Source organism: uncultured Marinobacter sp. (assembly GCF_947488835.1).
In the GTDB taxonomy this organism is placed as follows: domain Bacteria; phylum Pseudomonadota; class Gammaproteobacteria; order Pseudomonadales; family Oleiphilaceae; genus Marinobacter.
Window position 1 is genome coordinate 1,210,680 of sequence record NZ_CANLBK010000001.1, and the last position, 461,373, is coordinate 1,672,052.

General features: G+C 53.7%; 427 protein-coding genes and 4 pseudogenes (2 of these 431 running past the window's edge). 193 read left to right on the forward strand and 238 right to left on the reverse strand.

Going from position 1 to position 461,373, the window contains the following annotated elements; translation table 11 throughout:
* The 6 genes in view from Q0824_RS05605 to Q0824_RS05630 are tightly spaced (at most 37 nt apart) and all read right to left on the reverse strand, a layout consistent with a single transcriptional unit that may run on beyond the window.
* On the reverse strand, nucleotides 1–3,088 hold the 5' portion of the coding sequence (locus Q0824_RS05605; RefSeq protein ID WP_298448253.1) for an AsmA-like C-terminal region-containing protein. 677 nt of this gene lie to the left of the window's left edge; the window shows 3,088 of its 3,765 coding nt (coding positions 1–3,088); its start codon is at nucleotides 3,086–3,088; its stop codon lies off the left edge, out of view.
* A gap of 37 nt (nucleotides 3,089–3,125) precedes the next feature.
* Complete coding sequence (gene rng, locus Q0824_RS05610) at nucleotides 3,126–4,607, reverse strand: ribonuclease G (protein ID WP_298448255.1); 1,482 nt, start codon at nucleotides 4,605–4,607, stop codon at nucleotides 3,126–3,128.
* A complete protein-coding gene (locus tag Q0824_RS05615) occupies nucleotides 4,604–5,206 on the reverse strand; it encodes a Maf family protein (RefSeq protein ID WP_298448257.1) in 603 nt (200 codons plus the stop codon). The genes rng and Q0824_RS05615 overlap by 4 nt, the downstream gene beginning before the upstream one ends.
* Before the next feature lie 2 nt (nucleotides 5,207–5,208).
* Entirely contained in the window at nucleotides 5,209–5,685 is a 477-nt protein-coding gene (gene mreD / locus Q0824_RS05620) for a rod shape-determining protein MreD (RefSeq protein WP_298448258.1), read from the reverse strand.
* On the reverse strand, nucleotides 5,685–6,575 hold the full coding sequence (gene mreC / locus Q0824_RS05625) for a rod shape-determining protein MreC (RefSeq protein ID WP_298449535.1): 891 nt from the start codon (nucleotides 6,573–6,575) through the stop codon (nucleotides 5,685–5,687). The genes mreD and mreC overlap by 1 nt, the downstream gene beginning before the upstream one ends.
* Nucleotides 6,576–6,604: 29 nt before the next feature.
* A complete protein-coding gene (locus tag Q0824_RS05630; protein WP_200202776.1) occupies nucleotides 6,605–7,645 on the reverse strand; it encodes a rod shape-determining protein in 1,041 nt (346 codons plus the stop codon).
* Nucleotides 7,646–7,917: 272 nt separating this feature from the next.
* On the opposite strand from Q0824_RS05630, the gene Q0824_RS05635 reads away from it, so the two are divergent.
* The 5 genes from Q0824_RS05635 (at nucleotide 7,918) to Q0824_RS05655 (ending at nucleotide 14,225) form a co-directional block, all read left to right on the forward strand.
* A complete protein-coding gene (locus tag Q0824_RS05635) occupies nucleotides 7,918–9,333 on the forward strand; it encodes a mechanosensitive ion channel domain-containing protein (RefSeq protein WP_298448260.1) in 1,416 nt (471 codons plus the stop codon).
* Between the two features lie 92 nt (nucleotides 9,334–9,425).
* On the forward strand, nucleotides 9,426–9,713 hold the full coding sequence (gene gatC, locus Q0824_RS05640) for an Asp-tRNA(Asn)/Glu-tRNA(Gln) amidotransferase subunit GatC (protein WP_298448262.1): 288 nt from the start codon (nucleotides 9,426–9,428) through the stop codon (nucleotides 9,711–9,713).
* Between the two features lie 40 nt (nucleotides 9,714–9,753).
* Nucleotides 9,754–11,211 (forward strand): Asp-tRNA(Asn)/Glu-tRNA(Gln) amidotransferase subunit GatA, encoded by a 1,458-nt coding sequence (gene gatA / locus Q0824_RS05645; protein WP_298448264.1) that lies wholly within the window; start codon nucleotides 9,754–9,756, stop codon nucleotides 11,209–11,211.
* 6 nt (nucleotides 11,212–11,217) lie between these two features.
* Entirely contained in the window at nucleotides 11,218–12,684 is a 1,467-nt protein-coding gene (gatB, locus tag Q0824_RS05650) for an Asp-tRNA(Asn)/Glu-tRNA(Gln) amidotransferase subunit GatB (protein ID WP_298449539.1), read from the forward strand.
* A 185-nt stretch (nucleotides 12,685–12,869) separates the two neighbouring features.
* Nucleotides 12,870–14,225 (forward strand): MBL fold metallo-hydrolase, encoded by a 1,356-nt coding sequence (locus Q0824_RS05655; protein ID WP_298448266.1) that lies wholly within the window; start codon nucleotides 12,870–12,872, stop codon nucleotides 14,223–14,225.
* Here Q0824_RS05655 and Q0824_RS05660 read toward each other — a convergent pair.
* Nucleotides 14,196–15,176, reverse strand: a complete 981-nt coding sequence (locus Q0824_RS05660) for a LysR family transcriptional regulator (protein WP_298448268.1) — start codon at nucleotides 15,174–15,176, stop codon at nucleotides 14,196–14,198. The genes Q0824_RS05655 and Q0824_RS05660 overlap by 30 nt on opposite strands.
* Nucleotides 15,177–15,309: 133 nt before the next feature.
* Between Q0824_RS05660 and Q0824_RS05665 the strand changes: the two genes are divergently transcribed.
* Genes Q0824_RS05665 through Q0824_RS05675 form a run of 3 tightly spaced genes read left to right on the forward strand, consistent with a single transcriptional unit; the run spans nucleotide 15,310 to nucleotide 19,232 of the window.
* On the forward strand, nucleotides 15,310–16,725 hold the full coding sequence (locus tag Q0824_RS05665) for an acetyl-CoA carboxylase biotin carboxylase subunit (RefSeq protein ID WP_298448270.1): 1,416 nt from the start codon (nucleotides 15,310–15,312) through the stop codon (nucleotides 16,723–16,725).
* Nucleotides 16,726–16,742: 17 nt separating this feature from the next.
* Nucleotides 16,743–18,551, forward strand: coding sequence for a sodium-extruding oxaloacetate decarboxylase subunit alpha (gene oadA / locus Q0824_RS05670; RefSeq protein ID WP_298448272.1), 1,809 nt, complete (start codon nucleotides 16,743–16,745; stop codon nucleotides 18,549–18,551).
* A gap of 18 nt (nucleotides 18,552–18,569) precedes the next feature.
* Nucleotides 18,570–19,232 carry a carbonic anhydrase gene (locus Q0824_RS05675; protein ID WP_298448275.1) on the forward strand — a complete coding sequence of 221 codons (663 nt, stop codon included), beginning with the start codon at nucleotides 18,570–18,572 and terminating at the stop codon, nucleotides 19,230–19,232.
* Nucleotides 19,233–19,291: 59 nt separating this feature from the next.
* Here Q0824_RS05675 and rimO read toward each other — a convergent pair whose 3' ends face one another.
* Nucleotides 19,292–20,635, reverse strand: a complete 1,344-nt coding sequence (rimO, locus tag Q0824_RS05680) for a 30S ribosomal protein S12 methylthiotransferase RimO (protein ID WP_298448279.1) — start codon at nucleotides 20,633–20,635, stop codon at nucleotides 19,292–19,294.
* 330 nt (nucleotides 20,636–20,965) lie between these two features.
* Between rimO and Q0824_RS05685 the strand changes: the two genes are divergently transcribed.
* The 4 genes from Q0824_RS05685 (at nucleotide 20,966) to Q0824_RS05700 (ending at nucleotide 25,402) form a co-directional block, all read left to right on the forward strand.
* The gene (locus Q0824_RS05685; RefSeq protein ID WP_298448281.1) at nucleotides 20,966–21,376 is read left to right on the forward strand and encodes a PilZ domain-containing protein; all 411 of its coding nucleotides are present in this window, start codon (nucleotides 20,966–20,968) and stop codon (nucleotides 21,374–21,376) included.
* Nucleotides 21,377–21,562: 186 nt separating this feature from the next.
* Nucleotides 21,563–22,471 (forward strand): sulfate adenylyltransferase subunit CysD, encoded by a 909-nt coding sequence (gene cysD, locus Q0824_RS05690; RefSeq protein ID WP_298448284.1) that lies wholly within the window; start codon nucleotides 21,563–21,565, stop codon nucleotides 22,469–22,471.
* 1 nt (nucleotide 22,472) lies between these two features.
* Entirely contained in the window at nucleotides 22,473–24,131 is a 1,659-nt protein-coding gene (cysN, locus tag Q0824_RS05695; RefSeq protein ID WP_298448287.1) for a sulfate adenylyltransferase subunit CysN, read from the forward strand.
* Nucleotides 24,132–24,385: 254 nt separating this feature from the next.
* Nucleotides 24,386–25,402, forward strand: coding sequence for a nucleoid-associated protein (locus tag Q0824_RS05700; protein WP_298448290.1), 1,017 nt, complete (start codon nucleotides 24,386–24,388; stop codon nucleotides 25,400–25,402).
* Between the two features lie 153 nt (nucleotides 25,403–25,555).
* Here Q0824_RS05700 and trmH read toward each other — a convergent pair whose 3' ends face one another.
* Entirely contained in the window at nucleotides 25,556–26,287 is a 732-nt protein-coding gene (gene trmH / locus Q0824_RS05705; protein ID WP_298448293.1) for a tRNA (guanosine(18)-2'-O)-methyltransferase TrmH, read from the reverse strand.
* Between the two features lie 315 nt (nucleotides 26,288–26,602).
* Between trmH and miaB the strand changes: the two genes are divergently transcribed.
* The 5 genes from miaB (at nucleotide 26,603) to lnt (ending at nucleotide 32,089) form a co-directional block, all read left to right on the forward strand.
* Entirely contained in the window at nucleotides 26,603–27,949 is a 1,347-nt protein-coding gene (gene miaB / locus Q0824_RS05710; RefSeq protein ID WP_298448296.1) for a tRNA (N6-isopentenyl adenosine(37)-C2)-methylthiotransferase MiaB, read from the forward strand.
* Between the two features lie 289 nt (nucleotides 27,950–28,238).
* A complete protein-coding gene (locus Q0824_RS05715; RefSeq protein ID WP_298448299.1) occupies nucleotides 28,239–29,234 on the forward strand; it encodes a PhoH family protein in 996 nt (331 codons plus the stop codon).
* Nucleotides 29,231–29,704 (forward strand): rRNA maturation RNase YbeY, encoded by a 474-nt coding sequence (ybeY, locus tag Q0824_RS05720; protein ID WP_298448300.1) that lies wholly within the window; start codon nucleotides 29,231–29,233, stop codon nucleotides 29,702–29,704. The genes Q0824_RS05715 and ybeY overlap by 4 nt, the downstream gene beginning before the upstream one ends.
* Nucleotides 29,701–30,549: a transporter associated domain-containing protein gene (locus Q0824_RS05725; RefSeq protein ID WP_298448303.1), complete on the forward strand. Its 849-nt coding sequence runs from the start codon at nucleotides 29,701–29,703 to the stop codon at nucleotides 30,547–30,549. Before ybeY ends, Q0824_RS05725 begins: the two co-directional genes overlap by 4 nt.
* A gap of 34 nt (nucleotides 30,550–30,583) precedes the next feature.
* A complete protein-coding gene (lnt, locus tag Q0824_RS05730; protein ID WP_298449541.1) occupies nucleotides 30,584–32,089 on the forward strand; it encodes an apolipoprotein N-acyltransferase in 1,506 nt (501 codons plus the stop codon).
* Between the two features lie 168 nt (nucleotides 32,090–32,257).
* Here lnt and Q0824_RS05735 read toward each other — a convergent pair whose 3' ends face one another.
* On the reverse strand, nucleotides 32,258–32,806 hold the full coding sequence (locus Q0824_RS05735; protein WP_298448306.1) for a zinc ribbon-containing protein: 549 nt from the start codon (nucleotides 32,804–32,806) through the stop codon (nucleotides 32,258–32,260).
* Between the two features lie 286 nt (nucleotides 32,807–33,092).
* On the opposite strand from Q0824_RS05735, the gene leuS reads away from it, so the two are divergent.
* The 4 genes from leuS to Q0824_RS05755 all read left to right on the forward strand — a co-directional run bounded on the left by leuS (nucleotide 33,093) and on the right by Q0824_RS05755 (nucleotide 38,116).
* Nucleotides 33,093–35,678 carry a leucine--tRNA ligase gene (gene leuS, locus Q0824_RS05740; RefSeq protein ID WP_298449543.1) on the forward strand — a complete coding sequence of 862 codons (2,586 nt, stop codon included), beginning with the start codon at nucleotides 33,093–33,095 and terminating at the stop codon, nucleotides 35,676–35,678.
* Nucleotide 35,679: 1 nt separating this feature from the next.
* On the forward strand, nucleotides 35,680–36,267 hold the full coding sequence (gene lptE, locus Q0824_RS05745; RefSeq protein WP_298448308.1) for an LPS assembly lipoprotein LptE: 588 nt from the start codon (nucleotides 35,680–35,682) through the stop codon (nucleotides 36,265–36,267).
* Nucleotides 36,264–37,271 carry a DNA polymerase III subunit delta gene (gene holA / locus Q0824_RS05750; RefSeq protein WP_298448309.1) on the forward strand — a complete coding sequence of 336 codons (1,008 nt, stop codon included), beginning with the start codon at nucleotides 36,264–36,266 and terminating at the stop codon, nucleotides 37,269–37,271. The genes lptE and holA overlap by 4 nt, the downstream gene beginning before the upstream one ends.
* A 209-nt stretch (nucleotides 37,272–37,480) precedes the next feature.
* Nucleotides 37,481–38,116: an endonuclease gene (locus tag Q0824_RS05755; protein WP_298448311.1), complete on the forward strand. Its 636-nt coding sequence runs from the start codon at nucleotides 37,481–37,483 to the stop codon at nucleotides 38,114–38,116.
* Nucleotides 38,117–38,199: 83 nt separating this feature from the next.
* Here Q0824_RS05755 and Q0824_RS05760 read toward each other — a convergent pair whose 3' ends face one another.
* From Q0824_RS05760 to bioB, 9 genes are all read right to left on the reverse strand, one after another.
* Nucleotides 38,200–39,996, reverse strand: a complete 1,797-nt coding sequence (locus Q0824_RS05760) for an acyl-CoA dehydrogenase C-terminal domain-containing protein (RefSeq protein WP_298448313.1) — start codon at nucleotides 39,994–39,996, stop codon at nucleotides 38,200–38,202.
* A 131-nt stretch (nucleotides 39,997–40,127) separates the two neighbouring features.
* Entirely contained in the window at nucleotides 40,128–41,927 is a 1,800-nt protein-coding gene (locus tag Q0824_RS05765; RefSeq protein ID WP_298448316.1) for an acyl-CoA dehydrogenase C-terminal domain-containing protein, read from the reverse strand.
* Between the two features lie 319 nt (nucleotides 41,928–42,246).
* Complete coding sequence (locus Q0824_RS05770) at nucleotides 42,247–43,080, reverse strand: putative metalloprotease CJM1_0395 family protein (RefSeq protein ID WP_298448319.1); 834 nt, start codon at nucleotides 43,078–43,080, stop codon at nucleotides 42,247–42,249.
* An 11-nt stretch (nucleotides 43,081–43,091) separates the two neighbouring features.
* Nucleotides 43,092–43,337 (reverse strand): flagellar biosynthesis protein FlgE, encoded by a 246-nt coding sequence (locus tag Q0824_RS05775; protein ID WP_298448322.1) that lies wholly within the window; start codon nucleotides 43,335–43,337, stop codon nucleotides 43,092–43,094.
* 51 nt (nucleotides 43,338–43,388) lie between these two features.
* Nucleotides 43,389–44,081, reverse strand: coding sequence for a dethiobiotin synthase (gene bioD, locus Q0824_RS05780; RefSeq protein ID WP_298448325.1), 693 nt, complete (start codon nucleotides 44,079–44,081; stop codon nucleotides 43,389–43,391).
* Nucleotides 44,082–44,090: 9 nt separating this feature from the next.
* On the reverse strand, nucleotides 44,091–44,939 hold the full coding sequence (gene bioC, locus Q0824_RS05785) for a malonyl-ACP O-methyltransferase BioC (RefSeq protein ID WP_298448327.1): 849 nt from the start codon (nucleotides 44,937–44,939) through the stop codon (nucleotides 44,091–44,093).
* Entirely contained in the window at nucleotides 44,936–45,685 is a 750-nt protein-coding gene (locus tag Q0824_RS05790; RefSeq protein WP_298448330.1) for an alpha/beta fold hydrolase, read from the reverse strand. The genes bioC and Q0824_RS05790 overlap by 4 nt, the downstream gene beginning before the upstream one ends.
* Entirely contained in the window at nucleotides 45,682–46,857 is a 1,176-nt protein-coding gene (gene bioF / locus Q0824_RS05795; RefSeq protein ID WP_298448332.1) for an 8-amino-7-oxononanoate synthase, read from the reverse strand. The genes Q0824_RS05790 and bioF overlap by 4 nt, the downstream gene beginning before the upstream one ends.
* A gap of 206 nt (nucleotides 46,858–47,063) precedes the next feature.
* Complete coding sequence (gene bioB, locus Q0824_RS05800; RefSeq protein ID WP_298448335.1) at nucleotides 47,064–48,122, reverse strand: biotin synthase BioB; 1,059 nt, start codon at nucleotides 48,120–48,122, stop codon at nucleotides 47,064–47,066.
* A 224-nt stretch (nucleotides 48,123–48,346) separates the two neighbouring features.
* Here bioB and Q0824_RS05805 point away from each other — a divergent pair, with 224 nt between their 5' ends.
* Complete coding sequence (locus Q0824_RS05805; protein WP_298448338.1) at nucleotides 48,347–48,907, forward strand: ComF family protein; 561 nt, start codon at nucleotides 48,347–48,349, stop codon at nucleotides 48,905–48,907.
* 13 nt (nucleotides 48,908–48,920) lie between these two features.
* Here the strand turns inward: Q0824_RS05805 and Q0824_RS05810 are convergent, their stop codons facing one another.
* Nucleotides 48,921–50,018 carry an NAD(P)/FAD-dependent oxidoreductase gene (locus tag Q0824_RS05810; RefSeq protein WP_298449545.1) on the reverse strand — a complete coding sequence of 366 codons (1,098 nt, stop codon included), beginning with the start codon at nucleotides 50,016–50,018 and terminating at the stop codon, nucleotides 48,921–48,923.
* Nucleotides 50,019–50,204: 186 nt separating this feature from the next.
* Between Q0824_RS05810 and Q0824_RS05815 the strand changes: the two genes are divergently transcribed.
* From Q0824_RS05815 to cmoB, 4 genes are read left to right on the forward strand one after another with little or no spacing between them, the layout of a single operon-like run.
* Complete coding sequence (locus tag Q0824_RS05815; protein WP_298448341.1) at nucleotides 50,205–51,206, forward strand: serine/threonine protein kinase; 1,002 nt, start codon at nucleotides 50,205–50,207, stop codon at nucleotides 51,204–51,206.
* Between the two features lie 30 nt (nucleotides 51,207–51,236).
* Nucleotides 51,237–51,572, forward strand: coding sequence for a kinase (locus tag Q0824_RS05820; RefSeq protein WP_298448344.1), 336 nt, complete (start codon nucleotides 51,237–51,239; stop codon nucleotides 51,570–51,572).
* On the forward strand, nucleotides 51,565–52,320 hold the full coding sequence (gene cmoA, locus Q0824_RS05825) for a carboxy-S-adenosyl-L-methionine synthase CmoA (protein ID WP_298448348.1): 756 nt from the start codon (nucleotides 51,565–51,567) through the stop codon (nucleotides 52,318–52,320). Before Q0824_RS05820 ends, cmoA begins: the two co-directional genes overlap by 8 nt.
* A gap of 24 nt (nucleotides 52,321–52,344) precedes the next feature.
* Complete coding sequence (cmoB, locus tag Q0824_RS05830) at nucleotides 52,345–53,337, forward strand: tRNA 5-methoxyuridine(34)/uridine 5-oxyacetic acid(34) synthase CmoB (protein WP_298448351.1); 993 nt, start codon at nucleotides 52,345–52,347, stop codon at nucleotides 53,335–53,337.
* Between the two features lie 58 nt (nucleotides 53,338–53,395).
* Here cmoB and Q0824_RS05835 read toward each other — a convergent pair whose 3' ends face one another.
* The 11 genes from Q0824_RS05835 to Q0824_RS05885 form a co-directional block, all read right to left on the reverse strand.
* Nucleotides 53,396–54,691 carry an adenylosuccinate synthase gene (locus tag Q0824_RS05835; protein WP_298448354.1) on the reverse strand — a complete coding sequence of 432 codons (1,296 nt, stop codon included), beginning with the start codon at nucleotides 54,689–54,691 and terminating at the stop codon, nucleotides 53,396–53,398.
* An 87-nt stretch (nucleotides 54,692–54,778) separates the two neighbouring features.
* Entirely contained in the window at nucleotides 54,779–55,960 is a 1,182-nt protein-coding gene (locus Q0824_RS05840; protein WP_298448357.1) for an ATP phosphoribosyltransferase regulatory subunit, read from the reverse strand.
* A gap of 180 nt (nucleotides 55,961–56,140) precedes the next feature.
* The gene (gene hflC / locus Q0824_RS05845; protein ID WP_298448360.1) at nucleotides 56,141–57,016 is read right to left on the reverse strand and encodes a protease modulator HflC; all 876 of its coding nucleotides are present in this window, start codon (nucleotides 57,014–57,016) and stop codon (nucleotides 56,141–56,143) included.
* A gap of 2 nt (nucleotides 57,017–57,018) precedes the next feature.
* Entirely contained in the window at nucleotides 57,019–58,203 is a 1,185-nt protein-coding gene (gene hflK, locus Q0824_RS05850) for an FtsH protease activity modulator HflK (RefSeq protein WP_298448363.1), read from the reverse strand.
* An 81-nt stretch (nucleotides 58,204–58,284) separates the two neighbouring features.
* Entirely contained in the window at nucleotides 58,285–59,583 is a 1,299-nt protein-coding gene (gene hflX, locus Q0824_RS05855) for a ribosome rescue GTPase HflX (RefSeq protein WP_298448366.1), read from the reverse strand.
* 116 nt (nucleotides 59,584–59,699) lie between these two features.
* Nucleotides 59,700–59,951 carry an RNA chaperone Hfq gene (gene hfq / locus Q0824_RS05860; protein WP_298448369.1) on the reverse strand — a complete coding sequence of 84 codons (252 nt, stop codon included), beginning with the start codon at nucleotides 59,949–59,951 and terminating at the stop codon, nucleotides 59,700–59,702.
* Nucleotides 59,952–59,988: 37 nt separating this feature from the next.
* On the reverse strand, nucleotides 59,989–61,035 hold the full coding sequence (gene miaA, locus Q0824_RS05865) for a tRNA (adenosine(37)-N6)-dimethylallyltransferase MiaA (protein WP_298448373.1): 1,047 nt from the start codon (nucleotides 61,033–61,035) through the stop codon (nucleotides 59,989–59,991).
* A gap of 10 nt (nucleotides 61,036–61,045) precedes the next feature.
* Nucleotides 61,046–62,956: a DNA mismatch repair endonuclease MutL gene (mutL, locus tag Q0824_RS05870; RefSeq protein WP_298448376.1), complete on the reverse strand. Its 1,911-nt coding sequence runs from the start codon at nucleotides 62,954–62,956 to the stop codon at nucleotides 61,046–61,048.
* A gap of 21 nt (nucleotides 62,957–62,977) precedes the next feature.
* Nucleotides 62,978–64,339, reverse strand: a complete 1,362-nt coding sequence (locus Q0824_RS05875; RefSeq protein WP_298448379.1) for an N-acetylmuramoyl-L-alanine amidase — start codon at nucleotides 64,337–64,339, stop codon at nucleotides 62,978–62,980.
* A gap of 39 nt (nucleotides 64,340–64,378) precedes the next feature.
* Complete coding sequence (gene tsaE, locus Q0824_RS05880) at nucleotides 64,379–64,876, reverse strand: tRNA (adenosine(37)-N6)-threonylcarbamoyltransferase complex ATPase subunit type 1 TsaE (protein WP_298448381.1); 498 nt, start codon at nucleotides 64,874–64,876, stop codon at nucleotides 64,379–64,381.
* Entirely contained in the window at nucleotides 64,873–66,426 is a 1,554-nt protein-coding gene (locus tag Q0824_RS05885) for an NAD(P)H-hydrate dehydratase (RefSeq protein WP_298448383.1), read from the reverse strand. Before Q0824_RS05885 ends, tsaE begins: the two co-directional genes overlap by 4 nt.
* 147 nt (nucleotides 66,427–66,573) lie before the next feature.
* Between Q0824_RS05885 and queG the strand changes: the two genes are divergently transcribed.
* Nucleotides 66,574–67,653 (forward strand): tRNA epoxyqueuosine(34) reductase QueG, encoded by a 1,080-nt coding sequence (gene queG / locus Q0824_RS05890; protein ID WP_298448386.1) that lies wholly within the window; start codon nucleotides 66,574–66,576, stop codon nucleotides 67,651–67,653.
* Here the strand turns inward: queG and orn are convergent.
* Nucleotides 67,648–68,190 carry an oligoribonuclease gene (gene orn / locus Q0824_RS05895; RefSeq protein ID WP_298448389.1) on the reverse strand — a complete coding sequence of 181 codons (543 nt, stop codon included), beginning with the start codon at nucleotides 68,188–68,190 and terminating at the stop codon, nucleotides 67,648–67,650. The two genes, queG and orn, sit on opposite strands and share 6 nt — an antisense overlap.
* 260 nt (nucleotides 68,191–68,450) lie before the next feature.
* Between orn and rsgA the strand changes: the two genes are divergently transcribed.
* Entirely contained in the window at nucleotides 68,451–69,506 is a 1,056-nt protein-coding gene (gene rsgA, locus Q0824_RS05900; RefSeq protein ID WP_298448393.1) for a small ribosomal subunit biogenesis GTPase RsgA, read from the forward strand.
* Nucleotides 69,507–69,526: 20 nt separating this feature from the next.
* Here rsgA and motB read toward each other — a convergent pair whose 3' ends face one another.
* Nucleotides 69,527–70,486 carry a flagellar motor protein MotB gene (gene motB, locus Q0824_RS05905; protein WP_298448395.1) on the reverse strand — a complete coding sequence of 320 codons (960 nt, stop codon included), beginning with the start codon at nucleotides 70,484–70,486 and terminating at the stop codon, nucleotides 69,527–69,529.
* Nucleotides 70,487–70,511: 25 nt separating this feature from the next.
* Nucleotides 70,512–71,363, reverse strand: a complete 852-nt coding sequence (motA, locus tag Q0824_RS05910) for a flagellar motor stator protein MotA (protein ID WP_298448398.1) — start codon at nucleotides 71,361–71,363, stop codon at nucleotides 70,512–70,514.
* 198 nt (nucleotides 71,364–71,561) lie between these two features.
* Between motA and asd the strand changes: the two genes are divergently transcribed.
* Nucleotides 71,562–72,425: an archaetidylserine decarboxylase gene (gene asd, locus Q0824_RS05915; protein ID WP_298448402.1), complete on the forward strand. Its 864-nt coding sequence runs from the start codon at nucleotides 71,562–71,564 to the stop codon at nucleotides 72,423–72,425.
* Here the strand turns inward: asd and epmA are convergent.
* Together epmA and efp are read right to left on the reverse strand one after the other, a co-directional pair.
* Nucleotides 72,411–73,379, reverse strand: a complete 969-nt coding sequence (epmA, locus tag Q0824_RS05920) for an EF-P lysine aminoacylase EpmA (RefSeq protein WP_298448405.1) — start codon at nucleotides 73,377–73,379, stop codon at nucleotides 72,411–72,413. The two genes, asd and epmA, sit on opposite strands and share 15 nt — an antisense overlap.
* Nucleotides 73,380–73,386: 7 nt before the next feature.
* On the reverse strand, nucleotides 73,387–73,959 hold the full coding sequence (efp, locus tag Q0824_RS05925) for an elongation factor P (RefSeq protein ID WP_298448409.1): 573 nt from the start codon (nucleotides 73,957–73,959) through the stop codon (nucleotides 73,387–73,389).
* A 45-nt stretch (nucleotides 73,960–74,004) separates the two neighbouring features.
* On the opposite strand from efp, the gene epmB reads away from it, so the two are divergent.
* The 3 genes from epmB (at nucleotide 74,005) to Q0824_RS05940 (ending at nucleotide 79,371) form a co-directional block, all read left to right on the forward strand.
* On the forward strand, nucleotides 74,005–75,054 hold the full coding sequence (gene epmB / locus Q0824_RS05930) for an EF-P beta-lysylation protein EpmB (protein WP_298448412.1): 1,050 nt from the start codon (nucleotides 74,005–74,007) through the stop codon (nucleotides 75,052–75,054).
* 225 nt (nucleotides 75,055–75,279) lie between these two features.
* Nucleotides 75,280–77,088, forward strand: a complete 1,809-nt coding sequence (locus tag Q0824_RS05935; RefSeq protein WP_298448415.1) for a GTPase — start codon at nucleotides 75,280–75,282, stop codon at nucleotides 77,086–77,088.
* A 198-nt stretch (nucleotides 77,089–77,286) separates the two neighbouring features.
* Nucleotides 77,287–79,371: an EAL domain-containing protein gene (locus tag Q0824_RS05940; protein ID WP_298448418.1), complete on the forward strand. Its 2,085-nt coding sequence runs from the start codon at nucleotides 77,287–77,289 to the stop codon at nucleotides 79,369–79,371.
* A 17-nt stretch (nucleotides 79,372–79,388) separates the two neighbouring features.
* Here the strand turns inward: Q0824_RS05940 and serB are convergent, their stop codons facing one another.
* A complete protein-coding gene (gene serB / locus Q0824_RS05945; RefSeq protein ID WP_298448421.1) occupies nucleotides 79,389–80,621 on the reverse strand; it encodes a phosphoserine phosphatase SerB in 1,233 nt (410 codons plus the stop codon).
* Entirely contained in the window at nucleotides 80,618–82,939 is a 2,322-nt protein-coding gene (gene parC / locus Q0824_RS05950; RefSeq protein WP_298448424.1) for a DNA topoisomerase IV subunit A, read from the reverse strand. The genes serB and parC overlap by 4 nt, the downstream gene beginning before the upstream one ends.
* Before the next feature lie 281 nt (nucleotides 82,940–83,220).
* Between parC and Q0824_RS05955 the strand changes: the two genes are divergently transcribed.
* Complete coding sequence (locus Q0824_RS05955) at nucleotides 83,221–83,484, forward strand: hypothetical protein (protein ID WP_298448427.1); 264 nt, start codon at nucleotides 83,221–83,223, stop codon at nucleotides 83,482–83,484.
* 397 nt (nucleotides 83,485–83,881) lie between these two features.
* On the opposite strand, the gene Q0824_RS05960 is transcribed toward Q0824_RS05955, so the two are convergent.
* Nucleotides 83,882–84,463, reverse strand: coding sequence for a YceI family protein (locus tag Q0824_RS05960; RefSeq protein WP_298448429.1), 582 nt, complete (start codon nucleotides 84,461–84,463; stop codon nucleotides 83,882–83,884).
* A 55-nt stretch (nucleotides 84,464–84,518) separates the two neighbouring features.
* Nucleotides 84,519–85,079, reverse strand: a complete 561-nt coding sequence (locus Q0824_RS05965) for a cytochrome b (RefSeq protein WP_298448431.1) — start codon at nucleotides 85,077–85,079, stop codon at nucleotides 84,519–84,521.
* 514 nt (nucleotides 85,080–85,593) lie between these two features.
* Between Q0824_RS05965 and Q0824_RS05970 the strand changes: the two genes are divergently transcribed.
* Nucleotides 85,594–86,904, forward strand: coding sequence for an EAL domain-containing protein (locus tag Q0824_RS05970; RefSeq protein WP_298448434.1), 1,311 nt, complete (start codon nucleotides 85,594–85,596; stop codon nucleotides 86,902–86,904).
* A 3-nt stretch (nucleotides 86,905–86,907) separates the two neighbouring features.
* On the opposite strand, the gene Q0824_RS05975 is transcribed toward Q0824_RS05970, so the two are convergent.
* From Q0824_RS05975 to Q0824_RS06010, 8 genes are all read right to left on the reverse strand, one after another.
* On the reverse strand, nucleotides 86,908–88,686 hold the full coding sequence (locus tag Q0824_RS05975) for an SLC13 family permease (RefSeq protein ID WP_298448437.1): 1,779 nt from the start codon (nucleotides 88,684–88,686) through the stop codon (nucleotides 86,908–86,910).
* Between the two features lie 102 nt (nucleotides 88,687–88,788).
* Nucleotides 88,789–90,684 (reverse strand): DNA topoisomerase IV subunit B, encoded by a 1,896-nt coding sequence (gene parE / locus Q0824_RS05980; protein ID WP_298448440.1) that lies wholly within the window; start codon nucleotides 90,682–90,684, stop codon nucleotides 88,789–88,791.
* Nucleotides 90,685–90,787: 103 nt separating this feature from the next.
* On the reverse strand, nucleotides 90,788–91,273 hold the full coding sequence (locus Q0824_RS05985; RefSeq protein ID WP_298448443.1) for a protease complex subunit PrcB family protein: 486 nt from the start codon (nucleotides 91,271–91,273) through the stop codon (nucleotides 90,788–90,790).
* A gap of 29 nt (nucleotides 91,274–91,302) precedes the next feature.
* Entirely contained in the window at nucleotides 91,303–93,993 is a 2,691-nt protein-coding gene (locus tag Q0824_RS05990) for a S8 family serine peptidase (protein WP_298448446.1), read from the reverse strand.
* 118 nt (nucleotides 93,994–94,111) lie between these two features.
* Nucleotides 94,112–96,163, reverse strand: a complete 2,052-nt coding sequence (locus Q0824_RS05995; protein WP_298448449.1) for a TRAP transporter large permease subunit — start codon at nucleotides 96,161–96,163, stop codon at nucleotides 94,112–94,114.
* A 15-nt stretch (nucleotides 96,164–96,178) separates the two neighbouring features.
* The gene (locus Q0824_RS06000) at nucleotides 96,179–97,189 is read right to left on the reverse strand and encodes a putative solute-binding protein (protein ID WP_298448452.1); all 1,011 of its coding nucleotides are present in this window, start codon (nucleotides 97,187–97,189) and stop codon (nucleotides 96,179–96,181) included.
* A gap of 74 nt (nucleotides 97,190–97,263) precedes the next feature.
* Entirely contained in the window at nucleotides 97,264–98,325 is a 1,062-nt protein-coding gene (locus tag Q0824_RS06005) for a hypothetical protein (protein ID WP_298448456.1), read from the reverse strand.
* Between the two features lie 271 nt (nucleotides 98,326–98,596).
* Entirely contained in the window at nucleotides 98,597–99,211 is a 615-nt protein-coding gene (locus tag Q0824_RS06010; RefSeq protein ID WP_298448459.1) for a TetR/AcrR family transcriptional regulator, read from the reverse strand.
* A 155-nt stretch (nucleotides 99,212–99,366) separates the two neighbouring features.
* On the opposite strand from Q0824_RS06010, the gene Q0824_RS06015 reads away from it, so the two are divergent.
* The 8 genes from Q0824_RS06015 to Q0824_RS06050 all read left to right on the forward strand — a co-directional run bounded on the left by Q0824_RS06015 (nucleotide 99,367) and on the right by Q0824_RS06050 (nucleotide 110,722).
* Nucleotides 99,367–101,163 carry an acyclic terpene utilization AtuA family protein gene (locus Q0824_RS06015; protein WP_298448462.1) on the forward strand — a complete coding sequence of 599 codons (1,797 nt, stop codon included), beginning with the start codon at nucleotides 99,367–99,369 and terminating at the stop codon, nucleotides 101,161–101,163.
* Nucleotides 101,164–101,186: 23 nt separating this feature from the next.
* A complete protein-coding gene (locus tag Q0824_RS06020) occupies nucleotides 101,187–102,053 on the forward strand; it encodes an SDR family oxidoreductase (protein WP_298448465.1) in 867 nt (288 codons plus the stop codon).
* A gap of 10 nt (nucleotides 102,054–102,063) precedes the next feature.
* Nucleotides 102,064–103,680: an acyl-CoA carboxylase subunit beta gene (locus Q0824_RS06025; RefSeq protein ID WP_298448466.1), complete on the forward strand. Its 1,617-nt coding sequence runs from the start codon at nucleotides 102,064–102,066 to the stop codon at nucleotides 103,678–103,680.
* 102 nt (nucleotides 103,681–103,782) lie between these two features.
* A complete protein-coding gene (atuD, locus tag Q0824_RS06030; RefSeq protein WP_298448468.1) occupies nucleotides 103,783–104,943 on the forward strand; it encodes a citronellyl-CoA dehydrogenase in 1,161 nt (386 codons plus the stop codon).
* 154 nt (nucleotides 104,944–105,097) lie between these two features.
* Nucleotides 105,098–105,916 (forward strand): enoyl-CoA hydratase-related protein, encoded by an 819-nt coding sequence (locus Q0824_RS06035; RefSeq protein ID WP_298448470.1) that lies wholly within the window; start codon nucleotides 105,098–105,100, stop codon nucleotides 105,914–105,916.
* Between the two features lie 154 nt (nucleotides 105,917–106,070).
* Nucleotides 106,071–108,041: an acetyl/propionyl/methylcrotonyl-CoA carboxylase subunit alpha gene (locus tag Q0824_RS06040; protein WP_298448472.1), complete on the forward strand. Its 1,971-nt coding sequence runs from the start codon at nucleotides 106,071–106,073 to the stop codon at nucleotides 108,039–108,041.
* Nucleotides 108,038–108,865, forward strand: a complete 828-nt coding sequence (locus Q0824_RS06045) for an NAD(P)-dependent oxidoreductase (RefSeq protein WP_298448475.1) — start codon at nucleotides 108,038–108,040, stop codon at nucleotides 108,863–108,865. Before Q0824_RS06040 ends, Q0824_RS06045 begins: the two co-directional genes overlap by 4 nt.
* 33 nt (nucleotides 108,866–108,898) lie before the next feature.
* Entirely contained in the window at nucleotides 108,899–110,722 is a 1,824-nt protein-coding gene (locus Q0824_RS06050; RefSeq protein WP_298448478.1) for a long-chain-acyl-CoA synthetase, read from the forward strand.
* Nucleotides 110,723–110,902: 180 nt separating this feature from the next.
* Here the strand turns inward: Q0824_RS06050 and Q0824_RS06055 are convergent, their stop codons facing one another.
* Nucleotides 110,903–111,883: an NADPH:quinone oxidoreductase family protein gene (locus Q0824_RS06055; protein WP_298448483.1), complete on the reverse strand. Its 981-nt coding sequence runs from the start codon at nucleotides 111,881–111,883 to the stop codon at nucleotides 110,903–110,905.
* A gap of 224 nt (nucleotides 111,884–112,107) precedes the next feature.
* Between Q0824_RS06055 and Q0824_RS06060 the strand changes: the two genes are divergently transcribed.
* From Q0824_RS06060 to Q0824_RS06080, 5 genes are all read left to right on the forward strand, one after another.
* Entirely contained in the window at nucleotides 112,108–112,725 is a 618-nt protein-coding gene (locus Q0824_RS06060; protein WP_298448486.1) for a trimeric intracellular cation channel family protein, read from the forward strand.
* A 172-nt stretch (nucleotides 112,726–112,897) separates the two neighbouring features.
* On the forward strand, nucleotides 112,898–114,196 hold the full coding sequence (locus Q0824_RS06065; protein ID WP_298448489.1) for an NCS2 family permease: 1,299 nt from the start codon (nucleotides 112,898–112,900) through the stop codon (nucleotides 114,194–114,196).
* 30 nt (nucleotides 114,197–114,226) lie between these two features.
* Entirely contained in the window at nucleotides 114,227–114,769 is a 543-nt protein-coding gene (locus Q0824_RS06070; protein ID WP_298448492.1) for an adenine phosphoribosyltransferase, read from the forward strand.
* Between the two features lie 41 nt (nucleotides 114,770–114,810).
* Nucleotides 114,811–115,482: a fumarylacetoacetate hydrolase family protein gene (locus Q0824_RS06075; RefSeq protein ID WP_298448495.1), complete on the forward strand. Its 672-nt coding sequence runs from the start codon at nucleotides 114,811–114,813 to the stop codon at nucleotides 115,480–115,482.
* A 37-nt stretch (nucleotides 115,483–115,519) separates the two neighbouring features.
* Nucleotides 115,520–116,830 carry an AarF/ABC1/UbiB kinase family protein gene (locus Q0824_RS06080; protein WP_298448498.1) on the forward strand — a complete coding sequence of 437 codons (1,311 nt, stop codon included), beginning with the start codon at nucleotides 115,520–115,522 and terminating at the stop codon, nucleotides 116,828–116,830.
* Between the two features lie 122 nt (nucleotides 116,831–116,952).
* Here the strand turns inward: Q0824_RS06080 and Q0824_RS06085 are convergent, their stop codons facing one another.
* Nucleotides 116,953–117,636, reverse strand: coding sequence for a Sir2 family NAD-dependent protein deacetylase (locus Q0824_RS06085; protein WP_298448501.1), 684 nt, complete (start codon nucleotides 117,634–117,636; stop codon nucleotides 116,953–116,955).
* Entirely contained in the window at nucleotides 117,636–119,039 is a 1,404-nt protein-coding gene (locus tag Q0824_RS06090) for an FAD-binding oxidoreductase (RefSeq protein WP_298448504.1), read from the reverse strand. Before Q0824_RS06090 ends, Q0824_RS06085 begins: the two co-directional genes overlap by 1 nt.
* 191 nt (nucleotides 119,040–119,230) lie before the next feature.
* Here Q0824_RS06090 and serA point away from each other — a divergent pair, with 191 nt between their 5' ends.
* The gene (gene serA, locus Q0824_RS06095) at nucleotides 119,231–120,460 is read left to right on the forward strand and encodes a phosphoglycerate dehydrogenase (protein ID WP_298448507.1); all 1,230 of its coding nucleotides are present in this window, start codon (nucleotides 119,231–119,233) and stop codon (nucleotides 120,458–120,460) included.
* 82 nt (nucleotides 120,461–120,542) lie between these two features.
* On the opposite strand, the gene Q0824_RS06100 is transcribed toward serA, so the two are convergent.
* Both Q0824_RS06100 and Q0824_RS06105 read right to left on the reverse strand, forming a co-directional pair.
* Nucleotides 120,543–121,199, reverse strand: a complete 657-nt coding sequence (locus Q0824_RS06100) for an OmpA family protein (RefSeq protein ID WP_298448510.1) — start codon at nucleotides 121,197–121,199, stop codon at nucleotides 120,543–120,545.
* 79 nt (nucleotides 121,200–121,278) lie between these two features.
* Nucleotides 121,279–122,295, reverse strand: coding sequence for an alpha/beta hydrolase (locus tag Q0824_RS06105; protein WP_298448513.1), 1,017 nt, complete (start codon nucleotides 122,293–122,295; stop codon nucleotides 121,279–121,281).
* A gap of 79 nt (nucleotides 122,296–122,374) precedes the next feature.
* On the opposite strand from Q0824_RS06105, the gene Q0824_RS06110 reads away from it, so the two are divergent.
* A complete protein-coding gene (locus Q0824_RS06110) occupies nucleotides 122,375–123,268 on the forward strand; it encodes an alpha/beta hydrolase (protein ID WP_298448516.1) in 894 nt (297 codons plus the stop codon).
* Here Q0824_RS06110 and Q0824_RS06115 read toward each other — a convergent pair.
* The 4 genes from Q0824_RS06115 to Q0824_RS06130 are packed head-to-tail and all read right to left on the reverse strand — an operon-like array spanning nucleotide 123,246 to nucleotide 127,330.
* On the reverse strand, nucleotides 123,246–123,524 hold the full coding sequence (locus Q0824_RS06115) for a GIY-YIG nuclease family protein (protein ID WP_298448519.1): 279 nt from the start codon (nucleotides 123,522–123,524) through the stop codon (nucleotides 123,246–123,248). The two genes, Q0824_RS06110 and Q0824_RS06115, sit on opposite strands and share 23 nt — an antisense overlap.
* Nucleotides 123,514–124,422 carry a DMT family transporter gene (locus tag Q0824_RS06120; RefSeq protein ID WP_298448522.1) on the reverse strand — a complete coding sequence of 303 codons (909 nt, stop codon included), beginning with the start codon at nucleotides 124,420–124,422 and terminating at the stop codon, nucleotides 123,514–123,516. Before Q0824_RS06120 ends, Q0824_RS06115 begins: the two co-directional genes overlap by 11 nt.
* Nucleotides 124,419–125,861 carry a sigma-54 dependent transcriptional regulator gene (locus Q0824_RS06125; RefSeq protein ID WP_298448525.1) on the reverse strand — a complete coding sequence of 481 codons (1,443 nt, stop codon included), beginning with the start codon at nucleotides 125,859–125,861 and terminating at the stop codon, nucleotides 124,419–124,421. The genes Q0824_RS06120 and Q0824_RS06125 overlap by 4 nt, the downstream gene beginning before the upstream one ends.
* Nucleotides 125,858–127,330, reverse strand: coding sequence for an ATP-binding protein (locus tag Q0824_RS06130; RefSeq protein WP_298448527.1), 1,473 nt, complete (start codon nucleotides 127,328–127,330; stop codon nucleotides 125,858–125,860). The genes Q0824_RS06125 and Q0824_RS06130 overlap by 4 nt, the downstream gene beginning before the upstream one ends.
* Nucleotides 127,331–127,520: 190 nt before the next feature.
* Between Q0824_RS06130 and Q0824_RS06135 the strand changes: the two genes are divergently transcribed.
* Nucleotides 127,521–127,916, forward strand: a complete 396-nt coding sequence (locus tag Q0824_RS06135) for a DUF4168 domain-containing protein (RefSeq protein ID WP_298448529.1) — start codon at nucleotides 127,521–127,523, stop codon at nucleotides 127,914–127,916.
* 95 nt (nucleotides 127,917–128,011) lie between these two features.
* Here Q0824_RS06135 and Q0824_RS06140 read toward each other — a convergent pair whose 3' ends face one another.
* Genes Q0824_RS06140 through rlmJ form a run of 3 tightly spaced genes read right to left on the reverse strand, consistent with a single transcriptional unit; the run spans nucleotide 128,012 to nucleotide 130,990 of the window.
* A complete protein-coding gene (locus tag Q0824_RS06140) occupies nucleotides 128,012–128,815 on the reverse strand; it encodes a mechanosensitive ion channel domain-containing protein (RefSeq protein ID WP_298448531.1) in 804 nt (267 codons plus the stop codon).
* An 8-nt stretch (nucleotides 128,816–128,823) separates the two neighbouring features.
* Nucleotides 128,824–130,116: a hypothetical protein gene (locus tag Q0824_RS06145; protein WP_298448533.1), complete on the reverse strand. Its 1,293-nt coding sequence runs from the start codon at nucleotides 130,114–130,116 to the stop codon at nucleotides 128,824–128,826.
* 34 nt (nucleotides 130,117–130,150) lie between these two features.
* Nucleotides 130,151–130,990 carry a 23S rRNA (adenine(2030)-N(6))-methyltransferase RlmJ gene (rlmJ, locus tag Q0824_RS06150; RefSeq protein WP_298448534.1) on the reverse strand — a complete coding sequence of 280 codons (840 nt, stop codon included), beginning with the start codon at nucleotides 130,988–130,990 and terminating at the stop codon, nucleotides 130,151–130,153.
* 183 nt (nucleotides 130,991–131,173) lie between these two features.
* Here rlmJ and Q0824_RS06155 point away from each other — a divergent pair, with 183 nt between their 5' ends.
* From Q0824_RS06155 to Q0824_RS06175, 5 genes are all read left to right on the forward strand, one after another.
* Complete coding sequence (locus tag Q0824_RS06155) at nucleotides 131,174–132,472, forward strand: imelysin family protein (RefSeq protein WP_298448535.1); 1,299 nt, start codon at nucleotides 131,174–131,176, stop codon at nucleotides 132,470–132,472.
* The gene (locus Q0824_RS06160; protein WP_298448536.1) at nucleotides 132,462–133,886 is read left to right on the forward strand and encodes a di-heme oxidoredictase family protein; all 1,425 of its coding nucleotides are present in this window, start codon (nucleotides 132,462–132,464) and stop codon (nucleotides 133,884–133,886) included. Before Q0824_RS06155 ends, Q0824_RS06160 begins: the two co-directional genes overlap by 11 nt.
* Before the next feature lie 11 nt (nucleotides 133,887–133,897).
* A complete protein-coding gene (locus tag Q0824_RS06165; RefSeq protein ID WP_298448537.1) occupies nucleotides 133,898–134,947 on the forward strand; it encodes an imelysin family protein in 1,050 nt (349 codons plus the stop codon).
* 10 nt (nucleotides 134,948–134,957) lie between these two features.
* Complete coding sequence (locus tag Q0824_RS06170; protein WP_298448538.1) at nucleotides 134,958–136,058, forward strand: DUF1513 domain-containing protein; 1,101 nt, start codon at nucleotides 134,958–134,960, stop codon at nucleotides 136,056–136,058.
* A 154-nt stretch (nucleotides 136,059–136,212) separates the two neighbouring features.
* Complete coding sequence (locus Q0824_RS06175) at nucleotides 136,213–137,514, forward strand: MFS transporter (protein WP_298449547.1); 1,302 nt, start codon at nucleotides 136,213–136,215, stop codon at nucleotides 137,512–137,514.
* Between the two features lie 33 nt (nucleotides 137,515–137,547).
* Here Q0824_RS06175 and Q0824_RS06180 read toward each other — a convergent pair whose 3' ends face one another.
* From Q0824_RS06180 to Q0824_RS06195, 4 genes are all read right to left on the reverse strand, one after another.
* On the reverse strand, nucleotides 137,548–137,919 hold the full coding sequence (locus Q0824_RS06180) for a hypothetical protein (RefSeq protein WP_298448539.1): 372 nt from the start codon (nucleotides 137,917–137,919) through the stop codon (nucleotides 137,548–137,550).
* Nucleotides 137,920–137,990: 71 nt separating this feature from the next.
* Nucleotides 137,991–139,631, reverse strand: coding sequence for a methyl-accepting chemotaxis protein (locus Q0824_RS06185; RefSeq protein ID WP_298448540.1), 1,641 nt, complete (start codon nucleotides 139,629–139,631; stop codon nucleotides 137,991–137,993).
* Between the two features lie 215 nt (nucleotides 139,632–139,846).
* Complete coding sequence (locus Q0824_RS06190) at nucleotides 139,847–141,877, reverse strand: PhoX family phosphatase (RefSeq protein ID WP_298448541.1); 2,031 nt, start codon at nucleotides 141,875–141,877, stop codon at nucleotides 139,847–139,849.
* A gap of 195 nt (nucleotides 141,878–142,072) precedes the next feature.
* Nucleotides 142,073–142,366 (reverse strand): hypothetical protein, encoded by a 294-nt coding sequence (locus tag Q0824_RS06195; RefSeq protein WP_298448542.1) that lies wholly within the window; start codon nucleotides 142,364–142,366, stop codon nucleotides 142,073–142,075.
* A gap of 259 nt (nucleotides 142,367–142,625) precedes the next feature.
* Here Q0824_RS06195 and Q0824_RS06200 point away from each other — a divergent pair, with 259 nt between their 5' ends.
* Nucleotides 142,626–143,861, forward strand: a complete 1,236-nt coding sequence (locus Q0824_RS06200; protein ID WP_298448543.1) for an alkane 1-monooxygenase — start codon at nucleotides 142,626–142,628, stop codon at nucleotides 143,859–143,861.
* 149 nt (nucleotides 143,862–144,010) lie between these two features.
* Here Q0824_RS06200 and Q0824_RS06205 read toward each other — a convergent pair whose 3' ends face one another.
* Nucleotides 144,011–144,790 carry a crotonase/enoyl-CoA hydratase family protein gene (locus Q0824_RS06205; protein WP_298448544.1) on the reverse strand — a complete coding sequence of 260 codons (780 nt, stop codon included), beginning with the start codon at nucleotides 144,788–144,790 and terminating at the stop codon, nucleotides 144,011–144,013.
* Nucleotides 144,790–146,592, reverse strand: coding sequence for an acyl-CoA dehydrogenase (locus Q0824_RS06210; protein ID WP_298448545.1), 1,803 nt, complete (start codon nucleotides 146,590–146,592; stop codon nucleotides 144,790–144,792). Before Q0824_RS06210 ends, Q0824_RS06205 begins: the two co-directional genes overlap by 1 nt.
* A 184-nt stretch (nucleotides 146,593–146,776) precedes the next feature.
* On the opposite strand from Q0824_RS06210, the gene Q0824_RS06215 reads away from it, so the two are divergent.
* The 9 genes from Q0824_RS06215 (at nucleotide 146,777) to Q0824_RS06255 (ending at nucleotide 156,328) form a co-directional block, all read left to right on the forward strand.
* On the forward strand, nucleotides 146,777–147,775 hold the full coding sequence (locus Q0824_RS06215; protein WP_298448546.1) for a helix-turn-helix domain-containing protein: 999 nt from the start codon (nucleotides 146,777–146,779) through the stop codon (nucleotides 147,773–147,775).
* 397 nt (nucleotides 147,776–148,172) lie between these two features.
* On the forward strand, nucleotides 148,173–150,974 hold the full coding sequence (locus tag Q0824_RS06220) for a monovalent cation/H+ antiporter subunit A (protein WP_298448547.1): 2,802 nt from the start codon (nucleotides 148,173–148,175) through the stop codon (nucleotides 150,972–150,974).
* Nucleotides 150,974–151,342, forward strand: coding sequence for a Na+/H+ antiporter subunit C (locus Q0824_RS06225; protein WP_298448548.1), 369 nt, complete (start codon nucleotides 150,974–150,976; stop codon nucleotides 151,340–151,342). The genes Q0824_RS06220 and Q0824_RS06225 overlap by 1 nt, the downstream gene beginning before the upstream one ends.
* Complete coding sequence (locus tag Q0824_RS06230) at nucleotides 151,339–152,877, forward strand: monovalent cation/H+ antiporter subunit D (RefSeq protein WP_298448549.1); 1,539 nt, start codon at nucleotides 151,339–151,341, stop codon at nucleotides 152,875–152,877. Before Q0824_RS06225 ends, Q0824_RS06230 begins: the two co-directional genes overlap by 4 nt.
* Entirely contained in the window at nucleotides 152,877–153,365 is a 489-nt protein-coding gene (locus tag Q0824_RS06235) for a Na+/H+ antiporter subunit E (RefSeq protein WP_298448550.1), read from the forward strand. The genes Q0824_RS06230 and Q0824_RS06235 overlap by 1 nt, the downstream gene beginning before the upstream one ends.
* The gene (locus tag Q0824_RS06240) at nucleotides 153,362–153,631 is read left to right on the forward strand and encodes a K+/H+ antiporter subunit F (RefSeq protein ID WP_298448551.1); all 270 of its coding nucleotides are present in this window, start codon (nucleotides 153,362–153,364) and stop codon (nucleotides 153,629–153,631) included. Before Q0824_RS06235 ends, Q0824_RS06240 begins: the two co-directional genes overlap by 4 nt.
* A 15-nt stretch (nucleotides 153,632–153,646) precedes the next feature.
* Nucleotides 153,647–153,979, forward strand: a complete 333-nt coding sequence (locus Q0824_RS06245; protein WP_298448552.1) for a Na+/H+ antiporter subunit G — start codon at nucleotides 153,647–153,649, stop codon at nucleotides 153,977–153,979.
* A gap of 116 nt (nucleotides 153,980–154,095) precedes the next feature.
* Complete coding sequence (locus tag Q0824_RS06250; protein WP_298448553.1) at nucleotides 154,096–155,739, forward strand: fatty acid--CoA ligase; 1,644 nt, start codon at nucleotides 154,096–154,098, stop codon at nucleotides 155,737–155,739.
* 118 nt (nucleotides 155,740–155,857) lie between these two features.
* Nucleotides 155,858–156,328 carry a DUF4442 domain-containing protein gene (locus tag Q0824_RS06255; protein WP_298448554.1) on the forward strand — a complete coding sequence of 157 codons (471 nt, stop codon included), beginning with the start codon at nucleotides 155,858–155,860 and terminating at the stop codon, nucleotides 156,326–156,328.
* On the opposite strand, the gene Q0824_RS06260 is transcribed toward Q0824_RS06255, so the two are convergent.
* From Q0824_RS06260 to Q0824_RS06285, 6 genes are all read right to left on the reverse strand, one after another.
* Nucleotides 156,325–157,578, reverse strand: a complete 1,254-nt coding sequence (locus Q0824_RS06260; RefSeq protein WP_298448555.1) for a D-amino acid dehydrogenase — start codon at nucleotides 157,576–157,578, stop codon at nucleotides 156,325–156,327. The genes Q0824_RS06255 and Q0824_RS06260 overlap by 4 nt on opposite strands.
* A 37-nt stretch (nucleotides 157,579–157,615) precedes the next feature.
* Nucleotides 157,616–157,972, reverse strand: coding sequence for a translation initiation factor Sui1 (locus Q0824_RS06265; protein ID WP_298448557.1), 357 nt, complete (start codon nucleotides 157,970–157,972; stop codon nucleotides 157,616–157,618).
* A gap of 56 nt (nucleotides 157,973–158,028) precedes the next feature.
* The gene (locus Q0824_RS06270; RefSeq protein ID WP_298448559.1) at nucleotides 158,029–158,559 is read right to left on the reverse strand and encodes a DUF4136 domain-containing protein; all 531 of its coding nucleotides are present in this window, start codon (nucleotides 158,557–158,559) and stop codon (nucleotides 158,029–158,031) included.
* 75 nt (nucleotides 158,560–158,634) lie between these two features.
* The gene (locus Q0824_RS06275) at nucleotides 158,635–159,240 is read right to left on the reverse strand and encodes a YigZ family protein (RefSeq protein WP_298448560.1); all 606 of its coding nucleotides are present in this window, start codon (nucleotides 159,238–159,240) and stop codon (nucleotides 158,635–158,637) included.
* 19 nt (nucleotides 159,241–159,259) lie between these two features.
* The gene (locus Q0824_RS06280) at nucleotides 159,260–160,588 is read right to left on the reverse strand and encodes a sensor histidine kinase (RefSeq protein WP_298448562.1); all 1,329 of its coding nucleotides are present in this window, start codon (nucleotides 160,586–160,588) and stop codon (nucleotides 159,260–159,262) included.
* Nucleotides 160,585–161,271: a response regulator transcription factor gene (locus Q0824_RS06285; RefSeq protein ID WP_298448564.1), complete on the reverse strand. Its 687-nt coding sequence runs from the start codon at nucleotides 161,269–161,271 to the stop codon at nucleotides 160,585–160,587. The genes Q0824_RS06280 and Q0824_RS06285 overlap by 4 nt, the downstream gene beginning before the upstream one ends.
* A gap of 210 nt (nucleotides 161,272–161,481) precedes the next feature.
* On the opposite strand from Q0824_RS06285, the gene Q0824_RS06290 reads away from it, so the two are divergent.
* A complete protein-coding gene (locus tag Q0824_RS06290) occupies nucleotides 161,482–161,844 on the forward strand; it encodes a Spy/CpxP family protein refolding chaperone (protein WP_298448566.1) in 363 nt (120 codons plus the stop codon).
* A 57-nt stretch (nucleotides 161,845–161,901) separates the two neighbouring features.
* Nucleotides 161,902–163,059, forward strand: a complete 1,158-nt coding sequence (locus Q0824_RS06295) for a GNAT family N-acetyltransferase (RefSeq protein WP_298448568.1) — start codon at nucleotides 161,902–161,904, stop codon at nucleotides 163,057–163,059.
* A gap of 53 nt (nucleotides 163,060–163,112) precedes the next feature.
* On the opposite strand, the gene Q0824_RS06300 is transcribed toward Q0824_RS06295, so the two are convergent.
* The gene (locus Q0824_RS06300) at nucleotides 163,113–163,328 is read right to left on the reverse strand and encodes a dodecin (protein ID WP_298448570.1); all 216 of its coding nucleotides are present in this window, start codon (nucleotides 163,326–163,328) and stop codon (nucleotides 163,113–163,115) included.
* A gap of 252 nt (nucleotides 163,329–163,580) precedes the next feature.
* Nucleotides 163,581–166,130, reverse strand: coding sequence for a PKD domain-containing protein (locus Q0824_RS06305; protein ID WP_298448571.1), 2,550 nt, complete (start codon nucleotides 166,128–166,130; stop codon nucleotides 163,581–163,583).
* A gap of 271 nt (nucleotides 166,131–166,401) precedes the next feature.
* On the opposite strand from Q0824_RS06305, the gene Q0824_RS06310 reads away from it, so the two are divergent.
* Nucleotides 166,402–167,391 (forward strand): alpha/beta hydrolase, encoded by a 990-nt coding sequence (locus Q0824_RS06310; RefSeq protein ID WP_298448572.1) that lies wholly within the window; start codon nucleotides 166,402–166,404, stop codon nucleotides 167,389–167,391.
* A 73-nt stretch (nucleotides 167,392–167,464) separates the two neighbouring features.
* On the opposite strand, the gene Q0824_RS06315 is transcribed toward Q0824_RS06310, so the two are convergent.
* On the reverse strand, nucleotides 167,465–168,424 hold the full coding sequence (locus Q0824_RS06315) for an HlyD family secretion protein (RefSeq protein WP_298448573.1): 960 nt from the start codon (nucleotides 168,422–168,424) through the stop codon (nucleotides 167,465–167,467).
* Complete coding sequence (locus tag Q0824_RS06320) at nucleotides 168,424–168,810, reverse strand: DUF3302 domain-containing protein (RefSeq protein ID WP_298448575.1); 387 nt, start codon at nucleotides 168,808–168,810, stop codon at nucleotides 168,424–168,426. The genes Q0824_RS06315 and Q0824_RS06320 overlap by 1 nt, the downstream gene beginning before the upstream one ends.
* A gap of 327 nt (nucleotides 168,811–169,137) precedes the next feature.
* Here Q0824_RS06320 and Q0824_RS06325 point away from each other — a divergent pair, with 327 nt between their 5' ends.
* From Q0824_RS06325 to Q0824_RS06340, 4 genes are all read left to right on the forward strand, one after another.
* A complete protein-coding gene (locus Q0824_RS06325) occupies nucleotides 169,138–169,320 on the forward strand; it encodes a hypothetical protein (RefSeq protein ID WP_298448576.1) in 183 nt (60 codons plus the stop codon).
* A gap of 143 nt (nucleotides 169,321–169,463) precedes the next feature.
* Nucleotides 169,464–169,934, forward strand: a complete 471-nt coding sequence (locus Q0824_RS06330) for a hypothetical protein (RefSeq protein WP_298448578.1) — start codon at nucleotides 169,464–169,466, stop codon at nucleotides 169,932–169,934.
* Between the two features lie 241 nt (nucleotides 169,935–170,175).
* On the forward strand, nucleotides 170,176–172,314 hold the full coding sequence (locus Q0824_RS06335; RefSeq protein ID WP_298448579.1) for a nuclease-related domain-containing protein: 2,139 nt from the start codon (nucleotides 170,176–170,178) through the stop codon (nucleotides 172,312–172,314).
* 106 nt (nucleotides 172,315–172,420) lie between these two features.
* Entirely contained in the window at nucleotides 172,421–172,924 is a 504-nt protein-coding gene (locus Q0824_RS06340) for a hypothetical protein (protein ID WP_298448581.1), read from the forward strand.
* A 13-nt stretch (nucleotides 172,925–172,937) separates the two neighbouring features.
* Here the strand turns inward: Q0824_RS06340 and Q0824_RS06345 are convergent, their stop codons facing one another.
* The 3 genes from Q0824_RS06345 to Q0824_RS06355 form a co-directional block, all read right to left on the reverse strand.
* On the reverse strand, nucleotides 172,938–174,263 hold the full coding sequence (locus Q0824_RS06345; protein ID WP_298448583.1) for a hypothetical protein: 1,326 nt from the start codon (nucleotides 174,261–174,263) through the stop codon (nucleotides 172,938–172,940).
* Between the two features lie 107 nt (nucleotides 174,264–174,370).
* Nucleotides 174,371–174,697, reverse strand: coding sequence for an AzlD domain-containing protein (locus Q0824_RS06350; RefSeq protein WP_298448585.1), 327 nt, complete (start codon nucleotides 174,695–174,697; stop codon nucleotides 174,371–174,373).
* Complete coding sequence (locus Q0824_RS06355; protein ID WP_298448586.1) at nucleotides 174,694–175,431, reverse strand: AzlC family ABC transporter permease; 738 nt, start codon at nucleotides 175,429–175,431, stop codon at nucleotides 174,694–174,696. Before Q0824_RS06355 ends, Q0824_RS06350 begins: the two co-directional genes overlap by 4 nt.
* Before the next feature lie 428 nt (nucleotides 175,432–175,859).
* Here Q0824_RS06355 and Q0824_RS06360 point away from each other — a divergent pair, with 428 nt between their 5' ends.
* Entirely contained in the window at nucleotides 175,860–176,957 is a 1,098-nt protein-coding gene (locus Q0824_RS06360; protein WP_298448587.1) for a Glu/Leu/Phe/Val dehydrogenase dimerization domain-containing protein, read from the forward strand.
* Nucleotides 176,958–177,044: 87 nt separating this feature from the next.
* The gene (locus tag Q0824_RS06365) at nucleotides 177,045–178,454 is read left to right on the forward strand and encodes a sodium-dependent transporter (protein WP_298448589.1); all 1,410 of its coding nucleotides are present in this window, start codon (nucleotides 177,045–177,047) and stop codon (nucleotides 178,452–178,454) included.
* Nucleotides 178,455–178,466: 12 nt separating this feature from the next.
* Here Q0824_RS06365 and Q0824_RS06370 read toward each other — a convergent pair whose 3' ends face one another.
* From Q0824_RS06370 to Q0824_RS06385, 4 genes are all read right to left on the reverse strand, one after another.
* Entirely contained in the window at nucleotides 178,467–179,369 is a 903-nt protein-coding gene (locus Q0824_RS06370; RefSeq protein WP_298448591.1) for an NAD-dependent protein deacetylase, read from the reverse strand.
* Nucleotides 179,370–179,396: 27 nt separating this feature from the next.
* Entirely contained in the window at nucleotides 179,397–180,128 is a 732-nt protein-coding gene (locus Q0824_RS06375) for a spermidine synthase (RefSeq protein ID WP_298448593.1), read from the reverse strand.
* A gap of 174 nt (nucleotides 180,129–180,302) precedes the next feature.
* Complete coding sequence (locus Q0824_RS06380; protein WP_298448595.1) at nucleotides 180,303–180,866, reverse strand: DUF1415 domain-containing protein; 564 nt, start codon at nucleotides 180,864–180,866, stop codon at nucleotides 180,303–180,305.
* Between the two features lie 171 nt (nucleotides 180,867–181,037).
* A complete protein-coding gene (locus Q0824_RS06385; protein WP_298448597.1) occupies nucleotides 181,038–182,624 on the reverse strand; it encodes an ABC-F family ATPase in 1,587 nt (528 codons plus the stop codon).
* Nucleotides 182,625–182,807: 183 nt separating this feature from the next.
* On the opposite strand from Q0824_RS06385, the gene Q0824_RS06390 reads away from it, so the two are divergent.
* Nucleotides 182,808–183,086, forward strand: a complete 279-nt coding sequence (locus tag Q0824_RS06390) for a peptidylprolyl isomerase (RefSeq protein ID WP_303596297.1) — start codon at nucleotides 182,808–182,810, stop codon at nucleotides 183,084–183,086.
* A 66-nt stretch (nucleotides 183,087–183,152) separates the two neighbouring features.
* Here Q0824_RS06390 and Q0824_RS06395 read toward each other — a convergent pair whose 3' ends face one another.
* Nucleotides 183,153–183,971, reverse strand: coding sequence for a DUF2059 domain-containing protein (locus Q0824_RS06395; RefSeq protein ID WP_298448598.1), 819 nt, complete (start codon nucleotides 183,969–183,971; stop codon nucleotides 183,153–183,155).
* Nucleotides 183,972–184,138: 167 nt separating this feature from the next.
* Between Q0824_RS06395 and Q0824_RS06400 the strand changes: the two genes are divergently transcribed.
* Nucleotides 184,139–184,780 (forward strand): lysozyme-like domain containing protein, encoded by a 642-nt coding sequence (locus tag Q0824_RS06400; protein ID WP_298448599.1) that lies wholly within the window; start codon nucleotides 184,139–184,141, stop codon nucleotides 184,778–184,780.
* Nucleotides 184,781–184,798: 18 nt separating this feature from the next.
* Here Q0824_RS06400 and Q0824_RS06405 read toward each other — a convergent pair whose 3' ends face one another.
* On the reverse strand, nucleotides 184,799–185,698 hold the full coding sequence (locus Q0824_RS06405; RefSeq protein WP_298448601.1) for a LysR family transcriptional regulator: 900 nt from the start codon (nucleotides 185,696–185,698) through the stop codon (nucleotides 184,799–184,801).
* Nucleotides 185,699–185,838: 140 nt separating this feature from the next.
* Between Q0824_RS06405 and Q0824_RS06410 the strand changes: the two genes are divergently transcribed.
* On the forward strand, nucleotides 185,839–186,033 hold the full coding sequence (locus tag Q0824_RS06410; RefSeq protein WP_200369013.1) for a hypothetical protein: 195 nt from the start codon (nucleotides 185,839–185,841) through the stop codon (nucleotides 186,031–186,033).
* A 116-nt stretch (nucleotides 186,034–186,149) separates the two neighbouring features.
* On the opposite strand, the gene Q0824_RS06415 is transcribed toward Q0824_RS06410, so the two are convergent.
* Together Q0824_RS06415 and Q0824_RS06420 are read right to left on the reverse strand one after the other, a co-directional pair.
* Nucleotides 186,150–187,832 carry an AMP-binding protein gene (locus Q0824_RS06415; RefSeq protein ID WP_298448603.1) on the reverse strand — a complete coding sequence of 561 codons (1,683 nt, stop codon included), beginning with the start codon at nucleotides 187,830–187,832 and terminating at the stop codon, nucleotides 186,150–186,152.
* Between the two features lie 409 nt (nucleotides 187,833–188,241).
* Nucleotides 188,242–188,670 carry an Lrp/AsnC family transcriptional regulator gene (locus tag Q0824_RS06420; protein WP_298448604.1) on the reverse strand — a complete coding sequence of 143 codons (429 nt, stop codon included), beginning with the start codon at nucleotides 188,668–188,670 and terminating at the stop codon, nucleotides 188,242–188,244.
* A gap of 116 nt (nucleotides 188,671–188,786) precedes the next feature.
* Between Q0824_RS06420 and Q0824_RS06425 the strand changes: the two genes are divergently transcribed.
* From Q0824_RS06425 to Q0824_RS06440, 4 genes are all read left to right on the forward strand, one after another.
* Nucleotides 188,787–189,896: an arginine N-succinyltransferase gene (locus Q0824_RS06425; protein ID WP_298448606.1), complete on the forward strand. Its 1,110-nt coding sequence runs from the start codon at nucleotides 188,787–188,789 to the stop codon at nucleotides 189,894–189,896.
* Nucleotides 189,886–190,692, forward strand: coding sequence for a DUF1338 domain-containing protein (locus Q0824_RS06430; RefSeq protein ID WP_298448608.1), 807 nt, complete (start codon nucleotides 189,886–189,888; stop codon nucleotides 190,690–190,692). Before Q0824_RS06425 ends, Q0824_RS06430 begins: the two co-directional genes overlap by 11 nt.
* A gap of 98 nt (nucleotides 190,693–190,790) precedes the next feature.
* Nucleotides 190,791–191,249 carry a hypothetical protein gene (locus Q0824_RS06435; protein WP_298448610.1) on the forward strand — a complete coding sequence of 153 codons (459 nt, stop codon included), beginning with the start codon at nucleotides 190,791–190,793 and terminating at the stop codon, nucleotides 191,247–191,249.
* Entirely contained in the window at nucleotides 191,246–192,031 is a 786-nt protein-coding gene (locus Q0824_RS06440; RefSeq protein ID WP_298448611.1) for a ZIP family metal transporter, read from the forward strand. The genes Q0824_RS06435 and Q0824_RS06440 overlap by 4 nt, the downstream gene beginning before the upstream one ends.
* On the opposite strand, the gene Q0824_RS06445 is transcribed toward Q0824_RS06440, so the two are convergent.
* From Q0824_RS06445 to Q0824_RS06455, 3 genes are read right to left on the reverse strand one after another with little or no spacing between them, the layout of a single operon-like run.
* On the reverse strand, nucleotides 192,023–192,703 hold the full coding sequence (locus Q0824_RS06445) for an oxidoreductase (protein WP_298448613.1): 681 nt from the start codon (nucleotides 192,701–192,703) through the stop codon (nucleotides 192,023–192,025). The two genes, Q0824_RS06440 and Q0824_RS06445, sit on opposite strands and share 9 nt — an antisense overlap.
* A gap of 26 nt (nucleotides 192,704–192,729) precedes the next feature.
* Nucleotides 192,730–193,425, reverse strand: a complete 696-nt coding sequence (mtgA, locus tag Q0824_RS06450) for a monofunctional biosynthetic peptidoglycan transglycosylase (protein WP_298448615.1) — start codon at nucleotides 193,423–193,425, stop codon at nucleotides 192,730–192,732.
* On the reverse strand, nucleotides 193,415–194,326 hold the full coding sequence (locus Q0824_RS06455) for a YegS/Rv2252/BmrU family lipid kinase (RefSeq protein ID WP_298448618.1): 912 nt from the start codon (nucleotides 194,324–194,326) through the stop codon (nucleotides 193,415–193,417). Before Q0824_RS06455 ends, mtgA begins: the two co-directional genes overlap by 11 nt.
* Before the next feature lie 173 nt (nucleotides 194,327–194,499).
* Between Q0824_RS06455 and Q0824_RS06460 the strand changes: the two genes are divergently transcribed.
* Nucleotides 194,500–195,720 (forward strand): iron-containing alcohol dehydrogenase, encoded by a 1,221-nt coding sequence (locus tag Q0824_RS06460; RefSeq protein WP_298448620.1) that lies wholly within the window; start codon nucleotides 194,500–194,502, stop codon nucleotides 195,718–195,720.
* A 22-nt stretch (nucleotides 195,721–195,742) separates the two neighbouring features.
* Here the strand turns inward: Q0824_RS06460 and Q0824_RS06465 are convergent, their stop codons facing one another.
* Complete coding sequence (locus Q0824_RS06465; RefSeq protein WP_298448622.1) at nucleotides 195,743–196,633, reverse strand: DMT family transporter; 891 nt, start codon at nucleotides 196,631–196,633, stop codon at nucleotides 195,743–195,745.
* 126 nt (nucleotides 196,634–196,759) lie between these two features.
* Complete coding sequence (locus Q0824_RS06470; RefSeq protein WP_298448624.1) at nucleotides 196,760–196,996, reverse strand: TIGR02647 family protein; 237 nt, start codon at nucleotides 196,994–196,996, stop codon at nucleotides 196,760–196,762.
* A gap of 299 nt (nucleotides 196,997–197,295) precedes the next feature.
* Between Q0824_RS06470 and Q0824_RS06475 the strand changes: the two genes are divergently transcribed.
* Nucleotides 197,296–197,472, forward strand: coding sequence for a DUF1328 domain-containing protein (locus tag Q0824_RS06475; RefSeq protein ID WP_298448625.1), 177 nt, complete (start codon nucleotides 197,296–197,298; stop codon nucleotides 197,470–197,472).
* A gap of 196 nt (nucleotides 197,473–197,668) precedes the next feature.
* Nucleotides 197,669–198,367, forward strand: a complete 699-nt coding sequence (locus Q0824_RS06480) for a lytic transglycosylase domain-containing protein (protein ID WP_298448627.1) — start codon at nucleotides 197,669–197,671, stop codon at nucleotides 198,365–198,367.
* 51 nt (nucleotides 198,368–198,418) lie between these two features.
* On the opposite strand, the gene putA is transcribed toward Q0824_RS06480, so the two are convergent.
* A complete protein-coding gene (putA, locus tag Q0824_RS06485; RefSeq protein WP_298448629.1) occupies nucleotides 198,419–202,048 on the reverse strand; it encodes a bifunctional proline dehydrogenase/L-glutamate gamma-semialdehyde dehydrogenase PutA in 3,630 nt (1,209 codons plus the stop codon).
* A 283-nt stretch (nucleotides 202,049–202,331) separates the two neighbouring features.
* On the opposite strand from putA, the gene Q0824_RS06490 reads away from it, so the two are divergent.
* Nucleotides 202,332–202,784, forward strand: coding sequence for a winged helix-turn-helix transcriptional regulator (locus Q0824_RS06490; RefSeq protein ID WP_298448631.1), 453 nt, complete (start codon nucleotides 202,332–202,334; stop codon nucleotides 202,782–202,784).
* Between the two features lie 5 nt (nucleotides 202,785–202,789).
* Here Q0824_RS06490 and Q0824_RS06495 read toward each other — a convergent pair whose 3' ends face one another.
* The gene (locus Q0824_RS06495; RefSeq protein WP_298448633.1) at nucleotides 202,790–203,563 is read right to left on the reverse strand and encodes a hypothetical protein; all 774 of its coding nucleotides are present in this window, start codon (nucleotides 203,561–203,563) and stop codon (nucleotides 202,790–202,792) included.
* A 368-nt stretch (nucleotides 203,564–203,931) separates the two neighbouring features.
* Between Q0824_RS06495 and Q0824_RS06500 the strand changes: the two genes are divergently transcribed.
* Nucleotides 203,932–204,198 carry a hypothetical protein gene (locus Q0824_RS06500; protein ID WP_298448635.1) on the forward strand — a complete coding sequence of 89 codons (267 nt, stop codon included), beginning with the start codon at nucleotides 203,932–203,934 and terminating at the stop codon, nucleotides 204,196–204,198.
* A 42-nt stretch (nucleotides 204,199–204,240) separates the two neighbouring features.
* Here Q0824_RS06500 and yeiP read toward each other — a convergent pair whose 3' ends face one another.
* Nucleotides 204,241–204,807 carry an elongation factor P-like protein YeiP gene (gene yeiP, locus Q0824_RS06505; RefSeq protein ID WP_298448637.1) on the reverse strand — a complete coding sequence of 189 codons (567 nt, stop codon included), beginning with the start codon at nucleotides 204,805–204,807 and terminating at the stop codon, nucleotides 204,241–204,243.
* 284 nt (nucleotides 204,808–205,091) lie between these two features.
* Between yeiP and Q0824_RS06510 the strand changes: the two genes are divergently transcribed.
* Entirely contained in the window at nucleotides 205,092–205,946 is an 855-nt protein-coding gene (locus tag Q0824_RS06510; protein WP_298448639.1) for a PA4780 family RIO1-like protein kinase, read from the forward strand.
* Between the two features lie 18 nt (nucleotides 205,947–205,964).
* Here the strand turns inward: Q0824_RS06510 and Q0824_RS06515 are convergent, their stop codons facing one another.
* The 7 genes from Q0824_RS06515 to Q0824_RS06545 form a co-directional block, all read right to left on the reverse strand.
* Nucleotides 205,965–206,639 carry a hypothetical protein gene (locus Q0824_RS06515; protein ID WP_298448641.1) on the reverse strand — a complete coding sequence of 225 codons (675 nt, stop codon included), beginning with the start codon at nucleotides 206,637–206,639 and terminating at the stop codon, nucleotides 205,965–205,967.
* Between the two features lie 19 nt (nucleotides 206,640–206,658).
* On the reverse strand, nucleotides 206,659–207,024 hold the full coding sequence (locus tag Q0824_RS06520) for a thiol-disulfide oxidoreductase DCC family protein (RefSeq protein ID WP_200202692.1): 366 nt from the start codon (nucleotides 207,022–207,024) through the stop codon (nucleotides 206,659–206,661).
* Between the two features lie 65 nt (nucleotides 207,025–207,089).
* The gene (locus Q0824_RS06525; protein ID WP_298448644.1) at nucleotides 207,090–208,346 is read right to left on the reverse strand and encodes a dicarboxylate/amino acid:cation symporter; all 1,257 of its coding nucleotides are present in this window, start codon (nucleotides 208,344–208,346) and stop codon (nucleotides 207,090–207,092) included.
* Between the two features lie 104 nt (nucleotides 208,347–208,450).
* Nucleotides 208,451–209,482 (reverse strand): low specificity L-threonine aldolase, encoded by a 1,032-nt coding sequence (locus Q0824_RS06530; RefSeq protein ID WP_298448646.1) that lies wholly within the window; start codon nucleotides 209,480–209,482, stop codon nucleotides 208,451–208,453.
* Between the two features lie 23 nt (nucleotides 209,483–209,505).
* Nucleotides 209,506–211,578, reverse strand: a complete 2,073-nt coding sequence (locus Q0824_RS06535; protein ID WP_298448648.1) for an FUSC family protein — start codon at nucleotides 211,576–211,578, stop codon at nucleotides 209,506–209,508.
* 4 nt (nucleotides 211,579–211,582) lie between these two features.
* Nucleotides 211,583–212,467: an HlyD family secretion protein gene (locus Q0824_RS06540; protein WP_298448650.1), complete on the reverse strand. Its 885-nt coding sequence runs from the start codon at nucleotides 212,465–212,467 to the stop codon at nucleotides 211,583–211,585.
* Nucleotides 212,468–212,476: 9 nt separating this feature from the next.
* Nucleotides 212,477–212,677, reverse strand: coding sequence for a DUF1656 domain-containing protein (locus tag Q0824_RS06545; RefSeq protein WP_298448652.1), 201 nt, complete (start codon nucleotides 212,675–212,677; stop codon nucleotides 212,477–212,479).
* Between the two features lie 201 nt (nucleotides 212,678–212,878).
* On the opposite strand from Q0824_RS06545, the gene Q0824_RS06550 reads away from it, so the two are divergent.
* Nucleotides 212,879–213,706, forward strand: coding sequence for a M90 family metallopeptidase (locus Q0824_RS06550; protein WP_298448654.1), 828 nt, complete (start codon nucleotides 212,879–212,881; stop codon nucleotides 213,704–213,706).
* A gap of 17 nt (nucleotides 213,707–213,723) precedes the next feature.
* Here the strand turns inward: Q0824_RS06550 and Q0824_RS06555 are convergent, their stop codons facing one another.
* From Q0824_RS06555 to Q0824_RS06610, 12 genes are all read right to left on the reverse strand, one after another.
* A complete protein-coding gene (locus tag Q0824_RS06555; protein ID WP_298448656.1) occupies nucleotides 213,724–214,422 on the reverse strand; it encodes a crotonase/enoyl-CoA hydratase family protein in 699 nt (232 codons plus the stop codon).
* 107 nt (nucleotides 214,423–214,529) lie between these two features.
* Complete coding sequence (locus Q0824_RS06560; RefSeq protein WP_298448657.1) at nucleotides 214,530–216,011, reverse strand: hypothetical protein; 1,482 nt, start codon at nucleotides 216,009–216,011, stop codon at nucleotides 214,530–214,532.
* 159 nt (nucleotides 216,012–216,170) lie between these two features.
* Nucleotides 216,171–216,350 carry a hypothetical protein gene (locus tag Q0824_RS06565; RefSeq protein ID WP_298448659.1) on the reverse strand — a complete coding sequence of 60 codons (180 nt, stop codon included), beginning with the start codon at nucleotides 216,348–216,350 and terminating at the stop codon, nucleotides 216,171–216,173.
* A gap of 259 nt (nucleotides 216,351–216,609) precedes the next feature.
* The gene (locus Q0824_RS06570) at nucleotides 216,610–216,759 is read right to left on the reverse strand and encodes a hypothetical protein (RefSeq protein WP_298448661.1); all 150 of its coding nucleotides are present in this window, start codon (nucleotides 216,757–216,759) and stop codon (nucleotides 216,610–216,612) included.
* 21 nt (nucleotides 216,760–216,780) lie between these two features.
* Entirely contained in the window at nucleotides 216,781–217,680 is a 900-nt protein-coding gene (locus Q0824_RS06575; protein ID WP_298448663.1) for an EamA family transporter, read from the reverse strand.
* Between the two features lie 85 nt (nucleotides 217,681–217,765).
* Entirely contained in the window at nucleotides 217,766–218,497 is a 732-nt protein-coding gene (locus Q0824_RS06580; protein WP_298448664.1) for an AraC family transcriptional regulator, read from the reverse strand.
* 311 nt (nucleotides 218,498–218,808) lie between these two features.
* Entirely contained in the window at nucleotides 218,809–219,807 is a 999-nt protein-coding gene (locus Q0824_RS06585) for a lipid A deacylase LpxR family protein (protein WP_298448666.1), read from the reverse strand.
* Nucleotides 219,808–219,861: 54 nt separating this feature from the next.
* A complete protein-coding gene (locus Q0824_RS06590; RefSeq protein WP_298448668.1) occupies nucleotides 219,862–221,097 on the reverse strand; it encodes an aromatic amino acid transporter in 1,236 nt (411 codons plus the stop codon).
* Between the two features lie 170 nt (nucleotides 221,098–221,267).
* Nucleotides 221,268–221,615 carry a thioredoxin family protein gene (locus Q0824_RS06595; protein ID WP_298448669.1) on the reverse strand — a complete coding sequence of 116 codons (348 nt, stop codon included), beginning with the start codon at nucleotides 221,613–221,615 and terminating at the stop codon, nucleotides 221,268–221,270.
* Between the two features lie 15 nt (nucleotides 221,616–221,630).
* Nucleotides 221,631–222,071, reverse strand: a complete 441-nt coding sequence (gene trxC, locus Q0824_RS06600) for a thioredoxin TrxC (RefSeq protein ID WP_298448670.1) — start codon at nucleotides 222,069–222,071, stop codon at nucleotides 221,631–221,633.
* A gap of 44 nt (nucleotides 222,072–222,115) precedes the next feature.
* On the reverse strand, nucleotides 222,116–222,499 hold the full coding sequence (locus Q0824_RS06605) for a DUF2750 domain-containing protein (protein WP_298448672.1): 384 nt from the start codon (nucleotides 222,497–222,499) through the stop codon (nucleotides 222,116–222,118).
* Complete coding sequence (locus Q0824_RS06610; protein ID WP_298448674.1) at nucleotides 222,496–225,129, reverse strand: DUF2339 domain-containing protein; 2,634 nt, start codon at nucleotides 225,127–225,129, stop codon at nucleotides 222,496–222,498. Before Q0824_RS06610 ends, Q0824_RS06605 begins: the two co-directional genes overlap by 4 nt.
* Nucleotides 225,130–225,455: 326 nt before the next feature.
* Here Q0824_RS06610 and Q0824_RS06615 point away from each other — a divergent pair, with 326 nt between their 5' ends.
* From Q0824_RS06615 to Q0824_RS06635, 5 genes are all read left to right on the forward strand, one after another.
* A complete protein-coding gene (locus tag Q0824_RS06615; protein WP_298448675.1) occupies nucleotides 225,456–226,640 on the forward strand; it encodes a thiamine pyrophosphate-dependent dehydrogenase E1 component subunit alpha in 1,185 nt (394 codons plus the stop codon).
* 1 nt (nucleotide 226,641) lies between these two features.
* Nucleotides 226,642–227,619 carry a transketolase C-terminal domain-containing protein gene (locus Q0824_RS06620; RefSeq protein ID WP_298448678.1) on the forward strand — a complete coding sequence of 326 codons (978 nt, stop codon included), beginning with the start codon at nucleotides 226,642–226,644 and terminating at the stop codon, nucleotides 227,617–227,619.
* Nucleotides 227,620–227,645: 26 nt separating this feature from the next.
* Nucleotides 227,646–228,920, forward strand: coding sequence for a 2-oxo acid dehydrogenase subunit E2 (locus tag Q0824_RS06625; protein WP_298448679.1), 1,275 nt, complete (start codon nucleotides 227,646–227,648; stop codon nucleotides 228,918–228,920).
* Between the two features lie 32 nt (nucleotides 228,921–228,952).
* Nucleotides 228,953–230,800 carry a protein kinase gene (locus tag Q0824_RS06630; protein ID WP_298449550.1) on the forward strand — a complete coding sequence of 616 codons (1,848 nt, stop codon included), beginning with the start codon at nucleotides 228,953–228,955 and terminating at the stop codon, nucleotides 230,798–230,800.
* Between the two features lie 103 nt (nucleotides 230,801–230,903).
* On the forward strand, nucleotides 230,904–231,656 hold the full coding sequence (locus Q0824_RS06635; RefSeq protein ID WP_298448680.1) for a class I SAM-dependent methyltransferase: 753 nt from the start codon (nucleotides 230,904–230,906) through the stop codon (nucleotides 231,654–231,656).
* A gap of 5 nt (nucleotides 231,657–231,661) precedes the next feature.
* On the opposite strand, the gene Q0824_RS06640 is transcribed toward Q0824_RS06635, so the two are convergent.
* Genes Q0824_RS06640 through Q0824_RS06650 form a run of 3 tightly spaced genes read right to left on the reverse strand, consistent with a single transcriptional unit; the run spans nucleotide 231,662 to nucleotide 233,318 of the window.
* On the reverse strand, nucleotides 231,662–232,381 hold the full coding sequence (locus Q0824_RS06640) for an RNA polymerase sigma factor (RefSeq protein WP_298448681.1): 720 nt from the start codon (nucleotides 232,379–232,381) through the stop codon (nucleotides 231,662–231,664).
* A complete protein-coding gene (locus Q0824_RS06645) occupies nucleotides 232,378–232,908 on the reverse strand; it encodes a plastocyanin/azurin family copper-binding protein (RefSeq protein WP_298448682.1) in 531 nt (176 codons plus the stop codon). The genes Q0824_RS06640 and Q0824_RS06645 overlap by 4 nt, the downstream gene beginning before the upstream one ends.
* On the reverse strand, nucleotides 232,905–233,318 hold the full coding sequence (locus Q0824_RS06650; RefSeq protein WP_298448684.1) for a hypothetical protein: 414 nt from the start codon (nucleotides 233,316–233,318) through the stop codon (nucleotides 232,905–232,907). Before Q0824_RS06650 ends, Q0824_RS06645 begins: the two co-directional genes overlap by 4 nt.
* 168 nt (nucleotides 233,319–233,486) lie before the next feature.
* Here Q0824_RS06650 and tssI (Q0824_RS06655) point away from each other — a divergent pair.
* The 14 genes and pseudogenes from tssI (Q0824_RS06655) to Q0824_RS06720 all read left to right on the forward strand — a co-directional run.
* Nucleotides 233,487–235,373, forward strand: a pseudogene (gene tssI, locus Q0824_RS06655) (type VI secretion system tip protein TssI/VgrG); the annotation flags it as partial.
* 399 nt (nucleotides 235,374–235,772) lie between these two features.
* Nucleotides 235,773–236,264: a lysozyme gene (locus Q0824_RS06660; RefSeq protein ID WP_298449552.1), complete on the forward strand. Its 492-nt coding sequence runs from the start codon at nucleotides 235,773–235,775 to the stop codon at nucleotides 236,262–236,264.
* A 19-nt stretch (nucleotides 236,265–236,283) separates the two neighbouring features.
* Nucleotides 236,284–236,769, forward strand: coding sequence for a hypothetical protein (locus tag Q0824_RS06665; protein WP_298448686.1), 486 nt, complete (start codon nucleotides 236,284–236,286; stop codon nucleotides 236,767–236,769).
* A 50-nt stretch (nucleotides 236,770–236,819) separates the two neighbouring features.
* The gene (locus Q0824_RS06670; protein WP_298448688.1) at nucleotides 236,820–237,656 is read left to right on the forward strand and encodes a DUF4123 domain-containing protein; all 837 of its coding nucleotides are present in this window, start codon (nucleotides 236,820–236,822) and stop codon (nucleotides 237,654–237,656) included.
* 3 nt (nucleotides 237,657–237,659) lie between these two features.
* Nucleotides 237,660–240,791: a hypothetical protein gene (locus Q0824_RS06675; protein WP_298448690.1), complete on the forward strand. Its 3,132-nt coding sequence runs from the start codon at nucleotides 237,660–237,662 to the stop codon at nucleotides 240,789–240,791.
* Nucleotides 240,792–241,790, forward strand: a complete 999-nt coding sequence (locus Q0824_RS06680) for a hypothetical protein (protein WP_298448692.1) — start codon at nucleotides 240,792–240,794, stop codon at nucleotides 241,788–241,790.
* 51 nt (nucleotides 241,791–241,841) lie between these two features.
* A complete protein-coding gene (locus Q0824_RS06685) occupies nucleotides 241,842–242,162 on the forward strand; it encodes a TM2 domain-containing protein (RefSeq protein ID WP_298448694.1) in 321 nt (106 codons plus the stop codon).
* Between the two features lie 114 nt (nucleotides 242,163–242,276).
* On the forward strand, nucleotides 242,277–242,912 hold the full coding sequence (locus Q0824_RS06690; protein WP_298448696.1) for a hypothetical protein: 636 nt from the start codon (nucleotides 242,277–242,279) through the stop codon (nucleotides 242,910–242,912).
* Nucleotides 242,884–244,449, forward strand: a pseudogene (gene tssI, locus Q0824_RS06695) (type VI secretion system tip protein TssI/VgrG); the annotation flags it as partial. The gene Q0824_RS06690 and the pseudogene tssI (Q0824_RS06695), both read left to right, overlap by 29 nt.
* Entirely contained in the window at nucleotides 244,442–245,275 is an 834-nt protein-coding gene (locus tag Q0824_RS06700; protein ID WP_298448697.1) for a DUF4123 domain-containing protein, read from the forward strand. The pseudogene tssI (Q0824_RS06695) and the gene Q0824_RS06700, both read left to right, overlap by 8 nt.
* 2 nt (nucleotides 245,276–245,277) lie before the next feature.
* Nucleotides 245,278–248,442, forward strand: a complete 3,165-nt coding sequence (locus tag Q0824_RS06705; protein ID WP_298448699.1) for a hypothetical protein — start codon at nucleotides 245,278–245,280, stop codon at nucleotides 248,440–248,442.
* Nucleotides 248,443–248,481: 39 nt separating this feature from the next.
* Nucleotides 248,482–249,438, forward strand: coding sequence for a hypothetical protein (locus Q0824_RS06710; RefSeq protein ID WP_298448701.1), 957 nt, complete (start codon nucleotides 248,482–248,484; stop codon nucleotides 249,436–249,438).
* A 217-nt stretch (nucleotides 249,439–249,655) separates the two neighbouring features.
* The gene (locus Q0824_RS06715; protein WP_298448703.1) at nucleotides 249,656–250,534 is read left to right on the forward strand and encodes a hypothetical protein; all 879 of its coding nucleotides are present in this window, start codon (nucleotides 249,656–249,658) and stop codon (nucleotides 250,532–250,534) included.
* Nucleotides 250,535–250,648: 114 nt separating this feature from the next.
* Nucleotides 250,649–250,747, forward strand: a complete 99-nt coding sequence (locus tag Q0824_RS06720) for an NINE protein (protein ID WP_298448705.1) — start codon at nucleotides 250,649–250,651, stop codon at nucleotides 250,745–250,747.
* A gap of 275 nt (nucleotides 250,748–251,022) precedes the next feature.
* On the opposite strand, the gene Q0824_RS06725 is transcribed toward Q0824_RS06720, so the two are convergent.
* Nucleotides 251,023–251,721, reverse strand: a complete 699-nt coding sequence (locus Q0824_RS06725; RefSeq protein WP_298448707.1) for a DUF3592 domain-containing protein — start codon at nucleotides 251,719–251,721, stop codon at nucleotides 251,023–251,025.
* Between the two features lie 116 nt (nucleotides 251,722–251,837).
* Complete coding sequence (locus Q0824_RS06730; protein WP_298448709.1) at nucleotides 251,838–253,700, reverse strand: Na/Pi symporter; 1,863 nt, start codon at nucleotides 253,698–253,700, stop codon at nucleotides 251,838–251,840.
* Between the two features lie 131 nt (nucleotides 253,701–253,831).
* On the opposite strand from Q0824_RS06730, the gene Q0824_RS06735 reads away from it, so the two are divergent.
* The 9 genes from Q0824_RS06735 to Q0824_RS06775 all read left to right on the forward strand — a co-directional run bounded on the left by Q0824_RS06735 (nucleotide 253,832) and on the right by Q0824_RS06775 (nucleotide 261,095).
* On the forward strand, nucleotides 253,832–254,959 hold the full coding sequence (locus Q0824_RS06735) for a hypothetical protein (RefSeq protein ID WP_298448711.1): 1,128 nt from the start codon (nucleotides 253,832–253,834) through the stop codon (nucleotides 254,957–254,959).
* Between the two features lie 37 nt (nucleotides 254,960–254,996).
* Nucleotides 254,997–255,842 carry a DUF72 domain-containing protein gene (locus Q0824_RS06740; protein ID WP_298448713.1) on the forward strand — a complete coding sequence of 282 codons (846 nt, stop codon included), beginning with the start codon at nucleotides 254,997–254,999 and terminating at the stop codon, nucleotides 255,840–255,842.
* Between the two features lie 151 nt (nucleotides 255,843–255,993).
* The gene (locus Q0824_RS06745; RefSeq protein ID WP_200202722.1) at nucleotides 255,994–256,197 is read left to right on the forward strand and encodes a DUF3185 family protein; all 204 of its coding nucleotides are present in this window, start codon (nucleotides 255,994–255,996) and stop codon (nucleotides 256,195–256,197) included.
* A gap of 15 nt (nucleotides 256,198–256,212) precedes the next feature.
* Nucleotides 256,213–256,356, forward strand: a complete 144-nt coding sequence (locus Q0824_RS06750) for a DUF3096 domain-containing protein (RefSeq protein WP_100638438.1) — start codon at nucleotides 256,213–256,215, stop codon at nucleotides 256,354–256,356.
* Nucleotides 256,357–256,849: 493 nt separating this feature from the next.
* Complete coding sequence (locus Q0824_RS06755) at nucleotides 256,850–257,119, forward strand: ComEA family DNA-binding protein (protein ID WP_298448714.1); 270 nt, start codon at nucleotides 256,850–256,852, stop codon at nucleotides 257,117–257,119.
* A gap of 157 nt (nucleotides 257,120–257,276) precedes the next feature.
* Nucleotides 257,277–258,056, forward strand: a complete 780-nt coding sequence (locus Q0824_RS06760; protein ID WP_298448716.1) for a (Fe-S)-binding protein — start codon at nucleotides 257,277–257,279, stop codon at nucleotides 258,054–258,056.
* The gene (locus tag Q0824_RS06765) at nucleotides 258,053–259,492 is read left to right on the forward strand and encodes a LutB/LldF family L-lactate oxidation iron-sulfur protein (protein ID WP_298448718.1); all 1,440 of its coding nucleotides are present in this window, start codon (nucleotides 258,053–258,055) and stop codon (nucleotides 259,490–259,492) included. Before Q0824_RS06760 ends, Q0824_RS06765 begins: the two co-directional genes overlap by 4 nt.
* Complete coding sequence (locus tag Q0824_RS06770) at nucleotides 259,489–260,142, forward strand: lactate utilization protein (RefSeq protein WP_298448720.1); 654 nt, start codon at nucleotides 259,489–259,491, stop codon at nucleotides 260,140–260,142. Before Q0824_RS06765 ends, Q0824_RS06770 begins: the two co-directional genes overlap by 4 nt.
* A complete protein-coding gene (locus tag Q0824_RS06775; protein ID WP_298448721.1) occupies nucleotides 260,139–261,095 on the forward strand; it encodes a DMT family transporter in 957 nt (318 codons plus the stop codon). Before Q0824_RS06770 ends, Q0824_RS06775 begins: the two co-directional genes overlap by 4 nt.
* On the opposite strand, the gene gloA is transcribed toward Q0824_RS06775, so the two are convergent.
* Nucleotides 261,096–261,644, reverse strand: coding sequence for a lactoylglutathione lyase (gene gloA, locus Q0824_RS06780; protein ID WP_298448722.1), 549 nt, complete (start codon nucleotides 261,642–261,644; stop codon nucleotides 261,096–261,098).
* Nucleotides 261,645–261,841: 197 nt separating this feature from the next.
* Here gloA and Q0824_RS06785 point away from each other — a divergent pair, with 197 nt between their 5' ends.
* From Q0824_RS06785 to Q0824_RS06805, 5 genes are all read left to right on the forward strand, one after another.
* Complete coding sequence (locus Q0824_RS06785) at nucleotides 261,842–262,504, forward strand: GntR family transcriptional regulator (RefSeq protein WP_298448723.1); 663 nt, start codon at nucleotides 261,842–261,844, stop codon at nucleotides 262,502–262,504.
* A 298-nt stretch (nucleotides 262,505–262,802) separates the two neighbouring features.
* Nucleotides 262,803–263,825, forward strand: coding sequence for a DUF6160 family protein (locus tag Q0824_RS06790; RefSeq protein ID WP_298448725.1), 1,023 nt, complete (start codon nucleotides 262,803–262,805; stop codon nucleotides 263,823–263,825).
* A 39-nt stretch (nucleotides 263,826–263,864) separates the two neighbouring features.
* Nucleotides 263,865–264,923, forward strand: a complete 1,059-nt coding sequence (locus tag Q0824_RS06795) for a lysylphosphatidylglycerol synthase transmembrane domain-containing protein (RefSeq protein ID WP_298448726.1) — start codon at nucleotides 263,865–263,867, stop codon at nucleotides 264,921–264,923.
* Nucleotides 264,920–267,157, forward strand: a complete 2,238-nt coding sequence (locus Q0824_RS06800; protein WP_298449553.1) for a glycosyltransferase — start codon at nucleotides 264,920–264,922, stop codon at nucleotides 267,155–267,157. Before Q0824_RS06795 ends, Q0824_RS06800 begins: the two co-directional genes overlap by 4 nt.
* On the forward strand, nucleotides 267,154–268,101 hold the full coding sequence (locus Q0824_RS06805; protein ID WP_298448728.1) for a DUF523 and DUF1722 domain-containing protein: 948 nt from the start codon (nucleotides 267,154–267,156) through the stop codon (nucleotides 268,099–268,101). Before Q0824_RS06800 ends, Q0824_RS06805 begins: the two co-directional genes overlap by 4 nt.
* A gap of 16 nt (nucleotides 268,102–268,117) precedes the next feature.
* Here Q0824_RS06805 and Q0824_RS06810 read toward each other — a convergent pair whose 3' ends face one another.
* The 3 genes from Q0824_RS06810 to Q0824_RS06820 form a co-directional block, all read right to left on the reverse strand.
* Nucleotides 268,118–268,867, reverse strand: coding sequence for a DUF481 domain-containing protein (locus Q0824_RS06810; RefSeq protein ID WP_298448730.1), 750 nt, complete (start codon nucleotides 268,865–268,867; stop codon nucleotides 268,118–268,120).
* A gap of 41 nt (nucleotides 268,868–268,908) precedes the next feature.
* Nucleotides 268,909–269,925: a rhodanese-related sulfurtransferase gene (locus tag Q0824_RS06815; RefSeq protein ID WP_298448732.1), complete on the reverse strand. Its 1,017-nt coding sequence runs from the start codon at nucleotides 269,923–269,925 to the stop codon at nucleotides 268,909–268,911.
* Between the two features lie 139 nt (nucleotides 269,926–270,064).
* Nucleotides 270,065–270,796, reverse strand: coding sequence for a thioredoxin domain-containing protein (locus tag Q0824_RS06820; protein WP_298448733.1), 732 nt, complete (start codon nucleotides 270,794–270,796; stop codon nucleotides 270,065–270,067).
* A gap of 127 nt (nucleotides 270,797–270,923) precedes the next feature.
* Between Q0824_RS06820 and Q0824_RS06825 the strand changes: the two genes are divergently transcribed.
* Nucleotides 270,924–271,889, forward strand: a complete 966-nt coding sequence (locus Q0824_RS06825; RefSeq protein WP_298448735.1) for a nitronate monooxygenase family protein — start codon at nucleotides 270,924–270,926, stop codon at nucleotides 271,887–271,889.
* 28 nt (nucleotides 271,890–271,917) lie between these two features.
* On the opposite strand, the gene Q0824_RS06830 is transcribed toward Q0824_RS06825, so the two are convergent.
* The 5 genes from Q0824_RS06830 to Q0824_RS06850 form a co-directional block, all read right to left on the reverse strand.
* Nucleotides 271,918–273,858 (reverse strand): methyl-accepting chemotaxis protein, encoded by a 1,941-nt coding sequence (locus Q0824_RS06830; RefSeq protein WP_298448737.1) that lies wholly within the window; start codon nucleotides 273,856–273,858, stop codon nucleotides 271,918–271,920.
* Nucleotides 273,859–274,054: 196 nt separating this feature from the next.
* Entirely contained in the window at nucleotides 274,055–275,527 is a 1,473-nt protein-coding gene (locus tag Q0824_RS06835; protein WP_298448739.1) for a DUF5666 domain-containing protein, read from the reverse strand.
* A gap of 51 nt (nucleotides 275,528–275,578) precedes the next feature.
* Complete coding sequence (locus Q0824_RS06840) at nucleotides 275,579–275,980, reverse strand: DUF6502 family protein (RefSeq protein ID WP_298448741.1); 402 nt, start codon at nucleotides 275,978–275,980, stop codon at nucleotides 275,579–275,581.
* Nucleotides 275,977–276,855, reverse strand: coding sequence for a DUF6502 family protein (locus Q0824_RS06845; RefSeq protein WP_298448743.1), 879 nt, complete (start codon nucleotides 276,853–276,855; stop codon nucleotides 275,977–275,979). The genes Q0824_RS06840 and Q0824_RS06845 overlap by 4 nt, the downstream gene beginning before the upstream one ends.
* Before the next feature lie 91 nt (nucleotides 276,856–276,946).
* Nucleotides 276,947–278,377, reverse strand: a complete 1,431-nt coding sequence (locus tag Q0824_RS06850; RefSeq protein ID WP_298448744.1) for a DUF5666 domain-containing protein — start codon at nucleotides 278,375–278,377, stop codon at nucleotides 276,947–276,949.
* Nucleotides 278,378–278,575: 198 nt separating this feature from the next.
* Between Q0824_RS06850 and Q0824_RS06855 the strand changes: the two genes are divergently transcribed.
* A complete protein-coding gene (locus Q0824_RS06855) occupies nucleotides 278,576–278,749 on the forward strand; it encodes a DUF6435 family protein (RefSeq protein WP_298448746.1) in 174 nt (57 codons plus the stop codon).
* Between the two features lie 24 nt (nucleotides 278,750–278,773).
* Here Q0824_RS06855 and Q0824_RS06860 read toward each other — a convergent pair whose 3' ends face one another.
* Together Q0824_RS06860 and Q0824_RS06865 are read right to left on the reverse strand one after the other, a co-directional pair.
* Entirely contained in the window at nucleotides 278,774–279,118 is a 345-nt protein-coding gene (locus tag Q0824_RS06860) for a chaperone modulator CbpM (protein ID WP_298448747.1), read from the reverse strand.
* 15 nt (nucleotides 279,119–279,133) lie between these two features.
* The gene (locus Q0824_RS06865; protein ID WP_298448748.1) at nucleotides 279,134–280,093 is read right to left on the reverse strand and encodes a DnaJ C-terminal domain-containing protein; all 960 of its coding nucleotides are present in this window, start codon (nucleotides 280,091–280,093) and stop codon (nucleotides 279,134–279,136) included.
* Nucleotides 280,094–280,252: 159 nt separating this feature from the next.
* On the opposite strand from Q0824_RS06865, the gene Q0824_RS06870 reads away from it, so the two are divergent.
* The gene (locus Q0824_RS06870) at nucleotides 280,253–280,762 is read left to right on the forward strand and encodes an acyl-CoA thioesterase (protein ID WP_298448750.1); all 510 of its coding nucleotides are present in this window, start codon (nucleotides 280,253–280,255) and stop codon (nucleotides 280,760–280,762) included.
* A gap of 84 nt (nucleotides 280,763–280,846) precedes the next feature.
* A complete protein-coding gene (locus Q0824_RS06875; RefSeq protein ID WP_298448752.1) occupies nucleotides 280,847–281,290 on the forward strand; it encodes a YtoQ family protein in 444 nt (147 codons plus the stop codon).
* 36 nt (nucleotides 281,291–281,326) lie between these two features.
* Here the strand turns inward: Q0824_RS06875 and Q0824_RS06880 are convergent, their stop codons facing one another.
* From Q0824_RS06880 to Q0824_RS06890, 3 genes are all read right to left on the reverse strand, one after another.
* Entirely contained in the window at nucleotides 281,327–281,758 is a 432-nt protein-coding gene (locus Q0824_RS06880) for a DUF3010 family protein (RefSeq protein WP_298448753.1), read from the reverse strand.
* 37 nt (nucleotides 281,759–281,795) lie between these two features.
* Nucleotides 281,796–282,140 (reverse strand): PBPRA1643 family SWIM/SEC-C metal-binding motif protein, encoded by a 345-nt coding sequence (locus Q0824_RS06885; protein WP_298448754.1) that lies wholly within the window; start codon nucleotides 282,138–282,140, stop codon nucleotides 281,796–281,798.
* A gap of 122 nt (nucleotides 282,141–282,262) precedes the next feature.
* Nucleotides 282,263–282,859 carry a pyridoxamine 5'-phosphate oxidase family protein gene (locus tag Q0824_RS06890; RefSeq protein ID WP_298448756.1) on the reverse strand — a complete coding sequence of 199 codons (597 nt, stop codon included), beginning with the start codon at nucleotides 282,857–282,859 and terminating at the stop codon, nucleotides 282,263–282,265.
* 93 nt (nucleotides 282,860–282,952) lie between these two features.
* Between Q0824_RS06890 and Q0824_RS06895 the strand changes: the two genes are divergently transcribed.
* Both Q0824_RS06895 and Q0824_RS06900 read left to right on the forward strand, forming a co-directional pair.
* On the forward strand, nucleotides 282,953–284,380 hold the full coding sequence (locus Q0824_RS06895; protein ID WP_298448758.1) for a PLP-dependent aminotransferase family protein: 1,428 nt from the start codon (nucleotides 282,953–282,955) through the stop codon (nucleotides 284,378–284,380).
* 136 nt (nucleotides 284,381–284,516) lie between these two features.
* A complete protein-coding gene (locus tag Q0824_RS06900; protein ID WP_298448760.1) occupies nucleotides 284,517–285,659 on the forward strand; it encodes a cytochrome P450 in 1,143 nt (380 codons plus the stop codon).
* On the opposite strand, the gene Q0824_RS06905 is transcribed toward Q0824_RS06900, so the two are convergent.
* From Q0824_RS06905 to Q0824_RS06960, 12 genes are all read right to left on the reverse strand, one after another.
* Nucleotides 285,651–286,019, reverse strand: a complete 369-nt coding sequence (locus tag Q0824_RS06905) for a hypothetical protein (protein ID WP_298448762.1) — start codon at nucleotides 286,017–286,019, stop codon at nucleotides 285,651–285,653. The two genes, Q0824_RS06900 and Q0824_RS06905, sit on opposite strands and share 9 nt — an antisense overlap.
* Before the next feature lie 7 nt (nucleotides 286,020–286,026).
* A complete protein-coding gene (locus Q0824_RS06910; protein WP_298448764.1) occupies nucleotides 286,027–287,346 on the reverse strand; it encodes a hypothetical protein in 1,320 nt (439 codons plus the stop codon).
* A gap of 59 nt (nucleotides 287,347–287,405) precedes the next feature.
* Nucleotides 287,406–288,707: a sensor domain-containing diguanylate cyclase gene (locus tag Q0824_RS06915; protein WP_298448766.1), complete on the reverse strand. Its 1,302-nt coding sequence runs from the start codon at nucleotides 288,705–288,707 to the stop codon at nucleotides 287,406–287,408.
* Nucleotides 288,708–288,807: 100 nt separating this feature from the next.
* Nucleotides 288,808–289,935: a cell division protein ZapE gene (gene zapE, locus Q0824_RS06920; protein ID WP_298448768.1), complete on the reverse strand. Its 1,128-nt coding sequence runs from the start codon at nucleotides 289,933–289,935 to the stop codon at nucleotides 288,808–288,810.
* On the reverse strand, nucleotides 289,932–290,909 hold the full coding sequence (locus tag Q0824_RS06925; RefSeq protein WP_298448770.1) for a carbon-nitrogen hydrolase family protein: 978 nt from the start codon (nucleotides 290,907–290,909) through the stop codon (nucleotides 289,932–289,934). The genes zapE and Q0824_RS06925 overlap by 4 nt, the downstream gene beginning before the upstream one ends.
* 7 nt (nucleotides 290,910–290,916) lie before the next feature.
* Nucleotides 290,917–292,035, reverse strand: coding sequence for a hypothetical protein (locus Q0824_RS06930; protein WP_298448771.1), 1,119 nt, complete (start codon nucleotides 292,033–292,035; stop codon nucleotides 290,917–290,919).
* Between the two features lie 77 nt (nucleotides 292,036–292,112).
* Nucleotides 292,113–292,847 (reverse strand): glucose 1-dehydrogenase, encoded by a 735-nt coding sequence (locus tag Q0824_RS06935; RefSeq protein WP_298448772.1) that lies wholly within the window; start codon nucleotides 292,845–292,847, stop codon nucleotides 292,113–292,115.
* 171 nt (nucleotides 292,848–293,018) lie between these two features.
* Entirely contained in the window at nucleotides 293,019–293,486 is a 468-nt protein-coding gene (locus tag Q0824_RS06940; RefSeq protein WP_298448773.1) for a redoxin domain-containing protein, read from the reverse strand.
* A 66-nt stretch (nucleotides 293,487–293,552) separates the two neighbouring features.
* On the reverse strand, nucleotides 293,553–294,059 hold the full coding sequence (locus Q0824_RS06945) for a RidA family protein (protein ID WP_298448775.1): 507 nt from the start codon (nucleotides 294,057–294,059) through the stop codon (nucleotides 293,553–293,555).
* Between the two features lie 52 nt (nucleotides 294,060–294,111).
* Entirely contained in the window at nucleotides 294,112–294,513 is a 402-nt protein-coding gene (locus Q0824_RS06950) for a cytochrome c (RefSeq protein ID WP_298448777.1), read from the reverse strand.
* A 12-nt stretch (nucleotides 294,514–294,525) separates the two neighbouring features.
* Nucleotides 294,526–296,133, reverse strand: coding sequence for a flavin monoamine oxidase family protein (locus Q0824_RS06955; protein ID WP_298448779.1), 1,608 nt, complete (start codon nucleotides 296,131–296,133; stop codon nucleotides 294,526–294,528).
* Nucleotides 296,134–296,355: 222 nt separating this feature from the next.
* Nucleotides 296,356–297,570, reverse strand: coding sequence for a serine hydrolase domain-containing protein (locus Q0824_RS06960; RefSeq protein WP_298448781.1), 1,215 nt, complete (start codon nucleotides 297,568–297,570; stop codon nucleotides 296,356–296,358).
* A gap of 335 nt (nucleotides 297,571–297,905) precedes the next feature.
* Here Q0824_RS06960 and Q0824_RS06965 point away from each other — a divergent pair, with 335 nt between their 5' ends.
* The 3 genes from Q0824_RS06965 (at nucleotide 297,906) to Q0824_RS06975 (ending at nucleotide 305,309) form a co-directional block, all read left to right on the forward strand.
* Nucleotides 297,906–300,944, forward strand: a complete 3,039-nt coding sequence (locus Q0824_RS06965) for an EAL domain-containing protein (RefSeq protein ID WP_298449554.1) — start codon at nucleotides 297,906–297,908, stop codon at nucleotides 300,942–300,944.
* Nucleotides 300,945–301,091: 147 nt separating this feature from the next.
* Nucleotides 301,092–302,165, forward strand: a complete 1,074-nt coding sequence (locus tag Q0824_RS06970; protein WP_298448783.1) for an efflux RND transporter periplasmic adaptor subunit — start codon at nucleotides 301,092–301,094, stop codon at nucleotides 302,163–302,165.
* Between the two features lie 6 nt (nucleotides 302,166–302,171).
* Nucleotides 302,172–305,309, forward strand: a complete 3,138-nt coding sequence (locus Q0824_RS06975; protein WP_298448785.1) for an efflux RND transporter permease subunit — start codon at nucleotides 302,172–302,174, stop codon at nucleotides 305,307–305,309.
* 37 nt (nucleotides 305,310–305,346) lie between these two features.
* Here Q0824_RS06975 and Q0824_RS06980 read toward each other — a convergent pair whose 3' ends face one another.
* Complete coding sequence (locus Q0824_RS06980) at nucleotides 305,347–305,994, reverse strand: DsbA family oxidoreductase (protein WP_298448787.1); 648 nt, start codon at nucleotides 305,992–305,994, stop codon at nucleotides 305,347–305,349.
* A 187-nt stretch (nucleotides 305,995–306,181) separates the two neighbouring features.
* On the opposite strand from Q0824_RS06980, the gene Q0824_RS06985 reads away from it, so the two are divergent.
* Both Q0824_RS06985 and Q0824_RS06990 read left to right on the forward strand, forming a co-directional pair.
* Complete coding sequence (locus Q0824_RS06985; RefSeq protein ID WP_298448789.1) at nucleotides 306,182–307,075, forward strand: patatin-like phospholipase family protein; 894 nt, start codon at nucleotides 306,182–306,184, stop codon at nucleotides 307,073–307,075.
* A 91-nt stretch (nucleotides 307,076–307,166) separates the two neighbouring features.
* On the forward strand, nucleotides 307,167–307,835 hold the full coding sequence (locus tag Q0824_RS06990) for a glutathione S-transferase (RefSeq protein ID WP_298448791.1): 669 nt from the start codon (nucleotides 307,167–307,169) through the stop codon (nucleotides 307,833–307,835).
* 7 nt (nucleotides 307,836–307,842) lie between these two features.
* Here Q0824_RS06990 and Q0824_RS06995 read toward each other — a convergent pair whose 3' ends face one another.
* Nucleotides 307,843–308,298: a GatB/YqeY domain-containing protein gene (locus Q0824_RS06995; RefSeq protein WP_298448793.1), complete on the reverse strand. Its 456-nt coding sequence runs from the start codon at nucleotides 308,296–308,298 to the stop codon at nucleotides 307,843–307,845.
* A gap of 181 nt (nucleotides 308,299–308,479) precedes the next feature.
* On the opposite strand from Q0824_RS06995, the gene Q0824_RS07000 reads away from it, so the two are divergent.
* Together Q0824_RS07000 and Q0824_RS07005 are read left to right on the forward strand one after the other, a co-directional pair.
* The gene (locus Q0824_RS07000; RefSeq protein ID WP_298448795.1) at nucleotides 308,480–308,974 is read left to right on the forward strand and encodes a DUF2780 domain-containing protein; all 495 of its coding nucleotides are present in this window, start codon (nucleotides 308,480–308,482) and stop codon (nucleotides 308,972–308,974) included.
* 52 nt (nucleotides 308,975–309,026) lie between these two features.
* Entirely contained in the window at nucleotides 309,027–309,509 is a 483-nt protein-coding gene (locus Q0824_RS07005; RefSeq protein ID WP_298448797.1) for a nucleoside deaminase, read from the forward strand.
* A 16-nt stretch (nucleotides 309,510–309,525) separates the two neighbouring features.
* On the opposite strand, the gene Q0824_RS07010 is transcribed toward Q0824_RS07005, so the two are convergent.
* On the reverse strand, nucleotides 309,526–310,668 hold the full coding sequence (locus tag Q0824_RS07010; RefSeq protein ID WP_298448799.1) for an iron-containing alcohol dehydrogenase: 1,143 nt from the start codon (nucleotides 310,666–310,668) through the stop codon (nucleotides 309,526–309,528).
* Between the two features lie 78 nt (nucleotides 310,669–310,746).
* On the opposite strand from Q0824_RS07010, the gene Q0824_RS07015 reads away from it, so the two are divergent.
* Entirely contained in the window at nucleotides 310,747–311,769 is a 1,023-nt protein-coding gene (locus tag Q0824_RS07015) for a DUF6635 family protein (RefSeq protein ID WP_298448802.1), read from the forward strand.
* On the opposite strand, the gene Q0824_RS07020 is transcribed toward Q0824_RS07015, so the two are convergent.
* The 6 genes from Q0824_RS07020 to Q0824_RS07045 form a co-directional block, all read right to left on the reverse strand.
* Complete coding sequence (locus Q0824_RS07020; RefSeq protein ID WP_298448803.1) at nucleotides 311,770–312,195, reverse strand: tetratricopeptide repeat protein; 426 nt, start codon at nucleotides 312,193–312,195, stop codon at nucleotides 311,770–311,772. It abuts the gene before it with no gap.
* A 33-nt stretch (nucleotides 312,196–312,228) separates the two neighbouring features.
* The gene (locus Q0824_RS07025; protein WP_298448806.1) at nucleotides 312,229–312,996 is read right to left on the reverse strand and encodes an ABC transporter substrate-binding protein; all 768 of its coding nucleotides are present in this window, start codon (nucleotides 312,994–312,996) and stop codon (nucleotides 312,229–312,231) included.
* A 79-nt stretch (nucleotides 312,997–313,075) separates the two neighbouring features.
* Nucleotides 313,076–314,845, reverse strand: coding sequence for a DEAD/DEAH box helicase (locus Q0824_RS07030; RefSeq protein WP_298448808.1), 1,770 nt, complete (start codon nucleotides 314,843–314,845; stop codon nucleotides 313,076–313,078).
* On the reverse strand, nucleotides 314,845–315,768 hold the full coding sequence (locus Q0824_RS07035; RefSeq protein ID WP_298448810.1) for a DUF4124 domain-containing protein: 924 nt from the start codon (nucleotides 315,766–315,768) through the stop codon (nucleotides 314,845–314,847). Before Q0824_RS07035 ends, Q0824_RS07030 begins: the two co-directional genes overlap by 1 nt.
* Before the next feature lie 14 nt (nucleotides 315,769–315,782).
* Nucleotides 315,783–316,262, reverse strand: a complete 480-nt coding sequence (locus Q0824_RS07040; RefSeq protein ID WP_298448812.1) for a peptidylprolyl isomerase — start codon at nucleotides 316,260–316,262, stop codon at nucleotides 315,783–315,785.
* 62 nt (nucleotides 316,263–316,324) lie between these two features.
* Nucleotides 316,325–318,475 carry a bifunctional diguanylate cyclase/phosphodiesterase gene (locus Q0824_RS07045; RefSeq protein ID WP_298448814.1) on the reverse strand — a complete coding sequence of 717 codons (2,151 nt, stop codon included), beginning with the start codon at nucleotides 318,473–318,475 and terminating at the stop codon, nucleotides 316,325–316,327.
* A gap of 219 nt (nucleotides 318,476–318,694) precedes the next feature.
* On the opposite strand from Q0824_RS07045, the gene Q0824_RS07050 reads away from it, so the two are divergent.
* Together Q0824_RS07050 and ltaE are read left to right on the forward strand one after the other, a co-directional pair.
* Nucleotides 318,695–319,147, forward strand: coding sequence for an META domain-containing protein (locus tag Q0824_RS07050; protein WP_298448816.1), 453 nt, complete (start codon nucleotides 318,695–318,697; stop codon nucleotides 319,145–319,147).
* A 13-nt stretch (nucleotides 319,148–319,160) separates the two neighbouring features.
* Nucleotides 319,161–320,171 (forward strand): low-specificity L-threonine aldolase, encoded by a 1,011-nt coding sequence (ltaE, locus tag Q0824_RS07055; protein ID WP_298448818.1) that lies wholly within the window; start codon nucleotides 319,161–319,163, stop codon nucleotides 320,169–320,171.
* A 64-nt stretch (nucleotides 320,172–320,235) separates the two neighbouring features.
* Here the strand turns inward: ltaE and rho are convergent, their stop codons facing one another.
* Both rho and Q0824_RS07065 read right to left on the reverse strand, forming a co-directional pair.
* On the reverse strand, nucleotides 320,236–321,207 hold the full coding sequence (rho, locus tag Q0824_RS07060) for a transcription termination factor Rho (protein WP_298448819.1): 972 nt from the start codon (nucleotides 321,205–321,207) through the stop codon (nucleotides 320,236–320,238).
* Nucleotides 321,208–321,338: 131 nt separating this feature from the next.
* Nucleotides 321,339–322,055 (reverse strand): NYN domain-containing protein, encoded by a 717-nt coding sequence (locus tag Q0824_RS07065; protein ID WP_200205085.1) that lies wholly within the window; start codon nucleotides 322,053–322,055, stop codon nucleotides 321,339–321,341.
* A gap of 154 nt (nucleotides 322,056–322,209) precedes the next feature.
* Between Q0824_RS07065 and Q0824_RS07070 the strand changes: the two genes are divergently transcribed.
* Complete coding sequence (locus tag Q0824_RS07070) at nucleotides 322,210–323,070, forward strand: DUF3750 domain-containing protein (RefSeq protein ID WP_298448821.1); 861 nt, start codon at nucleotides 322,210–322,212, stop codon at nucleotides 323,068–323,070.
* Between the two features lie 141 nt (nucleotides 323,071–323,211).
* Here Q0824_RS07070 and Q0824_RS07075 read toward each other — a convergent pair whose 3' ends face one another.
* Nucleotides 323,212–323,850 (reverse strand): DUF1294 domain-containing protein, encoded by a 639-nt coding sequence (locus tag Q0824_RS07075; protein ID WP_298448822.1) that lies wholly within the window; start codon nucleotides 323,848–323,850, stop codon nucleotides 323,212–323,214.
* A 289-nt stretch (nucleotides 323,851–324,139) separates the two neighbouring features.
* Between Q0824_RS07075 and Q0824_RS07080 the strand changes: the two genes are divergently transcribed.
* Nucleotides 324,140–324,463: a thioredoxin family protein gene (locus Q0824_RS07080; RefSeq protein ID WP_298448824.1), complete on the forward strand. Its 324-nt coding sequence runs from the start codon at nucleotides 324,140–324,142 to the stop codon at nucleotides 324,461–324,463.
* Nucleotides 324,464–324,492: 29 nt separating this feature from the next.
* Here the strand turns inward: Q0824_RS07080 and Q0824_RS07085 are convergent, their stop codons facing one another.
* Nucleotides 324,493–324,903, reverse strand: coding sequence for a hypothetical protein (locus Q0824_RS07085; protein WP_298448826.1), 411 nt, complete (start codon nucleotides 324,901–324,903; stop codon nucleotides 324,493–324,495).
* Between the two features lie 245 nt (nucleotides 324,904–325,148).
* Here Q0824_RS07085 and Q0824_RS07090 point away from each other — a divergent pair, with 245 nt between their 5' ends.
* From Q0824_RS07090 to Q0824_RS07110, 5 genes are all read left to right on the forward strand, one after another.
* Complete coding sequence (locus tag Q0824_RS07090; RefSeq protein WP_298448827.1) at nucleotides 325,149–325,700, forward strand: hypothetical protein; 552 nt, start codon at nucleotides 325,149–325,151, stop codon at nucleotides 325,698–325,700.
* Between the two features lie 36 nt (nucleotides 325,701–325,736).
* Nucleotides 325,737–326,351: a PEGA domain-containing protein gene (locus Q0824_RS07095; protein ID WP_298448829.1), complete on the forward strand. Its 615-nt coding sequence runs from the start codon at nucleotides 325,737–325,739 to the stop codon at nucleotides 326,349–326,351.
* Between the two features lie 190 nt (nucleotides 326,352–326,541).
* Nucleotides 326,542–327,888 (forward strand): hypothetical protein, encoded by a 1,347-nt coding sequence (locus Q0824_RS07100; RefSeq protein WP_298448831.1) that lies wholly within the window; start codon nucleotides 326,542–326,544, stop codon nucleotides 327,886–327,888.
* 36 nt (nucleotides 327,889–327,924) lie between these two features.
* Nucleotides 327,925–328,470 (forward strand): nucleoside 2-deoxyribosyltransferase, encoded by a 546-nt coding sequence (locus Q0824_RS07105; protein ID WP_298448832.1) that lies wholly within the window; start codon nucleotides 327,925–327,927, stop codon nucleotides 328,468–328,470.
* Complete coding sequence (locus Q0824_RS07110; RefSeq protein WP_298448833.1) at nucleotides 328,463–328,969, forward strand: MOSC domain-containing protein; 507 nt, start codon at nucleotides 328,463–328,465, stop codon at nucleotides 328,967–328,969. Before Q0824_RS07105 ends, Q0824_RS07110 begins: the two co-directional genes overlap by 8 nt.
* An 8-nt stretch (nucleotides 328,970–328,977) precedes the next feature.
* Here the strand turns inward: Q0824_RS07110 and Q0824_RS07115 are convergent, their stop codons facing one another.
* The 8 genes and pseudogenes from Q0824_RS07115 to Q0824_RS07150 form a co-directional block, all read right to left on the reverse strand.
* On the reverse strand, nucleotides 328,978–329,280 hold the full coding sequence (locus Q0824_RS07115; protein WP_298448835.1) for a hypothetical protein: 303 nt from the start codon (nucleotides 329,278–329,280) through the stop codon (nucleotides 328,978–328,980).
* A 34-nt stretch (nucleotides 329,281–329,314) separates the two neighbouring features.
* Nucleotides 329,315–330,919, reverse strand: coding sequence for a DUF4041 domain-containing protein (locus Q0824_RS07120; RefSeq protein WP_298448837.1), 1,605 nt, complete (start codon nucleotides 330,917–330,919; stop codon nucleotides 329,315–329,317).
* A 13-nt stretch (nucleotides 330,920–330,932) separates the two neighbouring features.
* The gene (locus Q0824_RS07125; protein WP_298448839.1) at nucleotides 330,933–331,649 is read right to left on the reverse strand and encodes a hypothetical protein; all 717 of its coding nucleotides are present in this window, start codon (nucleotides 331,647–331,649) and stop codon (nucleotides 330,933–330,935) included.
* A gap of 77 nt (nucleotides 331,650–331,726) precedes the next feature.
* Nucleotides 331,727–332,278, reverse strand: a complete 552-nt coding sequence (locus Q0824_RS07130; protein WP_298448840.1) for a hypothetical protein — start codon at nucleotides 332,276–332,278, stop codon at nucleotides 331,727–331,729.
* A 2-nt stretch (nucleotides 332,279–332,280) separates the two neighbouring features.
* A complete protein-coding gene (locus Q0824_RS07135; protein WP_298448842.1) occupies nucleotides 332,281–333,387 on the reverse strand; it encodes a hypothetical protein in 1,107 nt (368 codons plus the stop codon).
* Nucleotides 333,388–334,125: 738 nt separating this feature from the next.
* On the reverse strand, nucleotides 334,126–334,704 hold the full coding sequence (locus Q0824_RS07140; protein WP_298448844.1) for a HupE/UreJ family protein: 579 nt from the start codon (nucleotides 334,702–334,704) through the stop codon (nucleotides 334,126–334,128).
* A 42-nt stretch (nucleotides 334,705–334,746) separates the two neighbouring features.
* Nucleotides 334,747–334,872, reverse strand: a pseudogene (locus tag Q0824_RS07145) (urease accessory protein UreG); the annotation flags it as partial.
* Between the two features lie 261 nt (nucleotides 334,873–335,133).
* Complete coding sequence (locus Q0824_RS07150) at nucleotides 335,134–337,860, reverse strand: EAL domain-containing protein (RefSeq protein WP_298448845.1); 2,727 nt, start codon at nucleotides 337,858–337,860, stop codon at nucleotides 335,134–335,136.
* A gap of 494 nt (nucleotides 337,861–338,354) precedes the next feature.
* Between Q0824_RS07150 and Q0824_RS07155 the strand changes: the two genes are divergently transcribed.
* The 10 genes from Q0824_RS07155 to Q0824_RS07200 all read left to right on the forward strand — a co-directional run bounded on the left by Q0824_RS07155 (nucleotide 338,355) and on the right by Q0824_RS07200 (nucleotide 346,787).
* A complete protein-coding gene (locus tag Q0824_RS07155) occupies nucleotides 338,355–338,972 on the forward strand; it encodes a LemA family protein (protein WP_298448846.1) in 618 nt (205 codons plus the stop codon).
* Entirely contained in the window at nucleotides 338,973–339,758 is a 786-nt protein-coding gene (locus tag Q0824_RS07160; RefSeq protein ID WP_298448847.1) for a YgcG family protein, read from the forward strand.
* Nucleotides 339,759–339,812: 54 nt separating this feature from the next.
* Nucleotides 339,813–340,430, forward strand: a complete 618-nt coding sequence (locus tag Q0824_RS07165) for a TPM domain-containing protein (RefSeq protein WP_298448849.1) — start codon at nucleotides 339,813–339,815, stop codon at nucleotides 340,428–340,430.
* A 171-nt stretch (nucleotides 340,431–340,601) separates the two neighbouring features.
* The gene (locus tag Q0824_RS07170) at nucleotides 340,602–340,847 is read left to right on the forward strand and encodes a hypothetical protein (protein WP_298448851.1); all 246 of its coding nucleotides are present in this window, start codon (nucleotides 340,602–340,604) and stop codon (nucleotides 340,845–340,847) included.
* A 137-nt stretch (nucleotides 340,848–340,984) separates the two neighbouring features.
* On the forward strand, nucleotides 340,985–341,722 hold the full coding sequence (locus tag Q0824_RS07175; RefSeq protein WP_298448852.1) for a glutathione peroxidase: 738 nt from the start codon (nucleotides 340,985–340,987) through the stop codon (nucleotides 341,720–341,722).
* 152 nt (nucleotides 341,723–341,874) lie between these two features.
* Nucleotides 341,875–342,591, forward strand: a complete 717-nt coding sequence (locus Q0824_RS07180) for a DUF3348 family protein (RefSeq protein WP_298448853.1) — start codon at nucleotides 341,875–341,877, stop codon at nucleotides 342,589–342,591.
* Nucleotides 342,588–344,327, forward strand: a complete 1,740-nt coding sequence (locus Q0824_RS07185) for a DUF802 domain-containing protein (RefSeq protein WP_298448855.1) — start codon at nucleotides 342,588–342,590, stop codon at nucleotides 344,325–344,327. Before Q0824_RS07180 ends, Q0824_RS07185 begins: the two co-directional genes overlap by 4 nt.
* Nucleotides 344,327–344,983 carry an OmpA family protein gene (locus tag Q0824_RS07190; protein ID WP_298448857.1) on the forward strand — a complete coding sequence of 219 codons (657 nt, stop codon included), beginning with the start codon at nucleotides 344,327–344,329 and terminating at the stop codon, nucleotides 344,981–344,983. Before Q0824_RS07185 ends, Q0824_RS07190 begins: the two co-directional genes overlap by 1 nt.
* Nucleotides 344,980–345,603 (forward strand): DUF2894 domain-containing protein, encoded by a 624-nt coding sequence (locus Q0824_RS07195; RefSeq protein ID WP_298448859.1) that lies wholly within the window; start codon nucleotides 344,980–344,982, stop codon nucleotides 345,601–345,603. Before Q0824_RS07190 ends, Q0824_RS07195 begins: the two co-directional genes overlap by 4 nt.
* A gap of 2 nt (nucleotides 345,604–345,605) precedes the next feature.
* Nucleotides 345,606–346,787, forward strand: coding sequence for an AAA family ATPase (locus tag Q0824_RS07200; protein WP_298448861.1), 1,182 nt, complete (start codon nucleotides 345,606–345,608; stop codon nucleotides 346,785–346,787).
* 17 nt (nucleotides 346,788–346,804) lie between these two features.
* On the opposite strand, the gene Q0824_RS07205 is transcribed toward Q0824_RS07200, so the two are convergent.
* From Q0824_RS07205 to Q0824_RS07220, 4 genes are all read right to left on the reverse strand, one after another.
* Nucleotides 346,805–347,629 carry a sulfite exporter TauE/SafE family protein gene (locus Q0824_RS07205; RefSeq protein WP_298448862.1) on the reverse strand — a complete coding sequence of 275 codons (825 nt, stop codon included), beginning with the start codon at nucleotides 347,627–347,629 and terminating at the stop codon, nucleotides 346,805–346,807.
* Between the two features lie 90 nt (nucleotides 347,630–347,719).
* A complete protein-coding gene (locus Q0824_RS07210) occupies nucleotides 347,720–349,246 on the reverse strand; it encodes a tripartite tricarboxylate transporter permease (RefSeq protein WP_298448865.1) in 1,527 nt (508 codons plus the stop codon).
* 2 nt (nucleotides 349,247–349,248) lie between these two features.
* Entirely contained in the window at nucleotides 349,249–349,695 is a 447-nt protein-coding gene (locus tag Q0824_RS07215; RefSeq protein WP_298448867.1) for a tripartite tricarboxylate transporter TctB family protein, read from the reverse strand.
* A complete protein-coding gene (locus Q0824_RS07220) occupies nucleotides 349,692–350,669 on the reverse strand; it encodes a tripartite tricarboxylate transporter substrate-binding protein (RefSeq protein ID WP_298448869.1) in 978 nt (325 codons plus the stop codon). The genes Q0824_RS07215 and Q0824_RS07220 overlap by 4 nt, the downstream gene beginning before the upstream one ends.
* 182 nt (nucleotides 350,670–350,851) lie before the next feature.
* Between Q0824_RS07220 and Q0824_RS07225 the strand changes: the two genes are divergently transcribed.
* Together Q0824_RS07225 and Q0824_RS07230 are read left to right on the forward strand one after the other, a co-directional pair.
* On the forward strand, nucleotides 350,852–352,498 hold the full coding sequence (locus tag Q0824_RS07225) for a sensor histidine kinase (protein WP_298448871.1): 1,647 nt from the start codon (nucleotides 350,852–350,854) through the stop codon (nucleotides 352,496–352,498).
* Nucleotides 352,477–353,172, forward strand: coding sequence for a response regulator (locus tag Q0824_RS07230; protein WP_298448873.1), 696 nt, complete (start codon nucleotides 352,477–352,479; stop codon nucleotides 353,170–353,172). Before Q0824_RS07225 ends, Q0824_RS07230 begins: the two co-directional genes overlap by 22 nt.
* A gap of 42 nt (nucleotides 353,173–353,214) precedes the next feature.
* Here the strand turns inward: Q0824_RS07230 and Q0824_RS07235 are convergent, their stop codons facing one another.
* The 9 genes from Q0824_RS07235 to Q0824_RS07275 form a co-directional block, all read right to left on the reverse strand.
* Nucleotides 353,215–353,853 (reverse strand): cytochrome c, encoded by a 639-nt coding sequence (locus Q0824_RS07235; RefSeq protein ID WP_298448875.1) that lies wholly within the window; start codon nucleotides 353,851–353,853, stop codon nucleotides 353,215–353,217.
* Complete coding sequence (locus tag Q0824_RS07240) at nucleotides 353,846–355,456, reverse strand: flavin monoamine oxidase family protein (protein WP_298448876.1); 1,611 nt, start codon at nucleotides 355,454–355,456, stop codon at nucleotides 353,846–353,848. The genes Q0824_RS07235 and Q0824_RS07240 overlap by 8 nt, the downstream gene beginning before the upstream one ends.
* Before the next feature lie 10 nt (nucleotides 355,457–355,466).
* Nucleotides 355,467–356,948, reverse strand: coding sequence for a cytochrome c (locus tag Q0824_RS07245; protein WP_298448878.1), 1,482 nt, complete (start codon nucleotides 356,946–356,948; stop codon nucleotides 355,467–355,469).
* A 292-nt stretch (nucleotides 356,949–357,240) separates the two neighbouring features.
* Entirely contained in the window at nucleotides 357,241–358,068 is an 828-nt protein-coding gene (locus tag Q0824_RS07250) for a hypothetical protein (RefSeq protein ID WP_298448879.1), read from the reverse strand.
* Between the two features lie 5 nt (nucleotides 358,069–358,073).
* On the reverse strand, nucleotides 358,074–358,640 hold the full coding sequence (gene tehB, locus Q0824_RS07255; protein ID WP_298448880.1) for a tellurite resistance methyltransferase TehB: 567 nt from the start codon (nucleotides 358,638–358,640) through the stop codon (nucleotides 358,074–358,076).
* 50 nt (nucleotides 358,641–358,690) lie between these two features.
* Nucleotides 358,691–359,458: a metallophosphoesterase gene (locus tag Q0824_RS07260; RefSeq protein WP_366521629.1), complete on the reverse strand. Its 768-nt coding sequence runs from the start codon at nucleotides 359,456–359,458 to the stop codon at nucleotides 358,691–358,693.
* 33 nt (nucleotides 359,459–359,491) lie between these two features.
* Nucleotides 359,492–359,959 carry a DUF1643 domain-containing protein gene (locus Q0824_RS07265; RefSeq protein WP_298448881.1) on the reverse strand — a complete coding sequence of 156 codons (468 nt, stop codon included), beginning with the start codon at nucleotides 359,957–359,959 and terminating at the stop codon, nucleotides 359,492–359,494.
* A gap of 76 nt (nucleotides 359,960–360,035) precedes the next feature.
* The gene (locus Q0824_RS07270; RefSeq protein WP_298448882.1) at nucleotides 360,036–360,536 is read right to left on the reverse strand and encodes a BRO family protein; all 501 of its coding nucleotides are present in this window, start codon (nucleotides 360,534–360,536) and stop codon (nucleotides 360,036–360,038) included.
* A 96-nt stretch (nucleotides 360,537–360,632) separates the two neighbouring features.
* Nucleotides 360,633–360,992 (reverse strand): VOC family protein, encoded by a 360-nt coding sequence (locus Q0824_RS07275; RefSeq protein WP_298448883.1) that lies wholly within the window; start codon nucleotides 360,990–360,992, stop codon nucleotides 360,633–360,635.
* Nucleotides 360,993–361,198: 206 nt separating this feature from the next.
* Here Q0824_RS07275 and Q0824_RS07280 point away from each other — a divergent pair, with 206 nt between their 5' ends.
* Nucleotides 361,199–362,689, forward strand: a complete 1,491-nt coding sequence (locus tag Q0824_RS07280; protein WP_298448884.1) for a helicase HerA-like domain-containing protein — start codon at nucleotides 361,199–361,201, stop codon at nucleotides 362,687–362,689.
* On the opposite strand, the gene Q0824_RS07285 is transcribed toward Q0824_RS07280, so the two are convergent.
* The 16 genes from Q0824_RS07285 to tkt all read right to left on the reverse strand — a co-directional run bounded on the left by Q0824_RS07285 (nucleotide 362,690) and on the right by tkt (nucleotide 377,962).
* Complete coding sequence (locus tag Q0824_RS07285; RefSeq protein WP_298448885.1) at nucleotides 362,690–362,860, reverse strand: hypothetical protein; 171 nt, start codon at nucleotides 362,858–362,860, stop codon at nucleotides 362,690–362,692.
* A 37-nt stretch (nucleotides 362,861–362,897) separates the two neighbouring features.
* Entirely contained in the window at nucleotides 362,898–363,116 is a 219-nt protein-coding gene (locus Q0824_RS07290; RefSeq protein ID WP_298448886.1) for a VF530 family protein, read from the reverse strand.
* A 194-nt stretch (nucleotides 363,117–363,310) separates the two neighbouring features.
* Nucleotides 363,311–365,686: a glycerophosphodiester phosphodiesterase family protein gene (locus tag Q0824_RS07295; RefSeq protein WP_298448887.1), complete on the reverse strand. Its 2,376-nt coding sequence runs from the start codon at nucleotides 365,684–365,686 to the stop codon at nucleotides 363,311–363,313.
* 89 nt (nucleotides 365,687–365,775) lie between these two features.
* The gene (locus Q0824_RS07300) at nucleotides 365,776–366,639 is read right to left on the reverse strand and encodes a phytanoyl-CoA dioxygenase family protein (RefSeq protein WP_298448888.1); all 864 of its coding nucleotides are present in this window, start codon (nucleotides 366,637–366,639) and stop codon (nucleotides 365,776–365,778) included.
* 70 nt (nucleotides 366,640–366,709) lie between these two features.
* The gene (locus tag Q0824_RS07305; protein WP_298448889.1) at nucleotides 366,710–367,792 is read right to left on the reverse strand and encodes an endonuclease/exonuclease/phosphatase family protein; all 1,083 of its coding nucleotides are present in this window, start codon (nucleotides 367,790–367,792) and stop codon (nucleotides 366,710–366,712) included.
* Complete coding sequence (locus Q0824_RS07310) at nucleotides 367,783–368,436, reverse strand: 2'-5' RNA ligase family protein (RefSeq protein ID WP_298448891.1); 654 nt, start codon at nucleotides 368,434–368,436, stop codon at nucleotides 367,783–367,785. The genes Q0824_RS07305 and Q0824_RS07310 overlap by 10 nt, the downstream gene beginning before the upstream one ends.
* 15 nt (nucleotides 368,437–368,451) lie before the next feature.
* The gene (locus Q0824_RS07315; RefSeq protein WP_298448893.1) at nucleotides 368,452–369,492 is read right to left on the reverse strand and encodes a diguanylate cyclase; all 1,041 of its coding nucleotides are present in this window, start codon (nucleotides 369,490–369,492) and stop codon (nucleotides 368,452–368,454) included.
* A gap of 149 nt (nucleotides 369,493–369,641) precedes the next feature.
* The gene (locus Q0824_RS07320) at nucleotides 369,642–370,013 is read right to left on the reverse strand and encodes a DUF805 domain-containing protein (protein WP_298448895.1); all 372 of its coding nucleotides are present in this window, start codon (nucleotides 370,011–370,013) and stop codon (nucleotides 369,642–369,644) included.
* A 192-nt stretch (nucleotides 370,014–370,205) separates the two neighbouring features.
* Nucleotides 370,206–370,691 carry an RDD family protein gene (locus tag Q0824_RS07325; RefSeq protein ID WP_298448897.1) on the reverse strand — a complete coding sequence of 162 codons (486 nt, stop codon included), beginning with the start codon at nucleotides 370,689–370,691 and terminating at the stop codon, nucleotides 370,206–370,208.
* Between the two features lie 157 nt (nucleotides 370,692–370,848).
* Nucleotides 370,849–371,253, reverse strand: coding sequence for a hypothetical protein (locus tag Q0824_RS07330; RefSeq protein ID WP_298448899.1), 405 nt, complete (start codon nucleotides 371,251–371,253; stop codon nucleotides 370,849–370,851).
* Nucleotides 371,254–371,307: 54 nt separating this feature from the next.
* Nucleotides 371,308–371,643: an excalibur calcium-binding domain-containing protein gene (locus Q0824_RS07335; RefSeq protein WP_366521630.1), complete on the reverse strand. Its 336-nt coding sequence runs from the start codon at nucleotides 371,641–371,643 to the stop codon at nucleotides 371,308–371,310.
* A 64-nt stretch (nucleotides 371,644–371,707) separates the two neighbouring features.
* Nucleotides 371,708–372,097, reverse strand: a complete 390-nt coding sequence (locus Q0824_RS07340) for a DUF3465 domain-containing protein (protein WP_298449560.1) — start codon at nucleotides 372,095–372,097, stop codon at nucleotides 371,708–371,710.
* Nucleotides 372,098–372,607: 510 nt separating this feature from the next.
* Entirely contained in the window at nucleotides 372,608–373,672 is a 1,065-nt protein-coding gene (gene fba / locus Q0824_RS07345; protein ID WP_298448901.1) for a class II fructose-bisphosphate aldolase, read from the reverse strand.
* Between the two features lie 62 nt (nucleotides 373,673–373,734).
* Nucleotides 373,735–374,895 (reverse strand): phosphoglycerate kinase, encoded by a 1,161-nt coding sequence (locus Q0824_RS07350; RefSeq protein WP_298448903.1) that lies wholly within the window; start codon nucleotides 374,893–374,895, stop codon nucleotides 373,735–373,737.
* A 38-nt stretch (nucleotides 374,896–374,933) separates the two neighbouring features.
* The gene (locus Q0824_RS07355) at nucleotides 374,934–375,962 is read right to left on the reverse strand and encodes a glyceraldehyde 3-phosphate dehydrogenase NAD-binding domain-containing protein (RefSeq protein ID WP_298448905.1); all 1,029 of its coding nucleotides are present in this window, start codon (nucleotides 375,960–375,962) and stop codon (nucleotides 374,934–374,936) included.
* Nucleotides 375,962–377,962 (reverse strand): transketolase, encoded by a 2,001-nt coding sequence (gene tkt / locus Q0824_RS07360; RefSeq protein ID WP_298448907.1) that lies wholly within the window; start codon nucleotides 377,960–377,962, stop codon nucleotides 375,962–375,964. The genes Q0824_RS07355 and tkt overlap by 1 nt, the downstream gene beginning before the upstream one ends.
* Nucleotides 377,963–378,218: 256 nt before the next feature.
* Here tkt and Q0824_RS07365 point away from each other — a divergent pair, with 256 nt between their 5' ends.
* From Q0824_RS07365 to Q0824_RS07395, 7 genes are all read left to right on the forward strand, one after another.
* A complete protein-coding gene (locus Q0824_RS07365; RefSeq protein ID WP_298448909.1) occupies nucleotides 378,219–379,223 on the forward strand; it encodes a metalloregulator ArsR/SmtB family transcription factor in 1,005 nt (334 codons plus the stop codon).
* A 177-nt stretch (nucleotides 379,224–379,400) separates the two neighbouring features.
* On the forward strand, nucleotides 379,401–380,591 hold the full coding sequence (metK, locus tag Q0824_RS07370; RefSeq protein ID WP_298448911.1) for a methionine adenosyltransferase: 1,191 nt from the start codon (nucleotides 379,401–379,403) through the stop codon (nucleotides 380,589–380,591).
* 60 nt (nucleotides 380,592–380,651) lie between these two features.
* Entirely contained in the window at nucleotides 380,652–382,025 is a 1,374-nt protein-coding gene (ahcY, locus tag Q0824_RS07375) for an adenosylhomocysteinase (protein WP_298448913.1), read from the forward strand.
* A 12-nt stretch (nucleotides 382,026–382,037) separates the two neighbouring features.
* Nucleotides 382,038–382,907 carry a methylenetetrahydrofolate reductase [NAD(P)H] gene (metF, locus tag Q0824_RS07380; protein WP_298448915.1) on the forward strand — a complete coding sequence of 290 codons (870 nt, stop codon included), beginning with the start codon at nucleotides 382,038–382,040 and terminating at the stop codon, nucleotides 382,905–382,907.
* 306 nt (nucleotides 382,908–383,213) lie between these two features.
* Nucleotides 383,214–383,972: a transporter substrate-binding domain-containing protein gene (locus Q0824_RS07385; protein ID WP_298448917.1), complete on the forward strand. Its 759-nt coding sequence runs from the start codon at nucleotides 383,214–383,216 to the stop codon at nucleotides 383,970–383,972.
* 91 nt (nucleotides 383,973–384,063) lie between these two features.
* Nucleotides 384,064–384,735 (forward strand): amino acid ABC transporter permease, encoded by a 672-nt coding sequence (locus Q0824_RS07390; RefSeq protein ID WP_298448919.1) that lies wholly within the window; start codon nucleotides 384,064–384,066, stop codon nucleotides 384,733–384,735.
* A gap of 13 nt (nucleotides 384,736–384,748) precedes the next feature.
* Entirely contained in the window at nucleotides 384,749–385,495 is a 747-nt protein-coding gene (locus Q0824_RS07395; RefSeq protein WP_298448921.1) for an amino acid ABC transporter ATP-binding protein, read from the forward strand.
* 1 nt (nucleotide 385,496) lies between these two features.
* Here Q0824_RS07395 and Q0824_RS07400 read toward each other — a convergent pair whose 3' ends face one another.
* From Q0824_RS07400 to Q0824_RS07425, 6 genes are all read right to left on the reverse strand, one after another.
* On the reverse strand, nucleotides 385,497–385,991 hold the full coding sequence (locus tag Q0824_RS07400; RefSeq protein WP_298448923.1) for an ABZJ_00895 family protein: 495 nt from the start codon (nucleotides 385,989–385,991) through the stop codon (nucleotides 385,497–385,499).
* 167 nt (nucleotides 385,992–386,158) lie between these two features.
* Entirely contained in the window at nucleotides 386,159–386,761 is a 603-nt protein-coding gene (locus Q0824_RS07405) for a hypothetical protein (protein WP_298448925.1), read from the reverse strand.
* A gap of 85 nt (nucleotides 386,762–386,846) precedes the next feature.
* The gene (locus tag Q0824_RS07410) at nucleotides 386,847–387,239 is read right to left on the reverse strand and encodes a hypothetical protein (RefSeq protein ID WP_298448927.1); all 393 of its coding nucleotides are present in this window, start codon (nucleotides 387,237–387,239) and stop codon (nucleotides 386,847–386,849) included.
* A gap of 48 nt (nucleotides 387,240–387,287) precedes the next feature.
* Nucleotides 387,288–387,584 carry a hypothetical protein gene (locus Q0824_RS07415; RefSeq protein WP_298448929.1) on the reverse strand — a complete coding sequence of 99 codons (297 nt, stop codon included), beginning with the start codon at nucleotides 387,582–387,584 and terminating at the stop codon, nucleotides 387,288–387,290.
* A gap of 100 nt (nucleotides 387,585–387,684) precedes the next feature.
* Nucleotides 387,685–387,975, reverse strand: coding sequence for a type VI secretion system PAAR protein (locus tag Q0824_RS07420; RefSeq protein WP_298448931.1), 291 nt, complete (start codon nucleotides 387,973–387,975; stop codon nucleotides 387,685–387,687).
* Nucleotides 387,976–388,013: 38 nt separating this feature from the next.
* Nucleotides 388,014–388,502, reverse strand: a complete 489-nt coding sequence (locus Q0824_RS07425; protein ID WP_298448933.1) for a DUF2505 domain-containing protein — start codon at nucleotides 388,500–388,502, stop codon at nucleotides 388,014–388,016.
* A 181-nt stretch (nucleotides 388,503–388,683) separates the two neighbouring features.
* Between Q0824_RS07425 and Q0824_RS07430 the strand changes: the two genes are divergently transcribed.
* The 4 genes from Q0824_RS07430 to Q0824_RS07445 all read left to right on the forward strand — a co-directional run bounded on the left by Q0824_RS07430 (nucleotide 388,684) and on the right by Q0824_RS07445 (nucleotide 393,267).
* Entirely contained in the window at nucleotides 388,684–390,033 is a 1,350-nt protein-coding gene (locus Q0824_RS07430; protein WP_298448934.1) for an adenosylmethionine--8-amino-7-oxononanoate transaminase, read from the forward strand.
* A gap of 15 nt (nucleotides 390,034–390,048) precedes the next feature.
* Nucleotides 390,049–390,783 (forward strand): 16S rRNA (uracil(1498)-N(3))-methyltransferase, encoded by a 735-nt coding sequence (locus Q0824_RS07435; RefSeq protein ID WP_298448946.1) that lies wholly within the window; start codon nucleotides 390,049–390,051, stop codon nucleotides 390,781–390,783.
* A 105-nt stretch (nucleotides 390,784–390,888) separates the two neighbouring features.
* Entirely contained in the window at nucleotides 390,889–392,118 is a 1,230-nt protein-coding gene (locus Q0824_RS07440; protein ID WP_298448948.1) for a hypothetical protein, read from the forward strand.
* A 108-nt stretch (nucleotides 392,119–392,226) separates the two neighbouring features.
* Complete coding sequence (locus Q0824_RS07445) at nucleotides 392,227–393,267, forward strand: HDOD domain-containing protein (RefSeq protein WP_298448950.1); 1,041 nt, start codon at nucleotides 392,227–392,229, stop codon at nucleotides 393,265–393,267.
* Here the strand turns inward: Q0824_RS07445 and Q0824_RS07450 are convergent.
* The 5 genes from Q0824_RS07450 to Q0824_RS07470 all read right to left on the reverse strand — a co-directional run bounded on the left by Q0824_RS07450 (nucleotide 393,245) and on the right by Q0824_RS07470 (nucleotide 398,222).
* The gene (locus Q0824_RS07450) at nucleotides 393,245–394,579 is read right to left on the reverse strand and encodes a YihY/virulence factor BrkB family protein (RefSeq protein WP_298448952.1); all 1,335 of its coding nucleotides are present in this window, start codon (nucleotides 394,577–394,579) and stop codon (nucleotides 393,245–393,247) included. The genes Q0824_RS07445 and Q0824_RS07450 overlap by 23 nt on opposite strands.
* Before the next feature lie 96 nt (nucleotides 394,580–394,675).
* Nucleotides 394,676–395,278, reverse strand: coding sequence for a penicillin-binding protein activator LpoB (gene lpoB, locus Q0824_RS07455; RefSeq protein ID WP_298448954.1), 603 nt, complete (start codon nucleotides 395,276–395,278; stop codon nucleotides 394,676–394,678).
* Nucleotides 395,279–395,290: 12 nt separating this feature from the next.
* The gene (locus Q0824_RS07460) at nucleotides 395,291–395,683 is read right to left on the reverse strand and encodes a YcfL family protein (RefSeq protein WP_298448955.1); all 393 of its coding nucleotides are present in this window, start codon (nucleotides 395,681–395,683) and stop codon (nucleotides 395,291–395,293) included.
* A 52-nt stretch (nucleotides 395,684–395,735) separates the two neighbouring features.
* Nucleotides 395,736–397,223: a hypothetical protein gene (locus Q0824_RS07465; protein ID WP_298448957.1), complete on the reverse strand. Its 1,488-nt coding sequence runs from the start codon at nucleotides 397,221–397,223 to the stop codon at nucleotides 395,736–395,738.
* 63 nt (nucleotides 397,224–397,286) lie between these two features.
* The gene (locus Q0824_RS07470) at nucleotides 397,287–398,222 is read right to left on the reverse strand and encodes a D-2-hydroxyacid dehydrogenase (RefSeq protein WP_298448959.1); all 936 of its coding nucleotides are present in this window, start codon (nucleotides 398,220–398,222) and stop codon (nucleotides 397,287–397,289) included.
* Between the two features lie 74 nt (nucleotides 398,223–398,296).
* Between Q0824_RS07470 and tmpT the strand changes: the two genes are divergently transcribed.
* From tmpT to Q0824_RS07490, 4 genes are all read left to right on the forward strand, one after another.
* Nucleotides 398,297–398,950, forward strand: a complete 654-nt coding sequence (gene tmpT / locus Q0824_RS07475) for a thiopurine S-methyltransferase (protein WP_298448961.1) — start codon at nucleotides 398,297–398,299, stop codon at nucleotides 398,948–398,950.
* A gap of 239 nt (nucleotides 398,951–399,189) precedes the next feature.
* On the forward strand, nucleotides 399,190–401,112 hold the full coding sequence (locus tag Q0824_RS07480) for a PrkA family serine protein kinase (RefSeq protein WP_298448963.1): 1,923 nt from the start codon (nucleotides 399,190–399,192) through the stop codon (nucleotides 401,110–401,112).
* A 73-nt stretch (nucleotides 401,113–401,185) separates the two neighbouring features.
* Nucleotides 401,186–402,472: a YeaH/YhbH family protein gene (locus Q0824_RS07485; protein WP_298449562.1), complete on the forward strand. Its 1,287-nt coding sequence runs from the start codon at nucleotides 401,186–401,188 to the stop codon at nucleotides 402,470–402,472.
* The gene (locus Q0824_RS07490; RefSeq protein WP_298448965.1) at nucleotides 402,469–404,028 is read left to right on the forward strand and encodes a SpoVR family protein; all 1,560 of its coding nucleotides are present in this window, start codon (nucleotides 402,469–402,471) and stop codon (nucleotides 404,026–404,028) included. The genes Q0824_RS07485 and Q0824_RS07490 overlap by 4 nt, the downstream gene beginning before the upstream one ends.
* Nucleotides 404,029–404,035: 7 nt before the next feature.
* Here Q0824_RS07490 and Q0824_RS07495 read toward each other — a convergent pair whose 3' ends face one another.
* Entirely contained in the window at nucleotides 404,036–404,926 is an 891-nt protein-coding gene (locus tag Q0824_RS07495) for a bile acid:sodium symporter family protein (protein WP_298448967.1), read from the reverse strand.
* Between the two features lie 215 nt (nucleotides 404,927–405,141).
* Between Q0824_RS07495 and Q0824_RS07500 the strand changes: the two genes are divergently transcribed.
* Nucleotides 405,142–406,584, forward strand: coding sequence for a wax ester/triacylglycerol synthase family O-acyltransferase (locus tag Q0824_RS07500; RefSeq protein ID WP_298448970.1), 1,443 nt, complete (start codon nucleotides 405,142–405,144; stop codon nucleotides 406,582–406,584).
* A gap of 29 nt (nucleotides 406,585–406,613) precedes the next feature.
* Here the strand turns inward: Q0824_RS07500 and Q0824_RS07505 are convergent, their stop codons facing one another.
* The gene (locus tag Q0824_RS07505; RefSeq protein ID WP_298448971.1) at nucleotides 406,614–407,234 is read right to left on the reverse strand and encodes a TetR family transcriptional regulator; all 621 of its coding nucleotides are present in this window, start codon (nucleotides 407,232–407,234) and stop codon (nucleotides 406,614–406,616) included.
* Between the two features lie 195 nt (nucleotides 407,235–407,429).
* Here Q0824_RS07505 and Q0824_RS07510 point away from each other — a divergent pair, with 195 nt between their 5' ends.
* Both Q0824_RS07510 and Q0824_RS07515 read left to right on the forward strand, forming a co-directional pair.
* Complete coding sequence (locus tag Q0824_RS07510; protein WP_298448973.1) at nucleotides 407,430–408,545, forward strand: ferredoxin reductase; 1,116 nt, start codon at nucleotides 407,430–407,432, stop codon at nucleotides 408,543–408,545.
* Nucleotides 408,546–408,555: 10 nt separating this feature from the next.
* Complete coding sequence (locus Q0824_RS07515) at nucleotides 408,556–409,635, forward strand: acyl-CoA desaturase (RefSeq protein ID WP_298448975.1); 1,080 nt, start codon at nucleotides 408,556–408,558, stop codon at nucleotides 409,633–409,635.
* Between the two features lie 35 nt (nucleotides 409,636–409,670).
* On the opposite strand, the gene Q0824_RS07520 is transcribed toward Q0824_RS07515, so the two are convergent.
* From Q0824_RS07520 to Q0824_RS07530, 3 genes are read right to left on the reverse strand one after another with little or no spacing between them, the layout of a single operon-like run.
* The gene (locus Q0824_RS07520; RefSeq protein WP_298448977.1) at nucleotides 409,671–410,108 is read right to left on the reverse strand and encodes an Rrf2 family transcriptional regulator; all 438 of its coding nucleotides are present in this window, start codon (nucleotides 410,106–410,108) and stop codon (nucleotides 409,671–409,673) included.
* A gap of 29 nt (nucleotides 410,109–410,137) precedes the next feature.
* On the reverse strand, nucleotides 410,138–410,506 hold the full coding sequence (locus Q0824_RS07525) for a YbaN family protein (RefSeq protein WP_298448979.1): 369 nt from the start codon (nucleotides 410,504–410,506) through the stop codon (nucleotides 410,138–410,140).
* Nucleotides 410,507–410,553: 47 nt separating this feature from the next.
* Nucleotides 410,554–410,769, reverse strand: coding sequence for a hypothetical protein (locus tag Q0824_RS07530; RefSeq protein ID WP_200368886.1), 216 nt, complete (start codon nucleotides 410,767–410,769; stop codon nucleotides 410,554–410,556).
* A gap of 244 nt (nucleotides 410,770–411,013) precedes the next feature.
* Between Q0824_RS07530 and moaA the strand changes: the two genes are divergently transcribed.
* Both moaA and Q0824_RS07540 read left to right on the forward strand, forming a co-directional pair.
* Nucleotides 411,014–412,006 (forward strand): GTP 3',8-cyclase MoaA, encoded by a 993-nt coding sequence (gene moaA, locus Q0824_RS07535; protein WP_298448982.1) that lies wholly within the window; start codon nucleotides 411,014–411,016, stop codon nucleotides 412,004–412,006.
* Nucleotides 412,007–412,149: 143 nt separating this feature from the next.
* The gene (locus tag Q0824_RS07540) at nucleotides 412,150–413,880 is read left to right on the forward strand and encodes a thiamine pyrophosphate-binding protein (protein WP_298448984.1); all 1,731 of its coding nucleotides are present in this window, start codon (nucleotides 412,150–412,152) and stop codon (nucleotides 413,878–413,880) included.
* On the opposite strand, the gene Q0824_RS07545 is transcribed toward Q0824_RS07540, so the two are convergent.
* From Q0824_RS07545 to Q0824_RS07610, 14 genes are all read right to left on the reverse strand, one after another.
* Nucleotides 413,877–414,419, reverse strand: a complete 543-nt coding sequence (locus tag Q0824_RS07545; protein ID WP_298448986.1) for a nitrous oxide reductase accessory protein NosL — start codon at nucleotides 414,417–414,419, stop codon at nucleotides 413,877–413,879. The two genes, Q0824_RS07540 and Q0824_RS07545, sit on opposite strands and share 4 nt — an antisense overlap.
* Before the next feature lie 42 nt (nucleotides 414,420–414,461).
* Entirely contained in the window at nucleotides 414,462–415,292 is an 831-nt protein-coding gene (locus Q0824_RS07550) for an ABC transporter permease subunit (protein ID WP_298448987.1), read from the reverse strand.
* Complete coding sequence (locus tag Q0824_RS07555; RefSeq protein ID WP_298448989.1) at nucleotides 415,289–416,221, reverse strand: ABC transporter ATP-binding protein; 933 nt, start codon at nucleotides 416,219–416,221, stop codon at nucleotides 415,289–415,291. The genes Q0824_RS07550 and Q0824_RS07555 overlap by 4 nt, the downstream gene beginning before the upstream one ends.
* Nucleotides 416,221–417,486: a nitrous oxide reductase family maturation protein NosD gene (locus tag Q0824_RS07560; protein ID WP_298448991.1), complete on the reverse strand. Its 1,266-nt coding sequence runs from the start codon at nucleotides 417,484–417,486 to the stop codon at nucleotides 416,221–416,223. Before Q0824_RS07560 ends, Q0824_RS07555 begins: the two co-directional genes overlap by 1 nt.
* Nucleotides 417,487–417,696: 210 nt before the next feature.
* Complete coding sequence (gene nosZ, locus Q0824_RS07565) at nucleotides 417,697–419,592, reverse strand: TAT-dependent nitrous-oxide reductase (RefSeq protein WP_298448993.1); 1,896 nt, start codon at nucleotides 419,590–419,592, stop codon at nucleotides 417,697–417,699.
* An 81-nt stretch (nucleotides 419,593–419,673) separates the two neighbouring features.
* Nucleotides 419,674–421,764, reverse strand: a complete 2,091-nt coding sequence (gene nosR, locus Q0824_RS07570; protein WP_298449563.1) for a transcriptional regulator NosR — start codon at nucleotides 421,762–421,764, stop codon at nucleotides 419,674–419,676.
* 185 nt (nucleotides 421,765–421,949) lie between these two features.
* On the reverse strand, nucleotides 421,950–422,351 hold the full coding sequence (locus tag Q0824_RS07575) for a ribonucleotide reductase subunit alpha (protein WP_298448995.1): 402 nt from the start codon (nucleotides 422,349–422,351) through the stop codon (nucleotides 421,950–421,952).
* A gap of 23 nt (nucleotides 422,352–422,374) precedes the next feature.
* The gene (locus Q0824_RS07580; protein WP_298448997.1) at nucleotides 422,375–423,151 is read right to left on the reverse strand and encodes a Crp/Fnr family transcriptional regulator; all 777 of its coding nucleotides are present in this window, start codon (nucleotides 423,149–423,151) and stop codon (nucleotides 422,375–422,377) included.
* Between the two features lie 151 nt (nucleotides 423,152–423,302).
* Entirely contained in the window at nucleotides 423,303–424,109 is an 807-nt protein-coding gene (locus Q0824_RS07585) for a peptidylprolyl isomerase (protein ID WP_298448998.1), read from the reverse strand.
* Nucleotides 424,110–424,289: 180 nt separating this feature from the next.
* Nucleotides 424,290–424,967: a respiratory nitrate reductase subunit gamma gene (narI, locus tag Q0824_RS07590; protein WP_298449565.1), complete on the reverse strand. Its 678-nt coding sequence runs from the start codon at nucleotides 424,965–424,967 to the stop codon at nucleotides 424,290–424,292.
* Between the two features lie 23 nt (nucleotides 424,968–424,990).
* Entirely contained in the window at nucleotides 424,991–425,743 is a 753-nt protein-coding gene (gene narJ, locus Q0824_RS07595; RefSeq protein ID WP_298448999.1) for a nitrate reductase molybdenum cofactor assembly chaperone, read from the reverse strand.
* A gap of 9 nt (nucleotides 425,744–425,752) precedes the next feature.
* Nucleotides 425,753–427,324 (reverse strand): nitrate reductase subunit beta, encoded by a 1,572-nt coding sequence (gene narH / locus Q0824_RS07600; RefSeq protein WP_298449001.1) that lies wholly within the window; start codon nucleotides 427,322–427,324, stop codon nucleotides 425,753–425,755.
* The gene (locus Q0824_RS07605) at nucleotides 427,321–431,064 is read right to left on the reverse strand and encodes a nitrate reductase subunit alpha (protein WP_298449003.1); all 3,744 of its coding nucleotides are present in this window, start codon (nucleotides 431,062–431,064) and stop codon (nucleotides 427,321–427,323) included. Before Q0824_RS07605 ends, narH begins: the two co-directional genes overlap by 4 nt.
* A 129-nt stretch (nucleotides 431,065–431,193) precedes the next feature.
* Entirely contained in the window at nucleotides 431,194–432,462 is a 1,269-nt protein-coding gene (locus tag Q0824_RS07610) for an MFS transporter (protein ID WP_298449005.1), read from the reverse strand.
* A gap of 155 nt (nucleotides 432,463–432,617) precedes the next feature.
* On the opposite strand from Q0824_RS07610, the gene Q0824_RS07615 reads away from it, so the two are divergent.
* The 5 genes from Q0824_RS07615 to Q0824_RS07635 all read left to right on the forward strand — a co-directional run bounded on the left by Q0824_RS07615 (nucleotide 432,618) and on the right by Q0824_RS07635 (nucleotide 437,123).
* Nucleotides 432,618–434,480 carry a histidine kinase gene (locus Q0824_RS07615; protein WP_298449007.1) on the forward strand — a complete coding sequence of 621 codons (1,863 nt, stop codon included), beginning with the start codon at nucleotides 432,618–432,620 and terminating at the stop codon, nucleotides 434,478–434,480.
* Nucleotides 434,481–434,544: 64 nt separating this feature from the next.
* Nucleotides 434,545–435,216 carry a two-component system response regulator NarL gene (narL, locus tag Q0824_RS07620; protein ID WP_298449009.1) on the forward strand — a complete coding sequence of 224 codons (672 nt, stop codon included), beginning with the start codon at nucleotides 434,545–434,547 and terminating at the stop codon, nucleotides 435,214–435,216.
* A gap of 70 nt (nucleotides 435,217–435,286) precedes the next feature.
* Nucleotides 435,287–435,781: an SCP2 sterol-binding domain-containing protein gene (locus tag Q0824_RS07625; protein ID WP_298449010.1), complete on the forward strand. Its 495-nt coding sequence runs from the start codon at nucleotides 435,287–435,289 to the stop codon at nucleotides 435,779–435,781.
* 116 nt (nucleotides 435,782–435,897) lie between these two features.
* A complete protein-coding gene (locus tag Q0824_RS07630) occupies nucleotides 435,898–436,359 on the forward strand; it encodes a hypothetical protein (protein ID WP_298449011.1) in 462 nt (153 codons plus the stop codon).
* Nucleotides 436,356–437,123 carry an MOSC domain-containing protein gene (locus Q0824_RS07635; RefSeq protein WP_298449012.1) on the forward strand — a complete coding sequence of 256 codons (768 nt, stop codon included), beginning with the start codon at nucleotides 436,356–436,358 and terminating at the stop codon, nucleotides 437,121–437,123. Before Q0824_RS07630 ends, Q0824_RS07635 begins: the two co-directional genes overlap by 4 nt.
* Here the strand turns inward: Q0824_RS07635 and Q0824_RS07640 are convergent.
* From Q0824_RS07640 to Q0824_RS07655, 4 genes and pseudogenes are all read right to left on the reverse strand, one after another.
* Entirely contained in the window at nucleotides 437,017–438,177 is a 1,161-nt protein-coding gene (locus tag Q0824_RS07640) for a methyl-accepting chemotaxis protein (protein WP_298449014.1), read from the reverse strand. The genes Q0824_RS07635 and Q0824_RS07640 overlap by 107 nt on opposite strands.
* An 86-nt stretch (nucleotides 438,178–438,263) precedes the next feature.
* A pseudogene (locus Q0824_RS07645) lies at nucleotides 438,264–438,503 on the reverse strand (AIR synthase related protein); the annotation flags it as partial.
* A 40-nt stretch (nucleotides 438,504–438,543) separates the two neighbouring features.
* A complete protein-coding gene (locus Q0824_RS07650; RefSeq protein ID WP_298449015.1) occupies nucleotides 438,544–439,446 on the reverse strand; it encodes a U32 family peptidase in 903 nt (300 codons plus the stop codon).
* Nucleotides 439,447–439,459: 13 nt separating this feature from the next.
* Nucleotides 439,460–440,455, reverse strand: coding sequence for a peptidase U32 family protein (locus tag Q0824_RS07655; RefSeq protein WP_298449016.1), 996 nt, complete (start codon nucleotides 440,453–440,455; stop codon nucleotides 439,460–439,462).
* Nucleotides 440,456–440,748: 293 nt separating this feature from the next.
* Here Q0824_RS07655 and Q0824_RS07660 point away from each other — a divergent pair, with 293 nt between their 5' ends.
* Nucleotides 440,749–442,776 (forward strand): nitrate- and nitrite sensing domain-containing protein, encoded by a 2,028-nt coding sequence (locus Q0824_RS07660; protein WP_298449018.1) that lies wholly within the window; start codon nucleotides 440,749–440,751, stop codon nucleotides 442,774–442,776.
* Nucleotides 442,777–442,835: 59 nt separating this feature from the next.
* Here the strand turns inward: Q0824_RS07660 and Q0824_RS07665 are convergent, their stop codons facing one another.
* The 3 genes from Q0824_RS07665 to hemN form a co-directional block, all read right to left on the reverse strand.
* Entirely contained in the window at nucleotides 442,836–442,967 is a 132-nt protein-coding gene (locus tag Q0824_RS07665) for a putative transporter small subunit (protein WP_298449020.1), read from the reverse strand.
* Nucleotides 442,964–444,649 carry a sodium:solute symporter family protein gene (locus tag Q0824_RS07670; protein WP_298449021.1) on the reverse strand — a complete coding sequence of 562 codons (1,686 nt, stop codon included), beginning with the start codon at nucleotides 444,647–444,649 and terminating at the stop codon, nucleotides 442,964–442,966. The genes Q0824_RS07665 and Q0824_RS07670 overlap by 4 nt, the downstream gene beginning before the upstream one ends.
* A 452-nt stretch (nucleotides 444,650–445,101) precedes the next feature.
* Nucleotides 445,102–446,520: an oxygen-independent coproporphyrinogen III oxidase gene (gene hemN / locus Q0824_RS07675; RefSeq protein ID WP_298449023.1), complete on the reverse strand. Its 1,419-nt coding sequence runs from the start codon at nucleotides 446,518–446,520 to the stop codon at nucleotides 445,102–445,104.
* Nucleotides 446,521–446,897: 377 nt separating this feature from the next.
* On the opposite strand from hemN, the gene Q0824_RS07680 reads away from it, so the two are divergent.
* Nucleotides 446,898–448,136, forward strand: coding sequence for a transporter substrate-binding domain-containing protein (locus Q0824_RS07680; protein ID WP_298449025.1), 1,239 nt, complete (start codon nucleotides 446,898–446,900; stop codon nucleotides 448,134–448,136).
* Here Q0824_RS07680 and Q0824_RS07685 read toward each other — a convergent pair.
* Nucleotides 448,133–449,821 carry an HAD family hydrolase gene (locus Q0824_RS07685; protein ID WP_298449027.1) on the reverse strand — a complete coding sequence of 563 codons (1,689 nt, stop codon included), beginning with the start codon at nucleotides 449,819–449,821 and terminating at the stop codon, nucleotides 448,133–448,135. The genes Q0824_RS07680 and Q0824_RS07685 overlap by 4 nt on opposite strands.
* 145 nt (nucleotides 449,822–449,966) lie before the next feature.
* Here Q0824_RS07685 and cadR point away from each other — a divergent pair, with 145 nt between their 5' ends.
* Both cadR and Q0824_RS07695 read left to right on the forward strand, forming a co-directional pair.
* Nucleotides 449,967–450,434: a Cd(II)/Pb(II)-responsive transcriptional regulator gene (cadR, locus tag Q0824_RS07690; RefSeq protein WP_298449028.1), complete on the forward strand. Its 468-nt coding sequence runs from the start codon at nucleotides 449,967–449,969 to the stop codon at nucleotides 450,432–450,434.
* Between the two features lie 88 nt (nucleotides 450,435–450,522).
* On the forward strand, nucleotides 450,523–451,170 hold the full coding sequence (locus Q0824_RS07695; RefSeq protein ID WP_298449029.1) for a cation transporter: 648 nt from the start codon (nucleotides 450,523–450,525) through the stop codon (nucleotides 451,168–451,170).
* Here Q0824_RS07695 and Q0824_RS07700 read toward each other — a convergent pair.
* Both Q0824_RS07700 and Q0824_RS07705 read right to left on the reverse strand, forming a co-directional pair.
* The gene (locus tag Q0824_RS07700; RefSeq protein WP_298449030.1) at nucleotides 451,138–451,605 is read right to left on the reverse strand and encodes a DUF6174 domain-containing protein; all 468 of its coding nucleotides are present in this window, start codon (nucleotides 451,603–451,605) and stop codon (nucleotides 451,138–451,140) included. The two genes, Q0824_RS07695 and Q0824_RS07700, sit on opposite strands and share 33 nt — an antisense overlap.
* Nucleotides 451,606–451,634: 29 nt before the next feature.
* Nucleotides 451,635–453,269: a M12 family metallo-peptidase gene (locus Q0824_RS07705; protein ID WP_298449031.1), complete on the reverse strand. Its 1,635-nt coding sequence runs from the start codon at nucleotides 453,267–453,269 to the stop codon at nucleotides 451,635–451,637.
* Nucleotides 453,270–453,356: 87 nt separating this feature from the next.
* Between Q0824_RS07705 and rrtA the strand changes: the two genes are divergently transcribed.
* On the forward strand, nucleotides 453,357–453,965 hold the full coding sequence (gene rrtA / locus Q0824_RS07710; RefSeq protein ID WP_298449032.1) for a rhombosortase: 609 nt from the start codon (nucleotides 453,357–453,359) through the stop codon (nucleotides 453,963–453,965).
* Here rrtA and Q0824_RS07715 read toward each other — a convergent pair.
* Entirely contained in the window at nucleotides 453,934–454,851 is a 918-nt protein-coding gene (locus Q0824_RS07715; protein ID WP_298449034.1) for an AEC family transporter, read from the reverse strand. The two genes, rrtA and Q0824_RS07715, sit on opposite strands and share 32 nt — an antisense overlap.
* Nucleotides 454,852–455,036: 185 nt before the next feature.
* On the opposite strand from Q0824_RS07715, the gene Q0824_RS07720 reads away from it, so the two are divergent.
* The 6 genes from Q0824_RS07720 (at nucleotide 455,037) to Q0824_RS07745 (ending at nucleotide 460,633) form a co-directional block, all read left to right on the forward strand.
* Nucleotides 455,037–455,486 carry a cytochrome c gene (locus Q0824_RS07720; protein ID WP_298449036.1) on the forward strand — a complete coding sequence of 150 codons (450 nt, stop codon included), beginning with the start codon at nucleotides 455,037–455,039 and terminating at the stop codon, nucleotides 455,484–455,486.
* 10 nt (nucleotides 455,487–455,496) lie between these two features.
* Nucleotides 455,497–456,915, forward strand: coding sequence for a cbb3-type cytochrome c oxidase subunit I (locus Q0824_RS07725; protein ID WP_298449037.1), 1,419 nt, complete (start codon nucleotides 455,497–455,499; stop codon nucleotides 456,913–456,915).
* Between the two features lie 66 nt (nucleotides 456,916–456,981).
* Nucleotides 456,982–457,950 (forward strand): 4Fe-4S binding protein, encoded by a 969-nt coding sequence (locus Q0824_RS07730; RefSeq protein ID WP_298449039.1) that lies wholly within the window; start codon nucleotides 456,982–456,984, stop codon nucleotides 457,948–457,950.
* 12 nt (nucleotides 457,951–457,962) lie between these two features.
* Nucleotides 457,963–459,786 carry a VWA domain-containing protein gene (locus Q0824_RS07735; protein ID WP_298449040.1) on the forward strand — a complete coding sequence of 608 codons (1,824 nt, stop codon included), beginning with the start codon at nucleotides 457,963–457,965 and terminating at the stop codon, nucleotides 459,784–459,786.
* Between the two features lie 10 nt (nucleotides 459,787–459,796).
* The gene (locus tag Q0824_RS07740) at nucleotides 459,797–460,381 is read left to right on the forward strand and encodes a cytochrome c oxidase subunit 3 (RefSeq protein ID WP_298449042.1); all 585 of its coding nucleotides are present in this window, start codon (nucleotides 459,797–459,799) and stop codon (nucleotides 460,379–460,381) included.
* A gap of 12 nt (nucleotides 460,382–460,393) precedes the next feature.
* Nucleotides 460,394–460,633, forward strand: coding sequence for a cytochrome C oxidase subunit IV family protein (locus tag Q0824_RS07745; RefSeq protein ID WP_298449044.1), 240 nt, complete (start codon nucleotides 460,394–460,396; stop codon nucleotides 460,631–460,633).
* A 162-nt stretch (nucleotides 460,634–460,795) separates the two neighbouring features.
* Here Q0824_RS07745 and Q0824_RS07750 read toward each other — a convergent pair whose 3' ends face one another.
* Both Q0824_RS07750 and Q0824_RS07755 read right to left on the reverse strand, forming a co-directional pair.
* Nucleotides 460,796–461,170 carry a hypothetical protein gene (locus Q0824_RS07750; protein WP_298449046.1) on the reverse strand — a complete coding sequence of 125 codons (375 nt, stop codon included), beginning with the start codon at nucleotides 461,168–461,170 and terminating at the stop codon, nucleotides 460,796–460,798.
* On the reverse strand, nucleotides 461,136–461,373 hold the 3' portion of the coding sequence (locus tag Q0824_RS07755) for a CbbQ/NirQ/NorQ/GpvN family protein (RefSeq protein WP_298449048.1). 551 nt of this gene lie beyond the right edge of the window; 238 of the gene's 789 nt are visible here — the last part of the coding sequence; the start codon falls outside the window, past its right edge; the stop codon is at nucleotides 461,136–461,138. Before Q0824_RS07755 ends, Q0824_RS07750 begins: the two co-directional genes overlap by 35 nt.

Consider the following 461,373-nt stretch of genomic DNA (forward strand, 5'->3'; position numbering starts at 1 on the left):
TCATATCACCCAGTAACGTGATGGATTCCAGGTGACCTTCAATATTGCGAATATTGAGTTTCTGCCGCTCAGGCCGAAGCTGGAAAGCCCAGCGCCCCAAACGGTCATTGTTGAGGCGCAGCTCAGCGATCGCAATGTCCACATCTGGCCACGCCTCCATGTCCATTGCCCGGAAGGCCTCAAGTTGCTGTTCTATAGTCAACAATTCTGGTGCTTCCTTGGCCGCAGTTTCGTCCCGAACCAGTTGCACCACCGCAAAATCTGCTGTAACCAGACTGTTGTCATTCGGGATTTCAATTCGGCCAACTGCCCGCTCCGAATGGGTGCTCAAGACCCAACGGTCTCCAAGATCAAATGCCTCCAACTCTATATTTTTAAGTATCTGATCCCCAAGGTAGAGCTCATCAAAGGTCAGCTCTATTCCGGAGTTTTTCCATAAAAGATCAAAGGTCGCGCGATTCTCCCAGGTTCCCGAAATACCCAAACCTCGCTCATCCCCTGTATGTATTTCTGCGAACACAGGCGCGACCTGACCGGCCTTTTTGGAAAAAGGGCCTGGCCAATCGATGGTGAGCCCTTCGAGGCTGGAGCGAACCGTTACCCTTGGCGGGCCTTCCGCTGTGACATCCAACCGTGCAGAGTAACCAAAAGCACCTTTGAGCCCATATCGGCTGCTGCCGGCATCACTACCATTCAGGTTTTGGGGATCTACACGTTCGAACTGGCGAAACACGCTAAGTACAGGCAAGGTGCCTGTTTGCTCAATCCGCAGTGCCTGTGCGGCTCCCGGCTGACTGAATACAATCTTGGTCGGCTCATCCAGAAAGTGCGCCATCAGCGGCGCTTTCGAAAAGCCCTTTTCAGAATGGTACGTCAGCTCACCGTTAATTCTGTCCCAGCGCAGATCTGTACCTGGATAGGCTACCGAGCCATTCTCCGTGCGAACCCCGGCCTCAACCACAGGTGCCAGGTTGTCCTTGAGGGGCAAGTCTATCGACAGATCAAGCTTGTATTCACCGCCATAGCTCAGCTTTGCTGCCTCGGGCCCGGCCATGGCGCCAAACGGGCTGTTGCTCATCCAGTAGCTGATAGCATCTGCGGGCACAGGTGCAGATACATCCACCCGCACCAGTGCGCCCTCGGCTTCTGGAATTACGGAAACAGTGCTCGGATCAATCGCCAGGCCACCGGTGTTGCCCGCCTCAAGCATCACCAATGTATCGCCATTCTGAATGTCGACACGCCCGCGCGCGTCAGTTACCTCTGGCCACTGCTTATCGTAACGAACGCTGGCGTTTTCAAACTCATACCACATGGAGGAAACAAACGAGCCGGAGGGGGCATCCCTACCGATCTGGCCATGACCATAGTAGACGCCAGACGGTATCTCCGCTTCAGTGATGGCCGTGGTTAACCACTCATAAAGCCCGGCATCCACGATCTTCTCAGGAACAAATGCAGCCAACATGGAGGCGTCGCCATTCTCGACACTCACCCGAAGGCCGAGGTTGTCCTCACCTGTCTGGTCAAGCTTGAGATCGAAAGCTCCGCTCAGATGGGTGTTGTCACCATAGGTCATGCGTATATCGTCTGAATAAACACGTGTGACAGGCCCATCCAAACGCCAGGCTACGGTGGCGGAAAGCTCAGGCAGGGACCACTCACTGCTGAACAATTCCGGAAAAGAGAGGGCCACCGGGCGTGATCCCTCTCGAGCCCGAACATAGCCGGCATTCTGATCAACGTAAATAAACCCATTCACGCCGCGCACGGCTGGTGCGCCACCATAGGCGGCGGCACCAACATCCCGAAGCTGGGCAGAGAGTTCAAAGCTGTTGTCACCGCTCCCCGGAACTCTGATAGTGACACCATCCAAAAAGCCTACGGGGCGGTAGTCCTCTAATGCGTCGCTGGCGACCGGTGGCAACAATGGCAGAGTGCCTGTCAGGCGTCGAAGCGGGCGCAGGGGCATGGCATCTGCGGTGATGGTTATCCCTTGCGGCTCCGGAACCAGCTTCAAACTGAATGGTGGTACCTGGTCACCATTCCAGGTCCAGGCGAGCTGTTTGAGGTGCCACTCACCAATGGTTTCTGAGCGGGGCCCACCCTCTTCAGGTGTCACCATCACATCATGGTGCCGGCGCCAGCCAAACCGTGCACTGATATCTTCCAGCGGGGCCAGCGATTCGCCGGCAACGCCGAGCTGCAGGTAGGGTGTTCTCACGGTACCGCTGACCTGCTGAAGGACGCCTTTGCGGAAGGTAAGCCAGGCTTCTCCGCCCAGATCAAAGCCTTCAATACGGATGTCCCGCCACTGGTACTCATCAATCAGCCCGTCAAACAGGCGCCCGGAATCTACATTAAGATAGAGTTGGCCACTGAAGTCACCGCGGAAAAACTGTTTACCCACCAGGGCAAAGCTGGCCAGCTGTTCAGTGGTTGCAGACCGCAAAGCGCGGCCAGATGCCCGGAACAACCCTTGCTGATACAGCAGATCAAGCTGGGGAATATCCAGAAACCGGAGCTGACCCTGGTTGTCGCGAATACCCAGGTTCACTCGGGTCACTTTTATGTAGGGGTCCGAAAGCCATTTCCCGGCAATTCTGAGCCAGTCCCGGTAACGATTGTTCAGGGGCTCCGGAATATCAGCGCCCCGCACACCCACCTCACCGCTACGCTGTTGATTCAGTGTTAATTCGAGACCATCAGCTTCAAAGTCCTCGAAAACAATTCTGAAGCGCATCAATGAGGCAAGCGCATCAAAACGGATGGTCAGATGCTGCAGGCTCACAACCCGGTCACCGGAATCCGGATTGGTGACTTCTATGTCCTGTGCGGTAAAGGAAGGATCAAGCCAGAACCAGCGCGACGACAGGCTACCAATACTCACATCGTGACCGAGGCGAGCAGATAGTTCGTCGGAAAGCTCATCCCGGAAAGAATCCACGTTCTGGGTAAGCTGCCTCCCAATGCCGGCGTAAAGAGCCAGTAGCACAAGAACAACCAGCAACAACCACCAAATTGCATTGGTAAGCAGTGCCATCAAGCGGAGAGGCTGGCTATCGGAGGAGGGCTTCCGGAGCTTCATCGCCGGCTACCCTCTATGCCGGTGTATCGCCCCGAAATCAGAGCAAAACGACATCGTACTGTTCCTGGCTATAAAACGGCTCTACCTGGAAACGGACAGTCTTGGCAATAAAGGTTTCGAGATCCGCGACGTTGTCAGATTCTTCATCAACAAGGCGATCAACCACACTCTGTGACGCCATCACCAAATAGCTTTCTGCGTCGTAGGCCCGATTGATTCTCAGAATTTCCCGGAAAATTTCGAAACACACTGTCTCACTGGTTTTCAGGAAGCCTCTACCATCGCAGATAGGGCAAGGCTCGCACAGAACCTGCCCGAGGCTTTCTGTGGTCCGCTTTCGGGTCATTTCCACCAGGCCCAGCTCAGACACGCCGGTAATCTTGGTTTTAGCGTGATCCCGTTCGAGCATTTTTTCCAACATCCGGTGAACCTGGCGCTGGTGCTCAACATCTTCCATGTCGATAAAATCGATAATAATGATGCCGCCAAGGTTACGCAGACGCAGCTGGCGACTGATTGCCCGTGCGGCTTCCAGATTGGTCTTGAAAATGGTCTCTTCAAGATTACGGTGCCCCACGAAGGCGCCGGTGTTTATATCAATGGTGGTCATTGCCTCAGTCTGGTCAATGATCACATAGCCGCCTGATTTGAGCTGCACTTTGCGGCTCAGTGCCTTTTGAATCTCATCCTCTACGGAGTAAAGATCAAAAATAGGCCGTTCGCCGGGGTAATACTCCACTTTATCGGCAAATTCGGTGACAAACTCATCAACAAACTCCATTACCCGCTGATGGCTCTCGCGGCTGTCGATGCGGACTTTTTCAGTCTGCGGCCGAATCAGATCACGGATGGTGCGGATGAACAGGGGCAGGTCCTTATAAACGGCCGCCGGCGCCTGCACTTTCTCAATCCGTTCATGGATAGACTGGCTAAGGTGGTGCAGATAATTCATATCTGCCAGCAGCTCTTCTTCGGATGCGGCTTCAGCTGCCGTGCGAATGATGTAACCACCCTGCACATCCGGATGCATTTCAGCACCCTGCTCAACGATGGCTTTCAATCGGCTACGCTCGGTTTCATCCTCTATTCTCTGGGAAATACCCACATGGATGACCTCTGGCATGAACACCAGATAGCGCGATGGTATGGAAAGCTGAGTGGTAAGCCGGGCACCTTTTGTGCCGATGGGGTCCTTGGTGACCTGAACAACCAGTGACTGGCCTTCGCGTAACAAGGTGCGAATGTCAGGAACGGTTTTCGGCCCATCGCCGGGAGCTGCTGTGCTGGCATGGCTGGAAACCACATCTGAGGCGTGGATAAAGGCAGCCCGCTCCAATCCTATGTCTACAAACGCCGCTTCCATCCCCGGAAGCACGCGCACAACCTTGCCTTTGTATATGTTACCGACAATACCTTTACGGCTGGCACGCTCAATGTAGGCTTCCTGCAACATTCCGTTTTCAACCAGCGCGACCCGGGTTTCAACCGGTGTTACGTTGATCAGGATTTCTTCGCTCATGATTGGCTCTCCTGACTACTCATCCAGTGTTTCCAGACAGGGCCACCGGCATCCGCCAGCAAGGCGGCTGTTTCCTGCAAAGGCAAGCCAACAACCGCACTGTAACTCCCTTTGAGTTCCTTCACAAAAATACCACCCAGGCCCTGAATTCCATAACTTCCGGCCTTATCCATGGGCTCGCCTGAAGCTGCATAGGCTACAATCTCAGTTCTCGAGAGCACCCGAAAGCTAACCTCCGTGGTCACCAACCTGGAGTCACAACCATCATCCTTGGCCAGCGCAATGCCTGTCATTACCTGATGTGTTTTGCCTGACAGCATAGCCAGCATGGCTTCAGCCTCGGCTTCATCTGCCGGTTTACCTAAAATGGCGCCATCCAGAACAACCGTTGTATCTGAGCCAAGAACCCACTTACCAGGAAAATGAGCAGAAACTGCGAGTGCTTTCTCCCGCGCAAGCCGCTCAACGTAATCGCCGGGGGCCTCAGACGTTCGTGGTGATTCGTCAATATGGGCTGGATGCACAGAAAATGGTACGCCAATCTGTGTGAGCAACTCCGAGCGGCGTGGCGATGCCGAGGCGAGAATAATCGACGTCATGGCTAACCCAGCTTCCTGTTAATGTTGTCCAGAACTATGCAGAACACTGGCCAGATCACGGCGCTGGTGAGTGCAGGCCAAAGATAACTGAAGCCGGCATCTTCGCCACCAAACATCTGCTTGAGAAAATGCACCAGCATCTGGTTGATCCCCAGCAGCAGAAAAACCATCACACACTGCTGTGGCACAGGGTACATCCGTAGCCGCTGATGAATCGTCAGCACCAGAAAGGCAGTCAACCCCATCCCCAGCGCGTTAACGCCCAATGGCGTCGCTTCCAGCACATCCAGCAGCAGCCCAAGACACCATGCGAGCAGGACGCCAAACTGAGCCGGAGCGCGGAAAGTCCAGTAAAACACAACCAGCCCTAACCACTCAGGGCGAAATTCAAACCAGCCCGTGGGGAAAAGGGAAATACTCAATACCAGTGATGCGATCACGGAAAACACAAATACCGGATAACTGATGACAGATAACATCAGCCTTGCCCCCCTTGCACCGCGTCAGCCGCCGGTATATCGGAAGGCATGTCGTCACCTGCTTCTGGCGGGTGTTCGCTTTTGGGCGGGAATACAACAAGTACAAGGCGGCTCTGATTGAGTTGCGCCTTCGGGCGAGCTTGAATGGTAACAAACGGCTCCCCAGGCTCTTTTTTGATCAGGCTTACTTCAGCAACCGGGTACCCTCTAGGAAAGCGCCCACCGAGGCCAGAGCTCACCAGAAGATCGCCTTCTCGAATGTCTGCTGTGTCTGGCACGTGAACCAGATCCAGGGCGCCTGAATCGCCGGTCCCCAGAAGAATAGCTCGAAGCCCGTTGCGCACAACTTCAACGGGTACCGCATGACTACTGTCTGAGACAAGAAGCACGCGGGAGGCAATTTGACTGGTCTGCACAACTTGCCCCATCAAGCCATGGGCATCCAATATGGCCTGTCCCACCTGCAAATCATCACTTCGGCCTTTATTGATAATAATTTCGTGGGAATAAGGATCTGGTGACACCCCGACGACCTCGCTGACGATTACCCGGTCATCGAGCAGTTCAGACGAGTTCATCAAGCGGCGAAGTTCGTTGTTTTCAGATGCCAGAGCGGCGTATTTGAGTGCTCTGCGCTCGAGGATAAGCAGACGGGCTTTGAGGTCTTCGTTTTCCTGTTTCACATCTTCACGGGTGGTGAACAGGCCCGCCACCCAGTCGCTGAACTGATAAGGAGCATTGCCCAGCCAGTACACCGGCGTGAGCGCGGTTGCCAGGGTGCTGCGAACGGGGGTAACACGGTCAAACTGCTGATCGGCGACGATCAACGCCGCCGATACAATAATAACGAGCAGGAGCCGGAGGCCTGGCGCAGGCCCCTGAACAAAAATGGTTTTAATGGCGATCCCTCCCCAAAGGATTATCCCTCCTGGGAGAACATTCCAATGCCACCCCGATCAATAACTTCCAGCGCCTTGCCGCCGCCACGGGCAACACAGGTCAGCGGATCTTCTGCAATGATTACCGGCAGCCCGGTTTCTTCACTGATCAGCTTGTCTAGCCCACGCAACAAGGCTCCACCACCGGTCAGCACAATGCCGCGTTCGGCAATATCAGAAGCCAGTTCTGGCGGTGACTGTTCCAGCGCGCTTTTAACCGTCTGTACAATCTGCGCCAGAGATTCCTGGAGGGCATCCAGAATTTCTTCACTGTTGAGGGTGAACGCACGGGGCACACCTTCCGCCAGGTTGCGGCCGCGCACATCAATTTCGAGAATCTCGAGGCCTTCGTAGGCACAACCGATTTCGTGTTTGATGCGTTCTGCGGTGGTGTCACCAATCAGACTGCCGTAATTACGGCGCACGTAGGTAACGATGGCTTCATCAAACTTGTCACCACCTACCCTGACTGAATCGGCATATACAATGCCGTTCAAGGAGATAATGGCGATTTCGGACGTACCCCCACCGATATCCACAATCATCGAGCCACTGGCTTCTTCAACCGGCAGCCCGGCACCTATGGCAGCCGCCATGGGCTCTTCAATCAGGAATACTTCCCGGGCACCCGCACCCAGAGCCGACTCGCGGATGGCTTTGCGCTCTACCTGGGTAGATTTGCTGGGCACACATACCAGAACCCGCGGGCTTGGAGTAATGAAGCTGTTCTCATGCACCTTATGAATGAAGTGCTGAAGCATCTTTTCAGTCACCACGAAATCGGCAATAACGCCGTCTTTCATGGGCCGAATGGCCGTAATATTACCGGGTGTGCGGCCCAGCATGCGTTTCGCCTCGGCGCCTACGGCGGCAACGGTTTTCTGGGAATTAGTGGTACGAATGGCTACTACGGACGGCTCGTTCAGCACAATCCCGCGGTCACGCACGAAAATAAGGGTGTTGGCGGTGCCCAGATCAATGGACAGGTCGCTGGAGAATAAGCCTCGGAGTCTTTTAATCAACATTCGTGTAGTTTCAACCTGAGAGTTGCGGTTGCAGAAAGATGCGGCAACTTTATCAGTGCCCCCCCGCGCAGGCAAGGCGCAGCCGGCCGCAAAGGCAAATGATATTGCTCCAGGCATGAACAATTGGTCATGTACGTGGAGAGTCAGCTTAGGGCTATGCGCGAATTTCAGGTTGACGCGGGCGGCACGCTGAACTTTGATTTACATTAAAGATGGCCCGAAAGGCCATCCACAATAACCGGATTTTACCGCCACCGTAGGGGCCACTATTGAGAATACCAAAGATTAACCTGCCAAAGTATGTCGGCGCGGCTTGGCTTGGCAGGCACTTGCTTTTGGTTGTAGCGCTAACAGTTTTTGCTCCCCCACTGGTTCTGGCTCAGCAACAAGAGGCAGAGCCAGCTGGCGCAATTGCTCTTGAGCCGGGAGCAGACAGCGACGAATTGATAGCGCAACGCATTTCCGGGATTTTTTCCCAGATTCCGCAGTTTGACTCTTTGCAGGTTAACGTGACCAGCGGCGTAGTGGCGCTTTCAGGCGAAACTGCGAACGAGGCACAGGCCCAAAAGGCCTTGAAACTCGCCAGCCGGATAGAGGGTGCCATCGCAGTTGATGACAGAATTGTCCGCACTCTGGATTTGCAGGACAACCTCGACCCCCTGTGGGATTCGCTACAGAACACTCTGCGTGGCTGGATACGGGCCCTGCCACTATTTCTGGTGGCATTCAGTGTTTTTGCCCTGGTGGCGTTCGCCGGGCACCGGCTGGCAAGCCACGCACCACTTTGGTCACGGGTAACCAGAAATCCCTTTCTGGCGGAACTGGCCGGGCATGCGGCAAGGCTGATCACTATTCTACTGGGGTTGCTGCTGGCATTGAACATACTCGGCGCTACCGCGCTGATGGGCACCCTACTAGGCGGCGCAGGCGTGTTAGGGCTGGCGATCAGTTTTGCGGTAAAAGATTCCATGGAAAATTACATTTCCAGCATCATGTTGAGCATCCGCCAGCCATTCCGGGCTCAGGAACACGTAATCATCAACGATTACGAAGGTGTTGTGGTGAGGCTGACCTCGCGCTCCACCGTGCTAATGACGCTTGACGGTAACCACCTGCGAATCCCCAACGCTACGGTTTTCAAAGCTGTCATCCTGAATTACTCTCGCAACCCTCAGCGCCGCTTTGATTTTGTTCTTGGGGTGGACGCAGAAGACGATCCGGCCCTGGCTATACAGACTGGCCTTACCGCGATGCAGCAGTTGGACTGGGTACTGAATGACCCGGAACCCAACGGCATTATTGAATCCGTGGGCGATTCCAACATTCTTATCAAGTTCACGGCCTGGATTGACCAGCGTGAATCTGATTTCGGAAAAGCCCGTAGCCTCTCGATTCGTGCTGCCAAGAACGCGCTGGAAGCCCAGGGGTTCACCCTACCCGAACCCATATACCGGCTGCGCTTCGACCAAACACCCGGCACACTGACTGCCGTAGACACTTCAAAGCTGCCAGAGCAGACGCAAGAGCCGGACAAAGGCCCAATCAAGTCTTCGCCCGAGTTAGAGTTACCGGCTGATGACGTGTTGAACGTGCGCCCGGACACCCATATTACGCGACAAGTGCGGGAAGAGCGGAACGTCGCCGCAGCCGAAGACTTGCTGGATGATTCGCGGCCAATTGAGTAGATTTTCGGCGTCGCAGCGCCCCTCCCGCCCAGCCGCGAATCTGTTACCATAACCACCTTCTTGAAAACGCTGTTTCATACATTGGAGTCAACGTGACCATTTCCCGCGAAGACATTGAAAAAGTCGCCGTGCTGGCCCGCATTCGCCTCGACGAAGAGCAGATACCCGCACTGGAAGACGACTTGGGCAACATCCTGAGCCTGGTTGACCAGCTCAGAGCCGCCGACACCGACAACGTAGAGCCGCTGTCCCACCCGCTGGATGCCGTGCAGCGTTTGCGTGCAGATGAGGTAACCGAGACCAATCAAAGGGAAGCCTTCCAGGCCATTGCGCCGGCGACCGAAGACGGCCTTTATCTCGTACCTCGGGTTATTGAGTGATCTGACGACGCCCACTATCAGCCCTCTATCAGGATTGAACATGCATAATAAATCCGTAGCAGAGCTTTCCCGCGAGCTGGAAAGCGGCAAGATTTCAAGCGTGGAACTGACCCGTGAGTTCCTCGATCGCATTAAAGCCGAAGACAAGCAGTACAACAGCTTTATTGCGGTAACCGAAGACCAGGCCATGGCGGATGCCAAAGCCGCAGATGAGCAGCGTGCAGCAGGCAACGCCAGCGTTTGGACCGGTGTGCCCTTTGCCCACAAAGACATCTTTTGCACCAAGGGTGTGGCAACCACAGCTGGCTCGAAAATGCTGGCCAACTTTGTGCCGCCCTACGACTCCACGGTCACCGCTAATTTCCGCGCGGCCGGCGCTGTGTGCCTGGGTAAAACCAATATGGATGAGTTCGCCATGGGCTCTTCCAACGAATCCAGCTTTTTCGGCCCGGTAACCAACCCCTGGGGATTAAGCGCCGGCGAGAAGCGCGTGCCTGGTGGATCCTCCGGTGGTTCCGCAGCCGCCATTGCTGCTCGCCTTGTACCTGCTGCCACCGCAACTGATACTGGTGGTTCCATTCGTCAGCCGGCTGCCTTGTGCGGCATTACGGGCCTGAAGCCTACCTACGGCCGGGTGTCCCGCTACGGTATTATTGCCTTTGCCTCCAGCCTTGATCAGGGCGGCACCATGGCGCGTACCGCTGAAGACAACGCGCTGATGCTGAACGTGATGGCGGGGTTTGATCCGAAAGACTCCACCTCTGTTGATCGCGCCGTGCCGGATTACACCGCCACCCTTAACGAACCGCTGAAAGGCTTGCGTGTCGGTCTGCCGAAAGAGTATTTCTCCGATCAACTCAGCCCGGCCATGGAACAGCAGATACGCAACGCTGTGAAAGAATATGAAAAGCTGGGCGCGACGGTAAAGGAAGTGTCACTGCCCCACGCCAAGCTGGCTATTGCCGCCTACTACGTGATTGCACCCGCAGAAGCTTCTGCCAACCTGTCGCGTTTTGATGGCGTGCGTTACGGCTATCGCTGTGAGAACCCGCAGGACCTGAACGATCTCTACACCCGCACCCGGGCCGAAGGTTTTGGAGATGAGGTGAAACGCAGAATTCTGGTGGGCACCTATGCGCTTTCTGCCGGCTATTTTGATGCCTATTATCTGAAAGCCCAGAAAGTTCGACGCCTGATCCAGCAGGATTTCATCAATGCCTTTAAAGAAGTGGATGTGCTGATGAGCCCGGTTTCGCCGTCACCTGCTTTTGTGCAGGGCGCAAACACCAATGATCCGGTGACCATGTACCTGGAGGATATTTTCACCATTGCCGTGAACCTTGCCGGTGTTCCAGCCATGTCGGTACCTGCAGGTTTTGTCGACGGCCTGCCTGTTGGCTTGCAGATCATCGGAAACTATTTTGATGAGGCCCGCCTGCTGAATGCGGCCCATCAGTTCCAGCAAGTGACCGACTGGCACCAGAAGCTTCCCCAGTAAGCCCGAATCAGGAGAACGACTATGCAATGGGATATTGTGATCGGGCTGGAAATTCACGTTCAGCTTGCCACCAAAACCAAGATTTTTTCCGGCTCCAGCACGGCATTTGGTGCCGAGCCTAATACTCAAGCGAGTGCCGTTGATCTGGCCATGCCGGGCACATTGCCTGTGCCAAACGAGCAGGCATTCCGTTATGCGGTGATGTTCGGCTTGGCAGTAAACGCCGAAATCGGCCGGCGCTCGGTGTTCGATCGTAAAAACTACTTTTACCCGGATTTGCCCAAGGGTTATCAAACCACGCAACTGGACCACCCCATTGTGGGCCCGGGCTTTGTGGATATTGATTTGGCCGATGGCAGCAGCAAGCGTGTGCGGATTCATCATGCCCACTTGGAAGAAGATGCGGGCAAATCCCTGCACGAAGACTTTCATGGCATGACGGGTATTGACCTTAACCGCGCCGGCACACCGCTGATTGAAATCGTCACCGAACCGGACATGAACAGCGCGGAAGAAGCCGTTGCCTTTGCAAAAAAGCTGCACAGCCTGGTGTCGTCTATCGGCATTTGCGATGGCGATATGAGCCAGGGGTCTTTGCGCTTTGATGTGAACATTTCACTCAAGCCTAAAGGCTCGGATGAACTCGGCACCCGCACGGAAACCAAGAACCTCAACTCCTTCCGTTTTATGGAGCAGGCCATTGCCCATGAAGTGGAGCGGCAGATGGACATTCTGGAAGACGGCGGCCGCATTATTCAGGAAACTCGTCTGTACAACGGTGAGCGCGATGAATCACGCTCGATGCGCAGCAAGGAAGAAGCCAACGATTACCGCTACTTCCCGTGCCCCGATCTGCTGCCCGTGGTGATTGACGATGGATTTATTGAGAGCGCCCGGGATTTGTTGCCGGAATTGCCGGATGAGCGCAAAGCACGATTCATGGAGCAGTATGGCCTCAACGATTATGATGCTCGCTTGCTCAGTGACGACGCTCGGATTTCAGCTTTTTTTGAAGAGGCTGTAGGTCATGGTAAAGATGCCAAGTTGGCCGCCAACTGGGTATTGGGTGAGTTTTCTGCGCGTCTGAATGCCGAGGACAAAACCGTGGTTCAGGCGCCTATCACTGGCTCGCAGCTGGGCGAGTTGGTGGCGCGTATTGCCGATAACACTGTGTCGTCCTCGGGAGCCAAGAAGGTATTTGAAACGCTTTGGAAAGGGGATGCGGATAATGCGGATGCCATTATTGAAGCCCAAGGCCTGAAGCAGGTCTCGGATACCGGCGCACTGGAACAGATGGTCGATGAGGTTCTGGCTGGCATGCCGGACCAGGTTGCCCAGTACCAGCAAGAAGCCGATCCGAAGAAGCAGAAAAAAATGCTGGGTGGCTTTATGGGGCCTTTGATGAAAGCGTCAAAGGGACAAGGCAACCCCAAGCTGTTCAATGAAATCTTGCTGAAAAAATTGAACAACTGACCATTTCGAAACACAGCCAGGTCATCAGCCAGAGCGTTCAGGTCGTTCATTGGCGCCTGGCTGTTTGCGTTAAACAATCTTAATCCTGCGACCGCAACCTTGTAATCCACCTGCACCCCAACAGTTAGCAAGTTGTGCTAAACATGATAGTTAGATCCTTAGCTCTTTTTCGAAAAGGAGGCATCATGTTTATTCAGACGTTCAAATCGGAAGGTTTATCACACCTTTCGTACCTGATTGGTAACGACGGGCAGGCTGCAGTTATCGATCCCCGTCGCGACTGTGAAGTCTATGCAGAAGAGGCTGCTGTAGCAGGCTGCCGCATTACCCATATCTTCGAAACGCACCGAAACGAGGATCTTGTCTCGGGAGCGTCCATACTCGCGAAACTGACCGGCGCTACCGTTTTTCATGGCCCAAACGCTGCCGGAGAAGTGCGCTATGCACAAACCTCCCGTGAGAACGACGAATTCCATTTCGGCAACCTGAAACTGCGAGTAGTTGAAACGCCGGGGCATACTGACGACAGCGTGTCTTACGTTCTTTACGATACCGACTTCGGTGATGACGCCGTGGCGGTGTTTACCGGGGATACCCTGTTTATTGGCGATGTGGGGCGCACAGATTTCTACCCGGAACGCGCTGAGGAAGTCGCCGGACTGCTCTACGACAGCTTGCAGAAGCTAATAAAACTTGGCGACCAAACACTCGTTTATCCGGCGCATGGCGCCGGCTCTGTTTGTGGCGACAATATGGCCGACCGTGAATTCTCGAGTATGGGCTACGAACGCCGCAACAATCCGATGATGAGAATTCAGTCGCGTCAGGAATTCATCAGGCAAAAGGTGCAGGAACATCATTACCAGCCACCCTACTTCCGTGAAATGGAGCGTCTGAACCTGAAGGGCAGCGCAGCGACGGGGACCCTGCTGACGCCAACAGCACTGTCGCCCGCTGCCTTCAAAGACCTCCCGCCTGAGACTGTCACCATCGATGTACGCGGAATCAGCAGCTTCCTCGGAGCTCACGTACCAGACAGCCTCGCACTTCCGACCCCAATGATTCCGGCCTTCGCAGGCTGGTTTCTGAGCCCCGATGACACCTTGGTTCTGGTCGCAGCCAGTGCTTCGGAAGCCGAACTTGCCGCAAGACACCTGGCACGGATCGGGTTTGACAAGGTGCTCGGCTACCTGGCCCCGGACATGCCCCAATGGGCGGCCATGGCAGAACCATTCAGAGCCGTTACAGTAATTGATCTGGATGATTTCAAAAAACGCAGAGATTCACCGCCTGAAAACTGGAGCCTGCTGGATGTGCGCGGCAAGGGCGAAGTGGACGAAACGCCAATTGACCAGGCCAGACACCATTACACCGGACATCTTGGGGAGGACGCCGGTGAGCTGGACCCGGAGAGACATTACACCATCCTGTGCGGTAGCGGCGCCCGGGCAACAATCGCTGCATCGGTATTGATGCGCAGAGGTTTCAAGTACGTTGATGTGTTTCTGGGGTCAGTCGGTGCGTTGATGGCCGACGCCTGAGTCTATTTCAGGGCGCCGCAAGAACATGTGCTCGAACTGACGAATGTTCTGCTGCACGTAGTCAAGAAATGCCCGCATGGCCGGCGTAGGATGCCGGGCCTGCGGGTAGACCACACACCAGCTGCGCCTCAGCGGGAAGCCTTTGATGTCCAGCACATGCAAACTACCCAGGGCGAGCTCGGACAAAACGCCCAGTTTCGGCAAAACAGCTACCCCAAGGCCTGCCATTACCGCGTGCTTTACGGCATCGTTGGAACCCAACTCTATACCTGGCCTTGCCCGCAAACCCTGATCCTGGCAATGCAACTTCAGCGCCAGACGGCTTCCCGAGCCACTTTCCCGCACCAACAGCCCACTATCCAGAAACGCTTGAGCTGTAACCTTTTTCTGCTGAAGCAAAGGATGACCCTTGGGCACCACCGGCACCAGTTCGTTATCCAGGAAGGGCAGCGATGTCAGGGGCCGCTCTGCCGGCACCATACCCATAATAATCAGGTCGTCGACATTGTCATTCAGCCGTTGCAGTGCCGTTGCCCGGTTTACCACAGCCACAGACACAGTGACTTGCGGGTTCAGCTGCAAAAACGCGCTCAGCATGTAAGGCACCACATATTGCGCGGTATTCACCGCCACCAGCCGGAGCTCTCCCGCCACCTGCCCTTCCAGGGACGCCAGGCTGTTTTGCACGCGCTCCAACTCACGGAACACTGACTGCACACAACCGGCCATTTCCTCACCGGCAGCCGTGCAATAGAGCTTGCGCCCAACGTACTCAAACATCGGCATGCCCAGTGCCTGCTCCAGATGACGTATCTGGCTGCTAACCGCAGGCTGGGTCAGGCCGAGCAGCTCCCCGGCCCTGCTGTAGCTTTTGAGATCATTCACCGCTTTAAAAACCTGAAGTTGCCGAAAGGTCAGACGGCTAGCAAGTTTCTGAATACTGAGGGGCATTGGAAACCCTACCTTCGCTTGTTCATAAGTTATTACTTATACAAGAACAAAATAATATCAATTTTTCGTTGAAGTTCTATCCCTTTACTATTTTTGTCACCTTCATTCGGGACGAAGCAATGAGGAACTTCCCATGCTGAAGAAAGTGTTGATCGCCAATCGTGGCGAGATTGCCGTGCGCATTGTGCGGGCTTGTGCAGAGATGGGGATACGTTCGGTGGCGATTTATACCGAACCGGATCGATACGGGCTGCATGTTAAGCGGGCTGATGAATCCTATTCTCTGGGCGAAGACCCACTGGCTGGCTATCTTGACCCGGCTCGCATCGTAAACCTGGCAGTTGAAACCGGCTGTGATGCTATTCACCCCGGCTATGGTTTTCTGTCGGAGAACGCCAACTTTGCCCGCCTGTGCGAGCAGAAAGGCGTGGCGTTTATTGGCCCGAAATCCAGCGTTATCCACGGCATGGGCGACAAAACCCAGGCCCGCGATAGCATGCGTGCCGCCGGCATACCCATTACTCCGGGTTCTGAAGGCAATCTGGATAGCCTTGATGAGGCTCTGGAACTGGCTAACGACATAGGTTACCCGGTGATGCTGAAAGCCACGTCGGGTGGCGGCGGTCGCGGCATTCGTCGGTGCGATACACCACAAGAGCTGACAACCCAATACCCACGCGTGATTTCCGAGGCCACGAAGGCCTTTGGTTCGGCAGAAGTGTTTATGGAAAAGTGCATCGTGAATCCGCGCCACATTGAGGTGCAGATACTGGCAGACAGCCAGGGCGATGCCATTCACCTGTTTGAGCGTGACTGCTCTATACAACGCCGCAATCAGAAGCTGATCGAGATTGCACCCAGCCCGCAGCTGACCCCGGAACAACGCCAATACATCGGTGATCTGGCGGTACGCGCTGCGAAAGCGGTGAACTATGAGAACGCCGGCACGGTGGAGTTTCTGCTCACGGGCAACGAAGTCTACTTCATGGAAATGAATACCCGGGTGCAGGTGGAGCACACCATTACCGAGGCCATTACCGGCGTAGATATTGTGCGGGAACAACTGCGCATCGCCTCTGGCCTGCCCCTGAGCTATCGCCAGGAGGATATTCAGTTTCGGGGCTATGCGCTGCAGTTTCGCATTAACGCTGAGGACCCGAAGAACGATTTTCTGCCCAGCTTTGGCCGCATCACCCACTACTATGCTCCCGGTGGCCCGGGCGTACGGGTGGATACAGCCATCTATACCGGCTACGAAATTCCACCCTACTACGATTCCATGTGCCTCAAGCTGGTTGTGTGGGCACTGACCTGGGATGAGGTAATTGCACGGGGCAAACGGGCTCTGGACGACATGCGTCTGCATGGCATCAAAACCACCGCCAATTATTATCAGCAGATTCTGGATCATCCAGACTTCCGCAATGGTCATTTTGACACCAGCTTCGTGCCCAGCCATCCGGAACTGCTGAACTATTCGAAGAAACGTGACCCCAGTGCAGTGGCACTGGCGATTGCCGCCACCATCGCAGCTCATGCTGGCTGGTAATCCACAGGAGACTGAACATGAGCAACGCAAAGAAGATTGAAGTTACCGATGTAATCCTTCGTGATGCGCACCAATCCCTCATCGCCACCCGCATGCGCACGGAAGACATGCTGCCGATCTGCGACAAGCTGGATAAAGTAGGCTATTGGTCCCTGGAAGTTTGGGGCGGCGCTACGTTTGATGCCTGCGTACGCTTCCTGAAAGAAGACCCATGGGAGCGCCTGCGCCAACTGCGCGAGGCCCTGCCAAACACCCGCTTGCAAATGCTGCTGCGCGGCCAGAACCTTTTGGGATACCGGCATTATGCCGATGATGTGGTTGAGGCTTTTGTACAGAAGGCGGCCGACAATGGCATTGATGTGTTCCGGGTATTCGATGCTCTAAACGACCTTCGCAATCTGGAAACTGCCATGAAAGCGGTAAAAAAGGCCGGCAAGCACGCTCAGGGTACGATTTGCTACACCACCAGCCCCGTGCATACGCCGGAGTTGTTCGTGGAACAGGCTGAACAGCTCAAAGCCATGGGCGCCGATTCCATTGCCATAAAAGACATGGCGGGGTTGCTGACACCCTACGCCACGTTTGAACTGGTTAAGGCAATCAAATCTGCTGTAGATCTGCCATTGGTGGTGCATAGCCACTCAACCGCCGGGCTTGCACCCATGTGTCAGCTGAAAGCGATCGAAGCCGGTGCCGACCGGATTGATACGGCCATTTCGGCCTTCGCCAGCGGCACCAGTCACCCGGCTACAGAATCCCAGGTAGCCGCGCTTAAGGGCACGGAGTACGACACCGGGCTGGATCTGGAGCAGCTCAGCGAAATCGCCGCCTACTTTCGCGAGGTCCGTAAAAAGTATCATCAATTCGAAAGCGAGTTCACCCGGGAAGACGTTTCAGTGCAGATCAACCAGGTGCCTGGCGGCATGATGTCAAACCTGGCCAATCAGCTGAAGGAACAGAATGCCCTCGACAAGATCAACGACGTATTCGACGAAATCCCACGGGTTCGACAGGACCTTGGCTACCCGCCACTGGTAACGCCCACGTCCCAGATTGTTGGTACTCAGGCGGTATATAACGTTTTGGCCGGGCAGCGCTACAAAACCATCACCAATGAAGTTAAGCGTTACCTGCAGGGCGGCTATGGCCACCCCCCTGCTGAGGTAAATGCCGACATCCGCAAAAAAGCCATTGGCAATGAGGCGGTCAATGATGGGCGCCCGGCCGATTTGATCGACCCTGAGCTGGCCAAATTGCGAGAAGACATTGGTAGTCTGGCAAGTTGCGAAGAAGATGTGCTCACATACGCCATGTTCCCCGATCTGGGCCGGGAGTTTTTGCAGCAACGCAAGGACGGCACGCTCAAACCGGAAGAGCTGCTACCTGTGGAGCAATCCGGGCAAAGCCGCTTGGGAGCCGGGGTTGCCACTGAATTCCGTATTGATGTGCACGGTGAAACCTACGAAGTGGCCGTAACCGGCGTGGGCACCACCGGGCCTGGCAAGCGCAAACTGTATCTATCGCTGGATGGCATGCCCGAGGAAGTGGTGTTCGAATCCATGAACGAATATGTGGCTGAGGCGGGCGGAAAAGGTCGCAAGCGCGCAACCGATCCCGGACACGTCAGTACAGCCATGCCCGGAAACGTGGTGGATGTGCTGGTGAAGGAAGGTGACTCAGTCACCGCCGGTCAAGCGGTTTTGATTACCGAAGCCATGAAGATGGAAACTGAAATTCACTCCAGTGTTGATGGCACCGTGCAGGCGGTTCACGTCACCAAGGGCGACCGGGTTACTCCGGGTGAAGTACTAATCGAAATTGCCTGATCGGCATAAGGAGGCAACATGGATCACATTGTTCGCGGCGTACTGAATTTTCACAAAAACGTTTACCCGGAGCACAAAGACCTGTTTGGCGCTCTGGCTACGAGCCAGAACCCGGATGTACTGTTTATTACCTGTTCGGATTCTCGCATCGACCCGAATATGCTCACGGGCTCTCACCCGGGCGACCTGTTCATTTGTCGTAATGCCGGTAATGTCATCCCACCCCACAGCAATGAAACCGGAAGCATGACGGCTTCTATTGAATACGCCGTTGCGGTTCTGGGTGTACGCCACATTATTGTCTGTGGCCACACGGATTGCGGCGCTATTACCGGTGCTCTGGACATACCAGCACTGAAAGGACTGCCACACGTAAAGGAGTGGCTGGGGCACTGCCGATCAGCCATAGAAATTGTCCGTGAACGGCACGACATTCCGACCGACGCTTGCCTGGACAGCAAGTACCTCAATGAGGCCATAGAGGAAAACGTGCAGCAGCAGGTACAGCATCTGCGCACGCACCCAGTGGTCGCTGCGAAACTGGCCACAGGAAAGATTCAGGTGCACGGCTGGGTATATGACATCAAGTCAGGAGACATCCGCTGCTGCGGTCGAGACAGCCTGGAGTTCAAGAGCTTCGATCAGTATTACGCGGATCACATCGCCAAAATCAACGGATAGCCGTTAGCCACAATCAAAAAGGCCTCGAATAGTTCGAGGCCTTTTTGGTTTCATTCAACTCACGCCAGAACGGCCCATAGATCATGCTCATCGGCATGCTCAACAAGCACCTTAACGATCTGCCCAGGCTTCAGGTCGGTAACATCGTTCAGATACACCATGCCATCAATCTCTGGCGCATCCGCCTTGGAGCGACCAATAGCGCCCTCCTCGTCCACTTCATCGATCAGCACATCAATCGTGGTGCCGATCTTCGCCTGCAAGCGGGCCGCTGAAATTTCCGCCTGCTTGGTCATAAAACGGGCCAGACGCTCTTCTTTCACGTCTTCAGGTACCGCGCCTTCAATCTCATTGGCCTTGGCACCCTCAACTGCACTGTAGGTAAAGGCACCCACGCGATCCAACTGCGCTTCATCCAGCCAATCCAGAAGATACTGGAAGTCTTCTTCGGTTTCACCGGGAAAGCCCACAATGAAGGTGGAGCGAATAGTCAGCTCAGGACAGATCTCCCGCCACTTGCGAATACGGTCGAGAGTTTTACTGTCGTGGGCCGGGCGCTTCATGGCCTTTAGCACTTTCGGGCTAGCGTGCTGAAATGGAATATCCAGGTACGGCAGGATTTTACCTTCGGCCATCAACGGAATGATGTCGTCTACATGTGGATACGGGTAAACATAATGCAAGCGCACCCACACACCCATTTCACCCAAAGCCTCACACAGAGACTGCATTTTGGTTTTCAGTGGGCGCCCTTGCCAGAAGCCGGTGCGGTACTTGGTATCTACACCATAGGCCGAGGTATCTTGGGAGATCACAAGCAATTCCTTGACGCCTGAGTCGACCAACCGTTGAGCTTCATCCATGACATCGCCAATGGGTCGGCTCACCAGGTCGCCCCGCATGGAGGGAATAATGCAGAAGGTACAGCGATGATTACAGCCTTCGGATATCTTCAGGTACGCGTAATGCCGGGGCGTAAGCTTTATGCCCTGAGGCGGAACCAGATCGGTAAACGGATCATGGGCGCGGGTCGGTGGAACAAACTGATGCACGGCCCCCACCACTTCCTCATAAGCGTGCGGACCAGAAACCGCCAGCACACCCGGGTGGGTTTCACGGATCTTTTCCGCTTCCACGCCCATACACCCAGTGACGATCACCTTGCCATTTTCTTTGATCGCCTCACCGATGGCATCCAGAGATTCCTGTTTGGCTGCATCAATAAAACCGCAGGTGTTCACCACAACAATGTCTGCATCGTTGTATGTGGGCACCACGTCGTAGCCATCCAACCGAAGCTGAGTGAGGATGCGCTCGGAATCCACCAGAGCTTTGGGGCAACCCAAACTGATGAAGCCCACCTTGCCGTTGCCGGCAACTGTATTTTCGGTTTTTTCTGTCATAAAACGTTTCAGGATTCCTGACGCTCGGCGGGGGCGCGCAATTGGCCACCGGGAGCATGCGAATGAGTAGAGTCACGAATTTTACACCAGTAAGGGGCCCTTCTGCAGCAAAAGCCGAGCTGTCTGAAATAGTGAAACAATTCTGACCTTTATCAAATATGTGAACCCTTGTTCACAAAAACACATAAAATCTGCCACAATGTACGACAGTCAAGTTGCTGATCAGAAAATAAACAACTACACTTTTCGTAGGCTACACGTTGTTCTGAATCATTATTTGACTCCTGACACGCCTAACAATGCCAATACGACTGGCCAATAAGAGTGCACATGAAAGCAGTCACAGTTAAACCAAACCTGCGCAACCAACAACGTGTGGATGTTGTAAGTGACATCGTTATCGAAAAGCCCGACGGCTGTCAGATCAACTGCAAAATCTCCAACATGTCCCGCACAGGCGTTATGATTTACTGTAATCAGGAAGCCGCAGGACAGCTCATACCACGTCTAAGAGCCCCCACCCCAGGAAACTGGATTGACGTTAAAGCCCGCTTTTCTGTCCCTGTTGTTGCAACGCAGCCCGTCTCAATTTTAGCCAAAGGACACATTGTTCACTTACGCAGGATGGCCCGGGACGAATTTCAGTTGGGCATTAAGTTTGCTGATTTCGAAGGAAACGGGTTTGACTATATCGACCGGTATGTACGGAAACTTCTGGCCGACACACTTAAACCTGCCTGAGCCCTACAAGGTTGCCGACGTATCCTCGATCTAGCCCACACGGCTGGCCATCGGCGGGTTCATTGAAGTGCTATATTCCTATAACTTAAAACTCTAAGCGCGACCCTTCTTATAGCCATATCGCCTCTGATATAGTTGCTGCTCTAATTTGCAAGCCTTCAAGGCCCGCTGCGGCAACGGATACTCATGACCACATACAACCTTACGCATCTGAAACAACTGGAAGCGGAAAGCATTCACATCATTCGCGAAGTGGCAGCCGAGTTTGATAACCCGGTGATGCTCTACTCTATCGGCAAAGACTCTGCGGTAATGCTACACCTTGCCCGCAAAGCCTTTTACCCGGGTAAAATGCCCTTCCCCCTGATGCACGTAGATACCACCTGGAAGTTTCGGGACATGATCGATTTCCGGGAGCGCAAGGTAAAGGAGTATGGGCTAGACCTGATTGTTCACACGAATCAGGACGGCGTAGACCAAGGTATCGGGCCGTTTACCCATGGCAGTGCAAAACATACCGATGTGATGAAAACCCAAGCCCTCAAGCAGGCGCTAGACAAGCACGGTTTCGATGCGGCTTTCGGAGGCGCCCGCCGGGATGAAGAAAAATCCCGGGCCAAGGAACGGGTTTACTCATTCCGTGACGAATACCACCGGTGGGATCCAAAAAATCAACGACCGGAACTTTGGAATACTTATAACGGCAAGGTGAACAAGGGTGAAAGTATTCGCGTGTTTCCGCTATCCAACTGGACTGAGCTGGATATCTGGCAGTACATCTATCTGGAAAACATTGAAATTGTCCCCCTCTACTACTCAGCCGTGCGCCCGGTTGTAGAGCGCGACGGTTCCCTGATCATGGTGGACGACGATCGCATGCCTCTGAAAGAGGGCGAAAAGCCGATGATGAAATCCATCCGCTTCCGCACCCTTGGGTGCTACCCGCTGACGGGCGCCATTGAATCCGAGGCAGATACGTTGCCGGAAATCATTCAGGAAATGCTGCTGGCCACCAGCTCGGAACGACAGGGCCGCGTAATCGATCACGATTCGGCTGGCTCCATGGAACAGAAAAAGCGCGAAGGGTACTTCTGATATGTCACATCAATCTGATCTTATTGCCGACGATATTCAGGCTTACCTGAAGCAACACGAGAACAAGGAACTGCTGCGCTTACTCACTTGCGGCAGTGTGGACGATGGTAAAAGCACCCTGATCGGCCGCCTGCTGCACGACACCAAAATGATCTACGAAGATCACATGGCCAGCCTGAAAACCGACAGCGCCAAAATGGGCACCACCGGCGAAAAGCTGGATCTTGCCCTGCTGGTGGATGGTTTGCAGGCCGAGCGCGAGCAAGGCATAACCATTGATGTTGCCTATCGCTATTTCTCTACCGATAAGCGCAAATTCATCATTGCAGACACGCCGGGGCATGAGCAGTACACCCGTAACATGGCTACCGGGGCCTCTACGGCGCAAGTCGCCATTCTGATGATCGACGCCCGCCGCGGTGTGCTGACCCAGACCCGCAGGCACTCCTATATAGCCTCCTTACTTGGCATCCGCCACATCGTTGTGGCCGTGAATAAAATGGATCTGATGGATTTCAGCGAAGACCGCTTCAACGAAATCAGAGAGGAATACCTGGCGTTTGCCGCGAAACTCGGGCTGAAAGACATCCGTTTTGTGCCTATCTCGGCACTGGAAGGCGACAACGTCGTCAACCGCAGCGAGAACACACCCTGGTTTAACGGCCAAGCACTGATGGATATTCTGGAAACGGTAGAAGTAAACCGCGACAAGAATCTGGAGCACTTCCGGTTCCCCGTGCAATACGTTACCCGCCCCAACCTCAACTTCCGTGGCTTCTGTGGCACCATCGCTTCTGGCGTGATTCGCCCGGGTGACAAAGTGATGGCCCTGCCCTCGCGGCGTACCAGTACCGTCAAGGAAGTTGTGACCTTCGATGGCAATCTCGAAGAGGCCTACATTGACCAAGCGGTCACGTTGACGCTGGAAGATGAGATAGATATCAGCCGCGGCGACATGTTGGTGAAGCCGGAAGACGAGCCGGAAGTTGGCAACCGTTTTAAGGCCAACATTGTGTGGATGGCCGATGCGCCTTTGTACACCGGGCGCTTGTACGACATCAAACTGGGCCCCACGTTCACGTCAGGCACGGTTCGGAAAATTCATTATCAGACCGATGTGAACACTCTGGAACAGCAAGCCAATCCGAGTTCGTTGCAGGTTAACGAAATCGGCCTGTGCGACCTCACCCTGAGCCAGCCAATTGCGTTTGATTCATACCAGCGCAACCATGCGACAGGTAGCTTTATCGTGATCGACAGGCTCACCAACGTTACCGTTGGTGCCGGCATGATTGACGGCTTGGCGGATACTGCGGGCATTTTGGAGCCTGTCAGCCCAGAAGAGCGCGAACGCCGGCTGGCACAGAAACCGATGATTATTGGCTGCGCTGGCAAACAAGCTCAAGCGCTTGCCCTTGCCGTTGAGCGCGCCCTGTTTGATCAAGGTAAAACCACCGTCATCCTAAGCGAAGATAACGCCGGTAATGCAGATGATCGCCGACGCACTGCACAACTAATAACAGCTTATGGACTAATCGCGGTTGTTGTAAATCTTGGCACTGATGTAGCTAATGTTTCTATCGAGGCCGATAGTGCTGAGGAGGTTTCCAGTGTTGCTACCTCTCTTGTACAAGAGTTGACACTAAACAAGCGGATCTAAGCCTAAACAGGCAGTTATCTCGCCTATTGCGGTGATAGAAGCCAGGGAGTGGGGGTGTCTTTTCTGCCGGAAAAAGATGTCTGAGCGAAGCGAGTTGTTTTTCCAGAAGAAAAGACACCCCCGCTCCTTGGCCAACTCCCAACCAGGCACTCCTCGTATTAATCGTGAATGTAATTGCTGTCCGTGGCAGAATCTCAGGCCCTGAAGTTTCCTTCAGGGCTTTTTTGTTTATTCATCTTAGGGTTTCTCTGTTTATGGCCATCAAGCACCTGCGCACAGCGTTTTCCAGTCAGTACCAGCCTGGGCAGCCTGCCCGTCTTCAGAGTGGTGAGGCGCTGCAGGAACCGGGTGGCGATTATGAAGGGCTGCACAAGCAGATGAAGCGGCTGTTTAACAGCAAGCCGGGTAAGAAGTACGGACGGTTTTCGGAAGATATTGGCGAGAGCCCGTTCAGCAGTTGGCTGAAGGATTATCTGGAGGACAAGCAGAGCTTTACGTCTTTTACTGATCGCTTGTTCAGCCAGTGGCAAGAGTTGCTTACCAACTGCCAGGAGGAATTTGTGGGGCAACTTGTGGTTGTTCACGAGGCCCTGGCAGATTCCGATGTGGTTTATGTGATGATTCTGGAGAGCGACGGCGCTTTGCGCTTCGATGGCAATCAGGCCCTGGATACAACGGATGTGCTGAGCACGTCCCGCCTGAACCTTGCCATGCGGGTTGAGTTGGACGACTGGCTGGGGGATAACGCTGCAGAGAACTATCTCACGCTGGTGCATGCCCGTGGCACTGGCGAGCCGGGAGAGCTGTTCATCAGGCTTTGTGGCTTCACTAATCAGATAGATGTTGAGAAGGAAACTCTGACGTTTCTGGATGCGGTTGAGGCATTTGCGAAGTCTTCGGAGCCGGAGAAGGCTGGAGAGGTGCGCACGCGGGCATACGAGTTCTGTAAGGAGCAGCATGCCTTGGGCGAACCGGTTGCGATTGAGGCGTTGTCTGGCTACCTCGATGAGGATGAGCCGGGGCGTTTCAAGGAGTTTGCCAGTACGTCTGCGGATATGCCCGAGAGCGGCGTGCTGCATCCGGACCATCGGAAGGTGAAGAAGCTGGTGCGGATTGCTGGTTCTGGTGGTGGTATGAGTGTTTCTTTTTCTTCGGATTTGGTGAATCAGGCGGTTTACTATGATCGCGACAAGGATGCGCTGACGATTACTCGCCTTCCTAAAGCATTGCGGGAGCAGTTGGAGCGGTATTTGGAGCATCGCGAAGACTAGGATTGGCTTCGCTTGCCTGCCAGTTTGGGGGCTGGCTCCGCGGCGTGGTAAGGCTTTTCTTCTGGAAAAACAACTCGCTTCGCTCAGACATCTTTTTCCGGCAGAAAAGCCTTACCACACCACGGGCCGACCTGAACGCCGAGGTATATCTGATTAATCGGTCTCAATGGCGGTGTCTTCGCTCCAACGGACGCGGTTTGCCCGTTGCACACGGACTTCCTGCATCCAGCCAACTCCATCGATTAGTTCACCGGTTTCGTGATTGATGGGTGGATATGGCAAATTGCGGTCATCGCAGTAGCGTTTGACGACGGGTTGGCACCAGCTAAAAAGCAGGCGGTTGTATTCTTCATCGCGTATGCGTCGGTTATCGAACAAACCTGCTTCTTTTCGCTGCCTTTGGGCTTCAGAGAGGATAATGGCGCAGGCCGCGGATACGTTGAGGGATTCGACCATGCCCATCATGGGGATGACTATGTGTTCGTCTGCCTGTTCGGCGGCCTCGGCGCTCACACCGTCCACTTCGTTACCCATAATTACTGTGCAGGGCACGGTGAAGTCGGCGGATCGGTAGTCGATGGCCCGGTCTGACAGTTGCGCGGCGTAAATCTTTTGGCCCTGCCCTTTCAGATGCGCAATGGCTTCGTCCATGGTGCGGTGGGTGTGAGGTGTTACCCACTTGAAGCTGCCGCCAGCGGTTTTCCGGAAGGCCCGGAAGCCTTCTTTTGGCCACACCACGTGCATATTGGCTAGCCCGAAGGCATCGCAGGTTCTCAGTATGGCGGAGAGGTTTCTGGGTTTGTGAACCTGGTCGGTCAGGACTGTCAGGTCCGGCTGTCGAGTGTTCAAAACCTGTTTGATGCGGGCAAGGCGTTCAGGGGTCATGGGCTTTAGGTGCTATCTCGAAAGTGCGGGAAGCTGTTGGCGAGGTTCTTCCCAAAACTGTAGAGGGCCATGGATGGCCCGAAACAAGCGCACATGGATGTGCTCGTAGCGTGTTTTGGGAAGAACCTCGCCAACAGCTTCATGCTCAGGTTGTCAGAAAGCGCGAATAATACCACAGCAAAACTGGCAGATTACCGAGACAACGCTGGTTGCAGAATGATCACCCCGTTATAATGCTCAGTTCTCCTTTTCAGCGCGCACTATCCGGGCATCTTTTGCTTCGGGCGCCAAATACATCCAGTTGTGTTGAGACCCATGGCCAAAAAGCTGTACATCAAAACCCACGGTTGCCAGATGAACGAATACGATTCATCCCGCATGGCCGACCTTCTTAAAACCGGCGAAGCGGTAGAAATGACCGAATCGCCAGATGACGCCGACATCCTGCTGCTGAACACCTGCTCCATCCGTGAAAAAGCCCAGGAAAAAGTGTTCCACCAATTGGGTCGCTGGAAAAAGCTGAAAGCGAATAAGCCAGAACTGATTATTGGCGTTGGCGGCTGCGTGGCCAGCCAGGAAGGCCAGGCTATTCTTGATCGCGCACCCTATGTCGATATGGTGTTCGGGCCGCAAACCCTGCACCGTTTGCCGGATATGATTACCGAAGTACGCATGAAAGGTAACGGCGTGGGCGTAGTGGACGTGAGCTTTCCGGAAATCGAAAAGTTCGACAATCTGCCCGACCCCGGCGCCGACGGCCCCTCTGCGTTCGTATCCATTATGGAAGGCTGCAGTAAATACTGCACCTTCTGCGTGGTGCCTTACACCCGTGGCGAAGAAGTCAGTCGCCCGGCCGACGACGTGATTGCCGAAGTTGCGCACCTGGCCAGCCAGGGCGTGCGGGAAGTTAACCTGTTGGGCCAGAACGTGAACGCCTATCGCGGCGAGACTCACGATGGCGACGTAATGGACTTGGCGGAATTGATCACCCTGATCGCCACCATCGATGGCATAGACCGCATCCGCTACACCACCTCGCACCCGGTTGAATTTACCGATGCAATGATTGAGGTTTACGAACAGGTTCCCGAACTGGTCAGCCACCTGCACCTGCCGGTACAAAGCGGCTCGGATCACATTCTGGCAGCCATGAAGCGCGGCCACACGGCGCTGGAGTACAAATCCAAGCTGCGCCGCCTGCGCAAGATTCGTCCGGACATCAGTTTTTCTTCAGATTTCATCATTGGCTTCCCGGGTGAAACCGAGAAGGACTTCGAAGACACCATGAAGCTGATAAACGATATCGGTTTCGATATGTCCTTCAGTTTTGTTTACAGCGCACGTCCGGGTACGCCGGCATCGGATCTGCCTGATGAAACGCCAATGGAAGTGAAGAAGCAGCGCCTGAAGATTCTGCAGGATCGGATCAATCAGACGGTGATGGATATCAGCCGCAAGATGGTGGGTTCCACTCAGCGCATTCTTGTTACCGGGCTATCGAAGAAGGATCCGGGGGAGTATTCCGGGCGTACGGAGAACAACCGGATTGTGAACTTCCGGCACGAAAACCCGGGGATTGTCGGTCATTTCATCGATGTTGAGATTGTTGAGGCTTATGCTAACTCCCTGAGGGGTTTGCCTGTGGGTTCGGAGTTGTATTGAGTTTGGGCTCCCATGTTTTCATGGTTTGGTGTAAGAGAGCGGTGGGGCCACTTTAAAGCAAACAACACTCTGCACTTGTTTTTTATGTTGGCGGCCTGCACATAGATCAAAAAGGGATGGAGCGGGGCCTGCCTCCCAAAAACGTTGAGCGCCAGGGATGGCGCGATCGAGCCCTACAGAGACGTATTTACGGGCGTTTTTTGGGAGGCAGGCCCCGCTCCATCCCGGACGCATCCAAAGCAGAAAAGCATACTCCCGAAGACAACACGGGAGTAAAAACGGAGAAAATTTGAACACCAACGATTCCAGACAATTCGATCTACACCCGGCAGACCAGCGCAGGCTCACCACCCTGTGCGGACAGTTTGATGAGAATTTGAAACACATCGAACGGCGCCTACAAGTATCCGTTACCCGCCGTGGCCATCACTTCCGGGTTGAAGGTGCTACTGAACACGTCGCTGCTGCAGTGGAAGTGATCAGACACCTGTACCGGGAAACCGAGGCTACCGACGACATTTCGCCGGATACAGTGCACCTGTACATTCGCGAAACCGGGCTTGAGAGACTGCCAGACGAAATCCCTTTCGACGGCTCAGTCACCATCATCAAAACCCCCAAGCTCACAGCCAAACCCCGCGGCGCGAATCAGCAGAAGTATGTGCACAGCATTCGTTCCCACGATATCAACTTTGGCATTGGGCCAGCCGGTACAGGTAAAACCTGGCTGGCTGTAGCCTGCGCAGTAGAAGCCCTGAAAGACGAGCAAGTGAAACGGATTCTTCTGGTTCGCCCGGCGGTTGAAGCTGGCGAGAAGCTCGGCTTTCTGCCCGGTGATCTGGCACAGAAGGTCGATCCGTACCTACGCCCGTTGTACGACGCACTCTATGAAATGCTCGGGTTTGAGAATGTCACCCGTCTAATTGAGAAAAGCGTGATCGAGATTGCGCCACTGGCCTTCATGCGTGGCCGCACCCTGAACAACTCGTTTATTATTCTCGATGAAAGCCAGAACACCACCCGCGAGCAGATGAAAATGTTCCTGACGCGCATCGGCTTTGGCTCCACAGCTGTGATTACTGGCGATACAACGCAGGTGGACTTGCCCCGCGGCCAGAACTCCGGGTTGATTCACGCTGCCAGCGTTTTGAAAAACGTGACCGGCATCAGCTTTACGCGCTTTGAAGCCAAAGATGTTGTCCGCCACCCTCTGGTTCAGCGGATCGTGGAAGCTTACGATTCCCTTGATGAGGGCAACAGTAAAGGGAGCGACCGCACACAGTGAACGAGCTGACGGTTGATTTCCAAAACGTGTTCGATGGGCCTGGTGTACCTCGAGAATCCCTGTTTCAGGCATGGGCCCAAGCGGCGTGGCTGGGGGACGAACCTTCCGAAGCCACGATTCGTATTGTAGATACTGAGGAAAGCCAGGCACTGAACCACCAGTATCGGGGAAAGGACAAACCCACGAATGTGTTGTCCTTTCCATTTGAAGCGCCAGCCGGTATAACGGTGCCATTGGCAGGAGATCTCGTTATTTGCGCCCCGGTCGTTGAAAATGAGGCCCTGGAGCAACACAAAGAACCGACTACCCACTGGGCTCACATGGTGGTGCACGGCATGCTGCACCTTCAAGGCTATGACCATATTGACGACGAAGACGCAGAGGCCATGGAGGCCCTGGAAATTCGATTGCTGGCGCAGTTTGGGTTCGGCAATCCCTACGAAGCAGAGGAAACGGTAAAAGACTCATGAGCGACGACCAGTCGAGTCACAGTCAAGGCTCAAGCAAGTCTTGGCTGGAGCGTATATCACATGCTTTCTCCAGCGAGCCAGAATCTATCGAAGACGTGCTCGAAATATTAAGAAGTGCCGAATCTGAGGGCATAATCGACGTAGATGCCATGAGCATCATCGAAGGCGCCATGCAAGTGGTAGACATGCGGGTGGATGAGATAATGATCCCACGCTCCCAGATGGTCACCGTTCGCGCCTCCCAGGATCCGAAAGAATATCTCGGCGAAATCATCCGGTCTGCCCACAGCCGTTTTCCGGTGATTGGGGACAGTCAGGACGATGTCATTGGTGTTCTTCTCGCCAAAGATCTTCTGCCGCTGGCGCTTGATGATGATATGGACTGGTCTCATGTTCGGGAGCTTCTTCGCCCGCCTACGTTTGTTCCGGAAAGTAAGCGCCTTAACCAGCTGCTCAAACAGTTCAAGGAAAACCGTAATCACATGGCTATCGTCGTGGATGAATACGGTGGCACAGCAGGCCTGGTAACCATTGAAGACGTACTCGAGCAGATCGTCGGGGAAATTGAAGACGAACACGATTTCGACGAAGAGACTCACATCAAGGCCAGAGGGGATGGCTCCCATGCCGTGAAGGCAGTAACGCCAGTCGACGATTTCAATGAGTTTTTTAGCACAGGTTTCGATGAAGAAGAGTTCGATACCATTGGCGGCGTCGTACTAAAGGAATTCGGTCACCTGCCCAGACGAGGCGAAACGGTTGAATTTGGCGGTTTGCGCTTTACCATAGCCAACGCCGATAACCGTGTCATTCGTCTGTTACAGGTAACCCGTAGTGAGCCATGAGCATTTAACACCCCCTGTTTCACCATCACATTCATTGTTTTCCAACCGCTGGTTTAGCGCGGCAACCCTTTTGGTTGCCGGCGCCTTGCAAACGCTGACCTTCTCGCCTTTCCACTTCTGGTGGCTCGGGCCGGTTTCCGCACTCCTGATTCTACTGGCCTGCATTCCTCTGCCGGCCAAGCAGCTTTTCTTTGCGGGGTTACTGGTGGGCTTGGGCCTGTTTGGCTCAGGGGCCACTTGGGTTTACATCAGCATCAGCGAATTCGGCAACACCTCCATACCGGTTTCAGTTTTGCTCACGGCTGCCTTTGTGGCAGTGCTGGCCTTGTTTCCGGGTATCGCTTTCTGGTTCTGGGGCAAGCTGGCGAAGGTCAGTGCCGTACGGCGCCTCATTCTGTTCCCCGCTATCTGGATTCTTGGGGACTGGCTGCGTGGCTGGCTGTTAACTGGCTTCCCATGGCTCTATCTCGGCACCGCCCATACCGATGGCCCCCTGGCAGGGCTGGCGCCGGTAATAGGTGTTCACGGCCTTACCTTTTTGATTGCTGCAAGCGGCGCAGCCGTTTTTGGTATCGGCTGGCTATTCATCAAGCAACGCCATACCAACGCTGGCATTGTTGCCCTTGTGACACTGGTTCCGTGGCTGGCAGCCCCGGCACTGAACCGGGTTGACTGGACAGACATCAGCACGGAGCCCACGTCTGTGGCTGCCATGCAGGGCAATATCCCGCAGCTGATCAAGTGGGACCCGGAGTTTCTGAAAGACCAGATTGTGGTCTATCTAGGCATGACGGAACCTTATTGGGATGTTGATCTGATTCTGTGGCCGGAGACGGCTATCCCCATTCCCCAGGATCAGGCGGGGAAAATCATTGATCATATTGAGGAGAACCTCGGGGAAAACAGCACACTGATAACAGGCATTCCCTGGTACGGTTTCAGCGAGCGCGCCGGTGGTTTTACTTACCACAACAGCATTATGGCCATGGGCAATGGCGAGGGCATTTATCACAAGCAGAAGCTTGTACCCTTTGGGGAGTATGTTCCTCTTGAGGGTGTTCTGCGGGGGCTGATCGGCTTTTTTGATTTACCCATGTCGAGCTTTACCCGCGGCCCGAAGAACCAGTCGCCCTTGAATGCCAATGGCACAAAGGTGATGCCGTTTATTTGTTATGAAGTAGCCTACCCGGACTTTCTTGCTCGCAACGCGGTGAATTCGGATTTGTTGCTGACGATCAGTAACGATGGTTGGTTCGGGGATTCTGTGGGGCCGCTGCAGCATTTGCAGATTGCTCGCATGCGGGCTCTGGAAACCGGGCGTTATATGATTCGCGGGACCAACAATGGGGTTACGGCGATTATTGATCACAAGGGCCAGATTACGGCGCGCATTCCGCAGTTTGAGCGGGCTGTTCTGACTGGCGAGGTGTTCAAGGCCAGTGGTAGCACGCCTTATATGGTTGCGGCTTCTTGGCCAGTTCTGACGCTCGCGCTGATTTTAATTGTGTTTGTTCGTGAGCGGGTTATTCCTAAAGGCTGACCCCGCCATTGTTGTACTTGGGAGCAAGCAACCAAGGGCGGGCAGCTTTTCAAAACACGCCACAAGTACGTCCATGTAGGCTCGGCTCCGCCATCCATGGCTCCGCACGGTTTTGAAAAGCTGCCCGCCCTCGGTTGCTCCAACATTTTGCGTGCTTGCTAGACGAACTCAGCTTTCCTTTCGCGGCCAGTGACTGGTAACCCGCTTGTAGTATTGCGAACCACAGGCTTCACAGGGTTCCAGATGGCTGGTCGATGTGAGGCACAGCATGTGCTCACAATTCAAGCACTGGAACATGCCTGCAGTTGCTACTTCACCCGCAATGTATTGCCCCGCTTCACGGCTTTCGAGTTTTTGGCGCAGTGCCAAGGTATCTACCAATGTTTGGTCGGCAACCGACAACAAGCGCTCGGTCAATTGCTGTTCCAGCAATGACATATCGAGCTGCAACCATTCCGCAAGCCCCTCGCCTGTTTCATCTACAAAGCTCAGGAGATGCTCCAGATCTCTCTGAAGGTAGGTGCCAAGGAGGCTTATCTCGTCCTTGGTCATTTCCTCCAGTTCTTGCTCAACCTCAATTGCCTTCTCCACCTCCTCTTCCAGGGTATCCAGTGAGGTTCCCTGTATTGCTTTTAAACGGGTCTGCACCCGCTCGAGCATGCGGTCGTATACCTCGAGAGCTTTTCCTGAGAGGTGGTTTCTTTCCGGCGCTGTCATCACGTTTTCCTTTTATGGATGCCATAAGTTCATTGTGGGCCATCGCCTGCAGCCCGACAAGCATGTGGCCGGAACAGCTCCCGGGATCGTGCGGAGCCATGGATGGCGGAGCCGAGCCTACATGGACGTACTTGCGGCGTATCCCGGGAGCTGTTCCGGCCACATGCGACAGCTCCAAGGCTCTAGGCCATACCATGACGGACTACCTGTTACGCCTTGTGTGCGTTAGAATGTTCGGCCGCTCCGCACATCATTTTGATACAGGGTAACTTTAGTAATGGCAGGTATGGACGAGCACTACAATCCCCGTGACGTTGAACACAATGCGCGCACCTTCTGGGACGAGAACAAAACCTTTGAAGTCAGGGAAGATCCGGACAAACCCAAATACTACTGCCTGTCCATGTTCCCCTACCCCAGCGGCAAGCTGCACATGGGGCACGTACGCAACTACACCATCGGCGATGTAATTTCCCGCTACCAGCGCATGCAGGGTAAAAACGTTATGCAGCCCATGGGCTGGGATGCGTTTGGCCTGCCCGCTGAGAACGCTGCCATTGCAAACAAAACCGCGCCAGCGAAGTGGACTTATGCCAACATCGAATACATGAAAAACCAGCTCAAGCAGCTGGGTTTTGGTTACGACTGGAGCCGCGAGCTGGCTACCTGCAAGCCGGACTATTATCGCTGGGAGCAGTGGTTTTTCGCGCGGCTTTACGAAAAAGGCCTGGTGTACAAGAAAATGTCCACCGTGAACTGGGACCCTGTGGATCAGACCGTTCTCGCCAACGAGCAGGTGGTTGATGGTCGCGGCTGGCGCTCCGGCGCGCTGGTTGAAAAGAAAGCCATACCCCAGTGGTTTATCCGCATTACCGATTATGCCGAAGAACTGCTGAACGACATGGACGATATGGATGGCTGGCCGGAGCAGGTCAAGACCATGCAGCGAAACTGGATCGGCAAGTCTGTTGGCACTGAGCTCACCTTCCCGCTGAAAGACGGCGAAGAAGGTTTGACGGTATACACCACCCGCCCGGACACCCTGATGGGCGTCACCTACATGGCGATCGCCGCTGAGCATCCGTTGGCCAAAGCTGCTGCCGAGCGTCATCCGGACGTTGCACGTTTTGTGGATGAGTGTCGCAATAGCAAGACTGCGGAAGCCGATATGGCGACCATGGAGAAAAAGGGTATAGATACCGGCTTCAAGGTCGTGCACCCACTGACCCAGGAAGACATTCCTGTGTGGGTAGCTAATTTTGTGCTCACTGATTATGGCACCGGCGCCCTGATGGCCGTACCAGGTCACGACGAGCGTGACCATGAATTTGCGCTGAAGTATCGCCTGCCAATCAAGCAGGTTATTTCCGCCAGTGACAAACCTGACATTGATGTGCAGGAACAGGCATTCACGGAAAAAGGCGTGCTTGTATCCTCCGGCAAATACAGCGGGTTGACCAGTGATGAAGCCTTCGAGGCCATTGCGGATCATCTCGAACAGACGGGTATCGGCAAGCGCACCATCAACTACCGTCTACGCGACTGGGGCGTATCGCGCCAGCGCTACTGGGGCGCACCCATTCCCATGGTTACACTGGCGGACGGCACCCAGCACCCGGTTCCGGACGACCAGTTGCCTGTAAGGCTACCCGAAGACGTCGAAATGACCGGCGTACAATCTCCGATCAAAGCAGATCCCGAGTGGGCCAAAACCAGTTTTGAGGGCCAGCCGGCCACGCGCGAAACCGACACTTTTGACACCTTCATGGAGTCGTCCTGGTATTACGCCCGCTTCTGCAGCCCGAATTACGACAAAGGCATGCTCGACCCGGCTGCGGCAAACTACTGGCTGCCGGTCGATCAATATATCGGCGGTATCGAACACGCCATCCTGCACCTGCTGTACGCGCGTTTCTTCCACAAGCTCCTGCGGGATGTTGGTCTGGTAAACAGTTCAGAGCCTTTCAAGCGGTTGCTGACCCAAGGTATGGTGTTGGCAGACACCTACTATCGTGAAGATGATAAGGGCGGCAAGATCTGGATCGCCCCCGCAGACGTCGTTGTAGAGCGGGATGACAAAGGCCACGCCATTGGCGCGGTACACAAGGAAGATGGCCAACCTGTTATCGCCGGTGGCGTAACCAAGATGTCCAAATCGAAGAACAACGGCATCGACCCACAGTCCATTATTGATGCCCACGGCGCTGACACAGTCCGCCTGTTCATGATGTTTGCAGCTCCGCCTGAGCAGTCTCTTGAGTGGTCAGACAGCGCTGTAGATGGCGCTCACCGTTTCCTCAAGCGCCTATGGCGTCTGGTGAACGAACAAGTTACAGGTGGGGCCGCGCCTGCAATGGATCTGAGCGCCCTGAACGACGCTCAGAAAGATCTGCGCCGCAAAACCCATGAAACCATTACCAAGGTGAGCGACGATATCAGCCGCCGCCTGACGTTCAACACCGCTATCGCGGCAGTGATGGAACTGCTCAACGATGTTAGCCGCCTCAACAATGACGAGCCACAAACCCGCGCTGTTCGTCAGGAAGCCCTGGAAGCGGCCGTGGTGATGCTGGCGCCGATCGTGCCTCACGTCTGCCACACCCTTTGGTACGCCTTGGGCCACAGCAACCCGGTTGTTGATGCACCTTGGCCGGTAGCCGATGAATCGGCCATGGTTCGCAGCCAGATTCAGGTGGTACTGCAGGTTAACGGCAAAGTGCGCGCCAAAATCGACGTGCCCGCAGACATCAACTCGGCCGATCTGGAAACCGAGGCACTAAACAACGAAAATGTTATTCGCTTTATCGAAGGCGCCACAGTTCGCAAGGTTATTGTTGTGCCAGGCAAGCTAGTCAACGTGGTCGCTAATTGACATGAGGCTCCGCACCCTGCAGTCAGACACTATCAAGCTTATTGCCACACTCGTTGTGGCTACCGGCCTGAGTGCCTGTGGCTTTCAGCTGCGGGGTGCGCCGCCAGTTTCATCAGCGCTCGAGCCCCTTGAGTTAATTTGCCAATCCCCGGTGCCTACCTCCCTTTGTCAGTCTGTACGGGAACAGCTTGAACTGGGCGGAGTGGAACTCGCTACAAACCAGAACGCAAATTACCGGCTCAGAATCCGTGACTTTGCGCAGGACCGCCGCGCCTCAGCCATTACCGTTCAGGCCGCAGCTGCAGAATATACTCTCAGGCAGTCCGTCGATCTTGAGCTGGTCAGCGCCGACGGCATTCCAATCATCGCCAGTACACGCCTCACAACCACTGAGAGTTACAGGTACGATGAAACGAACGTGCTTGCCAAACAGCGAGAGGAAGAAAACCTGCAGCAACAGCTGAGCGATCGTTTGGCTCAACAGATTATCTTCCGCCTTGCGCCGATAACCGAAAAGCGGCTGCAGGAAATTCGGAGTAATCATCAGAGCACCGATACTCCGCCCGACTCGCAACCTGCCAAGCCATGAAAACCAATCCGGGCCAACTACCACAGTTGCTCCAGAAAGGTCTGGCACCGGTTTATCTGGTTTCCGGAGACGAGCCCCTGCTGGTACAGGAATGTTGTGATCAGATCCGACGTGCAGCCAAAGAAGCCGGTTTCATCGATCGTCTGACCTTCCACGCCGATCAGCAACTCGACTGGAACATGGTAGCCGATGAATTCAGTGCCATGTCACTGTTCTCTGATCGGCGTCGAATCGAAATTCGACTGCCCACGGGAAAGCTGGGAGATGGCCGCGCGGTTCTGGAACAGGTTCTTGCTCAGCCGCCCGAAGATATTATCGTCCTGCTGATCAGCACCCGCCTGGACGCCGCAGAAACCCGGCGAAAATGGTACAAAGAACTTCAATCCACAGGAGTCCATGTGCCGGTATGGCCAGTGGACGCCGACAAGTTCCCGGGATGGCTGCAGCAACGAGCAAAAAAACAGGGGCTGAGCCTGACCCGTGGAGCCCTTGCAATGCTGACGGAAAGGCTCGAGGGGAACCTGCTAGCCGCCAGTCAGGAGCTCGACCGGCTAGCCCTCCTGAGCAATGGCGACACTATTGATGAAGAAACAATAGAACGAGCCGTTCAGGACAGCTCCCGCTTTAACGGATTTGAATTGGTAACTGAACTCCTCACTGGCCGCGCCGCCCACGCTGGTAAGGTAATTGGTGTTCTGCAGCAGGAAGGCGAAAACCCACTGGGCCTGTTGGCGGTATTGACTCGCGACATCAACCTGCTGCTCGAATTGAAGACAGGTGAGAACCGATCAGAAAACCCCTCATCGTTCTTTAAGAAGCGTGGCGTATTTCAGCCACAGCGAGCCCGGGCGTTGGAGCAGGCAGCCAGACGATTAAATCCCTTGCAGTTGCATGAAGCCCTGAAACTATGTAGCCAGATCGATCGCGCTGCAAAAGGCTATGACGAACTTTCCCCTTGGCACTACCTGCGCGACATGTCTGCACTTTTGAGCGCCCGCCCCTGATAGGCACGCAAGTACATCTCGTGGACCAAGACACCAAAGAATTCGCAAAAACTCCCCTGAAAGTGTTAAGCCGTTAACACATAGCTACAATTGTTTACGGTAAGGCCCCTTGTGCTAAAGGCAGTTATGTCATAATCCTATATAAGTGAGCTGAGCGTCATAAATTTTACAAAAACACGCTTACAGACACTGCGAGGGATGAATGATATATGAAAAAGATTTTTCTTCTTCTTAGCACATCCGTGCTCCTGCTGACCGCAACCTTCGTTATTGGTCAGAACACCCGCTTCAGTGACCCGAAGACGGTCATTGAGGAACAATTCTGGGGTAATTTGTACGCAGATGGCGGCAAGTCATTCTTCTGCGACGAGCAGTTTGCCACCAAAGGTTTTATGTTCACTCAGGGCTATATATACCCGCTCGCAGATATACGGAACGCTTTGTCTTGCGGCACAACTCGCCAGTGCGAACAAGATAACCGATACCGGCAGATTGCCTCCGACCTTCACAACATGATTCCTGTGCGCAACCGCACAGAACTCCGGCGCCGCAATGCCCGCTACGAGGAACTGGGGGCATTGATCAAGGCAGATGATTGTGGCATTCGGGAAAGCAGCATCCTCTTTGAGCCACCTCCAAAAGTGAAAGGCGATGTCGCTCGGAGCATGGGTTACATGGTGGGCACCTACGGCCTTCCCTGGTTAGGATCGCCCCAGGTATTTCAAGGCTGGAACCGATCCGACCCACCGGATGACAGGGAACTTTCCCGGCACAAGAGGGTGGCAGAGATTCAGGGTAATGAGAATCCTTATATTACCGACCCAAGCCGAATGGAGCGCCTATAAAAAAAGCAGGCCCTGGGGCCTGCTTTTTTATTCACCGGAAGGCGCTCACCTAAAGTGGCGCCTCATCTTCTTGCCATCAGCAATCAGAACTCATCGGCGGTATGCGCCATCATAGAGTCACTTCCGCTGCGAATACTTTCCGCAAGAGAAACAGTCTTCGGCAACAGACGATCATAATAGAAGCGCGCAGTTTTCAGCTTGCCACTATAAAAACCGGACGTGTCATCGCTGGCTTTCGGTGCTGCGGCCTTCACAATACGCGCCCACATATAACCCACAGCAGTCATCCCGAACAGGTCGAGATAGTCAACAGAGGCCGCACCAACGGCGTCAGGATTATCTGATGCTTGCTTGATGACGTGCTCAGTTACGTCAGACAAACGCTCGAACGCCGCTGCAAGTGGTTCCAGATAAGGGCGCAGACTTTCCTCACCGCTGTTCTCTTCGATGAAGCTGGCTACATCTTCTGCAAACAGTTCATAGAGCTTACCCTGGCTACCAACCACTTTACGGCCCATCAGGTCCAGTGCCTGAATACCATTAGTGCCTTCGTAGATCTGGGTAATTCGGCAGTCACGAACCAATTGCTCCTGACCCCATTCACGAATGAAGCCATGCCCACCGAATACTTGTTGACCCAGGATACAGGCTTCCAGGCCACGGTCGGTCAGGAACGCTTTGGCAACCGGAGTCAGCAGGGCAACCATGCCCTCCGCATGCTTGCGACGATCTACTTCTGCAGCATCGGCATACTTGGAAATATCCAGCCACTGCGCCACGTAGGTAGAGAAAGCACGGCCGCCTTCAACATAGCTTTTCATGGTGAGCAACATGCGCCGCACGTCCGGATGTACCAGAATAGGGTCTGCTGCTTTTTCCGGCTGCTGTGCTCCGGTAGGTGCACGACTCTGGATGCGATCCTTGGCATATTCCACAGCGTTCTGCAGGGAAGCTTCGGCTGCACCAATACCCTGGATGCCCACGCCCAAACGCTCGTAGTTCATCATGGTGAACATGGCGTTCAGCCCTTTATTCTCCTCACCTACAAGCCAGCCTTTTGCTCCGTCATAGTTCATCACGCAAGTTGCAGAGGCTTTGATACCCATCTTTTTCTCGATGGAGCCACAGCTGAAGCTGTTGCGCTCGCCCAAGGATCCGTCTTCGTTCACCATGAACTTGGGAACTAACAGCAGGGAAATACCCTTTGGACCTTTCGGGGCGCCCGGCAGCTTGGCCAGTACCAGGTGAATGATATTCTCCGCCATATCGTGCTCGCCCCAAGTAATAAAGATCTTGGTGCCAGTCACGTTAAACGAACCGTCGTCGTTCGGCTCAGCCTTGGTGCGAATAATGCCGAGGTCGGTTCCTGCGTGAGGCTCTGTGAGATCCATGGCGCCCGCCCATACACCTGAATACATGTTGGGCAAGTACTTTTCTTTCAGTTCCTGACTGCCGTGTGCATCCAGTGCGAGGCAAGCCCCCGCGGTCAGCATAGGTGCCAAGCCGAAGGACATGTTCGCGCCCTGCATCATTTCCTCAAACTGTGCCACCAGAGTTTTAGGCATGCCCATGCCACCAAACTCAGGATTGCCACCAAGACCATTCCAGCCACCTTCAACGATTGTCTGGTAGGCTTCTTTAAAGCCATCCGGCGAGGTCACTTCACCTTCATTCCACTGGCTGCCCTGCTCATCCGCTTCACGGTTCAGAGGGGCAAGCACGCCGCTGGTAATTTTGCCGGCTTCTTCCAGAATCGCATCGGCGGTGTCCGGATCTACGTTCTCAGCAACTTTGGGCAGGGATGCCCAAAGTGCAGGTGCGTCAAAAACTTCGTTCAGAATAAAACGCATGTCGCGCAAAGGCGCCTGATAATCGGCCATGTAAACTCTCCAGGTTCCACAAAAAATCTGGCAGGTATTCTACCTCAAAACCACCTGCAACTCATGAAAAAAGCCCGGCTCCTGGGAGCGCGGGCTTTCTCTTACCGGTTAACCTTAAACGCTCGAATAAATCAGAACGAGAAAGACTCTTCCGGCATATCCAGCAGAGTATCAGCCCCTGCCAGCATGGTTACTGCGTGAGTCTTGGTACGCGGCAGCATGCGGGTGAAGTAGAAGCGTGCAGTTTGCAGCTTGGCCTTATAGAAGGCCTCTTCGCTTGTGCCAGCGTCCAGCTTATCCTGCGCAAGCTTGGCCATGCGCGCCCACAGATATGCAAAGACTGCATAACCGGAGTACATCAGATAATCAACAGAGGCAGCACCCACTTCTTCACGATTCTTCATGGCGGTCATGCCCACTTTCATGGTCAGATCGCCCCACTCCTTGTTCAGCGCCGCAAGCGGCTCAACGAACTGCTTCAGCTGCTCGTTGTCGGCATTTTCCTTGCAGAAGGTGTGAACCTGCTTGGTAAAGCCTTTCAGCGACTCGCCCTGGGTCATCAGAACCTTACGGCCCAGTAGATCCAGCGCCTGAATACCGGTAGTGCCCTCGTAAATCATGCCAATACGAGCATCACGTACGTTCTGCTCCATGCCCCACTCGGAGATGTAACCGTGACCACCAAACACCTGCATGCCCAGGTTGGCCGCTTCATAACCGATCTCGGTCAGGAACGCCTTGGCGATCGGAGTCAGGAAGCCTAGTGCTTCGTCAGCTTCTTTGCGCTCTTCGTCTGTTTTACCACGTCCAACGAGATCCGCCTTCTGTGCAGTCAGGTAGATCAGTGCACGGGCGCCTTCTGCAACGGCTTTCTGAGTCAGCAGCATGCGTCGCACATCCGGGTGCACAATAATCGGGTCGGCATAGCCTTCCGGATTCTTTGGACCACTCAGTGAGCGCATGGCCAGACGATCTTTGGCGTATGCCAGTGACCCCTGGAAGCCCATTTCCGCAGCACCCAGGCCCTGGATAGCAGTACCGATACGGGCCACGTTCATGAAGGTGAACATGCAATTCAGGCCGCGGTTCTCAGGCCCGATCAGCCAGCCTTTGGCGCCATCGAAGTTCATCACACAGGTAGCATTACCGTGAATACCCATTTTGTGCTCGATAGAACCACAGGATACGGCGTTGCGCTCACCAGCAGATCCGTCTGCTGAGGGCAGGCACTTGGGTACGATAAACAAGGAAATGCCCTTGGTACCTTCAGGTGCACCCGGCAGACGAGCCAGAACGATGTGAATAATGTTGTCGGTCATGTCGTGTTCACCGGCCGAGATGAAAATCTTGGTGCCGGTAATGCTGTAAGAGCCGTCTGCATTAGGCTCTGCCTTGGTACGCAGGGTGCCCAGATCCGAGCCGCAATGGGCTTCGGTCAGACACATGGTACCTGTCCACTCACCGCTGATCATTTTGGTAAGATAAGTTTGCTTCTGCTCTTCAGTACCATGCGCTTCCACAGTGTTGATAGCGCCGTGGCTCAGGCCAGGGTACATACCCCAGGACCAGTTGGCGGTGCCATTCAGCTCGCTCATCACAATACCCAGCGAGTCTGGCAGGCCTTGACCACCGTAGTTGGGATCAGCTGCCAGCGACGGCCAGCCACCTTCAACATACTGGTCGTAAGCTTCTTTAAAGCCAGCCGGTGTTTTAACGCCGTCTTCGCTCCATGTGCAGCCTTCTCTGTCGCCTACCGGATTCAGCGGTGACAGTACCTGCTCAGCAAACTTTGCACCTTCCTGGATGATGGCATCAACCATATCCGGAGTTGCGTCTTCAGCGCCTTCCAGATTGGCGTAGTGGGCCTCGCTGTCGAGCAGCTCGTTCATTACGAATTTGATATCACGCAGGGGCGCTTTGTACTCAGGCATTTAAACCACCTCGGTTTTCGGTCTTGGCTGAAAAAGTAATAACAGCTCGCGGCCTTGGGTTTGCTCAGACACTGCAACAGGATGCGCTGCAGCATTAATTAAACACTTGTTTGAAACATACGTTTAGAGGCACAGAATTGTCAATAGCCGGGCGAATAATTTGTGTAGATTTTGGTCACCAGAGCACTCTTCAGCGGCTCAATCCAAACCTGAAAACCCAACGGGCACCCGCGGTTAGCCAGCACTCGAATCGATACAGGCATTTATGGATTTGTAACGGGAGAGGCCCAAGTTAATAGCAGGCTAACAGATGATAAATTCAGACTGAAATGGGTAGAAACCCATCCCCTGAGGAGGCAGACTCTGGCCCAAACGCTGCAATATTCTGATAGGAATTCCTGGCCTGCAGCGCAGCTCTGGGCAATGGCTGATCAGCGCTACTCTGAGAGCGCTCACCCTGCTCGGCACCGGATGGTGCTTCGTCACTTTCACTCGCAGCAGTCGCCGGCTTATCTGCATTGGAGTCAGAAGATTTCTGCTCCAGGGCAAGCTCGGACTGGGCCTGCAGCATAACCTGCATGGCTTGAGCGGCCACAGCGCGATCCTGACCGGAAGGTTCTGCCGGCGCCATCGCTGCCGAGCGCACCACCCGCATTTTTTCGATGGTTGCCTGAGGGTCGCCGTTGACGGGTGACATATCAATCGACACTTCGCCACCCACCGCGTATTGGGCACCATCGGGCCCCCGCTGATAGGAAAGTGATATCGCACCCGCATATTGACCACCCACTGCCTGATGCGCAGCTTCATGGGCACGCACTTCACGATCCCGGGCTTTGAGCTCGGTAAGTTCCTTCAGCTCCGCCTCATCCAGACCGCCGACCTTTTTTTCCGAGGCATCCGCTTCTACAGCCTTGCGGTTTGCACCCGATGATTCGTTTTCATCTGCAGCCGAAACGGCTTGCCTGCCGGTTTCCGAAGGCGCCTCACCCGTCGCATTGCCAGTGTTGCGAGACTCGCGGACAGCCGGAGCAAGAGGATTATAAGTTGAGTTCGATAACGGGCCGGATGATTCGCTGGCTGGAGGGCTGCCAGAACCACTCCTGGTGGAGTAGCTTGATATTGCTGGGGGAAGTGACGAAAGCGGACTCACGACAAAAATGCTCAGACCACTATGTCGAGCAGCGTGCCAAGGGTTTCATCGGCAACTTTCACCACCTGCGACGAGGCCTCAACGCTACGCTCGTAGAGTTTCAGGTCCATAATCGGCTCAATCAGGCTGCTTCCGGTTTCTGCGCTACCTTGAGGGCCATCCGCACCCGCACGGGCAATTTTGCGGGCGGCATTTTCCATGCCGTACATGCCGTCCTGAATACCTTGCATGCCAATTGCGAGTGTATTATTGATCATAACTGCAGTTTCCGGTGACCATTAATTGACACTATTAGGGCATATTATTGATCAATTTTCAAACAGTGAATCAATATTTAGGTACTCGCTCAAGGTTTTGGGGTTGGCCTCCTCGATCCAGGGTATTACCCCAAGGCAAGGGGTTGGGAGCTGCCCCATCAGATAGCTCAGGGTTTCCTGCTCACAACTCATTGCCACAGATTCGGTGCGGTTAGCCACCCACCCTGCCAGCACCAAGCCATCGTTAAGAATTGCTTCTGCCGTTAACAAGGCATGATTGATACACCCCAGTTTGAGCGAAACCACCAGAAGCACCGGCACCCCCAGCTCACGAGGCACTGCAGAGTACACTTCCCGGTCGTTCAGCGGCACTCGCCAGCCACCTGCACCTTCAATAAGCAAAAGGTCCGCCGGCCGCATCTGCATGCCACGACTAAAGCCAATCAACCGATCCGCGGTTACAGCTCGCCCGGCTTGCACAGCTGCGACATGGGGCGCAATGGCCGGTTCCAGAGCGATGGGGTTTACAAGATCGTAAGCGAGAGATTCCGTGGCCGCACGCTGGAGCATCAGAGCATCATCATTCCGCAGCCCATCCGGCGTCTGGTCACAGCCGGAGGCAATAGGCTTCATACCCAAGGTGCGCTTGCCGATCGCTTTCGCGGCTTCCAGAATTGCAGCAGACACCATGGTCTTACCAACGCCGGTATCTGTTCCTGTCACAAAAAATGTTTTTTTAGCCATAAAAGCCAGTCAGCCCATTTGTTTATTAATCATTGTATTGCCGTTGGCGTCAGGACCTGACCAGTAAACCCAGGCTGCTTCGTAGCTTGCCATAACACCTCCCTCTGGGGCTGCAGGGTAATGCTGGCACATAGCGCGAAAGCGGCCTGGTGCTGTTACCGTTTGGCGCCTGTCGGCATGTTTGTAGCCCGCACCTAATTGCTTCAGCTCCGCTGCGAGAGAAAGGGGAGAAGCGTAAGGCAGAAGCAACGTACGCGTTTCAACATCGGCTCCGGGCAACTCATCGAGCACCGAGCACCTGAACGCTGCTTCCGTCTCAAACCGATTGATATGTCTCTGACCCGGGTCCGCTTTCTGCCAAGCTTGATCCAATTCCTTCAAGGTTCCCTCCAGAAGCGTTGAAATCATTAATTTGCCTCCGGGCCTGAGCACCCGCCGACACTCCTGAAGAACTCTGGCTGGCGTCGCACACCACTGGATCATGAGATTACTGAAGATCAGATCACAGCTTTGGTCGGGCAACGGAATAGCCTCGGCATCCGCAACCACCCATGCGACGCCAGGAGGGCTATGCGCGCCCGCGTGCTCAATCATGCCGGGCGAAAGATCCATGCCTGTCACGCTCCCCGGGGGCATGAGATTGGCCAACATGCGGGTAAACCAACCGGTGCCACAGCCAAGATCCAGAACGCGGGCGCGATCTGGATCAGTTTGCCCTTCCAGCCTCTCGAGCATCGCGTCGCCCATCAGCCGTTGCAAGCGGGACGCGCTCTCATAGGTGTCTCGGGCCTTACCGAACTCTCGAGCTATATCGCCCTTGCTTGCCGGGCAGGAAACAGTCGCTGCGAAAATACTCATGACGCCATACCATGGGAGGATTCGAGAAACTGCTCAATTACCGCTAAGCACTCATCTGCAAACACGCCACCTGGCCAATGGGCCATGCCGGGAATGCTGATTTCGATAGAAGAAGGTTGAGTTTCCAATGCGCCCGCCCAAGTCGACACCACCTGATCGCAGGCACCGGTTATATGAAGTACAGGAACATTCACACGGGACCACAACAGGCGCTGATCACTTCGCTCCAGCCACTTGAGACTCTTCACCAAATTAGAATGAGCTACCGGCGCGCCCTGACCAAGCCAGATTTTAAGGCGCTGACGCTCGGCCACAGCGTTTGCTGAGCCACTTATCATCAACAGAAGAAAATGCATCCAGTAACGCTCAGGCTCACGTTTTAAACCTTTACTGAAGGCTCCGAACTCTTCCTCAGACATTCCGTTAAGCCAGCGTTCATCAGCAATAAACTTGGGAAAACCCGCCAGCGTGATCGCAGCAGGTACCGCGCTGGCGTTCCTGCTCGCGGCCGCCATAACAACCTGCGCGCCGAGAGACCACCCCATCCAGACCGAGGGCCCGGGATACCGGGATAAAAGCTCATCGGCCACGTCCGCCACCGAATCGCAGCGTGCTATAAGGTCGTCATTCAGAGACACCACCTCAACCGTGCCTGGCCAGGACCGGTAAAGATCCTCCAACATTTCTGCGCGTACACCCCAGCCTCCAACGACAACAAGGCGCCCGCCCTCTCGAGGAAAACTCATACCGCAACACCCTCGCCAACCAGCAAGTGCCGACAATCCGCCAGCGCCCGAATCAGGCTATCCAGATCCTCATGGGAATGAGCCGCGCTAAAGGTAACCCGCAATCGCGCCTCACCGGCTGGCACCGTTGGTGGACGAATGGCCGTCACCAGCAACCCCCGCTCTTCAAGTGCCTGACTCAGCGCCAGAGCAGCCCAGTTGTCACCTACCATAATGGGTTGAATGGGTGTGCGTGAGGGCATAAGCGAGTAGCCCATAGCTATCGCTTCCTGCCGAAAGCGATCGATCAGACTCTGCAGGTGGGTTCGCCGCTCACTGCCCTGCTCTATCAAATCAATACTGTTTAAACTGGCTAAAGCTAGTGCCGGAGGCATGGCCGTGGTGTAGATATAGGTACGAGCCTTCTGCACCAAATAATCCATCAACACCTCAGGCCCCGCCACAAACGCCCCACTGGTGCCCGCGGCCTTGCCCAAAGTGCCGATAAGAACCGGCACATCCTCTTCCGACAGACCAAGCTCAGCCACACTCCCCTGCCCACGCGGCCCTAGCACCCCGAAACCGTGAGCGTCGTCCACCACCAACAAAGCATCGTGCTCCCGACACACCGCCGCCAACTCCCGCAGCGGCGCCACATCGCCATCCATACTGAACACACCGTCTGTTACCACCAGCTTGTGGCCCGACGTCTCAGCCAGCATGGCCGCAAGCGACCCTACATCCCCATGACCATACCGACGCACCTTCGCCCGACTAAGAATACAGCCATCGATAATAGAGGCATGATTCAGGCGATCCGAAAAAACCGTATCGCCACGCCCCACCAGCGCAGAAATCACACCTAGATTAGCCATATAACCGGTAGAGAAAAACAACGCAGAACTTCGCCCGGTAAACGCCGCAAGACGTTCTTCCAACAAGTGATGCGCCTCATGGTGCCCACAAACAAGATGAGAAGCCGCACCACCCAACCCCGTTTTAGGCAAGGCATCTGTGAGAGCTTCAATATTGGAAGGGTGATTGGCAAGACCAAGGTAGTCGTTGCTGCAAAACGAAAGTAACCGCTTACCATTAGCGATCAAAACCGGCTGCTGAGGCCCGGAAATATGCCGGCGCGTTCTGTATAGCCCAGCCTGTTTTCGTTGTTCCAGTTCAGCGGTGAAATCACGCACGAGTGAGCATCCAGAGAAACGACCAACGTGTGTATGTACTGGCCGGGAAATGATTGAGCGGAAGGCAACCGAATACTATGAGCAGCGGGTGGGGGCTTCTTCTCGGAATTGTAGAGGGCCAAGGACGGCCCGAAACAAGCGCACAGGGATGTGCTTGTAGCGTATCCCGAGAAGAAGCCCCCACCCGCTGCCTACTCGGTGTTTGTTTAAGCAGTTTGCCGAGAAGCGTCATAAAATAAATGTCGAGTAGCCTCGTGCTCCAAAGCCTCGACGATCACCTCTTCATCCTGCGCCTCAGAAGCACACTGCTCCCGCTTCTCCGGCCGAATCCCCAAGCGCCGGAACAACGCCATATCCGCATCCGCCTCCGGGTTCGAAGTCGTCAACAGCTTCTCGCCATAGAAAATCGAATTCGCCCCAGCCAGAAAACACAGCGCCTGCATCTGCTCATTCATCGTCTCCCGACCCGCAGACAAACGCACATGGGAAGCCGGCATCATGATTCGAGCTACCGCAAGAACACGAATAAACTCAAACGGATCCAGATCCTCCACATCCTCCATCGGAGTTCCCTTCACCTTCACCAACATATTCACCGGCACACTTTCAGGATGTTGCGGAAGATTCGCCAGTTGAACCAACATGCCAACCCGATCATCCTCATCTTCCCCCATACCCATAATACCGCCACAGCACACCTTCATACCGGCATTACGCACGTTTTCCAACGTATCCAGGCGATCCTGATAGGTACGAGTAGTAATAATGTGGCTGTAGTACTTCTCGGAGGTATCCAGGTTATGGTTGTAGTAATCCAGACCAGCCTCAGCCAGCTCTGCCGCCTGCTCAGGCTTCAACATGCCCAGCGTCATGCAGGTCTCAAGGCCGAGGGATTTAACTTCCCGAACCATATCCAGAACATACGGCATATCCTTCACTGTAGGGCTACGCCATGCAGCGCCCATACAGAAACGTGATGCGCCTTTTTCCCGCGCAGCCCGGGCCTCTGCAACCACCTTCTCAAGTTCCAGCAGCTTTTCCTTTTCCAGCCCGGTGTTGTAGTGACCGCTCTGAGGGCAGTATTTGCAATCCTCCGGACATGCGCCTGTCTTGATAGAAAGCAGAGTGCTTACCTGCACCTCATTGGGATCAAAATTCTGGCGGTGTACCGACTGAGCACGGAACAACAAGTCATTAAACGGAAGCTCGAAAAGTGAGCGCGCTTCCTGAAGCGTCCAATCGTGACGTAATGCGGTGGCAGTCATGCAGAAGTCCTGTTAACCTTTTTCGGTCTCTGGGTTTACGGATGAATCAGATGATAAAGGGACTGAGCTGGCTGTCAACCTTAAATTCCAAACTGGTTAACAGCGAGAAAACCAAAGGCGACTGTGTCGGCTGCCTTTCTTCTAATGCCAACAATGGTTTATGCGAATGTTGCCAGGCCGATCTTCCGGTTAACCGGTGGCACTGTCGCTGCTGTGCCCTACCAATGTCGCACGTCGGCAATGAGCTGGCGTGCGGCCACTGCCTGATATCACCGCCCCCCTTCGATCGCTCATTTATACCCTGGCGCTACCAGTATCCGGTCGACGGCATGATCAGCCGATATAAATACAACCGGCAGCACAAGTTTGTCCGACCTCTGATTGCAGGCCTTACGGCCCACCTCGAATCGACATTTCGGGATCAAACCCATGAAAAACCGCAGGTGCTCATTCCCTCACCCATGATTTCTGCGCGCCGTCGCGAGCGTGGGTTCAATCAGGCCCGGGATATAGCCGAACGGCTGGGGGATGCTCTGGATATTCCGGTCGATGCTGGGATTGTCCGCAGGGTTCGAAAAGTGCAGGCTCAGCGCGGTCTGAGCAGAGAAGCCAGGCTGCAAAATCTACGCGGCGTATTTGAGGTGTGTGCGAAGGTACCAGAGCGGATTGCCATTGTGGATGACGTGGTGACGACCGGAGCAACCGTAAGAATACTCGCGTCTGCTCTGCGGGACGCAGGCGCAAAAGAGATTCAGGTTTGGGCCTTGGCCAGAACGCCGGGATAAAACTTCCTGGCTGTTACGTCAGTTTGTCCCTCACCAAACCCGCAATGGCCAAACAGGATGTCAGCCCAGGTGACTCGATACCAAACAGGCTTACCAGCCCTGGAACACCATGCTCCTGGGGGCCGTCAATCCGGAAATCAAAAAAGCCGCCCTCCGCATCTTTCAGCTTTGGCCGGATCCCCGCATACGCTGGCTGAAGACGCTCTGGTGCAAGGCCGGGCCACCACTGCCGGATACCCGCCACAAAGGAATGCACCCGTTCAGGATCAACCCCGTAACCCTCCCTCTCTATCCATTCCACATCCGGGCCAAAACGCGCCTGACCAGCAAGATCGAGGGTCAGGTGAACGCCCAGCCCGCCCGGTTCCGGAACCGGATAGATCAGGTTTTTGAAAGGGTGACGACCGCCGTAGCTGAAATAGACGCCCCGGGCGAACCATTGCGAGGGCTTTTGCACATCGGGAAGCCCTTCCCAGTTCCCGGTCAGTGGCACCGCACCCAAGCCCGCGGCATTTACAAGATTTCGCGCCCTGACCCTTAAAGGTTCAGCACCACCAACCCATAAAACATGCGAGTCTCCCCCAGTCTCTATGCGCTCAACCGGCGAACGCAGCACCAGCGAGCCACCCGCATCTTCCAATTCACCCAGCAGGGCAAGCATCAAGCCATGGGTGTCGACTATGCCGGTCTCCGGCGACCAGAGCCCGGCACTGACGCACACTTCAGGCAACTGCCGAGCAACGGTGGGACCGTCGAACAACTCCAAGGGAACAAAGTTGGCTAACGCTTGAGCTTGAATATCTTCAAGCCCGGTATTTTGCACCTCACTGGTAGCGACAATCCACTTGCCGCATTTTTGATACCCGACTTTATGGCTTTCGCAGTATTGGTACAACTGCCGCCGACCTTCAACACAAAGCCGGGCTTTGAGGGAGTTTGCCGGGTAGTAGATTCCTGCGTGAATGACTTCGCTATTACGAGATGAGATACCTTCACCAAAATGATCTCCAGCCTCCAGCACAATCACCTCGTACCCGGCTTGCGCCATAGCTCTGCCCACCGCGAGGCCAACCACTCCAGCCCCGATAACCAGGGTATCCACTTCCAGAATATCGCTTTCCACCGACTGCCCCTGCTGCCTGTAAATTAACCTGTCCCGAAAATGGGAACCGAGACCGTTTACGTTAACCCAATCTCTGGCATGCCGGAACCCATAGGAACATCCCGCACTCGCATTACGGGAGCGCTTTCAAGCAGGTATACTTGGGCCCAACATTTACCAGCATGGCCTCGCCTTATGATGAACGTTTCAGCCCATCCATACGATGCCTTAACCCCGGACGCCATTCTGGATGCGATGGAGGATGCCGGTTTCGCAGTAAGCGGTCGTCTATTTGCCCTGAACAGCTATGAAAACCGGGTGTATCAGGTAGGGCTGGATGAAGGCGCTCCGGTGATCGCCAAGTTCTATCGCCCAGGCCGCTGGACCGAAGAGCAGGTGCGTGAGGAGCACGAGTTTACCCGTGAACTTCTAGCCGCCGACATTCCCGTCGTGGCGCCCCTGGTGATGCCTTCCGGGGACACTCTCGGCAAACATGGCGATTTCATGTTTGCCACATTTAACCAGCGTGGCGGGCAGGCCCCTGACACCAGCGTTACTGACACGCTATACAGGCTTGGGCAGTGGCTGGGGCAAATTCACAACATCGGGGCTCTCAAGCCCTTTCGTCATCGCGTGGCCTTATCGCCCATGGATGGCATTGAGACAAGCAACCAACTTTTGCTGGAAGGAGACTGGATCCCCAAGGACCTTCGGCCCGCCTGGGACAGCTTGATACCAGACTTGCTGACATACTGCCGCGCCCGTATTGAAGATGCCGGTGAGGTTGAAACTGTTCGCCTGCACGGAGATTGCCACGCCGGAAACATATTGTGCAGGGATGAACAGATGCTGTTTGTGGATCTGGATGACTGTCGCTCCGGCCCCGCCATGCAGGACATGTGGCTGCTTCTGAACGGTGATGATCACGAGCGCGGGGCACAACTGGGTGAGTTATTGGAAGGCTATGAAACTTTCCGGGATTTCAATCGCCGCGAAAGACACCTTATTGAGCCTTTGCGTTGCTACCGCCAGATCAGCCATTGCGCATGGCTTGCAAAACGCTGGGACGACCCTGCGTTTCCACGTTTTTTCCCCTGGTTTGGCCAGCCCAGATTCTGGTCAGATCAAATTTTGTCCTTACGAGAGCAGTTGGGAGCACTGCAGGCGCCTTCCATTACACTCCCCGGTCAATACTGACCGCCCACTCACATTCAAAACGAGGTAGGCATGAGCCAGAACGAAGCCAGCTACAGTATCCGCAGTCTTTTAGTGACCGCTTTGGTCGCGATTGTCGGCACCGTATTGGTGCTGGAACTGAGCGGGAAAATCACGCATTCGGACAACAAGGATCATGTGCCTTTGGGGGAATTCCAGGCGATTCATATCAAGCCGGGCGAGACGTTCCGCATGTCCCCAAAGTCGTCGGAGCTCCACGCAGTTTGCGAGAATGGCTACATGGCCATCGCAGCTGACACTGACCCGACTTTCCGGGGCATACTTGTGGATTACAAAAAGCGTGGTGTGCGTTGCTCCCCACTGGCCCCGGAGGCGGACAATGGGTAAGCCCGACCAACCAACAGACACCCTCACGGACCGCCTCTTCGCAACAGAGCGGCAACCGGAGGATTTTCGTTTTGATGCTGCGGTAGCCCGCGTTTTCCCGGATATGATCCGGCGCTCTGTACCTGGCTACACCACCATCATCCCGATGATAGAAGTTATTACCGAACAGTACGCACAAGCCGGCTCCAACTGTTACGACCTGGGCTGTTCCCTTGGCGCCTCAACACTGGCTATGCGTCACGGCATACCTTTTGGCGACTGCACTCTGGTGGGCATTGATAATTCCGCTGCCATGATCGAGCGCTGCGAGCACTATATCGCGCTCGACGATCACTCACTCTCCGTGAGCCTTCGCTGCGAAAACATTCAGAATACTGAACTGTCAGACGCCTCTGTTACGACTCTGAATTTTACGCTGCAATTTGTCCCCCCCGAAGAGCGCAGCGCCCTTTTAAGCCGTATCGCGAAAGCCACACGCCCCGGCGGAGTGCTCATTCTCTCGGAAAAAATTCGTTTTGAATCAGAAGATGAACAAGACACTCAAACCCGCCTGCACCACGAGTTCAAGCGCGCCAACGGCTATTCCGACCTGGAAATAAGCCAGAAGCGCAGTGCGATTGAACAGGTTTTGATCCCGGAAACACTGAGCGCCCATACGCAGCGCCTGAAAGAGTCGGGTTTTGATCGCGTAATGGTCTGGTACCAGTGCTTTAACTTCGTATCCATGCTGGCTATCAAGGCCGACTGAACAAACTCGCAGGACTCACAGATCATGGCGCATTTTGACTGGCGCAGCTATTTCGGGCAGTTGCTTGCAGAGCTGGAAAGTAATGGCGAACGCAATTGGGCAGAGATTATCAAAGCCCAGCTGACCCAGCGATTTGACGATACCCCCCACGGGGATCTCGGGCGCTGGCAGTCGGCAATGGACAGCCTTCCTGATGTCCCCGGAGCAGCTTTCGAACTTAACTCATCGGCGATTTCCATCGAGTCCCCTGCGAGCCTGAATCCAAGCCAACAACAAGCCTTGGAAAACGGCCTGCGGGGCCTCATGCCCTGGCGCAAAGGCCCTTTCGACTTCTTCGGCACTCATATCGACACCGAGTGGCGCTCCGATTGGAAGTGGGACAGGGTTTCACCCTATATTTCAGACCTTACTGGCCGGCGCATTCTCGACGTGGGATGCGGCTCAGGCTATCACTGCTGGCGCATGCTGGGTGAAGGTGCGAAGCGTGTAATCGGTATCGATCCCGGCCTGCTGTTCATGTTCCAGTTCCTCAGTGTGAAACGCTACGTGAGCGAAGCCCCCATCGATCTTCTACCCATACGCATGGAAGACCTGCCGGAAGGGCTTGAAAGCTTTGACACTACCTTTTCCATGGGTGTCCTCTACCACCGCCGATCGCCTCTCGATCACCTGTTGGAGCTTAAAGGCACGCTACGCCGGGGCGGTGAACTGGTGCTGGAAACTCTGGTTGTGGATGGCCCTGAAGGCTACAGCCTGATGCCGGAAGACCGCTATGGGCAGATGCGCAACGTGTGGTTTTTACCAAGCTGTGACACGCTGCTTCGGTGGCTGGATCGCACCGGCTTTCGCAACGCCCGAGTTGTGGATGTGTCTGAGACCACCACTGATGAGCAAAGAAGCACAGACTGGATGCGGTTCAACTCCCTTAAGGATTTTCTCGATCCGGAAGACCCCTCAAAAACGATTGAAGGCTACCCTGGACCCAAACGCGCCACCATCGTTGCCGAGAAACCCTGATAATAAAAAAACCGCCGTACCATTAAAGGTAGGGCGGTTTTTTTCAACCTTTTACCACTTACTCATCAAAGGGGTGGCGCAAGGTAATGGTTTCAACCCGATCAGGGCCAGTAGAGATGATGTCGATAGGCGCATCAATTTGCTCTTCCAGGAACTTGATATAAGCTCTGGCGTTTTCCGGCAACTGCTCCAGCTTCGTTAGCCCGAAGGTGCTTTCACTCCAACCCGGCAATTCAACGTAAATTGGCTCAATATCTTTGTAGCTGTCACAACCGATGGGTGGACGAGTCATTTCACCTTCAGGTGTTTTATAACCCACGCAGACCTTAACGGTTTCCAGCCCATCAAGTACGTCCAGCTTGGTCAGACAAATACCAGACACGCTGTTAATTTCAATGGCGTGGTGTACCGCAACCGCATCAAACCAGCCGCATCGACGGGAGCGGCCTGTTGTCGTACCAACCTCATTGCCTTTGATCGCCAGGTGCTCACCTGTATGATCAAAAAGCTCTGTAGGGAAGGGACCTGCGCCAACACGTGTAGTGTAGGCCTTGGTAATACCCAGAACATAGTCCAGATACAGTGGGCCAAAACCGGAACCCGTGGCTGTGCCACCGGCTGTGGTGTTGGAAGATGTGACGAACGGATAGGTGCCCAGATCGATGTCCAGCAAGGAGCCTTGGGCGCCTTCGAACATGATGTCCTGGCCACGCTTGCGATAGCCGTGAAGCAAGTCAGTTACGTCTGCAGCCATGGGCAGAATTTCGTTGCCCATTTCCAACAGTTCCTTCAGAGCCGCATCTATGTCCTCGGCTTCTTCCTTGAAATACTCTGTCAGAACAAAGTTGTGATAGGTCATGAGTTCCCGCAGCTTCTCTTCAAAGTCTGCCGGGCTGTGCAGGTCTCCAAGCCGAACACCGCGGCGAGACACCTTGTCTTCGTACGCAGGCCCAATACCACGGCCGGTGGTACCGATCTTGTCATTACCTTTGGCACGCTCACGGGCCTGGTCGATACGCACGTGGGTGCGCAGGATAATCGGGCACGCAAGGCTGATACGCAGTCGGTCACGAACATCTACACCTGATGCTTCCAGCCCACGAACTTCTTTCAGCAAAGCTTCCGGCGATACCACAACACCGTTACCAATAAGGCACTGAACGTTCTGCCGGAGGATGCCGGAAGGAATCAGGTGTAAAGCCGTTTTTTTGCCGTCGATAACCAGAGTGTGGCCCGCGTTATGGCCTCCCTGAAAACGAACCACCGCTGCAACTTTTTCAGTCAACAGGTCGACGATCTTACCCTTGCCTTCATCACCCCACTGGGTGCCCAGCACAACAACGTTTTTACCCATGATTCTCTCTCAATGCGCACACGATAAAGCGTGCGTCTCGCAAATTTGGCAAATGTACCTTCATGTGTTCGTAGCAGCCTGCTGAGTTTAACCCAGCCCCTGTACGACCCAACGATCACCCTGTTTTACCAGCTTCCGGTCACATCCCCGGGTAGAGGGATCTGCCTTTATGTCTTCCGGAAGTGCCCGGATGACAATGTCTGTCTTTCTCAGTTCCGATATTGCCTGCTCCAGCTCTGAGTCTTTTTCAGCAGGTGCCCACACAGCTTTGCGGTGATTGACAGGGCGTGAGCCCAACGACACCAATGCCCGTATATCCAGGCTGAAGCCGGTGGCGGGGCGAGCCCGGCCAAAATCGCTGCCAATGGCATCGTATCGGCCACCCTTGCCAATCGAGTCACCATGGCCAGGCACATAGGCTGCAAACACCAGGCCTGTGTGATAGTTGTATCCACGCAATTCACAGAAATCGAACCCGAAACTGACTTCGGGGAAGTCCCTTTCAAGCATCGTGGCAACCCGGCTAAGCTGGTCCAGTGCGGCGCTAAGGTTGTCGGAGGCACCACTCAGGATTCTGCGTGCTTCAGTCAATGCTTCCGCACCACCGCTAACCCGTGCAAGCTCGCGGAGGCGAGCGCCCGCAGAGCCCTTGGGGCAGTCACCCAGAAGTCTGTCCAGCTCAGGCACTGATTTGCGCCCCATGGCGTCGAAGATAGCAGCACTTGTATCGCGATCAAACCCGGCTTCACCGATCAGGCTTTCGTAGATGGCCACATGAGCCAGATCAAGATGCACGCGAGGCAGACCGGCAACACGCAGCGCTTCCAGCATCAAACTGATGATTTCCAGATCTGCAGATTCAGAAGCACTGCCAAACATCTCACAGCCAGCCTGAATAGGCGTGCGGCTGGCAAGCATGTGTTTGGGACGGGTATGCAGAACATGGCCGGCATAACACAAACGTGTGATGCCTTCCTGCCCCAGAGTGTGTGCGTCGATGCGCGCAGCTTGGGGAGTCATATCGGCCCGAACACCCATCATGCGCCCCGTCAGCTGATCGGTCAGCTTGAAGGTTTGCAGCTCCAGATCGTGTCCGGTTCCGGTAAACAGGGATTCGAGGTATTCAATGAGCGGTGGGATTACCAGTTGGTAGCCCCAGCGCTGGCAGGTATCCATTACATCCCGGCGCAGGGATTCTATCTGTCCGGCCAGTGGCGGCAAGATATCCTCCACCCCGTCCGGCAGTAACCAGCGATCAGATACTGTCATGAGATTCCGTTGTCCATCCCGCACACCCCTGTATTTAGTACAGAATAAGCGCGCAGGTTTTTAGGGTGACATTCAGGGCAGAAAAACCCGAACCAAAACCTGAGGGATTTTACACTGTTGGCAGACACAAAAAAACCGGAATACCTTGGCATTCCGGTTTTTCGGTCAATCGAGCAGGTTTTAGCTCCCGCCCTTCGAGTCCTTCAGGAATTTCATGAAGTCGCTTTTGGCATCGATAACCATCAGGTCGTCTTTACCGGAGAAGGTATTCCGGTAGGCCTGAAGACTACGATAGAAGCTATAAAACTCCGGGTTAGAGCCATAGGCCTCTGCGTAGATGCGCGCAGCTTCACCGTCCCCTTCACCACGGGTTTCTTCAGCCGATGCAAATGCTTCTGCCAGAGTAACTGTTTTCTGACGATCGGCATCCGCGCGAATACCTTCAGCTAATTCGCGCCCACGTGAACGGAATTCCTGAGCCAGCTTCTCACGCTCTGTCGCCATCCGGCGATATACGTTTTCACTCACCTGCCCCGGGAACTCGATTGCCTTGACGCGTATATCTTTTACATCAATCCCGAATTCCTTCACAGAGGTTTCGTTAACCTGATCGCGCAGATTATGCATAAGCTCGTCACGCTGGCCAGAGACCACCTCATGCATAGTGCGAACACCGAACTCATTACGCAAGCCGTTGTCTACACGGGACTGCAGTAGTGATTGGGCACGGAACTCATCCCCACCGGTTGCACGATAGAACTGATCCACATCGCGAATTTTCCAGGCAATGTAAGAGGTAACGTCCAGCGGCTTCTTTTCGACCGTCAGATACTGCCTTGAAGGCAGATCCATGGTCAGCACCCGGATATCAAACTCCCGAACCTGATCGATAACCGGCACCTTGAAGTGAATACCCGCTTTGATGTCGGTCTCGACCAACTCACCAAACCTCAGCATAACTCCGCGATGGGTTTCCGGAATGATAAAAACACTCGACAGTACCAGCAGGACAACGATAAGAGCGCCTGCAAGACCCACTACACTTTTAGGTCCCATAATTATCTGCTCCTCCGCGTATTAGTATCCTGCCTGGTTCGCAGTTCTTGAATCACCTGGTCAGTTACCGCCTGAATATCTGCCTGGCCGCCGGCTCCAGAGGTTTGGCTGCCACTTCTTGACGACGCGCCCTGGGTCAGACGATCCAGCGGTAAATACATCATATTGCCGCTGCTTTCGGTATCCACAAGAATCTTACTGCTGTTGGAAAGAACAGTTTCCATAGTCTGCAAGTACATACGCTCACGAGTGACTCCAGGTGCCATCTGATACACAGCCAACAACTCGAGATAACGCGCAGTTTCACCACGAGCGCGCTCAATGACCTCCTGCTTGTAGGCACTTGCCTCTTCAATCATGCGCTGAGCCTGACCACGAGCCTCTGGAACAACCTTGTTCCGGTAGGTTTCTGCCTCTTCCTTCACACGCTGCTCGTCTTCACGGGCACGTTGAACTTCACGGAAGGCGTCTTGCACCGCTGCGGGTGGTTGCGTGCTTTCAACGTTCACTCGAACGATCCCAAGCCCGGCGCCGTATTCCTGCAAAAAGCCCTGAAGCCGCTGCTCAACACGAACAGCCAACTCGGCACGCCCTTCGGTCAGCACGTCATCGAGAGTTGAACTGCCCACCTCGTGACGCAGCGCACTGTCGGTTGCAAATGCCAACGCCTGGTTGGAATCCCGAACGTTCAGTACATAATCCCGAGCATCGTTCACACGATACTGCACCTGCAGATCAACTGTTACCAGGTTCTCGTCCTGCGTCAGCATCTGGCCGCTGGACTGAGCCGTTCTGACGTTGGTCACGCGTACTTTGGTCACATCATCAATCAGCGGCACTTTGAACCTGAGGCCAGGGCTTTCCGTTTTGGCATATTCCCCAAATCGCAAAACAACCGCGCGCTCCTGCTCGTTTACCGTGTAGAACGACTGAAAAATGACATAGCCCACAACAATAATGGCCGCCAGGGCGAGAACGGCACCAAAGCTGCCCGCTCCTCCTGAACCACCGCTGCCACTGTCGCCACCGGACTTTTTGCCCTTGCCACCCAGCATTTTATTCAGCTTGTCGAGGCCCTTCTTCAGCGCCTCGTCGAGGTCTGGTGGCCCCTGATCATTACCGCGACGACCACCAGTTCCCCAGGGATCTTTATCGTTGCGGTTTCCACCCGGTTCATTCCAGGCCATAGTGCTCTCCAAGTTCCTAAGATATCGAATGGCTGCAAATACTAGGGATTTATCTTCGTCCCGGCAATAGCTGCAATGGTTTCAGGCGCGCCCTTCATCCAGCCGCACCAGTTCTTCACTAATTCCTGCGCGGCTCAGAAGCTGCATCCAGTCCCGGTATTGCAGTCGAACTTCAAGTACTGTCTCGCCGGTTTCACGGTGGTCTTCACTCAGTACCGATCCGGCCTCATGCAGCAGCGCCCTGAGCTTGCCATCAGCAGGCCCGAGCAAAACAAAGTGGTGGACAACATCTTCAGCCAGGCGCTCAACAATGGCATCGTAAAGACCATCCAGACCCTCACCCGTAACCGCCGACACCCAGGCACGCACAGGCACGCCGTCCTCATTGCGCTCAACCCTCGGCACAAAGTTATCCAACAGATCGATCTTATTAAACACCTGCAAAACCGGTATTTCATCGGCACCAATTTCCGCCAGCACCGCTTCTACTTGCTCAATATTTTCATCACGGCGGCTGTCATGGCTATCAACAACGTGCAGCAAAATAGTGGCTTCGGTGGTCTCTTCCAGAGTTGCACGAAATGCTTCAACCAGCTTGTGGGGCAAATGCCGGATAAAGCCTACAGTATCCGCCATTACGACCGGCCCGATATCGGGAAGTTCCAAACGCCGTATGGTGGGATCGAGGGTCGCGAACAATTTATCCGCGGCGTAAACGGTAGACGTGGTGATCCGGTTAAATAGCGTGGACTTGCCGGCGTTGGTATAGCCAACCAGCGACACTGTCGGGATATCAGCGCGTTTGCGGGCACGACGCCCCTGGTTACGCTGTTTGCGAACTTTTTCAAGCCGCTTGTAGATAGACTTCATTCGTTCGCGCAATAGTCTGCGGTCGGTTTCGAGCTGGGTTTCACCCGGGCCACGGAGACCAATTCCACCACCCTGGCGTTCAAGGTGCGTCCATCCTCGGATCAGTCGCGTTGACATGTGATCGAGCTGCGCCAACTCTACCTGCAACTTACCTTCGTGAGTGCGGGCGCGCTGGGCAAAAATATCAAGAATTACGCCGGTGCGATCCAATACGCGACACTTCAGCTCTCGCTCAATATTTCGCTCTTGGCTGGGACTGAGCGCATGGTTGAACAGAACAACGTCGGCTTCATGCAGCGTTACTGCATCCTGAATCTCTTCGAGCTTACCTTCTCCCACAAAAAGCCTGGGACTGGGCTGTTTTCGGGTACCGGTCACAATTCCAACCGCTTCAACTCCGGCGGACCTCACAAGCTCCCGGAACTCTTCCGGATCTTCAGTGCCGTCGTGGGAAGAAAATTCGATGTGGACGAGTATCGCTCGCTCACCTACATCCGGGCGATCAAACAATGGGCATCAACTCCGCTAGAATCGGTTTGTTGGAATTATAAAAACAAACACCCGCGGCCATCAGAACCAAGAGGCCCTTCAGGAACGCGGGTGGCACCACCGAAACCCTGATCAAATCAGTCTTCAGGCTCATCCTCTCCCGCTGGGTTCTGCTGGGGAAGGCGAACGTTCCGGGCAGGTACAACGGTTGAGATTGCGTGCTTGTAGACCATCTGGCTGACAGTGTTTTTCAGCAAAATAACAAACTGGTCAAAAGACTCTATCTGCCCTTGCAGTTTGATACCGTTAACCAAGAAGATGGATACCGGAATGCGTTCCTTGCGTAAGGCGTTGAGGTAAGGGTCTTGTAACGAGTGCCCTTTTGACATGTGTGTTCTCCTGTTTTTTAGTAAATGCAGATCGTCATTATTGAGTGTTAAATGTGGTGTGGTGTCGCACCGTTTTCAAGGCTGCTTCAACGATAAACCCGTCTTCGCTGTTCAACCAATTCAAATCAGACCACTTTCGAAGCCATGTAAGCTGCCGTTTGGCCAACTGCCGGGTGGCCGCAACGCCTTTGCTTACAAATACGTCATAATCATCAGCACCGCTCAGATAACTCAATGCCTGGCGATATCCGACACAGCGCATGGAAGGAAGTTCCGGGTGTAAATCGCCTCTGGCCATCAAGCCCCGAACTTCATCCAGAAACCCCATCTCCAGCATCTTGAGGAAGCGCCGCTGTATCCTGTCGTGAAGCACGACCCTCTCAGGGGGCACCATGGCAAGCTGCGTGACAGTATACGGAAGCGATGAAGTTTCGTCTGCCTGCCATTGAGTATAGTAGGTGTAATCCTCAATGCCTTCTCGACTTGCATCTTGCGTCGGCTGCTGGCTGGCATCCGCCTCCCAAAAAGCCGAAATCGGTCTGCCAGTGAGACGGATAACTTCCAGTGCGCGCAAAAGACGCTGCCGGTTATTCGGGTGAATCAATTTCGCTGCTACCGGGTCACAGGCCTCCAGCTCTTGATGCAACGCGGACCATCCAAGCCGCTCCGCCTCGGCCTCAAGGGTTTTACGGAGCTCTGGGCTCGCAGAAGGCAACCCAGACATACCATGCAGTAACGCCTTGAAATACATCATGGTACCGCCTACCAAAAGGGGTATACGGCCTGCGCGGGAAATTCGATCCATTTCAAACAACGCATCCCTGCGGAAATCGGCAGCAGAATAGGTGTCGGCAGGATCACAGATATCAATCAGTCGATGGGGGGCCCGGGCCAATTCCTCCGCTGAGGGTTTGGCTGTACCTATATCCATCCCCCGGTAGATCATCGCCGAGTCAACACTGATAATGTCACACGGCAGCTGATCACAAAGCGCCATGGCCAGGTCGGTTTTACCCGACGCAGTCGGCCCCATCAGAAAGATGGCTGGTGGTTTTGAGGCTTGAGGCGTATTGGATGTATCCATCAATGACAATCTAGCGCCCCCGTAGAAACAGCTTGTCCAATTCCCCAAGCGTAACCAGTGTCCAGGTGGGGCGCCCGTGGTTACATTGGCCGCTGCGCTCCGTCGCTTCCATATCCCGCAGCAGGGAGTTCATTTCCGGAACGGTTAGCTGCCGATTGGCTCGCACCGACCCGTGACAGGCCATGGTACCAAGCAGCTCATGGGTAACCGCTTCAACGCGATCGCTCTGGCCATGCTCGATCAAATCAGACAACACATCCCTCACGAGCTGTTCTGTATCAGCACCTCGCAGAAGCGCCGGCACCTGCCTGATGGCCAGGGTTTCTGGCCCGATACGCTCAATCTGCAAGCCCAACTGCTGCAAATTATCACCATGGGTTTCGGCCAGGGAGGCTTCTTTCTGGCTGACCGCAAGCGATAAGGGCACCAACAGCGGCTGGCTCTTGAGATCCTGTTCAGCCAGCGCTCGCTTCATTCGTTCGTAAGTAATGCGTTCATGGGCGGCGTGCATGTCCACAACGATCATTCCGGCGCTGCTCTGGGCCAGAACGTAAATGCCGTGCAACTGGGCAATGGCATACCCCAGAGGTGGTTCTTCGTTGCTGCCCTCACCGCTTGACTGATCCAGCGGCGCAGCCGCCGTGGTGCCAAACGACACTGACTCTTGCGGACCACTGACACCACCGCCACCGAGGGAATTGTAGAAGGCCATCTGGTCACTGGCTCGCCACTCTTGTTGAGGCGCTGGCTGCCCGCCAAACCCGGATGCTTGCGCATGTTCGCCTGTTGACGGAATGGCAGGCTGCCCATTCCAGGGTTGTTGCGACCCATACCCGGAACCAGCACCGGCCACCTCGCCTTGGCCGGCCGTTTCACGACCGAACGACTGCGCCACCGCGCCCCGAAAGTGGTCATCCGGCCGCACGTCTGCCAAGGCTTTATGCAGTGTTCGAAAGATAAAATCGTGCACCAGCCGCCCATCGCGAAAGCGCACTTCATGCTTGGTCGGATGTACGTTCACATCAACAGTAGCCGGGTCTACTTCAAGGTAAAGAACAAATGCAGGGTGGCGGTTGTTGTAAAGCACATCCCGGTATGCCTGACGCACAGCATGGGCGACTAACCGGTCGCGAATCACTCGGCCGTTAACAAAGAAATACTGCAAATCAGCCTGACTGCGGGAAAACGTCGGCAAGGCAACCCAACCCCAAAGGCGCAAACCAGTGGCTTCAGCATCAATCACTACCGCGCTATCGATAAACTTCTGCCCGCAAAGGGCCGCAATTCGACGCTCTTTGTCGAGCACGGAATCCGCTGGTCGGAGGTTGTGCACAACCCGCTGGTTATGGCGCAGGGTAAAACCAGCATCAAACCGGCTCAGGGCTTGGCGCCGCACGCACTCTTCCACATGATTGAATTCGGTTTTCTCGGTACGCAGAAATTTACGCCGCGCCGGCGTGTTGAAAAACAAATCCCGCACTTCAACGGTGGTGCCGACAGGGTGCGCAGCCGGAGAGATTCGGGCGTCCATTTCCCGGCCCTCTACCTCCACTTTGGACGCTGCCTCACACCCCTCGGTTTTCGAAGTCAGGGCGAGCCGCGACACGGAGCTTATACTGGCCAGCGCTTCGCCGCGGAACCCGAGGGACGCCACGGATTCCAGGTCATCAAGACTGGCTATTTTGCTGGTAGCATGGCGGCTTAGCGCCAAAGGCAAGTCGTTTTCGGCGATACCGCAGCCGTTATCACGAACCCGGATCAGTTTTACACCGCCCTGCTCTACCTCAACCTCTACGCGGTCTCCGCCAGCGTCGAGTGCGTTTTCAACCAGTTCTTTGACAACAGATGCGGGGCGCTCAACCACCTCACCGGCAGCAATCTGGTTTGCCAGCCGCGGCGAGAGTAATCGGATGGAGGGCATGTTTCGGGGCTACCTCTTAAATCAGGATGAGGGGATACGAATGGTTTGGCCCACCATAACACGGTCATCCCTCAGGCCGTTAAACTGCATCAGTTCGCTTACCGTTGTCTGATTGTCACGAGCCACCCCTGACAGGGTATCGCCGCTTCGAACCCGATACTTGCTGATGCGCCCGCTGCCTTGGCCATTCTGTTTCTGCCACGCCAGCAAGGTTCCCGGCGGGGGCGTTTTCTGGAAATACTGATTGATACCTTTCACTATGGCTCCTGCGAGCTTTTTGCGGTACCAATCTGTAGACAGATTTTTCTCTTCCTGAGGATTGGAGATGAAGCCAGCCTCCACAAGAATCGAAGGAATATCCGGAGATTTTAGAACCGCAAACGCTGCCTGCTCCACACCGGGCTTGTGCAGGTGCGCAACACCATTCAGCTCGCCCAGTATTGAACTGCCCACACCAAGGCTTGCATTGATGCTGGCCGTCATGGATAGATCGAGCAAGACACCTGCCAGCATGTCGTCGCGACCGTCGAGCGACACGCCACCGGTGCCACCGATCAAGTCAGAACGATTTTCACTCTGGGCCAACCAGCGTGCCGTTTCACTCGTTGCACCGCGCTGAGACAGGGCAAATACGGAAGCTCCCTTGGGCTGCGGCGTGCGGAAGGCATCTGCGTGCACCGAGACAAACAGATCGGCACTGTACTTGCGGGCCAGAATGGTACGATTTCTCAAGCCGATATAGTAATCGCCGGTGCGGGTCAGCTTTGCGGTATAGCCTGGCTGTTTATCGATCATATCCTTGAGGATATGGGCCATTTTCAGCACCACGTCTTTTTCCCTGGTACCTCTTGGACCAATAGCACCCGGGTCTTCGCCACCGTGGCCTGCATCAATAACCACAATCACATCGCGCTTGCCTGCTGAATCATGAGTGACCGTTGGCTGGGTCGCTTTCTCCAGGCGACTGCCACTCTCATCGATCAAGTCCAGCACCAGACGGTGGCCATACTGCTGGTTGGGCTCAAGCTGAAAACTTCTGGGTTTGATGTCGCTGGCCAGATCGAGCACCACCCTCAGGTCGGTGCCGTTACGTGGCGCACTTCGAATGCGGCGGATCGGGCTGCCGGCAAGGTCAAGCTTGTCGAAGTCTGTTCTCAGCCGGGTATTTTTGAGATCAATCACCAACCGCGAAGGATTGCTCAGCGCAAACATGTTGTGTTCAACCTTGCCTTCGGTATCCAGCACCAGCCGCGTGTGATCCGGAGCTGGCCAGATGCGAATGCCCTCCACCTTAGTGCCAGCCTGTACATGGAGGGATGCAATCAGCAGCCACATGAACGCCAAGGCCACCATTACGTTTATCGTAAGCTTATGTCTTTTCATACAGCGTGCCTGTTTATTCTGCTGTCCAGTTTCGGCCGGTTAATGGTCCGGCCCAATCAATTCCAATTCATTCAGTAGCGACGCACCCAACTCGGAACGGGCCCGAATCACTGCGGACCGCCCTTCGCCCTGATGCTCGAGATGGACTTCAAGATCCGGGTCCGGGAGCAGGCCTTCGCCACGCTCCGGCCATTCGATAAGACAAACACTCTGGCCGGTGAAATAATCCCGGATACCCATGTATTCCAACTCCTCTGGGTCGCCCAACCGGTAAAGATCAAAATGGTAGGCGGGAGGCGTCAAATCTTCGTACGGCTCAACCAATGTATAGGTGGGGCTTTTCACAGCGCCCTCATGCCCAAGAGCCCGTATAACTCCGCGACTGAGCGTAGTTTTACCCATTCCCAGGTCACCTTCCAGGAATACGATCAGCCCCTGATCTGACTCTTTCGCCAAGCGGGCAAGTTCACGGCCCAAGGCCTCGGTTTCAACCTCTCCGTCCAGAAAAAACCGGCGCTCATTCCCGAAAACAGTCATTCAGCCTCCTTGTCGCTGCTAACGCCTGGCTCAGCTTCCCGGAATACCTGCGGCAAGGCATCGATCACATCCGTGGGTACTAGCCCCACATACCCCAGCTTCGCCGATGCTCTGGTTGCAGCTTCAAGATGTACAACGGCGCCTATTGCTGCAGCATGCGCGGGTGACTCAATCATTTGGGCATACACTGCACCGATAATTCCCGATAACACATCACCCATGCCTCCCGTCGCCATACCGGGGTTGCTGCCACCAGCCACATCCACAGCCGCATCGCCAGAGGCGATCACGGTACCCGCGCCCTTGAGCAAAACCACACCACCATAAAGCGACTGCAGCCTGTTGGCTGCAACCAGGCGATCTGCTTCTACTTCCGGAACCAAACAATTCAGCAATCTGGCAGCCTCACCCGGATGCGGTGTCAGTATTTGATTATTGGCTGGTACAGCTACTCGCTTTGAAAGCAGATTCAGGGCATCTGCATCCAGAACTCGGAGTTTGCCGCTTTCTATCACCTGCTGCAGCATCTGCTGTCCCCAGGCGCTCTGCCCGATACCAGGACCACACACCACGACCGTTGCCGAAGCTAACAACGAAGGCAACTCCGAGCCGTGTATCAACCCGTGAACCATAACCGATGGGCAGCGCGCCAGTGCTGCAGTTACATGCTCAGGACGGGTTGCCAATGAAACCAACCCCGCTCCGGAGCGTGCCGCAGCTTCTGCCGCCAATATACCAGCGCCGCCAAAGCCACGATCCCCTGCCACTATCAGAACATGCCCAAACTGCCCCTTGTGGGCGTTAGCCCGGCGCCGGGGTATCCAGCGCTGAACAGTGTCCCAGTTCTGAAGCCTCGCCACCGGGGTTTCCCCAGCATGAGTGCCTGTACCCAATGGCTCAAACACCACATCACCACATACTGACGGTCCCTGCCCGGTATACAGACCAGCCTTGCGACCGATAAATGTAACGGTCATGGCTGCCTGAACGACCTCACCTTTAGCGGCGCCGGTTGTCGCATTCAGCCCGGACGGCACATCAACCGCCAGTACGGGCAGACCGTGAGAGTTGGCTCGGGCAATAGTGCTGGCAAAGGGTTCTCTCGGAGCGCCGGAGGCACCGGTACCCAACATCGCATCGACAATAAGCGCGGCGCGTTCAATCAGACCGTCCAATTCCACTTCGCCGACATCTGCCAATTCGCGAACATTCACCCCATCGGCAACCGCTTTTTGCCAGGCTTTACGGGCAGCTCCGCTTAGCTTATCCGTGGGTGCAACCGCAACACAGTGCACACCCAGACCGTCCCGCAGCGCATTTGCCGCTATCAGGTATCCATCTCCACCGTTATTGCCTGCACCACACAGAACCAGCAAGGATTCAACCTGCGGCCAGCGCAAAACCAGCTGTCGGAACGCAGCATGGGCGGCAGACTGCATCAGGTCGAAGCCATCAACACCCAGTTGTTCGATAACATACTGATCGATACGGCGCACAGAATCGGCGGAAAACAGCGCATCTGATAAACTGCCTCCAGCGTGCTGTGGCATGAGCCTTTGCTCCCGTTACAGAAACCGGTTTAAGAAAATTGGCCAGCTATCTGTAAAGCATAGCAAAACGGTGGAAAAGGTCATAACTTAATCAAATTAAATATCTGTACCCTCAGCTTCGGTATGGCGGGTACAGCAGTGGTACTTATGAGCACAACAGAACAGGACACTTCCCCCGCACCGGAACTGGCTGATTTGCCGACACTTATCCGACAGTGGGCCAAAGAACTCGGGTTTTCCGCTGCGGGCATTACAACGGCGGATACCGGCGAGCATGCCCAGCGCCTGCAGGATTGGCTCGACAAAGGCTATCAGGGGGAAATGGAATACATGGGCCACCACGGGGACAAGCGCTATACCCCGGCATCTCTGGTACCTGGAACCACCCGCGTTATATCTGTACGCATGGATTACATGCCTACGCCAGACAGCCCGAAAGAAGCGCTTACTAACCGGGAGGGTGCTTATATTACTCGCTATGCCCTTGGGCGCGACTATCACAAGCTGATCCGAAAGCGGCTGGCGACTCTGGCGAAGAAGATTGACGATGCGGTAAGCGGCTATGACCACCGTGCCTTTGTGGACAGCGCACCTGTGCTGGAGCGCGCGCTCGCCCAACGGGCTGGGCTGGGCTGGATTGGCAAAAATAATATGCTGATACACCCGAAGGCAGGCTCGTTCTTTTTTCTTGGTGAAATATTCACCAGTGCGCCACTGCCGGTAGATCCTGCCTTTGAAACTGATCATTGTGGCAGTTGCTCTGCGTGTCTGGATAAGTGCCCAACCGATGCGTTCGTGGGCGCTCGCGTGCTCGATGCTCGGCGCTGCATCAGTTATCTCACCATTGAACTCAAGGGCAGCATTCCGGTGGAGTTGCGGGCGCCCATGGGCAACCGTGTGTTTGGTTGTGATGACTGCCAGCTTGTATGCCCATGGCAGAAATTCAAGAAGCCGACGCAGGAGGATGACTTTCAGCCACGGCATGGGCTGAACAACAGCTCTTTGGCCGAGCTTTTTTTGTGGACTGAGGAAGAGTTTTTGAAGCGTACTGAGGGTTCAGCTATTCGCCGCACGGGGTACGAGGGTTGGCTGCGAAATTTGGCGGTTGGGCTAGGCAATGCGCCTTCGACTATTCCGGTGATCGAGGCGCTTAAACATCGCGCGAACCACTCTTCCGAGATGGTCCGCGAGCATGTTCAATGGGCGTTAGCCCGGCACGGTTTATAGTTTAAAGAAGTGTTCGCGGTAGTGGCGCAGCTCTTCAATGGAGTCGCGGATGTCGTCTAATGCCAGGTGGCTGCCTTTCTTTTTGACGCCTCCGAGCACATCCGGGCGCCAGCGGCGGGCCAGTTCTTTTACGGTGGAGACGTCGAGGTTGCGGTAGTGGAAGAAGTCTTCCAGCTCTGGCATGTATTTCACGAGGAAGCGGCGATCCTGGCCTATGCTGTTGCCGCACAGGGGGGATTGGCCTTTTTGCATGTGTTCTTTGAGGAAGGCAATGGTTTGCTGCTCGGCTTCGGCTTCGGAGACTTTGCTTTCCTGAACGCGTTTGGTGAGGCCGCTTTCGCCGTGGGTGCGGGTGCACCATTCATCCATGGCTTCGAGTAGGCTTTCGGGTTGGTGGATGGCAATAACCGGGCCTTCAGCCACCAGATTCAGTTCGGAATCGGTGATGATGGTGGCCATTTCTATGATGCGTTCTTTTTCCGGATCAAGGCCGGTCATTTCGAGATCGATCCAAACCAGGTGGTTGCCTGCTGACATTCTTTTTTCCTCATTATTCATCAAACATCGGTGGTAGGTGGAACTGCCTTCTACCTACCGGGAACCGCTACGAGCACATCCATGTGCGCTTGTCGTCGGCCATCCATCGCCGCCGGCATTCCCGGTAGGTAGAAGGCAGCCCCACCCCAAAATTTGGCGTTATATCGCAAGTGAAACAGCCATATTAAAGCCGCACAAAATTTATTCCCGTATGATGTCACAGCAACGTCACAACTTTCATCCGTGTTAACTGAGACCTTATGGCAAAACGGCAACTGAACAAGCAACAGCAATTCCGGATCAAGAAGATTCAAGAGGAACGTGCAGCCCGTGCAGCTCGTAAAGAAAAATCAGTTCAGGCGCAAGCCGATGCGGGTGAGCTGGGGCCTGAGCAGGAAGGGCTGATTATTGCCCACTACGGGCAACAGCTGGATGTTGAGGCGCTGGAAGGTGAGCACAAGGGTGCTGTTGTGCGCTGTTTTGTTCGGGCGAATATTGACAGTCTGGTGACGGGTGATCGGGTTGTCTGGCGGCCAGGCAAGAGTGAAACGGGGGTAATTGTTGCCCGTTGTGAGCGTGACAATTTGCTGCAACGGCCGGATAACTTTGGCGCGGTGAAGCCGGTGGCGGCGAATATTGATCATATTATTCTGGTAATCGCACCGGAGCCGGAGCCTCACGATAATTTGATTGACCGGTATTTGGTGGCGTCTGAAACCACCGATATTCCTGCGGTAATTCTGCTGAACAAGACGGATCTGATTACGGATCAGAACCGGGATCAAATCGACGCGCTATTAGCGCGTTATTCGGCGCTGGGTTATGAGATTGTGCGCACGTCTGCCGTGCAGTTCGATGGCGCGCCTTCGCCGGAGGTTGAGGCGCTGGTTAAGGGTAAAACCAGTGCGTTTGTGGGGCAGTCAGGTGTTGGTAAGTCGTCGATTATTCAAACGCTGATGCCCGATGAGGCGATTCGTGTGGGTGCAGTTTCAGAGAGCACCGGCAAGGGTGTTCATACCACCACTACGGCAAAGTTGTTCCATCTGCCAATGGGTGGCGATCTGATCGATTCGCCGGGTATCCGGGAGTTTGGTCTGTGGCATATGTCACCACAGGAGATTGAATACGGGTTTCGGGAGATTCGTGAGGTGATGGGATACTGCAAATTTCGCAATTGCCGTCACCTGGGGGACCCGGGTTGTGCCATTGATGCGGCTGTGGAATCGGGCACGCTTAGCCCGGAGCGGCGGCGCAGTTTTCATCGTATTCTTCAGGACATGGCGGAGCAGCAGTCGCGGGGTTTAAAAGCCGATTGAGCCCCAGGTTTCCGGGCGTTTCACCAGTTTAGCTCGCCCGGCGCGGGTTCTTCTTTTTCTTTCTGCCAGTCGCCACTTTCAAGGCTTTCCATAGCTTTTTTCTGCTCTTCCTCTGAAGGAACCGTGAGGTCAATCAGAGGTGCACCCTTGGCGCTGGCGCTGCTGTGGATGCTGCTTATGGTTTTCTTGTTAAGCACAATGATAGAAATACGGCGATTGATGGGCGCTGTTGGTTCATCTTGATCAAACAGCACGGAATCGCTCAGCCCCACTACCCTCGCAATCTGCTGAGCGCGCACGCCGCCCGCTACCAATGCCCGTCGCGCGGTGTTGGCGCGGTCTGCTGAAAGCTCCCAGTTGGTATAACCTGGGCGACCACCAAAGGGGGTGGCGTCGGTATGGCCGGTAATACTGAGTTTGTTGTCGACAGCGCCCAGAGTTTTTGCCAGTTCAAACAGGATTTCCTGAGAATAGTACTTTAGTTCGGCCCTGCCGCTGTCGAACATGGGGCGGCCGGAGCGATCCACAATCTGGATCCGAAGACCTTCATCCGTGATATCAATCAGCAGCTGATCTTTGAACTCTTTCAGGGTTTCGTTCTCTTCGATTCGCTGCTTCAACTCTTGGAACAATTCTTCCATGCGGCGCTGCTCTAGGGTTTCTGCCAGCGTATCAACTACCTCATCGGCAATCACAACGGGATTTGCTTCAATATCCTGACTGGACTCGTTAACAACTGAAGCACTGCCTCCCAGGTCTACGGGGTTGGGGGTACCACCTTCCGTAAAACCGACAGGATCGCGGAAATAGCCCTCCACTGCTTTTATCTGCTCAGGTGAGGCAGTTGCGGTGAGCCAGAGCACAAGAAAGAACGCCATCATCGCTGTCGCAAAGTCGGCAAATGCGACCTTCCAGGAACCACCATGATGGCCCGCAGCGACGACTTTTTTGCGTTTGATGATTATCGGCTGCTGTTCCACAAATATACTCCGGGCTCAGCCTGCGTTATTTGGCACGCACATGATCGTTCAGCTCCTGGAACCCAGGCCGCTTGTCTGTAGGTAATGCTTTTCGACCAAATTCGATGGCCATTTGAGGCGCCTGCCCTGAAACCGTCGCAACGATGGCGGATTTGACGCATTCATAGGCCTTGAGTTCGTATTTTGCCGCATGCTCCATGGCGATGGAGGTAGGCCCAACAAAGCCGTAGCCCATCCAGATGCCGAGGAAGGTGCCCACAAGGGCTGCAGCAACACTCAAGCCAATGCGCTCCGGCCCTTCGCTCAGGAAGTTCATGGTGATAACAATACCGAGCACCGCCGCTACAATACCCAGACCAGGCAAGGCGTCCGCAATTTTGTTTACGGCGTGGGCGGGCTCTTCGAGTTCATGTTGGCGGCTGTCAATTTCGTTCTCCATCATGCCTTCCAACTCGTGGGTAGCCATGTTACCCGCACTGATGATGCGCAGATAATCTGTAATAAAGTCGAGCAGCGCCCGGGATTTCATAACAGCGGGATAGCGGCTGAATATCTCGCTGGACTCGGGGTTATCAATATCCTCCTCAATGGACATAACGCCCTGTTTGCGGGATTTATCGAATATCTCATAGAGCAAGCTCAGTAAATCCATGTAATAGGATTTATTGAACGGAGAGCCTGTCAGGAGGCGCAATATACCCGCGAACACCTCCTTCACGGTATGCAGCGGATTGGCAATGATGAACGAGCCGATAGCCGCACCAAAAATGATGATCAGCTCTGTCGGCTGCCACAGCACCATAAGGTTGCCGCCGTGGAGAACGTAGCCACCAAGAACGCTGGCGATAACAATGACTGAGCCGATAATAAGTAGCATGGGTAAGACGTACGCCTTTATATTGTGGTTACAGGCTAGCGCCGGTGTTGATCACATCGTTTCTGGACAGATGATAGCAAGCCTCTGCGGTATCCGCGAAGCTATGACACAATTTCTATACATGATCGCGCCTACGCAACACTCTTGCTGAAGTATTTGTTAAACTTCGCGCCTTCGAGTACAGAGGATCTCATTTAAATGTTCGACAAGCTGTTTATTCTGAGTCAATACGTCACTCCGCAGCTTGCGGTTTCCCGCGCTGCAGGCCGTTTGGCGGATTATGATCGCTCCCCTGCGCTCAAAAACCGGGTCATCAAATGGTTTGTGAAGCGCTATGGCGTAGATATGAGCGAAGCCGCGGAGCAGGATCCAACGGCTTACTCGAGTTTTAACGCTTTTTTTACCCGCGCACTCAAGCCGGGCCTGCGCCCTGTCGCCGAGGGCGAAGGTACGTTTGTCAGCCCGGTTGATGGCGCTATCAGCCAGATTGGCCAGGTAGCTGGAGACCGGGTTTTTCAGGCGAAGGGCCAGTCTTTCAGCCTGTTAGAACTGCTAGGCGGCGACGCTCAGCGCGCCGAACCTTTCCATGGAGGCGAGTTTTCTACGATTTATCTTTCGCCCAAGGATTATCACCGTATTCACATGCCGATGGCGGGTAAGCTTCGGGAGATGATTTATGTTCCTGGCAAGCTGTTTTCAGTAAACCCGGCTACTGCGGAGAATGTGCCTAATCTGTTTGCGCGGAATGAGCGGGTAGTCTGCATGTTTGATACAGCGGCCGGGCCAATGGCGCTGGTGCTTGTGGGCGCGATGATTGTGGGTAGTGTGGAGACGCCCTGGGCGGGCGTTGTGGCGCCCAATAGCAGTGGCGTTAAGGCGGTTACCTATGAGGGCGAGAGTGCTGTTTCGTTTGCCAAAGGCGAGGAGATGGGGCGCTTCCGCTTGGGCTCTACGGTGGTGATGATTATGCCTAAGGGCAGTGTTAGCTGGAATGCGGATCAGGTGGCGGAGAAAGTGGTTCGCATGGGTGAGGCATTTGGGGAGCTCTCAAGCTCTCTCTAGCGGGAATGCTAATACGTCTGCTATGTTGCGAGTCCCCACTTTCAACATCAGCAGGCGGTCAAGCCCCAGGGCCACGCCGGCGCAGTCTGGCAAACCGTGCTCTATGGCCGCCAGAAAGGCCTCATCAACCTCCATTTCGGGTTTTCCGTCAGCCACTCGCAAGCGGTTATCTGCCCCAAAGCGCGCGCGTTGTTCGTCTGGGTGGGTGAGTTCCCAGTAGCCGTTGCATAACTCGATGCCATCAATATAGAGCTCAAAGCGGTGAGCTACGTCGAAGCCCTCTACGTTGGAGATTCTGGCCAGGGAGGCTTGTGAAGACGGGTACTGGTTGATGAATAGGGGAGCGTCTTTACCCAAATTGGGTTCGACGGCGAAGCTCATCAGCAGGTCCAGGCAGCCGTCGCGGCTGAGGTCTTCCAGCTGTTCTGGCTCTAGCCACTCACGGCAACGCTGGTGCAGGTCGTTTTTTGAGACCACAAAGGGGTCGATGCCGGCCCAGGTGATCATTGCTTCGCGGTAGCTTATTACCTGTGGCCTGGGGCATTGAAGCCAACCGCATACAAGGTCGGCAACTTCTTCCATCAGGGCTTTGTCGTCAAAACCTGTGCGATACCATTCCAACATCGAGAATTCAGGGTTATGGCGGCTGCCACGCTCGCCGTTCCGGAAGACTTTTGATATCTGGTAGATGGAGTCGGAACCTGCGGCCAGCAGGCGTTTCATGTGGTATTCCGGGGAGGTTTGCAACCAGCCGCCTTTAATACCCTGAGCATCTACCTGCGCAAATATGCCGTCAAGGTTGGGTTCGGTTACGCCGCAGCGGCCCAGTATCGGGGTTTCGACCTCCAATACATCGCGCTGGGCAAAAAAGCCGCGCACGAAGGCTGATTGCTGTGCGCGGCTTTTCAAGGCTGCCCGGGAGGCCGTGGGCTGCCAATCAGGCTGACTTTTCATGTAGGCTTCAGCTTTTTACCCGGTTCATGTACTCACCGGAACGGGTGTCGACTTTCAGCACTTCGCCGATGGTGATGAACAGGGGCACGCTGACAACGGCGCCTGTCGACAAGGTTGCGGGCTTTGAACCACCCTGCGCTGTATCACCTTTCATGCCTGGGTCGGTTTCAACCACTTCCAGCTCAACAAAGTTTGGCGGAGTGACTGTCAGCGGTGCACCGTTATAAAGCGTAACTGTGTATACGTCTTGCTCTTTGAGCCACTTGATAGTGTCGCCCACCGCTTTTGCGTCTGCAGCGTATTGCTCAAAAGAGCCATCGGTAAGCATGAAGTGCCAGAACTCTCCATCGGTATAGAGATATTCCATATCGTGATCCATCACGTCGGCCCCTTCGAGGCTTTCGCCAGACTTGAAGGTGCGATCCCACACGCGGTTAGTCATCAGGTTGCGTAGCTTGACCCGGTTAAACGCCTGCCCCTTACCGGGTTTTACAATTTCGTTCTCTACGATTATGCAGGGGTCGCCATCAAGTAATACTTTAAGACCGCCGCGAAATTCGTTGGTAGAATATGAAGCCATGAAATGTCCACCTGCCAAAATGCTGTTTAATTTTCAAAGGCCTCTATGATACAGCGAACCCCTACCTCTATAGAAGCCCGGCTTTCAGGCGATGACAATCGGAGCTGGCAACAGCTGCTTTCTGAATCAATCACTTCACCCCATGAGTTGCTGTCGCGCCTGGACCTACCCGCTGATCAATGGCTTGCTGGCGCTGAGGCCGGGCACCAGCTGTTTCAGCTCAGGGTGCCCGAGCCCTTCCTGAATCGAATGGAGAAAGGTAATCCGGCCGACCCGCTGCTGCGGCAAATACTGCCACTCCATGCTGAGGCACGTGCAGCGCAAGGTTTCGTTACCGACCCACTGCAGGAAGACGGAGCCATCCAGACCACAGGTCTCATTCGCAAGTACCGCAGCCGGGCGCTTTTGATGGTTACGGGCCAGTGCGCCATTAACTGTCGTTACTGTTTTCGCAGGCACTTTCCTTACAACGAACAACGCCTGAGCCCTTCCGACCGGCAACAGGTGCTTGATACGCTCGCCGCAAGTCCGGAAATCAACGAAATAATTTTCAGCGGCGGCGATCCTCTCGCGGTTAATGATCAATTATTGTCTCAGTGGACTTCTGCCCTCAGCAGCATTCCACACATTCGCCGTATTCGCATACATACGCGCCTTCCTGTTGTCATACCTCAGCGTGTATGTGATGCGCTGCTTAAGTGGATCAGCAACACGCCTGTGCAGGTGGTGATGGTTTTGCACATCAATCACCCCGCAGAAATCGATCACCCAACACGACGCGCTATGGGGTACCTTCGCGCAGCCGGCGTAACTCTGCTCAACCAGAGCGTTATTCTCAGAGGGGTCAACGATGACGCAGGGGTGCTGGAGAACCTGAGCGAAGCTCTATTTGACGCTGGCATTATGCCTTACTACCTTCATGCCTTTGATCCGGTCGCTGGCGCACAGCATTTTGACGTTACGGATGAAGAGGCCCGACTACTAGTTAAGGATTTACTCTCCAGACTACCCGGCTTCCTGGTACCAAGACTGGTTCGCGAAATTCCGGGAAAGCCAGCAAAAACACCCATTGACCTCTTTGTCGATGGCCGTTGAGGCCACAAATCTGAACGGGCCTGAATAAAGATGTCAAATATTGTCAACATGTGATTTTCTAGCTTTCTTACACTAGTTTGCTATTTTAAAGTCCAGTACTGTCTAAATTGTAGAAATATGTATTTACGGCGTTTTCCTGACCAACCGACATATTACAGCAGTCGTTGCTGCGCGGGTTGAGCGGGGCCGTATTACCAAACCTGGTCCTGATATTGGCGCATATTCATGGAAGGCACGATCCTCAAACCCGATCTCCGTGTTCCCGAACAGAAAACGGCAAGCCTGTCGTTCTGCGATACAACGCCCAAGGCTTTCAAGGGCTGGATTCGCCAGCTCCCTATGGCCAACATTGGCGAAGTATCGCGCCAGCTCTATCACGCGATTATCGAGCTCAACCACCTGTTTCTTGCGCCCCAGCAACGCCTTCAGTTTCTTGAGTTGATTCGCGACAAGATTCACTTCGTGTGCGATGAGTTATCACGCCATTATTTGGGACTCGCGATCGCCCTGCCTGAGAAACAACGTAAAATTGCCAATCTGTCTCAGGCACTTCAACTGCATCTCGCCAGTGGTTACAAGCTTTGCCTTCTGGAAGCGCTTGACGACGGCGGGCTGGATAAAAACCGCAAGCTGATCGCAACTGCCATTCATCGAGCTACCTCTGAGCTTGCTTCGACCGTTCTACGCTCGCACCAGCTCTATTGCCCCAGCCCCGCACAAAGTTGGCTTGAGTGCCACCGCATGTTCCGGTTTGCTCATCGTAATAAGCTTGCCGACATAGCGGTAGAAGACAGCACTCTCAAACAAAGACAGGCCAGCACGGTCGCAGACAGTTACAAACGCTTGCTGCTCCTCGGTTGTGCCAGGCCAAACCAGCTCAGGCAGTCAGAACTGCTCCAAGCGTACGACCTGTTTGAAGGCTGGACAGAGCACTCCCAGTGTGGAACCAACATCGACGAAGACAGTCTTTTTGTTGTGAACCTGGAGCGGGACAACTCGCCGGTCTACAGAAGCCTGCTGGAGCATAAGCCTGGCGACGAAAGCTTCGCCTTTGACACCAGACAGCTTGCCACCATGATTTCCGAGAGCCTTGATGCAAGGCTCCGCCAGCAGCCTGCCCCGGATGCGCTAAAGATTCCGGGCAACGTGAGCGACACACTGCTCACTCACCTGAGCCAGGCTCTGGGCATTTTGGCCAAGAGGAATTTCAACCGGATTGCCAGCCAGGGAACGCTTGAGATTTGCGTGGGGCTGACTGCTGCCCACTATTTCATTGCAGGCGAAAAGTCGTTTACAGAGTTCGTGTCCGGCAATGACAACGGCCCGGAGGATGAGGAGAACGTTTTTATTCGCTCATCCCGCAAGCGCGCAGATGCCTGGGGCAGCGCTCACGATGTGGCACCGAGCGATGATCGCCTGCACACAGCAGATTCACCAATAAACTTTCGCGGCAGCTTTGGAAATACTCCCACAACCACAACCGATAAAAACCGGCCGAAGTCACACTCCACGTTGCTGGTAAATACCAGTCCCGGCGGCTATTGCGTTTCATGGGAGGCCAGCGTTCCGCCCTCCATGCAGGCCGGAGAGGTTCTTGGTGTTCGGGAGCAGCGCTCACACCCCTGGAGCATTGCGGTGGTCCGCTGGATTCGGCAAGTCAAGAATCAGGGCACTCAAATTGGTATCGAACTGCTTGCACCCAGCGGTTCGCCCTGCGGTGTCCGCCTTCTTCAGAAGGTCGGGAACAGCAGCGAGTATCTGCGCGGGCTTCTGCTCCCGGAGATAAGTGTGGTCAACCAGGCCGCTACGCTGATTACACCCAGACTGCCTTTTCAGCCGGGAAGCCGAGTCTCCATGCTGCACGATGGCCGGGAAGACCAGGGGCAGTTAATTAAAAAAGTATCATCGACCGGTAGCATCAGCCAGTTTGAACTTAAACTGCAGAAAAACACCGTCGCATCCGCACCTGCCAACACTTCATCGCCGGCAGTAGCCAGTGAAGACGATTTTGATTCTCTGTGGCCATCTCTGTAATCTTTTCCGGCGGGTTGCCCAGCAATCCGCCGACCACTTGTTATTACGCCACAACCCCTGCATCATTCAGCGATAGCTATAGTGATAGTCCGGTCTCGCAGCACCAGTTCACAGTTTCCAACGAGATACTGTATCCAGGGTAGATTACTCCTCTGCCGTGGCCGGCCCCGCCAACCTGTATGACGAGACGCCTAAGGAATGCAGAAACAGAACCCGACCGTACACCTCCTGATTCTCGACCCTTCTCAGAATGATGCGGAATCTGTGATTAGTCTGCTGAGAAACGCAGGCAAAGCCACAAGAGCACATCGCATTACGTCCGAAGAGGATCTGGAAGAAGCCCTCAAAAGCGGCAACTGGGATCTGCTATTAGCCCGGGATCTGGAGCAGGAATTCACAGCAGACGATACTTTGGCCATGATAAAACGCATGGACAAAGACATCCCCTGCCTGGTTCTGACTACAGAGGAAAACCGTGAAAGAACCGTTGCTGTCATGAAGGCCGGCGCTCAGGGAACTGTGCAGTTTGAGCACAGCGATCTTCTGGTGCTCACGGTCAAGCGCGAACTGAGGGCCCTTGAAGACCGCCGCCGTCGCCGGGCGTTAGAGTCTCACTTGCGCGAAGCGGAGCAGCGGTGCCAACTCCTTCTGGAAAGCTCTAAAGACGCTATCGCCTATATTAATGACGGCATGCATATTTATGCCAACCAGTCCTATCTGGAATTTCTCGGCTACGACGATATTGATGATTTGATGTGCACCCCGGTTCTGGACACTCTGACGTCCGAGAGCCAGGCAGACTACAGGTCGTTCATGAAGTCGTTTACCGAGAACAGCGAAGATAGCATGACGCTTAACTGCACAACCAGGCGCAGCGATGACCACGAACTGAATGTAACCATGTCAGTGTCTGCGGCAACCTACGACGGTGAAACCTGTACCCAGATTGTTCTTCAGCCCGAGCACAGCGATGCGGAACTGGAAGAGAAACTAAGAGAGATCAGCAGCCAGGACCTTCTTACCGGCCTGTTTAATCGCCAATACCTGATGAAAGAACTCGAGCAGGCGATTGCCAAAGCTGGCAAGGACAATGAAACCGGCGCGCTGGCCTACATCGCTCTCGACAATTTTATGTCCATGAAAAGCGACGTGGGCATCTCCGGCGCTGATCTACTGCTAGGGGATCTGGCCAGCCTTCTGAAAGAGCAGGCTGGAGACGACTTCATGCTGGCACGCCTGAGCGATGACGCGTTTGGCCTACTGAGTCTTCCCTGCGATGAGAAATCGATGATCGCCAGGTGTGAACAAGTCCGCAAAGCTGTGGATGAGCACCTGTTCGATATAAACGGACGTACCGTTCCACTGAGTGTCAGCATTGGCATTGCATCCATCACCGAAAATTCACCTAAAACGGAAGAGCTTCTGGCGCGGGCCCATGTTGCGTCTTCAGAAGTGCGCAAGCAGGAAGGCCGCTCTCAAGGCAATGGCATCGGGGTTTACAATCCAATAGATCACGAATCACTGGATGACAGCAACTCCATTGACGCCATCCTGAAGGCGCTGGACGAAGACCGGTTCAAGCTCCTGTTCCAGCCAATTATAAACCTTCGCGGTGAAGGCGAAGAGCATTACGAAGCCTTCGTTCGAATGCTCGACAAGGATGAGAAAGAAGTCTCACCCTACGATTTCCTACCCCCTATGGGGCCAAGCGATACCGCCATCAAAATTGACCGATGGGTTATCCTGCAGTCCGTAAAGCAGTTGGCCAGCCATCGTGCCAAAGGCAAGGATACCCGCATGTTCCTTAACGTGACGGCTGAGACAATACAAGACAAAACGTTCACACCCTGGCTGAGCGTAGCACTGAAAGCAGCACGCCTGCCTGGCGATGCACTGATTTTTCAGATCCGCGAGGGCGATGCGAACAACTATACAAGACAGGCCAAGGAACTAACCAAAGCCTTGCACGAGCTTCACTGCAAGCTCTCCATTGCCCAGTTCGGCTGCGCACTGGATCCGTTCCTGACGCTGAAGCACATAAATGCGGATTATGTGAAAATAGACGGTTCGTTTACGGAAGAACTGCAGAAGAGTGACAAAGCCAAGGAGCACATGAAGGAACTGGTAAAGAGCCTGCAAAGCGCCGGCAAACTCACCATTATCCCTCTGGTAGAGAATGCCAGCATTCTTGCCACCCTATGGCAGGCTGGCGTGAACTACATTCAGGGCTACTACCTGCAAGCCCCTGCCGCCGAGATGAATTACGACTTCGGCGATCACTGAGCCTGAAGAGCGCCGGCTCACAAACCGGCGTTCTTCAACCCATGGTTGGTTTCACTTTCACGAAAACCAATCAGATAGAGAATAGCGTCCAGACCAAGCGTTGAAATAGCATGCCGGGCAGACTCCTTAACCAGGGGTTTTGCCCGGAAGGCAACGCCCAGGCCAGCCTGGCTCAACATAGGAAGATCGTTGGCACCATCCCCCACAGCAATAACCTGCTCCCGGGAGATATGTTCTTTACCCGCAATTTCCAGTAAAAGCTCTGCTTTACGCTTGCCATCAACAATCTGGCCGGAAACCTCACCGGTTACCTTGCCATCCCGGATCTCCAGTTCATTGGCATAGATATAATCAATGCCCAACTTGCCCTGCAGGTGCTTGGCAAAATAGGTAAAGCCACCGGAGAGAATTGCGGTGCGGTAGCCCAAGGCTTTCAGGCTCCGGATCAGATGCTCAGCACCTTCCGTCATCTTCAACCGGCTGGCCACCCGCTCCAACACAGATTCATCCAGACCTTTAAGCAGTGCAAGGCGCTCTGCAAAGCTCTGGCTGAAATCCAGCTCTCCCTGCATTGCACGCTCGGTGATCTCTGCGACCTGCTCACCCACACCTGCCTCAAGAGCCAACTCATCGATCACTTCGGCTTCAATCAGGGTGGAGTCCATATCGAACACGACCAAGCGGCGATTGCGGCGGAAGATAGAGTCTTCCTGGAATGCGATATCCACATTCATCTCGCCCGCTATGTGAAGGAAATCTGCTCTTAGCTGCTCAAGATCGGATGGCGTGCCTCGCACCGAAAACTCTACACAAGCAATTCCGTCTTTGGACGAGTTCAGTGAAGGCCGGGCCGACAGCCTGGAAATATTATCAATGTTCAGTCCGTGCCGGGCAGTAATGGCCGAAACTCTGGCAATCTGTTCCGCCTTGATGTCTCGGGAAAGCAGCGTAACGATATAACAGGCTCGATTACGACCCTCAGCCCAGTTCTGGTATTCCTCGATGGTGATCGGAGCAAACCTCACCTGAAGATCCAAGGCATGAAAGCGGAACAGAAGATCACGGATCACCGGCGAGGATTTCGACTCGTCCGGAATCTCGATGAGAATGCCCCAGGTAAGGTGGTCGTGGATTACCGCCTGGCCTATGTCGAGAATCCGAACGTCATACCGCCCCATAATTCCGGTAATTTCCGACGTAAGACCTGGCTTGTCGCGCCCGGATACGTTAATCAGAACGAGCTCACTCACGGTTGGAGATCTCCATTTTCAGAACTCTCCAATTTGGAGTTTTCTTCTTCCTTTGCCCGGGCGGCAGAAGGGATCACATCAATGGCATCAACACGCTGCAAACCACGGGGCAACTTATGCCCGCGCCGGCCACGCTCGCCAATATAGTGTTCAAGATCGGCAAATTGGAGCCCCATCTTGCGTTTGCCAGCACGAATTTCCAACTGATCATCCTCTGCGAACACTGCAACAGCCACCACATATTCTTCGCGGCTCTGCACCCGTGCAGAAGGGATGCTGATAATCTTGTTACCCTTACCCTTGCTCAGCTCTGGTAGCTCACTGAGTGGGAACACAAGCATTCTGCCTTCATTGGAGATTGCCCCGAGATAGAGCATTTTGTCGGTAGCCGGGATGACGACCGGCGACATGATTTTGGCGCCTTTTGGTACGCTGACTACTGCCTTGCCGTTCCGGTTCTTGCTGATCATATCGTTCAGCGACGTCACAAAGCCGTAGCCACCATCGGTTACCAGCAGTGCCTTGCGGGCCGGGTCACCCATCAAGAGACCTGAAAAGCTGGCCCCCGATGGTGGGTTGATCCTGCCCGTAAGTGGCTCACCCTGCCCTCGCGCCGATGGCAGGCTATGAGCCATCAATGAGTAAGCCCGGCCAGTAGAGTCGATAAAAATAGTCTGTTGGTTATTACGCCCTCGGGCCGCCAGAGCGAAGCCATCTCCGGATTTGTAGTTCAGCCCGTCCGGGTCTATGTCATGGCCTTTGGCCGCTCGCACCCAGCCCTTATCCGACAGCACAACGGTAACCGGATCGTTGGATACCAGGTCATTCTCACTGAACGCCTTCGCTTCTTCACGCTCAACAATGGGCGAACGGCGATCGTCGCCATATTCTTCAGCATCGGCCAGCAGCTCACTTTTGATCAGATCACTCAAGCGAGTTTCAGAACCCAGAATGGACTGGAGTTCATCCCGCTCCGCGGCCAGCTCATCCTGCTCACCACGGATTTTCATTTCCTCAAGCTTCGCCAGGTGCCGCAACTTCAGCTCAAGGATGGATTCAGCCTGTTCCGGAGACAGCCCGAACCGCTCCATAAACACGAGCTTGGGTTTATCTTCCGTACGGATAATGTGAATGACTTCATCGATATTCAGGTAGGCAATCAACAGGCCTTCAAGAATGTGCAAGCGCGCCAGAACCTTATCCAGCCGGTGCTGCAATCGGCGTGTCACAGTGGTACGCCGGAACGCCAGCCACTCCGTAAGCATCTGGTGCAGACCTTTCACTCCCGGGCGGCCATCGTTACCGATCACGTTGATGTTCACGCGATAGGTCTTTTCAAGGTCCGTGCTGGCAAACAGGTGCGCCATGAGCCCGTCGAGATCCACTCGGTTCGAGCGCGGTACAATCACCAGCCGGGTCGGGTTCTCATGATCTGACTCGTCACGGAGATCCGCTACCATTGGCAGTTTTTTAGTTTGCATTTGATGAGCAATCTGCTCAAGAACACGGTTCCCGGAAACCTGATGCGGCAAATCAGTTACCACAATCTCACCGGTCTCCCGCACCCAACGGGCACGCATGCGCAAAGAGCCACGGCCAGTTTCGTACATCTGGAGCAGATCTTTTCGAGGTGTGATGATTTCCGCGTTAGTAGGGAAATCCGGCCCCTTAACATGCTCACACAGTTGGTCAACCGTTGCCTCAGGCTCGTCCAGCAGCCGGATACAGGCTGCGGTGACTTCCCTTACGTTATGGGGCGGTATGTCGGTGGCCATGCCCACAGCGATGCCGGTAGTGCCGTTAAGCAGCACGTGGGGCAGCCTTGCAGGCAGCACTGAGGGCTCATCCATGGTGCCATCAAAGTTTGGCACCCAGTCTACGGTTCCGTGCCCGAGCTCTGTCAGCAGCAGGTCAGAAAAGCGCGCCAGCCGAGATTCTGTATAACGCATGGCCGCAAATGATTTGGGATCATCTGGCGCACCCCAGTTACCCTGACCGTCCACGAGAGGATAGCGATAGGAGAAGGGCTGAGCCATGAGCACCATGGCCTCATAACAGGCGCTATCTCCGTGGGGGTGAAACTTACCAAGAACATCACCCACGGTACGGGCCGACTTCTTGTATTTGGACGTAGATTTAAGACCCAGCTCTGACATGGCGTAAATAATGCGCCGCTGAACCGGCTTCAGCCCATCACCCACATTGGGAAGTGCGCGGTCAAGAATGACGTACATGGAGTAGTCGAGATAGGCTTTTTCCGTGTAATCCCGGAGTGATACCCGCTCAAAGCCTTCATCCGTGGTCTGAAACTCTGGCATGGATGCCTCTTTTGTTGCCTGTATTGCCTGATTTGAAATACGTTCGTGATGCTACCCTGTGCGCCCTGATTAATCACGGGGCCGGTGCAGTGGAACATTATATGGAGCGCAGAGCTGATACACCAACAACCTGCGGATATATCAGCCAGAACAGCTCATTCACGCCTGATCTGCGCCCTTCCAATAGCGGAATTCCCGCATGGAGAGTCTGTAAGGTGCACCGTATGCTCCTAATCGATGATGAATAGAAGACCGTTTTCCCTTCAATCAAGCGGAACACTATGAAACCCAATCTTAAAGCCTGCGGGCAAGCGCTGACTACGGCGATAGTGAATGCGGCACTGGCCGTCGCTCTGATGCTTCTTGTAGAGTTTGCAATCAGTGGCAGTTTTCAGGCCCCCGCGCCCTACCTTTGGGCTGGCTTACTTATCGGGCTTGTTATTTTCGCCGCTCAGTTCTGGCGTCAGCGTCACCTTTGCCGCTCCTGCAAAACCGACCAGGACTCACCTGCAACGCCCCATTCGAGCCTGCATTCTGACGCGTAGCGTCCCGAAAAAATGACCTGCCTCATTGTACTTTTGATTTAATACCTGACACCTGGCTCAGCGCTGCTATGACTTGAGTAAATCCCAGCAAACACACGAGCTTACCATGGCCACAAGCAAACGTTTCGGGCTGCGTTCAAGAATTGGCAGCAATCTGCTCGCAAAGTCATAAAGCTGGCGGAGGAAGACCAATCCGAAGAAGCCATGACCAGAATTACTGACACGAATACCAGCGTTGCCTCAGCAACCGAAGAGCAAACCCAAGTGGTTGGCAAGATCAAAAGATATTGACGGCATCAGCCAATCACTTGACGGGTACGCACGCGAACTGGAGAAGCAAACAGGCAGATTCCGGGTGTAAGCCCGGAACCTGCCCAGGTAGGGGTAAAAAGACTACTTACTGGCGAACGCCTTCAATAGAGATTGTAATTTCCACCGTCTCGGAGGCTTTGCCAAGGCTTGCGGGGATACCGAAGTCTTCAAGTCGCAGCTCTGTCTCTGCCTCAAAGCCCATACGGTAACCGCCCCAAGGGTCTTTTCCGTGGCCCAACATTTCCGCTTCCAAGGTCACCTCGCGGGTTACGCCGTGCAGCGTAAAATCACCCACAATATCCGCCTCGCCATCTTCATCAACATTCACTCGCTTACTCTTGAAGCTCGCTTCCGGAAACTTACTCACGTCCAGGAAGTCTTTGCTGCGCAAGTGCTTGTCACGCTCGGCATGGTTGGAGTCCAGGCTGGCCGTATCGATGGTTACATTCACCGTGCTGTTTTCGGGGTTTTCTGCATCGTAAACGAACTGACCATCAAAATCGTTGAAGCGGCCATAGAGCCAGCTATAACCCAGATGGGAGATTTTGAACGTGATGAACTGATGGGCACCTTCTTTGTCAAAAGCATAGGTTCCACTAGCTTCATTCGCTTGAACACTTCCCACCAGGGCGATGGAAACGGCAGATGCGAGCAGTAACTTCCTCATAAAACTCTCCTTTAAGTAAAAAGAAATGCGCCAACTCAGCGCAGCATCGAAAAATTCAATCATTCCGTCGCGCCGGAACCAACATACGACGCAAGGTTTCGTCACGGTCGATGAAGTGGTGCTTCAGGGCACCTGCAGCGTGCAGTGCGGCCAAGCCAACCAACGCCCAGGTGCTCCAGTAATGCACCAACCCGGCGATATCCTCCAACCCTTTAATCTGACCAGTCACCGATGGCACTTCAAACCAGCCAAATACGCTTATGGATGAACCGTCGGCGGTTGAAATCAAATACCCGCTCACCATGGCGACAAAAATCAGAACATACAACAAGCCGTGAGCTGCGCGGGCACTTAATACCTCCCAGCGTTTGTGCGCCGCAATCGAATCCGGTGATGGGGACATCAACCGCCAAAGCAATCGGAACACCACCAGTGCAAATAATAAAACACCGACACTGCGGTGAATGTCTGGACCGCGCCGGTACCACTCGTCGTAGTACGACAGATCAACCATCCAGAAGCCCAAAGCAAATAAACCCAACACCGCTAAAGCAACAACCCAGTGGGCAACAATAGCCAGCCAACCATAACCGGCGGTGGTGTTTCCTATCTGCATAGCAATCACGGCCTCCCTAACTACGCTTAAACTTGAGGATAGAAGTATAGGAAGCCGCATCCTCAAAGGAAATCGGAATGTTTTGCGCCCCATCATCAGAAATTTTGATCAAGCCAAGGTCGACTCAAAAAAGGTCTTGACTTTTGTCGCATACGGATTGTACGCATTGCCGAATTATGGGTGTTGAGTACACTCACTCCATACTTTAAACACCCCTCAGGGGGATTACATTAAACATAGAGAGCACGACATGGAACTCGAATTCGACGAATCCGTTGTAATCCCGAGCAACAACTGATTATTCGGCGGCTCTTGTTTTAAAGGGCCGCCAAAATCACCTGCAACAACGAAAGACTCCACAAAGCTTACAACCTATTTCAGATTTATTCATGAAACGGTGGTAATGCTATCCATTTTTTGGCAACCTCCTCCAACTATCAGTTTACTCTGGCTTTTTCTGTTCATAGCCAACACTGGTCAGTGATCGTTCAAGTGCGTTTTACAGCAGCACTTGATGCATTCGTTCAATGATTCGAAAGACACTATGCAGCCAGCAGCCATCCCGGAAACGTTGACGGACCCCGAGGTTGATCTGATATCGCAGATGCTCCAAAGAGACGGCGACTCTTGGACCGCGCGCTTCCAGGGCCTTACCTTGAAAACGGCCCTTCAGCCGATTTACAGCATTTCGCATAAACGAACCATTGGCTACGAGGCGCTGATACGGGCACAAGACCCGGACCTTTCAAACGTTCTGCCTATACATCTATTCGAATTACCTTCTTCCGATGCGGAAAACCTGCTGCTTGACCGGCTCTGCCGATACCTGCACATACAAAATTACAGCGGCATCGAAGACCAACTCAACTGGCTATTTCTCAACGTTTCCCCCCGGGTTGTTACCAGCGGCAGCCAAACAGATTCATTTTTCGGCAACCTTCTGGCGAAGACGAAGCTGCCACCCCACCGGATCGTAATCGAGATTGTTGAACAGCCAACCGACGACGCTGACCGTCTGCGCGAAACCGTCGCCTATTACCGAAAGCTTGGCTGCCTTACAGCCATTGACGACTTCGGGGCTGGACACTCAAACTTTGAACGCATCTGGAATTTGTCACCCGACATAGTGAAGCTGGACCGTAAACTGCTAACCCGGGCCACTGAAGATCATAAGGCGCGACAGATTCTGAACGGCATTGTTTCATTGCTGCATCAATCAGGATGTTTGGTCTTACTGGAAGGTGTTGAAACTAACGATCAGGCGATGATTGCCATCGATGCCGGCGTGGACTTTGTTCAAGGATTTTACTTCTGCCGGCCCAGTATGGATCTGACCAGCCTCTCAAATGCACCTACTGATTTCGAGCAGTTGCTGCAAGACTATAAAGCGAGACATCAAATCACCCAGGACCCGACCCGCTATTTGGCGGATTTCTTCTGGAACGATTTTCAGAATGCCACTAAATTGCTGCAGGCTGACACCCCCATGGCCCCGGCGTGCAACGATCTGTTGAATCACGGCCCTGTATCGCGCTGTTACCTTGCGGATGACCAAGGGGTTCAGTTAGAAGACACTCTGATATCTGACACCGGAACCCGGGGGCTGGACCCGCGCTTCAAGCCTTTGGAAAGTACCAGCAAGGCAGATTGGTACCGGCAGCAGTATCTCCGGCAGGCGCTGGCTCAGCCTGGCAAGCTTCACGTTACCGCCCCCTACCTGTGTGTAACGGGCGCTTATATGTGCGTAACACTGTCCTTGTGTTTCACCCACCGCAACAAACAGCGAGTGCTTTGCTGCGACATTCTGGCAAACGCACCTCTGTAGCGACTACCAACCCGGGCTGATTCCATACACCATCGCAATCACCGCCACCGATACCAGGCCAATAAACACATTCATTGGCAAACCGACACGAACAAAGTCGCCGAAACGATAGCCCCCCGGGCCGAACACCATCATATTGGTTTGATACCCCAACGGCGTAGCGAAACTGGCCGACGCTGCCATCATTACCGCAATCACAAAAGGCTCAGCCGGAACCCCCATGGTGCTGGTCATTGAAAGTACTACCGGAATGACCAATACAGCTGCCGCGTTATTAGTGATCACCTCTGTAAGCACGGATACGGAACAATAGACGAGGAACAGAGCCAACAGAACATGCCCTTTGCTCAGGCCAAGAATAGCCCCTGCAACGAAAGTGGCCGCCCCTGTCTCCTGCAATGCGGCACCCAACGCAAAGGAAGCCCCGATAGTAAGCACTACCGGAACGTCCACTGACTTCTGTGCCTGCCCTACAGAGCAACAGCCGCTCATAATCATCAGCGCAGCTCCCAGCAAAGCAGCATTCAGCATGCTGAGAACGCCACAGGCCGCCAACCCCACCAGCACAACCAGAATACCCCAGGACAGCCAGGCACGGTTGTGCCTGGGCGCCTCAGTTTCCAGATCATTAATAAGCAGAAAATCCTTGTTATAACGCTGACGACTTACAAACGCCGGCCGAGCCTCCAGCAACAGCACGTCGCCGGGCCGGAGCCGAATATTGCCAAGGTTGCCTGCAACGCGTGCCCCACCTCGAGCGACCGCCAGAACAACCGCCCCGTAACGCTCCCGGAACCGCGCATCCCGGATGGTCAATCCCAGCACCTCTGACTGGGGAGACAAAGCCGCCTCCATTAAGCAGCGCTCAGCACGATGCTGACTCAGGCTGGGTTCATCAGCGTGTTCCGAAGGTACAATCCCGTTAATTCGAAGCAGATCGGAGATTGCCTGGGTATCCCCTGCAAACACGAGGCGGTCACCTCCGCACAGGCGCTCCTCAGAAGGCACCGCCGTCACCACGCTGCCAACACGCTCTATCTCAACCAAGTAGAGCCGCTCAAGCTCTCTCAGGCCCGCTTCACCAACAGTTTTGCCCACCAATGGTCCATCAATGGCTACTGCCACTTCCAGAGTAAACTCTCTCATGGAGCCAAATTTATGCCGGTCTTCCCGATTTGGAAGTGCCCGCGGCATGAACAGCAAGATTGCGGCGATTCCCAGAACCGCCACAGGCAAGCCAACCGCGGTGATAGAGAAAATGGACAGCCCGGCGTCGCCGGTGAGCTGTTCGTATTGGCCGTTAACAACCAGGTTGGTGCTGGTGCCAATCATGGTCAGCGTGCCACCAAGGATGGCGGAGTAGCTGAGCGGAATCATCAGTTTGGATGGCGCGATACCAATCTTCCGGGACCAGGCATGAACCGCCGGTATCATGGTGGCCACAACGGGGGTGTTGTTGAGGAAGCCGCTCAACAGTGCAACTGGCAGCGTGATGCGCGCTTGCGCTGAGCGAGCAGTTTTGGGGTTTCGGAGCAGGTGCCTGACCAGCAAATCAACCCCGCCAGAATGATGAATGCCTGCGGCCACTACAAATAGAGCTACGACAGTAATCAGACCCGTATTACTAAACCCCGAAAGGGCTTGGCCAGCCGAAATAATGCCACTGGCACTGAGCACAATGAGCACAACCATCAGCACCAAATGCGGCGCGTAGCGTCCTGAGCTCATAAGTACAAGCGCGGCGCCGGCCATGCCGAGCGCGAACCATCCCTGCCAGTCCATTACGGTTCTTCCCGATCAGAAAACCGGCAGGATAGCGAGCCTGAAGATTAATTAAAAAGAATAACTACATCTTTTTATAGGTCGAAATAGCATATAAGGTAATTAGCCGCCGACATCCGCCATATTGCCGTATGCCTCCAGCCAGGCTCTTCGGTCTGACGCACGTTTCTTGCCCAGAAGCATATCCATCCGGCTGTCTGTGTCGTCGCCGTCTTCAATGGTCAACATAACCAGCCGACGGGTATCGGGTGCCATGGTGGTTTCGCGGAGTTGCAAGGGGTTCATTTCACCCAGTCCTTTAAAGCGGGTTACCGAAATCTTGCCTTTGCGCTTTTCGGCTTCAATACGATCCAGTATTCCTTGTTTCTCATGCTCGTCGAGGGCATAAAAGGTTTCCTTACCGAGATCCACACGGTAAAGCGGTGGCATGGCAACAAACACATGGCCTGCAGCAACAACGGGCCTGAAATGCTTGAGGAACAGAGCGCACAACAGGGTTGCGATGTGCAGACCATCAGAATCGGCATCCGCAAGAATACAGATTTTGTTATAACGCAGGCCACCAAGCTGATCCGAGTTGGGGTCTACGCCTATGGCGACAGCAATATCGTGGATCTCCTGGGAAGCCAGAATTTCGCTGGAATCCACCTCCCAGGTATTCAGGATTTTACCGCGCAATGGCATCACCGCCTGAAACTCACGATCGCGGGCCTGTTTTGCAGAGCCCCCAGCGGAATCCCCTTCAACCAGAAACAGTTCAGAGCGAGCGGTATCACCACCAGAGCAGTCCGCCAGTTTTCCTGGCAACGCCGGGCCGGAAGTTACCCTTTTACGGGCCACCTTCTTGCTGGCCTTTAGCCTGCGCTGAGCATTGCTGATAAACAGCTCCGCCAGCACTTCAGCCACATCAGTATGCTGGTTCAGCCATAAGCTGAAGGCATCCTTTACCACACCGGAAATGAACCCTGCAGCCTCCCGCGACGACAACCGCTCTTTGGTCTGCCCTGAAAACTGCGGCTCCTGCATTTTAAAGGAGAGCACATAAGCCGCTTTTTCCCAGATATCCTCGGGAGAGAGCTTAACGCCCCTTGGCAACAAACTGCGGAACTCACAAAACTCCCGCATGGCTTCGAGCAGGCCGGTGCGCAGGCCATTTACATGGGTGCCTCCCTGAATGGTAGGAATGAGGTTCACGTAACTTTCCATGACCGCCTCACCACCTTCCGGAAGCCATTGAATGGCCCAGTCAACCGCTTCATTCTTGCTGGAAAAACTCCCGATAAAGGGTTCCAGAGGAACCACCTCTACATCTACCAAGGCAGAGCGCAGATAATCACGGAGCCCCTCTTCATAGAACCACTCATCTTTTTCGCCGGTTTTTTCCTGCGTAAAGGTTACTGTCAGACTAGGACAAAGCACCGCTTTCGCGCGCAGGTTGTGGCGCAGGCGGCTCACAGAAAAATTCGGGCTGTCGAAATACTTGGCATCGGGCGTGAACTTGATGCGCGTACCGGTATTGCGCTTGCCAACTGTGTCGATAACTTCCAGCTCAGTGGCCTTATCGCCATTTGCAAACGTCATGTGGTGGAGTTGGCCATCGCGTTTTACGCTGATCTCAAGGTGCCGTGATAATGCGTTAACTACCGACACCCCAACGCCGTGCAAACCACCGGAGAAGTTGTAGTTACCCTGAGAAAACTTACCGCCCGCGTGGAGCCGGGTGAGAATCAGCTCAACCCCTGAGAGTCCTTCTTCCTTGTGAAGGTCAACTGGCATACCTCGGCCATCGTCTTCAACACTCAAGGATCCGTCGGTATAAAGCACCACATCGATGCGGCGAGCGTGGCCAGCCAGGGCTTCATCCACACTGTTATCGATGACTTCCTGGGCCAGGTGATTGGGGCGACTGGTATCTGTATACATGCCAGGGCGCTTACGCACTGGATCCAGGCCGCTCAGCACTTCAATGGCATCGGCGTTGTATTGTTGCTCACTCATAGGATGGACGTGACTCCGCAGGAAGAAAAATTCGTTCCCATAGCTTATGGATTCGCGGCCAAAGATCAACGGCTGATTGCAGTTAGCACCCGGAAAGGAAACCTCAAGGATTTAAAACCAGATCCTTGTCCCGAATGCCTGACACCCGAATTTCCGGCCAATCATGCGACGGAACTGCCACCACCACACAGGCCGATGTAATAACCTGAGTGGTCATAGTGCTCGGCGCCGGGGAGCGAACGACAACGGAAAGCTGAAGAGGGCTCTTGGTGTTCTCAGCATTGGCCGAAACCAGGCTAACACTGTAACCACCGGTTGGTTTCTCACCCAAGGTGACAAACAGCAGATGTTCTTTTTCAAGGTTAACCTGTCGTAACTGCTGAACAGCTATATTCTGAGCCGGTAGATCAAGTAACTGTTGCAATCGTTCGGGAGTCTGCACATAAGCCAGTCCGGGCCCGCTCAGGCCACAATGAGCTGACTGGATCACCTGTCGCGCCAAAAGCTCGCCGGGCTCGGTTTCAACAACGTCTGAAGATGCACAGCCCGCCATCAACAAATATCCGGCCAACAAAATGACCACAGGCACGCCTGACCCTACCTTTTTGCATACTGCTATCAACGTTCAGCTCCGATTGTTTTGAGTGTCGGGTTGGTGCCTGGACCGGGCACTTCAGACTCGCTTAAAAGCGAGTAGCCTCTGAATCCTGGGCGGGGCAAGATGTCTGGCGTAGCCGCAGATACCGCCGGACGAGAGTAGCTGGTTGTCATTTCTATGCCCGTAACAGACATCCCCGGGCTGATTGTAATTTCTTGCCTGAGGCCGGCTACCGGGTATTCCGCACATGCTTCGCCAGCATGACAAATGAGGCCATTATTATCCAGGTCAGACCCGGCAACCAGAATGTAACTACCTGGCGGCACTTCATTGAGCATTTTAGGCTCTACCCCATCATCAGGCACAAAGGTAAACGCATAGCGCCCGTTATCTACAACTGCACTTGTCTGTGCAACCGTCATGTAAAAATCACCCTCTGGCTCGGGATCTACCAAGAGCACAAAATGCCGGCCAGCGTCACGAGCTTGTTGATCAGTCACCCGCTGGCCGATCACCGGGATTTCCAACCTGCGGAGCTGGTCGCTTTTGTATTCCACAGCAATGACCGATCGAGCAGAGACCCCGGACTCAAGCTGTTCAGAAAGCAAGGTTAAAGTGATTAGGAAGTCCGTTCCTGTATCTTCAGGTACGGGGGCTGAATCCAATTGCACCCAAGGTGCATTTACAGAAACAGATTCAATGGTTACATCGCTCGAATCTCGGCCATACACACTCAATTTCACGCTAGCGGAAGTGGCGCCTTCTGAGGCCAAACTTACAATGGCTGGCGATGAAGTTAACAGATTTGGTACAAAGCCTGCCGAGGCTGCCAAGGCTGCTTTTCCTGCATCCACAAGCCCCCAACCCACATCTGGCCTTTTAGAACATGGCGGCGTTCCACAGTCCTGAAAGGTCAGTTCTCCAGACACTAGCAGCGCCTTCAGCTTGCCGTAATCCAACCCTGTATTAAGGCCCTTCATCAGTGCGAAAACAGCGGACACATGGGGAGCCGCCATAGAGGTTCCCTGCAATCCAATGTAAGTCTCCTTCAAAGTGCCATTTATGAGGCTGGCACTGGTGCTGCTCACCAAATCACTTCGGCCATCAGCGTTACCATCACGGCTGGCGTCGCCGCCGGGTGCCGCCAGATCAATCCAGCTACCGGAGTTTGAGTAAGTTGCCAGCACACCTGCCCCATCAACCGCACTCACGGAAAACACCCCGTCGTATGCAGCAGGATAAGATTCGGCTGTAGAAGCCGAGTTACCTGCTGCAGCAACATAAACAATGCCACGAGCGACGCCCGCATCTATGGCTGCTTTAAGTTGCGGCTGATAGGGAAGTCCGCCCAGGCTCAGGTTCACGATATCGGCGCGAGGCTCCGGACTAGTTGGATCGACGGCCCAGCGCAAAGCTTCCAGAAGATCAGCGGATGAGCCTGTTCCTCCCTCACCCAGTACCCGCACAGGCCGCAGAGAGGCATTGTAGGCAATACCCGCTCCACCGGCACCGTTTACCACAGCAGCTATGGTGCCAGCCACATGGGTGCCATGGTAAGCACTGGCTCCAATCGCATTTCCGGGGTCCGAAGGGTTATCGTCCCGACCCGGTACACCGTCGTTGTCAAAGGCTTCGGACACAAAGTCCCAGCCACTGACAATGTTGTCGTTCAGCTCGCCATGCCAGTTCCCTGGCGCTCCAAATATCCCTGTATCCATCACCGCGACAATCACACCAAGCCCCCCATCCTGCGCTATCTGCCAAGCAATCGGTGCATTGATCAATTCGTAGTGCCACTGCTGCCCCACTGCAGGGTTGTTATACAGAGGCTCATTCACTGGCGTTTGCATCGCCCGCATTGTGTAGTTGGGCGTGGCCGAGGCAACGTCAGTGCGCTTCTTTAGAGAGCGTATCCACTCCAAGGTCGACACCTCCGCCTGCCCCGTGCGGCTGCGGGCAGCCTGCGCCGGCGCATTAACCAACCAGACTCCAGGAGCCAACTCTCTTGAAAGGTTCGCGCCCATTGCCGGCGCCACTGAGCGCATGAATGCCTGCCCTTGCTTGAATACAACAATGGCCTCGGCGTCTGCAAAATCATGATCTGGCCACTCAAACTCTGTAGCCAGCGCACTGCCTGTCACGGATGTCGAAAGGATATATAGCATGGGATCAGGGCCAGAGGCCTCAACCCTCAGGGTATAGATACCTGCAGGTTCTGTATCTGGCAAGGTCACTTGAATCGGTACAGACTGGCTACCAGTAAAAACGCTTTCAACAAGTCGGCCATCACTGAGCAGTGACAAGGTAAGCAGGGATGAAACGTCGCTGGCAGAAAATGGCTGAAGAGCGATACTCTGCTTTGGGTGCAGCGGCAGGCTATAAGTATCAACTGGGTCCTGAGAATAGGTAATACTGGGCCTTCCGCCTTTGGAAGGATAGGTTCCAGCCTCGACGCTCACATACCCCGCAAGAATGAACTCCTGGGGTAAAGACTGAGTTCCGGAAAATGGAGTAGAGCTCAATGCCAGAGTGTCTGCATCATCTGCGTCTACCCGGGTTCCGGACTCAATAGCAATACTCCCCGAAAGCGCAACGCTAGCCGGGTTAATTTCAATACTTCCAGAGCCCCCATCGCAGCCGCCCAAGGCCACAACCAGCGCGGCCAGCATGGTATATCTGAAATGCGTTGCTGTGTTTAGAATGACCGGCATGGGCACTAGCCTCTGTTTTGATCTGGCTACAAGTATACGCAAACACACTGGTGCGGTGCGCATAAAAAAAAGCCACCCCAGGAAATTCCGGAGGTGGCTTTTGTTGCAGGTGGCAAGCTCAGATTGCGTAGAACAGCATCGGCACAAAGGCCACCAGCAATAGCGTTGGTCCCATGACGGCTACGGGCAACAACAACCGCTCGTAACGATGCCAGAAAGACCCAACACGCTCCGCTGCCAACACCTCACTCTCCCCCACAACCTGTCGGGTAAGCAGATGGTTCAGCGCCACCGGGGGGCTGAGATAGCCCAGCTCAAACGCCACCAGACATACAATCCAGAAGTGCAATGGATCGATGCCCAGCTGTATGGCTGGCTGGGCTACGGTTGCCGATACCAGTATGACAGCGCCGAAAGGATCCATAACCATTCCAATCACCGTCAACAGAAGCACAATCACAAGCATGGCAAGCCACGGGCTGGTCAGGTGTTCCGGGAACAGGGCGTGAACAATATCAGACCGTTCAAGAATGCCTCCAAGGCAAATAGAGAAGCCAATCAGGGCCAGCAAAGCCCCAATGTGCACCGCCGAATCACTGGCGGCTGCGCAGCTTCGCCCCCAGAACGCCTGTACGCGAGATTCGTTGTCGTCACGGCTACTGCTATCGGCATCAAGGAATACCAGCGCAAGCATCACCAATGGCAGGACCATTGGTGCACTGTACTCGTTGAACGACAGCCCCAGAACCACATAGATGGTGAATATGACAGCCACAGCCAGGGCCACATAGGGCATCAAGGGTTTGAGCTGTTGCAACGATGCCCGGAAAGCACCTGGAGCCGGGCGAGGCCGCCAGTTACCTTCCGTTTTGCATACGATGATTGAGAACAACGAGGCTGACATTATGAATACCCAGAAGCCCCAACCGTACATTTCGGTGGTGGTAACTTCCTTGTTCAGAGCCGCAACGACGACAATCAGCAAGCACGGGTTCAGCACCACACCAAGGCTTCCCGACATTGCGGTAGTCGCAAGTGCCAGCTGCCGCCCTGCACCGGCCCGGCGCAACTCATCGTAAACCACGCCACCGACGGCAAGAATGAAGATGCCGGATGCGCCGGTAAAGGCGGTCGGGAAAGCCGTCGCAAAGATAATGACGGAAGCCAACATGGGTGCCGGCAGGTTGTATGGCTTGATTACGTTCAACAGCAACTCTGGCAAACGAGTCTGCTTCAGAACCATACCCACCAGAACATAGAGTCCGATATTGATAAACATCGAAGACAGGTTGGACATCATGCCGAAGTAGATCGCGAGCCCGGAAGCGTAGCCATCTACAAAGAAAAAGTAGCCCATGGCAATCAGGCCCATGGTGCAATACAGCGGCACCACCAAACCCGAAGACAGCGCCAGCCCACCCGCTCTTACGTGCTTGGGAACTTTCAGAAATCGCAGGGCATTGATCACCATGAACAGGCCAAACACGCCCGTCCAGGCATACTGAAGTATGACCGTAGATTCAGCCCCGGGCGAACTGGCGAGCCGGCCCAGATAAGCATTCATGGAGAACACCATCATGCCATTGACCAGGAGCTGCACAGCTTGGCTCAATCGCCACTCCGACCGGTTTCTGGGCAACCGCAGCGCTATATGGTCGGCATCCATGGCTGCTATTGCCGCCGCCATCGCAAAGATTGCAATGAACAGGTACTTCGTCAGCTCGATATTATCCAGCAGAAACGTCGCCAGCCCGCCCTCGAAGGCTTTGAACACACCCAGCGCAGGCGTCGCATGCTCAAGATTACTCTGGTAAGCAGCATGTTTCTCAGCACACAGTGCAAGGTTTCGTTCCAGTGATGTACGAATGGCTTGCGGGTTAGGCGGGGAATCAAACAGGTCGTCGGGGTCTGGCTTGTACGCGTCTACCCGCTTACGGACCTCTGCCTCAATATCCATTTCCATACGACATGAAGGCTCTATCGCATCTGGATTGAGCAAGTAATAATTCGGCCATGTCTGCTCGCCAACCCAGAGCAGGCGGGAGTGGAGAGAATTCCCCATTCCCAGCAAAAGGGTAACAAACAGCAACAACAGCAGAATAGCCCCGTGCATCTTCCGCACGGGGTACAGAGTTCTTACAGCAGGGGCAGTTAACGCTTGCCAGTTCATGCGTATTCCGCCCTGTTATTCCCGGTTTTCCGAGGTGCATTCCGAGGCGGACGGATTACTGGAGCAACGAATTTTGCTCAGCAAGCCCAGCATTTTCGGGTGGTACACGTCAGGCGCGCCGTTCAGGCCGTCGCGCATTTCAATCCGGTTCTGGCGGAACATTTCCTGATATCCCTGAATGTCTTTTTCGGGAATACGAACCCACTTTTCTTCAGGGATGGCCGCTTCCTGCTTTTTAATCAGGTTCATAGCTTGTGGGAACATGCCCCAGGCAACCTGTCGGGACGCCTGAGCGGTCTGATCGTCCAGAACACCTTCACGAGCAATAACCTGAATCGTCAGCTGCGCCAGGGGATAATCGACAATGCCACCCTTGCTGCCTATGCCTTTGTATAGCTCAAGTGCTTCGTATGCAAAAGCAGGTGCGTAAGCTGTATCAACAGAGCCATTATTGAACTTGCCGGCAAAGTTGGTGATATCTGAAGGAACAACCGTTGCCTTGAGGTAGTTCACCATGTGAATGGCGTCTTTCTGGTAGTCCAGAGTCGCCATTCGCTTGCCTGCCAGAGCGCCTGCGGTATCCATGCTACGGTCGTTAACAAACAAGTACCCGGCGCCTGCAGGAACAATTCCTAGCACCTCGTAACCTTCCTGTTTCATTAGCGGTGCCGCTTTAGCTTGCGCCAGCGTCGCCAGTAGCGTTTCGAGGTCATCGTAGGTCGGGAGTGCGCCAACAGCACTAACGGTTCCGGTAAAACCGTTAAATGGACGGGTGCGCAGGTCGGTTGCGGCAACGGCATCGCACTGGCCAGCGTTGAAATCGCCCACTGCAACACCCTCATCGGTGTAGGGTTTCAGATCAAAGTCTACACCGTGCGACTTCATCTCAAGCGCATAGTCCTTAACCATATTGAACATGTCACCGTTCGCGCCAATCACATCGAAAACACACATTTTCACGGTTTGGGCCGATGCCAGGGGTGCGATGGCAGCAAGAGTAAGAGCGGTGAGGGATCTACGGATCATAACAATCTCCGGTTCATTTTTGTGTTTATAGTGAGTTCATTAAGCGACCGACCATGGGCGCTGGAGTTGCCTGCTCAGAGCAGGCCATCCAGGCTCATGGTCTCAATGTTTTCGTTGTTTCGTTCAGAGCTCATTTTCCCGAAGAACGCCTGTGGTGTTCTATAGCCATACTCGGCAGTCCAGTATTTGTCTGAAGAAAACTGGATGATGGCGCGAGCCACATGGTCAGCCAGGCGATACTTTTCCCACACCTTGATAGTGTCGTCAGCTTCTGCAAAGCGGTGGATCACGTCAGCCAGAACATCCGTGCGCCCAAAAGTTTCTGCGGCAACAGCTTCGAGTGCCATTGACGCGCGCATGCCCCCTTTCACGCCCAAAGCAGAGCTGTTTTCGAGTACTTCCCAGGGATCGGGAGACAAATCTGGGCGGGTGTCAGGCAGTAGCAGCCAAACCATGGCGCGAACGGCATTGGGCAACCCACCTGTTTTTTCGTTATCAATACAGGTTGCTGCGCGCTCAGCCTGAGGAGCGATGTTGCGTGGTATCCCGGCACGGGCACCTGAGTTGGCATCATTTACAACGGCCTGCAAACCAGTCAACAGGCCAAGAAGGAACGTAATCTCGTCTTGTTCGCTGTACAGGAACGGGCATTCGAGGGGTTCTTTGGCCGGGTCGAAATCGTAGGCTGCCATGGCTCTATTGAAAGCCATCAAGCGGCGTTCAGCAGTGAGGGCGTATAAGCGTTTGGCTCGTTCGCGGGAGTCTTTGGCTAAAGGCACATCGCCTTCATAATCCGCCCGCAGGTAATCAAGTTCGGCCTCCCACGCACGGTACTCCATGCAATTGGCCGCTAACAGCATCAACAACGACCCGCTCGTATCTGGCGCATCGTTGATTCGCGAAAAGGAGTAGATCAGGGGGTCAACGCCTTCCCCTAGCGCACAGGCCATTTTAGGGTCAGACATCTGCATAACGTAAGGAGTGGCTTCACTCTCGGCGTAACCCGCCAGCACAGTCCCAGTGACTTTGTGTATGGGGTTTGCGGAACACCCTGCAAACATTACTGCCGTTGCCAATAAAACCAGTTTGTTGCGCGTCGCCGCAAGACGACCTGCATACGTTGCCAATATGGACATGTTAAGTCACTCTGCTTTGCTTTGTTTTTATCTGGGTGGAATGCAGTTGGTTCTGTCATTCCGGAAGCAAGAGTGCGTTGAAAGCTGTCCTACAAAAATGGCTCGTTTGCCGGCAGGCCCATGCCGATCAGGCCAATGGCCTGAAATGTACGGTTCTTTTTGGTGATATTTTGACTTAAAACAATAACTTCGAAAATATACGCCTGCGCACACCTTGAGATTAATTTACTTACAAAATGCATACAGGCACTACAAAGCGCCAATTCCGGCGCTAGCCCATGCCAAGCATTGCCACCACTTGGTCGGTTAACCCATCCCGGGTCAAGCCACCACGATCCGGGCGATACCAGGTTACGGTCCAGCTAAGGGCACCCGTCAACATGCGGCGCACCACAAATGGATCGGCTTTTAGTGCGCCCTCTTCTTTAAGGCCGGTCAATACATCCAGCCACAGGGCTTCGTATCTATCCCGAAGTTCCAACACCTCGGCCCGAGAGGCTTCAGACAAACTGCGCCATTCATACACCAGAACGGCCATGGCCTCCCCCGTCTGGCCATTAATGGACTCCAGCTCTGCGCTTATGAGTGCTCTGAGTTTTTCCCGATTGGATTTCGCTTCACCCATGGCGGCCTGCATTACGGCCGTGTTCAGCCTGATCGTTTCAACCATAACCGCTTTAAGAATTTCTTCTTTGGTTCGGAAGTGATGGAAAAGACTCCCCGACTGAATGCCCACCGCAGCGGCCAGGTCTCTCACTGTGGTGCGCTCATAACCTTTTTCACGGAACAGGCGCGCGGCCTCCCGAAGCAGCCGTCCGCGGGCACTGTCTGATGCTGACACCAGGTTATCGGCGATAAGTGACTGAAGTATTTTTTCTTGATTCACGGGCGTATCCAAAGGCTTTAACTGGACGCCTATTCTACCTGACATTTACCTGTTTACAAACCAAGCGCTTGCTTGGTATGGTCTGGTTAATGGTTCAACAGTTGCCGATTCACATTCGTGGCACTCACGGCAACACAGCTACAGGATGCACAGACATGACGAATTCACCGAAGACTATCCGGATTGGTTGCTCCTCCGCTTTCTGGGGCGACACTGAAACAGCCGCGGCGCAACTGGTTCACAAAGGTGATATTGACTATCTGGTCGCCGACTACCTGGCCGAAGTCACCATGTCGATCATGGCGGGTCAGAAGATGAAAGACCCTAGCCAAGGCTACGCGCGAGATTTCGTTGAAACGGTGATGGGCCCCCTCCTCGCTGATATCAAAGCAAAAGGCATTCGCGTACTGACTAACGCCGGCGGCGTGAACCCGGTCGCCTGCCGTGATGCCTTGCAAGCATTGTGTGAAAAAGCCGGCGTAGATATGAAAATTGCCCTGGTGCTGGGAGACGATCTGCTACCCCAAAAACAGGCCCTGGACAAAGCTGGCATCACTGAAATGGCCACCGGCGCACCGATGCCCGCAATGATGGTTAGCCTCAACGCTTACCTTGGTGCATCTGGTTTGGCGGCTGCCCTGGACCAGGGTGCAGACATTGTTCTTACTGGCCGGGTGGTCGACAGTGCTTTGGTGCTTGCGCCCCTGGTTCACGAATTCGGCTGGGACTGGAAAGACTACGACAAACTGGCGCAAGCCAGTCTCGCCGGTCACTTATTGGAGTGCGGAGCGCAATCTACCGGTGGTAACTTTACCGACTGGGAAGACGTTGCGGATGGATTCGCCGATATGGGCTTCCCGATTGCTGAAGTCAGTGCAAACGGCGAGTTCGTTGTTACTAAACCGGAAGGCACGGGTGGCCTGGTAAGCCGTGGCACGGTCGCTGAGCAATTGGTTTACGAGATTGGCGATCCGCGCGCCTATTTACTCCCAGATGTTACCTGCGATTTTACGGATGTTGAGCTAATAGAAAGCGGGCCGGACCGTGTAACCGTTCGAGGCGCCCGCGGCTTGCCGCCCACCGACAGCTACAAGGTATCTGGTACTTGGCCCGATGGCTTCAAATGCACCGCAACCTTCTTGCTTGCGGGCATTGATGCCCCGAAAAAAGCCCAGGCAGTGGCCGAAGCCATTCTCACGAAAACATCCCGCCTGTTCCAGGAGCGTGGCCTGCCGGACTACACCGAAACCAGTATCGAACTGCTGGGCACGGAAACAACATACGGTGAACAGGGGCGCGCCCAAGGCACCCGAGAGGTCATTGTAAAAATCAGTGCGGCCCACCCAAAGAAAGGTGCGCTGGTGTTGTTCTCCCGTGAAATTGCACAAGCCGCTACCGGCATGGCACCTGGCCTGACCGGCATTGTGGGTGGGCGACCCGCCGTTTGGCCAAAAATCCGCCTCTATTCCTGCCTGTTTCCCAAGAGCGACGTAACGGTTTCTATCGACCTGAACGGCCAAACAACACCCATTGCTATCGATTCCTCAGGTGGCTTCCAGCCCGGCCTCATCGAGGATCAAGCATCTATTGAGGCCGCATCGGCGACCGACACCACCGTACCCCTGATTGATTTGGCCTGGGCACGCAGCGGCGACAAAGGCGACCACAGCAACATTGGCGTTATTGCTCGCAAACCTGAGTTCGTTCCTTTTATTGCAGCCGCATTGAGTGAAGAAGCTGTGGCGGAGTGGATGGTTCACACACTCAATCCTGAAACCGGCAAGGTTACCCGCTGGACACTGCCCGGGCTCCACGCATTCAACTTCCTGCTGGAGCACAGTCTGGGCGGAGGTGGCGTAGCCAGCCTGCGCATTGATCCGCAAGGCAAGGCGTTTGCCCAGCAGTTACTCGAGTTTCCAGTGCCAGTGCCTGCCGGTCTAGTGGCCTCCTGAATAGTTAAGAAGGACTTGGAATTATGAGCTATCAATCGGTTTTCCGCCCAGACCTATTCAAGGGCCAGACTTTTATCGTAACCGGCGGCGGTTCCGGCATCGGTCGCTGCACGGCCCACGAGCTAGCATCCCTGGGCGCCAATGTGGCGCTTGTTGGCCGCAAAGTCGAAAAAGTTGAAGCGGTAAAAGCAGAAATACGTGAAGACGGTGGCATTGCCTCAGCCCACGTGTGCGACATCCGTGAAGAAGAGTCTGTAAAAGCCACGGTGAAGGCGATTATTGAAGAGCATGGCGGCCTAAACGGCGTGGTCAATAACGCTGGTGGCCAGTTCCCTTCTCCTCTGGCGGGCATCAACCAGAAAGGCTGGGAAACGGTGGTTCGCACCAATCTTACTGGCGGCTTCCTGATGGCACGAGAGGCTTACACCCAGGCGCTGTCAAAAACCGGCGGCGCCATCGTAAACATTGTGGCGGATATGTGGGGCGGCATGCCTGGCATGGGGCACTCGGGTGCAGCACGGGCTGGCATGGTGAACTTCACCCAGACAGCCGCCGTGGAATGGGGCACCTCTGGTGTTCGGGTGAATGCGGTTGCGCCAGGCTGGATCGCTTCAAGTGGCATGGATAACTACCCCGAACACATGAAGCAATGGATTCGCAGCCTAGGCGATAACGTACCCATCAAGCGCATGGGGACTGAATCTGAAATCAGTGCGGCAATCTGCTTCCTGCTAAGCCCCGGCGCGTCCTTTATCAGCGGCGACTGCCTGCGTATAGACGGTGCGGCCTCTCAAGGCACCCGAATATGGCCCCTGCCCAAAGCAAAAAACAATGAGCCCTTCAATGGCTTCCACCGGGCTGTAACGCCCAAAGTGCTCAGCGAGGATTGAGGATACGTTTATGCAAACACTGGAAACCAGCGTTAACCCGCAATCGGATGAATTCCGTGGTAACACTGAGGCTATGGAAGAACACATCCGGACCTTCCGTGATGTAGAACAAAAAGTTCTCGACCTGGCGGAAGCAGCACGGGAAAAGTTCACCAAGCGCGGAAAGCTCCTGCCCCGGGATCGCATAAACCGCTTGCTGGATCGTGGCACGCCGTTCCTGGAACTATGCTCTCTGGCCGGCTACAAAATGCACGATGACAAAGACGGCAGCATGGCTGGCGGCGGCATTATTGCAGGCATAGGAACCGTTAGCGGTATCCGCTGCCTGATTCTCGCCAGCAACAGCGCCATCAAAGGCGGCACCATCACGCCTGCAGGTCTGGATAAAACCCTGCGCCTGCAGCAGATCGCCAAAGAGAACAAACTGCCGGTTGTCTCACTTTCCGAGAGTGGGGGCGCCAACCTCAACTACGCCACGGATATTTTTGTGCAGGGCGCACGGGGCTTTGCAAATCAGGCTCGCATGTCCGCTGCAGGCATTCCGCAGGTCACCGTAGTACATGGCAACGCCACTGCCGGCGGCGCCTACCAGCCCGGCTTATCGGATTACGTAATCGCTATCCGCGGCAAGGCCAAAATGTTCCTGGCCGGCCCACCTCTGCTAAAAGCTGCAACCGGTGAAATAGCCGATGACGAGGAGCTTGGCGGTGCAGAAATGCACGCGCAGGTTGCCGGTACCGTTGAATATCTGGCCGAAGACGATGCAGATGGCATACGCCAAGCCAGAAACGTCATGGAAGCCCTGCCATGGAACGAACAGCTCCCCCCGCAGCGCGAGCTGAAATGGGATGAGCCTCTTTATCCTGCGGAAGAGCTGCTGGGCGTTATCCCCTCAGACTCCAAAAAGCCTTACGACGTGCGCGAAATTCTGGCGCGCATCGGTGATGGCTCCAAGTTCATGGACTTCAAAAATGAGTTCGACAGCCAGACCGTATGCGGCACCATTCGCATAGAAGGACACTCCGTCGGCATCATCGGCAACAACGGCCCGATCACCCCGGCCGGCAGCGCCAAGGCAGCCCAGTTTATCCAGCTCTGCGACCAGGCAGGTACCCCGCTACTGTTCCTGCACAACACCACTGGTTTCATGGTGGGCACGCATTCCGAGCAGAACGGCATCATCAAAAATGGATCGAAAATGATCCAGGCCGTTGCCAACTGTCGCGTACCTAAAGTCGCCGTTGTGATCGGTGGCTCATACGGTGCTGGCAACTACGCCATGTGTGGTCGCGGCCTTGACCCCCGCTTCATTTTTGCCTGGCCCAACAGCCGCACAGCCGTTATGGGACCCGCTCAGGCCGGCAAGGTTATGCGCATTGTGGCGGAAGACAAACAACGCCGCAGCGGCATGGAACCCGACCCAAAAACTCTCGAATTTCTGGAGCAAGCCACAGCCAAAAAACTGGAAGATGGCTCCACAGCCCTGTTTGGTACAGCTCGGCTATGGGATGACGGCCTGATCGATCCTCGGGATACCCGAAGAGTTGTGGCTCTGGTACTCGACATGTTTCGCGAAGCCGATGTGCGCCAGCTTCGACCTAACACCTTTGGCGTAGCCCGACTCTGATCGGCGCTGATCCAGACTGACGACATACTAGTAAACAAAAGACAGACAACGTGCTTCAAACGAACGAAGGCACGAACCAAAAAACAGCAGGAGAATAACACCGTGAAATTTACAGCCGAACACGAAGCTCTGAGAAAAACCGTCCGCGATTTCGTGCAAAAAGAAATCAACCCCCATTGCGACGAGTGGGAAGAAGCCGGTCATTTCCCAATTCGCGAAATATTCAAGAAATTAGGCGAACTTGGCGTACTGGGCATCCAGAAGCCTGAGGAATACGGCGGCATGGGGCTGGACTACAGCTACAACCTGGTTGCCGCTGAAGAGCTGGGCATGGCCAACTGTGGTGGCGTGCCTCTGGCAATTGGTGTTCAGACCGACATGTGCACGCCTGCTATCGCCCGCTTTGGCTCAGACGAACTGAAACGCAGCTTCCTGGCCCCAGCCATCGCTGGCGACATGATTGGCTGCATTGGCGTGAGTGAAGTCGGTGCTGGTTCCGACGTGGCTGGCCTGAAAACCACAGCCAAGAAAGACGGCGATGATTACATCATCAACGGCTCCAAAATGTGGATCACCAACAGCCCTCAGGCAGACTTCATTTGCTTGCTGGCCAACACCAGCGACGACAAGCCCCACAAGAACAAGTCACTGATCATCGTACCCATGAACTCCCCGGGCATTACCATGAGCCCACACCTGAACAAACTGGGTATGCGCTCCTCGGAAACTGCCCAGATCTTCTTTGACGACGTTCGTGTACCCCAGCGTAACCGCATCGGTGCTGAAGGCACTGGCTTCATGATGCAAATGCTGCAATTCCAGGAAGAGCGCATGTGGGGCGCGGCCAACGTTATCAAAGCGCTGGAAAACTGCATCGACCAGACCATTGAATACTGCCGCGAGCGTAAAACCTTCGGTACACCGCTGATCGACAACCAAGTCATCCACTTCCGCCTGGCCGAGCTGCAAACTGAAGTAGAAGCTCTGCGCGCCCTGACCTACAAAGCTTGTGAGCTGCATGTTGAAGGCAAAGACGTTACCAAACTCGCCTCCATGGCCAAACTGAAAGCTGGCCGTCTGGGCCGTGAAGTTACTGACAGCTGCCTGCAATACTGGGGCGGCAACGGCTTCATGTGGGACAACCCGGCATCCCGTGCATTCCGCGATGTTCGCCTGGTATCTATCGGCGGCGGCGCCGATGAAATCATGCTGGGTATCATCAGCAAAATGATGGGCATCTTGCCTGGCAAGCGCAAAGACTGAAGCTTGGTGCCAGACCGGCAGCCCGGTTGAACTCTTCAGGACACGCCCGCGAGTACGTCCTTGTAGGGCTCGATCGGGCCATCCCTGGCCCTCAACGGTCCTGAAGAGTTCAACCGGGCTACCGGCCCCAAAATAATGTTCGTGGAGTCTATCAATGGAAACCTTGCCTCATTGCGAAACACTGCTTCTGGAAAAACAGGGCCCAGCCCTGCACGTCACCATCAACCGGCCAGACTCCCGGAACGCCATGAGCCTGCAAATGGTGGCAGAGCTGTCCACTATTTTTACCGAAGTGGAATCTGATACCAGCATCCGCGCCGTGGTCATCCGCGGTTCCGGCGGCCACTTCTGTGCTGGCGGTGACATCAAAGACCTGGCCGGCGCCCGCAGCCAGAAAACCGGTGAAGGCAAAGCTGACCCCTTCTACGTTCTGAATCGCGCCTTTGGGGCGATGATTCAGCAGGTGAACGAATCCTCCAAAGTCGTCATCGCCGTCACCGAAGGGGCAGTAATGGGCGGTGGCTTTGGCTTGGCCTGTGTATCCGACGTTGCCATTGCAGGACCCACAGCCAAATTCGGCATGCCGGAAACCTCCCTCGGCATCATCCCGGCGCAAATTGCTCCGTTTGTTGTTGAGCGAATTGGCCTCACTCAGGCCCGCCGGCTTTCGTTGCTCGGTCTGAGAATCGGCGCAGAAGAAGCTTGTTCACTGGGCATTGTTCACCAGGTCGCCTCATCCGATGTAGAGCTGGAAGACATGCTGGCTCACGCTGTTGAGCGCGTTCGCAACTGCGCACCAAATGCCACAGCTGAAACCAAGGCTCTGCTCCACCGGGTCGGACACGAATCCATGAGCGGATTACTCGACAGCGCGGCGGAAATGTTCGCCGCAGCTGTTAGAGGCAATGAAGGCAACGAAGGCACCATGGCATTCATGCAGAAGCGCCCACCAGCCTGGGCAGACACGAAATAATTCAGAGGGAGTGAGGGCCGGTGGATGCGGGTTCAGGAAATGTCGACGGCCAAGGATGGCCGGCGCCAAGCGCACATGGATGTGCTCGTAGCGGTTTCCTGAACCCGCATCCACCGGTTCTCACGGACAGGCACAAATTTACGAGACAAGCGCTATGCTGAAAAAATTATTAATAGCCAACCGGGGTGAAATCGCAGTACGCGTTATCCGCACTGCCAAAGCCCTCGGGTACCGCACCGTCGCCGTATATTCCGAGGCTGACGCCAATGCCATGCATACCGAATTGGCAGACGAAGCCGTTTGCATAGGCCCCGCACAAGTATCTGCGTCTTACCTGAATGCCGACGCCATACTCGAGGCCGCCCGCAAAACCGGCGCCGACTGCATCCATCCGGGTTACGGCTTCCTCTCTGAGAACTCAGGCTTTTCAGACGCCTGTAAAGAAGCTGGCATCGTATTCGTAGGCCCCCCAGCGGGCGCCATCGAACTCATGGGCAGCAAGCGACGCTCTAAAATCGCCATGCAAAAAGCCGGTGTGCCGGTGGTTCCCGGATACGAAGGCGACAACGCCAGCGACGACGAACTCATTGCTGCAGCAGCTGACATCGGCTACCCGCTGATGATTAAAGCCTCTGCCGGCGGCGGTGGCCGAGGCATGCGCCTCGTTCACAGCGAATCCGAACTGGCCGACAACATCAAACGGGCACGCTCCGAATCCAAGCAGGCATTCGGCGACGACGAACTGATCCTCGAAAGAGCCGTCATCGAACCCCGCCACGTAGAAATTCAAGTGTTCGCCGATCAGCACGGCAATGCCGTCTACCTTGGCGAGCGGGACTGCTCCGTACAACGTCGCCACCAGAAAGTCGTTGAAGAAGCACCCTCCCCCTTCGTGACCCCCGAACTCCGGGCCGCCATGGGCGAAGCTGCCGTTAAAGCGGCGCTGGCCTGCAACTACGAAGGCGCAGGCACCGTCGAATTTCTCGTCGATAAAGACCGTAACTTCTACTTCCTGGAAATGAACACCCGCCTGCAGGTAGAGCACCCGGTTACAGAATTGATCACCGGGCAGGATCTTGTCGCCTGGCAGCTTACCGTTGCCGAAGGCCTGCCATTGCCCCTGGCTCAGAATGACATCGAATTAAATGGCCACGCCATCGAAGTCCGGCTCTACGCGGAAGACCCATCCAACGGCTTCACGCCTCAGACCGGCCCTCTGCATGTTTTCCAGCCCGCAGAAGGCGAAGGCCTGCGTTATGACACAGGTGTGCGCTCCGGTGATGAAGTTACGCCCCACTACGACCCCATGCTCGCAAAGGTTATCGCCTGGGGCGAGAACCGGGATGAAGCCCGCCGCCGCCTGATTCGCGCTCTGGAAGATACAACCGTATTTGGTGTCACAACCAACCGGTACTTCCTCGGCCGCATCATTGCCGATAGCACCTTTGGCGCCGGTGAAGCCACCACAGCATTCCTGCAACAGGGCTTCAGTGAAGACCCATCATTGCAGCCAGCCAAACTGCAAATCCGCCAGCTTGCCATTGCAGCCTGTGTACTGGCCCACGACACAGCCGGAAACAAAGCCTGGAGCAACGCGCCCGCCACGAACACACCCATGAAGTTGGCCGTCGGCGACGAAACCGTTGAGCTACTGGTGCAAAGCAGCGGTACCAAAGTGTCCTGCAGTCTCGGTGACGAACATCACGAATTGGTCGTGACCAGCCTGAATAACGGCATTTTATGCATTATCGACAACAACATTCGTCAGCGTTGCCAATATCACCGCGCTGGGGATTCCCTATATTTGCAGGCGTTCGGAGAGTCGTGGTCGGTCACTGATCTCACTCACCAGCCTGCGGCAGGTGCTAATGGAGCCGGTAGTGGGCGCATTCAGGCCTCTATGGACGGTGCCATTATCGACGTTTTGGTAGAACCCGGCCAAACCGTTAGCCAGGGCGACACCCTCGTGATACTCGAAGCCATGAAGATGGAACACCCGGTCAAAGCCGACTGCGACGGTGTCGTAGCTCAGGTACTGACCACCAAAGGTGACCAGGTCAAGCGTAATCAATTGTTGGTGGAAGTGACCACCGGCGAAGCATCCGAACAGGAGAACAAACAGTGAACACATTGAAAAACCAAACCGTATTTATTACTGGCGCCAGCCGCGGCATCGGCCGTGCTATCGCCCTCGCCTGTGCACGCCAGGGCGCAAACGTTATTATTGCGGCGAAGTCGGACACACCGCACCCCAAGCTGCCAGGCACCATCCACACCGTAGCGGAAGAAGTTCGTGCGGCCGGTGGCCAGGCGCTGCCGTTGGTACTCGACGTGCGGGATGAAGATCAGATCAAGCAGCGTATCGATGAGGCCGCTGAACACTTTGGCGGCATTGACGCCCTGATCAACAACGCCGGCGCCATTCGCCTGACTGGCGTAGAAAACCTGAAGGTCAGCCGTTTTGACCTCTTACATCAAGTAAATGCCCGTGCCGTGCTTGCCTGCAGTCAGGCTGCCTTACCCTGGCTCAAAAAGTCCAAGCGCGCCCACATTCTGAGCATGTCACCGCCGCTGAACCTTGACCCGAAATGGTTTGCTCAGTTTGGGCCATACACATCTACAAAATACGCCATGACCATGATCAGTATCGGCATGGCTCAGGAATTCAAACGCTACGGTATAGCCGTTAACACGCTTTGGCCGAAAACGCTTATCTCGACCGCGGCCATTGAGCATGAAGCAGGCGGAGCGCAAATGATGGCGCAAGGCCGGACTCCCGAGATCATGGCAGATGCTGCGGTCAGCATCCTGAACCACTCTATTGAAGAGATGACAGGCCAAAACCTGATAGACGAAGACGTGCTGCGCCAGGACGGCGTAACCGATTTTGAAGGCTACCGTTATGAGGCCAATGACAAGCCGTTGTTGCCAGACCTCTATCTGGACTAGCCCAAACTTATAATAACACCAGACGGAAAGACCATGAGCCAAGATAAAGTTACTGGGATGGACCTAATGCGCAGCCTGCCAGGAGTCTTCAAACGACTCCCGGCAATTGCCAAAGGCTATTACTATTACTCAGTGAAGGATGTGCGCAAACCTCTCACCCTCGGAACTCTCGTAGAGAAGAATGCCGAAAAATACCGGGATAAAACGGCTATTTTGTTTGAGGATCGCAGCATCACCTGGGGCGAGTTCAATGCCTGGTCCAATCGCATTGCGGCTTATCTTCAGGCTCAGGGTCTGAAAAAGGGCGATTCAATAGCAGTATTGGTTGAGAATCGCCCGGAGATTCTGGCAGTGGTTTCAGGCGCGGCCAAGATTGGCGTTGCCTGTGCCATGCTGAACTCCTCACAAAGAGGAAAAGTGCTGGAACACAGCATTAATCTGATTAAACCGAAAATGATCGTGGTTGGCGAGGAGCTTGTATCTGCATTTGATGACATCAAAGCAGGCGTTCAGCTTGATCACCCCACGCCCCATCTATTCCTTGCTGACACCAATACTCTTAATGCCTTCGGTGATGCACCCGCGGGCTACGCCAACATGGCACAGCAGGTGAGCACATTTAACAGCAATAACCCGGAGTTGAGCGACCCGCCCAGAACTGGAGACACTGCAATCTACCTGTTTACTTCCGGCACAACTGGCCTGCCCAAGGCCGCTCCCGGATCACACACCAAGTTTGTAAAAGCCTACGGCGGCTTTGGAATGATGGCGCTTTCAATGACGCCGGACGACGTATTCTATTGCACCCTGCCCCTGTACCACGGTACTGGCTTGGTGGTGTGCTGGAGTGCCGCTCTGGCAGGAGGCTCCGCCTTCGCCCTGCGCCGCAAATTCTCCGCCAGCGCCTTCTGGGACGACGTGCGCCGCTACGATGCAACGGCCTTCGGCTACATTGGCGAACTCTGCCGCTACCTGCTGAATCATCCGCCAAGTGATCAGGACCGCAACCACCGCCTGACCAAAATGCTGGGCAATGGTTTACGGCCTTCTATCTGGAATGAGTTCAAAGATCGTTTCGGTATAGAGACCGTCTCGGAACTCTACGCCTCCAGTGAAGGCAACATCGGCTTCAGTAACTTCTTTAACCTGGATAACACCGTCGGCCTGTCCACGGCACCGTACAAACTGGTGAAATTCCACGATGGCACCCGCGACCCGATTCGCAACGAGAAGGGAACACTGGAAGAAGCCGAAAAAGGCCAGCCAGGTCTGCTTATTGGTGAAAATACCAAAAAATGGACGTTTGAAGGCTACACCCAGAAAGAAGCCACCGAAAAATCCCTCATTCGGGATGCATTCAAGAAAGGCGACGCCTGGTTCAACACGGGTGATGTTTTGAAATCAATCGGTTGTGGGCATCTACAGTTTGTGGATCGCATGGGCGACACCTTCCGCTGGAAAGGCGAGAACGTTTCGACCAACGAGGTTGAGAACATCATCGATGGCTCCGGCATGGTGGAAGAAGCGATTGTTTATGGTGTGGAAATCCCGAAAACCAACGGCAAGGCCGGCATGGTGACTCTGGTTCCGGATATGAGCAATTTCGATATCAACACGCTGCTGGACTATATGCGAGCGAACCTGCCTGCTTATGCAGTACCTGTGTTTGTGCGAGTGACTGACGCTATTGAGAAAACAGGCACCTTTAAGTACCGCAAGGTGGATATTCAAAAAGCCGGTTACGCCCTTGAGCGCCCTGGTGACGAGATTTATGCCTGGTTTCCGAAAACAGACGGCTACACCCTGCTGACTCCGGAGCTGGTATCGGATATTGATGGTGGGCAGTTTAGTTTTTGACGTTGGTGGTGCCGGCTAGTTATTACTGCCCGCGCCTATAGAGCTGGAGGGGCTGCGTTGGTGGGAACCCCCTCCCAAAAACCGCTACGCGCACATGGATGTGCTCGTAGCGGTTTTTGGGGAGGCCTGTCAGCCACGGCTCTGCACCCAAACCATCAGGCTACGCAATCAGCAGGCAACTCACGAGCCGACTTTAAGCACCACCTTGCCAGTAGCCCGCCGCTCAGTCAGAGCACCCAACGCCTTGGCATAATCCTCAAACTCGAAAACTTCACTGATCTTTGGATCGATTTTGCCTTCAGCATAGAGCTTCATCAGCTCCATCATATTCTGGGCACTCGCCTCAGGCTCGCGCTGGGTGAAGCTGCCCCAGAACACCCCAACTACCGAACAGCCTTTGAGCAGCGTCAGGTTCGCAGGGATTTTCGGGATATCACCGGCCGCGAAGCCTACGATCAAATGGCGACCATTCCAGGCCATGGCTCGCAACGCCTGCTCGGTGAAATCACCACCCACAGGATCGTAAATAACATCTACGCCCTTGCTTCTGGTCAGGCGCTTTACGGCGTCTTTCACAGACTCTTCTGTGTAATTGATCAACTCATCTGCACCAGCCGCCTTGGCAACCTCAAGCTTCTCAGCGGAGCTGGCAGCAGCAATAACGTGAGCGCCCATCGCCTTGCCCAACTCTACAGTGGCCAGGCCAACGCCACCGCTGGCACCCAATACCAAAAGAGTTTCGCCAGGCTGGATATTGGCGCGCTGCTTGAGAGCGTAGTAAGACGTGCCATAAACCATAGTAAAACCGGCGGCTTTCTCGTCGCTCATGCCTTCAGGAATTGGCAGCAAATTATGCTCCGGCACGATCACTTCTTCAGCAAACGCACCATAACCCGTCAAACCCGCAACCCTATCACCAACTTTGAAGCGGGTTACTTTATCTCCTACCGCAACCACTTCCCCAGACAGTTCGCCGCCAGGTGAGAATGGCAGCGTTGGTTTGAGCTGGTACTTGTTTTCAATAATAAGCGTATCGGGAAAATTCAGACCCGCTGCTTTAACACGCACCTTAACACCGCGACCCTTGGCTTCCGGGCTCGGCACATCCTCGATGACCAAACTTGATGCAGGACCATATTCTTTACAGAGGATTGCTTTCATGGGGGCTCCTTTTGATAAAATCTGTTTTTATTGAATGACGCCAAGCTAAACAGACTCTCGTCATGAAGCAAATAAAGAACCTTTATCCACCTATATAAGCACGGCTTATACGTCTCTCAACATCGACACCGCCTTAGAGATGAATCGAGCGCAAATTTCCGCTATTCTTCGCGCTCCTGATGTGAGCTGTTCAAAAACCACCCGCCTACCTTTCAGGGTTCGCTATGCCAGATGTTATCTATGCGCTTGAAATGATAGGGATTGTTGCCTTTGCCATTTCAGGCATGCTGGTTGCCCGCTCCAAGAACATGGACCCAGTCGGTGTTTTTGCTATTGGTTTTATCACCGCTCTGGGCGGCGGAACCCTGCGTGATCTCATCATGGCAAACCACCCGCTCTACTGGATCAAGCATGAAGAGCAGCCGATTCTGATTCTCGCCATGGCGATTGTATTCAGCTACTGGAAGCGCTCTGAACGCATGCGCGAATCCTGGATTGTATTTCCAGACGCCATAGGGCTAGGCATTTTCTCGATACTGGGTGCGCAGCTGGCACTGGACTTGGGGCACTCGTGGTTTATCGCTTCGATGCTCGGAGTTATGACCGGCACATTCGGCGGGGCTCTGCGAGACACTCTGTGTAACGAAGTTCCCTTCATTTTCCGCAAGGATCAAATTTACGCATCCATTTCATTTGCGGGTTGCTGGCTCTATTTCCTCTGTCAGTGGTCACTTGAAAGCGAAACTCTGGCGCTGACCATTGGCCTTCTGTTTATTGTGATCGTGCGAATGGCTGCAGTACGTTTCGATATTCGGTTACAACGCGATCCAGCGCAAAACTGAAGCAAGAGTGCGGCTTGTGGTTCAATACACCAATCACCACTTGGCGGGATCTCCTTCAACCGGTAAGATTACCGTTTTTTCACGCATATTTTTTCGATTATCAACTGTTTTCCGTTCTTAACGCGCTCCCAAACCTTACACTCATTGGCATCCTGAGAGGCAGACACCCGTCATGCTCGAACGACTGTTCAAACTCCAGGCCCACGGCACCAACGTTCGTAAAGAACTGGTAGCGGGCATCACCACCTTCCTGACCATGGCGTACATTATCGTGGTCAACCCGGACATGCTGTCCACCACCGGAATGGACTACGGCGCTGTATTTGTTGCGACCTGCCTGGCAGCTGCCATTGGTACCCTGATCATGGGCCTCTGGGCAAACTACCCTATCGCCCTGGCACCAGGTATGGGGCTAAACGCCTTTTTCGCTTTCACCGTTGTAGGCAGCCTCGGTTACAGCTGGGAAGTCGCACTAGGTGCTGTTTTCCTCTCTGGTTTGATCTTCTTCCTGTTGAGTATTTTCAAGATCCGCGAATGGATCATCAACAGCATCCCCCTGTCCCTGCGTTTCGGGATTTCTGCGGGTATCGGCTTCTTCTTGGCACTGATTGCACTAAAAAATGCGGGTATCGTGGTAGACAACCCAGCCACGCTGGTTGGCCTGGGCGAACTGAAGTCGGCCGAGAGCCTTCTGTTTTTCGGTGGTTTTGTCCTGATTTGTGCACTGTCGTTCCGCCGTATAACCGGCTCGGTGATGATCGGCATTATTGCCGTGACCGCCATCGCCATGATGCTCGGTATGGTGGAATACAATGGCTTTGTCTCCGCCCCACCAAGCCTTGCGCCCACGTTCATGAAAATGGACATCGCAGGCGCGTTGAACGTTGGCATGATCAGCATTGTGTTCGCATTCCTGTTTGTTGATCTGTTCGATACGTCGGGCACGCTGATCGGTGCAGCGCAGCGCGGCGGCCTGTTGGATAAAGATGGCAAACTGCCACGTCTGGGCCGTGCCCTTATGTCGGACTCTGTCGCAACCATGTCTGGTGCCGCCCTAGGCACCTCAACCACCACCAGTTACATTGAGTCCACTGCAGGTATTTCTGCGGGTGGGCGCACCGGCCTGACCGCTGTGGTTGTAGCTCTGCTGTTTCTGGCATGTCTGCTGCTGGCACCCATCGCGAGCATTATTCCGGCCTACGCCACTGCACCTGCACTGCTTTACGTTGCTGTGCTGATGACCGGCGGCCTCAAGCTGATAGACTGGGACGACATCACCGATGCGGCACCAGCGGTGGTAACCGCTCTGGTAATGCCCCTGACCTTCTCAATCGCTAACGGCATTGCGCTAGGCTTTATTACTTACGCAGTGATCAAGGCTCTGAGTGGACGCTGGTCCGACCTGAATGTGAGCGTTATCGTGATCTCTGTTGTTTTCATCCTGAAATTCATGTTTCTGGACGCAGGTTAAACTGCGGCCAGTATGAGAGCCTGACTTTTTATGGATTATTTCTCCCAAAGCATCAAGCAAGCCATCCGTACAGTGCCAAACTGGCCAAAGCCCGGTGTCGACTTCCGGGATATAACCACGGTTCTGCAGGATAAAACGGCATTCCGAAAGCTGATTGATGCCTTCGTACACCGCTACCATGGCCACGATATTGATGCTGTGGCTGCGGTGGATGCCCGCGGATTCATCATTGGTTCGGCGCTGGCGTATGAGCTTAACGCATCACTGGTATTGGTACGCAAGAAAGGCAAACTGCCGTTTGATACCCTGGTGGAAGACTACGAGCTGGAATATGGAACCGCTTCAGTTGAGCTACACCAGGATGCGTTTAAACCCGGCGACAAAGTGATACTGGTGGACGACCTGATCGCCACCGGTGGCACCATGCTCGCCGCCAGTAGGTTGATTCGCCGTATTGGTGCTGAAATTATCGAAGTAGCTGCCATGATTGATCTACCCGATCTTGGTGGGTCTGCCAAGCTGCAGGAGGAAGGCCTCAAGGTCTATACTGTATGCTCGTTTGAGGGCGAATAAAGACTTAGCCCCTACTTTTACAAGAGCACCGGGAGGTCGTCATGGATTCTTATCAGCACCACTGGAAAGACGGCACTCCGGTGCACCTGCCACTGGGCAAGATCGTATGCGTTGGGCGGAACTACGCGGAACACGCGAAAGAACTGAACAACCCGGTGCCTTCTGAACCCCTGTTGTTCATCAAACCTGCCACTTCTGCAACTCATGTCACACGCCCTCTTGGCTTCCCGGCCAGTCATGGCGAGGTGCACTTCGAAACTGAATTGGCGGTGCTGATCGGCAAGCCACTGACCAATGCATCTGCCAGCGAAGCTCAGGCGGCCATTCTCGGTTATGGCTTGGCACTGGATTTGACCCTTCGGGGCCTGCAAAGCCAGCTTAAAGAAAAAGGGCACCCCTGGGAGCGAGCCAAAGCCTTTGATGGCGCCTGCCCTCTGTCTCCTTTCGTGGCAGCGAATCTATTCCGCAACGACCACATAACTTTTAGCCTGGATATTGACGAGCAGCGCCAGCAAAGCGGTGATTCCCGGGACATGCTTTTCCCGATCATTCCGCTGCTTGCTCATATAAGCCGTCACTTCACGTTGCTGCCCGGCGACGTAGTGCTCACAGGCACACCCAAGGGTGTTGGCCCGCTGCGTTCAGGGCAAACGCTGGCGCTACAGCTGGAAGATCAGTTGTCCGTTTCCACCAAAGTGGTTAACGTTGGCTGACACAATCTTTCTTTATAAAGAGCACGTATAGTCAGGCATGGCAAAAAAACCGGTTACCTCACGCAGTGGTCGTTTCTTCAAGCTTGCTGGCATGACTGCCTCGGTGGCAGGTCAATACGCCGGCCAGAAAGCTCGCAGTCTGTTCAACGGGGAAAACGACGAAGGCGCTCGCAGCGAAAGCTACACGCGCATGGCCAACCGCATCACCGACACCCTCGGTGAGATGAAAGGTGCTGCCATGAAGGTGGGGCAAATTGCCTCCCAGACCCAGGATTTCCTGCCCCGCGAGTTCTCCGATGCGCTTCAGAAACTGCAGAAAGAAGCACCGCCCATGCCGTTCGAGATTATTCTTGAACAGATAGAGACAGAGTTGGGTAAGCCGGTTGGTGAGTTGTTCGAGTACTTGCAGGAAAAACCCTATGCGGCAGCGTCCATAGGCCAGGTGCATCGAGCCCGCCTGCATGATGGCACGGATGTGATTGTGAAGGTGCAGTACCCCGGCGTGGATGAATCCTGCGATTCAGACCTGAAACAACTGCGGCTGGCGCTGAAGCTTGGTGGTCTGCTGAAAATGCCGAAAGAGTCGGTTGATCAGTTGTTCAATGAGATTCGCGAGCGCCTGCGGGAAGAGCTGGATTATGAGAATGAGGCCCGCAATATTGAACTGTTCCGGGAGTTTCACAAAAACGATCCGTGGGTGGTTATTCCTTCCGTAATTCCCGGTCACTCAACCCGCCATGTACTTACTCTGATTCTGGAGGAAGGCGATCATGTGAGTGAGGTGACGCCGGAGCGCTACGACCAGGATACGGTCAATTTGATCGGCCATCGTATGTTTACGACCATGGCGGATCAGCTATTCCGCTTTCAGTGCATTCATGGCGATCCGCACGCGGGGAACTTTGCGTATCGGCCGGATGGCAGCGTTGTGATGTACGATTTTGGCTGCGTTAAGAAGCTGAAGCCGGAGATTGTTGAGGCGTACCGCAATGCGGTTACTGCGGCTTTGGCTGAGGATTATAAGGCGCTGGATGCCTATTTGATTGATTTGGGTGCGCGGGTTCAGAGTCAGCCGGCGATTGATGAGGCTTATTACGCCATGTGGCGGGATATTCTTGTGGTGCCGTTTGATTCTGAGCAGCCTTATGATTTTGGTGAGTCGAGTATCCATAAGAGTGTGGCGGCGAAGACGAGTACGGTGTTCAAGTATCTGGATTCGTTCAAGCCGCCGGTTGAGAGTATTTTTATTGATCGGATGATTGCGGGGCATTATTGGATGCTGAAGCGTTTGGGGGTTCAGGCGGCTTTTGGTGAGGAGCTTCGTAAGTATCTTGCCGAGTCGCCCTGAGTTCTGGTGCTGACGGTTTTGGCGGGGCACACTTCCCAAAACACGCTGTGAATACGTCCTTGTACGCTTGGCTCCGCCATCCATGGCTACGCACAGTTTTGGGAAGTGTGCCCCGTCAAAACCTACCTAGCTAAGAAGTTCGCTGCCCATTCTGCAACGCCTTCTCCCGCCCCTTTTCTGATAACCCTGGCACGGGAAACTCCGGCGGTTTCTCCCGGATCTACCACCGTTATCGGTACATCTCGCTCCACTTCGTGAATCAGTCCTGCAGCCGGGTATACCTGTAGTGAAGTTCCGACTATCAGCAGGTCGTCGGCGGTTCGGACTATGTCGGCTGCTGCCTCTAGCATGGGGACTTCTTCGCCGAACCAGACGATGTGGGGGCGGAGTTGTTCGCCGTATTCGCAGGTCTCGCCGAGTTCTATGTCGCGGTAGCCTATGTCGTAAACCAACTCTGGATTAACCGAGCTTCGGGCTTTGGTGAGTTCGCCGTGGAGGTGGATTACGTTGCTGGATCCGCCGCGCTCATGGAGGTCGTCTACGTTCTGGGTGACGATGGTTACGCGGTGATGCTGTTCCAGTTCGCCCAGCAATTTGTGGGCGCGGTTTGGCTGCACACTGGCCAGTTGGCGGCGGCGTTCGTTGTAGAAGCGCAGGACTAACTCGCGGTTGCGGGCGAAGGCTTCGGGGGTGGCAACGTCGTATACGCTGTGCTGCTCCCAAAGCCCGCCGTTGTCGCGGAAGGTGGAGAGGCCGCTTTCGGCGCTGATGCCAGCGCCGGTAAGTACTACGATGTGCCGTTGCATTAGTCGAATATCTTGCCCGGATTGATGATGCCATTGGGGTCAAACACTTGCTTGATCCCTCTCAAGTAGGCAATTTCCGCTTCGCTGCGGGTGTAGTGCAAGTAGGGCTTTTTGGTCATGCCTACGCCGTGCTCGGCGGAGACGCTGCCCTGGTATTTCTCGACGATTTCAAACACCCACTTGTTCACCTGCTGGCACTTTTCAAAGAAGTCTTCTTTGGCCATGTCTTCCGGTTTGAGGATGTTCAGGTGCAGGTTGCCATCGCCTATGTGGCCGAACCAGATGATTTCGAAATCCGGGTATTGTTCTGCCACCAGTTCGTCAATTTCTTTGAGGAACCCGGGGACTTTGGAAACCACAACGGAAATGTCGTTTTTGTAGGGCGTGCGAGGCGCGATGGACTCAGAAATGCGCTCGCGGAGCTGCCACAGGTTTTGGGCCTGGGTTTCGCTCTGGCTGATTACGCCGTCCAGAACCCAGCCATTTTCCATGCACTGCTCGAACAAGCTCATGGCGTCGTCCATTACTTGATCCGAAGTGGCTTCGAATTCCAGCAATGCATAGTAAGGCGCTTCGGTTTCAAACGGAGCCTGCACTTGCCCGTGGGCGAGAACATGCCCCATGGCTTCGTGAGAGAAAAACTCGTAGGCGGTCAGGTCAAGGCCGCCCTGGAAGGTTTTCAGTACGTCCATGGTGTTACCCAGGTCGTTCAGCCCAAGCACCAGCACCGTGAGATTGTTGGGCTGGCGAGTGAACTTCATGGTGGCTTCGGTAATAAAGCCCAGTGTGCCTTCGGCGCCGATAAATAGATGGCGCAGGTCGTAGCCTGTGTTGTTCTTTGCCAGATCCTTGTTCAGCTCGAGGATGTCGCCTTTGCCCGTAACTACTTTCAGGCCTGCTACCCAATCGCGGCTCATGCCGTAGCGGATGACTTTTATGCCGCCTGCGTTAGTGGAGATGTTGCCGCCAAGCTGGCTGGAGCCGGCTGATGCAAAATCCACCGGGTAGTAAAGGTTATTCTCTTCGGCAAAATTCTGAAGTTGTTCCGTTATAACACCCGCCTGGCAACGGACCAGTCGATCGCTAGCGCTGAAATCCAGGATCTGATTCATGTTATCAAAGGCAACAACCACTTCCCCATTGGCAGCCACAGCACCGGCACTCAAACCAGTTCGGCCACCAGAGGGTACCAGCGCAATCTGGCTTTCGTTGGCAAACCTCACCAGCGCCTGAACCTGTTCGGTGGATTTCGGAAGAGCAATGGCAATGGGATTTGGTGCGTATATACGCGTCCAATCCTTGCCGTAACTCTCCAGATCAGCCGGGTCAGTCAGAATCTTTCCGGGCGCGTCACCGCTGGCTAACAGCTCTTTCAGGGAGGCTATGATCTGTTCGGTGTTCATGTATGTGGCAGTCTCGTCAGGGTTGGGCAGGCGGCTCTGGGTATGAATTTTAAATTCAATTGATCCAGGCGAACCGGCGCACTGTGAAAAGTTGCTTTTATGGTATCATACCGCTCCTGTTCTGTGAGCCAGCCCCGACGATCACTGGCTGCAGGTGATTTCATGCCACGAAAGGTTCGGAAGCAAAGCCCATGTCAACGAAGTCCCTCGAAAAGAGCAAAATCCGGATTCTGCTGCTGGAAGGCGTACACCAGTCCGCACTGGACACCCTGAATGCTGCAGGTTACACCAACATTGAGTACCTCAGTCACTCTCTGGCCGAGGAAGATCTTATTGAGAAGATTGCCGATGCGCACTTCGTAGGCCTTCGCTCGCGCACACAGTTGACTGCCAAGGTTTTTGAAGCAGCCAAAAAGCTGGTTGCTGTTGGTTGCTTCTGTATTGGTACCAACCAGGTAGACCTGCAAGCGGCTACCCGTCGTGGCATCGCGGTTTTCAACGCGCCTTTCTCCAACACCCGCAGTGTTGCTGAACTGGTTCTGGCCCAAGCCATTCTCCTGCTCCGCGGCGTTCCCGAGAAGAGCGCCAAGGCACATCGTGGTGAGTGGCAGAAATCCGCCAAAGACAGCTACGAAATTCGCGGCAAGAAACTGGGCATCATCGGTTACGGCAACATTGGCACCCAGTTCAGCGTTCTGGCTGAAGGCTTGGGAATGGATGTGTACTTCTATGATGTAGTTTCCAAACTACCCATTGGTAACGCCACTCAGGTAGGCAGCCTGCAAGAACTGCTCAACATCTCCGATGTTGTGAGCCTGCATGTTCCTGAAACGCCGGCCACCAAGTATATGTTCAAGGCCGAGCAACTGGCGCAAATGAAGCCTGGCTCTATCCTGATGAACGCCTCAAGGGGTACGGTTGTTGATATCGAAGCGCTCGCAGACTCCCTGAGAAGCGGCAAGTTGCTGGGTGCAGCGGTTGACGTTTTCCCGGTCGAACCTAAATCGAACGATGAGGAATTTGTTTCCCCACTGCGTGAATTCGACAACGTTATCCTGACTCCGCACGTAGGTGGATCCACCATCGAGGCTCAGGAAAACATCGGGCGCGAAGTGGCTGAGAAGTTGGCAATGTACAGCGACAACGGTACGTCTGTATCGTCTGTCAACTTCCCGGAAGTTGCCCTGCCTTCACATCCGAACCAGCACCGTTTATTGCACATTCACGAGAACGTGCCAGGCGTAATGTCCGAGATCAACAAAGTATTCTCCGACAATGGCATCAACGTTTGCGGTCAGTATCTCCAAACCAAGCAAGACATCGGTTATGTAGTGATTGACGTAGACAAAGCCTACGGTGAACTTGCACTGGAGAAGCTGCTCCAGGTAAAAGGCACCATACGCGCTCGCGTGCTGTTTTAAGCAGCAAGTGCCAATAAAAAACCGGAGCAGCTGCTCCGGTTTTTTATGCCCCGATATGTCCGGGGCCCCGCCTATTCGCCGATTACTGCATCGGCACCAAGGTCAACTCCACACGACGGTTCTGCTCCCGCCCTGCTGACGTATCGTTGGAAGCAACCGGGTAGCGCTCACCATAGCCAACAGCGCGGGTGCGCTTGGGCTCAATACCCTGGTTGAGCAAGAAGTCACGCACAGAGCCGGCACGGCGCTCACTGAGCAGCTGATTGTAGCTGTCGGCACCCGTGCTGTCGGTGTGGCCTTCAATCTGGATAATAGTCTTGTCGAACTCTTTCAACACCAATGAAACAGATTCAAGCGTACTTGTGAAGCCAGAACGAATGGACGTCTGATCCGTTTCAAATGTGATATTACCGGGCATTACCAGCTCAATCTGATCGCCGTTGCGAACAACCCGAACGCCGGTACCTTTCAGCTTATGCCTTAGCTCCGCTTCCTGCCTGTCCATGTAGTAGCCAATGCCACCACCAACCGCTGCGCCGCCGGCCGCACCAATCAATGCACCTTTGCCGCGGTCGCTTTTGCTTGAGGTTGCAGCACCGATAGCAGCGCCACCGAGGGCGCCAATAATGCTGCCTTTAGTGGCATTCGACGTTTTCTCTTCATCGGTATAAGGGTCATACGTCATGCAGCCGGCAAGGCCCATGGTCGTCACAGCTAGTGCAAGCATTGTTTTTTTCATACATGTCTCCTATAGCGGTTTTTCTGCAGACGTCTCTCAACGAGAAACCTTCCAGCTCAAGCGCCTTGAGGTCAAGGCGTCAGGAGTTTTCGGAAGCGCCTGCTATTGAACGCTCAAACGTATCAATAATTGTGTTAAACACAGTTGCCTGCAGATCTTTGGCTTCATTTACCAAATGATGGCGGCCGTCGGCAATTCTCACTTCCTCTACCGCTGCGAATTTGTTGCGGATGATTCTCAGATTGTGCTGCCAATCTACTGTCTGATCCTTTTCGCCTTGAACAACCGTAACCGGAAAGTTCACAGGGCGAGCCGATTCAATGTGCGGTATCCATGTTCGTAGTGCGCTCACCCAATCAACGTGAACAGCCCTCGCCTGCAGTGGGTCATACTCCCGCAGGAAACGTAAAAAGCGTGTATTACCGCTATTCGCCGCAAATACACGCTGCCACCGGGTCATAAATGGCTTAACCATGGTGTGCAGAACTTTGGCACCAAGCCATCCGGCGGGGCGCACCAAGGGTGCCAGCAAAACCACCTTCCGGAACTCCGACGTCTCCGTGGAATGGTGGTTAGACAGAAGGTAGTCAATCAATATGGCTCCCCCCGTACTCTGCCCTACTGCAAACCAGGGCCCACGCACTTTATCCCGCACATGGGCGAGAACTTCTGACAGGACTCCCTGGTATTCCAGGAAACTGCCAATAGCAGCGGGTGTGCCACTGGACAGCCCATGCCCCGGCTGGTCATACGCCAGCACATCAAAACCGGCCCCAAGGCAACGATCAATCAACTGACTGTACAAACCAACGTGATCAAAATAGCCGTGCAAAATGAACACGGTACCGCGTTTCGCCCGAGGTTCCGGTAGCCTGAAATAGTGCACCATGACCTCATGCTCGCCCGCCGTCACATAGCCTTGATGATAGGCAACTTCGGGGTGCTCCACCCAGAGATCAAGGCCATAAAATCGGCAGTAGGCCACCATCTCATCGCTGAGTTCTTCACGCCCACCCGGATCAAAAGGCTCCAACCTCTTCAAAAGAGAGCTGCGATCCCAGTCAGGTATTTCTATGGTATCTGTTTTCCAGTACACGTAGAGTTAAACGCCTGTCATGAATAGATAATACGAATTATGATGCACAATCCTAACCCATAGCGGGGGTATAACACAGATGTTGCAACACCTAATTGAGACCGCGCTACGCCAAACGATGACTCGTTTGGTCAGGCCAGCCCTTCACCCGGCCGTTCCGGTTTCAGTTCAGCGCACCTTAATAAGCCAGGCTTACCGGAGCTCTGTTCCGCCCCGAGACTGCCGCTTTCAGACAGACACTCTGGCAGGCCTTTCAACCATCAGAAGCTCTTTCGGGAAAGTCACGCGTGGTGCAGTGCTATACCTCCACGGTGGTGGTTATATCATCGGCTCTGCAACCACTCACAAGGGTCTTACCGGCCATCTGGCCAAAGCCACTGGCTGCCTGGTGATTACACCAGAGTACCGCCTTGCTCCCGAGCATCCTTTCCCGGCAGCGCTGGACGATGCAGAGGCGGCTTGGCTAGCGCTGATCGATGAAGGCTTTACGCCCGGGCAGATTGCCATAGCAGGCGATTCAGCGGGCGGCGGTCTTGCCATTGCTCTGGCCATGCGCCTGCGTGACAGCAATCAACCACTCCCCTCTTCGATTACGGTTTTTTCACCCTGGACAGATCTGACCCAAACAAACCTGTATTCCCCTGAATGCGAACCTGTCCTCCAGGCCCGCTGGACAGAAAAAGCAGCAAAGCTATACGCAGGACGGGAGCCCTTGACTAACCCTCTTATCTCTCCGGTTTTCGGAAACCTTGAGGGCTTACCTCCTCTGCTGATACAGGTCGGCAGCCAGGAAATTCTACTTAACGATGCTGAGCGCTTGGCAGATGTGGCGAGACGTGCGGGAGTAGATACCCAACTTGAGGTGTTCAACAGCCTCTGGCACGTATTCCAGGTGCACAGCGGCCAATTAAGCCGAGCCACCGCTGCAGTGCAGGCCGCTGGCACGCATATCAAAGAGCATCTGGCAGACTGACCTTGCCCTGAACAAACGCCTCTTTACGCTGCCGTGGCCATTGTTTGATGTGCCACTCCAGCTTTGATGCCCGACTACGATCACCTGCTGGCAAACTGAGCACCAACTCCAACGGGCCCTTACCCCTCAAGCTCCGCGCGCCTTTGGGTGCGCCGGCCTGATGTTCGGCAAAGCGGCGAGCTACGTCTGTGGTTATGCCCGTATAAAGCGCACCACGGGCGGTGCGAACCATGTAGACAAACCAGTCACTGGCCACCAGCCAGCTCCTGCTCTCGATCTTTCACTTTTTTCTGCTGCAGCCAAAGCCCCGCCATAATCAACACCAGGCCAATATAGGTGGACGGTAGAATCTGTTCGCCCAGAATAAAATAGATGAATACCAGTGACAGAAACGGCGAAATAAAGATCAGGTTACTCACTCTGGAGGTGTTCTCTGCCTTTTTCATGGCGTAAGACCAGAGGACAAAGGCGATACCCATCTCGAATATGCCCACGTAAAGAGCGGCAACCAAGGAACCGGTAACCGGCAGAGACAGGCCTTCAGTCCACCAACAAATCACAGCTATCACTGGAAGCCCGAACAAGAAGTTCAGGAACAGACCAACCACAGGATCCCGGGTGTCACGGGTAGCAATAATCCAATATGAGGCCCACACAAGAGTGCTGCCTATGGCCAGCGCAACCCCGATTGGGTCTGAGAAACTCAGGGTGGTCACGGCACCCCGAGTGGCAATCACCACAACGCCCGCGTAGCACACCAGACCCGCCAGTATATCCAGCCTGCGCAGGCGATGGCCCAGAAATGGCACCGACAGGTACGCCAAAACCAGTGCCCAAGTGTAATTTAACGGCTGGGCCTCTTGCGCAGGCAGCCGGTCGAACGCGCCAAAAAGAAAGAAGTAGTATAAACAGGGGTTGATCAAGCCCATGCCAAACGATTGAATGTATTGTTTTCTCTTTAGCGAAAACACCAGATGCCAACGCTTTTGCAGCATCAGGATAATCGCCATAACCACCACAGACGCCGAGCAAGCGACCAACAGCATTTGCACAGGCGCCAAGTCTGCCAGGGCCAGTTTGAAAGCCGTGGCAACGGTAGACCAGAGCAACACCGTGCCCAGCCCGTACATCATGGCTGTTTTCTGATCTTTCATTGCACGCTTCCTTTAGTCACTTTTGCACTACCGCTCACCACGTCGGTGTCATCGCCTGCTTCAGGGCCCGGTTCATCCGCCGCCAGCCATCTGTACAAGGTGCGCCGGTTGATGCCCAAAATCTGCGCGGCTCGGCGCTTGTTACCACCCACTGCTTTCATCACCTCACTCACATAGTCACGCTGGAGGGTGTCCAGCGTTGGCCATTTCGAAATACTATCGGCACTGAGTGAAGCCTGTGACGAATCCGCAGCGCCCTGACGCTTGCGGATTCGTTCTGGCAGATGGTCGGGTTGAATGGTGTCACCCTCACAAAAGGTCACCGCCCTCTCGATCGCGCTGGCCAGTTCGCGAACATTGCCCGGGAACGGGTAATCCATAAGAGTGCGGGAGCTTACCTCGCTCAGTTTCAAAAATCCGCGCTGATGTCGACGCGCAGCTTCCCGTAGAAAGTGCATGGCAAGCAGATCAACGTCATCACCCCGCTCACGCAGCGCCGGAATGCGAAGGCTCAGGGTCTCCAGCCGGTAGTAGAGATCCTCCCGGAAGCTGCCTTCACTCACAGCTCTCTGGAGATCTACATGGGTGGCGGCCAGTATTCGCACATCCACGGGCTCTTCCTGGTCCGAGCCCACGGGCTTCACCATACCTTCCTGTAAAACCCGCAACAGCTTTGCCTGCAAGCCCAGAGGCATCTCGCCAATTTCATCCAACAACAAGGTGCCACCGTGTGCTTCTGCAAACAGGCCTTTGCGAGCCTGGCGTGCCCCGGTAAAGGCACCCGCCTCGTGGCCAAAAAACTCACTTTCCATGAGTTCTGCCGGTATACCCGCACAATTCACCGCCACAAACGGCTTGGAGCTGCGCTCGCTGACGCGGTGAATGGCTCTTGCCACCAATTCCTTACCGGTTCCGCTCTCCCCGCATATCAATACTGCGGCTTCACTGCGGGCAATCTGGCGAATTTCGGACCGGAGCCGAACCATGCTTTCATGATCGCCAATCAGGCCCAGGGATTCATCGGTGTTACTGTTCGCGAGAAACTGCTGCAGCTGTTTTGTGAGATCGGCCTGAGTGAGCAATCGTCTTATTTTCAGGCGCAGATGATCAGTAGACAAAGGCTTTGTGAGAAAGTCATCCGCTCCCGCCTGTAATGCCTCAACGGCCTGATCAACAGTTCCGAAAGCGGTAATGATGATAAAAGGCAGGCTGAGCCCCTCGGCCTGAGCGGCCTTGAGCAGCTCCAACCCATCGCCATCTGGCAGGCGCAGATCTGACACAACCAAGTCGGGCGTTTCTGCGCTAAGCATCCCACAGGCCTCGCCTACGGTTCCGGCACGGCTCACGCTGTAGCCATCCAGCGCAAGCTCCTCGCTCAATAGCAGGCCCAAGCTGGCATCATCCTCCAGAAGCAAGATCCTTGCTTTGTACTGGCTCATACCATCGTCTCCATCGGCCAATACAGGCTCATTCTGCACCCTCCCGATCGGCTGCTTCCTATTTCAATTCGACCACTGTGTTCTTTAAGTACACTGCTAACCATCGCCAGCCCAAGCCCTGTGCCTTCCCCGGCGGGCCGGGTACTATAAAACGGTTCAAACACCGCATCTCGTTTCTCCGTTGCGATGCCCGGACCATCATCCTCGACCCGCACTTCCCACTCGTTATCACCGCGATGCAACGACACAGCGACCTCGGCGCGAGCGGCCTGACAGGCGTTGCGCACCACATTAAGGCAGGCTAATTCCAATCTCACAGGTTCCGCCCTGACCCTAGCATCCACATCAAAGCCCTGGCTTAGCAGGCGTTTCCCGCGGCATTTCTCGTCTTCACCGGCACGTGCCAGTACATCCTTGAGGACAGTATCAAGACTGATCGGCCGCCTTGAATCTGGCACATGGCGGAAACAGTCCAAAAGCTGCTGAATGATGGTGGTCATGCGCCCCACCTGATAGCTGATGTCGTCCAACTGCCGCCGTTGCTCATCTGTCAGTTCATGGCGGGCCAAAATGTTGGCTCGCCCCTGAATCACGTTCAAGGGCGCGCCCAGTTCGTGGGCCACCCCGCCAGCCACACGCCCGATCATGGCAATTTTTTCCTGATATTCCAGGCGTTCAGCAAGTTGACGCTCGATGATCATCCGCTGTTGTATTTCCTCTTCTGCTCTCGCCATGCGCTGTCCCATGTCCCGCACACCACCGTATATCTGCCGCAACTCACGGGGGCCAGAGGGCTCCGCATGAAGCTGCCAGTTACCAGGTGCAAGCTTTTCCATGGCACCCAATAGCCGACTGACATGGCGACCGACAGTCCCATAGTGTCCAAGCACCACCACCAGAATGATTGTAATCGCAAGGGCCGACCAGATAGAGGCAGCCCAAAGGCGGCTCGAGGTCAGCAACTCATGAAAATCGCTACGTTTGCGGGTGATTTGCAGCAACCCCTGTATTCGGCCATCGTCGGCCACCAGAGGCGTAAAGTGCGAGAATACGGATTGCCCATCCACACGCCGAAAGGCTCCTCCAAGCTCGCCACTATTAATAACCTGCTCGGCACTGGCGCTGTTTCCTACGTCCGTGTCCGCCAAGCCCAGACTGGCAATTCGGGCTCCATCTTTGTCGAAAACCGATGCCCCGGACACGCGACCAATCCGGAAGATCGATTTCAAAGAGTCGCCTATAACCAACTCATCTTTTTCCTGCATGGCGCGGGAAAGCGGGCCGCTGGCAGCGCGAGCCACCAGTTCCAGATCTTCCTGTAAGCGCTCATTCAGAGCCTTTTCTACGGCCCCGAACCCGAGATATATAGCGAGGCCACTGATGGCCAGCAAGGGGACAACAATACTCAACACCAGGGTGATTTGTATCGACCCAAATACTTGGCCGGCGCTTCTGAGAGACGGTTTCATTCAAACTCCATTAGCATAATTGCCACACATCTTTGCCACATGTGGCATTTCGCCACAACACTCATTACATGAGATTAACAAGAAAAAACCAATAAACTACTGTTTTATATACAAAAACAGAAAAACCTGAAAGCTGGCACGGCGTTTGTTATGTCTCTAGTGAACGAAAATCTGACAGGAGAAGTCGATTATGAACATGAACAAACTACTCGTATCCATTACCGCATCCCTCGCCCTACTGGCGGCAGCGCCTGCCATGGCAGAGCAAAACCCGGTAGCCACTGGAGACTCTGAGGGCTACTCAAACCCTGCCGCAGCGGGTACCCAGAACACCCATTACAACGACGCCGAGCTGAAAAGTTTCATTGAAGCGCAGGAAGGTATTTCGGAAGTGCGTGAAGAGTATATCGAGAAAATTGAATCCGCGGATTCCCAGCAGGAAGCTCAGAAACTGCAGACGGAAGCCAACGATGAAATGGTATCGGTTATCGAGGATGCAGGCATGGACATCCCAACCTATAACGCTATCGCAACCGCCTACAGCAGCGAACCAAAGGTACGCAACCGTGTTGACGCGCTAATGTAAGCGTCGGTCGATTCCGGACAAACTGTTCGTCAGTTTAGCCCCGCCTAGCGGGGCTTTTTGCATTATGGCGCAGGCGGGGCTGCGTTATTTTTTGTTCAGCTCACTGAAACCGGAACGGAAACAAACTTGACTCCCTGGCGAGCAAGCTCCGCCGAACCCCGCGCCGTAAGCTCGGAAATAAATTGGAACTGTTCTTTGGGATCAAATGGATAGGCCTTCAGCCGATAGTGCATGCCCCAGGGCTTGTTGAACACTATCACCAACACCGGCTGCCAGGTTTTGGTTCGTGGGCTGGTAAAGGCTACGTCTCGGAGCAATTCACGTACCCGGCTGACATCGTGATTGGCTTCGAGATGAAAATCAGCCACGCACATCAGGTTATCCGTGCCGTCGTTTCCATTGGCTATCAAAGAGTTCCACAGCTTGTTGTGGGGGATGATGACAACCGTATCATCCGGCGTAACAATTTCTGCAGCCCGTGTTCCTATGGCGCGTACTACACCGTATTGGCCATCAACCTCAATCCAGTCGCCAGGCCGGTAAGGCATTTCATACAGCGTTACAATACCGGCGATCAGGCTATTGGCGTAATCCTTGAACGCAAAGCCCAACGCCAGAGCGAGAGCCCCGAAAATAGCCACCATATTTTCAAATGAAGGCTCCACCAAAATCGGAGCCACAATCACAATCGTGGCGAGAATAATTAACAGCCGAAGCAACGGCACCGAAGCCAGCAGGTACAACCGCGGCTTACCGCCCAGCTTTTCCGCAATCCGGGGAAGAACTTTTTGAACCGCCACCGTAATCAGGGAGGCGATGACAATAACCAGCAGCGCTTTCAACAACGCCTGCCCGGTTATTGAGGCAAAGGCAGCCTTGATGCCAAGGTCTTCAATCATAAAACCTCCTAGAACTGATCAAGCGGAAAGCCCCAGCTCTGCAAGTGGCGCCTGACAGTCGGGTATCCGATAGGGGTTACCTGCCAACGCCCACCGGGTTGATCGCAAGTGACCAACTCAGCACGCTTCAACCGTGAAAGCACCAGGCTCAACTCATAGGTAGAGACACCCGTAACGGCTTCCAGTGAGTCCATATCAAGGCCGTTGTGCAACAACAAACCATGCAGCACAAAACCGGTGACACTTTCCTTACTCTGGGGCATGCTCGGCAGGCTTAGTCGCCCAAGCGGCACAACCCAGCAATCAGCAGCCTTGCTCCGCGTGTTTGATTTATCGTCGGCTTCCTCCAACTTGGTGTCATCATCCGGACGGGCACGCAGGGATCTCTGCCAAATGGCGAGGGCCACACCAGGATTACCGCGGGAGGTGGCCGCCAGGTCACGCAAAAACGTGCTGTATTTGCGTTTTTTTCTGCCTTTGGTTTTTTCCACTTCGGCCCCCTCAGCAGGGGGCAGTACATACAGGCCATCACCAGTCATCCGTGCAACCACCGGTGACTTCCCACTGCCCGATGCCAGATGCGAAAACCAAACACCAAGACGCTCAGCATCCATGGCTGCGGGTGTCCATGGCGACATCTGGGCGTTCTCAAGATAGTGTCCCCAGTATCGCCAGCACCAACTCGAGCACCCGACTATGCCTGGCCCTGTATCACCATTTGCGACCCTGCGAAAAAGCTCCCGAACCAACGCTAGGCCAGACAGGCTTCGCAACCAGAAATCGGCAAGCTCCGGAATCACCCACGGGCGAGACAAATCCCGACCATCCCACCATTTACCTGCATCATGATCACTAAATGAGAGCGTATGCGGCGGTTCAATAATGTTCCACCCTTCAGCATCGCTGTCAGCAACCCCTGGTTTTCCAATCTCTGGAAATCGGCCAAGCGCCTGCTGAAGCCCGGAAAAAGGTGGCGCCACCAGACAAACCACTTCCCGGCTTAGCGCCCCCTCGGAGCGGGCCTGTTTCAGGGCACAGGCAATCGCTTCAGCCTGCCGCGAGTAGTCCGGCTCTGGTGCGAGCCTGCTCTGCTGAACGCCAGACAGCTCTGGCAGATCGTCCATGCTTTCAAACGGATCTTCAGCTTGAGAAACCCCAGCCTGCAGTTGCGTGAGAACATGCCGGACAGCATCTTTAAGTGAACGCTGCACAGAGGTTTGCGGCTGCGCCCACTGCTCAGCCGGTATTAGCCCGCCGGGGAGGCAGGAATCGGCAATATTGTCGTTTGTTTTGTCCGTCAAAAAACAGCTCCTGCAGGGCCAGTGGTCACCTTGTTTACTCAGGCACCAGCCAGCCGTGTTCGTGGGAAAAGCCCAGCGCAGATTCGCCTGCAATATCGTCAATCATGGCAGAAAAACGCTCTTCAAACCCCCATGGCGGATTAACAACCAGCATCCCGGAACCTGTCATGCCTCGGTCCGGGGGTGCTTGCAGGTGCACTTCACTGCACCACACTTTGCGCAGCGGGCTGTCTTTCACCGCTTGTTTCAAAGTAGCTTGCAAACCACTGGTAAGCACGGGATACCACACAAGATAAACACCATGGCGGCACTTCTGCCATGCTTTATGCAAGGTCTCGGCAACATCCGCGTACTCGGATTTGATCTCGTAGGAGGGGTCAATCAACACCATCAATCTGGGCTGCGCAGGAGGTAGCCGCCTCAATAGCCCCTTCAGACCGTCTTCGTGCATAACTCGCACCCCCTGCTCTGCGGCCCAACCGGCAAGCTGACCACTTTCGCTGGGATGCAGCTCGAAGGCTGTCAGCGAATCGCCCGGGCGCAGGAACTGGCGAAACCAGGCGGGGGATCCAGGATAAACCGTCAAGCGGCCGTCACCCGCGTTCAAGCGCGACAAGACGTTTATAACCGGCTGCCAATCTTCAGCAACGAAACCGTTACGGCTAGCCCAGAATTTTTGCACACCCGCATCGGCTTCTGCCGTTTTTCGAGCCCGCTCACCCTCAAGGTCGTATATGGCGCTGCCTGCGTGGGTGTCAAAACAAGCAATAGCCGAAGATTTTGCCTGCATCATGGTAAGAGCAAGTGTCAACGCCGCATGCTTCTGGACATCCGCAAAATTCCCGGCGTGAAAGGCGTGAAGATAACTCAACATAAATCAGCTCCCGATAAACAGGAGCTATTAAGCCCGAGCACACACGCTCAGCGCAAGAAGCCCTCTGTAAATCACACTTGACTCAAAACAAAAAACCCTTGCGCTGACGCGACTCAGAAAACATAATTGCGAACGATAATGCCTCCCATTACCATACTCATTTCCAAAATACCGGAGTTCTCAATGAAGACACTGTTTCGACCGGCCCCTCTCGCGCTCACTGTTGCCGCCTTAATGAGTGCTGGCTGCGCCAACACCACCTCACCAGATGCAGCAGACTCTCAACCTGCCACCAAAGCGTCGGTTGTAGAGCACTACGCTGACGTAGCGCATGCCGGATATGAAGATGCATTGATTACTGCCAAAGCGCTGAACAAGGCTACCGACCGTTTAATTTCCGATCCTACAGAAGCCAACATGAAAGCCGCCAAGGAAGCCTGGCTAGCAGCCCGCGTGCCCTACCAGCAAACAGAAGTTTTCCGCTTCGGCAACGCGATTGTGGATGACTGGGAAGGCCAGCTGAACGCCTGGCCTTTGGATGAAGGGCTGATCGACTACGTGCAGGCCGACGATTACCAGTATGAACTGGGCAATGCAGGCGCAACCGCCAATATCATCGGCAGCAACAGCATCAACGTTGGAGGCGAAACCCTCGATGTGACAAACCTTACGCCAGAATTGCTTGCCAACCTGAATGAGATCGGTGGTTCAGAAGCAAACGTGGCTACGGGCTACCACGCCATTGAATTTCTGCTCTGGGGGCAGGACCTGCAAGGCTTTGAGGCAGGCAATGGCGAACGGCCTGTTACTGATTACGCTACCGGCGCCGACTGCACTAACGGCAGCTGCGAGCGCCGGGGTGAATACCTCGACGCGGTAACTGACCTTCTGGTGTCTGATCTGGAATGGATGGCTGCCCAGTGGGCTCCGAATGCCTCTGACAATTACCGCAGCCAGCTTATGAATGCCGACGCCAACGAAGGCGTGCAGAAAATGCTGTTCGGCATGGGTTCTCTGTCGCTTGGCGAACTGGCGGGCGAGCGCATGAAGGTGGCTCTTGAAGCCAACTCATACGAAGACGAGCACGACTGTTTCAGTGATAACACTCACAATTCCCACTACTACAATGGCCAGGGCATTCAGAACGTATATACCGGCGACTACCGCCGTGTAGATGGCAGCCTGGTATCCGGGCCTTCTTTGTCTGACCTGGTTGCGCAAGCCAACCCTGAGCTGGACGCCCGCTTGAACGCCCAACTTGAGGCATCAATGGATGCGCTGGGAATGATGAAGGCCAAGGCCGAATCAAGCCAGAACCCCATGCAGTTTGATATGATGATTGCACCGGGCAATGCAAAAGGCGCAAGCATTGTGAACGGCGCGATTATGGCATTGGTAGAGCAAACCGGCTCCATTGAGCAAGCAGCTCGCCAGCTAGGCCTTGAAGCTTTGTCACCAGATGACGCTGGTCATGCATTCTGATAATCCACGAAAAGAAACGACTGGAAATCACATAAAACCTGCGTTGATGCTGTTGGCCTTCTGCCTGCCTGCTCACGCAGGCTTTCCATTACAGGATACCGCTCTCTCAGGCGGGGATGGCACGGTTGAGCAGTTCGACACCAACGCTTATTCCCTGCCCCAGGGCAACCTGTCCATGACCAAGCGCCTGGACTTCAGCGTTGGTAACAGCTTTTTCCGCAACCCCTGGGTTGAAGCACCAGCCAGCACCACGGCGCGGGACGGCTTAGGCCCTTTGTTCAACACCAACTCATGCCAGGGCTGCCATATCAAAGACGGCCGTGGCCACCCTCCGGGGATAGATGAACCACCCGTATCCCTGTTTTTGCGCTTGGCTGTTCCGGCCGACCCGAAGGTAGACGCAGACATTCTGCTTACTCACGGTTTTAAGCCGGCCCCCGTTTACGGCAGCCAACTGCAAACCGCTGCTCTGCCCGGTGCCAAGCCAGAAGCCGACATGGTGCTCACCTGGAACACAGTAACCAAAACCTTGGCTGACGGCACCGAAGTAGAACTGAGAGAGCCCGTTTACCGGATCGAAAACCCCAATTACGGCCCGCTGCCGGAAGACCTTCTAATTTCCCCTCGGGTCGCGCCACCCATGATCGGCATGGGGCTTCTTGAAGCCATTCCCATTGGTGGTATAGAGGCTCTGGCCGACCCTGAAGATAAGGACGGCGATGGTATTTCCGGTAAGCTTAATCAGGTGTGGGATCTTGAAACCAAGCAGACAGCTCCCGGTCGGTTTGGCTGGAAAGCCGCTGAACCCAATGTGCACCAACAAAGCATGGGAGCATTTGCCGGCGATATGGGGCTAACCTCCAGCCTTAAGCCAACCACCGACTGCACACCAGAACAGGAATGCGACGGTTTTCCCGACGGTGGCCAGCCGGAAGTGAGCGACAAGATCGCAAACTTTGTCACCTTCTATTCAAAGAGCCTGGCCGTACCCGCTCGACGCAACATGGAAGATCCAGCAGTCCAGACGGGTGCACAGCTATTTAACGAAACCGGGTGCGCCGGATGTCACACCCCCCGACATGCCACAGGAACAGACCCGGAGCGCCCTGATTTGAGCAAGCAGACTATCTGGCCCTATACGGACATGCTGCTGCACGATATGGGCCCAGCCCTTGCAGATGGTCGTGATGAGTTTTTGGCCAACGGCAACGAATGGCGCACACAGCCACTCTGGGGGATTGGTCTGGCGCAAACCGTTAATCCGCAAGCCGGCTTTTTACATGATGGCCGGGCACGCACTCTGGAAGAGGCCATCCTGTGGCACGGTGGAGAAGCTGCCCCGGCGGTGGCGCGCTTCAGCGGGTTAAACGCCGAAGACCGCCAGGCACTGATCGACTTTCTGAATTCCCTTTGATGGAGCCCCACATGACGCGACTGACACTGACCTTCTTACTCGCCTCATCGGTGGCCGTTACTCCGCTGATGGCGGCAACTGCCAATAACGCAGATGGCGCCACTGTTGAATATCGAAAGCAATGGCACAGCGACATTCTCACGGGTTATCAGAACCTGGCGACACAAGGCCAAACCCTGGCCAGCCAGGCAGCGAGCTATTGCCAAACACCCTCGCCCGAAGGGTTTGAGCAATCAAAGCAGGCCTGGCTTGAGGCTTTTTTAGCCTGGCAGCAGGTTCGTTTCGTGGATTTCGGCCCGGTAGAACATAGAAATCGCGCCTGGCAATTCCAGTTCTGGCCAGATCCGAAAAACCTGGTGGCCCGCAAGGCTTCCTATTTGCTGAAAGAAGGCGCGCCGATCACGCCTGAAAAAATCAGCGAATCCGGCGTTGCCGTTCAAGGCTTCCCGATGGCAGAGTATCTTCTGTACGACCAAGCATTCAATGGCAGCGATAGTGCTCTGCCAGCCGATCACACCTGCAAACTACTGGTCGAAGTAACCCGCCATATCGCCGACAACGGCCAATCCCTGGCGAATGACTGGAAGGGCTTTCAGGCCAACTACCTTGGCAGTGACCAATACACAGATACAACCATCCGGTCTGCCATGGCCGGGCTGGAGATACTTGAGGAACGGCGCCTGGCCACGCCAATGGGGCTGCGCGGTAACGGTAAGCGCTCGGTATACAGCGCCGATGCCTGGCGCAGCGAAACAAGCCTGGCCGCCATGGGCGCCAGTGTTCAGGGACTCAAACAGAGTTTCCTGCCTGCCTTCTCTGAACTCCTCGCAGAACGGAAGCAGCCCGATCTGGCCGAGCAGATCGCACAGCAGTTTGACGAAGTGCTGGCCAACTTTCCGGAACTTGAACGTCCGATGGCACCTTTGCTGGCAGACGATAGCGCCTACAAATTGCTGCAAAGCCTTTATATCGACATTACTCAGCTGACTTCGCTGGTGAACGACCGGGCAGCCGTTGAACTTGGGGTTGTGCGCGGCTTTAATTCCAGCGACGGAGACTAAGGGAAGGCCTATGCATGAACTGACTCGCCGAAGCCTTATTAAAACAGCCCTCGCCGGTAGCGCAGCCATCACCCTTTCCGGCTGCACCCTGCTGCCCCGCAAAGCCACAGGCCACAGCCCCCAGCAATATACCGGCGCTCTAGGTTTGCCAGACAACCATTTCGCTGTAGGCGCCATAGCGCCAGACGGCACAATGCTTTGGCAATCGCCGGTAGACACTCGCTGCCACAGCGGCTGTAACCGACCAGATACCGCACAAGTGGTGTTCTTTGAACGTCGACCAGGCTGGGCTTTCTACGTTTTCAATAGCGAATCAGGCGAGCGGCTACACCGTATTGAAGCTGCCGAAGGCGAGCATTTTGTGGGCCATGGTGTCTTCTCACCTGACGGTCGATTCCTGTATGCCCCTGCCAACCGCTATGAACCCGGAGAAGGTATTGTTGCGGTGTACGATAGCCAGCGCGGCTATCAACGAGCCCACACCTTTGAGCTGAACGGCATAGGCGCGCACCAAATCACTATGCACCCCGATGGCCAGACACTGATCGTTGGCTTGGGCGGCATTCTGACCCACCCGGATTACGACCGCATCAAACTCAATCTGCCAACTATGAAACCGGCGCTGTTGATGATGGACAGGCTCTCCGGTGACGTTCCCGCCCGATTCCAGCCATCGCACCACCAGCTCAGCACCCGGCATGTGGATGTCGCACCAGATGGTACTGTTTATGCGGCCTATCAATATCAGGGGCCAGCTCATGAGCTGCGGCCACTGGTCGCGCGTTACCGCAACGGACGCTACGAAGAGATCGACTTTGGTGAGGCTATTCACCGGGAACTGGGTAATTACATCGCCAGCATAGTGGCTCACCCGGAGAGCGATCTGGTTGCGATTGCCTCCCCGATAGGTGGGACAGCTCTGATCTTCAACGGCCATTCTGGTGAGGTTGTTGGAAAAGCATCCCTCCCGGACTGTGCGGGCGTTGAAGCCCTGGTTGGGGGAGACTTTTTGGTATCCTCAGGCCGTGGCAAGTTAGTTCGCATGGGCAAGAACAAGGCCGCGACAGGGGTTGCCAGCATGTCCGTTCGATGGGATCACCACCTGGTGTAAAAACAGCAGATCCGCTTTGCGGGGTTCAGGGGTTCCGATCCTGCTGGTATCCTTGACCATCCAACTCCCGGAGGATGGCGCCTTGTCCCAGCAACAGACACCTTTACAGAAACACACCTCTTCGCAAGCAGACACCGAGGCGGCAGCCGGCACTCTGGAGCGTTCTGTCGACCGCCTCTACAGCTTGATCGCCAACGAGGAAGACGCCCGGGTGTGCAAGGACATCCCTGCGGAAGCCTGCCACGTGGTGCCACGCAACTTCTTTCTGATCCTGGCCGCCAACGTACTGACCAAACTGGGCGACTTGCTGATCAGCCCGAAAACCGTACTTGCCTGGCTGATGAGCGCCATTGGTGCGCCGGCTCTGGTGGCCTGGCTTGTTCCCATTCGGGAATCTGGCTCCATGGTGCCCCAGATGATGATCGCCGCCTGGGTTCGTCGCAAACCTGTGCGTAAATGGTTCTGGACACTTGGCAGTTTCGGACAGGCGATCAGCGTTGCGGCTATGGCGGCTTGCGTCTGGTTTCTTGAAGGTTATGCCGCCGGGGGTGGCATTGTGGCGGCGTTAGTAGTTTTCTCTTTGTCACGGGGCTTCTGCTCCGTGGCCATGAAAGATGTTCAGGGAAAGTGCATTCCGAAAACCCGCAGGGGCAGGCTTTCCGGTCTTGCGGCCACCATCGGGGGCACCGCAACCGTTTTACTGACCGTTGTTCTATTCAGGAACCAGGGCGACCCGACACTCGCATTTTACAGTTTGTTGCTCCTGCTCGCGGCCGCTCTCTGGGTGATTGCAGGGCTCCTGTTCGCCGGAGTGGAGGAGCATAAAGGTGAAACCGGGGGTGGCGGCAACGCTCTCACCGAAGCGTTTAAAAGCCTGTCACTACTGCGCGATGACGCGCCATTCCGCAACTTCGTTATTACCCGCGCCCTCTTGCTGTGCTCGGCTCTGGCATCACCCTATTTCGTCGTTCTGGCTCAGAAGGAATCTGATACCGGCTTAATGCTTGGGGTGTTCCTTCTGGCAAGTAGTCTGGCCAGCTCCGTATCGGCCAGCTTTTGGGGCTGGATGGCAGATACTTCCAGCCGACGGGTGATGATTCGTGGTGCAGCTATCGCCAGTGCTGTGTGCTTATCCGTAGGACTGACCGCCATGTTCGCGGGGACAGGCGTAGGCAACGGCTGGTTCTACCCAGTGGCGTTCTTCGCTCTAAGCATTGCCCACGCAGGCGTGAGACTGGGCCGAAAAACCTATCTGGTGGACATGGCGGGAGGCAACAAACGCACGGATTACACGGCCGTGAGCAATACAGTGATCGGTTTTTTGCTGCTTGCGACCGGCGGATTAACCGCATTGCTGTCGCTGATATCCAACGCGGCAGTGATTGTGGTGCTTGGGTTGATGGGGCTGGCGGGAACACTGAGCGCCATTCGCCTGAAAGAGGTAACCGGCGACTGATCCGCCAGCCGCCCAGCCATTCTTCAAGATGCGTTAAACAGGTGCCTTGCCGTCATTCAGTGCCAAGGCACCTTTCACAATGCGGTAGATGACCCAAATGGCAGCGCCCATAAGAATGAACCACCCGACAATAATAAAGCTGGTGACAACGCCAACAACCGTCCACAACAAGCCCAGCCAAAAGGTTCTGATCTGCCAGCGGAAATGAGGTTCCACCCAGGTGTTACGAACATCATCGAGCTTCACGTAATTAATAATGACGCCCACCAGCCCGGTGATACCGCCCAGAAAGAACGACAACCCCTGAAGGATGTACACAACCACCGCAAGGTTGCGTGCGGGATCGGATCGACGCGCCAACTCATTCGCTTCTGCATCCGCAGGTATGTATTCCGGGTCAGCCAAGGCATATCTCCTTTTTCAGTATGAGCAGAAATCTTAACACAGGCGCCGGCACCGATTTGGCTCTCATTCGATCAGTGATTGTCCGGACGATACCCCAGCCGGAAACCACCCCAGTGCCGCCCGTTCACATATACCGGTACCGAAAGGTCGTGCATAACTTCGCCAGTATCCCGCCGGTAGGTTTGCAGCAGCATGTCTTCGGTATGGCTGCCGCAGCGAATACCGGTGCGGTCATTAAACAAGCGCTTGCTACGGCTACGCATCAGATCTGTATCAGTGTCTCCGGTCGGCGCATAAGCAAACTCCCGATTGTGGGTGGGAACATAACCATCCGGGGCCGCAGCTATCGAAAACACCAATGCAGGATGAGAGCTTTTTACCTTCTCCTGAACCTCTGGCAAATACTGATCGGTGAAGGCATCGAAGCTGCTTGAGTACTTGGCAGGCTGAGTGCCCGGGATCACCTTCCTCGTTTTATCGAACAAAGCATCTTCTCGCAATTTTCCATCACGCACAGCCTGCTCGAAAATCTGGCTAATCTGCGCAGCACCGGTACGGGCCTGATCGTAGAAAAATCTGTGGTAGCTGGAGCCACTATTCATGGCAAACGCAGCGTTGGCCACTTCCGCAAGCTCCATCAGCGTGCCGGCCTGCTCGGCAAGCGAAGCAACGCTGGTGTCACTTTCGGAGATCTGATCACGAACGGTTTCAATGCCCAAAAACACATGGCCCAAACTGAGCTCGTTGCTCTGATCTATCTCTGCAATACCGGCAATCTGTTGTTGAACACGATCGGACTGATCGCGTATCTGATCTAACCGCTCACCAACGGTTTCAACAGACTCCAACCCTTCCTCTACGCTGCGGGCAAGGTTCTCTATGCGGGTAACGATCAACGCCGTATCGGAACGGATTTCCTGCAGCGTTTCCGCTACCTCTCCCGTAGCCTGAGCAGTACGGCCTGCCAACTGACGGACTTCATCTGCAACCACTGCAAACCCACGCCCTTGATCACCCGCACGCGCTGCTTCAATTGCCGCGTTAAGCGCCAGCAGATTCGTCTGTTCGGCAATGCCCTGAATGGTGCTGGTTACGCCCTGAATTTTGTTGGACTTGTCGTTCAGCTCCTGAATCAGGCGCAGGTTTTCCCCGGACTGCTGATGCACCACGCGTATGCTATCTATCGCACTGGTGAGCGCTTGGCGCCCCTCGGTGCTGGCTTCACGATTTTGCAGTGCCATAGTGGCCGCTCCCGTAGCCTGCTGCGAAGACTCCCTGACCGTTTCAGTAATCTGGCCAGCATACTCTGCCATCTGTGCAGTTTCTTGAACCTGAAGATCCAGCCGCAACTTGAGCTGATCGGCCGCATAAGAAACCTGCGCTGCAGAAATGGCACTTTTATCAGCACTGCCAGAAAGCGCACCAGCCAGCGCCTTACCCGTTTGAGCATCCGCAAGCAGCTTCTCGCACCGGGCTCTCAGTGGGTGATTGCCCTCCAGAGTTCCATCGTTCAGGCTATCCAAACCGTGATCCACTGGCGCCAAAACCTTCACAATCAAAAAGGCGGTTGCTGCCACAAGGCCAATCAAGAGCCCGATAGAGAGAGATACCGGATCCAGACCTAACAAGGGCGCCACCAAAACACAGACAACCGCAAGAACAATGGCGATAGCGATCCCCCAAAATACCGCTGCACGATGAAGCAACCCCATAGAAACCCCTTCGTTATTATTATTTCTGATAGGTACACGGTTATCCGGCCAATTTAGAGATTAATGAATTGAAACGGTTTTATAACTCATAGTTTGGTTTAGTTGATTAAGACATCGGCCACATTGAGCATTTCTTAACCGAAAAAACCGAAAACCCGATGCGCCTATCTATTCAGGCGATCAGGTTTCCGGCCTTACCTACTCTAATTTACAGCTCAGGCGCCAATCACACCCTTATCGTCACGGGTGACTATTACCGTTGCGTCCCGAGGGTGATCGCCTTCGTTACCGAAGGGCCAGTCCCTGGCTGGATGCTGAATGTTCACGAACATGGTTTTAACATCCGGCGTGGTTACAACCCCGGTTACCTCGCAACCCTGCGGGCCCACGAAGAAACGACGGATATCACGGGTTACGGGATTGGCCGCCAGCATCATGTTGTTCTGATACGGCGGGGCGTCGGAACCATCGGTTTGAATCCAGAGGCGGCCATTGTAGTCAAACCACAAACCATCCGGGCTGTTGAAGATGTTGTCATCAGTCAGTGACACAGCAACCTCTCCATCCACAACCGTTTCCGTGCCCTGCTCTCCGGCAAACACGAAAATATCCCACTGGAACTCTGTTGCCGCAAAGTCATCACCGCCTTCACTCCAGCGAATGATATGACCAGTGCGGTTTTCTGCCCTGGGGTTCGCAGCGTTGACCTGGTCCTCAGTGCGCCGGGAGTTGTTGGTCAGGGTGAAATAGACCTCACCCGTATTGGGGTCTACCGCCCCCCATTCCGGGCGATCCATCGGCGTTGCGCCGGCAATATCGGCAGCGAGCCGGGTATTCAGAAGCACATCTGCCTGGTTCTCGAATCCGTCAAACTGGATATCGCCAACCAATGAACCTTGCGCCGCATCAACACTGGCCGCAAAGCCTGCATCGTCAAGGGACAAAGGCAGCCAATTGCCAGAGCCGTCTTCGTTATAACGCGCAACGTACAGAGTTCCCTCATCCAGCAAGTAGCCACTGGCGGTTGCGGCATAGTAGGGCCGCGAGGATACAAACTTGTAGATGTACTCAAAGCGCGAATCGTCACCGGAGTAACAAACAACCGGCTTGCCTTCTTCTACCGGCGCAAAGATCACACCTTCATGGCCGAAACGACCAAGCGCTGTGCGCTTCTGGGGCTTGCTTTCCGGCGTGAACGGGTCAATTTCAACCATGTAGCCGTAGGTGTTGGCTTCGTTGCGATAATCGTCTTCAGCGCTTTGAGCCGTGGGGGTAATATTGAAGCGCACGTACTGATCATCCCCGCCCTCCGCAAGCTCCCAATCGTAGCGGCTTGCACCACCAACGCCGTGGCGGGTCTGCTCCCGAGGCTTGGTTTGCGCGCTATTGGCAAAATAGCCGTGCCAGTTTTCCTCTGCTGCCAGATAGGTTCCCCAAGGTGTCGGGCCCATGGAACAGTTGTTCAGCGTGCCTCGCGTTTGGGTACCGTTCTTGCTAAATCGGGTCGAGAGCTTCTGGTAGCCGCGCAGGGGGCCACGAATATCCATCTCGGTGTTACCCGTCACTCGGCGGTTGAACGGGCTTCCAAATACTATGTCCCAGTTACCTGTGCTGTCTTTCTTGATATGAACCACAGATACGCCGTGGGCAGCCACTTCCTTGCGCACCTCATCGGCAGGGCGCATTCCATTTGCGTTATAGGTGGGGCCGTCGGGGTGAAGAGCAGCCTGATTGATGTATTCATGGTTCATCACCAGCAGCCCTTCGTCGGAAGAGTTACCGCCACCCTTAAAATCAATCGGGAAAAAGTGCAGGCCATCGTGATGCATGCCTACCTGCTGCTCTTGATCCGCTCCGGAGTTGGACGCGTCTGCCCGAAATTCGGGATAGGAGCCGGTGATGGGCGTTCCCCAAGGCAAAAATGCCTTGGCAGAATAGCCAGCGGGTACGACCACTTTGTTTGCTGTGGATACGGCTATTGCTGCAAAGCCAAGTTCCGTTGCACGGCCCTGACCCGAGCCTGCATTTCCATTGCCGCCATCAATATCGCTATCGCTGTCACTTCCACAGCCTGCGATCCCAAAACCCATGATGCTGGCCAGAGCAGCACCAACACCGCCTTTCATCAATGTGCGCCGCTGCATTCGTGCAGCCAGCACCTCCTGGAATGCGCTGTTGCCAGAGTGGTTTACAACGGGCTCGTAGTTGGGGTCCAGATAGTTGGAATCAAGGTCGTGCTTGGCCATATTTTGTCTCTCTTTGTCTCTCTCGATGCTCAAAAAGCGGGTGATGACGAGAGGACAGTTTCAGCTGGAGACATGACAATGCGGAGACAGTAAAACGACAAAACCGTTAATCTTTGCTGGCAAAGACTAACGGTTTTGATGAACTTTGACCGAAACACTCCGGCGCAGGTGTTACGCGCCAGAGCTGAGACATGATTACTTGGTCATGTCGTCATAACCTTCTTCCATGGCATCACCCGCTTCTTCAGCAGCTTCACCCATTTTTTCACCGGCATTCTCGACGCCTTCTTTCATTTCGCCTACAACGCCTTCGTCCTGACCCGTGGCTTCTTCATAGGTCTCTTCGACAGAATTACCTGCGTCGTCCACTATTTCTCCAGCGTTGTCTGCAGCCTTTTCAAAATCAGCTCCTTCGTTGTCATCGGAACTGCAAGCAGCAAGACCTAAAGTCAAAAACATGAGTAGAGCGCTGAGAGTCAATTTATTCATAACATATCCCTCTGTTGGTAAACATTTGTAACGCTAACCAGAATACTGGCATGTCGGGCGTCACACAATTACCTGCGAATTACCCTTTGTTTAACCAGCCACTCTCAAGCCATATAGGCACTTCGTTGCGGGCTTGCCAGGCTTGCTGCTCGGGCACCTTGTCATTCAAGGCCAACCTCTCGCCCAACAACCTATCTTGTTGCATTGCAATATTGTCCGACATAAGTTTGATGTATGTGTACCGCAACGGAGAAACACCATGAATGCCAAAACCCCTGATGCTGGAAAATGGAAGGATCCCAAGCGTTACCTCTGGCTGTTGGGCCCTGCTCTGCCGGGCATAGGTCTGGCGGCACTGACCGGCTATGCGATAGCACCTAAAAAGTTCAAGTTTCTGGCATGGACGGGACCGGCGCTGGTGCATGGTGTTATTCCGGCGCTGGATCGCGCCATAGGTGAGGACCAGAGCAACCCGCCTGAATCGGCAGTAAGCTCCCTGGTGCAAGACAAGTATTACAACCGCATTGTTAAGGCGTTTATTCCTACCCAGTACGCAATGACGGTAATGGGTGCCTGGCTTGCCAGCCGAAAGACGACGCCCATTGAAGACAAGATCGGCCTTACTCTAACGGTTGGCGCCATCAATGGTGTTGGCATTAACACCGCTCACGAGCTGGGTCACAAATCCAATAAGTTCAACAAGCTGATGGCCATGGCGGCGCTGGCACCTACTGGCTATACCCACTTTGTTGTTGAACATAATTTTGGTCACCACAAGCGCGTCGCAACGCCAGAGGATCCTGCGAGCAGCCGTATGGGTGAGAGTTTCTGGAAGTTTTTGCCGCGCACGGTGTTTGGCGGCATGAAGTCTGCGGTAAAGATCGAGAAGGAGCGGCTGGCTCGCAAGGGCAAGAGTTTCTGGACCTTGGACAACGAGTTACTGCAGGGCTGGGCCATGAGTGCAGGCTTCTTCGGAGCAACAACTCTGGTTTGCGGCCCGCGGGCGATTCCGTTCCTTGCTGCCCAAGCGGTTTATGGCGCCAGCTTGCTGGAGAGTGTGAATTACATTGAGCACTATGGGCTGCTGCGTGAGAAAAATGCGTCTGGTAAGTATGTTCGCACTCAGCCGGAGCATAGCTGGAACAGTAATCACATTGTGACGAATTTGTTCTTGTATCAGTTGCAGCGGCACTCTGATCATCACGCTCATCCGCAGCGCAGTTATCAGGCTTTGCGTCACTTCGAGAATGCTCCGCAGTTGCCCGGTGGTTATGCGTCGATGCTGATGCCTGCTTATGTGCCGCAGTGGTGGTACGAGACGATGGATAAGCGGGTGATTGATCATTACGAGGGCGATCTGAGCAAGATCAACTGGGATCCGGATCGTAAGGCGGAGTTGATGGCCAAGTATGCGGATTATGCGGCTGAGGTGGCTGCCAAGGCTGAGGCTCGCCGGGAGGAAGAGGCTGGTTCGGCCTCGGAGAAGGCTGCATAGCTTTCAGACTCTGGTGCGGGCTTCCGGTGGGCCAAGGTTCTCAGGACACGCTGTAAATACGTCCATGTAAGCTTGACGGCAGCATCCATGCTGCCGACAGTCCTGAGAACCTTGGCCCACCGGCAGCTTAGAGTTTGGTAGGGCCTGCCTTACTTTCCTTTGAAAACTGCGTTTCGTCTTTCGAGGAAAGACTGAATACCCTCCTTTACATCCTCACTGGCCATAACCGGCTGTAGATCCGGGAACAAACGCTGCTTTGCGGCTTCCTGCCCCTCACTCACGGCAATTTTGGAAGATTTCAGACTACCGCGCACACCCAAGGGCGCGGCACTGGCGATCTTTTCGGCAATTTCCAGAGCAACGTTGAACTGCTCACCCGGCTCAACCAGCTCCTGAATTAAGCCCCATTTGTAGGCTTGCTCGGCAGTCCATTCATCACCGGTTAACAAATAACGCTGCGCATTGCCCCACCCGATTTCACGCTGTAGGCGGATGGTGGCGCCACCACAAGCGAAGATGCCGCGTTTGACTTCCAACTGGGCAAATCGCGTACCTTTTGCTGCTACGCGAATGTCTGTGTTCAACATCATCTCAACACCGCAGGTGAAACAGATGCCTTGCGCGGCAAAGACAACTGGCTTGCCGAGCCCGTCACCTGTGATGTGGAACGGGTCCAGCTCACCCTCAGCCGGCTCTATTCCTTCACCATTTGAAAACACACCTGCCCAGTCATCCAGCTGCAAGCCGCTGGTGAAGTGGTCGCCTTCCGCATACATCAGGCCCACTCGCAACTCGTCGTCATGCTCCAGTTGGTAATAAGCCGCGGCGATTTCGTGGTACATGGCGCGGTTCATGGCGTTCATTTTTTCCGGGCGGTTGAGCCCTATGAGCAGGATATGACCTTTCTTTTCAACATTAACCAAAGCCATCAGAACCACTCCGCTTTCATATTGAGGCAGGTGTCATCCATATTCCGCAACAACACCAAATCCTGAGCAACCGTCGGCAGCTCCCAGTGGAAGAAGTACTGAGCGGCCTGCAATTTGCCCTGGTAGAAATTGCGCTCGTCGTCAGTGTTGGCAGAAGCCAGCGCATTGGCCGCAGCGTTAGCTTGGCGCAGCCACATCCAGGCTACGATGATGTGACCAAACAGGTGCAAGTAACAGGAAGCATTGGCGAGGGTTTTGTCCACTTCGCCGCTCATCAGGGACTTGCCCAGGCTCTGAGTAACCTTGACGGCCTGCTGCAAGGTTTCGCTCAAGGACAATGCCCATTGCTGGCAGCGATCGGTGGTTGCGGCTTCCAAGTCGACCTGCATTTCCTGCATCAGCAGCTGCAAACCATGGCTTTGATCCTGCCAGATTTTACGACCCAACAAGTCCAGCCCTTGAATGCCGGTGGTGCCTTCGTGGATGGGGTTCAGGCGGTTGTCGCGCCAGCACTGTTCCACCGGGTACTCGCGGGTGTAACCGGCACCACCGTATACCTGAATCGCCAGATCATTCGCTTTCGGGCCATGTTCGGAGGGCCAGGTTTTAATAACTGGCGTAAGCAAGTCGAGCAGTTTGCCTGCTTCAATGCGTTTCTGTGCATCCGGATGGGTATGTTGATCGTCCATCAGGCGGGCACCGTACAAGCAAAGCGCCAAGCCACCTTCGCTGTAGGCTTTCTGAGCCAGTAGCATGCGGCGCACGTCCGCGTGATCAATAATTGGCACCTGCGGGCTTTCCGGGTTCTTTTCAGAAGCCTTACGGCCTTGCAGGCGGTCTTTGGCGTATTCCAGGCTGTGCATGTAACCGCGATAGCCAATCACCGCTGCACCAAAGCCCACACCTACCCTGGCTTCGTTCATCATCTGGAACATGTATTTCAGGCCCTGGTGAGGTTCACCCACCAAATAGCCATGGCAAGGCGCATCGTCACCAAAGCTTAGCGCTGTGGAGGTGGTGCCGCGGTACCCGAGTTTGTGAATCAGGCCAGCCAGGCTCACGCCGTTGCGATCTGTGGGGCTGCCCTCACCATCTACCCGGAACTTGGGAACGATGAAGAGGGAAATGCCTTTTACACCGGCCGGCGCGCCTTTGATTTTAGCGAGCACCATGTGAACGATGTTCTCAGTGATGCTTTGCTCACCACCAGAGATATAGATTTTCGCGCCTTTGATCAGGTAATGGCCATCATCGGTTGGCGTGGCAGTGGTGCGAATATCCGCCAGCGAGGAGCCGGCATGAGGCTCAGTGAGCGCCATGGTGCCGCTGTAGCGACCGCTGAGCATATTCGGCAGGAAGCTGGCTTTCTGGGATTCGTTGCCAAACACACGGATAAGGTTTGCGGCAGCTGTGGTCAGGAATGGATAGCCTGCGGTTCCCGGGTTAGCGGCGGTGAAGAAGCCGTTACAGGCGGCCATAACGGTTTCAGGGAGCTGCATGCCGCCCAGCTCGTAATCATAACGCCCTGCAATAAAGCCGGCCTCGGCGTAGGCATCGAAGGCCTCTTTCACTTCAGGCAGCATTTCCACCTGGCCATTGACGAATTTTGGCTCGTCTTTGTCAGCCGCACTGTTGTGATTGGCGAACTTCTCTCGGGCCATTTTATCGGCGGTTTCAATGACCGCATCAAAGGTATCGCGGTTGTGTTCATTGAAGCGGTCGCGGCTGAGTAGGCTTTCGGTATCAAGCACTTCGTAGAGCTGGAACGCCAGATCACGGCGTTCTATCAGAGTGTCGGTCATTTATGCAGCTTCCTGATAATGGGCTGGAGCGTCTCTTTGTGGTGTACAGGCTCTCACAACCGGGTTTTTCTGGGAACCGGCATTTATGACATAATCATGGCCAATTCTGCCAAAGCACCGATGAGCGTTGGCTCCCGGGTGATGGTGGTACCGCCCTAACAGAGTTGCTCGACTTGGAGAACTTGTGCAAAAGGTTTCAATTATTGGATTTGATGGTGCTTTAGCCAGTGCGATCACAGGTGTGATTGATTTATTTCGATTGGCCGGTGTTACTTGGGCACGCATTCATGGCGAACAACCAGTACCACACTTCACTACCCGGCTGCTTACGCGCAACGGCGATCACTGCAGATGCATTAACGGCATAACGCTGGTTTCAGACGGGAGCTGGGAGGAGCTGGATGCAGACAGTGCTGATCTGGTGATTGTGCCGACGATCGGCGCGCCTATAGATCAGGTGTTGGCGTCAAATCCGGATCTGATCACCTGGCTTAGCCAGTTCAGAACTCCGAACAAAAGCATCACCGGGCAAGTTCAGTTGGCCAGCAACTGTACTGGAGCTTTTCTACTGGCTGAGGCTGGCCTGCTGAATAATAGAGAGGCAACCACGCATTGGGGTTTCAGCGATCGATTTCGCCAGAGCTACCCGCAAGTAAAGCTTACTCCCGAAAAGCTCGTAACAGTAGATGGCCATATCGCCTGTGCCGGAGGCGGCATGGCTTGGTGGGATTTGGGTGTGCATCTCATAGAGCGCCGAGCAGGCGCTCAGGTTGCCCGGGAACTGACGAAGGCCTTTGTGATTGATGCCGGGCGCAATAGCCAAGCACCTTATAGCGCACTTCAAACCAGGCGTTACCACTCAGACCCAGTCATTCTGGATTTGCAGAACTGGCTGGAGGAGCACTACGGGGAAACCATAAACCTGCAGTCTCTTGCCGCTTTCAGCGGCCTGACGACGCGCTCGCTGATGCGAAGATTCAAAGTGGCCACGGGTGAAACGCCCAAAAGCTATCTCCAATCCGTAAGAATAGAGGCTGCCCGCAGCCATCTGGAAAACTCACGTTTGCCCGTAGAGGACGTTACCCGGCTGGTGGGATACGAAGATGTCAGCTCTTTCAGCCGCCTTTTTCGAAAACAAACAGGACTGGCGCCGGGTGCCTACCGGTCGCGATTCTGTAGATAAAGTGCTGGAATCCAAAGCAGAGACTGCCAAACAGGGCGCTGGCGGCACCTCTCTGTTTCGCATCCAAATACCAAAATACAATTGATCGATCACAAGTCGACTTGACCTGCGAGCCCGGGCACGTATTATCATTGGCCAGGTTTTACTAACGGAGCAACCATGACCGCAAGGTCCGTCGGCTGCAAGCAGATCAAACGCCCCCCTCTTACCGCCGACATCGCGCGGCATCGCGGGCGCTTACCTTACTTCCCTGATCCACCAGCCTTTCGCTGATCCATCTCCCGTCGCCCAACCACATCGCCTCCATGCGACCTGTGCACGGTGGCCAATGGGGAACTAGACTCAAGCACATAAACCATTTTCATTCATAAAAAAGAAAACCGCTAACGAGGCTGCGATGTCGCTACCGCTGGTTGTACTACTGCCGTTTCTGGGGGCCATAGCAGCCCCCTTGTTTGCCCAGGGCGGGCGAACGGCTATCGCAATAGCATCATCTGTCCCTGCTCTGATTGCTCTGGCGGCGCTATTTCCCCACTGGTCGGTTCTTTCCGCGGGCGGCACGGTGCTTCACACTTATGAGTGGCTGCCAACACTAGGGCTGTCCTTCAGTTTTCGCCTTGATGGTCTAGCGCTTCTATTCGCACTGCTGATACTGGTTATCGGCCTGCTGGTCATCATCTACTCCCACTATTACCTGAGCGCCAAGGAGAATGTAGCCAAGTTCTACTCCCTGCTGCTCTGCTTCAAAGGCTCAATGCTGGGCATTGTGCTCTCTGGCAACCTGCTTCTGATGCTCATTTTCTGGGAACTCACCAGCCTGACCTCCTTCTTGCTGATCAGTTTCTGGACCCATAAACAGGATGCTCGTCGTGGTGCACGGATGGCACTGACGATAACCGGTGGCGGCGGTCTCGCCCTGTTAGCCGGCATTCTGCTTATCGGTAATATTGTCGGCAGTTTTGAATTGGACGATGTGCTTGCGGCGGGCGATCAGATCAAAGCCCACGCTATGTACCCCGTAGCACTGACTCTGGTTTTGCTTGGTGCTTTTACCAAATCAGCCCAGTTCCCGTTTCATTTCTGGCTGCCCCATGCCATGCAGGCGCCTACCCCCATCTCGGCTTACCTGCACTCTGCCACCATGGTAAAAGCAGGCATCTTCTTGATGGCGCGTTTGTATCCGGCCTTGGCGGGGACCGAGCAATGGTTCTATATGGTCAGTTTCACCGGCATGGCCACACTTCTGCTTGGCGCTTATATCGCCATGTTCAAACACGATTTGAAAGGGCTGCTTGCCTATTCAACCGTAAGCCATCTGGGCCTTATCACTCTGCTACTGGGCATGGGCACCCAGCTGGCCGCTGTTGCTGCAATATTCCACGTAATCAACCATGCCACCTTCAAAGCATCACTGTTCATGGCCGCCGGCATCATTGATCACGAAACAGGCACGCGCGATATGCGCCGAATCAACGGGCTTTGGCGCTACATGCCCCATACAGCCACTCTGGCCATGGTGGCAGCTTCATCCATGGCAGGCGTTCCATTGCTGAACGGCTTCCTCAGTAAGGAAATGTTCTTTGCCGAGTCGCTGCAACTCAACCTTCCCGGCCTCTGGGCCTGGTTGCCCCCGATTGTTGCAACCCTGGCAGGCATTTTTGCGGTTGCCTACTCGGCTCGCTTCGTTCACGACGTATTTTTCAACGGCAAGCCGGTTGATCTTCCAAAATTCCCGCCCCATGAACCTCCCCGCTACATGAAATTCCCGGTGGAGATTCTTGTGTTCGCCTGCATCATGGTTGGCGTGTTCCCGACCATCGCCGTAGGGCCACTGCTCTACTCTGCAGCGTCTGCAACTCTTGGCGGCGACGTACCGGATTACCAGCTGGCGATCCTTCATGGCTTTAACCTGCCGCTATTGATGAGCTTTCTCGCCTTTTTCGGTGGCCTGCTGATGTACACGCAGCGTCAGCGCTTTTTCGACTTCCACGCGCAACTCCGGGAAGTGGATGGCAAGGCGGTATTCGAGTATGCCGTTTCAAAAATCGAAGACATGGCCCACACCTTTACCGGATGGCTCGAAAACGGCTCCTTGCAACGCTACGCCATGCTTCTGGTGGTAAGCGTCATTGCAGTAGCAATAATGCCGCTTGTGGAGAGCGGTTTTTATATTGGTGAGAATGGACTAAGCCCAGTTGACTGGCCTACGGGCATTGCGGCGGGCGTGCTGATTGTCTCCGCTCTGGCAACCGCCCTCTGGCATCGAGAGCGCTTTTATGCGCTGGTACTTCTGAGCGTTGTAGGCCTGATAGTGGCGTTAGCGTTCGCCCGTTTCTCAGCACCAGACCTGGCCATGACGCAACTCTCTGTGGAGGTTGTAACCATTGTTCTGCTGATGCTGGCACTCTACTACATGCCCTCCTGGACGCCGATGGAAAGCTCCAAAAGCCAGCGCATCCGCGATATCCTGATTGCCCTGGCTGCCGGCACGGGCATGACACTGATTACTCTGGCCATGCTGACCCAGCCGTTCAGTTCTATTTCAGAATTCTTCCTGGAGAACAGCAAACCCGGTGGTGGTGGAACCAACGTCGTTAACGTAATCCTGGTGGACTTCCGAGGCTTCGATACCCTGGGCGAGATTACGGTGCTGGCTATCGCTGCGCTCGGCATCTACGCCATGTTGAAAAACACAGCACTGACGCCTCCTCCGGGAGATGGACTGGGGCATTCCTGGACGCGGGACCACTACCCGCTGATGCTGCGGCAAATTGCCCGGCCCATGCTACCGCTGGCACTGATGGTGTCTGCCTATATTTTCCTGCGTGGCCATAACCTGCCCGGGGGCGGTTTTATTGCCGGTCTGATTACTTCAGTGGCGTTGATTCTGCAGTATATTGCCAGCGGCATGGTGTGGACTGAGGATCGCATTCCATTCAGGTACCACAACGTGATTGGCCTCGGTCTACTGTTTGCGACTATCGCCGGTGCTGGCAGTCTGGCCTTTGGCTATCCGTTCCTGACCAGCTCATTTGGCTATATCACCTGGCCCGTGGTGGGCAAATTCGAAGTAGCCTCCGCTCTGATATTTGATTTGGGCGTGTACCTGGCGGTGATTGGAGCAACCTTGCTGGCACTGGTCAGTATCGGCCGGCTGTCGCCTCATTCGGCCATCAAAAGCAAAATGGAGGGCGCGTAATGGAACTGCTATTTGCACTGGTCATAGGTGCCCTAACGACATCAGGTGTTTATCTGCTGCTACGTGCACGCACCTTCCCCGTAATTATGGGGCTGACACTGCTCTCCTATGGCGTAAACCTGTTCCTTTTCGCCTCCGGGCGACTCGCCACAGGTCAGCAGCCCGTCATCGGAACCGCCGAGAGCTATTCCGACCCCTTGCCCCAGGCATTGGTGCTCACCGCCATTGTTATTGGTTTTGCCATGACGGCATTTCTGGTTGTTCTATCACTGCGCAATCTGGCAGACAACGAAAACGATCATGTGGATGGTCGGCGTGAATCTGCCACGCCACCATCAAAACTTGAGCAAGAGGTAAGCGATAAATGACTCATTGGCTTATCGCCCCGATTCTTATTCCCCTGCTCGGCGGTATTCTGCAGGTGTTTATGGGCTACGCCCCAATCAGCCTGCGCCGCACTCTGGCAATTGCCACTACTGTTCTGATGCTGGTGTCCGCGATTGTTTTGTTAGCGTTTGCCAGCGATGGCAGTTACCGCGTTTACGCGTTCGGCAACTGGCAGCCTCCCTTCGGCATCGTTCTGGTGCTCGACAGGCTATCGGCCCTGATGCTGGTGCTAACCTCGGTTCTCGGCCTGTTCTGCCATATTTATGCAAGTGGCGGTGCCGATGAAGGCAACCGCCAGTTCCATACCTTGTTTTTATTCCAGTTGATGGGCCTTAACATTGCGTTTCTCACCGGCGACCTGTTCAACCTGTTTGTTGCCTTTGAAGTTCTGCTTATTGCCTCTTACGGCTTGCTTATGCACGGCGGCGGCACCTCCCGCACCGTAGCCGGGCTACACTATGTTGTTCTGAATCTGGCAGGCTCTGCCTTGTTCCTGATCAGCGTGGGCATGATCTACAGCGTTACCGGCACCCTGAACATGGCGGACCTGGCTGTAAAAATCCCACAGGTGACTGGCAACAGCCTGAACCTCGTTAAGGCTGGGGGCATGATGCTACTGGTGGTTTTTGGCCTGAAAGCAGCCATCCTTCCACTGTGTTTCTGGCTACCCAAAGCCTACGCCAGAGCAACAGCGCCAGTTGCGGCCCTGTTTGCGGTCATGACCAAGGTGGGCATTTATGCCATTGTGAGAATATACCCGCTGATGTTCGGAGAAGACGCTGGCGAACTCGCCAACCTGGGTATGGACTGGCTCTTCCCTCTGGCACTAGTCACACTGAGCATGGGCGTCATTGGTGCTTTGGGCGCTGACAATTTGAAAACACTGGTGGCCTGGCAGGTTATTATTTCGGTAGGCACCCTGCTTGCACCGATCGCGCTGGGCTCTGAAGCTGGGTTGTCTGCCGCTTTGTTTTATCTGGTCAGCACCACCTGGACAGTTGCCGCGCTATTTCTGGTGTCCGAACTGGTTGCAAGCCAAAGGGGAGCGGCAGGTGACAGCATCGTTACCGCACCCAAAATGCACCACAGAACCTTCCTGAGCGTGCTGTTTCTTATTGGCGCTGTGGCCGCGGCGGGTCTCCCACCTTTGAGTGGATTTTTCGGGAAACTGCTGATTCTCCAGTCTGTTGAGCCTGGCGTTGAGATGGCCTGGCTCTGGGGTGTTCTGCTGGTAGGCAGTTTCCTCACGCTCATCGCATACAGCCGAGCTGGCAGCATCGTTTTCTGGTGGAACGTAGATGGTCATCTGGAAACCCCGGAGCCCATGAACAATAGAGTTGCCGTATCTACCGGCATCCTGACCTGTCTAACCATGCTCATCGTGGTATTGGCGGGTCCGCTCAGTGACTACACCCGCGCGACTGCAGAACAGCTGCACGACAACCAGGGTTATATCAACATTCTACAAACGCCTGTGCACGTACCTCAGAACCCGCTGGTGGGGGAGATAAACTGATGTTTGATCGCCTGAGCTTTCCTCAACCCTGGCTGAGCCTGATTCTGTTTGCCACGTGGCAGATACTCAGCGATGGCGTATCCGGTGGCAGTGTTGTGCTCGGCCTTATTCTGGCTTGGGTGATTCCGCAGATAACTCACGGGTTCTGGCCGGAGCGCCCGGCCTTTGTGAAAACCTGGCGCATGCCGGTTTATATACTGCGAGTCTTAAAGGACATTATAGTGGCGAGCTTTTCGGTGGCCTGGCTGATCCTGAGCCCCCGCACACCACGACCGGCTTTTATCAGCTACCCACTTACACTTGATCACCCGCTGGCCATCTCCATTCTCGCCAGTACTATTTCGCTCACGCCTGGAACCGTCAGCGCAGACGTGAGTGATGATAACCAAACTCTGCTGATCCATGCGCTGGACGCAGGTAGCGATCAGGAAGTTATCGACGCCATTTACAACAGCTACGAAAAGCCGCTGATGGAGATGTTCAAATGATCACCACCGCCTTGTATCTGACCATCGCCATGGTGACTCTGGCCGCGTTGTTGAACGTATACCGTTTGATTGCAGGGCCCGATGAGCCCGACCGTGTTCTGGCGATTGATACGCTCTATATCAACGCCATTGCCTTGATCATCCTGCTGGGCATCACTCTGGGCACGCGAATGTACCTTGAGTCTGCTCTGCTGATTGCGGTTATGGGCTTTGTGAGCACCGTAGCCATGGCGAAATACTTGAAGCGCGGCAGCGTCATTGAGTAACAACCGGAGATATTTATGAGCCCATTTGCAGAATATGCTATCTCGGCCCTGCTGCTTTTCGGGGGTGCTTTTACTTTGATCGGTGCAATCGGCCTGGCAAGGCTGCCGGACTTTTACACACGGCTGCACGGGCCAACCAAAGCAACCACCGTTGGCGTGGGCGCCATCATGCTCAGCTCGGTTATCTATTTCAGTGCCATGGGTGAAGACATCGGCATTTCCGAAATTCTGATCACGGTGTTTTTGCTGATGACTGCCCCGGTGAGCGCCAACATGCTGGCGAAAGCAGCGATGCACATAGGTGTAAAAACAGTGGAAGGCACAGACGGCAAGCCCTGGGAGCAATAGCTATTGCCGGTCGCCTGCGGCTAAAAAACCTTGCAAGCTTCCGATCCTGAAAAATTTATGTCAGATTGACCCAACTTCTCAGACAACACTAAAAACAGGGAATAAGGATTCGACACATGGCAAAAACACGAATTTTACCCGCAGCTGAAAATGCCCATCAGTACCCTCTTCTGATAAAGCAGTTACTGCTATCCGGGCCAAGGTACTCGCCCGATCAAGAAATTGTGTACGCCAACCACAGTAAGTACACCTACACGGATCTGGTTGAGCGGATTCATCGCCTCGCCAACGCTCTCACCGACGCGGGCGTAAAACCGGGTGACACCGTAGCGGTTATGGACTGGGACACTCCTCGCTATCTGGAATGCTTTTTCGCCATTCCAATGATCGGTGCCATCTTACATACCATCAACGTGCGCCTGTCACCCGAACAGATTGTCTACACCATGAACCACGCGGAAGACGATGTGGTTCTGGTACACGATGACTTCCTGCCGATTCTGGAGGGTTTGCAGAGCGAAATAACAACCGTTAAGACATACATCCAGCTTAGCGATGAAAAGACAGCCAAAGCCACGAAGCTCACCACCACCGGAGAGTACGAAGCGCTACTAGCCGATGCAGCCACAAAATTCGACTTCCCGGATTTCGACGAAAACAGTGTGGCAACCACCTTCTACACCTCTGGCACAACCGGCAATCCCAAGGGTGTATTCTTCAGTCACCGGCAACTGGTGCTGCACACTCTGGCCATGACAGGCTCACTTGCGGCCTACGATGAGATGCCGCTGCTGCGCTCTTCGTCGGTCTATATGCCAGTAACGCCGATGTTCCACGTTCACGCCTGGGGCGTTCCTTATGCCGCCACCATGATGGGCATAAAGCAGGTCTACCCCGGCCGCTATGAGCCAGAGCTGTTGGTTGATCTGATCAAGGAACACAAGGTGTCTTTCTCCCACTGTGTTCCTACTATCATGCAGATGCTGATGGGCACTGAGTCCATTAAAACAGCAGACCTGAGTAACTGGCAGGTGCTGATTGGTGGCAGCGCAATGACCAAGGGTTTGTGCGATGCCGCAGCCAAACTGGGCATTCGCATGTACACCGGCTACGGCATGTCAGAGACATGCCCACTGCTCAGTGCTACCCACCTCACGCCGGAGGATTTGGAGCTGCCACTGGAGCAGCAAACGGCCAAGCGGATCAAAACTGGCATTGCCGTCCCTATGGTAGAGCTGGAAATTGTTGACCCTTCAGGCAACCCGGTGGCCCACGATGGTGTAGCCCAGGGTGAAGTCGTTGCCCGGGCCCCCTGGCTAACCCAAAGTTACTTCAAAGAACCTGCTAAAGGTGAAGAGCTCTGGGAGGGCGGCTGGCTGCATACAGGGGACGTCGCCTCCATCGAGCCAAACAATACCCTCACCATCAAGGATCGCATCAAGGATGTGATCAAGACAGGCGGCGAGTGGCTTTCATCCCTTGATTTGGAAAGCTTGATCAGCCAGCACCCTGCGGTGGCAGGTGCGGCCGTTGTGGGCATTCCGGATGAAAAGTGGGGAGAAAGACCCTATGCACTCATCACACTCAAACCCGGTGTTCAGGCATCACGGGAAGATATACAGGCTCACCTTCAAAAACACGTCGAAAGCGGCGAGATCAACAAGTGGGCGATACCCCAACAGATGGATTTTGTTGAAGACATACCAAAAACCAGTGTCGGCAAGATCAACAAAAAACTGATTCGAGACCAACTGCAGTAATCCGATTTAATACCCAAATGGCCCGTCAGGTTTTCCTGCGGGCCATTTTTGTTTTTCAACGTATAATCCCACGCCTCAAAACCTTCTCAACTTACTCCTGTAAAAGAGCCTCACCGCTATGATGTCGAAACTGCGCAACTGGATAGCCAGCCCGAACGGCGTACGTAAAATAATGAATGTATACGGCCCCTATGCAGGCGCAGGCGTTAAAGTGACCCACATTGCGGATGACTACAGCTCAGCAACCGTCGAAATGAATCTGCGCTGGTACAACACCAACTACGTGGGCACGCACTTTGGTGGTTCGCTGTATAGCATGGTTGACCCTATGTACATGTTGCTGCTGATGAACAACTTGGGTAATGGCTACATAGTTTGGGACAAATCTGCCTGTATCGATTTTATCCGCCCTGGCAAAGGCAAGGTGACAGCTCACTTTGAGCTGACTGACGAACGCCTTGAAGCAATTCGCACTGCCACTGCCGGCGGCGATAAGTTTTTACCTGAATGGGATGTAGACATTGTTGATGAAAAAGGTGAACTGGTGGCCCGGGTTAACAAGGTTCTTTATGTCAGGAAGAAACGTTAAAGCCCTGAGAAGGTGAAATCCACTTCCGGCTTCCTGCCCTCAACAATATCCGCCAGAGCAGCCGCCGAGCCACAGGAATGGGTCCAACCCAGCGTTCCGTGGCCGGTATTCAAATACAGATTGGCAAAATGGCTTTTGCCCACGTAGGGCACATTGGAGGGGGTTGCTGGTCGCAGGCCTGTCCAGAACTCGGCCTGATCCCAATAACCCGCTTCAGGCATTATCTCTGCTGTTCTGCGGACAATGGCGCGGCAGCGGGTGTAATTAAGATTGCGGGTATAGCCACTCAGCTCGGCCGTTCCCGCAACGCGAATACGGTCGCCAAGGCGCGAGTAAACCAGCTTGTACTCGTCATCTGTAAGGCTCACATTGAATGCAGCCTCGTCATTCTTAACCGGTACCGTTATGGAGTAGCCTTTGGCAGGATAGATGTTCAAAAACAACCCAAGCTGGCGGGCCAGCACTGCACTGAAGCTTCCCAAGCTTAGCACATAGCTGTCTGCCCTCATCGTATGATGATGCCCATCCTTCAACACCTGAACGCCAAGAATTCGCTCACCCGCGCGTTCGAATCCAAGAACGTCAGTTTGGTAGCAGAACTCTACACCGGCTTCCTGGCACCGCTCGGCCAGTGCCTGGGTAAACTTGCGCGCGTCACCGGATTCATCTTCAGGGGTATAGGTCGCACCCGCAATTTTGTGCTGGATATGACTAAGGGCCGGTTCGATATCTACGGCTTTTTGCGCATCGATAACCTGCCGGTCACACCCGAGATCGCACATGATTCGAGTTGGCTCAAGCGCTGCATCGAACTCTTCAGGGTTGGTGTAAAAGTGCAGAATACCCTTCTCTACCTGGTCATACTCAAGCCCAGCCTCTTGGCGCAACGTTTGTAACTGGCTGCGGCTATACGTACCAAGATTCACCATCTGGCGAATATTATGGGCGGCTTTTGCAGATGTGCATTGAGTCAGAAAAGTCAGAGCCCAGCGCCATTGAGCAGGATCCATCCTTGGGCGGAACAATAGGGGGGCATCCGCTTTAAACAGCCATTTCAGCACTTTCAACGGTGCGGAGGGATTCGCCCAAGGCTCGGCGTGGGAAACAGAAATCTGCCCCCCGTTTGCATAACTGGTTTCCAGGCCTGCTTGGCTCTGCCGATCTACCACTGTTACCTGGTGTCCTTGCTTCTGCAAAAACCAGGCGGTGGTTGTTCCAACAACTCCCGCACCCAAAACCAGTATGTGCATGCCTGCCTCCTTTCAAAAAGAGTTCGTATCGATACCTTCAGCCGCCTGAACGCTTAACAACCCAGCCTTTTTGCTCCAGCAGGGGTACAAGCAGAGCCCGGTGGTCACCCTGAATTTCCACTACCCCGTCTTTAACTGTGCCGCCCGTGCCACACTTGGCCTTGAGCACTTTTGCGTATGCTTTAAGCTCTTTGTCATCCATGGGGATACCCGTAACCAGAGTAACGCCTTTGCCTTTGCGCCCTTTGGTTTCCCGACTCACCCGCACAACGCCATCACCTTCAGGGCGCTGAGCCTCGCGGCAGGTGCAGTCTGAAACCGGGTTGCGGCATTCGGGACACATCCGCCCCTGCTCGGTTGAAAATACCAACCCACCTGTAGATTGCTTAGCCATTTACCTTCCCTATGCCAGGCCCTTGAAGCTATGCCTCGATAGGGCCTTTGTATTTTTTAGTCCAGATCAGGAGGATACTTGGTGAACATCTCGGCAACCACTTCATCAATGAGTTTTCCGCGTTTTTCAGGGGACTGTTTTTCATTGAGGTAACGGCGACTGGCTGCACGCCATACAACTTCCTTCGAGTTTGCATCGACTAACTCAATCACCAGCTTGCCTTCTTTTACTTCTCGCACCGGTGGCGGTGACGAAATCCCCCAACCAAAATTACCGGTACCAAAGCCTAAACCCATGCCCACGCCAGATTGCTCAAGGCGTTCCTCTTCCACAATCCGCCAGCTAACCAGCAGGTCGGCCTCCGGTTCTGCCACCTTGTTCATGGACTTACGGTTCAGCTCCCGCTCAACCGCACTCTGCACACGGCTTCCATCAAGAGAAATAAATGAGGGCTCGCCGGGGTTGGACACGAAGTTCCAGGTTGAATAATTGCTGAACGCCGCGGCGGAGTTGTAATCAGTAACCACATTGCTGGCGCACCCGGTCATTGCCAGTGCCACCAGTGCTGCCATCAGAATACGAGCCATTGCCTACCCCTTGGTTTCTTGGAATCCTGACATCAGTATACGCGCAAGACACTTGTTCGATGCATTTTTGCCGATTCATGTTTCGAAACTGTAATCCAGTTTGTGTGCATCGCAAAAGGCGCTAAAGGTATTAGCCAGTTCTTCCGGAACCAGAACGCGGGCGGTGACAGAAGCACCGTAAGTAACTGATTCCAGTTCCACAGAATTAACATCACACCAATGCCGCAGTGGCTGCTCATCCGCAAAACCCATCACTACGTTTACTGCGCTAAGCGGCTTGTGAAAAACCCTGCCCACTTCGGAAAGCACACTCTCAGCAGCGCCGGCGTAGGCTCTCACAAGCCCTCCGGCGCCAAGTTTTATGCCACCGAAATACCGAATAACCATCACCAGAACGTCGCCCATATCTTTGTGCTGAATCACGTTGAGGATAGGCTTACCTGCGGTTCCGGAAGGCTCGCCATCGTCGTTCATGGCGGCTTCCGCTGCAGAGCCTGGGCGACCTATCTGATAAGCCCAGCAGATATGACGGGCATCGGGGTGGTCTTGATGGGCTTTTTCAAGCCACACCTTCACTTCCTCCCGGGAAGCTACAGGCGCAATCCGGGCAATGAAGCGGCTTTTTTTGATTTCCGTTTCCCGCTCAAGGTAGCCGGCAGGAACGGGATAATCTTTTTTCATGGAATTGCCTGTGATTTTATTAATCCGCCGCAAATACCGGCAACCGGGCGACAACCTGCAAACCGCCATGTTCACTATTACGTGCGGTAATGTCGCCGTCATGGGCCTCAATTATGTCTTTGGCAATGGCCAAACCTAACCCCCAACCCTGGCCTCCCCGGGATTTATCAGCGCGAAAAAACGGCTCAAAGAGGTGTTCCAGAACGTCCTCTGCAACGCCTGGCCCCTCGTCCTCGATCGCCAGGCTTATCCAACCTGAAGACAACGCCAAAGAAACATGGACGATCTTGCCCGGTGGCGTGTAGTCCAGAGCGTTCTGCAAAATATTATCAAACGCCCGCTGCAACAGACCCGCATCACCCAGAACGGTCACACCGGTACTCTCAGGCATTGAGTCCAGCTTGCAGGCCACCCGATGATGCTCTGCATAGTCTGCAGAATCCCGCAAAATCTGGTTCAGTAGATCCACCGGGCGCACCGGCTCCCGCGCGATGCCGCCGCCCTGCTCTGTCACCCGGTACAGAGTCAATATTTGCCCTGTCATGGTATCCAGGCGCTCATTCTGGCGCAGGATGCTGGCCATCAGTTCTTCCTCTACGCTGCCTTCGCTGGCCAGTTCAATGGCGATACGCTGACGCGCCAGCGGCGTTCGCAAGTCATGGGATATATCCCGCAAAAGATGCTTCTGCCGGTCCAGCAGGGTGCATAGCTGATCCGTCATGGCATTAAAGGCCGTCGCCAGCTGGCCCACTTCATCCCGCCGAGCCGCAATACGTTCGTTCACCCTTAACTGTGTGTCACCCCCGGCAATCGCCTGCGCCGTAGACTCCATGTGCCGCATAGGTCGCGACACGTAACGCGCTATTAACCAACACGCAAGGGTAATCAGAATGAACGCCAGGCCCATTTCCAAAAAACGGAAAACCCGAGGCTCCAACCACCCCTCTCCGTGCATTTTCGGCCAGGCAACCAATCGGTAGCCATCACCAACGTCTACAATGGCAGGCTTTTGCCGGTACCAACCAGAATCTATCCGCGAGCGAATAGCGGCGGGTAAACGGTTATCGTCATCCGCGCTGATCATCATAAGGTGCAGGCCCAGCTCATCCTCCTGTGCCCTGAGAAACCTATGAGCATCTCTGCGCCCGCGGGCCTCCTGTATTGCAGACACTTCAAAACCAAGGTCCCGCAACTCCAGTTGACGCTCAATGGCGGCGCGTTCGCGATCCAGCAATACACGGGAAGCCAGGCTACTCACTATGACGGCTATCGCCATGGCCAGCCAGATCAGCACAAAAATTCGCCAAAACAGCGGTACTATAAAACGGGATTGAAAACGGGCGTTCATTCGGACACCCGATAGCTGTAGCCAAGACCGCGCACCGTTTCAATTCTTGGCGAATCGTCACTCCCAAGCTTTTTACGAAGATTGCTGATGTGCATATCCAGTGTCCGGTCAAAAGCTTCAAGGCGTCGCCCCAAAGCCCATTGCATAAGGTCGGTTTTTCGAACCACACTGCCCGCATGGGCCAGCAGCACCTGGAGAATTTCATACTCAGTGGCTGTTAAATCAAGCGCTTCATCATTTTGGTAAATGCGCCGGTGATCCGCCTCAATGCGCAAATCACCATAGCGCTGCTCAGCCTTCACTTCCGACTTCTGATCCCAGGCGACCCGACGCAGTATCGCTTGCAAACGAGCCACCAGCTCACGAGGGTTGCAAGGCTTGGGGATATAGTCATCCGCACCCACTTCAAAGCCAACAATTCGGTCCGTCTCGTCTCCCCTGGCTGTCAGCAAGACCACCGGCAGATGCGTTTGGGAGCGCAGTTCTCGCAGAACCTCAAGCCCATTGATATCTGGCAGCATTATATCCAGCACAACAATATCGCAGTGCTGACCAAGCGCTAGTGCCAAGCCATCTTTTCCATTGGCGGCTTCACGCACAGTAAACCCCTGGCCGCTCAAATAGCGAGCAAGCAGCTCACGAAGTTCATCGTCATCCTCTACCAATAGAACCCTGTTCTGCATCCTGACTCTCTGTCCGGTTTTGAACGCCTGATTTGCGCATAAAGTGTTAGCTGAAGTCTATCACGGGCCCGAGAGTCTGCCGGCTCTGGCTTAAGCTCCTTTACAGAACCTTTACATGACATTGACGCTCGTTTACCAAGCCAGGCAGTACCATAGCTGTCAACGAATCAACCTTCTGCTGAAAAGCAGCTGACAACGCGAGGAAACATCATGAGCAAACGTAAATCATCCGTCATTACTGCCGGCCTTCTGGCCTCCGTACTGTTTGCAGCCAGCCCAACCTTGATGGCAAGCAACTCGTCTGGCAAGCACGGGGGCGGCCACCATGGAAACCAACGCGACATGACAGAAATGTGCGAAGACATGCGCGAAGGCAAAGGTCGCTTTGACCAAGCCGAGCGCCAGGCAGAAATGGCCGAGCGGCAAGAGGCCATGGCTGAGCGCCTGAAGCTAACCGATGAGCAGCGCGAAATCTGGAATGAAATGCACGAAGAAAATCGCCAGAAGCACGAAAAGCGCATGAAAAAAATGCAGGACAAGATGAAAAAGCGCTGTGACAACCTGAAGAAGTGATCACAAGCCGGGTTTTGACGTAAGGTAGGGGGAGCGATCAAGGAGTACGCCCCAACCATGTCAGAACCCGCAGTTTCTTCTATAACACTCGAGGCCTGTCATGCCCTTTCCGACATCCCCAGGGATACTTGGGAAAGGCTGGCAGGCACCGGCAACCCGTTTCTCCGGTACGAATTTTTTGAAGCGCTGGAAAGCACCCGCTGCACCAGTGAAACAACTGGCTGGAAGCCTAGCCACTTGATATTCCGCATGGGCGGCGAAATTGCCGGAGTTGCCCCGGCCTATCTGAAATCCCACTCCATGGGCGAGTATGTGTTTGACTGGGCCTGGGCAGATGCCTACCAACGCTACGGAATGAGCTATTATCCGAAACTCCTGATTGCCGTTCCGTTTACACCGTCCCAGGGATCACGATTATTGCTTGATCCACAACTTCGCAGCGCTCTTGACGCCCAAAGTATTCATGACCTTCTTGACGCCCTTATCGCCAAACTTGGCGCTCACTCGTGGCACCTTTTGTTTCCGAACGCGCAAGACCAGCAACTGCTTCAACACGAAACTCAGCTGCACCGAATAGGCTGCCAGTTCCACTGGCGCAACAACGGCTATGCACGCTTTGATGACTTCCTGGACAAACTTACCTCCCGCAAACGTAAATCCATTCGCAAAGAACGCCGCCAGGTAGCCGAGCAAGACATCACCTTTAACCGCTTTGATGGGCGGGATATATCTGATCACATTCTAGCGGCGTTTTATGTTTTCTATCAGGCCACCTACCTCAAGCGCGGACAACGCCCCTACCTGAACCGACAGTTCTTTGAGCAGATACGAGAAGCCATGCCCGAACACCTGCATGTGATCATTGCAATTAAAGAGGGCGAAATGATTGCGGGTGCATTATTTCTAAGTGGAGGGAGCACACTCTACGGCCGCTACTGGGGCTGCCTTGAGGAATACGATCACCTGCACTTTGAAACCTGCTACTACCAGGGCATTGAACTGGCCATCGAGTTAGGCCTTCAAACATTTGATGCAGGTGCGCAAGGTGAGCACAAATTGGTGCGAGGCTTTGAGCCGGTGTTGACCCACTCATGGCACGGCATTACTCACTCAGGGTTTCATGATGCAATTAAGGCATTTACCCATGAAGAGGCGGAGCAGGTTATGGGGTATTACGAAGAGGCCAAGGCGGCGCTGCCGTTCAGAAAGGCATAGCCTACCCTTATTGGCCGGGGAGCCTGGCCAGACTCCCCGGCCAGGCCTGGCCATCAGCCCTGATTAACCCTGAAACCAATTTTAAGCGATACCTGGTAGTGGCCAACTTTGCCATCAACAATATGACCTCGGGTTTCCATGACCTCAAACCACTCCATGTTCTGAATGCTTTTCGCCGATTCCGCGAGTGCATTGTCAATTGCGTTTTCGATGCTGGTTTCTGATGAACCAACAATTTCAACTTTCTTGTAAACATGGTTATCTGGCATAGCAAGACTCCTTGTGCTCGGTGGCTTTAACCAAAAGCCTAGGAGACAGCCTCGCACTCAGCAAATTACAGAACCGTAGTTTTAAGGTTAATGGCGGTTCGTGTTTAATAAAGCGGCACTGCCGTTTTGACAAGGCAACAGCGCCAGTTTGCGCTGCAGCCAGCAAGCGCAAGCATTAGAAAAGCGATTAAAACTCGTCCATCCGCTGTTCACATAAGCACAACTCCTATGTGTAATAATGCACTCAACCAATCACGGCGAGACTAAATCACTAAAATCGTAAAAATAAGCCTTACCTGGCGCCAAGTAATAACTCGAGGTATATGCACCGATCAAGCCTGTGTTGCCATCAAGGGAGACTGCATAGCCAAAACGATCATCCTGCCGAGCGGGCTCTGCCCATAGCTTGTCCTGCTCGCTCCATGTACCGCCGGAACGCGTAAACACGTAGGCCACACCTGATTGCCCGGCATAGGCGTCTGCGAAACCAGCCCCAATCAGTATGGTGTCGTCGAGAATAGAGACCGAACTCCCGAATATATCGCGTGACTCGCCATCACTTGCCGTAAGCCGCTGGCTCTTGCTCCAAACGCCCCCAACCCGATCGTAAACATAGGCTGAACCTTGCGACGTTTTGGTGCCGACGGTGCCTTGACTCTGCCCTATCACGGCGGTTTCACCGGAGATAGAAACTGAGTAACCGAATAGCGCCTTGCCCTCACTAACACCGACTGCCAGCATCTGATCATGGCTCCAGCTATTACCCGAGCGGGTAAAAACATGGACCGCACCTTCTGCATTGTTACCACTGAGACGGGTAAAAGGCGCGCCAATCATGGCGGTGTCACCTTGGAGAGCGACTGCGTGGCCAAACTTTGCAATTTCAGGCTCAGAACCACCGATTGCAGTAAGTTTAGCCTGCTGGCTCCAGGAACTGCCTGTTCGAGTAAAAGCATACGCAGCGCCCTGTAGCCCTGCACCATTTTTATAGTACCCAATGGCACCCACTAGTACGGTATCGCCCTCAATCGCGACCGCACTACCGAAGCTCTCTCTAGGCACTCGAACGTCTGCCACAAGTTTAGCCTGCTCACTCCAGGCACCGTTCGAGCGGGCGAACACATAGGCCGCGCCCCCGCCGTCAGCATTTCTCGCACCAACTACTATAGTATCGCCATCAATGGCAACCGAAGAGCCAAAGTAATCAATGCTCGACTTGTCACTCGCGATAAGCTGCTTGCTCTCGCTCCAAACACCGTTAACGCGCGTAAATACATAGGCTGAACCAGCGTCCCTGTCGCGACCAATTTCGGCGAATTCCGCCCCTATCACCGCAGTGTCGCCGTCCATCGCAACCGAAACGCCGAAACTATCATCATCCGTGAGGTCGCTCGCGGATACCTTTTGCACCATATTCGGTGAAGCGATAATGGTTAAAATCTGAGTTGTTGTATCCGTTTGGCTTACACTGTCAGTTACCGTCAGTTCAACGCTGTAACTCCCTGCAGACGTGTATGCGTGAGTTGCCTGTGCGCCATGGGCCATATTGCCATCACCAAACGTCCAGTCATATGTAAGATTCGCGCCCATCGAATCGCCCGCATTAAACGTCAGGTTCTGATTCGCTACTTGATCACCGCTGACACTGAAGGCTGCGGTTGGTGGCGCCGGCGGTGTTGAACCTTCTGTAATGGCCAGATCAAGAGGTTCAGTGTCGCTACGATTACCTCTGTCTGTAACCGTAAGTACTGCCGTGTAGTTACCCGCATCCGCATAAACATGTGTTGCCTGTGCGCCGGTGGCCGCATCACCATCGCCGAATTCCCAAGCGTAAGTCAGCGTATCGCCAGTTGAGGTATCTGCGTCAAAAGACTGGGGGTCGCCGGCTTTGAGTGATCCGCTGAAAGTGAACGATGCAACAGGCAGAGGCGGCGCACCGGGAACCCAAACGGGGCTCAGACCCGTGGCGTTATCCGGTGGAACAGCGCCATATTGGGCTTGCATGTTGGCACGTGCGGTAGCGAGCAAGTCTGGATGGTCCGCAGCCGCCTGCCTAATTTCGTCGAACTTGATTTGCCCAACACCGTTGATCTGACCGTCATCTGCAAAATCTTCAGCAATCGAATCGATTCCGGCTTGGTCTATACCTGCAGTCAATGTGGCTGCAGAGAACAGTAACAAGTTCGCACTGTCACTCTGGTGTGCAGTGCTACCCTTTTCCTCGTGAAGATCAAGTGAGGCTGGGACCGCATTGATGCCTATGATAGCGTTCAAGTCGTCACGTGCCTGAGCGCGAGCGTTGCCAAAATCAGCACCAGCAGCCATTAGCGTCCGGGTACGTGCCGCAGCAAAGTGGGTAAACAGGTTCACGTTGGCACTGGCATCATCCGGCAATGTGATGGCGGCATGAAGTGTGGCGCTATCGCTGGTGAAATTGCTGACAGCCTCATTAAAAAACACACCTGTCATTTTAAGTTGGGTCGGGCCCGCCCAGTCAGCACCCGTAAGACTAAAACCACCATTGGACGCTATATCACCCGAAACAGAAGCGCTGCCAAGCGAACCATCGGCTTGTAGCTGAATGGCCGTCGCAGCGCCGCCAGCCTGAAATGGCCCTTTTTGAGCATTGCCCGACATAGGGGTAGTGGTGGTGGGATTTTGATCATCAGTGTCGTTGCCATCGCTACTTCCGCCACAGGCGATAAGTCCTAGCGAAGCAACTACAGCAATCAACACACCGCGCGCACCTCCAATCATGGACGCCGATGCATGGCTGCTTTTCGATTCGGCTATTTCGGACATTCCAACCTCTCCCTGTCGTTTCTGATCACTCTACTATTGCAAAGAGTGTTCCTTATTAACCTGCATACTTAATGCTTGAAATTAGCAGTGTCAATTTAAGCTGTATATCCCCCAAATGAATGATACCGCCGTAAATGCGCCGTTTTACAACCTTGTTCAGCCAGTTATTATTCCGCCTCTGAGCCATGCGCCCAGGCCCGCCCTTCTCTTGAACAGGCAGAACAACTGCGCAACAACTACAATAAATGCTGTCTTGAATGAGGTAATCAACGTGTCACGGATTTTATTTACATTGATTTCAATATCGCTGTGGGCAGTGCTGCCCGGCTGCGCATCCACGAAAGCGGATCGAAGCGTTGTTGAGACAAAGCAGCCCGATGAAGGAACTCCCCAATTTTCGATCTGGAACTCGCGCCGTGTCGCATGGCTGGAGCGCGGAGACCCACAAGGCTTTCCCGTACTTTATGCTCATGGCAACCCTGGCTCCCGCCTGGAGCTCTTGTTTTTGGATGCCAAAGCCAAGGATTACGGGATCCGCCTGATCGTTATGGATAGGCCAGGAATAGGGGCATCCAGTTTCGTCCCGAATTATGGCCTGCTGGACTTTGCCGCTGACATGGAAAAACTGGCGGATGAAAAGGGGCTGGATGAGTTTGGTTTAATGGGCTGGTCCAGTGGCGGCCCACCCGTGCTTGCGACTGCTTACTATTTACCCCAGCGCGTTCGCTTTGCCATCTCGATATCCGGATACACCAACTTCGGCGAGTACGACAAGGCTCTCCAGGCGATGAGTGACTATGGGTTACGCGGCCCTGAGTTGTCAGAAGAGCATCCGGCGCTGTTCAAGCAAGCACTCAAAGTAGCCCGCTGGGCGGACCTGACTCTACCGGGTGCCTATATGGCCGTGGCAGAAGCCGAGATGCCCCCTTCAGATCAAGCTCTGCTTAACGACAAGGCGCGCTCTGAGCTATTTGTCCGCAACCAACAGGAAGCATTAATTCAGGGCGTGAAAGGTGCTATTCAGGATCTCGAAGTGCAATGGGCTGCCTGGCCTTTTTACCTGGCAGAAATTCAGGTGCCAGTACATATCTATCAGGGAGAGAAGGATACCTTTGTCCCTGTGGAATTCGCGCGGCACCTGGCTCAGGAAATACCCAATGCATCACTGAACATCCTGCCTGAAAGCGGGCATCTGTTACCCCTCGATCAACCGTTTATGGACCAGGTGTTCACGGAGATTCAGCACTATATGGAAAACTGAGAACTGCTCCGCAGAGCATCTATGCCGCTTGGACAAACATCATCACAAGCGGCATTGCTCAGACAACAGTCTTTTAATGGAAGGGGAACAGGTAGTTAACCCAAGAAGACATCCGCAAGAGTATTTTCCGCATGATCGCTACGTGATGAAAATGCTCGCTATAAATCGCACTTTGCCCAAAGGCACCACCAGGCACTGTGCCCACATACTGCTGGAAATCTGGATCCGTAATTTCAATCAGCACCGGTATCCGCCCCGGATGAACAGCCGCCAATGGGTTGATCAAGTTACCACTTGCCTGAACCTGGCCTTCAGCCAGTGCCGGTAATACGCTTTTCACCCTGCCGGAAAATACTTGGCCAGGAAGCCCGTTCAAAGCCACTTCAGCCTCATTGCCCGCCTGCAGGCGCAACAGGCTGTTCTGGCGATACCAGCCTACAAAGTACAGGTCTTCCGCATGCACAAACACCATGACAGGTCGCAGCGGCAGAGAGACTGCCATCATGCCGGGCCTCAAAGCCAACTGCGCCACGTAGCCATCGGTTGGCGCCCGGACAACGGTCTCGCTGAGGTTAAATTCCGCTTCAGCGAGTTGAGCTTGCAATGTATCTGCTTGCGCAGTACTGAGGTCGGCTGCGCGCTGACTGCCGGCTCCGCGCCTTACCAACTCCAGCGCCCTTTTTTGGTCAATCTTAGCGGATTTTAACTGTGCACGAATCGAGTCAACCTTGAACTGAAAGGGTTCTGGGTCTATCACGAAAAGCACGTCGTCTTTTTTTACCTTCACGCCACCCTGAACTTTGACCTCAACTACCCGGCCGCTAACGGTTGGCACGATGGGTGTAGTAACAAAGTAATCGCGACTTGCTTCGGAAAACGGATGATTATAATTCATGCTGAAAATCAGCCCGCCAATCAAAACAACGCCACCCAATACCGCGGTAGGTACCGTCCACTTGTTCAACGGGATTCTGAAAATCTTAAAAATGGCAATGCACAGCGCGGTATAGGTAAGAACTAATAAAAGATCCATTAGCGTTCATCTCCCGCTGGCTGGTTAGCCGATTGCTGTAACTGCACAACCTGCGCACTCAGTTCGGATACTTGAACTTTGAGCTCGGCAATAGACGCATCCGTTGTGCTGGCTGCTTCCGTTTCAGGGTCGGCTTGTGCTACCGCGGCACGCTTGTTAAAGCCCCAACCCCTGTCCTCTCTGTAGAGGGTTGCCCATATCCATAAAAAGGGCCAAATAACATGCAGCGTTAACAAACTGATCCACCCGGCTACATGAATGGCATCAGCATGGGGATGGCGTCGCTTTTCAGCAATATCGTAGGGAATATCGTGAATTACGATGATTCCGTAAAAAACGGTTATGGCGGCAAAAATCAGTATGCCGAGTGCAATGTAATCAAGCATGGCCGGGCGGGCTCCGCAGGGTAAACAATTGTTAATGGTTTGAGAGTGACAATAACCGGAAAAGCCAAACGCAACAAACTGAAACTGCAGCTAATTATAGAAACCGTTCACCAAATCAATAATTCAAGCCCCTATTCCTCGTGAAAAGTTTGCGCACCAGGCATCCCCCATTTGAGTGATACCGGTCTTCGGCGCAGCCGCCTAAAGTGAGTATGGCCAACTGCCACCATTAGCTACGCCACCGATACGCTGAATTGTAAGCGGTGGCCGGCTAAAGGGCTTGCTACCGAAAAAACGAGTTTACCAAGCGGTGAAAGGAGATACGGAATGTCTAACTCTAACGAACTGAAACAGCAAAAAAGCAGCCAGTCACTGGCTTCCAGATTCTATCCGACACGCACCCTGATTTTTGCCGGGCTGCTGCGCTGGGCCTTGCGGCCTGCGGCGGTGGTGATGGGGATGGAGGCGGGGGTAACCCGTTCGGCGGCGGGCCACCCGACCAAAATCTGACCGACGACATTCCGACCACAACCAGCCTGGCGGAACTGCAAGAGCTGACAAACGATGCCAATCGCGACTATCGATCGTTTTACGTCGATGCATCCAACGACAACGGTAAAACTGATGCAAGCCTTGCAGCCGCACCCTGGCTGATGGCTTATGACCCTACGACGGGCAATACTGAGGTAATTGGTAAAAAGTTGTACTCTGCAAACATTCCGTTTTCTCCCTCCGCGCTACACGAAGCAGATGTTGATCCCAGCAACGGCAGAATTACCAATTATCGAGTGTCCCGCGTTGGCTACCTTCGTACGATGGATGTAGACCTTGGTGGCGGTACGATGTTCACGTTTCCCGATGCGCTAATGAAGGTGGGCGTAGCCGCAGGCAGTGGGCCCAGCCAGGTAACTGACGAAAGTCGCGATTCTATAGACCTGGGTTTGATAAGCCCTCACCGCTTGATCCGGGTGACTTATGAAGGCGATAGCGTTAATGACAGTTTTGAAGTAATTGCTGTTAATACACGGACAAGCGATTCACTCAACCACCTGATGACAAAACCGGCAAGCGATGACGACGTTGAGTCAGGCGCTGGTTCAACAGCACCCGTTAACGGGTTCTGAGCCCGCCCCTTTCCGGTAGGCCTTCGGGCCTACCGATTCCCTCCCCTGTCTTTCAAACAACGCCAAAATGTTTAACTAAAGAAGTATGGGCGCCAAGTGAGCCACTGCAAAGCGTGACAAAACGATGGTACAGTTGCGAAATCCCTCTAGTCTTGCTGTCGATTTAAAAATTATTCTTTTGCCGGCCCAAGGCTCACCAGCCAAACCTGCGCCCCCAGCAGATTGCGGACTCATCCAAAGCATGATGAATGACTCTCCTTGCACGCTCTATTATCAAACGCGATGGTCGCTCTACACGGCAACACTGAATCATTCAGCGTCTGCAAATGAATGTTTACATGATTTCCTGGACAGCAAGCCCGCGGGCAAACACTCCAAACGCGAGCGCGCTGCCGGGCTTTTAGGTTTGGAATTTTGGTGGCAACCCTCGGTGCTGGAAGACACAAAACTGGCAAGTGTTGCGCTGTCTCAAGTGCTGTGGGTGCTGGATGAAATTGACAACTCTCTGCTAGATCACCTGGCACGCAGTAATCCTGAACTGTTGCGCTGGGCAATCCGCTACTCGAAGCTGTTCACCAGGACTGACTCCAAGGTTCTGCAGTATTTGAAGGAATCGACATCGGGATCTGGCTGGAGCGACTTTTTCAACGTATGTGACCGATTACTGGAACAATTTAAACCTTTCGACCAACTGATAGAGGAAGCTGAGAGGCAATTAAAGCAGCTATCACTGCTCGAGCTGCTCTCCTATCTCAGCATACTTGCTTACTCATCCATAGATGAAAGCAACCAAGAGACACTGCGGGGATGGGCCGTATACGAGCGCATTATTCAGCGCAAATTGCAGCACTGCAGTGAGCGCGACTTTCAGCTCACAGAGAAAGGGCTGGGGAAGTCCCTCAAACGCCATCTTTCCCCTTTGCTGTTTCCTGGTGGCGCCTCAAAACAGAAATGCATCGCCTATCTGGAGTCGGTAGCCGTCCTTATCGCTTCAATGAGCGAACGCCTTGATTATGAGGCTACTGTCGACTCCTTCAGTTTTGACCGCGATGTCCATTACCAATGGAAGCCTGGAAAACCAGTCACCTTCAGACCCAGCCCAGACAACCTTCGCCGCTGGCAGCAAACAGAAGAAAAAACACGGCTGCTATGGCATTACTGGCTACACCGGGCTATTGATGAGTTTATATCGAGTGGAATAGCTGAAGTCGCTATTGGCGACCCTGAAAACCATGATGCCAATCAATTGGCCTGGATCAAGGCTATTCGCGGAAGGCTTGTCATGCAGAGTGTCTTTGGTTTTGAGGACAAGATAACACTGGAAGACGGTACCGGCGTGGATTTACACCAACTTTTGCTAGCCAGTGAATTATCTTCCGTCTTTTTTTCAACCGCATTTCTGGAAGCCTACCGCCATTTGCGTAGCCAGACAGACTCCACTATTTCCGCATTAGGAGCCTTGGCTTTTGAAGGCTTACTCGCAGGTGAAAACCGTTTCCCGATGACCTGGTCAGAACTCCCTGAAAAAATTAAGCGAGTACGCAGTTGGACAGTATGTGATGCCCACCCCAAAGGGAGCCCAGCGGCAGCGAAAGCTATCCTTGCGTTCTGGACTGTAGATCTGCGCCTGCTTTCGGCGCAGATAAAACGCCATCCTCATGCCCCCGTTCCGAAGCTACATGAACAGCCGTTCCACAAAATAGGTCGCTACAGCTTTCAGTTTCCCTGGGTTGTAGGCCAGCAAAACAACCTGGTCGCTGCCGTTAACACACTACGTCGAATTGGTGGCCGCAGGCCCGACCTACGCAGCGAAACCGAGCGTGTCGAGCACCATCTAGCAGAAACCCTCCGCCATGCAGGTTTTACTGTGGTAGTGGGATACCAGCCTCCAGTTATAGAAGGCGACAACGCAGGTGAAATGGATGTTATTTGCCACCTTGAAGGTGTAATTCTATTGCTTGAAGTGAAGTCAGGATTCATACGCGCTTCTAAAAGCGAAGTATGGATGCACCAAACCAACACCTTGCGCAAGGCCGCCAGACAACTGCGGCGCAAGCGACATGCACTTGATGCGCTACTACAAACTGATGCGTCACTGAAAAACGCGCTTGAATTGCCCGCAACTGATCGTGAGCTAACGCTCCACTCCTGGATAGTTGATACTTCGATAGAGTGTGACGGTGAGTTGATTGGTGGTTTCCGCGTTGTATCCAGAGAAGTCATAGAGGTCGCACTCAAAGACCAAAGGCATTACCTCCAACCACTGGATACAGAAGCCGCACAAGAGCCGAGAACGCTTTACCCAAAGGGGTTCAGCGCGCAGGCTTTTGTCGATGTCATAGCTGGTGAAGTAACTTGGCAAGGCTTGCTGACTGATTGACGGACTTTTCGTGGATTGGTGGCCTATAATTTTGATCTGAATTCAGGGGTTAACGTTCAAACCGGTCAGGAAATCTGTGTGCACATGACAATAACGAGATTCGCCCATGCTATTCCACTACAAAAAAAGCCAAATCCGACAAGCTGTAAGTGTTGCGCTCAACATGCTGGCAATACCCGTTATTCTCTATTTATTTCAACACTTCTTTAAAGACCAGCTGGACTTCGAAAAAATATACGATGTGGTTAAGAAAGGAGCTATTGCTGTCGCAGTCGTCCTGGCCGTAATTCTGGCCTGGCTGCTGAAAAGAAGGGACAAATTCGAAATTTACGTCACGGAAAAGGAATTCTATAGCCACCACCCTATTTTTGAGGAGTGGTGCTTCAGAATCAGTCCTCTGGATATTGTAGCCATCGAGCACAAGCTGAATATTGGCTCAGGCTATATGACTAACATAAACGTGCAAATGAAAAACGGGGAAGTCCACCAACTGTGCATGAACTACCCCTATTCTCGAAAGAACTTATACGGTGCACTTAAACAGGTTAACCCAAAAATCCAGCTTCCAAGCAACGCCAACACGTTCAATCACCAGCGAAAAAGGAAGTAACGGCCACATCAAGTCAGGATTTGGCAAACTCCAGATACCGGCTCGCAGCCTGCTGCTTCTCATTCTGGCTGCTCAGCAGTTCAAGGCGTAGCCGGTCAATAATGCTCATGTACTCATCCAGCGGTGAGTCCGATTTACCTAAATCCTTGGTTTCCTCAATAAACGCTTTTTGCTTCTCCCGCAATTCATTGAGTTTTTCCAGTGCGCCGCGAATGGCCTCTATTCTGGCTCCCTCAAGCCCACCGACTTCACCCACATTTCCGTCGCGGCCACTGCCACCCCCACCCTCAATACGCTGCTGTGCCGGAGGAACGTCCACAGTATTCTGCTCTGATAGATTGATTTCTTCGAGTGTGCGCACCTCACCATCGGTGGTCAGGTAGATACCTGAAGCCTGAATTTCTCCCAACGGCACGCCCTGGCTATTAGTCAGAGTGAAATTATCTTCTGCGCTGCCAACATAAAGCGCCTGCACGCCCACTTCGTTAAGGGACCTCAAGGCCTGCTCGCCATCTGCTCCCTGCACCCAAACAGACAAAGAGGAAAACACCTCGTCGTTGGCATCAATCCAAAGATTGCCATCGTCATCGTAGTTAGCGAGCTCACTGAACCCGGAGCCACTTTGGGGGCCAAACAGTTCGGTGCCGTCATCCACCTTTCCGTTGCCATTGCGATCAAAAACCAGGTAGCCGCTGCCACTGTCGAGAGTGGCAAACTGCCCGGTTTTCCCATTCCCTTCCAGATCAAACTCGAACAAGGTGTCGGTGAGCTTCGCCGTGGTGTTGCCAAAGTTGATCACCAAAGGGTCGGTCATCGGGCGCTCTTCGATGCGCAGGCTTTCGGAATATTCATAGGTTCTGGATTGCGACTGGCGAAGTGACAGGGTGAAATCGATGGTTTCGCCATTTTCCAAAGAAATGCTGCCGGATGATGTAAATGAACGGGACTCGCTCTCGGAGTAGAACATATAGCGGCTGGCCTCAACCGTCATGCTCCCTTTGGCTTCTCCGGCTTTACCACCCAAGGCCGCGCGGCTGACACTGATGGCCTGTTGGCCACGAAGCATCAGTTCTGTGGTTTTCTCAGCAAGCTGGGCGCTGGTGAACACGCCATCGCGATCGCCACCACTGACAGTGCTTGAGCTGCTGAAACCCAATCGCTCCTGGCTTGTGTACCTGTAGGCCGCATCGCGAATAACATTCAGCTGTGTGTTGCCAGCCGAATTGCCATTGCCAGCACCAGGCAATCGCTGCTGGTTAATCCGAAGCTGGCTCTGGTCAAAGGCCGTTGTGTGGCGGGAATTTTCCTGCAAGAACGAAATCTGGCTGGACACAATCATGGCGCGGGCTTGCCTCCAAGTTCATTAGTCACCTACTGGCTTAACGGCTCAGGTGAAATGAACTTGAATGAATTTCGTGCAAACCGGCGAATGTGCCGCCGATGAATTCAGAGCAGATTACTCTGCAGGCTATACCGCACCAGTGCCGCAGCCAGAATACCCGCCGCAATCGCTGGCAGTGGCTTCTTGAGAGTTAGCATAACAACAGCCGTTACGGCGAGCGCCGCAAGCGCTCCCGCATCGCCACCAAACGCCATTGGCACAATGATGGCAATCAGCACAGAACTGGCCATGGTATTGATGAAGCTCTCAATACGGGGGCTTATACGCACGAATGACATGATAAACACACCGCCGAACCGGGTTGCCAGTGTAACCAGGGTCATAATCAGTATGAGTACAAGAACGCCGCCAGTGGTGGTTTCGATGGTCATGTGGATGCCCCCTCTGCCGGCTCTTCTTCGGGTTTCTTTTCAAGCCAAAAATACCCAACAACGCCGCCAGCAAGAGCTCCGGCCACCACATGAGTGTTAGCAGGCAACCATTTCCAGGCTGCCAGTGAAGCAACAGCCGCCAGCGTCCAGGCCACCAGCACTCGAGGGTTCTTTTTGCCGCCCAGAGCCATGGCCAACAGGAAGCATCCCAGTACCATGTCCATCCCCAGGCTTTTCGGATCTTGCAAAAGCCCCCCGAAATACACGCCTAGCCAGGTGCCAACAATCCAGGCAAGCCACAACACCAGGCCACCCCCGAGAATCACCTCAAGGTTGCGCCTGCCACTTTGGTATTCCTGAGCAGATACAGCCCAGTTGGCATCGGTGAGGAGCAATAAAATGCCATACCGCTTAGCGGGGGTAACGTCTTTCAACATCGGATAAAGCGAGGCACCCATCAACAGGTGGCGAGAGTTTATGGCAAACACAACAACCATAACGGGGATGACCGAAACCTCAGCCCCCCACATATCAATGGCTGCAAATTGTGACGCACCCGCAAAAACCAGCGTGCTCATCAACAACGATTCGATCGGCCCCAACCCCTCTTGCACGGCGGCAAGACCAAAAGCAGCACCAAATGCCACAACAAACAATGAAATAGGGAGCATGCGAATCAGTTCGGAACGAACCTTCGCGGGCTGAAACTGGTAGGGATATGCGGCATTTTTCATCTACGCAAGCTAAGGAAATTTACGTGCCGGGCGTATCAGTAGTTTCCGCAGGTGTGAGTTGTTGATCTGACAGGAAGTTTTGCACATGCAACTAATATTTCACCATGGATTAGATAATGCCACGCCGCTTTTCGAATTGACGTTAACGTCAACAGCGATTAGTTTAGCTTTAGCTCGGCCTCATAAGGGCTACCCCCTGAGAGGGGTCCGGGCACCTGAAATCAAAACCGCCGGCCACAAGCCGGACGACAAAAACAACACTGCCACTGCCGCCGAGATCCGGCCACGTGGAGAGGATTTCAACATGCCAATATCAGCACGTCTTCGAGACGTCATGTGCAGTGCACATTTGTTCCTACCTGCTAAGATAGTCGCCTTTAGTTTCCGCAACTTAGCGCCCGCTCGGGCCAAGGAAGAGAGGTGATCCCATGACTGTATTCAGCCATCCCGAATTTGATAACCACGAACACCTGTCTTTTTTCTGTGACCCGGAAACCGGGCTCAAAGCCATTGTTGCCATACACAACACCTCCCGTGGCCCGGCTCTCGGTGGTTGCAGGATGTTCCCCTACGCCAGCGATGAAGAAGCCTTGCGCGATGTTCTGCGCCTTTCGCGGGGCATGACCTACAAGTCCGCGCTTGCCAATCTTGATCTGGGCGGCGGCAAGTCCGTCATTATTGGCGACCCGCGCAAGCAAAAAAGCGAAGCCTTGCTGGAAGCCATGGGTAAGCATCTGGAAGGTCTTGGTGGCCAGTACATTGCTGCTGAAGATTCTGGCACCAGCGTGCCCGATCTCAAAGTGATGGGTAGGCACACCAAACACGTTGCCGGCATTGTTGAGCACATGGGTTTTGATGGTCTGCCCAGTAACGGAGACCCTTCTCCAACCACAGCCTATGGCGTGTTTGTTGGTCTGAAAGCAGCGGTAAAGCACAAGCTCGGCCGTGAGGACCTGACTGGTTTGAAAGTTGCCGTTCAAGGCGTGGGCAACGTGGGCTACCGCCTGGCCCAGCATTTGAAAGAGGCGGGTGCAGAACTCTGGGTGTACGATATTCACCAGGAAAATATGCAACGTGCCGTAGACGAACTCGGCGCCCATGCAGCAACGGCCGAGGACATTCTGTTCCTGCCAGTCGATGTAGTAGCGCCCTGCGCCATGGGTGCAGTATTGAACGACGACAGTATCCCCCGGCTGCAAGCAACGGTTATTGCGGGTGCGGCCAACAACCTCCTGCAACGCCCGGATCATGATCAGGCACTTACGGATCGCGGCATCCTCTATGCGCCGGATTTCGCAATTAACGCAGGTGGCATCATAGATGTGTTCTGTGAGCGCACCGGAGCCTCTTCAGAAGAAGTGCGAGCTCACGTAGAAGGCATTGGTCGGACGCTTTCAGAGATCTTCAAACGCTCTGACAGCAGCGGCATTCCCACCGGAGCGGTTGCCAACACCTTGGCAGAAGAGCGTTTCCGGAAACGCGCAAGCGCGGTTCAAACACCGAGCGAGCAGTTTGCCGGTGCCTGAATAGTCGTAGACATTTTTAACGGGGCCTTATGCAACTCCGGGCCCCGGTTCTTCCAAACAAAAACAAGTATCTGGCAGGAGACAATCATGTCTGATTTTAATGGTCCGAGCTCAGCCACAATGGAAGGTTCGAACGAAAAACGGGGGCTTTGGTCTTCCCGTTTTGCATTTATTCTTGCGGCCACAGGTTCTGCTGTTGGTCTGGGCAACATCTGGAAGTTTCCTTACGTTACCGGCGAAAACGGCGGTGGCGCTTTTGTATTGGTTTACCTGTTGTGTATTGCCGCCATAGGCTTGCCCATCATGATGGCTGAGGTACTTATTGGTCGTCGCGGCGGCCGAAGCCCGGTAAACAGCCTCAAACAGATTGCGAAACAACAAGGGCTGAACCCTGCCTGGCGAGCCGTTGGCGCAATCGGTGTTATCGCCGGCTTTCTGATTCTGTCGTTTTATTCAGTGATTGGTGGTTGGGCCGTATCCTATGTGGGTTCTGCCGCTAGTGGGCAATTCACGGGCCAGTCTGCGGATGCCATTGGCGAACTCTTCTCCAGCCTTCTGGCAGACCCCAAAACGCTCTTGATGTGGCACACCCTGTTCATGGCCCTGGTAGTGCTTGTAGTAGCCAAGGGCGTTCGCGCAGGACTTGAGCGGGCTGTCAGCATTCTCATGCCCGCCCTCTTCCTTTTGCTGCTTGCAGTGGTTGGCTTTGCCATGACCACTGGCGAGTTCGGGCGGGCGGTAACCTTCCTGTTTCAACCAGACTTCTCCAAACTCACTACCGCCGGCGTGCTGGTCGCACTGGGGCACGCTTTCTTTACTCTGAGCCTGGGTATGGCGGTAATGATGGCTTACGGCTCTTACCTGCCAAAGAATATTTCCATCGCCAAAACATCGATTGCCGTGTGCGTGATTGATACTGGCGTGGCATTGCTCGCTGGCCTGGCTATCTTCCCGATTGTCTTTGCGAACGGCCTTGAACCGGGCGCGGGGCCGGGTTTGATCTTCCAAACTCTGCCACTGGCCTTTGGTCAGATGCCTATGGGCAGCCTGTTCGGAACATTGTTCTTTGTGCTGTTAATTTTTGCTGCATGGACGTCGGGCATCTCTCTACTGGAGCCAATTGTAGAGTGGCTGGAAGAACAAAAAGGCATGAATCGCATCAAAAGTGCATTGGGGGCAGGTTTTGTGTGCTGGGCTTTGGGCATTGCCTCGATCCTTTCCCTCAACCTGTGGTCGGGCTTTGCACCACTGGGATGGATCACCATGCTGGAAGGCAAAACCATCTTTGACCTGCTGGATTTCTTTACCGCCAACATCATGTTGCCTTTGGGCGGTTTGCTGGTTGCAGTATTTGCTGGCTGGATTATGTCCCGCAAGGCCATGGAGGAAGAACTGGCGCTCTCCAAGCCCATGTTCAATCTTTGGTACGTTACCGTGCGGTTCATTACGCCGGTAGCTGTAGGTACGGTATTTGTGTACAACCTTGTAGGGGCGTAAGCAGCGCCCGACCTATAGGTGATCGAGGGAGGCCCTCAGGGTCTCCCCGATTCTTGCATTCAGTTTCAATTCCGCCAACTCCTCGGCACGCGTACGGCCCAGATTGAGGGTAGCTATCGGCATACCTAACTCCTTTGCATACCTGCAAAAGCGAAAGCCGGAGTAAACCATCAAAGAAGACCCAATAACCAGCAACCCGTCACTGGCCTTGAGCGTGTCCTTCGCCAATTCCACCCGTTGCTTCGGTACAAAATCACCAAAAAACACAACATCCGGTTTGAGTATGCCGCTGCAGTTTGGGCAGTCTGCGAGGCGAAAACCGGTGAAATCCACGTTCAAATCAGCATCGCCATCTGGAGCAGCTTCCGCTTTGAAGCCCTGAAACGCCGGATTGAGATCTGCACAGCGCTCGTGCACTTCGTCTCGGGGGCATCTGTAACCACAACTCATACACAATACTTCATCCGCACGGCCGTGCAGATCACTCACCCCTTGTGTGCCGGCTTTTTGATGCAGACGATCTACATTCTGGGTGACCACCAGGCTGGCGTGATTACGCATCTCAAGTTCTGCGATATGGAAGTGGGAGGGGTTTGGCTTTGCGTTGCGAATGACTGGCCAGCCAATCAGGCTGCGCCCCCAGTATCGTTGGCGGGTTTCATGGTTCTCCATGAACTCCTGATGCTGAACCGGTTGCTTTCGCTTCCAAGCACCTTCGCCATCGCGGTAGTCGGGGATGCCGGAGTCTGTACTTACGCCTGCACCTGTCAGGATCATCAGCTTGGGATAACGGTGAATAAAATCTGCCAGCAACTCACCAGCCTGCGCCGGTTCATGTAAAACCGGCGGCGCATCCAACTCCGGGAGGCGCTGGTTCGAACTGAAGGGTCGAGTTCGGTAGGTTGTCACGGGCATACGCTCTCCTTACACTCGCCGGCTATTTCAGCCCGGTTTGCGGGCCACGTATACAGTGTTGAACGATTCCCTGTTCTGGAACGGGTTGTAGAAGCTCACTACATGGCAGACCACTTCGGTAAATACTTCCCGTAGCACTTCCATGAATACGGCGTCTTCCCCCTCATTAGACCACATAGCGAAGATACCACGTGGTTTAAGTTGCCGAGCCATACGGCTGATATTCTCGGTGGTGTAGAAGCTGGCGTTGGAGTCGCTCAGCAGCGCGCGAGGCGAGTGGTCGATATCCAGAAGGATGGCGTCAAACTTTTTGCCGAGCGCTTGTGGATCAAATCCGCCGCACTCGGGATCGGCAATGGCAAGATCAAAGAAGCTGCCATGAATGTAGCGGCTGCGGGCATCGGCGTTAATATCTTTGCCAAGGGGCACGTATTCTTGCTGGTGCCAGCGGATAACCGGCTCCAGGTATTCTACGATCAGCAGCTCCCCTACCCGATCGTGCCTGAGTGCGGCCACGGCGGTATAGCCTAGCCCGAGGCCTCCAACGACAACGCTCAGGTTGTCGCCTTCCGTTTCGTTCAACCCGAGGTCTGAAAGTGCGACTTCAGCGTCTACGAACATGCTGGACATGAGGAATTCTTCGCCGAGTTTTACCTCGAATATATCCCGGTCACCCAGTGCTGGGATGCGCCGGCGGCGGAGTGTGATTTCGCCGATCTCGGAGGGCTGGCTATCAATTTGTGCGAACAGTCGTCCCACTGTGGTGCCTCTTCTTTATTTAACTAAGGTCAGGCCTGCATTACATCTGCACTGTGCAAGCGCTGGTGGGGGCCTCTCTCCCAAAAAACGCTGTGGATACGTCCGTGTACGCTTGGCTCCGCCATCCATGGCTCCGCACATTTTTGGGAGAGAGGCCCCCACCAGCGCTACTGTCTACTCCCCTTTATTCTCAGATGCTTTAGCGCAATTGGCTAAAACTGTCCGCATTTTTTCTGCGCCGAGTTCGTTCATCAGTTCGATATTACGCGGTGGTATGCCATTCACATCCGGATGGTTATCAATCGCAGATTCCAGGCTGGCTTCCCGCAACAGGTGGAGCATGGGGAACGGGGAACGGTTGGTGTAGTTCTCGGCGGCATCCGGCTCGGTGTCGGCAAACTGATAATCGGGGTGGAAACTGGCGATCTGGTAGATGCCTTCCATGTCCAGATAGGTCAACAACCCGTCGGCAGCACCCAGAAACTCGTTGTAGTCCGCAAAGTTCTGCAGTACGTGAGGGTGAATCAGGAGCGTGGTTTCGATTTCCGGCTCATCGTCCAAACGCAGAAGTTCTGTTTGCAGGGCCTGGAGAAGTGAATCCTCGTTATCAGCCTCGGATACCACAAACCGAACCCGGTCCCGGACCAGTTCGCGCTTGGCAAACGGACATAGGTTGTAACCAACAACAACGTCTTCAACCCATTTCCGGGTCGCTTGAACTACCGTTCCATCGCTCACACTCAATCCCTCTAGTTGTTGATCCAACCTCTTAAGCCTAATTCGGGTCGGCTGGCAGGGCTGTCCAAAAATGTGCGGAGCCATGGATGGCGGAGCCAAGCGTACACGGACGTATCCACAGCGGTTTTTGGACAGCCCTGCCAGCCGGCCCAGCCTCTAAGCTATGTCAGATCAAAGATGCCCTTGGCTACGAAGATAATCATCATAAGTCCCACTAAAGTCCGTAATCCCCTCAGGCGTCAACTCAATAATCCGAGTGGCCAGGGAAGACACAAACTCACGGTCGTGGCTCACGAAAATCAGTGTACCCGGATAGTTCTCAAGTGCCAGGTTCAGCGCCTCGATAGACTCCATATCCAAGTGGTTAGTAGGCTCATCCAGCAGCATTACGTTCGGCTTTTGCAGAATCAGCTTGCCGAACAGCATGCGCCCCTGCTCACCACCGGAAATTACCCGCACCGACTTGCCAATATCGTCACCGGAGAACAGCATGCGGCCCAGTGTGCCACGAACCAATTGCTCACCACCGGTAGTCCACTGTGCCATCCATTCCGACAGCGTGTCATCGTCAGCAAAATCGTCCGTATGGTCCTGGGCGTAATAGCCCACTTCGGCGCTGTCCGTCCATTTCACTTCACCGCTGTCCGGCTCGTAAGCACCTGCAAGGCACTGCAACAAAGTGGTTTTACCAATACCGTTGGGACCAATTACTGCCACACGTTCACCCGCTTCTACTTGCAGGTTCAGCTTGTTGAATAACGTATTGCCATCAAAACCTTTGGTCAGATCCCGGATGGTGACCGCCTGGCGATGCAGCTTTTTGCCTTGTTCAAAACGGATAAACGGACTAACGCGGCTTGAAGGCTTTACTTCATCCAATTGGATCTTGTCGATCTGACGGGCGCGAGAAGTGGCCTGCTTTGCTTTGGATGCGTTGGCGGAGAAGCGGCTTACGAACTGCTGCAGCTCTGCAATTTGTGCTTTCTTCTTCGCGTTGTCCGAGAGCATGCGCTCGCGGGCCTGAGTGGCCGCGGTCATGTATTCATCGTAGTTGCCCGGGAATAGCCTCAACTCGCCATAGTCCAGGTCAGCCATGTGGGTGCACACGCTGTTCAGGAAGTGACGGTCGTGAGAAATGATGATCATGGTGCTGCTGCGAGCCACCAGAATGTTTTCCAGCCAGCGGATGGTGTTAATGTCCAGGTGGTTGGTGGGCTCGTCCAGCAATAATACATCTGGATCAGAGAACAGCGCCTGTGCCAACAGCACCCGCAGCTTCCAGCCAGGGGCCAGGCTGCTCATCGGCCCTTCGTGCTGTTCCAGTGGAATATCCAGGCCCAAAAGCAGTTCGCCAGCGCGGGATTCGGCGGTGTAGCCGTCCATTTCCGCGAACTGAACTTCCAGATCTGCCACCGCCATACCGTCTTCTTCGCTCATCTCGGCCAGCGAATAGATGCGGTCACGCTCTTTTTTAACGTTCCACAGTTCTTCATGGCCCATGATGACTGTGTCCATGACGGAGCAGGTCTCGTAGGCAAACTGATCCTGCCTCAGCTTACCCAGACGAACATTCGGCTCCAGCATAACCTGGCCGGCAGACGGTTCCAGGTCACCACCGAGAATCTTCATCAGAGTGGATTTACCGCAGCCGTTGGCCCCGATCAGGCCATAGCGGTTGCCGTTACCGAACTTTGCGGAAACATTTTCAAATAGGGGCTTAGCCCCGAATTGCATGGTGATATTGGCAGTAGAGATCAAGAAACAAACCTATAGAAGTAAGGGCCAGCGCAGCACCGGCTAAATAAAGCCGGCATTGTACAGGTTTGCGATGGTAACCGTGAGGCCGCAGAAACACGCATAAAAAGGGCTTGCCTAGAGCGCGGGGGAAAGGCAGCATTCCTTTTCAGAGTTACCCATTCATTTTATTTAAGGAACGTTTTCATGACACAGGCAACCGCACGCCACATTCTGGTAGACAGCGAAGCAAAATGTGAAGAACTGAAGAAAGAAATTGAAGGTGGCAAGGATTTCGCGGAAGTAGCGAAGCAGCACTCTTCTTGCCCGTCTGGCCGTAACGGCGGCGACCTGGGTTCATTCGGCCCCGGCCAGATGGTTCCAGAGTTTGATAAAGTGGTGTTCAGCGGTGAAGTCAATAAGGTTCTCGGGCCGGTCAAGACCCAGTTTGGCTACCACCTTCTGGAAGTAACCAGCCGCAGCTAAGCGCCCCGGCACTGCTTGCAAACTGGCTTCTGATTGTTTCAGAAGCCAGCCTCTTCAGCACCGCTTTCACTTTTGAGGGGCGAGGAATTTAACCATCTGATTGCCGATGGATTCAATCGGATCGGTAATAGCCTGCTGAATACTCTGGGTGACAGTTTTCGAAAATGCAGAACCCGGCCCGCTTTCCAGAAAATCGATATACAACCCCATTTCCTGAGTGCTTATTTTTTCATAAGTATGCAGATAACTGTTGTATACCTGCTGCTCAACAACGCCCCGTATGGTACTTCGCTGGCTTTCTATCTTCCGTTTAAGCTCTTCGTAGTTTGCTGAGTCAGAGCTGAATGCAGCCATGGCTGTCGTCAATCCAAGCTGTACAGCAATGGTGGTATCTACAGCACTTTCGGTGGCTCGGGCCGCCCGATCAAAGCGCTCGAACATCAGGGCACGATCCGTACCTTTGTACTTTTTGTTCAATTCCGCAGCCTTGGCTTGAATCTTTTGCCACGCGGCCGGGTCTGAAGCCGCAATCTCCGCAGCGGAGATTTTCCGGGCTACCGGTGTCTTGTACCAGCCGTCCACGGCTTCAAGCTGCTTCCCGGAGAGGTCGCGCTCCAGGTTTCTCACTATTTGTTGCTCTATATCCGCCGCACGAAAACTGTTGCTGACAACGTATCCAATGGTGTCTGCAACCATGGGAGGCAGCTGCTGACTGCGTTTCAAGCCTTCGCGAATGCCTTCGCTCATCATTGCAGGGTAGCGTTCAACAATATCGTCGATAGGCGATGCCGTCAGCACCTGCTGAGCACTAGGCGCTGCCATGGCGGGGCCGGCCAGCATCAGGCCAGTGATTAAAAGAGGTTTAACTAGGGTACCAAGCTTCATTTAACTATCATCCTGTTTGATGGATGCTGCGTTTATGACACGCACACCCTCCCCTGAGCAAGCAATCCATGGGTTCCGGAGATGACAGTTTGGTAGGAAAGCTCTGGACGCGATCCCGTCCACGCAAAAGAAAGCGCCAGACCCGTCGTGATCGGTGGCGATCCCGCGTGAAATGGTACGGACTTCCGGTTCTGGGCTTAATTATCGGCACCTGGGCAACACTGCGTTTCAGCTTGCTCGCCCCCGAACCACCCATCAACCCGAACCATCTGTGCGAGATCTTTCGGGAACACACGGTTTGGTACGACTATGCAAAAGACTCCCAGGAACGCTGGGGAACACCCATCGCTACCCAGATGGCTTTCGTGTACTACGAGTCTTCGTTCCGCAGTCACGCCCGGCCACCCAGAACCCGATTATGGGGTTTCATTCCCTGGAGCCGTCCAACCACCGCGTACGGTTACGCCCAGGCACTGGACCCTGCCTGGGGCGAGTACCTTGCTGCTAACGGCGATGGCTTATTTACCGTGCGCACGGATATGGAATACGCCCTGGATTTTGTGGGGTGGTACAACCACCTCTCCCATCGCCAACTCGGCATTCCCTTTCATAGCCCACGCCAACTTTACCTGGCATACCACGAAGGCCGCGGCGGCTACGCCCGCAAAACGTTTGCCCGCAAGCCTTCGATTACAGCCTTGGCTTCACGGGTGCAGGCACGGGCTTTTCGGTACGACAATCAGCTCAAATCCTGCGAGCAGGAGTTCCAGTGCTGGCGGTGGTATCAGTTCTGGCCATTCTGTGGCTGAGCGCAAACGCTCCGGTGTTCAGGGTGTCGGGTTGAACTCGATTGCCGAGGCCTGAGCTCGCAGCCTGTCCACCAGAAACTCTTTCACAATTCGAATTCTCGCCATTTGCTGAGTGTCCTGGCTTACATGCACCCACAGGTCGACACTTTCGCCCTCGAGCGGATCTGACAGGCGGCGGAGTTCTTTGGTGCCCTCCCCCAAGTAGCATGGCAAAACCGCAAGGCCAGCACCTGACCGCGCCAGCGCATGCATGGCGTGCAAACTGTTGCAGCGGATGACCGACGTGGCATGCTTCAGGTGCTTGCGGTACCACCGACCGGTTGCCAGGTGGCTAAAGGTGTCATCCGGAATAATCCAGAGGCAGTCTTCTGGCTGGTTTTCAATATCCATATTACGGTGACGTCGGCAGTAACTGGCAGAGCCGTATACAGCCGATTCAATGGCCGCTATGCGCTCACCCTCCAGTGTTGCCTGGGGTTTGTTCTCGGGGCGCAGGGTGAGATCTGCTTCCCTGTGGGTAAGATTGGTAACGTCGTTATCGGTGAGCACTTCCAGTTCAATGTCGGGAAACTCACGCACCAGTTCAGCCAGAACCGACCCGAGCAACTCGCTCATCATCGTGTCTTCCGCCGCCAGCCGCACTTTGCCCACAGGCGCGGCATCCTGCCCAACCAGCTTGCGCTCGAGGTTTTCCATTTCTACTGACAGTTTTTCCGCATTGCGGAAGGCGGTTTCCCCCACCGGGGTCAGCTGGAGCCCATCCCGGTTGCGCTCAAAAAACTGTACGCCCAATGCCTCTTCCATCTGGTCGAGTCGACGCAAAACGGTCGTTTGGTGCACGCCAAGTAATTCTCCGGCCTTCGCAAGGGTTCCGCCTATTGCCAGAGCGTGTATATATCGAAGATAATCCCAGTCCATAGCTACTGCATATTTGCAACATGAGTACGGAGTTTAACGTATTTACGCTGCAAAAAAATACCCTTAGAATTCAATGTAAACTCAGGTTAATAGTTTTTAACCAATCACAAATAGCAACTCACCAAAAGGAGGAAGTCGCTATGGCACAAAGACATATGGCAACCGTTAAACCGCTACCATCCAGCATCCTCCACAATGGTGCTGAAGTGAGAAGCCAGCACACACGTGCGGCAGCAAAGATGGCGGTCCAGTTCATGAGCCGCAAGCTGCGGTCATTCAACCGGAAGGCTGCAGAAGCAACGCCCGATATCGTTCAGATGCAAGGCGGACACTGATTCCAGTCAGGCCAACGTAAAGAGCTGCACCCTATAGCGCAGCTCTGAAGCAAGTAGCCAAACTGAAAACGCCGGTGGTTCTGATCTCAGAGCCACCGGCGTTTTGCATTACCCGGTCATAATTCCCACACTACTTTCGTTTTCTGCTCAAACCAGCTGTCCATTTTGCGGTTATAGGTATCTTCAATTACGTTCCGCTTGATCTTCATGGTTGGCGTGAGCATGCCGTTCTCCATGGTCCAGGGTTCTTTCACAACCACCACGAAGGATATTTTTTCGTGGGCTTCACACCCTTCGTTTACTGCATCCAATTCTTTCAGCAGTTCCTGCTCAAGCTCCGTACGATCCATACCCTTTGCAAGCGCTTCCCGAACGTCTTCTGACAAAAGGATCATCAGGCAGGGTTGAGGCTGGTTGGCACCGGCCACACAAACAACCTCCACCGAGGGATGGTTAAACCGGTTCTCAATGGGAACCGGGACAACGTATTTACCTTTTGAAGTTTTGAACAGGTCTTTTACCCGACCTGTAATCTTCAGATAGCCGTTTGCGTCGATTTCACCCATGTCGCCAGTTCTGAGAAAACCATCGTCAGTAACATCCTCGCGGGTTTTTTCTTCGTTTTGGTAGTAGCCCATCATCATTCCCGGGCTTTTCACCTCCAGTTCACCACCTTCGCCAATGCGGTGCTCCACACCCGGATTGGCCTCGCCAACCAATCCTATCCTGGCTCGTCCTGGCCTGCTGGCATGGGAGTATCCAAAGTTTTCAGTCATGCCATACACCTCAAGCAACTCCAGCCCAAGGTTTCGATACCACAGGATGATTTCTTCCGATAAAGGTGCGGCCCCTGTCAGTGCGGCCCGGCAATGATCCAGCCCCAGTTGTTTGAGCACTTTCTTTTTCACCACGGAACGCAGAATCGGGATGCGGAATAGCAATTTTTGTTTTTTGGGGGGCAGCTTGGCGTTCACCCCAAGGTAGAACTTCATCCACAAGCGCGGGACAGAGAAAAACAGTGTTGGCCTGGCACGTTGAAGGTCTTGCTGGAAGGTATCCAGACTCTCGGCAAAATATACCTGGAAGCCAAAATACAGAGACTGAGTCTCAACCGCTGCCCGCTCTGCCACATGTGCAAGCGGCAGATAGGACAGCATGCGGTCCTCGGATGACACTGTGAACATCTGCTGCAAACCATCTGCAACCGCCATCATGGCTCGGAAGCTTTGCATAACCCCTTTAGGGCGGCCAGTACTTCCTGAGGTATACACGATCGTGGCTAGTGCATCCTGGTCCGGTAACTTCGGAGCAGCTGGCTCATGCTTGGCAATAAGATCTCGCCACTTGGGGGTGTCCTCTCGCGGCGACATGGGCAGAGAGATAATGGGGAGGTCTGAGGGAATGTGCCCTTTTATATCGTTCCAGCCATCTGCGAGGCCATCAAGCTTACCCAGGAACAACAGCTTTGCCTCAGAGTGTTCAAGAACATAGGCAGCAGCATCCCCATTGAGCGTGGGGTATAGCGGCACAGATACATGGCCGGCGGCCCAGATAGCGAGATCCGACAGAATCCAGTGCGCGCTGTTTTTGCCCAGAACGGCGATATTGCTTCGCTCAGGGAGCTCAAGACTATTCAGGTGAGCAGCCATGCGCGACACCTGGTCGGCAGCTTGCTTCCAACTAATGTCCTCTAGTGTTCCATCTGGATAAGGCTGGGTGAGGTATGTGCTTTCAGGGCTTTTCTCTGCCCAATAATACAAACAGTGCAAAGAGGTCTGCTTGCGAGGATCCAATGCCATGAAAAACTCCTGATTATTGTTATCGTTAACGAATTCCGGCCAATACATGAATACACATTCACTCTAATGCACTTTCATTCAGCTTCACAAATAGTAGTGTTATTTAGCGATAGCTCAATGGCATTAAACACCCCACTCAATGACCAATCCATCCCGTTTTTTGTCTCGCGCTCAAAAAAGTTGATTATTTTTTGTATGACATCCATCAAGATTGGTCTAGAGTGAAATTCGAAGCTTATCGAATTTAACCTCTCAGAGGAGACCGCCATGAGGCAGTCGACGACCCGCTCCGTCCTTATCTTCCCAGCCTGGGGATTTATCCTGCTTGGCTCTGCTGCGTTCCTGTACAGCGCTTTTTCCGGAATGCTGGGTACCTGAGACATCAATGCAAAAGGCTGCGAACACACGCCTAACGCCGGAAGCGGGTTTCCAACACCACGGCTGAGTTAGTGCGTTCAACGCCCTCCAGGTTCCCAATTTCGTCTAACACCGCGCTCAGCTCCTCAAGAGACTGAGCCTGCACGATCGCTATCAGATCGTACTCTCCACTTACTGAAAATAATTGCGCTACCTGGCTAATGCCCTCGAGTGCGTTGTTTGTTCGCGCTGTTAACTTTTGGGCCACTTTAATAGAGACATGAGCTTCCACCTGGCTGGCAGAAAACGCTCCCCCCAGCTGCACCGCATACCCGGCTATCACTCCGCTGGCTTCCAACCGGGAGATTCTGGTTTGCACCGTTGAGCGGGACAACTGCAAAGCTCTGGCCAGGTCCGTAATGCTGGTTCTGGCATTCTGGCGCAGCAGCATTAGTAGCTTTTGGTCTTTGCTTTTCATCATTGTGCTTAACATCTCCGTTATTTTGATAAGATCATAGCCCATTTCGTGCAAACTGCACCTGCAATCCGACAAAGTCTCAATGCATACTGTCCGGAAACAACGCCAGGTTGCAGCCCATGATTATTCGCCCAATTGCAGACAAAGATCTGAATACCCTTTATCAGATAGCCGAAGAGTCTGGCCCGGGTTTCACATCACTAATGCCCGACAGGGACGCTTTAGCACAAAAAATTGCTCACTCCACGGCAAGCTTTGAGCGCACAGTAACCAGCCCTGGTGATGAACACTACCTGTTTGTGCTGGAAGATGAGGCCACCGGCGACATCCTTGGCACCAGTGGTATTGAGGCAAACACCGGCCATACCCAGCCGCTCTACCATTTCCGACGAAACACTGTAACCCACCACTCGAGGGACCTTGACGTTCGCAAGAGCGTGGAAACCCTCACCCGCTGCAACCACTACACAGGTTATTCCGAGATCTGCTCTCTTTATTTGCGTCCCGAGTTTCGTCGGGCCAATGCGGGCAAACTGCTTTCCCGGGTGCGTTTTCTTTTTATGGCACTTCACCCGGAACGCTTCTCACACAAGATCATTGCCGAAATGCGCGGTGTTTCGGATGCCGCTGGCCAGTCACCCTTTTGGGACTGGCTGAGCACGCACTTTGTTGACATGGAATTTGCCCAGGCAACCCACCTGGTTGGTGCAGGCTACACAGATTTCATTGATGAACTGATGCCCTCGCATCCACTCTATACGTGCCTGATGAGCCCGGAGGCTCGAGCTGTGCTTAGCCAAGTGCATAACAACACCCGGCCAGCCCTAAATATTCTGGAAGCAGAGGGTTTTAAGCACAAAGGATTGATAGACCTGTTTGATGCGGGGCCAACGGTAGAGTGCGCCTTGGCAGAGATACTCAGCGTCAGATCCTCTTCCGAGCACCGCGTTAGAGTGGATGATTACGTTGCAGGCCCCAATGCACTCTTTGGCCGCACCAACCACGAACAAAATGAACCAACGCTGATCGCAAACACAGGAACCGCAAACTTTCGGGCTACCGTCACATCTGAGGTTTCGGAAGGTTCGGATGCGCTGATTATTTCTCGCTCTCTGGCGAAACAGCTTTGCCTTGAAAACGGCGATCCGTCACGCATTTTGCCCCTGAACCATGCAACATCGACGGCACGAAACAGAACTACGGCTACGGAGCTAAGCTATGCATACTGATCGCAACGTCTTGTTCGAAAATCTCTGGCAGGACTATAAAGCTGTTACACCCTCGGCCGCCAAAATCCATCGCATTCTGGGTGCAGAAGAAGGCCATGCCATCATCAACGATCATATCGCCCTGCGCACCTTCAACCTGCAGCCGGTTGGGCTGGATGCTCTCGCGGCGCATTTTCTGGCGTTGGGGTACCGGGAAGGTGGTGAATACCACTTCGAAGGCAAGAAGCTTTATGCCCGACATTATGAACACGCAGACCCCGAAGCACCAAAGGTGTTTATTTCTGAGTTACTGACAGAACAGTGCTCACCAGAGCTTCAGGCTGTGGTAAAAAAGCTGGTTGAGCAAATTACCAAAGAGCAGGTTACCGCAGACAACTTTCTATACTCAGGACGGCATTGGGATCTGGATTCCGGCACCTACCGCCAATTGGTGGAAGAGAGCGAGTATGCAGCCTGGCTCGCGGCCTGGGGTTACCGCGCGAATCACTTCACGGTGAGCGTAAACCACCTGAACAACTTCGAAACAGTGGCCGACATAAACCAGCTCTTGATCGAGAAGGGCTTTTCAGTGAACTCGGCCGGTGGCGAAGTAAAGGGTTCTCCCGAAGAGCTGCTTGAACAGTCATCCACAATGGCCGACCGTGTTCCTATTCAGTTCAGCGACCGCGAAATGACGATTCCCAGCTGTTTCTATGAGTTCGCCTTGCGCTACCAGAAGCCCGACGGCAACCTATACAGCGGGTTTGTTGCAGCCTCAGCCGACAAGATTTTCGAGAGCACCAATGCCGGAATGTAAAGTCTCGAAAATCCACCCGTGTACCAACGGGATAGCTACGCTAAACTAACGCCTTGTTCCCGAACAATCCCACTTGTTCAATGCAACAAGGAGTCACCATGAAGCCTGTCGTCACGCTTTTTCTGGCCTGTTTTCTTGTATTGGCTGGCTGCCAGTCGTTGCCAGGCGAAAGTACGGAAGCAATAGGCCGTGGCGCCATTTTACTGAGCTCCCAACACTGCCTGAGCGAACATCTGAAAGAACAGAACAGGGTTCACTACGGCCCGTGCCTTAAAATTATCAGTGTGGACGGCGACACGCCAACGATCCGCGATGATGGCTTCATAGAATTGCCTGCGGCTGAATCTGCCACCCTTGGTGTCAGTTGTGTGTATCGCCATGCTGATGGCTCACCTATCCCTGTCACCATGGAAACAACTGACTTTCTGGTTACCCCGGATACCTTTACCAAATCGGGTCAACGTTGGTATCTGCATGCACACAAACAAGCGAGGCAAGTTGTTGGTTGTGAGCCAACGCTGTCTCGCTCGATATACCCTACGTACAAAACGGAATGACTGCCGACATCAGTATCGTTTGGCTCGGCGCGCTGGCAAGCCTGTTAGCGGGGCTGGCCACCAGCATTGGCGCTCTGGCGGTATTCTTCGTTAAAGATCTCTCTGCCCGGCTGCAGGACTGCATGCTGGCAGGTGCTGCCGGCGTAATGCTGGCGGCCTCGGTTTTTTCTTTGTTGATCCCCGGGCTGGAATACGGAGAAACACTGCTGGGCTCAACCTGGATGGCAGCACTGCTTGTGATATTCGGTGTTCTGTCCGGCGCGGGGGCTCTGTATTACCTGCACCAGAACTTGCCCCACGAGCACTTCAATCTTGGGCCAGAGGGGCCGGACGCTGCCCATATTCGCCGTATATGGTTGTTTATTATCGCCATTACGCTGCACAACTTTCCCGAAGGCATGGCGGTAGGTGTTGGCTTTGCGGGCGGCGATGTACGCAATGGCTATATATTGGCACTGGGCATTGGTATTCAGAATATTCCGGAAGGCCTAGCCGTTGCATTTTCGTTGGTGGCTATCCAGTACTCGCGGGCTCGTGCCTTTACTATTGCCCTTCTGACAGGGCTAGCTGAACCTATCGGTGGCCTGTTCGGTGCCGCTCTGGTATCGCTGGCAGAACCGATAATGCCCTGGACTCTGGGCTTCGCTGCCGGAGCCATGCTGTTCATTATCAGCAACGAAATCATTCCCGAAACCCACAGGAGCCGCTACAAGGCCCAAACTACCTTCGCACTGCTTATCGGTTTTGTGGTGATGATGTTCCTGGATGTCACCCTAGGCTGAGGCGCCTGCCAGCGCAACAATGTCCTCATACTGATAAACCTGGACAACTTGCTCGGCAACCGACTTACCCCCCAGATTGCAAGCCTCGTTAACCATGGCAGACGCAACGGTTTGTGCCTCGATTGCCCGGTACTTTTCCAGCGGGCCCAACAGCACGCGATTAACCAGCGGCATCGCTTTGGCACCTATCGCTTCCCCGAGGCGGTGATCTGGCCTATCGCCCAACAGTAAACTTGGATGATATATCGACAAATACGAGTAACCGAGGCCCTTCACCGCGTCTTCCAGCTCACCTTTAACCCGGTTGTAGAAAATGGTCGAAGAAGATGATGATCCGATGGCAGACATCAAGATAAACGCACCGGCACCTTCTGCTCGCCCAAGCTCAGCCGCTTGCAGGCAGTAGCCGTAATCTACCTTTCTGAACTGTTCCTGAGAGCCGGCCTTTTTGATCGTCGTACCCAAGCAACAGATAATCACATCTACTTTAAAAAGCTCGGGATGATCTGCCATGCGATCAAAATCCATTTCCTGTTGCTGCAGTTTGGCGTGAATGAGCTCCAGCGCCTTCCGCACAGGCACAACCACCCGTTCAACCTCGTCACGGGCCAACAGGCCAGTGAGAGCCAACCCACCAGTCAACCCGGTAGCACCCAGCAATAACACTTTCATAAGGTTCTCTTTATTTTGCGAATTCTCTATAAATCCTTGAGGTAGTGTAGCCCGGATAGCTGATCCATCTGGCCTCGAATCCAGAAAACACGATCCCGCACGTAGGGCGATGGCGAAGAAACGCTCAACACCTTCGGGTTGGGCAACACTGCAGCCAACCGTGCAGACTGGTTGGCGGACAACTGCCGTGCAGAAATACCGAAATACGCCTTACTCGCAGCCTCAACGCCGTAAATACCCGGGCCAAACTCGGCGATATTAAGATACACCTCAAGAATTCGGCGCTTGGGCCAAACCCCGTCAACCGCGAGCGCAAGCCCAGCCTCCAGAGTTTTACGGACAAAGCTTCGGCCATTCCATAAAAACAGGTTTTTTGCGGTTTGCTGCGTGATGGTGCTGGCTCCCCTTAGCCCGTCACCAGCATGGTACTCCGCTAATGCTTTGCGAATCGCGACAAAATCAACACCCCAATGATCGGGAAACCGCTGATCCTCGCTGGCAACCACCGCGATTGGCATCCAGGGCGAGATATCCGAGAAACTAACCCATTGTTGCTGCACTTCTTTGTGGGGGTTCGCAAGGCTGTAGCTGAGCATGAATGCCGACGTGGGCGGGTTTACAAACCGAAACAAGAGCAGCATCGAAAGGAACAGCAGCACCAGAGCAATGAACACCCAGGCAAAACCACGAAACGCTCTCTTTGGAAGTGATTTACGAGCCATTTAAGCGCCCGGCCCGACTGTTTTCAGCTTCACCCGTGCGCACAACGTTTGCCCCTATTACCCGGAGACAGTGTTGGCGGCACACAGCGTGGAGCGGTGTTTTGCCCGCTTCATCTCCGTCCACCGTCATGGTTTTTGGTTTTGACGTAAGAATGTCGCAACGCTTCCCCTTCAGGTGCACCACTGTGCTGGTACGATCAGGAGACTTTCCACTCAACCGCACCAGCAGGAAAGTGAGTAACAACTGCAACAAAGGGCGCGGCTTCACCGCAATCACATCAAGCAATCCATCATCTGCTGTCGCTTGTGGAATTTCATTCCCGCCCCCGAAAAATGCGCCGCTGGAAACAGCAATCGACAACCAGCGGCCGCGAACGAGCGCCTTGTCGCACGATATTTCCGCAGTAAAACCCCGCTTGGCATTCACTTTTTTTAACAACGCCACCCCATAACTGAAGCGGCCAAACAGTTTTTTAGCTGCGCCCTTAGCTTCGCTGGCCGACAGCGCTCCCAGGCCTATGTGTGCCACATTTAGAAAGATTCTATCCCCAAACTCTGCCACGTCCACTTTTTGCGTGGTGCCTTGCTGGACCAGTTCACATAAAGCGGCAGGATCTTCCGGCAAGGCCAGGTTTCGGGCGAAATCATTGGCTGTACCAGACGGCAACACCGCAAGCGTTGCGTTGTGTTGAAGGCATATCTGGGCGGCGGCATTAACTGATCCATCACCACCAGCCACCATCACTATGTCGCCGGATTGTAGTTGCGCCGTCCAACTCTGATCCTGAAGGTCGCAACACTCCGGGCCTGTGATGCCAGCATTCGCCAACTTTTCAAGCCAAAATTCCTGTCCCTTCTGGCCATCGCCTGCAGCAGGGTTTGCAACCAGCCAATAGGTCATACCATCATGCTCTCTGTAGCAAAATAAAAAAAGCCGGGAACCTCAAGACACCAAAGATACCTCAAACATGCCATGGTGGTCGTTACCATAAGGACACAGGAACTGCTTCCACCTGCTATATTGTCCGACTATAGTTAACTCCTGAACTAAACATCACTAATCGGAAACCAGCAATGATTAAAGATTTGATCACGCCTGTGCGTTCCAAAGCGCAGCTCGCAGCCCTGAAGCTGATAACGAAACTCATTCCAAGCCCGATTCCCAACATGTTCCTGGGGGCGCAGTCTCGGCTCCGGCTGGCTGAGCACATGGCGCATTTTGACTTCAAACGGGTTCTGCTTGTGACCGACGATGTGTTGTTCAAGTTGGGCGTTATTAGCCCCATAGAGGAACACCTGAACGAACTCGGAGTTAAAACTGTTGTATACCACGGTGTGACGCCAGACCCAGGTTTTCTTGTGGTCGATAAAGGGCTGGAAGTGCTCCGCCAGAATGAATGTGACGCTGTATTAGCGATTGGCGGAGGGTCGTCCATTGATGCTGCAAAAGTGATGGCGCTGGCAGCTTCAAACAAAAAAACGCCTCAGGGGTTGGTCGGAATTCTCAAGGCTCGCAAGCCATCTATTCCGCTGTTTGCGATTCCGACTACCGCAGGTACCGGCTCCGAAGTCACAATTGGCGCCGTTATATCTGATGAAACCACACACATTAAACATCTGGTAATAGACCCAAAAGTGGTTCCTTTAGCAGCTGCGCTGGATCCCGAGATTATGGCTGGCATGCCGAAATCGGTAACCGCAGACACGGGCATCGATGCCCTTACCCACTGCCTTGAATCCTGGATCAGTGATTTCTCCTCGCCAGAAACTGAGCTGTACTCAGGTGCCGGCGTGAAACTCGTGTTCAAGTATCTGGAAAAGGCCTGTGAAAACGGACAGGACTACGAAGCCCGTGATGCCATGGCGCTGGCTGCAAACTACGGTGGGTTGGCTCTGAACAAAACGGGGCTGGGCTACGTGCACGCGATTGCTCACCAGCTTGGCACGCAATATGGCGTTCCTCACGGCCGGGCTAACGCCATTGTTCTGCCGCACATACTTGAGGTGAACCGGCACAGCGCACAAGCCCGAATGGCCAAACTGGCCAGGTTGTGTGGTCTTGCCACAGATACAGAGGCAGACTCTCTGGCAACCGACAAGTTCATCCAGCGTGTGAATACGCTGCTTGCAACCTTGCCAATATCCCGTGAAGTGAAAGGTATCAATGAGAAGCACTTCTCTGTAATGGCGCAAGCGGCCATGAAAGAAGCTCACGGAACCTACGCGGTGCCTAAATATCTGAACAAGAATGAGATTATTCAGGTACTCCGCATTATAAGTGGCCATCCTGCATAGCCAAGGTCCCGCCGGAGCGCGCCTAGCCGGGGCGTTTCTGCGACACTACCAGAGCAACGCCTGTGATAGAGACAATTCCGCCGGCAATCGCCAATACGCCCAAGCGCTCATCAAACAGCCAGAAGGCCTCCAGAGCCGTTACCGGGGGGACAAGATAGAACAGGCTTGCCACCTGGGAAGCAGCGCCTCGGCGAATCAACCACATCAAAAGCAGAATCGCGCCAATAGAAACCCCCAAAACCAGCCAGGCCATAGAAAGCTGAAGTTGCAGAGACCAGACTACTTCGCGGGTTTCGAGCATTAGCGCGCCAGCGGCGAAAAGCAAGGCGGCGGCACCGTACTGAATGATGGTGCCAGCCACCAGGTCTGCACCTGTTCCATGGCGTTTTTGGTACACGGTACCCAACGAAATGCCGGCCAGCGCTAGCAGAGCCCATATCAGCGTCCATAATGGAAACGCCTCCCCCGGGTTGCCTGCCCCACCAAACTTTTCAAGCAAAACCAGAGTGACACCCACCAAGCCAAGCCCCAAACCTAGCCACTGCCGCCATGAAATGGCTTCTTTCAATACAAAAATCGCGACGCCCGCGGTAACCAGCGGCTGCAAACCAACCACCAGCGATACTATTCCCGAGGGCATTCCGTCCTGAATGGCATAATACACACCGCCAAGATAGCAGCCATGGACCAGTAGACCGGTTACAGCAAGATGCCCAGCGGACCGCCAGCCAGGCCAGCGGGCTTTAAGGAGACTTGCAAGAACCACAAGCAAGCCAAGGGTGAGAAGCATTCGAATCAGCAGAAGGGTGAATGGCTCGGCATAGGGCAGGCCGTATTTTGCGCCAATAAAGCCCGTACTCCACAGCCATACAAATAAAGCAGGTACAAAGAACGAATAAAAGAAAGATCGCATAAACGACTGCCGGGGTCAGGTATCTGGAACAAAGTGCAGTTTAGAGCCTGAATCGCAAACAAAACAGATACAGCCCCCCGGCCAAGCCACCATTACAGGTGGCTCTGAGGGATCGGTCAGCGGCGATTATGTCGTGAGGATAGATTGCAGTTTCTGTGTCAGCTCTACTGCCTCACTGCCCATAGGAGTCAGGTAACCTCCGTCATCCCGCGTTATCAGGCCTTTGGCAAAAAGGCGCTCCGCGGCATCTACGGTCTCGGGGGCCGCATCACTTTTGTGTACCTTGATTCCAGCTTGGCCTGAGGATGATTCGAATTGCGACAACAGATTAAGCTCGGCAATTGTGTCTGGAGAAAATGGCATGGTATTTCCTTGTCTGGTTTAGTGGTCAGATACTTTGTTTCAAAGTCATAAATTACTCCGATACCCGATTCTTAAAGAATAGCAGTAGAGCCACCATAACCATATCCCGACGGTCAGCTTATCTTATAAAAGCTTAATGAGGCGGCAACAAACCCGATTTAAATCAATAAAAACATAACTTTAAATCCGGAATACGTGTATACAAAGCACCTTACAAGGAATCGGGCATTGCTTGATATTTGTGCATTTTCCCAAATTTGTGCCATTTTTAAATGGAAGCCAAACAAGGAGGAATGATTATGCTTTATTGGGCTGTAGTCTGTCTTATCGTAGCAATTATTGCCGGTGTCCTCGGCTTTGGAGGCATTGCGGGCACAGCGGCGGGCATCGCCAAGGTGCTGTTTTTTATCTTTCTGATTCTTCTGGTGATCACTCTGGTTGCCAATGTTGTTCGCGGGCGGGGACCAAAGATCTAGTTTCTCGCATAGCTCTGATCAATGTTTCGGCCCGGGCGCTCGCTGTACGCCCGGGCTCCTCCATCCCTCCTCTCAGTAACATTTCACCGACAAGCCGTAATATCATTTATGCTCGGCAACGCCGTATAATCTTCAATCTGCCTGATTTAATATAACGAACAGCAAGATTATTGATTGCGCTTTCCGTGAGTAGCTAATGACAAGCCCCCAACAACTCGCCTTGCCGGTACTTATCGCCTTGATCTGGCTCTCTGCACCCGCTGCAGCAGACAGCATCAAGCGTATTGTGCATCCGGATGGCAGAGTTGAATTTACCAACGTAAAAAGTAACAGCCCCGGGCGAGCCTCCACCAAAAGCGAAACCGTATTCCGCTACAAAGACGATAACGGCGTCGTTGCTTACACCAGCACCCGGCCTTCGGTGGCAGATTTCGATGTTATCAGCTTCCACTGCTACGCCTGCGACCCGGATTCTCGGGTGAATTGGCGTACTACCCCGCTATTCGCTGGTCGCTACGAAACAGAAATCAAGACAGCTGCCCAAGAGTATGGTGTTGACCCGGCACTGGTGCGTGCGGTGATTCATGCGGAGTCTGCGTTCAATGAAAAAGCACTCTCCCCCGTCGGTGCCCAGGGGCTTATGCAGTTGATGCCAGGCACAGCTTTGGAAGTCGGCGTGCAGAATGCCATGGTGGCAGCAGACAACATCCGTGGTGGCGTTACCTACCTCGCAAAAATGCTGGAACGCTTCAAGGGTGATACCCGGTTAGCCACTGCGGCATACAATGCCGGGCCAGGTGCCGTAAGCCGTTACGGAGGGGTTCCTCCCTATGCTGAAACCAAGGCTTACGTTGAGCGGGTCGGCATATTGCGCGAGCGCTATGCCAGCAACTGACCAGATCACCGGAAGCCCCATCCTTGGGAGCTTCCGGGTTTCACTTCAAGATTACTCAGAGGCTGCAATCAGGCTGGCGTTGCCACCGGCCGCGGTTGTATCCACGCAAAGATGGCGCTCAATCACAAAGCGCTGATCGAGCATATGCTCGGTGATCAGTGGGATCAACGCGCCATCGCGCTTGGCCAGGGCCTCACGATACTTGCGTAGCAGGGCCTGATCGGCACAGCTTACAACAGCCTCAAAGCCACCAGCACTCGCCAGTGCTTCCGGGTCCAAAAGCCCTTCAATGCCCACTAGCGGTAACCCGGCTTGGGCAGCCCGCGCTACAACATCTTCAACACCTGGGGCGATAACCACCACTTTATTACCCTGAGACAATGCCATAGAGGCTTGTGCCAAGGCAGTTTCCTTGTCTGGCCCCAAGCAAAGCACGATTCCACGGGCGTGATTGGACAGGCGGTTAAGCTCTCCTGTTGGCCCTGGCAGTTCTTCTGCCTTGGCATCCAAAGGTTCTGGGACCTTACCAAAAACAGGCTCCATAGCGTCCACTCTGGCCTTCGGCGCAGCAACGGCAAGCTTGCTCAAGCTACCGATCAGACCATCCAACTTCTTCCCATCAATGGCTTTCGCACCAGGCTCAGCCGGGCGCTCAACACTGGCGCCTTTCAGGAAGCGTCGAAGGTACTGAGGGCCACCTGCTTTTGGGCCGGTTCCGGAAAGACCTTCACCACCAAATGGTTGGGAGCCAACAATCGCGCCAATCTGGTTACGGTTAACGTAAGTGTTGCCAACTTTAATGCGGGCGACAATATGATCAACACGGTTATCAACCCGGCTGTGGATACCGAACGTCAGGCCATAGCCTTTGGCGTTAATCGCATCGACAACCTTGTCGATCTCTTTGGCTTCAAAGGTTGCCACGTGCAGGATCGGCCCGAACACCTCTTCTTCAAGCTCTTCGATCCCGTTAACTCTGAGCACGGCCGGTGACACATACAGGCCTTTTTCAGGCACCGGGAGTTTTTTCAGCATGCGACCTTCGCGCTCAAATTTTTCGCAGTGATCGACAATTTTCTTGCGGGCAGCCTCATCGATCACCGGCCCCACATCTGTCGATAGCGCCCAAGGATCACCAATACCCAGCTCCTCCATGGCTCCGTAGAGCATTTCCAGCAGGTTCTCGGCTATGTCTTTCTGCACATACAACATACGCAATGCGGAGCAACGTTGGCCCGCACTCTGGAACGACGACGCCAGAACATCACGAACCACCTGCTCCGGGAGCGCTGTTGAATCTACGATCATGGCGTTGAGCCCACCGGTCTCCGCCACCAGAGGTGCGTCTGGCGCCATGTTTTCGGTCATAACCTTGTTGATTCGCTGAGCGGTTGCCGTGGAGCCGGTGAAACAGACGCCTGCAACTCTGGAGTCAGACGTGAGGGCAGTACCCACGGTCGCGCCTGTGCCCGGAAGAAGCTGAATAGCATCTTTTGGAATGCCCGCTTCGTGCATCATTTCCACCACACGAAAAGCCAACAGCGATGTTTGTTCTGCTGGCTTGGCAACTACCGCGTTACCCGCCGCCAGGTTTGCAAGAACCTGACCGGCAAAGATGGCCACCGGGAAGTTCCAGGGCGAAATGCAGCAAATAATGCCACGAGCTTCGCCGTTGTCTTTGTTGCGCAGACCTTCGTTGGCGTAGAACTGTGCGAAATCCACCGCCTCGCGAATTTCAGCAACACCATCCAGCAATGATTTACCGGCTTCCCGGGTCGTCAGCGCAAACAGTTCGTGTACGTTTTCTTCAAGCAGATCACCTACTTTTCGCACACAAGCAGCACGATCTTCCGCAGACGTGGCCGACCAACTGGCAAAACCTTGTTCTGCCGCTGTAATGGCTGCGTTAACATCGGCTTCATTGGCATGGGTAATGTGCCCAACCAGATCGTCCGGGTTGGCCGGGTTTGTTACTTCCAGCACGTCTGTGCCGGTAACGGTGCCGGCGATCAAAGGCCCACCGGTCCATAGATGGCTGCGGAATGCTCCGCGACCTTCATCAATTCGGGCAACGGTCACCGGATCGGTAATATCCCAGCCTTTTGAGTTACGACGCTTGGCACCAAACAGTTCCGTTGGGGGCACAATTGCCTTGCTGGAAAGATTCTTCCCAAGCTCCTGAACCGTATCGATCGGATCCTTCGCGATCTCTTCTGGGGTGATGCTGGTGTCGACAATCTGGTTGACGAAAGAACTGTTGGCGCCGTTTTCAAGCAAACGGCGCACAAGATAAGCCAGCAGGTCGCTGTGCTTGCCTACCGGCGCGTAGATTCGGCAGGGCACTCCGCTTTCGCTGAGAACCTGGTTGTGCAGGGATTCACCCATGCCGTGGAGACGCTGGTATTCATAATTCTTCAGGCCCGCAGCGTTGGCCAGCTCACGAACCGCGGAAACAGAGTGCGCGTTGTGGGTGGCAAACTGCGAATAGATGCGGTCGCTCATGCCAATCAGCTTTTTGGCGCATGCAATATAGGCAACGTCACTGCATGCCTTGCGGGTGAACACAGGGAAGTCGGTCAGGCCCATGACCTGGGCGCGCTTGATCTCCGCATCCCAGTAGGCGCCTTTTACCAAACGCACCATGATGCGACGATCAAGCTTTTCAGCGAGTGCGTACAACCAGTCAAGGGTATGGGACGCGCGTTTGGCAAAGGCCTGGACCACAACACCAAAGCCTTCCCAATTAGCCAGTGTGGGGTCGGACATTATGGCTTCGATAACATCCAGAGAAAGATCCAGCCTGTCCTGTTCCTCAGCGTCAATATTGAAGCCCATGTTGGCGGCGGCCGCCTTTTTGGCCAACTCAAGGGCGCGGGGAACCAGCTCATTCATTACCCGCTCTTTTTGGCCATATTCGTAACGGGCCAGCAGCGCAGAGAGCTTAACCGAGATACCGGGGTTTTTACGCACATCGCCCTTACAGTTTTTGGCAATGCTATCGATGGCTTGTGAGTAGGACTCGAAATAACGACGGGCATCGGCATCCGTACGCGCCGCCTCACCCAGCATATCGTACGAATAGGTGTACCCCTTCGCCATGTAGGATTCGGCTTCACTCTGGGCTTCTTCAATGTCGCGGCCCAAAACAAACTGGCGCCCCATTTCCTTCATGGCCTGACCGGCAACCGTACGAACGACGGGTTCACCGAGGCGCTTGACCAACTTGCGCAGCGTGTCACCTACCGTATGGCGATCAGAGTCCTTCAACAGGTTGCTGGTCATCAACAGCGCAACGGTGGTGGAGTTGATAAATGCCGAGGTGGCTTTACCTACGTGAGCACCCCAGTTGCCAGAGGTAATCTTGTCTTCAATCAGCGCATTGATGGTGGTGTTATCCGGCACCCGCAACAGCGCCTCTGCCAGGCACATAAGCGCGACGCCCTCTTTAGTAGTAAGGCCGTACTCTGCGAGGAATTTTTCCATGATGGTGGATTTGGCACTCTCCCGAACACTACGCACCAAATCAGCCGCGCGGGCAGAAATCATTTTGCGATCGGCTTCAGACAACTGAGCATCAGCAATCATCTCGTGGATGACTTTGTACTCATCTTCGAGATAGTAATCGCGAACCGCCTGCCGGCTGCTGGCTAGCTCGGGAGCCAATGATTGCTGCGATATCATAGTTGTACCCTCTCAGTTGTTTATCTTTACCGCATTCTACCGACAACAGCATAGACTGTTTGACTGTAAGCGCCGAAGTTACCCGCCAATATGGCCGTATTGAGCTTCATAAATGTATTAATTCTCTGACATGAAATACAATTTCAGCCAATTCGACCACGCGCGGTGGCTTGGAACCGCCCAAAACCCTTGCGGCATATGGCATTTATAGCCTACAGCATAGTGCCCCTGCTCAAGACTTGCCCAAAAGTCGCGGATTTACGTTTGTAGAGGACAGAACAACATGAACGAGCTGGACCGAATAGATCACTCCATCATTCGTGAGTTGCAGAAGAATGCGCGAATTACGGTTACTGAGCTTGCGTCGAAGGTGGGTTTATCCAAAACCCCGTGTCAGGTGCGCATGCGGCGGCTTGAAGAACAGGGGTTTATTACCGGCTACACCGTGCTGGTTAACCAGACAAAGTTAGGGCAAAGCCATATCGCCTTTGCTCAGGTTACGCTGAACGACACCAGCAGCGAGGCGTTGAAGGCGTTCAATACCGCCGTGAAGAAGATATCCGCCATTGAGCAGTGCCACATGATTGCCGCCAATTTTGATTACCTGATGAAAGTGCGGACACGCAACATGGCCGAGTACCGACAGGTATTGGGTGAGCAAATTTCCGCCCTGCCCCATGTGCTGCAAACCAGCACTTTTGTGGTAATGGAGAATGTGAAGGATGCCGGGCTTTGAAAGCCCTATTTGTTCACTCTGGCCAGGCCCAATGCAGACACTGTTAACCCCAACTCCCCGCGATACATCGCGTTGCCGATACCCAGCACAATGTTCTCCACGGTAAAGTTGGAAGAGACGGCACTGGCCCCACCGGTTGAGCGAGACTCCAGAACAAGCACCAGCCGCAGTAGATCCAGAAGGCGGATAACCAAATCGAGAGTGCCGAAGTCTTCCGGAGCATCGTCAATCCGGGCAATGACATAAGCTTTGGCAGATTCCACAACGAAGGCTTCGTGGCTGGTTAAATGCTCTATTCCGAGGTATTTGATGGATTCAACGCGCTGATGCCGCTCTCGTCTGATAGCCTCCATACACACTTGCCCGGAGTTTTCCGGCAAGTCACCCTGGCGCAGAAGACCGGCGAGCCGAAAGTCCACCTTACCCTCACTCCGCATCTGTTCGTATTCGTTTTTCAGCCGCTCTTTTGCGTGGGGGAAATACCGACGAACTGCCGCTTCCCGCGCTCGCTCCAGGTCTTCAGTTGTAGCCAGGTTCACCAGCGAACTCATCACTCGCACGCAGTGGAGCAAGTGCTCCCAAATGGCTGGTTCAATGGATTCGGGATTATCGGGAAGAACCCGTTTTATGGACACAAACTCGAAATACAGAGCCGTCACTTTCTGCTCCGAGAAGTCAGAAGTGCGGATAATTCTGCGCAACCCGAGCTTTTCAATATCGCCCAGCAGGCTGGGCATCAGCATCAGAACGTAATGTTTCGCGCCTTCTGAAATGGGCATAACTGATTGCAGCTCCGATTGAGGTATATCCATACCATAGCATCAAGATGTTTCTCTCGCTTAAGGGAAAAACATCTCGGTTTCCGGGCAGGTTACTGTTTACTATCCCACTGCAACTTACCGATTCAGGGACGATATCAATCGATGGCGTCACAACGCTTCCGGTATTCCGCCGGCATTATCAGGAACGGCATTCCCATCTTCAAGGTAGAGGCACTACTTATTGAGGCGCCTCTTGTACAGGCTCTATCTCTGGCAACAAAAGGGGTCAACTTCACATCAAGCCCAGTAGAGCGTGTCGGGCCACTGGCTGGTCATTTCAACTTACTGCAGCATAAAGGCATGGTAATACAGCTGGCGCTGTTGCAATGTACCCAGGGTTGCAGAGGTACACGCTTATAGCCTCCCACACGCCAGTAGAAATCACCTACCAAATAACTGAAGCCGGATACTTTGAGCACGCCAGCTATCCAGACATTGATCAGCGCAACAGTGGTATTTCCGAGTATTGGGAAAGCTTATCCCTGGGAGAAAACTACAGCTTTGCTCTGTATGAGCCGGTGGCGGGGTTTGTAATGGTGGATATGGCGCCTGTTTACGAAAAAAGCCGGGCTTTTTATGAGGCTTCGCGGTAATAAAAAAGCAGGCCGGCATGTTTTGCCGGCCTTGTGACGTGCTTAGGCGCGGCTAAGAAACTTCCGCTCTTCCACGTTGATCTTGATGCGATCGCCGGTGGAGATATGCTCAGGAACCTGGACAACCAGGCCTGTTGCCATTCTTGCGGGCTTGGTACGAGCCGTTGCTGACCCACCCTTTACTGATGGGTCTGTCTCTTCAATATCAAGCTCAACAATCGGTGGCAGTACCAGTGCAACCGGTGCATCACTGATCAGAATCACCAAAATGCCCTGGGTATCTTCAGTGATATACAACAGCTCGTCAGCAATGGCTTCCCGGTTCAGGCTGTACTGGGTGAAGTCTTCGCTATCCATGAAGACGTATTCGTCGCCATCGGAATAGGAGAAAGTAGCTGGCCTGCGCACAAGATCGGCAAGGTTCAGCATGTCGGTATCTTTGAACGTCTCGTCGATCTTGTTACCCGTTACCACATCGTACATACGCATGCGGTAGAGACTGCCGCCAGCACGGCCCTGGGGAACAGAGCGATCAATATCCTTGACGAAATAAACCCGACCTTCATATTCAACTGCAGAGTTTTTCTTGATTTCACTTGCTCTAGGCATCTTTTAAAGCTCCAAAACAATCTCGAAACGCATCCATACCGGGCAAAAGCCGGCGTGCTTTACACCCGGTAATTCTACCCTCAGACGTGCCCTGCTGATACAGGGCAAGCCGATACTATAGGCCATTCAGTTAAAAGCTTCCTGAGGCGACAAGCAGATTCGCATAAGAAATAGCAATTTGATGTAAGCTATGCACCATTGTGACCATCGTCTTTGCATTGGCCTGATTGAAGGCCAACGCACCACGCATGGTCGGCACGCTGACGGCTAAACTGAAAGGTGTTATGAAAGTACCCAAGAGATTACAACCCTTGGTCGACGACGGCCTGGTGGACGAAGTGCTTTACCAGCTTATGAGCGGCAAAGAGGCACAGGTTTACGTGGTGCAATGTGGCGACCAGGTGCGCTGCGCCAAGGTATTCAAGGAAGCAAAAAAGCGAAGCTTCAAGCAGGCCGTTGAGTATCAGGAAGGCAGAAAGGTGCGCAACACCCGCCGGGCACGGGCCATGAGTAAAAAGACACGCTACGGTCAGAAAGAACAGGAAGATGCATGGCTCAACGCCGAAGTGGATGCCCTGTACCGGCTTGCGGAAGCCGGCGTGCGCGTTCCGGAACCCAAGGGCTTTGTAGACGGCGTGTTGCTGATGGAACTGATTGCCGATGCCGACGGCAAAGCGGCCCCGCGGCTGGATGACGTAACTCTCACTCCGGAAGAAGCAAGGGACTACCACGGCCGGATAATCGCAGAAATTGTGCGGATGCTGAGTGCCGGGCTGATCCACGGTGACTTGTCAGAATTCAACGTGCTGGTCGACAGCAATGGGCCGGTGATTATTGACCTTCCCCAGGCGGTCAACGCAGCAGGAAACAACAACGCCGAGCGCATGCTGGAAAGGGACGTGGATAACATGCGCCGTTATTTCGCCAAGTTCGCACCTGACCTACTGGTTACCGATTATGGCAAAGAGATCTGGGCACTTTATGAAAGCGGCGATCTGCATCCCGAAAGCAAACTGACAGGCTGCTTTGAGCACGATACTGCCAGCGCCGATGTAGAAGAGCTTATGGCGGTGATTGACGCCGCTAAAGAAGAAGAAAGGGATCGAATAGAGCGCATGCTGGATGATGACGAGGATTAACCCTCGTCACCCAAACTCTTACCAGGCAAGCCAGATAACGTGTTTTGCGCCTTTGCCAGGGCGGTGGGCGCGCACGGTTACTGCCTCTGCCGAAAGCCCGGCGCGCTTCAGGCGCTCGGTAAATGCAGGATCCTGCCCGGCTGACCAATAAGCCAGAATTCCCTCAGGCCGCAGCGCCTCTTGTGCTGCGGCAATGCCTGCTGCTGAATACAACCAGTCATTTTCTTTTCGCGTCAGCCCCTCAGGGCCATTGTCGATATCCAGCAAGATGGCGTCGTAACTGGCAGGTGAAGCCTTGATAAGCTGCACCACATCACCAATATGCACCTTGGCACGAGGGTCTTTGAGCGGATACCCAGAAGCACTACCCAAAGGGCCGAGGTTCCACTGTTCCACCTCCGGCACCAGCTCGGCAACGGTTACTTCGGCGGTATCGCCCAGAGACTCTAAAGCGGCTGCGAGGGTGAACCCCATGCCAAGCCCGCCTATAAGCACTTTTGGTGCGGGATGATCTGCAATACGTTCGCAGGCCAGTGTGGCCAACGCATCCTCGGAGCCGTGCAAGCGGGTGTTCATAAGCTCGCCGCTCTTGCCGGCAATACGGATAGAAAATTCTTCGTTGCGCTGCAGAAGTCGCAGCTCGGAGCCCTTTCCGGGAATAATCGCAGTGCCTAGCAACTCAAAGCGAGCCATAAAAACCTCTGAAAAGGATTCAGGCGCGCTCACCAAGGCGGCGCCCAACCCAGGAATGATATAACCTCGCCAGCGTAGGCCGAATCAAGGGCAAGGAAATTAGCCATGCCAAAGGTTTCAGCAAGAAAACTCGCGACATAAGCAGTATGTAGGCATCCATCTCACGGTGAATTTCACCCTGATCATCTTTTACATGCAGCTCGCGAAGTGCCTTGTAGGGATCCACGCCCTGCTGTCGTAGCTCCTCATCACGGCCCGTGATGTCCAGCCACTCAACCGAGTCTCCGGTTCTTCCTGCGAGCTTTTCATACCAGCGCCGATCCCTGACACAAACGGGACATGAGCCGTCATAGAAAACGATCAGTTTACTTTGCGACTTACTCATAAGTGCCCTCCAGTCATAAAGAAAGCCTGAAAGGTACTCTATCACACCACCAGCCCTGGTTTTGCTCAGGCGGCAGGCTCCGTTCCTGAAGCAGTCGGTTCATCCTGGTGCTTGTTTTCGCTCCGCGCCACAATTGCAGTGCCCACCAGGTCTCCTGTCACGTTCAGCCCGGTCGCGCCCATGCCAACCAGGGCATCAATGGATACCAGGAGTGCGACTGTTTCAATAGGCAGCCCAACTTGAGCAAACACCGTCGCGATCATCACAATTCCTGCGCCGGGCACCCCTGCCGTACCTATGGATGTAAGCGTGCCAATAAGCACAATCTCCGCCATGGTCACCAGGTCCAATGGAATACCCACCACATTGGCTGCAAACACCGCTGAAATCGCGATACGAATGGCCGCTCCATCCATATTTATGGTGGCTCCCAGCGGCAGACTGAAGCCGTATATTCGCTTGGGTATGCCCAGGCTTCTTGCAGCATCCAGCGTCAGCGGCAGCGTGCCGGAACTGCTCTGAGTGGCAAACGCGGTAGCCATAGGTGTGCGAGCTGCCCGGAAGAACTCGCGAATACCCACCCCATAAAACCGCATCAAAATGCAGTAAACAACCAGATGCACAGCCAGCGCAATATAGAGCACCATCACCATGTCGCCCAACGCCAATATGGTGGCCATACCCTGCTCACCTGCCGTCTTGGCTACAATCGCGAATACACCGATGGGGACGTACTGAAGAACGCCAGCCATAACCTTCAAGGTGATCTCGTTGAGCCCTTCGACAACTTTAAAAAGATGCTCGCCAAGCTCTGCATGTGCCTCACTCTCTCGCAACTTCAGCAGCGCAATACCGAACACAATGGCAGTGAAGATGATTCCCAACAGGTTCAGCTCAGTAAACGCCGTGAAAATATTGTCGGGCACAATTCTCAGCAGCACACTCACGAACCCGGGGTTGTCCGGCACGTTTACTTCAGCGTTTTCGTCCAGAGCAATGCCGCTTCCCGGCTCAAGAAGCGTTGCCACCAACAAGCCGACCACAATGGCCAAGGCTGATGTCATCACGTAAAACCCGAACAGTTTCCGCCCTACACGCCCCATGCTTCCAATATTCGCCTGATTGATACCAACCATCAGCGTAAACAGTACGATAGGCACAATAAGAAACTTGAGCAGTCGCAACAGAAGCTCGCCGAAAGGCGCCAACCAATCTGCCGCTTGCTGGCCACCGATCAAACCCACCGCTACGCCCAGTACCAACGCTATGCTTACGCGAAGAATGAGGGAGGAATTCAGATACTTGTTAAAAAGGGCCCTCATCAGATAGCCCCCTGTGAAGTTGTTGAGTACATCAGCATGATATGAGTCCTGATCCGGGATGGCGCCGATTGTGGTGGAAATTATCCGACAGGTAAACCGCAAGCCTATTTCTGTAGCTGCCGAACATCCGCCAAAAACTGGTCAACCACCGCCGAGGTTGTCGCCCAGGAACACATAAGACGAGCGCAACCGCCGATAAAGTTATAAAAGCGCCACCCTTTTGCCCGCAAAGCCGCCTGCAGAGGCTCGGGCATTTCCACAAAAACACCGTTTATTTGCCGTGGGTATCGGAGCGTGATGCCCGGCAACCCCGCCAACCCGTCAGCCAATCTTTTTGCACTGGCATTCGCGTGGCGGGCATTGTCCAGCCACACGTTATTCTCCAATAAACCACACCAGGGCGCAGAGATATACCGCATTTTGGAGGCCAGCTGCCCTGCCTGCTTGCAGCGCCACTCAAAATCCTCGGCCAGTGCCTTGTTGAAGAAAACCACCGCTTCACCAAGGGCCAAACCATTCTTGGTTCCGGAGAAACACAACACATCAACACCCACTTTCCACGTGATTTCGGATGGATGCACATCCAGCGCCGCCACTGCATTCGCAAAGCGCGCACCGTCCATGTGGATATTCAGCTTGTACTGATCCGCCAGCGTGCGGATTTCCCGAAGCTCATCCGGGGTATAGATTGTGCCAACTTCCGTTGCTTGGGTGAGGCTCAGCGCTTTGGGTTTGGGGTAATGAATATCCGTGCGCTTGGTCACCAGGTGTTCAATGCTTTCAGGGGTCAGCTTTCCGTTTTCACCCTGCCCCAGCAATAGCTTGGCACCATTGGAGGCGTACTCCGGCCCGCCACATTCATCGGTTTCAATGTGCGCCAACTCATGGCAGATCACGCTATGGAAAGATTGCCCAATAGATGCCAATGCCAGCGAGTTGGCAGCCGTACCGTTAAATACAAAATAGACATCACAATCTGTATCAAACAAAGCCCGCAGGCCATCGGCCGCCCGCTGTGTCCAACTGTCCTCACCGTATGCTGGCTCGTCTACGCGGTTTGCCGCCTCCATGGCTTTCCAGGCCTGCGGACAAACACCACTGTAATTATCGCTGGCAAACTGTTCTGACCGTGACACGGCAACACTCCTCAATCGGGTGGTTAAATGCTCTGGCTTTTGGTTTCAGCAATGCCTTTCGCTGTTCGTTCAAAGGTCAGCGCAATACGCTCGAACATGCCCTCAACGGTTGCAGTTTGTGCATCGGGTTCTCTGGCGGCGTGAATCGCCGTCAACAACTCCGCACTCACCTCTCTAAACCGAGGGTTCTTTTTACCTCGGGAACTCACCAGATAGGTATCTGCAAGTACCTGCTGCCACTCGGCGAGTTTTGCGTCTACCTCAGCACTACGATGGTTCTCGATGCGCCTTCTCAGGCGAATGGACATGTGGCCAATGTTCAGGCCGGTGAAGCCCAAGTCTGTCATGTGACGGTTTGGATTGCCCGACCCCTGATCGTAATTGGCCAGCCGCAACAGGCGCTCGCCCATGCGCCCATTAAGCCAGTTCTCCGGGCGTCTCTGATAATCAATGCTGGTAAGGTCGCGGGCCGTTGCCTTCAGCAGCCGCCGTTGCATGAACTGCCCATCCAGAGGGGTGATCAGCTTGAACACCCAGTAGAGAATACTGATGCCCACGAACAACCCCAGAGCATTACTGGTGGCCGTGTCAGCATTGAATGCCATGTGGTTTCCAGGCTGAACGATCAGTGTGAGCGGGATACAAATGCCCAGGCCATAGGGCAAGGTCGGCCGCTCTGCAAGGGCCAGCAAACCAATAAAAAATGGGCCGGCAAGCACCAGCACCAGTATTTCGAAATCCCCACTGCTTTTTGCAAGCAATCCCAACCCGTAAATCAGCGCCACCGGAATAGCCACCACCACACTGAGCAACAGGCGCCGCAGCATGTTAATCAACACCGCCAGCGAAAACCGGGCAAACACAATGGAAAACACAACGGGCATGATCATCAACATTATGGCCGCCGGGCTACCTGTGCTCATCCATACCCCGGCCCCAACTGCGAACACAACGGCGGTCCTGAAACCATTTACAACGCCTATCAAGGGGTCTCTGTGGGTTTTCAGCTTGGACGCCTTGAGCAGGGTCTGGTCGCGATTCTCCAGCGCATTATAAGCCCGCAGCACCATAACCAGATCCGCCACCAACTCCACTGCGGTCTGGGTGAGGCGTATAACGATGGCAGATTCGTTTACATAGGCTGCCTTGTGTTCCAAAAGCGCCCGCCTGAGTTCCTGGGCCTGGTTGTAGGATTCTTCGTAACTGGGGGCCTCGGCAATAGCGATGAAGAGCATCCGCATATCTTTGAGCAACACACCAAATGCAGGCGACACCAGTTCCGGATGGTTACGGGGGAAGCGCCCCATTATCTGTGTGACCGCGAGCAACGACATCACCTTGTTAACCAACAGGTGTGCAGCCCGGCTGCGTCCCGGCCCTTCCGGGCCTTCGTAGGCGACTGCACTGGAGTCATCGTTCAGCACAATCAGCGTTTCCAGGATCTGATCCGCATGCTGGTGGCGCTGTTCATGGGTACTATTCGGGTCCAGTTCCAGCGAGAGGTATTCAAGGGTTTTGTTAATGACATTCCGGGCATGGTCGCGAAGGCTTTCCTTAACTGTGACCGGCCACAGCAGGCGGCTAACCAACATGGCACAGAGGGCACCCACACTGATTTCACTTATACGGGACTGGGCAATATCAAACACCGCACGGCCATCGTTCGCATTGGGATCCGCCACAACCATAATTACGACAAGGCCAGCCGTCATTCCGGACATGGCAAAGGCGTAGATAAAGTTGGCGTTATGCACCATAGACGATGCTGCAGAGTTAAGGCCTATCCAGAGGGTGAGGCAGGCGAGCGCCAGCAGCGGATACGGCATAAACAACGCCAGAATTAAAATCCCTGCGCCGCCGCCGACCACCGATCCGGAGATCTGGCAAAGGGCTTTCTCAATCACCAATCCGCTTTCGGGGCGAATCTGCAGAAAGACAGCAGACACCACTGCCCAGTAGGGTCGATCGAGCTGCAAATACATAGACACGAACAACGCCAGCGCCATGGATATCACCCCTTTCAGGGCAAATATTACCGCGTGCCTGTTCGGGGTAAAAAGCTGTGTCGCAAGTTGCGGGAGCGCCAGAGATGCCACGTTACTACTCTTTGTCCGGCGCTTTTTCCATGTCTGTTTCCAGATAAATGGAAACCGTCATGCCCGCACTGATATTGAGATCTTCCGGGAAGGGATCAAGTGCAATATCAACAGGTATGCGCTGAGCCAGCCGCACCCAGTTAAACGCTGCCTGCACCTTCGGCAACATCAGGCTGTCGCTCGTAGTATTTGAATCGGCAATTCCACGGGTAATACTGACTACTTCACCGCTCAGTTTTTCGCCGCCCGAAAGCAGGGTAATTCGAGCTTTTTGCCCTACGTGCACCTGCTGCAACTTGGTTTCTTCAAAATACCCGGTCACATAAAAGGAATCATTATTGATGAGCGATAAAACCGCCTCACCTCTGGACACATAATTTCCCCGGCGCAGGCTAAGGTTATTAACGATGCCGCTTTCCGGCGCCAGCACTTGAGTGCGTTCCAAATCAATCCGGGCCGTATCGAGTTCCGCTTGTGCGAGCAGGTAACTGGCCTTCGCCGCCTCGGCGCGAATGCGGTAAGCCTCCAGACTTTCCTCACTGATCGACTGAAGATCAGCCATGCGCTGTCGGCGCTCATACTGATGTCTGGCCAAGTCCCAACCCGTTCGCTCCTGAGCAAGCCGCGCATTGCTCTCGGCAAATTTTGCCCGGTAACGAGTGTCGTCAATTGTGAACAGAGGATCCCCCTTATTCACAAGCCGGTTATTTTTAACGCTCAACTCGGTTACCCAGCCGGACACATCGGGAGCGATGGTGATGATATCCGCACGAATTCGTCCGTCCCGCGTCCAGGGCGAATAGAGATAGTGATCCCACACCCAGGTTCCGGCAACAACCGCGGCAGCCACCACAAGCAATGTCAGTCCAATACGCCCTAGCTTTCCCATGAGTGCCCTTTAATTCGCGAACAGATAAACAATAGCAGCCAACCAGCAGACGAACATCGCCACATCAAACCAGGCTTTCTTCCAGATGTAGGTACGCAGGCCCATATAGTGCAAAACACCCCGCGTGATCGCCGCCATAATGAACGCCAAGGGCAGCAGCAGCACAAAGGGGCTGAACAGCATTCCACCAAGACTCATTTCGTGAAGCATGTCACCCCTGCTACTGCCGCTGTGCCATCGTTATTTTTACGATTAAGTGTTTGATGATAGGTGCGATTTAAGCATCTCGCCAACTAGCGTATGCTAGCAATCCGAGAGTTTTTCCGCAGCCTGAATTTGCTCTGATCCGACACTACAGGTTTGAGATTACAGCAATCAGCCGGCACATACGCACGAAGCAGGTCCAAGACAATGTCGTCAGCCTCTGTATTTGCACTATTCGCCGTGGGTTTCATCGCACTGGCCGTGTTCTATCTGTTCTTCTATCGCACCTGGCGCCGCGAGCGAGAACTGCAACAGCCCTTCCCCAAAGCTTGGCGAAAACACCTTCAATCAACGGTGCCGTTGTATCGCCAGTTGCCAACACCACTGCAGAAAGCCCTAAGGGATCAGGTTCAGCTATTCATCGCCGAAAAGAACTTTTACGGGTGCGACGGTTTTGAGGTAGACGATCGCGTTCGCGTAGCCATTGCGGGGCACGCATGCCTTCTCACGGTGAAGCGATCTTATGGGGACTTTGATGATGTTCGCAGCATCCTTGTTTACCCGGATGTATACCGAGCGCAGACATCAGAGCGCGATGGCATGGTGGTTGGCGTAAGCGATCAGATCAGGGCCGGGGAAGCATCATCATTGGGGCAGGTAGTATTAGCTTGGTCGGAATGTGAAAACGGGGCGATGCGTGCTGGCAGCGAACACAATGTGATTCTGCACGAATTTGCCCATCAACTTGATTACCTGGATGGATCAGCAGATGGTGCTCCGCCCCTTGGCGGCGAGCAGGCCAAAGAGTGGCAGGAGACTATGACCATTGCTTACGACAACCTTCGCCACTCCCTGATGCATCGGAGCACAAGCTGGCTTGATCCTTATGGCGCAACAAAGCCAGCTGAGTTCTTTGCGGTGCTGACAGAAACCTTCTATCAGCAGCCGCAACATCTGAAAGAACAGCAGCCGGCAGTGTATGACCTACTGCGGGATTTCTACAAAATCGATCCTGGAGCGTTGGCCCCAAGCTGATCCTGCGCGGCGAAATTTTAACCGTTAAGGCCCAGGCTCTGCGCGTCCTTCTCGATGCTGCGGTCCAGCAACTCAAGATAACCCGCTTTGGTTTTCACTTTTGTTTGGGCGTGGGCTCTCATATTCAGTTTACGGAAGCCTTGGGCGAGTTCGTTCGCACGGTTCATCAGCTGGTCCGGAGCAACCACTTCATCCAGGTATCCTGCAACCACAGCACCTTCAGGGTTGTATATTTCGGCATTGATCACCGAACGGTAAAAGTGCGCTGGCGCCAGGCGGTGGCGGGCAATCTCAATACCTGCATGGTGCATGGTCATGCCGATCGCCACTTCGTTCAGGCCCAGCTTGAAGCTGCCCTCAACACCTACACGGTAATCAACAGAAAGCAGAACAAACGCTGCTTTGGCGAGGGCATGACCACTGCAAGCACCAATAATGGGGTATGGAAATGCCGCCAGACGGCGGGTGAACTTTGAGCCCGCTGTCACCAGGGCACCCGCTTCTTTCATGCCCTTTTGCATTTCTTTCAGATCGTAGCCGCCGGAAAAAATACCAGGCTGTCCGGTCAGGATAACGACTGCTTTATCCTCTTCTGCCTGATCAAGGGCTTTGTGCAGCTGTTCAAACACGTCGTGGCTCAGGGCATTTACCTTGCCGTTGTTGAGCACTACGGTCGCAACACCATCATTGAGTGAGTAGCTTACTAAGTCGGTCACCGGCGTTTCCTCTTGGTGGGGATTAGTCTGATTTCGCAGAACTTTGCCAGCTTATGCCTGCAGCCACAAATCATTATTCACTCTGAGCACATTTATTGCCCGGTTCATCAGCCTCTGTGCCGGAGCTGCATCCGCAACTGGCCCTTGAAACCTTTCTTTGACGACAAAGGGATCAGATAGCTGTCGCCATCCTGCTCGGCCTTACTGCCACCGCGCTCGCTCCACTGTTCATCCGTGGTGACATAACGCAGGTTCCAGCCATCTTCGGTTGGCGTCATTTTAAGCGTGAGCGTATCGCGGTAAAGATACTCTCCTTCCACCCGGTGCTCTGTCCAAAGGGCTCCATCAACAAAGTAATCTGTAGCGGACACGGCAAGCTCAACGGTCATAACCATGGTTCGCCCCCGGTCAACCGTGATTTTCGAGCTATCAAGAAAGGTAGAAAACAATACCGGGGAGCGAGCAGAATTCAACCCTGCCTGCTGTGGCTTCATCATCTCATCGAACTTGCGCAACACCGCACTGAAGGTTTCCTTGCGCCTTTCCGTCAGCCGAAAACTGCGCGCCCCCCGGGGCGACACTGTCGCTTCAAAATAATAAGAGGCACGAACCCGGCGACCTTCCTTTCTGGCCTTTTCGACTGAAGGTGGCAGTGGCAAGGACTCCACATCCATCACCCCATCTACGCGCACATCCCCAAACAGAAACCGCACCAGGTTCTGATACCCGTCCTCAGAGTTAACAATGCCATAGGGGCCGCTGTGGCTGCGATATACAAAGGCTCTGGGTGCACCTTGAACGGCCGCATTCTCGATCGCAACCAGTCCATCGCTCATCTTGCCCGCAAGCCACTTGGATACACCTTTGGCCGCGCCATAATCCTGCTGATTTGTTCCCACCAGGCAGAAAAACCGGTCTGGATCGAATTTGCCATCCAGGGAGTCAACCCTGGATGGCTTGCCGTCAAAACCCAGGTAGTCGGCCATGGTGGCGCGGTTGAAGTTGTTGATATCCCAAAGCCCGAGAAACGCCGGCACGTTGATACCGGCCATTTCAATGCCATTGTGTGGAGTGGCATAGGTAAACACCTTGTCCACCATCTGCCGAACGGCGGGGCTACTGATTCCACCATTCTGCAATAGGCACCGACACACCAGGCCGCCCATGGAGTGCGCCACCAGATTTACCCTGAATGCCGCCCTAAGCTTCTGGTCGTCACCACATATTTGATCACGAATACTCAGAATCAAATCCCCCAGCTGCAGCGCCGCTGCGGGAATAGACAGCGGTTTGCCTTCGCCAAAGTCCCTGTCTGCCTGATCGTAGTAACGGTAGATAACAACGGTTTTGGGGGTGATGTCCCGGTCGACCTCAGCGCCATCGGAAAACGCATCTGTATAACCGTAGTCTTTCATCAGGCGCATCATCGGGGATTCGAAAACCTGCTTGTAAACACTTCCGTCCCATGACTGGCGCACCTTGGTGGCGCCCAAGTTAAAGCCCATATAGGGCATGGAGACAGTATCGGCAATTTCGCTGGCGGTCATGGCATAGCCACGAACGTAAATGATGGGGTGGAACTGGCTCATGAGTCGTGCATCCTTTCAGGCTGATCCTGCACTGATGCATGCGATATTCGTTCCGGAAGCTTGTTTATGCGTTAGCGGCTAGAACTTGCGAGCCGCAAGCCGCACTGCGGCTGAATAATGTGTAAAAAAGGCTGACGAGTGCTGCCTTCAGGAACTTCTTTAAAAAAAGTAGTAGCGAACAATCTGCGCGATAATCAACACCGCCACCAACGGGAAAATATACCGCGTCAGGTTGCCGTAGCTTTGGCCATCATCTTTCGGTGCATACTTTTCCACGAGCGGCAAAATAACGATAAGCGCCACAAACAGAACAGCGAGAATTATCAACAACGTTTCCATGGGATTTCTCCGTAAACTCCGGCTTGGGAAGCTACCGGCGTGCAGGCAATTACATCATAAGTTGACCACAGTTTGGCATCATGAATTGGGCGCTTTGGTCGCAAAGCGGACATTTGCATTGGTCTAGTAAACGGAGCTTTGCGACTTTTTTGGGGCAGCGAATCGGCGGAAAGTTTTTTGGAGCGCGGCAACGGTGAGCTATCTGCTCACCATTTGCAGCACAAGAGACTTTGGCCAGTGATGTGTAATCCGCCAAAACTCAGAACAAGCGTTCCCCGTTATCCACTGGAGCCTCCGGTCTTACCAGAGTAACTGCGCCCTTCTCCGTCTGCACACCAGTGACCAGGCACTCCGATAAAAAGGGTCCGATCCGCAGTTCAACTTTTTCAAAATCGTCCCAAGTAATCATCACGCTGCTCCTTCGAGGTAGTTAGTCTTTTAACATTTCTGGCTCGGCAACCGCCCGGCTTTTCGCACGACCCGCGATCAAAGAACCAATGACGATCAGAATGCTGGCACTCAACACGGCAAATGTAGCCTCGCCGAATCCGGCAAGGATCAACAGGATCACTGAAATGAGTGGCGCACTGTATGCCAGGGCTCCCAGTAACTGGATGTTTCCGTGTTTTACACCATGGTCCCAGGTAAAGAACGCTACGCCCACCGGTCCGAGGCCCAGCCCGATCACTGCAGTCCATTGGAGTAGGCCTTCTGGCCATACCGATTCCTCCCACAAAAGGTGGCAAATCAACGCCAGAATGGCCGTAACACCGCAGAACCAGCCCACTGCATCGGTCGGTACCGAGCGAACCAGTCTGCTAAGAACGGAATAAGATGACCAGATCAGTGCACAGGACAGAGCCACCAGGTAACCCGGCAGGTTCTCCCAGGCAAATCCGTCTGCATTACGGCTGATCAACAACCAGCAACCTGCTAGGGCAACTAGAGCCCCAACGATGTACTGAGCTCGTAGTTTCTCGCCCGGCAGGAAGGCCGACAATAGGACGATCAGCAGCGGCCATAGGTAAGCAAGAAGGCTGACTTCGACGGCCGGCGCCAGTGTCATGGCCTTGAAGTAGGCAAAGTGATATCCGAACAAGCCAACGATGCCGATGCACCATGCAAGTGGCGACTGCCGTAAATAACGCACACCAGAATGCCCCGAGAGAATCCAACGACCGCACATCAACAGGAAAGCGATGCCGAAGGTCATGGCCATGAGCTGAAACTCTGGAATCTCACCACCGGAAAGCTTGGTCAGCAATGCCAAAGTGCCCCATAACAGAACGGAAATCGATCCGATCCAAGTTGCGGCGTTAACGGATGTCATGAAGCCCTCCCCGAAATTCTCATGTGTGAATGATTTCAGAAGGGTATCCAGTGCGAAGAAGAGAAACTTTCGAATCCTGGCGGAACTATTTCGAAATACGGCGGAAGTGGCTGGGCGCTTTGCCAAAGTGGGCTCTGAACCGGTCGCTAAAGGCTGATAACGACGAATAGCCGACAGCGTCAGCAACTTGCTGGACACTGAACCCCGACGGCTCCAAAAGCCGCCAAGCTTCTTTCATTCGCAACTCTGTGAGGTATTGATGCGGCGTCATGCCGACCTGGCGCCGAAACAGATCGTTCAACTGCCGAATGCTCAGATGTGCCACGGCAGCCGTCTCGGCCAAGGACAAGCGTCGGCTGAAGTTTTCGTCCAGAAATTGTTTTGCGGCGTGAACTCTGCGGTCCAGCTTTAGCTGACTTCCATGGCGCTCCTGAAGCAACTGAATAAGCAGGAGTAGCATTTGATGTTGGGTAAAATCCGACTCAGTCCCATTTTGGAGCTGTGCGTGAAGGAACTGGACGTAATGGAGCAATGCTGGATCTAGGTCTACGAAACAAGGCAGCTTATCTAGCGCCGGGGCCAAGCCTTCGGGAACGTCTGCAACCAAAAACCGGTTATCGTCGGTCGCAGCGTATCCATGACCAATTCCTGCGGGAATGATTGCTGCTCGACGCTGAGCAACCTCGCCTTCCCTGGTATCTACTGACAGAGATAATGTTCCGGCTAAGGGTAGTACCAGTTGATGATGGTCGTGGGAGTGACTTTTCCCCTCATCATCGTACGTTCGTATGTGCAGGCCAATCTCTGAATGCTTCATGTCACCAGTATAATCAGAAACATTTGAGAGTCCTCACATAACCACTCTTTCATCCGCGTCTCATCCATGATCCAGCCGGTTCATGAAAACGCGGGAAACTGGGAGTCATGAAGAAAGTGCATAGATTAAACTTTATACTCTGTATTGCTTAGTTGGTCTCAAAGCGAATGTCCGCTTTTGTTTAAGATCAGACAGCGGGCATAAACATCACTCATCATAGTGATTCAGTTTAATCATCCAGCCATCACCCCTGTCAGGCCTGGCTGACCACGACGAAGTGCCCCGTGAACAACGAGTCGAAACGGACCTTTCTATAATGCCCAAGAAACTGACAGCGTCCCAAAGCTGAAGTTATCTTTATGACGCTCGTCTTCGCTGGTCGAGGCACGCAGTGTGACGGCGGCCAGCAGGTAACCCCACTGCCAGGTAGCGCCCAGACCGAGCTGACCAATCAGCGGCCCTTCGTCAAAACGGTATGCCCCGGCATTGTCGTCAATATAGGAATAGCCTACATACTCCACGCCCAGCCCCACATACACGGACCAGCTACTGCCTGAATCCTTGAAAGAGCCCGGCAGGGCGACAGTTGAAGAGGTGCCTGCGTAATCCGGCACAAAATTTACTGGAAGATGCCTACCAAGCTGCCAGACCAACCCGGCTTTTGCAGAAGTTCGAAAACTCGACAACAGCCCAGCCCCAATCACCGACACACGCTGTTCAATGTTGCCGCCCTGCCCGAGCTGCAGCAGCTTTCGGCCATGCGCACCCTGAATGCCACCCACCACATCGGTTCCAAGCTGATTGCCCCAGCCTTGCGGCTTGTCGCTTCCAGTGGTTTTATGCACCCATTTCTGAACCGACTCGGCACCGCTTTCGGACCCAATAACGCCAATGTGCGCGCCAAAACCGGTAATCGTATCGGCGTCCCAGCTCCAGAGCGTGCCGCTGAGCGACAGGTGGCCGGCATAGGGAATATCGTCGAATTGCGGATCTTCAACCGTGATATCTTCAGGCGTAACCATGAATTGCCGCAAACTCAGTGTAACCGCATGCTCTGAATCAGAAGCACCTATACCGGGCAGAAAGCGCAGGCCATCACGCAGAGTTCGGGCAAATCTTGCCGACGTTCCATCGTTCTCGTCAGCGGTGTTCGTCAGATACGACAAGCGTACCCCGTTTGTATATCCGCGGTCGGTTCCGGTAAGCAGGTCGTTATCCCAGGACAGGTTCACAACTTCTGCCTTCAGGCTGGCTGGCAAAACACCAATAACGAAAAACAGCAGGAGGGTACATTCGCAGCGACGACTCAAATCCAGTCTCTCCGGTTGATACTAAGGGTAACGAGCATGGCCTGATGTCAGGTCTCAGAGCAAAACAGGTTCCGGCAACCAACCCGCCAGCCCCATGAAATGGAAAAGGATGGTGAGCCCGCCAAAAATCAGAACCAGCGCAATGCCCAACTGACCGCCCGGGGCCATAAAGCCTCGTCGCCCACCCTTCAGTGTTCGGGACTTTCGGACCAGCAGCGCCGGAACAATACAGGCCCAGACCGCCGCAGCCGCACCGGCATAGCCAATGGCAAGAACGAAGCCAAACGGAAAAAACAACGACAGCAGCAAAGGCGGAATAAAAGTAATTGCCCAGGTTTTGGAGCGCCCTTTGCGATTATTATCGAAGCCCAGCAGGTCGGCCATGTAATCAAAGGTGCCCAAGCCAACGCCGACAAAAGACGACAAAATGGCTGCCGTTGAGAAAGCACTGATGGTGGTCGCCACCCGCTCGGAATTGATGGCAAAACCAAGGGCGGCGAGCAGAACATCCACGTCACCGCCCTGGGCGACCACCGAGCCGAAATCCGCTCTCGGCAGATTGCCAAATATGCTGACCAGCCACACCAGGTAGAACATCAAAGCCACCAGTGTACCGCCCAGAATGGCTTTCTGCGCCTTACTCTCCTCACCATAATAGGCGCGCATTGATGCCACCGAATGATGATAGCCGAAAGACGTCAGCGCCACTGGCAACATCGCCATCGCATAGGGCGCATATTGGCCGTCGGCATTTGCGGTATCAAACAGAATAGCCGGGTCAATTCTTACCGCTAGCCCAGAGACGCCGAGTACAAAACTCACCAACATGAAAGTGATGAGCACCACCGAAAGTCGGTCCACAGCGCGGGTTGAGTGCCACACCACCAGGGAGGACAACAGGACAAAAACAACCGAAGCCAGCTTACTGTCGACCCCGGTCATGCTCTGCAAGATCAGGCCAGACGATGTGATGTAGGCATACAGGAGAATGCCGCCAACAAAGTACACCGTCAGATTACTGAATGCGTTCACCCGGGAGCCGAGCAAGGATTTGGTAACGGTATTGAACGATGCCCGCAAACCGAAGTGCTTGAAGGCTTCCAGCAGCATCCAGCCGGACAGTGTCATCACCACCATGGTAAGCACCAGTGCCAGGCTGGACCAGATCGTCCAGGCACCAGCACCGGAACTGGGCAAGCCCAGCATACCGGCACCGACGCAAACACTGGCAATAATACTCGCCCCACCAATCAGGGAAGGCCTGGATCTGGATTCTGCGCGGCCGGTCAATGGGCCTCCTTCGTCGCGTATCAGCTTTTGGATTTAACAGCGGGCTATCTGAACCAAAGGAACTTATCCCACCATTCTGTGGATAACTTTGTGAAAAGGCGCGGGACAAGCCTGCTCAGGCCAGTTAAAACGGGCGTTCGATAAACATGACCGTTAACTGACCAGATCAATTACTGCTCAGCCTTATCCTGTTGAATCGTCAAACAATATGGACGTTCTAATGCAGAGCGTACATCACCAATAGAGAAGACCCGGGAAAACTCGGCAAAGCGTTGCCCCTGAAACCACAGGTGAATCACTGGCAGTGAAAAAATGCTCCGTGAAGCACACAATGGCGCAGACGCCTGGCAATCAACATACGCCATCACCAGCGCAGGAAACTCCTCCCTGGCCATGCGCTCCAGTTGTGGTTTCACTGACTGGCAAACACCACAGCTTGTACCACCGTACAGCACAAGGGCAGCAGAACTCGTATTAACAAGCTCTACCAGTGCTCCTTCACTATCAACCACCCTCATGCTGCTCACCCGCCTTCAGCAACCGTTACTTTTCAACCACTGGTCAATCTGTCCCTGGTTCATAGCGCCACTTTGCCGGGCCAGTTCGCGGCCATTGCGGAACAGTATCAAGGTAGGGATGCTGCGAATGTTGAATTGCCCTGCCGGTGCCGGGTGCTCTTCGGTATTGAGCTTGGCAAAACGCACCTTGCCCTGCCATCCGCGCGCAGCCTGCTCAAACTGCGGCGCCATCATTTTGCAGGGGCCACACCAGCTGGCCCAGAAATCTACAAGTACAGGTAGATCACTGCGCCCAGTGTGGGGAGCAAAGCTTTGCCCTGTCAGCTCAAGCACCTGGTCTGGCCACAAGGGCTGCTTGCAGGCTCCGCAGTTACCGCCAGAGGCCAGGCGAGCTGCTGGCACACGGTTCAACTTATCGCAGTGTGGACAAACCACATGTTTAAGATCGTCACTCATGTATTCACCTCACAACACACAACGTCGATTGTCCCACCTGTCGTCTAGAAGTTGGACAGTTCATCCTGCAGGTCTTTTTTCAGTTCATCTGCTTTTGTTATCCACAGAGTTTTATCGGCTCCCGGGAATACGCCCACTTGCAGCCCGTCTTTCGCCAATCCCGGTACCCATTTCTTGAAGAAATCTGGCAGCGAGATGCTTTTCGGGGTCAAACCATCTGCCCCCTTGGCATATTCAACGGCAAATTCGGAACTGGGCCAAACCGGCAAATGTGCGACACCGTCGTCCTCCGACACTATGGACAGGAAGCGGCTTTCCGAATTAACGAGTATCCAGATCTCCCGCTCTTCCAATACTTCACTAAGGAAGTAGTCGTATCTCTCTTCACCATCCATTTCGAGTACGCTGGCTAGCTCTTCGCTATTCATAAATCTGAATCTCTGTTTAGTGAATCAGGCTCAGGGTTAACTCCCTGAGCTTTTCGGTACATCCAGGCAAGGCCAAGGAGCGCGAGCCCCAAACCCATAAAGGCGGCAACTCGCCAAAAGCCCTGTAGTCCCGCCATATCGATCAGAAAAATCTTGCCGATCACAATCCCCAGCAACGCCATGCCCACCTTGTACAAGATGATATGGGTACTTTTTGCGGAATAAACAGTGGAGTAGAGGATTGCCACTATGGCGTAAAGCATGCCGATTACCGAATAGGTATACAGCTCGCCCTCTGTCATGCCATGCCACAGCGCCATATCGCTGCCCTGCCACAGCTGGCGAATTTCCAGGGCTGTAAATAGAAGGAACCCCGCCCCCGCAACGCACATTGACCAAAGCTTGGGCGCAATCTGCGGGAACCGGCTGATAACAAGCGCCAGCAGTACCGGGCCACCAAAAGCAGGTAACAGCATATTGAAGATGGGCGTGCTGCCAATGATGCTGCCGCTCCACCAGGGGTTATGCAAAGTGACCAGCGTGAGGTAGCTGAGGGCAGAGAGTGCCAGCAGAACCCATGAGAACAACCGGTAGAGCCAGGCCAATGATTGGCTGGATTTTGCCCGGACAGCATAAGTTACACTGAGTGCGCCCCAAAGCAGCGTGTTCATGGTTGCTTCAATCAGGCTGTATTCGTGAACAAAGATGTCGCCATCGTACAACCAGTAGCGCAGCTCTGCGCCCAGGAACAACACCAGCAAGTGCAGGGTTGCGCCTTCCAGCCAGGGGCGAATCGAATGGCCTTTTTCAGAAAGTTTAGTGGCAGCCGCCGCCAACAGCGTGGCTCCGCCATAGGTCCACAATGTCCAGTGCACGCTGGCATCGTAACCTTGTATCCAGGGATTGAAGGTGAGCCGCGCAACCACCAGCGCTAATACGCCCTTCAGTAACAGGTACAGCTCCGGCATCTGATAACGCCGGGCCAGCCAGGTAAGGCTGACGAACTGAACCGATAAGGCCAGGGTGAGTGATGCTTCACGGAAGGCCATCACTGTGGCCAGTGAGTAACTGACGTGCGCCGCCATCAAGGCCCAGACCACACCGTTCCCATAACGAGCCAGCCCTTCCATGCGCCACGCGAGCGCGCCGTATACTGCGCCAAGCGCCAAGGTGGCAACCGCCCACACAACCGATGTTTCGCCATAGCCCTGCAGTAACAGCCAGCCAAGCACCAGCCATACCAGTGGCGAAAGCAGGGTTAATGAGGCCCAGCGTCGTTGCTCGGCATAGCGCCCCCACAGCCAGAGGCCCAAACCGGTGGTGATGATGGCGGCAGCAATCAGGTAACTGACAAAACCCGCTTGTTGCGCCAGAGGAATCTGCAACAGATAAAACAGATCGCCATCCATTCGTCCCATATACAGCAACCAACCGGCAGCACTGGCTAACACGGCACCCCAAGGCAAAAACCACAGCGCACCCCGGCTCTGAGGAACCAAGGATGCGACCGGCAAAATGAGCAGCCAGCTCCACAACGACGGGTTATCAACAGATTGATGTGCAATAGAAATACCCCAAATCGCTAACAGCGGCAGAAGCGCCTCACGCAAACGTGAAGGTGCGGCCTGCTCCTGGCCCGGCAAGAATGCAAAAGCAACAAACAAGGCGGCCAGATACACGGCCGTTGCCAGTTCAGCAGGCGCTGCAGCCACGGTGGCTGCCCACCAAAGCAATGCACCGGCCAGTGTTGCGTACCAAAGCCAATCACGGAAAACGTAACGCATTAATAAAAGCGAACTGATCGTAATCAGGAAGCTGTACGAGAGCACAAAGGCGACGCTGCCGTCCTCGCCACCGATAAGCAGAGGCACAATATAGGCGCCACTCAGCCCCATAATGGCCAGCAATGGGCCATGCACAAGCGCCAATGCCATGGTGGCCAATGATACAACCGCAAGCATGACCAGCCCGGCAACTGGGCCGATTAACTGGTAATGGTGAACACCGGCGAGCAATGCGGCGTATAGCGTAATACTGCCCCCACCCGCCAAGGCTGCAAACACCTGATCGGTACTCATGTGGCGCCTGCGCAGGTATTCCGCGCCTGCGTGCAGCGCAAGGCCCGTAGCCAGGGCGAGTAACAGTTGAGGTACAGGGCCAATCAGCCCCGCGCTGATGGAATGGCTGACCATAAATATTCCCGCCAGCGCCACACTCAGGCCACCCAGCCAGACCATCCAGTTTTCTTTAAGGGCCTTTTTGATGCCTGAATAATCACGAGCCGGTGAAACTGAATCCAGCCAGTCACTTGCCTCAACCTCGGGCTTTTCGACCCATTCATTCGTCGCTGCTACTGGCACCGGTTCTGGCTCTCGCTCGGGCGCCGACGGCTGGGAATAGGCCAAACTTTGGGATTCAGCCGATGCAGGTTCCTCTGGCAGTTGTTTATCCGGTGCATCAGGGCGTCGGAGCGTTTCGATTTCCCGGCGCAGTTCCGAAACCTCTCGGCCTAGGGAATCAATGCGTGAAGAGTGTGCATTCCGTTGCTGAAAAGCCATGAAGCCCAGAACAGAACCTACAGGTATGAATATCGCCAAGCCTACGCCAAGCAAAATAAGTATGGCTTCCAAATCCCTTTATCCTTCTGAAGATTCCATGAGGTACAGCGCGAGCCGCCGATGCAATGTGCAGTCTAACTTCTCCGGGGAAATAGCTCACCCACAAAGGACACTACCCAAAGCCCGCACTTTACGTTAAGGTCAACTTTACTCAGTTTAATCCGGTTTTACCCAAACTGCTCGAACTGGTAACAGGAGCCTGTCTGCATCACCGGCAGGGTTGCACAATGCGTTCTATACTCTGGAAAACTCCGGCGAATAGAACAAGGCTCCATAACTTAACGAGGCCCTCACAAGGGGCATTTTGTTCCTCAAGCCACCACCCCAGGAAGAGGATTATGACAACAACAAAGTACAAATCCGTTTATACGCCTGTTTTTACAGACGGCTCGGAATATCACATTCCGACACTGAAACTCCTGAAACAGGACGGCTCGCTCTATAAAGGCGGCAAAGCGCCTGACATCGATAAAGACAAAGCGCTGAGAATCTACCGCGCCATGGTCACTACCCGCATTCTGGATGAGCGTATGCTGGGAGCCCAACGACAAGGCCGCCTCAGTTTCTACATGCAGTGCACCGGTGAAGAAGCCTCCGTTATCGGTAGCGCCGCAGCCCTGGACGACGCTGACATGATCATGGCTCAATACCGTGAGCAAGGCGCCTTGGCCTATCGCGGCTTCACCATTGATGAGTTCATGAACCAGTTGTTCGGCAACGAGAAAGATTACGGCAAAGGCCGTCAGATGCCGGTCCATTATGGTTCCAGCAAACTCAATTACATGACCATCTCATCACCCCTTGCCACTCAGATCCCCCAGGCCACCGGCTATGCCTATGGCCAGAAAATGGCCGGTGACGGACATTGCACCATTGTTTACTTCGGTGAGGGCGCAGCGTCGGAAGGCGACTTCCACGCAGGCCTCAACATGGCCGCCGTACATCGTGTGCCCGCTATTTTCTTCTGTCGCAACAATGGCTACGCCATTTCCACCCCGGCGAATGAACAGTTTGCTGCCGATGGCATAGCGCCTCGGGGCTTCGGCTATAAAATGGACACCATTCGTGTCGACGGCAACGACATCCTGGCCGTTTATCAGGCCACCGAAGCTGCCCGTAAGCTGGCCGTGGAAGAAAACCGCCCAGTGTTAGTCGAAGCCATGACCTATCGCCTCGCGGCGCATTCTTCATCCGATGACCCCTCCGGCTATCGAAGCAAAGATGAAGAAGCCGTATGGCGTGAAAAAGATCCTATCCTGCGCATGCAGAACTGGCTCACCAAGAAAAAATGGTGGAGCGAGAGCGAAGAAAAAGAGCTGCAGGAACGCATGCGCCGTGAAGTGTTGGAAACCATGAAGCGAGCGCAAAAGCTGCCCCCTCCTCCTTTGGAGACCCTGGTAACAGATGTTTACGACGAAGTGCCCCCGCTGTTGAACGCGCAGTTTGAAAAACTGAAGGCGCACATTCGTAAATATCCGGATGAGTACCCCAAGTCGGCTGCTCACGTTCAGGGAGGGGCATAACATGGCCAAGATGAACATGCTGCAAGCCATCAACGACGCCCTTGATCTGGCGATGGCTGCAAACGAAAAGGTTATGTGTTTCGGTGAAGATGTGGGTGTCTTTGGCGGTGTTTTCCGAGCCACCAGCAACCTGCAACAAAAGTACGGCAAAGACCGCTGTTTCAACACGCCTCTGGTGGAGCAAGGCATTATTGGTTTCGCCAATGGTCTGGCGGCTCAGGGCTCGTTTCCGGTCGCTGAAATTCAGTTTGCTGACTACATATTCCCGGCCTTTGACCAAATTGTTAACGAGTCAGCAAAATTCCGCTATCGCTCAGGCAACCTGTTCAATGTGGGCAACATGACCATCCGCACCCCATACGGCGGCGGCATAGCTGGTGGCTTGTATCACTCCCAGTCCCCTGAGGCTTATTTCGCCCACACGCCGGGCTTGAAGGTTGTGGTGCCACGCAACCCGCACCAAGCGAAAGGGCTGCTGCTGGCGTCCATCAATGATCCCAACCCGACCCTGTTCTTTGAGCCAAAACGTTTGTATCGAGCCTCTGTTGGCGAGGTGCCTGAGGGAGAATACCAATTACCGCTGGGCGAAGCCGAAGTCCTCAAAGAAGGCACTGATGTAACGGTGCTGGGCTGGGGCGCTCAAATGGAAGTCATCGATAAAGCCGTCGAAATGGCCGAAAAAGAAGGCTTCTCCTGCGAAGTGATAGATCTGCGTACCATCCTGCCCTGGGATGTGGAAACTGTTGCCGAATCGGTACTGAAAACCGGGCGCTTGGTGATCACCCACGAAGCGCCTCTTACAGGTGGTTTTGCGGGCGAGATTGCCGCCACCATTCAGGAACGCTGCTTCCTCTATCTGGAATCGCCGATCGCACGGGTGACCGGGATGGACACCCCCTTCCCGCTGGTGCTGGAAAAAGAGCACTTCCCCAACCACCTGAAGGTCTATGAGGCCATTCGGGAAAGCGTCGAATTCTAAGCAGATATCCGGACAGGAGAACAACTATGAGCGATTTTATACTGCCCGATATCGGCGAAGGTATCGTGGAATGTGAGCTGGTCAAATGGTTGGTCAGCGAAGGCGATCTGATCGAAGAAGATCAGCCAGTTGCAGAAGTAATGACCGACAAGGCGCTGGTGGAAATCCCGGCCCCCTATGCAGGGCGCGTTACCAAGCTGTACTGGAAGGAAGGCGACATAGCCAAGGTACATGCACCATTGTTTGAGCTGGTGGATGAAAGCGGTGAGGAATCAGGTGCCGCCTCCAGTGACGAAAGCAAAAGTGATGAGCCAGAAGCCCAACCGGCTAAACCCGAACCCGGCGCAAAAGCAGACGACACCCCGGAGCCTGCAAAAGCCCCGGTTTCAACAACACGGCAGGACGGGCAAAAAATTCCCGCCAGCCCCGCCGTGCGCCGCCTGATTCGCGAGAACGATCTGGCGCTGGAGGATGTACAGGGCTCCGGAAAGGATGGGCGCGTGCTGAAAGCCGATGTGCTGTCCCATCTGGAGCATCCTGAAACTGGAAGCTCCTCCGCACCTGCAGGCAGGCCCCAACGGCCAGCGCACAGTCAGGAAGTCCGCATAGAGCCCATCAAAGGCATGCAAGCGGTCATGGCCAAGCGCATGGTGGCATCGGCCTCCACCATTCCGCATTTCAACTTCAGCGAAGACATTGATGTGACGGAATTGCTGGCCCTGCGCCAGCAGCTCAAGCCGGAAGCCGAAGCACGTGGTTCCCGCCTCACTCTGATGCCTTTCATTATGAAAGCCATCGCGCTGGCAGTTCGCGAGTATCCAATACTCAATAGCCAGATCAACGAGGATGTGACTGAAATCCACTACCAGCCGAGCTGTAACGTGGGCATGGCAGTGGATAGCAAGATCGGACTGCTGGTGCCAAACGTGAAAAACGTCGACCAGCTGACGTTGCTGGAAATAGCCGACGAGGTCACTCGCCTCACGGAAGCAGCTCGGGAAGGCCGGGTAAGCCAGGCGGATCTCAAAGGCGGCACCATTACCATTTCCAACATTGGCGCTCTGGGCGGCACCTACGCCTCACCCATCATCAATGCACCGGAAGTGGCCATTGTGGCCTTGGGGCGCACCCAGAAGCTGCCGCGGTTTGATGCCAATGGGCAAGTGGTGGAACGCTCCATCATGACCATCAGCTGGGCAGGCGATCATCGCATTATTGATGGCGGCACCATCGCCCGCTTCAATAATCTGTGGAAGAGCTACCTGGAGTCACCACAATCCATGCTTCTCCACATGGGCTGACTGGTATGGCGCCACCCAACCAATCATTGCCGATGCCGCATCAGGCCCAGCTTCAGCAATTCTACATCCCGGAAGAGCAGTCGATTTATCTGCTCAGTCACGACGATGCAAAGAAGCTGAAAGACTGGGTTGAGCTATGTACGGATCAGCTCCGGCAGATGGGCTATGCGGACATAGCAATGATTGGCAAGGGCGCCTTTGGTTTTGTATTTGCGGGCCGGCTGCCGCTGGAGGGTGCGCGGGATCTTGAACATGTTTTCAAGTTTACCCGCATCACCCTGCCCCAGCACCTGCATGACAGGCTGGAAGACGAAGCCTACATACTGGAACAGGTGGAGCACCCCCGGGTGCCCGGCCTGATTGCCTACCATCGAGCAGGTAGCCAACCGATTCTGGTAATGGAGCGAGCCCCCGGCTTTAACCTGGAAGAAGTCTCCCTCCAACGAGGCCGCCTGAGCCCTCGCCTGATTATCCGCATTGCCGATCAGCTGGCCGACATTCTGCGAAACCTGCGGCGTGAAACCGATAGTGGCAGACGCCCGATTGTGCACGGAGATATCAAGCCGTCCAATCTGGTGTTTGATGCAGAAACCGAAAATATTGCTCTGATCGACTGGGGCTCTTCGGTCTTTGCCCAGCTGGACGCAAACCAACAGTTCCTCAGCCCCAGTGTAATGGAGCTGATGTCCGACAATCTGCAACAAACCAACGCCCGCTTGGGCGATGTGTACTTCATTGGTGAAGAGCAACTCTATGGCGGGCTCTCGTCGCCACGGTTTGACGAACAGGGAGCGGCAGCCACCCTCTACGCACTGGCCTCCGGGCAATCTTGTCGTTTTGGCCACCTAGCCATACCTGCCACATCCCTCGGCTTGCCCATGGAGTTTGCCCGCATGCTGGATGGCATGCTGGACCCGGATCCTGCGCAACGTATGCGGGCCGGTGATCATTATCTGAAAGAGATGCCGCGCATGGCACGCACGGTGATGATCGATTTGCCGGAACCACCCCCTACGCAACTGGTGCCAATCTGGACGCGAATCTCAGATCGGGAAATCGACACTGTGGTGTACAGCTCCCGTAAGGCCTTTTTGCGCCAGGAAGGCGCCGACGAGTCCCTGAACGACGTGAATGACGTACAACTGGATCGCTACTACAAGAACTTCATGCAGGGCATGGGGGACACTGAAAAAGCTTTCCTGGCGGCTGTCAGCCGGCTTGGCCGTTATCCTGTGGAGGGTGGGCTCGCGGTGCGTTGGGAGCCTGACGGCGTCTACGTGGATACTTCCCTGAACCTGCACGACCCAGAGCTACGAACCTCCTTCACCACCGCCGTGAACAACATGGTGAATCTTGCTCAGGCAATCTATCGCCAGGGTATCTTCAAAAGCTGTCTGTTCAACGCCCGGGACACTCTGCACATTGAGCGGGAAGAACAAGACCAGCCATTCGTAGCGCCGCCGGAAATGCGGCTACCGTATCAGGTGAGTTCCGCGCCTGAAGTGGAAGATCGCTCTCGAATACATTCCTACTTTGAAGATGGGCCAGACCCGGAAGAGTTCCTGGTGCTGCCGCAACCCATCATTAAATCCCTCGAAGCGCTCAACAGCATCCGCCATACCGGGATGATTATCTTTGAGGCTCTGCCCCTTCACCTCAAAATCCACAGCCAGTACCGGCTGCTGGATCCGGAGAAGGAAGACGAGTTTCGCCAACGGCTGGATGAGATTCTTGCGGCTGTAGATCAAATTACCGGACTGGGCGTATCCGGTTTTATGAAAATGCCTTACAAAGATGCGCGCTTTTTCCCTTACATCGAGCGGCTTCCGGAGCGGTATTACCCGAGAAATCCAAGGCTGGAAGCCACGGAGGCAGGCTAGTTACAAACCGCACACTTATCCGCTTCGCAAACGCAACTGATTGGTTTACGATGCGCCGCCACATAATGTTCCAGCTAATCGCTTCTAATACCGCCAGGCCGCCATGTCCTCCAATTACCTGTACACCGATTTATCCGCCTATTACGACCTGATGTGCGCGGATATTAACTACCACGCCCAAAGCTACGGCGTGCGCAGGTTGCATCAGCTATTTGGCAATGGGGGCAACACCCATCTGGATCTGGCCTGCGGAACCGGCCCCCACGTTCGGCACTTTATCGATTTCGGGTATCAAAGCAGTGGTTTGGACATAAACCAGCCCATGCTGGAGCAAGCAAAAGCCCGGTGCCCGGAAGCCCAGTTTTCATTAGGGGATATGTGCGACTTCCAGGTGGGCGAGCCGCTGGATTTGATTACCTGTTTCTTGTATTCGGTTCACTACAGCGGCGACATCGAAAAGCTGAAGCAGTGCATTGCCAGTGCTCATCGCGCTTTAAAGCCCGGTGGTGTGTTCTGCTTTAACTCTGTCGACAAGGACAAAATTGATAACAGACTGTTTGAGCGGCATACCGTCACTCAGGGAGATAGCCTGTTCACCTTCAGCTCCGCGTGGCATTACTCTGGCGAGGGAGAGAAGCAAGGGCTCAAACTCAGCATTACGAAAACTACCGAAGGCACCACTCAGTCATGGGATGATGAGCACCCTATGGTGGCCGTGAGTTTTGACCAGCTGACTGCCCTTCTAAAACCCTGGTTCGACGTACACATTCTTGAACACGACTACGAAAAGATCACACCTTGGGACATGTCATCGGGGAATGCGATCTTTGTTTGTGTGAAGCGCGAAGCGCAATAAGCAAATCAACCGTCTCCCGGGGGATCCGGGGCTTCGATAAGAATTTCAACAACCGAATCAGCCATGCCGGCACACCGCAGGCCGTCGAATGGAAAGATCGAATCAAAACCACCTTTAATCTTCTCCTCCACAACGCTGCGCAGTTGCCGACGCGCCCTGAACAACCTTGTTTTAACAGTAATCACGCTGATCCCCAGATCTTCGGCAATCGCCGCTACAGACATACCTTCTGCCTCCCTTAAAACAAAGGGAACTCGCAAGGTACTTGGCAGCTCAGTTACAGCAGCCTCAATCAAAAGGCGAAATTGTGCCCGCCCCTGTTCCGCTTCCGGGCCTGGTATTTGAACCCCGGGAAAGGCAACCACCGATACATCCGCGTTCCGGGACTCATTGATGGAATCGTATTCTTGCGCCGGCCGTATTTTTCGCAGCCTCATTTTCGCCGCGTTCAAGGTTATGCGGGTGATCCAGGTAGCAAGCCTGGAATCACCCCGAAATTCATCAATTCGCGTGAACGCTACTAGGTAGGCCTCCTGAACAACCTCTTCTGCAGTCGCATCGTTATCAACAATTCCTCGTGCAATTCTGAACAACCTTGGATTCATGCGCCTGATAATTTCCCGAGTAGCGGCTTCATGGCCTTTGCGCGCCAACTCGACCAGCTCGGGTTCTGACGTATCAGAACCCACACCCTCGCGACTTGATAGTTCAGCTGTCTGTTTCATTTTAACTCCGGGGCACGGATGCTGCCTGATGTCAGTATGCTTTCGACTGAGGGAAATGCAGCTTCTAAGCTTTTGGTGACACCACCGGCGCGGACGGCGGAATCGTCCCAGCCATTCTCACCGGGATCTCCAACCACCACCCGCCCCACCATTCCGGCCTGTTCGTGGGGTATGCAGTAAAAATCATAGACACCCGGTGAGGTTAATAGTAGCTCGAAGGTATCTTCCGGCAGCAGATAGCCGCTATTGAAAGGGGCTGCCTTTTCAGGAATTCGACGCTGCCGACCAAGCACCTCCGGATGATAAGCCGTTACTGTATGGGCATTTCCGCTATCCCTGTTCACAAACCTCACACGGGTTCCCGGCTTAACGGCCACGCCAAACGGGTCAAACCAAACCCGTTCACCGCGGGCTGTACCCCGCATCTCGATCAGCACTGAAGGCTGACCGGATGCGAGCACCGGCAAGTTAACGGCTATCAGGGCACTGCCTGCCCCAACCAGCAGCTCACGCCGCGTGAGTTTCATTTTGCCAGCCGTCCTTTTGCGGCCTCATCATGAAACAACACTACATGGGCATGGGGCACCTCAACGCCTGGATGCCCAGCATTGTAATAAATGTCGACCGAGGTGACCTTGTGCGCCCCTATTCCCAAGTCGTCATAAGACACTCCATTTTCCAGTTCCTCCAGTGGTGTCATGTATATGGTTGCCGATAGCTTGCCGTCATGGTCGTAGCCCAGAAACGGACCGGCAGGAAGCGTATCCGGATTAACAAACAGTGTGCCCAGCCCGGGAATAAATGCCGGGAGCGGAAGCACCTCGCTCACTTGCACGTAAGGGCTTGCAGGCGGCATTTCCTCTACCGCGCCCTGATCGTGTGCAAAAGCAAGTGATGCAGCCAACAAACCAAGGGTAAATGTGAGTTGCTTGTACATGAGTATTCTCCATTGCATGTTGCGCCAGATTTGGCTTGTACTTGTATAGATGCAACAGAAACAGAAAGGTTACACACTGCCAGCCAGTCGCTGGATTTTTCACCCCAGCCCTGATACCTTCTCGCCCAGATTTATCTCCAGATACACATAGCTTCAAGGATTGAAGATATGCCTCAGGCAAACGGATTGCAGTTCACTGCGCGTGTTGGTGAGCTTCCCTCAGATGTTTTTTCTGTCGTCAGCTTTGCGCTTACCGAGGGGCTATCGGAGCTTTTTCATGGCCGCCTGATACTGGCAAGCTCCGACCCCGATCTTCAGGCGTCGGAAATTCTGGAACAAACCGTAGACTTGGTGGTTTGGCAAGACGGCATACCACTTCGTCGCTTCACCGGTGTGGTGAACGAGTTTGCCCGAGGCGACACCGGCCACCGCCGCACCTGCTACGAACTGATCATCCAGCCACCCCTGTGGCGCTTGGGTTTAATGCACAACAGCCGCATCTTCCAGACCCAAACCACAGACACCATTGTGCGCACCCTACTGGAAGAGCGAGGCATTGTAGATTCGGTATTTGATCTCAAGCGAGCGCCCCAGGAACGGGAATACTGCGTTCAGCACCGGGAAAGCGACCTGGCGTTTATCGAGCGCTTGGCCGCCGAGGAAGGCTGGCACTACCGCTATCAGCATGGCAGCGTGGATGGCAGCGAACAGCCCGGCCTGATCCTTGCTGACCACCACGGCGACGCACCAAGGCTGGAGCCTGTTGAGTACAACGGCAAAGCGGGCGGCAGCACCAAACAGCCCGCCGTATTTCGCTTCCGCTACGAAGAACGGGTTCGTGCCGCCTCGGTAGCCACGAAGGACTACACGTTCAAAAACCCCGCCTATGGGCTAATGCACGAAAGCGCGGCTTCCGCTGAGAACCAACGGCAGGATTACCAACACTTCGACTACCCGGGCCGTTTCAAAGCCGACGCCAGCGGCCAGCCCTTTACCGAAGCCAGACTGGACGCGCTCAGAAACGACGCCAACACTGCCAACGGTGAAAGCAACCGCCCGGATTTCACCTGCGGTGCGAAAGTAGAACTCACCAACCACGACAGCGCCCGATTGAATCGCGACTGGCTGCTAACTGCCATCACCCATGTGGGCGAACAACCCCAGGCACTGGTAGAAGAAGGCGGCTCACGACCAACCACTTATCACAACCTGTTCAGCGCTGTTCCCGCCAGCAAAACCTGGCGGCCATTGTGCGAGCACCGCCCGCTAATGGACGGCCCGCAGATAGCCATAATCACCGGCCCCGCAGGCGAAGAAATCCACTGCGATGAATACGGCCGCGTAAAGGCACGTTTCCCCTGGGATCGCTACTCCGAAAACAACGAGCACAGCAGCGCATGGTTGCGCGTAAGCCAGGGCTGGGCAGGCGGACAGTATGGGTTCATGGCGCTGCCAAGAATCGGCCACGAAGTCATCGTCTCCTTCCTGGATGGCGACCCTGACCAGCCCATCATCACGGGACGAACACACCACGCCACCAATACACCGCCCTACTCGCTGCCCGAGCATAAAACCCGTACCACCCTGAAAACCCAAACCCACAAGGGTGAAGGCAGCAACGAACTGCGGTTTGAGGATGAAGCAGACAAAGAGCAGATCTACGTCCACGCACAAAACGACCTGGACCTGCTCACCGAAAACAACCGCACCGAAGTGATCAAAAACGACAGCCACCTGACCGTGGAAAATGACCGCTTCAGCCAGGTGAAAGCCAACCACCACTCAACGGTAGACGGCGAACACCGGGAAAAGATCGGCGGTGACTACAGCCTTACGGTTAACGGCAGCCACCACAGCAAACTTGGCAAAGCCCAGCTTGTGGAAGCGGGGAATGAGATTCATCACAAGGCGGGTATGAAGATTGTTATTGAGGCTGGGGCGGAAGTGACGCTGAAAGCCGGTGGGAGCTTTGTGAAGGTTGATCCGAGTGGTGTGACGATTTCTGGGCCGTTGGTGAGGATGAATTCCGGGGGTGGGCCGGGGAGTGGGAGTGGAATTGGGGCTAAGGAACCAACTACACCAAATACACTCAATGAGTCATCATTGGAGACGGTACCGTCCGCTTCTTTGGCCGACCAACTTGCAACGCGGGAAGATGGCGCTACACAGACGGCAGTATTTACAGGCCTTGGGCAAGAGAGCGCAAGTGCTGCTTCCGGCATGCCCGGATTGACCGAGGGCGCACTATCTCGAGCTGCCAAGGCAGGTAGCACCCTCGTATCTGGCTGCGAACTGGATGACAACGGACAATGCGTGGTGCATAACCACGCTGGAAACGAATCATCCGAAGCAGGACTTAAAGGCTCAACTTCCGATGAACCTCTTAATCCGGGCGTTGTGGCAAATGACGAATTAGAAACCGAAAAATCACCCTCTCCATCAAACGATACTCAAATGCAATTGAGTGCAGAGGGTGAGGCGCTCTTAAAGAGTGTCGAGGAGCTACGACTAACCCCATACGATGATCAGACTGGTAAAGGCATTTCCACTTGGGTTAAAGGGGCAACCATTGGCTATGGACACTTGATAGCAAGGAGTGAGTGGCCCTTATACGAGAGAGGAATTACCAGTAATCAAGCAGATACTATTTTCCAGGCAGATTCGGAGCCCTTTGTGCGTGCTGTGAACGAAAATATTACTGTGCGTTTGGAACAGCACCAATTCGATGCCGCCGTTATGCTCGCGTACAACATAGGCGTTGTAGGTTTTTCAAGCTCATCTGCGGTCAAGTTAATCAATGACCCTGCGGCCTCCACACCATATTCAGACTTGGAAAGCGCGTGGAAGGCTTGGAAGCGGTCACAGGGTTCAGTCAATCGTGGTTTGATAAATCGACGGAATGCTGAATGGAATGTGTATTCAAAGGCTATTTATGAAAATTGGTAACTTTCGGTTGGAGCAGCTGATGATCAAATATCTATTAATCCTTATCACCGGTCTTATTTCATCTGGCTGCTTCGCCGTTAGCTCCACCAATAGCGAAGATTCGTGTCCGAACCGGTCACTGGATGACTTGTACGCCAGTTATGTGATTTATGACGTTGTCAGGTATCGTGGCGGGCTAACTTCTGAGGCTTCGGCTGAAGCGCGCGTCGGTAAGAATATTTTAGTTGGCCAAGCTGCTTTCAAGGTTAGGGATATTACGATCTCTGATCCTCTATATGAGATTACCTGCTACCCCACCACAAAAGAGGGGAATGTGGACGCCAATCGGTGGAGCAACTTTTACGGGCACGGTCTGGATCGGGAACACATAAAGGTGCTGCATATTTATACCAATGGGGAGAAGGGCGAAGAACCTTTTATAAACCTGGAAGTTGTTGACGATGAACTTTGGGAAATGCATGACGGCTGGCTCTACATGATGAAACCAGTTTCGGAACGAGAATAATTCGCAAAGGGAAGATTTGTTTAACTAAACAGCATGGATTGCTACCACTCATGAACACCATTGAGATTGCTCCGGAACGGCTTCACCCAGAAACGATTGCAGATTTTGCGATTCTGGATCTGGCGCAGAAAGACGAAGGATTGTTGCTGGGGTGGCTGTACCGCCATTTTGAAAACTCCGAAATTCCCTGGGAGCCTCTGTATCAGGGAACCGTGTTGGCAGATCTGTGGAAAAAAGGGCCAATACTGATTGAACTAAAACGTTCGCCTGCATTTCGCGACGCATTGATAGAGCGTTATAGATCCGAGCATCTGGGCATGGTGATTCATGCACCAGCCATAGATCTTGGGCAACTAGCTAACCACCTTCGCTCATTAGTGACCATTCAACGGGAGGATAAGCCAGCGGTATTCCGCTTTTACGATCCCCGCTCGCTTGCCCCCCTTTTTGAGGTGTTGGATCCTGTCCAGCGTAAGGCGCTGCTTGGCCCTGCGTCTGGTTGGGCTTGGCATCGCTATGGGCAGTGGCAGATTGCATCTTCTGACTATCAGCGAGAGACTCCAGGCAAAGACGAGCTATTTACGATTTCGGAAGCACAGATTGCACAACTGGACAAGGCGCGGTTACGGCAGTTTTCTTTGTTTTTGGCAGATGAATACCGTGCCCACATACCCTCGAATGACCCTGACCAGTTCGTGCTTGGCGAAATTGAATCCGCTCAGGGTGCCGGGATATCAAGCCATGCTGACCAGGAGCGGTGGCTTCGAATGGCAATCACGTTGAGAGGCCGTCTGCAAGAGTCACCCCTATGGAGTCGACTGATTCGGGTTCACGGAAAGACCCCGCTACAAGCCCTCAGCCAGCTGGAAACTGAACAAGGATGTTAGAACATGTTGATTGAAGACAATGCCCAGAGTGGGCCTGGAGCAACACTGCCCCCACCCGTCGTGTCGGAAACCGACCCAACCTCGTCACATTCGGAGGCCCAACTCTGCAAGGACAGCAAGTACTCCACAGTAATCTACATCACCGGTCACCGAAGCTTCTGGCTACTCCCCCAGGGCGTTGCGGAAAAAATAGAAACCAGCGCAGACCGGCTCAAGGCTGCGGCATCCAAAGATAGCCTGAATGAACGGCTAGCTGCGTTACAAAAAGCAGGGCTTACCGATTTATTTCTGCCAGCAACGCCGCAGAGCTTTCTGCTACCGGTGCAGCAGAGTGAGTGGGCAAAGCTCACGGAAGAAAACCGCACAGCAAACAAAGAGCTCGAGCAACTCGCCAGTGAGTTCCGATCAGCAGAACAAGAGTTTTTTGGCAAGCTTCAGGTACTGGGTGATGGAGCGGAGTACTACCGGAATCGATTATCACTGACGGCAAAATCGCGGTCTCAGCTCGAGAAGATTGAAAGAGACAAGCAAAACATCCGTGAGCGTATCGAGGAGCGAAAGAACCGCTTGTCTCAACTTCGTGATGAAGGGCTCGACGCAGCCAGGCAAGCAGGCTTTGAGGTGGTTGATGACGACTTGTACTCGCCCGAGCAAATAGGAATCAAGGCACTTCTTGAAAACTACCTAAAAGCTCGTGAAGAGTTTGAGAAAGATGAATTTAATAATGAGCACGACACTGCCATCTTCATCAACACCATTCGTTACAACAAGGAGTTCATGGCCTATGAGTGGGACCGGGATACTCCCAGCCGTTCCCAAATTGAACAATATCTGACGGAATTAAACCTGCTTGAAGGCAAAATGCTCAATTACGCTATGGCCGTTTTGGACTTGGCAAATATCGGGATCGCAACGCCAGAATACGCCTTGGCCAGCAGCGAGAATAACGTTTCCGATGGTATCTTGGAACTCGCCCGGTACAAACAATTGCAATGGGATATCGAAAACCTGACCAACGAAATGAAGGATACCGGAAGCATCTGGCATCGGACGGTTGGTCGGAACGGCCCGGCTCCCGCTTCAGAGCTTCTTACATATCAGGTGAAAATTGAGAAGTGTGAGTCACAGCAAGAAGAGTTGCGCTGTATTGCCCAGGAACGAGCCGAGGCTATCACGCCTCCAAAGATGTTCGTTTGGCACCCTACCGAGTATCAGGCCAGCCCATACAAATCACTGATGCGACCTGGTATCCCCTTGCGGGAGTTTTCAATGCCCAATGGGGGATCGACACTTAGGCATTTTTCCCTGTTCGATTTACCGGGCGGTGATGAATATCTAAAAGAAGATGATACTTCCAAATCATCTTTGGACTTGGCTGTATCCTTAAAGGCTGCCCAAAAACCTGGCAAGGACGAGGCTCTGGAAAAACTCCTGACCGACCTTGGCGCGAAGAAATATCCGCTGCAGAAACATTGGTTCGATAAAAAGGGTCTATTTGCTCCTGAACGCTTTTTCAAGGCCATAGAGCTTGAATGTGCCCTCGTGACTCAGAACAAGGAAGCCATTGAGGCCTGGGGGTCGAAGATTACTTCCTTTTTGTTCGAGTCTGAAGCGCAGCGCCATCTTATGGGGTTCGATGATAGCTATACCGGACAGTTCACTCGTCTGGTTATCAGTGGCATTTCTGGTGATATGCGCAAGGAGCTGCAAAACAATCTCAAAATCGAGGTTCTGGGTGATGTAAGTGGGCCATCGTCCGGCTCACTAAATTACGAAAAAAACCAACAGAAGAAGTTGAGCTACAACCTTACGGAAGCCTCTATTGGACTAGGCCTGACATACCGTCAGGGGCAGCTTGACCTTCTGTCGATGAACTTACCCAAACCCGAGGAAACAAAGCCTGTCTTGCTGCCTTTTTACAGCGAAAAAGGCAAACATGAACTCGACGTTGGGCGATTTTATTGTGCGCTGGACGTGAAATGCTGGGGCAGTGTGGGAGCCCGGATTCTTTTAAGCCACTCGATAGGCGTTGAAGCGGTTGAAGGCCAGGGTATTCAGGTAACCGGTATTGATCCGAAAAAACGGGAGTCGGACGGAGCTGAGTTTGAAGCATTTGCCGGCGCGCAAGCTGGCTTGATGGCGCGGGCAGAGATGAAGTGGGCAATACCCGCCAGATTACGTAATTCCGAGAAATGGCGACTGGTCGCCGAAGACGTACCCGAATGGATGACCATGGGCTTGATAACCGGTGAACTGGTGGGTGCCGCAGGTATCGGAGCCAGCGGAAACATCACTATCGGGCTCAGGAATAAGCGCTTGGTGTATTACGCTAAGGGGAAACTCATTGCCGGGTTGGGTGGAAGTGCCTCTGTTGGCGTGGAAGTGGCCCCAGAGGTTATACCTTTGTGGATGAGACTGATACAGCAGGAGCTTCACGAAAACGGATACAGGCGCATAACCTGGATCGACCCGGAAGCCTTCAAGCATATGAGCATGCTGATGAACCTGTGCCTGTCAACGGCACTTAAAATCTCGTTCATGGCCGCGCAGGGTTACGACTTTGTTCAGGAGCTGTATGACAGTTTCTATAGCAGTGAAAATGCGGGGTTAGTGGCAGTAAGTATCAGTGATGCCATCGAGATTGCAGAGAGCAACGACGTTATTTCCGACGACCGGCCGCGTATATCTCTAGACGAATACAAGTCCTGGTTTCTGGGATTGCAGCCGGAGGCGATTGGCCCTTTACTGCACAATCTAGTGTCTGAGCCTGTTGAGTATAAGTATAAGAATGAGCATGGCCAAACGACAGTTACAGAGGCGGAGATGCTGAGACGTCAGCAAGCCTCAATTCTTCAATGCCTTAGATGGATAGAAGGTGCTGAACTGGTTGACCCAGAATCCTACCGTCACCACGCTCCTAATCGTATTCAGCGACAGTTTGAGGAGTCGGTTACCCGGATGAATACACATGGCGAGAAACCTCAAGGGAACCGTTTGGTGGTTGCCCGGAACAATATTGCGCGACTGGATGAGTTTATGGGAAGGCACATTTTCCAGCCTGATGATCAGTCGCGATTACAAGAGTATCGTACACTCCGCAAGAAATTCAGTTTTCACCTATGGGAGCAAGCCTAAGTGATACCGAAGCCGTTAACATATAAAGCTTACACGTTAATATTTTTCATGTTGTTTTCAATTGCAGTAAGGGCTGAAGCGGACGTACAGCGGGCAAAGGCGTTGTTTCAGGAGGGACTCACACTGTATCAACAGCGTTACAGTGCCATCGCCATTACCCCTCTGGAGAAGGCTGCAAAACTTGGTCACGCAGAGGCCGCATACCGAGTGGGCGAGATACTTCGTAGGCGCTATACCTACATTTCGGAAGAGGCTGAAGCCTACTACCGCCAGGCGGCTGAAGGAGGAGAGGTTTATGCAATGTTACGACTCGGTCAAAAAGGCAACTTCTGCGGCACCCTCCGAGAGTGTGACTCTAATCGGGAGCAGTGGTTAGATCGCGCGCTTGAGACGGCATTGCCCAAAGCAACATCCGGGGACCAGGAGGCGATGATGGAGTTGTTTTCTGTCTATTGGGCGGCCGGGGACAGAGATAAAGCCTTTGAGTGGACAAAAAAAGCGGCGCAAATCGGCAATTCGTTTGCTCAATACTGGTTAGCGGTTGGCCTGTTGGATGAACGTGAAATGGGCTTCTACTGGACAGAAAAGGGCCGCCGCGAAGACGTACTCAAATGGCTGCGCGCCTCGGCGGAGAACGGCTTTCCCAAGGCGATGCTTAGGCTGGCTGGCGAGTTAAGGGCTGATGGGCTATTTGATGAGGCCAACGAATGGGTTGATCGTCTGGGGCAGACTGATTACTTTGACGCGCTCTTTAACTATGGATTGATCTTGCTGGATGGGCCGGATGGGATGTACCGCTATCCGCAAGCCCGTCCTGTTGAAGGTCTAGCCATGTTAATTGCGCTTCACAATCAAAGAGGCAGCTCGACCGTTAAACGGGAAATAGATATTTTCAAAGAGACGCTGGATTCCGAAGTCATCGCAGAAGCGGAGGCAAGAGCAAAGGGATTGTTGATCGATACGCCCGTCATCTACTATCTCCCCAAATTCGGGATATAAAACCGCACGCCTTCGATTATTCACACAAACTAACTTTTCAAGGAGGAAAACATGCCCACGTCAGACACCAACCACCCCAGTCAAAAGAACCGCCTGATAACCCTGGTTCTGGCTATGTTCCTCGGAATCTTCGGCGTTGACCGCTTCTATCTCGGCAAGTGGAAATCCGGTATCGCCAAAGGCCTTACCATTGGCGGCCTTGGCATCTGGTGGTTCATCGATGGCGCGATGGTTTTGACTGACGCTTTCCTGCACTCACTCGGAAAAGACACCGGGTTCGTCAAAGATGCGCGCGGCCAGGATCTTCGTCTTGGGCTTTCCATGTACCGCTTCAAAGACGGTCGTATTCAACGCGACTGGTTCTCCAGCTGAGCTGGTATCCGCTAGCTACCAAACAGAATTACAAAAAGTGCGGCTTGATTGCGCGCTCGTTAGCCTAACGGCGGCAATCACTGCCCTGAAAATCACCAAGGATGGATGCACCCCGTGCTTACCCGCAAAAAGCTGACTGGCGTTCTGGATACGTTAAATGAAGTGGGCATGGCAGCCCAAACAAAAGCCGAAATCGATGAGTTGGGCGCACACCTTGCCGATAATAAAATTGTGCTTCGTTATAGCTTCGGGAAGCAAATAGCGCTTGGTGTTGGTGTGTTCGTCTTGACGTATTTCGGCGCTGTGCTTTTTGACAGCTCACTCGTTTTCCTCGTTGGTACGGGGGCGGCAATTGCCATTGTATTGGACGCCATTCGACTTCGCGCCAGAGTTGGTATCTTGTGTGGCCAACTGGTAGAACGCTCTGTTCAGCTGGCCTATGGGTTAGTGCCGGTAGAGCCCGAGCCTATCAGGGCCAGAGCCGCCCAACTGGAGGAGATAGACAAAGACAGCTCAGTCCGGCGTATTTGGCATACGATGCAAGCTCGCCATCACGGCACAGACGTTGAGTTCTCATACACCACATGCCACTTCGAGTGTGCCGACATCGCGAAAAACACCTCTCAACCGTCACAGCAAATGGCGCTCTCTGCTGATATTCAGTTCTTTCCTTTCAGGATTAAGCCAAAATTGCGGGCCAAGAAAAAAGATAGCGACTCCTGGCGACGCACCAAGGCTCGAACCTGTTGAGTACAACGCTAAAGCTGGCGGCAGCACCAAACAGCCCGCGGTATTCCGCTTCCGTTACGAGGAGCGGGTTCGTGCCGCCTCTGTGGCTACCAAAGACTACACCTTCAAAAACCCCGCCTATGGGCTGATGCACGAAAGCACGGCTTCCGCTGAGAACCAACGGCAGGATTACCAACACTTCGACTACCCGGGCCGGTTCAAGGCCGACGCTAGCGGGCAACCCTTTACCGAAGCCAGGCTGGACGCCCTCAGAAACGACGCCAACACTGCCAATGGTGAAAGTAACCGCCCGGATTTCACCTGCGGTGCCAAAGTGGAACTCACCAGCCACGACAGCGCGAGACTAAACCGCGACTGGCTGCTGACCGCCGTCACACACACCGGCAAACAGCCCCAGGCATTAGCTGAAGAAGGCGGCACCGGGCCGACTACCTATCACAACCTGTTCAGCGCCGTTCCCGCCAACAAAACCTGGCGGCCTCTATGCGCCCACCGCCCACTGATGGACGGCCCGCAGATAGCCATAGTCACTGGCCCCGAAGGCGAAGAAATCCACTGCGATGAATACGGCCGCGTAAAGGCGCGTTTCCCCTGGGATCGCTACTCCGAAAACAACGAGCACAGCAGCGCTTGGCTGCGCGTAAGCCAGGGCTGGGCCGGTGGGCAATATGGGTTCATGGCACTGCCAAGAATCGGCCACGAAGTGATTGTCTCCTTCCTGGATGGCGACCCCGACCAGCCTATCATCACCGGAAGAACACACCACGCCACCAACACATCGCCCTACTCGCTGCCGGAACATAAAACCCGCACCACCCTGAAAACACAAACCCACAAGGGTGAAGGCAGCAACGAACTGCGGTTTGAAGACGAAGCAGACAAAGAACAGATCTACGTGCACGCGCAAAAAGACCTGGACCTGCTCACCGAAAACAACCGCACCGAAGTGATCAAAAACGACAGCCACCTGACCGTGGAAAATGACCGCTTCAGCCAGGTAAAAGCCAACCACCACTCAACGGTAGACGGCGAACACCGGGAAAAGATTGGTGGTGATTACAGCCTCACCGTTAACGGCAGCCACCACAGCAAACTTGGCAAAGCCCAGCTTGTGGAAGCGGGGAATGAGATTCATCACAAGGCGGGTATGAAGATTGTTATTGAGGCTGGGGCGGAAGTGACGCTGAAAGCCGGTGGGAGCTTTGTGAAGGTTGATCCGAGTGGTGTGACGATTTCTGGGCCGCTGGTGAGGATGAATTCCGGGGGTGGGCCGGGGAGTGGGAGTGGAGTTGGGGCGACTAGCCCAGATCTACCTGCAGCACTCCTGGAGTTAGCGACGGACACTCGTGGCCGGGATGCTCTCGGTCTTTCAGAATCGCGTATTTCCGCGAGTTCTGAAAGCTGGTCTCCAGAAGGGTTGACAACAGTAGTCCCTCCTGCCTCCGCCTTTGAAAAGGCAAGTGACAAGGGAGCTCTTTTAGTAAGCGGCTGCGCCCTTGACGATGACGGTAAGTGTAAGGTCCACGACCATGGCTGAGCAAAGGACTACACAGGCCATCCTGGAACTTGCTCCCAGTGTTCCATTTGTGATTCTGGATCTCGCTTACCACCCATCAGTTCTGGCATGGATCTATGAGGAGATTGAGGCCCGGAGCCCCGGAAGCTGGAGACCGTTACTGTTTGGGACGGCTTTTCAGGAACGCTGGCAAATGGGTCCTGCCCTAGTTGACCTTCACAACGCTCCTGGCGCTCAGCACGCCCTGATCAACAAATACAAAGATAGGTTCCCGGGCGTCTTTCTGGCAAACCCGTCAGAAAACCTGGATGAACTGGCTGTTTGGCTCCAACAGTTTTTGTTCATGTCGCGCGGGGCGCAAGAGAGCTTGATGCGAATTTATGATGGACGGGTACTAGGCTCGTTTCTGTCAGTGCTTGATCAGCAACAGTACAACCATTTTGTTCCACCTGAGGTGAGCTGGTATTGGCAGAACGGTACACAATGGTGGAAGACATCGTCAGATTCCCAAGCGGTTAAACTAGATAAGCCAGACGCGTTCACGTGGCATTTTCGTGACTCGCAAGTTGACGAATTCACCGTCGAACGAAACCGTGCATTCATTAATGTGCTTACAGAAAAATATGGGAAGTTCACTCCTTCTGATACCCCCTCGAAGTATGTCGACGATGCAGCGAAGCTTGCAGAGGCAATTGGGTTGGATTCCAAAGCTGATATTGAGAGAGTTCTTCGGCTTCTGATTCAGAAAAAAAGTCAGCCAGATGCCCCCTTCTACTCATCACTTATTAAGAGAGTGGATCTAACCACTTACCAAAAACTGGACGCCATTGAAAACGGAGCGAACTGATCATGGATGATGTTCAAGCCCCAAACACTGCAGGTGATACAGCACAACTGCCAGAGCCTGCCTATGAATGCTCGGAAGAATCGACCAGTTCTGAGAGCAATGAGTGCAGTAGTGCCGATTATGCTTCGGTCATTTACATTACTGGTCAGCGGTGTTTCTGGCTGCTTACCGATGACGCCGTCAACGCTATACAAAAAAGCAGTGCCAGCTTGTCGAAAGTTATCAAGTCAGAGCAAGTCTCCAAAAGAATAGAGGGCATTAAGGCTGCCGGAATATCAGACCTTTTTGTACCTGCCCACCCTCGAACATTTCTACCAAAAATATTGCAGGATGAGTGGCGGGGCACTGAGCGAGAGATAGAGCGGCTTGAGGCTGAGGCGGCCCAGCTTGTGGGTACTTTCGAAGACCTTAGTGATGAACACGCGCGCCTGTATGACGAAGTTCACAACGCCCCTGATGTTACAGCGTCCACAAAACGACAATACAGCGACGTGGCAAATGCTCAATACCTGGCGAAACAAAATGTGCCAAAGAAGCATCGAGAGCTTAGGGCAAGCATATTCAAATGCACGAAACGTATCGAAGAACTCCGGGAAATGGGCTTTTCGGCTGCGGAATCAGTAGGCTTCGTAATTCAGAACGAGACCCTTTATTCACCTCACCAGCAAAAGGTTTCTGAACTTTTACGGGGATACAAAAAGGCAAAAGCTGATTTTCTCCGCCACGAACTGCCGGACGAGGCAAAGTATCATTCATTTATGCGGATGTGCCGTTATCACAAACGAAGTGTTGAATGCCAACTGTCTCCAACTAAAGAGAATCTGGTAGAAATTGAAGAATTCCTGGAGGAATATTACGGGTTCTTCAGTTACGTTGGGCCTTACCTGAAGAAGGCCATTGAATTGGCCACCAATGGAGTGGCCGTTGCAGAGTATGTGCTCGCGAATCATGGTGACATTCGCTCGGGACTGGAAAAATTGTCCGGGTATCACCAAATGGAGCGCGACTATCAGAAGGTCGAGACGGATCTCGAAAATGCTGTTGTGGACTGGGCCAAGGTTCTTGGCAGAAATGGCCCGATTCCGAACGTCGAGATCGAGCACTACCGCAAGCTTCTTGATAAGCACAGCGCCAGAATGTACCGGTTTCAGAAGCAAACAGAAGCACTTTCGAGAACGATGGAGCCAGCACGGCTGTTCGTCTGGGATCCTGAAGACTTTACGGCAAAACCGTCCAAGGTTCTTATCAAACCAGGTATGCCACTGCGCGAATATACTCAGATAGGCAACGAGAGTGTTTTGGATCATTTTTGCCTAAATGACCTACCAGGGGTTGGGAGATATCTGGATGACAAGCACCCTCTTCCAGACCATGATATCTACAGTCAGGAAACAGCTAAACAGATCGCGCTATCATTGAAAAAAGCTCAGCGGCCCGAACAAGACGAGATCCTGGAAAAGGTTCTGACAGGCATGGGGTGCGTGAAGCTGAACATGGATCTGGCCTGGTTTAGTGATCACGGGGTCTTCCAACCTGACCTCTTCTACAAGCAGGTTCAATCAGACTATTCTGTTTCAGCGCTGCATTCAGACGACGAGAAAGAGCAGTGGGGCATCAATTTGCGAAGCGTGTTGTTTGAAAAAGACGCGCGAAAGCACCTTATGCTCTTCGATGATAGCTACATGGCTCAGTTTTCCCGTTATGTATTGGGCGGCATCGATCGTGACGTTTCAGAGTACGTTAGAGAGAACGTCAGAGTGACTGCACTCTCCTCCGCATCCGGTCCAGACTCCGGTGCCGAGGGTTCGGCTACCATTGTGAAAAATAATGAATCAAGCGACAAAAAGACACTCAGTTACGGGTTGGCTAACGCCACCATTGGTGGAAAGCTGACCGTAATGCAGGGAGACCTGGACCTCCTGGATGTCAAACTGCCAGAGCCGAGTGAAACCGAGCCATTTAGACTTCCCTATTGGACAGATAAAGGCGAAGGCGAAATGAATATAGGGCGCTTTTACTGTGAGCTGAACGCGAAACTTAGCGGCTATGTTGGCGCCAACGTAATATTGAGCGGGGGGCTCGGAGTCGATCTTGAGAAAGGGAAAGGCCTAACCTTGTCAGGGATCAGTAACGGTATGCCTGAAGGGCAACTGGATGCCTTTGCAGGAGCAAAGGTTAGTGTAACCGCCACAACCAGCCTGTACTGGGACCTGCCGGCCGAGGCGCGAAAGAAAGTTAATTTTATGAGAGCCCACGACCCGGTAGAGAAATGGGCATGCGTTGGGACGCTTAACCTTGGGCTTGCAGCAAGCTGGGGAGTAGGATACAGCCGGTCGTTCCAGCTAGGCATGAAGAATGGCAAACTGATATTTATCAGTGACGCAGGGCTCACGACCGGGCTTGGCTTGAAAGGGAAGCTGGCGTTTGAGATTGATTTCAAAGCAGTATCCTACTGGATAGCTATGATTCAAAACGAACTCCACAAGAACGATTACCGTCACATCGATTGGGTAGCGCCAGATGCGTTCGGCTTCTTAAGCAAGATCAGTTTCTTGCAGCTTACCACTGCACTTGATGCGGCCTTTTTTGCGGCTCGCCATTATAGTTTTGTGCAAGAAGTGTTCGACTCGATTAATCAGAGCGAAAGAGCCGGATTGGTGGCTTTGAAGATAGCCCAGACAGCAGAAGAGGCAGCAGAAGCTGAAAAAGTTAAAGATCGTGAAAAGGTCGCGGGCTATCAGCAGTGGTTCCGCGGACTGCAGCCGGAAGCGATCGGGCCGCTATTGCATAATCTGGTTTCGGAGCCGGTTGAGTATGAAGGCGAGAGTGATCAAGATGATCGATCAGAAAAAGAGATGCTGAAAATTCAGCAGATTGCGATCCTACAATGCTTGCACTGGATGAGTGAGTCAGAGCTGATTCAGCCCGAGTCTTACCGCGGAGCTACTCCTAATCGAATTCAACGTCAGTTTGAGGAGTCGGTAACCCGGATGAATGTCCAAGGAAAGAGCCCGGACGGTGATCCGTTAATGGTTGCTCGAAATAATGTAGCAAAGTTGGATGAGTTTATGGGAAAGGGGTTGGCGTCACCTTCAGATGAAGATCGGTACGAGGAATACAGAAGCTTGCGAAAGAAATTTAGTCTCCATATATGGAGGCAAGTATAGATGATACGTCACTCGTTTTTTTCTGGCGCCACTCTAGGGTTGCTTCTTGTCGCTACGACGCTTTTCGCCCGTGCAGAAACAAGTGGTGACGTTGCTGAAGTATTATTTCAGGATGGATACACACTCTACCAACAGCAATACAGCCCAAACGCCTTTACTAAGTTCAAGGAAGCTGCGCAACTAGGGCATGCGAAGGCCGCTTACTATGCCGGTAATATACTTCGCCGGAACCACACCTACATCACAGAAGAGGCTGAAGCATTCTATCGCCAAGCGGCGGAAGGCGAGGATGTCTATGCCATGCTGAGGCTCGCTCAGAAAGGCAACTTCTGTGGAACGCTTCGGAATTGCGATTATGGCCGCCAAGAGTGGTTGCAGCGTGCGCTGAATTCGGTCCTTCCCAAGGCTGAAGCTGGTGATCTTGAAGCAATGAAGGAAGCCTATTCTGTTTATCGGGTGGCTGGTGATAAGAAAAAAGCTTGGGGCTGGATTCAGCGAGCAGCCGAAGGCGGTCACGCGTTTTCTCAATACTGGGTGGCGATCTTGCTTGAAGAGCAGGATATGGGTTTTTACTGGACAGAAGCTGGCCGCCGAGCTGATATGCTCAAGTGGCTCAAAGCCTCGGCAGAGCATGGGTTCCCCAAGGCGATGTTCAAGTTGGCAGTTGAGTACAAAGAAGATGGACGATTTGATCAAGCGAATGGCTGGGTCGATCGCTTGGGACAGACGGATTATTTCGACGCTTTATACAATTACGGCTTAATTCTGCTGGAAGGTCCAAAAGGAATGTTTAAATACCCAGCCGCCAAGCCTGTAGAAGGGTTGGCAGTGCTCATGGCCTTGCACCGTCAAACCGGAAGCGCTGCAGTTCAGAGAAGCATTGATAAGCGACTGCCTAGTTTGACCACTGAGGTAGTGACTGAAGCAGAGGTGTTGTCCAGAGAATTGCTGGTCGATACTCCGATTCTGCATTATCTTCCCAAGTTCGGAATATAACGCCAGATACTATGTGCTGATTGAACGATGGCCGTTTACAGAGAGTCCAGTTTAACGCTGCCGTAAAAAGCTCAGCTTTCACCTATGGGAGCAAGCATAAATAATGTACAAGCGCCCCAGTCACAGAGTCTGTATAGCACTGATACTTCTCTCGTTGTCGTTTTCCATTGGGGCAAAGACTAGAAACGGACAGGCCGAAGCGTTGTTCCAAGAAGGAATGACACTCTATCAGCAACGTTATAGCGCTGTAGCTATTACACCATTAGAGAAAGCGGCAAAACTGGGTCACGCGGGAGCAGCGTATCAAGTAGGGGAGATACTTCGCCGGCGTTACACCTTCATTACGGAAGAAGCCGAAGAATTCTATCGCCAGGCAGCAGAAGGGGGCGAGGTTTATGCCATGCTGCGACTGGCTAAACAAAGCAAGCTGTGTGGAACGCTTCGACACTGTGATTACGACCGAGAGCGATGGCTCGAACGTGCGATAGAAACGGCACTCCCCCAAGCGAAAACAGGTGACACCGGTGCCATGATGGCCGTTGGAGCGGCCTATGCGGCAGCAGGCAAGCCTGAAAAGGACTTCGAATGGGTTGAACGGGCAGCCAAAACTGGTGATGCCTTTGCGCAATACTGGATGGCTATCATGCTGGGCGAACTTGGTCGGGGCTTTTATTGGACCGACAAAGGCCGCCGCGAAGACGTACTCAAATGGCTGCGCGCCTCGGCGGAGAACGGCTTTCCCAAGGCGATCTGGAAGCTTTCAGTGGAGCTAAAAGAAGACGGAAGATTCCAGGAGGCGAACAAGTGGGTTGATTATATGGGGAAAACTGATTACTTCAACGCGCTCTATAACTACGGTTTGATCCTGCTTGACGGCCCGGACGGCATGTTCCGATATCCGGAAGCCCGGCCGGTCGAAGGTCTCGCAGTATTAATTGCATTGCATCGCCAAAAAGGCAGCTCGGAAGTGAAATTGGCAATCGAGGATTATAAGGAAACTTTAGATAATGGAATTATATCGGAAGCCGAAGCTCTTTCTGAGTCATTGTTAGTAGATACCCCGATTCTTTTTTACCTCCCCAAGTTCGGAATTTAACATCAACAGCCTTCAATCAATCGTATAAAACCAGTTTTCAAGGAGGAAAGCATACCCACGCCAGACACCAACCAACCCAAACAAAAGAACCGCCTGATAACTCTGGTTCTCGCTATGTTCCTCGGAATCTTCGGCATTGACCGCTTCTACCTCGGCAAATGGAAATCCGGTATCGCCAAAGGCCTCACGACTGGGGGCCTTGGCATCTGGTAGTTCATCGATGGCGCGATGGTTTTGCTTGACGCTTTTCTGCACTTACTCGGAAAAGACACCGGTTTCGTCAAAGATGCACGCGGCCAGGATCTTCGTCTTGGGCTTTGGAGCTACAAGAAGGTGATCCGGTACTACTAAAAGTGCTGAAGCTTACCCCCTCCACGCACAAAGTACGCGAGCGCCGCTTGGCAAATATGCTCAAGGGGCGCGAGCCACAAACGCCCTCTCTCGTTCCGGAGGGAGCGGAAATCAGTCAGCTGATGTAAATGCTTTACCTAACCCGCCAGCTTAGGCAAAAACGAAGTATCCACCCAATACCTCTTCAAATTCCCCTCATCCACCAACACAGGAACTTTATCCTGGCTAACGTGGTCGGTCGGATCAAACCACAGATTATCGCTACGAAAAACATGAAGCTCGCGGGTCTGCGGGTGCTGCCACTGACATACAAGCCTGAAAGGGTTACGACCGTTTACGGTCAGGCTGGTGTTTTGCTCTACCCCTTGAAACGAGGCGTGAATTTCAACGCCATTTTGCTGAAGGTAGGCTTTTGAGCGCCCTTTCATCACGCCATAAGCCATCATTCCGCCACCGATAAGTCCGAACACAGAGCCTAAAACACCAGCAATCACTGCCCCGCCCCAAAGCGAGAAGAAGCCGTCGATCATGGCGTCTTCCGGATTGGCAGGCTCATAAAATACGGTTACCTGTTCGCCCCGGTTGTATGAAGGCGGGTTAGAACCCGAGTTGGACTGGAACTCAATTTCGCGACCGCCGGCGGCCCTGAATTGAACAACAGGGAAATAACTGGTGGAGTCACTGGAACGCGAGCGTATCAGCTCAACGACGGTGCCCTGAGCGGTTTCGGAACGTTCCAGAAATGATGTGGTGTTGGTGTACAAAGCAAAGGCGCCCACCAGCATGGCGGCACCAACAATGGCAAAAACGTATTTGATTACATTCAGAGTCTTCAACGATATCTTCCTTTTTAAGCGTTGAGTTTTGGTGTGCAGCGCCCCTACCTTGGGGCGCTCAAACTGCGCGCAGGATTATACCCTCAAATTACTGCAAAATCCTGCACGATAGCCGCTCACATCCTGATCAGCGGCAAATCGTCATCACTGCCCAGCCTGCGCACTTCCCGCAGCAGTTCATCTCCATCCGCCAGCCCCAACTGCAGCACATTCCGGAAGCTTTGCGTTATGCGAACGGAATAGCCAAGGTCGTGCATGAGCGAACTGGCTTGCAGGTTATTGAGCTGGCCTTTGCGCACATCTGTGAAAATTCGGTGGCGAAAGCCAGCATCAAACTTTGCCGCTTCGCTATCCACCCAATCCAAGCGATGGCGCCAGACTTCATCCGGCACCTCCAGCCTGCTCACCTCACGCACTTGCCGTAACACCCATAACAGATGCCGGCGCAGCTCCATGTAGTGTTCGTGAGCAAGTGAGCGTTCGTCGCGCAGATATCGGCCAAGGTTTTTCTGCAGGGCTTTTGCATCTTTCACTGCATCCACCAGTTGTAGAGCTGTCATCTGGCAGGTCATCCAGAACTGCTGGTGTTCCTCTTCTTTCGTGGTGTCCAGGCGGCTCATAAAGCCCAGCAGATCGGAATAGACCACTTTGATATGGCGCCGATAAAGGTCCTCGGTATCAAGCCCCTCAGACTCATCCGGCCTCGCATTCAAGCGCGCCTCATCCACTTCACGGGAGATCAATTGCTCTACAGGCTGATACAGCGCATGGCAGATGACCTCAAGGCTAAGCCGCCCAAGGTGCTGCAATTCCTGGACTACCGCTCGGGAGGCCGTATCAACAGAGGCCAGCGCCGCCTCATTCAGGTAGCGTGCGTGGCTTTCTGGCAGCTCCCGTTGTTCCACAGGGTTACGTGGCCCGGTCGTCGCATCTGTAATCAAAACGGCTGGCTCTGCCCTATCCGGCAATACCCTGCGCAATCCGCGTTCCAGCTGTTTTTGCCAAGGCCAGAACAGCAACACACCAATTACGTTGAACAGAGTCTGGAACATGGCCAGTTGCAAGAGCGTGTTTTCTCCGGCGCCAAACACGGCCATCAGTATTTGGGATAGCCAGGTAAGTGGCGATAAAAGCAGAAAGGTAACCACACCTGTGAGGATGTTGAACAAGGCATGTACCAAGGCAAGCCGCTGACCACTGCGGTTGCCGCCCAGCCAGCCCACAATGGCAGTGGTAACACTACTGCCAATATTGCCACCAATTGCGATGGCAATGCCCTGCCACAGCTCGATCTGCCCCCCGGCCAAAGCAGCCAGAACCAGCATCAAAGTAGCGTGACTGGACTGCAAAACGGCTGTTAACAGAAGGCCAATCGCAACAAAACTAAGCTGAACCAGAAAGCTGCTGTCCACGGAGCCGGCAAAATCAATAGCACCACCAAACTCGCTGAACCCGTTCTTAATCTGGTCGATACCCAGAAAGATAAACGCAATGCCCAACACAATGCGGCCAAATGCCTTGCCTTTCGCGGAGCTGAAGCCGGCAAGCACCCCAAACACCAACAACGGCAACGCCAGAGGGCTCAGGCTGAAATTCTGGCCCGCCGCGGCCAGCAGCCAGATGCCTCCGCTGGTTCCCAGATTAATACCCAGAAGAATGGAGATACCGCCCGCCAGATGGATCAGCCCGGTACTTATGAACGCAATGGTCAAGAGGGACATCAAGGTGGTAGATTGCAGAATCATCGTGCCGCCCACACCGAACATCAAGCCTTTGAAGGGTGTAGCCGTACTGCGCTCCAATAACTGCTCCAACCGGCCGCCGGCGAGTTCTTTCAAGCCTTCTTCAAGGCATTGCATACCAAACAAAAACAGCGCCAAGCCTGCACAAAGCTGCAGCCAGCCAGAGCTGTACCAAAAACTGGTCGACAATATCACCAGTGCAAGTGTCGGCAATACAAACGATTTCATTCTAGTCATTTGCACTAAATCCGGAAGTTGGCATCAACGCGGTAGCATTCTGATTACGATAGCAGATAAGTAGCAAATCCAACTCTGTGAGTTCACGCTAGACTGGTAGGTATAAACATCCGGAACACGAGAGAGATTCTTTGAAAAAGCTCCTCCTGATTTTTGCATTGGCTCTTCTTATGGCGACTGTATTCACCACCTTCTCCCAGCCAGTGCCCATTGAGCAGAAGTTGATCAACATTCAGGCCGCCGACGTGCTTGGCAATTTCTCCAGCATTGAGAAGGAGCCGGTTGAAATACAGGCAATACTGTTGGATATGGCCGATGACCCTCTCCTGCTATTAAAGGCCCAGGCTGCCTTCATTCGCTACCCCGAAATGGCCCGGGAGTTGTTTCCGCTTTACGCTGCCGAGCCGGAGTTCCGGGATATTCTGAGGCGCTATGGCGAAGACATTCTGCCACCCATCCAACTCTTTGTGAGCCAGCCCGTTAGCACCATTGAATGGATGAACAAGGCGTCTCGTCATTACCAGACTGCCAAGCGTTTCTTTACCGGCGCCCCGGAGGCATCCGAACCTGACAACCAGCCACCCAGCGACCGCAAAGACCTCTCGCCGGCGGAGCGGGGTTGGTACGCCATCAATTTCATTCAAAGTGAAGGCCACGATTTTCTTGGCCAGTTTATTGTCGATAACCAAAGCAAGACTCAATGGATAGGCACCGAAAGGGTGCTCGAAGGGCTGAATCAGTTTTTTGCCAGCGGCATTCGTGACCTGGAGCGAAACTACCGCTCTGGAACTGAGATCACAGCCAGCGACGTTGGCTGGGCTTCGGTGGACATGCTGATCTTTGCCAGTGCAGTGAAAGTGCTCCAGGCTGGCCGTGTTGCAGCCGTCACCACAAAGAGTGCAAGCCGGGGCACTCGCTCCGCCGCTTTGGCCGCACGGGTTACCCGCAGCGGGAAAATGGTGCTAAGCAGCGCTCGATACGCCAAGTGGCCCTTGATTGTCGGGGCAGGCTACCTCGTTATTACCCACCCCAGCCTGATAAACGACTTGCTGGCAGGTGTGGCGGATGTACTCGGGTACCCGGTGCTGGCGGTTCAGTTTGTGGGCTGGTTGCTACTACTGATCCCTGCCCTATACATCGGCAGCTGGCTGTTATGGTTGTTGGCCCCGGTGTTGATGGCGCTGTTCCGGGCCTTGAGCCTTCTGGTGGCCAAGCTAAGTGGCAGGCGGCATAGCCAATCGGGATACGGTAAGCTATAGGGCAAACTTAAAGCCTTATCCCCCGGAACCACTGACAATGGCACTCCCCTACTTTCTTGGCTGCCCTCAGTGGCAACACTCCGCTTGGAACAGTCGGCTACCGTCAGATACGAGCCCGCTGCGCCGGTATAGCCGGATTTTTAACTGTGTGGAGGGCAACACAACCTTTTACGCGACACCCAGCCGCGAGCAGTGCCTTCAATGGCGTTCCCAGGTGCCAGACAGCTTTCGCTTTCTGCTTAAATTTCCCCGCAACATCACCCACGACCGGCTGCTATCCGGCGTAGACGCGGACATGCGGGATTTCCTGACTATTGTCGCACCACTGGAGGATGTACTCGGTCCGTTTTTGCTGCAGCTACCTGCCGCATTTGGGCCCGTGCATCTGAATAATCTATGGCAATTTATTGATGCCCTGCCAGCACCACTGACATGCACTGTAGAGGTTCGTCACAGCGCCTTCTTCAGCAAGGGCGAGGCTGAAAGAATCCTGAATCGTGGCCTTCGAGAGCGCAATATCGCACGCGTATGCATGGACACCCGGGCCCTGTTTGCGGCCACTCCAGACAACGAAGTCACCATAGAGGCCCAACGCAAGAAACCCCGAGTGCCGGTGCACTTACTTCCCGGCGATGCAGAGCCTGTAATCCGCTACATCGGTCACCCGAATCTGGAAGCCAACCGGTACTACCTGGCACCCTGGGTTGAACGCGTAGCCACATGGATTGAGGAAAACCGGCGCCCCTATTTTTTCCTGCACATGCCGGATATTGGCGACGCCCTTGCGCTCACGGAAATCTGGGCTGAACTTTTAAGCGCTCGCGTGGATGGGCTGGATGCCCTGAGGTTCAATGAAAAGCAGCCCCAACTGGGCCTTTTCTAAAACTGGGAACCATTGTAGAGACATGATCTCCCTTGTCTTCACTCGAGCCAACTCACTTTCACGACGCGCAGAAACACAAGGTTGCCGATGAAAACATTCGGTGCCAAGCTTTCGGCACGAGACAAACTCGCACACAAATAAGGAACACGACATGGGAAGCTCGAAACTCGTAGGTATTGTGTTACTCGTAGTAGGCATCGCCCTGCTCTTTTTTGGTTATCAATCAACCCAGTCAGTTGGCGATCAGATAAGCGAAACACTTACTGGGCGTTTCACTGACGATACTATGTGGTATCTGATTGGTGGTGCCGCCCTGATCGCCGCCGGCGGATTTCTTTCATTTTTCAAAAAATAATCACTGAGGACAGTTATGACGATTCACCTGGAACTTGCCCCGCTAATCAGCTTGGGTGCAGGCATTGGCGTTCTGGTATTCCCCCGCTTGCTCAACTACATCGTTGCAGGCTACCTGATTACCCTTGGCGTTCTGGGACTGCTGGGACACTCGCTATAGCATATCGCTTTCGCGAATATGGCTTATACCTACGAGGCCTGTAGGAAATGTCTCACAAGCCAATGGGCCAATCTCCCGTACCCCCCAAACACCCTGTCGCTAGAATAAGCAGTGTCAGGGATGACAAGCCAGCAAGGAACGTTGGCACAGGGATGAATGCTCCATGGAACCGGAGCGCCCATAAGGATTTGGGGCGATCAAAGGGATGTTGAACGGTCGAAAGGAATTGGAACTGCCCGAAGGATATGGGCTTTCAAGGATGACCAGGGATGAAGCGCTCAGGAAGAGTGCAGCCTGAAGGAACAGGCGGGGGTCAGCCACGGAGCAAGGGATACATGGAATGTAATCCTTGTCCGTGCACTGCTTTTCCCAGACATTCCTTCACACCTTTTTCGTATTTGATCTCCACCCAAAACGCCAGAACCCCTGCTTTTGCTGCATTGCACCCTGACTCAAAACCATAACCACACAATTAGTCTCAGGAGTCACTTGCATGAAGCACACATCTTTTTTCGCCACACTCGTTCTACTGTTCAGCCTGGCAACGGGGTTTGCCTATGCAGAGCAGCCAATCATTAATATCAACAGCGCAGACGTAGCCACTCTGGCAAACCTCGACGGCATTGGCGCCAGCAAAGCAGAAGCTATTGTCGCTTACCGCGATGCCAATGGTCCTTTCAAAACACCTGAGGAGCTATCCAACGTTAAAGGTATAGGCGCACGCACTGTAGAAAAAAATGCTGAGCGGTTAACGGTAAAATAAACATTGCCCTAGATCGTGTCAGACGGCGGCCTCCAGCCGCCATTTTTAACCGCTGCTCTCTTCTCCACTCCTGCTCAAACAAAAGTCGTCTGGCAACACCCCGGCCGCCGCTCTATGATTGCTGGACAACAATGATAACCAGCTCGAGTGGCACGCTATGGCAGATCCCATCAAGATTTACCCGCCAAAACCTTCCCACGTTTATTTTTACGCGACCTGCCTGATAGACATGTTCTACCCCGACGCCGGTATGGCCGGGATACAACTGCTCGAGCGCGAAGGTATCAAGGTCTGCTTTCCCGAAGACCAAACCTGTTGCGGCCAGCCGGCCTACACCTCTGGCTACCATGATGAGGCTCGAGCCGTTGCAAAGGCCCAGCTCGACCTGTTCCCGGAGGACTGGCCCATCGTTGTGCCCTCCGGCTCCTGTGGCGGAATGATGCGAAAGCATTACCCCAGCCTGTTCAAGCACACCCGCCAGGAAGCCAAAGCCATCGACATTGCCGCGCGAACCTGGGAGCTGACGGATTTTCTTCTGAACGTTTGCCATATAAAACTGGAAGACGTGGGTGAGCCCACCACGGTTGCAATGCACACTTCTTGCTCAGCTCGCAGGGAGATGGGCGTTGCGGAAGTTGGCCCCCGGCTCATTGGTCAACTCAACAATGTCAGCCTGGTTGAACAAACCCGGGCGGAAGAGTGTTGTGGCTTTGGTGGCACGTTTGCCGTGCGCCACCCAGAGATTTCGGGGGCCATGGTCAGCGAAAAAGTAGACACTCTGACCGACACTGGCGCCGGTGAGTTTGTGACAACGGATTGCGGCTGCCTTATGAATATTGCCGGCTATGCAGAGAAGAATCGCAAACCCCTGGCTGGCCAGCACATCCTGAGCTTTCTCTGGGATCGCACTAACCCCGGTAAAGGGGGCGAGTCATGAGCTCTGAATCATCAGCAAACTCACACCACATTGATGTAAAAGAATTTCACCCCCGCGCCCAGGCTGCCATTGCTGATCCCAAACTACGCCAGAATTTCCGCAGGGCAATGGATGGGCTTATCAGCAAACGCAAAGACGCTTTTGAAGGCATGGATCTGGAAGCCTTAAGAGAACTGGGCGCCAACATCCGCCTGCGGGCACTGGCCAATTTGCCAGACTTGCTTGAACAGCTTGAGGCAAAGCTCACCGCAAACGGTATCAAGGTGCACTGGGCAATTGATGGCGATGAGGCTTGCCGGATCGTGCGGAATATTTGCGTGGCCAGAAATGCCAAAACGGTCATCAAAGGCAAATCCATGGTGTCTGAGGAAATGGAGCTGAACCATTACCTCGAAGAACACGGTATTGAGGCACTGGAATCCGATCTGGGCGAATACATCGTCCAGCTTGCCGGCGAGACACCGTCTCACATCATCATGCCCGCGATTCACAAGAATACCGGTGAAATTTCTGAGCTCATGCACGAGAAAACCGGCACTGATCTGTCCAGCGACGTGGAATACCTCACCGCCAGCGCCCGCCAGCAGTTACGTGAAAGATTCATGAATGCCGATGTGGGTGTTACGGGTGTGAACTTTGCGGTGGCTGAAACTGGCACGCTTTGCCTTGTGGAGAATGAAGGCAACGGCCGCATGACCACCACGGTGCCGCCCTGCCATATTGCGGTTACCGGTATAGAAAAGGTGGTGGGCAACCTGGAAGATGTGGTGCCACTTCTGGCCCTGCTTACCCGATCCGCCACCGGGCAGCACATCACTACCTACTTCAATATGATCTCTGGACCGCGCAAGCCTGAAGAACTTGACGGCCCGGAAGAGGTTCACCTGGTGTTGGTCGACAACGGCCGTTCGTCCATCTACCAGGATGACGAGCTGCTGGACACCCTGCGCTGCATTCGTTGCGGCGCCTGTATGAACCACTGCCCGGTCTATACCCGCGTGGGTGGCCACACTTATGGCACTACCTACCCCGGTCCCATCGGCAAAATCCTGATGCCCCATCTGATCGGGCTGGATGAAGGCCGCCACCTGCCAACAGCCTCAAGCCTGTGTGGTGCTTGTGGCGAGGTGTGCCCGGTTAAGATTCCGATTCCGGATTTGCTGGTACGCCTGCGCCAGGAATCTGTGGATGGCGACAAACTTAATCCTGCCAAAGTGCGAGGCCATGGGGCGAAACGTGGAACCCTGGAAGCACTGATCTGGAAAGGCTGGAGCTGGATGCACGCGCGGCCGGGCATTTACCGGTTTGGTACTGCAATGGCCGCCCGCCTGCGTAAGCTACAACCCGGGCAGCTTGGGGGCTGGACAAACTATCGAACGGCGCCAAAGCTAGCGAACAAAACACTCCATCAAAAAATGAAGGAGCGCGACCAATGAGCGCCCGGGACAGCATTTTGCAACGCCTGCGAAACCGAAGCGGTGACGAGTTAAGCGTGCCAGAGTGCGACTTTTCAGTATTGCAGCGCCCATCTTCATCCGTCGCTGACCGTGTTGATCAATTTGAGAAAACCATTGAATCTGTCCATGGGGAAGTCCATAGATGCACGGCGGACTCCTGGGTTGCACGGCTTTCCGAAATCCTTTCCGCGCGCGGAGCACGCAGTCTGCTGATTTCCAGAGAGCACCAAATTGGTCGCGCGCTGCGTGAATCCGGTCAGGATAATTTGCCAGAACTGCTGATCTATGACGAACCCATCGAAAGCTGGCAGCCTCACCTGTTCAACAACGTTGAAGCCAGCATCACCTCCACCCAGGGCGGCATAGCCGAAACAGGGTCACTGATCCTGTGGCCCACTCCAGACGAGCCTCGCCTGATGAGCCTTGTTCCGCCCATCCATATTGCGGTACTGGAAGCCTCAGAGCTCTACGCCACCTTTCACGAGGCTATGCAAGCACAGAACTGGGCATCTGGCATGCCGACAAACGCTTTGTTAGTCTCCGGGCCATCCAAAACCGCGGACATTGAGCAAACTCTCGCTTACGGTGTCCACGGCCCGAAAGAACTCATCGTACTGGTTATAGAATGATTCGAGGTGCTCTACTGATCGCCCTGGCCGCCCTGCTCTGGGCGACAACGGGAATAGTTGCAAAGTTTCTGTTTACCGAGACTGACCTGCAAGCTACCACTCTGGCCTTCCTCAGGCTGGCCGTTGCCCTCCCGTTTTTCTGGGTACTAATGCGCAGGGAACAACGACAACTTCAGAAAGCTGCTACCAATGCGCCAGGCAGCTCATTGCGGCAGCTAAGTTTACGATCTCTCGCGCCGCTTGCAGCGCTTGGCCTCTTCCAGGCCATCTATCAAGGCAGCTATCTGCTGGCCGTGGATCTGACCGGCGCGGGTATCGCCACATTGATCGCCCTGTGCTTGCCACCGGTGTTGGTCGCATTGCTTGCGGCGCCGCTACTGGGGGAAAAGCCAAGCCTGATAACTGTTCTGGCGCTGGTGACTGCCGTTATGGGCACCGCCATGTTGGTGTTCAGCGACATGGATACCAGCGGCACATTGCGCTTGGCCGGTATTCTCATGGCACTGCTGGCCGCGCTGGTTTACACGGGTTTCACCCTGACCAGTCGCTACAGCTCCACCGGCACACCGGTCTTTACCACGGCGTTCATTTGTTTTTTTACAGCCGCGCTCATCCTGCTTCCTGTGGTAGTGCTCACTGGCGGGTTTGAGGGGCTTGAAGAGCTAAAGATCAGGCACTGGCTGATGGTAGCCGTGATAGGCATTGTGCCCACCTGCATTGGCTATGTGAGCTTCTTTGCAGGCATGAAAACCACACCTGCAACGCTCTCCAGCATTATTGTTACGCTGGAACCACTGTTCGTTGCCTTGCTCGCCTGGATAATTTTGGGAGAGATTCTGGGGCCGGCGGGAATTGCGGGTGCATTCATACTCACTGCAGCGGTTGTTGTGGCCTCGCGTTATGGTGGAAAGCCCGGTGCCGCTCCTGCAAGCGGCACCGCAACGTCAAACTGATCAGCTATCCTTGCGCTGCTTCTCCAGCATATTAGGCTGCAGAATTTCAATCCAGTAGCCATCCGGATCCTTGATAAAGGCCAGGCCTTTCATCTTGCCATCGTCGGGCTTCTTGACGAACTCAACCCCCAACTTCTCGAAGCGATCGGCTGCCGCGTAGACATCTGGCACTGCGATACCGATATGGCCAAAACCCTGCGGCTGATCGTTGCCGTTGTGGTAGGCGAAGTCAGCGTCGTTTTCAGTTCCCCAGTTGTGGGTCAACTCCAGCATCGCCTCACGCCCGAACGTGTAGGTGGTTCGGTGCCCATCGTCTGCAGGCACATAGTTGGCTTGGCGGTCATCAAGGTAGGCGAGAAAATAGAGCGTAAACTTCATTTCCGGGAAATCAAGCTTACGCACCAACCGCATTCCCAGCACACGGGTATAGAAGTCCATTGAGCGCTCAGGGTCTTTAATGCGCAGCATAGTTTGGTTAAATACATAGCCTTCCGTTTCTGGAACCGGCTCTTCGTATAATCCGGGGGCTTGTTCAAAATGCTTGGGCATGGGGCTTCCCTTATTTGCTATCGAGAATTCAGGGTGTATATCTGCGTCCTCGTCTGCGCAATTTCAAGGGGTGGTCATCCCGCAACGCAGATCAAAGCGGCGCACAAGCTATGTTAAACTTGCGCCCACAACCTGTCCCGCTGGTTCCGTGCCTGTTCCTGGCCTGCCAGCTTTCAAAACGCATTCAGAGAACCTGTATGGATTTCAAGGTGCCTAATACCCTGGCAGAGCAGATCGCCAACTATCTGGCAGAGCGCATCATGACCGGGCAGATCCAGCCTGGTAAGCGTATCCAGGAGGCCACTCTGGCCACCGAACTCAAAGTGAGCCGCGCCTCGGTAAAAGAAGCGCTTTACACACTTGAGCGGTGGCATCTTGTGGAAATCACGCCAAGAAAAGGCGCATCTGCCTCAAAACTGGATGCCGAACATGCGTCTGAGTTGTACGACGTTTACATGCACCTGCTGATGATGCTGGCAGCTAAACTATGCGAACGTTGGCAGGAAAGCGACCGGGATCGAGTGATGGCCGTCGTTTCTCAGGCGGTAAAACAAATGCAGGCACCATCAGCAGATATTACAGCGGTGGTGGAGGCGAGTTTTGACGTGATGGAGGCCTGTTGCGAGCTGGTCGGAAATGCGTATCTCACTGAGGCGCTGTCTAACTTCAAACCTGCGGTCAGCCGCGCCTATTACCTGAGTGCGGATCGCTATCGCCACGGTCTGACCCAGACAAGCCAGTTCTTCACACGTCTCCCGCAGGCGGTTTTGGCGCGGGATGTGGAGAAGGCTCAAGCTCTGATTCGGGAGTTTGCGGAGCACCAAAAAGAAATGATTCAAAGGGCCCTGAGTTCCAGCTAGAGCCCGCACATCAGAAGGCAGGCCTATTCAAAACACGCTGTAAATACCTCCCTGTACGCTCGGCTCCGCCATCCATGGCTCCGCACGGTTTTGAATAGGCCTGCCTTCTGATGTGCTCGTGCTACTTACGGGGCCTCCAACTGTGACCAAGCGCACAGACATATCGCTGTTTCCTACTTATCGTAACAACATGTAACAAAACCTTATTCTCGCTGCATTGGTTACGCTGTCCCCTGCGGCCCGGGAGTCTGAGAAAGGCTCCCTGCTAACAAAAACAAAACATGAAGCCGGGGCCATCATGATTCATCCGTACACCTGTCGCCGCATCACGCGATCAACAGCGCTTTCATTCTGGGTGCTTGCACTGTCCCTGCCTGCTACTGCCATGGCCGAATTTCTGCCATTGGATGACAGCACACTATCGGGCGTATCAGGACAGGCAGGCATTACCATCGAGCTGGAAACCAAAATCAACATTGATCGCCTGTCGTGGACGGATGAGGGCACACTAAGTGTGAACAACATGCGGCTTTCCGGGCACAACGACAGCACATTGGATAACCTGAAGCTAACAGTGGATATTGCTGGCACAGGTGAAGTTCTTGAGCACGGTTTCTCAGAAATTGCGCGCCGGGCAAATGCCGGGCTCCTTAGTACCAGCGATCCCGATGTAGCCGATGCTCTGGCGAAATATTCTGTAAACGGTGAGTTCGGCAAGCAGTTCAATAGCGGCGATCTGGTTATTCACTTGGGTGCAACCAACTATGGCGCCGAAACCAGCTTGACCGACTACCTTCAAGCGATAGATTTTGAGCTCGCCGTAGGAAGCGTTACGACCACTGGCACAGAAGGCACTGCCACTCTGTTTTCTGATGTATTGCTGCAAGGCTACGTAGGCCCTACAGATCTGGTTATCCGAAACGATAGTGCTACAACACGCACCCTGGCCAATGGCAACCAGGTATCCGGAGCCGAATTGCAGCTGGATACCCATTTTGAAGTGACCAACGGCAGCCTGAACTGGGATGCTGCAGATTTAATCTTTGTGTTTAACTTTGCAGCCGTGAGAATTGAAGGCCTGCAAATTCATAACCGGCGCGGCAACGACACGCTGGGCCACTTCGGAATGGCCAGCGCAACGGCAAAAATCTCCCGAGGCACCAGCGCCGCTACTGGAAAAGAAGGCCTCTCGATTCACGACGTCGAATTCCGGGCTGATATCGACATGCCCATATTCAAAGTGGGCCAGGCCAGTATTGGCAGCGTTAGTTTCACCGATTTCGCCATTACAGATACCACCATGATGGTTTACGGTCACTAGAGTCTTGTAAACTGCCCGTCCATCTTTGACGGGCAGCCCATGAACGAACACATTAATACCAACGGTCAGCATCCAGCTTCTGCAAAACGCCTCGCACTGTTCAGCCTGCTCTTCATCGCGCTCACGGCGGCAGGGCTTTACGCCGTGTACGACCAGTTCGCAGGGCAGAGCATCAGTTTCGATACCCGGTTGATTGCACCACAAACCCTCACCGCTCTCACTGGGCTATTGCTGGTGTATTTCGTTTCTGATGGCTTACGTTTGCATTTCACGCTGCGTGCGCTCGGCCACCACTTATCCTTTCCCGTTATTTTCCGTCTGGTTTTTATCAATTTGTTCTTTTCCAACGTCACGCCTATGGCCACCGGTGGTGGTTTCGCTCAGATATGGTATCTGCACCGCCATGGGGTTCCGGTGGGCAGAGCCACGGCTGCAACCACCATCAGAACCGTGCTGGCGGTGCTTTTCATTTTCTCTCTAACGCCTGTCTTTCTGCTGACTCTGGATGCGTTTAATGGTCAGAGCATCACCGGCGATCTGGGCCTGGCATTAGCAATATTCATCCTTATATATCTGGGCTTTTTCGTCATTCTGCTGTTCCGAACACGCTGGCTTATTGGGCCGCTCAGCGGGCTACTCAGGATTCTTAATCGCTGGAAACTCATAACCGACACCCGCCATATGCACTGGCAGTTCAAGGCTAAGCGAGAGATGCTGCGCTTTTCCCACAGCTTTGGGGACTACCTGCAGGGTAGGCCGCTTTTTGTAGTGCTTTCCGTTCTATTTACTGCCGTATTCCTGCTGAGCCTTTTCAGCTTCCCTGCCCTGCTGATTCATAGCCTGGGTTACGATGTTGACTATCTGATGTCGCTGGGGCTACTGGTTGTGACAACGTTTATAATGTATTTCTCACCAACCCCGGGCGCATCGGGCATTTCAGAAGGTGTCTTCGGAAGTTTCTTCAGCGGCATTCTCTCAGGAAACCATTTGATTCTGGTTATTGTGAGTTGGCGCCTGCTAACTATCTATCTCGGCATGTTCATTGGCCTGGGCGTGCTGCAAAAAGAACTCATTAAACGCCGCAGGAAATCCGGATAATGTTTCGAAACCCACTCAAGTTACTATTCTATCTCTGCCTGCTGACCGTCATTCTGCTCTTGGGTTACAAAACCTACCTGAACGTATTTCTGGAAGATTTTGCGGGCGTGCATACTACCCAGGTGGAGCAGATTCAGCGCAAAGTCCCAACCGACCAAGCCTTCAGTTTTGCCGTGCTGGGAAACATCAACAATTCTGTTGGAGTTTTCGAAGATCGCATTATTCCGGAGCTAAACACCTCGGGAACGGACTTTCTGGTTTCTGCCGGCAACGCAGTGAGCGGCGGCGGCGAGGACAAGTATCGCGCCCTCTATGGAAGTCTCAGCCATCTCGACATTCCTTACCTCCTCACATTCGGCGCCCATGAATTCGAAAACTTTGGCAGCTTCCGTTTTTACGACCACTTTGGCCCGCACTTCTATAGCATTCAGGCGGGCAACAGCCGGCTTATCTTTCTCGACAGTACTGGAAAAACACCCTGGGAATGGCAGGTGCGTTGGCTGGAAGACCTCCTGAGCCAAGACACTTCAAAGGCACGAATCCTGTTTATTGGCCACCCGCTATTAAAGCCCGAAGAAGATGCCTTGCTCGATCAGCCCGAAGATTATCTTGAGCCGCCGGAGTTTAGGGATGCACTCCTGAAGATGGTTGAAAAACACAACATTAAATTCGTGTTCTCCTCCAACCTATCGCTGTATTCTGAAAAACAGCTGGGCAACACGCTGTTCGTCACCACGGGGGGAGCCGGCGGCTTAATACTGAACAACGACACCAGTTTTTACCACTACGTGCGTGTCAGCGTCAGCCCTGAGGGCGAAGTCAGCCACACGCTCCGGAAACTGGAAGTTGGCCAGCACCCTATACTCAAACAGCTCGAAAGCCTCTGGTTCTTCGTGTATTCACTGTTCTATGCCGGTTACCTAAATTTCATCCTTACTGTGGCAGTGCTTACCGCCATCACTATCAAACTCTACGCCGTGATTTTCATCGGTAAGGACTACTACCCCGACTACAACCTGGACCCCACGCCCTGGCTGGACAAACCATTAAGGGTGGCCATGTTCACCAATAACTATCTACCCTTCATCGGCGGCGTGCCCATTTCCATTGCACGACTAAAAAAGGGGCTGGAGGAGCTTGGCGACAAGCTTCTGGTCGTCGCACCGCGTTACAAAGATCAACCAGAAATTGAGGAACATGCACTGCGAGTGCCCTCATTGCTTGCCATGGGGGAGAAGCGGGAGTTCCGCCTGGCCAACATATTTCTTGGTCGTATCCGTAAACGTGTGCGCGCCTTTCATCCAGATATAATCCACCTGCACCACCCTTTCTGGCTGGGCTCGCTCGGGCTGTTCATGGCGCGCCGCCTTAAAGTGCCGGCCATTTATACCTACCACACCCGGCTTGAGCACTACGCCCACTTCGTACCCTTGCCGGGGCTTATTTTCCGCAACCTGATATCCCACGCGCTTATCAAACGCTTCGCCAACAAATGCGATGGCGTTATCGTACCCACCTATTCCACTGAGGAATATCTGCGAATGATTGGGGTGAAAACACCCACCTTTGTGCAACCTACGGGCATTGAGTACACGCGATTTCAAGCGGTAACGGATGAGGAAATTGCAGAACTCCGACAGGCTCTGAACCTTACGAACGAAACGGTTTTCATCAGCGTGTCGCGTTTATCGAACGAGAAGAACATCGATTTCATGATCGAAGCCATCGGCAGGCTGCGCCGGGAGTCGACCAAACCCTTTCACTTTCTGATGATCGGCGAAGGCCATCAGAAAGAGCGACTGCAAAACAAAATTCAAGAACTGGGACTTGAAGATCAGATCACATTGGTTGGTGCTGTGCCGCCGGAAAAAATGGCAACGTGGTATCGCTTGGGTGACGCCTTTTTGTTTGCCTCCAAATCTGAAACTCAAGGCATGGTCATTCTGGAGGCTATGGCTGCCGGTTTGCCTGTGGTTGCGGTGCGCTCCAGTGGTATCGACGACGTTGTGCGACACGGTATAAATGGCTTCAAAACTCCTGAAAGGCAAGATCTATGGTGTGCTCAGGTAAAACAATTGCTGGAGGATGAGGAATTGAGAAACACACTTTCAGCACACGCCCTGGCATTTTCGCAAGACTTTTCCGTTGAACAATTTGCCTCGAATGTTCGCGAGATCTACGCTACCACTTTAGCAGTCAGCGAGAAGCGTCAACTAAAACGGAGAAATGCATGAGCGGCATTCCTGTAGGTATCAGCACGTGCCTGTTGGGCAAAGAAGTCCGTCACGATGGCGGCCACAAACATTCCCGCTATTGCACTGAGGTGCTGTCACGGCATTTTGATTTCCGTCCGATTTGTCCTGAACTGGAGGCTGGCCTGGGTGTCCCCCGCCCCGCCATTCATCTGCGCGAATACCCGGAAGGCATGCGCCTGACAGAATCCAAAGGCACTGCTGACCACACCGATGCCATGCAGGACTTCACCAGCGGGATCATGCCCGAATTGGCCGATTTGCGCGGTTACATCCTAATGGCCAAATCCCCAAGCTGCGGCATGGCACGCATCAAAGTTCACAACCCGGAAGGGCAGGTAATGCGACGTGACGGGCAAGGGATGTTTGCTGAGGCACTGATGCGCGCTTACCCGCTGATGCCGGTTGAAGAAGAAGGCAGGCTGAACGATGACGCGCTGCGGGAAAACTTCATTGAACGGGTATTTGCCTATGACGACTGGATGCAAAATGTTGCCGGCGAAAACCTCACCGCAAAAGCGCTGATTGAGTTCCATACCCGTCACAAATTTCAACTACTGGCACACTCAGAGAAAATTTACCGGCAACTTGGCCCTATGCTGAGCGACCTTAAATCAGAAGCCTTGGAGTCTGTTGCCAGCCGCTACATTGAAGGCTTCATGGAGGGCATGACAAAACAGGTAAGCAGGGGCTCACATACAAACGTAATGCAGCACCTGATGGGCTATCTGAGGGATGCGATGAAAGGTGAGGACCGTAAGGTCCTGATAGAGCAAATTGAAGCCTATGGGCGCGGCGAGGTACCCCTCATTGTGCCCATGACATTGTTGAGAATGGCGCAACGCAGGGAACCGGCTGATTACCTGCAGCTACAGCAGTACCTAAGCCCCTACCCGGATGAGCTGGGGCTCAGAAACAAGGTGTAGCTGTGGCCGGCCAGCCTCAGAAACCGTATAGCAAGGTGATCGCCGTTTCGGTATCTGTGGACTCTACACCCGCAGGCGCGTCGGAAACGTGCTTCAACCGATAGGCTGCCTTCATTGACAAGTTGCCGATTAGGTTGGCCTTGATGGCAGTTTCTGATTGGCTGATCACGTTGTTCTCATCGAGTCCGATTTCCGTGCTCAGCTTTTGGTGAAACAGAGCATTCTCTGAGAGAGCGTAGTTGAATTGAGCCGCCAGTCTCGCAATGGCCTCTTTCTCGACGTCTTCGCCGTCGGCGTTCAATACTTCCAGCTTGTTATATCGGTAACCAGCACCGGCCGAGAGATCGAGGAACGAGCGTTCCCCTCGCTGCCAAACACGGTTTCCATAACCGGTGGTAGCCGTGGATTCAAAGTCATACCCTGAAAAGCGGTCTTTCTCGTATGTGCCGCGCAGAAACCAATACTGGCTTTCATCAAACTTGTAGTTGGTTTCCAAGGCTGCCTTATACTTCTCGGCTGTGGTTTGATCGGCACCTGTGGTTTCGTTTTGGGATTCAGAGTAGTTAGAACTGAAATCAGCAATGTTGCGCCAGTCTATTACCTCATGCACGAGCCCCAGGCGCCCGTTTATGTTGGTTTCTTCAGTATTACCAGAAGTCATAAGCACACCGAGTTCTGCCTCGCCTTCCCAGTTTTTGGCATCCTGGCCGTAGGCCAGTGGCGCAGCTGTGATGGCAATAACGGCAACGGTTTTCTTAAAACTCATGAAAGCTCCTTGAATAGTCAATTCAGGCGCATGAACAAATATTAAGGAGCGGGGGCGTTTGGACGCTCACCTTTCAAGCTTTTTTCGGCCTGGCGCTCCCGTTCTGACTTCTTGCGCGCTTTGCGTTCGGCAATTACCCGAGCGGCGTCACCACCCACATGTGCCTCTCCCCGAGCTTCGGCAAGTCGCATCTGAAGCTCTCGCTCCGCGAAGCGTGCCTTCTGCTCGTCACTCAGGGAATCAATACACCTGTGGCAGCTCACGCCTTGTGCATAGCTCGGGTGCTCTTTATCAGCCTCGGTAATCGGCCGACGGCAGGCATGACACTGGTCATAACCGCCGCGCTCCAAACGATGATTGACCGTCACCCGGTCGTCAAATACAAAACATTCACCTTTCCAGAGGCTCTGCTCTTCCGGCACATCTTCCAGATACTTTAAAATGCCGCCTTTAAGGTGATAAACCTCTTCAAAACCCTGCTCTCTCAGGTAAGCCGTAGACTTTTCACAACGAATGCCACCGGTGCAGAACATGGCCACTTTTTTATGCTTTGCCGGGTCGAGGTTTTGCTTTACGTATTCGGGGAACTCGCGAAAGGTGTCCGTGGCGGGATTGATGGCGTGCTCGAAAGTACCAATTTCCACTTCGTACTGGTTGCGGGTGTCTACAAGAAGCACATCCGGGTCTGAAATCAACGCGTTCCATTCAGCCGGCTCCACGTAGGTGCCCACAATGCGCTTCGGGTCGATGCCATCAACGCCCATGGTGACAATCTCTTTTTTGAGTTTCACTTTGGTACGTTTGAAGGGCTGAATATCTACGTAGGACTCTTTGTAATCAACACCGTCAAAGCGCTCATCTGTGTTCAGCCAGGCTTGCACAGCATCAATCCCACTCCGGCTTCCGGCGATGGTGCCATTAATACCTTCACGGGCCAGCAACAGAGTGCCATGCACACCGTTAGCTTGCATGATATCCAGCAGTGGGTGGCGAAGGGTTTTGTAATCATTCAGAACGGCGAACTTATAGAGCGCGCACACAACAACGTTGTTGCTCATGGGGAGTCTCCTGCAGGCCGGATCGTAAATCCGGAGCATCAATGTATTTATCTGGAAGGTTCAAGCCAGAGAGGGCGAAGATTCTAACCCACTCAGGCTTTTGTTCAAGTCAGGGTTGGCCGAAGCCAGCATCAGGCAGTTACTTTTCAGCGTTGGCGAGCTCCCGCTCAACAATCGCAGAAAGCTGGCCCCAACCCGGGCGAGTCAGGCGAATGTTATCCACCAGTACGGTGGGCGTACTGGTCACTTGCAGCTGCATGGCTGCGCGACGGCTCGCTTCGATCACTTCCCGGTGCAATTCAGTTGTCATGCAGCGGCGCAAACGGCGCTCTTCAAGCCCAAGATCCTTACCATAACGCGCAAAGGTGGCCACCGGGTCGTTGGAGCCACTCCATTCGCTTTGTGAATCATAAAGGCGTTCATGCATCTCCCAGTATGCGCCCTGATCGCCGGCGCAGCGGGCAGCCTGGGCCGCTGGAAATGCGTTCTGGTGCTGCTGTAAAGGCAAGTCGAAATACACAAAACGGACTTTCCCTGCCTCCACATATTCCTGCTTCAAACGCTTACTGGCTGGCGCAAACAGGCCGCAGGCCGGGCACTGATAATCCGCAAACTCACGCACAACCACCGGAGCGTCGTCCGCACCGACAGAAACACCATACTGATCCAACTCCGCCGGGAAGGCTTCCGCGTTAGGCGCAGCAACAGGCAACTCATCTGAATTTGGCGTCGGGGCGGCTGTCAGGAAAAAGGCACCAGTAACAATCGCAGCCAGAGCCAACACACTCACCACAATAACCAGCGGCTTATTCGACTGGGTTTGCCGGGGCGGTGGTGCACCGGTTTCTTTACGACGTTTTGCTTCACCCATGTTTAACTCCTTTTATTTTGCAGAGGTAACCTGACAATTGTTAGCAGGCGAACATTCCCACAATCACTCAGGCAGGCTAAGATCCTCTATATCCTACATAAGTTCCAATATAAATTAAGGAGATCTCATGTCACTTCCAGCCTTTAGTGCGGATTCTTTAAGCCTGCCACTCATTGCCGCCCCCATGTTTCTCATATCCGGCCCTGAACTGGCACTTGCGTGCTGTCGCGAGGGCATTGTTGGGAGTTTCCCCGCTCTGAATCAACGCACAAGCGAAGGCTTTGAAGAGTGGCTGGTTCAGATGACAGATGGCCTCGGCAAACTGAAAGATGCCAACCCGGAAGCCAACATAGCGCCTTACGCTGTCAACCTGATCGTACATCGCTCCAACCCTCGCTGGCAGGCCGATCTGGAACTTTGCGTAAAGCACCAGGTGCCCATCATTATTACGTCGCTAGGCGCCGCCAGCCAAGTAGTTGAAGCCGTGCATAGTTATGGCGGAGTGGTCTTCCACGATGTAACAAACCAGAAGCACGCCCGCAAAGCCGCCGAGGCGGGGGTGGACGGAGTTATTGCAGTATCTGCCGGTGCCGGTGGGCATGCAGGCACGATCAACCCATTTGTTCTGGTTCACGAAATCCGCGAAGTATTTGATGGCACTATTTTGCTGGCCGGCGGGCTCTCCCACGGTGAGGACATATTGGCCGCTCAAGCACTTGGAGCAGACCTTTCCTACATGGGAACGCGCTTTATTAACACCACTGAATCCAATGCGGATGATGCCTATCGCACCATGATTATCGAGTCTGAATCCAGCGACATCATTCATACTCCTGCCGTGTCTGGCGTGCCCGCCAGTTTCATGAGGCAGAGCCTGGAAGCAGCGGGATTCGATATGAAACAATTGAATCAGGCGGGTGAGATCAATTATGGCGAAAAGCTGAAACCAATGGACGACGAGGCCAAAGCCTGGAAAACCGTTTGGTCCGCAGGCCAGGGGGTCAGTCAAATTAACGATGTGGTCAGCGTTGAGGCTCTGGTTTCAAGGTTGAAGCAGGAATATCAAAACGCGCGTGCGCGGCTTTGCACCTGATGCATCATTGAAAATGCCCCCGGTTCCGTTAAACACGGAACTGGGATGCATTGCTCTGAAGGGCCACCAGTAGTTCGCTGATTTCAAGACTGGCCGTATCGGAACGCTGGATCGCCTCCACAGTTACCTCAGCTGTATGCGCAATACCTTCCACACTCACACTCACTCTTTGTGCCTGCTGACCCTCTTGCCCTGCCACAGATGCAATGCTCAATGCCTGTTCCTGCAAGCTACTGAGTAGCTGATTGATCTGGTCAAAATGCTCATCGGCACGGCGAAACTCCGCAGAGGATTCCACAACCTGCTCTGATACTTTACCAATCACCGATACAGCCTGTTTGCTGCCCTGTTGCAGTTGCGCAATGATGGCTTCAATTTCGGTAGTGGATGATTGAGTTCGGCTTGCCAGAGTTCGCACCTCATCGGCAACAACAGCAAACCCGCGGCCCGACTCACCCGCTCTGGCTGCTTCTATCGCCGCGTTAAGTGCCAGCAAGTTGGTCTGCTCCGCAATAGCGCCTATTACCGACAAAACCGACGTGATTTGTGTGCTTTGCTTATCCAGTGTACTGACGGCTTCCACGGCCCGCTGTACATTGAGCACGACATCGTCGAGGCGCTTAAGGACATCCCGGGAGATAGCCGCTGTTGCATCACTTTCAGCGCTAACACTTCGTACTGCGCCGGCCACCTCCTGAATATTCTGCGCAACGCCTTCAATGCTGTGGGACATGGCCGCCATGGTTTCAGAAACGTCCACAACTTCCTGCTGCTGTGTACTGACTGCTGCAACCGCATCCCGGCTGACCTCACCCTGTGCCCGAGCTTTTCCGACAGCGACCTCCGCCGAATTTTTAACATCGGTAACCAACTCCTGAATGCGCGCAATAAACTGGTTAACACCTCGAGCCATCTCCGTCAGCTCATCATTGCCTTTCAGGTTCACCCGGCGAGTCAGGTCTGCCTCCCCATCGGCAATGCCGCGGATGGCGGAATTCAGGCGCAGAACCCTGGGCAACACGCTCCCTCCAAGCACCGCTGCCACCAGAATCAGAAGAATGACCATGGAGCTGACTGCAACCAGTGTCAGGCTCGACGACAAGCCTGCTGCTTCGCGGCGAAGGGCATCAACTGTCTTGCTGATGTGGGATTGCGCGCCGGCCCCAATATCTGTCAGTTGCTGCTGAAGCCTCTGGTTAACCTGATCGGTTTCAGCCTCAAGGGTTTTCCTTGAGGCATCAATGCTGCTGGCAAGGGCAGCACTGAACTCTGCTTTTAAAGACGCAAGGTCGCGATTAATACCATCCAATGCCAACCCGATTTTCAGCTGCCCAATCGCCGAACCTTTTGGTTTGATGTCTGCCGTTATAATGACAACATTCGGATCACGGCTTGCAGCGTCCAACACCCGATTGGCCGCACCGCCCCCGTCACCTTGTTCCATCAGAGCGAGCACCCGTTCATCGGTACGATCAACGTAGCGGGTCATGCGTTTACCGTACTGGTCAAAATAGATAGCGAAGAGCACAGACTCCCGGGCGTCTGCCAGTTCCACGAGCTCGGTCAACCGTGGAATATCCCTGTCCCAGATCAGTGGTGCAGCAACCGCCGCCAGTACATCTGCCAGCCCTTGCGCCTCTGCCATAACAGCATTGCGGACATTCTCCGCCACGCGTTCCTGCTGCTGGCTCTGCTGGAGGGTTAGTTCTTCAGACAGCTCCCTTACACTTTCTTCGCGCATGGCTTGCAAGCGCAGGCGAACATCGTCGCGGGTAGCTTCAAAGGATTCACTGAGCTGATCGCTGCTGGTTTCAAGTGCGGAGCCGGCGGTGTCTATCAAGCGCTCAACCTGATTTGTGATCAACCACTGACTGATAAAAACCTGTGCCAGTCCAGCCACCACCAGAACAATAAACACTGGCCGAAACAGCCTGCTGGTGAACAAATTTTTCAAGAAACGAGAGGCCATACACCAATCCCTCAACATGCTACTCCGGCGAGCGGGGTATCTTTATTTTTGTCATTTAGATGCTTCTTTATAACAGTTGTAGCAAAGCCGACGACAAAGGGGGACTTCTTTATGCAGGGATTTGTTGGAGAGGGTAAAACAGGTGGGGTTCAAGAGGGGCGCCCCGGCGGTTTTCCGGGGCGCCGAAATTCAAAATTCAGTCAGCCTCGTCCAGTTTAATTTCGACAATAAAGTAAGCGCCAGAGCGCGCCTCGTACTCTACTTCTACCATCGGGTTCTCACCCAGATCTACTTTTTCCTTAAGGCCCGCCTTAGAAGTCCCATCGTATTCAGTCGCATCATCAAGACGCATATCTACACCAAGAATACGGATGTCGTTCCCTACAATCGCCGTAACTCGCCCCGAGAGTTCGAATTCCAAATCAGGCGTTTCATCGTCTTGTTCAATCTTAATTGCCTCAAGGAAGACTCTGCCTTCACTGTCCCTGCGCTCGATTCCCTCAACCTCTAGAACCAAGTCCGCTTCAAGATCCAACAGCTTGAGACGTTGCTCCTCATCGCCAGTGATAATCGTCAGAGACGTGAGCTGCACCAAAACACCACCTACATACAACTGACTGTTCTCGTAATCTATCGCGGAGGTTTTGCCGCCCTCAATCTCTACATCCGCCTCACGCAGGGTGATTTCATCTGCCTTTACAACTCCATCAGAAACGAAGTTGCCCTCTACCTGAATCAGTGCCCCCTGAACCAGATCGCTGCGCTGAATACCGTCATCAAACTCAGTTTCACTCGTCACTTCGACGGTTAACCCGTTAATCGTGAAGGTGCTGCTGGCCTCTTCAAATGGGCTGGTGACAGGCCCTACAAACTCGATATCCGTCTCCATGCTTTGACGGTAGCGCCGGAAATCATTCGGCTCTATTTCATTGGCCTGCAAAACACCATCACGGCTCAAGTTACCCTCAACCTCAACCACCAGTGAATTAGCGAGCGCAGCACCGTCGATACCTTTGAATTCCGCATTCCCATAGTTGACAAGCTGAGTACCGATGACAAAGGTCATCTGACTGGTGTTCAAATCAGATATATGCCCCTCCAGCTCTACTTCATTGAAATCATCGAAATCATTTACATTTTGGTGCGCGCGGAGCCCAAGATAGCTGGCCCGAAAATCGCCGTTAGGCATCCTCCATCCAGACATTCTCGCAAAGTCACCCGTCACAAGATCTTCGATCACTTTTCCTTTCACAACTGTTCGTGAGTCAATTCGGACTGTCTGTCCAAGAATGCTGATCTCGGCAGTTTTTGAAGCATGGTTCCAAGCTTCAACAATGACTACCGATCCGCGCAAACTGTCATCATACTCAACTGATTCGGCACGGCCTGTGGAGTCAGCTCGCCACTCACCTTCAACTCGTAGGATCATTCCCTCATGAAGCTGCCTCTCGGTGCTGATACCGTCATCACTGCGCACACTGCCATCAGTAGAGAACTTCACACCATTCACAAAAACACTACCAAACCCCGATACCGGCCCCACGCTGGACCCGGTGCCGCGAATGCCACCATCCGCTACTTTAAACTCACTACCACAGGCGGAGAACAGCCCGAGAGTCAAGAGAGCCGCCAGTGCAGTCAATAAACGTTTGCGGGATATCGGTTTCATTGTGCTCACCATTTTGGAAAGGCCTGTTGCATCACAATTTCGGACGCCTTATCAAGTATCATCGCTGTACCGCCGCCCCGCGTTCTCGCCGGGTCTATACTTTTGGCGTCTGATTCCAGGCGAAACCTCAAAGCTGGGCACATCCTGTATATAGGTACTGCGCCTGAGAAGAATTTGCCCGCTATCCAGCTGCTCAACCACGCCTTTTCGTAGCAGCTCGTTTAGAACCACAGAAGAGGAAAGCCCGGGATTAACCGCCTGCACCAGCTGGCTGAACGAAGGTTCTTTCAGATGATTCATCGACAGCAGCACCGGGTGCAGATTTTCATCAAGAAATCCAAGCGCACTGATCCAATGCCTGACGACTTCACGACTTGGAGAAGACAATATAGTGCTGGCAAGCTCGGTAGGCTCCCAGCGACACACAAACTTAGGCTGGCTGCTGGAATTCATAAAGCCCTCTCACTTTTAGAGCCGAGTGGAGATGTTTCTGCAACAGTAACTTCTTCAAAAATGAAAACACTGACGCCTGTTCTATAGGAGTCCTGAGGTGAGTCCGCTGCCTGGTTGCCCGAGACATCGCGGTCTTTTGGACCCAGCCAGGAGTCCAACTGCTCCAGCATTTTCTGGGATTGCTCTGCCGCCTGCGCGCGCCAAGCCTCCATCACTTCCGGTGGAATGTTGTTATACGTCAGCGTGCGCTGGAACAACGGCCGTTGACTGCCAGCGTTGCAGACCAGGTTATGATCCACCGTCGCTATAAGGTCTGATACATCCTCACCAAAGATCTGGAGCATTTCCTGACTGTCTCCGACCGGCACATAAGCTCTGCGCGTAAGAGTCAAATTGCCGGTGTCACTATCTACAGACACCACCCCAACCCTTAACAGCTCATCCAGCACAGAACGCGGGGGCATATCTCCACTGTACTTTTTTGCCAGTTCGCTAAAACTCAATGCCCCATCAAAAGGCAATATAGCGGGCTCTCCTGCAGCGCTCTGAAACTTGGCATCATGCACCCAACCAGACACTACGCGAGATGCCCGGTTGGCATGCAGCACTTCAGATTTCCCTATGTGCTGGCCCGCAAGAATCTCCCGCTGACGTTTAACTTCTTTGCGCGTTAACCCCGTCATAACCGCCGCACCCGAATCGGTAGGCTTGCGCCGTTCACCCGGGAAGTCCTCCAGCGCCGCTTCCACATAAGCTCGCTTGACCAATTCGGCAAACTCTCCATAGGGAATACCGTTGCGCAGTAACAACCTCGCAAGAGGTCGCAGAATGCGGAACAGGGCCTGGTGCAATGGGTTGGAGAGGGTTTCTTTCATGATTGGGATTATATTCCCATTTTTAGCGACAGGCCAGACCTTCTGTGTTATCAGTTGGTCTGGCCCGGTTTGCTATTGGTGATACCCGCGTTTAATCGTCGGCTTCAATCTTTACGATGCGGTACTGACCGCTCACTTCTTCAAAATCAATTTCAACGTCGTCGCCTACCTGGAAGCCCGACAGGTCAAGATCAGTCTGAAGCTCCAGCCCCATAACGGTGACCGTTGTATCGGTAAGGCTGCTGATTTTGCCTTCCAATTCCAAATCGCCGCCGTCATCACGCTCAATATAAAAAGCAATCAAGCCACCGCCGTTTTCCGCCGTCTCCCGACCTTCAATTTCGAGATAATCGCCAAGGTTCAGGCCTTCAAGATCCTGGTTGCGCATAACGACAGATTCTTGAGCGTCTTCAGTGTCTTCGTCTTCAATCAGTGTGCTATCAGTCAATGCGACCCGCACGCCGCTGACCATCAATACTTCCCCACCCTGCTCTTTGCTTTCGATAAAGCCAGACAATTGGGCATCGCCATCGCGGGTTTCAATTTCTTCGGCAACAATGATCCCATTGCGGTATTCACCCTCTACTTTGATTTCCGCGCCCTCTGTGAGCTGTTCAACGGTAATATCATCAAAGTCAGTGTCGTCGGTGAGCTGAATAAGTGTTCCGTTGAGATAGAACTGCCCGGTTTCCGAATCGTAAGCCGAGGTAATCGCCCCGGAGATTTCGACGTCTTCATCCTCTTCGAACATATCGTCTTCGAATTCAATGTCGAAGGCGGTCAGGTTGCCATTCTCCAGCTTGCCTTCAACTTCAACGATCACACCGTCTGCAAGATCTTCCGCAGTGCCGCCATCAAACGTTGCTGACTGGTAGTTAACAACCAGACCATTTATTTCAAAAGTATCTACGCCAAGGTTTGAAACTGCGCCCTCTACCTCCACTTCATAACGCCCATATGGCCAAGGCGCGCTAGCGTCCATCACACCCACATAACTTGCCTGAAACTCGCCATTGGCCAAACGATAACCACTGATGCGGACATGATAATCATCTGTGGTGCTCTCCACGCCGGCTTTTAGCTCCACTGGCGTTGCGCCTTTAAACACTGTGCGGTTGTTGATCGCTATATTTTGTTTGGCGAGGACAATAACGCCGGTTTTCGTCAAGTCATCCCAGGTGACTGAGTCAACCGGGCCACGCAGGGTGTCGTCGTAATAAATATACTGCGCCTCGCCCTCGCCATCGCGTCCCCAGGTGCCGGTTACCTTCAGAATCATGCCTTTTTCCAGCTGCGTCTCCCGCTCTATGCCGTCGTCGCCTCGGTACTGCGCATTATTAATCTGAAAATGTGTGCCGTTAACGTACACGCTACCAAATCCGGAAACCGGGCCCATGCTGCTGCCATTAGAACCGGCAGTCGTTGTGCCCGAATCAGAACCGCCACCGCACGCTGCCAAAGATCCCAGAACCGCGCCTGCGATGGTCATTTTAATTGCTGAATAGAGTGTGTTTCGCATCATTGCTTTTCTCCCGGGCCGATAACGGCCAATGCTGCTCTGCAATACTTTGTGATCATTTGGGATTAAATTCCCAAGAATTGAGCTGGGAATTTAATCCCAATTGTTCGACTTGTCCAGAAAAAGACTCAATAAACTTATGAACTTTCAGACAGAACCTGCGTAACGTTATGACCACAGACCAAAAAGTGAGGAGAGATGATGTTGGGATTTTTAAAGGGCGATCCGAAGAAAAAACTACAGAAGGCGTACGAAGCAAAGCTGGAGAAAGCACTGCAGGCGCAGCGCAATGGGGATCTGAGGAGCCACGGCACCCTGACGGAAGAGGCAGAAAAGATTTACGCCGAGATCAAGGCGCTCGACGAAAACCGATAGCCCAGGGTTTAGCAGCGCCTCACATTACTCGTCCGTCAGTTGCTGCAACTGCCGGCTAAGACGCTCCACCTCGCGGCGCATGTCCTGAACCTCATCAAGAAGCTCCAGTGACATCGCAAGGCCCGGCAGATTCATCTTCAAGTCCCGCTGCAAGCGCCTGGCTTTATGCAGCCGGGCGAGTGCTGCCACATCAAACAACCATTGGCGCGCCTCTGCAGCCGGTTCTAGAGGTGCAATAATGCCGTAGTTCACCAGTTTGATGACAAACTCAGCGTGACACTCACCTCGTTCGCACACTTCGTGAAGGGTAAAGGTGCTGCCATTTTCATCCATTACTTCAACGGTCAGAATACTGTTTCTATCACTCATCCTTTACTCTCCCCTTCACAGATGGAGTTTGCTGCGTGGGTTGAATGCCTTCTCGGCCTCTGCAAGCTGCTCGTATAGCTTTTCTGCTTCTGCAGAGTGCTGCTCCGGTATTGCGATTTGCAGCACCACAATCTGATCACCTGGATGTTTGCCCGGTAGCCCCTTGCCTTTGAGGCGGAGCTTGCGCCCGGATGAGGTTCCCTTGGGTACCTTCACATTCACCTTTGAGCCCACCGTCGGTACGGTGATGGTCGCACCCAGTGCGGCTTCCCATGGTGCCACCGGCACGGTCACAACCACATCCCGCCCCTCTACACTGAACGATGGGTGCGGCGCCAATTCAATCTCTATCAGCAAGTCACCTGGCGCAGCACCACCATAGCCCGGAGACCCCTGGCCTTTCAGGCGCAAATGCTGGCCTTCGCGCATTCCAGCGGGGATTTTCACCTTCAGTGTTTTCTGTCGCGCTATAACACGACCCTGTTCGTCCGCTTCATGTACCGCAAAGGAAACCTGTTTCTCAGACCCGTTGAACACTTCTTCAAGGAACAGCGCCAAGCGTGCGTGAACGTCCTCGCCACGCATGCGCACGGTCTGCCGAAAACCACCGGCTCCCTGCCCCGGCCCCTGACCGCCACCGAACATCTGCTCAAAAAAGTCACTAAACTGGCGGGAATCCGCATCGGTGTATCCACCACCACCAAACCCCGACGCACTCTGCCATCCGGGAGGCGGCTGGAAAGATCCATCGGCCTGCGCACCGTATTTTCGCAGCTGGTCGTACTCGGCACGTTTCTCCGGATCTTTCAGTACTTCGTAGGCTTCGCCAAGGTCTTTGAACTTCTCATCGGCGTTGTCCTCTTTACTGACATCCGGATGATACTTTCGTGCCAGCTTTCGGTAGGATTTTTTGATTTCCTCGGGGGAGGCAGACTCGCTCACACCAAGTACGGCGTAATAGTCTTTGAAGTCCATTGAACTCCTCGCATCTGATTAAAAACTGTTCTCTGGTTATATATGATTGGCGCAAACACTGGAAATACAAGCATAGCCCGCCGCATCGGAAGATGTAGTACCCTCAATGAAATACTCAAAAACAACCTTAGCCTATAGGCACAACAGAGAAAGGACCCTATGCCAGACTCAACGCCGAAGCCCGTATCTGCATCAGCGATCGAGAAACACGTTTACAAGGTATTCCCCAATGACATGAACTCTCACGAAACTGTGTTCGGTGGCATGATCATGGCAAAATGTGATCGTTTGGCACTGGTTGTAGCTGAACGCCACTCTGCCCACGTTTGTGTTACCGCGGCGGTGGATTCCATTCACTTTCGTGCCCCCGCGAAAGGCAATGACACCTTACTGTTCAGCCTGGCACTGAACCGCAGTTGGGGATCGTCTATGGAAATTGGTGCCAAGGTTGTGGCGGAGAACAGTTACACCGGAGAAACACGACATATCCTCTCGGCCTTCTTTACGTTCGTAGCCTTGGACGAGAACGACAAACCTGTAGATGTGCCTGCCGTTATTCCGGAAAACGCCAAACAGAGACAGCGTTTTGAGAACGCCGAGATTCGCCGCGAGGGGCGCCTCAAGACGCGAGCCGAGCTGGCAAAAGTGACCGATGACGATAGGGATTAACCGGGCTGAGATTCTGTAGACTGCTGGGCTATGATAGGGTCTCGCATATTCACCCCCCCTACCTGTTTTACTTAGGAGAACTCCATGATCTGGACTGTATATCTCTCAGGCGAAATTCACACTGACTGGCGTGAGCAAATTAAGGCCGGGGCAGAAGCCGCTGGCTTGCCGGTGGAATTTACTGCACCTGTTACCAATCACGAAGCCAGCGATGCAGCGGGCGATATGCTGGGTAAACCGGAAGTGGCATTCTGGCGTGATCACCAGTCATCCAAAGTAAACGGCATTCGCACCAAAACCCTGCTGGAACAGTGCGACTTGGCTGTGATTCGTTTTGGAGACAAGTACAAGCAATGGAACGCGGCCTTTGATGCCGGCTTCTGCGCGGCTATGGGCACGCCCTATGTAACCCTGCACAGCGACGACATTATCCACCCGCTGAAGGAAGTAGACGCATCCGCAATGGCGTGGGCGCAAACTCCCGAGCAGGTGGTCGAGATTCTGAAATACGTTACAACCGCACAGTAAGAGCCCGAAATATCTGGCGAAGAGTCAAGCCAATGACTACTTCGCCAGATGCCCTACATAAGCCGCAACAAAGGCTGCTTCCTGAAACACCTTCAAGCCTGTTGCTGCAAAAGGAATGGGCATCGGCTTGGCAGACAGAGTCGCTTTGATGGTGGCAGAAGAGAGCAACTGCACTTCTACATCCGCCTCAGGCATCAGCTGAATCGCCGCTTCCATTTTAAAGCTGATGGCACCACCGGCAAACTTGCCTTTGGGCATACGCTCTTTGATGGCCACTTTTTTCACATCGTGCTCTGCCAGAAACTTCGCAAAAGACGCCTGAAATTCCTGCAGGTCCTTGCGGGTATGGTTCTTCTTCAGGGTGATTTTACGAATGTTGCTCTCGGGCAGGGTGAACTGTCCACCATCCAGATTCAGCAAACACACCACGGCGTCGCTGGCACTGAGCTCAACACCACATATAAGCATGGGCACTCCTTTTTCGGTGAATAAGGATTTCTGTGTATCAGGCACAGCACTTTTTGAATTTTTTCCCACTGCCACAACTGCAGGGATCGTTTCGGGAAGGCATATTAGCCTGGGTGACAGTGCCGCCCTTATTCAAGATGGCGGTAAGCTCCGTTATGGATTCAACGGCGCCTTCACGGGCATCAACGGTAATGTCGGCGTGCAACTGGGCTTCAGCCACCAGCGCCGCAACCTCTTGCTTGCGATCTTCACTGGTTACTACCAGTTGCAGTGGAAACTTCTTGCTACCACTTTTTTGACTGGCGTTGGTTTTGAAACCGCCGTAGGCCGTGTGATGCTGCCGTGCATCCTGCCGGCCTTTGAAAAAAAACTTATCAGACATGCTGAAACCCTGATGAATTGAGAGGGGGGCGACTTACTATTGAATAAGGCCGCCCCCGAGACGGCCATCTTTTAGCATGCTTGTAAGATAGGTTATATAGCGGATTAGAGAAATACTGAAACTTAAACCGCTTGCGTACCATGCCACACAGGCAGCGCCATATCCTCCGGCTCCTCGTTAGGGCCGCCAGTCCGGCTTTTAAACGCACCTTCTTCAATGGGTACGCGGAACAGGGCCGTTGCTTTACGCTCCTTGGCACTGGGCGCGCGAACTTGATCCCAACGCCCTGGCGAAAGCTGGTTGATAATTGCCTTGAATGCATCGTCAAATGCAACGTCATTCACCACCCTTTGGGCCTTTCCAAACAGCACCAGCGATGAGTAGTTTGCGCTGTGGTGGTAGGCTGATTTACTCATCACCCACTCCTCCGTTACCGCAAACGAGATACACAGCTGGGCTCCGGATTCCAGCTGCCTGCACACACGACCGCCGTTCAAGCTATGCAGATAAAGATCATCCCCCAGGCGCCAAGCCGTAAGTGGAATAATTCTTGGTTCTCCCTCCTCTACAAACCCAACGTGGGCCGTCTTTAAACGGTCAATCAGGGCATAGGCATCGGCGCGTTCATAGCTTGCGCGTTTAGCGGCCCGCTTCACCCGGCTGCGCGGGCAACAGGAAAGGGAAGACATGGCGGAGGGGTCGGTTTCCTTCAAAGACATTATAGGTTCCTTTCGTTGAGTACCCCGCTATTAAAGAAAACATCTGATACCATCAAAAGATCCACATTATGATTTTTAGTAGGGCCAGTTAAAGTGATAAATGATATCCGGCTGGATTCGGCCACTCCGCTACAACAACAACTCTATCGACAACTGTCCCAGCGGATCATCGATCAGCGGTACCTGCCCGGCAGCCAACTGCCATCCAGCAGGCAACTGGCAACCGATCTCGGGGTGAGCAGAAATACCGTGAACGCGGTTTATGACCAGCTTAAATCGGAAGGCTTTCTGCTTAGCCGTCCAGGCAAAGGGGTATTCGTTAATGAGGACATCCGCGCCAGCCTGAACACACCTGATCAGGCGCCCTCCCACGCGCCAAGTAATGCTGAGCCACTGCCACCCTTGCCCATCGTGCCAAGACACAGCATGCGGCTTGGAGAAGACGCCAACCTTCCCTTTCAGCCGGGCCTGCCAGATCTGGATGCCTTCCCGATCCGCAGCTGGAACCGAATATTGCATCATCAGGAAAGCCGCAGGCTACTCAGAGGGTACGACTGCATTCAAGGCTACCAACCCCTCAGAAAAGCCGTTGCAGAATATGCACGGGAATCCCGCGGAGTGCGCTGCCACGAGCATCAAATCATAATCACCAACGGTGCACAGCAGGCATTGTCTTTGATTGCAGATGTACTGCTTCAAGCGGGTGATCGGGTGTTCTGTGAGAACCCGGGTTATCGCGGCGCCCGTTACGCACTGGGGCGTTATGGAAACCCGATATTGCCCGTGCCATTGAAAGGCCAGGTGCTGGATGTGGATGCACTTGCGGATATGGGCCCTGCCAAGCTGTTGTTCTGCACCCCCACGCACCAATACCCCATGGGCGGAATTCTGGATATTGCGCAGCGCATGGCGTTGGTTCAGTGGGCACAACGCAATCAGACCTGGATCGTCGAAGACGACTACGACAGCGAATTCCACTTCCACAACAAACCCTTTGCCGCCATTCAGGGCTTATTCGACAACACCCCGGTTCTGTACGTGGGCAGTTTCAGTAAAACCCTGCTTCCTGGCCTCCGAGTCGGCTATCTGATTGCACCCGAATCCATGGTGGAGGCGCTGCTGTGGGCCAAGCGGGTTACCGGCGGTGAAACGCCGCTGCTTACTCAAGCGACCATAGCGGAATTCATTACAAGCGGGCAGTTCACCCGCCACCTGCGCCGCATGAGGCAGCTCTACAAGGAGAAGTGGACGTACTTCCAAAAGCTTGTGTCTGAAGAGCTGGGCGAACTGGTCACCCCCGTGGCGGAGAGTGCCGGCATGCATCTGGTTCTGGAGGGCGACTTCAACGACGCCGACATCAGCCAGAGGCTCAGGGCCAAGGGCTTTGGCAGCACACCCTTGAGCGTTCATTTTATCGGGGAGGAAATGCGAAACGGTCTGGTGATGGGTTTTGCCAGCGCGAACGAGCGCGAGATCAAAGCCGCGGTACTGGCACTGAAGTCACTTCTGCAAAAGCAGTGATAGTTTCGGCCGTCAATTCACTCCGGCCTGAAGCAATCTGTGTAACTTTTATCAGGTCTTGTTCTTTCGCATTTTTGATTCACGCCGATGGGGTTATGCTGAAGGGGCAAGTTATTTTGATGGCAAAGGAGTCAATATGACAGACCACATGCCGGATGATTTGTCCGCAGTTGGCCGTGATTTGAGGGCCTACACCGATGAACTGCGCCCCAAACATCCTGTCGTTAGAAACATCAAAGGCGAATGGGTGCTGCTCCGACATGCCGACGTTTTGGCTGCTGCACTGGACCACGAACGTTTCTCCAGCCAGGTGTCTCGCTACCTGCAAGTTCCAAACGGGCTTGATGGAAACGAACACACACTCTACCGAAATGTGATCGAGCGGTATCTCACCCGGGATGCATTGGAGCCATTCGTTCCGGTTTTCACACGCGTCGCTCGCCAGTTGGTGGCGGAGTTGCCCAAGGGTGAAGTGTTGGATGCTGTAAACGACATAGGTGCCGTGTTTGCCGTTCGCGCCCAGTGCGCCTGGCTGGGATGGCCGCCAGAGTTAGAGCCAAAACTACTGGCATGGATGAAAGAAAACCATGCTGCCACCCGCTCTGGCGACAACGCCCTGATGGCAGATGTTGCCGAGCAGTTTGATGAGATTATTCGTTCGGTTATCCAGCCTCGGCGTGCTGCCGGTTCAAATGCTCCCGACGATCTGACTACAAGGCTGTGCCGCGAGACGGTGAATGGGCGCCCACTGACAGAGGCGGAGCTGGTTTCCATTCTGCGCAACTGGACAGGCGGAGATTTGGGTTCCATCGCTCTCTGTGTTGGCGTACTCATCGCCCACCTGGCCCAACGTCCTCAGCTTACTGAGCGGATACGAGGCGCTTCAAATACAGAAGTAGAAGCGATCATTGATGAAATCCTTCGCCTCGATAACCCATTCGTATCCAACCGGCGTGTAACCACCTGCCCCGTTCATATCGCTGGCCGGGATATTCCGAGCGGCGCAAAAATCAAGTTGAACTGGACCTCTGCCAACCGCGATGAATCCGTCTTCGACAACAGCCGGTTTGATCCTGAAGGCAACGCAGCGAATAACCTGCTCTATGGGGCCGGCAAGCACGTGTGCCCAGGCAGACTGCTAGCGACCTGGGAGTTGCGTATCGCGCTGCAAACGATACTCACGCCAGTACACGCTGTTGAGCTGGTGCCTGGCGAGCCACCAGAGCGCGAGGTCGCGCCAGTGGGTGGGTATCACCGAGTGCCTGTGGTACTAAGATGATGCATCCTGTACAAGGCAGTTAATCAGCGTAATCGACACATCCCGAAAAACAGCATCTGACGCTACAACGCCCGAAAAGCCGTCATAAACGCTACGCCGGCATGTTGAGGTCCGTGTTTTTGCTTGCTTGACGCAGTTGGCATTGGCGTCAGACCCCTCAGCTTTGCCTGTTGCTTGCTCACACAGCGAAGGCAGCTGGGTATTCAGCCAATCCACCGTTGTGCTGAGTTTTACGGGATTCGCCTCAAGGTTGGTGAACCGGCTGGCATCAACCGTTTGTGGCCGCTCGCGGGTTTGATCCCAAAGCACAAATGCCAGAGCAGCCAAAACCAGAATGACGGTAACAGTGGGGAATTTCATATGTGCCTCACGTCGTTGGTAGCGGATTCATTCCGGAAGGCGCATGTTCCGTCGACGTCTCGCTATGTTTCAGCAAGTTCAAGCCAACAGGAAAAAGGTTCCTTGTCGATATCTTGTCATTATCTACAAGGGAATCCATGCAATCGCGAGTGCACACGTAAAGATTTCCCTTTCTCTTGGGCAACGACTTTCCCTTGCTCAAGCAGGTTTTGAAAACCTTAGCCTCTTGCTTTAACTGCAACACCAAAGGCAAGTGCCTGTAGGTGCCAGGAACCGTATATTTAACCCTCACAAAAAACTCTGGTTGATAGAGGTAAAGAGGGTTTATCACCAAGCCAAGCAGCTTGTTCTCTCGCAGTATTCCCCCATCCGATTCCAAAACCTTCAGGCTGACACTATTACCTATGGTTTGATCCACAACCTCATCAAAAAGCTCTGTATCAACCATGTCCTTTAAGGTCACATCCTCTCTATACAGATTCGGGAACAGGTCTATTGTGCCGGCAAAAGAATGTTGAATTTTATCTTTGGCCGCTGCGTCTGCACTTAGTCGGGCCTGAAGAATAAACAACGGATCTTCCCCCTCAATGGCAATCTCGACGATGCCCGTTATCCCGATGGGGTTAGGCAGCAAGTCAAAAAACTCCATGCTCCCGGCTTTCGAAAATTCACTGGATGCATAGTGCCTTTCAATATCAGCCGAGAGCAGACTTCTCAGGGTTTTCTCATTCACTTTCGTTGTTGTATCACTACTCGAAAGCGGATAGTCCGGGAAATAATGCGTGAATGTAATATCAAAAAACGAGGTACTTGAGCAGTTCACCGTCAGAATTCCGGATTCAAGCGACAAACCGTCAATTGAAAATTTCGGAACATCGAGTGACCCATAGTGCGTTCTGAAATAATCATCTTTATTAAAATCGACCCATTTCAACAGAGTTTCAATCTCTCTTGGCTGGCTGTAAAAATCATGCCTATTGAACTGAACCTTCACCTCGGAGAAGTTCATATTTATGGGAACAACCGTGCCTATCTGAAGGTTATCCTTTTCAATTATTCGCCCTTTCTCGTCATTATGCAGAGACCTGACAACCAGGAAAAACACCGTTATCAGAAAAACAATCCCTATATCGACAAAGAACGTAAATATGTTCGAGGCCAAGCCATAGAAGGCGCCGCGATCATATATTTCGTAGATCACGTAAAAAACAAATGCCAGATACGCGAGAGAGAAAAATATCGCCTTCTTTTTATTAGTTTTTACGAGATAGAAGAACTCATACTTAAAGGAAAGATTATCAACAACTCTTTTTATACTTCTCTTCATGCGTTACAACATCCTTAACTTTCAGGAAACGATTCGGGCACTACCTGGGGGTCTGTTTATTAGATATGGCGGTGCGCAGAGAAGAAACGAATATTGTTTCTGCCCATGCTTTTCGCAGCATACATTGCGGTGTCCGCATTTCTGATGAGTTCAACAGCGGTGTCGCCATCCGCAGGGTACATCGATATTCCTATGGACACTCCTATCTGGAAGGTCTTTCCATGAACCATTATTGGCTCATTGATTGAGCTGACGATACGGTTGGCAACGTCGTAGATTTCGCCTTCTTCCTGTGGGCAGTTGAAGATAAATATGAACTCATCGCCACCAACACGGGCCACGGTATCGGACCTTCGAACCAGTGTAAGCAGCTTGCCCGCCACGTCCTTCAACAGATCATCACCTACGTGGTGCCCAAGCTGATCGTTAACGAGCTTAAAGCCATCAAGATCCAGGAACATGAGCGCAAAATGGGTCTTGTCCCTCTCGGCACTGAGCAGTTTTTGATCGATCCGGTCCATCAACAGCGTGCGATTCGGCAGGTCGGTTAAAGCATCGTGAAAGGCCAGGTGCTTAATATGTTCGTCCTTGCGCCAGAGAGTTGTAATGTCACTGAACACGGAAACGTAGCGCACAGGTTCACCAGACTCATCGGGCACCATGCTGATGGTCATGCGCTGCAGGTATAGCTCGCCATCTTTACGGCGGTTCCATATTTCCCCATGCCAGCGTCCATCTGTTTTGATCGTCTCCCACATGGCGGCATAAAAGGCTTGGTCATGTTGTTTTGATTGCAGAATACGAGGAGTTTGGCCAACAGCGTCTTCTGCTGAATAGCCTGTAATTTCAATAAAACCCGGATTTACAGACAAGATAGTTCCCTGAACATCCGTAATCAGAACACCGTCCGGCATACTCTCGAACACACAAGCTGCCAGCTTGAGCTTCGCTTCAACTTCCTTTAGCACCGTTACTTCACTGGCCTGAATGGAAAACCCTTTGACCACGCCATCGGAATCAAAATCAGGACTATAGTGGCCAATGATATGACCAAGGCTACCATCAGCCTTCTTCAGGGTACGTTCAAAACGCTGAGTCTCGCCAGCCAGTACTGCCCGGATATGAGGCTCATTCAGCGCAAACAGCTGCTCGCTGACCAAATCCTGAAAACGGATGCCGATTACATCCTCAGGTGGTATTCCATACCATGCACTGAATGCATTATTGGCATACCGGCAACGTAAATCTGTGCCCCAATAACCCATCATATTGGGTGTACTATCCACAATAGTTTTTATGTATTGCTCGCCCGAAATAGTGGCCGGACTGGCACCCTGCCCTTTGTCGTTTGTCTCTCTCATGGGCTACCACTGAGCATAAATGTGTGTGTTCCGAAAACGATTGCTGGCCAATATGGGCACTGCTGTGTCTATAAATTTAACACAATCTGGCTAATTTCCCTCACTGTCCAAAACGTTCCAACTGCATTTCTTGCAAACGGCTCAAAGTGCGACGAAACGGAAAGGCGAGCGCCCCGGTACTATAGAGTTCTTTCAGAGGCACCGCGGCATCCAGATACAGAGGAATGCCCCGGTCGTAACATTCGTCGACTAAAGCGATAAATCTCCGCACGCCATCGTCCTGATGCGTTAGTGCAGCCAGCTGGCGATCCCCTGCCTCTACCTGAGTGACACCATCTTCGGTGCCACGAGCAATTGCGGGTTGCATAGACCCGCCACTTAACTGTGGCACCTCACCTAAAAAAACATGGGAGAAACGATCACACAGATCGATAAAGTCCTGGGATGCCAGCTTCTGTTCGCACAGGTCATCATAACGACACCACAACAGATGCTCGCTGCGCAGTACTACGTTGATCTCTCGATGCCCAAGAACAACAGGCTCATTAATGGGCTGCTCGCCTTCACCAAGTAATTCAGCAAATGCAGCCTCCAGAGCCTGGGGTTGGTTAACCCAATAACGCTGCCGAAGCTCCCCTGGATGGAGCCGGTGGTCCTCACCGCCATCCACGCTCAACACTTGCATGTGCTTTTTGAGCGCTGCAATGGCAGGCAGCAGTCGCTCGCGATTAAAGCCATCTTTATACAAATCATCGGGCGGTTGGTTAGACGTTGCCACCAGCACCAAGCCTTTGGCTAAAAGCTGCTGCAACAAACCTCCAAGCAACACAGCATCGCCAATATCGCTGACAAACAACTCATCGAGGCATAAAACACGAGCTTCTTTAGCCAGTTCCTGCGCGAGCAAGTGAAGTGGTTCCTCTTGTCCGGTCAATTGAAACAGACGTTGATGTACCCAGCGCATGAAATGATGAAAATGCTGACGCCGGGCCGGCACGGTTAGCGCCTGGTAGAAGCGGTCCATTAACCAGGTTTTGCCCCGACCAACAGGCCCCCACAAATAAACGCCCTCAATGTCAGGAGCGCCTGCCTGCAACTCCCCATAGCAACGCTGCAAACATTTGGCAGCCTGGTCTTGGGCAGGGTCTTTTTTAAAGCCGGAATCTAATGCTTGTTGATAGGCTGCGTAGGGTGTTAGAGCCGGAGTAACAGAGGAGCCTGCATTCATTGAGCGGGTGCTTCCCCTGTCGCAATAGAAGGCTGCGCATTCTTAACATTCTGCTTGTACCAACGGCGCCCCAACATCCCGTGTAAATGCCATGAAAATGCCGGAACTAGCCCACGCCGACGTAACCAGAAGCGGTCAGGTACTGGCTCTGCAGGTTCAACTGCCAGCATGCAGATGTCAGCTAGAACAATTCCCGGGCCCTGCTCGTAGGTTCGGTGGGCAACCAGGTTGCCCTGGCCATCAACAATGGCGGCCTGGCCTTCGAGGTGTCCACAATAGGTCAGCGGCAACCCCGGCATGGGGCAGCTAAAATCGTTACAGTGTGAGGCATGAATGATCGGAGCACCTACCAGACGCGCTGTGTCTTGAACGGTTTGCAAGCTGTTCTCGCGGTTTCCCGGCTCCAGCCATGGATAGAGCACTGGCCAGTTTTCCGGAATGCTCCACCAGTGGGAGCCACCAATGATGACATCCACCTTGCCCCGCAAACGCCTGGAGGTTGCTGTGCGCAAAAACTCCCAGCACACCGCCGTGCCTACGCGAACGCCATCAATAATGCCCAGTTCCCCAGTATCGCCGGCATCACCACCTTCGTAGAAGGCGCTCTCCCACATGGTTGGGAGATCCTTATCGTGATACCCAACAAGCTCGCCGCGGTTATAACACTGGTACCGGTTACGCACACTGCCGTCTGCTAGCCGGCATAAAAAAGAACCCCCCAACACAATCTTGTGCTGGGAGGATAGGGTTTGCAGCATTTGTGCAGAGAGGCCGTTTTCATCCTCAATTGCGTTAACAAGTGAGGGTTGCCAGGACACGCCGGTATTGAAGAACTCCGGCAATGCAATCCACTGGGCACCTGCCTGGCAGGCCTCTTCGACCAGAGCCTTGCAGCGTGTCAGGTTATACTGCGTGTCGCCTATGCGGGTATCCACCTGCAGCGCTGCAACTCGGGTCGTCAAAACATCATTCATATAAGCATCAAATCGGATAACGTGAGATTACCGCCAAGTCGTGGCGGCCAGGAATATCGTCCTTGCGAACGGCCATTACCTTAGCCCCTGACCGAAGTGCCCGGCCAGCAATTTCATCAATTATCCCATAGCTGGTAGCGTCTTCGTGAGAGCCAAAATCAACCTCACCGGTTTCATCATCAACAAAGCCATCGACCACGCTGTCGATATCAATCAGTAGTTGGTCAATACCACCGTGGGTTGCCAGCCGTGCTGCATCGGAAATATCCGTAGTTGACCGGTTCTGACCGGCGCGCTCCTCGAACAGACGGTGAAACTCTTTTATCTGGCCAGCATAGTATGCATCTAACACCGGCCTTGCAGCCGTTGCCAGCTCTGCATTGCTCATGTGTTCAGGGTTGCCAGCGATAGCATCAGGCAGCGCAGGAATGGCACTCAAGGAACGGAACAATGCCTCCAGCGGTTTCGCTGAAGCCAGAATAAGCGGGCGGTCCGAGCGCATTAGCACGGGGCGCAAAACACTGTTGATCCTGCGCACATAACGTACCAGATAAGAGCCATGCTCTTGGGCGCCATGTCTGTGGCCTGTGCCCGTGTAATTCTTGATGGTCGCGTCACCCACTACGGAGGTAAGGTCCTCCGGCATATCCGCCACTGTGACCTCTCGCGCAGGCAAGTCTGCGGACACTTCTATCAATCTCACTGCGTTCTCTGAAAGAGCCAAAATATGTGCCGTATGCGGGAACGTTACCGCGCGCAGCAGCGGCTTGAGATGGAAACGGTCAGATACCTCAACGATATCTTTCAGCTTGTTGGCCATCCGGTAGGTATGTAATGTCTCCGGCGTAGCCAGAATTGCCAGACTGTTTGCCTGATGACTCCAGAAATCCAGATCGGCCGTCAGATCATCAAACTGTTCCTGCAGCAACGCAATGCGCCGCTTGTCCAGGCCTTTGGCCTCCAGTTGACTCACAGCTTTTTTGACCAGATTGCCGAGATTGATTCGGCTCGCTTCAACTTCGCGACTAAGCGGTGTAGTCGGCAGGTATATCGAGATGGCCGCATCAGAGCGAACCAGATTGAGGTCGCCAATTTCCTTGGCGCTTGGCATGTCTACGTAGTACATGGAAAAAACCTCCTGCAAGTTCAAAACCCTGGCCGAGCGGGGTCGCCCGTACCAGTTCGAACAATCCATTCGGATCTTTACTGGGCGGTTATACCGCCATCCACTACAAATTCAGAGCCTGTGGAGTAGCTTGATTCATCTGATGCCAGAAACAGTATCAGGCTTGAGACCTCTTCAGACTTCGCCAAGCGCTTTAAGGGGATATGTTTCGCGAACTCTTCCACAGCGGCTTTGGTGTCGCCTTGCATAATCATGGGGGTTTCTATCACGCCCGGGTGCACAGAGTTCACTCTGATACCGGACGACGCAACCTCCAGAGCCGCTGCTTTTGTCATACCGCGTACGGCAAACTTGGAATCGGTATAGCCAATGGCTCCACCCACCAAACCATTGATGGACGACACGTTCACGATCGAGCCGCCACCGGCTTTTTTCATTGAGGGAACAACAGCTTTCATCCCCAAAAATACAGACACCTGGTTAATATCCAGTATGCGGCGGTAATCTTCCAGAGATGTATCCAAAAGGGATTTGGACATGGTTATGCCAGCATTGTTTACCAGCACGTCCACTGGTCCAAACCGCTCCTCGGTTGTGCTGACAACGCGAGCCCAGTCTGATTCGCTGGTCACATTCTGCTTCACAAACAGAGCGTTTTCGCCCAGTTCCGCTGCCAAGGCCTGACCCTTCTCTTCATTCAAATCGGTCAAAACAACCTTGGCGCCCTCTCTGATAAAAACGCGGGCGTGGGACGCCCCCATTCCTTGGGCTGCACCGGTTACAATCGCAACCTTACCTTTCAATCGATCCATCTTAATCCCCTAATTTTCAGTAACTTAATTAACGAGGGTCAGTTACATCAATATAGCAGACGGGGTGAAAAGTCGCGTCGGTATTATCCATGATCAATCGGGGCTTCAATTCGACGTGCACCTGAGCAAAGCCAAACTCACGACAGCAATTTCATTTCACGGCGATCTCGTTTACGCCAACAAACGCCCAATCATATACCCCACCTGCATATCGCTTACCCGTCCCAGCTGTGTAAAACGAATAGTGCCGTCCTTATCAATCAATACCAATGAGGGCGTACCCTGAAGGTTAAGCTTCTGCATCATCACGGGCACGGGGCCTGTCTCGGAGGGCAAGTCAATTGCTATGGGAAACTTCAGCCGGTACTCATGGATAAAAACCTTGAGCGCATCGGGTGTCATCACATGGTGGTGTTCAAACACTGAGTGCAGGCCAATCACCTGCACTTCATCACTTCGATACATCTCATGGATTGCCGCGGCTTGCGGCAATCCATGAGTCACACAGCCCGGGCACAGCATCTGGAATGCATGCAGTACAACCACCTGCCCCCGCAGCTTTTCCAACTGCAATGGCTCATTTGTATTCAGCCAACTGGCTACCGTTAATTCCGGAGCAATAACGCCTGTGCCGAGCATGGCCGGGCCTCCCTATTTGTACACCCTCAGGTCATTGCGGGGATTTGGCCCACATCTATCGACGCTTTATTGGCGAACCGCAGAGACTTCGATTTCAATCAACCAACCAGGATTGGCCAATGCCGCTACTTCAACCGCTGAGCGAACCGGCAAATTAGGTTGCGCCTCCGTGCCAAAGAATTTGGTGTAGCCGTCCATAAACCCTGAGAAATCCACCTTCCCATCTTGCGCCACAAGGAACACCTGCATGCGATAGATATCGCCCATGGTCAGATCAAGTGACTTTAGGGCTTTCTCAATAGCTTGCAGGACAGAGGTTGCCTGCTCCTCCATCGAACCATATGCCGCCGTGGTTCCCGCGTCAGCTTTGTCATTGATAACAGCTGGAACCTGACCACTCAGGTGCACCAGCGCCTTACTGGCAGGTATTTCAACCGCTAGTGATATCGGAAAATCCGAGTTTGGTAATTTATGACGAATCACATCGTGGCCGCCAGCATGACTGTCTGCATAAGCATTAACGACACCAGCACAAAGGCCCGCAATTGCTAATGTAAAAATAGATTTACGCATTCATTACTCCTCACGTGCGCCGCTGAGCACTCTCAGTAACACACGCTATTGGTTAGCGGTTAGTCATCGTTTTCACATCTTCCAGTGTCGCCTTCTCTTGGTAGTCATTACCAAAATGAGTTCGCACATAGTTCACCACTTCCACAATCTGTTCATCCGTCAAATAATGCTTAAAACTCGGCATCCCCCCCAACCCATTGACCAAAACATAAATAGGGTAGCCCGGCGCTGCCAACTTGGCGTTTTCGGCCAGTGCGGGATAAAACCCGGCACCGGTGGAAACACCTTTTCCGCCCTCCATGTGGCAGCCTTGGCAGATGCTGTTGTAGAGGTCCTCACCGGTTTTCTGTTCGAAACTGCTACTTTCAGAAACTGTCGGCGTGCCGGCGACAGCCGGAAACGATGCGAACGCATAACTGCCGAGCATAAGAGCAAGCATGGTTAACTTTTTCATGGTGGACTCCTATCAGGCTGTTTGCTTCTTGGATTGAAGCGCGTGTTGGTGCAAGCGTTTGATCGCGTCCAACGACGACAAGATCGCGCCTTCCATCCACGCCGGTATATAGGATGCATGCTCACCGGCCAGCACAACGCGCCCGTCAATCTCACACAGGTTCTTGTAATGAGCTTTACGGGTTTCCGGTGTCCATAAACCATAACAACCATTAACCCACGGCACCCTGTGCCACGCGACGGAGATACCATTATCGTATTCGTCCATGTACTGCGGGTGTATTTTCGCCCCGTATTCGAGGGCTTTCTTCACCCGCATTTCCGGAGTCATCGAGGTAAACTCATAGGAATTCTCATCCCACAAGTACGCGCCCAGCAATACTCCTTTGCCGGAAGAATGGTAATCGGTACTTGGGTAGCTGATTAGCTCGATGGGCATGTCGGTAAAGGTTATACCACCGTATATGTGGTCATCCTCTTCCCAGAATCGACGTTTGAACTGCAACCCGACTTTAACACTGCTGTCATAGGGTACTGCGCGAATGGCGTTCGTCAGTTTGCTACTGAATGTGGAGGGTATTTGCCCAAGGATCGAGAGCGGAATGGTGCAGACGCACCAATCGGCGGTTTCCGTCATGGTTTCGCCCGGATTCAGACTATCAACATAGTTAACAGTCACGCCGTTGTCGTCCTGATCAATCTTCGTTACTTTGCTGCTGTAGCGAATCAGGCTGCCAACCTCCTTCTCAAAGGCTTTGGCAATCATATCCATACCGCCGATAGGCTGGAATAAGGTGGCCTGATAATCGTAGGAGTGGCCCTCGTTCAGATGCTTCCAAAGCGTTGAGTTAAGCAGCTCTGCGCGACCCATTGGCTGGGAGAATTGCTGTTCAGGCATTAGGCCACCGGCGGGGTCAATGTCGAAGCCCCTCATGAGGCTCGACTCTACGCTTTTGACGTATTTGCCGTCATCGTTGAGTGCACCCCATTCACGCATTACCAGCAGCAGACGCTCGGTGTCTTCTTTCGTCATGGCCTGATCGAGCGCTTTCTGATTGACACACTTGGCAAGAAGTTCTGCAACGTGCCCCTGGAAATCCGCCTTTACTTCGCGGTAGCGCTTTGGCTTACCACCGAACGCTTTGGTGCTGTGGAAGTAGGCGTTGTGGTTGATCTGGGTAAACACTTCCAGCTTTACATCAAACTGCTTGCAGTAGTGCAAAACCGCGTGATGGTGATAGGGAATACGCCATGGGCCGGGGTTAAGATAAAGACCTTTGTCGAACTTACACTCCTGGGTAGCGCCCCCCAGCTCAGTGTATTTGTCGCCGCCGCGTAACGTCCAGCAACGACCTCCCGCTTTCTGGTTGTACTCAAGAATCTTCACCTTGTACCCGGCTTTGCGAAGCTCGTAAGCCGCAGTCATACCGGCAAGACCACCTCCGAGCACGAGTACGGACGCCCCTGCTGGCGCGCCGCTCAATTCATAATTCTTGCTGTCAAAATTGGATTCGGCTGCAAAACCGAGCGTTGTCATGGCTTGGTACATTGCAACGGCTCCGGCCGTCTTACCAATCCACGAAAGCAGCTCCCTTCTACTAAAACCCTGAGTCGGTTCCATGTTCCACGATCTCCCCAGTAGGTACGATCATCGACCTTGAATACATTAACCAGCAATAATCATACGATTAGACAGTTACTGTTACCGCTACATCAGGTTCAGAAAATTATTATATCTGCCTCCATAAACTTAGTATCTGCACGCAAAAGGCGCAAACACTGCACCGACGATTTAATATCCTTTTTTTGCGAGAACATTGCGCTGAGTTCTCTAAAGCCAGGACTACTCCAACGCTCCATTAACAATCGCCCGCAACTCCTGCCGGATGGGGTAGGTCGATGAAGGGATCAGTTGCGTCATAAAGATCACCACCAACTCCTCAACCGGATCGACAAAAAAACTGGTGCTCGCCAACCCACCCCAGCCATATTCGCCAACAGTCCCGTTTGTCTGGGATTTGGCAACGTCGGTTTTTACCGAAAAGCCAAGCCCAAAGCCTGTGCCTGCATAGGGTGCCTCGCTGAACGAACCAACTGCCAACCCCGGAAGATCCTGGTTTCCTGGCAGGTGGTTACAACGCATAAACTCCAGGGTTTTGCGCCCAATAATCCTCTGTCCCCGAAAGTCCCCGCCCTGACACAGCGCCTGGGCAAAGTGGAAGTAATCGTCAATGGTGGAGACCAAACCGCCACCGCCAGACTGAAACCGCCCCTTGCTCCGGAAAGGTGAAGTTTCTGGATCGTCCTGAAGTTTGAGCGAATCACCCGGCTGATACTGATAACAAGCCGCAAATCGATCCAACTGATCGTCTCTGACATAAAAGCCGGTATCAGGCATCTCCAACGGATCGAAGATATTCTCGCGCAGGTATTCATCAAAAGGCTGATCCGCCAGCAACTGCACCAGATACCCCAGCACATCGGTGCTGACGGAATAGTTCCAGGCGGTGCCCGGCGAGAACTCCAGGGGCAGTTCCGCCAGCTGATTGACCAAGGTCTCCATCGTCAGATTCCGGCTACCATCAAGCCCTAATTCGCGATAAGCAGCATCTACGTTGGTGCGATTCATAAACCCGTAGGTCAGGCCAGACATATGGGTGAACAGATCACGAATAGTCATAGTGTTGGTTGCAGGCGCTGTCAAAAAATGAGGATAGACACCGCTTTTATACACCCGCCGATTCTTCCAGGCTGGAATATACTTGTGCACTGGATCATCCAGCAGAAACCGCCCCTGTTCATAGAGCTGCATCATGGCGATAGACGTAATCGGCTTGGTCATGGAGTAAATGCGAAAAATGGTATCGCGGCATACGGGCTTTTTACGTTCTACATCCATCAACCCTTGCGCTTTTACATACGCAACTTCCCCTCTTCGGGCCACCAGGGTCAGCGCACCGGGCAAATTTCCGGGCTGGATATAACGGCGATCAAGGTGGCGTTCAATATTGAGAAGTCGATCCGATGAGAGGCCAGCAATCTGTTTTATTTCCATCATGGAGGGGGCACCTTATTTGTCTGACACCTTGATTATTGCACCACTCAGCCAGAATCGGCAGCAAACGCTTGTAGCGCCCGAGACCTAAGCGGAATTTACCCGGCAATTTTCTTGAACTTTAGATGAAAAGGCTGAACACTCTAAGAGCAAACAATCAATCATTTCCGGCCACAGCGAGTAGCCCTTTGACTACACCTTCAGATAAAGAGGCCAATTCAACAAATACACGCCCTGATACAAGCGGTGTGGCCGAAAACGAACCGGGAAATTCCCATATTTACAGGCTAACAGGAATATACCGGGCTCTTAGCGAAATGAATCAGGCCATTAACCGAATGAGTGGCGAGGAAGAATTGTTTCCGCTCGTGTGTAGATCGGCCGTAGATTTAGCCGGAATGAGCATGGCCTGGGTTGGCATTTTCGATCCCGAATCAGAGCGCATTGTTCCAGTAGTAAGCTACGGGGCGGAAACGGATTATCTGAACCACTTAAACACCTCTGTGCGGCCGGGAAGATCGGGCAACCAGGGCCCTTCCGCGGCAGCTTATTGCAGCAACGACGCTGTAATCATCAAGGATCGAGTAAACAAGGCAGGCTCAGCACTCCCAGCCGAACACGCAAGCGACCCACAATGGGGCAGCAGTGGCAGCTTCCCCATCCAGCGGAATGGAAAACCTTTTGCCGTGTTTTCAGCGTATCACGGTGAAAGGGAGTTTTTCGGCGATGAAGTCACCAACCTGTTCAACGAGCTGGCCCGCGACCTCACATTCGCACTCGACAACCTTGACCGGGAAAAGCAGCGCCGCGAAGCCGTTGAAGCTCTCCGTGTCAGTGAGCAGCATTTTCGGGCCTATTTCGAGCGCTCCATGTTTGGCATGGCGACCACCAGCCCGGATAGAGGCTGGATAGAGGTAAACCAGGCACTCTGCGACATGCTCGGTTACACAGAGAAAGAGCTGCTCGCAACAAGGTGGACCGATCTGATTCACCCTGAAGATCTCGAGGTTGGCCAAGCCCATTATCAGCAGCTGATTGACGGTACAGTGGATGAGCGATCTGTTGAAAGACGGTTTATCCACAAATCCGGCCACGCCATCGACACTCATCTGGCCTTGCGTGCCGTTCGAAATACGGACCAGAGCTTTGCGTATGTTGTGTCGCTAGTTGAGGACATTTCTCCCCGAAAGATGGCAGAACGCCGCGAACAGATGCGGCAAGACACTCTGGAGCAAGTCGCTAAAGGCGGCTCCCTGGACGAAATCCTATCGCAAGTCATTGCATCGGCAGAATCAATTCTCTCCAATTCAATGTGCTCTATCCTTCTGATGGACGAAGAAGGTAAACACCTTTTGAGTGGCGCAGCGCCAAGTTTGCCGGAGTTCTTCACCAAGACCATTAGTGGTGTTGAGATCGGGCTGGGTGTGGGCTCTTGCGGAACCGCCGCCTTCAAGGGCGAACGCGTTGTTGTTGAAAATATCGCCTCTCACCCCTACTGGGAAAATTTTAAAGATCTGGCCGCCTCCGCTGGGCTTGGGGCCTGCTGGTCTGAACCCATCCATTCTTCATCCGGCAAGGTTTTAGGCACCTTCGCCATTTATCGCAAGGAACCAAGTGCACCGGATAAACAGGAAATCTTGCTAATAGAGAAAGCTGCCAATCTGGTCAGTATTGCCATCGAAAGAACCCAAGCACAAGAAGAGCTCCACTTGGCCTCTTCTATCTACGAAAACACAGCCGAGGCACTGCTGGTTACCGATGCAAACAACAGAATCATTGCACTCAATCCTGCATTTACCCGGATAACGGGCTATACCATTGAGGATCTGAAGGGCAGAGACACATCGGCTCTTCATTCCGGCCGCCACAGCGCCGATTTCTACCAAGCTATTTGGGCCAATGTCGCCCTAAAAGGTTTTTGGCAAGGAGAGGCCTGGAATCGCCGCAAAAACGGCGAAGCCTTTCCCTCATGGCTCACTGTCAGCGTGATTCACAATGACAAAGGTGATATCCAGCGTCATGTCATTATGGGCTCTGACATTACTGACAAGGTTCGTACAGAAGAGCTGGTCTGGCGCCAGGCAAACTACGATTTTTTGACCAACCTACCCAACCGCTACATGCTCCAGGATCGTCTGGAACAGGAAATCCGGGCTTCCCTTAGCCACGGAACATTGCTGGCACTAGTGCTCATTGACCTTGACCACTTCAAGGACGTTAACGATTCCCTCGGGCGCCCAGTGGGAGATCAGCTGCTGATAGAGGCGGCAGAGCGGATCAGCGATTGTGTCAGAGACTCCGATACCGTGGCCCGCATGGGCGGCGACGAGTTCACGGTTATCCTGCCCCGACTCGCAAACACGATCGACGGTGAAAAGGTAGCTGAACAAATCATCAGTGCGCTGGCCGAGCCATACTCCATACAAAGCCAATCCATCTATGTTCAGGCCAGTGTTGGCATTACCTTCTGCCCCAATGATGCTTCAAACGTTGACCAGCTAATCAGCAACGCCGATCAGGCCATGTATGCATCGAAAACATCGGGACGAAACCGCCTGAGTTATTTTACCCAATCCCTTCACGATGAAGCCCGAAAGCGCCTTTCGCTGATAAATGACATGCGTTCGGCGATTAAGAACAAGCAATTCGAACTCTATTTCCAGCCTATCGTTGATTTGGCAACTGGAAAGGTCTGCAATGCAGAAGCGCTTATCCGCTGGAATCATCCCGAGCGAGGAATGATCAGCCCGGTGGAATTTATTCCTCTGGCAGAAGAGACAGGGTTAATCGTCGGCATCGGTGATTGGGTGTTTCGCGAAGCGGCCCTCCACATAAAGCGCTGGGGCGAATTATGCAATAGCGGCGTTCAGGTGTCGGTAAACATGTCACCGGTGCAGTTTCAAAGCGACGCCCTGAACATCGCAGACTGGCTGGATCACCTGAAATCTCTCGAGTTGGACCCGAAGCACCTCAGCATCGAAATCACTGAAGGCCTGCTTCTGAATGCCAGCGACAACGTTAAGAATAAGCTGCTCCGTTTCCGGGATGCTGGAATACAGGTAGCCATTGACGACTTTGGCGTTGGCTACTCCGCCCTGTCGTATCTAAAGCGGTTCGATATCGACTACCTCAAGATTGATCAGTCTTTTATTCAAAACCTTGAAACGGATCAAAACGATCTGGTGCTTTCAGAAGCCATTGTCATCATGGCCCACAGGCTCGGCCTGAAGGTTATCGCCGAAGGTGTCGAGACCGAAGCACAACGCCAACTGTTGTTGGAAATCGGGTGTGATTACGGGCAGGGATACCTCTTCTCTCGACCATTGCCAGTTACAGCGTTTGAAGACTTCCTCATGAAAACATTAAAACCGAATTGAAACAGGTGTGAAACACCTCTCTCAAATAAACATTTTTCTGTTCACCATCAGATATATATTTGCGCAATCAACTTTCCCATGGCGCTACTTAAATCTAAAATACCAGTAACGGACTACTCTCTTTTCTATTATCAGGGCAACTGGCTTATGAACTGCACACTACGGATAGCGCTTTACGCTATCGCAATGATCTCTCTTTTTGGCTGCAGTGAGTCAGAGAAAGCCACTTTCCACCCGGTGATTCAACCAGTCAAAGTGATGACGATCGGCAGCGAAGACGCGACCCTGGCCCGTGAGTTCCCTGCCACTGTCAGAGCAAGTCAGCGGGTTACTATGGCCTTTCAGGTACCCGGTCGGTTAGTCGAGTTTCCAGTGCAAGAAGGCCTGATCGTCAAAAAAGGCACGCTGCTCGGTAAACTGGACCCATCAGATTACAACAGTAATTTGGCCGCCGCGCGCACACAGTTGCAAGCGGTAGAGGCAAATTTCAATCGCGCCAAAGATCTGATCAAGAAGAAGTACGTCTCCCAAGCTGAGTACGACAAGATCGAATCCAGTTATAACGTTGCCCAAACTGAACTTGAAAAAGCACAGAAAGCGGTGAACGAAACCAGCCTTATTGCGCCCTTCGAAGGCGTTATTGCCCGCACATTTGTCGACAATTTTCAGGAAGTGCAAGCCAAAGAGCCAGTCTTGAATCTACACAACAATCTCGCACTGGAAGTCGTGGTTGATATACCGGAAAACCTGATTGTGCGTTACAGCAACCAGGGCACGGCGATCGATCTGAGCGCCCGGTTCGATGGCATACCAAACCGCACTTTCCCGCTCGCCATTAAAGAACACGCCACTGAGGCCAACTCTGATACACAGACTTTCCAGTATGTGCTTTCTATAGAAGACACCGCAGGCCAAAACCTGCTACCTGGAATGACCGCCATTGTTCGCGCACAACAAAAACCAGACAACAGCAACAGTGAGACACTCATAGCAGTGCCGCTGTCGGCCGTGGTCGCCGACAGCAAACAACAGAAAATCGTCTGGATCGTCAATGACGACGGCAAAGTCAGCAAGCGCCCTGTGGAAACCGGTGATTTGGTGGGCTCCAGCAATATTCTGATCACCAACGGACTGGAAACAGGCGACACCCTTGCCATTGCCGGCGCGTCGTCGCTAACCGAAGGCATGCAAGTAAAACCTATCGATAAAGTGGAGTTCTGATCCACTATGAACATTGCTGCATGGAGCATTAAAAACAGCACCATCACCTGGATTGTTGTCCTTGTCATGGTGGCGATGGGTTACCACTCTTTCAACAATCTCAGCCGCCTTGAGGACCCCGAATTCACCATCAAGGAAGCCAAAGTCGTCACGCCGTATCCCGGGGCGACTGCCAGCGAGGTTGAAGAGGAAGTCAGCAACCTCATAGAACAGACTGCCCAAAAGATGGGTCAGTTGTTCTATGTGGAATCCCACTCATATCGCGACAAGTCCATTGTCTCGGTAAAAATACTCGATCAGTACGACAAGTCGCGATTGCCGCAAGTCTGGGATGAGCTTCGGCACAAAATCAGTGACGTGCAATCCCAGCTTCCCCCGGGAGCCGGGCCGTCTCAGGTGATTGATGATTTTGGGGACGTTTATGGCGTATATCTGGCCATCACCGGTGACGGATACAGCCAGAACGAGCTCTACGAGTTCGCCAAATTTCTGAAGCGCGAATTGTTGCTGGTTGATGGCGTCAAAAGCATTGCGCTATATGGCGAACCACAGGAAACCATTTACGTAGAGCCCTACACGGAAAAAATGTCGGCATTGGGCATACCCCCTACCGCGATATTCAATGTGCTGGGCGACAAAAACACGGTCGCTTACGCCGGGTACGCCCGCGCTGGCGATGCCCGCCTTGCCGTTCAGGTGTCTGGCGAACTGGACTCCGCGGAGCAATTCAAATCACTGATGATTGCAAGCCGGGGCAGTAGTAGCAGCCAAATCGTACTGGGCGATATTGCCAACGTGTACCGTGGGCAACAGGAGCCGGCCAAAAATGTACTCCGCTTTAACGGTGAGCAAGCTATCGGCCTGGCCATTTCAGCTCGCTCCGGAAGCAATGTCATCACCATGGGCGAAGGCCTCGACGCCAGGTTGGAACAGCTGAAGCCGCAAATTCCATTGGGCATGACCCTCAATCCCATATCGATCCAATCCGATGCTGTATCAGAAGCCATCAGTGGCTTTACCGTCAGCTTGCTACAAGCAGTAGCCATCGTGGTACTGGTCTTGCTGGTGTTTATGGGCCTGCGCAGTGGACTGATTATCGGCGCGGTACTGCTGATCACCATCATGGGCACATTCATTTTCATGAACATTTACGCCATCAACCTTGAACGCATTTCACTGGGCGCACTTATCATTGCCCTTGGTATGTTGGTGGACAATGCCATCGTGGTCACCGATGGTATTCGTATGCGCATGCAGCAAGGGGAAGACGCCCTCTCTGCTGCCAGTAAAGTTGTCAGCCAGACAGCCATTCCCTTACTGGGCGCCACAGCCATTGCCGTTACGGCCTTTGCCGCCATCGGCACATCAGACGACTCCACCGGCGAGTACACTCGCTCCCTGTTTTCGGTCATCCTGATTTCGCTGTCCCTGAGTTGGTTCACCGCAGTAACCGTAACGCCTTTACTGTGCCACAAGTTTTTGAAAACGACCGTTACGGGCGATGACCAGCAAGCCTACTCATCGGGCTTTTATCGCAAGTACCAAGGCATGCTTCACAAAGCCATTCAGCACCGTTGGTTGACCATCGGCATCACCGCGATGTTGTTTGTAGTTGCCGTGGTGGGCTTTGGCTCCGTCAAGCAAAGCTTCTTCCCCGACTCTACCCGCCCGCAATTTTACGTGGACCTTTGGTTCCCGGGTGATGCCGATATCAGTACCGCATCTGAGGGCTCAAAAGCATTTGAGGAGATTTTAGCCGGTTATGAAGGCGTCACTCGGGTAACTACGCAAGTGGGCGGCAGTTCACCGCGGTTCCTGCTGACGTATTCTCCGGAGCAGCCAAGCCCCAACTTTGCTCGGATTCTGGTAGATGTCGAGAACTACGAAACGCTGGCCCACCTGACCGAGAAAGCCCAACACGAGCTTGAAACGCTCCGCCCTGGCGTTGGCGTGAACGTTAAAAAGTTTGTGCTCGGGCCCGCTACCGGTGGCAAGATTCAGCTGCGCATTTCCGGACCAGACCCTGAAGTGTTGCGACAGCTCGCCAGCAACGCCAAACAAGTGCTGGCCGCACACCCCAATGTAAAAGGGCTGCGCGATGAATGGGGCGATCTGGTAAAGGTGATCAAACCGGAGATTGCCGACGCTCAGGCCCAGAAGCTCGGGCTGGTGCGCGCTGACATTGCCCAGGCAACGGCCTTTGCTGTTGACGGCGTGCGTGTAGGCACCTATCGCGAAGGCGACGAGTTGCTGCCGATTATTGCGCGGGCGCCAATAGGCGAGCGAATGAGCCTGAACAACCTTGACCAGGTGTCTATATGGAGCCCGGCTGCTCAAAGCATGGTTCCACTGGGCCAGGCTGTCTCTGATTTCGATGTTGGTTTTGAGAACGCGCATATCTGGAGACAGGACCGCATCACCATGCTGCGCTTGCACTTCGATCAGCGCGAGGGGTTATCCTCAGAACTTCTGGCTGACATCAAGGCCGATGTAGAGAAGGCATTGAATGCTGACGTGCGTGAGTATCTCGGACTATCAGACGATGCAGATATACAACACACCAATAAAACAATCCCTCTACGATACCGTGACCGAATCCCGGTGGCAGACATGACCGGCTACTATTTTGCCTGGGGCGGCGAGAATGAAGACTCTATCAAGGGTTCAACATCCATTGCCGAATCTATTCCGGTGTTTTTCGGGCTGATGGTGTTCATCGTGATTGCACTGTTTAACTCCATTCGCAAAACGCTTGTGATATGGCTTGTAGTGCCTCTGGCCATTATTGGAGTAACGGCGGGGCTACTGCTGTTCAACCAGCCCTTTGGCTTTATGGCGCTGCTGGGCTTCATGAGCCTGGCCGGCATGCTGATCAAAAATGCCATCGTGCTGGTTGATCAGATTGACGTCGAACTGGCCAGCGGAAAGGCGCCCATTGAGGCGATTGTTGATTCCGGAACCAGTCGTTTGATTCCCGTAGCCATGGCTGCATTAACGACGATTCTGGGCATGCTGCCTTTGCTGACAGATGCTTTCTTCGTCGCCATGGCAGTCACCATCATGTTCGGACTTGGTTTTGCAACGATCCTCACACTCGTGGTGGTACCGGTTCTGTACGCAACCTTGTTCCGGTTTCGCAACTAACGTTTGTAAAGGGCAGTCCGACTGAAACACGTTGTGTTCAGTCGGACTCTGCACCAATCTCCTGAAATGCCTGAACCAGCGTCTCAGGCTCCTGAGCTCCAGAGATAAGATATTTTCCGTTGACTACATAGGCCGGCACACCCGTAACACCCGCCTGCTGATATTTGGCTTCGTCTTCTCGCACCGCCGCCGCGTATTGGTCCGACTCCAGTACTGCTTTGGCTTTTGCGGAATCCAACCCCAGAGACTCCACGCACTTGATCAGAACAACGTGGTCGGAGACGTTCTCTGCCTTACCGAAATAGGCAGTGAACAGCGCTTGTTTCATAGCGGTCTGCTGGCCCTGTTCGCCGGCCCATTTCACCAGTCGGTGGGCATCGAAGGTATTGCACACCAGGCGCTCCTGAATCTTCTCAAAGTTAAGGCCAAGATCCGTCGCGACAGTCATCATCTGGTTCTGAGTGGCGCGCAACTCATCTTCACTCCGGCCATACTTGCGGGCGAGCGCCGGCAAAATTGGCTCGCCATCTCCGCTGCTATCCGGGTTCAGCTCAAAAGCATGCCACTGAACCTCAAACTCATACTCTGGTGCCAACTGTTCCATGGCTCGCTCCAAACGGGCGTAGCCAATGGCACACCAAGGACAAGCGATGTCAGAAACAATATCAATACTCATCTTGTTCATAGCGGATCCTGTTAATTGCCTGGGCCAACCAAAAGCCCCAATAGGTTCAAAAACTACCTTATGATTTCATCATAGTGCTCGTTTGACTCTGGAGCTGTCCAATTTGGGCGCTGCCGGGCAACCAATGAAATCTGTTAGAATCGCCCCTAATCAACACCACCCCTGACACATTAACCGGCCACTCTGCATGAAGCTCAATCCCTTTAACACCCGCATCGGCCTGGCTCTAGGAGGCGGCGCTGCCAAAGGCATTGCCCACATTGGTGTTCTGAAAGCGTTCGAAGAAGAGGGAATCCGGATTCATTGCATTTCAGGTACCAGTGTGGGTGCGCTGGTTGCCAGTTATTACGCCTTCGGGCGCCCGGTGGAATCCATACTTTCCATTGGTTCGGCGTTGAATCTATCCAAGATCCTGAACTTTACCTTTGAACGCGGGGGCCTGTTCAGCACGCAAGCTATTCGCGAGATGATTCTGCGGGATCTGGGGGATTGCCTCATCGAAGACGCCAACATCCCGCTCGCTATTTGTGCGACGGATATTGAAACTGGCAGGCAGTTGATATTCAAAACGGGAAACCTGGCAGATGCGGTTTGTGCCTCCATGGCTGTGCCTGGTCTGTTTGTTCCGGTCGAGGTGAACGGACGGATTCTGGTAGACGGGGGGCTGGTTGAAAATGTTCCGATTTCACCCTTGGCAAAGATGGGCGCGGGTATCACCGTGGCCATTGATCTGAGCCATGTCAGCCAGTACCAAAAGCCGGAGGACACCTTCGATGTAATCAGTAACGCCATCAACATTGCGATCGATTTTAACACTCGCAAACAATTGAAAGAGGCGGATATTGTGGTGCCTTTGAATTTAAGCGGTTACAGCCTCACAAACAATGCAAAGCTTGCGCAAGAGCTATACATGGAAGGCTACCGTCCCATGAAAAAGAAGATTCAACAGGTGCTCTGGTACAAACGGGCAAATGTTTTTATGTATCTTCTCAAAGCCACCAGAAAACTGCTCCCGCTGAAGGTGCCTGAGATTATTAAAGATCTGAAAAACCACTTATTGGCCTTTCGCAACCGAATCTAGCAATTTAAACAGTAATGGCAGTGATCCAAAAACGCGTATACAGACTACTCTGTAAACCAGCCTATTGTTTGAAGCTAACGGAGTTTTCCGCATGATTACAGTCCACCACCTCAACAACTCTCGATCACAACGCATTCTATGGATGCTGGAAGAGCTGGGAGTGCCCTACGAGATCCAACGATATGAGCGCGATGCCAAAACCATGCTGGCGCCAGCAAGTCTCAAAAAAATACACCCGTTGGGTAAGTCACCGGTGATCACCGACGGCGATCTGGTAGTAGCGGAGTCCGGCGCCATTATCGAGTACCTCGCCCACACTTACGGCAAAGACACCATGCTGCCAGAAGGTGGCGGCCAGGCGTGGCTGGATTACACCTACTGGCTGCACTACGCAGAAGGCTCATTGATGCCACCACTGGTCATGCGGCTGGTGTTTGAAAAGGTAAAAACCAGTCCTATGCCATTTTTTATCAAACCAGTGGCAAAAGGCATTGCCGATAAAACCAATGAGGTTTTCATCGGCCCCATGATCAAAACTCACCTGGATTTTGTTGAAGCTCACCTGGCCAAAAACGCCTGGTTTCTGGGAGATAACCTCAGCGCCGCAGATATCCAAATGAGTTTCCCTCTGGAAGCTTCGGTCGCCCGCGGCATCGTAGGTAAGAACCGGCCTCACATCACTGCCTGGGTCGAACGCGTGCACGCCAGGCCGGCATACCAGGCTGCCCTGAAAAAGGGCGGGGAATACGACTTCGCCTGAGAGCGAGTTAAGCCCCCAGCGCCGCCCTCACCTTTTTGCCCAAGTGGCCCATATCAACACGGCCAACTACCTGAGGGCGCAGCGCACCCATTACTGAGCCCATATCCTGCATGCCTTTGGCATCGGTCGAGCTGATCGCCTCCTGGATAAGCGTGTCCAGCTCATCCTCAGTAAGCGCAACTGGCATGAATTCCTCGATGACCACCATTTCCGCGCGTTCGATATCGCCCAGTTCCGTACGGCCAGCGTTATCGTACTGACTGGCGGAGTCGCGGCGTTGCTTGAGCATTTTATCCAGCACCTTCAAAACGTCGTCGTCATTCAGGTCGCGGCGCTCATCAATTTCGATCTGTTTAATCGCAGCTTGGGCCATACGCAGTGTGACGAGCCGAGTTTTATCCTTATTTCGCATTGCGTCTTTTACTGCGGTACTTAGTTGTTCTTTGAGTGATAATTCAGACATTATCGGTCTCCTGCTGCATGGATTAAGGGCTGTAAGTTTGCATTATGCAAAACAGCAGATCTAGCGGAAAATCAGCTGCGCGGTGAAGTTTGACCTGTCTCTGGCTGCGGCACTTTTATTTTGCCGAAGCTCCCCAATATAGAGGTAGATACTTGGCGCCCCTACCGCACAGGACCTGACAATGAACGATATTCTCAAGAAGTTCCTTTTTGTTTCCAGCATCTACCTGCTAGCACCGACTGCTGGTGCTTTCAGCCTGAGCGACACCATTTCCACTGGTACCCAGGCTCTGTCCTCCACCAGCGAAGTCAGTGGTGAAGCACAGCAACTGCTCGGCCTGCTAGAAAGTCAGCTCGGCGTCTCTGAAACTCAAGCTGTTGGCGGCACCAGTGCCTTACTGCAACTGGCGAAAAACGATCTGGGCAGCGATGCCATAAGCACTCTCACAAACAAAGCGCCGGGGCTATCCAGCTTGCTTGGGGCAGGCGGCATAAGCCAAGGCTTGCTCTCTGGTATTTCATCCATGGACGGGGTGCAATCGGCCTTCTCAGCTCTGGGTATGGACAGCGCCATGATTCAGCAGTTTGTGCCAATTATTATGGGTTTTCTGGGGGATCAAGGGGTTGGTTCTTCCTTAATGGGGCAACTACAAGGCCTATGGTCGCCTGCTAGCTAATTGCCTCGCAATTAGAGAAGATCAGGGCAAACCCTATTGGATGGAGCAAAGTGTGACCAACCAAACTGATATGAAACACCTAAACCGGTGCGTTGAACTGGCCGCACAGGCGTTGGAATCCGGCAACCCACCGTTCGCTTCGGTGCTGGTGGATGAAGCCGGCACGGTTAGATTTGAAGACCATAATCAAATCGTGGGAGGCGACGACACCCAACACCCGGAATTCGCCATTGCTCGCTGGGCGGCGGCCAATATGACACCGGAAGAGCGTACTACCGCAACCGTGTATACCTCGGGAGAACATTGCCCCATGTGCGCTGCGGCCCATGGTTGGGTTGGCCTTGGCCGTATTGTTTACGCCAGCTCCTCCAAGCAGCTGGTCGCCTGGCTGCAAGACATGCAAGCGCCGTTACCACCTGTGGCAACTCTACCCATCACTAGCGTAGTGCCCGACGCACAGGTTGAGGGGCCATTTGCAGAGCAAGCTGCTGCCATTCATGAATTGCACAAGCGGTTTCAAGGTATCAGCAAATAGATTTAGTTAGCGCTACTTAAAGCGACTGGCGCAGCACATTCTCGATAGTTGCCGTTGATAGCACAACAGGATTGGCCTTCATGGAGGAAGCCCCAACGGCAGCTTGTGTCGCTGCAACTATGTGCTCTTCTGTTACACCAATTGAAGCCAGTCCTGGCAAACCATTCTGAACAATCCATTCACGAAAACGCTTTAGAGCCTGGCTTTCCGGCACCTCAAACACTTCAGCAATCCAACGAATTACATCATCGATACGAGCTTTATGCCCAGCCTCGACTACGTTATCCCGGTTTGCTGCAATACCTGCAGGCAATAGAGCACCGCAGATGGCTCCGTGGGGCGCACCGCACAAACTGCCTAGCGGGCCGGCAATGCCATGCACAACTCCCAACCCGGAGTTCGCAAGAGCGAGCCCACCAAAGAGGCTTACCTGCGCCAAAGCATCACGAGCGTCCTTGGACTCCCCTTTCATCAACTGTTTCAAAGCATGAAGCCCCTTGGGGATAGCTTCTTTACATAACATATCTGTGAACAGGTTTGATCGCGACGAGAGATAGGGCTCGATGACCTGAGTAACCGCATCCAAACCTGAGTAGAGGCTGACTTGTTTGGGGCAATTATCGGTGAGCGCCGGGTCGACCAGCGCTAGATCCGGAAACAACTGGTTATCCCTCAAGCTCACCTTACGCTGGGCCTCAACCACGTCGATAACCGCATTTCGAGTTACCTCTGCGCCGGTGCCCGAGGTGGTTGGCACCAGTATCAACGGCAGGCGCTTGGCAGATAACGGCAGCCCGCTCCCTACCACCTCAAGATGGCTTAACAGCTCCGTGTGGCTTGGCAGCATGGCTGCAAGCACCTTTGCTGAATCCATAACCGAGCCACCACCAATGCCAAGTACCAGATCGACCCCGAGTGATTTACCCTGTTCAACGGCGGCAGTAAGCGTGTTCAAGTCAGGCTCTTTTTCAATGGTCAGAGTCTGTACGATATCGATAGACGTGAGTGACTCGAACACAGCCGAGAGCCTGCCCGGGTTTTTGCCGTGCACAATCAATGCTCGCGAACCCAGTTTTGCTGCCCTGTCGTTCAACTGAGCGATGAAACCACGCCCGAACAGAATCTCGGTTGGGGTCACCAAGCTAAATGTGCCTAACATAAACAATGCCGCCTTGAAGATTGGAAGGGATGCCCGCTTTATGGAACCTCAGCGTACCTTTTCCTTTATCATTCGGGAATGTGCGATTTTCGATTCAATGCGCCACACACTCACTTGCCTGTAGATACGCCTATCACTATGCCCACCGCCACATCGACCGAGCCAACCATCTCCGAAGCTGAGATAGAACAGGCCATTCGCTCAGGCATCGAGCGTTACTTCGACGGCTGCCGGGCACGGGTGCCGGCGTTTATTGACCGCCACTTCCACTACCCCGGTGCCCTGGAAACCAACCGGATGGCGCTGGGATGGGACATGTTGCGGGCCCCGATAAATCTACTGTGGGCGCCAGTCTTCGCCCTGGCATGCCTGATAAAAATCCTGACCCCCAAACGCACAGGCCTGATGTGGCTGCACGGGTTGGCAAACCGTGTTCCCGCAGGTTTTACCACCCAGGTACAGCAGCACATTTCGCATCTTATTCTGGTAGATCTACTGAATGATGGTCAGGAAGCGCCCCTGCTGGAGAGCTATTTGGTTGAGGCGTTGGAGACAGTCTATGAGCGCCATGCTTCTGAACCAGTCGATCATCAGCGGTTTGGCAAACTGGCTGAACCGCTGGTCGCGGACGCTCTCAGCCAGTACCGGATAACCCGAACAGCGTCTGCCGATATCACCAACAGCATTTCCTGCACGGTGCTGGGCGCGTTCGCATTCCAGAAGTTTACGCCAGGTGGCATTGGGCTCGGGGTGGTGCTCGCTTCCATGCTGGCAAAAACCCTGGCCGCCAGAGACTTCATTTTGGGCGAGACAATCGGTGGGTGGTATTACAGCTGGTTTCCGCCGGAGCCTACGCTGGCGACAACGGCCAGCGTTATGATCGCTGTTATGGCCGCACTGGCGGCGTTTGCGGCCCTATCCGGTGTTATCTTTGATCCAGTACAAGCGGCGGTCGGCTTGCATCGTCGGCGCCTGCATAAGTTACTGGATCACCTGCAGCGGGACGTCACCCTCAGCACCCAAAGCAGCTTTCGCCCGAAAGATCAGTTTGTGGCGCGGATTCTGGATACCTTCGACATGATCAAATCGGGTCTACTTTAACTATTCGCCAACCTGGAGCGTTTCAAGCAGCTCATCTATGTCTGCTTTAAGTTCCTTGTCATCAATTTTATTCGCGTTAACTTTTGCCGCTTGAAGGTTTTTGATGGCGGCATCCGTTTGGCCCAATTCAACCTGCAAGGTGGCCATGGAAAACGCGATCGACGACATATGATCTTTAGCATTGATTGCCACGGCTTTTTCCATGGCCTTGTCGTAGCCTGCCAAGGCCTCTTCCAGATTTTCTGTAAAATCAGCAAGCGTTTCCCATTGTTCCGGGTGGTCTTTGTCGGTATTTTCGTTATCGGTGCATACAGATTTCAGCTCTGCATAGAGCGAATCAAAAGTCGCAGCATCATCGTTTTGGTCAGCCTCCATAAGCTTTTCCGCTAGGCTGTAAACGGATTTATATATCTTGGTACTAATCATCACTTATCACCTTTCCAACCCCTGCGGGCGTATCTAATAGTATTGTTCAATGATTTTCTGAATTTCACCCTCACTTTCGAGTTGTCTGTGCGCCTCTCTAAGCTGCGCCAGCGTACTGTCATCAACACCCGCCCGGCTGATGCCGTGATAAAGTTCCGAGCCGCTGAGGGCAAAAGGGTGTATGGCGAGACGCCGGTATGCCGGGAGGTGCCGAATCTGGTATGCCGTTGCGATTCTTGATTCGAAAAAGCCCAGTATCCGCCCATTGGCTACTTTAAGATAATTGAGCTCCCCCTTACTGACCGCCTCAAAGCTATCAGCAAACTCTGGATCGTTTTTCATCCGAGTCTCGAACTCGTGTGAATAGAAGACACCCGATTGATACCCATACTTCATGCCCCGCGCCCGGCTTTCCTTGACCAGGTCATCCAGTGACGTAATAGGCAGGTTTTTATTATCCTTGCTGACAACAAGAACCATCTCATCCAGATACACCGGACCAATCCATTCTATATATTCAGAGCGCTCCGGAGTTTTGGACATATTCGTCATGTAGTGCAACGTACCAATTTGCATCGATCTCAAACCACGCTCCCAGGGCTGATCTAAAAAAACCGGGCGGTAGCCGGCTCGCTCGATGATTCTCGATGCAATCTCCACACTGTACCCTGTCCAACGACCTTGGGAATCCAGGTGGTAATTGGGTGGGAAATCCGTCACTCGCACTTTCAGCGTATTTTCAGCGAAAGCAGCACCCGAGCAGAAGAGCAATGCCAGCAGGAAGGTACGCAATCCGTTCATAGCTAAATTCCAGAAGATGAGTTATTCAACTTAACATCATAGAGCCTGAAACTGCGACAGGTATGCAAACCCGCAGGCTTTACGTTTCATAGGCCTTACGATAATTACCCTGATAATCAAAGATCCGCTCCTGCACTTGCCAGTAGTGCTTCTGTTTGCGGGCAATAACAAAATCCGGTGCAGGCATCAAAGCTTGCATCTCAAGCACCTCATCAATCCTGCCAAATTCGCGCGGCGCTTGGCTATTCGCGAAACGCCGTCCAAACAGTTTGCTGAAGACGTTACGTTGCGCCGGTTTGCTGAAATCAAACGACTCGCTGAGTTCCTCCCCATCCTCACCGTGATAGGTGATTTTCAGTTTGCTGCCCGTGCCACTCAGGGTGATGCCGGCGCAACGGATCACCATGGCATCTTTCAGTTTCAGAGCATCTTTTAGCTGATCGTCCGGGTCAATAATGGCCTTTTTACACTGGTGGCAATTACGGGCAGCGATATCATTCTCGGCATTGCAATGTGGGCATTCCTTGAAACGGAAACGGAAATCGCACTGTTCAGGGCGCTCGCTCTGCGCCCCAGGCCCATCCTCTTCCACGGGCTCCAGCAGCCCCTGACAACGGCGACCGTAATGCTCGATCACATGGCCGTCACTGTCTGTTTTACCCCAGAAGACATTGGCAAACCCGCAGCCCGGGCAAAATACCTGCACCGGCTCGCTATCTGGGTTCGGTTTCTTCTCCCCCACTTCCGGATGGTGGAGATTCACATTATTACCGGCGTAATCAATCACCAGACAATCCTGCTTTCCCTCGTGCAGGCGAAGACCACGACCTACGATCTGCCGGTACAAACTCACCGACTGGGTAGGACGAAGAATGGCGATAAAATCCACATGTGGCGCATCGAAGCCTGTGGTGAGAACAGATACATTCACCAGATACTTTAATTGCTGCTGCTTGAAACCCTGTATCAGGGAATCCCGCTCATTCTGGTCAGTAGCGCCGGTAATCAAAGCCGTTTGGTGAACTGGCAGATAGCCGGTGATCTCCTTCGCATGATCCACGGTTGCCGCAAAGATCATCACCGCCTTACGCTCAACAGCCAACTCCATCACCTGTTCGATAATGGCGCGAGTTACACGCTGATGTTTGCTCAACAGTTGGTTTACGTCTTTTTCGGCGTATTCGCCAAAGCGGTTTTGGGGTAGCGCGGAGAAATCGTATTGCGACACCGCCGCGTCAACCAACTCGGGTTTGGTGAGATACCCCCGGTTAATCATATAGCTCAGCGGCAGTTCGTAGATGCAGTGCACAAAGGGCTTATCCTGCTCACTACGAACAAAACCCCGGTAGTGATAGCGATAGATCCAGCCCATGGCCAAACGATAGGGTGTGGCGGTCAAGCCGAGTACTTTAAGGGAGGTATTCTGCTGCCGGAGCAGGTCGATAATTGTTTGATACTGACTGCTGTCATCATCGCTAACCCGATGGCACTCATCGATGATGATCAGTGAGTATTCATCTCTGAACTGGTCCAGATTAGCCGATACGGACTGCACACTGGCGAAGGTGACCTGATGCAGGTTTTCCTTGCGCTTCAGCCCGGCTGAGAAAATGCCGCCCGTTAGCCCATAGCTCTGATATTTTGCGTGATTCTGTTCAACCAGTTCTTTTACATGAGTCAGCACCAAAATCTTGCGCCGGGCAAGGCGGGCCAATTCAGCGATAACCAGGCTCTTACCCGCACCGGTTGGCAGCACAACAACGGCGGATTCATCGGATTTCCGAAAGTGCCTCAAGGTGGCATCCACGGCTTCCTGCTGGTAAGGCCGCAGTTTGAAAGGAGCATTCATTAAAGTCGGATAACTCCGCCACCTTGATCGAACAACCAGCGGTTCCAGTCCGAACCCAGCATGGTTACACCACCAAGGTAGTTATCATCCACAAGGTAATACGAGAGTGTGCGATCCCCCCTGTTGAAGTTGTGCATCAGCCGCACCACAAAGTTGCGTCTGGTCGGTGTCGAGAGCAAGAAACAGACAAACTGGCCCGACTGAGCCCTCAGACTGCCACTTCCAGACGAATCTGAATGCCGCCACTTTTCACTTGGTAATTTCAAAAACTGATCGATCTCCGCCAAACGGCCCTGCTCACGGGCTCGAGCGACAACCCACTGGTTATCCGGGTGTCGCTCAAAATACAAACCCGATTCATCTCGTTCCAACATTTCCATCTGCTCAGCGAGCCCTTCGTTTAACCAGGCAGGCGCATAGGGAATGATCGAATCGACAACCGCGTGACTTACCTCATGCTTGATCGTTTTAAAGGTAAGGCTCCGGTGTTCCCGAATATAGACAACAATCTGGTGTTCGGAGGGTATATACAGTCCGTACGAAGCAATGGAGCTGCCTCTATTATTTCCAATCAGATAGTTCTGATATTCAGCCTTACCCTTGAAAATCAGAATGTTGACTGGCACCGTCCTGTACATATCAAAGGACATAACACGATCAAAAAACTCGTAAACATTGTTTACACCATCAGCAATCTGCTGATGTTCCTCATCTGTCAGTTCAACGTCTACCGCTTTAATGTCGATCTCATAGCGCGCCCATTTCGATGCGCCAGGCTTAACCCTGACCTCTTCCTGCTCAATGCGATGGTCTTTTCGATCACTGAAGTGAACCTTCCCGTCTTCGTCCACCCACTTATAGATCTGTGCGTAGCCGGGGCTCGCAAACACCGCAAAGAGTAAAAATACGAGGACTGGATGCACGACTGCTCGAACCGTCAATGATGACCGCCAGGCCCATGTGCATGGCCATGTGCCAACTCTTCCGGATCAGCCGCGCGAACTTCAATGATTTCGATATCAAAGGTGAGGGTTTTACCCGCCATCGGATGGTTCGTGTCCACATCGGCAAATTTGAGGCCGACCTTGGCAACAACTACATGACGGCGGCCGTGCTCTGTTTGCACCTGGGCGACCATGCCCTTTTTCCAGCGTTTGGCTCCCATCAAATGCTTGACCGGTACGCGCTGGATGGCATCAGCTTTACGCGGCCCGTAAGCTTTTTCCGGAGCGAGGGTAACGCTGAAGGTATCACCAGCCTCGCGCCCCTCCATAGCTTCTTCCAAACCCCGGATAACACCGCCGTGGCCATGCAAATAGGCATTGGGCTCGCCGCCGCGAGAGCTTTCAACAGCATTGCCTTGTTCATCACTAACGGTGTAGTGGAACAGGACCACTTGATTCTTTTCGATGGGCATAGGGTTCTCTGCGTTGGTTCGAGGTACGCCATTATAACCAGTGGCGGCGCTGACTTCAGCGACTAGTTTGCGGAACTGGCGTCAGGGCTCTGCGCCTCCCCATTAACAAGGGCTATAAACTCAGAAACAGGGACAGGATGACTGAAATAATACCCTTGATAGAGATCACACCCGAACCCTTGGAGAACATCCAGGTGGGGCTCCTTCTCCACCCCTTCAGCCACAACGCTAATGCCAAAATTCTTGCCTAAATCAATGATGGATTTCACCATAATCAAATCCATCTCATCATCCAGCAAATCACGCGTAAACGAGTGGTCTACCTTGATCTCATTAATCGGCAAATATTTTAAGTAGCTGAGCGATGAATACCCCGTTCCAAAGTCATCCAATGAAAACGCCAAGCCGAAGTCCACCAACTCGGTAAGCTTCTCAATAATCTCGTTGGTGTCGCCCAGCAAAACCGATTCTGTAAATTCCAACATCAGCTTGGAACGATCAATGCCAAACTCTGAAACAATCCTTTTCACATTCGCTACGAAATCCCCAGACCAGATCTGCTTGGCGCTGGTGTTAATGGACACTCGCAAATGTTGATATCGCGAATCGGATTCCCACTCCTTGAGCTGCTTGCAGGCTTCAGTCAACACCCACTCACCCATCGGTGAAATCAGGTTCGATCCTTCCACTACAGCGATAAACTCGCCCGGGCGGAGCAGCCCACGCTCAGGATGGTCCCAACGAATCAGCGCCTCCGCAGATACCAGATTTTGGCCTGGATCGTACTGCGGCTGATAGTGCAGAACAAAATCACCTTGAACCAACGAGTGCCGCAACTCCTTTTCCAGGCGTGCCGTTCTATCAATTTCATCCTGAATGACCGGATCAAACACCGCAAAATCATCACGCCCCTTATTCTTTGCCTGATACAACGCCAAGTCAGCAAGCTGGAGCAACTCAGTAGCCATTTTCAAGTCAGGCTCAAAAATGGTGATCCCGATACTTGCCGTTACAGCGTACTCAATGGGAGGGCGATTATTGTTGAGTTTTATACTGACCTTTTTGCCTATGGCAGTGCGGACATCCTGAGCAATCAGCTTTGCTTTAACCGCCGCTTTTTGCGGGTCGGCATCCAGATCACTGAGAACAACAACAAACTCATCACCGCCAAATCTGGCAACGGTATCATCCCCACGCACCAGAGAATTAAGCCGAGCCCCCAAGACCACCAGCAGATCGTCACCGGCTTGGTGACCATAGGTGTCATTGAGATTTTTGAAGTTATCCAGATCCACAAAAAACACAGCGCCGCATTTTCCGGAGCGTTTGCAGCGATCAAGCGCGAGACCTAGCCTGTCACTTAACAGGGCGCGATTCGGAAGCTTGGTTAGGGGGTCGTAAAAAGCCAGTGACTCAATTTTTGATTGATCAATTTTCTGCTGAGTAACATCCTGGATAATGCCTGCCAGCAACTCCGGTTTACCTTCTTTATCGCACTGTACAATGTCGCCCCGATCCCAAAGCCATATCACTTTGCCATCAGGCCGCTTGAACCGGAACTCAATGTCATAGGGGGTATTGTTTTCCAACAACGCCTGAAGCGCATCGGCAACGCGTTGCTGGTCTTCCTCCATAACGCGGTCCATAAAATCCGAAAACGACGCTGCGGACCGGTAAACGCCTGTGATTTCCTCCCAACCTTTATTGAACAACACATTATTGGTTCGTGTGTTCCAGTCCCACATGCCTTCCCGGGAAACGGCCAGTACATGCTCCAGGCGCTTGGCGTTAAATTCTGCCAGGTTCTTTAATTCGGTTATTTCGGTGATGTCGCGGGCGATAACTGCAATATTCAACTCGCCGAGACTGTTTTTGAAAGGGATTTTTAAAGACTGGAAGTGTCGAATTTCGCCCGTATTGTTATCGGTAGAGTCTTCGTAAACTGTTTCAGGCTTGAAGCGTCGCATCACGCCCTGGACGTTCTCTTTGAAAAACCTGCCCTGCTCCTTATTACCTGTAAAAAAGGAGTCTTCTTTGCCAATCATTTCTTCTGGGGTGGTGCCATAGAGCCTGGCGACGAAATCATTGACGAAAACAAAGTTGCCATCCCAGTCTTTTGCCAGGATAGGCTCGGGTATTGCGTTAACGATGTCAGACAGCAACCGGTTCTTTTCTCTTTCAGCATCCAGTTGTGATTTAGGTGAATCGCCCATGAAAATGCTGCCTGTTCTATAGAATCTTGAAACTAGCGCAGTGGTTCTGGGGTGTCAAAAAAAATGAAAGCGCCCAACGGTATACTGTGTGTCCGAACCTATTTACATTAGAGAGGACTGAAACAGGACCGCTTATGACGGTTTCGCAAGAATCCACCATAAGCTTGGCCAACGCGATAATATGGTGCCATCAAGCTCATCCAAAGACAGGGCAATTTAATGAAACTAAATAAACTTCTAGCTGCCAGTGCAGTCAGCTCCGCGATTTTCCTAAGCGCCTGCGCAAATACACCAGAGGCCACGGATAGCCGTGTAACAACTGAAAGCCTTATCGGTGGCGGCGAGTGGATTGTTGAAGACATTGGCGGCAATGGCATTATCGACAGCTCCCGTGTCAGCATCGTATTCATGGAAGACAATCAGGTGGGCGGTAGCTCGTCCTGCAATCGTTACAGTGGCGAATACCAGCTCAATGGATCCACATTGACCGTTGGCGATAACATGGCATCGACCCGAATGGCCTGTCCGCCGGCGCTGATGAATCAGGAAGAATCTTTTTTGAAGCTGCTGATGGATGTTAACCAGGCGCGCTTTGGTGATCACGGCGAATTGCTGCTGAGCACCCCCGAAGGAGAAACTATCCGCGCTTTCCAGTCGTCACCCAAACCGTAACAAAGACGCCCTCATGATCGATTTTCGTAGCGATACCGTTACCCGCCCTACCGCTGAAATGCGCGAAGCCATGGTCAGCGCCGAGGTGGGCGACGACGTTTACGGTGACGACCCCACCGTTAACAGCTTACAGGCCTTCGCGGCCGACCGGTTGGGCTTCGAATCAGCGCTGTTTACCGCCTCCGGCACCCAGGCCAATCTGCTCGCGATCATGAGCCATTGTGGTCGGGGCGATGAATACCTTTGCGGTCAGTCTGCGCACAACTATCGTTATGAAGGCGGTGGCGCCGCCGTGCTTGGCAGCGTTCAACCGCAACCCATCGAAAACGAACCCGATGGCAGCATCAGCCTCAAAAAAGCCAGAGCCGCCATCAAGGCCGACGACATCCACTTCGCGTCTACCCGCCTGCTCTCACTGGAAAACACCATTGGTGGCAAAGTGTTGTCACTGGATTACCAGCGCCAGGCTCGCGCCTTTTGCGACGACCACAATTTATTGCTGCACCTGGACGGCGCCCGGTTGTTCAATGCAGCGGTGAAATCCAACTGTGATGTCACCGAGATAACCCAACACTATGATTCGGTCAGTGTCTGCCTCTCAAAAGGTCTGGGCGCGCCTGTTGGTTCGCTGCTGCTGGGTTCAAAAGCCTTTATCGAGCGGGCAACACGACTGCGTAAAATGGTGGGTGGTGGTATGCGCCAAGCCGGCATACTGGCCGCTGCCGCTCGAATTGCCCTGGAAAAAGGACCACAGCGGCTGTTTGAAGATCACGAAAACGCCGAATACCTGAGTGCCGGACTGGCCGGAATCCCGCAGCTGGAGATCACCCCCGCGAGCACCCAGACCAATATCGTCTACGCCCGCTGCCGCTTCGACAGAGCTGCGCAACTGCGTGACTACCTGGTTGAACAGAACATCCTGATCACCGCAGGTAACCCCATTCGCTTCGTGACACATCTGGATGTGAACCGCCAGGATGTCGACCGGTTGCTGGATGCTATTCGGCGGTTCTACCTGTCGTAACTAATAGGTATGGCCCGGTTTTCCATAACGACCTAGCGAATGAAGTGATCACTCACACGCATCATCATCTTGGCCCGGGGGTGTTTGCCAGAAGTTCGGCGTTTGTGGGGTACTTCTCAAGCAGCTCAACCAGCTTCTTTGTGCCCTCTAACGGTTTGAGACCGCCAAGCGCCCGGCGCAATGCTCTTATTTTGTCTAAATCTTTTGGATCCAACAGCAGCTCTTCACGGCGCGTGCTGCTTTTGGCAATATCCAGCGCGGGAAAGATTCGCTGATTCGCCACGTCTCTCGATAAAACCAGCTCCATGTTCCCCGTGCCCTTAAATTCCTCAAAGATAACCTGGTCCATACGGCTGCCGGTATCCACCAAAACGGTTGCCAAAATGGTCAGCGAGCCGCCATTCTCAATGTTTCGTGCAGCGCCAAACAACCTCCTCGGGATCTCCATCGCTCGAGCATCCACCCCGCCAGACATAGTACGACCGCTGCTCTTTCGCTCCGCATTATGCACACGCGAAAGCCTCGTGAGAGAATCAATCACAATCATGACGTTGTGACCCTCGCCCGCATGCTGGCGGGCGATATCAAGAAGTTCATCAGCAACGCGAACGTGATGAGCATAGCTTTCATCCGAAGAAGAAGCGCGTACCTCAGCCGGGACGCTACGCCTGAAATCAGTGACCTCTTCCGGTCGCTCATCTATCAATAACGCGTAAAGTTTAATCTCTGGGTACGCCTTTCCCACCGCCTGGCAGATATGCTTCAAAATCGTTGATTTTCCAGACCCCGGCGGCGCAACGATCAAACCTCGCTGCCCCATGCCAATCGGCGTGATCAAATCCATCGCGCGCACCGTGAGTTGTTCAGAACCCAACTCCAAGCGAATCGCCGGCGCAGGATTGATAGCCACAGCGTTCAAAAAACGTTTTTGTGGATCAGCCTCACTTTCAACCTCAACCGTAGCTTCGGTTTTAGTCGCCACTGGTTTAGGGGCTTTCTTTCGTGTTCCGGTTAAACCTAATGTCTTTCTCGTCATGGTTGTTTGATAGCTCTTTTTAAATGGAGATTTTTTGACAAAGACAGCTCAAGGTGAAAACCAGTGTGCAAAAAAAAGGTCTGTCCCGGTTTTCTTCAGACTGATAGTCCAACGCCAGAAGCAGCACTGTGTTATGCGCCCTTCTTCTTTCGCACATCTTTTACCAAATAGGAATTTCCCGGCCCACGCTTCAGCTCAAACAAATCTATTGCCTTAATGAGACTGCTCAGATTTTTGTAGCCATAGTTTCGGGTATCGAACGACGTTTTGTTCGATATGTGCGCACCAACAGGGCCCAGAGCAGCCCATCCGTTGTCCTCCTCCGTGGCTTCAATTGCTTGGCGCAGCAAATTTACCAGCTTGGTATCAGATTTAATGTTTTTGGGTTCAGCAGGGGCTGTTTCGTTGTTGTTAACTTCTTTATCCAGAAACAAAAACTTGGAGCATGCGTTCACAAAAGGCGATGGAGTTTTTCGCTCACCAAATCCCAGAACCACCTTACCTTCAGCCAAGGCGCGAGTAACCATCGGTGTGAAGTCACTGTCGGACGACACAAAACACATAACATCTATGTCTTTCGTATACATCACATCCATCGCGTCTATCACCAATGCGATATCGGAGGCATTTTTTCCCTTGGAAAGGTCATATTGTTGAATCGGCTGGATAGCATACTCATGCAGGTGATCTTCCCAGCCCTTCAGGGACGCTTTTTTCCAATTACCGTATGCCTTTCTGATGGTTACCACACCATACTTCGCAACCTCACTCAGAACGGCTTCGAACTTGCTCGCTGGTGCATTATCCGCATCAATAAACAACGCAATTTTTTGCTTGGATTCACTCATTTACATCTATACCTTTTTGAAAGCATGGTGCTGGCAGGTCAGGAAGGGACATAATCTGTGACGACTCCTTGTATATAATGCCAGCAGCACCTGCGGAATATACAAATTGGTTTTTTACCACCAACCAATGCATACAGCCCGAGGCACCCCTGGAATGATTAAACCCCTTCAATGGCTGATCAGGACCACAGTATTTTTGTTGGTTCTGCTGGCAGGCCCCGCGCTGATTGCGGCCTGCAGCAGTCAGTCTGGCCAGAACTGGCGGGACACCGATCGCTCCAGTGCAGGCATTGCGCCGCTTCCTGGCGAGACTGAAGAAGCCATTGTGCAGGTTTATGGCGCCCGAGCGTATAACTGGCGCGGCAATTTTGCGGTCCATACCTGGATTGCGACCAAGGTGGGCGGGGCATCTACTTACGAGGTTCACGATGTCACTGGCTGGGGTCACAAGAAGGTGCGGTCCCGCCCCGGCGAGCCGGATACCGCCTGGTACGGCAACCCGCCGATGTTGCTGGCAGATCTCCGTGGTGAGAAAGCAGACGCCGCCATCATCAATATCCGGAAAGCTATCGACACCTACCCCTTCCCGAAAGAATACAAAGCCTGGCCCGGGCCCAACAGCAATACCTTCGTAGCCTGGATAATCCGGCAGGTACCCGAACTGGATGTTGCACTGCCCAATATTGCTATCGGAAAAGACTATCTCGCTGACGGAGTATTTGCGAAAGCGCCCAGCGGTTCGGGCTACCAGTTCTCCCTCAATGGTTATTTCGGCCTTATGGCGAGTATCCGGGAAGGTGTTGAGCTGAACGTTCTTGGCCTCAACATTGGCATTGACCCTCTGGCTTTGGCCGTCAAACTACCCGGCATCGGTCATATTGGCCTGCGCGACCCCTGGATGGATCGCTCGACGTGGCACAAAGCGCCGGTTCTCAAGACGTCAGAAACCACAACAACAAGCCAGCCCCCCCGACAAGAAGCACTGCAAAATGGACAGCCAGGCTCTTCTGGATAGTTGGGGCGGGCTTAGCGGTGAAACTGAAATAGTCCTCACCAAACAGCCCAACGCCGCAGCCCTCACAGTAGTTTTTCGAGTAAGAGACCCGGAGCTCAGATGGCTCAAACTTTTTCCGGCAGCTGTAACAACTGGGCTTAATCACTTGAGGCTCCGCAAATAATTCAACAAATCAAAGTCTAATTGCTGCCGCAAAGCGGCCGCTTCCGGCGCGACAAGCAGCCAGCCCAGAGCGCCCAGATTAGCGAGAACCGCCAGCCAGAAAACGAACTGATAGCTCCCCTTTCGTGTTTTGTGCCGAAAAACCTGCTGAGCCATAAGTGCTCCGGGCCAGCCGCAGCATAGCTCAAAGAGGTGCAGCGTGTTCTCAGCCGTACGCTGCCCACCCCGCTGCGCCGCGCGCTTATCGATCCAGTACATCACAAACAACACCAGGCTCACCCCGCCATAGGCAGCCAGGATAGAGACCGGCAGACTACCTCGGTGGAACAACCCCGCCAGAATGGTGAAAAACACCAGCACAACAGCAGCAGCCACCCAGACTCCCCGAGCAAAGCTCGCGCCAACCTTTGCCGCGCCAGCGTACTGAAACCGCCCTGCTCTCGGCCGGCCCTGACTGTCCTTCGCGATGGTATAGGCTACCTTGCGATCTGAAACTGGCCGGCCACGGCCTGCATAGGTGCTGATATGAGCAAAGACCCGCTCACCACCGCCCTCAGGAGTAATGAAGCCAAAACCCTTGGCGTCGTTCCATGCGGTGAGTATTCCTTTTTGGTTCAATTCATTTCTCCCTTCAATGGCTGATCAGAACTGGCGGGACACAGATCGCTCAATGAAAGCAATCAGCCGTAAATTGTTGCCGCCAATGTCGATTACCCACCATTTGCCCTAGCATTTGAAATTGTCGAGGGCCGGGAACACCCGGCGGCAATCCGGGATTCTGGCAGTCCTTTGCAGCGGGTGTGGATTATACTCAGGTTAAGGATGGCCGGTTACTTGTCCGGCTCAAGGAATAGAGAAAGCCGGGACAGATTTATTTTCCAGATGGTTAGCACAACAAGGAGACACCATGTCGTACACCAGCCAATATACACCCGAAACCCTGAGCCGGGATGAGCTAGACCAGACCATCGGTCCAATGGTGATCGAATTCGGCACCAACTGGTGCGGGATCTGCCAGGGTGCTCAGGCGGACATCAAGGCGGCAATGGACAATCACCCAGACGTGCCGCATGTGAAGGTTGAAGATGGCAAAGGCCGCAGATTGGGGCGGACGTTTGGCGTTAAGCTCTGGCCGACCCTGATTTTTTTGAAGGATGGTGAAGAAATAGCGCGGGTCGTCCGCCCAGAAAACAGCCGCGACATCGAGGATGCACTGCTAAAAATTCACTAAGGCCGGCGCTGGCAATGATTCACGCTGCCTCAGTTGAGTAAGTTGCGGTAACGAGAGCAAGCCATTTCTTTGTATGCTTGACTCTTGGGACTTCCATCTTTGCGATACTCGGAAGTCCAGAAATCACACATTTTTTTACTGCCGGCGATAGCACTTCGTCTCTGTTCAGCTTCACGCTCAACCCGGCGCCGCTCAGCTGCTAACCGCTTCGCTCTTTGCTGTTTCGCCTCAATTTCTTCAGCTGTCAGCGCTGGTGGTGAGTACGAGGGGGCAGAAATGGTAGGAAATTCAACATCGCCTCTTGTGGAAAGCCTTTCGATCAGCGCATCGTTAAAAGAATCGAAAACCACGAAGAAGATAAACCAGCCAATGATAGTGATGATGATCCACGATACGATATTCGCGACAACTACTGCGGAAAAAATCTTAAACCAGGACATCTGTCACTCCATTTAAACACCGTTAGGAAGCTTACATAAGGCGTCAGTGAAGTGTCCATGACCAAACGCCAAATCTGCCCCAGTTTTCATCCGATTGCGCCCTAACCCCTCTGATTTCACAAAGTTTTACTCCACCCACCCTCCTGTTAATAGCAAGCTTACCAATGCTCAGCTACCATGGCGCGCCGCTATGAGCTCCGGCTCATCGGCAAGGAATACCCAAAATAATCAAGAAGGAATCTACCGTGCGAAACGCAAGGATTTTAGCAGTACTGGCTGCTCTGCTTTACCTCACCGGCTGCGCCTCCGGCGCCAAAATGGGCAACATGGTGTACGAGGGGCCAGTGAAGGCCTACGACACGGCCCTGGAAAACAATGTGAATGTCACCAACGTCTCGGGCGGCAAGGAAACAAACCCCGCATGGACCTCCGAGATCGACAACGATGCCTTCGCGGGCGCCCTGAAGCAAAGCCTGCAGAAACAGGGATTACTCTCTGGCACCGGCCGGTATCAGCTCGAAGCTCTTCTGCTGGAAGTGGACCAACCCATGTTCGGGCTAGACTTCAAGGTAACCACCCACGTGAGGTACATCCTGACTGATCGCGATAACAACGGCAATGTGGTCCTCAACAAGACGATTGTCGCCCCCTACACTGCCACCATTGGTGATGCCTTTGCAGCCATCAAACGCCTGAGGCTGGCCAACGAGGGATCCGGAAAAGCCAACATTCAGGGTCTGCTGAACAAGCTCAACGAACTAGAAATCCAGTCCGGCGACATCTCCTTCGCGCAATAACCTTTCTCGAATTAAGCTCTACTGCAAGGAATAACCATGAATTATCCGTTACTAGTCACACTGGCCGCTATCGCGTTTCTGTCCAGCGGTTGTGCATCAGTAGTATCCGGCACCGACCAAAACCTCACCTTCAATAGCGAGCCTGAAGATGCCACCGTAACTGTTTCCGGCCGTGTTCTCGGTAAAACGCCGCTTACCGTGCCGGTGGACCGGGGCTCCAACCAGTCCATTACCTTTGAGAAGGAAGGCTACAAGACCTACACCGCTCAACTTTCCACCACAACCAACCCGTGGTTCTTCGGTAACATCGTGATTGGGGGACTGCTTGGTTCGACAACCGATGGCGTTTCCGGGGCCATTCACGAGTTCTCTCCGGACCAGTACTTCGTCACCCTGAAGCCCGACACCCCGACAGGAATCTCGACCTCCAAGCCTAGACAAATCAAAGAAATCATCATCGCGTTCAGCGGCGAGTTTCGTCACCAGCTAGCAAGTGGCGGTGGTGAAAAGGTGGATACCATTATGCATTTGCTGGGTATCGACGACTCGCAGGAAGACACCACCATCCGAGCACTGAACCAGCTTGCGCTTGCGAACGAAAATGACCTTGAGCTGGCTAAAATGATTATTGAGATTTACGACGTTCAGTAAAGATCCATTCTCGAAACTGGGGTAGATCTCTTTTTCTAACCGCGAAAACAAATCTGCCCCGGTTTTCTGCTCTTTCGCTACTCACCTTTTTTCAGGTTTTAACAATTCATCACCAATCAAACAGGCGCACCAGAAAATCGCTGCTAATCTTAGTTAGGAAACTAAATCTAATAAAAGCATGGAGCTGCCTGTGACAAACCGTCCTGACTTCCTCACCGGAGGGGAACCTGCGCGACTAATTCCGATAACCGCAGACAGCGCAAGAGAACAGAAATCCGTCTCCGTTCTACTTGCGGGCTTGCGCTCAGTACTCGAATTACGCCAGGCACTGCTCAAATCGTTGAATGTCCGAGTAGGCACAACCGCCACATTGGAAGCCTGGACAGAAGTGGTTTTCCAGAACGAAGACAAGAAGGTCGCCAAACAGAAAGATCGGCCAGACGGACTTCTGATTCTCCGCACTGGGCGGCGGGAGTGGCGAGCATTGATCGAAGCAAAGGTGAACAACGATACCATCGGTGAGGAACAGGTATCGCGTTACCTTCAACAGGCAAAAGCCCACGGCCTAGACGCGGTGATCACTATCACCAACCAATTCGCAGCCCTGCCGACTCATCACCCAGTGAAGCTTCCGAAAAACGCCACCAAATCTGTGGAGTTATTTCATTGGTCTTGGGCCTTCATTCGCACTCAGTGTCAGCTTTTGCTTAAAAATGACAGCGTTGAAGACATAGACCAGGTATTCATCCTTAGCGAGATACTTCGCTATCTTGAAAGCGACCGTTCCGGCATCAGTCACTTTGACCAGATGAATGCTGAATGGAAAGACGTCGTCAACAAAGTGAAGAGCAATGCTCCACTGGCCAAAACCAGTGATGAAGTACAGAACACGATTGCAGCCTGGCATCAGGAACAACGGGATCTTTGCCTTATAATGTCCCGTTTAACCGGTAGTGATGTGTCACTGAAGCTGAAAAACGAACACCGTCTGGACCCCGCCAAACGAGTAAAAGACGATGCCGAGGCGTTCTGCAAAACACCAATCCTCACCTGTGCACTCAGCATCATCAACGCGGCGGCAGATCTGGAAGTGACCGCAGACCTTCAACGACGAATGATTTATTGCTCAATGCGCCTAACGGCCCCCAAGGACAAGCAAAGCACCAAAGCCCGAGTGAACTGGCTTCTGCGCCAACTGAAGAAAACCGACCCCGCGGGATTCTTCATTCGAGCCACCCGACCAGGCAAAGCCGAAACCACTTACCAAGCACTGAAAGACTTACGAGATTCACCTGAGCTGCTGGAATCGGACACATCAAAAACAGCGGCGACGACACTCGAGGTCGTTTACGAGCTAGACCTTGCTGGAAAATTCAGTGGCCGGAAAGTTTTTGTTGAGGAATTAGAGAAAGCAGTTCCGCACTTTTATCAGGAAGCAGGCCAGTTGCTGAAAGCTTGGACTCCGCCGCCTCCAAAGATCACAAAAACAGAATCTGTAGCAAACTCACAGGATGAGGACTTGGTGCTGGACGAGTAGACTTGTTCTTTTACTGAAGGGAGAACCTGTGTCCACATGACAACACCAAAACGCATCTACCTCGCCGGTCCCGAAGTGTTCTTACCCGCCGAAGAACACAAAGCCATCGTGGCCGAGAAAAAGCGCATTCTTCAGGAAGCCGGATATGAGGGCGTAGACCCGCTGGACACCGCCCTGACATTTTCAGATCACGAAACCAAACCCGCGCGCGGCCACCGAATCTACCAGGCCAACCGCGAACTGATGGACAGTTGCGACGCCATCATTGCCAACCTCACGCCCTTTCGGGGCATCAGCGCAGACCCAGGCACCGTGTTTGAAGTCGGCTACATGATTGGCCAGGGCAAACCCGCTTTCGGGTTTACTCTAGACAGCCGGAACTATCGCGACCGCACCGGCGCGACCGACCAAGATGAACACGGCCACGCCATTGAAGACTTCGAGATGAGCGATAACCTGATGATCGAGGGTGGCATCAGGGAGTCCGGCGGCCAGCTATTGGTGGCGCAGCAGCCAGGCGAGCATCGGTATTTCTCGTCTGAGCTGTTTCGCAACTGCGTGCGAGCATTGGCCCATGCCTGAACCAACGCCACTTCAAACCCTGCTAGACACCCTCCCCCAGCGCGGACGCGTGGAATGGATTGGCATCCGCCCCGCACGCGGCGAGCCCATGCAGGCAATCGAGCGCGTGGCGATCACCCCGGGCACGGGCCTGGAAGGCGACCGATTCGCTGGGCGCGAAACCAGCAAACGCCAAGTCACCCTGATACAGCAAGAACACCTCCACACCATTGGCTCCTTCCTACAGCGAGAAGCCATAGAACCCGAGGTGTTCCGGCGTAACATCGTAGTCTCTGGCCTGAACCTGCTGGCGCTGAAAGGCAAAACGTTTCAAATTGGCAGCGTGGTGCTGGAATACACCGGCCAATGCCACCCCTGCAGTAAAATGGAGACAACGCTTGGGCCCGGTGGCTATAACGCCATGCGCGGGCACGGCGGCATTACCGCGCGAGTGGTTGAAGGGGGCGAGGTGGCACTGGGCGACGAGGTGCAGGCATTACTCCCATCTCAACAGGCCTGAACAGCGGCCTAGCGAACGTAAGGGTAAGCCGCCCTCACCTGCCCCATTACAATGCGGGCATCTTCCGGCTTCAAGCCATGTTTGCGTAACTGCGGCATGACCATAGCGCCGACGTTTTGGCAGCGCGACGGATCAATTCCGTGTTTCATGAAGATATCGGCGATGGCCTGCGGCGAAGTATCTGGATTGGCTTTGAGCAGGTTGCCGATTTCGATGGCGCAGGCTTGTTCGGTGGGGTCGGTGTTTTGTTTGCTGCGCCAGATTAGGAAGGCGGTGATGGCGGCGAAAAGGGCGAGGATTAGGAATTTCATAGAACACTCAGCAGTGGGCAAGGTAGAACTAAGGCTACGCCGTAACCGGCGCTTCCAAAGCCTGTTTCTTGGAGATACTCAAAGATTCCCGATACTCTGCCGCTTCCGCTTTCATTGTCCAGTGTATTTCGTTCATACCCTGCTGTTCGACAGCTTGGCGAATTTCAGCAAGATTCAGGTTAAAGAACTCCTTCCGGAAATTCACTTTATTTACCGACGCATCATCAAACCGACGATGCAGCTCTTTTTCCAATGCCGGAGCATCATCGCTGTAAATCATAGCGTGGACATCAAAATCAAATGGAACTGATGCGTCGCCTAACTCTTTCACTCGATCCATAGGCTCGAGCCTGCGCGTCATGCCAATCTTGAAGACGTTCTCACCAAAGCTTCCGATATTACTGATGACATAAACATGGCCACGTCTTGTTTGCTGCGCCATCGAAAGTGCCCGCTCGCCCTTTGTCTCGGCTTCGGCCAACTTGGCTTCAAGTTCCGCGAGCTGGGTTTCGTATTGCTCGCGCTGATCTCCGTGGGCAGCCGCCAGTTCCTTGTGAGCCGTTTCCAAGGCTTTTTGCAACATGCGTTCTTCTTTCTCGGCCTCCTTAATCGCCTTTTCTATTTCGCGGCGGGCTCTCTCTTCCTCACGCATTTGTTCCCTAATCGCTCTCTGCTCTTCCCGCTCTATCTGCCTTAGTTCATGAGTGGCAACCGCCCATTGAAGTTCATCCAAACGAGCCTCAAGATACTCTTGGTTAATACGAGCATTTCGAAAGGGCATGCCATTGTGATTCACTAGCGCAAAGGCATCCTTAATTTCCTGTTTGATCTTGCCGAAGTTGTCATGTTTGACCTTGGCCAACGCCGAATCAACCTTGCCGTTGAAGGCATCGACCGCGAAATGTATTGCAAAGGCTCGCCGGTTTGCCTCTGCATAATCACACGCGCCCGCATTACCATTTTTGACCATATCCCGAACGCGCTTACGGGCTCGCTTCAACTGTTCGCCCGCGTCTTTGTGGCTGTAGTCTTCGGCAAGTTCATCCAAAACTGCATGATTAGGGACGATATAGTCGTCTTTGTAGCCTTGGATGGTATTGCGCATAGCCACCACGGTGGCTTCATATAGATCAGCTTTCCCCTTGGCGGCCAGTGCATCACCCGCTACCTCTTTTGCCTGCCACCCCGCGAAATCAAGAACTCTCTCCGCCTCTGCTCGGCCATCTGCCTCAATCTGCTCGGCCTTTAACTTTGCTTCTTTGATAGCGGCCTTTGCTTCAGCACTGATTTGGCCCGCTTCCTCCGTGGCCACCGCTAGTTTTGCTTCAGCCTCCGAATACACACGTTCCGCATCATTTTTGACAGCTCTCGCCTGCATCTCAGCTTTGCTAAGTAACAACCGCGCATGCTGCTCCATATCAGTAATCGGCTTGTACTTGGCATCTAGGTCCACACAGTACAGTTCTGCATCCCGTTTTTTCTTTTCAGCCTGTTTTAAGGACTGCATCGCTTCAGCGAGCTTTTCCTTCATAGCGTTCCGGCTACGTCGGGAAAGCCAAGCGATCACGGCCGGAATAAAGATCACAAGAACCGCGACGGTTACGACGATGGCATCAGCTGCCGATGTTATTTCTTCCATGTTTTTTCCTTATTTATCGTTTTGAAAGTCTAGGAGTTATCGATGCGCGTCTAATAAAGTGAGGAAAGTACATTGTCCGTCTTTCTCGGCTGTTTATAGCTGCCTCATGGCAGTACAACAGCATGAAGTACCTCAGCTCCTTTAGTTTCTCAAGTTTTGATGGGAAACCTGAACCAATCACAACGATCAACAACATGAAAGAAATGATCGCAGCAGCGACGAGAGCAAGCTCCGCATACTCCATCCTGCTCCAGACCGATCCAACCAAACCGGCAAGCAGCCCCAAAGAGAAAGTAACAATCTTTTTCGTGGCCGCGGACTCTGTGGCAATAATATCTATCTGCGAGTCTAAGAGCTCGAAACATCCCCTTATGGTTGGCTCATCAACAAAGGACTTTTTTAGGTTTTTCTTAAACATCAAGTATCGAGCATCCTGATAGTTCTGAGATTTTAAAGGCTGCTTATCTTCCTGATCGCCAAACTCCGCATACACCATTTTCTCGTTCAGGGATGTGAACTTCACAATCAAAGCGACTTCAGCAAGTAATACAGGAACTAGTAGCCAACCTTGTAAGATGAAAAATAATACTAGCGAAAAAAGAAAAATTACCACTAAGCCTATGGTATAGAATCGCTCCCATAGTGACGTTGAATTCCATATTCCCAAAAAAATTTTTAGGCGCGTCGCTTCAGCATGATAGGCGTCCCATACAATCTTCCAACAACTCATCGGTTCAGATCCCCTTCCTATAACGCTCCGATAATGTACGCCGCTTGCGGCGCCACCATTAAGCGGTTTATTAGAACCTAAAGGTCGTCATTTGCTATTCTCTCCGTTCTTTTACCATGCAGTTCGTTCACAAAGGCAATATTAGTAACCATTACAGTGAATACAGCTTTTAACTGTAAAAAAGCCATGTACGATATTGAGGCAACCCCTAAAATCTTAAAGGCTTCACGGTGATTAGCATATAGCAAAGTTTTAAAAAATATTAAATATACAAAATTAAAAACAAGCAAAGAAGAAATAACAAATGCAGACGTTAAAACAATAAGAACAAGACTTTCTATTCTTTTCGTCTCATCTGTTGGCATTAACTTTACACTACTTGGGGAAGTATATGCAGATATAGCTTGTGGGTATGAGTACGCTATCCAAATCCCAGCGAGCGTAAACACTGCGGCAGACAGGTTTTTCAATGTTGCCATTATAGGTTCTAAGTCAATCAGTGTTATACCATCAGAAATTAACCAGCCTACAAAAATCCCGAAAATCATATAACACGAGTGGCTAGCCACTCGGCTTTTCAGAAAGTCAAATATCAAAATCACGAATTCAGAAAGCTTAGTAAAGGCCATTTTCATTTCCCAGTTGACGCTTTCTTATCACCGTCGTTCTCTGACAACCCCATTGATATTTGTTGCAATAAGTCATCCCGGTTTTTTAATAGCTGCTTAAGGACTGTGCTGGCCGAATGGTAGTTATCATTAACACCTAAATAAGGTAAAAGTACATTTTCTCGCGAAACGTAACTGCTAAACCATTTTGTAGAGTCATTACCCAACTCTCTGAAACCGATGTTATTCCATTTATCCTTTGGATTATATTCTGAGTGATGTACTTTTATAATATCCGCAACCTCATTTGGAGTAAGCGAAGCTTCTTCAATTATTTCAATATGCTTGCTGAATTTTCTCTTGTTTTTTACCTTTGACCATAGTTTAAAAACTGGATCTTTGTTATCGCTTTTTTTAGTAGATATAGTATCTCTAACAACAATGTGACTTATCTTCTCGGACAGTCGCGCAGCATTGGCTTTGTCGGAGTTAAGTTCTTTTGTGCTCGCGACAAACTTAAATCTCATTAGCCTATTCCCATCGCTTGCCTTGTACGTAACAGATTTTCTAATGATGGGGTGGCCAGTGGATGGATTCTCCGTTTCAGTCTCTGATACGTGTTTTCTAGGGTGAGATATTCGATAATCGATGCATCGCTTGATGTAATCGCAGACTTCTTTTGTTGCTGCGCATGAATATGGCAAACTTAAAGTAGCGATAATCCCTAAGCTTGGTATTATCCAGTAATACATTGGTTGGCCCAGTATTGCGCTTTGCCCCTTAACCTTAGGGTCAAATTTTATTGAATCACTGGTATCTTGACCAACCTTCGCATCAGGAGAAATACCGCTAACTTTTCCGCTATCATCTCCAAATCGTTTCCAAAATACTAAAAGCGAATCTTTTGTAGTAGGATCTTGGGCAATGCTTTTACAATAGATCTGAGTTCGCTTGGGGTGGCTCTCGACATCCCAAGGAATGGTTTGATTGAAATCTCTATCCTTAACCCAATCACAGAAACTATTTACAGTCTGCTCTAGAGATCCTTCTACATGAACAGGATCCTTAATGCTTGTACTATAGAAACCGCATTGATCTACCTCAAAAAAACTAATTAGAGCTTTATCCATATCTTTTCCATTTATTTTTATCAAGTTTGAAATTAGGTCGATGATATTCTAACGTTTGGAGCTCATGAGCGCTCGCAACGCGAGTGTCTCATGTAGCGACTTTGTTTGGCTGCCTAGTCCTGCGAGGGTACCAGGAGTCACCTTCTTCTCAGGCCACTCCGGATTTATGGGCATGCGGTGTGGTTCCACGCCTATAGTTAAAGACGTACTGAGAAGATGCGAATGGCACCAAAAGGCAACGCGATCGCTGATGAATGGCGTACCCTCAGAGACCCGCTGGTGTCCCTTTCAAGCTGCGTCTTGACGCGCACCAGCGGGTCTCTGAGGGTAGCTAAGAAAGCGTTCAACAACGATTCTCCTCATTGCAATAAAGAAGCACTGACATCACGTTTCCCGCTACGTCACCTGACTTTCTCCCGCAAGCCAAGCTCAAAGAAATCCTAACGATTAAGCCTCCCGGACTGCCGTGGAAGCGGAGCGCACGCATGGTAATGGGCAGCAGAATAAGCGGTATGAAATACGAGAAATTGAAAAAATGCGGTGTCAGTTCTGAGGTATCCATCGGCCGTTATCCATAACAGTTGGTGCTTCCGTAGTGTTTAGCTACCTAAGGTAGACCATTTCAGCACATTCTGTCTGCCCCTATTATGAAAATACATATTTTTATGTCACAAAAAAAAGCTGTGCGGCCATCCCGCACAGCTTTATCTTTTAACTCTGTTTTCTATGCCAAAGCCATCACGCAGCAGCCAGAAAAGCTCCAGTAGCAGCAACCAAACCACCCAGCACTCGCCCAAACCGGCTATCCGTTCTCTGCATCAAAGCACCAAGACCCCGGCCTACAAACGTAAGCGCCAATGTGGCAATGGAGAATCCAGCCAGATAAGCCACCAGTGCGGCCCCAGCCGGCATTTCAGTACCGTGAGCAAAGCCATGAAACACCATAAAGGCAGCTACCAGTGCTCCACCCATAACGGTAGGCAGTTTCGCCATGGTGGCGATAAGAATACCCGCCAGCAGCACCGAGAGTGCAATACCGGTTTCAACGCCAGGCAGGCTCAGGCCGCCCCAAGCGATGGCTGCACCGAGGATCATGCCGCCGATTACGAACAGCGGTGTACCGTTTTTCAGGGTGGCAGACTGGCGCACGCTCCAAAAGCCGATAGCGGCCATGGCCAACAGATGGTCCAGGCCCAACATCGGGTGCAATAGGCCGCTGGTGAAGCCGGTGCCTGCATCGTGGCCGGCGTGAGCGGACGCGGCTGTGGCGGTAACCATCAGGCCGGCGGCCGTCAGTAATCGGGTGATTGCTTTCATGGTGTTTCTCCAGGTATTCAATAGGGTCTGTTTACAGAGCTTTCAGGCGGTTTCTGCAAGCTTTGCAGGGCGTCGTTCCGGCAGCATTCCGCGTTCCAGAATGAAACTGATAATGGTTTCCAGCCCTACCCCGTCATACAGGTTGGCAAACACAAACGGCCGCTCGCCGGGGCAAGATCTTTCCCTTGGGTGCATTCCGGTAATGGGCCACCCAAGCTGCATTTACTTCCTGGGGCAGGTATTAGAGGATTCCGTTTTGGGCGCCCTCGCCCGCCGGGCGGATGCAACAGGTTCACGTGACAGCATCCGTGTCGCCCTACCAGGTACAACGGTCGCTGCCAAACCAAGCGATAAGCGGGGAGCCAAAAACGTGCACCCTGAAACATGGTGCCCAGTTATGGTGCGATCTAGTATTGAGGGGTAAAGTGATCAAGACCGCCCTGCGTTTATTGCCTCATCGTATGGCAACGGCCGGGCAAACAGATAACCTTGGGCCTGGTCGCAGCCACGCTCATACAGCAGTGCCAACTGCTCCTCGGTTTCCACACCTTCAGCAACGACTTTGAGCTCCAGTGCATGAGCCATGGCGATGATGGTGTTTACAATCACCCTGCTGTCCGGATCTGTAGTCACTTCTGCGATAAAGGATTTGTCGATCTTCAGGGTATCGATAGGGAAGCGCTTGAGATAACTCAGGCTTGAGTAACCCGTGCCAAAATCATCCAGGGAAATGCTCAGGCCCAAACCAGCCAGCTCTGTCATTATCTCTATTGCCGACTCAACGTCGTATAGGAGAGCGCTTTCGGTGATCTCCAATTCCAGGTTAGCCGGCTGCATGCCGGTTTCTTCCAGGATCTGCTGAATAACCCCAACGAGATTTTTCTGATGAAACTGCCGGGCGGAAAGGTTCACGGCCATTTTCAGCCCGTCCCCAGCGGCGCCTTGGCGGCAGGCTTCGCGCAGCACCCATTCACCAATCGGCACGATGAGCCCTGATTTTTCTGCCAGGGGGATAAAGCGGTCTGGCGCTACCAGGCCTTCCCCCGGGTGATTCCAGCGCAAAAGGGCTTCCATACCCACAACCTGACCCGTAGCAATCTCGATCTGCTGCTGATAATGCAACTGGAACTGCTCCCGGCCCAGGGCATGCCTTAATGATGTCTCCAGCGCCAGCCCATCACCCGAGGTATTATCGCTCCCGGGATCGAAGTGCTGATAGTCATTACCGCCTTGCGCCTTGATAGCGGTCATAGCGCTTCGGGCACTGTTGATCACCGCATCCATGTCCTTCCCGCTACGTGGGTATTCTGCAATGCCCATACTGCATGAGGCAAAGAGCTCCCGGCTGTCTTCCATCACGATGACCGAGTGCAACTCACCCACTATGCATTTAGCGACATCCGATACCTCTGCGGCACTCTGCCCAGGAAGCAAGACAATAAACTCATCGGCCCCCCAACGGGATACGGTATCGGCTTTACCTACGCAATTGCCTATCCTTCGCGCCACTTCTCGAAGCACATCATCACCGCCAGAGTGCCCCAAGCTGTCGTTGAACTGCTTAAAGCGATCGATGTTGACATATAGAATGCTGAGAACACCCTGATGGCTATCAGCCTGAAACAAAGCCTGTTGCAAGCGATCGGCCAGCAGAAGTCGATTCGGAAGCGCTGTCACACTATCAAAGTGCGTCAGGTACTCCAGTTGCCGATGCTTCTCGAGATTGTCGATCGCGAATGCGATATCACCCGCAACCTCGTGGAGAAGCTTCATTTCCACTTCATCAAATGAAAACGGCTCATCCCGATAGAGCACCAGCGCCACGCCCAGGGCACTATCCCTTGCTGTCAACGGAAAGGCTCCCAGTGCTCGCACACCAAGGCCGGCCAGCCCGTAACAATCAGCGCTGTCACAATGCTCTGCCACATCACTACGAATAGCGACCCGATGATTGCCCAGGCATTCGCGAACGGTATTGATCTCATAGTTGGACAACTGCCGCGCCTGAAGTCGTTCATCGGAAGCGTGGGCGTACAGAATGTCGCACCTGCCGGTTTCCCTGTCTTGCTGCACTATCAGCGCCGCCGGTAAGTCACCCTCTTCCACGGTAATTCGTGTAGCTTCTTCATATAGCGCATCACAACTTTCAACACGCACGATCAGTGTGTTAATTCCGCTAAGAACTTTATGAATGCGGTTCAGACGCAAGATTTTACGCTTTGCCTCCACACGTTCTGTAATATCGACAATCGCAGCCAACACATAGCGCCCATCGGCCGTTTGCACCGGGTTCAACGCGATTTCAGCCGGAAAGTCCGTTCCATCCTGGCGCAGGGCAAAAAGGTCTCGACCAGCCCCCATCATTCGTTGCTCAGGGCTGCGCAGGTAGCCATGGCGATAGCCTACGTGATCGTGGCGAGCTCCTTCTGGAACCAACTGCTCTACCGACTGGCCCAATAACTCTCCTGCGGGGTAGCGAAACAATGAGTGGGCGAGCTGGTTAGCCATTTGGATGGTGCCACTGTCGTCGGTCATGATCATGGCCACAGGTGACGAGTCTACCGTCGAGCGGAAACGTTCTTCCTCGCGGTTCAGGGCATCCGCGCCACGCCAACCGACAAAACCAAGTATCAGAATGCTGCAGAGGCTGCTCAGTGCGAAGCCAAAGGCCACGGAATAGTAATCCGCCGCTACACCGTGCATGCTCAACCAACCGGTTAATACAGGCGTTACGATAATGAAAGGCATTAGCCGACGCAGGGATCGCCCGCCAATGTACGAACTGGCAGCGGAGCCCATCAGGCCGTGATCTGGCCGCACGAAGAGCATGCCGACACCGCAGAGCGCAAATAGCAAAGATGTGTGCAGCGCCATGGTGGAGAAAACAAACAGCTTGAACTTTTGCACTCCGAACGCATAACCGATCAGCACAGCGCCGCTGATCATGATTGTCGCCAGGGCCAAAGCCTGCAGAATAAGAGTGGCGTAGCGAAGCCGAAGCCCTGTGGCCAGCCAGGCCACACTTATCATGCTGAAACAAAACGCTGTGGCGGCGGACATGCGCCCGGGCCAATTGCTCGCTGCGGTAGCAAGATCCTTAACTACAAGTTCATCAATGCCCAGTTGCCAGCCCACTGCATACTCTAGAAGTGTCATACCCGACACACAGAGTACGAAAACAGCCAGCAAAACAACGAAAACATCTCTGTTCGAGGCGCTGTCAGAGGGCGTTTTACACTGTAAAAGAAGCCCGCAGGCGAGAAAGCAAAGTGCAGTATTGAACTTCATGGACTGAAAAGTAGGCAGTATTCGTTTTCCTGCCTCAATATCAAACACCCAGGACACCAATACCAGAACAGCGATGGCGATGACCAACCAGCTAATCCGATGAACGACGCGCCTGTAAATTCCCTGTAAGCCCGGAGCTATAGCTTTATGCGGGCAACTTACCCCCTGCATGACACCCTTCCTTTTTCAATGCCTGGGATGAACCGGGTGCGCCAACCAGTATATTCTGGAACATCCACACGGATATCCGTATCAATTGATAGTCTAGCAGGCTGTTTTGAAATGGCTGAGTGTGAGACCCTTTCTTTCATTCACGGCCCTTAGTTCGGGGGCATTGGTCATCTTCAGGGAACCCTAACACCATGCATACACAGCCAACCTACTCACCCCTGCGCTCAATACGGCAACTGGCAACCTTGCTCATGCTGGCGTTGTTGCTCACCGGTTGTGGCATCAACAACATTCCCACCTTTGACGAAAAGGTTAAGTCCGCCTGGTCGCAGGTTGAAAACCAATACCAGCGCCGGGCAGATCTGGTACCTAACCTCGTAGAGACCGTTAAAGGCTTTGCGGCCCAGGAAAAAGAAACCCTCACCGCAGTTATTGAGGCACGCTCCAAGGCAACTTCTATTCAAGTAGATGAAAGCATTTTGAGCAACCCTCAGAAGCTCCAACAGTTTCAACAGGCCCAAGGTGAGCTTAGCAGCGCACTTAGCCGGTTAATGGCCGTTTCCGAACGCTACCCGGATTTGAAATCCAACCAGAACTTCCTTGCCCTGCAATCGCAGCTTGAAGGCACCGAAAACCGCATAGCGGTGGCTCGGCGTGACTTTATTCAATCAGTAGAACGTTACAACACTGAGATCCGCACCTTCCCGGGTAAAATCTGGCACTCCATTCTCTATAGTGAAATGGAGGTGCGTGAGAACTTCGAGGCCACTGCACAAAATGCTGACGAAGCTCCGAAGGTGACGTTTTAAATGCAATTTTCTTCTCGCCACGCTTTCCGCTGCGCCTTCCGCCACCCTGTCGCGGTCATACTTGCGCTGATCGTACTGCCGGTATCAGCGGCTCTGGCGCAATCCGCGCCGGAGTTTCCGGAGTTGACTGGCCGGGTGGTAGATAACGCAGAGATGCTCAGCACTGCCACCGAAAACCAGATAGCCCAAATGCTTGAGGCCCACGAACAGAGCACAACAGAACAGGTTGTGGTCGTCACCGTGCCCGATCTTCAGGGGTATGGCATAGAAGACTTTGGTTATCAGCTAGGCCGGCATTGGGGCATAGGTCAGAAGGGTGAGGATAATGGCGCCCTGCTGATCGTTGCCAAGCAGGAACGCAGGATTCGGATAGAGGTGGGCTATGGCCTTGAGGGGCGCCTGACTGATGCGGCATCCGCCACCATTATTAACCGGATTATTGCCCCCGATTTCAAGCAGGGTCAGTTTGAACAGGGCATAGCCAATGGCGCTGCCGCCATGGTTCAGGTTCTAGGCGGAGAGCCCCTGGTGGTACCAGGCAGAACCGGTACCGGCCCCCAGGAAAAGCCCAACCCAAAAGCGGTGCTGATGTTTTTCCTGTTCATTATGGCAGTCATTTTCTTCATTGGTGGTGGCCGCGGCCGGGGCGGCCGATCTGGCGCGGCTCTGGTAGGTGGTGCACTGCTCGGCGCCAGCCTGGGCGGCCGTGGTGGCGGTTTCGGTGGTGGCGGCTTTAGCGGCGGAGGCGGAGGCTTCGGCGGCGGAGGTGCGTCCGGTGGGTGGTAGCGCGCAAATACTCTCTGGAATCGTCGCCTTTAATTCAACAAACAGTGATACCCCATGACATTACTAAGCAAACAGGAACAGGAACAAGTTGCGGCCGCTATCACTGCAGTTGAGCGGGAAACCGACGCAGAAGTGGTAACGGTACTAACCGCCCAGGCAGACAATTACGCATACATCCCCCTGCTCTGGGCCGGGATCATTGCGCTTTTGGTTCCCGGAATTATTAACTACTTTACCGACTGGCTGTCGGCCGATCTATTGTTCCTCAGCCAATGGGGGGTGTTTGCCCTGCTTAGCTTGGTGTTCCGGATACCCGGCATCAACAGGCGACTGATTCCCCGATCTGTAGGCTATTGGCGTGCGTCAAATCTGGCCCGGCGCCAGTTTCTGGAGCAGAACCTGCACCACACCGCAGGTGCCACCGGCATGCTGATTTTCGTCTCTGAAGCCGAGCGTTATGTCGAGATTCTGGTAGACCGGGGAATATCGAGCCAAATTGATAACGACGCCTGGGAAGACATCATTGCGGCATTCACAAAAGAGGTGAAACAGGGTGAGACCCTAAAGGGTTTTATTTCCTGCATTGAAAACTGTGGAAAGCACCTGAAAGCCAAAGTGCCAGCCACTCGCCAAAAAGATGAACTGCCAAATCATCTGGTTATATTGTCGTAAGAGGCTTGAGCCTGGTGGTCGCCCAGCTCATTATTTGCGCAACCCCAAACCCTGTGCTTGTATTAATCTCACAGGTCCGCCGGATGGAGTCGTTTTTAACTGGTCTGCCTGCAGAGGGGCCGCCCGGCGTCGGGCGGCCCAGAATCACTGTTAAAAGGAGTTGGCTTTGTTATGGCATACGAAACAATAGACGGTCAAAAATACGAAAAAGAACTGCTGGAACTTGCCCGCAAGCACACCACTGGAAAGGGCGAAGGTAAGCTATCCAAAGACGAGGTCGCAGATCTATTCAAGTCCGCCAATGACGGCGCAGGTGTGACGGAAACAGAAAAGGCCACGCTGACCTATATCAGGAGCAACTTTGAGTTCACTGACGCTGCGGCGAAAGATTTTGATGCAGCTTTTGCCAACCTGTAGTCCAGCCACCCTCTAGTACTGACCTCACCACTGCCCTCGCTGCTGACTTTAATGTCGGCGCGTTGGCATTCCATATGTAATGAAACCCAAAGCGATCGATCGACACAGCTCACCCCACAAACTCCAAGGAGTTTTAAATGTTAAGTTCATCGGAAGGTAAAAAAGTCCCCCAGGTTACGTTTCCCATTCGACATGACAACGAGTGGACATCGGTAACCAGCGACGAGTTATTCAAGGGACAAACGGTCATTTTGTTTGCCTTGCCGGGCGCATTTACTCCCACCTGCTCAAGCACTCATTTGCCGCGATACAACGAGCTGGCACCGGTATTCAAGGAGTTGGGCATAGACAGGGTAATCTGCCTGTCGGTGAACGATCCTTTCGTTATGCAAGCCTGGGCTGAAGATCAGCACGCCGACAACATCGAATTCATTCCAGACGGCAACGGCGACTTCTCCCGTGAAATGGGCATGCTGGTCAGCAAGAGTGCCATCGGGTTTGGTGACCGAAGCTGGCGTTATTCCATGCTGGTAAAAGACAGCACCATCGAGAAAATGTTCATTGAGCCAGACAGCCCTGGTGACCCGTTTGGCGTGTCCGATGCCGACACGATGCTTAACTACATCAAGCCGGATGCAACTCTGCCGGCACGGGTAACAGTATTCACGAAACCCGGGTGCCCGCACTGTACTCGCGCTAAATCGCTGCTGCAGAACAAGGGTTTCAAGTATGAGGAGATAACGCTGGGCAGTGGCGGCTTGTCATACAGCACCCTGCAAGCAGTGACCGGCAAGGGCACAACCCCGCAAGTATTTATCGACGGCCAGCTGGTTGGCGGCGCCGATGAACTCGAAGCGTTGATGGCCAAACGCTGATCGATTAGCAGTGTATATATGCCCGGGCATCGCCTGTTCGGGCATATATTTCTGGCAATTCAGTCATTATCAATCACCTCCCATACCCTTTAGAATAGTCGCCCAGAAAGCCCGGGATTTTTCGGTTACCCAAACCTGTGCGCGATTATTTGATGACTCAATCACCCTCACATTCTGCCGGGGTTTCACCGCCAAGGCTGCTGCAGCTGCTGGCCCAATCCGGGGCACCGCTCGCTGACGGCCCGCTGCCCTGTTGCGGCGAACGGCTAGGGCGACTGTTTGGGCTTTCCGACACCCTGGTTCTGGATTCTGCGATTGCCTTTCGAACCCGCCATCCGGGCATGAACCAAGGGCCAACATTTGAGCGGATAATTCAGGAACTGGCCACCACTCGCAGAGCACTCGTTCGAAAAATCTCCACGTACGGCGATGACATTGAACCAACGGATAGTGTGGATTTTGAGCTGTATTTGAATAGCTGGCTCGCCCTGCAACGCAGAGTAGTCGCCGCAAGCCGGCAGCTTCGGGACAAAACCCGAAAAGCGATGAAGGATCACAACCAGAAGCTGGCCAGGCTGGCAGAACTGGATTCAACCTTCGACCATGCGATGGCCGGGTACACCAGCCAGTGTTTCTCGAATATTTCCAAAGTGCTGGAACAGCGCTTCCAAACGCTTTCCCCAGCACTATCACTATCAGAACAAACAACCTCTGATCCCTCCCACGAAACCGGCATTGCGCCGGATGATTGGCTCCACCGTTACTGCGAAGAAGCGCAGAATCTATTACTCGCTGAACTGGATGTTCGGCTGGAGCCAGTACTGGGATTGCTTGAGGCCTGCCACAACGAGGTAATGGATTCTCCATGAGCAGACTTTTCTTCTTTTTCGCTTTTGTCACAGGTTTGGCGGTAACGGCCTGGATTGGCCAACGTTTTTTAGGCTCTGACCTGCTGGCGCTTTCCGTAACGGTCATCATTGCGGCGGTCTACACGTTGGGCTTTGTTGAATTGATGGGGTTCCGGAGCACAACCCGGAGTCTGGAACAGAAACTGAGCACCACGCCGGAAAACCGCGAGCAACTCGCAAGCTGGCTCTCTGGCTTGCCGGAACAAGTGCAGTTTTCAGTCCAGAGGCGCATCGATGGGCACTTTGCTGCACTGCCAAGCCCGCAGTTTACGCCCTACTTGGTCGGCCTATTGGTTATGCTTGGCCTGCTAGGCACCTTTGCCGGCATGATTGTGACTTTGAGCGGCGCAGCGTCGGCACTGGATGGCAGTACCGAACTCAGTGTAATTCGTAGCGCTTTGGCGGCCCCCATTGCCGGGTTGAGCCTGGCCTTCGGCACGTCCATTGCCGGTGTTGCAGCGTCTGCCATGCTGGGACTGGCTTCTACACTCAGCCGCCGCGAACGGTTGCAGGTATCCCGCCAGCTGGATAAAACCCTGCGCCAGCGATTACACCACCTGTCGGCGGACTACCAGCGCCAACAGGCTTTCAAAGCACTGGAATCCCAAGCGGAGGCCCTGCCCCAAATGGCTACGGCTATGGAATCCATGACCGCCCGCATGGAGCAGCTAGGCCAGCAGCTTGAGCAATCCCTTACCCGCAATCAACAGGAATTCCACACAACCGTTGGCGGCCACTACCAGACCCTGGCAACGTCCGTGGCCGAGTCCCTTCAGAAAGCTCTGGAATCCAGCAGTCGCCTGACCGCTGAACGCATAGAGCCGATCGTTACCGAAGCCATGACAGCTCTGCAGTCCAACGCCGGAAAGCTCCACGAAAACTGGTCAGCCACCACCAAGCAACAACTAACTGCACTCACCGAAATCTTCCAGACGCAAAGCACCAAGCTTGCCACTCAACAGCAACAAGGCCTGGATACTCTCATCACCCGTATCAGCGAGCAGCTCTCTCAATTGCATAAGCAAGAAGCGGCCCGAGGCGAGGCAGCCAATGACCGTTTGGCCCAGCTTGAAGTTATCGTCACCAAGCACCTGACTGAATTGGGCGCAGGCCTGGAAGCCCCCATGGCCCGCCTGATAGAAACCGCATCGGAAACCCCGAAAGCCGCCGCACATGTGATCTCGCAACTGCAAAGCGAGATGGCTCGCAACAGCGAACGTGAAAACCAACTGTTGGAAGAGCGTCAGCGGCTGGTTCAGGAACTGGACAGCCTCCTGGAATCCCAGCGCACCAATGCAGACAGCCAGCGCGAGGCGGTTGATTCTCTTATCAGTGGCGCAGGTGACACCCTCACAGGCATCAGCGAACGCTTCAATGTTCTGATTCAGGAACAAAGCCAGCAACTCGGCAAGCTGGGCGAAGACATCACCGGCAGTAGCCAGGAAGTCGGCGCCCTCAGTGAATCCTTCCTTGCCGCAGTGGAACTGTTCAGCGCGTCCAATTCTCAGCTGCAGGAAAGCCTGGCTAACATCCAGAAAGCACTGGATAACGCCGGCAGCCGCCACGACGAACAACTGGCCTATTACGTTGCCCAGGCCCGGGAAGTCATCGACCTCTCCGTGAGCTCCCAGAAAGATGTGATTGATGCGGCCTCGGCCCTGATCGCCAATCACGCCGAGACCAGCGGAGCCAGTTGATGGAATATCTGGAAGACGGCGAACAGCAGTCCACCCCTATCTGGGCGATATTCTCAGACCTGATGGCAGCGCTGGTGGGTATTCTGGTGCTGATTCTGGTGTGGGTGATTGGCGTTCAGTTGGAACTGAGCCAGTCCCTGGAGGAAGAAAAAGCCAAGCGAGAAGCGGAAGAGCAGCGGCGCATAGCCCTGGAGCAAGCCCTGGAAGATCCGCTCACCAAAGGCCTGGTAACCTTTCACAATGGCCGCATTGGCATCAGTGGCAACGTGCTGTTTGAACTGAACTCGGATCAGCTACAAGCCGACGGCGTGGACGTACTCGAAGCCCTCGTCACCCCGCTGCAAACCTATCTGACTCAGCACCAGGAACTACTGATGATCAGCGGCTTCACCGATGACCTTCCCATGCACAGCGGCAACCGGTATCAGGACAACTGGGGGTTGTCTGCCCAGAGGGCACTCACAGTCACCCGGACATTAATAGAACTTGGCCTGCCCAACGACCGGGTGTTCGCCGCTGCCTTTGGCCCGCACCATCCGGCGGTGCCAAATATTGATTCAGAATCCCGCGCTCAGAATCGGCGGGTAGAGATCAGTACCGTGCCTCTAGCACCTCAAGCACCTGCAAACGCTGAAGCGGAGGTTGGCAATAGATGACTGCCATAGCTGAAGCCACTGCCCTGCACCCGCAACTGGAAGACCTCCAAAACTCCGGAGCCGACCAGATGGACCCGGCTCGCTTCCGCTACCTGGAAGCTTTGGCGCTGCGTTTGGAAACGAAAGGCCTGCAGCACACTCGGCACTGGCAGAAGCTGGAGCAGGCAGTTGCAGACTACAAGACACGATTCGAAGCTCTGCAGCCGTCATCACAAGCCACTGAAACCGCTGCCCCTTCGCCGCTCACAAAGCTGCTGGACAGGCTGAATCAAACCCCGACAGCACCCCAAATTCAGCCCCGCTCTACCCTGGAACAGTTGGTATTTGGAACGCCCGAGGAAGGCTCTACCGCCCCGCAGCATGCTTCCAGCACCAGCTCCCACCTGCCACTCAAAGCCATGACCAGAGCATCGGTAGACCGTGGTGAACAAGCCCTTCAGGCCCGTGTTCGCAACGCCATCGAACAAGCTCCAGAAGACGCGGGCCCTATGAACGCCCACCGCTTGGTGAGCCTAGCAATGGCCGAAATGCAGAAGCTGTCACCGGAATATTTGAACCGGCTGGTGAAATACACAGATACGTTAATGGCGCTGGAACGATTAGGGCGAAAAGGCTTGTGAATATGATCAATGCATTCGCAGTATCAAACTACCGCAGCCTGAAGAGCGTTGTCGCGCCCTTGGCGGGTCTTAATGTCGTTACGGGCCCAAACGGTTGTGGCAAATCCAACCTGTACAAATCGCTGCGCCTACTCGCAGAAGCGGCGAAAGGAAACCTGATTTCGTCGATCGCACAGGAAGGCGGGCTGGATTACACCTTCTGGGCCGGGCCAGACAACTTCACCAGCGGCATGAGAGAAGGTTCCGCGCCTGTTCAAGGCTCCGCCCGAAAACACAACTCACGCCTGAGACTGGGCTTTGCGGGTGAAGAGTTCAGCTACGCCATATCACTGGGGATGCCAGCACCGCAGGGATTTGCCGGCTATAAAGACCCCTCCATGTTTCAATTCGACCCGGAAATAAAGCGCGAATGCATTTGGGTGGGCGATGTTTGCCGGCCCAGCAGCTGCCTGATCGACCGCGTCGGGCCTGTAGTAAAAATACGCTCCGGCCGAAAGTGGGAGGTGTATAACGCCCACCTAAATTCTTACGAAAGCATCCTCAACGAAATCAGCGACCCGGTGGCTGTGCCTGAAGTGCACGCTGTAAGACAAACCATCCGCAACTGGCGCTTCTACGATCAGTTCAGAACCGACCCCGACTCCATCATTCGCACGCCACAGATAGGCACACGAACCCCTGTACTCGACCACGATGGCCATAGCCTGGTTGCTGCTCTGCGAACCATACATGAGATAGGCGACCGCCAAGCGTTGTATCACGCGATTGAGGATGCGTTTCCCGGAGCAACAATAAATTTTTCGGCAGACTCGGGTAATCGCTTTGTTCTGGAGTTTCTTCAGGAAGGGCTTTTGCGGCCATTGAACCAGGCGGAACTTTCTGACGGAACGTTGCGCTACCTTCTGCTGGTGGCAGCCTTGCTTACACCCCGCCCCCCTTCCCTGTTGGTGCTGAACGAACCGGAAACCAGCCTGCACCCGGACCTGCTTCCTGCACTCGGGCGGCTGATTATCCGTGCCTCGCGGGAGACTCAGGTTTGGGTGGTTTCCCACGCACCACGGCTGGTAGCCACATTGGAAAGGGATGGTGACTGCAACTCGATGGCCCTGAACAAAGAACTGGGTGAAACCGTTGTGGTGGGCCAGGGGTTATTGGACGCACCACCCTGGCAATGGCCTGATTAACGTTGATGCTTTGAACATCACAGAAACGCGCTAACCATACCCACACTACTGACCACCAACAACACCACACCCAGCATGCGGAAAAACACCGGTGTTTCCGCCTTCAGAATGCGCTCGTGAAAACGTAGCCCGATCACATGCCCTATGGCGGCGCATGGTAGTAGCCACAAGTGATGAATCAACTGCAGATCAAGCCCAACCCAGATAAACGCGGCCAGCTTGATCAACACAAGAATAAACCAAAGGCCAAACAAGGTATCGCGTAGCTTCTCCCGCGCCACATGCTGAGATGCCACCGCAATAATCAGCGGCGCGCCGATCAGCGAGGTGCCGCTGATGTAACCACCGGCCATCAGCAAGATCACATCCACGGTTTTACTTCGGCTGCGGAAAGGTCGATTAATGATGTACGACACTGAGTAGATCGCAACAATCACGAAAATAATCGCACTCAGTACATGGGGTGGCAGCGTAAACAGGCCAAACACGCCAATCAGCTTGGGCACGATCATAATGCCCAGCATCCGCCAGAGGTAGGGCCAGTCAACCGTGCCCTCGGGGGCTTTGGCGGCCGCATCTGGCCCAAATCCGGTCAGCTTTTGGCTGCCATCGCCGGCTTTTCTGGTGCGACTTTTGCGATTGTTCATCCAGATGGTCAGAGATGAGAAAAACAGCAGATGCACCGCAATGATGGGTAGAAATATTAGCGGGTCATCTTTCACCAGCAACAGGAAAGGCAGCGACAACACCGCACCGCCAAAGCCCAGCCCAGAGCGCACGAAGCCACTCCAGATGAAGATAAGGGCTACCAAGGCATACTGGATTAGAGAAAAATCGGACATAACTTCCTGTGCTGTGGAAAACAAAAAAACACCGGGCAAAGCCCGGTGCACATCCTTCCTATTTTCCGCCGAAGCGGCTGACCTTAGCGCTTAGTCGCTAACAGGCCCTTCCTTGATCGCATTGCGCATGCGGCGGCGCAGAATCGGCCCAACCAACGTTGGCAACACCAAACCAAGGCCGGCTACCAACCACAATCCTATCGACAGTGGGCTCGACCAGAGTGTGGTCCAATCACCATCCGACAGTATCAGCGCATGGCCCAGGTTCTTCTCCATTTCTGGCCCCAACAACAGGCCAAGAATAATGGGTACCAAGGGAATTTCCAGCTTTCGCAGAAGATACCCGCCAACACCAAACAGAATCATGAAGTACAGATCGAAGGTGCTATGGCTGATGGAGTAGATGCCCACGAACGCCACCATGGTGACTATCGGAAGCAGGTACATCGGTGGCACGGACAGCAGCCTTACAAACACTCCAATCATAGGAATGTTCAGTATCAGCAGCAACACGTTACCGATCAGAAGCGCGGCAATAACACCCCACACAATATCGGCGTTCTGGGTGAACATCAGAGGCCCAGGCGTAATATTGAGGGAAATCAACATCGCCAGCAATACTGCTGTAGTACCACTTCCAGGCACACCCAAGGTTAGCATGGGTACCAAGGCACCCGACGCCGCGCCATTGTTGCCGGCTTCCGGTGCCACAACGCCACGAATATCGCCCTCACCAAAGCGGCCTTTTTTGCCCAGTACCGACTTCTCAAGGGTATAGCTTATAAAGCTTCCCAGAGAGGCTCCCGCACCTGGCAGCACTCCGGCGATAAAGCCGAGCAAACCACCACGCAACTGAGTGGGTACTGTCGACACGACCTCTTTGAAGGTCAGCGTCATCTTGCCCATTTTCACTTTGCTGCGGCCTTTGCCCATGCGTGCTTCTACAAAAAACAGAAGCTCGGATATGGCAAACAAGCCCACAATCGCCAAGATGAAGTCGATGCCCTCATACAGCTCCAGCACACCCCCGGTGTACCTCTGGGTGCCGGTAGAGATATCGATTCCCACGGTGGAAATCATGATACCCATTGCAGCTGCAATCACTGTCTTCATGGGGTTCTTGCCGGTTATGCCCCCCAGCGTAGCGAAGGCAAGCAAGAACAGTGCGAAGTACTCCGCCGGCCCGAAGGTCAGCGCAAAGCGCGCCAGCACCGGTGCCAGCATGATCAGCCCTATGGTACCGATCAGACTGCCCGCGAAGGAGGCTATCGCCGATATGGCCAAGGCATCTGCCGCCCGACCTTTTTGCGCCATGGGATAGCCGTCGAGACAGGTCATCATGGCTGGCTCATCGCCCGGGATATTCAACAAGATCGACGATATCCGGCCGCCGTACATGGCACCTGCATACACGGAAGTAAGCAAAATCATCGCCGTTTCAGGCGGCAAGCCCAGGGTAAAGGCAAGAGGTATCAGAATGGCTACGCCATTTGCCGGGCCCAAGCCTGGCAGGCAACCAATCAACGTGCCCACAAAGGCACCAAAGAGCGCAAACATCAGGTTGTACGGCGTTAACGCTACCGCAAACCCGTCCATCAGAAAGCCAAGTGTTTCCATGGTCAAAAGTCTCCCAACAAGCCAGTGGGCAGGCTCAGAGACAAGCCATAGTTAAATAGCCCAAACACCGCAATGGCACTGACCAGACCAACTGCAAACGCAGATTTAGCAGGTGCACCCATGCGCCAGCTTAAAGCGCCAACAGCGAGGGTAGTGGAGATAACAAAGCCCAATGGCTCAAGCAGCAGCGCGTAAATCACCAGTACAATGATCGAAACCACCAATTCCAGGGCTGTTTTTCCTACAGGCCACTGGGTATCAGCATCCGGCTTGACCATCAAGTACAGGCTGCCCACCGCCAGCACAACGGCCAGCATGGTGGGAAAGGTTTCCGGCCCTACCCCTTCGGTACCACCGAAGGGTTCAGGCCACTGTTGCGCCACCCAGCCATAGGCAACCGCTAGCACCAACAGGCACAAGCCCAGAATACGGTCGCCCAGGCCAGTCATTTCAGTAGACCGATTTCCCGGGACAGGGTTTCAATGTCCTGCACCTGGTTGGTTACAAAGCTCTCAAACTCGCCGGCTTTCGGGTGGAACGGAATCAGGCCGTTGCTCTTCATTACCGCCTTCCACTCATCACTGGCGTACAAGGTGTCTACCGCGTCTACCCAGTACTTCTGAGCTTCTGCGGAGGTGTCTTTCGGCATATAGAATCCGCGCCAGTTGGGGCCAAGCGCATCAATGCCTTGTTCGCGAGCGGTAGGAATGTGGTTGAATTTGCCCGGCAAGCGCTCTTCAGAAAGCACTGCAATCACGCGCAAATCACCGGAATCCATAAAGCCGGTTGCTTCCGATACGTCACCTGTGAACGCATCCACCTGGCCACCCACTACCTGGGTCATGGCTTCGCCACCGTTGTTGTACGACAGGTAAGGAATAGAAGGGAGGTTTTCAGCACCAGCCGCTTTTGCTGCGATAAGCACCTTCAGGTGATCCCAGCCGCCACGGGCACTGCCACCGGCGAACTTGACCGAACGCGGGTTCTCTTTCAGCGCGTCCATCAACTGGTTCAGGTTTTCATACTTGGAATCTTTACTCACTGCGATGATGCCGTAGTCTGCGCCCAACGCACCGACCCACTTCACCATTGAAGCATCCATACCGGGGAACTGCTTCTGAGCCAAACGGGTAGTTGTAGCGGTAGAGGCCGCGACAATCAGTTTTTCGTCGTTTTTACGCTTACTTACGGTGTGAGCATAAGCTACGCCGCCACCTGCACCCGCCATGTTTACGGTTTGTACAGAGCCGCTTACCAGATCCAGATCCTGCATAACCTTACCCACACTACGGCAGGTAAAATCCCAGCCGCCGCCAGGATCGGCCGGTGCCAAACACTCAACTTTTCCGCTGGGCTCCCATGCCATGGCTGACATACTGAACGCAGCCGCTGCTGCAAATGCTATTGTTGTTTTGAAAAACATATTCATCACCTCATTGTTGTTTCAATAAACAGACTAGAAGGCAATCCGTATTTTCTGAAGCTTGCGAGCGTAATTCACTTAAAAAAACTAATGCGCTTTTTGTTCATAAAGTTCACGAGCAAACTTCGCTTGCCTGATTTAACCTGAACCTTGCCGCCGACAGACGATTCTGAATAAAGCCTATGCCTTCAAAGCGACGCACAAAACTCAAAACCCGCATGATTCTCACTCTGGGCCTATTGAGCGCATTACAAACTCTGTTTATTGGCCTGTTTGCGGGTTACTACCTGAGCGAATCCTTGTACAACGAGATTGGCCAGCGCGCTCTGATGGTGGCTAAAACCATCGCCGCAAGCCCCTCAATTATAGAAGGCATTCAGCAGCGTAACATTGAAGACCTGAACACCCTCACCCACACGCTAGCCACCACCAACGAAGCCTTATTTATCGTTATTGGCGACCACGATGCCATCCGCCTGGCTCACCCCTCGCCAAGCCGCATTGGGCACTCAATGGCCGACGACGATGGCGATCACGGCTATCAAGCACTGGTAGAGGGTGAGGGTTATATCGCCCGGGCCTTAGGTAATCTGGGCGAGTCCATGCGCGGCAAAGCACCGGTATTTGACCCCGCCAGCGGCGCCATCATCGGGATAGTGTCGGTGGGCTACAGTGTGGCTCAGGTTGAGGCCACTGTGCAGCACTACAACTTCATACTTTACGGCGTTCTGGGCGTAGTGTTGTTGGTGAGTATTCTGGCCGCTGTGGTGATTGCCAGCCGTTTCAAAAGTGCAATTTTTGGCCTGGAACCGGAAGAAATTGCCGGCCTGTTCCAGGAGCGCGACGCCACGCTGCAATCCGTGCGTGAAGGCATCATCGCCATCAATCGCGATGGCGTTATAACTACCGTTAATCTCGCGGCTTTGACCACCCTGGGCCTGGATGAAAACACGCCCATAGCCGGCCGGCCCATTCTCGACATAATCCCGGAAAGCGACCTGATGTCGGTTTTAACCAGTGGCATACCGGATTTCGATCGTGAGATATGGCTTCGCAACAAGCAGATGGTGGTCAACAGACTGCCCATGCGCCAAGGCGACGACATTATCGGAGTAGTGGCCAGCTTCCGCCTGCGCAACGAGCTGGATCATGTCAGCCAGCAACTCACCCACATTCAACAGTACGCCGATACGCTGCGCAGCCAGACCCACGAATACTCCAACAAACTGCACACCATTGCCGGGTTGATCCAATTGGGCGCCTACGACGATGCACTGGGGCTTATCGGCAGTGAAGTGAGCAGTCATCAGGCACTAATTCACCTGCTACTGGAAGCCGTGCCAGACCCGATCATTGCCGGCTGCTTGCTGGGAAAACACAACCGCGCGCGGGAAATGGGCCTGCACTTGGACATAGACCCAGGCAGCCAGATGACGGACCTGCCAGACAACTTGCCACGGGATCAGCTGGTGAGCGTGCTGGGCAACCTGATTGATAATGCACTGGAAGCCACCCGCCGCCACACAGGCGCAAACGGTCGGGTACAGCTATCTATGACAGATCTTGGCCAGGAACTGATCTTTGAAGTGGAAGATCAGGGCCCGGGTGTGGCCCCGGAACTGCAAAACCAGATTTTTGAGAAGGGCGTAACCAGCAAAGCCGGCCATAAACACGGATATGGGCTACATTTGGTACGCAAGTTTCTGGATAGCTGGGGCGGCTCGATTACCGTGGAAAACCTGAGCGCGGCTGGCGGCAGCCGCTTCACATTATACTTACCCAAAAAACCAACAGGCAGGAGCCAACCGTGCCCCCAATCCGACTGCTGATCGCCGAAGACGACCGCCAGATTGCGGAAATCCAACGCCGCTTTGTTCAGCGCCTGGAGCAGGTGGAACTGTGCGGCATAGCCCACACTCTGGCCGATGCACGGGAACAGGCTGAGGTACTGCAGCCCGACCTGATATTGCTGGATGTGTATTTCCCCGACGGCAGCGGGCTGGATTTATTGCGCGAGCTACGCGCTAGCGACAACAGCACCGACATCATTCTGATAACCGCTGCCAAAGAGGTTGAGACCCTTCGCACCGCTCTGCGCGGCGGCGTGTTTGATTACATTCTAAAGCCACTGGTATTCGAACGATTGGAAGAAGCCATCAACCGCTTTCGCGACCATCTTGCGCGCCTGTCCACACTAAAACACCTTGGGCAGGATGAAGTGGACGCCATACTCCCACGCAATTCCGGCGATACACACCACGATCAAAACCACCGCCTGCCCAAAGGCATTGATGTAATTACCCTCGATAAGATTCGTGAACTGATTGCAGGCGGCAAGCCCTGGAGCGCGGAAGAAGTCGGCAGCGCTATGGGCGCTTCCCGCACAACTGCCAGGCGATATCTGGAATACATGACCGGCACAGGCACCCTTGTGGCGGAAGTCAGCTATGGCAGCATTGGCCGACCAGAACGGCGCTACCGAATGCAGCGCCCGCCATCCTGACATTATTAGTATTGGCCACGTGCACCCAGCATCTGCCCGTCTCTAATGGCGCACCCGTGCAACATCGTCGGCGGTGGCATCAGCTTCGAGCTGGTTACCGAAGTGGGTACGGAGGTAGTTAACAACGTCTGCGATCTGCTGATTGGTCAGCTCTTCTCGAAAACCTGGCATTCCCCGAAAACCATTGAGGATTACATCCATGGCATAAAACGGTGTTCGCAGCCGCTCATCGCCTACAAATGAGGGATAATCCCCTGCGCCACTTGCCCCTTGGCCATCCACCATATGACAGGCCTGGCACATGGTGTGATAAAGCTCCTCCCCCGTTGTAGTGGAAAAGCGATTGTGGTCTGCAAACAGCTTTTCCCATTCCGGTTTTACCTTGAAGTCATCCGCTGAGTATGGCTCTGAAAGGTCTTCATCATAGGGCGTTCGAGGCTGTTTCAGATTTATATTTGCGCTGTCGTTTGTCCAGGGCGGTGTGCGGCGTTCGCCAGCATCCCTGGCCAAGTTGGGGCCGCCGCTCTCACCTCCTTTATATGTGCTTTCACTGCTTGCAGGCTGGCTTTTGACGGCAGTCTCCTGGCCGTCATCAGAAGAGTTTCCCTGAGCACTCGTCATCAAGGGCAATGTGCCTATACCGAGGAAAAGCAGGGTAAACGTGATGTTGTTCTTAAGCATCTCTAGCCCTCGCCGTAGCCGTTGCTTTTTCATGGAGCCGCTTGCTGGCGTCCATGCCGGAGAGAATGGCTCCCTCCAGCCAAGCAGGGATGTAGGAGCAATGCTCGCCCGCAAGCACCATGCGATTATCGATCTCGCACAGAGTGTCGTAATGGGCTTCACGGAGCTGCTCTGTCCAGAGGCCGTAACAACCCAGAGACCAAGGAGAAAGGTGCCACGACCAGGAAACACCGGAGAGAAACTCTTTCTCATACTGCGGGTGTATCTGTTTGCCGTAAGCAACCGCCAGCGCAATCCGTTCCCGCGCCGGCATGGACGACATGGTAAAGCTGGTGGCGTCATCAATGGTGTAAGCGCCCAATAAAACTGCGGGCCCGTCACTGAAGTAATCGTACATAGGGTAGGAAATAGCCTTGATTGGCAGGTCGGTATAGCTCACCCCACCAAATATGCTTTCATCTTGCTCCCAGAACCGACGCTTGAACTCAAGCCCGGTTTTAACCGAGCTTGCATAGGGCACCGCCGCTATCGCCTCGCGCATTGCCGGGGAAACGTCCACCGGAATCTGACTGAGAACAGACAAGGGAATCGTACACACGCACCAGCCTGCAGTTCGTGTCATCACATCATCCGGGTTATCCGGGTCGATATAATGCACTGTCACTTCTTTATCTGATTGTTCTATTCGCACTATCTGTCGACCGTATTCGATCAAATCACCAACCTCACCGGCAAACCCGCGCGCGATTTCTTCCATACCACCGGCAGGTTCAAACATCGTGTGCTGATAGGAGGTGTTAAAGTAATCCAGCAGCATCCCCCACAAACCCGAATGCAGAAGCTCCTTGAAATCCAGCGGCTCACTGGGTGACGGCTTGGGCATTAACCCCGCCGCAGGCCAGTTTTCGTAACCCCGATAGGCGCTGGCCTTCATGCTTTTCTGGTATTTGTGGTTATCTGTCAGGTGGCCCCAGTCATCAAGCTGGGCAAGCAAGGCATCAGCATCTTCCTGGGTAAGCACATCATCCAGTGCAGCCTGATTCGTCGCTTTTGCAAGCAATTCGGAGGTGTAGCCGTGTATATCGGTCAATACCTCGCGCACGCGCTGGGGCTTACCGCCAAACGCCTTGGAGGAATGAACGTAGGCGTTGTAGTTCAGTTGGATAAAGGGCTCAAGTTTCACCCCGAACTTTTTGCAATAGTGCAACACACCGTAATGGTGATAAGGGATACGCCATGGGCCGGGGTTGATGTAGTTACCCGGCGCAAAGTTGCAATGCTGGGTTTCACCGGAGAGGTCGGTAAAAGTATCACCACTATGAATGGAATAGCAGCGCCCGCCAGGGCGCCGGTTGTACTCAAGAATGGTAACGTCGTAGCCAGCCTTGCGCATTTCGTAGGCGGCGGTCATGCCGGCAAGGCCGGCGCCCAGAATCAACACACTGGCGCCCGAGGGCGCCCCGGAAAGGTTCAGCTCACTGGTAAATGTTGACGCTTTGGCAAACCCCATCGAGGACATCGCAGAATACATTGCAGCAGCACCGGCTGTCTTGCCAATCATCGTCAGCAGATCTCGCCGCGTTAAAAAAGAGCTTGTAGTCATGTGACGGACCTTATTCTTTGGGGTGAACGTTATGGCTGCGACCTGCCCGGGCACCCTGGTGACGCCTGCGGCGCCACATCCAGATTCCGGCCACTATCAGCAACACAACAATGAGCACACCTATCCAGGCCAGTGTTGGCGCATAGCGGATCAAATCCGACACCGGCTGCTCGCCGGAGGCAATATAGGCCACATCGTCCTTGCTAATATCGCTGGCTGAATGCCCTCCGAATTCCTTGCGCACGTAGTTCGCAATATCGGCTATTTCCTGATTATCGAGCTTGCCCTCATAGCCTGGCATAAGGGGCCTGGGCGTTGCGCCACTGAATGCCACGCCCTTGAGGATAACCGCTACCAGATTTCTCGGGTTGGCGCTGCGCAAAGTGGTGTTGCCGTTCAGGCTTGCGTAATGAGACGCTGGCTGGCCCAGGCCATCGTCACGATGGCAGGCGGCGCAATGCTGAGCGTACAACCCCTCGGGCGAGCCGGGATTCTCAATATCGTCCGGCTTCAAGCCGTGCTCGCTGAGCTGATCCGGGTTAAACCGGGTCGCTTTGACAACCACAGGCTCAAGCTCCTCTGCCGGAGCGCTAAGCTCGGGCTTGAAAATAGCCTGTTGTTGCTCGTTATCAGAAATAGGGGGTACGGTTTTAAGGTAAGCTGCCATTGCCAAGCGATCTTCTTCCGTGAGGTATTGCAGGCTGTGATGCACCGCCTCCCCCATTGGGCCAACAGCCTGAGCGAGGTAGCTCACTTGGCCGTGCTTGAAGTATTCCGCCAGCTGCCGGTTGCTCCAGCCGCCAATACCCGAGGTTGCATCGCTGGTGATATTGGAGGCAAACCAACTGCCGAGCTGAGCCCCCCCCAGGTACCGGTCGTAATCACTACCCATCATGTCATCACGCGGGGTATGGCAAGTGCCGCAATGAGCCATATGATCAACAATATACTGGCCCCGGGCCTCTTGCTCATCCAGCCCTTTAGGTGGAGAGTATTTACCCAGGTTCATGGTGTTCCACAGGATCATCATGGGTCGTATATTGAATGGGAAACTGAGATCGGTTTCTGCTTCCGGGGCGTGATCCACAGCGGGGATGCTCTGAAGGTAGGCGTACAAGGCTTCGATATCCTCGTCCGTCATACCCCGGTAATCCGGGTACGGCATCGCCGGATATAAGTGCTTCCAGCCAGGTGCCTTGCCGTCGCGCAGAACGCGAGTGAGATCGTCGAGGGAATAGTCACCTATTCCATATTTTTTCGATGATGAAATGTTAGGCGCAACAATGTCACCCAAGGGGGTGGCGTTCGCTTTGCCACCCGCGTATGGCGTGCCATCCGGGCCTATATGGCAAGCAATGCAGTCAGTTGCCCGGGCGATGTATTCGCCCCTTTCAACCAACTGCGCATCCGTGTCGGAGGGCGCAGCCGCAGCGGTTCCCGCCAAGCCGCCAACCAACGCAAAAAGCGCTACAGAATAAAATTTAGGCCGCATGTTACCGTCCTGTTTTGTTACGGAGACCAAGCGCTCAACCACGAGCAGGGGCTTCATCCACAAAAAAACAAGCTTGCTACTCTTCTAGAGCCGACACAAAAAGGGTAGTTCAAAATATACGAAATTCAACAATAGCTCGCCGCGGTGGTAGACCTGAAACCCAGGTCAGGCCCCCTTTATAAATTTTGCCCCCCCGGGAATCGGTGGGCTCAAAAGTAAAGTTGCGGCTTAGTTAAGGGTGAGCAAATTGCCGGTGGATTCAGAGGCTATGGAAAACTTTTACAAACAATCACTACTTCGCCCGAACAAACACCCAGTTGGTCCCGACGTTGTCGCACACAACAATGTTGTAATCGATGGTCACACACTGAGCCAGGTTTTCTGGCAGTTCGTCGTGGTAACGGGTTTTCACGCCCAGCGTTTTTCGATCCTGCTTGAGTAACTCGTAGGTCTGTTCCATGCGCTCGGAGAAATCCACGCCGCCGCCTTCCAGAGTGTGAAAAGCGTTATGAAACGCTGTGAAGCTCATGGTATTTGCGCCAAGGCCAATGGCCAACATTTTGGGAATGTATCGATCATAAGCGTTCGAAAGATAGGATCGCACGGCTTCATCATCATTCCGCACACCATTGAATGGTTCGATTCCGAGGCGGTTACCCGGCTCCAGAACTCCATCATCCAGTGCTGCCAGTGTGCGATTTCCTGCCAGTTTATAAGCCGTGCTCGGGCACTGAATCAGTTCCCGCTTCAATTGGCAATCTGCCAGACCCTGAGCAATCGACGGTTCAGAACTGGAGGTCTTCGTGGGTTGCCGCGTTGGTGCGGCCATTTCTGGTTCAGGCTCTGGTTTGGATACAGGTTTTGGCTTGGCGGAATCCTTGGGCAGTGCCAATCCCACACGCTTGGCTGGCTGGCGTAACAACAGCGCCTGCACGTTTGGATCATTACGCCTGAAATCCACCATGGAAGGCAAGCCTGCACCGCCGCCGCGCTCTACAACTTCGCAGTAGGCGCGCTCCAGATCCGTCTGGGCAGAAGTCAGGCAAGCTTCATCGGCGCTGGCCACCGAAATGCAGCTAGCCGCCAGCAGCATAAGCAGTTGTTTTTGGTAAGCGATCACTGCATTTAACCAGGTTTCCGCGCCAACATGGTCGCAAACTGCAACTGGGCACCATTATGCATAGTGCCCAACTCCTCGTTGTACTTAGCCAACTCCCATCCCTCATATGCCTTCCGCAACTGCCCGGACTCAAGGGTAAACGGGAAGGGAACGGGGCATGGGTATTCCGGGGTGTTCATGGCGCAAACAATCAGGTTATAGCCACCGGGCAGAGTGCGTTCTTGCATGTCAGCAATCACAGTACCCACACGAGCCGGATCGAGAAACATCAAGGTGACAGTGCAGGCAATCAAACCATAATCCGCGCCAAGCTCGGCGTTATTGATGTCGTATACCTTCGCCTCAACATTGGCTACCCCCTCTTTGCTGACAATTTGCTGCAGCATGTTGATAGCGCCAGGGTTATTGTCCACGGCAGTTACGTCAAAGCCAAGCTGGCTCAGGTACAACGCGTTACGCCCGTTGGAGCAGCCCATATCTAGGGCTTTGCAGGGTTCAATAACCTTGCACGCCTCTACCAATTCACTATGCGCAGGGTTCAAGCCGTGCCGGCTATTCAGATCTGTTGTCATGACATCCACTCGACTTTGAATTGAGGCATTCATCATACTTGTTTATGCACCTACACCTCAATTATTCTATCTGCGGCAAACAGTGGTGGGTCGTATTCTCTGGGATAAGCACCCGGGTTGGCGAATACGCGAGTACCTTCTACCTGCAAATCAACGGGCTCATGAACGTGGCCGTGAACCCACAGATCCATCCTCCCCATCAGCGCCCGCAAGTTCGAAGCAAAGGCTGGCGACAAGGAGTCGCCCTGGTACTTGGGCGGAATACACTCTGGCAAGGGTGCATGGTGGCTAACGACCACTCGGGGGCCTGGTGCGGGTTGGCTTAACTCCGCTTCAAGCCAGGCGATGGCTTCCGCGTGCAACCTCTGGCTCTCATCAACTGTAAACACCTCACCGGCTGGCTGCTGGATAATTCGAAAATCCGGCATGAACGCCAGTGCGCGCTGCCGGGTTCCCACAGGGTCATCGTTCGGCTGGCCTTGGTACAGCCCAAAATCTGTCCATAGCGTGGTGCCGTGAAACCGCACACCGTCAATATCTACCGTATCGTTATCAAGCAGGTGAATCCCCAGCCGCTGGGCTTCGGCACGCAATGCTTCACGGGCATCTGGCATGCTGGTTCCGTAGAACTCATGATTACCCGCAACATAGATAATTTCCTGCCCGGTAAACCGCTCTGCCGCCCAGGCAAGACCTTCTGTTGTGCGGTGAATATCACCGGCAAGGATAACCACATCCGCAGCTACCTCCGGCAATTCACGGCCTTCCTGAAAACACTCAACGTGCAAATCAGACAGTATTCGCAAGCGCAAAGTCACATCTCCTCGGAGAACCGCTCGAAATCACGGTTTTTAAACACTCATCGGCACAGGTTTTCTATCCGCTTTTTGATACAGCGGGTGCGCCGGCTCACCTGACTTATTCAGCTTCAAACAGTGCAGGTTCGGTAGCAGCTCTTTTACCTGCTCAGAACGACCCAGAAATGAACCATCATTTCCCCATGCAGCCACAACCAAACCCGCATCGCCAGACAGCCTTAATAGCCACTCGTTGTTCTCAGAGCCTATCGGATCTGCTGCTGCCTTCATATCATTTGGCGCAGTGGCACGAAACGCAAAAATATTGGCCATGCACACACCACCAAACCCCCATGCTTTCGCATAGTTCACACAGCGGGTTAGCGTTGGATCGTCAGTTGTCTCATCCGCAGTGGATGGGTTGAGCCCAACAAACATCACATAGGGTTTCGATTCATCCCATGTTCGCCACAGGGCAAAACGGTATTTCCTGCACTCGGATAATTTAGCTGCGTTTTTCAATGCTTACTCTTCCTCCAGCCCGTCGGGGTTTTTAATCGCTTTCTTTTGGGCCGATGTCAGACGTCGCTCAACCTTTTTACATCTTCCGCTGGTGGCAGAGCTTCTGGGCGAATGCCTCGGCTGAGCAAGGTCTGGCGCACAGCATCATTGCTGGTAACGTGCTCTTGCGAGCTGACACACGCTCGGTTTCCAGCAGGCGCTGTTCGATCTGCTCGGCCTTGCGAGTTTGCATGGCGAAGTAGGTTTGTGCGAAGGCAATTTCCTGCTTTCTGGGATCGCCGTTCTGGGCGATCAGATAACAAGCGTAACGAGTCAGCATGATGTCATTTATCTCACGCTGGCTACCTGAGCCGAGCTCAACCATTTTGTTGACGCCAACAAAATGGTTGCCGATTTCATGCCCTGATATTTCACAGGCTGTTTTTGCCTTGGTAATAGTGGACAAAAAATTACGCCACTCGCTATAACCTAGCAGTTGCTGGAGGTCCCTCGCCAGCCAGTACTCAACTCCATTTTCGGTCTGCTGGGCATGGCCCTCAAAGCTATCTGTCATGGCATGAACCATTTCATTTTTCATGTTTCGCTCCTTGCGGTTATTCATAAACGGCCAGTTCCGGGCCATCAAAAAGGTCAGCTCTTTTCTTCCTGGCGTTACCGGTTCCGCTCGGACTTGTTAAGCACCTGGCTCTGTCCAAACAGCATATTCATTGCCACTCGGATCGCTGAAGTGAAAACGGCGACCCCCGGGGAAAGTGAATATATCCAGAACAACCTTCCCACCAGCCTGCTTCACTTTATCGAGCGTGGCTTCCAGATCGCTACTATAAAGAACCACCAACACACTTCCGTTGCTGGTCGTCGCCACACGGTCTGATTTAAAGAACCCGCCATCCAGACCGGCGTTTTGAATGGCCACATACTCAGGGCCGTAGTCGATAAACGACCACCCGAATGCATCACCAAAGAACTTCTTTGTGGCTACAAGGTCTCGTGACGGCATTTCCACGTAGTTGATTTTACCAGTCTCTTTCACGGGGTTCTCCCTTATGCGTATCGCTGATGTTAATCGTGCTACCCCTGTCGCCCTCCGAGTTAAGGCTCACCAAACCCATATTAACCATTGATCAGTTTTTCAACCATACTGATAAATCTCGCACACTCCCGGGCAAACAAATTATGGGCTGCCCTTGTCCATGGCCGGCGACAAAATCAGCTAATAACCAAAAAGAGGCAAAACCGGTGCAGGAAGATTCAGTATTCATTGGCAAAGGCACTAATGTTCAGAGTTTGTTGCTACGCCGCGCAAACCGCCACGGCTTGATTGCCGGGGCAACGGGCACTGGCAAAACGGTTACCCTGCAAATACTGGCGGAAGGTTTTTCTGCCCAGGGTGTGCCGGTGTTTATGGCTGATGTGAAAGGCGATTTATCTGGCATTTCACAACCCGGCACTACCAAGCCATTTCTTACCAAGCGCGCGGCACAGATTGGCCTTGAACCCTACAACTTCGAAGGCTTCCCCACCGTATTCTGGGACGTATTTGGCAAACAAGGGCACCCCATGCGGGCCACCATTTCCGATATGGGCCCGCTGTTGCTCTCCCGCCTTCTGGAACTGAACGACACCCAGGAAGGCGTGATCAACATAGCCTTCAAACTTGCAGATGACCACGGCATGGCCTTGCTGGATCTTAAAGACCTGCGTGCTTTGATGACCTTTGTGGCGGAGCAATCGAAGGAGCTCACGGCGTTATATGGCAACGTGAGCAAAGCATCGGTAGGTGCGATACAACGCCGCTTGTTACAACTGGAGCAGCAAGGCGGAGATCAATTCTTTGGAGAGCCTGCACTGGAGCTATCCGATTTGATGCGGTGCGATTCAGAAGGGCGCGGGCACATTAACTTATTGGCCGCTGATCAGTTGATCGAAAGGCCTCAGCTATACGCCACCATTCTGCTCTGGCTATTGGCTGAGTTGTTTGAAGAGCTGCCCGAAGTTGGCGACCCTGAAAAACCCAAGCTCGTATTCTTTTTTGATGAAGCTCACCTGCTGTTTGAGGATGCTCCAAAAGCATTGCTGCAAAAAGTCGAACAGGTGGTGCGATTAATTCGCTCCAAAGGCGTGGGTGTCTATTTTGTGTCACAAAACCCTACTGACATCCCCGACAAAATACTCGGGCAGCTCGGGAACAGGGTGCAGCACGCACTAAGAGCCTTCACTACTCGCGATCAAAAGGCGGTTCGCGCTGCTGCCTCAACCTTCAGGCAAAACCCTGCCCTGGATACGGAAAAAGTCATAACAGAACTCGGTGTGGGCGAAGCCCTGGTCTCTACCCTCGATGCCAAAGGGTCGCCCTCCATCGTGGACCAAACGCTTATCCGCCCTCCCTCTTCACGTCTGGGGCCAGCAACGGCTGCAGAACGCAATCTCATTCTCAACGGCAGTGAGTTTGGACCTCGCTACGACGAGGTAATAGACCGGGAGTCTGCCCACGAAATACTGCAAAAGCGTGCGGACAAGGCCGCGAAAGAAGCCGAGCAGGCAGACGTTGACAATAACCGGGTTTACGAAGCACCTGCCAGTAAAGGCAAAAAACCCGCTCAGCCACGACGATCCAATCGCCAGGGCGTATTTGAAACCCTGATGAAAAGCATAGCGCGTACGATGGGGCGGGAGATGTCGCGGGGACTTCTGCGGGGCCTGCTAGGTTCGCTGTTTAAAGGGCGCTAGCTAGTCTTTTTTATCGATCGTTATCTCGATCGATTTACTGCTTCCCGCAAACCACTTCTGAACATACAAAGTACCCACAACAGGAGCGGTGCCCTCTTCAGGTACTTCCTTGAAGCGCACACTGTTTTTTGTTTCTTTCTCGTACTCAAACATAACTACTTTCTTCGACATGCAATATTCCTGATCGCGAATGGCGTGAGCCGCTAGCTCAAGCAAACGTTGATAGATACAAGCCTTCAACCTTGTCTCTGGCCCACTGGGTTCTACGCAAAAACTTCAGGGATGACTTGATCGAAGGATCACTTTTGAAACAATTGATATTGACCTGTTGGGCCAGCCCGTCCCAGCCATAGTGTTCCTGCAGCCGTGTTACGACTTGCTCAAGCGTGATGCCGTGCAGAGGGTTATTCGGTTGCTCATTGCTCATACTTTAATTTCACCATTGGTTAGCTGCCCTTTCTCTTGCCTCACAGGAATAGCGTAACGCCAATTGACCACAGAACTAAAGGAAAAGCGGCCGGTTGCCTGGTAATCCTTCCATAAGCCAAACAAAAAAGGCACGGGGTGCAAGCCCCATGCCTTAAAGGTAGTAAAAACGCTTGGTGCTACCCAAGACTCATTTTAGTTAATGTTTACTGCCACCCGTGCGCCTATCACGCGATAGGCGGCTCCGTTACCCAGCGTGTACTCATACACGGGAAGAACGGTCGCCGTGCCAGGCGCTGTAAACATAAGCGAAGCACCATCGTTGGTGTAGTCCGCTGTGCTGGCCAGCACAATAAAGCGATTTGCTTCAGCCGTCCGGCTATCGCCCAGCTGCGTGGTCAGGTTCACATCCGCTGTCACGCCAACATTGGCTGCTACATTAATGGTACCCACCACCGGCTCAACGCTTACGGGGTAATCGCTAAACCACTGGGCGTAATCCGTCGTCATGCCATGGGTGCCGGCAAGGTAGTAGCTTTCTGCTTCGGTTTGATCCCGGAACGTCCACGGCCAGAAGGTTGTTCCACGGTGTTTGGATGCCTCCATAACCGACGGCGACAGGTTTTTGTAGGAAGGGTTGAAGGTAGACGAATACAACTGAGTCGCCTTCAGAATCTGACGTAGGTTTTTCGTCATATTGCTGTCGGTAGCAAAGCCGGTCAGGAAGCCACCGGATACGCCGGGCATTACTTCTTGCAGCTTCAGCAACTGATCAGAGTTGAATGAGATTACGACAACCTGGTCCCAAACGTCGTTGCGATCGATCGCCTGCTTCAAGTGCTCCACTATCTCAAGCTTGCCGCTCTTTATCTCGATGAAATGAACTACCTCTTTACCTTTCAAGGCGGAAAAGAACTCATCCATTGTCGGCACATCGTGTGCGCCTTCAACCGTCAGCGCTTTCAGTTCATCCAGCGTTTTTTCCTCAACCGGCCCTGTGCCGTCGGTGGTCCGATCTACGGTGCCATCGTGTATCACGACAATGTGATTGTCCTTGGTGAGGTAGATATCGGATTCAACCGCATCCGCTCCCAACTCGGCGGCTTTCACAGCGCCGGCCACGGTGTTTTCTGCCACCAGTGATGGCACACCTCGGTGACCCACTATCAGAGGCTTTCTCAACAGGGTGTTTTCCGGCAGTTTGGCCAGGAACTCTTGGGCCTGCTCCGGTGTATCCGTCACCAAGCCATTCACACCGGCCAATAGCACGTCAGTGGTTTGCTCGTTGGTTGGCGCTACCAGATTGCCCCAAACAGATACCAGACGGTTCTGAAGGTATATCACAGAGGCTTTATCCAGCAGAGGCGCCGGCAGTATTGCAATCTTGGCTTTAGCCCGGTTGGTTTCCTGCGAGATGCTCAAAAGATCTGCCGGAGCCGTTGTGAGGCCCGCACCCGTGAAGTCCATCGCCGCGCGGATCATCGGCATTTTTTCCCGTGCATCCTGCAAAATCTCTGCATTGTTCGATACCAGAGTGATGTCGAACAACTGATGCTTCTCTACCACGGGAACCAGCGCATCCACTGCGGCCTGTGAGGTTACATAAAACATTGGCAGAGCTTTGAACTGCTCATTTTCGAGAAGGCTGTCCAAATAGCCCAAACTGCCGCCGTCTTCGGTCGTCAGCATCAACTGGTCGTCGAGCTTCAAGAAAATCGGGAGGGACGGCTCTAGCGCCAGTTCAGCCAGGGTCGGCACAGCGGTAGCAATGCTCGGAGCCATGGAAGCGCCAGTTTCCAATTCTGCTACTTCAGCCATAGGCGATAGTGGCGGCAGTGCTGTTAATTGCTCGGTCACCGTCACTTCATCAACCCGAAGAAGACTACCGGCCGCCTGGAAAGCCACGCCCCCTTGGGCAAACTGGCTGTCCAATTCAGAATCCTGCATCAACTGCCCGTTCAGGAAGTGTTGAACCCGATCGCCATGGGCCACGATTGTGGCGGTGTATAACTGATCCGATGCAATGTTTTCTGAATACCGCTGCTTGTCTAAAATCGCCCACTCGCCCTGGTTGCGGAGCGCGTGCTCTGTACCGTTTTCAGCAGTGGCTTTCTGGCGAATCGCCATTTGATAGTAGGGCTCGACACCCATGCCTACGCGATACTGGAAACCAACCCAGCGGGTCTGGGTATTGGCTTCCTGAATCGTAAACACAACATCAATGCGGTAGTTGCTTTTGTCTTGAAGCGTCTCGGGTAATTTCAGGCTGACGGGGGTGTAGTTATTTCCCCGGCCGTCTACAAACAGGCTGCCATTGTTGGTGTAAAACATATCCTCCGTGCCGCTCATGGCTACCCAACCTTCGGGCAGCTTGCCATCGGCAACGGCATCAAAGCTTTCCTCCAACAACACCTTGGGATGGGGTTCCGGCTCCGGCTCTGGTTCCGGATCGGGGGTTGGGTCTGGTTTGGTTATTGGTGAATCAACACTGCCGCTGTTGGAATCGCTGTTACATCCGGCGAGGCCGGCGATGGCCGCCAGCATCATCACGTAAAGGAACTGTTTGCTCATGCTTCACTCTCCGTTGCTGCTCAAATCGAGAGGGCAGCATACGGAAGGAAAATGACGGGGCTGTTGCAGGAATAAGACAAAGCGCTGTATTAGCTGCCCTTAGTCTTACCACTCAATGTGCGCTTGGGGTGCATACCATTCACCATGCCCATAAACGGCGGATGAATCGAATAGCCGACCATGCTCAGCAATTGTTCAGGAATGGCAGCCAAGGTTTCCTGGCTTAATTCCAGAAAGAAATTCTCCTGTGGGCGAAGCCAAGGCTCACAATACTGGCAGGTAACCGCAAGGCGGGATGATGTCGATTGGTTACTACCGCCACCGTGCCAAGTTGTGCCCAGAAAGAACACAACTGATCCCGCAGGCATAACGGCTGGGATGACCTTACTGCGATCGGTGACAATCTCCTGCCCAAGCAAATGACTTTCCGGGATGAGAACCGTTGCGCCATTATCTTCTGTGAACTCATCAATCGCCCATACCGTAGCCGCACCAAGGGGCTTACGGGGGCGAGGTAAGGGATAAAAGCCATCATCATAATGCAGCGGCTGGGCGGCTTCTCCCGGCAAGATGTTGATTATTTGAGCCTGGCTAAGCAGATAATTTGGCTGAAACAGCCGATTCAGAAGGCCGGTAATTCTCGGGTGAACGGCAAGGGAATCAATAACCCGGGTTTGTTCCAGAACATTGTAAACCCGCTGCGTTTTCACACCCTCAAAATTATTGCGGCCGGGCTTATTCAGCAGCGGCGAGGCTTCCGCACGGATTGATTCCAGTTCCGAATCGCTGAGCAACCCTTCAATAATCACATAGCCGTTTCTCTGCAGGGTTTCGAAATCCTGAGCAACCAGCGCTTTCGTCGCTTCCGCCTCGGTGGGCACATAGGCTTTGTGTTTCCGCGCAAGGTCGCCTTGCAGCTCAACTACGGAATCAATGTTTTTGGGTTGATTCACTTTCGAGTGCTCCTAATGACACGCGCCGGAAGCCTACAGGGCACACCAACAGCAGAGCCAGTATTATTGTCTATTCACCCGGCGCAGGTACATCCTTCGAATCCACATCCTGTTCGTCAGCGATAGAATTAGCCCAGGATTTATCATCAGCGTCGGCCTTCACCCCCTCCTGATCCTCGCCCCGCACAGGGCTGAACGACAACTCCGTGAATAGCGCAAAATGATCTGAGCCAAAATACGGCAAGCGTTTAATCGAAATCAGGGTGAAGTGGTGGCTATGGAACAGGTGATCCAATGGCCAGCGCAGGAAAGGGTATTTAGCGTGGAACGTGTTAAACATGCCTCGCCCCACCCGCGGGTCCAGCAACCCACTGAGCTTACGGAACAACCGCGTCGTTTCTGACCAGGCCACATCATTCAAATCCCCGGTCACTAACAAAGGCTGGTCGCTGTCTACGACTTTTCGGGCAACAATCACCAGTTCAGCATCCCGTTCGGCGGACTCAGGATTCTCTGTGGGGCTTGGTGGCGTAGGATGAAGAAAATGCACGCGTACCTGGTCGCCCGAACGCAGCTTAAGCAAGGCGTGCATTGACGGGACACCCTCTTCCACGAGGTAGGATATTTCAGTTTCATCAAGCGGCAAGCGGGAATACACATGCATGCCGTAAAGGTTATCCAGAGGACATTTCATGCTGTAGGGCATGTCCTGTTGCAGCGTATCGAGATGACCCTGCCACCATGCATCAGACTCCAGCGTTACCAGTACATCCGGTTGGTGCTGGTTCACCAGCCGCAACAAGGCATCAGCCTGCTTGTTGGGTGTTAGCACATTGGCCGTAAGGATGCTTAGTTTGCGGTCGGGGCTGGGGGACTTTGCTCTTTTAACTTCTGCTCGCCAGAAAACCGTATAGGGCAGAATCCACCACAGCTGCCAAGCAAAACAAGCCAGTGTGACACTAACAAGAAGCCACGTCTGAGCCTTGGCATGATCAAGGAGCAAGACTTGCATCAGGATTAGTAGTGCGGCAACGGCCGCCAGTTGCAGGCGGGGAAAATCCATTCCCCTCACGAACCAATGAGGATGACGCCATATTGGCAATAGCGTAGCCACTACCAGCAAGCCGGTAGCGATTAAAATGACTAAATCCATAACCCCCCCAATTTTATGCGATGTACAACCCGATAAGGCCCTTGCACTTCACTCGTTCTATATTGAGCGAATACGATTTCATCAACCGTGAACTCTAAATCTGGAGATTGTATTTCTGATAAGTCTTTTGAAATACGAAACGTATCGTAGGCTTTGTTATAAAAGCCAAGGGTGACGTGTGGCGTGTATATTTTGGGGTCACCGGCGTGCTGAGCGCTGCTCAAGCATCTACGTATATCGCTTAAGTTATCACCTGGGTCAATAACTTGCAGGTAAGGGCAGGTGGAAAAACTGTTACAGCCGGCTAACCACAAAGGGAACGCCTGCAGATTGCACGCCTCCAACCGCTTAACATTCTTCGTTATCGAGGTTCCGAGGCCAGCGCCATCCTCCAGCAACCCCTCCAGAGCCAGGGTAATATGAGGCTGCCGTAAGTAGCCAGAATGCAGTTTATCGGAAAGATAGTCTTGATGAGTGCTTATTTTCTTCAGGCAATCGACGTCTGATACCTCAATCGCCCAGAAACCAAAATGTTCAATGCCCCCATGCCACTCGGGAAAGTCTCGCAGCTCGGTTTCGTGCGTCGTTTTCTGAGCCAGGAAGTCGGAATACATAAACAAAATACCGCCGATGCGCAGGAGCAATATCGTGCTGGAGGATTAATTATCGCTTTCGTAGTAATTGCATTTATCTGCATACATATTTTTATCAGCCTGGCTCACCAACGCCTCTACCGATGTTCCATCTTCAGGGTATAGCGCCGCACCCTGGCTCACATGGCAATGCAGCGTATGATGCTGAATCTGAAAGAGCTCAGCCATAGCCTCTTCAATGCGGGCCATGATTTGCTTCACCCCGTGGTTGCCATTTATTTGGGGCAGCAAGACTACAAACTCATCGCCGCCTATACGGGCAAAGGTATCCGTGTCTCTCAGTTGCTGCTTGATGCGTTGAGTCACCTGCTGCAGCAAAGCGTCTCCCACCTCGTGCCCGTAGGTATCATTTACTTGCTTGAAGGCATTAAGGTCGATGAATAACACGGCAAACGGATCTTTACTACGCTGCGCCAAACCAATGGTGTGCTGTAAGCGTTCCCTCAGCACTGAGCGATTTACGAGGCCAGTGAGGCTGTCGTGGTGCGCCAGGTACAAAATCTTTTCTTCAGCCGCCTTACGGTCGGAAATATCAGAGAGCATATTCAGTGTTGCAGGCTGCCCACCCCAAACAATCGCCGCACCACTTATTTCAATAGGGTAACTGGTGCCATCCTTGCGTAGAAACAGGCTTTCGTAACGATGCGGTGCTCCCTCCCCTGCAATACGGCGCTGATAATTTGCCATCATTTCATCCCGTGCAGAGGGATGAATGAGGGGCATGAAGGACGGCAACGCCTTGAGCTCAGCTTCACCATACCCGCTCATTTCACACATGCGCGGGTTCAGGTATACCAGCCGTGTATCTTGCACCACGGCAATTCCTTCGTGGGCAGTTTCAACAAGATAACGAAAAGAATCCGCGCCCTCGCGCAGCTCCTGCACTAACAAATTTTGAGCATCCAAAGCACGGCGGTAACGCAGAAGGCACCATGCGCCAGCCAGCAACAATATCAACAGAATCAGGGTTACACTCCAGAAAAGAATGGAGCTAACCCAGTATCCTGCTTCGATTAAAGCGGTTGGCGCTTTGGCGCTAACTTCCATACGCAAGCTCTGTTATGGCCGAAATTCAGTGGTTTCTAAATAGAATACTGCTCTTCGCGCTTATCACAAGTGACGAAAGTAAAATGAGGCACTTTAGTCTGAAAGACGGGGCTCAGCGGGGGGCCAAGCCCACCCGCTGAGTAATCTGGTTAGGCAGTTGCGTCCTTTGGATTCGGACCGTACTGGTTTTGCCCAGGCTTGCTATCCAGAACCATAAACACCAGCAGCACGATTGCACCGATAAGCGGAACAAACACCATTAGAAACCACCAGCCACTCCGGCCAGTGTCATGAAGCCGGCGCACGGTTACCGCTAGGCTGGGGAGCAAAACAGCCAGTGTGTATAGCCCGCCAAGCAAGCCCAACCCGGCTTCTGGGCTAAACGTCCCAGTAACACCATCAATTGCTCCAAGAGCAAGACTGATGATGATATTGAACAAAACGAACCACCAATATTCCGCTCTTCTCGCTCTGCCGTTGAATACGGCGTATTTTTTCAAGACTTGTAGATACCAGTTCATTCAAATTCCCTTTTCTTGCCCCAGTTTTCATTGGCCAGACGACAGTGGGGCGTGCTGTCGGCTGAAGGTAGGTGCGCATTCGATAGTACGTTATAAATATCAGGGCAAAGTCCGATCGTTGCCGTATGTCTTCTACCAAAAGGAATCGCAGCTAATATGCTCCATCCCGGCTTGATTGATATAGGCTAGTTCTCAGCTTTCTGTAAACTCAACACTTTGAACGCCTCTGTTCTTTGGGCGGATCACGACGGTACCTGCCATTTTGTCGTGCCAACCCTGCTTCTTGCTATCCCACGCCACCCAGAACAAACCCAAAAATAAAGGAATGGTAGAAACAACATATCCAATATAGCGAATAACCGACTGTTGAGCTGTAGGGCTATTTCCAGTCCGAGCATCAACGACAATAGCTTTTACCGCCATTTTTCCTGGCGTGGCTGATTTATACATCCAAAACAACACTGTCGCGATAAAAGGCAGCACATAGGAAATCAGAAAATCAGCGCCACCCAATATAAAATCTTCAGAATAGAAATATGAGTCCCCATAGATCATGTATAAAACGGGAACTGTAATACATAAAATAATAATACCGTCAATCAATGATGCTCCAACCCTGATCCAAAATCCTGCATATTCATATGCTGCTCCAAACTTCTCTATTGCTTTACTGCTCATTTCAACTCCTTTACGAGTTTATGGTTGATGATTTTTTCGTTGTACATGACATGTAGAATATAGGAAACAAGGAAATTACATTTCATTTTCGATAAACAGCAGAAAACCTAATAAACTAAAAGATAACATTCACGCAACTTCGCTGCAAAACACCTATTTATTTCCATTTTCCGGAATTAAGGCATTTTTCATTATTTGCGAATTTTTCTTGAACCACAGTGCTATATGCAACACCGGCACACTGGCCGACCTTGTCACCCCAAAACGCTCCATCTTCAGGCAGGACAAGTTTAGAGGGCATTTTAGCATCGAGATTATTAAGACAAGTGCGTGTTGTAGATGAAGCCACTTCTTCACACTCGACTGCTGAAACCTTATAACACTGTCTGAAAAACTCGGCCGATTGACACATTGCTGCTGGCAACACTATTTTCATAGCTGAAACCCACTGCTCTTTCGTTACCTCCTGAGCCTGAACCAAGCCAGAGATAAGTACCGAAATTAATACTGGTACTATTTTTTTCATAATATACATTCCCCGTTTATAGAGTGTATCACCCATAGCATTGTGGCGTTCCGGAGCGAAGCGTATATGCACTTTCTATAGCTGTTGCGGTTAGAACCGGGAGTCGTTTTCACAAGGGATACCGTCACGATCACCATCCATCTTTGTATTTGGACAGTTTCTTATGAAGAACTCAGCCTCTGCCCTAGATGTCATTTGACTACAATGCTGGCGTCCGTCACATCTGAAGCTAGTTTGGAAATTCTGGACAGGTGCCTCTCTACGAATCTCGGCTATTCCAGAAGTGCGCGGCGTAGGGTTAGGCGTAGAATCTCGGTTTTCTGTATAATAGTTCCACGCACCAAACCCGATAAGTGCTACGAGAATAATTTTTTTCAAACTCAACATCCTAAATTGACAGGGCTGCAACGAATCACTCTTGGCCATTTAATAAGCACGGTCAGTCTTTTTCCGTATTTATTGTCGGCCCAAAGCAGTTTTAGTTATAGGGCTATTTGTATAAAACTCCATTATGCTTAAGCCAGCCATCTTCGTGTTGACCTGCAGGATCATGATGTGTCCAGTGAACCACACCACCTTTAGAGTTCCACTCATACTCTCCATAAAACTCGATAGAGTCGCCAGTATTTATTGCATTTATCCTTGGAGCCAAATCAATATTATGGGATATTAAAACCGTCTGACCTGATGACAGCTCAAGAATAAACCTCTGGTGACGAGAACCTTTATTATCGTCGGCTAAAACTTTAATGACTATTCCAGTGTTGCTAACTTGTACATTGCTAGCTCTCGCTTCGTAAGCAGAGGAAATCGACTGCCCACCTGCAAAACTAGAAACAGATAAAGTCGATAAAACTAATATTATTAATAAATTTTTCATATTCAATTATTTCTCATGACCTACAACACATTATTAGATAGAACTCTTTGATATTTCGAAAACGCGACTTTTGTGAAATACGCTTTATCTATAAAAATAGACCTTATAAAAAACCAAAACTTTTCACACTCTGTAATCACGCGACCTCTCCATTTTTGCAATAACGACGCACCTTCCCCGCCCTACCATTTCGTATAGCCGCTCTAAGTTTTCTTTCAAACAGCAGTACACCATCCACAGACATAGCTGTGTCCAATAAGCTTAATGAGGCGAAGTGCTTGGAATTGAAATCGAGAGACTGCAGTCGTACTGAAGAGGTCATCGGCCGTTATCCTTAACTAGCAAGCGCGTCCATAGCGTATAGCTAGCTACATTAGACCATTTTTGGGCTATTTACCTTCGGCCTTTGCAAAATTTAGTTAATTTTTGATGGGATGGGTAAACGAGAGAGAAATCAGAAGGGGTAAAGCACAGCCCCAGGCAAGACACCCGGGGCTGCTTCAAAGCAACTTACTTAACTTTCGGGTCCAGCTCACCAGACTCATAGCGCTGATACATCAACTCCAGGTTGATGGGCTTGATCTTGCTGGCCTGGCCAGCACATCCGAAGGCTTCGTAACGAGCTACGCAAATATCTGTCATGGCTACCATGGTGGCCTGCAGGAATTTGCGTGGGTCGAATTCGGCCGGGTTCTGGGCCATGAAGCGACGCACTGCGCCGGTGCTTGCGAGGCGTAGGTCGGTGTCGATGTTTACTTTACGCACACCGTGTTTGATGCCTTCAACAATTTCCTCAACCGGTACACCGTAGGTTTCGGGAATCTCGCCACCGAATTCATTGATTACTTTCAGCCACTCCTGGGGTACGGAGCTGGAGCCGTGCATTACCAGGTGGGTGTCTGGGATGCGGGCGTGGATGGCTTTGATCTGGTTGATGGCCAGAATGTCGCCCGTGGGTGGACGGGTGAACTTGTATGCGCCGTGGCTGGTACCGATGGCGATGGCCAATGCGTCTACGTGGGTTTTCTTCACGAAGTCCGCGGCTTCTTCCGGGTCGGTCAGCATCTGGCTCATGTCCAGAGTGCCTTCTGCGCCAATGCCGTCTTCTTCACCGGCCTGGCCGGTTTCCAGAGAGCCCAGACAGCCCAGCTCACCTTCTACAGAAACGCCACAGGCGTGGGCCATTTCTACGGTGCGGCGGGTTACGTCTACGTTGTAGTCGTAGTCCATAGGCGTTTTGCCGTCTTCGCCCAATGAGCCGTCCATCATTACAGAGCTGAAGCCCAACTGGATGGAGCGCTGGCAAATTGCCGGGCTGGTGCCGTGATCCTGGTGCATTACCACCGGGATGTGTGGCCATTCTTCAATGGCGGCGAGAATCAGGTGGCGCAGGAAGGGGGCTCCGGCGTATTTGCGGGCGCCTGCAGAGGCCTGAACAATAACCGGGGAATCGGTTTTGTCGGCGGCTTCCATGATGGCGCGCATCTGTTCCAGGTTGTTTACGTTAAAGGCTGGCACACCGTAACCGTGCTCGGCGGCGTGATCCAGCATTTGCCGCAGCGAAATCAGGGCCATTTGGTTGTCTCCTTGGTTTTAGCTTTTAAAGTGTCAGTTTCAAAATTGTTTGGAACGAATGCTTACGCGCCGCGCTCTTCCAGTACGGCTACGGCTGGCAGCACTTTGCCTTCCACAAACTCCAGGAAGGCGCCACCACCGGTGGAAATATACGAGATCTTGTCAGCTATGCCGTATTTGTCAACGGCGGCCACTGTGTCTCCGCCACCGGCCAGTGAGAAGGCGTCGCTTTCGGCGATGGCTTCGGCCAGGGTTTTGGTGCCGTTTCCAAACTGTTCAAACTCGAACACGCCTACCGGGCCATTCCACAGAATGGTTTTGGCGCTCTTGAGCAATTCGGCGAATTGGCCGGCGGTTTGAGGGCCTGCGTCGAGAATCATGTCGTCTTCAGTAACGTCTTCAATGTTCCGAACAGTGGCGGTGGCGTTTTCTGAAAACTCACTGGCCACCACTACGTCGACCGGCAGGGGGATGTTTACGCGGGAAGCGATGTCTTTGGCAGTGTCCAAGAGTTCATGTTCGCACAGGGATTTACCTACCGGGTGGCCGGCTGCGGCCAGGAAGGTGTTGGCGATGCCGCCGCCGACAATAATCTGATCACACACTTTTTCCAGCGCGTTAAGTACGTCGAGCTTGGTGGACACTTTAGCGCCACCAACAATCGCGACTACTGGCTTGGCCGGGTTATCCAGAGCTTTGCCAAGAGCTTCCAGCTCTGCCGCCAGCAATGGGCCTGCGCAGGCTTCCGGTGCAAAGCGTGCAACACCGTGGGTAGATGCCTGAGCGCGGTGGGCTGTGCCGAAGGCGTCCATCACGTAAACATCGCACAGGGCTGCGTATTGCTTGGCCAGGGTTTCGTCGTCTTTCTTCTCGCCTTTGTTGAAGCGAACGTTTTCGAACAGAACCACTTCGCCGTCTGCTACTTCAACACCACCGAGGTAATCTTTAATCAGGCGCACTTCCTGGCCCAAGGCTTTGGTGAGGTGGTCTGCAACTAGCTTGAGGGAGGAGGCTTCGTCGTACACGCCTTCTTCCGGGCGGCCCAGGTGAGACATCAACATCACTTTGGCGCCAGCGTCTCTGGCTGCCTTGATGGTTGGCAGGGAGGCGCGGATGCGGGCATCGCTGGAAATCACGCCGTTCTTTACCGGCACGTTGAGGTCTTCGCGGATCAGAACCCGCTTGCCAGCGAGGTTCAGGTCGGTCATTTTCTTAATGGCCATGATCTGGGTTCCGTTAATTCAATTAATTGGCAAAGAGTTTAAAGCCGGGATAGCCAGCTTTGGCTTACATCCAGCATGCGGCTGGCAAATCCCCATTCGTTATCAAACCAGCATAACACTTTCACCATGGTGCCCCGGGTTACGCGGGTTTGGCCGCCATCAACTACGCCGGAATGGGAATCATGGTTGAAGTCAGAGCTGGCCAGCAGTTCGTCGGTGTATCCGAGTATGCCTTTTAGCGGGCCATCTGCTGCTGCTTTCAACACACGGTTTACCGAGGGTACGTCGGTGGCTTCTCGCACGTTGAACACCATGTCGATGGCCGACACGTTCATGGTGGGCACGCGCAATGCCACTGAGCTGAAGCGGCCTTCCATGTGCGGAAGCAAACGTTCAACGCCCCGCGCCAGCCCGGTATCTACCGGCACTATGTTGTGCAGCGCGCTTCGGGTAAGCCGCAAATCCTGCTGGTGGTAGGCATCAATCACCGGCTGGTCGTTCATGGCGGCGTGGATGGTGGTGGTACTTCCCTGCTCCACGCCAAAGGCTTTATCCAACACGGTTATCACTGGCACCAGGCAGTTGGTGGTGCAGGAACCTGCCGCCACTATGCGGTCGTCTGCGGTGATTTCCGTTTCGTTAATGCCAAACACCACGGTGCGGTCGACGTCTGATTCAGCCGGTTGGGAGAACAGCAGCCGCTTGGCACCGGCCTGAAGGTGCAATTCAGCCGTGGCCCGGTCTGAATAGGAACCAGAGCACTCTAACACCAGATCGACATCCAGCTCTTTCCACGGCAGTTCTATCGGATCTGCATGGCGCAGTATGCGGATAGGATCACCGTTGATGATCAAATCCTGCTCCTGCACGGCAATGCTTCCGGTGAACCGGCCGTGGGTGGAATCGTAGCGGGTCAGGTGTGCAATGGTGTCGATATCAGAAAGCTCGTTAATCGCGACCACCTGAAGGTGATCGCGAAAACCGTTTTCGTACAGTGCACGCAACACGCACTGGCCAATACGGCCATACCCGTTGATGGCAATACGAAAGGGCACGGAGTCTGTCATCAGGCGTCCAGCAGCTCTGCAGACACTTCCAGGATGTTCTCCACGGTAAAGCCGAACTCCTTGAACAGCTCGCCGGCAGGTGCCGATTCACCGAAGGTGGTCATGCCCACAATGCGACCGTCCAGGCCAACGTACTTGTACCAGTAATCTGCAATCGCCGCTTCGATAGCAATGCGGTTGGTGACTTCCAGTGGCAGCACTTGCTGCTTGTACTCGGCGCTCTGGGCATCGAATACATCGGTGGATGGCATGGAAACAACCCGTACCTTTTTGCCCTGCTCGCGCAGCTTGGCAGCCGCATCTTGCGCCAGGCCCACTTCGGAGCCGGTGGCAATCAGGATGAGATCCGGAGTGCCTTCGCTGTCAGACAGTACGTAAGCGCCTTTGGCCACGTCGGCCAACTGCTGTGCATCACGAGCCTGAGCTGGCAGGTTCTGACGGGAGAATACCAAAGCACTGGGGCCATCTGTACGCTCAAGAGCGGCTTTCCAGGCGACGGCAGATTCTACTGCGTCGGCCGGGCGCCAGGTGCTCATGTTGGGTGTGGTGCGCAGGCTGGCCAGCTGTTCGATCGGCTGGTGTGTTGGGCCATCTTCGCCAAGACCAATAGAATCGTGGGTGAATACATAAATGGAACGCTGCTTCATCAGTGCGGCCATGCGCACGGCGTTGCGGCAGTATTCCATGAAGATCAGGAAGGTTGCGCCGTAGGGCACGAAGCCGCCGTGCAGAGCAACACCGTTCATGATGGCTGCCATGCCGAATTCACGAACGCCGTAATAAACGTAGTTGCCGCTGGCGTCTTCTTTAGTCAGACCTTTGGTGCCACCCCAGATAGTGAGGTTGGAGCCGGCCAGGTCGGCCGAGCCGCCCAACAGTTCTGGTAGCATTGGGCCGTAGGCGTTCAGGGTGTTCAGGGACGCCTTACGGCTGGCGATGGTTTCGCTCTTGTCCTGACATTCCTGAATGTACGCCTGGGCTTTTTCAGAGAAGTCGGCAGGCAGGTCACCCGCCATGCGGCGCTTCAGTTCCGCGGCCAGTTCTGGCTCGGCCTTTTCATAGGCTGCGAAGGTTTCGTTCCACGCGCTTTCAGCGCTGGCGCCTTTGTCTTTGGCATTCCAGGCTGCGTAGATGTCGGCTGGCACTTCAAACGGGCCGTGGGTCCAGCCCAGTGCTTCGCGGGTCAGTGCAATTTCGTCATCACCCAGGGGTGCGCCGTGGGAAGATTCGCTGCCCTGCTTGTTGGGGGAGCCAAAACCGATAACGGTTTTGCAGCAGATCAGTGTTGGCTGATCGGTATTCGCACGCGCCTTCTCAACCGCTGCGCGAACGGCTTCGCCATCGTGGCCATCGACATTCGGGATTACCTGCCAGCCGTAAGACTCAAAACGCTGGGGGGTGTTATCAGTAAACCAGCCCTCGATCTTGCCATCAATGGAGATGCCGTTGTCGTCGTAGAACATGATCAGCTTGCCAAGGCCCAAAGTGCCGGCAAGCGAGGACACCTCGTGGGAGATACCTTCCATCAAGCAACCGTCGCCCAGGAAAGCGTAGGTGTAGTGATCTACTACGTTATGGCCAGGGCGGTTGAACTGCGCCGCCAGCGTTTTCTCTGCCAATGCAAAACCTACCGCGTTGGCAATGCCCTGCCCCAATGGGCCGGTGGTGGTTTCTACGCCCGGGGTGTAACCGTATTCCGGGTGGCCCGGGGTTTTGGAGTGCAGCTGCCGGAAGTTCTTGATGTCTTCAATGGAAACGTCGTAACCGCTCAGGTGCAGCAGTGAATACTGCAGCATGGAGCCGTGGCCGTTGGAAAGCACGAAACGGTCGCGGTTGGCCCACTCGGGGTTGGCCGGGTTGTGGCTCAAATAATCGTTCCACAGTACCTCGGCGATATCCGCCATACCCATGGGCGCACCCGGATGGCCAGATTTAGCTTTCTGAACCGCATCCATGCTCAGCGCGCGAACGGCGTTGGCGAGATCTTTACGAGAGGGCATTTACATTTCTCCAATGTTTTTCAAGGAAGTAAGTAACAAACCAGTGCTTTTCAAAGGGCAATAAAAAGCTGCTTAAAAATAAGGCGCGTATTTTCGCCGATTAGGGTGTGCCGGGGCAAATCGGTGTACCTCTTATCTCGGGTTATTCGGTTGGGAATTACCGAAAGAGACTGATTTCAAAGAATGATAAATCTATATCAAAAAACTTTGATATGCCTATTGATTGAGCGCCCCAACCCCCTTACACTCCGCAACCATGACAAGTTTAAGCACGCACTCTCACCAAATATCCTCCGTGGACGTTCTTGCCCCGATCTTCAAGGCAAGCGGCGACCCGTTGCGCTTAGAGGTACTGCGGGTGTTGCGCCGGGATACGTTTGGCGTGCTGGAACTGAGCCAGTTGTTCGATATGCGCCAGTCCGGCATGAGCCATCACCTGAAAGTGATGCATAAGGCCGGGCTTGTAGAGCCCCAGCGCGAAGGCAACGCAATTTTTTACCGTCGCCCGCTGCACCTGGACAACGACAAGCCGACAGACCTGACCATTCGGCAGATTTTTGAAGCAGTGGATCGCGCGCCTTTGCCCGCGCACCTGCAGGAGAAAATTGAGTCCATCCGTGATCAGCGTGCGGATCAGTCGCAGGCGTTCTTTTCCCGGCACTCGGAGCAGTTTCGGGAGCAGCAGGAACTGATTGCGGCATTTGACCTGTACGCCGGGCCTGTAGCGGACATGATTCGCAAGCGCACCAAGAAAAAACAGTGGCAAACCGCGCTGGAAATCGGCCCGGGCGAAGGTGGCTTTTTGCCGGTGCTATCCGAACTTTGCGAACACGTTGTGGGCCTGGACAACAGCCGGGACATGCTCGCCAAGGCAACTCGCACCTGCATTGATGAGCGCCTGAACAACGTTGATTTGATTGAAGGTGTAACCGACACCCTGCTGGCCCGAGGGGATGCGTTTGATCTTGTGGTGGCCAACATGGTGCTGCACCACGTACCCAGCCCGGCAGATATTTTTCTGGACGCGGCAGCTCTGATGAACAATGGCGGCTGCTTGATGATCAGCGACCTGTGTCGGCACGATCAAATTTGGGCGAAAGAAAACTGCGGTGACCTGTGGCTTGGTTTTGAGCCGGAAGAGCTGACCGCCTGGGCAACAGCGGCGGGCCTGAAGGCCGGTGAGCAGCTGTTTATAGGCTTGCGAAACGGCTTCCAGATTCAGGTAAGAGAGTTCTGGAAAACCCAGTTGCCGCTGAGATAACTGAATACGAATCAAACCCTGATATTCCGTCCTCTGGAGTGGAATATCAAAAAACTTTGATATTGGCGTACGTAGTAGTACTTACACACCTCGAACCAAAACAAATAACTCAGCCGGCGCCTGCAGCAGCATCCAGCCACCGGCAAGATTTCGAAACGCTCACAAAGGAGCAACGCTATGTCTGACTACAACATCTTCACCTCCGAATCGGTCTCTGAAGGCCACCCGGATAAACTCGCCGACCAAATCTCCGATGCGGTTCTGGATTCCATTCTTATGGAGGATCCCCACGCCCGCGTTGCTTGCGAGACTATGGTGAAAACCGGCGTTGCTATCGTTGGCGGTGAAATCACCACCAGCGCCTGGGTTGACCTGGAAGATTTGGTTCGCGGTGTTATCAAAGACATTGGCTACACCTCCTCAGATGTGGGCTTCGACGCCGACACCTGCGGCATCATCAACATCATCGGTAAACAGTCTGTTGATATCGCCCAGGGCGTTGACCGCCAGAAGCCAGAAGATCAAGGCGCGGGCGACCAGGGCCTGATGTTCGGCTACGCCAGCAACGAAACCGAAGTGCTGATGCCTGCACCGATCACCTTCGCGCACCGCCTGGTAGAGCGCCAGGCCGAAGCCCGCAAAACCGGCGTGCTGCCTTGGCTGCGCCCGGATGCAAAAAGCCAGGTAACCTGCCGCTACGAAAACGGCCAAGTTGTAGGCATTGATGCGGTTGTTCTCTCAACCCAGCACGACCCGGACGTTAGCCAGGCGGATCTGAAAGAAGCCGTAATGGAGCTGATCGTGAAGAACGTGCTGCCTGCAGAATTGCTGCACAAGGGCACCCAGTTCCACATCAACCCAACTGGCAAGTTCGTTATCGGCGGCCCCGTTGGCGACTGCGGCCTGACCGGCCGTAAGATCATCGTAGACACCTACGGCGGCATGGCTCGCCACGGTGGCGGTGCTTTCTCCGGCAAAGACCCCTCAAAGGTTGACCGTTCTGCTGCCTACGCCGGCCGCTACGTTGCCAAAAACATCGTTGCTGCTGGTCTGGCCGACAAGTGCGAGATTCAGGTGTCCTACGCCATCGGCGTGGCACAGCCAACGTCTATCTCCGTAAACACCTTCGGCACTGGCAAAATTGGCGACGACAAAATCATCGAACTGGTCCGCCAGCACTTCGATCTGCGTCCTTACGCAATCACCAACATGCTCGACCTGCTGCATCCCATGTACCGGGCCACAGCAGCCTATGGCCACTTCGGCCGCGAGCCGGAAGAAATTACCGTTGCCGGCAAGACGTTCACGACATTCCCATGGGAAAAGACGGATCGTGCAGATGCCCTTAAAGACGCTGCTGGTATCTAAACCATTTTCAGGCGTATGAACCTTCTCATGCGCCTAAACAGAACTGACTGGAGAACATCCATGAGCAACTTCGACGACTATAAAGTACGCGACATTTCCCTGGCAGATTGGGGCCGTAAAGAAATTAAAATCGCTGAAGGCGAAATGCCAGCCCTGATGGCACTGCGCGAGAAGTACAAAGCAGAGCAGCCACTGAAAGGCGCCAACATCATGGGCTGCATCCACATGACCATCCAAACCGCCGTCCTGATCGAAACACTGATTGAGCTGGGCGCTGGCGTTCGCTGGTCATCGTGCAACATCTTCTCCACCCAGGATCAGGCTGCTGCGGCCATCGCTGCCCAGAACATTCCTGTGTTCGCCTGGAAAGGCGAGACCGACGAAGAATACGAATGGTGCCTTGAGCGCACGATTGGTGCCGACGTAGAAGGCTGGGAACCCAACATGATCCTGGACGACGGCGGCGACCTGACTGCCCTGCTCCATGATAAGTACCCGGAAATCCTGGCCAACTGCCACGGCGTGACCGAAGAGACCACCACGGGCGTACACCGCCTGCAGGAAATGCTGCGCGACGGCACTTTGAAAGTTCCGGCTATCAATGTGAACGATGCCGTTACCAAGTCCAAGAACGACAACAAGTACGGCTGTCGTCACAGCCTTAACGATGCCATCAAGCGCGGCACTGACCACCTGATGGCCGGTAAAAAAGCCCTGGTGATTGGTTACGGTGATGTGGGCAAAGGCTCCGCCGCTTCACTGCGCCAGGAAGGCATGATTGTGAAGGTAACCGAAGCTGATCCTATCTGTGCCATGCAGGCCTGTATGGACGGCTACGAGGTTGTTTCCCCGTACATCAATGGCGTGAACACTGGCACCGAGGCTGGTATCGACAGAGCCCTGCTGCAGAACACCGACATTCTGGTCACCACCACCGGCAACATGAACGTGTGCGATGCGCACATGCTCAAGGCTCTGAAATCCGGCGCAGTTGTGTGCAACATCGGTCACTTCGATAACGAGATTGATACTGCCTTCATGCGCAAGAACTGGGAATGGGACGAAGTTAAGCCTCAGGTTCACGTGATCTACCGTGACAAGGCTGTAAACGACCACCTGATCCTGCTTTCCGAAGGCCGCCTGGTAAACCTCGGCAACGCGACGGGGCACCCGTCACGCATCATGGATGGCTCTTTTGCCAACCAGGTTCTGGCGCAGATGTACCTGTTCGAGCGTAAGTTCGCAGATCTGCCGGAAGACGCCCGCGAGAAAGGCATCTACGTTCAGGTTCTGCCAAAGAAGCTCGACGAAGAAGTGGCCCTCGCCATGGTTGAAGGTTTTGGTGGCGTAATCACCAAGATGACCCCGGAACAGGCGCAATACATCGGTGTACCGGTCGAAGGCCCGTACAAGCCAGAAAGCTACAAGTACTAATCGGGTAACAAGATGCAATCCCAGAAGCAATTTAAACGCCGCTTCAGCTTTGAGTTTTTCCCGCCCAAGACCGACTTGGGCAAGGAAAAGCTTCAGGTTGTACGCGACCAGCTCGCCGAGGTGAATCCGGACTTTTTCTCGGTCACCTTCGGTGCGGGCGGTTCCACGCGGGACCGCACTATCGAAACCGTGGTTGACCTTCACAAGCAAGGCATTTCAACAGCGCCACACCTCTCCTGCGTCGGCGGTACGCGGGCAGAGATTGCCGAACTGCTGGATGTGTATAAAGAGAACGGCATCAACCGGATTGTCGCCCTTCGGGGTGACATGCCTTCCGGCATGGGGGCATCCGGCGAGATGCGTTACGCCAACGAGCTGGTTGAGTTTATCCGTGAGCACAGCGGCGATCACTTCAACCTGGAGGTAGCGGCCTATCCGGAGTTTCACCCGCAGGCACGTAACGCTGAAGAAGATCTGAAAAACTTCGCCCGCAAGGTGGAGGCTGGTGCCAACAGCGCCATTACTCAGTACTTCTTCAATCCGGAGAGCTATTTCTATTTCATCGATCGGTTGGAAAAGCTCGGGGTCACCATTCCTGTGGTGCCGGGCATTATGCCCATCGTGAACTTCTCAAGCCTGGTGCGTTTCTCTGATATGTGCGGTGCCGAAATACCGCGCTGGATTCGCAAGCAGCTTGAAGCCTACGGCGACGACACAGCCAGCATTCGCAAGTTCGGTGAGGAAGTGATCACGGATATGTGCGAGAAGCTGTTGAAAGCCGGAGCACCGGGGTTGCACTTCTATACCCTGAACCAGGCTGAGCCAAGCATCAGTATCTGGAAAAACCTGGGTATCAGTGAACGAGAAAGAATTTCTTTCTGAAGCTCTGCCTTCTTCTACCCCCTCTCCCCAGCCCTCTCCCACAAGGGGAGAGGGAGTAAAGACCAAACTGCCACGCACCACACGTCGATGGGAGTATAGCCCCTCTCCCCTTGCGGGAGAGGGGTTGGGGAGAGGGGGCGTTTTACCCTCCAAGCATTTGATTTCCGGCGCTCACCTGAGTCATAGTCTAAAGTGTACGTGATGCAGTTCCACTAATGCTCCCCGGGCGGCACGGTCATCAACAGTGAACCTCCCGGCTTGCCTTATCCGGCAAATGGAGCCCCAATAAGAAATAAAGGAGAAAGCATGAGCACGAAATGGCTGAAAACACTGGGGACAGGCCTGGCCCTCACCATCGCAGCTAGCACCGTAAGCGCAGAAACTCTGCGAGTGGCTACCGACCCCAGCTTTGTTCCGTTTGAGATGCTGGATCAGGAAACCGGTGAGATGATCGGCTTCGACATGGAAATCATCGCCGAAGTATCCAAGCGTGCCGGCTTTGATTACAAGCTCAACACCATGGACTTCAACGGCATTATTCCTGCCCTGCAAACAGGCAACGTGGATATCGCCATTGCCGGCATCACCATAACCGACGAGCGTGAAAAGATCGTTGATTTCTCCGACCCGTATTACGACTCTGGCCTGAGAATCCTGATTCGCCAGAACAACAACGACGTAACAGAAATCTCTGATCTTGAAGGCCTGAAAGTTGGCTCCAAGATTGGCAGCACCAGTTACGATTTCCTGAAGAAAAACCTGGATAAAAACGACGGCGTCACGCCCTATCCGGGTAGCTCAGACATGTACATGGCATTGATGTCAGGTGCAGTAGATGCAGTATTCTACGACGCCCCGAACGTTGGCTACTTCGCCAGCACCAAGGGCAAAGGCAAGGTAAAAACCGTCGGCGAGCTTTACGAAGGCCAGCAGTATGGCATCGCGCTGAAAGACGGCAGTGAGTGGGTTGACGAGGTCAACGAGGCCCTCGCTTCAATGAAAGAAGACGGAACCTACAAAACCATTTACGAAAAGTGGTTTGGCCCAATGCCAGAAGGCAAATAAAGCCTGAAGGGCCGCCAGGCCCTTTGTTCTGTAGCGCCGGAGCTAATTGCTCCGGCGACTTCTGCCCCCAACCCCTGCGGAGACGCACACTGTGGATTCCCAGTTCCAATTCGACTGGCAAGCGGCCATCAACTCCATTCCCTTCCTTATCAAGGGGATTCCCTACACCCTGATGATTTCCTTTGGCGGCCTAATGATTGGCTTCGCTCTGGGTATCATCTTTGGCTTGCTGAGCATCAATAAAAAGTGGTTTCTGAAATGGCCTGCAACGGCCTATATCGAAATCTTCCGTGGCACCCCGATTCTTGTTCAGGTTCTGTTTATTTTTTACGGCCTGCCAGATCTGATCGGAGGTCCGATCGATCCTCTTACCGCGGGCATTGCCGCGATTGCGTTGAACTCAGGCGCTTATATTTCTGAAGTGGTACGCGGTGGCGTTCAATCCATCGACAAAGGCCAGGCAGAAGCCGGGCTTTCTCTGGGCTTGTCCCGCACTCAGACATTCTGGTCGATCATCTGGCCACAAGCCTTCCGGCGCATGATTCCGCCGCTTGGTAACCAAGCCATTGTAAGCATCAAGGACACCTCTTTGTTCTCGGTTATTGGCGTGGGCGAACTCGTTCGTCAGGGCCAGGTTTACATTGCCAGTACCTTCACCGCCTTTGAGGTGTATTTCGTGGTCGCGATTATGTATCTGGCCATCACCCTCTCTCTGTCCCTGATTCTCCGCCTGGTTGAACGGCGCGGACTGGCCTCTGTCTGAAGGAACTTGACCCATGAATCACATTGTACAAATGAAGGGCATGAACAAGTACTTCGGCAAACTGCATGTCCTTAAAGAAATCGATTTAACCGTAGAACAAGGCGAAGTGGTGGTGATTATCGGCGCCAGTGGCTCCGGCAAATCCACACTGATCCGCTGTGTGAACGGTCTGGAAGAGTTTGAATCCGGCCATCTGGAAGTAGATGGTCAGGCGCTTGCTCCGAAAGGCGGCAATCAGCAGGTTCTTTCGGAAATCCGTAAAGAAGTGGGCATGGTGTTCCAGCAGTTCAATCTGTTCCCTCATCTCACGGTGAAGAAGAACATCATGCTGGCGCCCCAGAAAGTAAAGAACACGCCCCAGGTTGTGGCGAACGCTACGGCTGAGCGCTTACTGGAGCGAGTGGGCATTGGCAGTCAGGCTGACAAATTCCCCAGCCACCTCTCTGGTGGTCAGCAACAGCGAGTTGCCATCGCCCGCGCCTTGGCCATGGAGCCACGCCTGATGCTGTTCGACGAACCCACCTCGGCGCTGGACCCGGAAATGATCGGTGAAGTGCTCGACGTAATGCGTGAACTGGCCAGAGAAGGCATGACCATGATGGTGGTCACCCACGAAATGGGCTTCGCCCGGGAAGTGGCCGACCGTGTGATCTACATTCACGAAGGCCAGATTGTGGAGGAAGGCAAGCCAGACGACGTGTTTGATAATCCTCAGAATGAACGCACTCAGGCGTTTTTATCGAGGGTGCTGGTGCGCTAGGCTATAGCGAAAAAGCCCCCGATTCGGGGGCTTTTTTATTTGAATCAAACCCCGCATTTGCCTGCTTAGTTTGTACTTTCGACAAATGATGACGTGCAGCCTTCCCAAACACCAGCAAACAAAAGGCAACCTGCAGTAAAAATGTTCCACCCATAGAAACAAGGAACACCACAATGGGGATATCGCCGAACACCATCATGAACCCCTGATACGCATAGGCCCCAACGGCGAGATAGAGCACTGCTGTGACTAAAGCCGCCGATATGATCAGAGCGCAAACATTAACGGCGACTGACAGAATCCAGTTTTCCGAACGGGTGGGCGCCCGCTTTAACGTGGACACCGAAATCATCATAGCGCCATAGGCAGCGCCCATCATTAGACCAATTTGGGCACCAGATGGGATTTCGAGATTGAACACATGAGTAATTGTGACTGCAAGTAACTGAATGGCTGCGTACAAGCCAGAAAAGTTGAGAATGGTTCTGATAATCATTGTGAAGCCTCCTTGCTTCTTTGGTTTCTACTACGGAAATTCTAATCACCGCCCATTAGCCCACATTAGATATCACGGAGAGCAGTCCGATTGGCAGGTTCCGGTATATGAAAAGGACCATACACTCATTGCCCGAGCCCAGGTCCTTCGGCATAGTGGTGACACTCTTAATCAACGGCACTATCCAACCTGACAGGCGGCATAGCACCTTTATCAATGTAATACTGAGTCTGCACATCGTATCCGGATGTGTCACCCTCGGCCGTTTGAGCCGGAGAACTGGCCACAATCGGCACAGCAAAGCCACTATCCTGGGCATTTACACAATCCGTACATGATGCTCGCCACCACGCCAACGCCTCTCCTTTTCCAGAAAAGCCGACTATAAAATAGTGCCGGTATGCTGGCGTGGAATAACGATCAAACCATGTACTCAAAGATTTTTCGAATCCTTCTGGCATCGATAGCAATGTCTCATGAAACTTCCCGGTTCGATGAGAGAACCAACGAGCTTCAACATACTCCGGCGCAGAGGAGGGCCCCATAACAACTCTTCCGCCGGTGGGCGGCGTTTGATCATAGCCATAACTTATTGCACCTGCTGGCACTCTTCGATCCCCATTTAGCGTAACTTCCTCAACCCAAACCGGCCAGCCAGAAGGTCCACCAGCGACGATGATCGAATACGCATAGGTTTTTGGCTCTGACATGCATCCAATCATGGCGCCAATGATCGCAAATACTAGGAACGAGCGAATAATCCCGGCCATTGCTATACGGCGACCTTTTGTTGCGATGTCATAGAGAACCGATTTAAAAATACCCGTCTAACCCCAGACTTCTCTTGGTCTTTCATCAGAGCATCTTGGTAATCGCACTTGCGATAAGCACGCTCCCAACCATCAGATAAAGAAAAAGCACTGGTATCACCACCCATGCTTGCCAGAGCCTCGGTATAGGAACATTTGGATTCCCAAGCAAAGATGCCCTTTGCTTAAAAAAGGAACCGGGGAAACTTCGCAGCACGAGGTACGCAAATACGTTACTACTTCTGAAAAAACGACCGACCACTCGTCCCTGCCAAAACATTCTTGCAGCTTCGATGCCGCCCGAATCAGTGGCCACGCGATCTTCGATTAGAGCTGCGTATCGAAACCCAATAGTGACAATAATAGGTAGAGGTATCAGGCCCAAAAAAAGGCTGGCGAAGCCTATGTATGCCACGATGACAAGGCTGTCGTCAGTCATCACTTCGCACCTCGTATATCAACGCCCCCAAGTCGGCGCCAGCATCCCCTACCACCTGCCCTCCAACCGCACTCCGTTCTCGACGAAACGAGCAGCACCAGAAACTTTTGTATAATTCGTGCCATACCCCGGAATACCACCCACGCCCGAAGCCTTCCAATCCTGGACGGTTCGCTTCGTTGATATCCCCAGTACCTTCTTTAGCTTCGGGTTATCATCTAGCGACATTCCTTTTCTGACGACTTTACCAAACGTGAAGTCCAGCTTCGTAAACAAACGTTGGCGCTGCTCAAAGAACTCCGGATGGCTCAGCTTTCCATGCTTTCGGAAGGTCTCCTGGTGCATGACCTCCTGGCTTACCTGCAGGGCAACACTCGGTTGCTTAATCCAGGATTGAGACGTTCATAATTATCCGGTTTAGCAGACGCATCGCCATGGATCTACATCAACTCCCAATAACCACCGACCCAGTACCAATCGTCACACCACCACACGTAATAGCCCCGCCGGTTACAGCGGCAGGCATTCCATTGATGAGCACAGTGCCAGACCCAGCTGCTATAGCCCGAGGATGTGGAGGATGTTTCGGTTTGGAGTGCGGCGCCAGTGGATCGCCCACACGGGCTACTGGCTTGCCATCAATCAGTACATCGGGGGAGCTGGCGAGTACCGGTGTGGGAGGGAAGCCCTGGTGGTCAGAGCCCAAGTCTCCGAGAAGCACTACTGGTTTGCTCATATCGCATCCTTTGCGTTGTTTTCATCCGTGATCGCGCATTATAGCAATTGTTGTATGGTTTCGTACTCACGCTCTATTTTGGCGTGTGAGTCGTCTCTCAGAAATGCTGCGATCTTCTTGCCCACCAGCGGCACATCGCAGCGCACACTCAGGGTTACATGATTGGTACAGGTGTCACCTGAGCCTTCCAGCTTCATCATGCCTTTGATTTTTGCCGGCACACCTTCAACGTGAACACGGAATTCGCAATGCCATTCACTGTCACTTTTGCGAAACCAGTGTTCTTCCTGCCGAACGTGATTCCACTCGCGATGAAAATGAGAGAGAAAGCCTGGCACCTCCATTGAGGATGTCATCTGTCGCTCAACAACCAGTTTTGCTGTGGATTCGCTATTCTCCAGCTCCGCCACACGCACATTGCGGGAGCCCAACAAGGCGTTTTTCTCAAGGATATGATCCTCGCTGAAGAAGGCCCCGAGCACTCGCTCAATGCCTGCCTGATATGGGTGGGTTAATTGAACTTCCATCGTATACGCACCTCTGTTTTATTATGCGGGAATTGTCAGGGGGCAGCCTGGTGCGTGCATTGGCCTATCGGTCGATAAGCATTAGCATAGTAGTCAGTTGTCGCTGTTAACTGTATTATTGCTCAAGGTTAACAGCCGGCACATTACTTGTTCAGAACCATCGCCTTACCGGAGACTCTCTATGCGCAATGCCGACCTCATCGCCCGCGGCCTTAAATCCGTTTGGCATCCCTGCACCCAGATGAAAGACCACGAAACCATTCCTCTGGTGCCCATCAAGCGCGGCGAAGGTGTTTGGTTGGAGGATTTTGAAAACAACCGGTTTATCGACGCAGTCAGCTCTTGGTGGGTTAACCTTTTTGGCCACGCCAACCCCAGAATAAACGCCGCCATCAACAAGCAAATTAATGAGTTGGAGCATGTCATCCTGGCAGGCTTTACCCACGAGCCTGTGGTCAATCTGTCTGAAAGGCTGATCGAAGTAACTCCTGATGGACTGAATAAATGCTTTTACGCTGACAATGGATCGTCAGCCATTGAGGCTGCGCTCAAGATGAGCTTTCATTTCTGGAAGAATCAGGGCAAACCCAGCAAAAAGAATTTTGTGAATTTGAGCAACAGTTATCACGGCGAAACCCTGGGTGCTTTGGCATTGGGCGATGTGGCTTTGTACAAGGACACCTACCAGCCTCTTTTGATGGAAGTTCTGACGGCACCCTCACCCGACGCCTACAACAAGGAAGAAGGCGAAACCGACGAAGCTTACGCGCTGCGCCAGTTTGAGGCCATGGAGAAGCTGCTGGAAGAAAAGCACGAAGAAATCTGTGCCGTTGTGGTGGAGCCTCTCATTCAGTGCGCCGGCGGCATGCGCATGCATCACCCGATTTACCACACGAAATTGCGCGAAGCGTGTGACCGCTACGGTGTGCATTTGATTGCGGATGAAATCGCCGTCGGTTTTGGCCGCACCGGCACCCTGTTCGCCTGCGAGCAATCTGGAATCACTCCGGACTTCATGTGTCTTTCCAAAGGCCTGACTGCTGGCTACCTGCCACTCTCCGTAGTGCTGACCACCGATACCGTTTACAACGCATTTTACGACGATTACGAAACTCTGAAAGCCTTTCTGCACAGCCACAGCTACACCGGAAACCCCATTGGCTGTGCCGTGGCACTGGCCACTCTCGACATCTTCCGGGATGATAACGTTATTGAAAACAATCGCAGACTCTCGACCTGCATGGCTGATTCCGTCGCTCACCTTGCTGATCACCCCAATGTGGGTGATATCCGCCAGCACGGAATGACGCTGGCGATAGAAATGGTGAAAGACAGGGTCTCGAAGACCCCCTTCCCCTGGCAGGAGCGCCGGGGTGTTCGGGTTTATCAGCACTCTCTCACGCGTCAGGCCTTGCTTCGTCCCCTGGGTAATGTGGTTTACTTCATGCCGCCTTACGTGATCACTGAAGATCAGATACGCCATCTGGCTCAGGTTGCGACCGAAGGCATCGATATAGCCGTTAGAGACTGATCAAGGTACACACCCATGCGCATCCCCAGAATTTATACTGACTCGCCCTTGAGCGAAGGCTCTCACGCAGATCTGGATGAGAATGCTGCCCAGCATGTCGGCCGGGTGCTGCGCATGCAGCCTGGGCAGGCTTTGAGGCTGTTCAACGGGGATGGCCAGGATTACCCGGCAACCATCACGGAAGCCGGGAAGAAGCGTGTTGAAGTGCTTGTAGCGGCACCCGAGCCCAACCATACCGAATCTCCCTTGCAGATTACCCTTGGACAAACGTTATCCAAAGGTGATCGCATGGATTATGCCATTCAGAAAGCGGTGGAAATGGGGGTGTCGCAAATCGTGCCGCTTACCACTGAGCGTTGTGAAGTAAAGCTAAAAGGCGACCGGGAAGACAAGCGTTTGCGCCAATGGCAGGCGATGGCCATAAGCGCTGCAGAACAATGCGGTCGTGCTCGCATACCGGAGATCCTGCCGGTTATGACCGTGGCGCAATGGCTGGAACACAGCCGTACCTGCGACTTGCGGCTGGTTCTGCATCACCGCACGGAACAGTCGCTGGGCTCTATGGCCAAGCCTGCCAGCGTAGCCCTGATGATCGGGCCCGAGGGAGGCCTCTCCGCTGATGAAATTGCCCAGGCGGAGAAAGACGGGTTCTTGCCTGTGGCTCTCGGTCCGAGAGTGCTTAGAACAGAGACAGCACCCGTTGCCGCCATGGCTTTGTGTCAGTGGCTATGGGGTGACATAGCAAGCTAGATCATTCCGCCATCCCGGACGGGCTATTAGGTCATTGACAGCCGCGCACCTTCCAAACATGCTTCAACCCGCAGACACAAACAAAAAAGCGAGTGCACCCTCCGGATGACAAGCCTGTTAAACAACCCTGAATTCTGGCAATACCTCAGTATTCCCGTTATTGCCGCCCTGATTGGCTGGATCACTAACTGGCTGGCCATCAAAATGACCTTCTTCCCCCTGGAGTTTATTGGCAAACCTCCACTGCTGGGCTGGCAGGGCATCATTCCATCAAAAGCCGAGAAAATGGCCGCCATCGCCGTAGATGCCACCATTTCGAAAATCGGCACTGTGCGGGAAATTTTCGAGCAGATTGACCCAAAGGTACTCGCCGCTCACATTGTCCACTCGGTAGAGCCCCGCATCGAAGAATATGTGGATGAAATGATGCTGCGGGAGTACCCGACATTCTGGGAGAACCTACCCGCTTCCGCTCGAAAAATGGTCTACGACAGGGTTCGCAGGTCCACACCGCAACTCGTGGACAACCTGGTCGACGATATTGCCAACAACATCGAAGATCTGCTCGATATCAAAACCATGACCATCGAAAAATTATCAGCCGACAAACAGCTTCTTAACCGTATTTTCCTCGAGTGCGGCGATGCAGAGTTTCGTTTTATTGTGAATTCCGGCTTCTATTTCGGCTTCCTGTTCGGCCTTATTCAAATGGCTGTCTGGTACGCTTACCAAAGCTGGTGGGTACTGCCGTTTTTCGGTTTGCTGGTGGGCTGGGCAACCAACTGGATTGCACTGAACGTTATTTTCCGGCCGCTCCATGCCAAAAAGATTGGCCCATTCAATATTCAGGGTCTATTCCTCAAACGGCAACCGGAGGTGGCCCAGTCGTTCTGCCACATCATCACCCACGAAATCCTCACGGTTGGCAATATCATCGGCGCCATAATGGAAGGCCCCAAGGGTGATCGCGCACGCAACATGGTGAAAAAACACATCAAACCACTGGTGGATGAAACCGCGGGTATGGGCAAAGCGCTAACCCAAATGGCATTCGGCCCAACCGGCTTTGCCACTTTGAAAAACCAGGTGGGCGAAAAGGCCATCGAGATATCAAAAACATCCTTTAACAACCCGATGTTTCAAACTGACCGAGCCCGGGCGGTTGAGGCCATTATGGTGGAGCGAATGATTGCCCTGTCATCGGAAGAGTTTCAGGATTTGCTCCGCCCGTGCTTCCAGGAAGACGAAATCAAGCTGATTCTTGTGGGCGCATTTCTTGGTTTTTCGGCAGGTGTCTGCCAGCTCATTTTTGTATTCGGTGGGGCAGTGATCTAAATAGTTTACTGGCAGCAACGGTTTGGCCTGTGCAATGCAACAATGGCCCCCTATACTGCAAGTTGCAGGCACGTACAGTTTCACGACTGATTCACTCGGAGGCATTGGATGCCAGGCTTCTTTTCCTGGATAGCAGGATTTTTTAAAACCGAACAACCGTCATCTCCTCCGGCTCCTGAGGCGCGGCTGTTCAATCCTGCGAAAACTGCTGAGCCCACCGAATCAGTCCAGACCGCACATAGCCTGACGATGCAACTTGAAGAAAACCTCTTCTGCTGGCTACTCGATACCGGCCCCTCCAAGCTGCGCGATGAACAATCGTTATCCGAACGCGCTCTTCAAGAGCTCGAATACCGCCTCTCGAACAGAAAAATGAAAGAGCTGCCACGGCAGCCCATGACGCTTCCCATGCTTATGAGAGCGCTATCTGATGAGTCCGGCGACCGGCAGAAGCTGAGTCAGATTATTCTGGGTGACCCCGCCCTCACCAATCAGATACTGCAGATTGCCAACAGCCCTTATTTCCGCACCGGCGATCACACCATTGAATCCGTCGACCAAGCTGTATTCATCCTTGGCATTGATGGTATACGGAACGTGATTTCAGCGGCCGTTATGCGCCCCATGATGGCGGCCCGAAATAGCCGGGAAGCACTGTTTGCCCAGCGTGCCTGGCAATGGGGCCTTACTTGCGCTCGAGCAGCAGAGTTTATAGCAAAACTTCGTGGGGAGGATGCAAGCACATGCTTCACCGTTGGTCTGCTACCGGCACTATCCTATATTACCCTTCGCAGGGAGCTGCAGCATATCTGCAAGGCTCAGCCTGGCGCCGGGGAACCAGATATGGTGTTGATTCGCACAGCGCTGGCACGCTACCAGTGGGTAGCGGCTCAGATGATTGCAAGTGAGTGGGGGCTTCCACCCAAGTACCACGCGTACCTTTTGTCTGCAGAACGCCCAGCGCCGGCTCGGGACGGAGCAACACTGGTGGATGGTATGGTGCTAGGCAGCCGTGAAGTATTGCGCCATGCCCACCAACGCAACCTGCCTGAAGAAGACCTGGAGAAAATCATAAGTCTTAACTCTGAACAGACAGGCCGCGTGCGCGCAGCCTTGAAAGCCGCGCTCAGCGAAGGCGCTCGGGGCTAACTTCTGCGGCAATGCCATTTTTGAGCAAGGCAGCAAACGTGGTGGATTCATTCTCCCGCTCGCCTTTGAGCAATTCAGGGGGAAACACCGGAGGTAGCCGATCAACTACGCGATCCTCGTCATGGCGCACGGCTTTCAGCACATCCCCCACCGTAATAAGGTCCAACGCCCGCCCCGGCACCAACTGATCACCCTGGCGTCCAGCAAGCGTGAGCATGCCGGCACGAATCAGCTTGTCACTTACGCCTCGCGTAACCTCTCCCGGTACTCGTAAGGATTGCTCCAGAACCTCCTGCTGCGGTGCTTTGCCGCCCTCACTGAACGGGCGAGCCACCAGCCACATCATCGCCAAGGCAACCTTTTCCTGAAGCTCCGGAGACAGTTGAACATGACTGCGCTTGGCAACCGAACCCGGGTTTTGCAAGTAGAACGCCAGGCTGGCGCCCAAAAGCAGAATCATCCAGTTCAGGTATATCCAGGTCAGCATGATAATGCCGATCGCAAAGCTGGAGTATATCGCTGCGTACTTGGCAGAACCTGCGACAAACGACGCAAACAACATTCCACCAGCTTGCCAGGAAACCCCGGCCACCAGGCCGCCAATAAACGCATACCGTAGCTTTACGCGGGTGTTGGGCATAAACACATAGACGAAGGTGAAAGCGCCCACTACAAGAAAGAATGGCGTAAAGCGGCTGACGACAAGAATCAGTGTGCCAAACGGCTCAATGGCGATCAGAGTCTGAACAAACGATGAAGAGAAGATCGTCGCGCTTACGCCAATTGCCGACACCATCAAAAGTGGCCCGACCATGATAACGCTCAGGTAGTTACTGAACCTCTGGGCCACGGAACGCATTTCTGGCACCCGCCAGATCATATTGAACGATCGCTCTATTTTCTGCACCAGCGACACCACAGTGTATACAAGCAGCGCCAAGCCCACGGAGCCCAGCACCCCCACCTTCATGTTGTCGACGAAGCCAAGTATGCGCTCCGCCATCTCAACGCCTTCAGGCCCCATGGGCTGAAAGAACTGAAACAGAAAAGGTTCCATGCGCTGATGCACACCCAGCGCTTTCAGCACCGAAAAACTCAAAGCCAGCAGCGGCACAATGCTTAGCAGCGTGGTGTATACCAGGCTCATGGCATGCAGGGTTAACTGGCCGCTGACAACATCACGTATGAGTGCATAAATGGAACGCCCGGCCTTGTATAACAGGGTCCAAGGCCAGGTTTGCGGCGGATTCGGGTTTGCAAGAATCCATGTCTCTGCTGCCTGGAGTCGTTCTTTGAATTGAAAGGAGGCCACTTAACGTCCTGTTTTATCTGATGCAACGAGAAAGTACCCTCAACGGATACGAAACGGAATCAGTATGGCCTACTTTTCTGTTTTAAGGAAAACAGGCTACCAGGAAACCGACTTGTCAGAACCCCGTTTGATGATGGGGGTTTCACCTTCCCAAATCGCCAGGCCAGACGCCAGTTCTGTCAGGGACAACTGGATGTAATACTCCACCTGCTGCTCTTTTCCGACTTTGTGGTTACGCTGGAGAATCTTTCCAGAAAGGCTCAAGTCAGGCGCTTGAAGCGTGCCTTTGCGCTGCACGCCAGACTGATCAAATTCTTCAGAATCACGCAATTCACGCGCCTTCATATTCATTTCATCTTCCGCACCGTTGAGGCCAACAGCGGTAGTGGTCACAACCTTGCCAGAGCGTAGCAATGACACACGAATCTTTTTGGTGAGCTGGTCGGTATCAATGCGCTGCATGGTGTCGTTGGTAATACGGCTTACCACCATGATGTAACGGCTGCCGTCCGGGTTGTTCACGGCACCGCTGGAAAGCATATCCTCTACAGCGTCGGTTGCCGCTTTTTCAAAGTCCCGGTAATCCATGGTCATTGCTACCGGGCCATCGTCTGCGGCCGGATCAATATAACGGGTGGGCGCGGCACAGCCGGCCAAAACGGCAATACCGGCGGAGATGGCGAGGGCACGTATCAACATTGGTTTTTCCTTTTATTTAGGTTCACGAAGATGTAACTGGAAGCTGGTGGCACGGGCATGCGGAGCCGTCGCTTTAAAATAGCGGGTCTGGCCAGTTAGCAGTGTCGCTTGGCGGTAGCTCTCGCCGACACCCTTCACCACCATACCGACGTCGTCGAACCAGGTGACCTTCCACCCCAGCTCAGTGTGTGATCTCGCTTCCACAGCAAATTGCACCTGCAGTAGGCTGCCGCCATCGGGCAGTGTCAGCCTCGATTTAAAGAGTTCTGTCACATCTGCGGTATAGACCACTTCGGGATCGACCCTCAGTTCTTGTCGGTCGATCATAGTACTGTTGGTTTCTGGTTGAGTGGCACAGCCCGCCAAACCAAGAACCAGCATGCTGGCCAAGAATAACGATTTCATAACGAACATCCTGTTTTTCTGGTGTATTGAACTACTTGATCCGGAAAACCCGTCAAGGTTCATGCTCCTTGGGAAAGCGTGCAAACGTCGCATTCGTTTTACCCTGCAAATCCATGATTATGACCGTTGCCGGTGCCTGTGAGGTCGGTTGCTTAACATACACCAGGGTAAAGGGCTGTTGTGGAATTTCCAGGTTACCCAATGCCTCACCCCGATGGCCCAACAGTGTCAGACGCCCATTGTCCGGGCGGTCAATGCGAGCGGCCTGCCAATGGTTGGGCAATGCCTGCCAACTGCGCAAATCAGCCTGGGTTGTTGCAATAGTTAACACGGTCGCGAAAAGCTGCCCTATTGGGCCGAACTGGTCAGCAGCTTCCTTTTGCAGAACCGCCTTGCCAATCGCCGATGTAACGGCCCGGGCCAACACACCCGGAAAGCGCTCTTTCATTTCGGTACGAAACACCTTGCCCATATCCGAAATTCGTTTAGTTCGTACCACCTGACCAGCTGCGTCTGAGACACCAATACTTCCAGGTATAGCTGAGCGTTCAGCGTATTCAGGCAAGGCAATACCAAAATAGGCCGGCACTTGCTGGTTGCCCTGAAGCAACAATAAAGGCACATCGAGGCGCGCTTCCCGAAGCACCGGTCCCAACCCGTTTTCATACACAACCCACACCTGAGAAGGCAAGACTGCCCGACTCAGGGAACCGGAGGCAAGGTCAATCGCCAAATCTGCATCGGCTCGCAACACCGCGCTTTGCGGGCTCATTTCAGCCACCCGTTTGAGTGAGGTGGCAGCACGTTCGTAATCAGCGCCGCCTTCGGCATTTGCCAGGAAATAGATGCCATGGAGCCAGGTGCTTGCAGGCACAATAAATTCGGGGAAAACCGACCAGGTCGAGGATGATCCGTAGCGATTCTGAACCGCCGACTGAAAACTTTTACTGTCGAGGCTGCTTTGAACCATAGAGGCTTTTTTGTTTCCGCTCAGGGCCTCATTTTTCAGCACTGCTTGCTGCTCCGCGATTTCTTTGCGGAAAAAGTCGACGGCGCGGCGGGTACGATCATTGGCTCTATTAAATTCCACTCTGGCGTAGTCATTATTGCCCTCAGCCAGAAAAGCCAGTGCTTTATAGGTGTTGACCAGAACCGCCTCAGACATCAGCGCCTTGTAGTCGCGCTCGGAGTCGTTAACCATCACCGCCATCAACCCTTCCACGGTGTTTTCAAGCAGCCCTGCCGTGTCGAGGTTTTTCATTCCCTCTTCCGCCAGATCATAAGCCGCTATAGATTCACTGTTGCGATCGGTCAGGCGGTACATTTCACCCTGATGCAGCAATTCGAGCAGGTGCGCCTCGGCATCCACTGGCTTGTTTTCGGGCTCGCTAAAGCTCACAGCCTTCAGTGCGGAGCGGTAGTCTCCAGTAGCATAGGCTGAGTTGAATAAGGCCAACTGGTCACGATGCTGTGCTGTAGAACATCCTGAAAGGACGGCCGCCGCAATGACTGCAAAAACCACGTGCCAAGGTTTTATCAAACCGTCATACCTTGCAAACCATAGCCCCCTGTCACCCTCTATCGCCCCCTGCCCGCTGATCCATCAAGAAGCCGATGCAAGATTATGCGCGGTAATCTCTACAATCCGCTGCCGCGCTTCGCGACTGGCCCATGCTGAGTGCGGGGTAACAATCAGATTCGGAATTCCATCAACGAGTAGCGGGTTGCCGTTTCGCGGCGGCTCTTCCGTCAACACATCAAATCCGGCGCCTCCGATAACACCATTGCGAAGTGCGTCGGCAAGCGCCTGCTCGTCTACCAGGCCACCACGGCTGGTATTTATCAGCAAGGCATCCGGCTTCATCAGCTGTAACTCACGGGCACCAATCAAATGTCGGGTTTCATCCGTGAGCAGGCAGTGCAGCGAGAGCACGTCTGCCTGTGGCAGCAACTCATCAAGCGGTATCCGCGAGTAGCCGTCAACCTCCCCCGCCGCCTGCCCGGGGCGAGCACCGACCAGTATCCTCATGCCAAAGGCTTTGGCCCGCTCAGCAACCCCCTGCCCCAGGTCGCCATAGCCGATGATACCCAGAGTTCGGCCTTCCAGCTCCAGGATCGGATGGTTCATCAGGCAAAACATGTCGCTTCTTCCCCAGCGCCCTGCCCTCACATCGCGATCATAATCCAACAGGCGAGTTGCCAGTGCCAGCATCAGTGCCATAGTGTGCTGTGCCACCGTTGAACGCCCGTAATTCGTAACATTAAGCACTCGAATGCCGTGATCTTTTGCCGCCTTCAGATCCACGTTGTTCAACCCGGTGGCGACAACAGCAATGGTTTTCAGCTCCGGGCATTGTTCGATATGCTCCCGGGCAAGCACCACCTTGTTCACCAACACCGTATCAAAGCCCCGAATTCGCTCAAGCACGTCACCGGGTGATGTCGCGCCATGCTTCACCAGGCCGCCGGTAACCCGCTCAATGGGGGTCAAATCTACATCGTTGCCAAGGGTTGTGGCATCAAGAAACACGGCTTTCATAGGTTTGTCCTTCGTCAATATGCGCAAAGATTAGGGTAGACTGAATCAAACGTCCAAGTAAGGGAGCGACAACCATGGAACATGACTTTTGGCACGAACGCTGGAGCAAAAAAGAAATCGGCTTCCACGAAGGCTCCGTGAACAAATACCTGTACGACCACTGGCCCGAACTCTCTGGCGGCGGCACCGAGGGTGTTTTGGTGCCTTTGTGCGGCAAAGCCCACGATATGTGGTGGCTGCATGATCGCGGGCACCCGGTCATCGGCGTAGAGTTGAGTGAAATCGCCTGCAAGGATTTCTTTGCTGAGGCTGGCGAGAAGGCCATGGTGCACCCAAGCGAGCCATTTACCACCTTCGCGCACGATAGCCTGCAACTCTGGTGTGGTGATTTCTTTCAACTGGTGCCAGCGGACCTGCAACACATCCGTTTGGTATATGACCGCGCGGCTTTGATCGCCTTACCCCCCTCAATGCGCAAGGCCTATGTAGACCATCTTACGGCCATCATCCCCGATAACACTCGTATTCTACTCATTACTTTGGATTACAAAGCAAGCATCACCGGGCCGCCATTCAACGTGAGCGATGATGAAGTTCACGAGCTCTACCGCGATGACTATGACATCAAGCGTGTTCTTACCAACACCCTTGCCAGCGACAATCCGTTCACCAAACGTAAAGGCCTTGCCAGTGCTACGGAGAGTGTTTTCCAGCTTACCAAACGCTGAGGCTGGAGCCTCGGCAATAACACAATTTAATGAACCTTAACCATTTACTGCCTGTCCAACTTGATGACCGTGAACTAAGCTCAGGTTGAGCAGGCCGAAACCCGACACAGATCGCGGCCGGCCGTAAATGTTGATTCCATCCACCCATAACCAAAACGAATCGCCTGCATGGCGACCGTAACTCCAACGGGGAAATTGCGTGTATTAAAAGCTGAAAAACAGCGAGCGAGGGGCTACCCATGAGCATACTGCAGCAGTTTAAAAACCGGTATGAGAGCACCCAGGAAGAAGAATACAGCCTCGAGGAATATCTCGAGATCTGCAAGAAGGATCCAACGGCCTACGCCACGGCCGCAGAACGATTACTGATCGCCATCGGCGAACCCGAATTTGTCGATACCTCCCGCGACACCCGCCTGTCGCGCATCTTTTCCAACAAAATCATCAAGCGATATCCGGAGTTTTCCGAGTTCTATGGCATGGAAGAAGCTGTAGAGAACATAGTGTCTTTTTATCGGCACGCAGCTCAGGGCCTGGAAGAAAAGAAACAGATCCTTTACCTGCTGGGGCCGGTTGGCGGCGGTAAATCTTCATTGGCGGAAAAACTCAAATACCTGATGCAGAAGGTTCCCTTCTACGCCATCAAGGGTTCCCCGCTTAACGAATCGCCCCTCGGGCTTTTTGACCCGGCAGAAGACGCTGCCATTCTGGAAGAAGAATACGGAATCCCCGCGCGCTACGTGAAGAACATTATGTCGCCCTGGGCCGTCAAGCGCCTGCACGAGTTTGGCGGCGACATTGGCCAATTCCGTGTTGTGAAAAAGTACCCCTCTGTTCTGGACCAGATTGGCGTATCGAAAACAGAACCGGGTGATGACAACAACCAGGATATTTCAGCCTTGGTGGGCAAGGTGAACATCCGCATGCTGGAGGATTACTCCCAGGATGATCCGGATGCCTACAGCTTCAGTGGCGGCCTGTGCAAAGCCAATCAGGGCCTAATGGAATTTGTGGAGATGTTCAAAGCGCCCATCAAAGTGCTGCACCCATTGTTAACCGCAACCCAGGAAGGCAATTACAACACCACCGAGGGCATGGGTTCGGTGCCATTCGATGGCGTAATTCTGGCTCACTCTAACGAGTCGGAATGGCAAACCTTCCGCAACAACAAGCACAACGAAGCATTTCTTGATCGGGTGTATATCGTCAAGGTGCCTTACTGCGTGCGAGTTACAGAAGAAATCGAGATCTATAAAAAACTGCTGAAAAACAGCTCTCTTGCCGGCTCACCCTGCGCTCCCGACACACTGGATATGCTGGCTCAATTTTCAGTGCTTTCACGCATCAAGGATCCGGAAAACTCCAGCATTTTCTCCAAAATGCGGGTTTACGACGGACAGAACATCAAGGACACAGACCCCAAAGCCAAATCCATTCAGGAATACCGGGATGCCGCAGGCGTTAACGAAGGCATGGATGGCCTATCGACCCGGTTTGCGTTCAAGATTCTCTCCAAGGTGTTCAACTTCGATACCACTGAAGTGGCCGCCAACCCGGTGCACTTGCTGTATGTGATTGAAAAGCAGATTGAACAGGAGCAGTTCGCACCGGAAATTCAGGAGCGCTACCTGCGCTTCATCAAGGAATTCCTGGCCCCACACTACGTTCAGTTTATCGGCAAGGAGATCCAGACGGCCTATCTGGAAAGCTACAGCGAATACGGCCAGAACCTGTTTGACCGCTATGTGACCTATGCCGACCTGTGGATTCAGGATCAGGAATTCCGGGATCCGGAAACCGGTGAGATTCTCGACCGCTCCTCTATCAACGAGGAACTGGAGAAAATCGAAAAGCCGGCTGGCATCAGCAACCCAAAAGATTTCCGCAACGAGGTGGTCAACTTTGTGCTGCGGGCACGAGCCAATAATCAAGGGCAAAACCCTTCCTGGCTCAGCTACGAAAAACTGCGCAGCGTGATCGAGAAAAAGATGTTCTCCAACACGGAAGACCTGTTGCCGGTTATTTCATTCAACCCCAAAGCCAGCCAGGAGGATCAGAGCAAGCACAAACAGTTCGTCGAACGCATGGTCGACCGGGGTTACACGGAGAAGCAGGTACGCCTGCTGGCAGAGTGGTATCTGCGGGTTCGCAAGTCCCACTAGCAGGGCGGCAGGGCTGGAGATTCCAGCCGGCAGCTTTAGCCCCGAACGTGTAAGTGGAGTGTGAATTATGGGTATGACCCACATTGTCGACAGACGACTGAACGGCAAAAACAAGAGTGCGGTGAACCGTGAGCGGTTTTTGCGCCGCTACCGGCATCACATCAAGAAGGCCGTTGCTGAAGCGGTGCACCGGCGCTCGATAACCGACATAGAACGGGGGGAGAATGTCAGTATTCCCAAGCGGGATATTGATGAACCCGTTTTCCATCACGGCCAAGGCGGTCATCGCGAGATGGTGCACCCGGGCAACCGGGATTTTGTAACGGGAGACCGGCTACCCAAGCCGGAGGGCGGCGGCCAAGGTCAGGGGCAAGGCAATGCCAGCCCCGATGGCGAAGGCATGGATGAATTTGCCTTCCAGATTACCCAGGACGAGTTTCTGAACTTCCTGTTCGATGATCTGGAACTCCCGAACCTTGTCCGAAAGCAGCTCAAGGATACCGAGTCATTCAACTATGTGCGCTCGGGGTTCAGCACCCAGGGCGTACCCGCCAAGCTCGACGTTATCCGGTCGCTGCGTGGCGCCCATGCTCGCCGGCTGGGACTGGGTGGTGCCCGCAGGAAAAAAATCCGTGAACTTGAAGCTCAGCTTGCGGACCTCAAAAGCGCGCCTGCCGATCTGGACGCTGCCTTTAGCCACGACGATCAAATCCGGGTGCTTGAGGACGAAATTGCCCGACTGAAAGCCAATGTAAAACGCATCCCCTTCATTGATGAAATCGACCTGCGCTACCGACAGCACCTGAAGCAGCACAAACCGGCCACCAGCGCCGTCATGTTCTGCCTGATGGATGTGTCCGGTTCCATGACCCAGATGCACAAGGACACCGCCAAGCGGTTTTTCATCCTGCTGTATCTGTTCCTGAAAAAGAACTACAAAAAGATCGATGTGGTGTTCATCCGCCACCACACCAGTGCCAAGGAAGTGGATGAAGAGGAGTTTTTCTATTCCCGGGAAACCGGTGGCACCATTGTATCCAGCGCCCTGAAACTGATGCACAAGATCATCGACTCCCGCTACTCCCCTGCCGAGTGGAACATCTACGCAGCTCAGGCCTCCGACGGGGACAACTGGAACGACGACTCGCCCATCTGCGGCAAGCTTTTAACCGAGCGCATCCTGCCCTTGGTGCAGTACTTCGCCTATGTTGAGATTACGCCTCAGGATCACCAGATGCTCTGGCACGAATACGAACAGGTACAGGCGCAATTCCCCGCCAGCTTTGCCCAGCAGCAAATTGCTGATCCGAGCGAGATTTACCCGGTATTCCGCCGGCTCTTTGAGAGGAAAGCGGCATGAGCGATGCAATCGACCGCCCCAATGCACCGGATGATGAGAGCCCAGCAATTCGCAAACCGGTTTCCACCAGTTCGGAATGGACCTTCGAGCTGATCCGGCAATACGATGAAGAAATCGCCAAGTGCGCTGCCGAGTTCGGTTTAGACACCTACCCCAATCAGGTTGAGGTGATCAGTGCTGAGCAGATGATGGATGCCTACAGCTCTGTTGGCATGCCCGTTGGCTACAACCATTGGTCCTTCGGCAAGCAGTTTCTCAGCACCTCCAAAGGCTACCAGCGCGGCCAAATGGGCCTGGCCTATGAAATAGTCATCAACTCCAACCCCTGCATTGCTTACCTGATGGAAGAGAACACCCTGCCCATGCAGGCGCTGGTGATTGCCCATGCCTGCTACGGCCACAACTCTTTCTTTAAGGGCAACTACCTGTTCCGCACCTGGACAGACGCCAGCGCCATTATTGATTATCTGGTGTTTGCCCGGAATTATGTGTCCGAATGCGAAGAGCGTTACGGTGTGGATGCGGTTGAGCAGATACTGGATTCCTGTCATGCGCTGATGAATCATGGCGTTGACCGTTACAAACGGCCATCGCCAATTTCTGCAGCAAAGGAAGCCTTGCGCCAGGAGGAGCGGGAGGAATACCTGCAGCGCCGAGTGAACGATCTTTGGCGCACCATCCCGAAATTGGACGAAGATGAAGACCCGGTAAAACGCAAAAAGCGCTATCCGGAAGAACCCCAGGAAAACCTGCTGTACTTCATCGAAAAGAATGCGCCACTACTGGAAACCTGGCAACGGGAAATCATCCGGATTGTGCGCAAACTGGCGCAGTACTTTTATCCGCAACGCCAGACTCAGGTGATGAACGAAGGCTGGGCCACCTTCTGGCACTACACCCTGTTAAACAGAATGTACGAGAAAGGCCTGGTAACCGATGGCTTCATGCTGGAGTTCCTGCAAAGCCACACAGCGGTGGTGTACCAGCCGCCGTTCAACAGCCCCTGGTATTCCGGCATCAACCCTTACACGCTTGGCTTTTCCATCTTCATCGACCTGCGCCGAATCTGTGAAGCGCCCACCGATGAAGACCGTGAGTGGTTCCCGGATATCGCCGGCACTGATTGGGTAAAAACTCTTCATTTTGCTATGGCCAACTTCAAGGATGAGAGTTTTATACAGCAGTTCCTTTCGCCAAAAGTCATGCGGGACTTGCGGCTGTTTGCCATTCAAGATGACGACATGGAAGACAGCTACAAGGTAACGGCCATTCACGACGAGCCGGGCTACCGCGAACTGCGGGAGAAACTGGCCCGCCAATACAACCTCAGTTATCGGGAACCCAACATTCAGGTATGGAGCGTGGATTTACGCGGCGACCGCTCGCTGATGCTCCGGCATGTGCCGGTCGATAGAGTACCTTTGGGTAAAGATACAGAAGAAGTACTGCGCCATGCACACAGGCTCTGGGGCTTTGATGTGCATCTTGAAAGTGTCGACGAGGGTACGGTAGTCGAAGAGTATCATTGCCCGCACCCACCGCCATTAACGCCCTGACTGCTGCCTACCCCTGTTCCGCAATATCAGGAGCGGCTTTCGGAATAAGGCGCCGGCCATACATGGCAAGCAAGAACCCGATAGGAAACATCAGCACGCCATACACCGCAGCGGGAATAGACATGGCACTGGACTCCAGAAGCGTGAGCGTGACCATCAGGCCGATAGTGCCATTCTTAACCCCCAGCTCCACCGCAACAGCCAAGGATTCCCGCTGAGTCAGGCTCGCCGCCCGGCCTGCGAGCAAACCGATGAAAATACCCACCACATTAAGCAGAATCGTTGCAGGCCCTGCCTGCTTCAACAGATCCCATATTTCATCCCGCACGCCGTAAACGATGACAGCAATCAAAACCGCCAACACAACACCACCGAACACACTCACAATACTCTCTGCTTTGCGCGCCACCTCAGGTTTGCGTGAGCGCACCAGCATGCCGATTGCCACGGGAAACAGAACGATACCCGTCAACATGCCGATGGTTTTCCATACCGGCAATACAATGTCGTGCTCCGTGCCCATATAGAATTTCAGAGCGATATTGGTGAACAGCGGTAGCGTGAGAATGGTGATCAGGCTTGCGCTGACCGTCAGCACAATAGATAGCGCAATATTGCCCCGGGCAAGCAATACAAAGAGGTTGGACGTTGTTCCTCCGGGGCAGGCGGCAATAATAACCAGGCCCACGGCAATGGCTGGTGGCACTGCCAGCAGTGACGCAAGCGCAAACGCCACCAGCGGCATCAGCACGATTTGCGCCACAGTCCCGATGATCATGCCTTTGGGATAAACAGCCACCTGGCGAAAATCACGAAGGGTGAGGGTCATGCCTATGCCGATCATAATAATAAACAGCGCGAGCGGCAGACCTGCTGAGATAAGGGGACTGGATTCCACAGTGCCTCCGATGTTGTTGTTTTTATTAATTCAATAGTGTGAACCTACCACAAGCGTTCCACTTTCGGGAGCATGAAAGCAACAAAAGTCCGTAGGCGTGCCTTGCATTTTTTTCGCCAGGGTGATCGTCTGTATGGTCTGCAACCCGTATACTTGCAAGCAACAACTAAAAGTCTAACTTTGAAGCCCCTATTTTGGGCAGAGGTGCGCAAGGAATGAAACGCCTGGGAACACTGGATGCGTCGTGGCTAGCCGTAGAGACCGAAGACACCCCGATGCATGTCGGCAACATGCTGATCTTTTCTTTGCCGGAGGGTGCACCGGACACCTTCCTGCGCGATATGGTGCTCAGCATGAAGGAAACCGGGGAAATTGCGCCTCCCTGGTGTTCGAAACTGGCATGGTCCGGCGCGATCGGCCGGCTACTTGCGCCCGCCTGGAAGCACGACAAGAACCTTGACCTTGATTACCACGTTCGCCACTCAGCCCTCCCTAAGCCTGGTGGCGAAAGAGAACTCGGCATTCTGGTATCGCGTCTGCATTCCAACCCTCTGGATTTTGCACGTCCGCTCTGGGAATGCCACGTTATTGAGGGTTTGGAAAACAACCGCTTTGCGCTTTACACCAAAATGCATCACTCAATGATTGACGGCATCAGCGGCGTGCGCCTGCTTCAAAGGGTATTGAGCACGAACCCGGATGAACGCGGCATGTTGCCACCCTGGGCCATGCGCCCAGAAACACTGAAGCCCAGCAAGGGAGAGAGCAGACAAAGCGTTCCCTCTGTATTTTCTCAGGCGGTGGACGCTGTCAAGTTGCAGGCCGACATGGCTCCCACGCTCTGGCGTGCAGGCAACCGCCTCTTGCAATCCAGCCGCCACCCGGAAGAGGGCCTTACTGCCCCCTTTGCGGGGCCTGTTTCAAAGATCAATCACCGGGTAACCGGCCAGCGCCGCTTCGCTACCCAGCACTATCAACTTGATCGCCTGAAAGATCTGGCCCACGCATCCAAATCGTCCCTGAACGACATTGTTCTTTATCTATGCGGCACGGCGCTCCGGCGCTTTTTGATAGAGCAAAACGATCTGCCAACCACTGCTCTTACAGCGGGCATTCCTGTAAACATTCGGCCGGCGGATGATCAGGGCACGGGCACGGCAATCAGCTTCATGATCGCCTCTCTGGCGACAAACGAATCCGATCCGCTGACCCGTTTGCAGAGCATAAAATCGTCCACACACCAGGCCAAGGAACACCTGCAAAAGCTGCCCAAAAGCGCCCTCACCCAATACACTATGCTATTGATGTCGCCGTATATTTTGCAGCTATTATCCGGCCTTGGCGGTCGTATGCGCCCAGTGTTCAACGTGACCATCTCGAACGTACCCGGCCCTCAGGCGCCCTTGTATTACGAGGGTGCCAAGCTGGAAGCCATGTATCCGGTGTCGCTGATTGCACACGGAGGCGCGCTGAATATTACCTGCCTGAGCTACGCGGGATCGTTAAACTTCGGGTTTACCGGCTGCCGGGATACCCTGCCCAGCATGCAAAAACTGGCGGTGTACACCGGCGAAGCTTTGGATGAATTAGAGAAGCTGATACTTCCGCCCAAACGTAAGCCAAAAAAAGCACGGGCCGGCAAAAGCACGAAGCCTTGAATGGAATGCAGGCAGCTCTGTTTTCAGGGCTACCTGTCCCAGTGTGCCGCACCAACGAAGATAAGCTGAAGGAAGCGGCATGTCCGCTTTCTTATTTGTTCTATCTGATACTCGTCATCCGCCGACACACCAATTAGATCTGTAAGACTGAAGGCTACGCTGCGAACCACCAGATCGCAGGTCATATCCAGATCGCCATCGGAAAGGTGGTCCACCATTTTCAACCGCCGCAAATCGTTCGCCAGCTCGCTGGCAAAATACCGCATTTCACTGCGTATACCGTCCTGAATAGCCCGGCTCTCACCCGCCAGCCCCTGCGCCATGAACAAAAAATAACTGCGGTTTGCCTGGGCGTGACTGACAAAGATACCCACCGACTCTTCAATCAGCTTATCAGCCTGAAGCACGTTTTCACGTGCCTCCCGCATCATTCGTCGCAGCACTAACCCAAGCTCATCAACCAGCTGCAGCCCCAGATCATCCATGTTGCGGAAGTGCCGGTAAAAAGAGGTGGGCACCACACCAGCCTGACGGGTCACCTCGCGAATACCAAGGCTGGCAAAATGCCTGCCTTTTCCCACCAGCGTGAGCACAGCACTCATCAGCTTTTCACGGGTTTCACCGGGTTTGCGCTTTTTTCGTTCCGACATTGCCTGCCCACACTGCAGTTATCATTGAATCCAAGTAACAAGTGTACACATGCAAGGACTATAAAGCATCGGAGACTTGTCATATTGCGCCAAACAAACAGTGGCCGTTGTGCGCCCACAAACCGATGTGTACAGTCGTACACAACATGTGAACAAGTGTACACATTAAGCCAGGCCGCATAAGGAGAAAACATCATGCTGGCAAGACCCCCCCAAACAAGAGCTCTGCACTGGCTTGGACGGCAGCTTTTTAACCGGACTGATCCGGCTTCCTTCTTCGATCCACTGTTAGAGACAGTTGACCCCATGCTGGTGCAGGGTCAAACGCTCGCACGGGTTGAGCAAATAATTCAGGAAACCGCTGACACACGCACATTTGTACTGAAACCTGCCGCACGGTGGGCAGGCTTTCAGGCCGGTCAACACGTCAATATTTGCGTTGAGATCAACGGCGTCTTGCGTACCCGTACCTTTAGTCTCTCAAGCTCACCGGAGTTTTGGGCCAAACAAGGGCTTGTCACCCTGACCATCAAACGCCTGCCTGGTGGTCTGGTAACCAACTGGCTGCACGACAACCTGAGAGACGGTCAAGTGCTGGGGTTGGGCGAAGCTTTCGGCGATTTTCTACTGCCAGAAACGGCGCAGCCTGTGCTGTTTATTGCAGGCGGTAGCGGGATCACACCTGTTTTGAGTCATCTGGAAACCATGGCAGCCCAGGACTTCCGGGCACCGGTCACCCTGCTCTATTTCGTGCGCACCCAGCAGGACATCATGGCCTCCGAGCGGTTGCACGCTATTGAACGCCGCTACACCGCGCTGACCCTGAAAATCATCCCGACGGATGAAAGTGACAAGCCCCGGTATTTAAAAGGCCGGGACCTGGAAGCGGTGCCCGGGCTCAAAGCCAGACAGGTCTACCTGTGTGGCCCTATGGGCCTGATGGAGCTGGCCAACAAACAACTGCACGAGCATGGTGTTCGCGAAACGGATATCCACAGTACCTTCTTTTCTACTGCAGCTCCGGCACTGAACTCAGACCTTGCAAACCAGGCTCTTGGCGGCAAGGTGCAGTTTCGAAAGAGCAATCTGCAAGCCAGCTCCGAGGGCGATGCCAGCCTTCTGGAAATCGCAGAGGCCTCAGGCCTCGCTCCCCGCCACGGCTGTCGCATGGGCATTTGCCATCAATGCAGCTGTCGAAAAACCAGCGGCACCGTCATTAACAGGCTCACAGGCAAGGCCTCCGGACCGGGGGAGGAAAGCGTTCAGCTTTGTATATCCATTCCCCATGGCCCTGTGACCATCGAGATTTAAGGAGCAAAATATGAAACAGATGACCGAAGACCAGCTCCAGGAATTAGCGCAAGACCTGAACAGCATTCGGGATGAAATCGTCGCAGATCTTGGAGAGCGGGATGCCAACTACATTCGTCGAGTCATTCGATTGCACCGTGCTCTTGAGGTAGGCGGCCGGGTAATGATGCCATTTGGCTTTATCCCGCCGGTATTTGTGGCTGCAACGGTCTCATTGGGCCTATCCAAAATCATTGAGAACATGGAGATTGGCCACAACGTGATGCACGGCCAGTATGACTGGATGAACGATCCCACCCTGCACTCACAAACTTATGAGTGGGATACCGCGTGTTCATCCGATTCCTGGCGCCGCACGCACAATTACGAGCACCACACTTACACCAACATCATCGGCAAAGATCGGGACTATGGCTATGCACTGCTGCGCCTGAGCGATGATGAAAAATGGCACCCCGCCCACAGCCTGCAGTTTTTAAGCTACGTAATGCTCAGTGTTTTCTTTCAGTGGGGCGTAAGCCTGCATGAATTGGAGTTCGAGCGGGTAAGACGCGGAGAGATTCGCTTTCGCGACAAAATACCATTTCTGAAAGACGCTCTTCGCAAAGGTGGGCGTCAAGCGTTCAAAGACTATGTGTTCTTCCCGCTCATTACCTTTCCTGTGGCCCCCATCGTGCTCGCTGGAAACCTCGGCGCCAACTTGATGCGCAACCTGTGGTCGTCCACGGTGATTTTCTGCGGCCACTTCACTGAGGACGCGGAAACCTTCGATGAGGAAGAGTGCGAGAATGAAAGTAAAGGGCACTGGTATCTGCGCCAGCTTACCGGGTCTTCAAACTTCACAGGCAACAAATTTATACACCTGCTTAGCGGGCATTTGAGCTACCAGGTCGAGCACCACATCTTCCCGGACCTGCCGGCACACCGATACCCCGAGGTTTCCGAGAAAGTTCAGGAAGTCTGCCGTAAGCATGGCATCCACTACAACACCGGCAGCTTCAGGCACCAATACGGCACGGTCGTCAAAAGAATACTGAAATACTCGTTACCGGACCGGCTACGGATGCGGCTTGAGAGCCAACCGGCCTGAAACTGGCCGGGGTAGAATGACTGAAAGGAGGGTGATCAGGCGATTTGCAGCAGTTTTAATAATTGCGGTTGATGCTGATCATTCATGATGTCTTTCAATGTGTATTTGTCGAGCACCGAAAGGAATGCCTGCAGGGCTTCTCCGAATATGGGTTTAAGCCCACAAACTGGAGAAATTTTGCAGGTATTTTTGTCGGAATAGCACTCAACAATACTGAGGTCATGCTCGGTATCACGCACCAGCATACCTATGTTGATATCCTCAGGTGCCCTGTGCAGCCTCATACCGCCTTTTTTCCCGCGTACTGTTTCTATGTAGCCATTCTTGTTGAGCTGGTGCACCACCTTCATCAGGTGGTTTTTGGAGATGTCATAGCTGTCTGCAATTTCCTGGATAGTTGTCAGGCGATCCCCCTGCACCGTCAGATAAATCAGCACGCGAAGCGAGTAATCGGTGTAACGGGTAATATGCATTCAACACTCCGGTTATTCTATGAAAGCGATCAGTACGAAGGCCTGGTAAGCAAATAAGACGCTACGCCCGCGAGGAAAGTTCCCGAGATGGCCAAAACCACTGTAGCCGCACCCATCGCGAATAGTATTCCCCAGCTCAACGCCATCATGCCACACGCGAGCACTTTGGCCCTCAAGGGTATAACCCTATTCCGGCGCCAGTCTCTGATGGCGGGGCCAAACGACCGATGCTCCTCAAGCCAACTGGCAAATGCCGGGGAGCCCTTGCTCGCAAAAAACGCTGCCAGCAAAACAAAAGGCGTGGTTGGCAATAAAGGCAACACCACACCGATGGCGGCTAAACCTATGGATATATACGCAAGAACCCTGAAACCTGTTTTCCCGGGTCGCACGGTCATAGCGGGGACCTCAGCATTGCTCAATCTTTCACCTATTCTACCGTTTATCAGTGAACAGGTCTTCCCAAGCGACTTAAAAACACCAACCGAGCGACGTAGGATATTTTGATACCAACGGCAAACAGTAAGGTACCCACATGGGCCAGTACCTGAATCATCATGGGGAACCGGCCAGCCAGGGGGTACGCCATCAAGACTGTGGCAACCAACCCAATCAAAGACCAAACCATCGCACTATTGGCTCGAAACAGCAGTTTTTCCATTCTATTCTCCAGCAAACTATCTTTGGGCTTATGCCGCCAACTAGTAACATGTATTTTATAATCATGTTTCGAGCAAAAATCAATCACTTTCTGACTGAATCAAGAATCCCCGCACTATGCTTGCCGATACAGGGCGCCACCGGGCTTACCCCGCGAGGGGTATCTGATTCGGGGTTTGATTCTGCGATACTGGAGCTATACTCAATCCGTAAGCGTGCATTCAGCAGTTACAGGAAAGAAGCCAATGTCCCATAGCAAACTGACAGACCGTTTTGGCAGAACCGTCAACTACGTGCGCCTGTCCGTTACCGACCGCTGCGACTTTCGCTGCGTTTATTGCATGGCAGAGGAGATGACCTTTCTCCCTCGGCAACAGGTTCTGACGCTTGAGGAGATCGCCCGGGTTGCCAAAACATTTGTGTCCCTGGGCACGGAAAAAATCCGTCTGACAGGTGGCGAGCCTCTGGTCCGCAAAGACATTCTTGAACTGGTTCGGGAGATAGGCACCTACGGCCTGCGTGATTTTGCCATGACCACCAATGGCAGCCAGTTACCCACCATGGCAGAACCTCTGCGCAAAGCGGGTCTGAAGCGACTGAATATCAGCCTCGATTCTCTCGACCCGGAAAAATTCGCAAGCATTACTCGCACAGGCAAGTTGTCGCGGGTGCTGGAAGGTATAGACGCTGCAAGAGACGCCGGCTTTAAAGGCATCAAACTGAACACCGTGGTAATGAAAGGCGGCAATGATCACGAAGTTCCGGATTTGATCGAGTTTGCCCGGAAGAAAAACGTCGACATCACCTTTATTGAGGAAATGCCCTTAGGCGAGATTTCCGAGCACGATCGCGGGCAGGCTCTGTGCACCAGTGATGAGGTGCGTGACATTGTTCGCCAGCATCACGACCTGATGCCCACCCCCGAAGACTCCGGCGGCCCCGCTCGCTATTACCGGATGTCAGACAGCCCCATCAAGGTGGGCTTCATCTCGCCTCATTCCCACAACTTTTGCTCCACCTGCAATCGGGTGCGCGTAACTGTTGAAGGCCGGCTCCTCCTGTGTCTGGGCAACGAGCATTCTGTGGACCTTCGCCGAGTACTTCGCGGCCACCCGGTAAATGACGACAAACTGCGGCAAACCATCATCGACTCCATGGATCTGAAGCCCGAACGTCATCATTTCTCCAGCAACGGCGATGTGCAAATCCTGCGCTTCATGAATATGACCGGGGGATGATTCCCCCGGGTACCTGGCTCATTTCTGGCCAAATCCGCCGCTTAAAAACTCTTCCTCTCTTTAACACCCTTCACTTCACTGGCCTGATTGATCGTTAAGCATTAAGCTCTTGAACTCAAAACAATAATACTCAGGGCATATTCATGAAAAAAACCGGAGCGACTCTCGTTCGCCACGCTTTGGAGCAACTCGGTATACGTCGCACATTCGGCATTCCCGGCGTTCATACCACCGAAATTTATGATGAGCTGAACCGCTCTGAAAGCATTGAACCAACACTGGTTACCCATGAGTGTGGTGGTGCCTTCATGGCTGATGCCATCAGCCGCACCGGTGCTGAACTGGGCACACTTCTGATTGTGCCTGCCGCGGGGGTTACCCATGCTGCAAGCGGCATTGGCGAAGCGGGCATTGACGGCATACCCATGCTGATTATTTCTGGTGGGATTCATTCGGAATCCGGGCACAGATACCAACTCCACGAGATGGATCAGCACGCCCTGCTCAAGCCGATTACCAAGAAAACCTGGCGCATTGCCAGTCATCGGGAAATTATCCCTACACTTTACGAAGCCTATAACGTGGCCATGGGCGGCGAGCCCGGCCCCGTCTTTATTGAAATTCCGGTCAACATAAGCAACTTTCTGGGTGATGTGGATGACATGCCTCTTTATCAGGCACCGCAACCACCAGAACAGCCAGATCAAGCGTTGGTGGATGCGGCAGCCCAGGCTCTGGTGCAAGCTAAGCAACCGGGAATTTTCGCTGGCTGGGGCTCGGTTGATGCCCAGGCCGAGTTAATTGAACTGGCAGAGCTACTGGATGCGCCGGTTTCAACAACCCTTCAGGGACTAAGCGCCTTCCCGGGCAACCATCCTTTGCACACCGGCATGGGCATGGGCAATTACGCGGTTCCGGCAGCAACCAACGCCTTCGCCAAGGTAGACTGCCTGTTAGCTATAGGAACCCGATTCTCGGAAATCCCCACGGGGAGCTATGGCATTAGTCCGCCAGAGACTCTGATTCACATGGACATCAACCCTGAGGTATTCAGCGCCAACTACCCGGCCAGCCATACCCTTGAGGGAGATGCGAGGGTTACACTGCCCGCGCTTCTGAAAGCGGTCAAAACTTTACAGCCCACTGCATCCAGCACCGGCATTCGCGAGCAGATTGCCCAGGACAAGGCTGCCTACAAGAAAGAGTGGCGGGATCACGACAGCGGCGACCGGGTAAACCCGGAGCTGTTTTTCAGCCACCTTCGTGAGCGCCTTGATGACGATGCAATTGTCGTCGCTGACGACGGCAACCACACCTTCCTGGTGGCTGAGCTGTTGCCCATACTGGGCGCACGAAACTACATGTCCCCCAGCGATTTCAACGCCATGGGGTACTGCGTTCCCGGTGCCATCGGTGCAAAGCTGGCGAACCCAAAGCGCCAGGTCGTCGGTATTGTAGGCGATGGGGCATTGCTGATGACTGGAATGGAGCTGGTCACTGCTGCACGCCTGGGCGTCGGGGTGATGATTTTTGTATTCAACGATGGTGAATTGTCGCAAATTGCTCAGGCACAGCAAATTCCGTATAACCAGAAAACCTGCACGGTGCTGGGCGCCATGGACTATGAGGCCTTTGCCAAAGCCGTTGGCGTGGAGTTTGTTTCAATGGCGGGAAATGAAAGTATTTCTGACGGCCTGGAGATCGCGTTGCTGAAGTCGGCCGCTGGGCGGCCGGTTCTGGTAGACGTACGCATCGACTATTCCAAATCGACCCGGTTCACCAAAGGCGTGGTAAAAACCAACCTTGGTAGAATGGCGACCCGGGACAAGGTGAGGGTTGTGGGGCGGGCGCTTTGGAGAAAAGTCCGACCTTAGTGCTGCATTTCCCCATGCATATCTCCCATGGGCATCTCTGTGTTGAGATGCTCCAGGGTGATTGCATCGTACCGTATGATTTCACCCCCATGCTCCGTCATGAAGTCATGAGCTGCCGATTCTGTGGAGAAGGATGCCAGAGTCTGGCCCATGGCGCCTTCGCGCTCAGAACCCACCACGTACACAGCCTCGCGGGCATCGATCAGGGCGGCATCATCCGGGCTGGCCCATTCGGTTTGGCTCATGTCGTGAACGTACAGGGTGTGCTTGCGCACGACGTTCTCGGGTTGCAACGCCCAAGCGAACATATCGCGGGTGGAGCAGAACTTGTGGACTGTTTGCTCTTTCTCGGTAATCACTTCGCCCTTCGGGCCGGGGAAACGGGTGATGGCCATGCCGCATACGTGGCATTCGTCACCAGATTCAATATGCACTGGCGCAGGCTTTTCGACGACCTTCTCTGCTTCGCCCGAGCATCCCCCTAAAAGCAATGCGAACATCAACAGGAACGGCAGGGATTTGAATTGAGCAGACTTCATGGAGCTCTCCATAGTGTGATAGCCATAGTGTGGTTGCGGAAATCAGATGCGGCGGCCACGGAACAATGCCCAGGCGCCGGTTAAAGGAATAACAAACCAGAAAACCAGTGCCAGCCATAGCCCGCTCGGGCCAATGGGCAAATCAGAGCCAAGACTGAGAACACCGCTAAGCTGAGTGCTGTCGCTGAAGGTAACGATATTCAGTAGACGGTATATGTCGGTCGGATTGAGCAACAGAAGCCATGGCAACAATTCCGGGTTGAACTCGCCCTGGCTGGCGACCAGCGTGCCCAGCAGCAACAAATCGAAAATAAGCACAAAGAAAAACCAGATCGCCAAGGCCAACCCAGCAGCAATGGGCTTCTCACTTACCCGCACGCTGACCACGTACGCCAGTGCAATGAAGCTCCAACCCAGTAACGTTGTCGAAACAATAAAGCGCAACATAGCGACAGTAAGAGCACCAACGGCAACGTCTTCTACCAATAAGGCAATGGCAACGCCTGCTACGCCAAAGCCTATGAAGGTCGCCAAAGCCAATGTCAGCCCGTGCCCCAGAAACTTCCCGAACAACAACTGCCCGCGACTTAGCGGATACGTCATTAGCAGCAGAAGTGTACCGCCCTCTTCCTCACCCACAATGGCGTCGTAAGCCAGTAGCAGTGCAATGAGCGGAATAAGAAAGATACCCAGGCTCGCCAGGCTGGCAATGGTTGCAGGGGTAGACGCATAACCCACCTGCCCCGAGGCCGCTGCACCAAACCAGGCGATGCCCACCGCAAGTGTGGCAAACACCAAAGCAATGGCGATCAGCCAACGGTTCCGCAGGCTGTCGCTTAATTCTTTACGTGCAATTGTCCAGATGCTGTTCATTGGGCGCCTCCACGATGAGCAAGCCCACCCGAACCGATAAAGTGCACGTACACATCCTCCAGCGTTGGCTCGTAAATACCCAAATCACGCACTTCGCCCGATGCAACCAAAGCCTTCACCAGCTCCATTTTTTCTGCCGGCCGAACATCTACACGCAGCCGCCCGTTGGCCTGATGCATCATCAGCCCTGCTGAAGCCGGGGCATTATTTACAACCGCCTCCAGCGCCGCCACGGTGTTTTCAGGCTCTATAGAAAGGGTTGTGGGCATGTTGGCTTGTCGGCGCAAGGATGCGAGATCCCCCGCCGCCTTCAGGCTGCCATCCGTCAGAATCGCAGCCCGATCAATGTAAGGTTCCACACCGGGAAGTACGTGGGAACATAGGACAACACCCGTTCCATCGTCCCGCAGCGTTCGTAACAAACGGTAGAGGTCAGCGGTCGCTATTGGGTCCAAACCAACCGTGGGCTCATCCAGCATCAACAAACGCGGTTTTCCAAGCAAGGCCTGGGCTAATCCCAAGCGTTGGCGCATACCCTTGGAATAGGTTTTGACCCGGGCATCCATGGCATCATCCAGCCCTACCTGCCCCAACAACTCAGGAACCTGCCGCAGATTGGCGCCTTTCAGGCGTGCAAAATGCGCGAGAATTTCACGGCCGGTCAGCTGCGGATAAAACATTACGTTTTCAGGCAAGTAACCGATGTACTGGCTGATTTTGGGATCGCCCGCTTCGCCATCGAGTACAGACACTTTGCCCTGCGACGGCGTCATCAGCCCCAGAATCAGTTTGATGCTGGTAGTTTTGCCTGCACCATTGTGGCCAAACAACCCGAGAATTTCCCCGGGTTCAAGGCGTAGATCAACGCCATTCAGTACCAGCGCTTTATCGTACCGGTAGCTCACATTCTCAAGACGAAAACAGCTCATCAGGACTCCGGCTCCAACAATTTAGGGGGGCTCATTAACGGGTAAGAATCTTTGACACCCGCGGCCTTAACCACAGGAAACGCCTCCTGAACCCAGCGCAGCGTATCCACCGCCGGGCTGAACATCAGGATTTTCGCTTCAGGGTAGGTCCACAACAGTCGGTCAACATTATCGTTAGGCTCATAAGGCACATCACCAACACCGTCCTGGTTGCGATCCCAGCCCAGGTAATCACTCCAGTAATTGCCCACACCGTCCTTCGACCATTCCTGCGTTCGCAGGGCTACATACTTAACCTGCCGCTGATTGTTGATAAACGCATTGCGGAACACATCATTATCTTCCGAGCCGGCGGTCAGGTGAATACCCACCCCACTGTCCCGAAACACATTGTCTTCGAAGGTATTGTACAAAGAGTTATAGATAAACACGGCCTTGCCTTCCGCACCGGAAACCGACACCCCGGCCGTCTGCCCTTGAGACACCCCCGAAACCACATTCCCCCGCAGCACCGACTGGGTAATAAAGTTCATAAGAATGCCGTAATTCTCATCGTTCTCAGAGCGGTTATTAATCACCGTAAGGCGCTTACTCTGCATCAAGGCATAACCCGTTCGGGTCCCCCGGGTCACATTGCCTTCCAGGAGATTATCCATGGAATACATATAGTGAATCCCATAACGCAGATCCGCCATGGTGTTATTGCGAATCCTGTTCCGGTTCGCCGTCTCGATATAAATCGCATCCCGGGTCTGGCGAATATCATTGCCTTCAATCAAAGCCCCGGTGGTATTGAACAGATGAATGCCATTACCCCGATCGTTCGGGCGAACCGTCGCATCACCACGGATCGTATTGTTTCTCACCGTCACATCCGGTGCTGCATCCAGCCAGATACCAAACGCCGTACCTTGCAGATCACTGTTCTCAACAGTGGCGCCACGGGCCTCACGCTTTACGAAAACGCCTGCATTTAGTTGGTTCAAGTCCGTACCCCAATTGCGGATACGACACCCTGAAAGCGTTACATCCTCTGCCCCAATCACCACCCCATTGCCTGCGCCACCGCCGTCAATCAGCGTTTCCGAACCACAGGCTACAGTCACCCCCGGCACCCGAATGGCCAAAGGCGGAAGGATTTCAGAAGGGAGTTCAAAGGTAGCGCCCGGCTCCAAATCATCCAACTGTTGCTGAATATCGGCCTGAGCGGTCAGCGATAGCAAGGCGACTGTCAGGGCCGCCCCTAAACGCAAAATGTGGTGCATCAAATAAATTCTCGAGCTAAAAGCTACTGCCAAGTTCGGGCAAGAGACTGGAAGAGCGCTTTTCAAAACTGTGCGAAGCCATGGATGGCGAAGCCAAGCGTACACGGACGTATTCACAGCGTGTTTTGAAAAGCGCTCTTCCAGTGTCTTGCTACTCCAAAATCAGAAATAACCGGAGCCCTATAAAGGGCCCCGGTCAAAACACCTAAATCAAGCCGGCTCTACCAACATCCGACCCGTCATCTCCATGTGCAGAGCGTGACAGAACCAGTTGCAGTAGTACCAGTGAACACCCGGCTTATCCGCAATGAAGGTCACCGAAGAGGTCTGCTGAGGGCTGATTTCCATGCCCACACCGTGGTTTACCATACAGAAACCGTGAGTCACATCCTCAATGGTATCCTGGTTAGTAACATACACAGTTACCTCATCGCCCTGCTTCACCTTGAACTCAGTCAGGCCAAACATAGGTGCAACCGACGTCATGTAAACGCGAACCTTGTTACCGTCGCGAATCACCTTGTTGTCATACTCCAGAGCAACTCCGTCTTTCTCCGCCTGAGCACGGGCACCGGCGAAATACGGATCGTCACGAGTGTAAACCTTCTTGGTTTTAATCTGATCACGGCGAACCAGAATACAGTCGTGCGGCTCTGCGAACGCAGGACCATCGTGAACCAGCTTCATTTCCTCGCCAGAAATATCGATCAGCTGATCGTTCTCCGGGTGCAGAGGGCCAACCGGCAAGAAGCGGTCCTTCGAGAACTTGGACAACACAACCAACCACTTACCATCGGCATCGCGGGATTCCGTCAGAGACGCATGGTTATGGCCTGGCTGGTAATGCACATCCAGCTTCTGGCGCAGGTAGTTCACCTTCTCACCATTGTAGTGCTTGATGGCATCCGCAATGTTCCACTTGGCTACCTGGCTATCGATAAACAGCGTGGTATAAGCATTACCACGACCATCGTAGGTGGTGTGCAGAGGCCCAAGACCCAGCTCCGGCTCGGCAACAATCACATCACGAAGTTCGATTTTGTCATCAAACACATCGTCCAGCTTATCGATGGCGATCACCGAACAGGTTGGCGACAGCTTACCGGCGGCAATGAAGTACTTGCCATCTGGTGACGTGTTAACGCCGTGCGGGTTCTTTGGCACAGGAATATAACGGGTCAGCCTGGATTTACCACGACCATCAACCACTGGAACTTTCGAGTCGCCCAGAGTTTTGAAATCGCCATTCTTGACGGCTTCCTCAATGCGCTCAATGTTGAACACAACTACCCAGTCGCGGTCGTTACGCATGGTACCGGCCAAATCCGTCGCTTTCTCGGAGTTGTAGCAGGTAGAAGCCGCATATTTGCCAGTGTAATCGGCGTCTGTGTTGTCCAGGTTGCCGTCTACAATCACCTGCCAGGCGACTTCCATGGTTTCCGCGTCCAGCGCGTTAAACATGGTGTAGCTGTTCTCCATGGAGAAATCGCTACCGTCATTGGGGTGCGGAATCATATATTCTGCGTTGCAGAACACATACTTAGTGTGGGGCACTTTCTGCAGGCGCAACCCGTGAATGGCTTGCACGTTCGGAACGTGAGTAATCTTGTCGCACTTCATGATATCCAGGCGGATACGGGCAACACGGGTGTTGGCCTTGTCGTTGATGAACAGGTACTTGCCATCGTAACGACCGTCGGTCATGGAAACGTGCGGGTGGTGGCAATCGCCGTTCAGGTAGGTTTTGTCGCGACCCAGAATATCCTTACTTTCGTTGGTGATACCCCAGCCTGTGGCTGAATCAACGTTGAATACGGGGATCCGCATGATTTCACGCATGGACGGAACGCCAAGAACACGAACCTCACCCTGATGACCACCGCTCCAGAAACCGTAGTATTCGTCCAGTTCGCCCGGCCCTACGTGAATCTTGTTCTGAGCTTCCTTCGCTGCAGCAGCAAAGGACTCACGGGTCATTACAGCGCCACCAAGGCCTGCAGCACCCACTGCGCCAGCCAGAGCAGTCGCGCCAAGGAAGCGACGACGGCTCAACCCGCTTTCGCCATTTTCGGCAAGATCCTTTCCTAACTCTTCTTTCTTTTTCATAGCATTGAACTCCGTTATTGGTAATGGCGGTTCTATTTCTATTTCTATTTCTATTTCGATTTTATTTTTGGTTTTACACTGCTACGTCACCTGCACCACTGGAATCTCCTCAGGGCGGCCCGGGGCGTTATGACCACGACGCTTGCCACGACGCTTGACGATAAGCGGAGGACATTTGTGGTCATCGAAATAGGTCATCTGGCAGTCCAGACAGTAGTGACATTCCTGGTAGTTGATGGTGCCGTCAGGGTGAATAGCCTGCACTTCGCATTCCTTGGCACACAGCTGGCAAGGGTTGCCGCACTCCTTACGACGCTTGAGCCAGTCGAAAACACGCAACTTGGTCGGCAACGCCAGTGCAGCGCCCAGCGGGCACATGTAGCGGCAGAAAACCTTGCGAGTAAAAATGTTCACTACGAGTAGCAGAACCGCGTAGGTGACAAACGGCCAACTGCGATCAAAGCGAAGGGTAATTGCGGTTTTGAAGGGCTCGATTTCTGCCATCCTCTCAGCGGTTGCCAGCGAGTCCAGAGACACCCCGAACAGCACCAGCAATACGATGTACTTCACCGCCCACAAACGCTCATGAATAGGCCAGGGCACGTTGTACTGGGGAACCTTGAAGAAGCGTGCAATCTCGTTGATCAGCTCCTGCAGCGCCCCAAACGGGCACAGCCAACCACAATAAACAGCACGCCCCCAGAGCAACACGATGCCCGCCACAGAAGCCCAGAGCACAAAGATAATCGGATCAATCAGGAAGGTTTCCCAGGTGAAACCGCTGACCAGACTGTGCACAAATGCCAAGACGTTAACGATAGACAACTGGCCCAGGGCATACCAACCAATGAAGAACAAGGTGTAGGTGAGAAATGCGTGGCGAATCCAACGAGTCATCCTGGGCTTTTTCACCAGCCAGTCCTGGAAGAACAGGATCAGTAGCAACACACCAATTCCAATGCCCAGAACGATCACCTGGAACTGGCGCTGATACCAAACCTGAACCCATAGGGGCTGGGTTTCGAGCCATTCTTCGTCTGTGAGCACCGGTTCTGCACGGGTGTAATACTGTTCCGGCAGCTGGTATTCCAGAGGAAACACCTGGAACTCACTGTCCAGCGGGCCTGTCTGTCGTTTTACCGTCAGTTCCAGAGTCCAGGGTGACCCCGGATCAAAGTTGTGCTGCTGGCGAACAATGAAAATCGCCATTTCCTTGAAGCTGGGCATGCCTGCCGCGTAAACATCGCTCAGGCGAAAAAAGTCCAGGTCGCGGAAGTTGAAGGTATCGCCGTACTGTCGGATCTGAACGCGGTCGAAGATACCCCCGCGCACATAGCCCGAGCCCTTGAAGGAATAGTCACCGTTAGCCAATACGGCAATAGCCTGCTCCCCTTCCTTCAGCTCGGACATCAACCAGTCATACTGTTTTTCACCCAGCAGATTCCGACCAATCACCGGTGAATCCAGGTAAGTTGCATACAGATCAATCAGTGGCTCATCACGCTCATCAGGTGCAGCTGTTTCAACGCCTTCCGCTTCAGTGCCTTTGAAGGAGTCATCTACCTGGCCTTTGGTCAGCAGCATGCGGCGAATCGAGCCGTCGCCGGTCAATTCTTCCCAGGTGCGAGGCTGAAAACCATCTTTGACAACCTCAGCCGCTGGCGGTCGCTTGGTGCCGCTGCCTTCTACCAGCCCAAGTTCAACCCCCACCCGGTGCGCGGTGCGCATAATGACTTCGTTGATCACCATAACCGTAACTGTGGCACCGGAGAGCCCGTCAACAGCAATCTTGCGCTCGGTAGAGGTGCCACCGACAGTAACCCGCTGATCTGCTTTCAAGCCGGTGTACTGATCGGTAAATGCGTGCATCTTACTTTCGGGAATGCCCACCAGAAGTATGGGCTCATCATGGTGAATCACTTTGGCAAAGCGGATAGTGCCTTCGGTATCGAGCACCACCATGGCGTTCAGTGGTTTGCCGGAATAGGCAGGCGTTTGCACAAAATCCAGGGATTGATAGGCATAACCTTTCAGTTCGTCAGCGGCATACAACTCCTGGATAGCGCGGTTGCCTTCCCGTGGTTCAACCCGATCTACTTCCGGGAAGGCCTTTTGGATAACCTGCCTGCCAGACACCGGCTCATACTGGCTGAGCGGTGCTGCCTGAACCATCGACAAAGTTGCGAAAAGCAGGGTAAAAATACAAAAGACACTGCGAAAAATAACGTTCAAAACAAGCCCCCAACGGAAACAGCGAATCACCTACGCCTGAGTTAAACAGCCTATGCGATCGAGGAATAATTCAAATACCTCTATATGGATATGTCTTTTTCGCAAGAAGCAAAAAGGCATCCTGGCTAGCCGAGGTTGACCGCGATCCCACTCCTATCAAGTGGCAGATAATTGCTGACATGCCCCAAACGAATCGACTCCACCATCATGGTCAGTGGCTGTTGGGCTTCGTCGGACGATGGTGCCGTGCCCCCTCGGCCAGACATGGCCGCAACGAAGACCACATCCCATGACTGGCCAGTGCTCTTGGACTCATCAACCAGTACAGCAAACTCCAAGACTTCTTCGAGGGCTTTGTCCACGCATATAACGGGCGTAAGTGCGCCGCCCTCACCCCGCTCAAATGCGGCTTTTTCGTCTGCCGATGCGTCATCTGGCAGTTCTGCCCGACAGAAAACAAACAATAGGCGCTGGGGTTCGTGTTCACTTTTTGCTGTTTTGATCAAATCACTGTAACTGCTAATCATGAAGGCAATATCCTTTCAATTTTCTACTGACTGATTTCGATCAATCGCTTGGGATCAGAGATAAACAATTTGCTCCGGTTTACCCGCACAAGCCCGTTGGATTTCAAATCTGCCAAAATCCGCGAGAAGGTTTCCGGTTGCATCGCAAGCCGGGACGCTACCAGGCACTTTGGCAATGGCAATTCGACTTCCCCGCCTTCGGAAACACCATTTGGCAGCAAATCGATCAGGTAACGGATCAAACGATCACGGGCATTTTGAACCGTCATAATTTCAAGATCGTGGAACCGGGAAACTGCACGCATGGCGTAGTGACGGAGGGCCGCGTTGGCATACTCAGGCTTGCTATCAAGCAGTTCCTGATAGGCTTTCACGGGTATCATCAGAACTTCACTGGATTTCAATGCTTCGGCGTAGCACGCATAGCGGGCTGGGTCGGCGTAGATCATTACTTCTGCAAAGCAGTCACCTGGTGCAATACTATCGAGTGTTCGATCAATGCCGGAGGAATCCAGCCGGTATAGCCGCAAGCGCCCGGATACCACAAAGAAGAAGTGATGGGCTGGCATGTCCTGCCGGTAGAGCAGTTGATGATGCCCCAAGCGAAGCCGACGGGACTGGAGCACGAGATTCTCAAAGTCTGCGTCGCTGAGCGTGTTAAACAGGGCGTGGCTGCGCATGGGCTGCAGCACGCTTTCGCCGTTGGTCAACTCATTCACAGCCAACACAACAGGTTTGGCGTAGCGGGTTTGTGCAGGTTGCGTAGCCATCATTGCTTTGTCCCCTTCCATATCATGCATTCAAAATCATGTTTTAGATAATAAGAGGATACTCCTGAAAAATCGCTCCCCCCATGGGGGTAGTATCACGGATACTTGGTAATAATTGACTTAACGCAATATTTCGCATTACTACCTATTTTCCGGGATGACATCCGTGTCTTTCTTTAAATCACTGCATCAAGGGCGAGTCGGGGAGCTCAAGATCGACCCCCTGAACACCTGTTTCGACGGCCAGCACCTGTAAATACTGACGAAATGCCCGACGGGTCACGCTTTCGCTCAGGTATTGACGAATCTGCGGTTTTACATGCTCGTATGGCAGCTGTTCGCCATCGATACGCTGATCTACCCGCACGATGTGCCAGCCATAACGGCTTTCGATCAATTCCGGATTCAGGCCTTCTTTGAGCGTCAGCACTGGCCGCTCAAACTCTTCAACGGTCTGCCCCTTGCTGATCTGCCCAAGGCTACCGCCCTGGTGACGGGATTCACACGCAGAGTACTGCTTGGCCAAAGGCGCAAACTGGGCCCGCCCTTCAATCAAAGAGGTAAGTAACTGTTGCCCGATTTCTTCCTGCCGCATGCGTTCCTGCACATCGTCTGGTGCTGCAGCCAGCAGAATGTGGCTTACAGCCATTAATGTCGGACTGCGGAAACGGCCCGGGTTGGCTGCATGAAAGCGCTCGCAGTCTTCGTCGCTGGGCTGGGGCACGTCGAGCTCCTGCTCGAGCACCTGTGCTATCGCAGCTTCTTCATCCAGCTCTTCTGGCAGTTTCAAAACTTTAGCCTGTTGCAGAAGCAGCTCTCGAATAACAAGGCTTTTGGCGGCTTCGTGCCATGCTTCCGCAACTTCTCCAGACGGGTGGTGCTGCATTTCCCGAGCGATATCATCTTCAGGTATCAGGGTTTCACCCACATACACTGGCGGAAACTGGTTTCTGGGTTTTTCGGGTTCACCGGTTGGGATCAGTTGCATGGAAAGTCTCCGTACATGTTTTCAGTGGCGCCACCCCCTCTCCCCAACCCCTCTCCCGCGAGGGGAGAGGGGCTTTTACTGCACTGCTCTCTGGCGTGAGGGCAATCCCGCAGGTTGGGATGTGTGGCTCCCCTCTCCCCTCGCGGGAGAGGGGCTGGGGGAGAGGGGGCGCTTTATCTCTTAAGCCCGCTTACGCACGACCTGGTACTTCCGACCGAAGTACTCCAGCGGCACACTCAACATGTGCACCAAACGGGTGAACGGGAAGATTACAAAGATCGTCAGGCCCAGGAACATATGCAGCTTGTAGATCCAATGTACGCCTACCATGTACTCGGCTGCCCCGCCCTGGAAGGTGAAGATAGCCTGTGCCCAGCCTGCCAATTGCAGCATGGTGCCGCCATCAAGGTGTCCCAGCGTTGGCAGAATGGTTGCCAGCCCCAGCACCACCTGAACAACCAGGATGATGATGACCATGTTATCGGCAAAGGTACTGCTTGCGCTGACCCGTGGGTCCGTCAACCGGCGATAGGCCAACATAGCGCCACCAATCAGGCACATAACCCCGGCGATGCCGCCCACCACAATCGCCAGTACCTGTTTGGTACCTGCGGTCATGAAGGGCTCGTACACAAAGTGTGGCGTCAGCAGGCCAACCAGGTGGCCAAAGAAGATCACCAGAATGCCTACGTGAAACAACACGCTGGCCATGACCATGTTTTTCTTGCGCAGCATCTGGCTGGAATGAGCCTTCCAGGTGAATTGCCCATGGTCGTATCGTGCCCAAGTGCCAAGAACCAGCACCACCAGAGCGATGTACGGATAAATCCCGAAAATCAATGTATTCAGATAAGACATCATCTTGGTCTCCTCCTGCGCCGTCAGGCGTCTCTCGCGGCGGCACGCGCCTGAGCGGGCGTTACATCCGTCATCAGATGATCACTGAGGTGAATGGTCTGGGTTTGTTCCATTTCGCGGCGGCGCTGGCCAACAACGCTGCCGGTGTTACAGGAACTGCCCTGGTCATCCACAAACTTCACCATTTCTTCTTCCCAGACCTTATCCAGCGCTTCTGCTGTGTCGTCACGCTCTTCCGAGGCCACAAGCTGTGCCAGTTCCTGACGGTCGGTTGTGCGGCCAGACAATTCCAGCAACGAATCCATGGCTACGTGGTACAGGCTTTCACGCTGATAAAGCCGCTCGCCAAGAAGCCCAAGAATATGGTGGATATCCTCCAGCCAGTTCTGGATTTCTTCCCAGGGCCGCGTTGACAGATACTCCAGAAACAGCGGAAGGTAATCCGGCAATTCCTTGGCATCGATTTCCAGCCCATTGGTGCGATATTGCTCCATCAGATCAACCATAGCCTGGCCACGGTCACGGGATTCACCGTGCACGTGCTCAAACAACAGCAGGGAGGTGGCGCGGCCTTTATCGAAGGTGCCGGTATAGGCCTCTTCGAGATCCAGCAGATCACCCTCACACAGGCGGTCGATACACTGGAGCAGCTGCTCCTTGTTTTTCCGTGGTAGCCGGCTGTCCTCCAGGACAGCGGCTACCATGGCGTCTTTGGAGGCCTGAAGTTCAGCGGAGGGATACTCCAGAATCCGTGCCAGTACTTTCAATAATTTCATGCGGCCTCCTTACTTCTGCAGCTGTTTGGGGTCGACTTGCTTCACAGTGGTCAGCTTTTGCACCATGGACGTGGTGTTTTTACGACCACCAAACATGCTGAATTCGCTGTCACCACCGCTGCAACCGTCGCCGAAGCTGAAGCCGCAACCGCCGCGCTCGCCGTGTGCATCCGGGAAAGCTTCCTTCGCCAGTTCACGGTGGCTGGTGGGAATCACGAAGCGATCTTCGTAATCCGCAATGGCCAGATAACGGTACATTTCATCAGCTTGAGCCTTGGTCAGGCCGACTTCTTCCAATGCCCGCAGATCTTCAACGCCATCTACGGTTTCTGCTCGTTTGTACAGGCGCATTGCCATGATGCGTTTGAGCGCGCGCACAATCGGCTTCTCGTCCCCTGCGGTGAGCAGGTTGGCCAGATACTTCACCGGGATACGCAGGCTTTCGATCTTCGGCAGTATGCCGTCGAACTCAACCTTGCCGGCTTCTGCTGCAGACTGGATCGGGCTCAGTGGCGGTACGTACCAGACCATTGGCAGAGTGCGGTATTCCGGGTGCAGAGGCAGGGCCAGTTTCCAGTCCACCGCCATCTTGTACACCGGGCTGCGCTGAGCTGCCTCGATAACGTTCATTGGCACGCCGTCTTTCTGAGCCTGTTCAATCACCTTCGGATCGTTAGGGTCCAGGAAGATTTCCAGCTGCTTTTCATACAACTCGTGCTCGCCCGGAGTGCTGGCCACTTCTTCGATGCGGTCGGCATCGTAAAGCAACACACCCAGATAGCGGATACGGCCTACGCAGGTCTCGGAGCACACGGTCGGCATACCAGCTTCAATACGCGGGTAGCAGAAGATGCACTTTTCAGACTTACCGGTTTTCCAGTTGAAATAGATTTTCTTGTACGGGCAGCCGGATACACACATCCGCCAGCCGCGGCACTTGTCCTGGTCGATCAGTACAATGCCGTCTTCTTCCCGCTTGTAGATGGCGCCGCTTGGGCAGGCCGCTACGCAGGTCGGGTTGAGGCAGTGCTCGCACAGGCGGGGCAGGTACATCATGAACGTGCTTTCAAACTGACCGTAAATGTCGGCTTGAATCTGGTCGAAGTTTTTATCCTTTCGACGCTTGGCAAACTCGGTACCGAGAATTTCTTCCCAGTTCGGGCCCCACTCGATTTTCTGCATGCGTTTGCCGGAGATCAGGGAGCGTGGCCGTGCAACCGGCTGGTGCTTGCTGTCGCCTGCGGTGTGCAGATGCTGATAATCGAAATCAAACGGCTCGTAGTAGTCGTCAATTTCCGGCAGGTCCGGGTTGGCGAAAATGTTCGCCAACACCCGGAACTTACCGCCAATACGCGGGCGGATCTTGCCGCTGGCATCGCGCATCCAGCCGCCTTTCCACTTGTCCTGATTCTCCCACTCTTTCGGGTAACCAATACCGGGCTTGGTTTCGACGTTATTGAACCAGGCGTACTCCATGCCTTCACGGCTGGTCCACACGTTTTTACAGGTCACTGAACAGGTATGGCAACCGATGCATTTGTCCAGGTTCAGCACCATGCCTACTTGGGAACGGATCTTCATTTTACAGCCTCCTGAACAGTGTCGTTGCCTTCGCCATCAAGCCAGTCAACGTTCTTCATTTTGCGCACCACCACGAACTCATCGCGGTTGGAACCCACGGTTCCATAGTAGTTAAAGCCGTAGGAGAACTGCGCGTAGCCACCAATCATGTGTGTGGGCTTCGGGCAAGCCCGGGTAACCGAGTTGTGAATACCACCGCGGCTTCCAGTCACTTCCGAGCCGGGAATGTTCACAATCCGTTCCTGGGCGTGGTACATCATCATCATGCCCGGCATAACCCGCTGGCTGACCACGGCTCGCGCTGCGAGTGCGCCGTTGGCGTTGAACACTTCTACCCAATCGTTGTCTTCCACACCCACGTCGCGGGCGTCGTCTTCACTCAGCCATACAATGGGGCCACCGCGAGACAGGGTCAGCATCAACAGGTTGTCGCTGTAGGTACTGTGGATACCCCACTTCTGGTGCGGCGTCAGGAAGTTCAGCGCCTTCTCCGGGTTGCCGTTAGGCTTGGCATTCAGCAGAGGTGCAGCCGCTTTGGTATTGATCGGCGGGCGATACACCAACAAGCTTTCACCAAAGGCCCGCATCCACTCGTGGTCGAGGTAGAACTGCTGGCGGCCGGTCAATGTGCGCCAGGGAATCAGCTCGTGCACGTTGGTGTAGCCGGCGTTGTAAGACACGTGGTCGTCTTCCAGGCCAGACCATGTGGGGCTGGAGATGATCTTGCGGGGCTGAGCCACAATGTCACGGAAGCGAATCGCTTCGTGCTCTTTGCCCACCGCAAGGTGGCTGTGATCCAGCCCGGTGAATTCCGACAGCGCAGCCCAGGCCTTAACAGCCACGTGGCCGTTGGTTTCCGGCGCCAGCGTCAGAATTACTTCTGCTGCATCAATCGCACTTTCAATTTTCGGACGACCTGCGTTCGCTCCGTCGATGTGCGTGTAGTTCAGCTCACCCAGGAAGCTCACTTCTTTTTCGGTATTCCAGTTAATACCCTTACCACCGTTACCCAACTTGTCCATCAACGGCCCAAGTGAGGTGAAGCGCGCGTAGGTATTCGGATAATCCCGCTCTACGGTAATGAAGTTTGGCGCAGTTTTGCCTGGAATTAGATCACATTCGCCTTTCTTCCAGTCTTTCACATCAAACGGCTGGCCCAATTCAGCTGGCGCATCGTGCATCAGCGGCATGGTGACTACGTCTTTCTCGACACCCAAGTGGCCTTCAGCGGCCTTGGAGAATGACTTGGCGATGCCTTTGTAGATTTCCCAGTCACTGCGGGATTCCCACGCGGGGTCTGTCGCAGCGGTCAGCGGGTGAATGAACGGGTGCATGTCGGATGTATTCAGGTCGTTCTTTTCGTACCAGGTTGCGGTCGGCAGAACGATATCTGAATACAGACAGGTGGTGGACATACGGAAGTCGAGAGTAACCAGCAAGTCCAACTTGCCCTCAGGCGCCTCATCACGCCATTTCACTTCCTCAGGCTTCACGCCGCCGTTATGACCCAGATCTTTGCCCTGCACACCGCTGGTGGTGCCCAGCAGATATTTGAGCATGTACTCGTGGCCCTTACCGGAGGAACCCAGCAGGTTGGAGCGCCAGATGAACATGTTGCGCGGGTGGTTCTCCGGTGCTTCAGGATCTTCCGACGCAAAGGCCAGTGACCCGTCCTTCATGGACTGGGTCACGTAAGCAGGCACATCCATACCGGCCTTCTCAGCCTCTGCTGCGATGGTCAGTGGGTTGCGATTAAGCTGTGGCGCAGATGGCAACCACCCCATGCGCTCGGCACGCACGTTGTAGTCGATCAGGCTTCCACCAAACTTGGACTTATCGGCCAGAGGCGAAAGAATCTCGCTCACATCCAGCTTCTCGTAGCGCCACTGCCCGGAATGAGCGTAGAAGAACGAGGTGCCGTTCATCTGACGTGGTGGACGCTGCCAATCCAGACCAAATGCCAGCGGCTGCCAGCCAGTCTGCGGGCGCAGTTTTTCCTGGCCTACGTAGTGAGCCCAGCCACCACCGCTCTGACCGATACAACCACACATGACCAGCATGTTGATCAGCGCGCGGTAGTTCATGTCCATGTGGTACCAGTGGTTCATACCGGCACCCACGATGATCATGGAACGACCCTTGGTTTTATGGGCGTTCTCACCAAATTCACGGGCAATGCGAATCACTTTTTCGGCGGGTACGCCGGTGATCTTCTCCTGCCAGGCCGGGGTGTAGGGCTTGACCTGATCGTAGGAGGTTGCGCTGTCATCTTCACCCAGACCACGGCTCAGGCCGTAGTTGGCCATCATCAGGTCGTACACGGTAACCACAAGGGTTTCGCCGCCTTCAGCCAGCTCAATTTTACGGCTGCCCAGCTTGTGGGTCAGGGTGTCGCTGATTTCAACCGACTTGAAGTGCTCGTGTTTAACACCGCCGAAGTACGGGAAGGCCACATCAACCACTTCGTCGTGCTTTTCAACCATAGACAGCTGCAAGCTGACATCTTCAGTTTTCGCTGTTTGCTTGAGGTTCCACTTGCCTTTCTCACCCCAGCGATAGCCGATAGATCCGTTGGGCGCGGTCAGTTGGTTACTGGCCTCGTCAATGGCAATGGTTTTCCACTCAGGATTGTTCTCTTCACCCAGGCCACCCACCAGATCGCTGGCGCGCAGGAACCGGCCAGGTACGTAACGGCCATCTTCCATTTTGTCGAGCTTCACCAGGTACGGCATATCGGTGTAGCGGCGCACGTAGTCGGTGAAATACTCGCTGGGGTTGTCGAGGTGGAATTCCTTCAGAATGACATGACCCATAGCCATACCCAGGGCGGCATCTGTGCCCTGCTTGGGGTTCAGCCACTCGTCAGACAGTTTGGAGACCTCGGCGTAATCCGGGGTAATGGCAACGGTTTTGGTGCCCTTGTAGCGCACTTCCGTGAAGAAGTGGGCGTCCGGAGTACGGGTTTGCGGCACGTTGGAACCCCAGGCAATGATATAGCCGGAGTTGTACCAATCCGCAGATTCAGGAACGTCGGTCTGCTCACCCCAGACTTGTGGGGAGGCCGGCGGCAAATCGCAGTACCAATCGTAGAAGCTCAGGCACACGCCACCAATCATCGAGAGATAACGGCTGCCTGCAGCGTATGAAACCATGGACATGGCGGGAATGGGCGAGAAGCCAATAATGCGATCCGGGCCGTGTTTTTTGGCGGTATAAACGTTAGACGCGCCAATCAACTCGTTAACTTCGTCCCAGCTGGAACGCACAAACCCGCCCATACCACGGCGGGGTTTGTACTCTGCAGTTTTCTTCGGGTCTTCAACAATAGACGCCCAGGCTTCAACCGGATCGTTGAACTGCATGCGGGCTGCGCGCCAAAGCTTCATCAGATGCTTGCGCATCAGTGGGTACTTCAGGCGGTTGGCGCTGTACATGTACCAGGAATAGCTGGCACCACGAGGGCAGCCACGGGGCTCATGGTTGGGCAGATCCGGACGGGTGCGGGGGTAGTCAGTTTGCTGGGTTTCCCAGGTCACCAAACCATTCTTGACGTAGATTTTCCAGCTACAGGAGCCTGTGCAGTTTACGCCGTGGGTGGAGCGAACGATTTTATCGTGCTGCCAACGTTGGCGGTAGCTGTCTTCCCAGTCGCGATTTACGTCGTGGGTTTCGCCGTGGCCGTTCGCGAAGGACTCGCGCTTTTTACTGAAGTAGCTCAGCTTATCGATCAAATGACTCATGGTCTCTCTCTCCATCAACCCGTCTGCGGATCGTTTTTCCGAATTGAAACCATTGTGTGGGAGAAAAACCCTGAAATCTGCGTGGTTACTACCACATAACCCCGCCCTACCACCGAGGAGGTATGGCTGCTATATCCCCGGATGGAGAAGTGCGTTACGTTCGTGGCGGCGGTTAAAGCGGGCAAACATGAACTGGCAAACACAAAGCAGAATAAACACGATCATGAATACGGCACTGCGAACCCCCAGCCAGTGGTTCACCGCACCAAAAATAACCGGCAACAAAAAAGCCACTGAGCAGGCGCCGACCAGCAGTAATCCGGCAACAAAGGCAGCATTCTGACGACTCTCAATAATCACCATTCTCTGCAAACTGCCCATGGCACTTCCTAGCGCCACTCCAAGCACCACCACAAAGATTCTTTCAATATTCATGGGTAGCGCAAACTCAACCCTGATGGTTGCCTCCACACCTCGAATGAACAGCGTCATGGGCGGGTAAGACAGCACCACCAGGGCAACCAAGCCAACAAAGAGCGAGCGGCTGATAACGTTAGGGCTGCCATAGCGATCAGACAGCCCCCCACCCAGAATCTGCGCCAGAGCCCCCGGTATGATGAACCATTGCGCCAGCCTGGCCCCTGATCCCACCTGAAGCCCAAACTGTGAGGAAAGATAATCTGGAAGCCACAAAGCCAACGCAAAAAAGCTTCCAGCCACCACACCGAAGTAGGCGACCAGCTGCCACATCCCCTGCTGATTGAGGTGTCCGAACAGAACTTTCATGGAAGTTTCTGTTTGCGGGTCTGCTCTCGCATCCTCGGGATCAGTCAGTAAAAGCAGCAGCGCCAGCACCAGCATGAGAACAATCAGGTAAGCCAAGGGAACGCCGTGCCAAGAGAAAGCTTCGTGAAAAAGGGGCACTAGATAATAGGTAAAGCCAGCGCCGGTAACACCTGCACCAAACACTCCCAGCACAAGTCCAAGCCTGCGAGGCTGGCAGTTACTGGTTACAAACTGCAATCCTGCACTGTAAAAGCCGCCTGCAAGCCCTAGCCCGCCAGCCGCCAGCAGATAGCCAATAAACGTATTTGTGGTAAGCAAAACCACCATGCAGGCAGCAAGCCCGGCAAGGCATCCGAGCATTATGCGCCGGGCGCCAAACTTACGGGCTGCCAGTCCTGCGGGAACGGCTAAAAGAGCGCTAACAGCCATAGGCATGGCTAACAACAAGCCAAACTGAAGATTACTAAGACTGAGCTCGGCTCTGAGATGTATTCCAGCCACTGCAAACAGCGTCCAGCAGCCTGCAGCAATAACGAAGCCTGTTACCGCCAGCGGCAGAATTACGGCAAGAGATGCCAGCCGCTCATCCTCCTGATCCGCCTCTGACCCCATCTGCTAACGCCCTTGTGAACAGGTTTTAATACCGCTTAACAGTCTCGGCTTTTGCCCTGACGCAGGTCAAAGACTATGATGGGTTACCAACCATTGGGGTAATTGACTATCCTCAAGGAGGTATTCGAGCCCGGCAATCGAAAAGACGAGATTCAATGAGATCCAGAAGCCCCCTTGTTAACCGAATTGCTATCGTTGTGTGTGCCGTTGTGCTGACATCCATTGTCAGCATGGCTACAACGCTGGCGGTTTCAAAAAGCATTGAAGGGAACGCGACGGCTATTAATCTGGCCGGCGCTCTTCGCATGGGTGCATTCCGGCTGCTAGCCCACGCAGCAGGCCCAGGAGACAGCCACAATACCCAAAAAGGCAACATCAGCAGCCTCGCAGACGAGTATGAAGCCAGCCTGTTTGACAGATTAATTACCCGCGCAATTCCCCGTTCAGCCGACCACCCACTTGCAAATCAGTACCGGGGTATCACAACCTTTTGGGAGCAGACGCTGCGCCCGGGCCTGGAGAATCACCCACAAGGCTCCCCCGTTAGCACTGAAATGCTAACGGCGACAGAAACTTATGTCGACTCAGTAAACCAGTTGGTCAGCATGCTTGAACGACGCACCGAAGCAAGAATTGGGCTGCTGCACCTTATCCAGATCATTAGCCTGGCGTTTTCCATACTCATTATTATTGCTCTGTTTGTAGACCTGAGAAACCGGGTACTCAAACCGCTTCGCAAGCTTGTCACTATTGCTACAGCGGTGGGTGAGCAGGACTTTTCCCAGAAAGCCAATATGAAGGGCAGTGACGAACTGGCACAACTCGGCAGCGCCTTTGACCAAATGAGTAGCGAACTGGCACTCACGTACAGCGAGCTTGAAGAGCGCGCTCGCAGCAAAACCGATGAACTGGAAAAAAGCCATGCGGCCCTCCAATTGCTCCATACCGCCAGCCGCAACCTGTTTGCCAACCATGATCTGTGCAGCGGCGCAGTGCCCATGTTGCAAGAGCTGGAACAGCTCCTGGATATAGGACCAATTCGGCTTTACCTACACGACAAAGAAGCTGCAGAGCCTGTGCAGGTTGTTACTACCGCCTCAACAGACCGCCCTTTCTATTGCCGGGACCACCACTGCAACGCTTGTCTGGTTACACCGGAAATCTACGACGAGCTACCGATAGAAGATAACGATGGGCGCAGGTTGCTATTGCCCATACGTACACCCGGCAAACTCCTGGGCACTTTGGAGGTGTGGTACCCTGCAGAAACCGGGCTTTCGAATACCGCTCGGCGCCTGCTGGAAACGCTTAGCGACCAACTGGCAACCGCCATTTTCCTTGAGCGTCAGATTAACGAAGAGCAACAGCTTACACTGGCCGAGGAGCGCACCGTCATCGCCCGGGAGCTCCACGATTCTTTGGCACAATCGCTGTCCTATCTGAAAATGCAGGTAGCCCGCATGCGCAGGCTGAACATTGAGGGCGACCAGAAAAACGCCCACGAGGCCATTCTGGACGAGCTGAGCACGGGGCTGAACAGTGCCTATCGCCAGCTAAGGGAATTGCTGGCCACCTTCCGGCTGAAGCTGGACACTCCTGATTTGCTCACAGCTCTGCGCAAAACTATTGAAGAGTTTTCAACGCGTTTGGGGAAACCCGTAGGGTTGAATTACAATCTACCCCCCCATGCCTTGTCGCCGAACGAGGAAATACACACACTGCAGATTGTGCGTGAGGGCCTGGCCAACGCGGTTAAACATGCCGACGCCACGGAAGTTATCGTGGATGTACTGTTTGAGTCGCCCCAAGTAAAGGCAAAAATACGAGACAATGGTAAGGGCTTGCCGGAGGACGGTCAGCCAGTCAACCATTACGGGCTGATCATCATGCAGGACCGTGCCCGTACTCTCGGTGGGCAGGTTGTGGTACAAAACCACGAAAGTGGTGGCGTTGAGGTTATCCTGACATTCGTTCCGAAAAGCCGGCACCTGATTCCCACCGAAGCACCGAGCGCCTGAATATCAAAAAATGCGGCAATTCACTTGAGCCGCCATGCAATCAAGAGAGAGGAAGCGAAGTACCATGCCCGATGTAGCGTCTGACACACCCGCCAGCATATTGCTGATCGACGACCACCCATTGTTGCGCCAAGGCATCAAACAGCTCGTCGAAATGGAAACGGACATGGTAGTGGCAGGCGAGGCGAGCAATGCCACCGACGGTATACAGCTGGCAACCGAACTTGAGCCCGACTTGATTCTGCTGGACCTCAACATGCCGGAAGTGAGCGGCATTGATGCCCTGAAAAAACTGCGAGAACTGAATGTAAGCTCCCGCATCGTGATGTTTACCGTGTCTGACCAGGAAGACGATGTGGTCTCAGCACTGCGAGCCGGCGCTGACGGTTACCTTCTGAAAGACATGGAACCGGAAGACATGATTGCCCAGTTGCGCCAGGCCGCTCTGGGAAAAATGGTGATCAGCGACAGGCTGACCACGCTGCTGGCAGAGGCTCTGCGCTCCAACAAGCCGCAACAGGCCTCGCGCCCGGATTTCGACAGCCTGACCCCTCGGGAAAAAGACATCCTGCGCCTGATTGCCGAAGGCCTGTCCAACAAGATGATTGGCCGCAAGCTGGACATCAGCGACGGCACGGTAAAAGTGCACGTTAAGCACCTGCTTAAAAAGCTCAGCCTGCGCTCCCGGGTAGAGGTCGCCGTATGGGCCGTAGAAGAAGGTCTACATAAGGGCTGAGCTATATCAAATCAAACCCAGCGCGTTTTGGGTACTCTGGGCAGTCTGAATTCACTGCCCGGAGTTGATTATGGCCCTGCCTGTGTCTATTACCCTGCCCCTCCCTCCCAAACCCCTGATCAGCGATTCTCTGGCACTGCTTTCTGAATACCTCCCATCGCCATTTCCCATACTTGGCGCCATTGATCAGTCGATCCCGATTCCCATAAAACAACTGGTTGCCGAAGCACCTCTGAATCGTTTTTTTGCTGAGGCCATTGCAGATGGTGAATTTGACGATTTTGAAGGTCGCCGTATCCGCCTGGAAATAAACGGCGGTCACCCGGGCATTACATTCGGTTTTTGGGCAGGCAGGCTCCGAGTGCTGGACGGCCCCGGCGAAGCCACCATCAGGGGCTCCCTTTTGGCCTTTAAAACCCTCGCGGAGCGCCGGCAAGATCCTGACCAGCTATTCTTCCAAAGGCGCCTGGTGGTTGAAGGCGATACCGAACTGGGGCTGGGGTTAAAAAACCTTTTGGACAGTCTGGAGTGGGATTTCAAACTCCCGAAGTTGCGTTTATTCTGACGCACTCTGTTGCTGGAGCCATATCAAACCCATGCGATCCTGTGCGATGGTTCAATAACAGACACGCAGAACCTTTACACAGAATCCTCCGCGGATTCACACAGTGAGCGCACGGAATGGACGAAGTTCAAATAATAACTCTGGCTGAAAAACTCAGCCTTACAGCGGCCTTCATCTTCTTTATGACTGGGCTTTTAACTGGCATCTGGAAATACTGGTGCATGGCCAATAGCCCGAAAGCCGCGGCACCCCGATATGTCGACATCGCCCACCGCAGCTCCCTCATGTATAGCTTTGCTGCCATGTTGCTGGGTTGGTTCGCCAGCCACAGCGTGTACCCGGAGTGGCTGAATACTCTGGCCGCCGTGTGCGCACTGGGCTTTTTTGCGCTCGCTATTGGCACCTATCTCATCCATGGTTTTTTGCGGGATACCAGCAACCAGCTGCGCAAACCTCATCGTTTGGGAACCATGACATTGCCATCCTGGATCGTTCACGGCTTTATGGTGGCTTTGATTGTGGCTGAAGTGGGAGGTTCGCTGATTCTGGGTAGCGGCGCCATGATGTCAATCTGGTGAAGACTGTTTCGGCAGAACGGATTCAGATCGCAAATTGGGGGATTGAAATGGCAACAGGCGTTGTAATCAGGCAACTCAGAACCGGGAACCTGACACCACTCGCAGGCACCGAAACACTCACTGGCATACACAAGCAGGAAATCGGCTCTGCCTACCTGAATGTGAATGGTTTGAGTGATGATCACCAGGGTGACAAACGCCACCACGGCGGCCCTGAGAAAGCCTTACATCACTTTGCCGCAGACCACTATCACAGGTTAAGGGGTGAACTGCCCGCCCCAGCCTCTGAGCATTGCCAGCCGGGCGCCTTTGGCGAAAACCTGGTGACCGAAGGCTTCACGGAAACAGACGTTTGTGCGGGTGATATTTTTGAACTTGGGGAGGCCGTTATCCAGGTCTCTCAACCCCGGCAGCCATGCTGGCGGCTTAACCTGCGCTTTGGCATTCCGGACATGTCCCAGCGCCTGCAAAACAGCCTCAGAACAGGCTGGTATTATCGAGTACTGCAGTCCGGCACGGTCAGCAAAGGCGACGTGCTGCGCCTCAAAGAACGCCTCCACGAAGACTGGCCGCTTAGCCGGGTGCTCTCTTTACTGTACGAAAACACTCTGGATAGAACAGCACTTGCAGTAATGGCCGACATTAATGAGCTGTCTCCTAACTTGAAACAGCTCGCAAAACAGCGCCTTGAAACGCAGCAGGTCGAGAGTTGGGAGGGGCGACTGTTTGGCCCATCGAAACAAGGCAGCGTAACCGGGCCATAACGTCCAGATTGCTTGCTTCCATTAGCTCCAGGGCTTTCAGCGCGTCATCTGGACGGCCTTCGTTGTGGGCAAGCACAGCACTTTTTGCATACACATGCACCAGCCTGTGAGGCTCCTCAATGGCCCGAAAATTCAGCTGGCCCGCATAACGCGTGCTCCCGTCCCCCTCATAATACCATTGCCCGAGACGACACTCGGTTTCGTCCGGCAAGCTGTCTGCTGTTTTATCCGTCAGTCCTGCGAGAATTTGATAAACCGTTAGTTTAATCTCCAACTCTTCAAGGTTGGCCAATTCAATTTCAGACAATAGCGCTGCGCTACCTAAAGCGTCTGATGACGTACCGGCCAGATCAATCAGCATAAGCAACTGATCGCGTGCCCGATCTGCCTCCGCTGCCAATTCTTCCATTTCTTTGCTGTTGGACCGGCTGGCATCTGCCACGTTTTGGGTTTGCGTCCGAATGCGCGCAATGGCGCCTTCTATTTCTTTAGTGGCCTCACCCGCTCGAGACGCAAGGCCCCTGATTTCTGTAGCAACTACGCTAAAACCACGCCCATGCTCACCAGCACGTGCTGCCTCAATACTGGCGTTAAGCGCTAACAATGACGTTTGATCTGAAACGCCATCTATTATGTCTACCAATGATGTGATGCTTCCGGTTTCTGTTTCCAGTGATTCCATTTCCCTGGCAGAGGTAGCAGCACTTACCCGCGCCCCTCCCAACCTCTGCACGAGGGTCACCATGCTATCTCTTAATTCGCCAGATTCATCCCGGGTTTTCAGCGCTTCGCTACGACGAGAGCCCAGTAGCGATGACAACTCCCCAAACGACCCTTTGAGCTCACCTAATGAGTTGCCAAACTGCCCAAGCCCGGACATCAATCGACGGCTTAAAGCTTGCTGGGCTGTTACGTTCCGCAACGCTTCAGTTTCTGAGCTGAGCTGTACCTGAAGACGCTCTTTATCTTCACTAAGTTTTGCCTGGCTCGCTTTGGCCGCCGACAGCTGCCTCTCCAGCATTTTAATCTGTTTTTTGTACCGTCCAAAAAACATAGTATCACTCCACCGCTCATTAGGTTCATATTATATGAATGTTACTGATTGAAGGGTGTACGGAAATGTAACAACACTCGGTGCCTTGGCGAGTCGATGCTATGCCCGCCCGCCAGCGTGATGCCCGCCTCAGCAAAAACAGCGCGAGCACCATCGATCACTTGTCCAGCAACCTCGGGCGCCAACTTGTCTACTGGCCACCCCAAAATGGCAATGCGGCCAAAATCGTAGGGCTCATCCACCACTGGCATAAAGAAATCCGTGGTGCTAATAATCCCTTTGCCATTACCTATGTCTGCAACGGCCGCAGCCCGCTCCGTGGCTGAATTTGGTCAACCTGACATTCAAGCAATCATTCCTTTGCCGTTAGAGGCTGGAGGGTGGCACCAGATCCATTCCGGGCTTGCCATACCAGTACCCATTACAAGGCGGTGCCTCAACCAGTTGCAACGGATCAGTTGCCGGAATCTCCCCGCGGCGCACTTGGTCAAAGCGTCGAACAACCTCTTCCATGCCTTGATGTTCCGGGCTCAGGCGCACAGTGGCCACGCCCATTTTGTCCATATCCGGCATTTCCCGCATCAGGTCGTAGCGAGAGCCAGACAAGGTAGATGTGCCATTCAAGCGAAACAGTTCCTGGGATTCCCGGGAGCGCAATTCCAGCCCATCCGGATGCTGCAGGCAGCGGAATTCGCAGTTGTCTTTAGGCAGGTTGTAGTGGCGGGCCGTAAAGCAGCGGGATGACCAGGCAAGCGGTAGAAAGCCCCAAGCGAACACTTCCGCCGGTAAATCCAGCCCTTCCGCTTTCAGCTCCGCAATCAATTGCCGCAAGGTTTCCTGGCCCAGTTCCACCGGCAAGCTCCATCCCTTCAACCCCTGCTTTGCCAATAGCTTCAAGGTGGCGCTGTTGTAAATGTTCATTGAAGGGCCGGTCACAAATGGCAGGCTATTCTGGATAGCCAACTGCAGTGCACTTTGATCATTTGCCTCGATCAAATACTCCTGCTGAGTACAAATTTTGCGCAACGCCCGCAGATCTGCCTCCGATTCGATCAGAGTTTGCGTGGAGAGCACCACCTGCTTACCGGAATCCTTGAGCACACCGGCAATCTCCAGCCAATCCGCCAGCCGAAGCTCGCGGCGGCGGGAACAGACAGTTTCCCCCAAGTACACCGTATCAACCGGCCATTCAGCAGCATTAGCGTAAAAATCAAACACGGACTGCTTGGACCAAAACCAGAGGATCGGGCCCAGAGAAAGTTTCATCATGGGTTGCTCAGCCTTATTTCCATTTGCGGTGGTAGGCGCCAATAGTGGTCAGGCCACCTTCCGACAAGCCCGCCAAGGTACTATTCCAGACGGGGTCCACACGAAAGCCTTCAATGTCGGAGCTGACCCGGTCCAGCGCTTGTCGCCAGGTGCGAGCTACGTCCGCAATGTAAGACGGACTACGTTGGCGTCCTTCAATTTTCACGGCACTGATTCCCAGCTCTTTCAGCTCCGGGAGCAAATCCAGGGTATTCAGGCTAACCGGCTCTTCAATGGCGTGGTAAACGCTGCCTTCCACTTCAAAACGGCCTTTGCACAATGTTGGGTAACCCGCAGATTCACCTTTGCCATAGCGGTCAATCAGCACATCGTTGAGACGGGATTCAAGGCCACTTGGCGTTTCCTGCCAGCGCACAGCTTTGGCCGGCGAACAGGCACCACGGGTGTTTGGGGATTCATCGGTCAGGTAGGAAGATAGGTAGCATCGCCCCTCAGCCATGATGCACAGGCTGCCAAACGCAAACACCTCCAGTTCTACCGGGCTGTGTTTTGCGACACCGCGCACCTGATCTATCGAAAGTACCCGGGGCAGCACGGCTCGACGGATATCAAAGTTGTCTTTATAAAAACGCAGAGCCTCGTAACTGGTGGCCGAGCCCTGTACCGAAAGGTGCCGGTGCACCTGCGGGTGTTTGTTGGCGGCATACTCCAGCAAGCCCATATCGGCCAGAATAATCGCATCCACACCCAACGCAGCAGCCCGGTCGACAGCAGATTTCCAGGTTTCCCAGCCATCTGGCTGCGGGTAGGTGTTGATAGCACAGAAGACTCTCGCACCTTTGCTGTGCGCGTACTCGATGCCCTCGCCTGCGCGTTTGTCGTTAAAGTTGAGTCCTGCGAACTGGCGGGCATTGGTGCTGTCTTTGAACCCCAGGTACACCGCATCGGCTCCGTTATCCACCGCTGCTTTCAGTGCCGGCAGGCTGCCGGCCGGGCAAACAAGTTCCATAGACGCTCTCCCCCCGTAAAAGTTGCACAAACCATACGCGGGCGGGCCCCTTCGGGCATTGACCTTTATCAGCAGAGCTTCGGATACCCGAAAGTAACCTCTCAGGTACCTATAAAGTGGTACTCCACGCACCATTACGTATTGTCAGATATTCCCTTCTAATACATGCAATTAACATTAAAAAACATAGAGTTACCGGCATATACCTACCTCCGAAATACCCCGTCGTGCCAATGGTGGGAGCGACTACACTTATTCAAAATGGGCACCATTCATGCACCAAGGTGATTCCGATGAAAAACACCATCAACAACCTTTCCATGCGAGGAAAGTTAACCACGCTTGTCGTGCCTGCATTGCTGGTAATTATCTACTTTGCGGTTGAGAGCATCACACTGAATGCGGGGCAGCTAAGCGATATGCAGCAGCTACGCTCGCTGGTTCAGCTCGCAAGTATCGGCGACCCTCTGATCGAGACGCTTCAAAAAGAACGTGGCCGCTCAGCTGTTGTACTCTCAGCCGGCTCCGACCAGGACGCCGCGCGCAAACACAAACAGGCACTGGCCACCCAACGCAGGCAAACGGATGAGCGTATATCCGGCTACCGCTCACGCCTTACCAACCTCCAAGTGAACGAAAGCTTCGGGCCCGAACTCGCCAGCAGCATTCAAAGCTTGTCGCAAGGATTGAATGCATTGGACCGTCTTCGCAGCAATGTCGACAGTGGTTCCCTGAGCGCTCTGGATGTCGGGAAGCAATACACGCAACTGATTGCCGGGTTACTTAACCGCATCCCCTTGATTATTTCACGCTCAACAGACCCGGCACTTACCCGGGATATCAATGCCTACTACGCCCTGGCAGAGGCCGCCGAAGCGGCAGGCAAAGAGCGTGCAGCGGGCGCGGCTCTTATAAGCAGCGGAGACTTTGATCTTCCTGCCATTCAGAGAATCGCAGCTTTCGAAGGTCATCAGGAGGCCTTTACCCGGGAGGCAGGTGCCATGCTGATTGCCGACCCCGCAATGCTTGCGGAACTGAACAGGCTTCCCGAAACTGAAGAGAGCCGCAACCTGCTGGAGAAACGCGACACGCTGTTCAGCAGCCCCTCCGGTATGTACGCACTGGATTCAACTGAGTGGTTCGAGATCACAACGGAACGGTTGGGCAACCTGAATCAATTCCGTAAGACCCTGCTCGATCGCACCTTCGAGGCGGCAGTCGAGGGCGCCGAAGACGCCCGGGGCGATCTGCTCGTTGCATCCGCAATAGCGGCGGCGGCCATTATTATCGTTTTTGCACTGATAGTACTGATGGTCAGTGTGATAAACCGGCAGATCAACAGCTTGCTCGATGGCGTGCGGTTTGCCATGGACAACAAGGATCTCACCCGGAAAATCCAGGTCTCCAGCAAAGACGAAATCGGTAATATCGGGCGAGCAATCAACGAGCTCTTCAGCAAGTTTGGCGATGCGCTTCAGCAGATCGATAAAGCCAGCGTGCAACTTGCAACAGCAACCGAAGAGACCAGTTCGACTGCTAATCAAAATGCGACACAAACCAAAAGCCAACAGTCGCAGATAGAGCAAGTTGCCGCAGCAACAGAGGAAATGTCTGCTACTTCCGAGCAGATTTCCCAAAATACTCTGCAAGTCGCTGATGCTGCCAATAACGTTATGGAACGAAGCCGAACCGGGGAAGAAGTTTTGCAGAGCAGTGTAAGGCGCATTCGCTCACTGGCGAGCTCAGTAAATGACGTGAACACTGTAATCGAACAACTGGAAAGCCGTAGCAGCAGTATTGTGGAGGTTGTGGATGTGATCCGGAAGGTCGCAGATCAGACTAACTTGCTGGCCTTGAACGCTGCCATTGAGGCAGCTCGGGCGGGAGAACACGGCCGGGGCTTTGCTGTCGTGGCTGATGAAGTTCGTGCCCTGGCTCGCCAGACTCACGATTCCACCACGCAAATTGAAGACATTGTTAATGGCTTCAAAGTAATCACTGATAACGCGAGCCTGTCTATCACTACCAGCCACAAGCTTGCCAATGAAACCAGCGAACAATCTTCAGAACTGGAGCAGACATTTGCCGCTATTCTGGGTGACATCAACAGTATTTCTGACATGGCCACGCAAATAGCCACAGCATCCGAGCAACAGGTGGCTGTCACCCGGGAATTGGCGGGGAACATGGAGGCGGTCAGCGAAGTAGCCATACTGACTCTGACCGGCTCTCAGGAAATTTCCCACGTAACCGGCGAACAGGCGCGACTGGCGCGGCAGCTGCAGGATCTGGCAAATGATTTCAAAGTGTCAGCGGCCTGAATTAGCCAGGCCAGAACAAAAACGGGAGCCCGTAGGCTCCCGTTTCACAGGCTTGATCGTCAGACCATATTGCTATCAGTCTTGCGCGCCTGTACGGCATCTTTGATAACCGCACTGCAAATCACGGCCAGTACTCCCAGCGTCAGCGCTGGCCAAACCAGAATATAAGTTCCATAGACGAGTTCACTCATGAACGTGCTCCTTGAGGGATCATTGTGGGTTCATTTTCATTTTCATCTGCAGGCGCGTCATAGCTTCCGACGCGCTGCTTGATCAGGTCAAAATCGAATCTTTCCTGGCTGCGCAGAGTCATTAGGGTGCACACGATGGCGCTGGCACCGTAGGCTGTCAGGGACGCTGTAAGAACCATGTAGTCCCGCAGGAAGCCTGTGGCATAAATCAGCAAAATCACGCCGGAAACAGCCCCGACAATCAGGCCCACCACGCGGCCAAAGAAACCAAACGCCATCAGCCCGAACACAACCGCGCCGCCAACAGAGGCCAGTATTTCAAAGAAAAGCACGGTCGCACCGGTCATTTCCAGCAGTTCAAAACGGGCAATACAGAACAGGGCCATGGCGACGACAACAGACCAAGTAAATGCCGCGTTGGTTACCCTGTCCCAGTAGCAGCTGATAATGACCGGGAATACGATCGCGCCCCAAAGCGCGCCAACGAACACCAGCATCACCAGAATATCCAGTGAAAAACTGGCGAATATCAAACCAGCCACGGTTGCCACAATCATGGTGGAACGGCCAATCAGCAGCATTGTTTTAGGATTGGGGTTGTCCCCGGCGATGTTTTTGCCATAAATGTCGGCCATCACAATGGTCGACAGGGCAGACAAATCCGAATCGGCGGTAGATGATAAAGCACCGATCACCAACACAAAGAACAAACCCACGAATACCGGGGGCAAGTAGGTGGACACCATCTGCGGGATCAGGTTATTCATGTTGCCATTTACCGGCTCCACCCCGACCGTTAATGCCATCAACCCAATCATGCCAAGGCCGATAACGATGGCTCCATAGCCAAGTGTTGCGGTAACAAAGGTACGTTTGATGTGCTTTTCCCGCACCGCAAACAAGCGCTGGGATATGGTTTGGTTGCCAATGGCATAGGCAAGCACTGCCACAAAGAAAGGCGCCCCCTGGTTCATAATCGCATCAACAGAGAAGAAATCAGCCTGCTGGCTGGTGAGATTCTTCATGCCATCAACCATTACAGACGGCCCGCCTACAGAAAACAGTACGGCGGGGATGATGACAACGGTAATAGCCATCAACGCGACTAGCTGCGCAAAGTCTGTAAATACAGAGGCCCGGAAGCCTGATGTGAGCGTGTAACTGAGCACCCCAACTCCGGCAACGATTACGCCTGTCTGGAAAGACAGAGGCGAAAGCACAGATACCAACGCGCCCGCAGCGGTGAAGTTCACCATCAGGCTGATAATACTGCCCAGAATGTTGGAGCCAGCCAGAATCAATTGGCTGGACGACCCGTGGCGGGCATGGATGAGCTCACCAAGGGTATGGCCATTAGGCGCGAGCTTGCGGAAACGCCGACCAAACGGGTAGATGAACAGAATCATCAACGCGCCCCAAAGGCCGTAATGTATCGGGCCGGACACACCGTAGGTATAGCCAGAGGTAGCCGCCGCATAGAAGGATGCCGCCCATATCCAGGTTGCGGTCATACTGGCCGCGCCCATGCCAAAACCTACGTTATGACCCGCAACCATAAAGCCAGACGTATCTTCTTCTTTTTTGCGAATCAGCAGGGTGAGCAAATAGGTGCCGCCGTAAAAGCCGACCAGCAAAATCACGATTGTCAGTATTGAGAACTGAACAAAGTCACTTTCGTTCAAACCAAAACCTCTTTACTACCGCAGTGCCATCTGAACAGCGTGCGAACACACATATTCGATTACTTGGGGCACAAGTATTCAGAAAGACCGCAGAGCGCGGAAAATGAAAATTACGGGAACACCATGGGGTGTCAGCGAAAAGCAGCGATGCTAGTTCGCCAAGGCATGAAGGTCGCTAAAGAAAGCGGAAGTGAATATAGAGCCTTGAAATTTGTTTAGTCGTCATTGCAATTGCAGCCTCTTCTGCCCTGAATTTATCTGGCGGCGGCTGTTTTTAGACCAAAAACGAGGGTCACAAAAGAATTACTACAAGCGCAAAGCCTTTAATCCAGAGCGTTTATTCTGAAAGGAAGCACTAGAAGTTACTCGATATACAGAAAAGAGTCCAGTATTTAGAGGTCATAACAATTTCCCGGGGCACTGGCGCCCCGGGAATAGCGCAAATGAACAATTCAGATGATGCGTGAAAACCGCTGGCTGGCGCCCTCTTTACGGTAAAAGTCGAATATCTGGCAAATGGCGCGAATCAACAGCCGGCCTGCAGGCTCCACCTGCAACACCCGGCCATTGTCACCAATAAGTTCATCGGCCATCATCGGTTTCAGGCGAGAAAGCTCGTCAGCAAAGTAGCTATCAAAATCTTCCTGCCACTCATCTGAAAACTGCTGGCGATCCAGACGGAACTGACAAATGAGCTGCCCAATCACCCAGCGGCGAATGCGATCGTCCCGGGTCAGGTTTACGCCTTTGGTTATCGCCAACTGGCCAGCATCAATGGACGCTTCCCAGGCAGGCAGATCGTGATTGTTCTGGAAGTAGGCATCATCGGTCTGGCCAATAGCTGACACACCCAGGGAAACCAGATCGCAGTCCGAGTGGGTGGTGTAACCCTGGAAGTTCCTATGCAATCGTCCTGCGCGCTGTGCCACAGACAGACTGTCATCCGGCTTGGCAAAGTGATCCATGCCGATGTATTCGTAACCGGCTTCAAGCAAACGGTTGATGGTGTTGTGCAAAATGGTCAGCTTTTGCTGGGGTGTTGGCAGGGTGTCATTTTTGATGCGCGTCTGCGGATAAAAACGGTCTGGCAGGTGCGCATAGCTGAACACAGACAACCTGTCTGGCGACATTTCAAGCACTGCTTCCAGAGTTTCCGCGAAACTCTCCGGCGTCTGGTATGGCAAGCCGTAAATCAGATCGAGGTTGATAGAGCGGAACCCTAACTCCCGGGCCTCACGCAGCACCGCTTCGGTCATTTCCCGGGGCTGAATGCGGTTAACGGCTTTTTGGACTTCCGGATTTACATCCTGCACACCCAGGCTGATACGGTTAAAACCCAGTTTCCAAAGGGTTGGTAGAGTTCCCTCATCCACTTCACGGGGATCAATCTCTACGCTGTAATCACGGTCCTCACTGCTTTGCAGGTTGAACAGTTCACCGTAGCCTTCCATCAATTTCTGCATCACTTCATTGGGCAAGAAGGTCGGGGTGCCGCCACCCCAGTGCAACTGCTTTACCGGACGGTCAGAGCCAAACAGCTTCGATTGCATGGCGGCTTCTTTCAGAACACGCTCCACATAGGGCATGGCCTTGTCGTATTTTTTGGTAATCACCTTGTTGCAGGCGCAGTAATAACAAAGGTGCGCACAAAACGGCAGGTGGGTATACAGAGACAGTGGGCGGTTGCTGGCCTTGCTGCGAGCAGCGGCCTCTACCATCTGCTCAATCGGGTAGTTCTGATTAAACTCCACAGCCGTCGGATACGATGTATAACGCGGACCGCTGAGATCGTAACGCTTGATCAGCGCATCATCCCACATGAACTCAGGAAGGGTTGATTCAGAAGTTTGCGGTGCGGGTTTGGAGGTCATAATTAAAGCTCTGAGCGCGTGATGTGTGGTACCAGCCGGATAGCCGCGCATTTTAGGCTATGCAGGCTGAGCACATCTTGATGCGAGTCATTTCGACAGCTGTGTGCTTACCATTGACCGGATTTTAACAGCTTGGCAACTGAACCACCCTTATGCCTAGTGCGTATTCAGGCTACCTACAATGGGTTAATTGCCGAAATATTTCTCACGAAAACAAGCCAAAAATAGCCTGTCAAAAATACCGGAGAAGCGTGAGGCGTTGCTCAAATGGGGAGAGAGCCTGTTGCAGCAGATTGAAATTATTTGAAAAAAGTACTACAACTGCTAGTGTCCTATGCACTTCACATCTAGCCGAAACAATGGAATGAGCGGTCACTATGGAATACCGGCCACGGGCACTCGGCACCCTTGCATTTTTTATTGTTCCAGCATGCCTGGCCCAGCCACCTGAACTGGAGCTTGTCACCTTTGATGCCCCGCCCTATCAGGTGGTTGAAATAATTGGAAACGGGCACCGCAGTATAACCGGCGAAACCGTAGACACGGTAATCTGTGCCTCAGAACTGGCCGGATGGTCTGCCAACATTACCCTCGCGCCCCAGAAGCGAGCTATCTATTCACTCCAAAAGAACAGCGTAGACGGCTATTTCGCAGCAGACCCTTCTGCAGAGCTGGACACCATCGCAAGCCGCAGCAATCCCGTTGCTCTGGAGAAATGGTACTTCTTCACTCAAGACCCACCCGCCGAGCCAGATCTGCGACGCATAGGTGTTGTGGATGGCAGTAACGAGGAAGCCTGGCTGTTGGCAAATGGCTACGAGGTGTATCTGAGCGTCACTTCGCCGTCGCAGCTCCTCGCGCTACTGGAGAGAGGGCGAATTGATGCCGCCCTAATGGATGAGCGGGTTATGGTATGGCTACGCGCCAGGAATGAACTCTTAACAGAAAGCCTCAATTCGCACTTCCTTCGCTATGCACCTCTTCACTTTTACGTAGCTGAGACCTTCCAAAAGGCACACCCGGAATTTTTGCCCGCGTTCAACAAGGCACTCCCAAGCTGCACAGCCAAAACACTGACGCCCACCAGCCGGGAAATAAAACACATTGAATCTCTGACAAAGCGATTGCTGGCAGAGCTCACAAAGCTGCTGAACATACAGCAGGCTCTGAAAGCCGGCCCGCAACCAGGCACGTTCGCCGACGTACTCAACATCGACAGCAAATGGCAGGCTCTGGCACCAAAGACTATGCCACCACTGGCAGCGCATATTCTGGCCCTGCCAGCATCAAAAACCCTGGAAGTATGGCAGAGCTCCTATCAGGGCCTGGTCACAGAGGTCATGCTAGTCAACAGCATGGGAAGCATTGCCGCCATGAGCCAACTCACCTCTGACTATTGGCAGGGCGATGAGCTCAAGTTTCTCGAGGTGGCAGGGCCGGAACTGGCGGCCGATCCACAGGATCGAAAACCGTTTTTCATCTCCCCCATACGATACGATCAATCAACCGCAAGATTTCAGATTACTGTGAGTGCTCCGATCGTTTTGGGCAGCGAGAACACACCAAACGGTGTCATCGTAATCGGCCTGGATATAGAAAAGGCCATGGGTATTTAAGGCGGCCCAACCTCGCAGGCAAGCACCAGCGCCCATAATTCCGAGAAATCATTCACCACCACATCGGGCTTGTCCGGATGCTTGTGGGTGCCCGGAAATATACGGTTCAACCAGGGCAGATCCCATTGTGCGCCGTTGAAGAATACGGAGGTCATACCCGCACGTTTGGCGGCAATCACATCGGTGGTGCTGTCACCCACGTACCAAACGCTGGGGTCGGGCGGGTAATCCAGCTTCTGCACCGCCAGCAGGAGTTGATCCGGATGGGGTTTGCGCAGAGGGGTGTCATCACCGCACACGTCCACATCAAACAGCTCCACCCAACCGGTGTCTTCAACTGCCGCCAGTTCATGCTCGAAAAACTCACGGTCTCGGTTGGTGATCACCCCCACCTGAATATTCAGACGCCGCAAACCTTCCAGCACCGCCCGCACTTTCGCCTCAAAGGCTTTTACCGTGCCATAGTGATTGCGGTAATGGTGATTGAAGGCCTTGTGGGCGATCTGCTTTGCTTCCTGATCATCACCAAAAAGCACTTCAAAAATATCCGTACGGGAGATCTTTCGGTCGGCTTTAACCTTGGGATGGAGCTTGGCAAACTCTCGCACATAGGCCACCAACCGAGCATCTTCCGGCGTTTTGCTGTCTTCAGGGGCAACCATGCGCGCCATCAGACCAAGCTTGTGAAAATCCGGGAACATGTCATCCACTGCGTGGTACATGGCGTCGAGGGTGTCTACAAGCGTGGCGTGCCAATCAAACAGTATCACTTCGGGCCGTATAAGCTTGACCACGGCCGGGTGCCAATCCGGTTCTATGCGAGGCTCGGGGCGAGCGGGCGGCGGGAAGGGGCCGGGGCGAACAATTGCCGGAGAACGCCGGAACGTCTCCGGCTTACCCTGCTCGATCTGGTCAAGCAGATCCATCAGTTCTTCAAAGCTGTCCAGCACTGCAAGCGGCGCATCACGACGGGTAAACCAACTGCGAATCCGGTCCGCTTCCCACTGGGCGCCGTTATAAAACACACCTGAAATGCCTGCTCGATGCGCTGTCAGCATATCCACGTAGCTGTCGCCAAGGTACCAGGCGCGCTGGTCTGCGGGGAGGTTCAGCTTCTCAAGAATTGTGTTGATTATTTGGGGGTCAGGTTTGTATTCGGTGACATCATCGGCGCAAATCGCCACCTCGAACAGATCCTGCCAGCGCCCCTCATCAACGGTTTTCAATTCCTTATCAAAAAACTCCCGGTTTCTGTTGGTGGCCACCGCCAAACGAATGCCCATGGCTTTCAGGGCCGACAGGTACTCATAAGCTCCCGGTTGAAAGGGTCGAACCTGCCCGAAGAAACGCCGGTACGCTTGATTGTAGGCTTGGTGCGCAATCAGCTTGGCCGCTGTGTTGTCACCAAAGATGGCATTGAAGATGTCTGTTCTCGACACCCTGCGCTCCGCCAGAATTCGCGGGTGCAGGCGCCTGAAAATGCGTATGTAGCGAACCAGCCTCGCATCGTCTTCGGTGCGGCACTGCTCTTCCGGCAGCAGCTGATCCACCAGCCCCAGTTCTTCCAGCTGCGGTAGCATCTCCTCCATGGCGCTGAACATAGCGTCGTGGGTGTCCACCAAGGTTCCGTGCCAATCCAGTATCAGCACCGAAGGAGCAGACAGGCGTTCACTCATGCGGTCCATAAACAGTCCTTGGGCATTTCAGAGGCCTATAGACAGATGCTATCCATCAGTTAGTTCACAAATGGTAGGGTTACCCTCTACCATAACCAAAACAGCCCCACCCTGACACACGCCAGATCAATAATACTCAGGAAGTGCATATACGATGAAAATCGGTGAGATATCCCAACACTCAGCCGTTGCCGTGGAAACCATCCGATACTACGAAAAGATCGGTTTGTTGCCGACACCGGAACGGGACGCTAGCGGCTACCGCGCTTATCGTAGAGCACACCTGGATCGACTCCTGTTTATAAAGCGCTGCCGCAATCTGGATATGGCTCAAGATGAAATACGCGAGTTAATCCGGCTTTCTGAAAACCCCGAAGCAGATTGCCAACAGGTGGATGAACTGCTGGCCAGCCATCTCAGCCATGTGCGGGAGCGACTCAAGGAGCTCACAAACCTCGAAAACACTCTGCAGCAATTGCAAAGGGCCTGCTCAGATGCGGGAACCGTGCAGGAGTGCGGCATTATGGGAGGGCTTAGCAGCGCTGACCTTGAACCCTCACCACGTAACGCTGGCGACCATGAGAACCATGTTCCCGGAACCCACAAGCCGGGGAAAAGCTAACGGTTTTATAAAGTGTGAGCTCAGGGGGTTGACTCTGTAGTAGCTATAGGGTTTTTAATGCAAGCCTACCCATTCAAGGAGGTGTTTTATGGCCTGCAGCTGCTCTGGCCCCGAACTGAAAACCCCTGGCACCGGCTTTCGTCGCGCGCTCTGGATTGCGCTCTGGGTGAACCTGGCCATGTTTTTCGTGGAAGGTGTTGCCAGCCTGACTTCTGGCTCTGTATCGCTAATGGCGGATGCCATCGACTTCTTCGGCGACAGCGCCAACTACATCCTGTCCCTTTGCGTTTTGAACATGGGCCTGCTCTGGCGCGGCCGTGCGGCGATGGTCAAAGGCATTACCATGACGGCTTTCGGTGCGATTGTCTGGGCTCGCGCTCTATGGGTCTTGCAGCAGGGCACCACGCCTGAGCCTTTAACCATGGGCTCGGTTGGCTTGTTGGCGCTGGTCGCTAACCTCTCTGTGGCACTTATTCTTTTCAAGTTTCGTGATGGTGATTCGGATATGCGCTCGGTTTGGCTGTGTAGCCGAAACGATGCCATCAGCAACCTGGCTGTAATGGCTGCTGCTTTGGGTGTGTTCGGAACCGCCAGCGCCTGGCCAGACCTTGTGGTCGCCGCCATTATGGGCACTCTCGCAATCACCGCCGGCGTGAGCGTGGTGCGTCATGCCCGCCAGGACATTACCAATGCAAAACAGGCTTCAGTGGCCGACGCCGCGCTGGAAGTCCGATAACTCGTACTGGTACTCGTCGTCAGCAATCATTTGATGCCCGTCGTAATCGATGTAGACGGGGAAACCGTAGCGGGGGTCGTAATCTACTGTTAGCCGGTGAACTTCCCCCTGCTCGGCCCGTTCGATGAATCTGAACAGACCGGGGACGGTCAGTCGCTCGACATCAAGTTGGCCTGGGTCCTGAATCGACTGTTCAAGCCCTGTTACGTCGACCAGTTTGCCGTCAGCCACCGTGACTCGGACAGGCTGGCGCAGATCCGCCGGACAGAAACAGGATTGCTGAACCGTTATCTGATAATCAACGATGCCTTTGTCGCTCCATAGCGCCTGAGCCTGAGCCAGCGTCTCAGGCGTATTTTCAGATTTTCCAGTAGAAGCATCGGATGCAGCTGTGCCACATCCGGAAAGCAACAAAGCCATCAAGAATACTGACACGGGTAGCGGTTTCGTTGACCACAACGCCATCATTTTAACCGCGTCCGGCGAGCAGCTACCGCAAACACTCCCAACAGCAACCAAGCCAGATTGAAGGCTCCACCGCCGCCACTATCAGACCTGTAATTGCTATTCGTCGGTGCATCCGGTGCAGAAGGCTGGGTGTCTTCATTGCCTGGTTCTTCAGGCACAGCGGGTTCGTTTGGAGCAAGCGCTATTCGGGTCATCAGCTCATCGTTCTGCGGTAGAATATCCTTCACCTCGCCGCTGTCGCTGATCAGGGTTGCGCTCTGTAGCAGGTTGAACGAGACACTGCTGCCAGCTTCAGCCTGAATACTGAGCCTGAGCCCAGATCTTGCTACTACTTCGGGGCAACGGAAGCCATCTGAGTTATCAGCCGGGCCCGTCAGACTACATGCGTTACCGCCGAGACTAACGCCAACCAGGCGCCCTTCTCCCTTACCAACCACGCCGCCAACAGTAATGCGATCAGCCTTTTGCTGGCTGGCATCCTGGTAATCAACCTGAAAATTCGCCTGAAAAGAAGCCCCTTGTTTCACTTCTGAAGGGTTACCGCTGACTGCAGACAAAGAGACATCCGCCGGGAAGTTAAAACACTGTTCAATCACCCCAAGCGAGGAGATTTTTTGGGTCATTGAATCATAGGAACAACTTGAAAAGCTGCTCACATTGCTATTGACGCTCGGCCCCATAATGAACTGACCGGACTCGCACGCCTCACCTTCCCCGCCCTGACCATCATGCCTCGCACCCAGGTTATGGCCAATCTCATGGGCAACCACCAATGCTGTGACAGTGTTGCTATTAAATGCATTGGTAACGCCTGTAGCATATCGACCAGTACCGCAGAGAGAGCCAACCCAGGCCATGCCGGCCGTGCTGCCATTGAAATCCCGGCCACTGACAAAGTGGAAAATGGAGCGATCACTTTTCAGAAAGCGGACAGCGCCCGCCGCGCGCTTGTCACTAACATCCGAGAGCAAATCACCAGCTTCTGTTGTTTCACTGAATACTCTGTCCTGAGCGCTATCGAGAAACGTCAGCGACAGCGTATCGAAAATAATACCGAGCTGGTCTTTGTAAAAGCCTTCCACCATATTCAGAATCGCACCGGCCCGCGCTTCAGGTTTCGCAAAGCGCTCCTGAAACTGCTGATCAAACGCCAGCTCCAGTTCCAGCATCAGGCAAGCACCATCAACCTTGTCTGTACAGAGCACATCGTAGTTTTCGGTTACGGCTCGAGCCATTGCGGGGCCAACCAGGCTTTCCGGCGTAATCATGGATTCGCCGTGAAGGTGGTTCACACCGCATTGCGGTGGCTCTTCGATGCGACTGAAGCTGAACGTGGCAGGCATATCGTTGCCGCCAATGGTGTGCATCCGCCCGAAGGCATAGGCCATGCCTTCCCAGCTATTATCCAGGAAAGAAACACGCACCCAGCTTTCCGGGTCTTCCGGAAAATAGCCTTCGTAATGTTCACCCTCATTGGACCCAAATCGCAGGTTCCGCTTGAGATGTGCATCGTAGTTGTGGCCGTCGATCCACACCGGTTGAACCTTTCCGGTTTCGGCTACCGCAGGCATTGCCCACAAAACGGACAGAAAAATGATGGATACAACACTGGGTATGAACCTGAAAATCATGGTAAAACTCTACATTAGAAGGTTTTTTCGGAAATTTACCGAATATCGGGCCAGCCTGCCACGGAGGCTGCGTAACGTTATGTGTTTATGACAACTGAGTCCCGAATTTCACCACTGCGCCATTGGCGACGGTTTGCCTTGCTGGCGATGGTTCTGGGTGCCTGCACATTCATGCCGCCAGCTCTGTTGGAATGGTCTCGCAGTGGCCTGGAGAGTTACGAATACTGGCGCTTGTTAACCGGCCACTGGGTTCATCTTGGCGCTGAGCATTTAGCGTTGAATCTTGCAGGTTTGGCAATTATCGGCTTGCTGTTCAGGCGGCACCCCCCTTTAACCGCCTGGGTTGCGTTCCTGCTCATCTCGCCGGTACTCATTTCACTGGGCCTCTTATGGCTCGTACCAGATCTGGCATGGTACCGAGGCTTTTCAGGCACCCTGCACGGGCTGCTGGTTTATACGGCATTCTTTAACCTCAGCACTGAGCGGCGATGGAGCCTTCTGGTGCTGGCGGTTGTATCGTTGAAACTGGCTCTGGAGAACCTCGTCTATGCGCAATCAGCTGAAAACTCTTTCATCGGTGGCCGCGTCATTCAGCAAGCTCATGGGCTAGGAGCCCTCACTGGGGCGCTCGCAGGGTTATTGCCGATCCTGGCAAGAAAGCTGTTCAGAAAGCCAGCGAAATCATCACCGGTATAAACACCAGAGCAAACAACGTTGACAGCATAACCGTCCCCGCGGCCTGTCGCGGGGACGTATCCAGCAAGGTGGCAATGACAACTGTGTTGGCGGCTATGGGGGTAATCGAGATCAGGAAAATAGCTTGATGGACGGCCGGCTCATAAATGCCTAAAAACTGTGAGTCCAGCCACCAGAATACCGTTGCCAGTACCGGCCAGGCCACAAACTTGCCGAAAAACGCCAGCGCCGTAAACCGCATATTGCCCGCCAGCCCACGAAAGCTGCTGATACTCATACCAATAATCATCATGCCCAGAATGCTGTAGGCACCGCGCAGGTTATCGAACAGCGGTACAAACACTTCAGGAATACCAATTTCTGAAAGGTTAAGAACGACGGCGACCAGAAAGGCGTATACCGAGGGCAATTTGACGACGCGCAAAAGTGAATCTTTCAGATCATGCCGGCCCCGCGCTGCAAGGTAATACCCCACCGAACTTTCGAACAGGGTGACACCCAGCATGCACACGATATAGAGCGCCAGCCCTTCTTCGCCAAACAACAGCAGCGCCACCGGTACGCCAAAATACCCCGTATTCCCCGAAGCGACACATAGGGGAATCATGCCGGCACTGCCATCGGTCAACACCCGCCTCGCCAACCTCAGGTGAGCGAGAGCAATCACCGTTGCAAACCCGAACACCAAAAATGGCAGGAGGATGACTTCCGGCGAAAGTGGTGCAGCCATCACGCCAGAGAACACCACGGAGGGCGTAACAATGTAAAGCATGATGCCCGCAATATGCTTGCCACTGGCCTCCAGATAACGGCCCGCCACCCATCCAAGAGCAACCGTTACGTATAGCGGAATCAGCTTGATAAACAACGCCAGTGCTGCGGCCATTATTTCTCCGGGTATTTGGGCAAAAAGCAGGGCGTGAAGTCTAACAGCTACCCATCAAGAGGTAACTCCCCTGCGCAGTGGTGTGATTTCTGTCTTTGCTTGATAATCGTCAACAGTATTTCGGATACATCTTTATATCCTAGTAATGCAGTCAGGTATTCCACAACGACCAAGGAGAGAGACCAATGGCCGAACGCTTTACCAAAAGCATGGCCAGAAACATATATCTGGGAGGAAGCACGTTCTTCATCCTGCTGTTTCTGGTTCTGACTTTTGACACCCAATCACGGGCTATGCCCGAAAGAGATAACAGGGATCAGCTAACCGAAGAGGTTGTCCGGGGCAAACACGTCTGGGAAAACAATAACTGCGTAGGCTGCCACTCCCTCATGGGCGAAGGTGCGTATTTTGCACCTGAACTTGCCAACGTATTCGACCGTCGTGGCGCGGCCGACAGCGACGTCTTCAAGGCATACATGAACGCCTGGATGAACGCCATGCCCACGAACGTGCCCGGCCGCCGGCAGATGCCGCAATTCAACCTGACCGACCAGGAAATCAACGATCTGTCCTCATTCCTCGAATGGACATCCAAGATCGACGACAACGGCTGGCCACCAAACATCGAAGGGTAAAGGAGAAAACATGAAATACGAGTCTCAACGGGTCGCCATGCCCTACTTCATCTTTGCCTTGGTGCTCTTCGCTGGCCAAATCGTGTTCGGTTTGGTGCTGGGCATGCAATACGTAGTGGGCGATTTCCTGTTCCCGGAAATTCCCTTCAACGTTGCGCGGATGGTTCATACCAACCTGCTGATCGTGTGGTTATTGTTCGGCTTTATGGGCGCCACCTATTATCTGGTGCCAGAAGAAGCACAAACCGAGCTATACAGCCCGCTGCTTGCCTGGATTCTGTTCTGGGTGTTTGCAGCTGCAGGCACGCTCACTATTCTGGGCTACCTGTTTGTGGATTACGCCACACTGGCAGATATAACCCTAAACAGACTGTTGCCCACAATGGGTCGGGAGTTTCTTGAACAGCCCACAATTACCAAAATAGGTTTGGCGCTGGTGTTTGTCGGATTCATATTCAACATCATGATGACAGCCCTCAAAGGCCGCAAAACCGTGGTCAATATCATCCTGATCACCGGCCTAATCGGTCTTGCAGCCCTCTGGATGTTCTCTTTCTACAACCCCAGCAATCTGGCAACCGACAAGTACTTCTGGTGGTTCGTAATTCACCTGTGGGTAGAAGGCGTTTGGGAATTGATCATGGGCGCCATTCTGGCCTTCGTGCTGATCAAAATCACCGGCGTAGATCGGGAAGTTATCGAGAAGTGGCTGTATGTCATTATTGCCATGGCGCTGATTACCGGCATTATTGGCACCGGGCACCACTACTTCTGGATCGGGTCACCCGAGTACTGGTTGTGGCTGGGCTCTGTGTTCGGCGCGTTGGAACCCCTGCCGTTCTTCATGATGGTGCTGTTTGCCTTCACCATGATCAACCGGCGCAAGCGTAACCACCCTAACAAGGTCGCCACACTATGGGCCATGGGCACCGCGGTGATGGCGTTCCTGGGCGCAGGCGTGTGGGGCTTCCTGCACACGTTGGCACCGGTTAACTATTATACTCACGGTAGCCAAATCACAGCAGCCCACGGCCACATGGCGTTCTACGGTGCCTATGTAATGATTGTGCTCACAATCATTTCCTACGCCATGCCGATCATGCGCGGTAGACCTTACGGCAACAGCAACACGGCCCAGGTTGTCGAAATGTGGGGTTTCTGGCTGATGACCATTGCCATGGTGTTCATCACCTTGTTCCTGACCGGTGCAGGCATACTGCAAATCTGGCTGCAGCGTATTCCAGAGAGTGGTGAAGCACTGTCGTTCATGGCCACCCAGGACGCCATTTCACTGTTTTACTGGGCGCGCATGATTGCCGGTTGCTTCTTTATGGCCGGCCTTGTGGTGTATCTCGGTAGCTTCTTCATAAAAGGGCAGGCGTCCTTCGACGACGAAGTCCACGACGGCCCCGCACTTAAGGACGCATAACCCCGTCATTCGCAAACTTGGCAGGGTCGGAACACATCTCCGGCTCTGCTTATTCGGAGCGCAATTGTGACCGTGCAGCAAGCAGACCCCAAGGACACTCTTCAGAGCAAGCGTTTGATCACTCGAACTGCGTTCTTCGGACTGTTCCTGCTGGCACCGGTTCTGAATATTTTCCGCTATGATTTAACGGAAACCCGGTTTGTATTGCTGGGGTTTCCGCTTTCTTTCAACCTGAATCTCAGCTGGGTGGTACAAAGTTCTCCTGTGGACATTGCCAGCCAGGTTCTGCTGTGGTTCATCCTCCCTGTTCTTGTGTTGGTTCCACTTGTGCTTTGGGTTGCCTGGAAATGGGGCCGCATATACTGCGGCTGGTTGTGCCCACATTTTTCTGTTGTGGAAACCATCAACAATCTGATGACCCGCATTACCGGCCGCCCGACGCTCTGGGAAGCTCTTAAAAAAGGCCGGCGTGGCAAAGCTATACATTGGGCGGGTTTATCGATGGTGGCCGCCTTGATCGGTTTTTCCTGGGCCCTTGCCCTGCTCTCATATTTACTGCCACCCATTCCGTTATATTCGGACCTGGTTACGGGCAACCTGAACTTTTACCCAAGCATTTTCCTAGCTATAGCAACGACAGTTTTCACGCTCGACTTTCTGTTTGCCCGGCATCTTTTCTGCAAATACGGATGCGCCTTTGGCGTGGTGCAAAGCATCGCTTGGATGACCCATGGCCGTGGCCAACTGGTCACCTTTGACACGAAGCGTGCAGCCGCCTGCCGTGATTGCACCAAAGCCTGCGACGAGGCCTGCCCCATGCGGCTGCCCACCCGCAGCCACAAGCGGGCAAAGTTCTCCTGCACCCAATGCCTGCAATGCGTGAGTGCATGCCGCGAGGTGCAGAAAAACAACCCGGAAGGCAGCCTGCTGCACTGGCAGCCCGGTGAACCCAGCCGGCAGACCATCCTTATTCCTATTCACCAGCTAAACACCAATCACCAACCTGACAAAAAACCCGCCAAACAGCGGGCTTAACAGGAGCTCGAAATGGAAGAGTGGGTCGGCTACAAATGGCATGAATACATTACCCGCCAGGCGCTCGGCGAATTTCCCGAGCATGCCGTGTACCTGAAAGACGAAGCTCGTAGCCTGGGCATTCTGTTTCGTGCCTTCGGAGGCGACCCTGCTCTCAGCCTGGTGACTGCCGAGCCCCGGCATTTTCGCTTACGCCGGCGGTTCTTGCACAAATTAGCGGGAACACACCGAAAATTTGAACTGGCCTGGCGGGATGACCAAAACTTACGCCTGCCAGAGAGAGTGGCAAAGTTCCCATCCAAACGCCTGAATCGGGAACTCTATATTTGGCTGGCGGCACTCGCAGCTTTCCCGACCCCTTCTGATAGCGACTGGTTTAGAGGCAATCAAGCATTGGTTCAGGATGTGATCGAGCGCTGGCCAGGGCTGGAAACCGTTTATCAGCGACTGGTTAAGTATGTTTTGCACTGGCGCCCGGAGCCAGAGAGCCTTTCCCCAGCGGAAGCCGTTCGTGAGGAGGCAATCCGCCAGGCACTCATTCACCCGGGCAGTGTCTCTCTCCTGCCAGCTGCCGACACTGACCCTTGGCCGGTCATTCTCTGGCTGTATCCAGCTCTGGAGCAAGGCAAGGCCAGCGGCCCCGTAACCGGCGATGAGAATACACAATCAAGCCCCGGAGGTTTGACAAAGAAGAACAAACGCCGACAAGCCGAGCGCGTCGAGGCCTTCGATCGCGACCAGGGGTTGATGATCTTTCGCCTGGAAAGCCTTTTTTCCTGGACCGACTTCATTCCGGTTGACCGTGCGGGGGACGATACGGACGAAGAAGATGCCGAGGCGGTTGCGGATGACATGGACATGATTTCTGTCTCCAACGACCGTAAGGAGACGTCGTCGTCTATTAAATTCGACCTCGATTTGCCTTCGGAAGAGCATGACGACCTTCGCCTTGGCCCTGGTATACACTTACCCGAATGGGACTGGCGCAATCAGAGCTATCGGGAAGCTTTTTGCTGTTTGCAGCCCATGCTGGCAAAGGACGCAGCGCCTGCGGAGCTTCCTGAAGCACTGCGCCGACCGGCAAAACGTCTGCAACGCCAGTTCAGCGCCCTGAAACCTCTCAAGCAATGGCAGAAACGACAACTGGACGGCGACGAACTGGACTTGGACGCCTGCCTTGAGCAGGAAGTACAGAACCGACGCGGCCAGGGAGCTATCGACCAAAAGCTGTTCCAGCGCTGCCAGCAGAACCAGCGCGATCTCGCCTGCCTGGTACTGGCGGATGTGTCGCTCTCAACCGAAACGTATATAAACAACCAGCAAAGGGTTATCGATGTTGCCCGGGATGGCCTGCAACTGCTTAGCGAAGCTCTACAAGCCAGTCGCGACCCCTTCGCCTTGTTTGCATTTTCCTCACGAAGGCGCGATCACGTGAGGTTCCATCACTTGAAAGGCTTTGATGAAGCCTATACCCCCACCATTCGGGGCCGAATCCAGGCACTGGAACCGGGCTTCTATACCCGCATGGGTGCGGCTATTCGACAAGCGACCAAGCTGTTGGAGGCGCGCCACGAGCATCAGAAGATTCTATTGCTGCTGACCGACGGCAAGCCCAACGATCTGGACATCTACGAAGGCCGATACGGCGTAGAAGATACCCGCATGGCAGTGCAGGAGGCCCAGAAAGCCGGGCTTACACCGTTTTGTGTCACCATTGATGATGACGCTAGCGAATATCTACCCTACGTGTTCGGCAGCAACAACTTCGTGGTAATTCGCGACCCGGCCCAATTGCCGTTGCAGCTCCCGAAACTCTACCTGAACCTGACGCAATGATACGAGCGATATGACCAGCCTGAACCTTGCTTCAGAGTCCAACTCGCGCCAACTTCCCGGCGACCTTGCCGTATGGATCTTCATTTTTGCCGAGTTGGCTGTATTCGGAATCCTGTTCATCGGTTTCGCCGTCGCCCGCAGCCTCGATCCGGCAACATTTCAGGCCGGTCGCGATATTCTGCACCCCTGGATAGGGTTACTGAACACCGCGGCACTGATCACCGCCAGTTATCTGGTCGCAACCGCGGTTCACCAGTTCCGTGAAAAGCGATCAGGTGTGCACTTGCGCCTATGGCTTGCGGTTGCGGTTTCCTGCATTTACACCATTGGCAAAATGTATGAATACGTGAATCTGTACAGCCAAGGCTACAACCTTGGCACAGACACTTTCTTCATGTTTTATTTCTTTCTGACCTTCTTTCACTTCATGCACGTGATCCTGGGGCAAATTATCCTGATCATTCTGGCCGTGAAAGTTGGCAACGGTGATTACGATGGCTCCGATATGAACGGTATGGAATCCGGCGCATCGTACTGGCACATGGTGGACTTGGTGTGGCTGGTGTTGTTTCCGATGATTTACGTGCTGGCCTAGGGAGGGCTTGGGATGCTGACGGTTTATTTTGCTCTGATGATTTGCACGGCCTTGCCGGTGATTGCACTAAAGGCCGGTATCGGGCCTGAGTTTCTGGCCTGGCTGGTTTTCGGAATGGTGATTGTGAAAGCCATGCTCCTGGTAGATCACTTCATGGAGATGAAGAACGCACCACGTGGGTGGAGGATGATTGCCCAGTCCTGGGCGCCTGTGGTGATTGTTGCGGTTGCGGGGTTTCATACGATCACATGATGATAGTCAGCCCTCCAGGCTTTGATCAAACACCGTGCAAGGCATCAGGGAAGACAGCTTTCCAAAACACGCTGTGAATACGTCCGTGTACGCTTGGCTCCGCCATCCATGGCTCCGCACAGTTTTGGAAAGCTGTCTTCCCTGACGCCATCAACATTGGAATTAGAGCCATTTCTCCGGGAAAATTGGCATCTTCTCAGACATAGCCTGCGCCAGAGAAATCATGCCCCACAGCACAAACCCTGTGTGCAACGCGATCGCCCAAACCAGAGCAAAGGTTCCGAAGTGACCCACATCACCGATGAACACCCAGCTTAGAGCAATCCCGGTACTGATCAGAATAAAACCCAGCAGCGACATGAACATAGCGGCACGGGTATGAGCCCTGCGAAGTTCATTTGTTCCTGAACTGTTCATAAACAACCACAGCAAAATCACGAATCCGATAATCGGCGTTGCCAACAAGTTCAGCAAATACCAGACAACGGGGACAATCGCCCCGCTAGCGGGTTTCTTCCGGGCGCCCGAATACGGCATATACCACCTCCATCAATGAAATAACGGTTGCTTCGTCGTCTGACAATGGTTCGATCATGCCTGCGCGGCAGGCTTCCGCCGCTGGCTGGCCAGCGCGAATCAATAGCGCTGTATGTATCAGCAGCCGGGTTGATGCAGCTTCTTCCAGATCGTGGTCTTTCAGGTTGCGCAAGGCTGTCGCAAGGCTTACGAGTTGCTGTGCG

Excerpts from the sequence above, each read along its gene's own strand:
- rng (WP_298448255.1), bottom strand. The coding sequence starts at position 4,607 with ATGAGCGAAGAAATCCTGATCAACGTAACACCGGTTGAAACCCGGGTC.
- Q0824_RS05615 (WP_298448257.1), bottom strand. The coding sequence starts at position 5,206 with ATGACGTCGATTATTCTCGCCTCGGCATCGCCACGCCGCTCGGAGTTG.
- mreD (WP_298448258.1), bottom strand. The coding sequence starts at position 5,685 with ATGTTATCTGTCATCAGTTATCCGGTATTTGTGTTTTCCGTGATCGCA.
- gatA (WP_298448264.1), top strand. The coding sequence starts at position 9,754 with ATGCATAATAAATCCGTAGCAGAGCTTTCCCGCGAGCTGGAAAGCGGC.
- Q0824_RS05655 (WP_298448266.1), top strand. The coding sequence starts at position 12,870 with ATGTTTATTCAGACGTTCAAATCGGAAGGTTTATCACACCTTTCGTAC.
- Q0824_RS05660 (WP_298448268.1), bottom strand. The coding sequence starts at position 15,176 with ATGCCCCTCAGTATTCAGAAACTTGCTAGCCGTCTGACCTTTCGGCAA.
- Q0824_RS05665 (WP_298448270.1), top strand. The coding sequence starts at position 15,310 with ATGCTGAAGAAAGTGTTGATCGCCAATCGTGGCGAGATTGCCGTGCGC.
- oadA (WP_298448272.1), top strand. The coding sequence starts at position 16,743 with ATGAGCAACGCAAAGAAGATTGAAGTTACCGATGTAATCCTTCGTGAT.
- Q0824_RS05675 (WP_298448275.1), top strand. The coding sequence starts at position 18,570 with ATGGATCACATTGTTCGCGGCGTACTGAATTTTCACAAAAACGTTTAC.
- rimO (WP_298448279.1), bottom strand. The coding sequence starts at position 20,635 with ATGACAGAAAAAACCGAAAATACAGTTGCCGGCAACGGCAAGGTGGGC.
- Q0824_RS05685 (WP_298448281.1), top strand. The coding sequence starts at position 20,966 with ATGAAAGCAGTCACAGTTAAACCAAACCTGCGCAACCAACAACGTGTG.
- cysD (WP_298448284.1), top strand. The coding sequence starts at position 21,563 with ATGACCACATACAACCTTACGCATCTGAAACAACTGGAAGCGGAAAGC.
- cysN (WP_298448287.1), top strand. The coding sequence starts at position 22,473 with ATGTCACATCAATCTGATCTTATTGCCGACGATATTCAGGCTTACCTG.
- Q0824_RS05700 (WP_298448290.1), top strand. The coding sequence starts at position 24,386 with ATGGCCATCAAGCACCTGCGCACAGCGTTTTCCAGTCAGTACCAGCCT.
- trmH (WP_298448293.1), bottom strand. The coding sequence starts at position 26,287 with ATGACCCCTGAACGCCTTGCCCGCATCAAACAGGTTTTGAACACTCGA.
- miaB (WP_298448296.1), top strand. The coding sequence starts at position 26,603 with ATGGCCAAAAAGCTGTACATCAAAACCCACGGTTGCCAGATGAACGAA.
- Q0824_RS05725 (WP_298448303.1), top strand. The coding sequence starts at position 29,701 with ATGAGCGACGACCAGTCGAGTCACAGTCAAGGCTCAAGCAAGTCTTGG.
- Q0824_RS05735 (WP_298448306.1), bottom strand. The coding sequence starts at position 32,806 with ATGACAGCGCCGGAAAGAAACCACCTCTCAGGAAAAGCTCTCGAGGTA.
- leuS (WP_298449543.1), top strand. The coding sequence starts at position 33,093 with ATGGACGAGCACTACAATCCCCGTGACGTTGAACACAATGCGCGCACC.
- lptE (WP_298448308.1), top strand. The coding sequence starts at position 35,680 with ATGAGGCTCCGCACCCTGCAGTCAGACACTATCAAGCTTATTGCCACA.
- holA (WP_298448309.1), top strand. The coding sequence starts at position 36,264 with ATGAAAACCAATCCGGGCCAACTACCACAGTTGCTCCAGAAAGGTCTG.
- Q0824_RS05755 (WP_298448311.1), top strand. The coding sequence starts at position 37,481 with ATGAAAAAGATTTTTCTTCTTCTTAGCACATCCGTGCTCCTGCTGACC.
- Q0824_RS05760 (WP_298448313.1), bottom strand. The coding sequence starts at position 39,996 with ATGGCCGATTATCAGGCGCCTTTGCGCGACATGCGTTTTATTCTGAAC.
- Q0824_RS05765 (WP_298448316.1), bottom strand. The coding sequence starts at position 41,927 with ATGCCTGAGTACAAAGCGCCCCTGCGTGATATCAAATTCGTAATGAAC.
- Q0824_RS05775 (WP_298448322.1), bottom strand. The coding sequence starts at position 43,337 with ATGATCAATAATACACTCGCAATTGGCATGCAAGGTATTCAGGACGGC.
- bioD (WP_298448325.1), bottom strand. The coding sequence starts at position 44,081 with ATGGCTAAAAAAACATTTTTTGTGACAGGAACAGATACCGGCGTTGGT.
- bioC (WP_298448327.1), bottom strand. The coding sequence starts at position 44,939 with ATGAGTATTTTCGCAGCGACTGTTTCCTGCCCGGCAAGCAAGGGCGAT.
- Q0824_RS05790 (WP_298448330.1), bottom strand. The coding sequence starts at position 45,685 with ATGAGTTTTCCTCGAGAGGGCGGGCGCCTTGTTGTCGTTGGAGGCTGG.
- bioB (WP_298448335.1), bottom strand. The coding sequence starts at position 48,122 with ATGACTGCCACCGCATTACGTCACGATTGGACGCTTCAGGAAGCGCGC.
- Q0824_RS05805 (WP_298448338.1), top strand. The coding sequence starts at position 48,347 with ATGTCGCACGTCGGCAATGAGCTGGCGTGCGGCCACTGCCTGATATCA.
- Q0824_RS05815 (WP_298448341.1), top strand. The coding sequence starts at position 50,205 with ATGATGAACGTTTCAGCCCATCCATACGATGCCTTAACCCCGGACGCC.
- Q0824_RS05820 (WP_298448344.1), top strand. The coding sequence starts at position 51,237 with ATGAGCCAGAACGAAGCCAGCTACAGTATCCGCAGTCTTTTAGTGACC.
- cmoA (WP_298448348.1), top strand. The coding sequence starts at position 51,565 with ATGGGTAAGCCCGACCAACCAACAGACACCCTCACGGACCGCCTCTTC.
- cmoB (WP_298448351.1), top strand. The coding sequence starts at position 52,345 with ATGGCGCATTTTGACTGGCGCAGCTATTTCGGGCAGTTGCTTGCAGAG.
- Q0824_RS05835 (WP_298448354.1), bottom strand. The coding sequence starts at position 54,691 with ATGGGTAAAAACGTTGTTGTGCTGGGCACCCAGTGGGGTGATGAAGGC.
- Q0824_RS05840 (WP_298448357.1), bottom strand. The coding sequence starts at position 55,960 with ATGACAGTATCTGATCGCTGGTTACTGCCGGACGGGGTGGAGGATATC.
- hflC (WP_298448360.1), bottom strand. The coding sequence starts at position 57,016 with ATGGGACCTAAAAGTGTAGTGGGTCTTGCAGGCGCTCTTATCGTTGTC.
- hflK (WP_298448363.1), bottom strand. The coding sequence starts at position 58,203 with ATGGCCTGGAATGAACCGGGTGGAAACCGCAACGATAAAGATCCCTGG.
- hfq (WP_298448369.1), bottom strand. The coding sequence starts at position 59,951 with ATGTCAAAAGGGCACTCGTTACAAGACCCTTACCTCAACGCCTTACGC.
- miaA (WP_298448373.1), bottom strand. The coding sequence starts at position 61,035 with ATGGATACATCCAATACGCCTCAAGCCTCAAAACCACCAGCCATCTTT.
- mutL (WP_298448376.1), bottom strand. The coding sequence starts at position 62,956 with ATGCCCTCCATCCGATTACTCTCGCCGCGGCTGGCAAACCAGATTGCT.
- Q0824_RS05875 (WP_298448379.1), bottom strand. The coding sequence starts at position 64,339 with ATGAAAAGACATAAGCTTACGATAAACGTAATGGTGGCCTTGGCGTTC.
- tsaE (WP_298448381.1), bottom strand. The coding sequence starts at position 64,876 with ATGACTGTTTTCGGGAATGAGCGCCGGTTTTTTCTGGACGGAGAGGTT.
- Q0824_RS05885 (WP_298448383.1), bottom strand. The coding sequence starts at position 66,426 with ATGCCACAGCACGCTGGAGGCAGTTTATCAGATGCGCTGTTTTCCGCC.
- queG (WP_298448386.1), top strand. The coding sequence starts at position 66,574 with ATGAGCACAACAGAACAGGACACTTCCCCCGCACCGGAACTGGCTGAT.
- orn (WP_298448389.1), bottom strand. The coding sequence starts at position 68,190 with ATGTCAGCAGGCAACCACCTGGTTTGGATCGATCTCGAAATGACCGGC.
- rsgA (WP_298448393.1), top strand. The coding sequence starts at position 68,451 with ATGGCAAAACGGCAACTGAACAAGCAACAGCAATTCCGGATCAAGAAG.
- motA (WP_298448398.1), bottom strand. The coding sequence starts at position 71,363 with ATGCTACTTATTATCGGCTCAGTCATTGTTATCGCCAGCGTTCTTGGT.
- asd (WP_298448402.1), top strand. The coding sequence starts at position 71,562 with ATGTTCGACAAGCTGTTTATTCTGAGTCAATACGTCACTCCGCAGCTT.
- epmA (WP_298448405.1), bottom strand. The coding sequence starts at position 73,379 with ATGAAAAGTCAGCCTGATTGGCAGCCCACGGCCTCCCGGGCAGCCTTG.
- efp (WP_298448409.1), bottom strand. The coding sequence starts at position 73,959 with ATGGCTTCATATTCTACCAACGAATTTCGCGGCGGTCTTAAAGTATTA.
- epmB (WP_298448412.1), top strand. The coding sequence starts at position 74,005 with ATGATACAGCGAACCCCTACCTCTATAGAAGCCCGGCTTTCAGGCGAT.
- Q0824_RS05935 (WP_298448415.1), top strand. The coding sequence starts at position 75,280 with ATGGAAGGCACGATCCTCAAACCCGATCTCCGTGTTCCCGAACAGAAA.
- Q0824_RS05940 (WP_298448418.1), top strand. The coding sequence starts at position 77,287 with ATGCAGAAACAGAACCCGACCGTACACCTCCTGATTCTCGACCCTTCT.
- parC (WP_298448424.1), bottom strand. The coding sequence starts at position 82,939 with ATGCCAGAGTTTCAGACCACGGATGAAGGCTTTGAGCGGGTATCACTC.
- Q0824_RS05955 (WP_298448427.1), top strand. The coding sequence starts at position 83,221 with ATGAAACCCAATCTTAAAGCCTGCGGGCAAGCGCTGACTACGGCGATA.
- Q0824_RS05960 (WP_298448429.1), bottom strand. The coding sequence starts at position 84,463 with ATGAGGAAGTTACTGCTCGCATCTGCCGTTTCCATCGCCCTGGTGGGA.
- Q0824_RS05965 (WP_298448431.1), bottom strand. The coding sequence starts at position 85,079 with ATGCAGATAGGAAACACCACCGCCGGTTATGGTTGGCTGGCTATTGTT.
- Q0824_RS05970 (WP_298448434.1), top strand. The coding sequence starts at position 85,594 with ATGCATTCGTTCAATGATTCGAAAGACACTATGCAGCCAGCAGCCATC.
- Q0824_RS05975 (WP_298448437.1), bottom strand. The coding sequence starts at position 88,686 with ATGGACTGGCAGGGATGGTTCGCGCTCGGCATGGCCGGCGCCGCGCTT.
- parE (WP_298448440.1), bottom strand. The coding sequence starts at position 90,684 with ATGAGTGAGCAACAATACAACGCCGATGCCATTGAAGTGCTGAGCGGC.
- Q0824_RS05990 (WP_298448446.1), bottom strand. The coding sequence starts at position 93,993 with ATGCCGGTCATTCTAAACACAGCAACGCATTTCAGATATACCATGCTG.
- Q0824_RS05995 (WP_298448449.1), bottom strand. The coding sequence starts at position 96,163 with ATGAACTGGCAAGCGTTAACTGCCCCTGCTGTAAGAACTCTGTACCCC.
- Q0824_RS06000 (WP_298448452.1), bottom strand. The coding sequence starts at position 97,189 with ATGATCCGTAGATCCCTCACCGCTCTTACTCTTGCTGCCATCGCACCC.
- Q0824_RS06005 (WP_298448456.1), bottom strand. The coding sequence starts at position 98,325 with ATGTCCATATTGGCAACGTATGCAGGTCGTCTTGCGGCGACGCGCAAC.
- Q0824_RS06015 (WP_298448462.1), top strand. The coding sequence starts at position 99,367 with ATGACGAATTCACCGAAGACTATCCGGATTGGTTGCTCCTCCGCTTTC.
- Q0824_RS06020 (WP_298448465.1), top strand. The coding sequence starts at position 101,187 with ATGAGCTATCAATCGGTTTTCCGCCCAGACCTATTCAAGGGCCAGACT.
- Q0824_RS06025 (WP_298448466.1), top strand. The coding sequence starts at position 102,064 with ATGCAAACACTGGAAACCAGCGTTAACCCGCAATCGGATGAATTCCGT.
- Q0824_RS06035 (WP_298448470.1), top strand. The coding sequence starts at position 105,098 with ATGGAAACCTTGCCTCATTGCGAAACACTGCTTCTGGAAAAACAGGGC.
- Q0824_RS06040 (WP_298448472.1), top strand. The coding sequence starts at position 106,071 with ATGCTGAAAAAATTATTAATAGCCAACCGGGGTGAAATCGCAGTACGC.
- Q0824_RS06050 (WP_298448478.1), top strand. The coding sequence starts at position 108,899 with ATGAGCCAAGATAAAGTTACTGGGATGGACCTAATGCGCAGCCTGCCA.
- Q0824_RS06055 (WP_298448483.1), bottom strand. The coding sequence starts at position 111,883 with ATGAAAGCAATCCTCTGTAAAGAATATGGTCCTGCATCAAGTTTGGTC.
- Q0824_RS06060 (WP_298448486.1), top strand. The coding sequence starts at position 112,108 with ATGCCAGATGTTATCTATGCGCTTGAAATGATAGGGATTGTTGCCTTT.
- Q0824_RS06065 (WP_298448489.1), top strand. The coding sequence starts at position 112,898 with ATGCTCGAACGACTGTTCAAACTCCAGGCCCACGGCACCAACGTTCGT.
- Q0824_RS06070 (WP_298448492.1), top strand. The coding sequence starts at position 114,227 with ATGGATTATTTCTCCCAAAGCATCAAGCAAGCCATCCGTACAGTGCCA.
- Q0824_RS06075 (WP_298448495.1), top strand. The coding sequence starts at position 114,811 with ATGGATTCTTATCAGCACCACTGGAAAGACGGCACTCCGGTGCACCTG.
- Q0824_RS06080 (WP_298448498.1), top strand. The coding sequence starts at position 115,520 with ATGGCAAAAAAACCGGTTACCTCACGCAGTGGTCGTTTCTTCAAGCTT.
- Q0824_RS06085 (WP_298448501.1), bottom strand. The coding sequence starts at position 117,636 with ATGCAACGGCACATCGTAGTACTTACCGGCGCTGGCATCAGCGCCGAA.
- Q0824_RS06090 (WP_298448504.1), bottom strand. The coding sequence starts at position 119,039 with ATGAACACCGAACAGATCATAGCCTCCCTGAAAGAGCTGTTAGCCAGC.
- serA (WP_298448507.1), top strand. The coding sequence starts at position 119,231 with ATGTCAACGAAGTCCCTCGAAAAGAGCAAAATCCGGATTCTGCTGCTG.
- Q0824_RS06100 (WP_298448510.1), bottom strand. The coding sequence starts at position 121,199 with ATGAAAAAAACAATGCTTGCACTAGCTGTGACGACCATGGGCCTTGCC.
- Q0824_RS06110 (WP_298448516.1), top strand. The coding sequence starts at position 122,375 with ATGTTGCAACACCTAATTGAGACCGCGCTACGCCAAACGATGACTCGT.
- Q0824_RS06120 (WP_298448522.1), bottom strand. The coding sequence starts at position 124,422 with ATGAAAGATCAGAAAACAGCCATGATGTACGGGCTGGGCACGGTGTTG.
- Q0824_RS06125 (WP_298448525.1), bottom strand. The coding sequence starts at position 125,861 with ATGAGCCAGTACAAAGCAAGGATCTTGCTTCTGGAGGATGATGCCAGC.
- Q0824_RS06130 (WP_298448527.1), bottom strand. The coding sequence starts at position 127,330 with ATGAAACCGTCTCTCAGAAGCGCCGGCCAAGTATTTGGGTCGATACAA.
- Q0824_RS06135 (WP_298448529.1), top strand. The coding sequence starts at position 127,521 with ATGAACATGAACAAACTACTCGTATCCATTACCGCATCCCTCGCCCTA.
- Q0824_RS06140 (WP_298448531.1), bottom strand. The coding sequence starts at position 128,815 with ATGATTGAAGACCTTGGCATCAAGGCTGCCTTTGCCTCAATAACCGGG.
- rlmJ (WP_298448534.1), bottom strand. The coding sequence starts at position 130,990 with ATGTTGAGTTATCTTCACGCCTTTCACGCCGGGAATTTTGCGGATGTC.
- Q0824_RS06155 (WP_298448535.1), top strand. The coding sequence starts at position 131,174 with ATGAAGACACTGTTTCGACCGGCCCCTCTCGCGCTCACTGTTGCCGCC.
- Q0824_RS06160 (WP_298448536.1), top strand. The coding sequence starts at position 132,462 with ATGCATTCTGATAATCCACGAAAAGAAACGACTGGAAATCACATAAAA.
- Q0824_RS06165 (WP_298448537.1), top strand. The coding sequence starts at position 133,898 with ATGACGCGACTGACACTGACCTTCTTACTCGCCTCATCGGTGGCCGTT.
- Q0824_RS06170 (WP_298448538.1), top strand. The coding sequence starts at position 134,958 with ATGCATGAACTGACTCGCCGAAGCCTTATTAAAACAGCCCTCGCCGGT.
- Q0824_RS06185 (WP_298448540.1), bottom strand. The coding sequence starts at position 139,631 with ATGGGGTTGCTTCATCGTGCAGCGGTATTTTGGGGGATCGCTATCGCC.
- Q0824_RS06190 (WP_298448541.1), bottom strand. The coding sequence starts at position 141,877 with ATGGCCAAGCACGACCTTGATTCCAACTATCTGGACCCCAACTACGAG.
- Q0824_RS06195 (WP_298448542.1), bottom strand. The coding sequence starts at position 142,366 with ATGAATAAATTGACTCTCAGCGCTCTACTCATGTTTTTGACTTTAGGT.
- Q0824_RS06200 (WP_298448543.1), top strand. The coding sequence starts at position 142,626 with ATGAATGCCAAAACCCCTGATGCTGGAAAATGGAAGGATCCCAAGCGT.
- Q0824_RS06205 (WP_298448544.1), bottom strand. The coding sequence starts at position 144,790 with ATGGCTTTGGTTAATGTTGAAAAGAAAGGTCATATCCTGCTCATAGGG.
- Q0824_RS06210 (WP_298448545.1), bottom strand. The coding sequence starts at position 146,592 with ATGACCGACACTCTGATAGAACGCCGTGATCTGGCGTTCCAGCTCTAC.
- Q0824_RS06220 (WP_298448547.1), top strand. The coding sequence starts at position 148,173 with ATGTCGCTACCGCTGGTTGTACTACTGCCGTTTCTGGGGGCCATAGCA.
- Q0824_RS06225 (WP_298448548.1), top strand. The coding sequence starts at position 150,974 with ATGGAACTGCTATTTGCACTGGTCATAGGTGCCCTAACGACATCAGGT.
- Q0824_RS06230 (WP_298448549.1), top strand. The coding sequence starts at position 151,339 with ATGACTCATTGGCTTATCGCCCCGATTCTTATTCCCCTGCTCGGCGGT.
- Q0824_RS06235 (WP_298448550.1), top strand. The coding sequence starts at position 152,877 with ATGTTTGATCGCCTGAGCTTTCCTCAACCCTGGCTGAGCCTGATTCTG.
- Q0824_RS06240 (WP_298448551.1), top strand. The coding sequence starts at position 153,362 with ATGATCACCACCGCCTTGTATCTGACCATCGCCATGGTGACTCTGGCC.
- Q0824_RS06245 (WP_298448552.1), top strand. The coding sequence starts at position 153,647 with ATGAGCCCATTTGCAGAATATGCTATCTCGGCCCTGCTGCTTTTCGGG.
- Q0824_RS06250 (WP_298448553.1), top strand. The coding sequence starts at position 154,096 with ATGGCAAAAACACGAATTTTACCCGCAGCTGAAAATGCCCATCAGTAC.
- Q0824_RS06255 (WP_298448554.1), top strand. The coding sequence starts at position 155,858 with ATGATGTCGAAACTGCGCAACTGGATAGCCAGCCCGAACGGCGTACGT.
- Q0824_RS06260 (WP_298448555.1), bottom strand. The coding sequence starts at position 157,578 with ATGCACATACTGGTTTTGGGTGCGGGAGTTGTTGGAACAACCACCGCC.
- Q0824_RS06265 (WP_298448557.1), bottom strand. The coding sequence starts at position 157,972 with ATGGCTAAGCAATCTACAGGTGGGTTGGTATTTTCAACCGAGCAGGGG.
- Q0824_RS06270 (WP_298448559.1), bottom strand. The coding sequence starts at position 158,559 with ATGGCTCGTATTCTGATGGCAGCACTGGTGGCACTGGCAATGACCGGG.
- Q0824_RS06275 (WP_298448560.1), bottom strand. The coding sequence starts at position 159,240 with ATGAAAAAAGATTATCCCGTTCCTGCCGGCTACCTTGAGCGGGAAACG.
- Q0824_RS06280 (WP_298448562.1), bottom strand. The coding sequence starts at position 160,588 with ATGAACGCCCGTTTTCAATCCCGTTTTATAGTACCGCTGTTTTGGCGA.
- Q0824_RS06285 (WP_298448564.1), bottom strand. The coding sequence starts at position 161,271 with ATGCAGAACAGGGTTCTATTGGTAGAGGATGACGATGAACTTCGTGAG.
- Q0824_RS06290 (WP_298448566.1), top strand. The coding sequence starts at position 161,482 with ATGAGCAAACGTAAATCATCCGTCATTACTGCCGGCCTTCTGGCCTCC.
- Q0824_RS06295 (WP_298448568.1), top strand. The coding sequence starts at position 161,902 with ATGTCAGAACCCGCAGTTTCTTCTATAACACTCGAGGCCTGTCATGCC.
- Q0824_RS06300 (WP_298448570.1), bottom strand. The coding sequence starts at position 163,328 with ATGCCAGATAACCATGTTTACAAGAAAGTTGAAATTGTTGGTTCATCA.
- Q0824_RS06305 (WP_298448571.1), bottom strand. The coding sequence starts at position 166,130 with ATGTCCGAAATAGCCGAATCGAAAAGCAGCCATGCATCGGCGTCCATG.
- Q0824_RS06315 (WP_298448573.1), bottom strand. The coding sequence starts at position 168,424 with ATGGATCTTTTATTAGTTCTTACCTATACCGCGCTGTGCATTGCCATT.
- Q0824_RS06320 (WP_298448575.1), bottom strand. The coding sequence starts at position 168,810 with ATGCTTGATTACATTGCACTCGGCATACTGATTTTTGCCGCCATAACC.
- Q0824_RS06325 (WP_298448576.1), top strand. The coding sequence starts at position 169,138 with ATGTCTAACTCTAACGAACTGAAACAGCAAAAAAGCAGCCAGTCACTG.
- Q0824_RS06330 (WP_298448578.1), top strand. The coding sequence starts at position 169,464 with ATGGCTTATGACCCTACGACGGGCAATACTGAGGTAATTGGTAAAAAG.
- Q0824_RS06335 (WP_298448579.1), top strand. The coding sequence starts at position 170,176 with ATGATGAATGACTCTCCTTGCACGCTCTATTATCAAACGCGATGGTCG.
- Q0824_RS06340 (WP_298448581.1), top strand. The coding sequence starts at position 172,421 with ATGCTATTCCACTACAAAAAAAGCCAAATCCGACAAGCTGTAAGTGTT.
- Q0824_RS06345 (WP_298448583.1), bottom strand. The coding sequence starts at position 174,263 with ATGATTGTGTCCAGCCAGATTTCGTTCTTGCAGGAAAATTCCCGCCAC.
- Q0824_RS06350 (WP_298448585.1), bottom strand. The coding sequence starts at position 174,697 with ATGACCATCGAAACCACCACTGGCGGCGTTCTTGTACTCATACTGATT.
- Q0824_RS06355 (WP_298448586.1), bottom strand. The coding sequence starts at position 175,431 with ATGAAAAATGCCGCATATCCCTACCAGTTTCAGCCCGCGAAGGTTCGT.
- Q0824_RS06360 (WP_298448587.1), top strand. The coding sequence starts at position 175,860 with ATGACTGTATTCAGCCATCCCGAATTTGATAACCACGAACACCTGTCT.
- Q0824_RS06365 (WP_298448589.1), top strand. The coding sequence starts at position 177,045 with ATGTCTGATTTTAATGGTCCGAGCTCAGCCACAATGGAAGGTTCGAAC.
- Q0824_RS06370 (WP_298448591.1), bottom strand. The coding sequence starts at position 179,369 with ATGCCCGTGACAACCTACCGAACTCGACCCTTCAGTTCGAACCAGCGC.
- Q0824_RS06390 (WP_303596297.1), top strand. The coding sequence starts at position 182,808 with ATGACACAGGCAACCGCACGCCACATTCTGGTAGACAGCGAAGCAAAA.
- Q0824_RS06395 (WP_298448598.1), bottom strand. The coding sequence starts at position 183,971 with ATGAAGCTTGGTACCCTAGTTAAACCTCTTTTAATCACTGGCCTGATG.
- Q0824_RS06405 (WP_298448601.1), bottom strand. The coding sequence starts at position 185,698 with ATGGACTGGGATTATCTTCGATATATACACGCTCTGGCAATAGGCGGA.
- Q0824_RS06410 (WP_200369013.1), top strand. The coding sequence starts at position 185,839 with ATGGCACAAAGACATATGGCAACCGTTAAACCGCTACCATCCAGCATC.
- Q0824_RS06415 (WP_298448603.1), bottom strand. The coding sequence starts at position 187,832 with ATGGCATTGGATCCTCGCAAGCAGACCTCTTTGCACTGTTTGTATTAT.
- Q0824_RS06420 (WP_298448604.1), bottom strand. The coding sequence starts at position 188,670 with ATGATGAAAAGCAAAGACCAAAAGCTACTAATGCTGCTGCGCCAGAAT.
- Q0824_RS06425 (WP_298448606.1), top strand. The coding sequence starts at position 188,787 with ATGATTATTCGCCCAATTGCAGACAAAGATCTGAATACCCTTTATCAG.
- Q0824_RS06430 (WP_298448608.1), top strand. The coding sequence starts at position 189,886 with ATGCATACTGATCGCAACGTCTTGTTCGAAAATCTCTGGCAGGACTAT.
- Q0824_RS06435 (WP_298448610.1), top strand. The coding sequence starts at position 190,791 with ATGAAGCCTGTCGTCACGCTTTTTCTGGCCTGTTTTCTTGTATTGGCT.
- Q0824_RS06440 (WP_298448611.1), top strand. The coding sequence starts at position 191,246 with ATGACTGCCGACATCAGTATCGTTTGGCTCGGCGCGCTGGCAAGCCTG.
- Q0824_RS06445 (WP_298448613.1), bottom strand. The coding sequence starts at position 192,703 with ATGAAAGTGTTATTGCTGGGTGCTACCGGGTTGACTGGTGGGTTGGCT.
- mtgA (WP_298448615.1), bottom strand. The coding sequence starts at position 193,425 with ATGGCTCGTAAATCACTTCCAAAGAGAGCGTTTCGTGGTTTTGCCTGG.
- Q0824_RS06455 (WP_298448618.1), bottom strand. The coding sequence starts at position 194,326 with ATGACCTATTGGCTGGTTGCAAACCCTGCTGCAGGCGATGGCCAGAAG.
- Q0824_RS06460 (WP_298448620.1), top strand. The coding sequence starts at position 194,500 with ATGATTAAAGATTTGATCACGCCTGTGCGTTCCAAAGCGCAGCTCGCA.
- Q0824_RS06465 (WP_298448622.1), bottom strand. The coding sequence starts at position 196,633 with ATGCGATCTTTCTTTTATTCGTTCTTTGTACCTGCTTTATTTGTATGG.
- Q0824_RS06470 (WP_298448624.1), bottom strand. The coding sequence starts at position 196,996 with ATGCCATTTTCTCCAGACACAATTGCCGAGCTTAATCTGTTGTCGCAA.
- Q0824_RS06475 (WP_298448625.1), top strand. The coding sequence starts at position 197,296 with ATGCTTTATTGGGCTGTAGTCTGTCTTATCGTAGCAATTATTGCCGGT.
- Q0824_RS06480 (WP_298448627.1), top strand. The coding sequence starts at position 197,669 with ATGACAAGCCCCCAACAACTCGCCTTGCCGGTACTTATCGCCTTGATC.
- putA (WP_298448629.1), bottom strand. The coding sequence starts at position 202,048 with ATGATATCGCAGCAATCATTGGCTCCCGAGCTAGCCAGCAGCCGGCAG.
- Q0824_RS06490 (WP_298448631.1), top strand. The coding sequence starts at position 202,332 with ATGAACGAGCTGGACCGAATAGATCACTCCATCATTCGTGAGTTGCAG.
- Q0824_RS06495 (WP_298448633.1), bottom strand. The coding sequence starts at position 203,563 with ATGCCCATTTCAGAAGGCGCGAAACATTACGTTCTGATGCTGATGCCC.
- Q0824_RS06500 (WP_298448635.1), top strand. The coding sequence starts at position 203,932 with ATGTACCCAGGGTTGCAGAGGTACACGCTTATAGCCTCCCACACGCCA.
- yeiP (WP_298448637.1), bottom strand. The coding sequence starts at position 204,807 with ATGCCTAGAGCAAGTGAAATCAAGAAAAACTCTGCAGTTGAATATGAA.
- Q0824_RS06510 (WP_298448639.1), top strand. The coding sequence starts at position 205,092 with ATGAAAGTACCCAAGAGATTACAACCCTTGGTCGACGACGGCCTGGTG.
- Q0824_RS06515 (WP_298448641.1), bottom strand. The coding sequence starts at position 206,639 with ATGGCTCGCTTTGAGTTGCTAGGCACTGCGATTATTCCCGGAAAGGGC.
- Q0824_RS06520 (WP_200202692.1), bottom strand. The coding sequence starts at position 207,024 with ATGAGTAAGTCGCAAAGTAAACTGATCGTTTTCTATGACGGCTCATGT.
- Q0824_RS06525 (WP_298448644.1), bottom strand. The coding sequence starts at position 208,346 with ATGAGGGCCCTTTTTAACAAGTATCTGAATTCCTCCCTCATTCTTCGC.
- Q0824_RS06540 (WP_298448650.1), bottom strand. The coding sequence starts at position 212,467 with ATGGGAAAGCTAGGGCGTATTGGACTGACATTGCTTGTGGTGGCTGCC.
- Q0824_RS06545 (WP_298448652.1), bottom strand. The coding sequence starts at position 212,677 with ATGCTTCACGAAATGAGTCTTGGTGGAATGCTGTTCAGCCCCTTTGTG.
- Q0824_RS06550 (WP_298448654.1), top strand. The coding sequence starts at position 212,879 with ATGTCGTCAGCCTCTGTATTTGCACTATTCGCCGTGGGTTTCATCGCA.
- Q0824_RS06560 (WP_298448657.1), bottom strand. The coding sequence starts at position 216,011 with ATGAGCCAGTTCCACCCCATCATTTACGTTCGTGGCTATGCCATGACC.
- Q0824_RS06565 (WP_298448659.1), bottom strand. The coding sequence starts at position 216,350 with ATGGAAACGTTGTTGATAATTCTCGCTGTTCTGTTTGTGGCGCTTATC.
- Q0824_RS06570 (WP_298448661.1), bottom strand. The coding sequence starts at position 216,759 with ATGATTACTTGGGACGATTTTGAAAAAGTTGAACTGCGGATCGGACCC.
- Q0824_RS06575 (WP_298448663.1), bottom strand. The coding sequence starts at position 217,680 with ATGACATCCGTTAACGCCGCAACTTGGATCGGATCGATTTCCGTTCTG.
- Q0824_RS06580 (WP_298448664.1), bottom strand. The coding sequence starts at position 218,497 with ATGAAGCATTCAGAGATTGGCCTGCACATACGAACGTACGATGATGAG.
- Q0824_RS06595 (WP_298448669.1), bottom strand. The coding sequence starts at position 221,615 with ATGAGGGTGGTTGATAGTGAAGGAGCACTGGTAGAGCTTGTTAATACG.
- trxC (WP_298448670.1), bottom strand. The coding sequence starts at position 222,071 with ATGAGTGACGATCTTAAACATGTGGTTTGTCCACACTGCGATAAGTTG.
- Q0824_RS06605 (WP_298448672.1), bottom strand. The coding sequence starts at position 222,499 with ATGAATAGCGAAGAGCTAGCCAGCGTACTCGAAATGGATGGTGAAGAG.
- Q0824_RS06615 (WP_298448675.1), top strand. The coding sequence starts at position 225,456 with ATGACAACAACAAAGTACAAATCCGTTTATACGCCTGTTTTTACAGAC.
- Q0824_RS06620 (WP_298448678.1), top strand. The coding sequence starts at position 226,642 with ATGGCCAAGATGAACATGCTGCAAGCCATCAACGACGCCCTTGATCTG.
- Q0824_RS06625 (WP_298448679.1), top strand. The coding sequence starts at position 227,646 with ATGAGCGATTTTATACTGCCCGATATCGGCGAAGGTATCGTGGAATGT.
- Q0824_RS06630 (WP_298449550.1), top strand. The coding sequence starts at position 228,953 with ATGCCGCATCAGGCCCAGCTTCAGCAATTCTACATCCCGGAAGAGCAG.
- Q0824_RS06635 (WP_298448680.1), top strand. The coding sequence starts at position 230,904 with ATGTCCTCCAATTACCTGTACACCGATTTATCCGCCTATTACGACCTG.
- Q0824_RS06640 (WP_298448681.1), bottom strand. The coding sequence starts at position 232,381 with ATGAAACAGACAGCTGAACTATCAAGTCGCGAGGGTGTGGGTTCTGAT.
- Q0824_RS06645 (WP_298448682.1), bottom strand. The coding sequence starts at position 232,908 with ATGAAACTCACGCGGCGTGAGCTGCTGGTTGGGGCAGGCAGTGCCCTG.
- Q0824_RS06650 (WP_298448684.1), bottom strand. The coding sequence starts at position 233,318 with ATGTACAAGCAACTCACATTTACCCTTGGTTTGTTGGCTGCATCACTT.
- Q0824_RS06660 (WP_298449552.1), top strand. The coding sequence starts at position 235,773 with ATGCAATTGAGTGCAGAGGGTGAGGCGCTCTTAAAGAGTGTCGAGGAG.
- Q0824_RS06665 (WP_298448686.1), top strand. The coding sequence starts at position 236,284 with ATGATCAAATATCTATTAATCCTTATCACCGGTCTTATTTCATCTGGC.
- Q0824_RS06670 (WP_298448688.1), top strand. The coding sequence starts at position 236,820 with ATGAACACCATTGAGATTGCTCCGGAACGGCTTCACCCAGAAACGATT.
- Q0824_RS06675 (WP_298448690.1), top strand. The coding sequence starts at position 237,660 with ATGTTGATTGAAGACAATGCCCAGAGTGGGCCTGGAGCAACACTGCCC.
- Q0824_RS06685 (WP_298448694.1), top strand. The coding sequence starts at position 241,842 with ATGCCCACGTCAGACACCAACCACCCCAGTCAAAAGAACCGCCTGATA.
- Q0824_RS06700 (WP_298448697.1), top strand. The coding sequence starts at position 244,442 with ATGGCTGAGCAAAGGACTACACAGGCCATCCTGGAACTTGCTCCCAGT.
- Q0824_RS06705 (WP_298448699.1), top strand. The coding sequence starts at position 245,278 with ATGGATGATGTTCAAGCCCCAAACACTGCAGGTGATACAGCACAACTG.
- Q0824_RS06715 (WP_298448703.1), top strand. The coding sequence starts at position 249,656 with ATGACACTCTATCAGCAACGTTATAGCGCTGTAGCTATTACACCATTA.
- Q0824_RS06720 (WP_298448705.1), top strand. The coding sequence starts at position 250,649 with ATGTTCCTCGGAATCTTCGGCATTGACCGCTTCTACCTCGGCAAATGG.
- Q0824_RS06730 (WP_298448709.1), bottom strand. The coding sequence starts at position 253,700 with ATGACTAGAATGAAATCGTTTGTATTGCCGACACTTGCACTGGTGATA.
- Q0824_RS06740 (WP_298448713.1), top strand. The coding sequence starts at position 254,997 with ATGGCACTCCCCTACTTTCTTGGCTGCCCTCAGTGGCAACACTCCGCT.
- Q0824_RS06745 (WP_200202722.1), top strand. The coding sequence starts at position 255,994 with ATGGGAAGCTCGAAACTCGTAGGTATTGTGTTACTCGTAGTAGGCATC.
- Q0824_RS06750 (WP_100638438.1), top strand. The coding sequence starts at position 256,213 with ATGACGATTCACCTGGAACTTGCCCCGCTAATCAGCTTGGGTGCAGGC.
- Q0824_RS06755 (WP_298448714.1), top strand. The coding sequence starts at position 256,850 with ATGAAGCACACATCTTTTTTCGCCACACTCGTTCTACTGTTCAGCCTG.
- Q0824_RS06760 (WP_298448716.1), top strand. The coding sequence starts at position 257,277 with ATGGCAGATCCCATCAAGATTTACCCGCCAAAACCTTCCCACGTTTAT.
- Q0824_RS06765 (WP_298448718.1), top strand. The coding sequence starts at position 258,053 with ATGAGCTCTGAATCATCAGCAAACTCACACCACATTGATGTAAAAGAA.
- Q0824_RS06770 (WP_298448720.1), top strand. The coding sequence starts at position 259,489 with ATGAGCGCCCGGGACAGCATTTTGCAACGCCTGCGAAACCGAAGCGGT.
- Q0824_RS06775 (WP_298448721.1), top strand. The coding sequence starts at position 260,139 with ATGATTCGAGGTGCTCTACTGATCGCCCTGGCCGCCCTGCTCTGGGCG.
- gloA (WP_298448722.1), bottom strand. The coding sequence starts at position 261,644 with ATGCCCAAGCATTTTGAACAAGCCCCCGGATTATACGAAGAGCCGGTT.
- Q0824_RS06785 (WP_298448723.1), top strand. The coding sequence starts at position 261,842 with ATGGATTTCAAGGTGCCTAATACCCTGGCAGAGCAGATCGCCAACTAT.
- Q0824_RS06790 (WP_298448725.1), top strand. The coding sequence starts at position 262,803 with ATGATTCATCCGTACACCTGTCGCCGCATCACGCGATCAACAGCGCTT.
- Q0824_RS06795 (WP_298448726.1), top strand. The coding sequence starts at position 263,865 with ATGAACGAACACATTAATACCAACGGTCAGCATCCAGCTTCTGCAAAA.
- Q0824_RS06805 (WP_298448728.1), top strand. The coding sequence starts at position 267,154 with ATGAGCGGCATTCCTGTAGGTATCAGCACGTGCCTGTTGGGCAAAGAA.
- Q0824_RS06810 (WP_298448730.1), bottom strand. The coding sequence starts at position 268,867 with ATGAGTTTTAAGAAAACCGTTGCCGTTATTGCCATCACAGCTGCGCCA.
- Q0824_RS06815 (WP_298448732.1), bottom strand. The coding sequence starts at position 269,925 with ATGAGCAACAACGTTGTTGTGTGCGCGCTCTATAAGTTCGCCGTTCTG.
- Q0824_RS06820 (WP_298448733.1), bottom strand. The coding sequence starts at position 270,796 with ATGGGTGAAGCAAAACGTCGTAAAGAAACCGGTGCACCACCGCCCCGG.
- Q0824_RS06825 (WP_298448735.1), top strand. The coding sequence starts at position 270,924 with ATGTCACTTCCAGCCTTTAGTGCGGATTCTTTAAGCCTGCCACTCATT.
- Q0824_RS06830 (WP_298448737.1), bottom strand. The coding sequence starts at position 273,858 with ATGGCCTCTCGTTTCTTGAAAAATTTGTTCACCAGCAGGCTGTTTCGG.
- Q0824_RS06835 (WP_298448739.1), bottom strand. The coding sequence starts at position 275,527 with ATGAAACCGATATCCCGCAAACGTTTATTGACTGCACTGGCGGCTCTC.
- Q0824_RS06840 (WP_298448741.1), bottom strand. The coding sequence starts at position 275,980 with ATGAATTCCAGCAGCCAGCCTAAGTTTGTGTGTCGCTGGGAGCCTACC.
- Q0824_RS06845 (WP_298448743.1), bottom strand. The coding sequence starts at position 276,855 with ATGAAAGAAACCCTCTCCAACCCATTGCACCAGGCCCTGTTCCGCATT.
- Q0824_RS06850 (WP_298448744.1), bottom strand. The coding sequence starts at position 278,377 with ATGATGCGAAACACACTCTATTCAGCAATTAAAATGACCATCGCAGGC.
- Q0824_RS06855 (WP_298448746.1), top strand. The coding sequence starts at position 278,576 with ATGTTGGGATTTTTAAAGGGCGATCCGAAGAAAAAACTACAGAAGGCG.
- Q0824_RS06860 (WP_298448747.1), bottom strand. The coding sequence starts at position 279,118 with ATGAGTGATAGAAACAGTATTCTGACCGTTGAAGTAATGGATGAAAAT.
- Q0824_RS06865 (WP_298448748.1), bottom strand. The coding sequence starts at position 280,093 with ATGGACTTCAAAGACTATTACGCCGTACTTGGTGTGAGCGAGTCTGCC.
- Q0824_RS06870 (WP_298448750.1), top strand. The coding sequence starts at position 280,253 with ATGCCAGACTCAACGCCGAAGCCCGTATCTGCATCAGCGATCGAGAAA.
- Q0824_RS06875 (WP_298448752.1), top strand. The coding sequence starts at position 280,847 with ATGATCTGGACTGTATATCTCTCAGGCGAAATTCACACTGACTGGCGT.
- Q0824_RS06880 (WP_298448753.1), bottom strand. The coding sequence starts at position 281,758 with ATGCTTATATGTGGTGTTGAGCTCAGTGCCAGCGACGCCGTGGTGTGT.
- Q0824_RS06885 (WP_298448754.1), bottom strand. The coding sequence starts at position 282,140 with ATGTCTGATAAGTTTTTTTTCAAAGGCCGGCAGGATGCACGGCAGCAT.
- Q0824_RS06890 (WP_298448756.1), bottom strand. The coding sequence starts at position 282,859 with ATGTCTTTGAAGGAAACCGACCCCTCCGCCATGTCTTCCCTTTCCTGT.
- Q0824_RS06900 (WP_298448760.1), top strand. The coding sequence starts at position 284,517 with ATGACAGACCACATGCCGGATGATTTGTCCGCAGTTGGCCGTGATTTG.
- Q0824_RS06905 (WP_298448762.1), bottom strand. The coding sequence starts at position 286,019 with ATGAAATTCCCCACTGTTACCGTCATTCTGGTTTTGGCTGCTCTGGCA.
- Q0824_RS06910 (WP_298448764.1), bottom strand. The coding sequence starts at position 287,346 with ATGAAGAGAAGTATAAAAAGAGTTGTTGATAATCTTTCCTTTAAGTAT.
- Q0824_RS06915 (WP_298448766.1), bottom strand. The coding sequence starts at position 288,707 with ATGAGAGAGACAAACGACAAAGGGCAGGGTGCCAGTCCGGCCACTATT.
- zapE (WP_298448768.1), bottom strand. The coding sequence starts at position 289,935 with ATGAATGCAGGCTCCTCTGTTACTCCGGCTCTAACACCCTACGCAGCC.
- Q0824_RS06925 (WP_298448770.1), bottom strand. The coding sequence starts at position 290,909 with ATGAATGATGTTTTGACGACCCGAGTTGCAGCGCTGCAGGTGGATACC.
- Q0824_RS06930 (WP_298448771.1), bottom strand. The coding sequence starts at position 292,035 with ATGTACTACGTAGACATGCCAAGCGCCAAGGAAATTGGCGACCTCAAT.
- Q0824_RS06935 (WP_298448772.1), bottom strand. The coding sequence starts at position 292,847 with ATGGATCGATTGAAAGGTAAGGTTGCGATTGTAACCGGTGCAGCCCAA.
- Q0824_RS06940 (WP_298448773.1), bottom strand. The coding sequence starts at position 293,486 with ATGCTCGGCACAGGCGTTATTGCTCCGGAATTAACGGTAGCCAGTTGG.
- Q0824_RS06945 (WP_298448775.1), bottom strand. The coding sequence starts at position 294,059 with ATGCGTAAATCTATTTTTACATTAGCAATTGCGGGCCTTTGTGCTGGT.
- Q0824_RS06950 (WP_298448777.1), bottom strand. The coding sequence starts at position 294,513 with ATGAAAAAGTTAACCATGCTTGCTCTTATGCTCGGCAGTTATGCGTTC.
- Q0824_RS06955 (WP_298448779.1), bottom strand. The coding sequence starts at position 296,133 with ATGGAACCGACTCAGGGTTTTAGTAGAAGGGAGCTGCTTTCGTGGATT.
- Q0824_RS06960 (WP_298448781.1), bottom strand. The coding sequence starts at position 297,570 with ATGATGGAAATAAAACAGATTGCTGGCCTCTCATCGGATCGACTTCTC.
- Q0824_RS06965 (WP_298449554.1), top strand. The coding sequence starts at position 297,906 with ATGAGTGGCGAGGAAGAATTGTTTCCGCTCGTGTGTAGATCGGCCGTA.
- Q0824_RS06970 (WP_298448783.1), top strand. The coding sequence starts at position 301,092 with ATGAACTGCACACTACGGATAGCGCTTTACGCTATCGCAATGATCTCT.
- Q0824_RS06975 (WP_298448785.1), top strand. The coding sequence starts at position 302,172 with ATGAACATTGCTGCATGGAGCATTAAAAACAGCACCATCACCTGGATT.
- Q0824_RS06980 (WP_298448787.1), bottom strand. The coding sequence starts at position 305,994 with ATGAACAAGATGAGTATTGATATTGTTTCTGACATCGCTTGTCCTTGG.
- Q0824_RS06985 (WP_298448789.1), top strand. The coding sequence starts at position 306,182 with ATGAAGCTCAATCCCTTTAACACCCGCATCGGCCTGGCTCTAGGAGGC.
- Q0824_RS06990 (WP_298448791.1), top strand. The coding sequence starts at position 307,167 with ATGATTACAGTCCACCACCTCAACAACTCTCGATCACAACGCATTCTA.
- Q0824_RS06995 (WP_298448793.1), bottom strand. The coding sequence starts at position 308,298 with ATGTCTGAATTATCACTCAAAGAACAACTAAGTACCGCAGTAAAAGAC.
- Q0824_RS07000 (WP_298448795.1), top strand. The coding sequence starts at position 308,480 with ATGAACGATATTCTCAAGAAGTTCCTTTTTGTTTCCAGCATCTACCTG.
- Q0824_RS07010 (WP_298448799.1), bottom strand. The coding sequence starts at position 310,668 with ATGTTAGGCACATTTAGCTTGGTGACCCCAACCGAGATTCTGTTCGGG.
- Q0824_RS07015 (WP_298448802.1), top strand. The coding sequence starts at position 310,747 with ATGTGCGATTTTCGATTCAATGCGCCACACACTCACTTGCCTGTAGAT.
- Q0824_RS07020 (WP_298448803.1), bottom strand. The coding sequence starts at position 312,195 with ATGATTAGTACCAAGATATATAAATCCGTTTACAGCCTAGCGGAAAAG.
- Q0824_RS07025 (WP_298448806.1), bottom strand. The coding sequence starts at position 312,996 with ATGAACGGATTGCGTACCTTCCTGCTGGCATTGCTCTTCTGCTCGGGT.
- Q0824_RS07030 (WP_298448808.1), bottom strand. The coding sequence starts at position 314,845 with ATGAATGCTCCTTTCAAACTGCGGCCTTACCAGCAGGAAGCCGTGGAT.
- Q0824_RS07040 (WP_298448812.1), bottom strand. The coding sequence starts at position 316,262 with ATGCCCATCGAAAAGAATCAAGTGGTCCTGTTCCACTACACCGTTAGT.
- Q0824_RS07045 (WP_298448814.1), bottom strand. The coding sequence starts at position 318,475 with ATGGGCGATTCACCTAAATCACAACTGGATGCTGAAAGAGAAAAGAAC.
- Q0824_RS07050 (WP_298448816.1), top strand. The coding sequence starts at position 318,695 with ATGAAACTAAATAAACTTCTAGCTGCCAGTGCAGTCAGCTCCGCGATT.
- ltaE (WP_298448818.1), top strand. The coding sequence starts at position 319,161 with ATGATCGATTTTCGTAGCGATACCGTTACCCGCCCTACCGCTGAAATG.
- rho (WP_298448819.1), bottom strand. The coding sequence starts at position 321,207 with ATGACGAGAAAGACATTAGGTTTAACCGGAACACGAAAGAAAGCCCCT.
- Q0824_RS07065 (WP_200205085.1), bottom strand. The coding sequence starts at position 322,055 with ATGAGTGAATCCAAGCAAAAAATTGCGTTGTTTATTGATGCGGATAAT.
- Q0824_RS07070 (WP_298448821.1), top strand. The coding sequence starts at position 322,210 with ATGATTAAACCCCTTCAATGGCTGATCAGGACCACAGTATTTTTGTTG.
- Q0824_RS07080 (WP_298448824.1), top strand. The coding sequence starts at position 324,140 with ATGTCGTACACCAGCCAATATACACCCGAAACCCTGAGCCGGGATGAG.
- Q0824_RS07085 (WP_298448826.1), bottom strand. The coding sequence starts at position 324,903 with ATGTCCTGGTTTAAGATTTTTTCCGCAGTAGTTGTCGCGAATATCGTA.
- Q0824_RS07095 (WP_298448829.1), top strand. The coding sequence starts at position 325,737 with ATGAATTATCCGTTACTAGTCACACTGGCCGCTATCGCGTTTCTGTCC.
- Q0824_RS07105 (WP_298448832.1), top strand. The coding sequence starts at position 327,925 with ATGACAACACCAAAACGCATCTACCTCGCCGGTCCCGAAGTGTTCTTA.
- Q0824_RS07110 (WP_298448833.1), top strand. The coding sequence starts at position 328,463 with ATGCCTGAACCAACGCCACTTCAAACCCTGCTAGACACCCTCCCCCAG.
- Q0824_RS07115 (WP_298448835.1), bottom strand. The coding sequence starts at position 329,280 with ATGAAATTCCTAATCCTCGCCCTTTTCGCCGCCATCACCGCCTTCCTA.
- Q0824_RS07120 (WP_298448837.1), bottom strand. The coding sequence starts at position 330,919 with ATGGAAGAAATAACATCGGCAGCTGATGCCATCGTCGTAACCGTCGCG.
- Q0824_RS07125 (WP_298448839.1), bottom strand. The coding sequence starts at position 331,649 with ATGAGTTGTTGGAAGATTGTATGGGACGCCTATCATGCTGAAGCGACG.
- Q0824_RS07130 (WP_298448840.1), bottom strand. The coding sequence starts at position 332,278 with ATGGCCTTTACTAAGCTTTCTGAATTCGTGATTTTGATATTTGACTTT.
- Q0824_RS07135 (WP_298448842.1), bottom strand. The coding sequence starts at position 333,387 with ATGGATAAAGCTCTAATTAGTTTTTTTGAGGTAGATCAATGCGGTTTC.
- Q0824_RS07140 (WP_298448844.1), bottom strand. The coding sequence starts at position 334,704 with ATGAAAGCAATCACCCGATTACTGACGGCCGCCGGCCTGATGGTTACC.
- Q0824_RS07150 (WP_298448845.1), bottom strand. The coding sequence starts at position 337,860 with ATGACACTTCTAGAGTATGCAGTGGGCTGGCAACTGGGCATTGATGAA.
- Q0824_RS07155 (WP_298448846.1), top strand. The coding sequence starts at position 338,355 with ATGCATACACAGCCAACCTACTCACCCCTGCGCTCAATACGGCAACTG.
- Q0824_RS07160 (WP_298448847.1), top strand. The coding sequence starts at position 338,973 with ATGCAATTTTCTTCTCGCCACGCTTTCCGCTGCGCCTTCCGCCACCCT.
- Q0824_RS07165 (WP_298448849.1), top strand. The coding sequence starts at position 339,813 with ATGACATTACTAAGCAAACAGGAACAGGAACAAGTTGCGGCCGCTATC.
- Q0824_RS07170 (WP_298448851.1), top strand. The coding sequence starts at position 340,602 with ATGGCATACGAAACAATAGACGGTCAAAAATACGAAAAAGAACTGCTG.
- Q0824_RS07175 (WP_298448852.1), top strand. The coding sequence starts at position 340,985 with ATGTTAAGTTCATCGGAAGGTAAAAAAGTCCCCCAGGTTACGTTTCCC.
- Q0824_RS07180 (WP_298448853.1), top strand. The coding sequence starts at position 341,875 with ATGACTCAATCACCCTCACATTCTGCCGGGGTTTCACCGCCAAGGCTG.
- Q0824_RS07185 (WP_298448855.1), top strand. The coding sequence starts at position 342,588 with ATGAGCAGACTTTTCTTCTTTTTCGCTTTTGTCACAGGTTTGGCGGTA.
- Q0824_RS07190 (WP_298448857.1), top strand. The coding sequence starts at position 344,327 with ATGGAATATCTGGAAGACGGCGAACAGCAGTCCACCCCTATCTGGGCG.
- Q0824_RS07195 (WP_298448859.1), top strand. The coding sequence starts at position 344,980 with ATGACTGCCATAGCTGAAGCCACTGCCCTGCACCCGCAACTGGAAGAC.
- Q0824_RS07200 (WP_298448861.1), top strand. The coding sequence starts at position 345,606 with ATGATCAATGCATTCGCAGTATCAAACTACCGCAGCCTGAAGAGCGTT.
- Q0824_RS07205 (WP_298448862.1), bottom strand. The coding sequence starts at position 347,629 with ATGTCCGATTTTTCTCTAATCCAGTATGCCTTGGTAGCCCTTATCTTC.
- Q0824_RS07210 (WP_298448865.1), bottom strand. The coding sequence starts at position 349,246 with ATGGAAACACTTGGCTTTCTGATGGACGGGTTTGCGGTAGCGTTAACG.
- Q0824_RS07215 (WP_298448867.1), bottom strand. The coding sequence starts at position 349,695 with ATGACTGGCCTGGGCGACCGTATTCTGGGCTTGTGCCTGTTGGTGCTA.
- Q0824_RS07220 (WP_298448869.1), bottom strand. The coding sequence starts at position 350,669 with ATGTTTTTCAAAACAACAATAGCATTTGCAGCAGCGGCTGCGTTCAGT.
- Q0824_RS07225 (WP_298448871.1), top strand. The coding sequence starts at position 350,852 with ATGCCTTCAAAGCGACGCACAAAACTCAAAACCCGCATGATTCTCACT.
- Q0824_RS07235 (WP_298448875.1), bottom strand. The coding sequence starts at position 353,853 with ATGCTTAAGAACAACATCACGTTTACCCTGCTTTTCCTCGGTATAGGC.
- Q0824_RS07240 (WP_298448876.1), bottom strand. The coding sequence starts at position 355,456 with ATGACTACAAGCTCTTTTTTAACGCGGCGAGATCTGCTGACGATGATT.
- Q0824_RS07245 (WP_298448878.1), bottom strand. The coding sequence starts at position 356,948 with ATGCGGCCTAAATTTTATTCTGTAGCGCTTTTTGCGTTGGTTGGCGGC.
- tehB (WP_298448880.1), bottom strand. The coding sequence starts at position 358,640 with ATGACAACAGATCTGAATAGCCGGCACGGCTTGAACCCTGCGCATAGT.
- Q0824_RS07270 (WP_298448882.1), bottom strand. The coding sequence starts at position 360,536 with ATGAAAAATGAAATGGTTCATGCCATGACAGATAGCTTTGAGGGCCAT.
- Q0824_RS07285 (WP_298448885.1), bottom strand. The coding sequence starts at position 362,860 with ATGTCGAAGAAAGTAGTTATGTTTGAGTACGAGAAAGAAACAAAAAAC.
- Q0824_RS07290 (WP_298448886.1), bottom strand. The coding sequence starts at position 363,116 with ATGAGCAATGAGCAACCGAATAACCCTCTGCACGGCATCACGCTTGAG.
- Q0824_RS07295 (WP_298448887.1), bottom strand. The coding sequence starts at position 365,686 with ATGAGCAAACAGTTCCTTTACGTGATGATGCTGGCGGCCATCGCCGGC.
- Q0824_RS07305 (WP_298448889.1), bottom strand. The coding sequence starts at position 367,792 with ATGGATTTAGTCATTTTAATCGCTACCGGCTTGCTGGTAGTGGCTACG.
- Q0824_RS07315 (WP_298448893.1), bottom strand. The coding sequence starts at position 369,492 with ATGGAAGTTAGCGCCAAAGCGCCAACCGCTTTAATCGAAGCAGGATAC.
- Q0824_RS07320 (WP_298448895.1), bottom strand. The coding sequence starts at position 370,013 with ATGAACTGGTATCTACAAGTCTTGAAAAAATACGCCGTATTCAACGGC.
- Q0824_RS07325 (WP_298448897.1), bottom strand. The coding sequence starts at position 370,691 with ATGAGCAGTAAAGCAATAGAGAAGTTTGGAGCAGCATATGAATATGCA.
- Q0824_RS07330 (WP_298448899.1), bottom strand. The coding sequence starts at position 371,253 with ATGGGTGATACACTCTATAAACGGGGAATGTATATTATGAAAAAAATA.
- Q0824_RS07335 (WP_366521630.1), bottom strand. The coding sequence starts at position 371,643 with ATGGCCAAGAGTGATTCGTTGCAGCCCTGTCAATTTAGGATGTTGAGT.
- Q0824_RS07340 (WP_298449560.1), bottom strand. The coding sequence starts at position 372,097 with ATGAAAAATTTATTAATAATATTAGTTTTATCGACTTTATCTGTTTCT.
- fba (WP_298448901.1), bottom strand. The coding sequence starts at position 373,672 with ATGGCCCTGATTTCGCTGCGGCAAATGCTGGATCACGCCGCCGAGCAC.
- Q0824_RS07350 (WP_298448903.1), bottom strand. The coding sequence starts at position 374,895 with ATGGCCATTAAGAAAATGACCGACCTGAACCTCGCTGGCAAGCGGGTT.
- Q0824_RS07355 (WP_298448905.1), bottom strand. The coding sequence starts at position 375,962 with ATGACAGACTCCGTGCCCTTTCGTATTGCCATCAACGGGTATGGCCGT.
- tkt (WP_298448907.1), bottom strand. The coding sequence starts at position 377,962 with ATGCCCTCTCGTAAAGATCTCGCCAACGCCGTTCGCGCGCTGAGCATG.
- Q0824_RS07365 (WP_298448909.1), top strand. The coding sequence starts at position 378,219 with ATGACAAGTTTAAGCACGCACTCTCACCAAATATCCTCCGTGGACGTT.
- metK (WP_298448911.1), top strand. The coding sequence starts at position 379,401 with ATGTCTGACTACAACATCTTCACCTCCGAATCGGTCTCTGAAGGCCAC.
- ahcY (WP_298448913.1), top strand. The coding sequence starts at position 380,652 with ATGAGCAACTTCGACGACTATAAAGTACGCGACATTTCCCTGGCAGAT.
- metF (WP_298448915.1), top strand. The coding sequence starts at position 382,038 with ATGCAATCCCAGAAGCAATTTAAACGCCGCTTCAGCTTTGAGTTTTTC.
- Q0824_RS07385 (WP_298448917.1), top strand. The coding sequence starts at position 383,214 with ATGAGCACGAAATGGCTGAAAACACTGGGGACAGGCCTGGCCCTCACC.
- Q0824_RS07395 (WP_298448921.1), top strand. The coding sequence starts at position 384,749 with ATGAATCACATTGTACAAATGAAGGGCATGAACAAGTACTTCGGCAAA.
- Q0824_RS07400 (WP_298448923.1), bottom strand. The coding sequence starts at position 385,991 with ATGATTATCAGAACCATTCTCAACTTTTCTGGCTTGTACGCAGCCATT.
- Q0824_RS07405 (WP_298448925.1), bottom strand. The coding sequence starts at position 386,761 with ATGGCCGGGATTATTCGCTCGTTCCTAGTATTTGCGATCATTGGCGCC.
- Q0824_RS07410 (WP_298448927.1), bottom strand. The coding sequence starts at position 387,239 with ATGACTGACGACAGCCTTGTCATCGTGGCATACATAGGCTTCGCCAGC.
- Q0824_RS07415 (WP_298448929.1), bottom strand. The coding sequence starts at position 387,584 with ATGCACCAGGAGACCTTCCGAAAGCATGGAAAGCTGAGCCATCCGGAG.
- Q0824_RS07420 (WP_298448931.1), bottom strand. The coding sequence starts at position 387,975 with ATGAGCAAACCAGTAGTGCTTCTCGGAGACTTGGGCTCTGACCACCAG.
- Q0824_RS07425 (WP_298448933.1), bottom strand. The coding sequence starts at position 388,502 with ATGGAAGTTCAATTAACCCACCCATATCAGGCAGGCATTGAGCGAGTG.
- Q0824_RS07430 (WP_298448934.1), top strand. The coding sequence starts at position 388,684 with ATGCGCAATGCCGACCTCATCGCCCGCGGCCTTAAATCCGTTTGGCAT.
- Q0824_RS07435 (WP_298448946.1), top strand. The coding sequence starts at position 390,049 with ATGCGCATCCCCAGAATTTATACTGACTCGCCCTTGAGCGAAGGCTCT.
- Q0824_RS07440 (WP_298448948.1), top strand. The coding sequence starts at position 390,889 with ATGACAAGCCTGTTAAACAACCCTGAATTCTGGCAATACCTCAGTATT.
- Q0824_RS07445 (WP_298448950.1), top strand. The coding sequence starts at position 392,227 with ATGCCAGGCTTCTTTTCCTGGATAGCAGGATTTTTTAAAACCGAACAA.
- lpoB (WP_298448954.1), bottom strand. The coding sequence starts at position 395,278 with ATGTTGATACGTGCCCTCGCCATCTCCGCCGGTATTGCCGTTTTGGCC.
- Q0824_RS07460 (WP_298448955.1), bottom strand. The coding sequence starts at position 395,683 with ATGAAATCGTTATTCTTGGCCAGCATGCTGGTTCTTGGTTTGGCGGGC.
- Q0824_RS07470 (WP_298448959.1), bottom strand. The coding sequence starts at position 398,222 with ATGAAAGCCGTGTTTCTTGATGCCACAACCCTTGGCAACGATGTAGAT.
- tmpT (WP_298448961.1), top strand. The coding sequence starts at position 398,297 with ATGGAACATGACTTTTGGCACGAACGCTGGAGCAAAAAAGAAATCGGC.
- Q0824_RS07480 (WP_298448963.1), top strand. The coding sequence starts at position 399,190 with ATGAGCATACTGCAGCAGTTTAAAAACCGGTATGAGAGCACCCAGGAA.
- Q0824_RS07485 (WP_298449562.1), top strand. The coding sequence starts at position 401,186 with ATGACCCACATTGTCGACAGACGACTGAACGGCAAAAACAAGAGTGCG.
- Q0824_RS07490 (WP_298448965.1), top strand. The coding sequence starts at position 402,469 with ATGAGCGATGCAATCGACCGCCCCAATGCACCGGATGATGAGAGCCCA.
- Q0824_RS07500 (WP_298448970.1), top strand. The coding sequence starts at position 405,142 with ATGAAACGCCTGGGAACACTGGATGCGTCGTGGCTAGCCGTAGAGACC.
- Q0824_RS07505 (WP_298448971.1), bottom strand. The coding sequence starts at position 407,234 with ATGTCGGAACGAAAAAAGCGCAAACCCGGTGAAACCCGTGAAAAGCTG.
- Q0824_RS07510 (WP_298448973.1), top strand. The coding sequence starts at position 407,430 with ATGCTGGCAAGACCCCCCCAAACAAGAGCTCTGCACTGGCTTGGACGG.
- Q0824_RS07515 (WP_298448975.1), top strand. The coding sequence starts at position 408,556 with ATGAAACAGATGACCGAAGACCAGCTCCAGGAATTAGCGCAAGACCTG.
- Q0824_RS07520 (WP_298448977.1), bottom strand. The coding sequence starts at position 410,108 with ATGCATATTACCCGTTACACCGATTACTCGCTTCGCGTGCTGATTTAT.
- Q0824_RS07525 (WP_298448979.1), bottom strand. The coding sequence starts at position 410,506 with ATGACCGTGCGACCCGGGAAAACAGGTTTCAGGGTTCTTGCGTATATA.
- Q0824_RS07530 (WP_200368886.1), bottom strand. The coding sequence starts at position 410,769 with ATGGAAAAACTGCTGTTTCGAGCCAATAGTGCGATGGTTTGGTCTTTG.
- moaA (WP_298448982.1), top strand. The coding sequence starts at position 411,014 with ATGTCCCATAGCAAACTGACAGACCGTTTTGGCAGAACCGTCAACTAC.
- Q0824_RS07540 (WP_298448984.1), top strand. The coding sequence starts at position 412,150 with ATGAAAAAAACCGGAGCGACTCTCGTTCGCCACGCTTTGGAGCAACTC.
- Q0824_RS07545 (WP_298448986.1), bottom strand. The coding sequence starts at position 414,419 with ATGAAGTCTGCTCAATTCAAATCCCTGCCGTTCCTGTTGATGTTCGCA.
- Q0824_RS07550 (WP_298448987.1), bottom strand. The coding sequence starts at position 415,292 with ATGAACAGCATCTGGACAATTGCACGTAAAGAATTAAGCGACAGCCTG.
- Q0824_RS07555 (WP_298448989.1), bottom strand. The coding sequence starts at position 416,221 with ATGAGCTGTTTTCGTCTTGAGAATGTGAGCTACCGGTACGATAAAGCG.
- Q0824_RS07560 (WP_298448991.1), bottom strand. The coding sequence starts at position 417,486 with ATGCACCACATTTTGCGTTTAGGGGCGGCCCTGACAGTCGCCTTGCTA.
- nosZ (WP_298448993.1), bottom strand. The coding sequence starts at position 419,592 with ATGAAAAAGAAAGAAGAGTTAGGAAAGGATCTTGCCGAAAATGGCGAA.
- nosR (WP_298449563.1), bottom strand. The coding sequence starts at position 421,764 with ATGGTTCAGGCAGCACCGCTCAGCCAGTATGAGCCGGTGTCTGGCAGG.
- Q0824_RS07575 (WP_298448995.1), bottom strand. The coding sequence starts at position 422,351 with ATGATTAGCAGTTACAGTGATTTGATCAAAACAGCAAAAAGTGAACAC.
- Q0824_RS07580 (WP_298448997.1), bottom strand. The coding sequence starts at position 423,151 with ATGCATGATATGGAAGGGGACAAAGCAATGATGGCTACGCAACCTGCA.
- Q0824_RS07585 (WP_298448998.1), bottom strand. The coding sequence starts at position 424,109 with ATGCAACTGATCCCAACCGGTGAACCCGAAAAACCCAGAAACCAGTTT.
- narI (WP_298449565.1), bottom strand. The coding sequence starts at position 424,967 with ATGTCTTATCTGAATACATTGATTTTCGGGATTTATCCGTACATCGCT.
- narJ (WP_298448999.1), bottom strand. The coding sequence starts at position 425,743 with ATGAAATTATTGAAAGTACTGGCACGGATTCTGGAGTATCCCTCCGCT.
- narH (WP_298449001.1), bottom strand. The coding sequence starts at position 427,324 with ATGAAGATCCGTTCCCAAGTAGGCATGGTGCTGAACCTGGACAAATGC.
- Q0824_RS07605 (WP_298449003.1), bottom strand. The coding sequence starts at position 431,064 with ATGAGTCATTTGATCGATAAGCTGAGCTACTTCAGTAAAAAGCGCGAG.
- Q0824_RS07610 (WP_298449005.1), bottom strand. The coding sequence starts at position 432,462 with ATGGGGTCAGAGGCGGATCAGGAGGATGAGCGGCTGGCATCTCTTGCC.
- Q0824_RS07615 (WP_298449007.1), top strand. The coding sequence starts at position 432,618 with ATGAGATCCAGAAGCCCCCTTGTTAACCGAATTGCTATCGTTGTGTGT.
- narL (WP_298449009.1), top strand. The coding sequence starts at position 434,545 with ATGCCCGATGTAGCGTCTGACACACCCGCCAGCATATTGCTGATCGAC.
- Q0824_RS07625 (WP_298449010.1), top strand. The coding sequence starts at position 435,287 with ATGGCCCTGCCTGTGTCTATTACCCTGCCCCTCCCTCCCAAACCCCTG.
- Q0824_RS07630 (WP_298449011.1), top strand. The coding sequence starts at position 435,898 with ATGGACGAAGTTCAAATAATAACTCTGGCTGAAAAACTCAGCCTTACA.
- Q0824_RS07640 (WP_298449014.1), bottom strand. The coding sequence starts at position 438,177 with ATGTTTTTTGGACGGTACAAAAAACAGATTAAAATGCTGGAGAGGCAG.
- Q0824_RS07650 (WP_298449015.1), bottom strand. The coding sequence starts at position 439,446 with ATGATGAAACTTTCTCTGGGCCCGATCCTCTGGTTTTGGTCCAAGCAG.
- Q0824_RS07655 (WP_298449016.1), bottom strand. The coding sequence starts at position 440,455 with ATGGAACTTGTTTGCCCGGCCGGCAGCCTGCCGGCACTGAAAGCAGCG.
- Q0824_RS07660 (WP_298449018.1), top strand. The coding sequence starts at position 440,749 with ATGAAAAACACCATCAACAACCTTTCCATGCGAGGAAAGTTAACCACG.
- Q0824_RS07665 (WP_298449020.1), bottom strand. The coding sequence starts at position 442,967 with ATGAGTGAACTCGTCTATGGAACTTATATTCTGGTTTGGCCAGCGCTG.
- hemN (WP_298449023.1), bottom strand. The coding sequence starts at position 446,520 with ATGACCTCCAAACCCGCACCGCAAACTTCTGAATCAACCCTTCCTGAG.
- Q0824_RS07680 (WP_298449025.1), top strand. The coding sequence starts at position 446,898 with ATGGAATACCGGCCACGGGCACTCGGCACCCTTGCATTTTTTATTGTT.
- Q0824_RS07685 (WP_298449027.1), bottom strand. The coding sequence starts at position 449,821 with ATGGACCGCATGAGTGAACGCCTGTCTGCTCCTTCGGTGCTGATACTG.
- cadR (WP_298449028.1), top strand. The coding sequence starts at position 449,967 with ATGAAAATCGGTGAGATATCCCAACACTCAGCCGTTGCCGTGGAAACC.
- Q0824_RS07695 (WP_298449029.1), top strand. The coding sequence starts at position 450,523 with ATGGCCTGCAGCTGCTCTGGCCCCGAACTGAAAACCCCTGGCACCGGC.
- Q0824_RS07705 (WP_298449031.1), bottom strand. The coding sequence starts at position 453,269 with ATGATTTTCAGGTTCATACCCAGTGTTGTATCCATCATTTTTCTGTCC.
- rrtA (WP_298449032.1), top strand. The coding sequence starts at position 453,357 with ATGACAACTGAGTCCCGAATTTCACCACTGCGCCATTGGCGACGGTTT.
- Q0824_RS07715 (WP_298449034.1), bottom strand. The coding sequence starts at position 454,851 with ATGGCCGCAGCACTGGCGTTGTTTATCAAGCTGATTCCGCTATACGTA.
- Q0824_RS07720 (WP_298449036.1), top strand. The coding sequence starts at position 455,037 with ATGGCCGAACGCTTTACCAAAAGCATGGCCAGAAACATATATCTGGGA.
- Q0824_RS07725 (WP_298449037.1), top strand. The coding sequence starts at position 455,497 with ATGAAATACGAGTCTCAACGGGTCGCCATGCCCTACTTCATCTTTGCC.
- Q0824_RS07735 (WP_298449040.1), top strand. The coding sequence starts at position 457,963 with ATGGAAGAGTGGGTCGGCTACAAATGGCATGAATACATTACCCGCCAG.
- Q0824_RS07740 (WP_298449042.1), top strand. The coding sequence starts at position 459,797 with ATGACCAGCCTGAACCTTGCTTCAGAGTCCAACTCGCGCCAACTTCCC.
- Q0824_RS07745 (WP_298449044.1), top strand. The coding sequence starts at position 460,394 with ATGCTGACGGTTTATTTTGCTCTGATGATTTGCACGGCCTTGCCGGTG.
- Q0824_RS07750 (WP_298449046.1), bottom strand. The coding sequence starts at position 461,170 with ATGCCGTATTCGGGCGCCCGGAAGAAACCCGCTAGCGGGGCGATTGTC.